Here is a 461,373-nt window from a genome sequence, read left to right as displayed (position 1 = left end):
GCTATGCTTCAAGGCTCTCACTTTCATTAAACGGAAATGATATTTCGGCTTGGAAAAACACGCTCGATAAAGTTGAATCGGCGTATAAAAAAATCTATCCCAACAGAGATTTTGATTATACTTTTTTAGACGACACCATTAAAAATTTATACAAAAGTGATATTCGCCTATCTACTTTATTGAAATGGGCAACAGGCTTGGCAATCTTTATCAGTTGCTTGGGGTTATTGGGTTTGGTAAGTTTTATGGCAAACCAACGGACAAAAGAAATCGGCATACGAAAAGTATTGGGCGCATCGGTAATGCAAATTATTTCTTTGCTGTCAAAGAGCTTGGTAAAATTGGTGGTGTTGGCATCAGTAATTGCGTTTCCCATCGCTTGGTATTTTTCGCACAAATGGTTGCAGGATTTTGCTTTTAAAACATCATTAAGTTGGTGGATATTTCTCATCAGCGGCATCGGAATGTTGATTGTTGCGCTGGTAGTACTTTGTTTGCGTGCAATGAAAGCGGCAAAAGCTAATCCTGTCAATAGTCTGAAGGATGAATAAACCTGTGATTGAAACTTTAAGGGGAAATAAAATACAAACACGATTGTCGTTATGCCTGGTCGCTCGGAATAACGACAATTGTGTTGCATTATTATCAAATAAATTTTCCGACCTTAGCCGAAAGAAAACGAATGTTAATTATGAAAAAATATATTCTGCTCAAAATAACAGTAACCATTGCAATTATTTTTTGTTGCTTCGCAGCCGCAAATGCACGCCATTCAAAGGTTTTGATATTTAGCAAAACGGCAGGTTTTCATCATGCTTCTATTCCCGCCGGCATTGCAGCCATTCAAAAGCTGGGCGCAGAAAATCATTTTTCCGTAGATACAACTACCGATTCAAATCTTTTTACGAACGATAATCTGAAAAAATATGCAGCCGTTATTTTTCTCAATACAACGGGCGATGTATTGAATAATGCGCAGCAAAAAGCATTTGAAAATTATATCCGTAACGGTGGCGGATTTGTGGGCGTTCATGCTGCAACGGATACGGAATATGATTGGTCCTGGTACGGCAATTTGGTAGGCGCTTATTTTAAAAGTCATCCTAAAATTCAACAGGCAACGCTGGAAGTGGTTGACCATAATTTTCCGGGTACAAAAAATCTCCCTGACCGTTGGACGCGTACCGACGAATGGTACAATTACAAATGGATTGCCAATGACCTGCACGTGCTGATAAAAATTGACGAATCGTCCTACAAAGGCGGGGAAAACGACGACAATCATCCGATGTGCTGGTATCACAACTTTGACGGCGGTCGCGCTTTTTATGTAGAAATGGGACACACCGACGAATCGTACAGCGAACCGCCATATCTCCATCTTTTGTTAAGCGGAATAAAATATGCCATGCATAAACATTGAATTTAAAATTTCTGCACGGTTATTGTTCCGGTATCGGCTTTATTGAGCAACTTTGACGCTCTATCAAATCATTAAAAAATAAAAAATGAAAAAGACTTTATTGTGCCTCGCAATCGCAATTTCTTGCGTTGCATTTGAAAGCAAAAGCCAGACAGCAACGCCCTCTTCCGTTGCTTCAAGTTTTTCCAAAGCAATGGTTAACCTTAACATAGCAGAAGCCGAAAAATATGCCGACTCTGTTGGGGTAAACACGCTAAAACAAATAGAACCAATGGTTTCTCAACAGTCGGCAGCCATTCCGGATTCTATAAAAACATTGCTGACGAACGCGACATTTACTGCCGACAGTGAAAAAATTACAGGCGACAGTGCATTTGTAGAAATCACTATGGACCTGGGCAAACCGATAAACGGCATTCAGCAACAGAAACAAAAAGTCGCTTTGAAAAAAGAAAATAACGAATGGAAAGTAATCATTAACAAATTTATTTCCGGCGATAATCCGGACAGCAATGACGAGCAATAATTTTCGACAGTAGTAAAACTTTACCGGACGCATCATTCATAATTGATGCGTTTTTTGTGTTTATGATATGATTAATTCCTTTTACTTTGTAACTCTTTATGAAGAAGATTGACCGGTACATTATCAAGAATTTCTTAACCACGTTTTTCTTCGCCATTTTTCTGTTTACCGTAATTTCTGTGGTAATCGATATTGGCGAAAAAACGGATGATTTTGTAAAAAGCGGTTGGTCGGCGTACAAAATTTTTAAAGATTATTATCTCTCTTTCATTCCACATATTATCGCGCTGCTGTTTCCTTTGTTCGTATTTATTGCTGTGATTTTTTTTACATCGAAAATGGCGGGGCGCAGCGAAATCATTGCTATTCTCGCAAGTGGCACAAGCTTTAAGCGTTTTCTTCGTCCGTATCTTTTTACGGGCATTGCATTGTGTTTGTTACTGGGTGTTGCGGCTTCATTTATTGTTCCGCCCGCAGAAATAAAACGCACGTATTTTGAAGATGTGTACGTACACGGAAACTCAAGCTACGACAAGCTTGTAAAGCACGCACCGATGCTGTATTTTAAAACAGATTCTTTTACCTACAACGGCATTCACAACTTTGATGCAGTGAATAAAAGCGGCGGACCATTTTTTATGATGCGCCTGAAAAATCACGAACTGGTCTATAATTTGAGGTCGGCTTCCATTCGCTGGGACACGGCGCACGGCGCACACTGGAACCTGCAAAGCGTAGTGGAACGAACGTTTAACAAAGGCGTTGAAACCGTAAAATATTATCCTGAAAAAAAAGTATATTTCAAATTTGACCCGACAGATTTAAAAGACGACCAATATGCCGAAGTGAAATTGACAACGCCTAAACTTTGGCAAAAAATAAAACTGGAAGAACTGCGCGGCGGCGAAGATGTAAACTCATATAAAATAGAATTTTATCACAGGTTTGCCACGCCCATTTCTGTACTGATTTTGACGATGATTGGTGCTGTAATTGCCGGTCGAAAAGTTCGCGGCGGCAGCGGCGCGCATTTGGCTATCGGTTTTGTGCTGGCAGCCGTTTTTATTTTAATGGACAGATTTTCCACTATCTTTTCTACCAAAGCAAATTTTCCACCGCTTATTGCTGCGTGGCTTCCCAATATTGTATTCGCAATCGTAGCAATTTATTTATACCGAAAAGCGCCCAAATAGAATATTTAACCACATAGAAACATAGTTTTCTTGTATAGATAATCGAAGCGAAATGTAATAGCAACACATAGATTTTCATCTTTCGATGAAAATACTTATGATTTCTCCCTGCTTAAATTATAAACAGGTTTTGACTTTTTAATTGACTATGTATCTATGTGGTTAAATGAAAAAATTATTCTTCAATCAGTCCGTCTTTCATTTTCAGAATGCGGTCGCTCATCGCGGCAAGTTCTTCGTTGTGCGTAACAATTAAAAATGTCTGGCTAAATTCTTCTCTCAGTTGAAAAAAAAGATTGTGCAGTTCTTTTGCATTTGCGCTGTCGAGGTTGCCCGTAGGTTCGTCTGCAAACACAATTGACGGTTTATTGATAAGCGCACGCGCCACGGCAACGCGTTGCTGTTCGCCGCCGCTTAATTGGTTCGGTTTGTTTTCAATTCTGTCTTTTAATCCCAAAATCGAAAGAAGGCGCGCGGCTTCAGTTTCTACTTCTTTCTTTTTTCTGCCTGCAAGCCAGCCCGGAATACATACATTTTCCAATGCCGTAAATTCCGGCAGCAAATGATGAAACTGAAAAACGAAACCGATATTTTTATTACGGAAATCGGCGAGCTTCTTATCGCGCAAATGATGGAAAGGCTGATTGTTCAGGTAAATTTCTCCTTTATCGGCGCTGTCCAAAGTTCCTAAAATATGCAGCAGCGTGGTTTTTCCTGCGCCGGATGAGCCTACTATCGAAACAATTTCGCGCTGCGCAATTTCAAGACTCACGCCTTTTAAAACTTCTAACTGGTTGTATTTTTTGTGAATATTTACTGCTTTCAGCATAAAGCAACGCTTCTTGTTTTTTACAAACGTACCGGAAAAAAATTTATTTTAACCGAAACTTAATTATTGTGTTGAAAAATGTTATTTGGTAGTTTGCTTTGATGAATTACATTTGCCGAAATTTTTAAATTGAAGGCTTATGTTTTGGACTTTAGAATTAGCCAGTTATTTGGAAGATGCGCCTTGGCCCGCAAGCAAAGATGAGTTGATTGACTTTGCCATCCGTTCCGGTGCACCCATTGAAGTGGTAGAAAATTTGCAAGAGCTGGAAGACGAAGGCGAAGTGTATGAAAGCATTGAAGATATTTGGCCCGACTATCCGAGCCAGGAAGACTTTTTGTTCAACGAAGATGAATATTAACTAATAAATTAGTTTACAAACTAATCATGCAGGCTGATGCGGAAACATTTCCGCATCAGCCTGTTTTACTTTTTATTCCAACTTGTTCGACAGTTCATCAAACTTTGCTTTCATTGTAGGATTGTTTCGCGTTAGTTTTTTAATGCTCAAATCTTCGGCTTTATTATTTGCAAGGCGATAATTATTCTCTGACGACAACAAAGCATCTTTCGTTTTTTGAAGATGAATGATTGTTTTATCTATTTCGTCAATCGCTTCTTTAAATCTGCGGCTTGCCAATTCATAATTTCTTGCAAATCCCTTCTTGAACTCACTAAGTTCTTCCTCAAAATTGGTAATGTCAATATTCTGGTTTCTAACCAATGCAAGTTCGGCTTTATATTTCATAGCGTTCATGGCTGCATTGCGCAGCAAAGTAATTATCGGAATAAAAAACTGTGGACGCACGACGTACATTTTGTTGTATCGGTGCGACACATCAACAATTCCTGTGTTGTATAACTCGTTTTCCGATTCTAACAATGACACTAAAACAGCATATTCGCAGTTCTTTTCGTTCCGGTCTTTGTCAAGTTCTTTAAAAAAATCTTCATTGCGTTTTTTGGTTGCCGTTTGGTCGGCTTCATTTTTCATCTCGAACATAATCGAGATAATTTCATTGCCTGCTTCATCATTTTCCCTATAAATAAAATCGCCTTTGCTACCGGAACTTGAATTGTTGTCTTTCTCAAAATAAGCGTTTTGAAAAGCAACAGGGCGAAGTTTATTAAACTCTGTTTCGCAATGCTGTTCAAGCGTTTCTCCAAGCATTTTAGTTGAGAGTTTCAGCTTCATATCTTTGCGGAGTGCAATTTCTTCGTCTTTCAATTTAATAATGTCGTCTTTCGTTTTAAGCTCGGCTATATACTTTTCGTTCAACGATTTTTCGAGCAGTATTTTTTCTGTTGCCAGGGTATCGCGTTCTTTTTCCACTTTCTGAACAGCTTCTGCAAGCGCCAGTTTTTTCTCCGTTTCCGCACTTTCGATTTTGGCTTTCAACTGATTTATTTCATTGTCTTTTTGGGCTTTTAGCGTAGTGATGCTGTTATCTTTCTGAGCAATCAAATCCTGGTAAGAATTTTTAAGCGTAGCTTCGGCAATTTTTACTGCATTTTCTATTTCCGTGTCTTTATTTTTTAAGGTATTCGCTAAGCTGTCGCGTTCTTTTTCCAGATTTTTATACGCTTCGGTAAACGCATTTCGTTGCTCAGCTTTCGCAAGCCTTACTTCACTTTCAATTCTGTTTTTTAATTCTTCCTCAAACTGATGGTCGCGAACTTGTTTAAGAATATCTGCAAAACCGGCTTCATCTACTTTAAATGCCTTATGACAATTCGGACAAATAATCTCGTTCATAGTTTTTTTGTTTGAAAAAACAATATTACGAAATGTTTTATGACACGAATTATTTAGGATTAGTGTCATGGCAAATTGTACCTTTGCAGCGTGTTATGAACCTACAGACACTTCTCGGGAAGTACAACAATTTTCCCCGCCTGAAACAGTTGGCGGACAGGCTTTTACTGTCCAAATCCGAAAAAATATTTTTACAGAATTTAAAAGGCAGTTCCGCTGAATTCCTTGCTGCATCAGTATTTCAGCACGAAGCATTGAAAAATTTCAACCATGTTTTTGTACTGAACGATTCAGAGGAAGCCGCGTATTTCCACAACACTTTGGAAAATCTTACAGGCGCGTTGAACCTGTTTTATTTTCCGTCTTCTTTCAAAAACAGAAAGAATTTTCAACTGCTCAATTCGTCGCACATCATGCTACGGACAGAGGCATTGACAAGATTTTCTGCGCCAACGGGCGAACGCACCGGCGCGATGATTACTTATCCCGAAGCGTTGTTTGAAAAAGTAGTGCTGCCCAAAACGTTGAGCGGAAATATTATTCATATCAAAGTAAACGACACTTTGAATGTTGATAGTTTAATGGAATTGTTCGTCGATTACGGTTTTGTGCGAACCGATTTTGTGTACGAACCCGGACAGTTTGCTTTGCGCGGCGGCATTTTGGATATTTATTCGTTCGGAAATGACAAGCCTTATCGTGTGGAGCTTTTCGGCAACGATGTGGACAGCATTCGTTTGTTTGATCCGGAAACACAATTGAGCGAGCGTAAGCTGTTGCAGGTTTCGATTATACCAAATGTAGAAACACAATTTGATGATGAAGAAAAAATTTCTTTGTTCAATTTTCTTCCCGAAAACACGATTATCTGGCTGAAAGACTGGGACGTAATTGCGGAGCAAATCACTCGTCAGAACTTGGATTTGCAGGACTTCTTGGATAAAAAGGATAATGAAAATTTTGTCGAAGAAATCAACGATGAATTTGAAGAAACAAAGATTTTAAAGAATATTAATCAAGATGATTTTCTCTCTTCAGAAATTATCAAAGAAGAAATTTTAGAAAGAACGATTATTGAGTTTGGCTACCAACCACACTTCTCTCTTCTAACTTCTGACTTCTTCACAAAAGAGCAGCCTTCGTTTAACCGCAATTTCGATTTGCTGATTAAAGATTTAAAGTCTTACGAAAGTAAGAAATACGATATTTATCTTTTCTCGGAACAAGCAAAACAACTTGAAAGGTTAAGGAGCATTTTTACGGATTTGAATACCGAAATTCAATTCACGCCATTGGCTGTCAGCATTCACGAAGGCTTTATTGACGATGACTTAAAAATCGTTTGCTACACCGACCACCAGATTTTTCAGCGTTATCATAAGTATCATATCCGTCAGGCGTACAACAAGAGCAAAGCCTTGTCGTTAAAGACTTTGCGCGATATGCAGCCCGGCGATTTTGTTACACATATCGACCACGGCGTCGGTCGTTACAGCGGTTTGCAAAAAATCGAAAGTAACGGCAGCATTCAGGAAGCGGTGCGTATTATTTACCGCGACAATGATATTTTGTATGTGAATATTAATTCGCTGCACAAGATTTCAAAGTACACGGGCAAAGAAGGAACCGAACCGAAAATCAACAAGCTCGGCAGCGATGTCTGGAACAAGCTGAAAGAAAAAACCAAGACGCGCGTTAAAGAAATTGCATTCGATTTAATCAAATTATATGCGGAACGAAAAGCGCAAAAAGGCTTTGCCTTTTCGCCCGACAATTATATGCAGACCGAATTGGAAGCGAGCTTTATTTATGAAGATACGCCCGACCAAAGCAAAGCCACTGCCGATGTAAAACGCGATATGGAAAGTCCCGCACCAATGGACAGATTGGTTTGCGGCGATGTGGGTTTCGGAAAGACGGAAGTGGCTATCCGCGCGGCTTTTAAGGCTGTTGTGGATGGAAAACAAGTGGCGGTTTTAGTGCCGACGACTATTCTTGCCTATCAGCATTTTCAAACATTTTCGGAACGGCTAAAAGAGTTTGCCGTTACGGTCGATTTTATCAATCGCTTTAAAACGGCGAAAGAGAAAAAAGAAACTTTACAAAAATTAGCCGAAGGAAAAATTGACATAATTATTGGTACGCACGCTGTTCTCGGAAAGGATGTGAAATTCAAAGATTTAGGCTTGATGGTTATTGATGAAGAACAAAAGTTTGGCGTGGCGCACAAAGAAAAATTAAAGACTTTGCGCACCAATGTAGATAGCCTTACATTGACTGCAACGCCCATTCCGCGTACATTACAGTTCAGTTTGATGGGCGCGAGAGATTTATCAATCATCAATACGCCGCCGCCAAATCGCCAACCGATTCAAACCGAAGTACAGGTCTTTTCGCACGATTTTGTACGCGATGCCATCTATTTTGAAATCGAGCGCGGCGGACAGGTTTTCTTTGTTTACAATCGTGTGCAGGGCGTAAAAGAAATGAGTGCTTTGATACAACAGCTTTGTCCCGATTTAAGTGTTACTTATGCTCACGGACAAATGGATGGAAAAGAATTGGAAGGAAAAATATTGGATTTTATTGAGCGGAAATACGATGTATTGGTTTGTACCAATATTGTTGAAAGCGGCGTGGACATTCCGAATGTGAACACGATTATCATCAACAATGCGCATCATTTCGGGTTGAGCGATTTGCATCAGTTACGCGGTCGTGTTGGGCGAAATAATAAAAAAGCATTTTGTTATTTGTTAGCTCCGCCGATGAGCACTTTACCTGCCGATTCGCGAAAACGCCTGCAAACATTGGAACAGTTTAGCGAGTTGGGAAGCGGCTTCCAGATTGCGATGCGCGATTTGGATATTCGCGGTGCGGGAAATTTGTTGGGCGGAGAACAAACGGGTTTCATGGCTGAAATCGGTTTTGAAATGTACCAAAAAGTTTTGGAAGAAGCCATTCGCGAACTCAAGCGCACAGACTTTAAGGATTTGTTCAAAGAAGAAATTTCCAAGCAAGACGATTTTGTTTCCGATTGCACGATTGATACCGACCAGGAGATTTTAATTCCCGATAGTTATGTTGAAAATATAACGGAACGTTTGGCGCTTTATACAAGACTCGACCATTATCAGAATGAAGAAGAACTGCAACATTTTCGTCAGGAATTAATTGATAGATTTGGCGCAATTCCGCAACAGGTGGAAGATTTATTTTCCGTAATCAAATCGCGGGAACTCGCTATTGGCTTAGGTTTTGAGAAAATGACGCTGAAAGAAAATGTATTGCGCTGTTTCTTCATCAACAAAAACGATTCGCCGTATTTTGAAAGCGATACGTTTAAAAATATCCTTGATTATTTGCAAACAGGAACGAACAAAGCGAGGTTGAAACAAATAGGCACCAACTTTTTGCTGATTGTGAATGATGTAAAAAATGCCGATGAAATGCTTCGTTTTTTACAAAAAATGTGGTCTTCCGTATCACGTAAAGAAACTTCCAAATAAAAAAATCCTCTGTGCAAATACAAAGGATTTCAATTAAACATGAGCAGGTAAATTTAAGCTTTTGCCACTATATCAGAAGCGGTATGAATTGGTCGCGGCGGATCTAAATAAATTTCATCGTGCTGCGAAGCATCCAAGCCGATTTTTTCGTCTTCTTCGCTCACGCGCAACGGCAATATAAAGTTGATAAACTTGAAAATTAAAAACGATACCACAAAACTATAAACCACGGCAAAAAGCAGTGCTTTCAGTTCAGTAAAAAAGAAACTTGCATTGCCATAAAACAGCCCGTCTGCACCTGCACTATTAACGGTTTTTGTAGCAAATACACCGGTCAAAATCATTCCTACAATACCGCCTATCCCATGGCATGGAAAAACGTCCAAAGTATCATCTACTCTGGATTTTGACTTAATATGAACGGCTGTATTTGAAATAATGGCAGCAAGCACGCCTATAAATATACTTTGCGGAATTGCTACATATCCTGCGCCCGGTGTAATCGCCACCAAGCCGACAACAGCGCCAATGCAGAAGCCAAGCACAGAAGGTTTTTTCCCTTTCATCACATCAAAAAACATCCATGATAAACCCGCTGCTGCTGCTGCTGTATTGGTCGTTGCAAAAGCCGAAACAGCCAATCCGTTTGCAGCGCCCGCAGAACCCGCATTAAACCCAAACCAACCAAACCATAACAAACTTGTTCCAATTAAAACATAAGGAATATTTGCCGGCGGCGTTTCTATTTTTTCGATGTGGACTTTTCTTCGTTTCAAGACCAAAGCACCCGCAAGTGCAGCGCATCCTGCGGAAATATGCACCACTGTTCCACCTGCAAAATCGAGCGCACCCATTTTTGCTAAAAATCCATCGGGATGCCAACTCCAGTGTGCCAGCGGCGCATATACCAATAAACTAAACAAAACAATAAACAAAATGTACGAAGTAAATCTTATTCTTTCGGCAACAGCGCCTACCACTAAACCCGGCGTAATAATGGCAAACATTAATTGAAATAAAGAAAACAATGTAAACGGAACCGTTGGCATTCCGCCCCACGGCTGCCCCGAAGCCACATCTTTAAAAAAGAAAAAAGTCGCAGGATTGCCCACAAAACCGCCGATAGATTTTCCGAAACACAAGCTAAACCCAACAACAACCCAAATAACACTCACGACTCCCGCAGCTACCACACTTTTAATCATGGTAGAAAGAATGTTTTTCCTGTTTACCATGCCGCCGTAAAAAAAGGCAAGCCCCGGCGTCATTAAAAATACCAAAGCAGTAGAAATAAGTACCCATGTGGTATCGGCGCCATTATACTTTCCCGAAGCATCAGCGTAATTCGTTATCGAAGGAATAAACAACGCACCCAAAGCTACAAGCGCCAAAATAAGGAACGGAGCAACTCTCTTAAAAGAAGTTTTTTGCATACAGATTAATTAATAATAATATTTGCTAAACAATTGCCAAATTTCCACAAAATAACTTTCAAGTCAAAACAAATTAATAAATAATTATTATCTTAATATATCTGATAAAGAGACATAAAACAAAAAGCATCGGCAAAGTTCCGATGCTTTTAAAAGGTTGCATGAGCATAAGACCTCACACAATCTCTCCTAATTGAATGATTTTCATAGATTAGCCACAATACTAAAACCAATATCTATGCCAATTATGAAAACCGTTTTTGTAAAATCAATTGGATTTATAATAAGAAACAATAATATCAAAGCTGTCGCCGCTTAGACTCAATACGTTCGCTGCGGCATCGCTGATGCGGTATGTCAAGCCTGCATTTTGCTTTACATTACCCAGGTTCCAAAGCACTTTTGCATAAGCTGTTTTACCGTTCGCCTGTATTTTTACAATAGTTCCGGGAGTAACATCATTCATCAGAATATAATATTTTTTATCTTGCCATCCGCTTGCGGTTTTAAAAATGCCGGCTGTTCCTTTTGTAATTAATTCCGTTCCGTTTGCGTGGCTTAGATAAGCAGTCGAAAACACACCTTCTTCAGTATCTGTTGGTATAGGTGTTTGCGGTTGCGACTGCGCTTCCGAATCTCCCGTTCTTTGCTTGTCGTCACTTGCTGCCGGAACTGTAGTTTCTGCTACCTTATCAGCAGATTGTGCAGAAGAATTTTGTGCCGGAAGCGTATTATCTGCCTGTGTTGCTACAGGAGAGGGGCGTTCTACAGTTGCAACCGGACTACCTTCAGCCGGAGGTGTCAAGCGCAAAACCTGCCCTACTTTAATAGTATTGTCGGGAATATTATTCCAGTCGCGCAATTGAGCAACGGTAACTTTATTTGCCCGCGCAATTTGGTACAGTGTTTCGCCTTTTGCTACTGTATGAGACGTTTCTGCCAGTGCATTTGCTGTGGGTATTTTAACCGCTTCGCCTACGAACAATTTACTGTCTGTCGTCATTTTATTGAGCCGCATTATATCGCCCACCGTTGTGCCGTATTGCTTGGCAAGTTGTGAAAGTGTTTCGCCGTCTTTTATAGTATGTACCACAAAATTTGACTGTGCCGAAGCAATACCGATAATAAAAGATGCACTTATAAAAAGAATGATTTTTTTCATTATTTCTGTTTGTTAATTACAATTTTTAAAGATGCGGATTTTATCCATAAGAGCAAAGTTAATCTTTTAAAATACGCCATTCGTTGGGATAATAATTATTGATTCTGTTGGGCAACAATTTCATCCAGCCAAGATTAATTCCTTCAAAACTTGCTAAAACAAAGCCTTTCAGCGAATCGTTCAACTCAAAATCTTTGCGCTTGAGATATTGCAAACTTTGTGCCTTGTCCAATTCTACACGCGGAAGAACTTTTGCGAAAATAGTACTTACCGCCAAATCGTGCGCAGGAACAAGTCCCTTGTTTTTAATTTCGCCGATGGTAACCCCCGCTTTTTTCAAATATAAATTTTGCTGCAACAAAGGAATTTCGTCCAGCCAATTTTCATTCAAAGCAATAAAAGAATTGTTGTGTTTAAAAATCTGAACAGGTTGCTGAATTTCAATCCAATTATATATTTCAGCGATTTCATTTCTATTAGGAACAGCTAATTTTTTTGCATTATTTTCATAAAAAACTTCGCCGTCCTTTTTCCGAAAAACGGAAATAAAAAATCCTTCGCTGCGCGTTTTATCAGGATAAAATTTATAGCCTACGGCTTTGTTTTTTGAAGATTCGACTTGTGTAATTCCCCATTCTTCCCGTGTTTCAAGCGGAATATTTTCTAAGGAAAAATTATCCGTCAGCCAATCCAGTATTTCTTCATCTTCCTGTGGCGAATAAGAGCAAGTCGAATAAATAAGCAACCCGTTTTGTCTTATCGAAGGATATACATCTGCCAAAATCCTTTGCTGGCGCAGGCTGCAAAGTTTTACATTGTCTTCGCTCCATTCTGTAATCGCATCATTGTCTTTTCTGAAAAGTCCGCTTCCGCTGCATGGTGCATCTATCAGCACAATATCGAAATAATTTTTTAAAGAAGAAAAATGCTGCGGGTCATTATTGGTAACTACAACATTATCTGTTCCCCATTTTGTAATATTCTCAACTAAAATATTCGCCCTTGACTTAATCACTTCATTGGCGATAATTAAACCATTGGAAAAATAGGATGACAATAAGGTTGATTTTCCGCCGGGCGCGGCGCATAAATCCAGTACTTTTACCTTCTCGTTTCTATCGCTTGTTTGCGACAATGCTTCCCAAATAAACTGGCTTCCGGCTTCCTGCACATAATAAAACCCTGCATGAAACAAAGGGTCAAAAGTAAATGATGGACGCTCCGAAAGATAGAAACCGTAAGGATTCCAGCCAACCTTATCTTCAGGTAAAGCATTTTTATACAACAATAATTTGTCGGGATTGTATCTTACAGATGTGATGCCGGAAGTTTCTTCGTGAACTTTTATAAAGCCGTTTCTGTCAAAACCTTTGGTGTTTTGCAAAGATGAAAGGAGTGCTTCGGGTAATGGTAATGCCACGTTAAAATTAATGATTGAAAAAGCAAATTTAAGCAAGAATCGCCGTATGAAGTTTTGCAGAAAAAGCTTGTATGCTTAACTTTATCGTTTCAACAAAATTTCTCACTCATAAAATTTCTCTATTATGCGAAAATTATTCATCGTTCCTGCGATATTATTGACGTCGTTAGTTGCTTGTAATTCAGGTTCGGGCAGCGCTTCTAACGCAGACTCTACAACAGCATCAACTGTCGCAACAGATACTGTTCCGGCTTTGCCGCCGGTGCCTGCGGGCGCAAAAGTGTATTTCAAAAACCTGAAAGACGGGCAAACCGTTTCTTCTCCTGTTAAAATTGAGTTTGGCGTGGACAGTATGACGGTGGTTAAAAAAGCACCTGACGGACAAATCGCCGAAGGTCTGGGTCATCATCATCTATTGATTGATGCAGGAGATTCTATTCCCACCGGACAAGTGATTCCGGCAGATAGCACACACATTCATTACGGCGGTGGACAAACAGAAGCAACCGTTCCATTAAGCGCCGGAAAACATACATTGACATTGCAATTTGGCGATGCTATCCATCGTTCTTACGGAAGCGCTTTAGCGGCAACCGTTACTGTTACGGTAAAATAGTTAGCATTTAATTTTCAAAACTCCGACCGACTGTCTCTTTTTCTTTGATAGTCGGTCGGAGTTTTTTATGACACGAACCAATCTAATATAATATAACTACACGATTTCAATATCTTTGTTTGAATTAAATAATCATGCGAAAATTTCTTATTGGCTGTATAGCTCTCTCAATCACAGCTGCAAGCAGTTGCAAACCATCCAAAATGAGCAATAACAAAGAATATGTATTGGCGGGAACTTACACCGCAGGCAACGCAAGCGGCGGCATTTATTTATATGATTTTGACGAAGACAGCGGTACGCTCAATCCTGTTTTTCATACTGAAAATATTTTCAATCCGTCTTATCTCGCATTGACGAAAGATGAAAAATATTTGTACGCAGTTAATGAAAATACCGATGCAAATACTAAAGGCGGCGTGTCTGCTTTTGCTTTCGATAACAGAACAGGGAATATCAATTTTTTAAATTCACAGCTTTCCAACGGCGATGCGCCGTGCTTTGTTTCGGTAGATTCCACGGGAAAAAATGTGTTTGTTGCCAATTACAACGGCGGCAATTTCTCGGTTTATAAAACCAACGATTCGGGCAAGCTGTCGCCAGCCGTGCAAATTATCGCGCATTCAGGTACGAGCGCCAACAAAAAAATTCAAACGCAGTCGCATGTTCATTCAACATTCCTGTCGCCCGACGAAAAATATTTATTTGTATGCGACTTGGGCAACGACACTTTGTATCAATATCCTTTCAACGCAAATGATGTAAAACCCGTGAACGAAGCAAATGCAAAAAAATACAAAGTTTCGGCAGGTTTTGGTCCGCGCCATTTGGTTTTTTCGCCTAATAAAAAATTTGTGTATCTGTTGAACGAGCTGGAAGCAAAAATAATTGCTTACTCTTTTCAGAATGATTCGCTCACTTACTTGCAAACAGTAACATCCACCGACGTAGAAGATACCGCAAATGCCGATAAAGGCAGCGCAGCAATTCGTATTTCGCCCAACGGTAAATTCCTTTATGCCTCCAATCGCGGTAAAGCAAATGATATTACCATTTTTAAAATAAAAGAAGATGGAACTTTGCAAGAAGTCGCCCACGTACCGACAGACAAACATCCACGCGATTTTAATATTTCGCCCAACGGTAAATTTTTATTAGTAGCTGCGCGTGATGACAATTCCATAAAAATTTATAAAATAAATGAACAAACAGGCTTGCTCACTTACACGCAACATTCCGTAACGTTGCCGATGCCGGTAGCATTGATTTTCGCAACAAAAAAATAATTTTCATATATAAATAATTTACCTACCTTAACATCCTTAATTTACAAAAAATAAACCCTACACCTATGTTCGACGAACTTTTAAACTTAGTAAAAGAAGCAACGGGCTCAGCCGTAAATAATACGCCCGATGTCTCAAACGACCAGACAGATGCGATTGCTCAACATGCACACGGATCCATCCTTAGTGAACTTCAGGCGGCAGTTGCAGGCGGTGGGCTTTCCAGCATTATGGGAATGTTCGGCGGCGGTCAAAGCAACAGTAATGTCGCAGGAAATGCAACCACGCAAAACATTGTTGAAAAAGTTGCCGGAAGCCTTGCATCCAAATTCGGCATTAGCCCGGAAACGGCTTCGTCTTTAACTTCGTCCATTATTCCGACCGTGCTTAGCAAACTTTCCGGCAAAGCCAACGACCCAAACGACAATAGCATCAGCCTGGGCGGTATCGAAAGTGCATTGTCCGGCTTAATGGGCGGTAGCAGTAATAACAACTCTACAGGCGGACTTTTAGGTACATTGAAAAATCTGATTTAATTATTCCTCATTTTTGAACCTAACAATAAAATCCGGAGAGGCGTTCTTCGGATTTTTATTCATTTATTTATATTTTCATTTCTTTAATCTATCTTTAAGCTAATTTTTTCATTTAAAAAAATAATGCCATGTCGGAACAAAAAGTTTTTGAAGCAAGCGCCGAGAGCAAAGGACAAGCCAAGCAACTCCGCCTCTTTGCATTTTTGGCTTGGCTCATTGCCATTGCCGGCGAAATATTTGCCATTATAAAATTAAAGCACGGTCAGCTCAATCTTACATGGCTGATTGTGTCCATTGTAGTTATTCTCATTCTGTCGGTCGTGGGTTCTACGCTTTGGAAAAAAGCCAATCGTTTAGACCCGGCATCGGAAAAAGACGGAGCGAAGTTTTTCATTCAAAACCAGCTTGGCGCTATTATGAGCGTGCTGGCTTTTCTACCGTTAATCATCATCATTTTTACCGATAAAAAACTGGACGGCAAAACCAAAGGAATTGCAGGTGCAGTAGGCATTATCGCATTACTGATTGCAGGCATTACTGGCGCAGATTTTAATCCGCCGTCGATTGAAAAATATTCTGCGCAACTGAATGCACAGGATTCTGTTTTAACACAGCTTACAGGCAAAACAAACAGCACAGTTTATTGGGCACCCAATAGTGAAAAATACCATCTCTATCCAGATTGTCAATACATTAAAGGGCACGCAGGTGTAGCGCAAGGCTCGCTTGAAGATGCATTTAAAGCCAGAAAAATAGGTGATAATGAACTTTGTTCTGCTTGCGAAAAAAGAGCGGAGAAAGAACATAATGCTTCTTTAACCAACTTACCTGCAAGCAGCACAGCAGACAGTACGAAATAATTTTTTTCATTTTTTGGGTAAAGCTCCGGGGCGATTTCGTTTCAGGGCTTTTTTTGTGTACAACCCATTTGCAAATCATCAATTTTTCCACAAACAAAAAACTTGGTACAATTTTCATCTTCTTTACCAAAGAAATATATAGCTTTAATTTTATAAAAATTTCAACCTATGTTACTGAATAAAAATATAGCAGTTGCAGCGTGTTCCATCGCGACAATTTTTGCATTTTCCGCTTGCAAAAACGGTAATAAAAATGCAGCAAACTCAGCAAAAGATTCTTCAGCCGTTTCCACAGTTTTGAAACCAGGCTCGACCATCAAATTAGATTCGACAAAAAAATATGTGTTCCTTACTTGGGACGACAGCCCGCAACCACCCGGCACAAGCAACGTTTTGCGCGTGTTTAAAGAGCAAGGCGTAAAAGCAACTTTCTTTTCCGTAGGCGCCAACGCCTTTGACCCGTTGCGTAAACGCATTCTCGATACACTGCACAACAGTTATCCGCAATTCTTAATGGCAAATCATAGCTGGACGCATGCAAGCAATAAATACAGATGGTTTTATGCGCATCCGGACAGCGCCTTGAACGATTTTATGAGAATGCAAAACACATATAATATCGATGTAAAAATTATCCGTCTGCCGGGTATGAACTCCTGGGTTTTGAATAAAGAAATATCCGGGCAAAAAACACCTTTGCAAGTTTGTCAGCGGTTAGATTCTTTAGGTTATTCCGTCATCGGTTGGGATGTGGAATGGCAGCAAGGCAAAGGCTCTACGCCGGTTCAAAGCGCAGAAGCAATGGCAAACATGGTTAAAACAAAGCTGGCAAATGGCGAAACCAAAGCGCAAAATGCAATCGTTATTTTGTCGCACGACAGGTTGTTTGGCAAACCCCAATATGCCGACAGCCTTGCAAAGTTCATTACGCTGCTGAAACAAGATACGAGCATTGCTTTTGAAACCATTGACCATTATCCTTTGGTTCAGGGTAAATAATTTTTCTTCGGAAACAGAAAGAGGCTGCAACGATTTTTTGCAGCCTCTTTTCGTTTCAAGCGTTGAAAAATATTTACACTGAAATCTTATCCACTTTAAATTTTAATAAGCCATTGGGCGCTTTTATTTCCGCCACTTCGCCTACTTTTTTACCCAGCAATCCTTGTCCGATGGGCGATGCAACCGAAATTTTCCCTTCTTTCAGGTTTGCTTCTTTTTCGCCTACCAACTGGTATGTTACGGTCTTTTTTGTCCCCGTATTTGTAATAGTAACTTTGGTCAATACAGAAACTTTGCTTGTATCAATCTCGCTTTCATCAACAATGCGGGCATTGTGCACCAGCGTTTCCAATTTCGCTATTTTTGCTTCCAGAATACCTTGTGCTTCTTTGGCTGCATCATATTCCGCATTTTCACGCAAGTCGCCTTTTTCCCGGGCTTCGGCAATAGCGCGCGAAGCTTCGGGGCGAAGTACGGTTAGCATGTGATGCAATTCCTGTTTCATTTTTTCAAAACTTTCTTTTGAAACATACATTACGTCGCTCATAGGAATTATATTTTTATGTTACACAAAAAAAATACAACGCCACAAATGAATGTGGCGCTGCACAATTGATTTCAATCATTACGAAGATAAAAAATCTTTTCTTAAAAAAATAAAAAAATTACGAAAACAATCTAAGTTTTTGTAAGACCACCTCACTCATTTTATAAAAGGCTTCATGGCTGTAACCCGCAATGTGCGGCGTTAAAATCACATTGGATTTTGCCGCAAGCGCATCCAGCAACCGGAATTCCGTATCGGAATAAGTATCTAATTTTTCATTTTCCAAAACATCCATGCCTGCGCCGGAAATTTTTCCGTTTTCCAAAGCGCGCAACAATGCCGGAACGTCTGTAACTTTTCCTCTGCAAGCCGTGATGAACAAAGGTTTTCTTTCCAATGAATTGAAAAATTCATCATTGGCATAATGAAAAGTTTCATCAGTCAATGGAAGGTTCAAACTCACAACATCTGCATAACGGAATATTTGTTCCAATTGCGCTTCGCGAATGTAATCGTGCGCAAAATCAAATTTGTATTTGTCGTGCGCCAAAACCGTTACGCCAAAAGGTTGCAGCAATTTTGCAAACGCGCCGCCCGTGTTGCCAAAGCCGATAATACCGACCGTTTTTCCGGTAAGCTCTGTGCCGCGGTTGGCATCACGAATCCATTTGTGCGTCTTCACTTCATCGAAGGAAGAAGAAATTTTATTCAATAAATTCAGAATCAAACCAAGTGAATGTTCCGCAACGGCGTTTCTGTTTCCTTCGGGACTACTCACACATTGAATACCTTTGGCTTCGGCATAAGGAACATCAATTAATTCCATACCGCTTCCCAAACGCCCAATCCACTTGAGTTTCGACGCTTTGTCGAGAATATTTTTATCTATTTTCAATCGCGTGGTTACAATCAATCCGTCAATTTCGGGAATGATATTTTCCAATTCTGCATAAGTGATTGTTGGTTGATATAAAACTTCAAATCCTTTTTGTTCCAATGTATTTTTTAAAATATCGTGCGCTTTCGCGGTAATGATTGCCTTCATTTTTTTAATTCATTTTATTTGTTGTCGGCAAGAGCCGACAGAATATAAATGCGAAGCGAGGACGCTTCGCATAGCGTCATTCAATTATTGTGTTAATCCTATAATGCGCCTAATCATGGTTCACATTTTAAAAGTGAGTTTCGCAAAGTCTTCAACACTTAATTGCTCGGCTCGTTTATTGAAAATTTCGTCTTGCAAAACTTCTGCGCTGAACAAAGATTTTACAGCGTTGCGCAAAGTTTTTCTTCGCTGATTAAATGCTGTTTTTACCAACACAAACAATTTTCGTTCGCTTTGCAGCGCAAAAGTATTTTCTTTTCGCGTGAGTTGTATAACGCCGCTCATCACTTTGGGCGGCGGATTAAATGCTGTCGGCGGCACGTCGAACAAATATTTTACTTCGTAAAACTGTTGTATCAATACACTCAAAATCCCGTAATCTTTTTTTCCGTTATTGGCTGCAACACGCTGTGCAACTTCCTTCTGAAACATTCCGATAACAATGGGAACTTGCTGTTTCCATTCGAGAACTCTGAACAAAATTTGCGAAGAAATATTGTAGGGAAAATTGCCGATGACCACAAATTCATTTTCAAAAGGAACAGTAGTTTCAAGAATACTTTCGTTGATGATTTTGCCCTGGATGGCAGGGTAATTTTTTTCGAGAAAATCAACTTTTTCTTTGTCTAATTCTATCGCCTTAAAATCGATGTTCGGAATTTGCAGCAGGTGTTTTGTAATGGCTCCCGCGCCGGGCCCGACTTCTGCCAACTGCGTGAAATGCAGCGGAGACAAGGATTCCACAATTTTTTTACAAATATTTTCGTCCTTTAAAAAGTGTTGCCCCAGCGATTTTTTGAGCGTGTATTCCTGCATAATTGTGCGCAAAGGTAAGATGTTTCGCATAGAGCGCACAGAGAAATTGACGCACAAAGCGTTTATGGTTGTTGGTCAAAAGATGCAACAACGGCGAAATTGAATTTTTTGTTATTCTGCAGGAAAATATTTCAAAAGGAAAAGGCACAAAGAAAAAATCTCTGTGCCTTATTTATTTTGTGTTCTCTGTAAGAAACACAAATTATCTCAACAACAACATCTCGCGGTATTTAGGTAAAGTCCATGATTCGTTGTCAACTAAGTGTTCCAACTTGTCCACATGATAACGGATTTCGTCAAAGAACTTCGCTTTTACCTGGCTTTCGTAAGCAATAGCTCGTGTGCGAACGTCTGTGATAGCGTTTGCTATTTTGCGTGCTTCTGTCATTTCATGCACTTTGGTATAAATTGCCTGAATGTGGTCGGAAAGACGTGCCAGCAATTCGCTTTGCGCTTTGTACGACGTTTCCGCCAAACCTAAAGATTTTAATGACTGAATGTTCCCTGCTACTTTATTTTGATAAGCAATTGCCACAGGCAAAATATGGTTCAGCGCCAAATCGCCCATGATGCGACCTTCGATTTGCACTTTTTTCAGATAATTTTCCAGCTCAATTTCGTGGCGTGCTTCCAACTCGCGATGCGTATAAATACCCAACCCTTCAAACAATGTTTTTGCCTTATTGGTAGCCAAAGCATCAAGCGCTAAAGGTGTTGTTTTTACATTCGGCAAGCCGCGTTTTTCAGCTTCTTTTTCCCATGCTTCGCTGTAACCATCGCCTTCGAACAATACAGCTTTGCTGTCCACAATGTATTTCTGCAAGGTTTGCATTACGGCAATTTCCTTCTTCGTTCCTTTTGAAATAATTTCATCTACTTCTGCTTTGAACTTGATAAGCGTATCTGCAAGAATTGCGTTCAACGTAATCATTGCATTGGCACAGTTTGCAGAAGAACCCACTGCACGGAACTCGAATTTATTTCCTGTGAAAGCAAACGGCGAAGTACGGTTTCTGTCCGTATTATCGAGCAACAATTCCGGAATCGATTTATGCAAATCCAATTTCAGAATAGCTTCATCCTGTTCATCAAATTTTTCATCAACTCTTGTTTCGATATCGTTCAATACTTTGGTCAAATATTCGCCTACGAATACAGAAATAATTGCCGGCGGCGCTTCGTTTGCACCCAAACGATGGTCATTGCTTGCAGATGCGATAGACGCACGCAGCATATCAGCATTATCGTGCACCGCTTTAATAATATTAATGAAGAAAGTAAGGAACAATAAGTTTGTTTTCGGCGTTTTGCCCGGCGCTAACAAATTAATTCCTGTATCTGTCGCTAAGCTCCAGTTGTTGTGCTTACCACTTCCGTTGATGCCGGCAAATGGTTTTTCGTGCAACAACACTTTCAATTTGTGGCGTTTTGCAACGCGCGTCATTACATCCATCAACAAAATGTTGTGGTCAACAGCAATGTTTACTTCTTCAAAGATTGGCGCAACTTCGTATTGTGCAGGTGCAACTTCGTTGTGGCGTGTGCGTAAAGGAATACCGAGCTTGTACGCTTCGGTTTCAAAATCGCGCATGAACGCATATACCCTGTCGGGAATGGAACCGAAATAATGGTCTTCCAATTGCTGACCTTTAGCAGGCGCAGCGCCAAATACCGTACGACCTGCCTGAACTAAGTCCGGACGCGCATTTGCCAGCGCTTCGTCGATAACAAAATATTCCTGTTCCCAGCCTAAAGTAGGCGTTACTTTTGTTACATTTTTATCAAACAGATTTGCCACGTCCACCGCAGCTTTTCCCAATGCTTCCAATGCTTTCAGCAACGGCGCTTTGTTGTCCAAAGATTCGCCCGTGTAGGAAACGAAAATGGTAGGAATACACAATGTTCTTCCGCCTGCAATTTCATAAATAAATGCCGGAGAAGATGGGTCCCAGGCTGTATAACCGCGCGCTTCAAAAGTTGCGCGAATACCGCCGTTGGGGAAAGAAGATGCGTCCGGCTCTTGCTGAATTAAAGTAGCACCGTCAAATTCTTCAATTGGCGTTCCATCGCTTTTGAGCGTAAAAAATGAATCGTGCTTTTCTGCGGTTGTACCTGTCAACGGCTGAAACCAGTGTGTATAATGCGTTACACCTTTGGCTTCTGCCCAGGCGCGCATACCGCTTGCGATTTGATTTGCCAGACTTCTGTCTATTTTTTTGCCGCTTTTAACGCTTGCTACCAAGCTTTTATATGCCTCGTCGCTGAGGAATGCGCGGGCTTTATCCAATGAGAATACATTTTCCCTAAAGATTGCAGTTACTTTTTGCGTAGCTTCTCCTGCCTTTATTTCGGCATCGCTCGTTAAAGAACTGATTGCGCTGAAACGTAATGACATAGTTCTATTAATTGTTTAAATTAAAAATTTTTAAATGTTGTGCAAATGTAATTTCATTTGTCCAAATGTATATGATTTCCGCACATGAATGGCTAAATTTATTTTAAAATAATGTATTTTTCACAAAGAATGATTTACGCAAACGATTTCGTTCAGGTTAAGGGTAATTCGACTGTAAACGTTGTTCCTTTTCCTAAAGTGCTCTCTACTTTTATTTTGCCTTTATGCGCATCTATAATATCTTTCACATACGTCATTCCGAGTCCGAAGCCTTTTACGTTGTGCAGGTTTCCCGTATGGGCGCGGTAAAATTTTTCAAAAATTCTTTTGACCGATTCTTTGGACATACCGATTCCGTTGTCTTTCAGTTGTACTACTATATTTTTAGCTGAATTGGTTGTGGTAATTACGATTCTCGGCGGTACATCGGGCTTGGAATATTTAACTGCATTATCAATTAAATTATTGAATAAATTGGTAATATGCACTTCGTCGCCGGAAATCAAATCGTTTGCAGCGTTGAGATGTGTAATCGCTTGTCCGGCTTTGTCTTGCAATTGCAAAGAAAAATTATCAACCAAGCCGCGGATAATATCGTGTACATGAAGCTCTGTTTTGTTTAGCTGAAGCTCTTCTTTTTCCATCAAGGCAGCTTGCAATATTGTTTCCACATGCTTATTCATTCGCTTGTTTTCTTCTTTGATAATACCGCCAAAGTACTCTGTTTTTTCTGCATTACCTTTCACTTTCGGATTATGCAAAGCATCGATTGCCAAAGAAATAGTCGCGAGCGGCGTTTTAAATTCATGCGTCATGTTGTTGATAAAATCGCTCTTGATTTTACTCAAATTTCTTTGTTGCAGCATATTGCGGACCGTCAGATAAAATGCAGAAATTGTGATGAGCGTAAGCAATGCAGAGCCGATTAAAATCCACGTTAACGAATGCCACGCCTGTTTGCTGATGTAAGGCATGAGAATCGTCAATGTTTCATTGGAAATAATAAATCCGTTGCTTATATCGGTCCTGGGATTTATGGGATAAGAATAGTTAAATGAGTTTGCCGCATACGCGGGGTCTTCATTAATTTTCTGGCTCACGTTTGCAAAGTCTGGGGAAAGATATTCGCTAATGCCGGTAATGATGGGTCCGTAATAAATACAATACTCAACATTGCTTGCTTTCAAATCGTTTTTTGCCAATATTTTCCTGATAATATTATTTACTTCCGTTGCTGTGAGTCTATAGCTGATTTTATTGCTAAACGGGTCCGGTGGAGCATTAAACGAAGGCATTTGAAAAGCGCGGTTGTTCAGTCTTATAGATGCTATGGACTGTGTGCTTCCCAACGAATCTGCAATTTCTCTCCCGGCGAGGTCGAGCTTGTACATAATTTTTTGTTCCTGCGTTTGAACAATGTTGAATACCCAGTTGATTTGTAAAATCACAAAGCCAATCAGCGACAAAGCCACCAACACTAAACTTACCGGAATCGCTTTCTTCATTTAACGAGATTGTTTTTCTAATTGAACAAATATAACATTTCGGTAAATTAAATTTCTTTATCAGTAATTTTTTGGAAGATAATTGTGAGTTATACCGGCTTTTCAACAAAAATAAAACCGGACAAGCCGAAGAAAATTTCGACCTGTCCGGTTGAGTGCGGAAGATAAAAAACGCTTGAATACCTTATAAGATTTTAGACATATACGAAGATATTTTTTCTACTTTAGATTATACAATAATCAAGACATACTACGACCCTTCGTCTTCAGATTCTTTATCGTTTTCATAACGCTTCTTCCAGTCTTTTAATGCGTCTTTACTTCTTTTTACACCGAACTTATGAAGATTATACGTGAATGATATAAGGGCATATCTTTTTAGAATATTGGTCATGGTTTGTTGGCTGTAATTTTCGCTTCTCTGAAAGTTCACGCCTTTATTTTCATTCAATATATCATGCACCGAAATACTGATTTCTCCTGCATTATCTTTAAAAAGATGCTTGATAATGCCCGCATTCCATAGCGGAATACTCACGTTTTGCCCCGGAGCATTTCCATTGTAAAAAGTGTAATCAAAACTGGATGTTATTTCCCAACCCGAAGCTGCATACCACGTTCCGTCGAATGACGTAGATTGAGAATAATAATTCAGATTATCATCATCACTTATATCGCCATAAGTTGCAATGTTGTATGCGGGCGTTATGGCTACATTGATGTCGAACAATTTATCCATAGAAGTTGACCAACGAATGCTTTCGGAAAGCGCCGTGTTGTATGTAAAATTCATGCTGCTGTCAATAAGACTTGCAGAACGATTGTTTCTCACATCCGTTTTAAAATCAAAATTGGATTTAGGCGACATCAACGGAAGACCATAGTCCAGCGAACCGTGTAAATTGTAGCTTCCGTCAAGATTGACTGGCATGGTAGATTGTCCGCCGTTTTCCAGATGTGTTATCGAATTAACAATATTGTTATGAATAAAGTTTGCATCTAAGAAAACGAAAAAAAACTTTTTACCGGAATTATTAACATCATTATATCTGAACTGAAAATGATTATTAAAGTTTTGTTTAAGATTGGGGTTTCCGGACGTGATATTAAGCACATTTGAACTATCCACAATAGGCTGCAACTGGGCAATTGCGGGTTGATTTGTGCGCCCTTCATAACGGAAAATCAGTTTTTTGGTTCTTGAAATATTGTACGTAAGTCTCGCCGTAGGATAGAGATTTGTATAATTATCTACAATCGTGTAATCTTTTGAAAGATTATTGCCTTCTTTCTTTCCGAATTTCACGCCACCCGACAGGTTGAAATTGATTATTCCGTTATTGTATCTGTAACCTATCACGGCGTTGTTGGACGAAAAATTATTTTTGAAATCATTTGTCAGCTCAATATTCGGAATGGAATAATCATTGGTTGAGCTGTCAAAATCAAATGTCTTTCTATTTGAAGTATAGGTCGAAAAAGAATTATTGTACTGCAATTCCAACTGCTGATTTTGAGCAATCGGCTCGGTGTAAGTCAATGTGGAAGAAAGAGAATTATTATTGCCGTCTGTTTCGTTTCGCTGATTGGTTACATCGTCCGGCGCAATTCCGAAAAACTGCATACGTGAATAGTTGTTCCCACCGTTGCTGCTTTCGCCGTTTGAATATTGCATATCCAATGTAATTCGTCTTCCTTTTTTTGCAAAAGAATGAGCATAAGTAGCGCTCACATTTATATTGTGCCCGCTGTTGTGATTCGTTCTATCGGCATAAGTTATGTTCTTAGGAATACTTTCGCCACCGGAAAGACTGTCTATTTCTGTCGAAGATTGTGTGGATTTATTTGAGCTGTTGAAAGATATGCTCGGTCTTATTCTCAATTCATCTGTCGAATCAAATTTTGTATCAAGATTTAAGTTGATAGAATGGTTTTGCGTAAGTGTGTTGGATGTGTCTAAACCGAGATTATTATTGTTCAATGCGGAGTCGCTGTAAAAATTCTGTCTTATGCTGTTTTGTAAAAGCTTCACATTAGTATTGTTATAATGATAATCTACGCTGAAATCCGTCTTTGCTTTTTTGCCGTTCCATGTATTTCCGAAGAAAGCATTTCCTGAACCTGTTTTCGTCAATCCGTTTTGATTGTTTTGGTCGGCACGGGTAAAGCCCTGAACATTCACATTATTCATTTCGCCCACCAATCCCATTTTTACATCGCCGTCAAAATGAAAAACGCGCGCATTTAACGTATATAGCGGGTCTTTTAATGTAGCTTCATCGTTTCCCGCACCAAGAGCGGAACGTCCGAACCAACCAAATTTTCTACTGGGTTTGGTAACAATATTAATTGTTTTGATAGTTATACCATCGTCGAAACCCGAAAGCTCGCTTTGGTCGCTTTTACCGTCAAATATCTCTATTTTTTCAACAATATCTTTAGGCAAATTTTCAATTGCCAGTTTCGGGTCGTTGCCGAAAAAACGTTTGCCATCCACAAACACACGCGTTACCTGTTCGCCCTGCGCCGTAATAACGCCGTTCTTATCAACCTCTACACCTGGCAGCTTGCCCAACAAGTCTTCCACCGTTGCGTTAGGTTTAGTTCCGTAAGATGCTGCGCTATATGATGTGGTATCGCCTTTTAAACTTGCAGGAACTGATGCATTGATGATGACTGTACCATTGTCATTGTATATTTGCTCCATATTGACATTGCCCAAATCAATATTCGGCTTTACTTGTGTAATGCCTATGAATTTATTTATCGGCTGATAACCGAGATACGATACACGCAACATATACACATCGGGCGCAAGACCATGAAACGAAAACTTACCCTGATTGTCAGATAATGTACGCAGCACTTTTGTCGTGTCTTTAGCATCAACAAGCGATACGGTTGCCTGACTTAAACCGGACGAAGTATCTATCCGCGAAGTGTCCACAAGCGTTCCGCTTAAAGAACCTGTTGTTTTCTGTGCATTTACCAAAGAAAAAGACAGGCATAATAATATTACAAATAATACAATTCGATTAGATATCATGATATACAGCTTAAATGTTAAAACAGCTCGGTATAATCTGCAAATTATTGCTTCTTTTGTAAAGGAAATACTTATTAATTAACCAATTACTAATTCAGATATTAATTTCCTTATAAAAGTTTATCTGAATATGAACTCAACAAATTAAGAAATTACATTGATGTGTTTTTATCTTCCGTTATCTTCCCTATCGAAAATCCTTTCATCTTCTTAGAATATTACATTTCAGAAAAGCATTATTGTGAACTTTACTTCTTATCGGAAATAACATCAGAGCCATAAATTTTGCCCGGTTTTGCATTATTTATCCTAAAACCGGAGATATAATAGTTGTTGGTCAGCTCTAATGAATCGCCGGTTGTATGTAGTTTCGCATACACATTATCGCCGGTAGATCCGCCTGTCATTCTATGAGAAAAGTAAGAAGAATATACATGAACATTTCCCCCTCTGTCGTCTATACCCGGAGCGCCGGAAGACTGAAAGTTTGCCTGCTGAAAACGAACTGAACCACTGTTGATAATAGCCGCAATAGTGGGGCTGCCCCAAAACGCCGTATTGTACAAGGCAAGTTGAGCATTCGGGTCAACTTTGTTAGTGTTGGCTTCGCCACCCATCAAAACATACGACCTCACGGGCTCAGCCGTTTTTGTAGTAACCAATTCGGAATTGATAGCGGTTATCTTAGTATTTTTATCGGCATCTTCTACAAATAAAGAATATGAACATCCGTCCGAGCCATGACCAATAACTGTCATTTTTCCGGGAGCATGACCGGTTATCGCATCTTTCAGAAAATGGATGCCGTAGAATGAGCCGTAAACAAAATTATTAAAGATTGTCTCGTTTTTAACATCGGCGAATTTAAGCGCGCTGCAATTTGATTGCACGAAACGTGTCAGGCTTATCCTCGGAAATCCTTCTCCACTTTCCGGAAGTCTTGTTCCATAAGCCGGATTAAGTTGCATATTCCGTATAAAACCGCCTTCAGCGCCGCCGCCAACCCATATACCCGCTCTTGCAAGTACGCCGGCAAAATATTGCACATAGTGTCCGCTTGTGTTGTAGGAAGCAAGGTCAATTCCTTTATCGCCGCCGCCTATCGTTACATTAATAACATACACATTCGGTCCTTGTCCTTGTATCAGGAAAGGCGTTTTCCTGGGATTGCGATTGCTAAAACCATCTGTTGCCAAATTTAACTGCGCAATGGTCAATCCTCTGATGCCTGCGCTTGCTTCGAGTTGTATAAGCGAAGCGCCCTTTTCCCCTGCACTTCCGCCGTCATAAGTTGTAAATATAACAGTGCCGCCGCTTTGTGTATAGTGCTGAACATCCCACATTCCCCGCAATTCAACACCGGAAGGAACTTTAACCGGATTGTTTAATAAATATCTTCCGGCAGGCAGATATACCGTACCGCCTCCGGCGGCTTTAACCGTATTAAGCGCCGCTTGTAATTTAGCCGATATATCTACCGTAGGCTCATCATTGTTAAAACCCGTTGCTTTCGGCAGATTAACTTCCAATACTTTGTTTGACTCAGGTTTCGGCTGGGTTTTAATATCCGTAACTATATTTTTAGGAATCGGGGTAAACAAATATTCTTTACCGTTATAAACGTCCACCTTAGCAGCTTTGCTGTTGTTTTTAACTTCCAGCTTACCATTGTAGCCTGAGTTTACCGATTTAAGCGTATTCACGTTTGAACCCAGCAACACATGACCGGCAGGCTTTTTAAAATTGCACTGCGTCAGCAGTATGTTGCCGCTATTTATTTTAAGCGCGTTTTCATTGTAATTGCTAAACGTACAACTTTCAAAAGATATAACGCCATCGCTGCCATCGCTTACGACAGGTCCCGAGAAATCTACGCCGTTGAATTGCGTGGAAGTTTTGAAATCTTTATAAAAATATACGGCTTTACCACCGTTTTCCGCTCCGAATGTAGAGTTGGAAAATAGCAACCCGTAAGGATTTACGGACTGGACATACAATCCGGTATCGCAATTATCGATATGAATGTTGTAAAATTGCGCATTGGGCGCATCGGCGAAACCGGGTTCTCTCCCAATCCACATACCTGTTTTATAACCCGAAATATATAGTGATGACAAATACTCCCAATCCGAACGGTGCAACTCAAATCCGATGCCCTTCGCTTTTGTATATGCGGTAATTTCCGCTAACGATGGCGAACCCGGAAGCCCTGAATTAGCCCAGTATTTCGGGTCTATTTTTACATTTTCAATACGCCCGATGTCGGTGCATACGTGGATTTCAATTCCTGTATGGAGCGCTGTCAAATAGCTGTTTAAAACATAATGAAGTTCGCCCGGAGCGGCATAAAAACCATTGTAGGCGTTTACAAGCGTTACGTGTTCAATCGTTGCGCAGTCGCCATTTGGTTGAAATAATGTCCACGGATAGGGTTTTATATTGTTGATTTGCTGTTCGGGATACCAGATTGATAAATTGGTTACGCCCGTTCCCGGATTCATATTGATAAACCTGTCGGCTATGCTGGTATAGGTAGTATGTAACGCATTATTAGCCTGCGGGTCGTTCCACCAGCTTTCAACCGTTCCGTTATAATTGGGCGCATTTTTCCCAACGCGCACTTCAAGTATTGTTCCAAGTACTTTCCCGTGGTGTAATTCAGGGTCAGCCCAATCGCCGCGAAGCTGCACACCTGTCGGGATATTCAGCACATATTGGTATTTAAAATCTTTCATTGTTTCATCTGAGCCTTGTCGCACTCTGACGCTCTTAACGGCGGTTTGCGTACTGCGAAACTCATAATGACCTGCCGGCACATATACTATACCGCCGCCATTTTTGTATGCGGCATCAATAGCTGCCTGAAAAGCCGCTCTGTTATCAAATCCCGGCTCGGCTTTCGCGCCAAATCTCGGGTCGGTTACCGTAAAGTCTGCTATTACCCAATCTTTGGTTGGATAAAGAGTTTTTATAGTTTGTTGAATTGTATTAGGTTTAATTACATTTATCTGAGCATTTGCTATACTTCCAATGAATACATATACAAGGGCTAACATACCTATTTTGCAAAATGCCTTGTGTAAATTGCCGCGCTGCTTCATAATATTATTATTTTAAAGACGACCACTATAGGTAGTCTGAGATTATGCTGTCTTGTGTAAAGAAAATATTCATCGATTAATAAATTAATTAATCAATTACTAATCCGCTATTAATTTCTTTATAAAAAGTTAATCTCCTATTTTGACAGATATGCCAATATGTTCGACAAAAGTTTTTCCGCAACCGGGTCGGTTATTCCTTTTTCAAATTCCATTGTTGAAAGTATTGCCATGCCTTCGCCTTCCGTTATTTGCACTATCGGAAAGCCTTTGATTTTGTCAAGCGTTGCCGACCTTCGCTGCAACGAACCGCTCAGATAACCATGTATCTTCACGGAAGAAGCCAATGCTTCAACATTTGCATTTCTGTTGATTTGATATGCGCCAAAGCAAACGGAAGGGGCTTCGTTCTTATCATCATTAAAATAGCGAATATCCAACGGTTGCAAACCTTTAAACACAGGCGATTCGGGAATTTCCATATTCACAATCTGAGGATTGGCGGGAATAATATTTCTTATATCCTTCGGAAAAATTTGCGGAGCGATATCATCTTTTCCCGTTATCAAAACTTTGCCGCCTGCATCTATGTATTTGCGAATCGATGCAATATCGCTTTGTGAAGTATTCGATTGATCGAAGCCCGATAAAAGAAGAACGCCTTTATGTTGAAGTGCATCGGTTAAAGATGTTGCAGTTGTATATTTTAATTTCAAATCATTCAATACAGGCAATAATTTTCCCGATTTATCCAAGACAACAATGTTACTAATATTTGATGCTCGTGCCCATTCATGCCTTGCAAACAACAAATCATAATCGTTTTCCGAAAGCAATTTATTATTGCTCACAAGTTTCAAAATCAATTTTCCGTCAGTTCTTGATGATGGTAAATTTGCAGGAATATTTATTGCCAAAGAAATCCATTGCCTGCCGTAATATTTTACCGCAGGAAAATTTTCAGTTCCTTGCGCAAATGTTTTTCCGTTTTTATCCGTTAATTGCCACTGCAAAGTTGAGGCAGGAATATCTTGCGCATTCTCATCGTCATTCACAACGCAAACCCGCAACGGCAAAGTGTCGCCCGCATAAAAATGTCGTCCCCACAATTCCGCAGAAACCAATACCGGCTGCAATGCTTTTTTCATGCGGTAATATGTAAGCTGCGGCTTTATATCGCTTGCGCTATATACTTTACTGAACCACGTTGCCAAAGAAAAATGCAATACGCCCGATGCTTCAGGATTGTATCTGCGTAAGGCTTCCGCCAATTCTTTTGAAATAAATGACTGACTCGTCATAAAATATTTCGGGTCGTTGTACGAGTAAGCAAACTTGCCTACAAGCGATGACGGATTTTGATGAACCAATGTATAAAACCGCGTTGAATGACCCGTTTCATCGGGATAGCCGGTGGACATTTCCTGGCTGATTAAAGGACGACCGGGATATTTATGAATCTTTTGAAAACGACCATTAAATTCAGAAAAAATATCATCGTCATACCAATTGGTGTATTGATGGACATCGTCAATATCTCCATCATCAATGCTGTCCATAAACGCTTGCCCAAAGCGCTTTGTGGCAGCCCAACGGAAATAATTGGAGTCGAAACATATAACGTGTGTGGAATCTATTTTCCGGATATGCCTTACTACATCGGAAATGATTTTCATTTTTTGCATGGCTCTTTCCTTATCAGGGTCTCCGCCATAAAATTTCATTTCGTTATTCATCGTCCAAATCATCAACGACGGATGATTCCGGTATTTTTTGATAAGGTCATAAAATTCATTCGCCCAAATATCCAACAGTTTTTTGTCCGGAATCGGCGAATTATCCAGCATCAGCCAGGGCCATGTTCCTTCATAACTAATGCCAGCGCCATATTTGTCGGCGGCGTCCATCCACGTTTCCGTATAGGGTACCGTGTGCGTGCGCGTAACTTCCATATTGCCGGCGTGCATCAGTTGTGTAAACTTGTTTGCAAGCGCCGTATCATTGGGTGCGAGCGGCATGGCTGTTTGGTTTGCACCCCGCAGCCAGTAAGGCTTTCCGTTTAAATATAGATAGCCATTTTTTGTCGTGAATATTTTAAACCCGGAGCGAATTAATTTATTATCATAAACAGTTTTATCATTATTTCCTGTCAACGAAAAAAGAAAATTATACAGATTTGGATGAGCGGGCGACCATAATTCCGGATGCAAATTATCAATCGAGTAACTGAAAATTCTTTCTTCATTCGGTTGAAGCGTCAATGATTTTACATTCGTTCCGTTGAATAAAGAGCCATTATTTTCTATAGAATGAATTGCTGTGTTTACAGAAAATTGTTGCTGTGATGAAGAAGAATTTTTTATCGTAATATTAAAATCTGCTCCTTGCAAATTCGGTTTGATAAATACATCTGTTATATGCAAAGGATTGGTTATAATTAGCGAAACCGGCTGCCATATTCCCGCAGGGTCATCGTCCAGAAAACCATGCGGTAAGTCTTTCAGCATTTTTTGCGTTACTTCTTCGGAAACAGCAACGCCTACAATCTTGTCGGCATCCTGAATGTTTTTGATATAATCACGATACACTTTAACGGCTATCAAATTTTTTCCGGGTTTCAACAACTTGGTAACATCCACATTAAACGCGCCGAACATTCCCACATGGTTTCCTGCTTTTTTACCGTTTACCCAAACTTCCGCCACTTTTGAAACCGCGTCAAATGAAAGTTCAATGTGCTTTCCTTTAATGGATTGCGGCAACTCAACCCATTGCCTGTACCAGCCGATGTTTGTTTTTTTGTAATCAAATGTATAAGCATTGCAACGGTCTTCTTCTTTTTGAAAATAACTGTCCGACACGCCTTTACTTACATCGCCGTACATTTCGCCGAAAAGCCATACGTGATCAGGGTTCCAGAAATCGGGCACGTGCATTACGTGCCAATGATTATCACTCTTGGAAGGCTTTGCCGCTTCATCATTTTTTGCTTCGTAACCGGGCATGAACAGCCATTTTCCGTTAAGCGATATTTGCGTTCGGGCTTCATTAATATTTGATACAACAACAGGCGCATAAGATGCACGCTGCGCTTTTCTTAATTTTTCTTTATCAACAGGCACAGGCGCATATTCTTCTCTTGGCACATTATCCAAGGCATTTGCGGCAAGCGGCTTTACAGAGAAATGCTGAAAATCGGTTTCCAGCCAACCACCGCCAAGAATAATTTTTCCCGAAGGATTATTTTCATTGTGTTTATCAACAATATCGATGCGCGGCAATTTTTCATTATTTAAAAATACACGAATGCGTTGCCCGGCAACCTGAATTTTTATGGTGTAAGCAATGCCTGTTTTCAACGGAAAATCTATGTGCCGCAAGGCGAGGTAATCGTCAGCACCCATATAACCAAGCCGTGCGAGATACAAATCGTTTTCAATGCCGCCTTTCAAACCCAGCACATATTTATCGTCTCTGTCGGCAGCGCGGAAGCCCGACCAAATTTGCACTTCTTTTTGTGTTGAAGGCGTAGTTGCCGTAAAAGAGAATTGATAGTTTTTCCATGAAATATCGCCGAACGCGGCATAAGCATTTTTGGTTTTCAGCTCGCCATTTTCAACGACACACAAACCTTTTCCTATTTTGTCAAAGATTTCATTGTTATTAAATTTTGTTTCAATGTTTTGAGCAAATAATCCGGTGGCAGCAAAAAGAAAAAATGCACCTGTTAAAAACTTCTTCATTCGTCAAGTTTACTTTATTGAAAAATTATTTTACAAACTAAGTTTTATATTTTGTAGAGCCCGATTTAAAAGACGACTCCTCAGTGTATGTATTAGTTTATCATTGTTCTTTGAGCAAGCGTACGAAACTAAGAAACAACTATCTTGCTGAATAAATTACCGCAGCCTGATAAGATTTTGTCCTTTTGTAATACCATGCCCGTTTACGGCATCAACAGTGAAATAATATGGCATACCGATGTTCAAAGAACGAATCGTATAAGAAGTTGTTTTATAAACCTGGTAATTACTCCACAATTTACCGGGCGCAATTCCGTACCGGATAATATAAAAATCCGCATCAGACACAGGCTTCCATGAAACGGTTACCTCGCGTTTATCTTTAGGATTCAATTTGGCAACAACATTTTTAACGACTTCAGGATTTTTCCCGGGAGCTTTTCCAAATATCCGAAAACCGTACAACGAAAATTTTCCGCCGGCAGGCGTATAGGTATTGATGATTTTTACATAACGGGCTGTTACAGGTTTGTTCAACTGCGTGTAATTGTGTGGCGCATCTCTAAAATCTTTCCTATGGTCGATAATTTTAGTCCAGGTTTTTCCGTCAGACGATGTGAGAACATAATATCCATAGCCGTCTTTAATAAAACCATTTTGCATCGTATCATCCTCGTCGGCAAAATTTACCTGTATAGCGTTAATACGACATTGCTTTTGCAAATCTACTTCCAGCCATTCGCCGCTCTTACCACTTTTTGCACTCCACCATGTGCGGATATTTTCATCAAAAGCATTAGACACTTCAAAGTTTTGTTTATCGTTTTTTCCTAAAACTGAAGATGCTTTTGCAGGCTTATCGTAAGACAGCAACATCCATCCTGTTAAATTATTTTTCCAACCGTTTTCTCCTTTCATTTCGGCATATTGCGGGTAGTCGCCGAGATAAGTATTGCAAACGAGTTGCCCATCGTCAAGGACGCCTGTCGGAAATAATCCGACCCTTCGTTCAAACATATGCCTTACGGAAATGGAGAGCGTGCTGACGTGCCAGTAATTATTGCTTCTGTCTTTAAAAGTAGAGGAATGACCTGTGCCTGTAACAAAACCTGTGGGCTTGAAAGAAAATGGGCTGTATGGCGCATAAGTAAAAGGTCCTTCCGGCTTGTCGGAAACGTACACACCGTCGCCGTAAGTTTTGTATTGTGTGCCGGGCGCCGCGTACTGCAAATAATATTTACCATTAATTTTATTCATCCACGAGCCTTCAACCCAGGGTGCATTATTTTTCAGTTCACTGCTGTCGCCGGGAACTTCCCATCCGTGCATGGCGGGATTGCCTTTAAATAAATCAACAACCGGGGAAACGGAATGAAAAGTTGTTGTGTCCAATTGCGTAACCCGAATAGGATTTTTGTCGCTGCAATCATCATACAAATACAATTTACCGTCATCGTCTAAAAATGTTGCAGGATCGGCAAGTCCTCTGTCAGGATTTGAAACCCTTGTCCATATTCCCGAAGCGGGATTGTCTGTTGTAAAAGTCCCTGCGCCTTCGCCGCCGCCTGTTGTCAGGTACAACTTATCGTGAATAACCACAACAGCAGGGGCAAATATTTCCGTAGGATAACCTTGTCCTTTTATATATTTCCATTTGACCAAATCGTCTGAAACATAGTAACCATCATTCTTTGAGACGAACAGCCAATATTTGTTTTTATAAAAAACCATCGCCGGGTCGGCGGCGGAACGATACTTGCCGTCGGGCTGAAACATATAACGTATATCAACAGGGTTGCAAAATGTTTTTGCAGATTGCGCGTGAACAGATTCAAACATTCCTGCAAAAAATATCAAGCATATAATAAACCCTGTAATTTTTTTTATCATAACTAAAAATAATTATTTGAGTATACTACTTTTTTCAGCATCTTCAACATATCTCTCGCCATCTTCTTTTAAAAGCAAGCGTTGGGTTTCCAACAACGAAACCGCTTTTTTTACAGCATTGACATAGCCTTCATGCGTGCCGTATCTTTCTTCAAGCGAAAGACGAGGGTCATGCGTTTGCAAACGTTCCGCTTTTGTTTTTGCAAAAGGAATAAACTGTCCCGATGCTTCGCCGCCGTCATTTTCGGCAAAACCTTTTCTGCGCAATGCCCAGCTGGTGTATGTTCCAAGCGGAACGGCAGTTTGCGGCGTATGTATGCCGGCGATTTCATTATCGTCCGTGTCCACTTTGGAAACAAAATTTTTATATGCTTTATTTCCCGGACGCTCGGGATATTTTGAAATAATTCCCTTGCCGAACTGTGCGCCGTAATCTATCACATGGCGCACGGTTATCAATCCTGTATAAGTAACGCCGGGAATATTTTTCCAGCCCAGTTCTTTTGCCGGAACTTTTCCCGTAAAAGAATTTTTATCCGCTTTCGCAAAAGCGGCCGTGCCGTCTGCAACGCGCGGCACCATGCTGTTTGGCGGCGCAATATTTTTTGTAACCCAACTGTCCAAATCCATAAACAACGCCCGCAAAACCGGTTCGGCTCTTGTAGGATTTTGGAATTGCTGACAAACGCCTTTGCTTTTCCCATTGCCTGTGCCATGCTGCATTCCGGAGATTAAAAAGAAACGTACATTCGGCGGGTCGGGTAAATCATTCCCATTCAAATCAGAATGAAGTAAGGAAGCCGCTTTACTCCAATATTCATTTGCGGAATTAACTTCAATATCTTTCGGATAATTTTTGGCAGAAGCATATCCATCCAATCTTCCTGCAATTTTCTTACTGTAAATATCTTTCAGCTTTGGAAAAGCAAAGGGAAAAATTCCTTCGGGAAAAAGATGTTCCTGCCGGTTGCGTTCCGTTCTGCCCGGCTGCGCAAAACGATAATTGATGCCAACGCCATCGCCGCCGCCTAACCAATTTTCGATGCCGTCAAAAACACGTCTTCCTTGTTCATCTTCATTAAAACCCAAAGTCTGAAAGTCGTTGATATACCGCGCAGATTGCGAAACGCCATAACTGAAAGTATATTGAATATCTCCTGCCAAAGGATTCGGATTACCGAAATTATCTGCTTTTGCATACCGAAGAAAAGAAACGAAATCCCTTGTCGCCGCCAAGCTCAAACCCGCTACCAACGGGTCTTTCGCCGTATATCGAAATTCATAAATGAATGATTGCTTAAACGGCGTTCCTTTCGGGAGCAAAGCAATCTTTTTATCATTTATATATTCCCATTGGTCGGAAGGAACATCCGTTGCGGCATCGTTCAAATGTTTCTTTACGGTAAGCGTAGCTTTTGTTTTATCCAACGTTTCCGCAGCATAATGTAAGTCGTAGGTTTGTGCATTCGGATTATCAAAACAGATATATTCATAAGACTGGCCTGTTATAGACGAACCGTCTTTATTCTTTGCAACAGGCACCTGAATCGTTAAATTATTATTGATATGACCGGCAGAAATATCCCAGCCACACCATGCAATCGTATAACCTTGCTTCATCAAAAAAGCATTGCCGGCATCTTTTGAAGTTGTGGGATTATTACCACCGCCGCTTTCATTAAACCCACCAAACGCTTTGCCGCCGCGATTATTTATTTCAAAGAAAAGCTTGTGATTGCCTTTGCATTCATCAACAGGTTTTAAAATATAAAAGTCCATTGAATATTCAACCATGCCATCCTTGTTTTTTGGCGCATATTCAATATCTGTGATACAGGAATTTTTCGGAGATAAAGGATTGACTTCGCAATAAACTTTTCCTATAATTTTTTCATACGCGCCGACTGTACCGAATGTTCTTCCATCGAAAGTCGGGGATTCGATTTTTGTGATTTTGATGCGGATAACACCTGCGCGTGCAACTATAAAGGCAAAGCAACATAATAACGAAATTAATAGTCGCTTCGCGCATCTGGTACTGCATAAATTTATACAAAGAAAAAACATAATTTGAGTTTAATAGTTCTAATACGAAAGTGAAATACCAAATAGACTAAAAGAAATTTCACACAGAGAATACACAGAGTAATTGAGGCACAAAGATTTTTCGTCTATATTAAAATTCATAATCGTATAAAATTAAATGTCGTTCAATGTTTCGTTTTCACTACTGCGAAGACTATCGATTTTTAATTATTTTTCTGCAACACCATAATCAATCGGCAATCCTGTTTTTGCCCAGGAACTTACCTGCGATTCTTTATTCAATTCAACGGCAACGGTTGCATTTTCAAAAGGCTTGACGCCTACATTCCAACCATCAACTTTTATCAAAGGCTTTTCGCCGTGCAAGTCTTTCAAATCCGCTTCTATCGTTACTGTTCGCGATTCATTCGGAATTAATGAAATATAATTACCGGAATAAAACACAGGCAGAATACGCTTATCCGATTTTTGCCCGTGCAACTGCAAGTGAGCCATCAATGCAATGGATTTACTATTGTTATGTACTGTAACTTTCAACAAACATTTTCCGTTTTCATCCGTTCTCTTTACCGTTAAATTCAGCGTTGCAAAAGGCAATTGATTAAGACTTGTAAGGTCATTCGGATGTGTTTTATTTGCCTGCCAGTAAAAATTATCCGAAAGTAATTTACCGTCATTATCTTTCAATTCCAGTTTTACAAAAAAAACATCGGGCAAGGGTTTCAGCCAATTTACCGAATCCAGTGTTATAGCCGCAGACGGCAAAGCATTCACAGCAAATTGCTGCGTGTAAATTTGTTTACTGTCCAAATTATACACCTGCAAATAAGCGTTACCTTTGATTGCATTCGGCAGATTGTTGATGACCTGCACTTCATGTGTTTTTTCATTTAACTGGATATGGACTGGCTCACAAGCTTCTTTAGCAGCAAATAGAGAAGCATTCGGCTCTAAATCGTGGGAATAAATCTGCCATACAAAACTCGGCTGCGCAGGATTGCTCATCCATGTAAGCACACCCGTGCACGGCGCGAATAATTTTGCATTGCGCCCTTCGTACAAAGCACGGAAGGCTTCGTAATTGGCGAGCTGCGCCTTTCTTACAAAGTCCGCAAGATTAATAACTTTACCATATCTTTTACCAAGCATTTTTCTATAGCCCAAACCATCTTGCGCGCCGTTGGCAAAGTCATGTTCCGCCCAATCATCATTAATTACTTCCCAATCTTTTTGCGGCATCATGTCGTGAACAGATTGAAGCGTAGGCACGGAAACGCTGCCTATTTCCGTTTTAAACGCTTCGCCGAAATTGTAATAATTCGCAGGCGGCTGCCAATGGTAAGGTCCGCCCGAATTAACACCTCTGCCCGCCGTTGAGCTTGGCTGATACAAACGCGCGGGGTCAAGTATTTTCATCATTTTGCGCAGCGCACTGTCAATATTTTTGGGCGGATAACCTTCGTTGCGCCCGCACCAAATAGCGATGGAAGGATGATTGCGAAAGCGCAATATTTTTTCTTTTACATTCGCCAGATATAATGCCGTGTCGGTCGGATTGGGTCCATCGCCGGGATTTGGCTGAAAAAATTCGTCCCACAGCATGATGCCGTACTTGTCGCATAAATCGTAAAAATCTTCGCTCGTACTTTGTCCTACCCAGTTGCGAATCATGGTATAATTTGCCAGCGCATGCATTCTTATCTGCGTTTCCAATCTTGCTTTTGGAATACGTTTCATCGCTTCGTCCATGCCCCAGTCGCCGCCTTTGCACATCACTTTTACACCGTTCACTGAAACCGTCAGGTTATCCGCATCAGGAACAGAATAAGTAATTTTTCTGACACCGAAATCGGTTTGATAAACATCAGATGTTTTGCCGTTGATGGTAAAACTCAATGTAAGATGATACAGGTTTTGTGCGCCGAATCCATTGGGCCACCACAATTTCGGATTAATTAAATGCAATTGCGAAAAATCTGCGGAATTGAATACAATTAATTTATTAGCATCGCCTTCAACTGTAATTTTTTTCTCAAAAGAAACATTGCCGAAAGTACCTTTTAAAATTCCCGTTTGAGTTGCATTGCTTGTGTTGCTTAAAGTTGTTTCAATATGCACATCAGCCGTTTTCAAATCGGGAATAGAAACGTCTGTCGTAATGTATGGATTTTGTATTTGTACTGCTCCTGATGCAGAAAGAAAAACCTTTTGCCAAATGCCTGTATTTCTATCACGAATAGCAGGAATCCAGTCCCAACCCATGGAGCATAAAAACGTAGGTCCGTCAATTGCCGAAATGCCGCCGTTGCTGCCTACTCCGTTTTTAATCGTTTGCTCTTCCGGCACGCCGGGATGCGGCTGCGGCGATACCAAAACCGCCAGCACAGCTTTCTTTCCGGGTTTTACAAATTTGGTAACGTCAAAAATACCGCGCGCAAAAGCGCCTTTGATTTCTCCGACCTGATGACCATTAACCCAAACCTGCGCAGCATAATTAATACCGTCGAAATTCAGCCATATCTGCTTGCCGGTATAATTCTCCGGCGTAATAAAAACAGTCCTGTACCAATACGAAGTCCGGCAAAGGCTATCGCTTATTTTATCGGGTCTGTTATTCTCGCCATACAAAGGTTCGGGATAAACTTTATCGTTTACCAAAGAAGTCAAAACCGTTCCCGGAACCGTTGCTTTGTACCAATTATCCGTATGAAAATGTAAGGAAGAAATATCGCTCCCGGTTTGTTGAATTTTTGCGGAATCACTCAACATCCATCCCGAAGAAAGGACATAAGGCTGCTGCGCCTTTGCTACTACAGACAGAAATAATACACAAAATAAAAATCCTATTTTCTTATATAAGCTAAACATTACTATTCTTGAATTTGAGTTCATTAAAATGATATTTTAATATGCACCTGTTTTGCTTTTTTCAATCGTATTTTTCTTGCCATATTATTTTTCAATGGAGAAGGAGAAACATGAGCATTTGAAACGATGTTTTTAATTCCTTTCCTAAAGATTAAACTTATCGTTTGGTTTACATCAGAAACCAAAACACAGTTCACTTCATGCGTTTGCATATTCCAATTTAATTGCTGCACGGTTACGCGATTTCTGCCTTTTATTCCGGCGATGCTTCCGCTACTTAAATACTCCGGCAATGCAGGTAAAAGCTCCAATGTTCCCGAATCCGAACCCACCAGCATTTCCATAAAAATAGCAGGCACCGTGTTGCATACATCTGTACAAAAAGTTCTATGATTAGGATAATGAGCCGTAGCCAAACTATTGAAATAAAAATCTTCTTTGGTTAAACGTAAAAGTTTATGGTAAACGGCTTCGGAATTTTTTAGGTTGGCAGCAATAAGCGCGCTGTGTAAAATTCCATGCCCGGCATTTTCATAGTTATTAATCAGGTACGGCGGAAGCAGTTGTAATATTTTTGTCCACTTTTTTATTTCACTCATTTCGGATTGCTGTAATCCTAGAATATTGCAGGTTTTAAGCAAAGTGGAAAGGCAAAATTTTGCTCCCGAAATATCGAACAAAGAATTGTTCAACAACGACACATGAAGATTAGACGGCTGGTTTTCGGGAGAAACCGAACCGGCAAAAATATAATGCCCAGTGCTGTCTTTTAGCTTCAAAAAATCTTCATAGAAATAACCCATATCTTTCAACAAAGGATACAGTTGCTCCCGCAAAAATTTCTTGTCGCCGGTTATCATGTAATGTTCCCAAAACGGGTATAGCAGCCAGCCTTCTTCGCCCGTTGCATATTGATAAGGATAATAATAGTTGATGTTCGCCATCAGTCCCGAAGTCCTTCCGGGCGTATTCCCCGCAGCCACCATGCCGCGACAGCCCAGCAGTTTTGTTGCATTGATTTCAAAATCTTTCCGCCACGCTTCATTCAGCGAAAAATAACCTTCCATACACTCCGGCATATTACCGATATTGCCGCCCGCAACCTGCAAATTCAGATTGGCATCCAAATGATAATAACCGCCCCAGCCGGCGCTGCAATCGCCCGCCCAAATGCCTAACAAATCGGGCGGATTAATGGAATCGGAAGACGATAAAAAATAATACCTGCCTGCATAAAAAATCCGTTCCCACAATGCTTTGACAGCATCGGGAGAATTTCTTTGTTCCGCAAGCAATGCTTCATTGGTTTTTAATTCATCGGCAGGATTAGCGTTTAAACTGAACTGCACCCTGTCGAATATTTTTTCGTGCGTTTCAATTTGCCCTTGTAATAAGGTGTTGTAATTGGCAGGAATGTTTTGCAATTCTTTTTGAAGCAATTTTTTATTCCACTGTGCTTCGCAATCTGTGTAATATTTTTTTGTGCGCGTAAGCAACAACACCGATTGTGCATTCACAATGTGCAGCACATTTCCTTCCATATATTTTTTTCCGCCATGAACAATCACGCGCGTAGCACCTTCGTAACCTACGTCGCCCGTTCCTTCCGGATATTTTGCGCGAAAGTTTAAGTAATCCGCATCAGAAACATTCATAAAATCCATGCCTTTCGGAAAACCCATGTCAGCGTTTGTATTCAGTAACAAAGTACAATTCAGCTTTGCATTTGTAGGCGCCGTTATTGATTGTACCACTACATTATCTTTTCTGGATACAAAAGATTTTCTCTGCCAATCGCCGCGGTTGTCGTGCCATTTCACAATAATTTCTCCTGTGCGGAAATTGCAGACTCTTTCATAGTTGGAAATTTTCCCCGACGAATCAATATGGATTTTCATTTCGTAACCGGGATGTATGTTGCCATCGCCGCCGCCGCTGTAATGCGCCGATACCGTGGCAAGCGTATCTGCTTCGCCAAACTTGCCTTCAGCGCACAGCTCTTTTATTTTTTGCAAATCTTCTTTGCTCACTTGGGCGAAGCTGCGGTCTTTAGTTTTTGCAAGGTTGAAATAGCGGTCATTATACACCACCGTTTCGTTCAACGGATTGCCGAAAACGATGATGCCCATTTTGCCGTTGCCGGACAAAAAACCATTTGCCCAGTCTTTGTATGTTGTAGGATAAATTTTAGATATGCCTTCTTTTTGCGCAGACAAATCAATAGACAACATTAAAAACAATAATGCTAAAAAGACTGTTTTGCTATGTGTATGCCTGCTCATAAATTTACTATGAGGTTTTTATGCTTTGTCGTAAATACAACGGTCTTTGCATTTGGATAATCAAAATTGAAATCGACCTTTTTGCTTTCGCCCGGCTTTATTTCAAAATGATGTTCATCAACATATTTGCCATCGATATACATACTGATTTTATCGGCATCCGTAATGTTGCCCGCATTTTTTACATTCACATACAATTGCTTTTTTCCGGTAATAGAATCATTTTCAAAACCGCCTTTTGATATCATAAAATCCGCAGCAAATGCTTTCTGATAATCAATCGTATCGTTCACACCTTCGGCGGAAGAACGATAGCCCACGCTGTTTTTTATTTTATCGTCGGCAACAAACAAAGGGCTTCTGCCGCCGACCATAATCTTGAATGTTCCGGGCTCAACCACTCTGTCCATATCCACATTCAGCAACGATAAATCATAAGGCGTGAGCTTAAACGAAACCGTTTTTGTTTCTCCGGGCTGCAAATGGATTCTTGTAAAATTTTTCAACTGCATTACTCTTGTATCCACGCTTGAATACATCTCCGTGATGTATAACTGTGCTACTTCATCGCCCGCAAGCATTCCCGTATTGCGGACTTTAGCGCTCACGTCCACGATGCCGTTTTCTTCGATAGAAGTTTGCAAATCGGAATATTCAAACGTGGTATAACTCAAACCATAGCCAAAAGAATACAACGGATAAAAGCTCATATCCACATAATTATAGCCTCTGCCCGATGGCTTGAAATTGTAGTACAAAGGAAGCTGCGCCGCGCTTTGCGGAAAAGTCATCGGCAGGCGACCCGCAGGATTGTAATCGCCGAACAATACATCTGCCGTTGCGGGACCACCCTCTTCGCCGGGCAGCCAGTTGACCAAAATAGCCTTGCAATGCTTCGATGCATAAGATAAATTATAAGGGCGTCCGGATTGTAAAATCAATACAACGGGTTTGCCTGTTTCGCATATGGCTTCCAGTAATTTTTCCTGCTCGCCGGATAAAATCAAAGAAGCATAATCATTGGCTTCGCCCGAAGTTTTTTTAATGCCATGCACGGCTTCGCTTGTAGAGCAATCGCCCAAAACAAGAACAGCAACATCCGCCTGCTTTGCTATGTTCACCGCGCCATCAATATTCAGGCTGTCCGTTCCCCAAAATTCACAGCCTTTTTGGTACAACACTTTCGTGCCGGCACTTACAGCATTTTTTATTCCCGATAAAACAGAAATCAATTGACCCGGTTGCAATGCTGCAGTATAATCGCCGGGCTGTAAATCATCTGCGCCGGGACCAATTACGGCAATTGAACTGAGTGTTTTCTTAAGCGGCAAAACGTTACTATCATTCTTCAATAATACAATGGCTTCGTCTTCCGCTTTTCTTGCCATTGCTTTGTGTTCGGGGCTTCTCCAACCGGGATAAGTGATGTGCCAGTTCAGCGGCTTTGAAGGATTGTGTTCAAACAGTCCTTTTCTGAACATGGTGGATAATAAAGTAGCGCAAGTAAAATTCAGGTTATCCATATTTATTCTTCCGTCTTTTGCGGCAGCTATTACTTCAGGATTGTTATACGTGTCGCCGCAATTGGTGGCAACGCCTGCGGCTAAAGCTTCATTCGCCGCTTCCACCACATCTTTTGCCACATAATGTTTGCGACTTGTGAGATTGCCGATAGCGCCGCAATCGCTTACCACAAAACCTTTAAAGCCCCATTCATCTCTTAAAACATCTTTCAGCAACCATTTGCTTTTAGCGCTCGGCTCACCGTTAATGGTAGAATAATTAACCATGATAGCATCTGCATGATATTTTTCCACCGCTTCGCGAAAAGGCACTAAATGAATTTCGCGAAGCTCCCTTTCGGATAAACCGATACTATGCGAATCTCGCCCGCCAAGCGGTGCGCCATGCGCTGCAAAATGTTTGGGCGTTACCATAATGCCTTTCGATTCCATACCTTCAATCCACGCGCCGCCAATATCTGAAACCAGCACCGGGTCTTCGCCATACGTTTCTTCGCAACGCCCCCAGCGCGGGTCTTGCGCTACATCCAATACCGGCGACCAAGCCTGCGCTGTATGCGCGCTTGCCGTTTCATCGCCGATTGTTTCGCCAACTTTTTCCACCAGATTTTTATCCCAGGTGGCGGCAAGCGCAATGGATTGCGGAAAAATAGTTGCCCCGCTACCGTAAGAAAAACCATGAATAGCTTCCACTTTATTCACGAAAGGAATGCCTAAACGCGGAATGCCCGGAATGCCCCAGCCTTCGCGCAAAAGCTCCATTTTATCGGCAGGCGTCATTGCTGCGAGCAAATCCTTTACACGCTGCGCAATCGGTAACGAAGCATTCATCCATGTTTGATTTTTTAAATCTCCATTGCCTGCCGTTGTTACTGCGTCTGTTGCATACGCTGTTGTAATTTCATTGATAGTAAATGAAGTGTTTGCGATACCGCCTTTGAAAGTCAGTTTCACATGTGCGCCATATTTCGGCTTGAAAGAAAAAACGATATTATTATTCCGATTGCTGACAGTATAGTTAACTGCTTCGCCCGGATTTGCAGGGTCATAAGTTACATATATGTCTAACAATTTCTGCAATGCCTGCGAAGAGATTCCTTTAACCGAAAATTGCAGCGCATCTATATTTCCCGGCTTGGATAAAGCAAGCTGCAAATACTGATTATCTGACAAATCATTTTTGTTTAACGTCCATCCTGTTTTCACATTATTGTCCGCAGCCAAAAATGCCTGCGTACTATTGACCGAAGCCGTTGCAGAAATAAAATTTCTTTGAGCATTTGCGCGCAAAAACAAAGTTGAAAATATCCATGCGAAGAATAAAATAATACCTTTTTTCCCTGCCATTTACTGAGTTTTTATTTATTGTAATCCGGGTCAAACTTGGCGCTTTTGTCCTGCGTTAAAATTACCGGTTTAATTGTCCCATCGGGATTGTAATACAATTTATCTACACACACAGAACGTAACCAATCGTTGCCCGATAAAACGCTTGTATGGTAAAATGCGTACCATTGACCTTTGTATTCCACAATAGAACCATGGTCGGTATAACTGTCGGTCGGGTCAATGTAAATTCCTTTGTACGTCCAAGGTCCCAAAGGACTTTTGCTTACCGCATAACACATACGGTTGTGATGCCCTGATGAATCATGATTATCCGAATAAGATAGATAATACATGCCTTTGTATTTGTGTACCCAGCTTGCTTCATGAAAATCGTGCAAGCCTTGCATCGGCTGCATTGCCCCATCGATTTCCATCATGTTGTCTTTCAATTTTCCGCCCATACATTTTCCGCCGCCGCCATAATAGAAATATGCCTGGCCATCATCATCCACAAACACGCATGGGTCAATCATTGGGTCAAGCCCTTTTATGTAACCTTGCACTTTGAAATCTTTTGCAGGATACTTGCTTGTAGCTACGCCTATTTTCCAAGTCTTATTCCACTCCGTTCCGCTCGGATGCGGAAAATAGTAATAATATGTTCCGTTTTTATAAGCGCAATCGGGCGCCCACATAAAGCCGCCTTCTTTTCTTCCCCAAGGTACCTGACTTGATTCCAGTATTTGTCCTTCGTCGCGCCAATGAACCATATCATCGGTAGAATAAACATGATATTTATCCATCAAATCACAACCTCTCGGCGGCGCTACATCGTGCGAAGGATAAACATATAAACGACCGTCTTTCCACACGTGCGCCGACGGGTCGGCGGAATAAATGTCGCGGATAATCGGATTGCCTTGCGCATATGTTTTATTACTCAGCAGCCCGATGAACAGTACAATGATTGTAACGATTGACCATTTGATTTCTTTTCTTGTTACGTTTACTTTTCTGGATGAATTTGATAAATACATAATTTTAAATTTTAGAGTAAGTGTTTTTATACATGACAAAATTTTCTATTAATAATTGCTTTCTTTTTATCTGTCATGCCGCCCAAGAAAAGTTATTTGGCCAAATAACTTTTCGCACATTAACAGGCAACATAATTTTTGCTTAACTGCGTAATTAATTTCTCAAAAAAGAAAGGAAATCCGGGTTTAAAGCGCATTAAAACTGCACAACCATTTCTGCGTTGTTGTATTCAACAGCTTTCTTTTTATTCAATTCAACAACATTGATTTTAAAAAAATGATGCTTCGGCATTCCATTGAAACTGCCTTTTCCGGCATCTATTGTAAGTGTTCTGTTTTTATCGTTCCAATTAAATTTGATGATGCTGTATTTTCCTTTTTCATAATTGTAATTGTCGCCTTCATCTTCATACAACTCAAACGTTGCATCTTTGCCCGGATAGACATTTATTTCAAGCGTTTTAAAATTCTGAATGGAAGAATACTGCGCTTCATTTGCCAAGGGAACAATTGAACCGGCTTTTACAAACAAAGGCATTTGCGACAATGTTGATGATTGATTAATCCATTGCCCGCCTGCAATTTTTTCGTTTGTATTAAAGCTATACCAATCGCCTTCGGGCAAATAAATTTTTGTAGTTACAGTTGAAACAGTATCTAAAGCCGAAGCGTTTTTTGCAAAGATTGAATCGGTTACAGGCGCCACTAAAATTGAATTGCCGAATAAATATTCAGTTCCTAAATCATATACATTTTTATCCTGCGGATAATCCATAATCAACGCGCGCATCAAGGAAGCATTTTGAGAAGTAACAGCCCACGCAGCAGAATAAATATACGGTTCGAGCCTGTAACGCAAACCAATATATTTTCTGATGACATCAAACGCAACATCGCCGGGCTTTCCAAACTGATAAATTTCTCTCGGTGTATTTGTTCCATGCGAGCGCATCATGGCTGTGAATACGCCAAATTGCAGCCACCTTAAATATAATTCCTGATATAACAAATCTTTATTGCCTTTCGGATAATTTGTTCCCGAAAAAAATCCGCCGATATCTGCATTCCAATAAGGCATTCCCGAAAGTGAATAATTCAACGCCGCAGGAATCTGGTCTTTCAGCGTTTGCCAGCTCGCCGTAATATCGCCCGACCAGACCATGCTCGATGCTCTTTGTTGTCCCGCAAATGCAGAACGCGTAAGAATAAATACACGCTTGTCAGACGTGGTATTTCTTTGATTGTGATACACGCCGCTTACCGATTCAAAAGGAAAAGCATTATTGTAAGTTTTGTAATTCCCGAAATAAGTAATTGCATTTTTTATCACAGAAGTATTGAATGTATCGGGTTCGTGCGTGTTATCTGTTTTCTGTTGTTCAGGTTCGGTCGCATCGAGCCACCAACCGTCGATGCCTTTGGAAAATAAATTCCTGTTCATGTATTTCCAATAAACATCGCGCGCCTGCGGATTAAACGCATCATACACTTTTACACCGTTGTTCACGGGAAATGTTGGAAAATCAAACAAAAAATGCTTTTGTTCCATCTCTTTGTAAATCGCAGATTTTTCCCCGAATGATGGCCAAACAGAAATCATGATTTTTGCATTCATTGCATGAACGCTGTCAATCATCGCAGCAGGATTTGGATAATTGGGATTGTCAAACTGAACAGAATTCCAGTTATGACTATCACTTCCCCAATATTGCCAATCCTGCACCACAGCATCTATCGGCACTTTCAACGCTCTGTATTTTCTTACAACATCTACAACTTCTTCCTGGCTTTGATAGCGTTCACGGCTTTGAATGTAACCGAAACTCCATAGCGGAAACATAGGAGCTTTGCCCGTGAGTTTTCTGTAATTATCGATTATTTCATCTGCATTTTTGCCTGCGATAAAGTAATAATCAACGCAATTTCCGGCTTCCGATGTGAGGTTCATTACATTTTGTTTATCGGAATAAATGGTTGCGGAATAATTGTTCCAATAAATGCCGTAACCTTTTGTCGATTGTAAAAACGGAACAGCAATATCCATATTCCTTTGCTTCAGCAAAATGGTTTGGTTACGTTGGCTCATCTTTCCGTTTTGATGTTGTCCCAAACCATAAACAGCTTCGCCGGAAGAAAGACTGAACGATTGTGAAATATGCATAACCGAATCGTCAATCTTCTGAAACTGTTGCTCCGTCTTATTTTCGGCAAGCAATCGATTTTTGTTCTTGTCAAAAAAACTTATTATTCCGTTACTTTTATTCAGTTCAATCATTAATACAGATGATTGAATTATCAATGAAGTGTCTGTTTTTTTTACCGACGTTTTCAAACCTGCATCTTGAATGTTTAATACAATCAAATCATTTTTTACCGGCGCGTGCGTTCCCTGATATTTGAGAATATGCGCTGTATTGTTGCTGAGAAATTTTATCTCGGTTGTTTCATTATTTAAAACATATTTTATTTCCTGCGCGCGTAGTAATTGAATTTGAAAAATAATCAAAGAAAGAACCGAGAAATATTTCATTATGTTTTTGATTTTATTGATACAATAATGACAACATTATCACTACGGAACTTGTATTGTTATTATATCTGAATAGTTATATTGCTGATAAGTATCTTCTACCCGAACACCTACACGCACATAATAAGTTCTTCCTTTTCTAAGAGGTAAAGCAGGTAATGCGTAGGTGGTAAATCCTTCGCCCGTAGTCATATCCCCGACACCGTCTCCCCAGTTGCTGTTAACATTTATCTTGTACTTATCCTGTTGATATTCGCTTATGGTAGAATTATTTCCGACAAATTGGGTCAGGCTTATAAAAGGTCTTATGTCCAATACCTGCGGAAGGTTTTGCGTAATAGGCGCTTTTAATCTACAAGTAAGATGCAGTGTGCTGTCGTCTAATTGGGAGTTTACATCTACAACATATAAATACGGTACTACTTTGAAGTCTTTTTGCAACGATTTATTGAGCTTGATTGCCGAATCCCGTTGCGTGGGCCAAAAGGCACCGCCATAAGGCTGCATGTCGTAAGTAGCGCTGAACAGTTTAGTATCGTTAAATGTTCCGTCTTGTTTAATGGGAATATCCTGAGGAGTTGGGTTGTCTTTATAACTCACTTCCCATATTCTGATGTGGGCTTCGCCTTGCGATGTAAGGAAAGGCTTTCCTGTTATACTATCAATCACATTCCCGCTAAAAGTTGCGTCGGGCGCGGCATAATTGTCCGTCTTCATACAAGAGGAGAGTATCCCAAAAGACAGCACGCTGAAAATGAGAAATATATTTTTCATCTGTTTATATTTTTTAAGTTTTTGATTTTTAATTATTTATGAATTAAAATATAATCATTTGCGTTCGGGTGTGCGATTTATTCGCTCATGGATATTTCATCTGTTTATTTTTTTTATTGTTTTTTAATGGTCAGATGGAATTGGCTTCGCCGAACTTCGTTTCGCCAAATAATCATCACTTTGGGTAGGCAAAGTTCTTATGGCTCATTTCATATTAATTTTAATTTATATTTAATAAATAGGATTTTGTATCAAATTAGGGTCTTTGTTGATTTCGCCGCCCGGTATCGGCTCATAGTAATCGCGTACGTTGAAAGTATATGTTTTACCATCTGTATTATATTCCCTGATAAAGATGTACTTTTTTTCATTCAATACGTAATAAGGCATTAAGCCGTGTAGCCGTGTCTGGTTAAGCACTTTATCTGCAACTCTCCAACGGCGAAGGTCCCACCAACGCTGGTTTTCAAACATCAGCTCTCTTCCGCGTTCGTCACGTATGAATTGTAAATTCTCATCAACCGTCTGGCCGTTGATGACATATACAGAAGCCGGTGCCGCTTTCGGTGTCCATACAGTAGCGCCTGCCCTATTGCGTATCCTGGCAATTAAATCATACGCTTCCTGTTTTTTTCCCAGCTCATACGCCGCCTCAGCTTTATTCAGCAATATTTCCGCATAACGGAAAACAATCCAGGATTGGTAAGAGCTGTTGCCCGCAGCCTGCGCCTGGGTCATATTATAGTTCACATATTTCCTGATAAAGAAACCGGTAACGGTATTATTTTCAATGCCGCCCCACATTCCGTGTAAACCGGCAACAGCTCCTCCATTGAGTGCAGGATCCGTTTGATAACGAGCAGTAGCTATCGTTCTATTACTGGGACTATTGATCGGAGCTGTTCCAACACCATCCTGAGCATCCGCCATTGTTCCGTTATATGTACGGTAGAATCCGCGTTTTACATCGAATGTTTTACCCCTCAATGTCATACCCGAGAAATACACGGTTGCCAGCAGACGAGGCTCAAGTCCTTGTTGAAATAGTTGGTTTTTATCATCGTAACGGCGAGGTGTTCCGTCTGCATTCTCAATCGGCAATTTTTGAAACAATTCTACCGATTCTAACGACGGATACGCTTCGGAACCCGGCCAGTTGGAAAAGTCTCCGGCAGGCGATACGCTGCCATCATAACTATGATAAAACAAATTATTCCCGGCAACATATTGTCTTATAAGAATATTCTCTGCCGACTTATCATTTAAAAATAAATCAACATAATTCTGCTCTTTATCTGCTGCATTTTCGCCCACCAATTCGTACGGACTATTTTGCGTATCAAAGAAATCAGCGGCATTGTATGCAGCCGTAAAGAAGTCCTGCGCTTCGCTTGCCGGGATGCCAACATAGCCTGCTTTGGCAGCCGGATCGGGCGATGAAGTTGTATAACTTCCATATTTGGCAATAGTAGCCGCATATAACATAGCTCTCGACATCAACGCTGCTGCTGCGAATTTATTGGCTCGCCCTAATTCCGATGTGGCAGCCATATTATCCATTGCAAATTGCAGATCAGACTGAATGAACTTATAACAATCTGATTCCGTAGCACGCGATACGGCTAAGGATGCAGAGTCTGCGGTTGGGCTTAACACAGTATCAATAATAGGCACGCCTCCGTAACGTTTTACCAATCCGAAATAGTAAAAAGCCCGTAGAAAATGCGCTTCACCCAACAACGAATTATAGACGTCCTCCGTAAAATTTGATTTATAGGCCGGAAACTTTTCTAACATATTATTAATTTCGCGTATTTTGTCATAAGGCCAGTAACCGAAACCGCCACCATTGACGCCGCCTTCCCAGCCTACCGCTTCACCATCGATACCCATCAGCCATGATTTGGAAGCATCCCAATCATTGTTTCCGTACTTAAAACCCTGGTCTACATAATAACTGAAATCTTCTATCGGCAAATGCATATAAGCATCGGCAAGATAAGTTTTAACTCCATCTTCGCTGCCAAGTAATGCCGCATCATCCAAAATACCCTTTGGGGGAAGGTCTAATTTGTGGCAAGATGCTATTGCCAGCATGACAGACCCGAATAACAATAAATATTTTATCTTTTTCATTTGTATTTAATTTACATTTTAGAACATTACATCTGTTTTATAACCATTCGATTTCTCTCAAACAGAATATTGAAAAATTTAACCATTCCGTTTTTAAAATCTGACAGATGCTCCTATATTATAGGTTTTATTAATCGGATATTTATAAGTATCTACACTATTACCAACAGCACCGCCTTCCCCACCGGGATGTTCAGGATCCATATCGTGTAAACCGGTAAAAGTAAGCAGGTTGTACCCGCTGACATAAATCCTTAATTCTTTGATGCCTATATGTTTCAAAAGAGATTGTGGTAAGGTATAACCCAGTTCTATCGTTTTCATTCTTAAATAAGAAGCATTTTGGACTTCAAAAGTGCTACTGGCGCCGCCGGCACCGGGCAGCGTACCGGTATAAGCATAATAACCCGGAACCCATACAGTTGACGGATCGTAAATATCTGCATTAGGGTCTGCAGGATGCCATCTGTCCCAGAATTGTGTCATTGTGCCCGCATCACCAAAGGAAAGAGGCTCTGCTAACGTTTCAGTATATTTGTAGTATACTCCTTTTGCTCCTTGGAATGTCATACTCAAATCAATATCTTTCCAGGATGCGCCTAATGTAATCCCGTAATTGTACAGAGGTAAACCATAAGTGGCTATCGGGTGCACGTCGTTACCGTCTATTACGCCATCTCCGTTCCAGTCTTCGTAATAATAGTCGCCCGGTACCGCACCGCCAGCTCCGATAGCAACCGGATAATTGTAAATCTGGTCATAGCTTTGGAATTGCCCCAGATAGGTTTGTCCCCACCAGATACCGGTATTACGATTTGAGTTACGGTTTCTCCACTGGTCATAAGAATTTCCTGCCGGCGATTCAATTAAAAATCCATTACGATTACGCGTAGCAGACATTTGAACACCTACATTATAAGACAATTGTCCAATTGTGTTGCGGTGTGTTAATACCACTTCATAGCCAAATGTACGGTCGCTGTTCAGGTTCTGCTGCGGCAACGATGCGCCAACCGTTCCCGGAATAACAGCGGAAGCGGTTGCAAGAAGCCCATCACGGTGCCGGTTAAACCAATCGAATGAACCACTAAGCAAACCATGCCACAACTCTGCATCAATTCCTACGTCAAACATTTTCGATGTTATCCATGTTTTATCAGGATTAGGAATAGCTAATGGAGATACTCCGGCTATATAAGAGCCATTAAATACATATCCAACATTATTGGGATCAATAGTATATCCTGTATATATATCAGGGTAGTTATTTGCAGTGCCGTCATTCCCTGTTTTTCCATAGGATGCTCTCAATTTCAAATTGGTTAATTGAGGTAAATTCTTTTTCATAAAAGACTCTTCACTGAGTCTCCAGCCTGCCGAAACAGTCGGAAAAAAGCCAAAACGTTTTCCGGCAGGAAATCTTGATTCTCCGTCGTATCGAAAACCAAAATCAAGCAGGTATTTGCCCTTAAAGTTGTAATCTAACTTGCCCACTAAAGCGTGGCTGGAATGGTCTGCAAGCCCATTTTTATCCTGAAAACCAATCTGATTGGTAGCACTTCCGGCAAATAAATATTCAGAATTTAAAGTCAAGTCGCGGGAAGCATAAAAATTGTCCGAATTATCATAAGCATCTTCGAATAAAACCAAGGCATCTATATTATGCACATTTAAAAAAGTGTGTTTATAGCTCAAAGACAACTGGAACAAATCGCTATAACTCGGGTAATAACCTCTCTGTATATTCGCAAGAGTGCCGGAACCGTCAGTTGGTTGATGACGCACACTTGTGCTATACGTATTTGTGATAGAGTCGTACTGGTATAAGGTAAAGGATTTGTGGTAGTCGGTATTGTCACTCTCATGGAAATGATAATAGTACATAGCTTTTGCTGTTAAACCATCTACTTTTGGAATATCATAAGAAAGTGACGCTCTGCCATTAAATTCCCGGTTGATGTATTTGCTGTAACCCGTCATATCGGCATCAGTCATTGCTATCGGGTTGTCGCTTTTGATTTGATAAAAATTCAGCTTGGTCGGATCACCGTTGGCATATATATCTGCATCGGGTCTTTCTATCCACACATCTTTATAAATAGCCCAAATGTCGGTGTTAGGCTGATACTGCTGATCCATATAACCGTCTATTGATACTGTAGCATGTAACCCTTTCATAATTTCCGCATCCACATTTGAGCGGAAGTCCCATTTATGGTAATTCATATCGCCAGACCTCAAAGAACTTTGCTGGCTTTGATAGCCCAAGTCAAAATAAAACCTGAGTTTGTTGGTACCTCCGTTTATGGTTAAATTGTGCTGAACCTGTGGAGCTGTATTTACAAAAACAGCATCGTACCAATCGGTAGATTGTTTAGAACCGTCCAAATACGGCGTAAACTGAGAAGGCAAAAAGGCAAGGTTATTCGGATTGCTGTAATCAAGAAAGTTTGCGAAATTATGCGACTTCTTTTCATTGGCAAGTGTCATGTACTGTACAGCATCCACATTATGAGGTACATGTAAAAATTGCTGCCACCCTCTGTTGACAGTGTATTGTATATCGTAATGCCCTGTATTCGTTCCTTTTTTGGTAGTTACCAGAATAACACCGTTATCAGAACGCATACCATATACTGCCGCCGAAGCATCTTTCAATACCGAAACACTTTCGATATCCTGTGCATTCATGCGGGAAAAATAGCCGATATCTCTTGGCACGCCATCTACCACTACGAGCGGATTAGCACCAAAACCGCGAATATCGATACTTGATTCGTACGCGCCGGGACGGCTACTCGTTTGGGTAATTCGTAATCCGGGAATCTTACCGGAAAGCATATTCACAACGTTTTCATTCTTGGTTGTTACCAACTCTTTTCCGGATATACTGGAAACAGCGCCGGTAAGGGTTGCTTTTGTCTGCGTACCGTATCCAACCACAACTACATCGTTCAATGAACTTAGCCCCGCAACTAATTTAGCATTGATTACTGAACGATTATTGATTTGTTCCGTAACCGAACTCATTCCAATATAAGAAAATACAATTTCGTTTGCCGAATCATTTGTCTTTATTGTATATTCTCCATTTTCATTTGTGAGTGTCCCGGAAAATTTTTTATCTCCGGTTTGCAACACAACGCTCGCTTGAGCAATAGGCTTATTAGTGGCAGAATCTATCACTCGACCTTTAATTACATTATTCTGAGCCTGGGAATAAAACGGTAAGGCTAAGAGAATAAAGATGAGATAATATATTTTTTTCATATTCTATTTTAAATTTTTATAAATGCATTCAATCCAATTCAGCTTATTCAATAAAAACATAATGCTTATGGCGGCACAAGGTTGCCGAGTTCTGTATTGTTATATATTTTTTTACATACTAATATTAGTTTAAAGTTTTTCAAAAAAACAGTAGAATAATATTCTTTCGAATTTTTACAATTAAATCGAAAAATAATAGTAATGGTGCACCAACCGTTTTGTGATATCATAAAAATTAAGTTACTCTATTTAGGTTCGTCGCTAACTACAAGTACGAACAATAGTTTTACAAAAAAACTTAACGCTTGTTAACGTTTTTACTAAAAAACGATTAAAACGAAATTAATTTTTAAAAAATGCTGCTTTTTTAATTAAATCTCAATTGAATTTCCGGTTAAATAAATTTTGACCGCAACCGAACGGAAGTTTTTACGAACAGAATTAATAATTCAAAAACGCAATAAAAAAATTTGCAAAGTCTCTTTTCACAGTGTTGCATACTTTTCAAAAAATATCTTCTGTAAATCAGGAAAAACTTTCAAGAAATGCCGACCGACTCAATCAAAAATTCAACCTATAAACTCCACCTTTTGTGGTAGGTAAATCATATAAATAAGTACCGGGAATATCAACTCCCGTTAATTTTGCTTTATTAGAAATCCGCGGCTTTTTAATTTCAGGAGTTAAAAGGAAACTGTTATTTAGCGGCGATAAATCGTCTTAGTTTAATTCCGTCAAATTCTTTGACGATTTTAACAGCACAAGCGTTCTTATCCTACAAATACCATCCAAAGAAGAATGCATAATTGCCCGACACCATAAAGAGAAGGTCCAAAGGCAACACGCCTATTTTTTTACTGTTTCCACAAAAATTAATTTCTTGAATAAATAACAACATCCTTTTTTCTTAAAGCGGGAGTAACAATTAATTGCTCAACTTTCCCATTCTTTATCGTCCCTTGGACCGTTGTATTGTATGGTGCATGCAGCTTAAATGCTGCATTCCATTCTTTGGGAAATGCAGGCAGCAAAACTATTCTTTTACCATCGGCATACATCAGCATTTGCTGCAATCCGTTTTCGCCGTTGCCGCCGTTGTCTTCATCGGGCATATAATCATGTCCTTTTGCCCAAAATGAGGGAAACTTTAAAGTAGGTTCTTTTCTTGTCAGATTAAAAGAAACATATTCTTTCGCAACGCCCGTCAAACCAAGCATTGCCGCCTGAACCGGTTCTTGAATCCAACAGCCTTTTTCTTTGTTCTTACGGACATTAAAAGTATTAATTGCTATTTGCAAACCGGGCTTGGTAATGCCGTATAAGCGAAAAGGATAAACGGCGTATAATTCGGGGTTTTCAAAATTGTGGAAAGGAGCAGTTTGTTCGCCAGTATAAGGAAGCAATACCTGAAGGTTTTCTTTTGTTCCGACAGGCAAGTCTGGTAATATGGCTTGAAATTTTCTCCATTTTTCACGAAGCGTATCATCAACTAAATTCTTAGGCAAAGCAATTAAACGCCGCAACACCGCATGAAGCCCTGCAATATCGGGCGCGGGATTATGCACTTTCCAATACATTTCGATAGAATTATCAGGGTCTAATAACAGCTTGCCGCTACTATCGCGCGGGAAATGCCGATTAAAAAATTCAACGCCGTTCGATGCAACCGGCAGTAAAATATCACGAACAAATTTTTCGTTGCCTGTATAATCATAATAATCCAGCATCATCATGCTCAGTTCCAATACCGGCGTAAAATAATGCGCCGTATAATTTGCTTTTACTTCGGGACCGACATAAGACAAACCTCCCCAAAACGGCGACGTTTCCGCAAAATAGGCGCCATCGTGATGATAATAATTTTCTACTTGCTTTTGATTTGCAGGAAGAATATTCCTGTACATCTTAAACAAAGGCATCATCATATCAAAGTCGCCTTCCATGAGCATAGGCCAGTACATGGCTCTTGTATTCTGAAACCAATATTGCCCGCCCCATTCGCGGAAATCGGCATTCTGCGGAACCGTTTTTTTATTCTCTGTAAAATCAGGATTATCTACCGTAAAAATAGAGCCATTGAATTTAATAGGATAAGCGCCGCGACCCGCGCAAGCCGTAACAAAGCGCTGCAATACATAACCCTGTGTAATTTTTTCTGCAGAAGAATCACCGCTTACAAAAATCCAGCTGCGATGCCAGAACTCATCCCACCATTTACAGTGCGCAGACCATGCGCTTTTCATGTTTTGATTGTCCAAACGGCTGACTAATTGATTTAATGCCGACGACCATTCATCAACTTGTTGCACAGTTTTTGTCAAAGGATAAATGGATAATGATTGATATTTTGCAACAGTTTGTGAAACGAGCGTCGAAGAATTCTGGCTAATTAAATTCTTGCCTTTAGCCACAGCGCCAAACACAATATTGCGAATATGAACATCGGCGCTGTCGGAATTTTTGTGATACCATTCAATCGAATTTTTATTGTCGAGAATTTTATCGCCCGCGTTCAATCGCCAATCATTCAATTCTACTTTCATCGAAACATTTTGATTACTATTCGATTCCACATGAATGACAGGATTATTTGCATCCACCCAAATTTTTACATGAACAGCATTTTTTCCCGAACCTTCATTTATCAGCATTTCGCCTTCATGCAGTTTCAAAACCTGACTGAAATTGTCGCCGCTTTTAAAAGTATTCGGCTGAAAAGAAATGTGCACTTGTCCCAACTTCATCAGCACGCCGCCTTGCGCCATCCAAGGTCCGCGGTTTAACGTTTCTTCGCCCCATGCATCGGTTTTGGAAATATAAAAATTAATATCGCCATTCGGCTCTGTCCATACATTCAAACCAATATCTCCGTTGCCTATCGGCATGGATTGCTGCGAAGTTGGTCCGGGTTCGTTCCACACAACATTATACTTGTTCAGCATGGAAGCAATGTCTTGTCCGTTGATTGTTTTCAATACAAATAAAACAACAATTACTGCAAATATTTTCTTCATCATAAGTCCGGCTTTTTAAAATAATTGTACATGATAAAATTCGCGGCGGCAGCCGGGTCGTCTATCGGATAATGATGCCCGTGCAATTCAATTTTTCCTTTTGTATTCGGATAAACAACGATTTGTCCGCCGAGCCTTACATATTTATTTACCAGTATAAAAGTATTTTCTTCATTTGGCGCGAGGCTGTCGTGCAAACCGATATTATGCCAGATAGGAATATGGTATGCAGCAAGTTTTTCCAAACTGTCAATCGGGTTTCCTTTGTATTGCAAAGCCTGCTCCTGCGTGAGATGCAGCGCTTTCAAGAGTTTCTTCCATTCAGTTGTATCGCCGGGCGATTTTTCAACTCCGCCGGGCCAGCTTTTAATATCGCAGACAGGCGCTTCGGCATACAAGGAAGAAATTCTTTCGGGGTATAATTTCGCAAAATTATAAATGTACAACCCGCCGCGACTCACGCCTTCCAGCGCCACTTTTTTATTTAAGTGATAATACTTGGTAACGTAATTATACAGTTCGTTCCAATCATTCATCGCTTCGGGCGAACCGAACATATCGCTTGTATTCACATAAAAAACAGCAAAGCCTTTGCTTAGTAAAATTCTTTCCATGTCGGGATGCCAGTTCCAGAAATAAGCGTTCCAAATCCAGGGATTGCCTTGCGCAAAGGAATGCGGCAACACTAATTTTGCATCCAACAAATCATATTGAAAATCGTAACAGTCATATCCGAACCATTCTGATTTTTTGCCGGGATAAATAGCGCTAACAGGTTGAAAGTCTTTTCCCGTCAGCGTTTTGGCAACTGTCTTCGCCATAATGCCTGCACCTTCCGCATCCGGATGAATGCCGTCGCCGAACATAGCGGAATCGTTTATCATCGGCGTGTATAAATCAATCATCGGCAAATGTTCTTCTTTCGCCAATTTCTTTTTCATCGGGTCAAGCTCTTTGTTTACGGCTTTTGCCGTAATGCCCCAATGATCCTGAAACACGGGAATTTCCCTGCATAAATAAATTTTAGGATGCGACGGAAGATTGCGAAAAATGCCAATCATTTCTTTATAATTGTCAAAGAAATCCGATTTGTATTTCCAGTTCTGCGGCTTTACGTCATTAACGCCTAATATCAATAACACAACGTCGGGATTGAATGCCCGCGCGGCTTTGAACGCATCGGTATTCCAGTAAGGAAATTCTCCTTTTTTCAAAATGCCTGTACTATTCACACCAAAGTTGTGCACGTCCCATTTGTCGCCGAGCATTCGTCCCAACTGCGTCGGAAAAGAATTGAGCGGCCGGTTATCGATATTTGCGCCGTAAACAGTACTTGCACCAACACATGCGATTTTGATAGGATGCGCATATTTTGCAACGTCAATCAAAGTGCTTTGCGAATAACAAGCACAATTAAATACTATGCAGACTAATAAAATTTTTGTTTTTAATAATTGTCCTTTCATTCATATATTTTTTTATTGTCACATCGAACAGCCCGGTTTTTATTATTAAATAAATACCTATTGCTTCTTTCCTGCTACATCAAATGCTCCGTTCAATCTAATGTCTTCCGAAGAACTGCCAACCATCACTTTAAATTCGCCCGGCTCAACCACGTGCTTCATTTCTCTGTTCCACAATGCCAGCGCATCAAAAGCATTCAGTTTAAATGTTACAGTTTTTGTTTCGCCCGGCTGTAAAGTCGCGCGGCTAAACGCTTTTAGTGATTTTACAGGAGTTACCACACTTGAGACTTCATCTCTTATGTATAATTGTACTATTTCATCGCCTGAAACTTTCCCGGTATTTTTCACTTTTAAACTAATCGTAAAATTGCCGTTTGCCGATACAGCTTGCGAAGGCAACTGCAAGTCGGAATATTGGAAAGTCGTATAACTCAATCCGTGACCGAAAGGAAATAACGGCGTATCTTTTTCATCCACATATCTATGATATGAAGTAGGGTTGTGGCTGTAATAAAAAGGAATCTGTCCTACCGAGCGCGGAAACGTAACAGGCAATTTGCCGCTCGGATTTACATTGCCCAACAAAATATCTGCAATTGCTAAACCGCTTTTTTCGCCGTTAAACCATTCTTCCACAACGGCAGGAATATTTTCTGCAATCCAATCGACACACAATGCACGACCGTTCATCAGCACAACAATGACGGGCTTTCCTGTTTGATGAATTGCTTTGATTAAAGTCAATTGTGCCGAATCCAGATTTAATTCTGCTCGGTCCTTTCCCTCGCCCACTTCCTGCGGATTTTCGCCCAACGCGACTACGGCAACATCGGAATTTAGAACAAGGTTAACGGCATTGTTTAATACAGCTTCTTTACCGGTTTTGGAAACTCCTTCGGCATAATTTATCTGAATATTTGCATCTGCCCTTTGTCGCAAACCCGTCAATAAAGAAACCGCCGTATCCTGCGTGTTGGAATATCCGCCCAAATAAGAACTCTTTGCCAACGGACCGATAACGGCTATCTTTTTTACATTTTTCAAAGGCAAAACATGGTTGTCATTTTTCAACAAAACAATGCTTTCCTGCGCGGCTTTTAAAGCGATTTCCTGATGCGCTGCGTTGTTTTTTACTTTTGCAAATAATGTGGTATCTATATAAGGATTATCAAACAAGCCTAACAAAAATTTTACCCTTAACACATCGGCAACCGCACTGTCCAGTCGGGTTTTAGAAAGCATTCCATTATGCAAAGCGGAGTCGAGCGAATTGTCAAAATCTTTATGCGGGAAATCATAGAACTGCATATTCAGTCCTGCATTGAAAGTTTGTGCCAAAGCATCGGTACGACTTGTGGCGGTATGATGATTTTCCAAAGACATTTTTACAGCTCCTAAATCTGAAACCACCATTCCTTTAAAACCCCATTGTTTGCGCAGCACATCTGTGAGCAACCATTTATTATCCACCATCGGAATGCCGTCCAATTCATGATAAGCCGCCATAATGCCCAATGCACCGCCTTGCTTTACGGCTTTTTCAAAGGTTGGCAAATATTCGCTTCTTAATTCGCGTTCGCCGATATTTACGGGCGCCGTATTGCTGCCGGCTTCAGGTATGGAATGCGCTGCAAAATGTTTCGGTTCGCTGATGACAGCATCGGGACGGCTAACGTCGCCGCCTTGCAAACCCTTGACCATTGCCAACCCGATTTCGGAAACCAAATAGGTGTCTTCGCCATAGGTTTCTTCCATTCTTCCCCAGCGCGGGTCACGCGCCAAGCCTAAAAGTGGTCCGAGTATCATATCTGTGCCGTCTGCACGTGCTTCGGAAGCAATGGTTCGTCCAACTTTATATAGTAACGATGTGTCCCAAGTTGCCGCCAATGCCAGCGGAATGGGAAAACTGGTGCTGCCTTTGCCTGAATATCCGTGTAAGCCTTCCTCGATAAACAACACAGGAATACCAAGCCGCGAATGTGTGATTACATAGTGCTGGACTTTATTGGACAGCGAAGCATAAGCCGGATAAAAATCGTGCATGGAACCGACTGAAAAATTACCTAATGCTTTTGCAATAGTATCTTTATTATAAACGGAAGCTTCGTGGGCATCGCCCATCGGGACAAATTCAAAACCTCGATACATATCAAGTTGCTTGATTTTTTCTTCTTCCGTCATTCGCGAAAGCAAATCTTTTACTCTTTTTTCGACAGGAAGTTTTTTGTCTTTATATGGCAAATTATTTTGGCTGTAACCTTTGCCGAGAAAAATAAACACGCTTAAAAAGCCGATAAGAAATTTTGTGATTTTCATGTCGAAGCACTTAAACATAATCATTTAATAAAACTTGAGAATAACAAATAACCATTCGTTCGCAGACAAATAAACAATCGCAGCATTAATAAACTTTATAAATTAAGATTAATGCTGCAATTAATTTTTATAAACTGTAAGAAATCAGGTTATTCTTTCAAAATGTCATTAAAAGAATGAGAAAAATCTTCTCCGTAAGATTTGTGGTATTCTTTGGCAAACCGTTCATAAGTATTCTTGGCAATCGAATGGCGACCAAGTTCATCAAGAATTTTGCATTTGTAGCGAAGCGCATCTTCATTGAGCGCATCAAAATTGAAAATACAATTAGTCGCTTCAACGATATATTCTGCATCTTTCCGCGGGTCGAGATAAGCCATTTCCGCAGTAAGCTCATCGATGATTTTGTTATTAATATCAGTTTTAATATTATCTAACCATTCGTATTCCAACTGTTTTAAAAATGCACCGCGCGAGACAAAATAAAGCATTTTTTCAAGATAGCTGCTGCCATGCTCCTTCGGATAAACTGCGCGCAACTGTAAAAAATCGGCAAGGTCGATGCATACTTTTTCATTATCATATTCGCAATCCCAATACTCTCCATTTTTGACAATATGAATGTCATCTACTTTGTTCAAAATATTTTTTAAACGAACAATATTTACGGACAGATTGTTCTTGGCATTTCTGTCGGGTTTATTTCCCCAAAATATTTCGTTCAGTTTTTCAGACGTTACGCCTTTTCCGTTTTTCAAGGTGTTTAATAAAATAACAAGAAACAATTCTTTCAATAACGGAGAAAATTCATGGCTGATTGCATTGCCCTCTTTATCCAGAATTTCAAAATTGCCGAACAGATAAACCTGCACGGGATTTTCTCTTTCTTTCACAAAAGCAGGCGGCTCGAACGACGTTTTATCTGCCAGTTCTATCAATACACGGGAATTATAATTTGTATCGGACACAACCTGCGTTTGTGAAATATTATTATTCGCAACGAGCGGAACGGAAGCTACTTTCGGTTTTCTTTTTCTTAATACAAGAAATGCAACAATAAATGATGCAAGTATTATTCCGGCAATGATTAAATACTTGTTGATGGGAGTTTGCGGCTGCGGCTTTAAAGAAAAAGGCATCGGCGGAAATGCAATGCCGTAAATGTTGATAGTTGTTTTTTTATCCAAATCCACCAATTGCGTAACGGCTATCAGCTGGCTTGAAGTAGGATTATAAAAAAGGTCTGCATCGGACACAACGTCGTGAAAAGAATACGGAATATCGTTACCGAAAAATTCGTATTGTGGTTTCTCCAAAGAACCTTTAATTAAACGAAGTTTGGTATCATATTTACTCCGATCGAAGCATAAAGCGTAGTAACATTTATTCATTGAATCCACATACATAGAGCCAGCAAAAACAAAGGAAGAATCAGGGTCAGGCAATGTATAGAGCTTTTTGAATGTATGTGTTTGCAGATTAAAATCCATCAAGTCATACAAATAACTCGGATTTAATAACTGGTCGCCGCTATGACTTCCATATCCGCCCAAAATATAAATATCATTTCCGCTTTTACCTGCTGCAGCCATATATCGCGGCGTAAAATAATCGCCTTTCACGGCAACGCTGTCCCATTTCTTTGTAATGAAATCGTATCGCTGAACCTGATTTTTGTAGCGTAACTGACCATATCCACCGAAAACGTACAAAGCATTTTCGCTGCTCACAAAAACCCTGTTGGTATGTCCATATTCTGTTGCCTGAACCGAATCAAATTTTTTACCCCATTCAAAACTTTGAGATGAATATTGCGAAATTCCTTTTACATCAATGTAAAAATTATACAAACTGCTGTCAACAGTGTTATATATAGCCTGATTTCCCTGAAACAAACGGTGAGATTTTGACGGCAAGCTGTACATATTGGACATAATGTCTGCAACGGGAAGCCGAAAAACAGAATCTTCGGAAATAACGTACAAATCTTCCGCATCCGGATTATATGCAATACTTGCATTACCTGCAACATTAAACGATTTCAGCAGTTGCCATCTTTGATGTAAATCCGCCGACCAGACAGGGTTTTTAACAACGGCTATCTCGCCCGAAACAGAATCTTTTATATTGTCCTGCACAGATGACTCGCCATTATTCAACGACCAAAAATATTTCAGTTTCTTATTTTCTTTAATAGAAATATTGCGCACAACCATTGGCGGCAAATCTGTCGTAGAAAACTCATGTATGTCATTGGCGCCGAATAAAATTTTGAAACATCTGTCTTTTAAAGAAATATCTACGGTCTTATATAACTTATGATTCAGATAACAAGACAATGTATTTTTTGTGAAATGATAACAAACATTCGTCCATTTTTTATAAAGATGATTGTTGTCAACATTAAAATTAATATTTGTAAACGTACCGCCAAGCACCGTATTGAAAGTCGAATTTTTTTCGTCGTACAGCAAATCAATATTTTGTCCACTGCCATTAATCATCCGAAAAAGATAACCGAAATAAGTTCCTCTGTTTGGGATAAAATGGAAGTCAAAACTCAAATCCATATCGTCCGAAAAGCAGATCGGCGCACGATTTCCCATTTGCAGCGAAGTACGATTTTCTTGCGGAACATTAAAAGAATTAAATGACAAGCCATAATTTTCCTGAGCATTTACCGGGAAAACAAGCAAACAAGATGCAATAAGAACAATAGTATTTCTGCCCACAATTAATTTCAATAGCTTATGGATAAACTTAACCGCTTTCATTGTGTTTATCTTTGCTAACAAATGTAATGTTTTCTTTCATTACTGCACATGAAACAACCGATTTTTGATGAAAAAAATAAATTTGAATCAACGTATTTCATTGCTATAGGCTCATCAATCAATTGATAAGAACTGCTTTTACCTTACGCATAAATTCATCATTATTGCTTTCAAATTTTACACCCAAATTCCAGTCGCCGCCATGTTGTATTGACTTTATAAGAAAATGATTCCAGCCCTTTTGCAAGGGAATATTTTTTACTTCATAATCATTGGAATGCTGAGACGTTAAAGGCAACAAAACTTTGCCGTTTAAAATAATTTTTGCCGCGCCGTTTGCATTCAAATACATATCGAAAGCAGGCATATCCGGCTCTACCAAAAGATTGACCAACGAACGCGGACTATACACCCAAAAACTTAGGTAAGCAACTGCATTTTTAAAGTTTCCGTCTAAATTCATCTTTCTGAAATTAAAAGAACCGTTTTCGCCTGTTGCTTTTTCTACACGCCAAGTTTGCCCGTTAGAATTTAATCCGGCAAAAGGATTAATATTTAATTCGTCAGATAAAAATTCTTTGTTAGCCGCTTGTTCCGTCGTAAGATTACTCGCATCAAATCCGCCGCAAACCAAAGCGCTTTTCAAATATCCGTCGGAAGAAAGCATTGCCATATCTTCCTGCAACTTGCTGAATGTTGCACCGAGATTGGACAACATTTTGTACAACAATTTATCTGCATTTCCTTTCAACAAATTCATGTCAATCGAACACACATAATAATTTGTATTGCCCGATGTATAGCTTACCAATGCGCTGCCTGCCTGCTTTTTCTCACGTTCGCTTTTCAAAACCCTGCCCGTTTTATTATATTCGGGCTGGTTGTTCCATTCCGACCAATTTGTGTTGCACGCCGTAAGAATGGTATTGCCTTTGTTTACAAAATTTCCCGAAAGCCCGTTGACCATCACAGAATTTTTAAGCAATTCATTAAAATATAAATCCACATTATTCAAACCCGAAACAACCGGTTCATTCTTTAATTTGATAAAAGAACTTGCCGTTCTTTGTGTAAGCTGCAACGATGCTGGCAGTATTTTATTCAATTGCGTCAATTCATTTTCGCTGACGTCTATCACAAATATTTGTGCGCCAGACGAACTATATTTTTTCAACATAGCCAACGTATCTTTTCCTTCTGGCAACATTTGTCCGTCCAGCAAAATCAAAGGATGCGGAACAGTTTCATTCACATCTTTCATTTGCAAACCAAGATTATTCAATCGTTGATACAATGAACTTGTCTTCGGCGAAAGAAAAAGCACATCATTTTTTGCAGGATGAAAATTTTCCACATTTGTTGCAACCGTATCAACACCTGAAATGCTGAAAGGCTCAACAGGCGTGGCATTCGCCGCTTTGATAGCGTAAAACAAAGGCCACGGCTCAAACATGGGAAGCGATGCGTCATAACCGGGATTCAACGTTGTTATGTATGAACCGATTCTTTCCGGCTGCATGCCCGGTTCGCCTTCTTTAAAACGGGTAAAAAATACGCCGTCGTTTATGGTGGTTGGTTTGGTTGTATCTTTTGTGCCTAATGCCAAAGGCTTTAATCCATACCAAGTTGAAAACACTCGAATAAGAAGCACCCAGTTTTCTTTGTTCGGGAATTAATTGATACGCCTCTTTTGCAAGTCCTTCCATCCTGCCTTGTTGCGATTCAAAAGCACGATTGCCATTGTATTTTGAAACCTGCAAAGGCGTTCCATAATAAGCCATTCCCTGCTCGCCGATGCCCCATGGTTTTCCCTGCGAAGACCATTCTTTCATAGAATTTACATCGCCGTAATGCCCAACAATTGTGGGTAAATCGGTTTTAAACATTGTTTCGCCGTCGCCCGAAATCCATGCACGCGAAGGGTCAAGTTCCTTCGCAATTTTTACCCAGGTATTTATTTCATGAATCAAGCTTTGGGCAGTGGAATCAGGTGCATGAAATACATTATGGACAATCGGTTCTGTTTCGTTGCACACGCTCCAGCCGAAAACCGAAGGATGATTTCTGTCGCGCAAAACGAGATGATGAATTTGCGTTTCGCTGTTTTGCCAATATGTGTCTGAAGTCATATCAGGCCCTGCGTCGCTTGCCCAAAGCCCCGATTCGTCCAACACGCAAATGCCCATTTCATCCGCAACATCCAAAAAGAAATGCGGATAAGGTTGCGCGTGCAAACGAACGGCATTGCCGTTTGCCTTTTTCAATGTGCTAAACCACGCCCAAGCATAACGCCGCGTCATTTCAGGTACGCCCATGAAATGCCATGAGTCGCCTTTCAAATGAAACGGTTTTCCGTTCAGCAACAAAGTGTCTTTATCGAAAGAAAACTGCCGCCAACCGAAGCGTTGATACTTTGCATCAATATTTTTTCCGTCGGTTTGCAAATGCAAAACCAATCCGTATAAATTAGGATTATCGGGTGTCCAGTTTTCAAGTTTTTGATTGACTTGTTGTGTTAAGGAAATTGTATAAGATGAATTTGCGGGAATGGAAATATTGTTCTCGTTGGACAATTGTAAAGCAACTTTATTATCCAATTTATTATTTTCGACAGGCGCATCGTTCACTGAATTTCCTGCAAGATTTATCCATTTTCTTATTTCTTCGTTTAAAGAAATTTTTTGTTCTGAAGATGTTTCATTTCTAACCGTAACATCAACTTTTAATTCATTGGAAATTACTTGCGGATTAATGTAAACATCAGATATATAAACATTCGGCTTTGCCAATAAATAAACATCTTGCCAAATTCCGCTGATATAAGTTCCCCAAAAAGAACCCGAAACATAAGGACGGCGACCGTATTTCCCTTGCTTGTCAAAGAGCTTGGATGCCATCACTTTTACCATCAATTCATTTGTTCCTTTTGGATTTACATACTTTGTAACATCCAATTCATAAGGCAGAAAAATGTCGAAATTTTCGCCAATCTTTCTTCCGTTTAAATAATAAATTGCCTTACCTGCAACGGCATCAAAATGCAGAAAAAATCGTTGTCCGTTCCAGTCGGCTGGCAAAGAAAAATCTTTCTTCATAATGGCAACAGGCGCATCGTCCCAACGTTTGGGATAAGACGGAAAAGTAACAAAATCGCTGCCTTTGGTATTGGTAAAACCATTGACATTCCAAGGCGATGGAATGCGTATGCGCGTTGAGTCCCAAGCGAATGTTGCAGGCAAATCGTCCGTTGTATCTTTTGTGTAAACAGGCATTATTTGCCAGGTTCCGTTCAGGCAAATTTCTTTGCGGAAAGGCTGCTCCGTTTCCTTTACCATACCTTGTTCTGGATTGAATCTGTATGAATATTTTACCTGACTATAAGATATTAGCCTAAACAGGCATGAAAAACAAAACAACAAAATAATTCTGTTTTTTCTCACAAAAAACATCTTTAAATTAAAGTTCATTTACTTATTCAACAATTATAATACTTTTGAAAAATTTATACTATGATACATATAGGTGGATACAGAAACGCCGCGATTATCTGTTACAAAACCATAGCAACAAACACCTTCTTTTATTAATTTAGCCGGCAGTTCTACCGTATATATATTCCCGGATTTTAACGTAGTGTTTAAAGGAATCCATTTTCTTTCCTGCCAATTTTTCGCCCGTTCGCTATAATATAAAATAACTGATGCAACTGTTATATTCGCAGGCTCATTAACTTCAATTGTAAGTACCTTATTTCCGTTGGACAATTGCTGTTCGCCTGCAATCTTCGCTGTACCAAACGGCTGTCCCTTACCTTTTAAGTAATAGTCAAAATATAATTGCTGCATTATATGTCCTGAGGGCATTTGCCTATGATTAAAATTGGTATCCCATACATGATTTTTAATTCCGGGAATTACATCTAAGGTATTATCTACAGCTTCGGGCCAGAAATAAGTGTCATTAGAGGTTGCCTCTAAAAAATAAGGCGCTTTAATGTTGCCTGCACGACGACCGGCATCAAAATACCTGAGCCATTTTCTTCTTATATCAGGAGATAAGCTGTCAATTATTTTCTTCCAGAATGAACCTTTATCAAAATATCCGCAACCAAATACAGCATAAGCTGCCTTTACTCTTTTACCCAATATTCCGGATAAAAAAGTCGTTGAATAACCACCCCACGAAAAACCTGTAATACCCACATTTTTTATATCTACATTTTGTTGGGCACATAAATAATTAAATCCTTCAATGCCTGTAACTTCTGCATCTGTCAATGTACTGTTTGTCAAGTTTCTGTCTATATCAAACCGAGGAGCTTCGCCAACAGCCCTTGTTTTCCATTTTCCGAATGAATAAGGTGTTTTTGCAGAATTACATATTCCGGGTAAATCAAAAGCAAGAGTAACATATCCTCGTTCAGCATAAGATTTTACTAAATAACCCAAGTTGCGGGTTATGGTATAAAAAGCGAAGAGCATCGAATAAAATAATAGTTTTGAGTTACCACACTTAAAACGGTATTTATCGATGCTCAACGGGGATAAAGTTATAAGAATATTTTGTTTGGTAGATGATTTATTAAAAGGAATTGGTCATCAGGAAGATGTACGTTGTCGAGTAAGCGATAGCGAAGTGATAACAACGGCAATCGTAGCGGCTCTTTATTTGGGGGGACATCATGATAATGCGAGAGGTTTTATGCAAATGACGGGCATGTGTCCTCAGATGTTGGACAAAAGCAGATACAACAGGCGTTTGCACAGATTAGAGCCATTGTTGTGCAGTATGTTTTTTCAGCTTGGCGGGTATTTGAAAGACATCAGCGGAGCAAGCAGTTATGTGATAGATTCCTTTCCTGTAGCGGTTTGCGACAATATAAGAATATCGCGCAGCAAGATGCTGAAAGGCAAACAATGGCGTGGCAGGCAAAGCAGTATGCGCAGATATTTTTACGGAGTAAAGGTGCAAGTGCTGACAACAGCGAAAGGCATACCGGTTGAATTTGGTTTTGTTCCCGGCAGTGAGAGCGATGTGCAGGCATTGAAAAAGCTGCCGTTAAGCGTAGCGCCTGAAAGTTGTATTTACGGCGATGCCGCTTATACGGATTACACCATCGAAGATGATATGTTGGAAGCAGAGAACATTCATTTAATGATTGGCAGGAAGTCCAACAGCAAAAGAAAGGATGAACCTTGGGTAAGATTTTTGAAAGAACACAGCAGAAAAAGAATTGAAACAACATTCAGCGAAATCAAAAATCTGTTCCTTAGAAAGATTCACGCTGTAACTTTTAAAGGTTTTTTACTGAAAATATTGATGTTTATTTTCGCTTATACCTTGAATAGACTTACTGATTAAATAGCAACTTGAATTAAATAAAACAAATCTTCTGCTTTACTGCCTCCACCGTGGAGAAAAACGAGACCCGGATGTTTTCCCTGCAGATTTTTAGGATAAGCCATGATTGCATAAACAGTATCCAAATCATCACGTGTGCCAATGGTAAATTTTTTGACTGTAATTGCCGAGTCTCCTGTTCCGTAATTCAAACAACTAAGAACTTTTATAACATTAGGTACTGTCTTCAAATATGGCAGGAACGGGTCTGACTGTGCATTGGTTTTTACCCATCCGCCAAAGCATACCAAAACAATTAAAACCAAAAAATGTTTTGTGCTGTTTTTGAAATTTTTTCTTTTAATCAATCTGTGGATTTTCATAATAAATCATACTTGAGAAATCTTTATATCAAAACAGTTTATTGAAATCTATTTATCATTTACAACAACTATTACAGCGATTATAATATAATATCATTGACAAATTCAACCTATTTTTTTCTTACCGGAACAGTAATACTTAGCGGTTTCTTTCCATGCAACATATCTGCCGCTTGCCCCGTAAGCCACAAATAATAACCGCTCGGCTTACCATCCATTCCCGTGAAATGCGTGTTGCCTGCGGACGGCGGATTGTCCACACATTTAAAAATCGCCGTGCCTTCGTTGATTTCGTCAAACATAGCAACATACAACATTTTAGCGCCTGCGTTCAATGAAGTATAAATTTGCTGCCAGTAAAATTTGCCGCCTTCGCGGGGAATAGAACCGAGCGGTTTTATGTCATCCGGGAAAGCGTGTACACTTAAATTGTGCCAGCTAAAGCCGGGATAAATACAAGGCACGTAAGCCAGGTGATTTTGATTGCACCATTGAATATCTTTCTCAATCAAATCCCTGTAACGGTCCATATCGTGATGCAGCAACGGACTGAAACGCTGTACCATCCAGGGCAAAACGATGTCGCAGCTTTTAATAATCTGATGCAGATAAGGGTCGTTCACACAATCGTTGTCCAGTTCGCGCCAATAAGTAGGCACACCAATCATAATCGCGCAACCGCCGTAAACAGGGTCATATTTCAAAAAATTGATGAGCCGCATAATGCCGATGTCGCGGATATTATAAGGTCTGTCGGGAAAGCCCAAGCCCCAAATGGTTACAACCGGTTTTCCGTGATAATGCAGATAAGTTTTAGTGCCGGGCTGATTGGTTACGTGCAAAGAATCTACCAGATATTTCCAGTCCTCAATAATCGAACTGCAATCTTCGCCGGAAGCTTTCAGACCCGAAAGGTCGTACATGATAGCGATGGCTCTTTTATATTTTGAGGCGGCTTCAAACGCATTTTTCAACACAACAAGCGAACTGTTTTTTGCATCATGCGATTTCGTTGTACCGAAAAAACGTTGCATAAAAACACCGTCGATGCCGTATTGCTGCATCCACTTGAAATGTAAGTCCACCGTGCTTTTATCATAAGAACTGAAAAGCTTTGCCGTACTTCCGTCAGAAAATTTAAAAGGTGTTGGATAGGTTTTTTGGTATTCGCTTACATCGGGCCATAAATCCACACCGACAGTATTTGTATCGGAAAAATAAGAAAACCGTTTCGAGCCGCTTCCATCGCCCGGTGTCCTGAACCATCCTTGATAACCCGCCATTACAAGCCCTTCGTAAGTCGGATACAATGTGGTTTTCGCGTGCTTAGATTGTGCGCATAAAATATTTGCAGTGATAAGCGTTAAGGCTAAAAGTTTTATTTTCATTTTATTGTTTTTAATGTTCTGACAAAAACTATTGCACTCCCCAGCTTTTATTTGGTCTGCTGCCCATTTCCAGTTCAAGCGTACCGCCGTTGATTAATTGCTCATGCGTGAAAAAGGGCGTCTTCAATTCAACGCCATTTATTTTTGCAGACTGAACATATTTGTTTACTTCGGAACAATTATGCGCCATCATGGTAAATGTTTTGCCGTTGGTCAAACGAATGAAAACCTTTGAAAAAACAGGGCTTCCGATAGCGTAAACCGGTCTGCCGGGCGTAACCGGATAAAAGCCCATAGAAGAAAATACCACAAACGCCGACATGCCGCCGCCGTCTTCATCGCCGGGAATGCCAAAAATATTGTCATCAAACCAAGTCTTTAATAAAAGCCTTACGCGCTCCTGCGTTTTCCATGGCGCGTTTGTATAATCATATAAATACGGAATAAAAAAGCTCGGCTCGTTGCCCATCGAAAATTCTCCTACCAATCCTGTCGCATCGGGGAATTTTGCCCAAAAAGCATATCGCGAGCGTCCAAGGTCTTCGCGAAATAATTGATCAAGCCTGTTTTCAAACTTGTTTTTTCCGCACATTAAACTGATTAATCCGGGAATATCTTCCTGCACCTGCCAGAGATAAGTCCAGCCGTTGTTTTCATCATAATAATCTCTTCCGCCCATGCCGCCGTCAAACTTCGGGTCGATATTTATCCAATTTCCATTGGCATCTTTCGGCATAAAGAATTGCTTCTCTTTGTCCCAAAGATTTTTATAATTCTGTCCGCGTTTTGCGAAATAGCTATAATCATCTTGCTTGCCAAGTTCTTTTGCCATTTGGCTTACAGCCCAATCATCATAGCTTCCGCCGAGCGTTACGGCAACAGCCTGGCGTTTTTCAAAAGGGTTCACTTCAGCAACAGTTTCTTGCTCGCCTTTGTTCAATGCCGGAAAATATCCATGCTTGTAATAAAAGCTGTCTAATATTGTTGAAGGACCATTTCGCCACGGCAGCATGGTGGCTTCGTTGGCATTTTTTTTCATGCCTGCATAAGCCGTTTTGTAGTCCACATTTTTTAATCCTTTGCGATAAGCGTCAAGAAATAAAACCGACGAATGAAAGGCATTCATGCACGCATGGTCGCCGAAAAGCACGGGAAACGTGGGCATCCAGCCAAGCTGCTGATACATTCTTACATAAGATTGCAACATATCTTCTTCCTGCGCGGGGTTTAAAATCATCCGCAACGGATGCAGCGCGAGATACGTGTCCCAAACCCAATCGTCCACATAAAAAGGTCTGTCGTCCGTATGAATTTTATTATCGTAACCGCTGTAATATTTTCCGTCTTCCGAAATATTAATCATGCGTTCTTTGCAGCGATACAATGCCGTATAAAAACTTCTTTTTTCATCATCTGTTCCACCTTCTACCTGAATTTGCCCGAGCGCATTTGCCCAAGTATTTTTTGCCTTGTCGGCTAATTCATTAAACGAAATATTGTTTCCCAATTCGTCTTCATAATTTTTCTTTGCCTGTTCTTCACTGATATAAGAAACCGCGTAACGAAACTCAATAGTGTCTGCATTTTTATCTTCAAAACTGCAAAATGCTTTGGCAGATTCGCCTTCTATATTTGCAGAAGCAATTACTTTCCCGTCGTTAATTGTTCCGCTTTGCGCAGGTTGATTGAGCTTACCGTACAGATAAACCGGTATCGACTGATGACCGCTTTCCGCAGGATAAATTTGCATGGCTTCAACCGTTTTATCGTCTGTGAAATGCCACCAATTTTTCCCTCTCATATATGTGCCGAACAATAAATTTTTTGCGCTGCCTGCAGGAAATGCAAAACGGAATATGCCGACCTTTTTGCCTTCTGTATATTCTACGGAAACATTATCGTCCACCAAATAAGTGTAATAATGCCACGGCGCTCTTTGTTCCGCACCCTGGTCGTAAGCTACTTTTTTATTCCAACTTGCGCTTGTCAATTTTTCATCGGTATCGGGCAAAAGAGAAAATACTTGTCCTAATCGATGCGATACAATGAGCAATGGAAAACTGCCGATTTGGTCGTCAAGATAATCTTTGCGCATGGGCGTCATGCGCATCATTTGATTCGGCAATTGCATCGTTGGGCGTGTGGGTTCCAGTAATTGTCCTACGCCGCCGATTTCGGGATGAAGATATTGTAAAACATGGTGCTCACTTTGAGCTGAAGTTGGTGTACAAAGAGCGAATATGTATATAACAATCAATATTCTTTTCAAATAAAAACAATTCATCATGAGAATAATTTTAAACATATACTAAATAAAAATAATATCGAATTGAAAAGCGCTTACATCTCAACCAACGAGATTAACTATTGTTCATTTTGCAAATCAACAAGCAGGGGATTAATGGATAGCTTAATTAATGATTAATACAGTAATTAATTTTTCAAAAAAAGAGTTTTGCCGGATTGGGAAATCATTATTTTAAAAATCTTCCTGTTTTCTTTTGTCCAGACTTGACCGGAAACATAAAAATTACTGAGAAATGGGGCGCAATTTGAGGCTCTTGGCAGTTATATATCAGTGATAATAAATTGATGCGCTGTTTGAGTCACAGCTGCCAAAACTAAAAGTCAGCTTCCTGAAAACCAGGTTTTTGACGGTTCACAATATCGAACCGCGAGGCTTAATGAAGCCGTTCGCCTGATATATGCGCTTGGCGCGGGTTTTAGCGAAAATGAAAATGGACAAACCGAAGAAAATTTCGACTTGTCCACTTTGGTGCGGAAGAGGGGAATACGTTTGAACACCTTAGAGGCATTTTGGACATATATAAAGAAATTTTCTCTTAACATAGAATCTCATATAATCAGCAACACGCCAAATAAAAATAAAAAGCAAGGAAAACTTGAACCGTAACAGTTTTCTAAGTCAGCAATGTTTTCTATCAGAATCTCTATTCTGTTGTTATCTGAAAAACAGTTATCTCCGCAATGAGGAATATGATGCGGCTGACGATGAAATGATATAATAAACAGAGCAAAAATTGGTGTTCACAAATTATGAAAAAGTCCGTGTTTTATGAATTTGATTAACTCATTCATTAGACATTTCTGCGATAAAAAACTAAAATAATCGCCGTATATAAATTCTTGAATTGATTTAATAAGGAAACAATCTTGATTCTTTTTTAGACACCGTTATAACTGTCTTATTGTTTTTTTAATCTGACTTGTCAGAATATCTTCGCCAGAAGTTCTTCTTTTTTATTGGGAGAAACATCTATTTCCGAGCCGTCCATTAATTCCAATACGCCGCCATCGCCGCGTTTGTATTTCAATACAAATTCAAGGTTTACAATCACAGAGCGGTTAACCCGCATGAAGTTATCGGAAGACAACATATTTTCATATTCTTTCAATGTACGACTCACAATAATTTTTTTCTTATCTGTCAGTATAAATGTACTGTAATTACTTAAGGCTTCTATGCGTGTGATTTGGGATTTTTCAATAAGATGAATACCTTCTGCAGTAGGCAATGCGATTTTGTTTTTAGATATAGACTTAGTCTTAGCAGGAGTTTTAGGCATATTTGCTTTTGTTGCCATTCTTTTTTTTAATCTACGGATAGCGTCACGCAATTCATCTTCTTCTATCGGCTTTAATAAATAATCCACCGCACTTATGCGCAAAGCGTCCAGTATGTATGAATTGTAAGCAGTAGTAAAAATTATTTCGAAATCAAATTCGCTCAGTCGCTCAAGGAACTGAAAGCCGTTCAGCACAGGCATTTCTACGTCAAGAAATAATACATCAGGCTGTACTTTAGTTATTTCCGCCAGCGCTGTTTGAGGTAAATTATAAACCGCTTCAATAATGATTTCATCACTGAACAATTTTAATTTTTGTTCCATAAGCCGACTGCCTCTCGGCTCGTCATCGAGTATAACTGCTTTTATCATTGTATGGTTTTGCAATTCTAAGGTCGTAAATTTTTCGCTGATAAAGCGGTCGATTGATTTTTCAGCGTTTAATCCTTCATACTAAAAGCCTTTTTTACTGCAGTATAATCATTGAAATCGACATTACCGGTTGCTTTGACACTACCCGACACAATAACATAGCGAAAACTGTTTCCACTTGAAATATTGTCATACAGATTATGATCATTGGTAAAACGAATCTTCACCTTTCCCGATAAAACAATCGACGTCCATTCATCTGTATATAAAGTGGTGCCTTGTTTATATATTATTGATATTGGTAAAAGCCCTACCTGACCTGTTGGCCATATGTGTTGATTGTAGGTATTCAGCTTAGCATATACCATTACCATTCCTTTATCCAGAATATCCTGCGTGATTTTTGGTTCTGTTATAGTGTAGCTAAGACCGTATATTCCGAAAACTGTATCTTTTACATAGGATGACGGCTTGAACCAATCGGAATAAATTACATTGGCAGTTCCCGTGTCGCCTTGCGGCCCTGCCGGCCCAATATCGCCTTTTTTGCAGGCATAAAACGCGATTGACGCCATTATGATCACAAGTGCAGAAATGAGAATCTTTTTCATATTTTTTTATTTGTGCAGATTAATCTTTTGAAGTTCGTTGCCCAAAAATCCCGATCAGTTTTTTGTATATGTGCCAAAATCGACAACCTCGGCATTTGCATTATAACAGGTGAATAAAAGTTTCCCTTGCTGTATATAAAAGCGCCAGACTTCACCGCCCACATTAGCGGTTGCAACACCATATACCTCTTTTGTATAATCGCCTGAAATTGTTGACGGAATTCCTTGCTGAGATATTACCGTAAGGGTAAATTGCCCGCTTTTAAATGCGAGAATATTACTGATTGCCGGAACTTTATTAACATCGCTTGTGCTTAGGTTTGCAGAATATTCCGTGCCGGTATATATGTTGCCGGCAAAAGGATCGGAATCGGGGATCTTTTCAAGCGTATAATCGGTAAATAAATTCGAGGAACAATCAGACAAGGTTTCGTTGTCAAGTTTCCATGAAAGATTGGCATCGCCAAAATTTATTTGCAGTAGCCCGTTTTGTACTTTATATTCGAAATTAGAGCTATTATATTGCTTGAAATAAACACCCTGCGCATTGGAATTGAAGATAAGGGCTGCAGGAAACATTATACCGTTGAACGACTGATTACTTACAATGTAATACTTTGTCATATCCGTTTTGCCTGAGTCGGCATTGCCGGACGGGTTGTCCTTTTTACTGCAAGAGGCAAGCAACAGAAGAAATAAGCACAGGCATATAAATTTTTTCATGACATAATATTTTATTTTGAAATTCTGTACCGAAATTAGAACGATGTAGAACAGCCGTTTTCCGTAAATGAGTGAAGCGGCTGTTTAAGGTCACGAAAAGTACTTCCCACTTAGTAAAGGTTTTTTCAAATGCTGCAACAGCATGCTATCTTTGATAAGGCGCTTCGGAATAAAAATGTAATCTTCTCACAATACAATTATTTTAATTCCGTCGAGAATGTCATTATAAAATGTAAGACGTATGAAATGCTTGTTCTCTAAAAGAATATACCCGGTCTGCGTTTTTTTGCTTACGTTCTCTTTCGCATTGTCTCAAAAACAAGGAAGAGAAGCAATCGATTCAATGCTGAACGATTTGAAGAAACCACAATCCGATACAGACAGAATCAAACTTATCTATAGAATAGGAGATGCTTATACTCATATCGATCCTGCCAAAAGCCTGCAATATGCCAAAGAAGGCTTGACGCAAGCCGAAAAAGCCGGTTGGAATAAAGGAATTGCGGCTTTCAATATTTCTATCGGTAACGTATTGTCGGATGCGGGCAAATACGATTCGTCCATTCTCTATTTCAAAAGAGCATACGACACAGATAGTGTTATTGGCTATAAACGAGGAATTATTTCTTCGTTACAGAACATCGGTACAGCATACAACAACAGCGGTAATTATAGGGTGGCAGCCAAATATTTTTTTAAAGCATTGCCCATCGCAGAGAAAGCCGGAGACTATTATAACCTAAGTGTCATTTGCGGGAACATCGCGGCACTCTATGGACAAATGGACAATACAGACAAAGACCTCAGTTATTCCGAAAAAGCGCTGCGTTACGCCGAAAAAACCAATAATAATGAAATCAAAGCGCAGGCCAACCAAAATTTGGCGAACGCATATTTAGGAAAGAAAGATACCGGCGCCGCCAAAATATATTATAAAACGGCTCTTTCTTTATACCGAAAAGTAAACAACCAATTTGGCGCAGCCAATGTTTACTATGCACTGTCTGTAATTGAAAGAGATATTCAAAAAAGCATCCTGCTTGGAAAGGAATCTCAAAATATATGGAACAAAATAAGCCCCGGCCATGACATTGCCATTGCCAATCTGCTCAACCTCGGAATTGCATATCTTAACCAAGCGTGGCAAGATACATTGGGCATAACCACAAAAAAAGATGCCGGACCGTCACTTGACAGCGCTCGAAATTTTTTGAAAAAAGGAATCGGTTTATCCGATCAAACCAATAATAAAAGCAATCTGGGAGAATTCTTTAAATTCTTGTCGGCGGTTAATGAAACAAGTGGCGATTACAAAACGGCGCTGAAAAATTTAAAGAAAGCCGATCAAATTAACGACTCGGTATATTCAACCGAAAACCGCAACAAAATTGCAGAACTCGAAGCGAATTATGAATTTGAAAAGAAAGAAGCCGTTTATAAAGAGCAGGAAAAATTATCTGCATTAAAGTTGCGGCAATTGTGGGTGTATGCGGCGCTCGCACTGTTCATTGCCATTGTTTTTTTTCTGTATTTTCTGAACAGGTACAGAATAAAACAACTCCGTTTAAAGAATGCCATACAGCAGCGTGAAGCATTGCAGAAAGAGCGTGAGCTGGCATTTCAAAATCAGCTTGCACAAAGCGAACTGAAAGCCATACGTGCGCAAATGAATCCGCACTTTATTTTCAACGTGCTGAATTCTATTGAGTCTTACATTATGGAAAATGATGCAGTTACTGCAAGCCGGCTGCTGCAAAAGTTTGCATCGCTTTGCAGGCTTACACTGGAAAATTCTACCCGGCAATATGTCAATGCCGAACGCGAGTGGCAGGCATTAAAGCTGTATGCAGAATTGGAAGCCATGCGTTTCAATCATCAGTTTTCTTATGAATTTGAACTGAGCGCCGGTACAAACTTATCCGAATTGCTCATTCCACCCATGATGATGCAGCCTATCGTAGAAAATGCTATCCATCATGGTTTGCGCAACTCGGCAGACGATAACCCGCACTTTAAAGTAACCGCCGTGCGCAGGGAAGATGTGCTCATTTTTATTACGAAAGACAACGGAGCCGGATTGGCAGAAGCACAAAAAAGAAATTCCGTGCCGGCTGTTAAGAAAAAATCTTTGGGGCTTTCATTGCTTCGTGAAAGAATCTCCATTATCAATCAATCTTTCGGTAAAGAGATGGCGGCGTTTTCTTTAGAGTCCAACATCGTTGGTCATGGTGCTATAGCTGTTTTAAAGTTGCCGGTTTTACGTAATGGGTAATGGTGTTTTGGTTTGGGGCATTCGGTTTGTGCCATATCATTGTCTTGAATTGAATCCGGATAAGTATTCGTTAGGCACGATGTCTTTGCTAGCTTGCTTAATCAACAAATAAGCAAAGTCTGCAAATATTTGCCAACTCTTTTTTCGTTGGCATAGGTAAGATAGGCGTTATTTAAAAATCATGTCTGGTAAAACTCAGGAAAGGTTTATTGGACTATTTTAGATATTCCATTTTAATCATTCTTTATTGAGCCGCGATTGCATAAATTTTGTTAAGAAATATCCGCCAGTTTTAGGCGATCCTATAAATTTTACCAGTTTTGATATTCTTCAATAGCAACTGTGCTTCAAAAGCTGAGAATGGAGATATGATATATAGATTATGAAATATTAAATAGCAGGTTTCAGCGAAAATGAAAATGGACAAACCGAAGAAAATTTCGACTTGTCCATTTTGGTGCGCCCTATGGTACAATTATCCGATAACTTCCTCTCTGATTTAAGAAAATTAGTCAAACTTGATGATGAATAATTTGATGTTTATTAGCTAGTTATAAGACATATACGGCTTTAGGCATCCGCCGTTATAAAAACTTTATCAATTTAAAACTTTGCGGTATATATAATATTTAACGGGATAATAGTGCAAATGTTCACGAAATTGCTGTAAAGTTTGTGAAAATATTTTTGTCATTGAAAATAATACAAAAAACGATTTTTTCTTCAAAAAATTTGTTCAAAAAAAGTGTTCATGAACAGTTTTGGCATTACTTGACACAGAATATGTTTTTTAAGCACTTGAAATAAACCAAGATATTGTTGGAGGTATTTCTATGTAGAATATTTCTTATAATTAAAAATAAGCCATAACATTGTAAACGATTTTATAAAACTTAAACTACGCTACCTAAAACTTTAACATACATGCAACTGGGTATAAATTGCTGCTTAAAGAATTTGTCAGAGTTTAATTGGGGCTTAACACTGCTCTTTGTGGTGTTATTTTTTGCAGGATGTAAAAAAAATCCTCCAGCTGCAAAAATACTTACATCTATCGCTGTAACTACACCACCCGTTAAAACTGCTTATACAATCGGCGATACCTTTGACCCAACGGGAATGGTGGTAACTGCTACATATAGCGATAAGTCCACATCTGAAATAACTATTACTGCGAATATGTTGAGTTATGATTTTTCTACGGTGGGTAATAAAACAGTAACCATTACCTATGATGGTCAAACGACTACTTTTACGGGGATTACCGTAAACGCTGCACTTGCTATTACTGGCTTTAGCCCTGCTGAAGCACAGCACGATTCAATTATTACAATTACAGGAGTAAGTTTTAATCCCACACCAGCAAACAATATAGTAGCCTTTAATGGTATAGCGGCAACCGTTGTTTCAGCAACTACGACACAGTTGACAGTAAAAGTGCCAAAAGATAAAAATAGCAGTGGTAAAATAAGTGTAACTGTTGCAAACAATACAGCTACCTCTGCTACTAATTTTACCTATGTGTTTACTGCAGTAGTATCTACTCTTACAGTTGGTGGAGGTAACCCTTTGAGTATTGTGTTGGATGCTTCGGATAATATGTATACGAACAATTTTTATTCTATTCTCAAAATAACCTCTGTTGGTATAGTTAGTGATATGAACGTTAATTTCGGCAGTGTGGATGGCTTAGCACTTGATGGGCAGGGGAATTTGTATGTAGCGAGTGGTAGTTATAGCACTATATACAAAATAATATTATCCACAGGCGAGATAAGTACATTAGCAGGGAATGGTGGGCAAGGACTTACCAATGGCTTTGGGACGGCTGCTACATTTAATTATCCTTCTGGTTTAACATTCGATGGACATGGCAATCTTTATGTGGCTGATCTGTTTAATGATGCCATTCGAAAAATAGTAATCGCTACCGGACAAGTAACTACCCTGGCTGGCGGTAACGGTGGGCTTGATGTTAATTATCCCAAAGGTGTAGCGTTAGATACTGCGGGTAATGTGTATGTAGCGAATTACGGTGGCAGCAACATACTAAGAATAAGCCCAACAGGCTCCGTGAACACATTGGCAGGTAGTGGATACGGTGGTATAGTCGACGGAAAAGGAGCAGCGGCTCAATTCTTGGCTCCCGCTGGTATAGTGTATGATGGAATAGGCAATCTATATGTAGCAGATATTACCGCTATTCGAAAAATAGTTATATCCACAGGTGTAGTTACTACTATTGCTGGCAGTGGTGGATTTGGCGGCAGGGCTGATGGCGTGGGAGCAGCGGCCCAATTTTCCCAAGCGAATGCTATAGTAATGGATACTTCGGGCAATCTATATGTAGCAGATGAGAACGATGGCATTCGCAAAATAACGTTTGAATAAAAAAGATAAAGAGCCAGAGGCTCTTGCAACGATGACTTTTCTCATAATAGGAAGGAGTCGTTAATGTGTGTTCGTGAGTAAAATATGCGCTATCAAGGGATACATTAGTGGAAGATTCGGATTCACTGCGACACAATACAAAACCGGAACTTTCTTTCCCACACTGAATTTAATTATTTTAATCATCGTTCATCATTTTAATTAAAACAGATTTTAATCTCGTTAAGATTAAAATGGAAAGATTTCCAACAATGAAATAATAGGAGGAAATTTGCAAATATGGTTCAATTGAAAATGTTTATGAAAAAAATATGCACTACGACATTTTTACCAAAAGATAAATTACCTGAACAAATCCTCCATTTTCACTTCTGATATAATGCGCCCCGTGTAATAAATATTTTGTTTGGTACCGTATGTAGTAATCATTGTAAGGAAAATTGTTTTTTTAGTTTCCGTCTGTTCTTTAAAGACATTCACTTTATTGTCGAGTTCTGAGGCGTACTTTTTATCAATGACGAACTCCTGACCGGAAAACTTCATTTCGCATAGATTGATACAACGATCCTGCCGGTCAAGCAACAAGTCGATTTGTGTGCCGGTTTCTCCTGTCTTCGGAGCATATCTCCAGCCGGATGCTTCGGTATATACACCACTGATACCGAGAACTTCTTTAATTTGTTGTATGTGTTTTTGACAAATGGCTTCAAAAGCATAACCGCCCCAGCTGTTATAAGATTGTCCTTGCGCAAGTTTATGCCAGGTGCCTGTACCTGTGGCACGGGCTCGGTCAATGAATTTCAGATAGAATAAAGAATACTCATCCGACAATTTATAAATAGCATCGCGTGAAGTTTTTTCGTATGGTATGTATTGGGAAATGAATCCGGACTGTTCGAGCTCTTCGAACAACCTTGTTGTTGTCCCACCGGTCGTAAGCCCGCATGCCTCAATAACTTCAGCCCGGCTCATCCCTTTTGCCTTTTTAGCAAGTTGCCGAACGATTGATTCATGGTGACTTGCATTGTTGAACAATGACCTGTACAATACGTCAAATTCTGTTTTCAGCATACCGTCCTTTTCAAAGAAGAGTTTATCTATTACCTGGTTTGCACTTTCTCCTTTGCCAACTTGTTTGAGATATTGGGGAATGCCTCCCATTGCCATATACAACTGTAATATCTGATAATGGTCCAGACTGATACTTCGGCTCACAAGATAGGCTTCCGTTTCTCTTAAACTAAAGGGTAGCAATCGACTGGTACGGCTTACTCTGTTATGAAGTCCACCGCGGTTATGAAGAACATTTTCAATCATCCAGGATGCTGCAGAACCGCAGATGACTACTTTCAACTGCGGCCTGCGAGATGCCCAGGTATTCCACCAATGTCCGAATGCCGCCAGAAATCCGGATCTTGCCGTATGAAGCCAGGGGAATTCATCAAAGAGGATAACCATCGGTTGCTTTTCAGGCTTTGTTTGCAGAAAATTGCTCAGAAAAGTAAAAGCCTGCATCCAGCTATCCGGTATTGCCGGTGGAACTTGCAACTGCATGGCTTGCTGAAGTGCACTACTGAAATTCGACAGTTGTTCAGTCAAGCTTGCCTCGTGCATTCCTGTACACTCAAAAATAAGTTGTTTGCCGTAGTAATTCCGTATAAGAAAAGCCTTACCAACCCGCCGCCGGCCAAGAACGGCAAGTAGTTCGGCTTCCTTTGAATCAAGCACTTCTTTAAGGATTTTTTTCTCGGCATCTCTGCCAACGATTAATTCAGATATGTATTTATGGACATGTTTAATGTTTTATAATTGTCCACAAATATATATTTAAAGGAAGTTATGGACAAATATAAATTTACATTTCAAATCCTCTTCTAAGAAATTTTGTAATCTCATTTTTTTCAAATCACCCTCTTTTCTATCAAACATGTTACTGTCGTAATCTTTTGTATCTGTTGTGTTGAGCGAGGAAATCGAGAATACATCTAGCAGATAAATAAAAAAGTGAACCAATGTATTTAACATTTAATTCACCTTTGTGCCCAAGACTGGATTCGAACCAGCACATCCTTGCGGACGCTGCGACCTGAACACAGTGCGTCTACCAATTTCGCCACTTGGGCATTCAGGGCTGCAAATATAAATTCTTTTTTAGATTTCCACTCGACCGATTGTTTTATTTTCGCTCCATAAAATTTTTATTGAATCTTATGAACATATTATTACTCGGTTCCGGCGGAAGGGAACATGCGCTTGCATGGAAAATGAAACAAAGTAAATTATGCGACAAGTTATTTATCGCGCCCGGAAACGCAGGCACAGCAAGGCTTGGAAAGAACGTAAATATCAACGTCAATGATTTTGAACAACAAAAATCTTTCTGTATCGAAAATAATATTGAACTCCTTGTCGTTGGACCCGAAGACCCTTTGGTAAACGGCGTGTATGATTTTTTCAAAAATCAAATCGATTGGAAAGGTTTTGTGATTGGTCCTTCAAAATATGGCGCACAACTCGAAGGCAGCAAAGCATTTTCCAAAAAGTTCATGCAGCGGCACAACATTCCAACTGCGGATTATGCAGAGTTTGATGCAACTAATTTTGAAGAAGGAAAGAAATATATTCAACAGCACAGTTTGCCAATCGTATTAAAAGCCGACGGATTGGCTGCCGGCAAAGGCGTTGTGATTGCGACTTCACATGATGAAGCGTTGAATGTGTTTGAAGAAATGATTATCAACAAACAATTCGGCGAGGCTTCATCTAAAGTGGTGATTGAAGAATTTTTGAGCGGCATCGAAGTGAGCATTTTCGTTTTGACGGACGGAAAAGATTATAAAATAATCGGTCATGCAAAAGATTACAAGCGAATCGGCGAAGGCGACACCGGCTTAAACACAGGCGGCATGGGTTGTGTAACACCCGTTCCTTTTGTGGACAAAATTTTTATGCAAAAAATAGAAAGCAAAATTATTCGCCCGACCGTTGATGGCTTGTCTAAAGAAGATATTGGATACAAAGGATTTATTTTCTTCGGATTAATTAATGTAAACGGCGAACCTTTCGTGATTGAATACAACTGCCGCATGGGCGACCCGGAAACGGAAGTTGTGTTGCCACGACTAAAAAATGATTTGGTTGAATTATTTATTTCGTTGCACGATGGTAAACTAAGTGAAACAACTATTGAATTTGACGAACGCGCTTGCGCAACGGTTGTTGCCGTAAGCGGCGGCTATCCCGGCGATTATGAGAAAGGAAAAGTGATTTCTTTTCCTGAAGATATTCCGGGCGAATCTATTATTTTTCATGCGGGAACTAAAGTTATAGGCAATGATATTGTTACCAACGGCGGGCGTGTTTTAGCCGTTACTTCTTACGGGAAAAACATTGGCGAAGCCGTACAGCAATCGAAGAATATTTTAAAAGGAATTTCTTTTGAGGGAATGAATTACAGAAAAGATATTGGTTACGAATTTGAATAAAAAAATTTTTAAAATGAACAAGACAAAAATCGGTTGGATTGGTTTTGGCACAATGGGCAATCCAATGGCAAAACACTTGATTGACGCGGGTTTCAGCGTTTCGGTGTTTAATCATAACAAGGCGAAAGATGCTATCGCAAAAGAAGCGGGCGCATCGGTTTCGGACACGCCGGAAGCGCTTGTTGAGCAAAGCGATATTATCTTTCTAATGGTTACGGACGATAATGCCACACGCCAAATATTTGAAAGCGGAAACGGAATTTTTTCTACAAATGTTGAAGGGAAAATCTTTATCAACATGAGTTCCGTTTCGCCGAATATCAGCAAAGAAATGGCGGAAAAATGTTTGCAGAAAAATGCGCATTATCTTGATGCACCGGTATCGGGAAGCGTGAAGCAGGCAACGGAAGCATCGCTCGTTATCATGGTTGGCGGCGATGAAAATATTTTCCAACAAACAAAACCGTTGTTTGAAAAATTAGGAAAATTAATTTTATACATCGGCGAAACAGGCAGCGCTAATGCGTTGAAACTGGTTGTGAATACATTGCTTGCGATTCATGCGCAGGGCTTGGCGGAAGCTGTTGCTTTTGCAGAAAAAAATAATATTGACGTTCAAAATTTACTGACCGTTTTAAACAACGGCGCTATGGCAAATATTTTTATGAAACTGAAAGGCGATATTATTTTGAACAACGATTACAAACCTGCGTTTTCACTGAAAAATATCGTAAAAGATTTGTCACTCGCAAAAGGCATCGGGCTTGACTTTCCGCTTGGCAATGCTTCTTTTGAAACCTATCAAAAAGCAAAAAATGATTATGCCGAAGAAGACATGATTGCAGTGTATAAATATTTGAAGGGTCATTAATCCGGCTGTTTTTTATTAGCCGGATTTTTCAAATAATAAATGCCACATACAACGCAAATCATTACCGCAATTGTGTGCGCATACAAATGTGCTGCGGTAAAATCGGGATGCGAAATCACAATGCAAAAATCTGCCGCAGGAATAATTGCTCCGAGCAACAAAACATAACCAAGCGCTTTATATTCTTTTGTAAAAATCAATACAACAATAATTAATCCGCTGAAAAAATCGCGGATACCTTTGATATATTGAAACGAAAAATCGCCGTTGGTATTTGTATGAATGCCGTATCCTGCTTCGGCTCCAAGCGGATTGAAAATAAAATTTAACCCGATAAACATGAGCATTAAGCCCGATAAAAGGCAAAGCCAAAAATTGATTTTCTTCATAATTATATTTTTAAAACTGATTAAAGATTATTCACATATCGATGTTTTAATTCATCGAGATAACCATTACGAATATTTTTCTTTACCAGATAATTGAATAACGGAATGGCCATTTTTTGAGAGCCGACCATTTGGGAATTGTTTAAAAAAACGAACAATGCAAGGTCTTTCAAGCGCTTCGGCGTTCCGCTTGCTGAAGCCAGTCCGTCTTTGTATAATCCTTTTGAAATGAACAATGCCATTTCAAAATTTATGCTGCCAGGATTTACCGTAACGATGATGTGGCAAGGATTTGAAGAAATGTTGTGAAAGAAATGTTTTTCTTTTGGATGAATGGTTATTGATTCATTTTCCTGAAGAACCATAATTTTATCGTTCTTTCCAACCTGCAATGAACCTTCTATAATCTGAAAAGTTTCGGAAAAAAGTGTATGATAATGCCAAGGCGTTTTTTCGCCGGGAAGAATGTCAAACTCAATAATGCTCTGCGCCGTATTACCTGCCGATTGAATAATTTTCATCTTGCTTCATTTTGTTTACAAAGCAAAATTCATTATTCAAAAACCGGATTTCATGCACCTGAGTTAATAAATCAATTTTCGGATAATCTTTTCCTGATTCGGCTTAATGATTGTGGTTTTACGCCAACGAAAGAGGAAATATAATATTGTGGAATGCGTTGTTGTAAATCAAGATATAAGTCTAAAAATTTCTTGTAGCGTTGTTCCGGCGCATCGGTGTATAACGAGGTAATCTGCCTAATAGCTTCTACAAAAAGATTTTCGCAAACGAGCCGTCCTAATTTTTGTCCTTCCGCAATTTCATCATACAGCACTTGCAAATTATTGTAAGACACAACCAACATCGTAGTATCTTCAATACATTGGATATTTTTGTTTGATAAAGAATGGTCTAAAAAGCTTTCATAGTTGCCCACAAATTCGTTTTCTTTTCCGAAAGAATAAATCAAATCTTCGCCTTCTTTATTAATGTAATACCGCACCAATCCTTTTTCGATAAAACCAATTTCTCTGCTTACTTGTCCTTCTTTTAAAAAATATTCCCCTTTGCGAAAATCCTTTGGTACAAAGAGTTTCAGAATAATTTCCTCATCATTTTCACTTAAACGGATAATATTTTTTATTACTGAAATTAATTGCGATTGCATGATATAAAATCATTAAGCCAAACTAAAGCTCTTATTGTAAAGAAGTAAATCTTAATAATTCAATTCCTTTGTGTATTCTCTAAGAAATGTCATTTCCACTTTCTTTCCGCCCGGCGAAAAATATTTGGCGACATAATAAAATAATATAAAAACATCCAAATATCGAACAGCAAAAATCTTGACCACAAATCACTTTCATTCAATTTATTCATCGTCTTTTTCCAAATAACAGCAAGTACAATCAGTCTTAAAAAATAAACCGACAAAGGCAGCCACCAATTGAAGAAAATAATCGAAACCGCAAGTAACGGATACACCAGAAAATGTGAGAAAGAATACAAGCCCAGCCACCATTTGAACTTCGCGGGATAATATTTTGACGTGCTGTAATGACGGCGTTTTTGCTTCTGCCATTCGCGCCATGTTGCTTTCGGCTCGCTGATGGTGTGCGCGTCTTTATCAATCACAATTGCCGTGTTTGTTTCGTTCGCAATTTTGATAATGAACAAATCATCGTCGCCGCCCGGAATATGATTGATAGAGGCAAATCCTTTGTTTTTTAAAAACATTTCTCTTTTGTAAGAAAGATTTCTTCCTACGCCCATGTACGGCATTTTTACCAACGCAAAGCTCAGATATTGAAGCGCCGTATGAAAAGTTTCAAAGCGAATCAGTTTGTTCAACACACCTTTTTTCTTTGCATAAGCGCCATAACCAAGAACAATGCTGATGCCTTCGTCATAACCGTCCTGCATCAGTTTTATCCAGTTTTCCGAAGCAGGAAAACAGTCTGCATCCGTCAATAAAAGCGTTTCGTATTTGGCAGCCCTTATGCCCATCGACAAAGGAAATTTTTTACCCGGAATGCCCATTGCATCCTGTGTCAAGAGCAATGTGCGTAAGCCTTTGAATTGCCTGCCCAATCCTTCCAATAAATATTTTGTTTCGTCAGTAGAGTTATCATCCACAAAGACTATTTCGTGCGTAGTGGTATAATTTTGTACCAGCGCCGCAGGCAAATGTGTAGCGATGTTTTCAGCTTCATCTTTACCGCAAACAATTACGGAAACGGGATATTCCTGTGAAGATGATTTTTGTTTCGGTTTATAAAAAGCCAGTTTTCCAAAGACGAAGAGATAATAGCACAGTTGGATAAAAATAACCAAACAGAATGCTGCAAAAAAAATGAATCCTAAAGAAAACGGCGGTATCTTCATATCGCAAAAATAAGCGTAGTTTCAATTATGCTCGAATTTTTTCGTGCAATACGAAACGTTGTGTTTTTCAAATAAATCTTTATCTTCGCAGCCTCGAATTTTTAAGCATTGCTCAAAAATTCCCGGTCCTATAGCTCAGTTGGTTAGAGCACCTGACTCATAATCAGGGGGTCGTTGGTTCAAGCCCATCTGGGACCACTGAAAATCAAGCAGTTATGAAGTAAATTCATAGCTGCTTTTTTCATTTGATACATAATTGGATACAACTCGAATGCTGTTGCCACAAATCAACGTTTTTACTATATCGACTCAATCTCGAATTTCATCGAAAGCTTTAGCAATTTCATCGAAAAAATTTTTATCAGGAAAACTTGTACCTCAACTTTGATTCCGGCAACTTGAATGCTCTGAAAACAAGCCGCGAATGCAAGCATTATTAGATGTTACAATACAACCGGCTTGTTACTTCTCCATACAAAATTTTGCTATAACTTTCCCTTTTGCATTATTTGAAACATAATAATTTTTTTAAACAAGCATAATCAAATAACAAGATAAAAATGAAAGAAAAACTATTCAACTTTTACGAAAAAGTAATTACCAGAAGCCCGGCATTTCCATATTCAATCCTATTTTCAGAAGAAAATCAAACGAAAAAACTCGAAGAAGTGGTGGTGTCGCTCGTAAGTAATGGGCTTTTCGTTGAAAGTATATATTGGAGCTCTCCCCAATTATACCAACAAGTGCTGAATTATAAAAACGAGAGTAGCAATCCAATCAAAAATACCAAGCTTATGACAACTTTAAAAAAGTATGTGATAAGAGCTTCCACCCGATGCACTCCTTACGGCACATTCGCCGGGTGTGATATTCATAACACCTTTTCAAAATTGCCATGCAATGAAAAAAGCGCAATGCGGATAGCCAGAATCGATATGGCTTTGCTTCATCTCATAAAAAATCTAATAGAATCGGATGAAAAAATATGGCAGCATTTGCGATATAAAATCAATGAAACTTTATATAACATCCGGGAACAGTATCGTTTCATAGAAACTATTATAGAAAACGGACAATACAATTATCAAATAAGTTCAATAGAAGCTACTGCTATTTTGGAAAAAATCATCTTGCTTGGTAAAACAAAAACCATTTCATTCGCCGACATCAAAAATCTGTTGTACAAGCAATATACGGAAGAAGAAATTGGCGGCTTTATGAAAACTTTAATTGTTAATCAGTTTTTTATCAGTGAATTAAGCATCAACCCGACCGGGAAAAACGAACTTGACAGATTCAAAACTATTTTAAGAGAAATTCAAAAGAAGGAGAATATTCCGAATATAAAAAAATACGCGACATTATTTTCTCATATTGAACAAGTCATTACAAAGCTAAATTCAGCTCCATTAGGAGAAGTTCCATACCAAGAAATTGAACACCTAAAAAAAATAATTCAAGAACATGGAATAAAGGATGTACCTGAACATTTATTTCATGTGGACTTACTTAATCCAACATCAGCAGACATTACTTTATCAACAAGTGAAATAAATAATATTGAAAATGCAGTAAGTATGATGAGCAAGCTGTCAGCTACAATTACTTCTCATGAAACAACACTTAATCTCTTCAAAAAAATTTTCCGGGAAAAATATGATTGCGCTGAAATTCCGTTGCTCGAAGTGTTAGACCCGGAATCCGGAATCGGATTTTTACCCCGGGAAAGCATTGGCGATACGGTATATAATTCTGTATTGGGAAATATAAATGTGCCTTCAAAAAGTGAAGCTGTAATTTCCTTAGATAAAGCGCAATTATGGCTGGAAGATATCCTCGAAACAATAACTCCGCACGAAATGCAGCACGGCATCTGCCTGGAAGAGTATAACCTTGACAGCCTTGAGGATAAAATAAAAGAATTGCCTAACCAGATTTCTATAACCGGTACGAAATTACCATCGGGAAATATTTATATACAAAATATTGGCGGAGCTAATGCCAACAGTCTGCTTGGCAGATTCGCTTATATGAATGATGAATTTAATAGTTTCTCTAAACTGCTTGCCGAAGACGAGATAAACAGTCAAAAGAACACCTTGTTTGCAGAAATAGCCCACACACCGGAAGGACGAACAGGCAATGTTGCCAGAAGAGTAAAGTTATATGATTATGAAATTCCCATACTATCTTCGTCGTCCAACAATGAGCAAACAATTCGTCTGGATGATATACATGTATCTGTAATTCAGGATGAAATAATACTTCGTTCAGCCAGACTTAATAAGCGGATAGTTCCCCGACTGAACAATGCACACAATTATTCAAAAAGCATAATTCCTGTGTACAAATTCTTAGCAGCATTACAACACCAAGGCAGAACCGGTCTTGGTATAAATTGGGGAACAATAGTAAACAAGAAACGGTTTCTTCCACGCATTAGTTATAAAAATATAATCCTGCACAGAGCTACATGGTATATACAACCTCGAGATATTGAAATAATAACATCAAGTAACAATCCGTCTTTAGCGCTTAAAAATTTTTTCAGAGCATGGAACGTTCCACAACTTATATGTATGACCGAAGCAGACAATGAATTATTCATTGATACCCAAAACGACAGTTATATTGAAATCCTTTTGGAGAAAATTAAAAAACGTTCTCCGGTTAAACTGGTTGAATGGCTGCATCATGAATCAAATGCAAACAACTTGCACAACGTGAGCCAATTTATACTGCCTGTATCAAAAAAAGAAATTAAACCAATATCATCGTTCGTTCCATATTTAAAATCTGAAAATAACATAACAAAAACTTTCGCTCCCGGCAGTGAATGGATTTATTACAAAATATATTGTGGCGCTTTTGTATCTGATTCAATTCTAAACGAAGTAGTGAAGCCGACAATTACTTCATTATTGAAAATGAATATTATAAAAAAAGCATTTTTCATTCGATACAAAGACCCTCATTACCACTTGCGGTTTCGTATGCAACTTAAAGCTCCTTGCAATAAATATCATTTCGCAACAGCAACAAGTTATTTTCACGAGCAGCTTCGCCCGTTTTATAAAGACAGGTCGGTGTGGAAAATACAAATGGACACTTATGAACGAGAAATAGAAAGATACGGAAGTAGTTCTATGCTAATAAGTGAAAACGCTTTTTTTCAGGACAGTCTTTTGTTTCTGGATTGCCTGAGTGAAAATGACTTTACAGGAAACGAGCAGATAAGATTCCTCAGCGGAATGAAAAATGTCGATAAATGGCTATCATTATTTGGAATGGATACCGCATCCAAACTTGAATTATGTAATAGAGCGTCCGACAATTTCTTGCTTGAATTTGATAAACAATTAAAACTTCAATTGGACATGAAATACCGGATGTTAAAAGAACCTATTCATCAATTCTTCCAAAGCAACCTCTTTGACGATTATTTTAAAACAAGAGACGAGCAATTAAATAAATTACAACTCCCGCAAGAGAATCTATTAAGCTATATACACATGAGTCAAAATCGCTGGTTCCAGACTCAGCAACGCTTGTTGGAATATATGGCATATTACTTCTGCCGGCGGCATTATACCAGATTATTATATGCGAACTGATATTCTCCTGAAAAATCATTAAATTAGCTGAGTATATAATTCTCGCGGCAATGCCCATATTTCATATTAAAAAGAGCAAAACCTTATCATTTCTCGGACGATTGACACTTATTGATTTTGACAAGTTCTACAATAAAAAGGTTAGATTAATTTGTCATACGCTCATGTGGTCCGTAGGCTCATTGCTCATTTTATTAAACCTATTGTTCGGATATGGGTTAACGATTGTCGGCTCATTGTGTTTTATTATAAGAAGCTTGTTGTGCAACGCAGTATTTTTCTATTTATTCTTTTATATCATCATTCCGAATACACTTTTCAAAAACAAAATAATACTTACAATTATATCATTCCCGGCAATCATAATGCTTTGGTTAATTATCAATCATGTATGTTTCATTCTTATATACAATTTTGTACCTGCTAAAGAAATAAACATCCAGAGCCTGTCATCATCAATCGCTTTCGGAGCCAAACAAAGTTTTCTTGAAATATTATCTCCCCAATATTTTTTTGCAGAATTTATGATTGTATTATATTCTGTATCTCCATTCTTCTTTATAAAAATTCTTTTTGATATCATTCGTTATTATTCGGTTGCCTTCAGTGCAAAACAAAAAGCCGCTCAATTGGAAATCGATAAACTAAATCTGGAAAGTGATTTTCTGAAAGCGCAACTTAATCCGCATTTTTTATTCAACACATTAAACAACCTCTATGGATTATCTTTAAGAAAAGACGAAAATATTCCGAACATCATATTGCACTTGTCCGCCATTATGCGTTATACTTTGTACGAATCAGGCACAGATAAAGTACCGCTTTCACAAGAAATTGAATTTATCGAAAACTATGTATCATTGGAAAAAATCCGTTACAATCAATCCAAAGAAATTTACTTGGATATTGACGAATCCGGAATCTCTAACCAAATGATTGCTCCTTTACTTACATTTATCTTTATTGAAAATGCTTTCAAGTACGGATTAAAGTCTGCAAGCCGCAGCTTTTTGAAAATAAAAATTTACGTTATTGATAATTTTTTTTATTTTTCCATTATTAACGATAAAGAACCGGATATTGCAAACAATACTAATTATAAATTCCATGGATTAGGAATTACAAACGTGAAAAAAAGGTTGGAACTTTACTATCATGATAAATATAATTTGTCTATTCATAACAAGGAAACTTATTTCGAAGTAATGTTACAAATAGAATTAGCATGACAGCAAGAAGAATGAGATGTCTTATTGTAGATGACGAGCCGATTGGCAGAAGCATTGTGGAAGATTTTGTTGGTCAAACCACAAGCCTTGAGCTATGCGCTTCGTGTGAAGATGCTTTTGAAGCGATGAACATCTTACAAAAAGAATCAATTGACATATTGTTCAGCGATATCCAAATGCCTAAAATCAACGGCATAGAATTAGTCAAATCCCTACCATTTCCACCGGCTATTATTTTCATAACAGCGCATAGAGCTTTTGCAGTTGACGGTTATGAGCTTAACATAACGGATTATTTATTAAAGCCCGTATCTTATGAACGTTTTCTTAAAGCCGTAAATAAAGTAGCTGCAAGAATAGAATCCATGAAAAATTCCATCCCGCAGCCTTCCGCAGAAAATTCGCTTTACATCTTCTTAAAAGCCAATAATAAACTCAATAAAATTCTAATCGACGACATTTTTTACATAGAAGTAATAAAAGATTATGTCAAAATTAATACAGGCAAGAATATATTCGTTACGCTTTCAAGTATGAAAGCAATTGAAGAAAGATTGCCCGCCGATAAATTTTTCAAGATTCATAGAGCCTATGTGGTTGCTCTCAAACATATCAAATCTATCATGGGAAATATGGTAGAATTGTCTAATGGAGATGTATTAAATATTGCTAAAATACGCAAAGAAGATCTGTACAAAGCTCTTAACATCAATGATACATTGTGAACTCTTTAGTGGTTATTGCTAAAACCGCTAACCCCTGTCAATAATCTTTTGCCGGGCATTTTACCTCCTTCATTCGTTTTTACTTCATCGGTCAAAACTATCATTTCGTCGGATGCTTTCCGACATTACGTCGAAAAAGTTTTTTCTCTTCTGCAACTGTTATCACTTTTGATTGACAAACAAATTGATTCATTCAAAATTTATAACAATGACAACTTCACAACTTAAAAACACAGAAAACGGGTTACTGAAAATCGAGAAAAAAATAGTTATCAAGCTTGATGCTTTATCAATTAGAGACAAGCAGAAAACCACACCTGTAACGGACAAGGTTTCCGATGACACCCATCCTACCGATATAACAATTACAGGAGGAATGACATCTACTATTTAATTTCCTTGATGCTATGAACATAAATTGCCTGATTATAGAAGACGAACCATTAGCGACTTATGTTATCGAACAATATATTGAACAAACGCCATTTTTAAATACTACGAAATTTGATTATTTAAAAGATGCCTTAGACTTTATTCACGATAATAAACCGGACATTATATTTCTTGACGTTAATACAGGCAGTATCGATAAATATCAAATTCAGCGGTTAATGCAAAAAAAAGATTTAATGATAATATTTATTACGGCATATCCTAAATCTTTTATTGAAAAAAATTTACAGCTGGATATCTCTAATTTAGGTTATCTCCATAAACCGGTTAGCTACAAGGCATTTGTTCGGGAACTTGAGCGTATCATAGTATAATGGAACATACACAATACAATCGGATTTTGGGCGCTTTTTTTCAAATGCAAAAAACCACCAAAGAAAAAACAGTCCATTAGTCAAAGAACTAAAAATTAGTATAACTCAAAGAAACGGAAGAACTATGAGACAAGTTACACTTCTTATCAGATATTGTAACGTAATCAGTGTTGTTTCCATCAGAATACTTAACCACAGGAATAATATGACATTTATTCTTGACTAAATAATATTGAATTCTTTTACGTTCAGTTAATTGTTGGCTGTTGCTAACCTATGACACCAACCAAGTACAACAAAACTACATTGCAGAATAGATACCGTGCCTATAAAACTGTTACTGCTTATCATATTCGTATGTCCAATGCTTCGTGGATGCACTCTTCGGGATTACCGGCATTCGAACGCTTCATTATCAAAAGTCAGTTTTGATAATGAAGCGTATTGAGAAGAATAATCCCATTGCTGTTCTTAATGTAATGAAGATAAAATCCTTTTTCAAGTACAATAATAAATAATACTATTTTTTGCGATTATCTTTTTCCCGTACCTCATTGTAACAACCAATTTTTAAAGTTAAAAGTTATCAATCTTGAATGCTTCATTTGAATTAATTTTACCGCACAGAAACCACAAAATTTTTTATGCCCCAATTTCAATTTCCCAACCAGACAAATTTTTACAAAGGCAAAGTGCGCGACGTTTATACCATCGGCGATGATACGTTGGTGATGGTTGCAAGCGATCGCATTTCCGCATTCGACGTGATACTTCCAAAACCCATTCCTTACAAAGGACAAGTCTTAAACCAGGTTGCGGCAGAAATGCTGAAAGCCACGCAGGACGTGTGTCCTAATTGGCTCACGGCTGTTCCTGCGCCCAATGTTTCCATTGGTAAAAAATGTGTTCCGTTCAAAATTGAAATGGTGGTGCGCGGCAATCTTACGGGTCATGCGTGGCGGACATATTCAAGCGGAAAAAGAATTTTGTGCGGCGTAAATTTGCCCGAAGGATTAAAAGAAAATGATTTTTTTCCTGCGCCGATTATCACGCCATCGACCAAAGCCGATGAAGGGCACGATGAAGATATTTCCAAAGAAGAAATTATTGCAAAAGGTTTGGCAACGCAGGATGAATGGAACACGTTGGAAAAATATGCGCTGGCTTTATTCGCACGCGGCAAAGAATTGGCTGCAAAGCGCGGCTTGATTTTGGTGGACACAAAATATGAATTTGGGAAATTAGGCGACGAAATTATTCTGATGGACGAAATTCATACGCCCGATTCTTCGCGCTACTTTTATGCAGATGGATTTGAAGAACGACAAGCAAAAGGCGAACGGCAGAAACAACTGAGCAAAGAATTTGTGCGCGAATGGCTGATGGAAAATAATTTCATGGGCAAAGAAAATCAAACCGTTCCCGAAATGCCGGACGAATGGATTGATACCATTTCCAAAAGATACATTGAATTGTACGAGCAGGTTACAGGCAAAAAATTTGTTCCCGAAAACCGGAGCGACGAAGCAACGTATAAAGCAATTGTGGAAGCCTTAGCGTAACTTGGAGTCTTTGTGGCTCAACTAAACCACTAAGATACAACGGCTCGCAAAGAAAAATCATAATTCTTACATCATAAATCATACATAAAATGTTACATTCTTTAAGAGGCAAAACGCCGCAGGTTGGAGAAAATGTTTTTATCGCGCCCACAGCAACTATCGTCGGCGACGTTACCATTGGCAATGATTGCAGCGTGTGGTTCAACGCAGTTATCCGCGGCGATGTTAATTCTATTACCATTGGCAACAAAGTAAATATTCAAGATGGCGTAATGGTGCATTGCACTTACGAAAAAACGAAAACCGTTATCGGCAACAATGTTTCCATCGGGCACCGTGCCATTATTCACGGCTGCACTATTCACGACAATGTCTTAATCGGCATGGGCGCGATTGTGATGGATAATTGTTTGATTCATTCCAATTCCATCATTGCCGCAGGTGCGGTGGTTTTGGAAAATACGATTGTGGAAGAAGGCGCAATTTATGCAGGCGTTCCTGCAAAAAAAGTGAAAGAAATTTCCCCCGATTTAATTGAGCAGGAAATAGAACGCATAGCCAACAATTACGTTTTCTATGCAGATTGGTACAAGGATTTTAAATAATGGTATTCCATTAAATGCTTTACAATAATTAAGCGTTCTCATTTTGCAGCAACACTAAAAAAACGTTGTCGTTGTTATTGCTTACCAGGCAATATTCTAAAAAAACGACATAGACCAAAAAATTACCCATGAGCACAAGACACATTTACCAGAGCGGCATTATTGGAAACTGCGCTTACATTGCGCACGTACAAAAAGATACTAATATCTCGTGGCTGTGCCTGCCCGCATTTGACAGTAGTTTTGTATTTGGCAGTAAGTTGGACAAAAAAGCAGGTGGAGAATTTTCTATTCTTCCCGATGGAAAATATACCTCGGAACAACGTTATCTGCCCAATACCAATGTTTTGGAAACAACCATTACCAACGACGAAGGCGCTTATAAAGTTACGGATTTCGCGCCGCGCTTCCGGCAATACGGTCGCTATTTCAAACCACTCATGCTGATTCGAAAAGTGGAAAAACTCAGCGGAATGCCGCGCGTAAGAATGCGCTGTTATCCCGTAACCGATTATGGCAGAAAACGTTTGGCAAGACATCGTGGAAGCAATCATATCGAATTTAGCGGCGGTACAGATATAATGCGCCTCACAACCAATGCACCTGTAAGTCATTTTTTTGAACGCGGTACATTGGTTTTATACGATACCATTTATTTGGTGCTGACTTACGGAGAGCCGTTGGAAGCACCATTGGAAAATACAGTAGAACATTTTTTATTACAGACAATCAATTATTGGCAAAGATGGATTAAGCATACCAATATTTCCAACCTCTACCAGGATGCTGTTATCCGCTCGGCGTTGGCATTAAAAATACACCAGTATGAAGATACCGGCGCCATCATTGCAGCCAGCACCACCAGTCTGCCGGAATATCCCGGCAGCGGACGAAACTGGGATTACAGGTACTGCTGGCTCAGAGATAGTTATTACGTGTTGTCTTCGCTACTTCGGCTCGGGCACTTTGAAGAAATGGAGCTTTATGCAAAATTCCTTGCAAACATATCGGCAAACGAACCGGGAAAATTTCAGCCGCTTTACAGCATTACCGGCAAAAAGAAACTGGAAGAAGAAGAGTTAAGCAACCTCTCAGGTTATATGGATAACCAGCCTGTACGCATCGGCAACCAGGCTTATGAGCATATACAAAATGATGTGTATGGTCAGATGCTTTTAACGCTGCTGCCCTTATATACCGATAGCCGCTTTGTGGCGGCAGAGCGCAGTCATTCCGTGAGCTGGCTCGAATCGCTCGTTACCAAAATCGAACAAACAATAGACGAGAAAGACGCCGGCATCTGGGAATTCAGAAACTTTGCCAACCACCATTGCTATACAAATTTATTCCAATGGGCAGGAAGCAACGCGGCAGCTGTCATTGCCCGGAAACTCGGCGACAGACAACTGGAAAAAAGAGCCCAACGTTTAACTTCAACAGCGGCAAAATACATTGAAGCTTGCTACGACCCTTCCAGAAAAGTATATACTCATGCAGTTGGCAAAACGCCATTGGACGCCAGTACGCTGCAACTTATCGTGATGAATTACCTTGACCCGTCGTCTCAAAAAGCGAAAGACCACTTGGCTGCGCTGGAAAAAGAATTACGCGGCGAAACGGGTCTTTTTTACAGATACCTTCATGCAGATGATTTCGGAAAACCCAAATCCACTTTTTTGATTTGCGCGTTTTGGTATATTGAAGCGTTAGCTTCCGTAGGACGCCTGGACGATGCCATAGAAACATTTGAAAACTTGCTCGGTTATGCCAATCATTTGTTGCTGTTTAGTGAAGATGTGGACGCTGCCAATGGCGACCAGTGGGGCAATTTTCCGCAAGCATACAGTCATGTGGGATTAATCAATGCTGTCTCCTGCATTGCCACAAAACTGGACAAGCCGCGTTTTTTAGTCTAACCCAAAAAAGCGATTCGGGTCTTCTTATTATTGTTTCGGCAAACACAACGGTTTTATAAAATATCGTTGCGAAAGATGCTGTTATTTGTATTTTTCAAACGCACAACTTGTGCTTAATTAATTAACTTCGCCGCACAAAATATTTTACATGACTTCTTCCGAAATACGTCAGGCATTTTTAGATTTTTTCAAATCGAAAGGGCATACAATTGTTCCCAGCGCGCCCATCGTGATTAAAAACGACCCGACGCTTTTGTTTACCAACGCGGGTATGAATCAATTCAAAGATTATTTTTTGGGTAATAAAACGCCCGAACACAAGCGCGTTGCGGATACACAAAAATGCCTGCGTGTAAGCGGTAAGCATAATGATTTGGAAGAAGTGGGCGTGGACACATATCATCACACCATGTTTGAAATGCTCGGCAACTGGAGCTTTGGCGATTATTTCAAAAAAGAAGCCATTGCGTGGAGCTGGGAATTGCTGACGGAAGTTTATAAAATTCCTCAGGACAAACTGTACGTAACCGTTTTTGAAGGTGATGAAAAAGAAGGTTTGCCTTTCGACGAAGAAGCATACAACGAATGGAAAAAACACATTGCCGAAGACCGCATTTTAAAAGGCAATAAGAAAGACAATTTTTGGGAAATGGGCGACACAGGACCTTGCGGACCTTGCTCCGAAATCCACGTGGATTGCCGCTCCGAAGAAGAACGAAAACAAATTGACGGAAAAACTTTAGTCAATGCCGACCATCCGCAAGTGATTGAAATCTGGAACAATGTGTTTATGCAATTCAATCGTTTGAAAGACGGTTCGCTGCAAAACCTGCCGGCAAAACACGTGGATACGGGAATGGGGTTTGAGCGTTTGGTGCGCGTGTTGCAAGGCAAACAAAGCAATTACGACACCGATGTTTTTACGGGAACAATCAGCGAAATTGAAAAAATTGTAAATAAAACATACGCTTTCAGCGACAGCAAACAAGATGTGGCTTTCCGCGTTTTAGCCGACCATATTCGTGCCATTGCATTTACAATTTCTGACGGACAACTTCCGTCAAACACAGGCGCAGGCTATGTGATTCGTAGAATTTTGCGCCGTGCGGTGCGTTATTATTTTTCTTATCTTGATTATAAAACGCCGTTGTTGTTTCAGTTGATTCCGCACATTGCGCAGCAATTTGAGCATGTTTTTCCCGAATTAAAAGCGCAGCAAGATTTTGTAACGAAAGTAATTAAAGAAGAAGAAGATGCTTTTTTGAGAACATTGGACAGAGGTTTGAAAAGAATTGATGAATTAATATCTGCTGAAAAAACCGTCAATCAAATCAATGGAAAAGATGCGTTTGAACTTTACGACACTTACGGCTTCCCGATTGATTTAACAAGACTGATTGCATCAGAAAATAACTTGTCTGTTGATGAAGATGGTTTCAATCAAGAAATGCAACAACAAAAAAATCGCTCGCGCGCAGCAACGGCAATAGATACAGAAGATTGGATTACGATAAATGAAGTTGCCAAAACTTCTTTCATCGGCTATGACAATTTGGAAACTGAAACCAAAGTTGTCAAATACCGCAAAGTAAAATCGAAAAACAAAGAGCAATTCCAAATTGTTTTGGAACAAACGCCGTTCTATGCCGAAAGCGGCGGACAAGTGGGCGATGTTGGGCAATTAATAATTAATAATGAAGAATTAAAAATTATTGATACGAAGAAAGAAAATGGCGAAATCATTCATTTTGCCGATAAAATTGTAAGTGATTTTAATTTCCCCGTTGTTGCAAAAGTGAATGCGGGACGTCGTTTGCAAATAACTTTGAATCATTCCGCAACGCACTTGCTGCACGCGGCTTTGAAAGAAGTGTTGGGCAAGCACGTCAATCAAAAAGGTTCATTGGTCAGTCCTGATTTGCTGCGTTTTGATGTATCGCATTTTGCAAAAATTACAGACGAAGAATTGCGTAAAGCGGAAACAATTGTGAATGCAAAAATCCGCGAAAATATTCCTGTCGTTATCAAAGAAATGCCGAAAGACGAAGCGCTCAAACTCGGCGCTATGGCGTTGTTCGGCGAAAAATACGGCGATGTTGTGCGCGTAGTAATGATTGACCCGAACTTTTCCATAGAGCTTTGCGGCGGCACACACGTTGGCTTTACGGGACAAATCGGTTTGTTTAAAATAACGGCTGAAAGCGCCGTAGCGGCAGGCGTCCGGCGTATCGAAGCATTGACAGGCGAAGCAGCTTTTCAATATGTTTCGGAAAAAACGGAACAGGTAAAAATCATTTCCGAATTATTAAAAACCAAAGAACCCATAAAAGCGATTGAGAAATTGCAGGAAGAAAAATCGGTTTTGGGAAAAAGAATAGAAAACCTTGAGGCGCGCCAATTGGTAGGCATAAGAAATGAACTGTTGCAGAAAGATGAATTGTTGAATGTAAAAACACAGCACGGACAAGAATTTGCCATCAGCTTTATCGGCTCCGTAATAGAAGTAAGCAACGCCGATGCTTTGAAAAAATTAGCATTGGATTTAAAAAATAATCTGCGCGATTATGTTGCCGTTCTCGGCGCAAACATTGGCGGCAAGCCGTTTGTAGCTGTTGGTATCAGCGAAACTGTTGTAACTGCTTTGAACCTCGATGCAGCAAAAATCATCAAAGAAAATATTGCCCCTTTAATAAAAGGCGGCGGCGGCGGGCAAAAAACTTTAGCAACCGCAGGCGGACAAGATGCGAGCAATCTGGCTCAAGTGATTGAAGCGGTTAAAAATTTGATTGTATAATTCCGCAGTTTGAAAATATTGTTGCTATGCGTGGCGTCTTCGCCGCGCATTTTTATTTTATCGGTTCCTGCCGATTGTCGCTATGAAGTGAAAAAATTTTAGTGTGAAGCGACGACGCTTCACACAGCAATAAAGCGCCAACTCATACATTTCTTCAATCAACTACCACATTCTCTTCCTTCAGCAAAGGCAATTGATTTAATCGAAGATAAACATTTGCCACAGCCGCAACGTCTTTCGCGCAATATTTTGCGATGCGCGGCAAATCATTTTCTTCGTAATAAACACGCTGCACATCTTTGCCGGAAATATCATCTTTCGGCGTAGGAACGCCTAAAACATTTGCCAATAAATGCAGCGAAATATAATTTTTATAATCGCCGAATTTCCAGTATTGCAATGTGTCGAACATTTTTACTTCCCAAGGTTTTGCGCCGGCATCCGGCAGAAAATCGGGCAACGGAATTTGGTTAATCAACAATCTTCGGCTGATGTACGGAATATCAAACTCGCGGATGTTGTGCCCGGCAAACTGAAAATCCTTAAACTTGTGCTTGAATTTTTGAACTGTCAAAACAAATTCATTCAGTATATCAGCTTCGTTGTCGCCGAAAATGTTTTTAACTTTGAGCGTAGGTTCTTTATTTTCATTTTCAAAAAAATAACCAAGCGAAATGCAAATGATTTTTCCAAACTCAGCCAAAATACCGGCTTTTTCATTATAAATTGGTTCTATGCTTTGTGATTCTGGCATAGTTTTAGTCATTTTTTCGGCGAATAACCGTTGCCAATTTTCCGGCATTTGTTCAAAAACCGGAAATTGCGGAACGGTTTCAATATCGATAAACAACAATTGAGACAAAATATGCTCCATAAAAAGTTTTTTATTCACTAAAGTTAAATTAAATATTCATGGCATACACAAATTATCCATCGGCAACTCCGCAAGAATCGGATGCGCCACAAAACAAACCTCCGAAAGACAACCGTAAATTGATTTACGGTATCTTAATTGCGCTGCTGTTGCTAACATGGGGTTATATTATTTATGACCATAGCAAATCCAATCAAGAAATTGCAGGACTTCAATTGCAAAAAACAAATTCGGATTCTGCAAAAGAAGCCATTCAGGTAGAGTACAACGACGCATTGCGAAGAATGGATTCGCTTACCGGAAGCAATACGCAATTGCAGGGAACGCTGGCACAACAAAAATCGGAAATTGATAACCTGAAAGCAAAAATTGAACAAATCCGTAAAGAAGATAATGGCGATTTGACACGCGCAAAAAACCTGATTGACCAGCTTAATGGAAAAGTAAACGATTTGTACACACAAATAGCAGCATTGCAAAAACAAAACGATACACTTACGGCGAATAATCATGTACTTGCCTCGCAAAGAGATACATTGATTGTGCAAAACAAAACCGTATCGGACAGCCTGCAAGCTGCAGCGGCAGAAAACCAAAGAATTATAGATGAAGCCTCTACATTGCACGCGTCGAACTTTGGCGTAGAAGCCATCAATGCAAAAGGCGATGAAACCACAAAAGCAAAGAAAGCCGACTTGTTGCGTGTATTTTTCACAATCGATGAAAACAAAATTGCACCCAGCGGACCAAAAGACTTGTATGTGATTATTACCGGTCCGGACGGTCGTGTAATTTCAATTCCGTCGCAGGGAAGCGGCACATTCCAGACCCGGGAAGACGGACAAAAAGTTTACACCAATTTACAATCCATCAATTATACACAGGGACAAAAACAAAAAGTATCTTTTGACTGGAGTATGGGCAGCCGTTTCCAAGCCGGAGACTACAAAATAGAAGTATATAACAACGGCTACAAAATAGGAGAGGGCGTGAAAACCCTGAAAAAATCAGGTTTCTTAGGATTGTAAAAAACTTATATTTTACGGCATTAATTCAGTGAACCCGAACAATGTTCGGGTTTCTTTTTGTCGATATTCCTCTTCAATGATTAATATTGCAAAACTTTTAAGGAAACACGCAGAATGAAGATTACGGAACATATACAACAAGCCAAAGACACTTTGATTTCCTTTGAAATATTGCCGCCGCTCAAAGGCAAAGATATTTCATCCATATACAATCATCTGAATCCGTTGATGGAGTTCAAACCGTCATGGATAAATGTTACTTATCATCGAGCAGATACGATGATAAAAAAACGCAACGACGGAACTTTTGAAAAAGTTGCCGTGCGTAAACGTCCCGGAACGGTAGGCATTTGTGCAGCTATTATGAATCATTACCAGGTGGATGCTGCACCGCACATCATTTGCGGCGGCTTTACCAAAAGCGATACGGAAGATGCTCTCATTGATTTGAATTTTCTTGGCATCAGAAACGTATTGGTATTGCGCGGCGATGCGGCAAAAAACGAAACGCATTTTGAACCTGAAATAGGCGGGCACCGCTACGCGATTGATTTGCTAAAACAAGTAAAAAATCTGAATAGAGGAATTTATCTGGACGATGAAATAATTGAAGGCGGAAAAACAGATTTTTGCGCGGGCGTTGCCGGCTATCCCGAAACGCATTTTGAAGCCAAAAGCTATGAAGAAGATTTGCAGCGATTGAAAGAAAAAGCAGATGCAGGCGCAGATTATATAATGACGCAAATGTTTTTCGACAACAAAAAGTTTTTCAAGTTTGTAGAAGACTGTAAGTCGCTCGGCATCAATATTCCGATTATTCCGGGACTGAAACCCCTGATAAACAAGAAACAGCTTTCTGTGCTCCCGAAAATATTTAATGTAGAAATTCCACACGATTTATCCAATGCCATTTTGCAAACGACCAACGATGCAGATGCAGAAAAAATAGGCATTGAATGGCTTGTGCAACAATGCAAAGAACTTAAAGCATTCGGTGTGCCCGTGCTGCATTTTTATACATTGGGCAAACCGCAAACAATTTATAATGTTGTGAAGGAAATTGTGTAAATATTTTTCCACTGATGCAACCTTTTCTTTAAAAACATCATTTATATAAAAGAATAACTGTGGGTAACGAAGATGATTGTCTTTCAAAAATCAATCATCTTTTTTGTTTACTATAAAATCCAATTGTTATCTTTAATAAAATGATGGTTTATGGAAAATCAATCTGCAACTGCATTACGGCGAGACGGGCAGCTTAAAAAGTTCTTTAATCTGTGGGCTATTGTATATGTTTTTATCTTCATTGCGTTTTCACAGTTTATTCCTTCGATGCCGTTTTATGAAAAATTCATTGTATGGGTCGGTAAAACATTTCTGCATATAAAAGACCTGCACAAAATTGAACGCACAGGAAGCGGTGATACAACTTATGATTATGTTTTGGTTTTTGTAAACATCATTATTTCCTGTTTCATAAGTCTTATTATTCTTATTACAGACCATAAAAGAAAAACCTATCGGCAACTGTATTTGTTCACAATTGTAATTGCCCGATATTATGTTGCTTATACAATGCTGAGCTATGGCTTTGCAAAAATTTTCAACGGGCAATTTCCCGGAAACGGTTATTACAGATTAGAAGAAAAAGTGGGCGATATGTCGCCGATGGGCATGGTGTGGACATTCATGGGAGCATCACGCACATATACTTTTGTTTCGGGTCTGCTGGAATGTATCGGCGGCGCATTGTTGCTTTTCAGAAAGACCAAAACATTCGGTTCATTGTTTTCCATGACTGTGATGCTGAATGTTGCGCTGCTGAATTTCATGTACGATGTTCCTGTAAAAATATTTTCAACGCACATTGTCTTACTGTGCATTTTCATGCTGACTTATGAATGGAAAATATTGTTTAATTTCTTTGTAAAACACAGAACAGAAAAGTTAGACTATAACAAACTTCGCGTACGAAAAAAATGGATGCAGATAAGTTTACGCGCAATAAAAATTTTACTGATAGCTTATCTTCTTTACTCGAATATTACAGGATTGTGGTTTACACTAAAAGAAGATAAAATACCGATGGAAGGTGTGTACACTGTCAACACTTTTATTCTGGACAAAGACACAATTTCTGCAAATACAAATGAACAAGATTCTACAGGATGGAACAAAATATATGTTGCTTATAAAGAAGGAATTTCCATTACGCACAATAATCAAAAAAGTCAATGGCTTCCTGCAAAAATAGATACAACCAAGCAATTGTTTGATGTGAAAAATCAAGACTCAACGCAATTTGCATTGCTGAATTATTCATTGAACAAAGACACTGTAATTTTTACGGGCAATATAAAAAACCTTCCTGCGAAAATTATTACCGTAAGAAAAACAAAGAAAGATTATTCCTTAACCAATCGCGGATTTCACTGGATAAACGAATATCCGCCGAACTGGTAATTCAAGGCAACTCTACAAGGTTTGAAAGTTTTACAGACTTAATTCAAATATACTTTTTCAAATCATCCGCAATCTTTCTGTCGTTGCTCAGGCGAGGCAATTTGTTTTGCCCGCCGAGCTTTCCGATGGATTTCATGTAGTTGATAAAGCCGTCTTTTTCTACTAACGAAATTTTTAGTTTCTGCAAAATATTGCCTGTAATCAAATCGTCGTAATACACATTTTTCTTGCGCAGCAAATTATCTATTTCTTCCGCGAATGCTTGCAAATTGTCCGGTTGTTGTTCAAATTCGATAAACCATTCGTGATAACTTTTTCCTTCGCCTTGTTCCACTTTCGGCGCAACGGTAAACTCCGTAATTTTTGCATTAAACTTTTTCGCTGCTTCCGAAATTGCATAATCCACTTCTTCGCCAATCACGTGTTCGCCAAAGGCAGAAATAAAATGTTTAATTCTTCCTGTTACAACAATTCTGTAAGGATTGAGGCTTACAAATTTTACGGTGTCGCCAATATCATAACCCCACAAACCCGCGTTGTTGTTGATGATGAGCGCATAGTTTTCATTCAACTGAACGTCTTTTAAAGAAATGCGCTTCGCATCTTTTTTATAAAAATCATCGGCTTTTACAAACTCAAAGAAAATGCCCGAATTGGTATTGAGCAACATTCCGTGTTCCGTTTGTGAATCCTGGAAAGCAAAAAATCCTTCCGACGCGGGAAACAATTCTATCGAATCAATTTCCTTTCCAATCGTGTCAAACAACTTTTGTTTATACGGTTCAAAGTTCACGCCGCCGTAAACCAACACAGAAAAATCGGGAAAAATATCTTTGATTTTCTTGCCCGTTTTTTCAACGAGTCTGTCGAAATACATTTGCACCCAAGGCGGAATTCCGCTGATGAGCGTCATATCTTTATTAATGGTTTCTTCCACAATTTTATCGAGCTTGGTTTCCCAGTCTTCGATGCAATTGGTTTCAAAACTCGGCAGTTGATTGGTACGCAAATACGCCGGCACATGATGATTGACGATGCCGCTCAATCGCCCCGCAGGAATGCCGCCGATTCTGTCCAGTTCGGGCGAGCCGCTGAGGAAAATCATTTTGCCGTTGGTAAAATCTGCATTCTTCGATTGCGCGATGTAGCAAAGCAACGCATTGCGCGCCGTGTTGATGTGATTGGAAATCGACTCTTTTGAAATGGGAATATATTTTGCACCGCTTGTAGTGCCGCTCGTTTTTGCGAGATACAAAGGTTTGCCTTTCCACAAAATATTTTGCTCGCCTTTTTTAATTCGTTCGATGTAAGGCTTCAACATTTCGTAATCGCGGACGGGAACTGCATCTACGAAATTTTCGTAGTTTTTAATGTCTTTAAAATGATGGTCTTTGCCAAACGCAGTATTAGCGGCTGTTTTGATTAATTCCAAGAAAATAGTTTGCTGGTCTTCGACCGCAGAAGCCATTTCTTTTTTTATTTTATTATACACAAAATTGGCAAACGGTTTTGCCAAAGTGGATTTGAGTTTCATTCGTAACAATTAAGTTTTCAAAAGTAAAGGAATTGAAGCTATCGGGTAGATTTTCCCGCAGATTTTCACAGATGAAAGAAACGCAGATTTTCGCAGAAGTTTTTTCAACGAAAATCCGCGAAACAAATCTGCATACTCTGCGGGAAACACAAATGACAACAATCATATTCTCTCTTAATCAAAGCACTATCTTTGCAGCCTCAAATATTTTGTGATGCAGAGCGACAGAAGTTTTATCAATTATACACGCGCCGTGATGTACGCGATTTTTACCGTGATACTCGCGGGTTCCATTGTGCGCACCACGCACAGCGGTATGGGTTGTCCTGACTGGCCGCATTGTTTCGGTCGTTTAATTCCGCCGTTGAATGCGGGACAGTTGCCGAAAGACTATGAAAAATATTTGCGCAAGCAGGACATTGACCATACGTTCAACGCATTTCATACGTGGATTGAATACATTAATCGCCTGTGTTCTGTGGTGCTTGGATGTATGCTGATTGTGTTAATCGTTTGGGCTGCCATAAAATATTATAAATCCAAAAAAACGGTTTTCTATTCATCGCTCGCACTTGTTTTCTTGGTTGTATTTGAAGCGTGGGTCGGTAAAGTTGTAGTAAATACAAATCTCGGTGTGATGCAAATTACGGCGCATATGTTTCCGGCTATTTTAATGGCGGCAATTTGTGGAGTAATGATTTTTGTTTTGGAGAAAAAAGAAAAGGTTCAGGACAAACAATTCAGGTTGTTTCTTTGGGCTGCGCTGGTTGTTTTATTGATTCAAATGATTATCGGCACACAAGTGCGTGCCGATGTGGATATTGTTTCAAAATCATTTCAATACACACAAAGAGAATTGTGGCTGAAAAATATCGGTTCTTATTTGCAAACACACGAAATTATTGCTTGGCTCGCGGCTTTGCTTTGCATTGCCGCTGCAGGAAAATCCTTTTCCTACGCGGGTTTGCAGCGACGAGGATTAATCATTTTACTGTTGGTCATGGGCGAAATATTTTTAGGCTTAATCATGACACAACTGAAAATGCCTGCTTTTGCGCAGCCATTGCATTTATTATTTTCATCCGTTTTAATTGTTACCGTTTTCTCACAATTGCTGAGAGTAAAATAATGAGTAATATTCAATACACAATAAAAAATAATCAATATTCAGAAAGCATTATCAGTTGCAGATAACTGATAACAAATAACCGATAACATTTTAACTTTCAAATATGGAAAACCGCACCGAAATATCCTCATTAGGCGAGTTCGGATTAATCGAACACCTGACGAAAAATTTTGAAATATACAACGCTTCAACCATCGAAACCGTTGGCGACGATGCCGCCGTGATTGACCATTTCGGCAAGCAAACTGTTGTTACAACCGACTTGCTGATTGAAGGCGTTCACTTCGATTTGATGTACACGCCGTTGAAACATTTGGGTTACAAAAGCGTGGTTGTAAATCTCAGCGATGTGTATGCGATGTTCGCACAGCCTACGCAAATTACCGTGAGCATCGGCGTGAGCAACCGCTTTAGCGTTGAGGCTTTGACGGAATTTTACGAAGGCGTTTATGCGGCTTGCGAAAAGTATCAGGTGGATTTAATCGGCGGCGATACTTCCGCTTCGCAAAAAGGTTTTGTAATTTCCGTTACGGCTTTGGGCGAAGTGGCGCCGAACAAATATGTGAAACGCAACACCGCGCAAAAAGGCGATTTGATTTGTGTTTCGGGCGAAGTTGGCGGCGCATTTTTGGGCTTGACTTTGCTGGAAAGGGAAAAGAAAATTTATCTGGAAAATCCGAAAGTGCAGCCCGATTTGGAAGGCGAAGATTATATAGTCGGACGAATTTTAAAGCCCGAAGCGCGGAAAGATATTATCGATTTTTTTGAGAAGAATGAGATTGTTCCAACCTCGATGATGGACGTGAGCGATGGCGTGAGCAGCGAAGTGCTGCACATTTGCAAACAAAGCAATGTGGGCTGTAAAATTTATGAAGACAAACTGCCGATTAACGAAGCTGCGCGACAGGCTGCTTTTAAATTCGGGCTTGACCCGACCGTGTGTGCGCTCAACGGCGGCGAAGATTATGAACTGATTTTTACGCTGAAACAGGAAGATTACGACAAGATTACTCTGAATGAAGAAATCGCTGTAATCGGTTATGTTACGGATGTTGAAGAGGGTTGCAAGTTTTTAACCAAAGGTGGAAATACATTTGATATTACGGCGCAAGGGTGGAAGGCGTTTTAGATAATTTTATTTTCAATTTTTGTTGACCTTTAGCAAGGCAAATCTCATAAGATAATATGTTGAACTACAAATAAAATTACATTGACAATTATGCGTAGATTTTTGACTTCTTTATTTAAATGCTCTCAAAATAAAAAAATAGAATTGGTTTTGAAAAAAGAAAACCACAATCCATATTACTTTAAAGGGACAAAGCTAATTGAACCTTATATGCACTTAGAAGGAAAATTTATAACCATAAACGCAAAGGCAAAAGACAGTATTGTGGAGGGAATTAGATATTTAGACGCAGTAACACAAATAAACCCCAACAATTTTGCAGCATATTGGATTAAAGGTAAGGGCTATCAAGCATTGCAACGACACGACAATGCTTATTTTGAGTTTAACAAGTCCTTTGAAATAGAAAAGAACAATCCTGACGTTGCACGAGAACTGACGATTGAATGTTTGGATTTAGGAAAAGGAAAAGAAGCAGTAAGCGTTGCCACCCACGCCTTATCTCTTGACAATTTAAACGTAGGTTTAATTGGAAATCTTGCTCTTGCATATCTTATCAATGGCGACACAGACCTTGCAGACAAGAGAATAAAAGAAGCAATACAAGCAGACCCAAATGACAAAATAAATCTAAGGTTATCGGAAATAATAAACGACGTAATTGTTGGCAAACGGAATAGACCAACAAGATATGACGAGATTAAATTATAATATTTACAACCAAACTCCCAAAAACTTCTTCTTAATTCTCACTTTTTCAATTACCTGATTTTTGAGCGGGCGGTCGTTTTTGTCGCGCTTTTGGTTTACGATTTTATCGGCAACGTCCATGCCTTTTAAAACCTGTCCGTACACGGTGTAATTGCCGTCGAGATGCGGCGCGCCGCCAATGGTTTTATAAATTTCTTTTTGTGCCTCGGGTATTTTTCGGCCTGCGCGTTTTTCTTCTTTTGCCAAAGTTTCATCCGTGAATTTTTTTCCTGTTACAATATAAAATTGACAACCCGAAGATGCTTTTGCAGGATTATCATCTCGCGCCTGCGCAAGTGCGCCGCGCTGATGAAAATATTTGTCATTAAACTCCGCAGGAATAGTGTAACCAACATCGCCGTCGCCGAGCAATTGTCCTTGTTTTGCGGTTCTCGAATCCGGGTCGCCGCCTTGTATCATAAAGCCTGCGATTACACGATGAAACAACAATCCGTCATAAAAATGTTTGTGTGCAAGTTTGACAAAATTGTCTCGATGCTTGGGCGTTCCGTCAAATAACTCCAACAAAATTTTTCCTTGTGTTGTTTTCATTACGACACGATAAGTTTGAGCACCGGCAACAATATTTATTAATGCAATAAAAACTAAAAGGAAAATTATTTTCTTCATTAAAACTAATTTTTTCGTTTAAAACAATTAAAACTGTAATAAATTTTATTACAGTTTTAATTTTAATAATTTTTAGATTAAAGCGCGCTCCTCGCAATGATGCGGAGAGCATTTTATTTTGTCGTATCTACAGTCGGCGGAACAGGAATATTGGTATTCATATCATTAGCTGAAGAATCTGCTATTGAAATGACCGGTTTATATTTGTCTGCCGCAGTCTTCATGGATTGAATAAATGTGAGCAAACTAATCAAACTATTTTGCTTTGTATCCACAAATTTAATGTGTGCTTCGCCGGATTGAGATTTGCCGCTTATCGTATTTCCCCATGCAGAAAAATCTTTAAACGTATTTTTCGAGACAGATAAAAGCGCAGAATCATCACTTTCTTTTACAGGAATATTGCCAAGCAGAGACTGAATATCTACGTAGAAATAAGAGGTTTTTCCTTTTATATTTTTAGTTATATCGTCCGGTAGAGATGAATGATTTTTTCCTGAAACAACATTGTCTATCAAAGTTGGCGAAGATGCAACAAATACAGCATCATTGTTCGCAACATAGGCAATAGAACCATCGCCTTCCTGCGCCAAAACAGCAGGAACTAATTGTCCGTTTTTTGCTACAAATAATCCCAGCTTTGCCAAAGTGTTTACAATTTTATCATAAGCTTTTTTGTCGGCAATCGGAAGCTTTACGAGAAAATCAACCGATGGTGTTGAAGTCGTCATATTATATCCGGGAATTGTTTGCTGCTTCATTTGAAAATTAGAAACGGCAACAACAATTTCTCCCTTAAAAGCCGCTGCAACATCGTCGAACGACAACCCTTGCTTTGTCAAAAAAGGTTCTATCATTTGGTCCACACCAATATAGTTAAGAATACCGATTACTTGTTTTAAGTTCAAAGAAAAATCAAAGATACCTAAAGGTTTATCGGGATAATTTTCAAAAGTTTTTCCATCAAGTTCTGGTGCGGGATTTTTCTTTATTAAGTCTAACAAAGTTGCATTTGGATAACCGGTTGCATTGATGTCAATGGAACCGTCGTTAAAATTAAGTGTTCCTGCATAATACATATCTTTTACCAGGTCGCTCGCTTTGGTCATTGCAAGAAATGGAACAGACGACAGCGATTGTGAATAATTTGCATAAAAACTAATGTCGGATGTCGCATTGAAAGATGATGTAAACGATTTATTATCTGCCAACGATTCACTCTCTTTTAAGTCAAACAAAGATTCGAGCTGTGTTTTTGACTCGAGCGCATTGCTGTTGCCAATGTTGAATAAAAAAATGGCAATTTTATTATTCCAACCTATTACGCCGTCTTTTATATCGGTAAATGAAATTCCATTGTCTTTACTGATAACCGAATTAGCACTTTGCTTTTTTATAAAATCTTCAAATTTATTTCCGTCACTTAGTGCAACAACCGTCCCACTCATTACGGAATTTCCTTCGGCAATGGAATTTTTTGTTTGCACAAAGAAAAACACAGGTTGCGTTTTATTGATAGCTCCCAAAAGTGCTTCCCCGGATTTTTTTGAAGAATCGGAAACATGAACGCGCTCGCTAAAAATCTTAACCACAGAATCAAGCTGGTCTTTGTGGTCTTTCAGCTTTTCATAAATTGAAGACGGACTTATGCTTAACACAAAAGTTGCATCTTTTGGTATGTGCTTTGTTTGTTCAATCTTGTTTTTGTTACAAGAGCTGATAATGAACGCCGAAAGCAGTATCATTATCCCATAAAGCGTGTGTTTTTTCATTTTCTATTTTTTTAATGGTTGGATATAATGTTTCAAATAATGACAAAATTTTATGAGCCTTCCTTCTTTGGAGTTTTGATTAAATAATTTTTTAAAATTAGTCTTTGTCGCAATTCCACACAAATTCTCGTTAAAGTATTTGATAAGCGGTTGGTTTAAATTTCATTTAACAGCGGTTTTTATTTTATTGTAAGGCAATTTTCTTTTTTTGTAGGAAATATTAGTATTTTATCTATTTTTGAACGCTTAATAAGCAAACTTATTTTGAGTTTGCATTTATAAAATTTTTAAATGATCCATCCTCATACGTACATTCATCCCGAAGCGAAACTCGCCGACAACGTAAAAGTTGACCCTTTTACCGTTATTCATGCAAATGTAGAAGTAGGCGAAGGTACCTGGATTGGCAGCAATGTAACCATTATGGATGGTGCACGTATAGGAAAAAACTGTCGCGTTTTTCCGGGTGCAGTTATTTCCGCTATTCCACAGGACTTAAAATTTGCCGGCGAAAATACGACTGCAGAAATAGGAGATAATACAACCATCCGAGAGTTTGTAACAATTAACAGAGGTACAAAAGATCGCTGGAAAACACAGGTTGGCAATAATTGCTTAATTATGGCTTACAGCCATGTGGCGCACGATTGTCTTATCGGAAACAACTGCATTCTCAGTAACAATGCACAATTAGCAGGTCATGTAATTTTGGGAGATTGTGCCATCATTGCCGGAATGTCTGCCGTGCAACAGTTTTCAAAAATAGGCGCACATACTTATATAGGTGGTGGAAGTTTGGTAAATAAAGATATTCCACCGTACATAAAAGTCGTTCGACAGCCCATTACTTACGGCGGCGTGAACAGTCTTGGATTGAAACGTCGCGGATTTTCAAATGAAAAAGTAAACGAAATAATCGATATCTACCGTACTATTTACAACAGCGGCTTTAATACTACGCAGGCTTTGGATTACATTGAAGAAAACTTCCACGCAAGCGACGAGCGCGACGAAATTATTTCATTCATAAGAGCCAGCGAAAGAGGAATCGTAAAACGCATCAACAACAAGGATTCCGAAATTGTTGAAGAATAATTTCCATCATGCAGATAACTTTGACAAATTCAGGCAAACGATTTAATCGCGATTGGATTTTCAGAGGATTAGATTATTCTTTTATTTCCAAAAAATCTTATGCTATTACCGGAAGTAACGGAAGTGGTAAAAGTACGTTACTACAAGCCATTTGCGGCGCACATAATTTTAATGAGGGAAAATGCGAATGGAAAGAGAACGCCATTATTCCCGAAGAAAAAATCTACAAACAATTCTCTATTGTTACGCCTTATCTCGAACTGGTCGAAGAAATGACGGCAAAAGAATTTCTTCATTTCCATAATTCCTTCAAGCCGCTTCTCATCGGTTTTTCTATTGAAGAAATCATCGGTTTGGTCGAGTTACCCACATCGGCTGTGAATAAACAAATACGCTATTATAGTAGCGGCATGAAACAACGATTAAAACTCGCGCAAGCTATTTTTTCCAACACACCTGTACTTTTTCTTGACGAACCTTGTACAAATCTTGATAAAAACGGTTATGCACTTTATCATAAGCTGATAAAAAATTTTTGCCAAGAAAAATTAATTATCGTCAGCAGTAACGACGAAGCCGAATATAATTTCTGTGAAGAAATCATAAGTATTCAGGATTATAAAATTCATTCCTAAAAACCGGTAATTCACATCAAATATTGATAAAGTATTTTTTCTGTGGATAATATTCCCTTAACATTAAATTAATGTGGAAATAAAATTAATAAAATATAGACTTCACAATAGAAGACTACTTTATGGCAAAAATTTGAACTTTTTTTATAGATGGAATGCACAGTGAAAATATGTGAATATAGTTTTGTGAATTGAAGAACAATTAATTTTCAACACTGTGAATAATTATAAAAAAATACAGATTTATCAAGCATTACACGGCGTTAATATTTTTGTTGATTTCTGTGGATAACCAAAATATAATTAACTTTGATGTGTGTGAATAACAAAGTTTTCAAGAATTCCACAGCCTTAATAATAATAGGGTTTTTTATATAAATTATATTATAATAATTATTACAAGTGATATGCACACTTTAATTGAAGCCGAAAAAAATTTGGCAAAGAAAGGTTTTCTCGATGTAGAGGTTGCTCCGTCATTGGATTTGTTTGCAGAGATCGAAAAATTGAAAAAAGAAAAGAATGCCATTATACTTGCACACTATTATCAGGATGCAGATATTCAGGATGTAGCGGATTATATTGGCGACAGTCTTGGATTGGCACAGGAAGCTGCGAAGACTGATGCGGATATGATTGTATTTGCTGGCGTTCATTTCATGGCAGAAACCGCGAAGATTCTGAATCCTACGAAAAGAGTTGTATTGCCCGATTTTAATGCAGGTTGTTCGCTTGCAGACAGTGCGCCTGCTAAAGAGTTTAAAGCGTTTAAGGATGCGCATCTGGACCATATTGTGATTTCATACATCAATTGTACTGCAGAAATAAAAGCTTTGAGCGATATTATTTGTACGAGCAGTAACGCACAAAAGATTGTGGAAAGTATTCCTGAACGCCAACCGATAATTTTTGCGCCGGATAAAAATCTTGGTGCATACATAAACAAGCAAACGGGGCGAAATATGCTCCTTTGGAATGGTTCCTGCATGGTTCACGAGATTTTCAGTTTGGAGAAGATTTTGAAGCTGAAAACGCAGTATCCGAACGCAAAATTACTGGCGCACCCGGAATGTGAAGAGACTGTACTGAAATATGCTGATTTTATCGGAAGTACTACGCAAATTTTGGATTATTCCAAAAGACAAAATTCAGGTAATGAATTTATTGTGGCAACCGAAGCCGGTATTCTGCATCAAATGGAAAAAGATTCTCCAAATAAGCATTTTATTCCTGCGCCGCCGAATAATGCCTGTGCGTGTAATGATTGTCCGTATATGAAGATGAATACGCTGGAAAAATTGTATTTATGCATGAAATATGGTTTGCCGGAAATTACGATGGATGAGGAATTGCGTTTGGCTGCAAAAAAGCCGATTGAGAGAATGCTGGAAATGAGTAAAGCTGCCGGTTTGATAAAATAAATTATTGTGTAGAAGTAGAATCAGGCGAAATGATGATGTTGCTGATAATGTCAGATTTCTGTTTTTCTTTCAAGTATTTTTTGTAGGTCAAATGAATATATTCTGCTAATTGAGTATCATTCATTGCAGATAATTGTGTATAAGTAGGACGGTATTTTTTCATGTACTCATCTCTTTCCTTATCATAGAGTCCTATTAATTTCTCTATCAGTTCTTTATTAAACCGGTGGTCAATATATTTTTCTTGTTCTACATTTAAGGCGAATTTTTGATAAACTTCTTGTCTGTGATTGTATCCGAATCGAAATAGGTTAATAATAGCATCTAAATCTACACCCACGCCGCCATTGGAGCTTACACCTACACTGTTTCCAACCGCTTGCCAGGGTTTTTGTCTGTTGAAAATATTTGCATAGTCTTTTCTTAATTGTAAAGAGTCTTCGTGATAGTTTTTGTTATTGACGGTTACTGTAGGTAATTCGTGGTCAAATTTATAATAATCGGGCAGATAAATTCTTACCTCAAAATCTCTCGGATTTGAAATAGTATCAACTGAAAACTTTTTAGTGTCTTTGTTTAAAAATCTAAACCAGATGGAGTCGTTTTTGCCCTGAATGTTAATCAGATAAGCGCCATTTTTGTCGGTAACTGTTTTGTTACCTGAATTTGAATATACCTGAACAGAATCGATAGGGTCTCTGTAAATATTGCCGTAAACAAAGCCTTGAATTGTTTTGGTTTGGGAAAAAACTTTCCCTTCGGTTGATAACAACAGAAAAATGATAAAAATGAAAAAACTTCTTTTGCCTGGTTTTAAAATCAACATTGTGTTTGGGTAATATTACAAACACTTTTTAAATTGATGAATTAATGATTTGGTAAAAATTATCTTCCCAAATGCACCATCAGAATTTGAATATCCGTAGGATTTACGCCGCTTATTCTGCTTGCCTGTCCAATAGTTCTTGGCTTTACTTTATTAAATTTCTGTTTGGCTTCGGCACCAAGTGCGGATAATTTGTTATAATCAAATGATTCAGGAATTAATAAGTTTTCCATGCTGCTCATTTTTTCTGCAAGTTCTTCTTCCTTTTCAATATATCTTTCATATTTTAATTGAATTTCAGATTGTTGTAAATATAAATTATTATATATATTAAAATTTATATTTATTTTATCTACACTTTCAGTCATTTCTTCTAAAGATACGTCGGGACGAAGCAAGAGTTTAGAAACTCTTTGTTTTTCAGTGATCGGTGAAGAGTTTATACTTTTTAAATAAGGATTTATTTCTTCCGGTTCTAGGGGCATTTCTTTCAGTATATTAATAATGTCCGAAACTTTTTCTTCTTTCTCGCGAACATTTTCTAATCTGTCTTCTTTTGCCAAACCTAAATTGTAACTCAATTCAGTTAAACGTAAATCAGCATTATCTTGTCTTAACAATGTTCTGAATTCGGCGCGGCTTGTGAACATTCTGTAAGGTTCGTCTGTTCCTTTATTAATTAAATCATCAATTAATACGCCGATGTAAGCCTGATTTCTTTTCAGAATAAAAGGTTCTTTTTCGTGAATAGCCTGATGTGCATTTATTCCGGCTATTAATCCCTGACAAGCTGCTTCTTCGTAACCTGTAGTTCCGTTGATTTGTCCTGCAAAGAATAAGTTTTTAATCAGCTTTGTTTCAAGACTAGCTTTTAATTGTGTAGGCGGAAAATAATCGTATTCAATAGCATAACCCGGACGGAACATTTTTACGTTTTCAAATCCGGGAATTTGCTTCAATGCTTTATACTGAACATCTTCGGGTAAGGAAGTTGAAAATCCGTTTACATAGATTTCTACTGTTTTGAAACCTTCCGGTTCTACAAAAAGCTGATGTCTGTCTCTATCTGCAAAGCGATTGATTTTATCTTCAATACTTGGACAATATCTCGGACCAACGCCTTCAATTCTACCTGTGAACATTGGACTCCTGTCGAAACCGGTTTTCAGAATTTCGTGTACGTAATCGTTCGTGTATGTAATATGACAAGGAAGTTGCTGTTCGGGTTTTATCTTTTGGATATTTTTATAAGAAAATCCGACAATTTCATCATCGCCGGGTTGTGTTTCCATTTTTGAATAATCCAAACTTCTTGAATCTACTCTTGGAGGTGTTCCTGTTTTAAGGCGGCTGCTTTCAAATCCGTTTTCGACTAGTTGTTCCGTAATACCTGTTGCTGCTTTTTCTGCTACTCTCCCTCCGCCAAATCTCTTTTCTCCAATATGAATAACACCGTTTAAGAATGTTCCGCTTGTAATAACTACAGCTTTGGATTTTATTTCATGACCTAAATTGGTTTTTACTCCGTAAACTTTTCCATCTTTAATTAAAAGAGACTGAACCATATCCTGATAAAAATCAAGATTTTCGGTGTGTTCAAGCATTTCTCGCCATGTGAGCGAAAATAACATTCTGTCATTTTGCGTTCTTGGACTCCACATTGCAGTACCTTTACTTTTGTTCAGCATACGAAACTGAATCATACTTTTATCTGAGACAATTCCACTATAGCCACCCATTGCATCTATTTCCCGTACAATCTGACCTTTTGCAATGCCACCCATCGCAGGATTGCAGCTCATCTGGGCGATAGTATTCATGTTCATTGTAATCAACAAAACTTTATTACCCATATTTGCTGCTGCTGCTGCTGCTTCGCAACCTGCATGACCTGCGCCCGCAACTATTACATCATATTCCTGAAACATATTATCAAAATTATTCTGCAAAGGTAAGTTGATATAATAAATAAATACGTTCCACGTGGAACGTATTTATCTTTAGTTAGTTTTAATAAGTATAGTCTTTAAAATAGAAAATAAGAAAGTTCCACGTGGAACATAAATTATTTAAGATAAAAAGCGAGGTATCTATTTTCCATCTGGCGCATTAATTCAGCATCTTTCTTTGTTTTATCTTTATAACCACAAAGGTGTAATGCGCCGTGAAATATTACACGTAGTACTTCTTTATTAAAAGGTTCATTTAATTGTTGCGCATTTTCTTTTACTCTGTCAAGGCTTATATAAATTTCTGCTTCTGTTTTGTTGGTTGAGCTTAATTCAAAAGTGATAATGTCGGTGTAATAATCGTGTTGAAGATGATTGATGTTGATATTTAAAAGATAATCATCGGAACAAAAAATATAATCGATATGGTTGAGTTGTTTCTTTTCTTTTTTAAAAATCTGTTCTACAAATTGCTGAATATTTCTTTTATTAGGAATGTTCAGTTTTCTATCGGCATAATGGAAAAATACTTTGCTCATTCTTATATTGTTGTTTATTTGTCAAAATTCGGGAATTAATTTCTAACAGCATATATGCATCTGTAAAACAATTACTTTTGTGCATAATAATGAATTTTTTATGATGAAACTGTCTGAAGTAAGTGTAGGGAAAAGTGTAGTAATTAAAGAATTTGAGAATAACGAAATATTTATAAAATTAATGGAAATGGGTTGTATTCCGGGAGAAATAGTGAAAATAGAACAGATTGCACCACTTGGCGACCCTATTTCAATTACGGTGGTAGGTTACAATTTAAGTCTTAGATTAAATGAAGCACAATATATTATTGTGGAAGAAATTTAAAAGAAAAACTACATATGTGATAATAAAAAATTCTGTTGATGAAAGTAGGTTTATACTTCGGTTCTTTTAATCCCATACACATTGGTCATTTGATTATTGCAGAATTTGTGGCTAATAATACAGAAGTTCAGCAAGTTTGGTTTGTGGTTTCTCCGCAGAATCCATTGAAAAAAAATAGTACACTTCTAAATGAATATGACAGGCTGCATTTGGTAAATTTAGCCGTTGAGGATAATACAAAATTGCGTGCCGTTGATATTGAGTTTAAGCTTCCGAAACCATCTTATACTATTACCACATTAACTTATTTACAGGAGAAATATCCTCAGCACGAATTTTTTGTAATCTTAGGTTCGGATAGTTTTTTGAATTTGAGCAACTGGAAAAATTATGAAGTGTTGGTAAATAATTACCGGTTCATTGTTTATGAACGTTCGGGCTTTTCGATTGATAAAGAAAAAGTTGATTCTAAAATTAATTATGAAGTTCTGCAAGCGCCGTTGCTCGATATTTCTGCTACTTTCATTAGAGAACAGATAAAACAAAGAAAATCAATCCGTTATCTCGTCCCTGAAAAGGTCTTTAATGAGATTGAAATAAATAAATATTATTTTTAATTTATTTTAAAAAATAATACCTAATAAAATACAAATCAATACAATAAACGGTGGTTTTATTTTTGTAAATTTCAGCAAACAAAAAGTTCCGGCTATTGTAGCGAAATTGAGTAAATGTTCCGGCTTTCCATCGGTTACGTCAATTGAAATATCTTTCAATAAATAAAGCGATGACGCAAATATAATACCTACAACAGCAGCGTTGATACCTTCTAATGAACGGTAAATAACTGCGTATTTTTTGAGATTGTTCCACACAGGAAAGAAAAATAAAACGAGTAAAGTTGAAGGTAAAAATATCGCTACAGTCCCAATAACGCAACCCCATAACTGCGACCATAAACCGTATTTTTTTAACACCATTCCTCCTACAAAAGATGTGAGGGAAAAAGTAGGTCCCGGAATTGCTTTTAATACACCATAACCTGTAAAAAAATCATCTTTATTCATGCTCAATACGTTCTTGTTTTTTTCCTGTACTTGTCGTGTTTGTGGACGTGTAACGTATTGTTCATACATGATAGGCGCAAGCACATCGCCGCCGCCGAAAGTAAGCGAGCCGAAACGGTAACAGTTTTCAAACAGGTTGAATTTTCCACGCTGCGACCAGTTTTCTTTTCGTGCGGTTTCAGATAAAAATCCGGCTAAAAGAAACACGACAAGAAAGATGAGCATATTTCCCCAATTGATTTTTTTCGGCGGGTTTTCGGTTTGAACAATACGTTTTTTACTGAAATTAGTAGCAATACCTGCCGCTACAATTACCGCCGGAAATATCCAAGGAGTTTTAAAGAACGCATAAGTAAGTATAACTGCGCAAATTAAAATAACCCTTGTAATGGTATTATTTACTGAAAATTTCAACAACTTAAAACCCGAAAAAGCAATGAATCCAATTGCCATTGGTTTGATATATTTCAACACTTCTTTAGTATGTAAAGTATTGTCGTCGATATAATTTAGCAAGAAAGATAATGCACCCATCATTGTACACGCAGGTAAAATCCACACAATGAGCGTGAGAATAGCGAGTAATATGCCGCCTCTTTTGTAACCTATTAATGTAATCGTCTGCGAAGAAGAAGCGCCCGGAAGCATTTGACAAAATGCGCTGTATTCCATTAGTTCCTGTTCTGTAATGTCTTTCCGTTCTGTAACAAATGTTTTCAGCATCATGGCAAAGTGTCCCTGCGCACCGCCAAAAGCTGTGATGGTGTAAATAAAAACTGCTTTCAGGAACTGTAAATGTCTAAGAAGTTTCAAGTTCTGTTATTTGCAAAGTGAACAGAGATAAAGGTATATGAATATTTTATTAACAATATGTATTTAATAAAATAAATATCTTCGTTTGCCCAATGAAGATGAAATGGAAATATCTACAATGAAAAATAGCCCCGCTGTTCATAAAGGCACAACAAAAACAGCGAGAAAAATTATATATCTTGTCAATCCCATTTCGGGAACTTCAAAAAAAAGTATTTTAGTCAGTCTTATTGAAAAAATAAGTGAGGAACGAGGTCTTTATTGTGAAATTCTATACACTAATAAAGATGCGGATTATGATTTTCTTTCAGAAAAAATCGCCGAAGAAAATATTACCGATGTGGTAATTCTCGGCGGCGACGGAACGGTAAACAATATTGTAGGCGCATTGCATCATCTGAAAATAAATTTCGGCATTATTCCGTTTGGCAGTGGTAACGGTTTAGCAAGAGCAGCCGGTATTCCTTCGAAACCGAAAGAAGCGTTAGAACTGATTTTTGCCGGAAAATCTAAGAATGTAGATGCGTTTTCCGTCAACGGAAAGTTTGCCTGTATGTTGAGTGGTGTGGGATTTGATGCAAAAGTGGCGCACGATTTTTCGACCAAAAGCACAAGAGGATTACTTACTTACACGCAGCAAAGTATCATTAATTATTTCAAAGCGCAGCCATACCAGTTTGAAGTGGAAGTAGATAGTTTTAAATTTTTCACGGATGCTTTTTTCATCAGTATTGCCAACGGAAACCAGTTTGGGAATAATTTTACAATTGCTCCCAAAGCAAATCTTAACGACGGTTTGCTCGATATTGTGATTGTTCAGAAAATGAATAAGGCAAAACTGCCCTTTGCTGTGCTCAAGCAAATTCGTGGTAATAACAAGTTGGAAGAATTAGTAGAAGAAATCACACAAAAAAATGTTCTTTATTTTCAAACGCCTGAAATAAAAATCAAAAACCTCAAAAATGCTCCTATGCATATCGATGGCGAGCCTGTAAATTCAGAAAACGAACTAAACATAAAAGCTGTAAAAAGCTGTTTTAAACTGATAATGCCATAATTTTTCTGTTAATCTTAAGAAACAAAAAATTTAGTTAATAAACTAAATAACTCTTCAAATTTAGTATAGTAAAAAGTGTAAGTATGATTTGCCTGAAAGCCTTTGTTTTAGTGCATTTCAGATTAGGCATATATATTATTTTATTCATAAAATTTACGCAAACGTTTTACTAATTCCTACCAATACACTATACTAACAAATAATAGGTTAAAATTATTTTAAAAAAAAATCATGAAAAAGTTAATTAATTTGAAAATAATACTATTTTTACCCTGAAAATTTTTGAAATTCAAAAACAACTGGTGCTCTTAATCAAATTGCGATAACCAATATTATAGCAAAAACATATTTTTAAAAATTACCGGAATCGAATCAGTTGGGTTTGTTGTTTTTAAAATTTATTATGTAATCTGATTTTTTAAATCTTAAAGAAAGTACATGAGAAAAAAATTATTTAAATGCACTCTTCTATTGTTTTCTGTACTATTGACTAATTTTGTAATAGCACAGACAAAAACAATTTCGGGTATTGTTTTATCATCAAAAGATAGTTTACCTATCTCAGGTTCCTCGGTAGAATTAGTAGGTACAAAAAAAGGTACTTTAACCAATACTGCTGGTAAGTTTGAATTGTCTGTTCCTGAATCTGGATCTCATATTTCTGTAAAAGAAGTTGGCTACGAAACCCAAGTAATTGATTTAGATGGAGCTGGGGATTTTATTACCGTTTATTTGAAAGAATCTAATTCAGCTTTAAATGAAGTTGTAGTTACAGCCGCAGGAACAAAAGTAAGCAAAATCCAACAAGGTTTTGCTACCACAACATTAGATAATGAAAGCCTTACACACTCAAAGCCAACGTCATTGGCAAGTGCTTTGGCTGGAAAAGTTCCGGGACTACAAGTAATGGCTACTGGTGGTGGATTAAATCCAAGTTACAGAATTACTATTCGTGGGCAGCGTTCTTTATTAGGCAATAACCAGCCCTTGCTTATTTTGGATGGTAATATTACCTCTTACGATTTATTAAGTAATATTAATCCTGAAGATATCGATAATCTAACTGTTTTAAACGGACCATCGGCAGTAGCCGTTTACGGAGGACAAGCATCCAATGGTGCGCTCGTGATTACAACTAAGCATCCGGCTGCAGGAACCCAACAAATACACATAGCTAATACGACTACGTGGGAACATGTATCTTTTCTTCCTAAACTACAAACAAAATTTGGTTCTGGAGGTGCTGGTTATGGTATAGATGAGAATGGTAATCCCTATTTCTCCAATATTGAGAATCAGAGTTATGGACCGGCTTTCGATGGTTCTATTATTAATTTAGGAGATCCATTGGAAAACGGAGATCAACTTACAACTCCTTATTCTTACTTTGAAGACAGAAATAAATTCTGGCAAACCGGTCTGACAAATCAAACAGATTTTTCGTTATCTTCTGCAGATGTTAATTCGTCGTTTTATCTTTCTGGTCAGTGGTTGCATGAAACAGGGACACCTTTGGGAGATAAATTTACAAGAGCTTCTATTCGTTTAAATGGTACACGAAAAATTGGTAATAAAGTACATGCCTCTTACGGAGTTTCTTACTTGCAAAATAGATACAATGTTTCAAGTGCAACAAGTAGCGTATATACGGATTTTTTGAATATGCCACCCGATGTTCCGATTACTTTATTTAAAGACTGGCAGACAAATGAATATGCCAATCCCAACGGATACTATAATCCTTGGTATGCTAATCCGTATTTTGTCTTAGCAAACAATCGGAGTATAACAAGAAACGATTATCTTACAGGAAGTTTAGAAGTTCATTATACACCATTTGAATGGTTGGATTTGATATCTTCTACTGGATACACAATGAGAAATGTAACTTCTGAAAGTTGGACTAATCCTTTTTATTACACCGATTATGCAAAATCAACCAGTTCGGGTAGTAAATCAGATATAGTAGGAGGTGTTTCTGAGGGTTCAACTTATACCAATCAACTCTTACAAGATTTTAAGGCGATTTTTAATAAAAAATATGGAAATTTTTCAGTGAATGCCATTGGAGGATTTCATATACAACAAGATTTTGTAAATAATTTGGGTGGAAGCGTTTCTGCTTTGATTGATAGTAACTTGATTAATTTAAGCAACAGTACTAATCCTGCACTTGCTACTAACTCTAAGGCTACAGCTCGTCAATTGGGTGCGTATTATGATGTGCAGTTAGGGTGGAAAAATATGATTTTCCTGCATACTACAGGTCGTAATGACTGGGTGTCTATATTAAATCCTGGAGACAGGTCGTTCTTTTATCCGTCTGTGGATGCTTCTTTGGTATTAACGAGGGCTTTTAGTGGATTAAGCGATATTAATTGGCTGAATACTTGGAAAATAAGAGCTGCAGCGTCTAAGGTTGGAGAAGTCAACTTGGGAAATACGTTTCTTGACGGTGCTTACCGCTTAAATCCGACTTACGGTCAGGTAAACGGGTATCCATATAATGGTGTTGCTGGTGAAGGTATGAGTTTAACAATTATACAACAGGATTTGAAACCGGAAATAACAAAATCATGGGAAGTTGGTACTGACTTTACTTTATTCCATGGTGTTGCGGATGGAAGTGTTACTTGGTTTCATGAAACCACGAATAACCAAACGGTTACAACACCTACCTCTATTACTACGGGTTTCGGAAGCTACTTGTTAAATGCAGGTAAAACGATGAGTGAAGGACTTGAAACGTCTTTAAAATTGACTCCTGTTGATAACGCTACATGGACAGTGGCATTACAGGGCACATATAGTTACTATAATAATAAGGTACTTTCTATTCCCGCTGGATTACAAAATATTGCATTAGCAACTTATGGTGGTTCTGGCAATACTGGGGCATATGCAGTACCCGGTATGCAATTTCCGGAAGTATATGCTTTTGATTATGTGCGTCACGATGGAAAAGTGGTAGTAGATAGAGAAACGGGCATGCCGACAAAAACAGATACAATCGTGCCAATGGGCAATGCCAATGCTAGAAATACTATAGGTCTTATACCGACGATAAGGTACAAAAACTTTACTTTGGAAGCTGATTTTGAATATCGTGGAGGTTTTGTGCGTTATAACAATATTGCTTATGATATTGACTGGGGCGGTGTAGGAGCAAGAACAGCTGAATTTAATCGCCAGCGTTTTGTATTCCCTAACTCAGTATATCAGGATGCAGATGGAAGTTGGGTAGATAATAAAACTGTTGTAATTGCTGAAAATGGAAGTGGTAATAATGGGTTTTGGACAGATGATGCCGCAGAAAGGAGTATCACGTCCAATTATGTTTCTTCGGGAGATTATTGGAAATTGAGAGAAATCTCCTTAACATACCAATTTCCCGCTTCTTGGTTAGCAAAAACAAAAGCCATTAAGTCGGCTTCTGTCAGTTTAGTGGGACGAAATCTGTTTATTTGGGCACCTGGAGATAACTTATATACAGACCCCGATTACAGTGATGCAGGAAGCACCTCCAACGGTATTGGTCTTACAGGTTATTCGTATCCTCCGTCACGCTACTATGGTATTAATATATCTGTTAACTTTTAATTTTATCTAAATATGAAAAAAATAATTTTAATTTTTGTTATAGTTATTGGGCTTTCGGGGGTATCTTGTAATAAATTTTTAGATATTAACCAAAACCCTAACTCTGCCGGCAGTTCTACACCTGCAAAAATATTGGCAGGGCAGATTGTTAATATGGCAAGTTGGATTAACTCGATGAATACTTATGGTGGGCAAACGGTAGGATATATGTCTAATGCAGGTGGTTTTGGTAGTTTTGGTGATGTATGGTCCTATGAATATGCTACGAGCAAAGGTAATGGAGATTGGTCATCAGGATACTCAATAGCAGAAAACCTGCAATTTAATATTATAACACCGGCGGCAAGCGACCCATCGCTTGCCAATTATGATGCAGCAGCCAAGATTATAAAGGCTTTTGTTTTTCAAACTTTGGTAGATGAATTCAATGATGTTCCATATACTGAAGCGTTAAATCCGGCTACGACTTTGCAGCCCGTGTATGACAAAGCGCCTGTTATTTATCAGCAATTGGCGCTGTTGCTGGATTCTGCTATTGCAGAATTTAATAGCTCGGCAGCTGCGATAACTGCTGGGTCTGATCCATTCTTTGGAGGCAATACTACTAAATGGAAACAATTTGCTAATTCATTGAAGCTTCGCATGATTGTGAGAGCCGACGATAAAGTAAAATTCACTGATAAATCATTCAGTTCGGATGGGTTTTTGACAGAAGATGCATTGATTAATCCGGGTTACCAAAATGCAACTATGTCATCTGGAGCACAAACAAATCCCGGGTGGAGTTATTGGGTGGTAAATTACGCAGGCTCAAGAGGGCAGAACGCTTACATTCCGGCACAGTATGTATTTGGATATTATGATGGGCATAAATTGAGTGACCCAGGTAGGGGTTCTGCTGTTTATCTTAATTTTCCTTATACACCTACGAGCCAATTGGGGACGAATAATGTGCCTCAAAGTTTGGCTTCCCCCGGAAAAACTGGTACATGGTATTCGGGGACAGATACAACTACCCCCAGTGGTGTAGGGCATTTTACTACTTCAACCGTGGGAACAGGTGGAACTACTTTGGGAAATAATATTGGTGTATTCAAAGGTCCGAATATGGGAGAACCTGTAATGCTTTTGACGGAATTGGATTTTTTGAAAGCAGAAGCAGAATTAAGGGGGCTCATAAGCGGAGATCCGGCAGTAGATTTCAAGGCTGGTATTCATGCATCTTTCAAATATTTATATGAATTACCGGGTGGTGCTGTTAAATCTGGTTTAGATCCGGATGCTGATGCAGATACTTATATTTCGCAAAATTCGTCAGAAGAAGGTGCTACAAATGCTTATTTGGTTGATTTAAGTAAGGCGACTTCTGATGCGCAAAAATTGGAAGCAATTATTACGCAAAAATATATTGCGTTGAATATGATTAATGGTATTGAAGCATGGAATGAGTATCGTAGAACGGGATATCCTAAATCATCAGGTACTGTATTGAACAATCCTTACGGCTCGTTTGCATCGTTACAATCACAGGCAAATGAACGACCGGACCGCTTGCCCACAAGAATACCTTATCCGTCATCAGAAACAACTACAAATGCTGCAAATATACCGTCGGATATAGATATATTTTCTACGTTGATTTTTTGGGCAAAATAAATTTTATAGTTAAAAAAATATATAAATATGCAAAAGATTAAAATCAAGAAATATATAAAACTTTTTAGTGTACTGTTCGTTTTAAGCGTAGGATTTACATCTTGTTTGAAAGATACAGATGTAGCCCCACTTACGGGAACGGATGGTTCCAATGATGTAATTATGTTTTTAGACAATGGAGGATCTACGGGTGGAGGCGCTACCACCTTTGCTGATCCGTTTCCTTTATACAATTTTTCATTTAATTTAGTAAATGATACTGCCGGATTTGATGTGAATGTATATTATGGACCATTAAATGCCGCGCCACAGGATATTACCGTACAATTGGCTTTAAATAAAGAAGCTGTGGATTCTTTTAATATTGTAAATCAGATAGATTCAAATTCCTTATATACAGTTCCGGAAGATGACGCTATTTATAGTTTTCCGGCTAGTGTTACTATTCCAAAGGGACAACATTTAGTAAAAGCACATGTTGTTATTACAGGAACTCCGTCTTATGATTATGGTGCGAATTATGCGCTTCCAATATCTATTGTTTCAACTAATTACGGAATAATTAGTTCAAATTTTGGAACAGAAATCAATGCGTTTGTTGTAAAAAATCAGTATGATGGGGATTATTCAATCGAAGGAGGAACAATTCAGCGTTATTCTGCTCCGGGTGTTCCAACAATTGATGATGCTTTAAATGGAGATTTGACAGGAAATCCGGATGTGGATTTAGTTACTGTTGGCGCTAATACTTTGGAAATTCAGGGCTTAACGTGGCATGGTGGTTCAAGTGGAGTTGCAGGTATAGATAATTTGAGAATAACTATCGATCCAACAACGAACTTAGTAACTGTTAAAGCGTTGGGTAATGCGACATTGGCAAACATTAATGGTGCAGTAAATAAATATGATCCTGATACGAAAACATTTACTTTGAACTTCGATTGGAACCAGACTACAACACCAAGAACGGTTAAAAATCTTACCTTAAAATACGCTGGAGAAAGATAGATTAGATAATTAAATTTATTGTAATTTATAAAGCGGCCTAACCGATTGTGATAATTCTCAATGGTTAGGCTTCTTTAAATAAAATCGATCGCATCTCATGATTTTGGCACCATTTTAAGTGTCTGCAACAAATTTTTGAATAAATGATGAATTTATATAGATCATTGTTATATTTTACCCTATATAATTTCGGTTGACAGAACTATCATTATTTTATTTACCTGAAATACTAAAATAATAACCATTCTTTAAACCCATTAAAATCAAGAAGACTATTTTAGATAGTTTGGTTTTTATTGCTGTACCATTTTATCTTAGATACGAACACCACCGTGTTAATGAGTCACTCAAAAATGTTTTTGACAGAGATTTTGATTTCTTGAGTTCTTCTCTCTAATAAAATAACTTTAAACATATATTATTTTTAATTGGTTAAAGAGTTTTAAAAAAACCCACGAAAAAGTTAATTAATTTAAAAATAATACTATTTTTACTCCGAAAATTTATGAAATTCAAAAACAACTGATGCTCTTAATCAAATTGCGATAACCAATATTATAGCAAAATCATTTTTTTAAATTATAGAAATCGAGTTAGTTGGATTTGTTTTTTGAATTTTTATTATGTAATCTGATTTTTTAAATCTTAAAGAAAGTACATGAGAAAAAAATTATTACTTGTATTATCATTATGGGTTTCTTTTGTTTGTCTAAATAGCGCTTTTGGACAAGAAGTAATTACTATTAGTGGTACGGTAAAAACAAGTCAAGGAAATCCAATTCCTTCCGCCTCTGTAAGTGTGAAAGGTACAAAGAAAGGCACTGTTGTTAATTATGATGGAAAATTTACACTAAAAAATGTTCAAAGTGGTTCTATACTTGTGATTTCCGCTATTGGCTTTGTATCTAAAGAAGAGGTTGCTTCGTCCGAATCTCTAAATATTGTATTGGATTCCTCCCAGTCGGATTTGAATGACGTAATTGTGACTGGATATGGTTCAAGACGATTGGCTTCAAATGTTGTAGGTTCTATCGTGACGGTAAAGGGGTCTGTATTGCAAAATAAACCTTCGCCCAATCTTATTGATGCATTGCAAGGGCAAGTTGCAGGTTTACAGGTCTATACTTCAACAGGAGAGCCAGATGGTTCGTCTTCATTTTCATTAAATGGGGTTGGTTCTTTGGGTGCAGGTTCTACCCCATTAATATTGCTAGATGGTACTCCTGTGGATGCAGGAACATTGATTTCCTTGAATCCATCAGATGTAGAAAGTTTATCTGTTTTAAAAGATGCTTCGGCTACTTCCATTTACGGTTCGAGAGCAGCCAATGGAGTAATAATAATAACAACAAAACATGGAGTTTCTGGTTTGTCATCTATTACACTTTCTAGCCAATATGCAACATCTAAATTATTAGGTACAAAATTTTTTGATCGTTTTATGAACACCGATGAGTTATTGTCTTTCTGGTCTGAAACGGGTCTCTTATCAGATGCGCAGATTAATGGAATGCTCAACTATCCAAATGCAGGAAGAGATATAAATACACGCTGGAACAATGTGTATTATAAAGACAATGCACCAATAAAAACACTAAATCTATCTGCCTCTGGAGGAGGAGAGAAAACTTCTTATTTCGTTTCAGGCGGTTATATAGGAGATGAAGGTTTGGCATATCGTTCTGCTTATGATAAATATACTTTAAGATCAAACATTACCTCTAAGGTTACAAATTGGTTTAAATTTGGAATAAATTTGTTTTTTGGATATGATAAGCGGCAGGAAAATCCTTATGGATCGAATAATACCAATAGGGGATTAGGTATGCTAGCTCCACCTTTTTATTCTCCGTATGATTCTACAGGAAAAGCATACGATTATATTCCTGGTTGGAATCATTATTCTGCTAATTATTTGGCAGAAACGCATCCTTCTGTTTCAAACAACACGCAGTTTAATCCGACTGCGTATATAGAGATAGATCCGTTAAAGGGTTTGACGCTAAGGACGCAAGCAGGGATGGATGCATATGATTATCAAACATCTTCTCAAACGCTAGCTTCATACATTGGTTCTCCTAATAATGGAAGCGTCTCAGAAAGTTACGCTAGGGGGGTACAGAGAACATGGACAAACACAATAGAATATCAATTTAGCGAGGGTGGAGATAAACATAACTTTGACATATTAGGGGGGCAGGAATGGATAGATTATTCATATAAAGGTATTAGTGCTTCATCTTCTGGACAGCCTAATGATGAATTAATGCTTTTATCAAATGGTCCTAACAATTATAGTGTAGGAGAGTCTAAAACTGAATATGCATATCTGTCTTTCTTTGGAAAGCTCGGCTATAATTATTTGAACAAATATTTTGTAGATTTGTCTATAAGAAATGATAAATCATCTCGTTTTGGTGCAAATAAAAAGAATGCAACATTTTGGTCTATTGGAGGTATGTGGAAAGCAAAAAAAGAAAAATTTTTATCAGATGTTAATTGGTTGTCTGATTTAACAGTTAGGCTGAACTATGGAACGCAAGGGAACTCTGATATAGGAAATTATCTAAGTCTCCCGTTAGCTGGAACAAATACCTATATGGGGGGGACCGGATTGGAAATTACAGCTCCAGGAAATCCGGACTTAACATGGGAGAAGCAAGCTCTTACAACACTTGGTTTAAACTTTGAGTTATTCCACAGGGCGAGATTCGATTTGAGTGCATTTAATAGGACAACAACTAATATGTTGGTGGATGTTCCTTATCCTTATACATCTGGATTTAGTTCTATAACTTCTAATGTAGGCAAATTAAATATAAAAGGATTAAATGTTACTGTTGATTTTGATGTTATTAAAACGAAAGATTTTGTAATTACACCAAGATTTAATTTTGCATACAATAAGGAGAAAGTTCTTTCATTATTTCAAGGGTTAAATTATTATACAATCAATGGAACTGGTATTCTTTGGGTAATTGGTGATCCTGTGGAATATATGCAACCGATTTGGGCTGGTGTTAATTCTGAAACGGGGGAACCACAATGGTATTTGCCAGGAGACGATCCTTCAAAAACTCAAAAGGATCCTTCAAAAGTGACGTCGGACTTTGATGATGCATTATCGCAAAATACAGGAATAAAAAGGAATCCACCATTTTATGGAGGCTTCGGATTGAACGCCACTTACAAAGGATTTTATTTAGATGCAAGTTTCTCTTTCGTAAATGGGAAGTATCTAATAAATAATGATGCATATTTTTATGAAAATGCAAATGTTTTCGTTGGATATAATCAATGGAAAAATGTTGCAGATTATTGGAAGAACCCTGGAGATAAAACAGAATTTCCAAGTTTAGATTACCAATTTGTGCAATTTGATACAAGATTAATCCAGAACGCTTCTTTCTTGAGATTAAAAAATCTGACAATAGGGTACAAAGTGCCATCTTCTGTTTTGAAAAAGACACACATTTTAAAAGGTGCTAATATATATTTAGTAGGTAGAAATATTCTTACTGTTACGAACTATACGGGTGCAGATCCAGAAGTTGATTCTAATTTACAATTAGGGAACTATCCAAATACTAAACAATATGCAGTAGGGTTGGATTTACAATTTTAATATAGAAAGATTTCGTAATTAAATTTAATAAGTAGAAAATGAAAAATATAAATATATACTTGACTTTAGTTTTATTGATTGCTATTGTCAGTTGCTCTAAAAAATTAGAAAAAAATCCTTATGACCAAATTGGATTGTCTCAAGCTTTTAAATCTGTTATCGATGCAAAGCAGTGGGATAATGGTATTTACTCTGATTTGAGAGGAAGAATCTATGGAGAGTTCACATTGATTAGTGATATTCAAGGAGATGAATTAAACGCAACGTTAAGTTTCGGAAATAATTATGGAGGGACTCATAGATGGGATTGGAGCTCTGGTGATTATGGTCTTGCTGATATTTGGGGTGGGTACTACAGAGGAATAACCAACGCGAATATTATGATTGATGGATTTAAAACTATTGTTCCAGAAACGGACGCAGATGCTGCATCGTTGAAAGAGTATACGGGAGATGCATATTTAATTCGGGCATATTATTATTCGCAGTTAATTTTAAAATGGTCTAAAGCATATAATCCGACAACAGCATCAACAGATTTGGGAGTACCTATAGTAGTAACATATGATATAAACAATTTTCCGGAAAGGGCTAGTATGGATGCTGTTTATAAACAAATTTTAAAAGATTTAGATAGTGCATCAAATTTGTTGCAGGGGGTAAGTGGAAAACCTGGGTCACATGTATTTACATCGGATGCCGTACTTGCATTAGAAGCTCGTACAAAATTGTATATGCAAGATTGGTCTGGAGCGAAGACAGCTGCAGATGCATTAATAAATTCGAAAATCTATAAATTATATTCGACAAAAGAAGGAATATTATCGATGTGGGTAGATGATAATACAGACGAAGATATTATGCAGATTTACACGAATAAACCAAATGAATTGGCTCCAACGAATAACGTTTATTTAGGATATGATGTGAATAGCAATGCATATAATCCTTTATATATACCCTCTTTGTGGATAATAAATTCATTCGATACTACTGATATACGTAGAGTTGCGTATTTTGCGAAACAGCCTATTATTATATCAGGCGCTAAGGATGGAGACTCATTAATGCTTACTGCAAAATATAGAGGAAACCCTGCATTATTTACGTCAGATTATACTAATTACGAGCAGGCTCCTAAACTTTTTAGAATAGCAGAAGATTATTTAATATCTGCTGAAGCTGCCTATAACTTAGGAGATGTTACGAGTGCACAAAATATGTTGAATACTCTTCGTACGGCAAGAGGTTTAACGGCAATTTCTGCAACAGGAGAAAAGTTGTATGATTCTATAAAAATAGAAAGAACCAGAGAATTAGCTTTTGAAGGATTTAGAATTGATGATTTAAAAAGGTGGCATGAGTCAATGACAAGAAGGGATCCGCAAAATACGCTGTTTTTAACATCTGGTACTAATAATTATTATACTCTCTCTATTCCTGCAGACGATGATAAGTTTGTATGGGGTATCCCCAATAATGACATTATTGTAAATACTAAGTTGGAACAAAATCCTGGTTGGTAATTTGGTTTTATGAATGTGTATTTTATAAGAAGGGAAGTTTTGAATTTTCAAAACTTCCCTTCTTATAAAAAATCTTTTCCCAACTTTTTAACACCACACATTCACAATTAAATTACATTTGCCAATCAACCATAATCCGCATTGCGGGCAAATGCAAATTATTTCCGAATGAAGAAAAAACTTTTCTTTTTTATTCTCTCTGTATTTACGGCAGGTTTTTTAAATGCACAGGTTATAGATTCTGCGAATGTTATTGCAGATACCACAACGGCAAACATACCAACTGCCGGAAAAACAAGTTCTACTGAAGCTGTTGGTAACAAATGGGCAAATTACGATTTAAGTCATCGCGGAGGCGACCATTTTATTTTCCAATTCGGTTTTTTGGGTTGGGGCGGTGCTACGGGCGACTATAAATTGCATGGCTTTAGCAGACAGTTTAATGCGGCGTTTATGTTAGACCATGTGTTTAAATCCAATCCGCATTTTAGTTTAGGCTATGGTCTTGGTTATGCCAGTGACAATTTTTTCCTGAATGGAAAATATGCCGATATCGTTGGAAAATCGTCATCCTCCTCCACATTTGAAATTACGGAAAACGGCGGCGGTGGAACCTCGTTTAAGAAATTTAAGATTGTAAATACCTATCTGGAAATTCCATTGGAACTACGATTCAGCAAAAATGTGGTAAATCCTGCTCATGGTTTTCGTGTAGCGGTGGGTTTAAAAGGCGGTTGGATGGTAAACGCGCATAGTAAAGGAAAAAACGAAATCAATTCTGCGGGAACATCTATGTACGGAACAGGCTATATAGAAAAAGAGTACAGCAAGCGCTATTTTAATACAACGAGGCTCGATGGAACGTTGCGTATAGGTCTCGGAATGTTTAATATTTACGGAACTTATCAGCTGACATCATTGTTAAAATCAGGTGCAGGACCAACCCTTCATCCGTATTCCATAGGTTTCGGATTGAGCATAATGTAATTTTGATTAAAAGAAATGTTGATAAAGCCGGGTAAATTATTATCCGGCTTTTTTATTTAGCCATGATAGCACAATCAGATATAGAAATTGCTGAAAAGAAAAATTTTTAAACAAAATTTGAAATACCTGGCAACTATGATAATTCGTAGTATCTTTGTATTGCCGTTAAAAATATGAACATGAAACAAATTAAATTAACTGAAAAGGAAAATGAATTGATTGTTGCTATCAGAAATTTTAAAAGTTCAAAACACAATTATTCGTTGGAGCTTGAATGGTTTATCAGGCAGTTATTTGAAACCTTACTTTATGATGATGATAAAAATTAAGAACGAAGATTTTTACTAAAAATTAAAAAATTAAAACAATGGAAACTAAAACAGCTATTACAGCTAAATCACAACTTGAAAGCATTTTGCTTGATGTATCTTGGGCAAGAATTGCTCGTAATTATTTCAGCAAATCAAGTTCATGGATATATAACAAACTTAACGGGATTGACGGAAATGGCGGAACAGGCGAATTTTCGGAAACAGAAAAAGAAAAGTTGAAGGAAGCTCTTTATGACCTCGCTGATAAAATAAGAAATTCCGCAGATAAATTTGAATAAGCAATTTCTTAAAGTTTTTATTGCCGTTTAATTATGTTCCTGTGTCTGAGCCAAACACAGGATTTTTATTAAACTACCTATTGGTCTTTTCATTGTTATCAAATCATCTCATTATCACATTAAAACTATCTTTGTAAAAGATGATAGACAAGAACAATAAAATAATTGAAAACGAAAGAGCTGTATTGGTCGCTGTAATTCAGCAAAACCAAACCGAAAACCTGGTCAATGAATTTTTAGACGAATTGGCTTTTCTTGCAGAAACTGCAGGTGCACAAACGATGAAACGTTTCACGCAAAAGTTGCCTAATCCCGACAGCCGCACATTTGTAGGCAAGGGAAAATTAGAAGAAATAAAAAATTACGTGCAGGGAAAAAATATCGATTTGCTGATTTTTGACGATGAACTTACAGGTGCGCAAATCAAAAATATTCAGGATGTTGTAAAAGTAAAAACCATCGACCGAAGCGATTTAATTCTTGACATTTTCGCACGCCGCGCAAGAACTGCACAGGCAAAAGTGCAGGTAGAGCTGGCGCAATACCAATACATTCTTCCGCGCTTGCGCGGTATGTGGACGCACCTGGAACGACAGGGAGCAGGTATTGGTTCGCGAGGTCCGGGCGAAACGGAAATTGAAACTGACCGTCGTATTGTCAAGGATAAAATTTCGTTGTTGCGCAAGCGTTTGAAAGAGATAGAAAAGCAATCGTTTACGCAGCGAAAAGAGCGTGGCGAATTTATCCGCGTATCGCTGGTTGGTTACACAAATGTGGGCAAAAGCACGTTAATGAATTTGCTGAGCAAGAGTGATGTATTTGCCGAAAACAAACTGTTCGCAACACTTGACACAACTACGCGCAAAGTGGTTTTTGAAAACACGCCATTTCTTTTAAGTGATACCGTTGGCTTTATTCGCAAACTGCCGCATCATCTTGTCGAAAGTTTTAAAAGTACGCTGGATGAAGTGCGCGAAGCAGATATTTTGATTCACGTGGTAGATATTTCACATGAGCAGCACGAAGACCAACTGAATGTTGTAAACAAAACTTTGCAGGAACTAAATGCTTTTGACAAACCGATTATCACGGTGTTCAACAAAATGGATTTGTATGCCGAGCGAAATTTTGACGAGTGGCTGCACGACGATGTGAAGCAACAAATACTGCAGGAACTGAACGACAAATGGCACAATATTACCGAAGGCAACAGCATCTTTATTTCGGCGAAAGAAAGGGAAAATATTGATGAACTGCGGGCGTTTATTCTCACGCGTGTACGAGAAATGTACCAGATTCGTTATCCGTATAAGACGCAATATTTTTAAACAACCATTAATAAATTGAGAAACATTTAGATTACCCAAAATTCTTATTTTCCTTAATTTCTTAATGTTTTCAAATTTAATTATGACATACTTAAACACGGCAGGTTTTGGCTTGGTATCCGAAGCCGCAACAAATGCGGGCAATGAATTGTACAAGAAATTCGGAACAGTCGGTTCGGCTGCAACTGAAGAGTGGCGCGATGTAGAAGCAAATGTTATTAAAAAGAAAGTTGCGGATTTCATTGGTGCGAATGAAAACAACGTGGCTTTTGTTCCCAATTTTTCATTCGCCATGAATAGCATTGTACAATCCTTGAAGGGCGATGAGAAAATATTATTGTATAAAAATGATTATCCGTCGGTAAATATTCCATTTATCATCAACGGATTTGATATTACGTGGATTGACGATGAACATAACTTTTCGATTAATCTTGATAAGATTGAATTATTGATTAAAGAAAAACAAATTGATATCGTCGCGCTCAGTCATGTGCAATGGCAAAGTGGCTATAAGCTTGACTTGGAAAGGCTTTCAGCGTTTTGTAAAGAACAAGACGTTTGGTTGATAGTGGATGGAACACAAAGTCTTGGCGCAATCGAAATCAATTTATCAGCGTTGCCGATTGATGTCTTCATTGCAAGCAATTACAAATGGATGAATGCGGGCTTCGGCACAGGAATTTTGTTTAGCAACGACGAATTTCTACAAACTTATCCGCCGAAAATTAGCGGAAACAACAGCAAAACCGTTCGGGTAGAAAACGGTAAATATTTATATGAGCCAAGTATTTTGAATTTTGAACCCGGACATTTGAATCAATTTGGTTTTACGGTTTTGAATAAAGCAATCGAAGAAAAAAATACAATTGGAATACAAAATATTGAAGCACACAACAAGTCGCTTACACAAAAACTGTTGAATGAAATTATCAATTTACCTGTGCATTTAATTGGCGATGCTAATGAGGAAAACAGAACTTCAATCGTTGTAATTAAAGAAAAAAACGGCTTACACGATTTTCTGCTGAAACGCAATATTATTACTACTGCACGCAATGGAAATATTCGTATCAGTATGCATTTTCACAATACCAGGGAAGATGTAGATGCAATTGTAGATGCAATGAAAGATTGGACAAAAATATAGACCTACAGAATTTTCAAAAAATCATAAATAATTTGCTATACTTTTGTATAGTGGTTGCCCGATATGTTTTTTGATTGCGCTTTTTAACTTTGATAAACCTATTTTCTTCATCATCAAAACTTTTAATTATGAAATTCGTTGTTCTAATCGGCAGAATTTTATTTTCACTGCTGTTTATTTTTGCATCGTTTGCAAATTTACTTTCCGGCAAAGCCAATGGTTACGCAGCAGCCGTGGGGTTGCCCTTACCAAATGTTTTAGTTCCGCTTGCAGGCGTTGTTGCTTTGGTGGGCGCGCTCATGATTCTTACTGGTTTTAAAGCAAAAATCGGCGGTTGGCTGATTGTGATTTTTCTTGTTCCCGTAACGCTTGTTTTTCACAATTTCTGGTCGATTTCCGACCCTCAACAAAAGCAGGAACAAATCTTGCATTTTGTTACCAATGTTTCTTTGATTGGCGCGGCGTTGATGATTGCTTATTTCGGAAGCGGTCCATTGAGTGTATCGAAAAAATAGCGACGATAATTTTCCGAGAAAGCCTTGCAATATGTTTGTGAGGCTTTTTTGTTTTATATGAATTTATCAATAAAGCATTTGCCTTTTTCAAATACCTTCGCAATTAAATTTTCTTAATTGCGGGCAACAATTTACAAATCTACGGGAAGTTGGTACAGCGTGAAAGCCATGGATGGCGGGCTTTTCAACGCACGCCTCAAAGGTGTGCTGAAACTTGATGGAATTACATCTACCAATCCTGTTGCCGTTGGCGACGAAGTGGAAATTCAGGAAGAAGAGCAAAAAGATTTTGTGATTACTGAAATTCTTGATAGAAAAAATTACATCGCCCGCACATCGCCGCATAATAAAAATCAGCATCATATCGTCGCGGCAAATCTTGACCGGGCGGTTTTGTTTTGCACGTTGAAAAATCCGAAAACTTCCACGGGTTTTATTGATAGGTTTTTGGTATGTGCTGAAGCGTTTCATATTCCTACAATTCTTGTTTTTAATAAAACAGATATTTATAAAAAAAAGGAATGGGAATTGCTAAATGAGATAACTTCTGTTTATGGGCAAATCGGCTATAAAGTATTGCCAATAAGTCTGGAAAACAATGAAAATGTTGAGGAACTAAAACTTTGGTTGAAAGATAAAACATCGTTGTTGAGCGGACATTCAGGCGTAGGAAAGTCGACATTCATAAATGCTATTTTTCCTGAAAAAAACTTGCGTACACAGGAAGTGAGCGACTGGAGCGGCAAAGGAATGCACACGACTACTTTTGCAGAAATGTTTGATTTGCTTTTCGGGGGCAGAATTATTGATACACCGGGCATTCGGGAGTTTGGCTTGACAGGAATCGAGCGTGTGGAATTGTCGCATTATTTCCCGGAAATGCGTGATGTTTTAAGCAATTGCCGTTTCAATAATTGTATGCACATCGAGGAACCCGGTTGCGCTGTGCGGCAAGCTGTTGCAGACGGGATTATTTCGCCCGAACGTTATGTGAGTTACAGAAGTATTTTGGATACGATGGATGATAAAAATTATTAAAATATTTCAACAAAAAAACGCGGTTTAAACCGCGCCTGTAAACTGTTGTAAAAACCGAATATCGTTTTGCGAATACAACCGCAAATCATTCACTCTGTACTTTAATTGTGTGATACGCTCCACTCCCATGCCAAAAGCAAAACCTGTGTATTTGTTGCTGTCGATACCAAAGTTTTCCAATACTTTCGGATGTACCATGCCGCTTCCTAAAATTTCCACCCAACCCGTGTGTTTGCAAACGTTACAACCGATTCCGCCGCAAATCAAACAACTGATGTCCATTTCCGCGCTCGGCTCTGTGAATGGAAAATAGCTCGGACGGAAACGCACTTTTACGTCTTTGCCGAACATTTCCTGTACAAAGAAATACAGCGTTTGTTTCAAATCGGCGAAGCTCACATTTTCATCAACGTATAAACCTTCGACCTGATGAAAGAAACAATGCGCTCTTGCACTAATCGTTTCATTACGATAAACTCTTCCGGGACAAATCACACGGATGGGCGGTTTCTGCGTTTCCATGATGCGCGCCTGCACGCTGCTTGTATGTGTGCGCAACAACCACGATGGATTTTGATTAATATAAAATGTATCCTGCATATCGCGCGCAGGATGGTCTTCAGGCAAATTCATCGCGCCGAAGTTGTGCCAGTCGTCTTCAATATCCGGACCTTCGGCAACAGCAAAACCAAGCCGTTTAAAGATAGAAACAATGCGGTTACGCGTTACGCTCAAAGGATGCCGCGTACCGACTGTAATTGCATCGGCAGGCAATGAAAAATCAATTTGTTCGCCTTGGGTTTCGGCACTTGCAAACTGTTCTTTCAGCGATTCATATTTTGCTTCGGCAAATTGCTTGAACTCGTTCAGCAATTGCCCGGCTTGTTTTTTCTGTTCATTCGGCACGTTTTTCATTTCGCCCATCACAGATTTTACAAGCCCTTTTGTGCCGAGATATTTTATACGGAAGTTTTCCACTTCGTCGGCATTTGTCGCAGACGAAGCGGAAATTTCTTCTTTGTATTGATTAAGTTTTTTTAATAAATCTTCCATGTTTAATAGTGTGTAATGTTTAATGTGTAGTGTGTAATTATTAAACGTTACACATTACATATTACTCGTTAAACAGTCATCATTTCTTTTTCTTTTGCCTCAAGATGTTTATCTACTAAGACAATAAATTTATCGGTAATTTCCTGAACCGATTTTTCGCCGCCTTTTGCCACGTCTTCGCTCAGTCCGTCTTTCTGTAATTTCTTTATTTGTTCAATGCCGTCGCGGCGAATGTTACGAATGCTCACTTTTGCGGTTTCGCCTTCTGCCAATGCTTTTTTGAACAATTCCTTGCGGCGTTCTTCGGTAAGCGGCGGTTGAAACAGACGGATTTGCACGCCGTCGTTTTGCGGCGTAATACCGATGTTTGCCATCATAATCGCGCGTTCAATCGCGGCTAACATATTTTTTTCCCAAGGTTGAATAGTAATGGTGCGTGCATCCATCACGCTTACGTTTGCCACTTGCGGAATGGGTGTAGGATTGCCGTAATATTCCACCGTAATGCCGTCCAGCATAGACGGATTTGCCTTGCCGGCACGTATGCGCGTGAGTTCAACTTCGAGATGTGAAATTGCTTTTTTCATTCCCGATTCGGCATCTTTCAATATATCGTCAATTTGTTCAGGCATATCATTCTGTTTTAAAAGATGTGCGAAATTAGCTTAAAAAAATAAGGACGAAAAACGAATTTTATTAAAAGAATGTTTAACGGGAAATTTAGTTGCAACGCTACATCGAGCAGGAAAAAGAAAAATAATATGCTGTTTCTCAAAAATTAAAATAATTTTACTTTGAAGAAGAACAATTGAGATGGCAACGGCAAAACCCATAATTACCGCCGCGTTCGGTTATGAAACGCTCGAAGAAACGCTTGACATAAAACAAAAAAGTGCCCGGCTCGCTATCGGCATTCCCAAAGAAATCGCTTTTCAGGAAGAGCGCATTGCGCTGATACCCGAAGCCGTGAGCGTTTTGGTCAACAACGGTCATCAGGTAATGATTGAATCAAAAGCCGGCGAAGGCAGCAAGTTCAGCGATAAAGATTTTAGTGAAGCGGGCGCCATTATTTCTTATGATGCCGAAGAAATTTATAAGCAACCTATCATTATTAAAAGTGCACCGATAACCGTTGCAGATGTGCCGAAATTGCAACGCAATCAAATCATCGTTTCTCCGCTCAACCATACTTTGCTGAAAAAAGAAATTCTGGAAGAACTGGCGAAGAAAAAAATTACCGCTCTTGGTTTTGAATTGCTGAAAGACGACAGCGGCACATTTCCCATTGTACGCAGCATGAGCGAGATTGCGGGCAGCGCATCAATGTTGTTGGCTGGACAATTTCTGGCATCTTCCAACGGCGGGAAAGGCGTATTGCTCGGCGGCATCAGCGGGATACCACCAACAAAAGTGATCATCATAGGCGCGGGCGTTGTGGGCGAATTTGCCACACGTTCGGCGTTGGCAATGGGCGCATCGGTAAAGGTTTTTGACAATAACGTGTATCGGTTAAAACGCTTGCAAAACAATCTCGGATTTCGCGTGTGGACGAGTGTGATTGAGCCTAAAATTTTAGCCAAGCAACTAAAAACCTGCGAAGTTGCCGTAGGCGCATTGAGCAGCGCAAAAGGTCGCGTGCCTATTGTTGCCACGGAACATATGGTGTCGCACATGCGGCAGGGCAGCGTAATTATTGATGTGAGCATTGACCGCGGCGGTGTTTTTGAAACGAGCGAAATTACTTCACACGAACATCCAACGTTTATTAAGCATGGCGTGATTCATTATTGTGTGCCGAACATTGCGAGCGGCTTTGCGCGCACGGCGAGCCACGCAATAAGCAATGTGCTGATGCCTTTGTTGTTGAAGGTTGCGGACAACGGCGGATTGGATGCGATGCTTTGGCATAACTTTAATTTGCGGGAAGGAATTTATATGTACAAAGGCTGTGTAACCAATATTCATTTGAGCGAACGCTTTGATATAAAATATACCGATTTGAACCTGCTGCTGGCAACAAGCAGAAGATAATTTGTTAAACAATTCTTCCGAAGAAATTAATTCTCTTGGTTCATCGGATTAATTCTTTATTTTGCATTGTTATCGTTCGGGCAAAATCCATGATTAAAAAAATCTTCATTATTGTTTTTGGCGTAGCCACATTTTTCTGCGCGCGCGCGCAGACGGACAGCGCTTTGTGGCAAAAAGATTTTGGCAAAGTGAAAACAACAATGCTTAGCCAGCCCGGACAAAATGCAACTTTGTACAGCCAGTTAAGTGTACAATTAGATTCGCTTGCGATTAAAAATCCCGGCAATGCCGAAGCGTGGTATTTTCTCGGCTCGGCAATAGATAAATTTAATACGTCAAGCGGCGAAGAAATTCCTTCATCGTCTTTATCGTTGGCAGAGAAATCTTCGGCATGTTTCAGCAATGCACTCGATTTAAGCAACGGCAAATACGAAGGTCAGACCTTGCTTTTCGACCCTCATACAAAAATCCTTTCGGTTTGGGGAGCGCAGGCATTTCGCTATATTGATGAGGGCAAAAAAGATTCTGCAATCTGGTGTTTGTTGCAAGCTAATGAAACCGGTGGCATTAATCAGACTGTAAAAAATTATTTCAAGCAGGTGCTGGACGAATGCTCCGACAGTTCTTATCTGTTTACCAATGGCGATTTATATTTTTATTACCTCGCATACTTGCAGTTGGTGGAGCATTATCGTGCTGATGTTCATTGTGTAAGCCTGAACTTTCTCAACACGCAATGGTATCCGCAAATGCTTAATGCATCAGGGTTTCTGCCGCTTGGCATATCAAATGATTCTTTGGCAAAAATCCAAAATATCGAATGGAAAGCGCAGGATGTTGTATTGCAAAACAAAGACACCGCTTTGCATGGCGATAGCTTAATTTCTTGGAATTTAAAATCGACCAACGGTAATTATATTTTGCGTTCCGATTTGATTTTGAAATTATTTGTTCAACAAAATGCTTTCCGTAAAAACATATTTTTCGCAGCCGATGTGCCGGAAAATATGCGCCTGTTTTTAAGCACAAGAAACTATGCGGAATTAAGAGGACTAACGTTAAAAATTGTACCGCGGAAAAATTTGACTTCGCTTTCTTTTTTAGAAAACCGGTTAGCAGAATTGAATGAATTGACCGCCGATGATTCTGCATTTACCTGCAACAAAGACAATATACAAGTGTTGAACAATTACCGCTTTGCCTACACCGCTGCGGCAGACCTTGCCATGCTGCGCAATGAAGCCGATGCTGCGCAAAATATTCTTGCTTTTGAAGAAAAAAAATATCCTGAAACATTACTTCCTTTCTATGCCGATGCTACCAAAAAATGGTTCAACGGCTTCAGACAAAAGATTTTGGATACGGCGTTAAATAAATAATGATTTTGCCACAAAAAATAAGCCCCGAAATTCTTTTAGAAAATTCGGGGCTTTGTGCATCTTTTATCCAAAATCAAAATCTGTACGTAGCATTGAAGGACAGCATTCTTGTAGGTCCGGCTAATAACCAAGAAGTATAAGTGTAATATTTTTTGTTAGCAATATTATCTATTTTGGCAGTAAGCCTGAACTTAGTAGCGTCATAGAAAATGCTTGCGCCGAAAGTTGTGTAGCCGTTTAAAATAATGGTGTTGGTATTGTTGGTAAAGCTGCTGCTTTGTCCGTTACCACCTGCACCTGCGCCGAAGCCTTTTAGCGAGCCGGAAGTGATGCCGTAATTTACCCAAATATTGCCTGCATGGTGCGGAGCGCCTTCCACCCGGTTTCCGTCGAGGCTTACCGGAGCTTTATTGATGATGGTGGTAAATTCGGTATAGCGAATATTGTTGTAGCCATAGCCCATAGCAATGTTCAAGCCCGGAACAGGATTTGCCAATACATCCACATCTATACCGCGGCTTCTTTGTTTGTTGTTTTGCTCATAATACGTGGTGTTGGGCACCTGCATCGGCATATTTTTGACTTTGATATCATAGTAGCTGACCGTGCCTGTAAGGCGATGATGAAATGCATCGAATTTAACGCCGGCTTCCCATTGATTGGCATACGCGGGTTTCAGCAAATTGCCCGACGAATCTAAGTTGCTGTTGTTTCTGTAACCATTGTTGTAGTTGCCGTACACAGAAAGCGCATCTTTGACTATTTCGTAAGAAATACCCAGCTTTGGAGAGTAAGACGTTTGTTTGTAATCGTTGCTTACATCCACATATCTGTTGGCACGCAGACTTGCCATTAACAGCAACCTGTCAGTAATATTGAGAACTTCGGAAACGTATGCGCCGTAGCTGTTGGCGATACTTCTGGTTGCGTTATAATTTATGTTTGCACCAATGCTGTCCACCTTTGCTTTCTTCATTAATTTTTGGGTCTCATTTGCCGTAGCCGGAATTTTATCATACACAACCGTGCCTCTTGCCTGACCTACATTTGTTCTGAAATAATCTACGCCTGCCAATAACCTGTTGCGCATATTTCCTATTTTGAAATCGCCAATAAAGTTTTGCTGAAACTGTTGTGTATATAATTGGCTGTAAGGTATTTCCAAAACATTTCTTGTAATGACTGCCGTGTCTGCGGCAGATGCTTTGTTGGCTACGAGATTGATATAATGTGTCTCGTTGTTGCTTCTTGCTACTGCATAATTGGTTTGCGACTTCCATTGGTCAGATAATTTATAATCTGCCTTTCCTGTAACCGTCCATGTTTGTTGCTTGCTGTTAAAGTCGGGAGTTACATAAGAATTATTCGGGTCTAATCCTAAGTCTTTGAAATTGCCGGTGTATGTACTTGTTTCGGTAGTTCCGCCGGGAGGCGCGCCGAATCCGAAGAGAATAACGGGGCGCACGCTCTTGTAGTAATAAGCATCGAAATGCAACGTCAGTCTGTCATTGGCTTTTATCAATAAAGACGGCGCAAAGCCTACATTGTTTTGCGCAAGCTGTTGGAATGTGTTTCTGCTGTCATACATTCCATTGACGCGCAGCAAAGCTGTTTTATCATCATTCAACGGCGTGTTATAATCCACGGTTGTTCTTGACAATTCGTAGCTGCCCGTAGTGTAGGAAACTTCGCCGCGTTTTACTTCCAAAGGTTGTTTCGTAATCAGGTTGTACACACCGCCGTAAGAAGCGCTTTCGTTGCCGCCGAATAAAGTGGCGGAAGGCCCTTTGATGGCTTCAATTCTTTCCACATCGAACATATCCGTCAGTGATACATATCCTGCGGAAACTCCGTTGCGATACATAACAGAACCGCTGGCGAACCCTCTGGACATAAATGTAAGCGATGAACCGCCGCTGCCGCCGACGATAGATAAATTGCTCACGCCCGGAATATTGAGCAATGCCTGTTCGGTAGTTGTAACCAATTGATTTTGGAGCACTTCTCTCGGAACAACTGCATAATTCTGCGGATTTTCAATATAAGACATCGGCATTCTTGCAACCTGCTCGCTGTTTTTATCAATATGACGGAAAGAGCTCGAAACAATAACGTCTTTCAATTCTGCGTCTTTTTCCGATAATGTAATTGTGCTTGCAGAAATCTGCGGAGCGTCAAGATTGACAGTTACCGATTGCGTTTGTATGCCTAACGATTTTATTGTAATTGTATATTGACCGTAAGGAACATTTCTGAACTGAAAATAGCCTGCGTCGTCGCTTTTGGTTTGCTTGCCAGAAGGCTCTAATATCAGAATAACATTTTCTTCCGGCTGGTTGTCGGCATTCAGCACTTTCCCGTTGATGATGCCGGTGTGTTTACTTTGCGCCTGCAAACTTTGTATAGCAAGCGTGAAGACCACAAACAGGAATAAACAGACTTTCGTTGATACACTTCTTTTCATTGCAAATGGATATTTATTAACAAATTATTTTCGAGCGCAAAGGTGTGGCGAGGTGCTGAACTGATGTTTACGAAATCGGGAAAATCAGTTTCATCAATGCAAAAAATTCCGTATTTCGTAAATGGTTCTATTATTTGTCGCTGACATTTGCAGAGATGCCGTAATTAAAAATGATTACGGTTTTATTGTTTTATATATCGAATGAAACAAAAGAAAAAATCTTTTCTCAACAGGCTGAATGCATGGCTTCATTTGTGGACGGGCATTGTTACGGGTATTATTTTAGTGGCTGTTTGCCTTTCGGGAACGCTTGTTGTGTATGGCGATGAAGTCATTGATTGGTCGGCGGGCAAAGCAAAATACGTTACCGAAGTGAAGAATAGTCGCATTTCTGTCGAGCAAATGATAAAAAACATAAAGCGTGAACTGCCCAACTGCAAAGTATCGGAAGTGCTTGTATATAAAGACCCGAAACGCTCCGTGCGGTTTCGCAGCTTCAGCAAGGAGCAGGGGCTTTCCATGATTTATGTGGACCCCTATTCGGGAAAAATTTTAAAAAACGATGCAACAGGCAATTTCTTTTTTACAATGGCGCATATTCATGCGGCTTTTCTGTGGCAGGGTCCAGGCGAATGGATTGTGGATATAGCTACTATTATTTTTTTAATAGAAATTATTACAGGCATTATACTTTGGTTTCCCGTTAAATGGAACAAGCACAATATTGATGCAAGTTTTAAAATCAAATGGCGCGCAAAATTTAAACGCGTAAATTACGACCTGCACAATGTGCTGGGTTTTTATTCATCCGTATTGGCAATTATATTGACCGTAACAGGCTTGCTGATTGCATTTAATTCCGTATCGCAAAAAACAATTCAGTTATTCGGCGGCGACTGGAATCCGCGTTGGCAGCAAAAGGTTTTGCCCCAATCAGATACTTTAAAACACTCAATTCCGTTGGCTGCTGTTATAGATGAGCAATTAAATAAAACGCCCGATGCGCGCGTGGCGCAGGTATGGATTTATCAATTGCCGACAACCGGCTATTACATGATTACAACCGCCAAAAACATAGGATTAAAAAGCGCCGAAAATGCGCACATCAGCTTCGTGGACAGATATACGGGAAAAGCATTGCCCGTACCGCCGAAAAACTTAAAAGGCGAATATATCGAAAACAACATTTGGCAACTGCACATGGGAACATGGATGGGACAAGCCGGAAAATTGTTTACATTTTTGTGCGGACTTATATGCACCTCCTTGCCGATAACAGGCTTCATTATATGGCTGGGCAAAGGCAGGAAAAAGAAGAAAAGAAAACAGCCCGTTATGATTACTGCCGTGTAAAAAATATATGGGTCTTTTTTGTCGTAGAAACTGTGTGCAAAATAAATCGAAGTTCTAAATAAATTGTTGCAATAATTATTTCAACATCTAAAATAATCTGCTAATTTCGCCTCGAAATCTATGAATTCGGGCATGATTTTTTCTTATCCGGTACAAATAAATTTCATTACCTTTCCCAATAAATAATCTTTAAAAGCAGGAAGTACGATAAATGGGACTTTTTAATTTTTTTACGCAGGAAATAGCGATGGATTTAGGCACCGCTAATACCCTCATCATTCACGACGAAGAAATAGTTGTAAATGAGCCGTCCATTGTGGCGCTCAACAGAAATAATCCTAAAGAAGTTTTAGCAGTGGGTAAACGTGCATTACTGATGCACGAAAAAACACACGAAAGCATCCGCACCGTTCGCCCGTTGAAAGACGGTGTAATTGCCGACTTCAATGCTGCCGAGCTGATGATACGCGAGATGATAAAAATGATTTATCCCAAGAAACCATTATTCGCACCCAGCTGGCGCATGATGATTTGTATTCCGTCCAGCATTACCGAAGTAGAAAAGCGTGCTGTGCGCGATAGTGCAGAACAAGCGGGAGCAAAAGAAGTTTATCTTGTACACGAACCGATGGCTGCTGCAATCGGTATCGGTATTGATGTAGAGGAACCTGTGGGCAACATGATTATTGATATTGGCGGCGGAACTACGGGTATTACCGTGATTGCACTTGCGGGCATTGTGTGCGACCAAAGCATACGTATTGCCGGAGATGAATTTACGGCAGATATCATGGAAGCATTGCGCCGTTATCATTCTTTATTGATAGGCGAGCGCACGGCAGAGCAGATTAAAATTCAGCTTGGTGCAGCTATGAAAGATTTGGATAATCCGCCGGATGATTTACCTGTGAATGGTCGCGACTTGGTTACGGGCATTCCTAAGCAAATTATGGTAAGCTATCAGGAGGTGGCAGAAGCATTGGACAAAAGTATTTTCAAAATAGAAGAAGCAATTTTAAAGGCATTGGAAACCACACCGCCCGAACTGGCTGCCGATATTTATCGTCGTGGATTGTATTTGACAGGCGGTGGCGCATTGCTTAGAGGGCTGGATAAAAGACTGAGCCAAAAAATAAAACTGCCGGTTCACATTGCCGATGACCCGCTGAAAAGCGTAGTACGTGGTACGGGAATTGCCCTGAAGCATTATCAGCGTTTTCCATTTATCATGCGATAAGGATGCAAGCCGAAAGTCAATGTTTATCAGGTTTTCGGCTTGTTGTTTTATATTTATGTCGATTCTGAATTTGTGTAAGATAATTTTCCTGTGAAGAATATTTTTTTGTTCATAAGGCGGTTTTTTAATTTTTTTCTGTTCCTGTTTTTACAGGTTCTGTGCATTTCATTTTTGCGAAAATACAACCGGTCTTATGAGGCGGCATACTCCAATGTAGCACATTCTTTCACAGGGGTTATTGACGAAAAATACAACAACGTTCAGTATTATTTTGATTTAAAGAAAACCAACAATGCGCTTGCTGCGGAAAATGCAAAACTGAAAACGGCGTTAAATCAATTGCTGCACAACGGAGATTCGCTAAATAGCAATAAGCTGTACACAATGATAGATTCGCTGAACAAAGATTCTCTGGGCAGTGTACGCAAGTATGAATATTATGAAGCCAAAGTTGTGAACAATTCCGTAAGCAATGAGAATAATTATATTACAATTGAGAAAGGCGCAAACCAAGGTATAAAAAAAGATTTGACTGTTACAAGCCCTACCGGAATCGTAGGACGCGTGGTTTCGGTAAGTCCTAATTACAGCATTGTGATGAGCCTGTTGAATCACAATAGCCACGTTACGGTAAAGCTAAAGAGAACCGGTTTTAATGAAGGCTTTGTAGAGTGGGACGGCAAAGAAGCAAATGTGCTTGTGTTGAATAATGTTCCTAAAAGCGTTGATGTAAAAAAAGGCGATTCCGTAGTAACCAGTAATATCTCTGATTTTCCCGAAAACCTGATGATTGGCAGAGTGCAGGAAATCAAAGCAAATCCTTCGACAAAATATTACAATATTAAAATAGCAACATCGGCGAACTTTTATTCGCTGCAATATGTGTATGTAATCAAAAATAATTTTGTAAACGAACAAAAAACATTGGAAAGCGCACAGCCTAAATAGTTATGAGTGTATTGTTGAAAAACATATTCCGGTTTATCTTTTTTATACTGATACAAGTATTTGTGTTGGACAAAGTACCGTTGATTCATCAGTACATAAAACCTTCCTTATCTTTTTTATTTATTCTCTGGTTGCCGTTCAGTTTGTCGCGTGCAAGCCTTATGATAATTGCATTTTTGTTTGGTCTTGCATTGGATTATTTTGGCGGTACACCGGGTTTGCATTCTGCTCCCTGCGTACTGATTGCATATTTGCGTCCGCTTATTTTGAATCTTATTTTACCGCAGGAAAAAACAGAAGTAAGCTATATTGACCCTAACGCGAGAAGCATAGGTATTGCTCCGTATGCCGTTTATGTGATTGTGCTTACGGTGGTTTATCATATATATCTTACGTTCATTGAGTGGATGCAATTTGGCAATTTTCTTTTCTTCATCGGCAAAGTGCTGGCATCTTCTTTATTAAGCATACTGCTGATTTTTGTTACCGAAATTTTATTTTTCCGTAAAGCAAAGTTCAAGACCAACGCGGCATAGCACATTATTGTTTTTTTAAAAAATAATCTTTGCGAAATGAACTGCAATGAATTGCCATGTTGCAGCTTTGATTATTTTTGTAATACTATTAAAAGCGCTTCTTTAACTTCATCGCATGGCTATTCAAAACAACAATCAGGTACGCAGCAGAATTATATTGGGCATTTTCGCCGTTATCTTCGCCGTTATTCTTGTGCAGTTGCTTAACCTGCAATTGTTCTCGTCCAAATATCGCATTCAGGCAGAGAATAATGCTATTCTCCGGAAAGTAGTTTACCCCGACAGGGGAATTATTTACGACAGGAAAGGACGTGCTATTTTGGATAATGTGATAAATTATGATTTAATCGTAACGCCTGCAGAAGCGCGCAAAGGTGTAGATACATCGGCTCTTTGCAATATTCTTGGAATTGATACTGCGGAATACCATAAAAGAATAATTACTGCGATTATCAAAAACAGCAGCTTTAAGTCAAGCACTTTTGAGCCGTTGCTTACACCGGAGCTGTATGCGCAACTGAACGAAAATATGTATAAGTTTCCGGGCTTTGCGTTGCAAGAGCGACCTGTGCGTACATATCCTTATCATGCGGGCGCCAATTTTCTCGGGCGGGAAGGCGAAGTCTCTTCCAAATTTTTAAAAGACAATCCCGATGCAGGTTATCAACCCGGCGATAATATCGGCATTACGGGTTTGGAAAAATCGTACGAAAAAGTATTGATGGGACAGCGCGGGGTACAACGGTTTCTGCGCGACAACCGCGCACGCATACAAGGTCCTTATGCCAACGGCGATTTCGATACCACAGCCGTTGCCGGACGAAATTTATATACCAGTATCGACATTAAAGTGCAGGCTTTGGGCGAAAAAATGTTTCAGGGAAAATTGGGTGCTGCGGTTGCTATCAACCCGAAAACCGGAGGCATCATTGCCATGGTGACGGCGCCGAGTTTTGACCCCAATGATTTGTCGCCGAGCGAATACAGGAAGCACATAGGATTTTTGGTAACCGATACCAGCCAGCCAATGTACAACCGCGCCGTGAGTGGGGGCTACCCGCCCGGCTCAACTTATAAACCGATAGGCGCACTCATAGCATTGGATGAGGGATTGATTACGCCGAAAACAGAATATGATTGCAGCAGACCTTATTCCTGCGGCGGAAAATTGGTACATAACGACGAAAACGGCAGCGAACATGAAACGCTGAAACCCGCTATTGCACATTCTTACAACTCCTATTTTTGTCATATCTTCAAACTTACGCTGGACAACCCCGCATATAACTCTCCGAGAAAAGGCTATGCTGTATGGCAAAATTATATGCACAGTTTTGGTTTTGGCAGAGCCTTGGGTGTTGATATTCCCGGGGAAAAACAAGGCAATATTCCGGACACGATGGTATATAATGAAGCCTATGGTTCTCGTTGGGTCGCCTGTAATTTAATCACAATGGGCATTGGTCAGGACAAGATGTTGCTGACGCCTTTACAATCTGCCAACGAAGCGTGCATCATTGCCAATAAAGGTTGGTATTACACGCCGCATTTTGTGGACAGTATAGAAAATCAAACCGAAGATGATACGGTTTACCTGGCGAAGTATCATGTGAAACACCAGCCATTGCATATCAGCGACGAAGATTACCGCTCGGTACAGGAAGGTATGGAAGATGTAACAGAAATAGGGACGGCGCACAACATAACAATTCCGGGTGTAAGATATGCTGCAAAAACAGGGACGGCGCAAGTTCCGAAGCTCAAAAACCTTGCGGTGTTCATTGCTTATGCGCCTGTTGATAATCCTAAAATTGCAATGGCTGTGTATGTGGAAAATGCAGGTTACGGTGCTACTTGGGCAGGTCCTATTGCTGCGCATATGATGGAACTATACCTGAACGATACGCTTACAAGTGAAACCCAAGCTGATGTAGAAAGGCTTTCCAAAGCCGACTTATTTCCATCGCAGATTTATGAATGGCGCAGAAGAAAAGATTCTTTCAAAGCCGTTCGCTTGCGCGAAGAAGCAAGGCGTATAGATTCTATTGCTTTAGCACGTAAGGAAGACAGTCTGAAAATGGCGCTGGCAAATAAAAATAAAAAAGCTCCCGCAAAAGATTCAGAGCATTCGTCGCCCGCAATTTTATCGGACAAGGCAAAAATATCTTCCCAATCAAAATCCGTAAAAACAAATAAATGAAGCAACAGGAACAACTTGCAAAAGGCGTGGATTGGATAGTCGTATTGTTGTATGCGATACTCGTTTGCACGGGTATATTGTGCATTTTCATGGTGGAATATAATCCTGATATAAACTGGGCAGCATCGTTTCTTTCAGGGAAAACCGAGTATAGTAAGCAGTTTATTTTTGCGGGTGTGTGTGTTGTATTGGCGATTTTTATTTTACTTAGTGACAGCAAATTATACACGGCATTCGCCAATCTTTCTTATCTCTTCGGCATATTGCTGATGTTTGCCACATTTGCCGTCGGGAAAAATATCAATGGTTCAAGAAGCTGGATTCCGCTTGGCGGAGGTTTTAATCTACAACCCGCGCAACTTTGTATTATTTTTACTTCATTGGCTTTGGCAAAATATCTGTCCATGCAGGACTTGGATTTTTCCAAAGTGCGCTCACGTATGATTGCCATTGGCATTTCGCTGTTTCCCGCCATGCTTTCCGTTCTCCAAAATGAAACTGGATTGGCAATTGTGTATTTTTGTTTTTTCATTGTAATGTTCCGCGAAGGATTGCCAGGATGGATTTTATTGGTAGGATTTTCTTTCGGCGTTTTAGTGGTTGCAACTTTGATAATGGAGCCGAATACATTGGCAATTATTTTAACTGTAATCGCAATTGTTACAGTTTATGTGCTGCGAAAAAAAATCAAAAGAAACAAAGGCTTACTTGCCTTGGTTATCGGAATATGGTTCGTGTGTGTGGGAGTTCAGCGCTTTGCGGTTCCGTATATTTTTAATAATGTTTTTCAGTGCTATCAATCAACGCGTATTTATGCAATGGTTGGAAAAAATTACGATTGCAGCCAAAACAAGCATAGTATCGAACGGGAAGAAAATAATAAATCATACGCAAAGCCTGATGATTATAATGTACGTCAAAGTAAGATTGCGATTGGTTCCGGCGGATTGCTTGGACGCGGATTTTTAAAAGGAACACAAACGCGCGGCAAATATGTACCGGAACAGCAAACCGATTTTGTGTTTACATCTTTAGGCGAAGCATTTGGCTTTGTGGGATGCGCCGTTTTTTTGCTGTTGTATTTGTTTCTCTTGTTTCGCATTGTAAGAATGGCGGAGCGGCAGCGGAGTGTTTTCTCACGTGTATATGCGTATTGTGTTGCAAGTATTTTGTTGATGCACATTACTATCAATGTGTGTATGACTGTCGGATTATTTCCCGTAGTCGGCATTCCGTTGCCGTTGATAAGTTACGGTGGTTCGTCGATGGTTACATTTACCATTTTGATTTTTATTCTCGTGCGCCTGGATGCCGACAGGCAAATGATTTTACGGTAATTAAACAAACCACATAGACACATAGAATTTAATTGTAGAAGTAAGAATTGAAACTTGTTTGATATTTAAATAAAAGCCAATCATAGTAGTTTCATCGAAGATGAAACGCTGGTGTGCAACTTTATTATTCGCTTCGTTCATCTATGAAACTATGTTTCTATGTGGTTAATTTTCGTTGGTATCTTTTCATAAACTTAATTTATGAGCAGCACAAAATTTTCTTTTTACAATCTTTGGAAAAATAAATCGTCGCATCAATTCCGCTATATGAATCCGACGGATAATGAATTGCGTCAAGACGCGGAAAAGTCCGTCATTACTGTGTTTGAGTATGACAGCCAAACTGTAAATGAATATCATTTGAATGAAATAAATGAATGCAGCCAGTTCATCAATTCTTCAAAAAATATCTGGATAAATATTGACGGCTTGCGCCGCACCGACGTAAAATCGCTTTGCGCCATATTTCAGATTGACCCTTTGATTGAAGAAGATATTTTAAGCATCGGTCAGCGTTCCAAGTCGGATATGTTTGACAATTTTGTTTATTGCCTTATGTTCATGCTCTCATACAGCGAAGAAAAAGATGTGTTGAACAAAGAACAAATTTCCCTGATACTCGGCAAAAATTTTGTGCTTACTTTTCAGGATGAAGCCGAGAAAGATTCTTTCGACAAAGTACGCCAGCGATTGCGCAATAAAGCAAATAAAATGCAGCAATACGGTGCAGATTTTTTATATTACGCTTTGCTCGATGCTATTGTAGATGATTACTTTATTGCGATGGATGTGTTTGCCGAAAAAGTGGAAAAAGCAGAAGACCAAACCATACACGATTTATCCAGAATAAGTATGCCGTTCATTTTGTTTTTACGGAAAGAATTGCTTGTTTTCCGCAGAACGATATATGCCGCACGCGACGTTATCAGCAGCCTGAATAAAAATGAAAACGAACTGTTTGATAAACGAACCTTGCGTTACTTAAAAGACATTTACGACCATATTTTTCAGGCAACGGAAATGGTCGAAAACTATCGCGAAGGTATGGCAAACCTGCAAGACTTACACATGAATCAGGCGAACCTGAAGATGAACGAGTCTATGAAAGTGATGGCAGTTGTTACCTGCCTGCTTGCACCGGCGGCTGTGCTTGGCGGCATATTCGGGATGAACTTTTCGCAAATGCCGTTTCTCCACGACCCTTATGGCTTCTATGTTTGCGCGGCGGCGATGTTGCTCATCCCGATTTGGATGATTTATGTTTTTAAAAAAAGAGGTTGGTTTTAGAAATAATATTTAACCGCATAGCGACATAGACATTTAGCCGAAGCATAAGAAGTAGGGATGTGTTTATTATGTAAACAGGCAGAAAATCTATTGTGTGCAACTTTATCTTTCGCTACGGTCATCTATACAAAAACTATGTTTCTATGTGGTTATAATTATTTCCAATTTTAATAGCCTTTTAATCAATCCTGATGAACCTGGAAAATAATTCGCTGTGTTTGACGAATCGCTACTCTTCTTCCGTTTTGCATGGCGGGAATCCAGTTGGGTCCGCGTTCAATTACACGCACGGCTTCAGCTGCCGCACCATAGTCGGGGTTGGGCGGATTCACTGCTTTCACGTCCGAAATACTTCCGTCCGTACTTACGAGAAAAGAGACCGTAATAGCGTATAAGCCAGCCGGCGCGCCATTATCTACGGGAACATTTTCCCTTAGATGGCTTAATAAATATTTGTGCCACGCTTCATCGCCGCCGGGAAACTTTGCCTCTATTTCTATGGTATGAAACTCGCTTTCTTCGTCGCCGTCGCCGGCAGCGTTAGTAAGCCCTTTGCCGTTGCCGCCAATGCCTTTTACTTCGGGTGGCGCAGAGAGCAACCCTTTAGCATTTTTCCCATTCTGTGTTATGGGTCCGATAGTTAGTTTTTCGTCCTGGCGTGGCGGTGCAACTGTAACATCTTTGTCCGGTGCAACTACAATTTTAGTGAGCTGGGTCATTTTGATTTTGGGCGCTGCTTCGGATTTTGGTGGTTTCGGCACTACGACTTTTTTCTTTTTAAGTGGCTTTACTTGCGGCAAAGGTGCAATGGTTACTACTGTTCCGCGAAGCGGTACGTGTGTTGCTATGTGTTTTGGGCTACGCAGTGCGATGAATAAAAATGCGGCAACTATTGCTATTGTAATTGCCATGGCAAACATGAGTTGTTTGCGGTAATTTTTGCGTAATGCGTAAGCGCCGTAGGATTTGTTTCTGTTTTCAAAAACAATGTCGAGCAGAGATGTCTGCAAAATTTTAGCTGCTTCCATTTTGTTCTTTTTAGTTTATTAATTAAATAATTAGACTATCACACAATTTTTTAGTCTGTGTAATAATGCTTCGAACAAAAACGGTTGCAACCCTGTTCCTTTATAAGATGATAAAAAGAGAATTTTCCATAAATATTTTGGATAAAAATTTTTAAAATAAAAAAGCGCCTTTATTAAAAGCGCTTTACAAATATGCTAAGGGGAAACATTAATTGTCCGAAAAGCCTGTATTGTCAAAATTGTCGTTGATGTTTGTTCCGGCAATTTCTTCGTCGCGGTTGTTGTTCCATTCGATAATGAAATTATTTCTGCCTTCGCCCACCCGTAAAGTCATAAAGCGCATTTGCGATAGCTCAAGCAGAGAAAGAAAGAGAAACAGCGCGTGAATCCTGTCTTCACATACCGAAAATATTTTTTCAAACGAAAGCGATTGCGCATTCTTCACTTCGGTTAAAACATATTCGCGGCTGCCTTCCATTGTGTGGTTGTAGCGGATAACGGTGTGAACGGGTTTATTGTTTCTATCATGCAGGCGCTGCATTACCTTTTCAAACGTTTTCATCAGTTTGTACAGATTGACAGTTTGAATTTCAGTTCCTTCGGCGGCTTCTTCGCCTATTTGGGTTAGTTCTTTTTGCAGGTTGCCGCGCTTCTGCATCATCTGGCGAAGCGATTCTTTCAAAGCGAGTTCCTGCGCCGCTTCTTTGAATTTTTTGTATTCGAGAATTTTATCTACAAGTTCCTGGCGCGGGTCTATTTCATTGCCCTGCGCGTCCACTTCTTTTCTTGGCAAAAGCATCTTTGCTTTGATGCGCATAAGCGTGGAAATAAACAGAATAAATTCGCTGCTTAGTTCAATGTTCAGATGTTCCTGATGATGGATATAATCAAGAAAATCGTTGGTAATTTTTGTAATGGGGATATTGTAAATATCCAGCTCGTCTCTTTCGATAAAGAAAAGCAAGAGGTCGAACGGACCTTCAAACTGCGGCAGTTTTATCTGAAAAGTATCCTGACTCAAATGTTTTTAATTTTTAAACAGAAAAACAAAATCCCGAAAATATTTTGTTCCGGGATTTTGCGAAAGTACGATATAATGATAATAAGTTATTTGCTTTTCAGCGCGTCTCTGATTTCAGTAAGCAGCGCTTCTGTAGGAGTTGGAGCAGGTGGTGCTGCATCAACCGGTGCCGGCGCTTTTTTCATTTTGTTGATAGCTCTAACCAGGAAAAACACAACCAAAGCCAGCAATAAGAAATTAATGGCAACCGTAATGAAATTTCCGTAAGCAAAGATGGATGTGTCGGCAATTTTGCGTGCCTCTTCCAGTTTTGTCCCGGGTGGTACATTGCCCTTCAATACGATGTACAAGCTGCTGAAATCGGGCTTGCCGATGATTGCGCCTACGACGGGCATAATTAAATCGTTAATTACACTGGTAACGATAGTGCCGAATGCACCGCCGATGATAACGCCTACTGCAAGGTCAATGGCGTTGCCTTTTACGGCAAATTCTTTAAATTCTTTTGCGAATCCCATGTTTTAATTTTTTGCGGGTGGATGAAATAGGTTATTCATTTCAAAAATAATAAATATTCAATATTTAAAAATTTTATTTTATCCTTATATTTATCCAAGGCTGTCGGCATAGGCTTTCAAACTGTCGAATTTTTTATCAATCAGAGGATTCGGGTACGGAACGTCAGGGATTGTTGTCGTTACAAAAACGGTTTCGTTAATACCGGCATTGCGTGCAAATTGCATATCGCTGAGGTTGTTTCCCACCATTACGCTTTTGGAAAAATCGATATGCGGAAAATCCTGCTTCGCCTGCAAAGCCATACCGGGTTTGGGTTTGCGGTTAAAAGCATCGTCTTCCAAATCGGGGGCAAAATATATTTTGTCGATTCTTCCGCCGGCGGGCTCAAGCACGCTTAACATTTTTTCGTTCATCCTGTGAAATTCTTCCAGGGACAAAAGTCCTTTGCCGATACTTCGTTGGTTGGTGCAGATGACGATGGTTCCGAAAAGTAAAGATAGTTTTTGCATGGCTTCCGGCACGCCCGGCAATACATTCATATTTTCCACGCCTATTACATAACCTATGCCATTAACTACATCTTTATTTAATACGCCGTCGCGGTCGAGAAACAGCGTCCATTCTTTATTTATCATGGGACAAATATAGAGAAAAGCGGGAAGGTTGTTAATGAAGAATACGAATCTGCCGACTACTTTACACATTAAAAAATTTATCAATGTTATGTGCCTTGTTCCATGTATGTAGGAGATTTTTTGAGAAATCCGGCTACACAATCGTTTGCTCAAATTTTGTTTATGGGTGTTAGTTGGTTGTATTTTATTATAGTTTTGTTTCACTTGTAATTGTTGTTATAATAATAACAAGGTAGAGACCCGATAGCCATTTTCTTAACTTGTAAATTTCGGTAACCAGACAATGAATACCATTATTAAGCTTAAAACAAATGACCTTACTTTTTTTAACCAAATGTATAACGATTACAGTGCCAAACTGTACGATTTTATTTACATGAAAACCAACTCGGAGTTTTATGCAAATGAGGTAGTACAAATGACTTTTATTAAGTTGTGGAAATCTCGGGAAGAGCTGAAAAACGATGTTCCGATGGGAGCCCAGATATTTCAGATGGCAAAATCGACGCTGATAGATGTGTTGAGAAAAACAGAGAAGGAAAGAATCAAAATCAATTCATTTGCCGAAAGCAGAGAAATGGAAAAAACATCCGGAAACGAATTGATTAATGGTTATAATGCCAAAAGAATTTTAGAAGACATTCTGAAACAAATGCCGCCCATGAGGCAAAAAGTGTTCAATTTGAGAATACAACATTTCAGCTATAAAGAAATTGCGTGCACATTATCAATCTCCGTTAAAACGGTAAATAAGCATTTGGAACTTGCAAGAAAACAATTAGAGCCATACCTCAACGTACTTTTTGTTTTGTTGTTCTTTTTTGTCAAATAATGTGTCCTTTTTAATATACATTATTTTTGTTTTATAAAAAACTTTTTCGGATAAAAATTTCTTCCGTTTTCTATAAATGAGCTTTTGAAAACGTTTTACAATTAAATACTTTTGTTTTGTGGTAGAGAAATTAATTAAAAAATATTTCAGCGAAAACGAACATTGCTCCGACGAGGAAAAGACAGAGATTTATCGATATCTGAAAAATCATCCGTCTGAATTTTTGGAATATTTTTCGGAAGACGAATGGAATATATTTCTGTCAACTATAAAACAAACACCCGGTAATGAAAAGATTTCATCAGATAACTTTTCGGATACTTCCCACCCACAAAAAAGCAAGGCAACATTTAAACGTATATACTTTACTGTTGCTGCAACTGCCGCCTGTATTCTGCTATTCTTTTTCATGGGTCAAAATAAAATCGGAAAACAAAGAATTATTGCTTCGAAAAATGTAAACGAGGTATTAAATACGCCACCGCCAATAAATATTAAGCACGAGGTTCCAATAATAACCAGGGAAAATCTTTCGGACAAAACAGAATATATAACCCTGCCCGATAGTTCCCGTGTTCAACTGTTTGCAGGAGGTAAAATAAGCTATAAGGAAAATTTTGATATTGAAAAGCGTGATATATTTCTTGTAGGAACCGCTGTTTTTAAAGTAGCCAAGGATGCCAAAAGACCCTTTACCGTCTTTTGCAATGAAGTTGCTACAACGGCGTTGGGAACAGAGTTTAAAGTAAACTCCAATGGAAATAAAATATCTGTAAAACTGATTGAAGGCAAAATATTGGTACGTTCTACACAAGCAGATTCTTCGACAAGTCACAAAATATATTATATGCTGCCCGGTAAAACAATACTGTTTGACAGAACGAAGAATACATTTGAAGAAGATGTAGCTTTAAATAATAAGCCAAGAGCTGTTTCTGTTGAAAAGTACAAACAATTTGACGATAGAAGCCTGGCGGAGGTTTTAAATTATTTGGCAGAGAAATATCGTGTCAAAATTATTTATCCGGAAAATAGTATTGCTCAGGTAAGATTTGTAGGAACGCTGTATGATAAAGAATCTGTCGAAAGTATTTTGGAAAATATTTCGCTTATGAACGGCATGAAGCTTTCTGTTGACAGCACTTCTGCAGTCAGAGTATTTACTTTGCGGTAATTTTTTGTGTACAAAATGGAACTTTCTTAGAGTGGTTTTCCGCCGTTATTGGTCTTGGCTCAGCAATGACCAATAACTAACCATAAAATTAATGTATAAGAATATTTTGATGAGTTATTGCAACGCCAAAAAGAATCTGCTTTATACCACCCTTTAAACAAAACCTGTATTAACAAATTATCTCACTATCACATAATAATTATTTTATATAATTTGTAGTTTTCAAAAAAAACTTAAATATTTTTTCACACCGATTAGGGTAAAAGGGTTAAATCTTTCGTAATACTATTATTAACGTATTAATAATTTGTTCAAGAAAGATTAAAAAATCCCTTATGAGTGAAAAACTAAAATACGGCTTGCTATTATTATTGTTCAGCTTAGGTGGCGGACTGCTTTATGCGCAGCAGAATGTAGCTGCATCCGGTATTGTACGCAATAAGTCGTCGCTAAGCCCGATTCCCTTTGCCAAGGTAAAAGCTGTCAAAGACGGCGATACCGTTTCTTCCGTTTTATCGGACAAACAGGGAAAGTTTATTTTTTATCAGTTGCCGGAGGGCAATATTGATTTTGCAGTAACGGCTGCCGGCTATGTTGTAAAAACTATACCCGGGCAAACAATCAAGAGTAATGAACCTCTTTCCATTCTTATCGATTTGGATTCCGTTCCGGCTGCCGGAGCTATACCCAAAAAGAGTGCACCTGTAACCGGTGCGCCCCAAGTATCAATTATAGGAACAGTAAGAGACACTACTTCTAAAATACTTAGCGGAGTAAGTATAACTGTGCCGGGTACCAAAATCGGTACTTTCACGGATAACAATGGTAAATATGTTTTGGATGTTCCGGTAAATAGTCCGGTGGTGTTCAGTTTTGTGGGATATGAACCGGACACTGTATTGTTTAACGGCAGTACCTCGAATGTAAATGTGGTATTGCATCCTGCTATAGTTTCTGCCGGTCAGGAAGTGGTTGTTACTGCCTTTGGGCAAAGACAAACAAAAGAATCTGTAACAGGCGCCGTTACGTCGGTAAAAGTTGAAGATTTGAAAATACCTTCCAGTAACCTTACCAATGCCTTAGCCGGCGCAGTGCCCGGTATTATCGCTTACCAGGCAAACGGCCAGCCGGGGTTTAATAACTCACAGTTTTTTGTGCGTGGTGTTGCCACTTTCGGTTACAGTGCAAGCCCGTTGATACTGATAGATAACATAGAATCCAGTTCTACCGACTTAGCAAATCTGCAGGTAGATGATATTTCATCTTTCTCTTTGTTAAAAGATGCGAGCGCTACCGCATTGTATGGCTCCCGTGGTGCAAACGGCGTGTTGTTGGTAACAACAAAAAGAGGAAAAGAAGGTAAGGTGCAGATGTATGTAAAATTAGAAAATTCTTTTTCGATGCCTACAAAGCAACTCTCCGTGGTTGACCCCGTAACTTATGAAAATTTATTTAATGAAGCAATTACCACCCGTAGTCCAACAACGCCGGAGGTATTTGATGCAAATAAAATATACAATACGGAACAAACGATGAAACATGCGCAGGGAAGCAATCCGTATGTGTACCCTGCCGAGAATTGGGAGGAGGATTTGTTTAAAGACCATACATCCAATCAAAGAGCCAATGTAAGTTTTCGCGGCGGCGGACAGGTTGCCACCTACTATGTTTCCGGCTCTTATAATCTGGACAATGGTATCTTAAAAGTAAGTCCCGTAAACAATTTTAATAACAACGTAAAATTGCAAAACGCTCAGTTTCGCTCCAATGTAGATATTAATCTTACTAAATCAACCTTGCTTTCAGTAGCATTATGGGGCAATTTTAATGATTATACCGGACCTATTACTTCCGACCCGTCGGGAGCCTCTGATTTGTGGCAAAGAATCATGTATGCATCGCCGGTATTATTTCCTGCTTATTTTGAGCCGGATTCGGCAAATATCTATGACAAATGGATTCTTTTCGGAAACTCAACATATTCGGCAGGAGGTACCAGTTCATTATATGATAACCCTTATGCAGACTTGCTAAAAGGCTATTCGCAATATTCCCAATCAACGATGAATGCGCAGGTTAATCTTTCTCAAAAATTAGATTTTTTAACTAAAGGGCTTGCATTCAAAGGAACATTTTATACGCAGCGCTATTCGTATTTTAACGCCGTAAGACAATACAGCCCTTATTATTACCAGGTAAGCCAGTATGATATTTATAACAATCAATACAAATTATCATGACTCAACAGTCAGCCGGGTCAAGCTGCCAGTAATTTAAGTTACACGCCTACTACACCCAGTATTACAACTCAGACTAGTTTTCAGGGAATACTCACTTATGATAGGTCTTTTGGGAAGCACAGGTTAAATGCTACTGCAGTAGGACAAAGCCAGCAGATATTATATTCCAATCCTGCTTCTGACGGAGTGAATACAGCATTGGAATTGTCGCTTCCGCATAGAAATCTGAACTCTTCTGTACGTTTAAGTTATACTTACGATAACCGTTATGTGATAGAGCCGAGTTTTGCCTATAACGGTTCCGAGCGTTTTTCAAGTGACCACAGGTTTGGCTTCTTTCCCACCATTGGTGCGGCATGGAATATTTCCAATGAGAAATTCTGGAAAGGCAAGAAAATAAACGATGTAATTACCAGACTGAAATTGAGAGGCTCTTACGGATTAATTGGTTATGATAATATATCGTCTGCACGTTTTTTCTATATGTCAAGTGTTAATCTCAACGGGGGAGCTCCGGCGACAACCGGCGTAAATGGCGTAGGTACATTTTCTGAAAATGGTGTAAGCATTACCAATTATGCCAACCCGGATGTTACGTGGGAAAAGTCCAAACAATTAGACCTTGGTATGGAGGTTTCTTTCTTTAACAGCCTGAACCTTACGGTAGATGTTTATGATAACCACCGTTCGGACATATATCAAAACCGTATTGATATTCCGACGTTAGGGCTTGAAGCAAGTGTTGGCGCCAACTTAGGTACGGCTACACAAAAAGGTATGGAGATTCAAATGGATTATTCAAAATCCATCGGGCAAGACTGGAGCTTTGTTGCAAGAGGCAATTTCACTTTTGCACAGAACAGATATGGGAAATATGAAGAGCCGGATTATCCTTATCCGTGGATGTACAAATCCGGGACACTCATTGGGCAGCAATTCGGCTATGTGGCAGACCGTCTTTTTGTAGATGATGCGGAAGCGGCAAATTCTCCCAGACAGCAGTTTACCTACAAAAATATTCCCGGAAATGCGGCAATGGGCGGCGACATTAAATATAAGGATATTAATAATGACGGTCAGATAAGCAGCTTTGACCAAGTGCCGTTGGGGTATCCGACTGTACCGGAAATCACTTACGGATTTGGCGGAAGCATACGATACAAGCAGTTCGACCTTGACTTCTTTTTCCAGGGCAACGCAATGGTTTCTTTCTTTATAGATGCAAGCTCAGTAAGCCCGTTTATACAACAGTACGATGGCAATGCCCAGTCGTTTATAGCTCAATCCAATGCACAGGTACTTACGGAATTTGCTAATAATCACTGGAGCCTGCAAAATCAGAATCTCTATGCAGAATATCCGAGATTGGGAACTACGGTCGCAGATATGGTAAATAACCTGCAGGCAAGCAGTTGGTGGATGCGCAACGGCGCTTTCCTCAGATTAAAATCTTTGGAAGCCGGTTACACGCTTCCCCGTAAGTGGCTCAAAACATTCCATCTAAGCAATTGCAGGATTTACTTCAGCGGAATGAACCTGCTCACTTTCAGCAAATTTAAAATGTGGGATGTGGAACAAGGAGGCAGTGGATTTGCATACCCTATCCAAAAAGTTTATAACGTAGGCATTAACCTTACTTTATAACGTATTAAATTATCAAGGATTAAAATATAAAATAAAAGATATTTTATGAAAAAAGTAAAGAATATATTTTTAATTATAGTGGTGGTAATGTCCTGTGCTTCATGTAAAAAGTACCTGGATATTGTTCCGGACGATGTTGCTACCATAGATATGGCATTTGATAACAGAAATGATGCCTTAAATTATCTGTATACCTGTTACAGTTATATGCAGTCGCAGGAAACATTATATGCAAATCCCGGATTTACAACTTCAGGAGAAATTATAGACAATACCTTAGGTGCCGGCGATTATATTTTCAGCAACCCTGCAATATGGCGTTATCTGCGTGGCATACAAACGGCGGATGCTCCCGTGTATGACAATTTTGAGAACCTTTATAAAGCCATCCGTAAATGCAATACTTTTCTTGAGAATGTTGACAAGCCGGTAGATCTTACCCAAGGCGAGAAAGACAGATGGATAGGTGAAGTCCTTTTCTTGAAAGCCTATTATTATTTTCTGTTGCTGCGTCAATACGGACCTGTGCCTATTGTAAAAGAAAATATGCCCATCAACACTCCGACGGATGAGGCAAAAATCCCCAGAGCACCATCGGATAGCGTGTTCAGTTATGTAGTTCAATTATTGGATAGTGCAGCAGCCGTGTTGCCGCCGACTATATCTGCCGTAGCAGAATACGGCAGGGCTACCAGTATTATGGCACTTGCCTTGAAAGCAAAAGCATTGGTAACACAGGCAAGCCCCCTATTTAATGGCGATCCGAATGAAGCAAAGCTAAAAGGATCCGACGGCGAACAACTTTTCCCCGCGACAGCCGACCCGAATAAATGGAAGATTGCAGCAGCAGCATGCAAAGCTGCGGTAGATGCTGCCCATCAAAATGGTATTTATCTCTATTACAGCAATCCCACATCGGTTGTTCCCAACGCAATAAGGCAACAGTTCTCGATACAAGACCCTATTACCGGACCTCAGTCTTTGCAGATACCTGAAAATATCTGGCCCGGCAATGTAGCCGTAACAAGTGGCCTGCAGGCAGCCTGGATGCCTGATTTGCCGGGAACTTATGTTTCAGGGGGAGCAGATGAAGGAACTACGCAGTTGGCAGTACCCGAGGCAATAGCAGAATTATTCTACACAAACAACGGTGTTCCTATCAACGAAGACAAAAATTATGATTATAACAACAGGTATTCAATCACGGCAGCACCGAGTGATAACATTACCAAATACCAGGTACACGCCGGCTATAACACTATAAAATTGCATTTAAACCGCGAGCCGAGATTTTATGCCGATCTTGCTTTTGATGGAGGAGTATGGTACGGTTTCGGCGTAACGGATACTACGAAGCTCCAGTATCAAAATGCGCTTACTCCCACTTATGGCAATAATCTTACCGGCTATTGGCCCAAGAAACTGACTCCTTATACCACTTCCGGTCTGTCTTCCAACCTTGTATATTCTACCTATTACCCGCCGGTAATGAGGTTGTCGGATTTATATCTTTTATATGCAGAAGCATCAAATGAAGCGAATGGTCCTACCGCAGATGCCTACGCTTATGTCGATTCCGTACGTGTACGCGCAGGTTTACAAGGCGTGGTTGAATCCTGGTCGCAATATTCCAATAATCCCAATAAGCCACTCTCTCAGTCCGGCTTACGATCAATTATTCATCAGGAAAGAAGAATTGAACTGTGCTTCGAAGGCGAAATCGGTTGGGACTTACGCCGGTGGAAGGAATACGTGCCATTGTTTGCAGGGCAGTCTGTCCGAGGATGGAGCGGTTTTGTACATGTTACTACACCGCAGCAGTATTATCAGTTTTTTGTTGCTTTTGTCCCTTATATGTCTACAAAGGATTATTTCTGGCCCATTAATACCAATACTTTGATTAACGATAACCAATTAGTTCAAAATATCGGTTGGTAAAAATAAATTCTTGTACAGAAAAATAAAAAATTAATGAAGATGAAATGCCCATAAATCTTCGACATACCCAAAGCGGTAATTGTTTTAACGGCATTCCATGTGACAATTTAAAAAATATAAAAAAGAAACACATGAAAAAGATGTTCAATAATATAAATCTGTATCAATGCCTTTGCTTGCTTGCTATACTTTTTGTATCGTGCAATGGCAAGAGCGATTTCAACATTATAACTTCCGGCGATAAAACAAAGCCGGGCGTTGTAACCAATATAAAAGTAACCAATACACCGGGAGGTGCTAATATTTCTTACACACTTCCTAATTCGCCCAATGTTTTATATGTGCAGGCAACTTACATCAGCAATGACAGAAATGTGGTACAGACCAAGAAAGCAAGCTACCTGTTAGACTCTATGAGATTGCGCGGATTCCAGAAAAGCCAAGACTATAAGGTATCTTTGAAGGTAGTAACCAATGCGAATGTATCTTCCGATTCTGTTGTTGTTACCGTACACCCGGAGACTCCGCCATATTTGATTGCCAGCGAGACAGCTTCTTTAACTCCTGATTTCGGAGGTCCTTATGTAACTGCGATAAATACCGATACATCGGAGGCAGTTCAATATGTAATTCTTTATTTCGATTCAACAACACAAACTTATCAGCATTTTTATCAGGCATATTCAAAAGACAGCCTGATGGAATATAATGTGAGAGGATTTCCCAGCGAGCCGTCCAAATTTGCAGTTTATTATACTGACCAATACGGCAATGCTTCCGATACAACTTATTCGACACTTACGCCGCTGCCGGAAATAAAATTAGATAAATCTCTGTTCCGTACTTATGTGTTGGCTTCTGATGCGCCGGCAAACTGGCCTGTAAGCCAACTCTGGGATGAACGTTACAGCGCGGACGGCGGCAGCGATGCATCAAGTGACTGGCGCGGCATCTCAACAACCGGTTTTCCTGTGGTGTGTACTTTCGATATGGGCGTAACAGCCAAACTAAGCCGCTTTATATACTGGCCCCGACTCGGAACGTGGCCCTGGCAAAACGAGAACTGTCAGCATTTTGCCATTTGGGGAAGCAATGTTGCTAATCCGCATGATGCACAATTGCCATTGCAATCCGAAAGAGGAGACGTTGTGGGCGACTGGACGAACCTGGGCAATTTTGAACCGCCTGCAAAACCATCCGGCTTACCTATGGGACAGACTACTGCGGCAGACCAGGCGTTTGCGGCTGCAGGTTTTGAATATGGTCTCAGTTCGCAAAACCCGCCGGTAAGATACATCCGATTTGAAGCGTTGGACAGCTATACCGGTATTACCAATAACATTACTGCAGAGCTTACATTTTATGGTAATACTGCGTGGTAATCTTATCAAATTTATTTAAAGCTTTAATACAGAAGATATGAAGAATATAAAAATATCGGGTTTAATTATTTTCAGTGTCGCGCTTTTATTGCAGGCGTGTACCAAGTCTACTGACTATCGTAAATACTACGCTTACGGGCAGGATGTATATCCCGCTACTGCGCCGGATTTACACGCATACGGCGGACTGAACAGATTGCTGTTGGTTTGGGGTCCACAGGTTGACCCGTCGGTAGTGAAGTATGAAATTTACTGGAACAACGGCGGCGGAGCCGATTCTATGTCGTACACTCCTCCTTCCGGAAAAACCGGGCTTGACAGCGTTTTTATTGATAACCTTTCCGAGACGGATGTATATACAATTAGTATTTATTCTTATGATGCGAAAGGAAACAAGTCAATACCCGTAGAATTGCAGAATGCAGTTGTATACGGTTCGATATACAGCAGTAATCTTACCAACAGAGGATTTACTTACGATTACTTTGGAGGAGGCAATGACACAACTTATCTTAACTGGTTTGCAAACACCGATACCTCAAACCTTACTACTAAGGTCTGGTACACCGATAAATCCGGAAAAGTTCAAACCATTTTCATTCCCGCCGACAGTAGTGGTCTGATGAAAATTCCAAATATGGTACTCAATTCTACAGTGTACTACCAATCCGGGTATAAACCATCAAGCAATTCTCCCGATACTTTTTATACTTCTAAGCCTGATACATTAATTGTAAACTATCGTTTTGCCGGAACATATACTTGGACAGCTTTAAGCGGTAATAATGTAAACTCCGGTACATCAACTGTTATTTTATCAAGCAGTACGGATAACCCTTTCCGTTTAAATGCTGCATATCTGGCTGGTTATTCCGGTTATAGTGCATACCCGCCTTCATATAATATTGATCTTTCAACATATAAAGTTACAGTGGATTGTCCAGTCTTAGACGTATCGGGTTATTCTGATTTCCGGAATAATTTCAATCCGAAAACAGGTGTGATCACTGCCTGGTGGCAAGATCCTTACGGAGATGTTATGAATGAAACTTATACTTTTCTTAATCCGTAAGAATAAATATTAATGCTGTGGTTGTGTTCGCACAAATCCGATATTATGGGAGGTTATAAAAACAATAGCATACCCTTTGCCATAAAACAAGCCTGCTCCCTGTGGGCGGGCTTTTTCAACCGCTGTTGCGTAATAAAACACGCGAATTCCGTTACGCTTCGGCACAGTTTGGTTATACAATACGCGTATTCCACCATAGGAATAATGTATTGCATGCCGTTAATCGCGCGTTCCGTGTCGGAAATAGCGTGTCCGCATATTGGAATACTATCTCTGTCAGCTTTGTGTAATTACAGTGAAACTTATTTATTTCAGGGTTTATCAGATTTTTCATACTGAAAAACGTGACTTATCCGATATGCAGATAATAACCGGTAAGGAAACTGCTACACAATCGTTTGTCCGGATTTCTTTCTGATTCTGCTGTTTTTTGTTGTAACACTTTTATTTTTATAGCCGGCGGAGATTGGTAAGTATCTCTAAATACTTCTTTATGAAATATTTTCTTAGGCATCAAGTACTATTAACGGCAGTGTTATTAATAACGAACCAGTCAAAGGCGCAAACCGGCGACAGCGTTATACAAAGTCTTTCGCAAAAAATAACTATCGGCCAAAATAAAATCGAGTTGCCCGCTGCTCCTGCAGGCTATAAATTAATATACAAGGGCAGCGACCATTCGTCAATTATCGATACCGCAGGCGATGTGCATGTTCCGTTGGTGAATACCGATGTTGAATTGTACCTGAATCTTGTAAATGAAAAAAACGATACAGATATTACGGATATTTCAAAAAAAATAAACGTTTCCGGTAAATATACAGATGAAGGAACCAATCCAAAACCTTTCATAATTCCCTCGTTGCAGGAATGGTACGGCGACAAAGGAGAGTATATTTTCTCATCGGCCATAAGGATTATTGCCGATGCATCTTCCAAAGAAACGATGCAAGCCGCCACAATCTTACAAAAAGATATTAAAGAAGTAACAGGGTTACATCTGCAAATCGCAGACGCCAAAGCGCAGAAGGGCGATATCTGTTTATCCCTGAAAGAAAAAGACCGTTCAATTGGCAGCGAAGGTTATTATTTTTCTGTAAGCGATAAAATTAAAATAAGCGCAACGGCATATCAAGGACTGTTTTGGGGAACAAGAACGCTGTTGCAGTTATTGTCAAGGTCAAAAAATATTCCTCAAGGAACTGCGAGGGATTATCCCCAATTCAAAGTAAGAGGGTTTGTCCTGGACGACGGGAGAAAATTTTTCAGTTTAACGTTTCTGAGGGATTATGTAAAGCTCCTGTCGTATTATAAGATGAACGATTTCCAGATTCATTTGAACGATAACGGCTTTAATTCTTTTTTCGGTTACAACTGGGACAGCACCTATTCGGCGTTCAGATTGGAAAATGAAAGCTTCCCGGGTTTGACCGCCAAAGACGGCTCTTACACGAAGCAAGAGTTCCGTGATTTACAAAAACTGGCCGATGAGTACGGTGTGAATATTGTTCCCGAAATAGATGTTCCTGCGCATTCGCTGGCATTTACCAAAGCGGTTCCTGCTATCGGAAGCAAGGAATACGGGCGCGATCATTTGGACTTGCACAATCCGCTTACCGATTCCGTTATCCAACAAGTGTTCAGGGAATATCTGGAAGGTCCTCATCCTGTGTTTACCGGCCCTGCAGTAAATATAGGGACAGACGAATATAACAAAAAAGATGCGGAGGCTTATCGGGCTTTTACAGATCGTATGATAAAATTTGTCCAGTCTTACGGAAAAGAAGTGAGAATGTGGGGTGGTTTAACCTGGTCGCCGGGAAAGACGCCTGTACGAAGCAAGGGCGTTACAATAGATATTTGGTCTAAGGATTTCTCTGAACCGCGCGAAATGAAAAGACTGGGTTTCAGACAAATCAGTACACCGGATGCCTGGTTGTATATCGTGCCGGCTGCCGGCTATTATTACGATTATCTCGACCTGAAAAAGCTTTATAATGAATGGTCGCCTCTGGTTTCTGTGGGTAACGTTCATTTCAAAGCAGGCGATCCTACCATTGAAGGGGCTGCTTTTGCCGAGTGGAACGATGTCGTGGGCAACGGTGTAAGCGAAAAAGACGTAAACGACCGTGTTTTTCCTGCCGTGCAGGTATTGTCGCAGAAAATGTGGAACGGCAACAAACCCAAAATGGCATTTGATGCATTTAAAGACTCAAGCTTGTTGGTTGGGGAAGGCCCCGGACTCAATATTCGCGGAAGGTTGCCGGATAGCACTTTGTATTTTAGTTTTGACAAAGCCGGCAAACAAATAAAAACGGTAAATGCTTCTTTTGTAAAAGGCTTGAAAGGGCACGCACTTTTATTCGACGGGAAAAATAGTTATGCCGAGCTTCTTGTTACAGAAGCCGGTTATAATTACACCGTTTCTTTTTTCATCAATCCTTCCGGTAATAATAATGACAATGCTTCTATATTTTCATCGCCGGATGCGGTGCTTAAACTTAAACAAGGCAACTCCGGATTAATGGGCTTTTCAAGAGACGGCTATAATTTTAGCTTTAATTATGCCGTACCGGCAAATGTATGGACACACATAGTTATAGCCGGAACAAATAAGGGTACGGATTTGTATGTAAACGGTAAATTGCAAGATCATCTTTACGATCATTTTATTCAATTCCATGATAAGGACAGCACCAAAAGAAGATTGGTCGAAACTTTATTTTTCCCGCTTCAGCAAGTAGGTGGTTTTAATGGCAAAATAGATGAACTGAAGATTTGGAACCGTGTTCTCTCTGAAACTGAAATCAGAAATATGAACTGAGAAAATACATGGTAAATTAGTAAAATATTTTTTCACATAAAATAAATAGGGACAGGCTAATTAATATTGCTTGTTGTAACCTATTTTTATTTTAATTTAAAAACAATTATAATGATGAATAAAAAAATATTGTTTGCATTTCTGCTTACGTTTTGCTTGTTTGTAACAGTTATCAGCGCGCAAAAAATAGCGCCGCCCAAGCCTTACGGCGTATTGCCCAATGAAAACCAGTTGAACTGGCAGGAAAATAATTTGTATGCTTTTATTCATTTCGGACTCAATACTTTTACTGATAAAGAATGGGGTTATGGCGATGAAGACCCTGCGCTTTTCAATCCCAAACATTTCGATGCCGACCAAATTGTACGCAGCATCAAGCAGGGCGGCTTTACGGGCATTGTGCTTACGTGCAAGCATCACGATGGTTTTTGCTTGTGGCCCACCAAAACCACAGAACATAATATTACAAAAAGCCCGTTCCGCAACGGCAAAGGCGATTTGGTAAAAGAAATCGAAGAAGCCTGCCGTAAATACGGATTGCGCTTTGGCGTATATCTCTCGCCCTGGGACAGAAATAATCCAAGCTACGGAACGCAGGATTATGTAAACAAAATATATCGCGAACAATTAAAAGAATTGCTTACCAATTACGGACCTGTTTTTGAAATATGGCACGATGGCGCCAACGGTGGAGACGGCTATTACGGCGGTGCGCGAGAAGAAAGAAAAATAGACCGCACTACTTATTACAACTGGCCGAGCGTGTGGCAACTGGAACGGAAATTACAACCGCACGCATTGATTTTCGGCGACATAGGTGCCGACCTTCGCTGGGTGGGCAATGAACAAGGCTATGCCGGAATCCCCTGCTGGCAAACGTTTACACCAATATCCAACATTCCCGGTAAAGCGCCGTCAAATGGAACTATTAAGTCCGAACTTTCAACAAATGGTACACGTAACGGACGATACTGGATGCCGGCGGAGTCTGACCTTTCTATACGTCCGGGATGGTTTTGGCATCAGAGTCAAAACGATAAAGTGCGTTCTGTAGCAGATCTGTGGAAACATTACCTGGTTACTGTTGGTCGTGGTGCTGCGTTAATATTGAATGTGCCGCCGGACAGAGACGGATTGGTTTATAAAACAGATTCCATTAACTTAAAAGAATTTGGGGATGTTCTCAAAGAAACATTCGCCGTAAACCTTGCGAAAGGCGCACGCATCAAGGCTTCCAACGTTCGCGGCAATGATAATAAACACTACGGAACAAAAAATTTATTGGACAATGATCAATTTAGTTATTGGGCTACAGATGATGATATTCACACACCTCAACTCACTATAACGCTGCCCGAAGCAAGGACATTTGATATTATTCGTTTGAAAGAAAATACAAAACTCGGTCAGCGTATTGATTCTGTTTCCATTGATGCTTTTATCGATAATCAATGGCAAAACATTGCAGGCGCTAACAGCATTGGCAGTGAACGACTGGTACTGCTGAACAAAAAAATTACGACAAACAAATTAAGATTGACCGTTGTAAAATCGCCGGTATGCGTGGCTTTGAGCGATTTCGCCTTATTCAGTCAGCCTGATTTGAGTGAATATGAAACTGTTCGTAAGAAAGAAAAAACCGTTTCAAAATCGGATTGGAAAATTACCAATATCAAAAATGCAAATGCCATTATTGATAATAACTCCGCAACATTCTGGCAAAGCAACAATGCAAATTTCCCACAGAATGTAATTGTTGATTTAGGCAAAACAAAAACCATTTCTTCTTTCAGTTATTTGCCAAGACAAGACAATCAAACCGGCGGCATTATCGACAGATATGAACTTTCTGCAAGCGCTGACGGAAAAACGTGGAGCAAGCTTTCATCAGGCGAGTTTTCCAATATAAAGGCAAGCCTTAATTTACAAACTGTAACATTTTCGGCTACAGTTAATGCAAGGTATTTTAAATTCGGCATTTTGCACACCGTAGATAATCAAAGTCCAACTATTGCAGAACTGGGATTTGAATAAGACGTTTTTGCTTTTAACCAAGATAAAAAATTACGGATGAAAAAGGGCATGCCAGTTATCATTTTTATTGTATGTAGTTTATCTGTACAAGCTCAGTCTTTGCCCGGGTACAACATTACATTTGCTTCATTACCGAAACGCTGGGACGAAGCTTTGCCTTTGGGCAACGGAATGTTGGGCGCGCTCATTTGGCAAAAAGGCGATGCTCTGCGTTTCTCCATAGACAGAGCCGACTTGTGGGACGAAAGGCAAGCGCTCGATATTTCTAAATTCAATTTCAAATGGGTAGAACAGCAAGTAATGAAACATCAATACGACACCGTTCAGCAGCTCGGCGATGTGCCTTACGACGCTATTCCCTACCCTACCAAAATACCCGCCGCCGCGCTGGAGTTTAATATTGCTTCTTTAGGCGAAGTAAATTCTGCTTCGGTGGATATTGCTACGGCAACGGCAAAAGTTATTTGGAAAAACGGTGCAAAATTAGATGCTTTTATTCACGCAACAGAGCCGTTTGGCGCGTTTCGGCTTATACACGTTTCTCCCGGAATATTGCCGCAATTATTAATGCCCGCTTATCAACTTAAAAAAGAAAATAATGGCAACAGTACGGTTAATGGTCAGGCTTTGGTTAATTTGGGTTATGCCAAGGGAATGGTTGAAAAAGATAAACATCATATCACTTACATACAACCCGGCAGCAATGGTTTTCGTTATGAAGTAAGCATTTCGTGGAAATATAAAAACGATACGCTCGAAGGCATTTGGAGCATCGCTTCTTATCAAAAAGACGAAAAAAAAAATTACGTTGCCGAGAAAATATGTACGGATAAATTAGCGCACGGCTATCAAAAAATATTGCCTTCGCATGTACAATGGTGGAAAAATTATTGGGCAAAATCATCGGTAGAAATTCCCGATACCTTATTGCAAAAACAATATTATTCAGAGCTATACAAATTTGGCTGTGTTGCCCGCAGAGGCGCGCCGCCCGTAACTTTGCAAGCTGTGTGGACTGCCGACAACGGTTTGCTTCCGCCCTGGAAAGGCGATATTCACAACGACCTGAATACACAGTTGAGCTATTGGCTTTCATTTGCCGGCAATCATTTGCAGGAAGCGGCTTCTTTCACCGACTGGCTTTGGAATGTGCGTGAAGAAAACAAAAAATTTACGAAGCAATATTTTCAAACCGATGGCTTGAATGTTCCCGGTGTGGCAACGCTTTCCGGCAAACCGATGGGCGGATGGATTCAATATTCTTTATCTCCTACGATTAGCGCGTGGCTCTCTCAATATTTTTACTGGCAATGGAAATACTCGATGGACAAAAATTTTCTAATGCGGCGGGCGTATCCTTATATACATGATGTAGCTGCGTATTTGTCGGAAATTACAGTGTTGAAAAATGGAAAGCGTGTATTGCCATTAAGCTCAAGTCCTGAATATCACGACAATGATATTTCTGCTTGGTACACACAGGGAAATACCAATTACGATGTGGCGCTCATGCGTTTTGCTTTTGGCGCCGCAGCCGAAATAGCCGAAGCTGCAGGTAAAAAAAACGAGACGGAACAATGGAAAAAAGATTTGTCGCAGCTTCCGCCACTGGCTGTTGACAGCACTGGTTTGATGATGGCGCCCGGCGAAGACAGAACGGTTTCGCATCGTCATCATTCCAACCTGATGGCAATTTTTCCTTTAGGTTTATTAAACCCCGAACGTTCTTCGGACAAAGCTGTTATCGACAGCTCGCTGCATTGGCTGCAACATACGGGAACGCGCGAATGGTGCGGCTACTCATTTAGCTGGGCTGCGTGCTTATATGCCCGTGCAAAAGACGGAGAAAATGCTGCAAAAGAGTTGCGCATTTTCGCAAGCAATTTTTGTTCGCCCAACAGCTTTCATTTGAACGGCGACCAGAAAGGCGGACAATTTTCCGGCTTTACTTACCGACCTTTCACATTAGAAGGCAATTTTGCTTTTGCAGAAGGCGTGCAACAAATGCTGTTACAAAGCTATTCCGGTGTTACAGAGGTTTTTCCCGCTGTGCCGGACGGGTGGAAAAATATATCTTTCAATAATCTTCGGGCAGAAGGCGCTTTTCTTGTAAGTGCAAAGAAAAATAATGGTGTTGTTTCCGAAATAAAAATCGTTTCGGAAAAAGGCGGAACAGCTCTATTAAAACTTCCTTTTAAAATCCAAAATATTGAAAAAAAGCAGGGCGTTGTTTCAACAGAAATAACCAATGGGCTGATGAAAATTGTTTTCCAAAAAGGAGGAACAATTGTGCTGAAAAACGATTAATATAAAAATTGTTTTGCAATGTTCTGTTCTTTAGGATTTACAAATATGACAAAGCCGGTTTCAAAGAACCACATTACGCAATCGTTTCCCAAAAACTTATGTTTGTTTTAAGTAGGTTTCCCGAAAAATCTTTGTAATATTATCCCTGAAAAATTTGTGTTATGTCATACCCGTATCAGATTAAATCGTTTGAAGAATACAAGGAAGTTTACGAAAGAAGCGTGCGTCAACCGCAAAATTTTTGGGCGGATATTGCCAGCAATTTTCAATGGCGCAGAAAATGGGACACTGTTCTCGAATGGAATTTCAAAGACCTTGACGTAAAATGGTTCAAAGGCGCAAAACTCAATATCACGGAAAACTGCATCGACCGGCATTTGGAAAAGCTCGGCAACAAGCCCGCGATTATTTGGGAACCGAACAATCCCGATGAACATTACCGCATTCTCACTTACAACGATTTATATAATAAAGTAACGCAGTTTGCCAACGTCTTAAAAAACAACGGCGTGAAAAAAGGCGACCGTATATGTTTGTACATGGGCATGATTCCCGAACTCGCCATTGCTGTGTTGGCTTGCGCGAGAGTGGGCGCCATTCATTCTGTAATCTTCGGTGGATTTTCTGCGCGCAGCATTGCGGACAGATTGCAAAATGCGAATGCAGAGTTTGTAATTACCTGCGATGGCGCATTCCGCGGCGGCAAAGACATTCCGCTGAAATCCTTGATTGACGATGCTTTGGAGAGTTGCCCGTTTGTAAAAAGAGTGATTGTCTGTACAAGAACACGCACACCTATTTCAATGATTAAAGGTCGTGATGTATGGTGGGAAGATGAAATTAAAAAAGTGGAAACACTTGGTATGGCGCCCGCCGTTGCGGAAGAAATGGACGCCGAAGACCCGTTGTTTATTTTATACACTTCGGGTTCAACAGGCAAGCCGAAAGGCGTGGTGCATACGTGCGCAGGCTACATGATTTATACTACATACAGTTTCGTAAATGCTTTTAATTACAAGCAAGGCGATGTGTACTTCTGCACGGCGGATATTGGCTGGATTACCGGACACAGTTATGTTGTTTACGGTCCGCTGAGCGCGGGTGCAACTACGTTGATGTTTGAAGGCGTGCCCACCTATCCCGATGCGGGACGTTTTTGGGACATTGTGGACAAGCATCGTGTGAATATTATTTATACGGCGCCTACGGCAATTCGCAGCCTGATGAGCTTTGGCGATGAACCTTTACAAGGAAAAGATTTATCAACATTGAAAGTGCTTGGCTCTGTGGGCGAACCGATTAATGAAGAAGCATGGCATTGGTTTCACGAAAAAATAGGAAAAGGAAAATGTCCGCTCGTGGACACCTGGTGGCAAACCGAAACCGGCGGTTTTATGATTTCCAATTTGGCAAATGCAACGCCCGAAAGAACGAGCTGGGCTACGCTTCCATTGCCCGGCATTCAACCCGCTTTGGTGGATGAAAACGGAAACGAAATTGAAGGCGCCGGCAGCGGAAATCTTTGTATAAAATTTCCCTGGCCCTCGATGATTCGTACAACTTACGGAGACCACGAACGTTGTAAGCAAACGTATTTCAGCACTTATCCGAATAAATATTTTACCGGAGACGGAGCCTTGCGCGATGAAGACGGCAATTATAAAATCACGGGTCGCGTAGATGATGTGCTGAATGTGAGCGGACACAGAATAGGAACGGCGGAAGTGGAAAACGCCATCAATATGCACGCAGGCGTGGTGGAAAGCGCTGTGGTAGGTTATCCGCACGACATCAAAGGACAAGGTATTTATGCGTATGTAATTTACAATGGCAATCACAATGCCGGCGATGAAGATTTAATCAGAAAAGACATTACGGCAACAGTTACGCGCATCATCGGTCCTATTTCAAAGCCCGATAAAATACAGTTTGTAAGCGGCTTGCCAAAAACACGCAGCGGCAAAATCATGCGGCGCATTCTGCGGAAAATTGCGGAGAATGAAACCGAAAATCTCGGCGATACTTCTACATTGCTCGACCCGAAAGTGGTGGAAGAAATTAAGGAAGGAAAGTTGTAACTACAAGATTTATAAGTGAATTAGTCCAGGAATATTTTCTATGAAAAAATTTCTTGGGCTGATTTTTTTATGCTATGATAAAAACAATAAAATTTGAATAGTTCTTCTGCAAGCCAATATTTTCAATACTTTCAGCGCACAGCCGAATGTTGTTCATAAGAAAATTTTTGCGGAATGGTTTCCATTTTCTTACACTCTTCCAAGCTTCCAACCCTGAAGCAAAGCGGAATTTTTATAGCGTGTTGCATTTTATATTCAGCCTTGCACATAATTCCCATTTGGTTATAATAGTTGTAATTAGCCAAAGGATTTTTGAAAAACATTCTCCTTACGAAAATTGTTGAATCAACCTTTGGTATGGAATCGTTGTTTGGAGTAGTCTTTTGCTGTGCTTTTGTAATAACTAAAGTCATAGTCATTGAGAAAAACAGTATTATTATTTTCTTCATAGTCCGTTTATCATTGTTCATTCAAAGATATGCAATGCAGCTGTTTATTGCACAAATCGTGGAGCTGCTTCTATTGTTTATTTTTCTCAAAAGTGTACCAAAAGCGGACACCAGGTGTATCAAAAGCGGACACTTTTGAAAACATAAAAAATAACAATTAATTGATTATCAATTTGTTATTTGATTGGCATGCTTGCTGTTGCTTTTTGGGAAAATAGTTTTCACATGAAGCAATTATTAATTATCTCTTTTCTTTTTTTCTCTGTTTATGTACAAGCGCAGGACGTGGACGTGGACAGCACATTGAATCTTTCGTTGGAAAAGTGTGTGCAAATGGCTTTGCGCAATAATGCAGACATCAACAATTCCAATTTTCAATCGCAGCAAAGCAAAGCTTATCGCACGCAGGCGCAAGCCGCACTTTTTCCATCCGTGAACGGCTCGATTGACCATTCCCTCAATAGCGGGCGCAACATTAATTCGTCCGACAACAGTTATTCTACGCAAAGCTTTACTTCGGCAAACTATAATTTATCGGCAAACGTTCCGATTTTCAATGCGTTTAAATACAGGAATAATATCAAGAAAACCGATTTGGATTTTAAGGCAAGTCAGTACGATTTGAAAAACATGAAAGACCAGATTACGTTGCAGGTAATTGTTGCTTATTTGAATGTGCTGAATCAGGAAGACCAATTGGAAAATTATCAACAACAGTTATTAAGCACACAGGCGCAGATGAATCGTCTCGATTCAATGAACAAAGCCGGAGCTGCAAAGCCCGATGATATTGCCAATATGCAAGGGCAGTTGAGTGGAAACCAGATAGCCATTGTGCAGCAGGAAAATGCAGTAAAGGATGCAAAAATCACTCTATTTAACTTGATGAACGTGCCTGTAAATACTGATGCTGTGCTGGACAGACCACAATCTCTTACTGATATTCAGTTGGAACAAAACGGGTCTGTGGATGATATTTATGCCCGCTCGCTGCAAAACCTGCCGATGATAAAGGAAGCCGAATTGCAGGAGCAAAGCGCATACAAATATGTGCAAATTAACAAGGCTGATTATTATCCGTATTTGCAGTTTGGCGCGGGCATTGCAACTACTTATACCAATACTGCAACCGATAATTTCGGTAATAAAATCGGTTATTTCAACCAGTTGAAAAACAACTATGGAACATATTTCGGTCTTACGCTGAATATCCCCATTTTCAACGGTTTGCAAACAAGAACAAATGTAAAGGTTGCCAAAATTCTTGCAGCAAAAGCAACGTTCAACACTAAGACTGTAAAGAATAATCTGAAATCAAATATAGTGAAAGCATCATCCGATGCCGATGCAGCGCTGAATGCCTGGCAACAACAGCAAAAGCAGGTAGATGCATATAAAGAACTGATGCGCGTAGATGAGATAAAATTTAACGCAGGCGCCATCAACGCGACGGATTATCTCGTGGACAAAACAAAATTTGAACAGGCGGAAATTACCTTGATTGTAGATAAATATACCTACATCTTTAACACGAAAGTTTTGAGTTATTACCAAGGGGAACTTTCATTTTAATATTCAAATGAACAGGAAAATGAAATATGAATACGAATGCGCTCATCATGCTGTCCTGAACTTGATTCAGGATTATTTCAGCATCTCAAATACACAGAATTAAAATTGGACAGGAGATGCCGAAACGAGTTCGGCATGACGGCAAACATGTTTCAATTTATCGGTAACAATAAAACAATATTTCTAAACCAATAAAATTTCAAGACCATGTTCTTACATTATTTTAAAACAGCGTCGAAGATTTTAAAGAAGAACAAAATCTTTACTGTTCTCAACATTGGCGGGCTTGCCATTGGCATTGCCTGCGTTGCGCTCATTTTGCTTTGGGTGGAAAACCAGTTGGATTACAATAAGCAGTTTAACAATGCCGCGAATATTTACCAGGTAATGGACAACCAAAAATATAACGGTAACTATATCACGTTTGATGCAAGTCCACACCCTTTGGTAGCTGCATTGAAACAATCTGTTCCGGAAATTAAAAACGCAGTAAGCGTCGATTGGACACATAGTTCGGCTTTTTCACTCGGTAATAAAAAAATAGCCGAGCAAGGCACGGAAGCAGATAGCACATTTTTCCAAATCTTCAATTTCCCTGTTGTGGAAGGAAGTCTCAAAAATGCGCTGAATGACAATAACGGTATCGTGATTTCACAAAAAATGGCAATGGCTTTTTTCGGCAACAAACCTGCGGTGGGCAAAACATTAAAGATGAACGGCAACAAGCTTTTCACGGTAAAAGCCGTGATAAAAGATATGCCGAAGAATATGACTTTCAATTATGACTACATTATAAAAATGGATGTCCATGGCGATTATGCCTATCAGGAAAACTGGGGCAGTAATTCGTTGGAAATTTTTGTAGAACTATATCCGAACGCAAATGTGGATGCCATAAATAAAAAAATACAATTTACAGCAAAAGCAAACGGCAGTGACAACTCCGCAGAATTTTGGCTGTTTCCATTATCTAAAACGCATTTGTATCACGATTTTGCGAATGGAAAACCTACGGGTTCCGGACAAATAAAATATGTAAAAATGTTTTCGTTTGTCGGGTTTATTATTTTACTGATTGCCTGCATCAATTTTATGAATCTCTCGACGGCGCGTGCGCAAAATCGTTCCAAAGAAGTAGGCGTACGCAAAGTATTCGGCGCGAGGCGTCAAACATTAATGAAACAATTTTTAACCGAAGCGCTGATGGTTTCATTCATTGCCATGTTCATCGCTGTTGGACTGGTGTATGTAACGTTACCTTTGTTCAATTCCGTATTCAAAACGGAAATAGCTTTTCATATCAATACCACCGCGCACATTGTTGGTTTATTGTTGATAACCATTGTTTGCGGAGTGCTGGCAGGCAGTTATCCCGCGCTGTATTTATCATCGTTCAATCCTATTAAAGCATTGCGCAGGCAATCGTCCAAAACCTCGTCGGGCGGCGGTTTTGTGCGAAAGGCGTTAGTGGTTGTACAGTTTTCCGCATCCATTATTTTAATCATTTCCACTATTATTATTTACCAACAAATACAACATACCAAAATAAGAGATTTGGGTTTTGATAAAGAACATTTGATTTATTTACCACAACCGGGCGACAATATTTCACAGCACTTTGAAGCGTTTCGTAATGAGCTTTTGCAAACAGGTTTAGTGGAAGATGCAAGTATGTCTTGGTCTTCGCCTTTGCAAATAGGAAGCGGCTCGAGCGATTATCATTGGGATGGGCAAGCCGCAAATGAAAAAATATTAATAAGCCTGAACCGTATAACGCCGCATTATATTACCACCGCCGGATTTCATTTGATGGAAGGGAGAGATTTTCAATCGCCGGCTACGGACAGCGCCAATATCATTATTAATGAAAGTTTTGCCAAATTGATTGGAGAAAAGAATGGTCGCGTTGGTGGTGTAATATATGATGGCGGCGGCAACAAAATTAATATCATCGGTGTATTGAAAAATTTTGTGTACAACAATATGAGTAGTGTACAACCAGACCCTATGTTTTTTTATTGTGTTAGTCCGGCTGATAATTACATGGAGTTATTCATACGCCTCAAAGCAAACACAGACGTGGCAAGCGATATAGCCAAAATAAAATCGTTGTACGACAAAGAAGAACCCGAAAATCCGTTCAATTACAAGTTTGTGGACAAAGAGTTTGAAACCTTCTTCCAAAGCGAAGAAATGCTGGGAAATCTTGCTTTTGTTTTCGGCGGTTTGGCAATCATTATTTCCTGTTTGGGTTTGTTTGGTTTGTCGGCATTTATGGCAGAGCAAAGAACAAAAGAAATCGGCATTCGCAAAGTATTGGGCGCATCGGTAAAATCCATTGTGCAGCTGCTTTCAAAAGATTTTTTGAAGCTCGTTGCGCTATCGTGCATTATCGCATTTCCGGCGGCGTATTTATTGATGCGCAGTTGGTTGCAGAACTATCAATACCGCATCGGCGTTGAATGGTATGTATTTATCATTGCTGCCGCGCTGGCGTTGCTGATTGCCTTCATCACCGTGAGTTCGCAAGCATTTAAAGCCGCAAGAGCCAATCCTGTAAAGAGTTTGAAAACGGAATAGTCTGAACGAGGATTTGCAGGATTTTTTGGATTAAAAGGAATATTGAAAATGAAATAGGGAAAACAGTAAACCACAAAACAATTGAGCAATAAAACAAAATCAAAAGCAATGATTATCGCACATTATCTCAAAACCGCGTGGCGCAATTTGTTTAGAAACAAAACATTTTCCGTTATCAACATCGGCGGGCTTGCCGTAGGCATGGCTGTTGCCTTATTGATTGGTCTTTGGATTTACAGTGAAGTCTCATTTAACACTTCATTTAAAAACTATAATACCATTGCGCAGGTACTGCAAAACCAAACGGTAGAAGGAAAGATTTATACACAACAGGCTGACCCGTTTCCTCTGGGCAAAGCATTGCAAACAAAATACGGAAGCGATTTCAAGCATGTAATCATGAGTTCCTGGCAGGGCGACCACGTGCTTAATTTGGGCATGAAAAACATCATAAAATCAGGCGCTTATATGGATAAAGGTGCGGATGATATGCTCTCACTTAAAATGCTGAAAGGCAGATACGGTGCGCTTAGTCAGCCGAACGATGTTTATATTTCTGCATCTACAGCCAAAGCGCTGTTTGGCAACGCCGACCCTATGAACAAGCAGTTAAAAATCGATAATAAACTCGATGTAAAAGTCGCCGGCGTTTACGAAGACATTCCTTATAACACAGACTTTAGCGGATTGGATTTTATTGCGCCGTGGGACTTGTATGTAACATCTGAAAGCTGGATTAAGAACAACCAAACAAGGTGGGACAATAATTCCTTCCGGGTATTTGTACAGATGGCAGACCATACAGATATGCAAGAGGTAAGCAAAAAAATAGCCGATATAAAATTAAACGAAGTAAGCGCAGGTGAAAAGAAATATCATGCACAAATGTTTCTTGCACCGATGAAAGACTGGCATTTACATGACAACTACGAAAACGGCGTACAGACAGGCGGAAAAATTGTGTATGTATGGATGTTTGGAATCATCGGGATGTTCGTACTGTTGTTGGCTTGCATCAATTTTATGAATCTCTCAACGGCGCGTAGCGAAAAACGGGCAAAGGAAGTGGGTATCCGCAAGGTCGTAGGCTCGCTCCGTTCTATGCTTATCAAACAATTTTATTTTGAATCCATATTAATGGTTGTGATTGCATTTGCGATTGCATTGTTATTAACAAGATTGACACTTCCGTGGTTCAATACATTATCCGACAAAAGAATGATTATTCCATGGGGAAATGTTTTCTTTTGGTTGACTTCCGTAATTTTTATTCTTTTCACGGGAATCATTGCAGGCAGTTATCCTGCGTTGTATCTGTCTTCCTTCAATCCCGTAAAAGTGTTGAAGGGCAGCTTCCGCGCAGGACGAAATGCTTCATTGCCGAGAAAAATCCTCATCATTTCGCAATTTACCATTTCCCTTATTCTGATAATCGGAACGCTTGTTGTTTACAAACAAATAAAATTTTCCCAAAACAGACCTGTGGGTTATAATCAAAACGCGCTGATAGATATGTATGTGAATACGCCGGAATATGCAAAATATTTTTCCGCCATAAAAAATGAATTATTGGCAAGCGGCGCCATTACAAATATGGCAAACAGTACAGCGCCTGTTACCAATGTTTGGTCAAGCACGAACGGATTGACATGGGCAGGAAAAGACCCGAACCTTACACAGGATTTTGTACAAACGAGCGTTTCTACCGACTTCGGAAATACAGTTGGCTGGCATATAACAAGGGGAAGGGATTTTTATGCAACGGGTGTTTCGGATTCGTCATCGTTAATTATCAACGAAGCTGCTGTAAAATATATGGGACTAAAAAATCCTGTGGGCACCATTATAGGCGATACATATGACAGTTCGGTACATTATACCGTCATCGGTGTAGTGCAGGATATTGTTTCGGGTTCGGCATATACGCCCGTGCAACAGGCGTTCTATGTTCTTAATAAATATCCGAGTGATATTGGCCTGTTTTATTTGCGGCTCAATCCCAGCAAAAGCGCACACGAAGCCATTGAAACAATAGGAAAAGTATTTAAAAAATATATTACAGAAGCACCCTTTACTTACAATTTTGTAAACGAGGAGTACGCCCAAAAGTTTGCTACGGAAGAGCGCATCGGTAAGCTCGCCACATTCTTTGCGGCATTGGCGGTATTCATCAGTTGTTTGGGCTTGTTTGGTTTAGCGTCTTTCATGGCAGAGCAAAGAACAAAAGAAATCGGTATCAGAAAAGTATTAGGCGCATCGGTATTCGGTTTATGGAAATTATTATCCAAAGACTTTATTGTATTGGTTTTGATTTCTTGTGCCATCGCTGCACCTGTTGCATGGCTTTGTATGCACAAATGGTTGCAGAAATACGAATACAGAACCGCAATCAGTTGGTGGGTATTGGCTGTTCCTGCATTATTTGCTTTGGCTATTGCTTTGGTTACGGTAAGTTATCACGCCATCAAAGCTGCAAGAGCCAATCCCGTAAAGAGTTTGAAAACGGAATAGTCTGAACCATAATTTTCAGGATTTATAGGAAAATGAAATATGAAAGAGAGCAGAAACACAACGGTACAAAGACACGACGAAATCACAACGTTGTGAATCATTGGTGGCGCAACGCCGTTGTGGTAAAACAACAAAACAATTGAGCAATAAAACAATTTTCCAAACAATAAAAAAATTCAATACTATGTTCACACATTATCTCAAAGTCGCATGGATTAATCTGCGTAAAAATACAGCCGCAAGCTTTATCAATATTCTTGGACTGGCAATTGGCATAAGCGCCTCGCTGATTATTTTTATGATTGTACGCTACGACAGCAGCTTTGATAAATGGGAACCGCACAACCAAAACGTCTATCGCGTATATACTTATTCGGGAGCAGACGACATTAATTCCGGTGTAACTACGGCATTGCCGCAAGCCATCAGGGACAAGGTTGCGGGCGTGGATGTGGTATCTCATGTACTTTTATTGAACGGTTCTTCCGCTGCGCTTGTGGAAACGGGGAAAGGCGCTATGAAGCCTTTTCCCAAAAATAACGGCGTTGTCTTTGCCGATGCCGGTTTCTTTTCTGTTTTCCCGCATAAATGGCTTGTAGGTAATCCGAAAAGCGCGCTGGATGTTCCGAACACGATAGTGATTTCCAAATCGTCAGCCGAAATTTTTTTTCCTAAACAAAATTTATCCGACATCATCGGCAAGCGCATTATTTTCAGTGATAGTATCAACGTAACCGTTTCCGGTATTGTGGACGATTTGAAAGAGAACAGCGATTTTAATTATAAAATTTTCATTTCTTACCCAACCATTACAAGCAGCGAACGACTAAAGAAACTTTATGGCTGGGAACATTGGGGGCACGTAAGCTACGCTTCGCTTTGTGTGGTGCGGTTAAAAGACGGAACGAACCCGGCACTTGTTGAGAAGCAATTAAAAGAGATAGACTATGCTAATAATAAGCCTGACCCGGGAATGAGCGGCGATGAACCAAAGTTGTTGCCCATAAGTCAAAATCATTATGCAATGGATGTTGACGGAACTATATCGAAAGCTACTCTGTTTAATTTATCATTAATCGCTTTGTTTATTTTATCGCTGGCTGTTATCAATTATATCAATTTATCTACGGCACAGTCAAGCTTGCGTGCAAAAGAAGTAGGCGTGCGCAAAACATTTGGTGGCAGCGAACGGCAAATAAGGTTTCAATTTCTTATGGAAACATTTGTGATTACTTTGCTTTCGGCATTATTGGCGGTTGTGCTTGTGCCTTTACTGATGAAAGGGTTTGCCGGTTATATTCCTAAAGGATTTACTTTCTTCAACGTATTAAATGCAGAAGGAATCGGTTGCTTAACTGTATTGATGGTCGCGCTCACATTTGTTGCCGGTATTTATCCTGCGTTGGTTTTGGCAAGGTTTGAACCCGTAAAAGTTTTGAAGGGCAATACTTCAGGCAAAGGATATAAAAACAGTCTTACCAGAAAGATTTTAATTATCAGCCAGTTTGCGGTAGCACAAATTTTATTGGTATTGGTAATAACTGTAAGCAGACAAATTCATTATTCGCTGAATAAAGATTTGGGATATAAAAATATAAAAGGCATTATCTCGTTTTATGCGCCGGACGCAAGAAAAGTAAAAAGCAATAAATATGTCCTGGTAAATAAGTTACAGCAATTGCCGGGCGTTTCAGAGGTAAGCCTGGGCAGCGCCGCGCCAACCTCTGCTATACAAAGTATTTCGGTTGCTTCTACTATCGTAAAAGGAAAAGAATTGCATTTTAGTGTATGGCAGTTTTTGGGCGATACAAATTATATTCATCTTTTTGGCATTCCGCTTACAGCAGGTTCCAATATCACGACCAATATGGCGGCGGACCCTTTTGGGGTGCTGGTCAATGAAACATTTGCCAGGCAGATAGGTTATTCCTCTCCTTTAAATGCCGTCAATCAGGTATTTGACTTCGATGGGAATAAAGTAATTATTAGAGGTGTGCTGCACGATTTTAGTATGGGTTCGACCAAGTCCTCCATCAAACCGATGCTTTATTTTTATGATGCGCCGCACGCAGGTTTTGTCCATATCCTTTTATCGGGCGAACCCGATGACTGGCAGGCAACTCTCCGGAAGATACAAGCCGTTTATCATGCTTTATATCCGGGCAATACATTTGACTACACCTTTTTAGACCAGTCGATTGAGAAATTGTACAAAGAGGATATCGCCATTTCGCAGGTGCTAACGTGGGCAACAGGTTTGACAATTTTTATATCCTGTCTTGGCTTGTTCGGCTTGGTTACATTCATGGCAAACCGGCGCAGAAAAGAAATCGGTATCCGCAAAGTGTTAGGTGCATCGGTATATCAAATTGTGGCAATGCTGTCGAAAAGTATGTTGCAATTGGTCGTTATAGCATCGTTGATTGCGTTTCCATTTGCGTGGTATTTTTCACATGAATGGTTAAATGGGTTTGCTTATAAAATAAGTGTCGGCTGGTGGGTATTCATCGCAAGCGCTGCGGGCATGATGTTGATTGCGTTATCGGTGCTTGCAATGCGCGCATGGAAATCGGCAAAAGAAAACCCCGTAAAGAGTTTAAAAACGGAATGAGTCTGAACGGAGATTTTTAGGATTTATATGATTAAAACGACAATTATAAAAACGATAATAAAGATGAAAGTAAGATATAAACACGCCGGCACGTCATTTCGACCGAAGGGAGAAATCTCATTGAGATTGCCACGTCGCTCGTGCCACACTCCTCGCAATGACGGTGCACAAGTGTTCATCATTGACTTAATGGCAATTCAACAATAAAACAAATTAATAAACAATAAAAATCAAAAACAGTGGACAGAGTAATTGAACAAAAAAAATGGAACAGGAAACGCATATTGACCATCGTCGGAATTGTGGCTTTGGTTGCGTTAATAGGCGCAAGTTTTTACTACGCGCGCGGCGGCAGCAAGCTAAATGTAGATAAAGAACGGATTACCATCAGCGAGGTAACCAAAGGGCAGTTTAAAAATTATATTCCCGTAAACGGCGTGGTAATGCCTATTTCAACCATCTACCTCGACGTAACGGAAGGCGGTCGTGTAGAAGAACGCTATGTGGAAGACGGCGCTATGATGAAGAAAGGTCAGCCTATTCTTCGTCTTTCAAATACTGATTTGATGATGAGCCTGGTGGAACAGCAAAATAGTGTGTATAACACTTTGATGCAGGAGCAGATTGCGCAAAACAGCGCACGCCAGACATCGGTAAGCAATATGAACCAGATGGCAGATGTAGAGCAACAGTTACAGGAGGCAAAGCGCCTGTACGATTTGAATAAAAAATTGTATGAGCAAAAAGCGCTCGATTATCAAACATATCAGCAATCGAAAATCAGCTACGATTATCTGGTAAAGAAAAAAGAATTACAGGAAAATTTATTGTCGCAGGATTCTGTAAACAAGGCGCAACAATTGGTGCAGCAAAATAAATTGTATGCCGGTGCAAACGATGCACTTAGTTTAATGCAGAAAAAAGTAGGCGACCTGATTGTTCGCGCTCCGGTGGATGGACAATTGACTTCGCTCGACGCGGAAGTAGGACAAAACAAACCCGCGGGAACGAGGCTTGGGCAAATCGACGTCATCAGCGATTATAAAGTGCAGGTAGATGTGGATGAACATTATATCAACAATGTATTTCCGGGATTAACGGGCAATGCTGTTGTGGGCAACGACACGCTGAATCTGATTGTGAAAAAAGTTTACCCTTCCGTTGCCGATGGAAAGTTTAAAGTGGATATGGCATTTAAAAATAAAGCACCTAATGTTATTCATCGTGGTCAAAGCCTGCAAATATTGCTTACGCTTAGCGACGACAGACCTGCATTATTGTTGCCTCGCGGCGGGTTTTATCAGCAAACAGGCGGTAACTGGATTTTCAAACTAAGTAAAGACGGCACTACGGCGTACAAAGCAGAGATTCAGCTTGGCGGTCAGAATCCCGACTATTATGAAGTTGTAAAAGGGCTAGAACCCGGCGACCAGGTAATTACCAGCAGCTACGAAAACTTCGGAGATAATCAGGAACTGATAATCAAGTAATCTGAACGGAGATTTTTAGGATTTATATGATTAAAACGACAATTATAAAAACGATAATAAAGATGAAAGTAAGATATAAACACGCCGGCACGTCATTTCGACCGAAGGGAGAAATCTCATTGAGATTGCCACGTCGCTCGTGCCTCGCTCCTCGCAATGACGGTGCACAAGTGTTCATTCCTGGCTTAATGACTATTTGACTAATGATAATATACAACAATAAAGCAATTTTCAAAACAATAAAAACAAAAAAACATGTGGTTACACTATCTCAAAACAGCCTGGCGCAACCTGGTGCGCAACAGGATTTTTTCTGTGATTAATATTTTCGGGTTGAGCATTGGACTTTGCTGCGCCATGCTTATTCTTTTGTATGTAAAAGATGAAACGAGCTTTGACAAGTTTCACAAAAATGGGAAGAATATTTATCAGGTTGTAACAGAATTTAAGATTAAGGGAGAAGATAATAAAACAAGCGTTACGGGAATATTGCCCGGACCGCGTTTTACACAAAATGTTCCGGGCATTAAAGCTTTTGTGCGCTTTCAGCAAGCAGGCGAAAACACGAAAATAGGCGCAGATATTCAATTTCAAAGATTGTTTCGCGTGGATTCAAATTTCTTCTCGGTTTTTACTTTTCCATTAGTCAGCGGCAATCCTGCAACTTGTTTGAAAGAGCCTTATTCCATCGTGCTCTCGGAAGATGCCGCTAAGAAACATTTTGGTACAACAAATGCCATTGGCAAAGTTGTAATGTTGAAGGATGACAGCGCATTCGTTCCTTACAAAGTAACCGCTGTGGCAAAAAATTGCCCGCAAAACTCTTCCATTCGTTTTGAAGCATTAGCGCCGCTCAAAATTTCAGATGCGGATGCAAAAGACGACCATCAATGGTTCAGTGATTACTTAAACACGTTTGTTGTTTTGGATAATAAAGCCAATCCGAAAACTGTTGAAAAGCAAATGCAGAATTTTTATAAGCAGGATGTAAAGCAAGCGTTTGCCGATATGAAAAAACAGTTCGGCGATATGCTTACCGATGCAGGCAGCTATTATTTACAGCCTTATACAGACATGCATTTCAGTAAAGATTATGGTCCGACAAATGGCATGACCGGCGCAGGCAATCCTATATATTCCTACATTCTTTCCGGTATCGCTCTGTTTGTATTGCTGATTGGGTGCATCAATTTTGTAAATCTTACCGTTGCACGTTCCGTGAAGCGCGCTAAAGAAATCGGCATACGTAAAGTCGTCGGCGGCGACAGAAAGCAACTCATCAAACAATTTTTAGGTGAATCGTTTTTGCTTTGCTTTATTGCTTTCGCATTGGCATTGTTGCTTACCAAACTTGTGTTACCGTTCTTTAACACGCTTGCCAACAAACAGCTTGCGTTTTCTTATTTGTTTGATGCAAAATTAATTGCGGCTTATGTGTTACTCTTTGTTTTCACGGGCTTGCTTGCGGGTTTTTATCCTGCATTGGTGTTGTCGGGCTTTGACCCTGTAAAAATTTTGTATAACAAATTCAGCCTTTCAGGGAAAAATTATTTGCAGAAAACATTGGTGGTGGTGCAGTTTGTACTGGCAGCATTTTTAATTACTATCACGTTTGTGATGTATATGCAGTTCAATCATCTGACACACGCAAAATTGGGTTATGATGATAGCAATCTTGTGTTGGTTAATCAAGATGCATCGCACAGCAAAGCATCGGTATTGAAAACAATGTTGCTGAAAAATCCGAATATTGAAAACGTTGCTGCAAAAAATGGCGGTATGTACAATACACTTGGTACGCTAAGTAATGACTCAACGATACAGTTCCGGGGCGAAACCGTTAACGAATCATTTCTGCCTACGTTGAAAATCCCGATTATTCAAGGCAGAAATTTTTCGACACAATTTCCTTCCGATTCCAACAATTCAATATTGGTAAATGAAGCGTTTGCAAAGCAAGCGGGTTGGGCAAATCCCATAGGGCAAACAGTTAAATTTTTGGATAATAAAAAAACGTATCAGGTAGTGGGTTTGGTAAAAGATTATCATTATGCATCGATGAACGAAAAGATTGGTCCGCAATTATTTACTATGCGGAACAATTTTTCTTACGGAACATTTTATATCAAAATAAAACCCGGCACAGAAAGCGAAAGCCTGAAGTTTATACAAAAAACATTCAGGCAAATGTTCCCGTTAAGCCCGTATTCCTACGCATTCAAGAACGATGAGAACAAGCAGCAATACAGCGATATTGCCAAGTGGAAACAAATTGTTTTGTTCGGCGCCATACTCACGATTTTTATTTCTTGTATCGGCTTATTTGGTTTGTCCATTTTATCGGCAGAAAAACGAACCAAAGAAATCGGTATACGCAAAGTGTACGGCGCATCGGTCAGCAGTATCATTAAATTATTATCGAAAGATTTTTTAAAACTGGTGTTGCTCGCATTGATTATTTCAACGCCGTTTGCCTGGATTGCCGCATATAAATTTTTGCAAAGCATGACATACAGAATTTCGTTGAGCTGGTGGATATTTTTCATTCCTGATTTGTTGGTGGTGTTGATTGCATTTGCAACCATTTATTTTCAAACCAACAGAACCGCAAAAGCCAATCCTGTGAAGAGTTTGAAAACGGAATAAAAGCCTCCCTAAATCCCTCCAAAGGAGGGACTTATTGAAACGAGGATTAAAGCGAAAAATTTTTAATAATGGACGAGGAAATAAATTATAAAACGCGCTTACCTAAATCCCTCCTTTGGAGGGCTGGGGAGGCACTTAAAAACAAAAAACCATGTGGCTACATTATCTCAAAACGGCTTGGCGGAACCTGCAAAAGAACCGCTTTTACGCATTGGTAAATATTTCAGGCTTAGCCATCAGCTTTGCAAGTTTTATTGTGATGCTGGTGTATTTTAATTATCAAACGGATTATGACAAGTGGAACACTTCTCTGAAAAGAGTATATAAAGTTTCGCTGGAAGAAGGTAATAATATTAAAGAAACAACACAGGCTCCGCTTGCCGCATTTTTACAACAACACGACCCAAATATTGAAGCAGCATCGGCTTTTCAGCCGGCGGAAGATTATGAATTACTCATAAGTGCGGGAGACAAGAAGATTTATCAAAGCGGTTCTGTTGCGGCAGATTCGTTGTTCTTTGAAGTATTTCCGTATCATTTTGCAGAAGGCAATGCTGCAACGGCTTTGAATGCGCCCAACACAATGGTTTTGACGAAAGATGTTGCGCATAAACTTTTCGGCAATGCCGATGCTATGGGCAAAACCGTAAAAGTATATAATCACATTGATTTTACTGTTACGGGCATTATACAACTGCCAGATGCACCGGCAAATTTGAATTTGCAGTTTGTATATCGCGACCCTTTTATGAAGCAAGATAATTTTTGGCAAAATTATTCTTACCAAACTTATATCAAATTAAAACACCCGGAAACGCAGGCTGCGCTTGACAATGAGCTGAACAAAATATTTTATGATTACCATCTTAAAACAGGCAACCAAACTTTTGAACAATATAAAAATCAACCTAACCAATCTTCTTTATTTACCGATGCTTTACAGCAATTGCATAATTTTCCAAAACATGGCGAGAGCAATTTTAAAATCACGCTGGTACTTTTAGTCTTAGCTGTATTTCTTTTGATTGCAGGCGCTATCAATTTTAGTAACTTATCCATTGCGCGTGCATTTACCCGCGCGAAAGAAGTGGGTGTGAGAAAAGTTTTCGGTTCAAAACGCATACACATTGTTTTGCATTCTTTGCTGGAAGTCGGTTTACAATGCTTTGCGGCGCTGATGATTGCATTGCTGTTATCATCTGTTGCATTGGATTATTTCAGTCGTGCGTTTAATATATCGCTTTCGTTTTTAGATGCCCGGCATATCGTTTTTATTTTATTACAAATACTTGCCTGCCTTGTATTTATTGTGTTGTTTGCAGGTTTATATCCTGCATTGTTTCTGTCAAAGTTTGAAGCGACAGAAGTACTGAGAGGCTCAATAAACAAAGGCAGGCGCGGCTTGTTTTTCAGAAATGTTTTATTAATAGTCCAGCTTACTTTATCTACTTTTTTTATTATTGGTTCGATAGTAATTGTAAGGCAGCTGCATTTTATAGAAACAAAAAATCTTGGCTTCAATCCTTCGCAAGTCGTCAGAATATATACGACACAAGCAACAAGAGAACAGAATTTTGAAGCAACAAGATTAAAGCTGCTGGATATTCCGGGAGTGGAATATGTATCAAAATCCACCACAGTTCCCGGCGATAAATATATTGATACATCAACCAATAATTATAAGTTTCGTGGACAGGAATACAGGTTAAATTCTGTGAGAGTAAGCATCGACTATTTCAGAACGCTGGACATACCTGCAACACAAGGGCGCGTGTTTGATTATGCATATTCACAGGATACGGATTATACGGCAATCATTAATGAAACAGCTGCAAAAGAATTGAATATTGACAATCCGGTAGGTCAGCAGATTCGTTTATATAATTTCGATTCGCTGCCGTACACGATTGTTGGCGTGGTAAAAGATTTTAATGTGGAAGGAATGCAGCATCACGTAAAGCCGGCTATTTACACGACTTCCAATAAGCGCACGGATTATCGTTCCGGCGGCGCTATTCTTGTAAAAATAAATGCAGCCAATGCCCAAAAAACAATTGCAGGTATTACAAAAGTGTGGAAGAATGTGGAACCTGATTTTCCTGTTCGCTATTCATTTCTCGACCAGGATTTTCAAAAGTTGTTTACAGGCGATATACAGTTGGCTAAAATTATTTTATTCTTTACCATTATTTCCATCATCATTGCGGCAATCGGTTTGTTTGCACTTACAGCTTTTCTTGCCGAAAGGCGTACAAAAGAAATCGGTATAAGAAAAGTATTTGGCGCAAGTGTAAAAGATATTACCCTTTTATTGTCAATGGATTTCGTAAAGTTAGTTATCATCGCTGTAGTGATTGCTACGCCACTTGCATGGACTGTCGCAAATAGATGGTTGCAGAGCTTTGCATATAAAATAAACCTTGGCTGGAGTTTATTTTTATTGGCAGGAATATCGGCATTTATTATTTCTATTGCAACTGTTGCTTTTCAGGCAATTAAAGCTGCGCGTGCCAATCCCGTCAAGAGTTTGAAAACGGAATAAAACCCTCCTTAAATCCCTCCTTTGGAGTGCCGGGGTGGATGAAAGTGTATCAAAACCGAACACTATGTGTATCAAAAGCGGACACTTTTAAAAGTGAAAAAAATATTACTTTATTGATTTTCAATTAGTTAAAAACTTGGCATTACTGTGGCAGCATTTTTTGCAAACGGACACAAATTTTTTAAACAACAAAAAAATATACAATGAAAAAGTTACTCATTTTTACGCTTGCCTGCGGCGTGGCACTTACCGCAATTTCATGGACAGGCAAAATGTTCAACAACATCATCGGCGTTGTACAATCAAACGCTGAACCTGTATTGATGCAAACAAAAAGTTTCGGTATAAGTGAAGTTAAAAATGTAAATGCTTCCACCACGCTCGGCTCTATCACTGTTACGGGCGATGCAACCGGCGAAGCCTCCGTTGAAATGTATGCGCAGGCAAACAACAATCAACATTTGTCCAAAGACGAAATTCAGCAAATCATCAACAGGGATTATAACATTGAAATCTCTGTCGAAAACGGCAAGCTTACTGCGAAAGCCATTTTTAAAAACAAGCACGTCGGAAACAACCAAAAAACAGTAAGCGTTTCCTTTAAAATCCACACGGCAAAAAATGTAAGTACCGATTTGAATTCCGTTACCGGCAGTATTCATCTTGCTGCGTTGCAGGGTAATGAGCGTTTTGAAGTAAGTACGGGTAGCCTGCATCTGGATAATATTTCCGGCGACATCAATGGACACACCAGCACCGGCAGCATCCATGCAGATAATTGCAACGGCAATATTAAATTAGAAACATCCACAGGCTCGGTTCACGCTTCCTATATCAAAGGAATGCTGGATGCCAGAACATCTACCGGCAGCCTGCATCTTGAAAATATTACGGCGAAAGTGTATGCGACTACTTCTACGGGCAGCATTTCTGCAAAGTTCGATACGTTTAAAAACGATGCTACGCTTTCCACATCTATCGGCAGCGTAAATGTAGAAGTTCCGAAGGATATTGCCGCAAACCTTGATCTTGAGGGTTCGCATATCAATGCCAACAGGTTGTACAATTTTAGCGGCGACACCGGCAAAAGAAATATTAAGGGCAAAATAAATGGCGGCGGCGCCAACCTTGCTGCTTCAACAAATATGGGTAGTGTGAGTTTGAATTTTAAATAGCCTGAACCGGGAGTTTTGGGATTTATATGATTTGTGCAGGAAAATAAATGAACAAGAAAATGAAATATGAACTCGCTCGCACGTCATGCTGAATTTATTTGACTTCGTCGATTTTCAATTCAGCATCTCATAATCAAGATGCCGAAACAATCCTGAATCAGGTTCAGGACGGCATGACGGCAGAAGTGTTCCATTTTTCAAAATCATTATCAAATTAAAAACTATGTTATTCCATTATTTTAAAACGGCATGGCGCAGCCTTGTAGTAAACAGGTTTTACAGCGCACTCAATATTGCCGGGCTGGCTATTGGTTTGGCTACGGGCATTATGCTGCTGCTTTGGGTGCAGAATGAATTTAGCTATAACAAATTCAACAAGCAGTATAAAAATATTTACGAGTTAAGCGCACATTTTCCATCTAACGGAAAAGAAATAATTTGGAGTAGCGTACCTGCGCCGTTGGCGGTATATGCAAAGAATATTCCAAGCATTCAGTCAATGGTGCGTATTGCAGGTGGAGGCGGTATTTTGACAAACCAGACTGAAACAAAAATTATTGATAAGAATAATATTATTTATGCCGATAGTAGTCTCTTGAGCATCTTTGATTTTAAAATATTGAAAGGTAATCCAAATAATTTTTTGTCCGACACGTATTCCGTTGCACTTACGGAAAAAACTGCGAAAAAAATATTCGGTACGGACAATGTGATTGGTAAAGTAATTCGTTATGATAAAAATAATTTTACGGTAACTGCCGTATTAAAAGAAATTCCAAAAAATTCGGATATTCAGGCAGATGCTATTTTTCCGATGGCTTATTATGCGCAACGCTTTACTGCGAACGGCGGTAATGGAAAATGGAAAACTATTGATGTGGATTTGGGCGATTATGGATATACCATTTTTGCACTGCTTAATTCTAATGGAAATCCGCAAAGCGTAGGCAATGCTCTTACCGCAGCATATAAAAATGCAAGAAACGGCGATAGCCAGACTTCTTTTCAACTGCAAAATCTTGGCGATGTTCATCTTATCGGCAACGATGGCGATACTTCGGCTTTGCGAATGGTGGAAATAATGTTGCTTGTAGCCATTTTAATTTTAGTAATTGCAAGCATCAACTATGTCAATCTTTCTACGGCACGCTCGTTGATGCGGCTGAAAGAAGTAAGCGTCAAGAAAATTATCGGCGCGTCCAAGCGGCAATTATTTTTTCAGTTTATTGTAGAAACAGTCGCCTTATTTCTCTGCGCCGGTGTGATTGCTATCGGTTTGATTTTCGTGCTGATGCCTTTGTACAACAATATTTCAGGCAAAGAACTAAGTTTTTCGTTGTCGGACATTCATACGCTTGGTATTTTATTTATTGTGTTCGTTGGGACGCTGCTTGCAGCAAGTATTTATCCTGCCATATTGCTGTCGTCGTTCCAGCCGCTTGCCGTGATGCGCGGAACAAAAATCGCGGGTTTCAAAACCGCTACGTTCCGCAAAATACTGGTGGTGCTGCAATTTACTATTTCGTTTGCGCTACTGGTAAGTACCATAGTTATGAGCAATCAAATGCGTTATATGCGCAACAAAGATTTGGGTTACGACAAAAGTTATGTATTCTCGGTTTCCTTTCCCGACGAGGCTGTACAGCATTTCGACGCTATTAAAACCGAACTGCAAAAAACACACGGCATTTTAAGCGCAGGAACTTCCGATGCTTATGATATTTCAAACGTGGGTAGCTCAACTGGAGATATTGAATGGAGTGGTAAACCGATAAATGAGAATATGGTTATTTCTCAGCTTTTCGCAGATAAAGATTTTATTCCTACCATGAAATATCACTTTATCGAAGGCGGCAATTTTTCCGGTACGCCTGCCGACAGTAATAGATTTATTTTAAACGAAACAGCTGTTAAGGCAATGGGATTAAAGCCGCCGTATGTGGGGCAGCAAATAACTTTTCACGAATGGAAAGGACCAATTATTGGCGTACTGAAAGATTTTAATTTTGAGCCATTGACCGAAGCTATCAGCCCAATTATATTTTACAGTTGGCGATACGGTAATATGTTGTATGTGCGCACCACCGGCACTGAAGCGCAAAATGCCATTGCCGCTGTGGAAAAAGAATATAAAAAATACAACACGAGCAAAACGCCTTTCAGTTATAACTTTTTGGACAAAAGTTTTGAAGCGCATTACCGTTCGCAGCAGCGCACCGGCACACTGTTTACCACCTTTGCAGCAATTGCTATTTTTATTTCCTGCCTCGGTTTGTTTGGCTTGGCAACTTACACGGCGCAGGTAAAAACCAAAGAAATAGGCATTCGCAAAGTGTTGGGCGCAAGTGTCGGCAGCATAGTACAACTCATCAGTAAAGATTTTTTAAAGCTTGTAATTATCGCTGTTGTGATTGCAACGCCGTTGGCTTACTGGGCAATGCACAAATGGCTGCAGGGCTTTGCATACAAAATAGGCATCGGCGTATTCACATTCATCATCGCGGCTGTGATAGTGATGCTGATTGCGTTTGCGACGATTGGCTTCAAAGCGTTTAAAGCGGCAAGAGCCAATCCGGTAAAGAGTTTGAAAACGGAATAGTCTGAACTGGAATTATTTGGATTTATATGATTTATAGGAAAATGAAAAAATAATAATGAACAAGAATATCAACGATGAACACGCCGGCACACGTCATGCTGAACTCGTTTCAGCATCTCAAAGGAAGAAATAATATAGATGCCGAAATAAATTCGGCATGACGGCAAAGGTGTTCCGGTTTTCAATGGCATTATCACATTATTAAATTAAAAAATTGAACAAGAAAATAAAATGCGAACACGATAGCGCCCGTCATTTCGACGATAGGAGAAATCTCAACAAGCAAAATGAGATTCCTCACTCGTTCCTCGTTCGGAATGACGCGAAGAATAAATAACAATTAAACAATAAATCAATTCAACAAATTTTCAAAAACAAATAAAAATAAAACAATGATTAAAATTACCAATCTCGAAAAGGTGTACCGCACCGATTTGATAGAAACGGTTGCACTAAACAAAATGTCATTCGACGTAAAGAAAGGCGAATTTGTTGCCATTATGGGACCGTCCGGCTGCGGCAAGTCCACACTGCTCAATATTCTCGGTTTGCTGGATGATTGTAATGGTGGAAGTTTTCTCTTTGACGGAATTGAAGTTGCGAACTTTAACGAGCAAAAGCGCGCCGACCTTCGTAAGAAGAACATCGGCTTTGTGTTCCAGAGCTTTAATTTGATTGACGAATTGACGACTTACGAAAACGTAGAGCTGCCGTTGATTTACAACAATGTGAAGGCTTCGGACAGAAAAGAAATGGTAGAAGAAGCATTGGACAAAATGCAAATTATGCACCGTAAAAACCATTATCCGCAACAGCTTTCGGGCGGTCAGCAGCAGCGTGTAGCCGTTGCCCGCGCCGTAGTGAATAAGCCGAAACTTATACTTGCGGATGAACCTACCGGAAACCTCGATTCGCACAACGGCAGCGAAGTGATGGATATGCTTACCACGCTCAATGAGCAAGGCACTACTATCATTATGGTTACGCACAGCGAGCATGATGCAAAGTTTGCGCACCGCATCATCCGTATGCTTGACGGCGAAAAGGTTACGGAAAATATTTTGAGAGAACTGGATTATGTACATGATTAAATCAATTAGTAATTAATAATTGAGCGCGAAAGTGAAATATGAACGCGGCTGCGCCGTCATTTCGACGACAGGAGAAATCTCAACAAGCACAATGAGATTCCTCACTCGTTCCTCGTTCGCAATGACGACAAACGTGTTCCGGTTTCAAAAGCATTTTCAAATTGTCTTATTTTCAAATTAAAAAATTATGACAAACAGTTATTTTAAATCGGCGTGGCGCAATCTCAGACGCAACAAGACTTTCAGCGTATTGAACATTGCCGGGCTTGCCGTAGGCATTGCGTGCGCGAGCCTCATTTTTTTGTGGGTGGAATACAATGTAACGTATGACCATTCCATTCCCGATTTGAACAATATTTACCTGATAGAGAATAACCAGACTTACGGTAAGGATATGTACACTTTCCGCGCTACGCCGTTCCGTGTAAAAGATGCGTTGCTTCAACAGTTTCCCGGCGTGGAAAATGCTTCGCGTTACAGCGATGCAGGCGCTACCATCGCTTTGGGCGATAAACATTTGTCGCAATCGGGTGCCTATGTAGATTCTGCTTTCTTTAAAATGTTCGGACTGCCTTTGGTGGAAGGAAATACAAATAATATATTGAACGATATATCGCAAATTGCCATTTCGCAAAAGCTGGCAACGGCATATTTTGGCAATAAAGATGCAATCGGGAAAACATTATTGGTGGACAACAAGCCGTACAAAGTTTCTGCCGTGTACAAAGATTTTCCGCAGAATATTCAGTTCGCCGGCAAGGATTTTTTTCTTCCGTTTCAGGTAAATTATAATGAAAATAAAAACTGGGACAGTTGGGGAAATAACAGTTGCGGCACTTGGGTCCAACTCAATCCGAAAGCAAATTATGCTTCGGTAAATGCGCAACTTGAAAAACTGATTAAGCAAAATGACCCGGGCAATACGAATGTTTTGTGGCTGTATCCTTTAAAAAGATTGAATTTGTATGGTGTGTTTGTCAATGGAAAAGAAGACGCTTCTTTGGGAACAATTCAAAATGTAAAAATGTTTTCATTCATCGCGTTGATTATTTTAATTATCGCCTGTATCAATTTTATGAATCTTTCCACCGCGCGCAGCGAGAAGCGTGCAAAGGAAATAGGGATGCGCAAAGTGCTGGGTTCTACGCGCAGAGATTTGGTTGGCAGACTGTTGTCCGAATCGTTGATTGTGGCTTATGTTGCCGTAATACTTGCGGTTATTGTTGTGGCTTGCGTATTGCCTTTGTTCAGCAGCTTGATTGGCATTCATCTGCAATTAAATGTATTGGCGCCTTCGCATATTTTGTTCCTGATTATTACCGGCGGCATTTGCGGAATTGTTGCAGGCAGCTATCCTGCGTTGTACTTATCATCGTTCAATCCGGTGCGCGCATTGAAAAACCAAATTACGAAAAACGCAGGCAATGCAGGCATTGTGCGGAAAATATTGGTGGTGTTGCAGTTTACCATTTCGGTAATTATCATTATTGCAGTGATCGTTGTGTATAAGCAAATTCAATTTACCAAAAACAGAGACTTAGGATTTAAGAAAGATAATGTGCTGTATGTAAGCGTTACGCCCAATTTGATGAAAGGTTATCCATCGCTAAAGCAAAATATTTTAAGTACGAATGATGTGAGCGATGTTTCGCTCGGCTCTCATTCGCCGATGAAAATGTACAACAACGGCGGTGGCGCCAGTTGGGAAGGCAAAAGTGCAACGGAAGACGTATTAGTTACTTACGTAAGTGCCGATGCTGATTATCTCAAAACTTTCGGTATAAAACTAAAAGACGGAACCGCCTTTTCGGAAAACCCAAGCCTGGATAGCACGAACGTTATTATCAACGAATCTTTTGCAAAACTGATGGGAAAAGCAGGGCACGTAGGCGGAAAAATATGGTGGGGCGATGACCAGCAACAAGCCGTTACCATCAAGGCAATTACGAAAGATTTTGTATATAACGAGATGAATGAAATGCATCCCGCGCCTTTGTTATTTCAAAACAATCCATCGGGCTGTAACTATATTTTCATGAAGCTGAAACCCACGCAGGACTTACAGGGAACGCTTTCCAGGCTGCAAAAAGTTTTCCGTAAGGCAGATGCTTCGCAGCCTTTTGATTATCATTTTGTGGATAAAGACTTTGAACAAAAGTTCAGGCAGCAACAGTTTGTTGGGTCGCTGGCAACCATTTTCGGTGCGTTGGCAGTCTTTATTTCTTGTTTGGGATTATTGGGTTTATCGGCATTTATGGCAGAGCAAAGAACCAAAGAAATAGGCGTGCGCAAAGTGCTGGGCGCATCGGTAAAGTCTATTGTGATGCTGTTGTCGAAAGATTTTTTGAAACTGGTTTTGCTGTCGTGCATTATTGCGTTTCCGCTCGCGTTTTGGTTTATGCACCATTGGCTGCAAAGCTACGCTTACCGCACCGGTATCAGTTGGTACATTTTCGCAGTAGCCGCAGTATTGGCAATGCTGATTGCGTTTGTAACCGTGAGTTCGCAAGCGTTGAGAGCCGCAAGAACCAATCCGGTAAAGAGTTTAAAAACGGAATAATGAACCATGATATAAAGATTATTTAAAGAAATATGAACATACTTGAACGTCATTACGGGAAAAAGAGAGGAATGAACGACGAAGCAATCTCAACAAACATTACGAGATTGCTTCGCTCGCAATGACGCCAAAGGTTTTCGTTTTACTCAGAAATCAATTTCAAATTATTAGACTATGTTCAAGCTCTATTTTAAAACAGCATGGAGAAACCTTACTAAATATAAGAGTTTTTCGGTTATCAATTTAATAGGACTAACATTTGGACTGGCAAGTGTTATTACTTTATCGTTTCTGATGTATCAGGGAATGACGTCCAACGGTCAGTTCAAAAACAAAGACAGAATGGCTTATGTGCGAACCAAAATTTCGGACGGCTCCGTTTATCGGCAAACAACTTATCCGTTCCTGGATGCGGTGCTGAAACAATGTCCGCAAGTAGAAGCAGGCACGCATTTACAACAATGGTATGCGCCGTGGTTGAAAGTCGGCAACAAGGAATTTCAGGACGAGACCTATTTTGTAGATTCTTCTTTCTTCAAAGTATTTTCCTTTCCGCTTAAATACGGAAAAATACAGTCTATATTAAGTAATAAATACAACGTTGTTTTAAGCGAAGAAGAAGCCGTAAAATTTTTCGGTAATGTCAATCCTGTGGGGAAAACCCTTGTTGCGGACGATTCGGTTTCACTAACTGTTACCGGTGTTATGAAAAGTATTCCAACCAATACAACGCTTCGCCCCGATGTATTATTGACCACAAGTTTGCTGAAAGATAATAAAGGTTTTATAAACAATGCTAACTGGTACAACACCTTTGCAGAAAGTTATTTGCTGTTAAAACCCAATGCCGATACGGCTTTGCTGAATAAACAATTGAATGAAATTGCCCGAAAAAATTATTTGTCCGATACTAAAGACTTGTATTTAATGCTTACGCCGTTTAAGGATTTTGTGCGCAACGAATCGGGCAATCTTACCAACGTAATGATAAAAGGACAGGCAGGCATGATTATATTCATACTGCTGATTTTAATGATTAACCTGGTCAATCTTAACACGGCAACGATGTATAACCGCGCCAAAGAAGTCGCCGTAAAAAAGATAATAGGAAGCAAGCGCAGGCAAATAGTAATGCAGTTCTGTATTGAAAACGGCATCATCATTTTCACATCGTTACTGTTGTCATTATTCTTATTTTATTTCCTGCTGCTTCCGCAAATCAATCATATCATACAATCTACATTCGGAAAAATGGTTCCCGATATGCAACACGATTATCCGCTGTTGCTTTGGTTTATCGCAGGCTCATTTGTAATTGCCGTCGTTGTTGCAAGTTATCCTGCGTTTCATTTAAACTCTTTAAAAATTACGGATGTAGTTAAAGGAAAAATCTCAGGAAAGAATAAAAAAAGCTACGGGCGGAATATTTTTATCACGTTACAGTTTGTTTTGGCGATAATATGTATCGGCGTTACATTGATTTTGACCAGCCAGATTCATTACATGAAGCGTGCTGCGCTCGGCTTTGACAAAGAAAATATTATTACAGCCGATATGGATTTGGCTTTTAAAAATGAGAAAACAGCGGCAGCGCAATTTGATGCATTGCTAAACAAACTGAAGAATAATCCTTACATAAAAAGCGTATCCACAAGTAACGATATTCCGTCTTCTTATTCCAATAACAGCGATACTTATCTGGATGCAGTATCAAGTAAAAAAATCCACCTGCAATATTTTTCGGTTGATGCAGGCTTGCTTCCGACTTATAAAATGCAATTGCTGCAAGGAGAAAATTTTACAAACATTCCGCAAAAATCAATGGGCGCAAAGGTTATCATCAACGAAGCCGCGATGAAAGCGTTTGGCTGGCAAAATGCCGTAGGCAAGCAAATCAGCGGCGGCAGCGGCAAGGGTGAAATGGAAACAATTATAGGCGTTGTAAAAGATTTTCATTACGCCAATCTCATGCAGAATGTACGACCGTTGCTTTTGTATTATAATGGCAAACAAGGTTTGAATGCAGAGTATTTGAGTATTAAAACAGATGCGCAGCATGTGAAAGCCGTTGGAGAGTTGTTGCAAAAAGAGTTTGCCAAAATACCATCGCGCAGGACTTTCAGCTATGAACTGCTGGACGATAAAATAAGTCATCAATACTCTTTGCTCGACGGTATTTTGAAAGTAACTAATTATGTTTCGCTCTTGCTGATAGTGATTGCTTCGATGGGGCTTTTCGGATTGGTAAATTTATTCGCAAAGCAACGTGTGAAAGAAATAGGTATCAGAAAAGTATTCGGCGCCAGCAATGCAAGTATTGTAAAGTTGCTGTCGCAAAATTATTTCATGCTTATTTGCATTGCTTCTGCAATTGCGCTGCCATTGGTTTATATATTGATGAATAAATGGCTGCAGGATTTTGCTACGCGCATTCAAATAAGCTGGCTGTTGCTTTTGTCCGCTTCGCTGATAACGCTTTTAATCGCCATGGGCATCGTTTTGTATCAGGCATTAAAAGCCGCACGCGCCAATCCTGTCAAGAGTTTGAAGACAGAATAAGCCTGAAAAATATTGACGAACTATAAACAAAAAACCATGCTGAAGAATTATTTTCTCATTGCCCTGCGCAGCTTTAAAAAAGATAAGACGAATGCGCTCATCAGTCTTTCGGGATTGATTGTAGGTTTGACTTGCGTGATGCTGATTGTGGGTTACATTCGTTACGAAACTTCGTTTGATACGAGCTATAGTAATTCGGACAGGATATACAGAGTTATTTCGGATGATAAAAGAGGTAATGCGCAAGAGCGTTCCGGAGGCATTCCCGATGCTTTCGGAGCAACGGCTGCGCGCGAAATCCCTGAAATAGAAGCGCAAACGCCCATTGTTCTTTATAATAAAAATGTGCTTATTAAGAATGAGTATGTTCAAATAAAAGCCTGCCGTGCCGACAGTTTGTTTTTTCAAATATTCAATTTTCAATTTTTATACGGCGATTCTAAAACAGCTTTATCAAATGTAAATAATGTTGTAATTGCCCAGTCGTTGGCAAAAAAAATATATGGAACAGATAATGCCGTAGGAAAAGATTTTAACGGGCGGGGAAATGATAAACATTACATAGTTGCCGCCGTTGTCAAGGACATTCCGTCAAACAGTTTTATGACTGCGGACGCTTTTTTCTTAGATCAGGAACAATACGGCGCATTGGATGTTTCAAGCGGTTATAGTGAAACAAGCTCTTTTATTCTTTTAAGTAAAAATGCTTCCGTTACAACGCTTTCACAGAAGATAAAACAGCTTTGCCACAAATACAATATGGACAATTTCCATTTTGAATTTCAACCTGTACAGAAAATACATTTACACTCATCAGACATAAAAGACCAGGGAAACAATTATCGTTTAGGCGACATAAAATACATCTACATTTACGGGTGTATTGCATTGCTTATCTTAATCATCGGCTGTATCAATTTTATCAATCTTACTATTGCGCGCAGTTTGGAAAGAACGAAAGAAGTAGGCGTGCGCAAAGTGTTTGGAGCGCAAAAAGTACAATTGATATTACAGTTTATTGGCGAATCGTTATTGTATTTTGCAATTGCCATACCAGTGGCATTTTTATTAGCTTACACTCTGTGGCAAGCCTTTACATCGTTGCTCAATATTCAGGCGGATATTTCTTTTTTAATGAACATTGGCACATTGCTTATCATTATCGGTATTTGTGTTTTTTCAACATTATTGTCGAGCTGGTATCCTGCGTTTTTCCTTTCGCGGTTGGAGCCTGTGAGTTCGCTGAGAGGCGGCAGGAGCAATGGTTTCCGTGTAAGTCTTGGTTTGAGAAAATCGTTGATTGTAATTCAATTTACCATTTCCATTATGCTGATTGTAGCGACCATTGTGGTACACACACAATTAAGTTATCTGGACAATGCGCCGTTGGGTTTTAATAAAAATAATTTGCTGACCTTTTCAGTTCCTTATGGTAATCATGGTAGTGATGCATTTACAAATAAACTGCTGCAAAACTCCGATATTCAATTATTAACTTTTTCAGGATTGCATATTGCGAATTATTATGGAGGAACGTCTTCAATGGATAATCCCAAAGACTCTACCAAGCAATTAAACTTTGCTTTCATTGATGCTGATTTTAATTTTGTTAAAACATTCCAAATACCAATAATTGAAGGGAGAGATTTTTCGACAAAGCATCCTTCGGATATAATTGACTATAATGCTTTAGAAGACATTGAAGAAAAAAAGAATGAAGTCCGAAAGAAAAATCATGAACCAATGGTAAATTTTTTAGAAACCATTGAACCTAATAGACCTGTAATTGTTTCGGAAAATTTAGTCAAGGCAATTGGTTTAGAAAATCCGATTGAGCAACGTGTACATATGGGTGCGTTTCAGGGAACAATTATCGGTATCATCAAAGATTTCAGAGGAATGTCTTTGAAAGAAGAAAATCCGTTTATTGTGATAAGATGTTATTCAAATGAATATGCAGGACAAGCTTATTTAAGAATAAATGCAACAAATACCAATGCAACCATTAATTATATTTCAAAACAATTCAAACAATTTTTTCCTAAAGATAAATTCGACTTCTCTTTTGTAGATGACCGCATTGCGCATTTGTACGACTTGGAAATAAGACTCACGAAGCTGTTCAACATTTTTGCTTTTCTTGCCATCATTATTTCCTGCACGGGATTATTCAGTTTGGTCTCTTTAATGGTTCGTAAAAGAACGAAAGAAATAGGCATTCGTAAAATAATGGGCGCATCGGTGAAAGATATTGTACTACTCATCAGCAAAGATTTTATCCGGCTCATTATTATTTCATTCATCATTGCAACGCCGTTGGCGTATATTGCCATGAATAAATGGCTGCAAGGCTATGCCAACAAAACAAAAATTTATTGGTGGATATTTGCCATCGCGGGTGTTGTTGCTTTTATCATCGCGTTTGCAAGCATCGGCTTTAAATCCGTTGCCGCCGCCAAAGCCAATCCTGTCGATAGTTTGCGCGATGAATGATAGTCTGTCTGAACCATGATTTATGGGATTTATATGATTAATAGGAAAATAAAAAGATAAGAATGAAGATGAATATAAAACATGAACCCGACAGCACGTCATTGCGAGGAGCAAGGTAGCCTGTCCTGAATTTATTTCAGGAACTGACGTGGCAATCTCAACAAGTGTAATGAGATTCCTCACTCGTTCCTCGTTCGGAATGACGGCATAGCGGACAACCGATAACAAATAACAGACAACAATAAAACAAAAATAATGATACAACTACAACACGTTTCAAAATGGGTTACTACAGGTAACGCGCGCACATTTCTTTTGAAAGACATTCATCTCGAAATCAAACAGGGCGAATTTGTTTCCATCATGGGACCTTCCGGTTCGGGCAAATCCACTTTGCTCAATGTTATCGGTATGCTCGATGACGCGGATGAAGGCGCTTATACATTTATGGATGAAGATGTTTTCAAACTCAAAGAAAAACAAAGAGGCGAATTGCACAAACACCACATCGGCTTTGTGTTTCAGGCTTATCATTTGATTGATGAACTCACGGTTTATGAAAACATCGAAACGCCTTTGTTGTATCAAAGCATCAAAACATCGGAACGGCAAGCGATTGTTGCGGACATACTTGATAAGTTTAATATTGTGGGTAAAAAAGATTTGTTTCCGCCGCAGCTTTCCGGCGGGCAACAACAACTTGTGGGCATTGCGCGCGCGTTGGTCGCAAAACCAAAATTGATTTTGGCTGATGAGCCGACAGGAAACCTCAACTCTAAACAAGGCGAAGAAATCATGCAACTCTTCAAGCAACTGAACGAGGAAGAAGGCGTAACCATTGTGCAGGTGACGCACTCCGAAAAAAACGCTGCGTATGGGGCGCGCATCATAGAATTGTTAGACGGAAGGGTTGTTTCGGTGTAAATCGCAAATAAGAAAATTTATATTTGCAGTTTTTGAATCAACTGCAAATAAGAAAATTTATATTTGCACTTATGCAAACAAAAGATATTAGGGAATTTGAAGCAGGAAAATGGGTTCAAAGGCTTGAATATAAAAGCTTTATGCCCAATAAAATCAATCTGCAATGGTTGGTGGGGAATCCTGTTTTGCAAAATCTTTTAAGCGAAGCCAACAGGCATATAGGTCGGTTAGATGCATTTTCGGAATTAATCCCTAACATAGATTATTTTATCAAAATGCATGTAACCAAAGAAGCGACCGTTTCTTCCAAAATTGAAGGTACCCAAACTTCTTTTGAGGAAGCGCTCGTCAAAGAGTCTGATATTAATCCGGAAAAAAGAGATGACTGGAAAGAAGTTCACAGTTACATACAGGCTGTAAACGATGCTATTGCTGCTATGGAAAAATTGCCCATATCAACAAGGCTTATCAGGCAGACACATGAGAAATTGTTACAAGGAGTGAGGGGTAAAGACAAAATGCCGGGCGAATACAGAAGCAGTCAAAACTGGATTGGCGGCAGCCTGAAAAATGCAGTTTTTGTTCCGCCTGCACACGATGAGATTCCGGACCTGATGCATGATTTGGAACAGTTTATCAATGCGGAAATCATGGAGTCGCCCGTTCGCGTTCCGCATCTGGTAAAAATTGCAATTATCCATTATCAGTTTGAAACAATACATCCGTTTCTGGACGGCAATGGCAGAATTGGCAGGTTGCTCATCACATTGTATTTGCACGATAAAAAAATACTTTCGCATCCGACACTTTATTTGTCGGATTTCTTTGAACGGAATCGTGCTGAATATTACGACAGGCTGATGAGGGTAAGAACACACAATGAATTGGAACCATGGGTACAATTCTTTTTGGAAGGCGTTTTAGAAACAGCCTGTAAAAGCATCAATACATTTCAAAATATTATTAAGCTACGCAATGATGTTGAATTGAACAAATTGATAACACTCGGAAGAAAACAGCAGGATGCGCGCAAGCTGGTTAATGAATTATACAAGCAGCCGATAACAGACGGCGCACAAATAGCGGAAACATTGCAGGTTCATGCATCTACCGCTAACAGGTTAATTACAGACCTTGTTCAACTTGGCGTACTTACTGAGCTTACAGGATATAAGCGTAATCGTATCTATTCCTTTGAGCCTTATATAAAATTATTTTAGTTGTAGGTCAGAAATAGGAAATGGCTTCATTTAACTACAAAAACTTTCGTTACTTTAATGCGATAAAAATGAGCGCTTATGTCTTCTTTAAAAAGAGCGACCGTTATGGTTGTGGACGACGACACGGATGTATTGACAGCCGTGCGGTTGCTTCTGCGACCGGAAGTCAAAGAAATTATCACGGAAAAAAATCCTGAATTGCTGTTATCTGTTTTGGAAAAAACACAGGTCGATTTGTTGTTCCTCGACATGAACTATAAATCGGCTGTAAATACCGGCAACGAGGGAATTTACTGGCTGCAAAAAATAAAAAAATTGTATCCCGATTTACCCATCGTGATGATTACGGCTTATGCCGATATTGACCTTGCGGTAAAATCTTTAAAGCTCGGCGCAACCGATTTTATGGTAAAACCCTGGCAGAACGACAGGTTGCTGGAAAGCATAAAATCAATTTACAAAAACAGCTCATTGCTGCGAAATGCTGATGAACAAAGAGCTGCAGACAATAAACTGATTGGCAACAGCGCCGTAATGCAGGATGTTTTTTATAAGCTCGAAAAAATAGCGCCTACCGATGCCAATATTTTAATTCTCGGCGAAAACGGAACGGGAAAGGATTTAATTGCGGAAGCTATTCATCGAAAATCGTTGCGAGGCAAACAGCCTTATATAAAAGTGGATGTAGGCGCATTGACCGAAAGTCTTTTTGAAAGCGAACTGTTCGGGCACAAAAAAGGCGCCTTTACCGATGCGCGAGAAGACAGAACCGGACGGTTTGAAGAAGCCAACAACGGCACTTTGTTTTTGGATGAAATCGGCAATATTTCACTGGCGCAGCAATCAAGGTTGCTCACTGTTTTGCAAAGCCGTTACATCATTCCTTTGGGAAGCAATCAAAAGACAGATTTGAACATTCGCCTGATATGTGCAACCAATGTGCCGCTTAATGTTTTGGGCGATGAACGAAAATTTCGTAAAGATTTAATTTATCGTATCAACACCGTTGAAATTAATGTGCCACCATTGCGCGAACGCTTTGGCGACATTCCTTTGCTGGCAGAGCATTTTGCAAAAATCTACGGCGAAAAATACGGCAAGCTGAACATTGGGTTTTCCAAAGAAGCCATGCTGAAGATGGAACTGTATCACTTTCCCGGCAATGTTCGCGAATTGCAGTACGCAGTTGAACGCGCCGTAATCATGAACGAAACAAATGAAATAGAAGCACGGGAAATTATTTTTTCGCCCATTGAAAATATGTATGATAATGTCGAAAATAAAGTTGAAACCAATCTCGTTTTGGTGGAACGCAATGCAATATTAAAAGCGATTGAAAGGCGCGACGGCAATATCTCCAAAGCGGCAAAAGACCTGGGAATAACGCGGGCTGCGCTTTACAGAAAACTGAACAAGCATGAGATATGAAATTAAAGTAGCATACATTCCATGAAACAATCGAAAAAATACATCTTCTCATTACTTGGAATATTGATGATATCTGCTGTTGCAGCGACGTTGCTGTTCGTTTTCCATTATAAAATTGCGGGATGTATTTTAACTGTAATATTTTTTATTACAGTTTTATTTTTATACAGAATCATCAAAGAAATTTATAGAGAGTTTTTCGATTTTGTGGAAGCGTTGCGTTACCGGGACCTTTCTCAACGTTTTTCGATTGAACACTCGCCTAAGCATTTAAAGCTTTTCAGAAGTGGTTTCAATACTATTGCAGAAGAATATAAAAAGCTGAGCTTTGAAAAAACGACCCAATTCCATTACCTGCAAAACGTGCTGGAAATGGTGGATACAGGCATTATGGCGTATGAAATTGTTTCCGGCGAAGTGATTTGGATAAACCAATTAATGAAAGACTATTTGCGTCCGCCTGTTCTGAAAAATATGCAGTCGCTCAAAAAATATGCGCCGAAAGTTTTTGCCGAAATTGTTGCCATGCCTGCAAAAGAGCAAAAAGTAATTACCGTAACGCGACCCGAAGATGAATTAAAACTCTTGATTGCGGCAAGCACATTTTCTACTCAGGAAAAAACATTTAAACTGATTGCAGTTCAAAAAGTGGATGAAACGCTGGATATTACAGAATCGGAAGCGTGGAAAAAATTGTTGCGCGTGCTCACGCACGAAATCATGAATTCCATTGCGCCCATTTCTTCCGTTGCAGCCACTTTACAAAACAGGTTGAATAGCGTAGAATCTTCTGAAAAGCTTTCTGCAAGCGACTTTCAGGATTTTGAAGATGGCATTGCAACCATAAAATCGCGCAGCAACGGTTTGTTGAAATTTGCAGAATCGTACAGAAACCTGAATAAAATAGGTGCAATAAATCCATCTGTTTTTCATCTGCACGATTTATTTGAATCTTTGCTCACACTGATGAGTCCGATGATGGAACAACGAAATATTTCGTTTGATATTATCTTAAAAAACCCTACGCTTGAAATCCAAGCCGATAGAGAATTACTGGAACAGCTCCTGATTAATCTTCTGCTTAACGCCGCAGATGCCGTTAAAGACAAAGACGAAAAAGAAATTTTATTGATTGGCGAAACGTTTGAACAATATAAACCTATTATTAAAGTTCGTGATAATGGCAATGGAATGGACAAAGAAATGATTGATAAAATTTTCATTCCTTTTTTTACCACCAAAAAAGCCGGAAGTGGTATCGGGCTTAGCCTGTGTAAACAGATTATGTTGCTGCACAAAGGCTCTATCCAAGTAAAATCAATAGTTGGCGAGGGAACCATTTTTAGTTTACATTTTTAATAAATAAGGAGAAAGTCTATTTTTCCAATTCCGTAACACCGCCCGAAATCACAAATTTCATAGCCTCTGCAGAATGAATTTCATTTTCTATAAACCTGATTTTATCTTTTGGTACAAGGTAAGTCATTCCCGAAATTGCATAGGAAAACGGAACATAAACAATCACGTGTTCGGGCAAGTGAAACTTGTTTGCATCTGTTTGCGTAATAAACCCGATGCGCCACACATCTGTGGCATCGACATTTACCATTACGGGCTTGTCAAATTTTTTCTGGCTGCCCGAAAATGCTTTCAGAAAATCTTTTACCGAAGAATAAATCAGTTTAATGCCCGGTGTCTTCTCCAGCAATGAGCCGAGAAAATCCAGCAAATGTCCGAAAATAAACGACGAAGACGCCCGACCAATCAGCATCAGTAACAGTACAATCACAATAAAACCTACTCCCGGCATACGATGTTCATCGGGCACTGTTCCTGGCGCAATCTTGGAAAACAGGTTGGGCAACAGGCTGTCAATAGTTGTGAACAACCAAAACACGCAATATACCGTAATGGCAATGGGTGCGATTACCACAATTCCCTGGAACAGGTACTGGAATGCTCTTTTGAGAACAGATTTTATGGATTCATTCATAACGGTAAATTTTACGGTTCAAAATTAAAAACTACATTCGATGAATATTCTTTTATTTCAAAATAAAGAAAATTATTATCATGAATATAGTTATAACAGGCGCTACAAAAGGAATAGGAAGAGCTGTTGTATTTGCATTTGCAAACGATGTGCAATCACATAATTTTTTTGTTTGCGCAAGAAACGAGAATGATTTACAGCATTTAAAAACAGAACTTGTGCATCAATTTCCACGGCACGCCATTTCTGTTTTTGCGTGTGATATGAGTGATAAATTGCAAGTACTTTCATTTGCAAAATCTATTTCCGGTACGGTTGATATACTTATCAATAATGCCGGTATTTATTTTCCCGGAGGTACTTACAACGAAGAAGACGGTGTGCTGGAAAAAATGCTGAGTGTAAATTTACTAAGCGCCTATCATCTTACACGGGCATTGCTGCCGAAAATGATGGAGAAGAAACGGGGACATATTTTTAATATGTGTTCTATCGCTTCTCTGAAAGCGTATGAAAACGGCGGTAGTTATAGTATTAGTAAGTTTGCATTGGCAGGCTTTACGAAAAATCTGCGGGAAGAACTGAAGCCGCATGGAATCAAGGTTTCGGGCGTTTACCCCGGAGCAACTATGAGCGACAGTTGGAAAGGAAGCGGCGTTGATGAAAAAAGAATTATGGAAGCTAATGATATTGCGAAAATGATTCATGCGGCAGCATATCTTTCGCCGCAGGCTGTTATGGAAGATATTGTTCTAAGACCGCAACTGGGCGATTTGTAATTGTTTACGAATGCACCGCATTGCCGATTTCTTTAATCAGGCTTGCATCTTTTTCAATGGCATTGCCTACAACAATTACATCTGCACCGGCATTACAGTTTGCCAATGCTTTTTCGGGTGTGAGAATGCCGCCGCCGACAATTAAAGGTGCATCAATATTTTGTGCCACGCGCGTAATCATGTTTTCGTTCACAGGATTTTTTGCGCCACTGCCGGCATCCATATAAATCAGTTTCAAACCAAGCATTTCTCCCGCAATTGCCGTACACATGGCAATATCATTTTTATCTGCGGGAATAGGAGAAGTATTTGCTATGTACGAAACGGAAGTAGGTGCACCGCCGTCAATGACCATATAGCCTGTAGGAATTACTTCCAGCCCGCTTTGTTTAATCATAGGTGCGCTAATGACGTGCTGACCTATCAGCAATTCAGGATTACGCCCCGAAATCAGCGAGAGAAACAACAGTGCATCGGCATAGCGCGAAACCTGAGACGGCGCGCCGGGAAACAGTACTACGGGAATATCGCAGCTCGATTTTATTTGCTGAATAATATCATCTGTTTTATTGATGACAACCAAGCTGCCGCCTACAAAAAAATAGTCCACTTTGGCATCGATAGAGAGCGCTACCATTTTGTCGATTTGGGTATTATTGATTTTGTCGGGGTCTATCAACACAGCAAAAGATTTTCGCTTAGATTTTTTGCGCTCCGCTAATTGCTGATAAATGTGTTGCTTCATCGAAAAAAGTTTTGTAATGAATATTTTTCAAGGCGTATGCAAAAATGCGGAAAACAACTTAAACATAAAAATAAAAACTATGTCTTTATTGGACTTCAATCACTAATTTTGAACGATTCATAAAAATTATATATGCAAAAAATAGGGATACTTGGCGGTGGGCAGTTGGGCAGAATGTTGTTGCAGGCTTCGGCAAATTATGTAGTGGAAACTTATGTGTTGGAGAATGATGAAAACTGTCCTGCGGCGCATCTTTGTCATCACTTCGTGAAGGGCGATATTCGCAATTATGATGATGTCGTAAATTTCGGCAAAGGCTTGGATGCCATTACCATCGAAATCGAATCGGTAAATGTAGATGCGCTGGAAACGTTGGAACAGCAAGGCGTGCGCGTATATCCGAAGCCTTCGGCTATCCGCACCATTAAAAATAAAATTGTACAGAAAGAGTTTTATAAAAGCAATGGAATTCCATCGCCCGAGTTTATTGTTACAAACAGCAAAGAAGAATTAGCAAAACAGGAAGGTTTTTTACCTGCCGTTCACAAGCTCGGCGAAGGCGGCTACGATGGCAAAGGCGTAGAAGTAATTCGCTCGAAAGCCGATATTGACAGAGGTTTTGATGCACCTGCCGTTTTGGAAAAAATGATAGAAATACAAAAAGAAATTGCCGTAATTGTTGCCAAAAGCGATAGTGGGGACCTCGCCGTTTTCCCGGCAACGGAAATGCTGTTTGACTCCAAGTTAAACCTATTGGACTTTCAGATTTCGCCGGCACGCATCGGGGAGCAGATTTTGTGGAAAGCCGAAGCTATGGCACAAAAAGTAGTGGAAGGCTTGCAAAGTCCGGGACTGTTTGCCGTGGAGCTTTTTGTAGACAGGAGTAATGATGTGTGGGTAAATGAAACTGCGCCGCGTGTACACAATAGCGGACATCATACTATTGAAGCAAACTATTGCAGCCAGTACGATATGCTTTGGCGAATTATGCTGCAATATCCTTTGGGAAATACCAAACCGATTATTCCGTCATCCATTGTAAACATTCTTGGTGCGGATGGGTTTTCCGGCGAAGCCAAATACGAAGGCTTGGACGAAGTGTTGAAAATGGACAACGTGTTTTTGCATCTTTACGGAAAAACACATACCAAACCGGGACGTAAAATGGGACATGTAACCATTCTCAGCAACGAGCCGCAGGAACTTATTTTCAAAGCGAATAAAATCAAGAATATACTGAAAGTGATTGCGTAAAACAAAAAGCCCCTGCCGTTTCGTTTAAACGGCAGGGGCTTTTTGTTTTATAATGAGTTTAAAAATTTCAGCAGTGCAGCTCTATCGCTTTTTGAAAGCTGCACAAAATTATCTCTTGCTTTTTGTGCTTCGCCGCCGTGCCAAAGAATGGCTTCTGTAATTGTTCTTGCGCGACCGTCGTGCAAATAATATGGTGTTCCGTTTGTTTTCCCAAACAGTCCAATTCCCCACAAAGGCATGGTGCGCCATTCATTTCCTGTTGCCAGATAATCGGGTCTTCCATCGGCTAAACCGTCGCCCATATCATGCAGCAACAAATCGGTATAAGGATGAATTAATTGGTTGCTCAACATTGGTAAACGAACATCTACGCCCGTTCTCACGCTCGGCAAGTGGCAATTTGCACAACCGGTTTGTTTAAATATTCTTTCGCCATGCAAGCATACACTATCGTTCACATTTCTGCGTGCAGGCACAGCAAGTGTGCGTGCGTAGAAAACTGTTGCGTTTAAAAGACTGTCTGTTATTTCCGGGTCATCACTTAGACCATCGTATTGCGGTTGTTCATAAGAACTTTCTTGTGGGAAAATGGAACTTGTAATACCCATATCTTGCTGAAATGCAGATGCTACCTGAATTTGAACGGTTGGCGTATTGGATTTCAAGCCGAATCTGCCCAGTTCTGTTTTATTGGTTACCGGGTTGTACACATAGTTTGCCTTGCCGCTGATACCGTCTCCGTTGGCGTCGTTGGGGTCGGCATTGGCAAGAATGGTTGTTTCGGGAATGAGTTCCAGCAGTCCAAGTCCGAATACAGGTGGCGCCAGCCTTATAGAAATCATATACCCTGCGGGCAATGCCGTGTACGGACTTGTAACGGTGTATGTGGGCTTTCTTAAAGATGCTGTTTCTCCGTCCGGAAATGTGAATGGAATTTCTGTGTAACTGATGTTTACTTTTACTTCCGGTGCACCATTGTTCGATTTGTCCTGCAACTGCAACCCGAAGCCCGGAGCGGCTAATGGTCCGCCGTGTTCGTCAGTCCCGGGAATACTGATTCGTGTGAGCAAAGATGAAGTTACTGTTCCCAATGTAGGTGTTCCTTTGCCATCATTATGATGACAGGACACACAGGACACATTGTTATAAATGGGTCCAAGTCCGCCGAAATGCGGCGCAGGATTGGACACAAAAGTTTGACTAAAAATATCGTCTCCCACACTATGAACGAAAGCATCCCAAGAGGTTAAGCCATCAATCGCTTCGCCAAATGCTTGCGAATTGGACAAAAATGTTGTAGCTGCTCCGCCTGATAGTTGTGTGTTATAATCCGATTCAGGAAAATTCTGTGCCTTACGGCAGAATGTTCCTGCAAGAATTATCATCCCGATAACGCACATCACATAGAATTTCTTCATCTCGTTTGAATAGTTTTAAAACTTCAAAGAGATTGCCCGACTTGACAGGCAACCTCTTAAATATTGAATCTCATAATTTTCTGAAGGAAAAAAATCAGAAAATTAATTTTTTATGTATTGTTGAATGTATGGAATCAAACCATCTTCAACTGTTGTTTTTAAGGCAGTAATCTGGTCTATTACATTTTGCACAATAGGGCGTTGTGTATAAATTGCCTGTTCAAAAGTATAGTTTCCAAAACCGTCAAAAGCTGCTATTGCATTGGTAAATGCGTTTTTAAGCTGATTGTCCAAATTCTTATTATTTATTTGTACCAATGAACTTAAACTTGTTCCCGTTTTTCCGCCGTAGCTGCAAATGTAGGTGTTATAGGCACCTTGTATATTGTTTTTAAAATCGATAATGGAATTGTGAGAATAAGGCGATTCTGCTTGTGTAGAGTCTGCGTCGGCTTGTGTGTTGCCAAATGGTGTAGGCATTTTGGTTTCACCTACTTCGTTACAAATATCAATCAGCGCATTGGCAATTGCTTCTAAAGCATCTTCTTTGCTTGTATAGCGGCTTCCTGTCTGTCCTGCGCCGGTAATTTCGTTGGCAAATCCGCCGGTTGTCCAGCTGCTTTGTAGCGCTTTTGTATTGTTTAAAATATCCTGTGCTAAAGCAGCCATGTAATCTTTTTGTCTTGAAGTATAATCTGCAGGGTCAAATTCCCCCCAAAGCAAGTATTCCAACGGGTGGAATCCGCGCAATGTTAATTCCGCATCAGAGGTTTCCGACTCAAGGTACTCTACATTCAACGTTTGTGTTCCTGCCAAAAGTTGGTTCATCTGGTTTTTATCGGTAGGCCAAGTATCCATATATGGGTCATAGTTATCATCTTCAACAGGTCCAATCAAAAAACCTTCGCTTTGTTCCCAAGTTACACGTACATCGCGCCATGCGTTTTGTGCAGCAGTTTGATTAGCTGCGGTCGGGTTTGCCTTCAAAGTTTGAACAGCGGTGTTTAATGTTGTTGCTTTTGTAACAAAATCGGCGTATAAAGGTTCGCCCAAAACATTCACAAAGTCGCTCAATGCCGCATCTGTGGTTTGCTCAATATTGTTACTTGTATTATTGTTGTTGTTATCGTCTTTTGAGCAAGAGCTAAGTCCTATAAGCACCGTTGCTGATAATAAAATAGCTGATAATAAATTCTTTTTCATTTGTTTCATTTTTTAATTTAAGAATAATAATCCGGGTCGAGTTTTACCAATAAATTCTGATTTTCAATTTTAATTTCCAAATGTTCCAATGGGTCTGTCGCAGGACCTTTAACTACCTCGCCTGTTGTAGAAAAACGGCTGCCGTGCAAGGGACACAAATAACCGTTTCCGGCTTTTGTAAGCGCTTGCCCTGCGTGGGTACACATGAGCAACAAGGCTATATAATTGCCCGACGACTGCTTGATTACCGCTACATCGTAGTTATAATTGCTCACGCGAACGAGCTTAAAATCCGAATTGGCAAAGTCTGCCAAAGGCAATGAAATGCTTCCATTTGCGGGCGTGGCTTTAGACATACTTAGCGCCGGTGTTTTACACGATTCCAGCAAGGAAGACGTGAAGAATGTGCCAAGTGCAATTGCTGCGCAAGAGCCGCAAGCCTTTTTCAAAAAATCTTTTCTGTCCATAATTCATTTTTTTAAAAGGCGTAACCCAAACCGATATTTAAGAATTGATTATTCTGCTGATAAGGCTGTACTACCGACGGCGGATTGATAATCAAGCCCGGGTTTTGCGGACCTGTGTGCGTAAAGCGTACATCGGCTTTAATTACCACATTCGGAATGGGAAAATAATTCAACCCAAAAAGAATATGGTGCTGATTCAATGTTGGGTCAGTAATTCCGTTTTGGGGAATCTTTGAATTCATGTTCAGTCTTTCATATCTTCCGAAAGCGACTAATTGCTTTTTCGTTCCCATGTTGTGTAACAAATCATAACCGACTTCGCCATAAGCGCCATACATCGCTTGAAATATATTGCTCGCATAAGCCGAGTTTACGTTTGCAGCATCGGGATATGAAACATAAGTGCCTAAAGCTTTGAAGGAAAATCCACTGTTATTGTACTGCAAATCCGCTTCGCCCAAATACATCGGCGTACCGAAAGTTCCCGATTTCAATCCCAGGCTGTCTGCCTGATATGCGCCTACGCCCGTAGTTCCGCCTGCATAGCCCGAAACCTGAAACTGAAAATCGCCTAAGTAATATCGTAATGAAGCAGTTAGCGCCAGATTATCGCCTGTTGCCAATTGTCCGTCACTTTGTCCATCGGCGAAACCTGTTCCGTGTGTAAAGTTTCCTGAGTTTAAACCACTTACCAAAGCAATACTATACGACAATGGAAGCGTTGCAGTTTGTCCGTAAAAACCTACGCCTATTTCGCGCCACGTTGTAGGAATAATCAATTGTTCCACCAACGGGCGTTCTGTTCCGTAAAAGTTTACAGGCAAATGATTTTCATTTGTAATGCCGATTCGCGGTACAAACAAACCCGCAACAAGATATTGTCTTGGATTGAGTGTAAATTTTAAAAACGCTTGTTCCATGCCTACTTCGCCTTTGCTTCCGCCGCCTTCAACTTTATCGTTTTCCACTTCAAGTTCAGAGAAGAAAGCGATTTTGCTGTTGAACTGATGACCTACAAAAAGTACGGCACGAGCCAAATTAATCGTAGAATTTTTGTACTTAAAATCATGTTGGTACGTTGCTTCGCCATAACCTGAAATCACTGTCTGCGCGGTTTTCGCATTGCCGCCCGTAAGTAAATCTTCGCCGGAGCTTGCTATCATTTTTTGTGCGGGTGTTAAAATATATCCCTGCGACTTTTTATTCAAAGAGCTTGAATCTGTTCGAGTACTGTCTGTTTGCGCACGAACAGAATAAAATAAACTGCATACAATTCCTATAAGGAATATTTTCTTTATCATAAATCTGCTTTTTTCACAATTTGAAGTGCAAAGCTATTGTGCCAACACTCAAATCATTTACGAAATCGGGAAATTTTTTGACATGAGAGTGTCATTAATGCAAAAAGCCCACGATTCAAATCGTGGGCTTTTTGCATTAATCAATTAAAATTTATTCTGCTTCGGCAATTACTTCTTTTACTTCGGGAATCATACGTTTCATCATGCCTTCGATGCCCGCTTTCAACGTAATCATTGACGATGGGCAACCGCTGCAACTACCTTGCAACATCAGGTTTACAATGCCTTCGTTGTAGCTCTTGTATTGAATGGCGCCGCCATCCATTTCTACTGCGGGACGCACATAATTGTCCAGCAATTCTTTAATTCTTTTTACAATATCATCATCGTCGTGACTGATTTCGTTGGACGATTCAGGAACGATTTTAGAAACCTCATCTTCATTGATAATCGTTGCGCCGCTTTCGAGGTATTCTTTTAAAAATTGTTTTACCTGCGGAATTACATCCTGCCAGTCTTCTACTTCATTCGTTTTTGTAAGGGTTACAAAATTGCTTGCAATGAACACGCTTTTAATGAACGGAAAACTGAACAATTCTTTTGCCAACGGCGAAGGACCCGCTGTGGTCTCATCCTGAAAATCGATGCTTTTGCCGGGATATAATAATTTATTCGCAACAAATTTCATTGTCGCAGGGTTCGGCGTCATTTCCGTATATATGCTTACAATAGGGCTGCCTGTCTTAATCATAACATTCACTTTTAAAGCGCAAAGATACGAGAAACAATTTTTTGAAATGGTAAAAGTTTTGTAATGAAGGCATCGATTTTATCTATTAAAACAGCTTTTCTGTATCTTTATATCAACAAATTCCGGCAGCAATGAAAAAGTTATTGTTGGCAACATTTACGGCATTTATAATTGTATCCTGTTCGTCGGTAAAAAACGCAGCCGACAAAGTAGGGCAACAGGCGAAGCTTGCCCGGCTTGTGCAATCACAGAATTTTATATTTAATGCACGATATGTGATTCCGCAAAGAATGAATATTCTGAATATCATTCCCAATAATGTGGGACAATTACAAAATCTTTCGCCCGGTTATTATCTTTCTGTTTCGCCCGATTCGGTAAAGGCTTATTTGCCATATTTCGGCAGGGCTTACTCAGCGCCGTATTCCACTACCGACAATGGAATAAATATCAATACCAAAGATTTCAAATATTCTTACAAAGCTAACAGAAAAGGTATGTACACGATTTCTATCGATATTCATAATGACAAATACACTCAATCTTTCACGTTGAATGTCGGGAGCAGCAACTATGCTTCGCTGCAAGTGCAAAGCATTAACAGAGATGCGATTTCTTTTTATGGAAGCGTTGAGCAGAAGGAAGATAATATCCAATAAAAAAATCAGCGTTTTTTTAGCAGGATAATGTAAGTAGGAAAGTGGTCGCTGTAACCATTATGAAAAGTATCGCCGTCGTAAGTGCGCAATGGATAGCCTTTGTAGCGTCCCATATTTTCAATCATAAACTCTTTCTTAAATACATGGTTTTGGTAAAAGAAAAAGCCCGTTTGTTTTTTATCGAGCCACGATTGCGACAGCATAATCTGGTCAAATAAACTCCATGCATCCTGATAAGCCAAAGTACCTAAGCCTTTTTTATAAAGCCCAACCCATGGATTATACAATTCGCCTTCGTGCAGGTTCTTCATATCTCCTCCGGCATCCAGGTATTCAGCGATGCTCACATTTACAGGGTCGTCATTCAGGTCGCCCATTAAAATGATTTTATCGTGCGGGTTTTGTTTTAATAATTCGTTTATTTTTTTTCGTGCAACAATTGCAGCGGCAGCTCTTGCGGGTGTAGAACGTTTTTCTCCGCCGTACCTGCTTGGCCAGTGGTTTACCAAAACATCCACACGCTCGCCATTTAAGTAGCCTGTAACCCACAAAATATCGCGTGTATAAAATGCCGTTTTGGAGTCGCGCGGCAGTTGAACAAATAATGGACGGCTGCTTTCAACTTTAAAATATTTAGGATTATAAATTAATGCGACATCTACGCCGCGCGGGTCGCGGGAATCATAATGGATAAACCGGTAATTTCGTTCTGCCAATAAGGGATGATGAATCAAATCGTTCAAAACCGTATCATTTTCAATTTCGGCACAGCCTAAAACAGCAGGTCCGTCAGGATTTATATCGGTTCCTATTTGGGCAATAACGCTTGCAAGATGCTTCACTTTTTCTTTGTAAACGGCAGAGGTGTAAGCCTTTTTTCCATCGGGCAAAAAATCTTCGTCATTGACCATTGTGTTGTTTATTGTATCATAAAAATTTTCCAGATTATAAAATGCAACAATTGCCGTATTGTAGGTTGTTGTTTGAGCATATAACCGGTTGGTAATTATAATGTACGCTACGCATAATAACAGTACGGGTATGGTTCTTTTCATCTGTTTATTTTTTAATTGTTTTTAATGGTCAGGTGGAATTGGCTTCGCCGAACTCCGTTTCGCCAAATAATCATCTCTTTGGGTATGCAAAGTTCTTATGGCTCATTTCATGTGTTTATTTTATTGTCAGAAAGGGTTTGTCAAACAATAAGTATAATGTGCTTGTGACTTACGTCATGGTCAATCTGTTAAATAAAAGTAGTAAAATTTTCTAATATAAAAGAAACTGCATATATTTGTTAATACGAATAACCTAAAAACGCCACTATGAAAAACGTTCTGTTTCTATTGGCATTTCTTTTTTTTGACCGTTCTGTTCAGGCTCAAGATACAACCGACAGCATTCCGCTAAATTCTGATTCGGTTTTGATACAGGATGTGCAAAACAATATGCTGGACAATTTGCCTACGCTTGCTATTGACAATGACGACCTTAACGATAATGGCGGCAGCAGTATTTCGTCTATGCTTACGGCGGGACGTAATCCTTTTCTTTCCGCAGCATCTTTTAACTTTAGCGTGATGCGGTTTAAAATCCGGGGATATGAGAATAGCCGGAATGCGACTTACATCAATGGTTTGGAATTTAACGGATTGGACAACGGCAATACGCCTTTCGGCTTGTGGAGCGGTATGAGCAGTATGATGCGTGCCAGGGAAAATGTGCAGGGTTTGCAGCCGGCAAACTTTGGATTCGGTTCTTTTGGTATGAATACAAATATTGATATGCGCTCCGGAAAGCAATGGCGGGAAACAAATTTAGGATACGCATTTTCTAATAGAAATTATCAGCACCGCCTTAATTTTTCGCACAGTTCCGGTTTTGGTAAAACCGGTTGGGCATACAGCATTGCCGCATTCGCAAGTCTCGCCGGGGAAGGGTATGTTGCGGGAACATACAACAATAGTTTTAGCTTCTACGGTGCATTGGATAAGAAAATCGGGCTGAAAAATACGGTTTCTTTTATCGGTTTTTATGCGCCTTCGGAATACGGGCGGCAAGCCGCTTCGGTACAGGAAGCGATGGATTTGGCAGGAACAAATTTTTATAATCCTTCGTGGGGCTACCAAAACGGCAAAAAGAGAAATGCCAATGTCAATAAATCGCGCCAGCCTGTATTTATTTTATCGCACGAGTTCAAGCCGGATAATCACAGTAACCTGCAAACATCTGTAGGATATTTTTGGGGCAAGCGAAGCTCGTCGGCTTTGGATTGGAATAATGCGCCCGACCCGCGCCCGGATTATTACCGGTATTTGCCAAGCTATTATGCGCAAAGCGACCCGGCGCAGGCTCAAGCGTTGACCGAGGCGATAAAAAACTCCCCGGATTTACTGCAAATCAATTGGCAAAATTTATACAATATCAATCGAAGCAGTTACACCGATTCCGGGCTTCAGTCAAGGTATATTCTTGGCGACAGAGTGGTTGATACGCGGCACTTAATGGCAAGCATCAATTTTACTTCCCGTTTCAGCGATATGATTTCTGTTAATGCAGGAGCAAATTTCGGTTGGCAAAAAAATCATTATTATCAACAGGTGGATGATTTGCTTGGCGGCGATTTTTGGCTGAATGTAAATCAATATGCTTTAAGAGATTTTCCTACCGACAACAGCAAAATTCAATACGACCTTGACCACCCGAACGCACCGAAAAAAGCGGGTGGCCATTATGGTTACGATTACGATTTCACGTACCGGAAAATGGCAGTCTGGTGGCAGACAAAAATCAATCTTAACCGGTTCGACATTTTTTGGGCAAGCGAAATTTCTTATTCGCAATTTTACCGGACTGGTAATGTGCGCACGGGTTTATTTCCCAATGCTTCTCTGGGAAAAAGCGCACCGCAAAAATTTGTAAATAACGCCCAAAAGCTCGGTTTGACTTACAAGCTGAACGGACGCAATTATTTTTTCGCCAATGCAGGGTATTTTACCATTGCCCCCTTTGCGGACAATGCCTATCTATCGCCGCGTACGCGCAACTCTTTGCAGAATGATATAAAAAGCGAAAGTGTAGAAACGGTAGAAGGCGGTTACAGTCTCAACAGTCCATTTATCAGAGCGCACATTGGCGGCTATTTTACTAAGTCGCAAAACGGTATGGATGTTATTTCTTTTTACAGCGACGACGCACAGGCATTCGCCAATTATGCCTTGAATGGAATCAACCGTTTGTACTTCGGCGGCGAATTTGGCTCTGAAATAAAGCTAACACAAACACTTAATTTGAGTGCAGCTGCAGCCGTTGGCAGATACTATTACGATAGCCGTCAAAATGCAACCCTGACTATCGACAACACCGGCGAAGTGAGTGCTACGGAAATTGTTTATTTGAAAAATTACCGCATTCCATCCACGCCGCAAAATGCATATAGCTTGGGACTACGTTACAATTCGCCTAAATACTGGTACGCGGCACTTACAGGAAATTATATGAATAATGATTGGCTGAGCACAGACCCACAAAGACACACGGCTTCTGCGGTTGCAGACGTGAATCCGCAAACCGATGCGGCGGCATTACAGGCAATGCTTGCTCAGGAAAAACTAAAGGGGGTATTTACGTTGGATTTTATGGCAGGATGGAACAAAAGATTAAGACACGTTTTTATTGACCGAAAACCGGTATCCCTCGTGCTGGGCATGGGTGTAAACAATTTGACCGACAATAAAAATATTCGTTCGGGCGGTTACGAACAGCTTCGCAACGACCCGAATGTGGTTCAAAATTTTAATAACGGTATTACCAAGTTCCCGCCAAAATACTATTATGCTTTCGGGCTGAATTATTATTTAAGCATTGCATTTCGGTTTTAAAATAAATAAAATAATCTATATGAAATGAGCCATAAGAATTTTGCATACCCAAAGCGATAGTTATTTTGGCACATTCCATCTGATCATTAAAAAACAATAAAAATAAACAGATGAAAAAGAAATTGTTCCTATTAATTCAAATGTTTGTGATATTGCTTTTTGCAATCATCGGTTTTACAAATTGTAATAAAAAATTTGACGCGCCACCCGAAGAGCCAATCGACTCCCTCCCGGTCAATTTTTCTATTCAGCAATTAAAAGCCCTGCACACAGTTCGAGGTTCGTTCCAAACGATTACGGATGATTATGTAATTTCCGGCATTGTAACGGCAAATGACAGCTCCGGAAATTTTTATAACGAAATTGTGATTCAGGATAATAGCGGAGCTATTCCCGTAAATATTTCCGGTAACAATTTGTACACATCTTATCCTGTCGGGCGAAAAATATTTGTCAGACTGAAAGGGCTTACTTTGGGCGATTACAGCGGTGCAATTCAGTTGGGCGGCGGTATTAATAACAGTAGTACTACGCCGAGAGTGGACGGCATTGCATCCTCATTGGCTGACGAGTATATTGCCAAAGGAAGTTTTAATAATGAGGTAATGCCTGTGCCTGTAACATTGGACCAACTTGCAATAGACGATGCCATGCAAAATCCGTTGCAAAGCCGGTTGGTGGTTTTGGACGGATTTGAATTTCAAAATTCAGACCTCACAAAAACGTATGCAGATTCTTCAAAAACGGCAAGCTACGGTTCTTTTTATTTGAAGACTTGTTCAAGCTCCGATTCGTTGGAATTGTATAATAGCAGTTATGCCTATTTTGCGGATATTAAAGTGCCGCAGGGCAACGGCAGCATTACCGGAATATTTACGCCATACGTAAGTGCGGCTGGCAAAAAATATAAGGAAATTGTTATCCGCGATACATCGGATATACAATTTTACGATACACGATGCGACGGTTATACAGATGCTCCGGGGCAACCAATGACCATTGCACAAATAAGAGCGCTGTACAAAGGAAATAACATTCGGCTCGGCAGCAACTATACGGTTGGCGGCGTGGTAATTTCAGATGCTGCAAGCAAAAATATTTCCTCCGGAAGTTTTGTGCTTCAAAGCGGTAATAGCGGTATTTCAGTATATGCAGGCGGGACAATTAATTATAATATTGGCGATTCTGTGGTATTGGAGCTGACAGCTTCGGATTCATTATTGTCTTATCAGGGGGCGCTGGAATTGAAGCTGCATTACGGTGTAGCTTTGCCGAACGTTGTGGCGAGTGGGAAAGTCATTGCCCCTGTAATTAAAACGATAGAAGAAATAACATCTTCATTAGCAAAACCACTTGGCGATGCAGAAAATATGGAATTTACTTTAGTGCAAATTAATAACGCATCTGTACCAAACAGCACATTCAGCGGCAATAAAACTCTCTCGGATACAAGCGGAAGCATTTCATTATATACTTTGTCTTCGGCAGTCTTCGCCGGCAATACGCTGCCCGAAGGTTATCAAAACTGGATTGGTTATGCACATAATTATAATGCTGCGCCTGAGTTTTCAATCAGAAATACCAATGACATTACGGCGTCTTCCGACAGCAGCGCCACAGTCGGAACAAGCTTTACGGCTACTTATGACTTTAGTGATGTATCTGCAAGCTCCGGTGCCACCGACCCAACGCCGCCGCCTGTTGTAGACGGATTGCATTTTGATAACTTTATTGCAAAAAATGTGAGCGACAACTCTTCTGCATCAGGACGGTTTTCTTTCAAAAGCTGGAGTACGGGCGCTACCAACGGCAGCGACAATTTTACGGGGAGCATAGATACTGCAAAATATTACGAAGTAACCATTACACCTGAAAACGGAAAAACGCTCAGTCTTGCAAATATTACTTTAATTGTTCAGCGCTCCGGAACGGGTGTGCGTCAAATAGCGATACGGGCAAGTATTGATGGTTTTGAAAATAATTTACCGGTTTCCATTAATCCGGAAAACGATAATTTATCCATTGTTGCCGGAAATGTTATTCAGATAAATGATGCCGTAACTACCGCACAAAACGGAACGACTATTAATTTAGGAAACGATTTTTCGAGTATCAATACTGCTGTTACGTTTAGGTTTTACGGCTTTAATGCGGAATCGGGCAGCGGAACTTTTAGTATAGACAATGTAGCGTTTTATGGAAAAACAGAGTAGTACTGCATTTATTTACAAAATTTCGGAAATGCGTTTTGACTTACGATTTTTCATAATTACTTTTGCCACTCAAATCAATTACAAAAACAAATGGTGGACGTTATTCTCGGCTTGCAATGGGGCGACGAAGGAAAAGGAAAAATCGTAGATTATTTCGCACCGGATTATGATATTGTTGCTCGTTTTCAAGGCGGTCCCAATGCCGGACATACACTATATGTAGATGGCAAAAAAGTAGTACTTCATCAGATTCCTTCGGGTATTTTTCATCAGCAGGCGCAAAATATTATTGGCGGCGGCGTAGTACTCGACCCTGTAATTTTAAGAAAAGAATGTGCTACTGTCGAGAGTTTTGGTATTGATGTGAAAAAGAATTTGTTCATTTCCCAAAGAACAAACTTAATTCTTCCTACGCACCGCGCTTTAGACAAGGCTTCCGAATTGCATAAAGGCGAAGGAAAAATAGGCTCTACTTTAAAAGGTATTGGTCCCGCATACATGGATAAAACCGGGCGAAATGCTTTGCGTGTAGGCGATTTATTAAATAAGAATTTTACCTCTCAATACATTAAGCTGCGCCTGAAACATCAGCGCTTGCTGGACAATTTTAATTTCAATGAAGATATTTCCGCGTGGGAAGATGAGTTTTTTGAGGCGATAGAGTTTTTGCGTTCATTCCAGATTATTAACGGAGAATATTTTGTCAACAATAAAATTTCCGAAGGCAAAAAAGTATTGGCAGAGGGCGCACAAGCGGCAATGCTTGATATTGATTTCGGAACTTATCCTTTTGTAACATCGTCCAATACTATTTCCGCGGGTGTTTGCACAGGACTTGGCGTTGCTCCGCAGAAGATTAATAAGGTTTTGGGCGTTACAAAATCTTATTGTACGCGTGTTGGCAGCGGACCTTTTCCTACAGAACTGGAAAATGAAACAGGCGAAGAATTGCGCAAGACCGGCAATGAATTTGGTGCAACTACCGGTCGTCCGCGCCGTTGCGGCTGGATTGATTTGGTTGCGTTGAAATACGCCTGCATGATTAACGGCGTTACCGATGTGGTAATGACCAAAGCTGATGTACTGGATAGTTTTAACGAGCTGAATGTGTGTACTTCTTACAGCATCAACGGAACGGAAACACAGGAAGTTCCTTTGCAAATGGAACGCTTGCCTTTGCAGCCGGTTTATAAATCGTTCAAAGGCTGGAATACAGATACTTCAATTATTTCGGAAGCATCGAAGCTGCCCGATGATATGAAAACTTATATCGGTTTTATCAATGAATATCTGGGCGCTCCGGTAAAATATGTGTCCAATGGTCCTGGAAGAGAGCAAATAATTGAGATGTAGAATCTTGTTTTGCATTTTAAAATAGAATTCTCCTGCGAAACAAACTATATAGATAATTTTTCGGCGGCAAGCCGTGCCGCAGCCTGGCTTGCATCTTTTTTACTGTATCCTTTTGCTTCTGCAACAGATTCGCCGTCAAGAAAAACTGCTATGGTAAAAATACGCCGTTTTCTGTCAACAGTTTCGTCAATGGTCTCAAAACTCAACACTCTGTTGTTTCTGCCCGCCCAACCGATGAGCTTGTTTTTCATATTGATGTCCACCTGCTCCAGGTCATCTACAGATAAGTAAGGGATAATAATATGTTGCAGTACCCAGGTCTTTGTTCTTTCATAGCCTTTGTCAAGATATACTGCACCTATTAAAGCTTCTAATGTGTTGCCGAAAATTTGGCTGTTGCGTAGTCCGGAATCTTCTTTATTAAAAAAAGTAAGCTTTTTTAATCCCATTTTTATGGCAATATCGTTCAACTGTTGCCGATTGACCATTTTGCTTCTCATTTCGGTAAGAAAGCCTTCTTCTTTGTACGGGTATTTTTTAAAAAGATAATCTGCAACCACAGTGCCTAAAACAGCATCGCCCAAATATTCCAGCCGTTCATTATTTTCGGACACATCGTCTTTCACAGAACGATGACTGAACGCCTGCTTATACAAAACCGTGCGACGTGGTTTTACGCCCAGAATTAAATGGAGTTGATTACCGAAAGACGGTTCCTTTAATTTGCCTACAATTTTACTGACTGTTTTTCGCAAAACACTATGGAATATATTTCTTTACGATGATGGCTGCATTGTGTCCGCCAAACCCGAATGTATTACTCAGCGCTGCATTTACCGTACGTTTTTGCGCTTTATTAAAAGTAAAATTCAGTTTAGGGTCAAGCTCTTCATCATCTGTAAAATGATTGATAGTCGGAGGAATAATATTATGAACCACACTTTGGATAACTGCAATTGCTTCAAGCGCACCCGCGGCACCAAGCGCATGTCCTGTCATTGATTTGGTAGAACTAATGTTTAAGTTGTAAGCATGTTCGCCAAAGACATTCATGATTGCCTTTACTTCGGCAATATCGCCGAGTGGGGTAGATGTTCCGTGTGTGTTGATATAGTCGATGTCTTCCAAATTCATGTCCGCATCTTTCAAAGCTGCAGCCATCACATTGCGCGCGCCAAGTCCTTCCGGATGTGGAGCTGTGATATGATAAGCATCTGCGGTAGCGCCGCTTCCGGCAATTTCGCAATAAATTTTTGCACCGCGTGCCAAAGCATGGTCAAGTGTTTCCAAAACAATGACTGCTCCTGCTTCGCCTAAGACAAATCCGTCTCTGTCTTTATCATAAGGGCGGCTGGCGGTTTTAGGGTCATCATTGCGTTCGCTCATTGCTTTCATAGCATTAAAGCCGCCAACGCCGGCTTCGCTTACAACAGCTTCGCTGCCGCCTGCTACCATTACATCGGCTTTGCCCAAACGTAGTAAGTCAAGTGATATGCCAATTGCGTGCGTGCTACTCGCACAGGCACTTACGGTAGAAAAATTGGGACCGCGCAGGTTGTGCCGCATAGACACATGACCCGGCGCAATATCCAGAATCATCTTAGGAATGAAGAACGGGTTGAAACGTGGCGTACCATCGCCTTTGGCAAATTCCATCACTTCATTTTGAAAGCTGATTAATCCGCCAATGCCGCTGCCGAGTATTACGCCTGTGCGGTCGGAGTCGATATTGTCTTTGCGAAGACCTGCATCTTGTAGTGCCTGGTCGCTCGCTACAATGGCAAGCTGGGCAAACCTGTCTATTTTGCGGGCTTCTTTCCTATCCATGTACTCGGTAGGATCGAAGTTTTTTACTTCACAGGCAAACTTTGTTCTGAATTTTGATGCATCGAAAAGTGTAATCATATCTGCACCGGAAACTCCATTTACCAGATTTGTCCAATAATCATGAAGATTATTTCCTATTGGTGTCAAACATCCGATACCGGTAACAACTACTCTTTTTGTTTGCATAAGTCTGAATACTTTCTAAACTGAATCTGTACTGTATAAATTTAATATAAGCCCGTCCACGACAATCCTTTATCGTGAGGCGGACTTACATCTTTTTGAAATATCGCAAAATATTTTCGGTAGGTTTTATTTGGCGTGTTCTTCCAAATAAGAAACTGCCTGACCCACGGTAGTGATGGTTTCTGCTTGTTCGTCGGGAATTGAAATATTGAATTCTTTTTCAAATTCCATGATGAGTTCCACCGTATCCAGAGAATCGGCACCTAAGTCATTGGTAAAAGAAGCTTCATTAGTTACTTCTGATTCTTCTACGCCTAATTTGTCAACAATAATCTTTTTTACTCTTGTTGCGATGTCTGACATTGTAAAAATTTTTTAGTTACGAACGCAAAAATATAATTTTTAATTAATTGACAATGCAATATCTGATTTTTGTTTTCATAATCGGTATTTAAAACCGCGTTATTCGCCGATTAAAACCTCAATTTCATTACAAATAAAAGAACATTTACCTAAACTATTCGTTGTTATCGGGAAAATATTTATTTTTATTTCGCAGTATTCATTAATGACAATTATGCAAAAATGGCAATACAAATTATAGATTACGGGACGGAAGATTATGATAAAATGGTTCGCCTGCGCCATTCGGTGCTGCGCAAGCCGCTCGGGCTGGAATTTGAACCCGGCGAATTGGAAAAAGATAAAGAAGGTATGTTGATCGGCTGCTTTGAAAATGACAAAATGATTGGTTGTTGCATACTCACAAAAGCGGACAAGTACACTATCCGCCTGCGGCAAATGGCTGTAAATACGGGGCTGCAAGGCAAAGGTGTGGGACGCGCCATTTTGGTTTTTGCAGAAAATATTGCACGTGATTTTGGCTACGAAAAAATGATAATGCACGCACGCAAATCAGCAACAGGTTTTTATGAAAAACTTGGTTATACTATTTCGGGAGAAGAATTTCCCGAGGTTACCATTCCACATTTTAAAATGGAAAAAGACCTGAAGAAAAGTAAGTTTTAATACTTTGCATTGCGCAAATTATCGTTCAGTAAAATTCTAAGGTCTGCGATAAACTCGTTACTCATCTGCTCTTTTGGAAAAAGAAAAAATGAACGGGCATTGAAGTACAGATGAAAAAACTGCGATGATTCAAAATAGTTGGAAAACCTGTTCCAGTCCCAGTGAACATAGCCTTGCTCATTTTCCAGCGTTACACCTTGTGCATTGAATGTTGCAGAAAAATTATCTTTAAACGTCTTGAGTGCTTTGCGGTAAACGATGTTCGGCATTACAAACCAAAAAATAATCACAAGTGCCATCCATAACAGCGAGCAAAGCAGAAACGCCTGCGGGCGAATTTTGTGCATTGCATATAATACAGCAGCAATAATTGCAAAAATATTAACCACGTAAGCCAGAATTTTTACTTCGGGGCGCGATACAAAATGCAGCCGCAAGCCTTGCAGCACTTTTGCTTTGTTGTATTGGAAACTGTATTGCATTGTGCGGTCAAAAGTAGTAGAAAATAAAGTAAACGAATTTATAAATGGATAAATAAAATTATATTGCAATTATATTTATCCCGAAATGAAGAATACTGTTTCCAAAACGACATACCTGAGCGGCATATTATCCATACTGATACTGCTTTTAGTTTCACTATTTTACAGAAGGCTTTTCGGTTTACCTGCGATTATCAATGAATCCATATTTATTTGGAGCAGAATTTTTATCTGGCTGGTTGTATTGTTCGCTTATTTCTATGCTGTAAAAATTGAAAAACAATCACTCATTATTTGGGAAGAAAAAAAATATTCTTTTTTAAAAACGGTTGTACATATTCTTGCAATATATGGTGTGGTTATTTTAGCCGGAATAGTCGTAGCCATTCTTCAAAAGTTGTTTAAGTTTCAAACAAAAAGCGCTCGTTTAGAGACGATACTTAATTTGTTCAGACCAAGATATTGGTTAGCACTTTTAACTTGCCTTACTGCGGGCATTACGGAAGAATTAATTTTCAGAGGGTATATACAAACAAGATTGATGAAGCTGGCTAATAATGTTTGGTTCGGTATAATAATTTCTGCATTTTTATTTGCTTTGTTTCATCTCAGTTATGGAACGGTTGGCGAATTTGTCGGCGTGTTTTTCATAGGTATTATCTTCGCCTATTATTATTGGAAATACCGAAGTCTGAAAACATTAATGATTGTTCATTTTATTGTTGATACGGTTTCAATAACGCTTCAATTATATCATCACAAATAAAATTTTATGAAAAAGGTTTTTCTCTGTTTATCGTTCGCAAGCCTTATCGGTACTGCATTTGCGCAAAACGATTCTTCTTCTTACGACAATCGTGCAGCATTTGCACCGGATTTTTATACCGACAACGGTAACAGCTATCGCAGCGCAGTCGGTGCGCCCGGACCGGATTACTGGCAAAACCGTGCAGATTACAATATCGACGTAAAGCTCGATACAACAGCTAAACGCATCGATGGTTCGGTACAAATCAATTATACCAATAACAGTCCTGATAACCTGCCTTATGTGTGGTTGTATGTGGAGCAAAATATTTACCGCGAAGACAGCCGTTCCGTAGCTGCAACGGATGTTGTAGGCAACATGAGACGATATGCTGCGCCCGTTTATACGCAAGGCGATGAACTGAAATCCGTATCTGTAACATTGAATGGAAAAACATTTCATCCAAAATATGTTGTAAGTGATACACGCCTGCAAATTTTATTGCCCGAAGCACTGAAAGCCAAAGGCGGCAAGCTGCAAATCAATATTGATTACGGCTTTAAAATTCCCGAAAAAGGAACGGATAGAATGGGCAGATTATTAACTAAAAACGGATGGATTTATGAGCTGGCGCAATGGTACCCGCGTATGTGCGTTTACGACGATGTGGAAGGCTGGAACACGCTGCCGTACTTGGGCGCAGGCGAATTTTATCTGGAATACGGCAACTTTAATTATTCCATTACCGCGCCGTCGAATTTGATTATTGCGGGTTCCGGAACATTACAAAATCCTACGGAAGTTTTAACTGCTTCGCAACAACAAAAACTGGCACAGGCAAAAAACAGCGATGCGACCGTAACCGTTCATTCTTTGCAGGATGTGCTAAGTGGCAAAGACCGGTTGAATAAAAAAGAATTGACATGGAAGTTTCAATGCCTTAATACGCGCGATGTCGCTTGGGCTGCATCCAAAGCTTTTATTTGGGACGCGGCGCGCATCAAAATGCACAGCGGAAAAATAATCTTGGGACAATCGGTTTATCCCGAAGACTCAAAACCTATTTGGGATAGCTCTACTTATTTTACAAAGCGTTCTATAGAACTTAATTCTTACTGGCACGACTTTCCTTACCCTGTTGCTACGAATGTTGCCGGCATTGTCGGCGGCATGGAATACCCGGGAATTGTATTTTGTGATTGGAAAGAAAGCAGCGCGGCAGAATTTTGGTTTGTAACGGAACATGAATTTGGACATAATTGGTTTCCGATGCTTGTTGGCTCAAACGAAAGAAAATATGCGTGGATGGACGAGGGCTTTAATACGTTTACCAACTTTGTCAATTCGCGTATCTTCAACAACGGCGCATACAACAACGAGCCTGACAAATACAAAGTTGCCAAAAGATTTTTCAGCAAGCGTGAAGAGCCTTTGATGACGATTCCTGATGTGATACAGCCTTACACGCTCGCAGATGTGGGCTATTACAGACCTGCAGTCGGATTATTGATTTTGCGCGATGTAATTCTCGGGCACGACCGGTTCGATTATGCTTTCAAAAAGTATATCAATGATTGGGCGTATAAACATCCAACGCCTTATGACTTTTTTCATGCAATGGACAACGGCGCAGGCGAAGATTTGACTTGGTTTTGGCGCGGATGGTTTTACAATACATGGAACGTTGACCAAGCCGTGAAAGGCGTGAAGTACGAAAGCGATTCATCATCGCTGGTAACCATTGAAAATATTGGTAAAATGCCTTTGCCCGTAAAAATCAAAATTGAAGAAGAAAACGGGAAAGTTACCAACCTGCAATTGCCTGTTGAAATATGGCAACGCGGTGCTGTGTGGACTTTCCGTGTAAATACAACATCAAAAATAAAAGAAGTTACACTCGATCCCGAACATGAATATCCCGATACAAATCCGGAGAATAATTTATGGAAAGAATGAGCCAAAAAGCCGTGTAATTGATTTTACACGGCTTTTTATTTTAAGGTTTCGGCAAAATCATTTACTTCTTTTCCCCTGCCAGGCATATGAAAAAATCATTTACCACGATTACTAAGAAGTCCGATCAATACCATTAATAAAATAAAAAATAATATTGACAGAGGACTGGCAAAATTTATCGTCCAGCCGAAAAATGGATTTCGCTTAGGTATGAATAGTCGCACATCGTCTTTATTAAAATAGAAAACGCCCCATTTCCAAAATTTGGGATTGCGATAATCGTCATTATTGAAATCATTTTTATTCATATTATTTCGATTAAAATTCAGTTGTGTTCAAAGAATAAAATTACACATTGCAAAATGCTCATTGTGTTTGCGACATCCTTAGTGTATCCTATCCAAGGTGGATAACAATCATTTACTTCTTTTTCCTACCAACTCACGAGACTTTTTAATACAGTCCAATACCACATTTCTTTCAACATTTCCATCAAGGATAATCGTGTTCCAATGCTTCTTGTTCATGTGGTAGCCGGGAATAATAGATGAATATCCTTCACGCAGTTCAATAGCTTCGTCTGGATCGCATTTCACGTTGATGCGCAAAGGCGTTTCGTCCGAAGCAATCAACAAAAATATTTTGCCCGAAGTTTTATATACAAATGTTTCTTCGCCGAAAGGGAAATATTCTTCCACATCGGGCAAAGACAAAGCGTAGTCGCGTATTTCGTCTAAAAACATTGAAATAATTTTATCAAAGTTAAACAAAATTATCCTTTACATTTTTCCGACAAAACCCGCCGATTATCTTCCTACATTTGCTTTCAAAATTTTTTATTTCATGTACGAATATATTTCAAGCAAAGCCTTATTCGAGCGTGCGCAGCAAAGCATTCCGGGCGGCGTTAATTCGCCTGTGCGTGCATTCAAAAGCGTAGGCGGAACACCTGTATTTATCGAGAAAGCAAAAGGTGCTTATTTATACGATGTGGACGGCAACAAATACATTGATTATATCGCATCCTGGGGACCGATGATTTTAGGTCATGCTTATGAACCTGTTATCAAAGCCATTCAACAAAAAGCGGAAAATTCCACATCTTTTGGTGCGCCTACAGAATTGGAAATCGAGATTGCCGAATTAATTAAGTCTATGACTAAAAATGTAGATTTGATACGCATGGTTAATTCGGGAACGGAAGCGTGTATGTCCGCAATCCGCCTGGCGCGCGGGTTTACGGGTAAAAACAAATTCATCAAATTTGAAGGTTGTTATCATGGTCATGCCGATATGTTCTTGGTAAAAGCAGGCAGCGGCGTTGCAACTTTCGGCATACAAAATGTTCCGGGCATTACACGCGGCGTAGCGGACGATACATTGACTGCACCGTATAACGATTTGGAAACTGTAACAAAATTGGTTACAGAATATAAAAATCAAGTTGCAGCCATCATTGTAGAACCGGTTGCCGGAAATATGGGTTGTGTTTTACCGAAAGAAGGTTTTCTCGAAGGCTTGAGAAAAATATGCGATGAAGAAAATATCCTGTTGATTTTTGATGAAGTAATGACGGGCTTTCGTCTTGCAAAAGGCGGTGCGCAAGAGAAATTAAATATAGATGCAGACTTGGTTACTTACGGAAAAGTGATTGGCGCGGGAATGCCCGTGGGCGCATTCGGTGGACGAAAAGAAATTATGCAGCACATTGCCCCGTTGGGAAATGTGTATCAGGCGGGAACGTTGAGCGGCAATCCTTTGGCGATGATTGCAGGCTACACTTTATTGAAAGAATTGAACGAAAACTCCAATCATTTTTCGGAGTTGGAAGCGAAAACTATTTACTTAAAAAACGGTTTGGAGAAAGTATTGTCGGATTACGAAATTGATTTTATGATTAATCAATTCGGCAGTATGCTGAGCATTTTCTTTACCAAAATTTCTGTTACGGATTTTGCAACTGCTTCAACAACCAATACTGAATTTTTCAAACAATTTTTTCATGCAATGCTCGGGCGCGGCGTGTATTTGCCGCCGTCGGCTTTTGAAAGCTGGTTTTTGAACAACGCACTTTCTTATGAAGATTTGGATGCAACTATCATTGCTGCAAAAGAAAGCCTTGAAACAATATTGTAAAAATTTTTACATTCGCTTGTGGTAAAAAACATGAGTTTTTGCATCTTTATTATATAACTTAATTATTATGGAATCAAATGACCGTTTCAGAGAGCAGCAGAGAAAGCGATATGCTAACATGCGTGCTATTAAAGATGTTGTGATGGCAATTATTATTTTAGGTGTCGGATTGATGATGTTCTTCGGAAAAAAATTTCTGTACACGCGTGCTTTCTTTCAGGAGAAAGACCCTGTGATTCTTTATATATTCGGCTCGTTATGCTTATTGTACGGCGGCTTCAGAATGTACATGGCAATAAAGCGCAATTATTGATTTTTTAAAAAGAGGTGTTAAATAACCCCATGATGAATTATTGCTCAAAACAAAATTTTATAAAAATTTTTCGCACAATAAAATTTCTACTTATTTTTAGCGGAGTTCTTTGGAGTTTTTCATCGTGCAAGCACCATAAAAGCGGCAAGGATATTATTGATCATCCGCAGCAGGGCACTATTCGTATTTGTGTTGATGAAAGTTTTGAACCTATCATCAGCCAGCAGATAATGGTGTTTGAAGCGTCTTATTCCGATGCGCATATCATTGTAAAATATGAGCCGGAAGCTGATTGTTTCCGCGATTTTCAGAACGATAGTACGCGAATGATGATTGTGGCACGGGGATTGACAGAAGATGAGAGCGAGTATTATAACAGTGTACTTGGACATCGTCCCAATTATTCGGTAATGGCTTTTGACGCAGTTTCGGTAGTGGTAAATGCATCAGCTCGCGACAGCGTATTTTCTTTAAGTCAGTTAAGAAAAATATTAACCGACACCGTACCCGGAAATATACAGGCGATACTGGACGGAGAAAATGCAACAAGTACAGTAAGATATCTAATGGATTCAGTAACCAAAGGAAAACCCTTTGGTACAAATGTACGTGGTGTGAAAGGGAGCAAAGCGGTATTGGATGCGGTAGCCGAAAACGAAAATGCGATAGGGTTTATTGGATCGAGCTGGTTTGGAAATAAGAATGACTCCGAACAGACAACCTACGCACAAAAAGTACACTTGGCTTATGTTGAGAGTAAAAAAGAAAACAACTCAATTATAAGGGACACAGTTGTTTATGCAAAGCCGTCGCAGGCTACTATTTACAGCGAGCAGTACCCTTTGATACGAACTTTATACTGTGTATTAAAAGATAATTACATAGGCGTAGGAACTTCCTTTTATAACTTTATGAGTTATCAAAGAGGGCAGTTGATTTTCAGAGTCGGCAATCTTGTTCCTGCAAAAATGAACTTTACTATTCGTACCGTAAATAATGATACGGGCAGTATTAATAAAAAATAAAATTTGTAGTAAATATATTCTTTACACAATTTCATTAAACAACAAAAAATCAAATCAAAGAAAATGAAGAAGATTGTTTTTAGTGCGCTTGCCGTCGCAGGCAGTATCAGTTTGGTTTCGGCGCAGAAACTGGAAGACGGCATTCAAGCGCTTTATTATGGAAAGTTTACTTCTGCTACGCAAACTTTTCAACAATTGCTGCAAAAAAATCCGAAAGACGACCAGGCTGCGTATTGGTTGGGGCAGGTGTATTTAAACAATAGAGACGGCGAAGCAGATGGAATACAAAAAGCTGCAACGCTATACCAGCAAACAGCATCTGCAGGTGTAAACAGCCCCTGGATTTTGGTAGGATTGGGACAGATTGATTACATCAATCATAAGAATGACGATGCAGAAAAAAAGTTTGACCAGGCAAGCAGTACTTCCAATTTCAAAGGGAGACACAAAGATGAAGACCGTGCCGCTATCTTAACCGCTATTGGTCGTGCAAGCGCTTATGGCAATAAGGATATAGGCGACCCTATTTACGCTATTCCGGCTTTACAGCAAGCTGAGGCTCTGGACAAAACGTCTCCCGAACCTTGTATTTATAAAGGGTTAAACTTTTTGAAAATAGGCGGCGACCAGGGTGGAAATGCATTCAGTGCGTTTAATGACGCAATTACCCGCAATCCTAAATATGCTGAAGGTTATTATCACATGGGGCGCATTTTTCAGGCGCAGGATAATTTTGAAATAATGGACAACTGGTATCAGCAAGGGATTACTGCTGACCCCACTTATGCGCCTATCTATCTGGCATATTTCAACTATTGGGAAACGAGAGATGCAAGTAAAGCCAAAGGTTATTTAGATAAATATGTAGCCAATTCCGATGGTGGTTGTTACATACAGTATTATCAGGCAGAATATCTTTTCCGTTCAGGTAGTTACCAGGAATCTATTGCTAAAGCAAAAGAAATGGAATCCGGTACTTGTGGAACATACCCGCGTCTGCCTTTATTGTTAGCGGTAGATTATCATAGAACCGGCGATACTGCGCAGGCTGTTTCTTATGCTAAAAAATTCTTTTCAAGTGTGGCGCCATCCAATATTCAGCCTTATGATTATGCCTTTGCAGGCTTTATCTACAAAGATGTTCCCGGAATGGCTGATACTGCTGCTGCTTACTTGATTAAAGCTTACGAATTGGATACGCTCGCATCTGACAAAGCAACGATTTCCGATTCAATCTCGTATGCGTTGGATAAAGCCGGTAAGCCAATCGACAAATATAACTGGGACAGAAAAGTATATGATTCCAAAGATTCTACATCTGACAATTACAATTTGGCAATATTCAATGTGGGCAACGATGCGTTGCAAGTTGCATCATCATCCGATTCAACTTATTATGCAATTGCAGACTCTTTCTTTACAAAATACAAAACCAAATATCCCGACCAGATTTTTGGTTACAAATATTTGGCTACAAGCAAACTAATGCAGAAAGATACAACTGCCGCAACGCCTTATGTGGAAGATTATATCAATCAAATGCTGAAAGATACTTCAAAATATAGTGTTGCGGGGGATATAGAACCATTGTATGGTGTATTGGCAGGTTATTATATAAATTCCAAAAGTGATTATCCAACCGGATTAAAATATTTGAAAGCTATTTTAGCTATCGACCCCAATAATGATGTCGCTAAACAAAATGCGGATGCAATCGAAGCTTATTTAGCTAAGAAAAATGCTCCGGCGTCTTCCGGTGGTAAAAAGTAATCGAATTGATTTAGGTTATCTCAAGAAATAAAAAAAGGAGTGTAAATTTTACACTCCTTTTTTTATTATCTTCTGCCTTTATTGTGTCCTTTCTTATGACCGTTATCATGATGATATTTTGGGTCTTTGCTATCTCGGATAATAGGTTGTCCATGCTGTCCCTTGTATTTGCCGTAATCACGAATATCCTGCGCATTTGTTCTGTATGGAGTAGGACGGTTTACCACTACTTTATAGGAATTGTAAATATTATAATTTGCATATCTGCGAGGTAATCTTGTACTATAATGCCATGAATTTCCTACAGGATAATAATAACGTTTGTGGACTACATCGTAATAGCAATTAATATCCGGCAAATAATAATATTGCACATAATCATAACCGGTGGGTCCCCAGCTTGGCTGGCTTCCGATGTTTACATTTATATTTATCTGGGCGTTTGCCTGATGCAGCGATAGGCTTCCTAAAAGCACGGCAGCTGCGATAAGAGTCTTTTTCATAAATTACTTTTTTAATTTTTAATAATGCGGAAATTAATTCCTTACTACAATATTAAGACCAAAATACTGCTTCAAGGTTAAATTTATTTTCCGGATTATAAGGTAGAATTTAATGTTTTTTCGGTAGAAAATTATTGGAGTGCCGAATTGCTGTACACATGATATTCTCCCGGCTGCAACGTAATGCTGTACGATGCGGAAGCAACATTAATATTTCCGCCCAAGAGATTGTCATACCAAGTTCCGACAGCAGGAAAATTGATAGTTGTAGTTTGCGGCACTACATCAAAATTGCCCACAACTTCCACATTTGTACCATCTGCTCCTTTTAATTGAATCCATTTAACAGCGTTATTCAAACTATATGTAAAATCTGTTGTTGTAAAAACAGGGTTATTCGTTTTGTAATGAATCATTTTGGCATAAACGTTATACAACGCTGCACGGTTCGCATCGCTCATATAATTCCAAAGCGGCGGCTGGTCGTCAGTTCTTTTGTCGCCCGTGTTATTCAGGTTTCCGTAATCAGGCCCTGCACTCGCATCGTCATAGCCGCGCTCGCCGAACATCCAAAACATTTTCGGACCGGGCGCAGAAAATAAAAATGTTGCCAGCATTGCATCGCGCTGTAAACCTGTTGCTAAAGTTTTTATGCTATAACTTCCGCTGCTGTTTCCATACGCGCCGTTCTTGAATTGCACACGCACTTCATCATGGCTTTCTACATAACCCATTAATCCATTGGGTTGGTCTATGCCAAAATGATTGTAAAACAAACTCGACAAATCCCAGGAACCGCCTGCATCGTTATAGCTCATTGCAGCCTGTGTACCTGCAGGGTTTTGATTGTTCCAACTTATCATACCCTGTTGTGCCAATGCTTCTACTTCCGAAGGTTCTGCAAATTCTTCCAATATCATATAAGCTGTCGGGTCGATGCCTTTGACATACGTATTCAAAGTTGTGAGTGTTTTTACACGGTCTGCATCGTAAGCCGTCCAAAGATTTCCATTGGTGTTGGAATTGGTTTGTGTATAGCCATTTGCCTGGTCTAAACGGAAGCCGTCAATATGATATTCCTTTAACCAATAATGAAAAACATTTTCGGCAAAAGTTACCGTTGCCGGCTTTTGATAATTCAACTGATAACCTACACCGTAAGGATGTGTTGTAACAGAATCAAACCAAGGGCTGTTTTGTGTAGGCGTATTTGTATTTGCATTCCAATACATTTGCACCAATGGCGAAGAGCCGAATTGGTCTTCCAGCACAATATCCTGGATTACGGCAATGCCGCGCGCGTGGCACGCATCGATAAATGCTTTATAATCGTTCGGCGTACCATAATATTTGTCCAATGCAAGCATGAAATTGCTGTTATAACCCCAGGAATCATTGCCTTCAAATTCATTCACGGGCAACAATTCAATCGCATTTACACCAAGCCGTGCAATGTAATCCAATGTATCGGTAAGCGTTTTATAAGAATGTGTTGCCACAAAATCTCTTACCAATAATTCATACACAACTAAATTTTTAGGGTCAGCTCTTTGGAAATTACTTGTCTTCCAATTATACGTTGGTGCATTGTATTGCATCACACTCACAATGCCTGTTTGTCCGCTCGGATAAACAGGTATATGTGGATAAACGCTCGAAGGAATATATTTATCATTATTCGGGTCTGAAATCTCGTGCGAGTAAGGGTCGGCAACTTTTAAGGCACCATCAATATAATATTGATAAGTATAAGTTTTTGCCGGGTCGAGACCGCCGATTTTTACCCACCAGCGATTGCCATCGGTCGAATTAATCATTTTAGTTGCACTCGTATTCCAGGCATTAAAATCTCCTATGAGATAAACAGATTTTTTATCCGGTGCATACAGATTAAAAATTGCCGAATCGCCATTGCTGAAAAACGTAACGCCATCGGCTGTTCCCGCCGGAACATCTTGTGCTGTTGTAGTCGAATCCGGTTGCGCCGGCTGTGTAGGGGTTACACTTTTTTTACTACAGCTGCACATAAATACAATAATAAATAAAGCACAAAATATTTTTCCGAAATGATTTTTCATATCCATTTTTTAATAGCTTTTATAATATCTTTTCATGGCAGCATCTTTAATCCGAAGTGTAAGCAATGCTGCTACGATCATAGACACACCGCCTAAAACCATTGTCATTGCTGCATTTCCATGAAACAATCTTTTTGTACAAATGCCCAACAATGTTGCGGCAAGTATTTGCGGTATCACAATAAAGAAGTTGAAAATGCCCATATATACGCCCATTTTCTTTTGCGGCAATGCCTGCGTAAGCATGGAATAAGGCATGGATAAAATGCTTGCCCACGCAAAGCCCACGCCGAGCATACTGATGATTAATGTATTTTCTGTTTTGAAAAAATAATAAGAAATCAAACCCAAGCCACCGAAGATTAAAGCAATCATGTGTGTTACAGGACGCGATAATTTTCTTGCGAGAAAAGGAAGCGCAAAAGCGAACAACGCCGCAAAACCGTTATAACAAGCGAACATGACACCGACCCAGTTTGCCATATCATTGTATGCTTTGGACGATGAATCCGTAGTGTTATAAATATGCTGAGTCAATGCAGGCGTGGAATAAATCCACATGGAAAATAATGCAAACCATGTGAAGAACTGTACCACCGCAAGTTTGCGCATCGTGTGCGGCAAATGGTTCAAATCATCAGCAATTTCCACCCATCCGTTTTTATTATTTCGCTTTAAAAATAAAAAGGCAATGAGCTGAAACAAACCGTAAACTGCAATTCCAAAACTTAAAACATACAACTCTTTTTCCAAAGGATTGTCTGTATGATTTTTATTGTAGAAAAATAATAATGCCGAAAGTATTAGTCCTATAATTAACCAAGTAGTTCCTTTTGATAAAAACTTTTTCGCAGGCGTTTTTATGTTCGCTTCGTGCGTTTCTTCAATCAAGCCGAATTTTTTAAAATCTTCCGGTGAATATTCTTTTGTTGTAAAAATGGTATAAAGCACCGCAGCAATAAAAACAATTGCGCCTATGTAAAAAGAATATTTTACCGAGTCGGGAATAACGCCTTTCGGCGCTTCGTTGCTCACATGAAAATGTGTCAAAACATAAGGCAGCACCGACGAAATAACCGCGCCCAAACCAATGAAAAAACTTTGCATGGCAAAGCCCGAAGTGCGCTGTTCATCGGGTAGCATATCGCCCACAAACGCGCGGAAAGGCTCCATCGCAACATTGATGGAAGCATCTAAAATCCAAAGAAAAATTGCGGCAATCCACAACGCGCCTACCTGCGGAAAAAAGAACAATGCCAATGAACCAAGCAACGCTCCGATGAAGAAAAACGGTCGTCGTCTTCCTAATTTTCCCAACCATGTTTTGTCACTCACATGACCAATCAATGGTTGAATAATCAAGCCCGTGAGCGGCGCGGCAATCCACAAAATAGGAATGGAATCAATGTCGGCGCCAAGCGTTTGGAAGATGCGGCTTACATTCGCATTCTGCAATCCGAAAGCGAATTGAATGCCGAAAAAACCAACGCTCATGTTGATGATTTGCGCCGTTGAAAGCCGCGGTTTATTTGGACGTTGCGAAGTATTCATTCACAAAAATTATTTTTCCAACTCAAGTATTGTTGTTGAATGTTTAGGAAGAAGGATTGAATTTATATCCGGAATATTTTCTTTTGTAATTACATTCATTGCTTTTGTAAAACCATCTGTTCTTTCGCTGAAACGTTGTGTTTGCAGGGTTTTCAGCGTATCGTTACCGTTTACGATTATCATGATTGTTTGTTGAGCATCATAACGGAAATACACATAAATATTATTTTCGGGAACAAACTGCATCAACTTTCCTGTTTGCAAAGCTGAACTTGTTTTGCGAAAATTCGCCAATGTTTTTACATAATTAAAGGCAATGTTTTCCGAATCTGTTCTTCCTTGTGCAGTAAATTTATTTACACTATCATTTGCCCAACCGCCTTTAAAATCTTCACGCACAAGTCCGTCGGGCGCATCAAAATTCTTCATCAGAATTTCTGTTCCGTAATACAATTCGGGAATGCCGCGCATCGTCAAAAGTATTCCGATGCCTTCTTTGTATTTGTCAAAATCTTCGCCGACAACGGAATAGAATCGGCTCACATCGTGGTCGTCCAAAAAGATACTGTTGCGTGTTGCATCTTTGTATAAAAAATCTTGCGAAAGCGTTTCGTACAAACGGTTTACGCCATTATCCCAACCATCTTTTCCGTTCAACGCTTCATAGATTGCCGCGTTCAAAGCATAGTCGGTAACGCCTTGCAAATGTGTATCAAACCCGCGATTGACGGTGTTTCCTTCGGTATAAAACGCTTGTTCCGCAACCGTCTGTACAAATGTTTCGCCGAAGAGTGTAAAATTGGGGAATTGTGCATTGATGGCTTTCGCCCAATTTGCCATAAACTGCGGGTCGTTGTACGGATAAGTATCAATTCTAAACCCGTCAATGCCGGCATACTCAATCCACCAGATATAATTTTGTATATAATAATTTTGCACGTAAGGATTATCCTGATTTACATCCGGCATCGAAGGAACAAACCAACCATCGAGTTGCGATTTCCTGTCAGCAGCAGAAGCGTGAATGTCCATCAAAGGCTGGTCGCGATAATTGGTATTGGTATAATTTTTCCATTGATGCAGCCAGTCTTTGAACGGCAAATCCTGCATCATCCAACCTTCCGAACCAATATGGTTTGGCACCACATCTTTTATCACTTTTATACCGAGCGCATGGCATTTTTCCACATATTCTTTGTATAATTTGTTCGTTCCGTAGCGTGGGTCAATCTTGTATAAATCCGTCGCGGCATAACCATGATAGGATGCGTGCGACATATCGTTTTCAATTTCGGGCGTGAGCCAAATTGCCGTTACACCCAAATTTTTTAAGTAACCCAGATGATTGATAATTCCCTGCAAATCGCCACCGTGTCTGTAATACATGGAGTCACGGTTGAGCGTTTGGTCTTTCATTCCGGCAATTCTGTCGTTGGTGGTATCGCCATTGGAAAATCTATCAGGCATGATGAGATAAATCAAATCTTTATCGGTAACGCCTTGCGCTTTGATAGCATTATCCTGTTGCTTTAATTCATACACATAACGCAAAGTCTTTTTTCCTTTTTGTGAAAAAATAATATCGAACTTGCCGGGCTGTGCATTTTTATCAATCAACAAGTCAAGGAAAAGATAATTAGGATTTTCAACCTTGTTTACTTTTTCGAGCGTAACGCCGGCGTATTTTAATTGTACTTGGTAATCCGCAATTTTATTGCCGTGTACCAGCAGTTGCAGTTTCGGATTGACCATTCCCGTCCACCAAAACATGGGTTCCACTCTTTCCAATGCGGGTATTTGCGCGTGGGAAGCGAAAAGAAAAAAACAAAAAGTGAGCAATAAAAAAAGTCGTTTCATTATAAAATCATTTTTATGAAGTCGCCATGAAGCGACAGAATAATCGTGTGAAGCGCCCTCGCTTCACACAGCCATCGCTGAAGATGATTTGAAAAATGTTGAAAACCTATGCGCGTCATGCTGAACTTGTTTCAGCATCTCAAGAGATTCCGAAATAAATTCGGGATGACGATGCAAAGGGTTTCAATTTCTCACAATACATTTCCATTTTTATACATCGCAATTCATTATTAACTAATATTTTAGTTCGATTGCATCCGAATTATTCTTAATCGTACAACTCAACACATCTTCGCCTTCAACAGGATTGGAAACACCTTGCGGGTCGAACCTCGAAATGGGAACGAGCTGAGCAACAAAATCTTTCGCAAAGTCAGCAACAGCGCCATTTACAGAGAATTTATCCGTTGCATCAAAGCCGTGCAAAATCAATTTTATGTATTTGAATTTCGAGGGGAAATTTCCTTCAACTTTTCCCAAACGAATGGTTTTATTTGCTGCATCGTATTGCATCAAACGCTTGTAATAATCGCCGTTTTGATACTTGTAACTTTCTCCGTCATCTTCGTAATAAACAAATTGATTATCCACATCGCCTTTATAAATATGCAGGTACAGCGTGTCTTTCGGCATTTCCGCCGTTGTCTGAATCAGCGATTGCATCGGGATAATGCTGCTTTCTTTAACATAGATAGGGAGCTTGCTGTAATTAAGTTTCAGTATTTTTTCTTCATTACCGTTCTGTATTTTTCCGGAAAAGAAGTCATACCATTTTCCCTTTGGAAAATACGCTTCGCCAAACTGCGCATCGCCCTGATAGGGCAATACCAAAATAGAACTACCGAATAAATATTCATTCTGATAGCGAGTGTCATACACCTTGTCGTCAAATGTATAATCAATCGCCAAGCTGCGCATAATGGGCAATCCGTCTTGCGTGGCTTCATAAAAAGTCGAGTACAAATAAGGCAGCAATTTATACCGCAGGCTGATAAAATTGCGTGCAATTTCTGTAACCTCTTCGCCGAAAGTCCATGGCTCAGACGACTTTGTATTTACCGCCGTGTGGTTTCTGAAGTAAGGAAAAAATGAACCTAACTGAATCCAGCGTGCATACAAAGGAATAGATGGGTTGCCGGTAAAGCCGCCGATGTCCATGCCGGTAAATGGCATACCCGACAAACCTAAACTGTTCAACAATCTTACGCCTAAAATCATGTGGTCGTTTTCTGAACGGTTGTCGCCCGTCCATATTGCGGTGTAACGCTGCAAACCTGCATAACCCGCGCGTGTAAGTACAAACGGGCGGCGCGGAAACAATGCTTTGGCACCTTCATAGCTTGAGCGCGCCATTTGCATACCAAAAACATTGTGCGCCTGCAACATGGTCGTCGGTTGTCCATCATAATTAAAAATTACATTCGACGGAACTTTGTTTCCCCAGCTTGCAGGCTCGTTCATGTCGTTCCAAATGCCGTCCACGCCTGTATTTGCAAAGAATTTCACTTGCTGTTTCCACCACTCGCGGCCTTTCGTGCTTGTAAAATCGGGAAAGTTGCACCAGCCGGGCCAAACCTGTGCCGTCCACGGTGTTCCATCGGGATATTTTACAAAAATATCATTCTTCAATCCATCTTCATACGCAGGATAATCTTTCTCTGCCTTGATTCCCGGATCCACAATTACAGTAGTCTTAAAACCCATGTCTTCGAGCTTTTTGTTCATCGCAACAGGGTTGGGAAAACGCTCTTTATTCCATGTAAACAGTTTGTAATTATCCATATAATGAATGTCCAGCGTGATACCGTCCGCAGGAATTTTTTTCTCACGCAAAGTGTGTGCTATGCGCAAAACTTCCGAATCGGGATAATAACTGTAACGGTTTTGCTGATAACCCAAGCTCCACAACGGCGGCAGAGGCATACGTCCCGTGAGTGAAGTATAATCTGTAATAATGTTGGACACCGTTTGTCCGTAAATAAAATAATAATTCATCTCGCCGCCGCGTGCACCGAAAGAAGAGAAGCGATTGTTGCTTGCGCCAAAATTAAAATCGGACTGATAAGTATTGTCGAAAAATATTCCGTAACTCAAATGATTGTGCAGACCGATGTAAAAAGGAATCGTTGAATAAATCGGGTCTTGCGAAGTACTGTAACCGTAAGAATCGTTGTTCCAATTGGTATAGCCTGTTCCCGCTCGGTCGAGATTCCCTGTTTTTTCGCCCAGCCCTATGAAGCGTTCGTCCGGCTGCATCGTTTTATACGTGGTTACTTCATCGCCAATCCATGAAGTGTTCAAGCCTTTCTCATCTTCATTTATTAATTTTCCATCCGGCGTATAAAACGCAATGGCAAATGGTTTTTTATAAATAATTGTTTTAATCGAATCCGTTGAAAATATGATGGAATCGGCATTTTGAACGATATTGGTTTTACATATTTGAGACTTACCTACGACTGCATAAGAAAAATCCCTGCCCAATTCGTGTTTGTCAATTCTTACCCGAATGATGCTTGGAGAATAGGCTTCGATTTTTGCGAAGGCATTTTCGGTTTGAATAAGAATTTGCTGCCCTTCGGTGTTTACTTTGGTTATATTCCCGGGCGATAAAACCGGAGAGTTATTCCTTGTCGAGCTTTTGTTTTGAACAATGTTTTTTTCCGACTGAACAGTCCCGTTCGCCCTCTCTTCCTGAATTAATACTGAACTTTTTTGCCCCATTACTGATGATGTGATTACGCTTAAAAAAATTAAAGATGTGCTGAGAATTTTCATTTTTATAATTTGACTAAAGACAAAAAGCCCTATAAATTTTCATACAGGGCTTTTGAAAAAGATAAGATTTTATTGTTGAGCTATAGTACATACGGGTTCGCTTGGAACACGCAAGTCCAACGTAATTTTGTATGTGCCTGCTGTAGGAATTGTAATATTTCCACCGCCAAGAGATAAAGCGACATTTCCCGAAGTCGGGTCATAAGTACCACCATAATTTGGATTAGCATCATTTCCTTCCCAGCTTTGATTTGCTCTAAATTTAAAGCCGCCTGCCGGAAGTTGTATAGTTTTTACCAAAACTTGGTTTACCTCATCGAAATCAAAAGGAACATCTGTGCCCCAACTATTGAAGTCGCCAATGATTCCCCAGTTTTGCAAAGTCGCTGTCCATTTTAAATTAGGAATATCGGCGTGAAGTAAATAGTAACCGGCACCAACCACCATAAGATTACCAGCTCCTCCATCAGTACTTAAACCACCTCCATCGGCAATATTGTCGCCGGAACCGTAATTAGTTCCGTCCCAGTCCGGTTCTGCTGTAAATTTAAAATAATTTGTATCGCTTGGCAGATTAATATATCCGTCATATACTTTATTGTCCGCAGGAGAATATAACTTAGCAATGATTGCACTGCCTGGTCCCCAGCCCTGATAATCGCCGGGTACATACAAAGGCGGATAAGTAATTACTCTTTCTGTTTGATATGGCGTTACAGTTATTTGTAAAACATTGGAGTAAACATAATTGCTGTCGCTTATCTGAGCTTTTACCCTTACGGATACTGTATTCTGTTGGCCGGCGGTATATTTTGCTCCTAAAACAATAGTATTAAAATCTGCGACTTTAAAACTTTGAGAAAGTGCATTACCGGCAGCCAAGCTATAAACCTTACTGAAGTCTGAATCCTTATAGCTAAACTGCAAATAATATGTTACGGCTGCACTATATCCGAAATCGGATTCTCCCCAACTGAAAGAAATGGCGTCGTTAGCGGAGTCTGCTGTGGTGTAGTTTAATGCTTGTGTACTCGCCGTTAAATCTGATGGGGTTCCCTGTGTGGCAACTACTTTTACTCCGTCTTTATTACATGCGCCAAAAACAAAGAGTGGAAGCATCCAAAAGAATAATTTTTTACTTAATAGCTTTTTCATTTTCACTATAAAATTTTGTATTGATTAATATCCTGTGTTTTGTGTAAGATTCGGGTTTGCCTGAATATCGCTTACCGGAATCGGGTAGAGATTGTATTTATCGCTTACGCCGGTACCATCGGCTGCCCCGCCTTTCCAGGGCCACACATACGACGATGAGGTAAACTTGCCGAAGCGTATTAAATCTGTACGGCGCATACATTCCCAATAAAATTCACGCGCCCTTTCATCCAATATCAAATTCAAATTGATACTTGACACATTTCCGGACTCATTTCCATAAGCGCGTTTGCGAATTTTATTAAAATAGCTTATTGCAGTAGTCATATCTCCGCCGGTGCCGCCGCGAAGCACGGCTTCTGCATAAATTAAGTATTGTTCTGCTAAGCGGAACAATGGAAAATCGGTAGAAGCGATATCTACGGTACCTGCAGGTATTGTTCCGTCGGATTTCACATTTCTCCATTTTGTAACTGCAATGCCTTGCTTAAAGTTTTTCGGGTCGGCAATGTCATAGGTACTGCCATAGAACAAACGTGCTCTTGAGTCTGAGGATTTGGTATAATCGTCGCCGAACAATTTTGGGAGTGTAGATGTTGCCCGCATTCCGCCCCACGCGAGGTTTCCGCCGTTAAAGCCGTAATTAACATCGGCTTCCATATCGGAATTGTAAGAACATTGCATTAAAAATGTAGTTCCGCCATTTGTAGGACCTTTAATTCCGTCATAGGCAATCGATAATATTTGTTCAGGATTATTTACATTATTGTCTGCTAAAAACAACTCATTGTAATTTGACTTTAAATCGTAAACCCCGCTGTTGATAACCTTAGAGGCATAGGTGATAGCATCGGTATATCTCTGTGTTCCGGTATATACTTCTGCATTCAAATATAAACGCGCCAGTAAAGCCCAGTCTGCGCCCTGGTCGGCACGGGCATATTCATTTTGACCGGCAGGTTTCAACTCATTTTGAATTGCCAATAATTCACTTTCAACATATTTGAATAAATCGGCTCGTTTAATTTGCTGAGGATTTACAGAGCCTACCTCAGAGTTCTCATCGGTAAACGGAGGATTTCCATACAGGTCCATGAGCACCCAATATTGATATGCTCTTATAAAACGTGCTTCGGCTCTGAAAACTTTTACGGAGTCGGCATCGGCTGCACTGAAATTTGCATTCTCTACTGTATCTGCCGCAGTTTGCCTTAAAAAGGCATTTGCCACATCTATTTGATAAATGGAGCGATTGTACATTCCCTCAATAAACTGGTTGTTGGTCGGTACCCAGCTTAAATTGTGAAAATCCGGTACACCCGCATCGTTCCATGCGCAAATTGATTCTTCTGTCGGCAATTCCTGTAAATAATAAAACGACCTTAAAAAATCGGAAAAGTTAGGGTCGTAGCCGGACAAATCCGAGCTTCCGTTTCCACTGTTGCCGGTAAGTCCCCATGCTGCATATACTTTTGCCAAAGCCTGTTTGGTAGTTGCAAGTGAATTAAATACGGTACCTGATGTAAAGCTGTTGGTTGGCTGAAGATCCAGCATTTTGTTACAACTTGTAACCATCCCAACGCAAAGCGCGATAACAACTATTTTTAAAAATTTATTTTTCATCTGTTTATCTTTTTTATATTAGAATCCAAGATTTAAACCTAAAGAATAAGTACGTGGTCGTGGATAAAAACCATTGTCTATGCCCGAAGAAATTTCCGGGTCTAAGCCGGGATATTTTGTGACTACGAATACGTTTTGACAATTGGCACTCAACATCAGGTTTGCTTTATTCTTAAATATTGCACCTATATTATAAGTCAGACTCAAATTGTCCATACGCAGGAACGACGCATTCTGCACATAATAGTCCGACAGATATTGCGGTTGTTGAAAATGCGTATTCAGTATATCTGTTACTGCATTTCCCAAATAACCCGCAGATGGGTTTAGCATTGTAAGACCATTAGCCAAATTTGACTGAACATTGTTGTAATTGTATGCACCTATGTTGCTGCGCAATACTGTAGCAACAGTCCATTTTTTGTATCGGAACGAAGTACTGAAACCCAATTCCAATGTTGGGAAAGAAGAGTGATAAGGATACAAATCATTTTGATTGATTATTCCATCCCCATTGGCATCCTCATACACGCCTTCAAGCGGAAGTCCGCTTTGGTCATATACCTGATGATATACATAATAACTGAATGGCGTAATACCTTTAGTGCTTATTTGTATTTTGTTGTTGACACCGCCCGAAATGCTACCGGTAAATTGTTGTGCAGAATCACTGTTGCCAACACTTAACACTTTAATAGAAAATGTTGTAAGGTTAAAATTCATGTTCCAGTCAATATCTTTTGTTTGCACAGGTATCAAATTCAGGTTAAATTCCAAACCATGGCTACGCATAGAACCGATGTTTTTGGTAACCTGATTGATAAAGTTCGTGCCCGCTGCAATAGGAACAGTAGCAATCAGATTATCGGTATGCTTGCTGTAATAATCAATTGAGCCGGAAATACGGTTATTCAAAAATCCGAAATCCAATCCTATATCTTTAGAGGCTGTTTGTTCCCATCTCAAATCGGACACATAAGCAACCGGCGCAAATAGAAGATAATAATTATTGCCTAACTGGTATTGTGAGCCTTCGGTGCTCAGACTATAGTTTGGAATATATCCATAGTTGCCCAACCCGTCAACGTTGCCGGTTTTACCATAGCTAAGGCGGAGTTTTAAACCGGAAACCGCATCCACATTTTTCAAAAAGCTTTCTTTCTTGATATTCCAGCCCAAAGCAATACCGGGCAGTGTTCCGGCACGAAATCCGGGTGCTAATTTGGAAGATTCATCTCTTCTCAAAGATGCCGTTAAGGTATATTTCCCGTCAAACGTATAAATCAAACGTCCCAAATAAGAGATAAGTGTATTTTCCTGTATGTCATTGGGGAAAAGCGGCGTAGTGCCGGGCAGCAATGTATCTCTCAAATCATAAGTCGGGAAGTTGTCATTCGTCTGTTTGTTGTTGTAATATCCATAAGTTACCATAGCGTTGATATTACTTTTGATGGACGGGAAGTCTTTGATATAATTCAATGTATATTCAGCAACCACATTGGTGGTTTTCTGATGATAACGGGTAATTTTTCCTGCATATACACCTGTGTAAACATCTCTGTCCGTAGAATCGAATTCATCATACCCGTGCCCTTGCGATACATCATATCCCCAGTTGGCTATCAAATGTAATTCTGGAAGAAAATGCAATGAATAATCCAGTTTTAAATTACCAAAACTTCTTCTTGCATTGCCAATATTATGCTCTTGTTCCAGCGATGCCAAAGGGTTGTGTGTAGCCAGACTGTTAGGTGTTCCATTGGAATTCATCCATTGATAATATCCACCAAACAATGTGTTATTTTGATCATAGACAGGCTGCGTCGGGTCAAATATTACTGCCGCACCAATAGCGCCGGTATTGGCAAAGCGCGACTTTGTAAGCGAACCGGTCATATTCAATTCCACCTTCAAGTGATTGGTAAACAGGGAGGGCGTTAAGCTGATGCTACCTGTTTCTCTTTGAAGATTATCTGTCTTCAAAATTCCCTGCTGATTCAGATAGTTCACGGAAACTCTGTAAGGCAACCATTTACCCCAGCTTCCTGTGACGCTTAAATTGTTATTGGTGGTTAGTGCTGTTTGATAGATAGCTTTCTGCCAGTTGGTATTTGCATCGCCCAGCAATGATTGCTCCGTAGAATCGCCGTAAGTATTTACATAATCCCGGAATTGATCCGGAGACAAAACCGAAATGTATCCTTCGGGTTTTGACAAGGAAAAAGTAGTATTAAAATCGAACTTAGGCTTGCCGATTGTACCCTTTTTCGTTGTAATTAAAATAACGCCGTTGGAAGCGCGCGAGCCGTAAATAGCCGTAGCCGATGCATCTTTTAAAATAGTAAAAGATGCAATATCATCCGGATTAATTAGAGCAAGCGGGTCGGAAATTCCTGCTATACCACTCGCATCGTTAGGATTTATTTTTCCGGCAAAAGGAACTCCGTCAATCACAATCAATGGGTCGTTACTTCCGTTTAAGGAAGCCATACCGCGTATTCTGATAGTGTTTGCACTGCCGGGAGCCCCGCCATTTGAAATAATGGATACGCCGGCAGCCTTGCCTTGTATCAACTGCATGGGCGAAGTAATAGCGCCGGTTTGGAAGTCTTTTGAACTAACTGTCGTGATAGCGCCTGTCGCGTCTTCTTTTTTTACCGCACCGTACCCAATCACAACCACGTCGCTCAACTGGTTGGAGCTGTCCGGATATAAAGTAACATTAAGGTCGTTTGATGTAACCGGAATCTCTTGCGACTGATAACCAATGTAAGAAAAAATTAAAATTCCTGCTGTATCGGGCACATTAATTTGATAAGAGCCGGACGCAGTTGTAAATGTACCTTTGCCTGTTCCTTTAAGTTGTACGGAAACTCCGGTTAACGGTACATTCTGCTGGCTGCTCGTTACGATACCGGAAACTGTTCTCATTTGTTGTGCTTCGGCATCGTTCCCGATGAAAAGCAAAAATGCAAATGACAGAAAACAAAGTAATTGCTTGCACTTCATAATAAATAAAATGATTTTAATATTGCTATAAACATTATCAGAAACGCCCTATAACAAACTTTTGTTTATTTTCGGGAACGTTACCGAAAAATTTGAATGCGCTAAAGTAGAAGTATTTTAATTAACAAACAAATGTTTATTCAGTTTTTTTATAAAAATCTTGCTCATTGCTTATTTTTATAGCTCTTAGTAATCGGCAAAACCTGCCGGTTGTCAAATGTTGAGGATTTTTAAACAGCTTATTTCAACGCATTGATTATTATGTTACGAAAAGATGGACACCTATAAACTTTAACGGGTTTATTATATTTTTTAGGAGTTGCGTTTCAGATACAAGCCAATGTTGCTGTATCTTTCAAAGCAATTAGTTTTGACTCTCATAAAATTATTTCAATGAAATACGGTAAATTCATTCTTGTTCCTTTGATGTTTTGTACAGTGTGCAAAAACCATCTGTTCGGGCAGGCTTCTTTCTGGAAGCGTATTGGCACATCTACGGGGAATACAGACAGCACTTTCATTGATGATTACGACAGAATGATAACTGCGCGTATCTATTACAGCCGCACAAATACCGGCATTGAGTTTCGCACGCCGCATACCAATTCTTTTAATTACAAGCCCAACAATTCCAAAGGTATTGGCGTCGGCGTGAGTTACCGGTATGTGACCTTAGACTTCGCTTATGGTGTTTTGGGTCGTGATGAAGACAAAGGAAAAACGCATACTATCAGCCTTATGAGTTCATTATACAAGCATCAGTGGGTGTACGATTTTGGCATACAACATTACAAAGGAATGTATCTCTCGCCGCAAAGCGCGTTTTCTGTAAATAACAATTATTATCTGCGTCCCGATATTGCTACAACCATGATTGGCGGCGACTTCTGGCGGATTTTAAATTCAGATAAATTTTCTTACCGCGCTGTAATGACGCAAAACGATTGGCAATTAAAACCGGCAGGTTCTCTATTACTCGGCGGCGAAATTTATTATGGCGCTATTCACGGCGACAGTGCTTTAACGCCTGTGGCAATCGCCGATAATTTTCCGCAAAATGCGGTTTACAAAAATCATTCGTTGAGAATAGGACCGGGCATCGGTTATGCTTACACCTTTGTTTTTGATAAACACTTTTTTGTCTCCGGCGGCATCACGGAAAACCTTGATTTTACCATCGGCAAAGAATATACAAATACAGCTTCAAAAAATACGGCTTCTTTTTCTCCCAATTTGAATTACAGAATCAGTGCAGGCTATAATTCAAGTTTGTGGAATATTGATGCTTCTATATTTGACAATAGTCAATATTTAAAAAGCTATTATTCGAGCAATTACAAATTATTTTCCCAGATTTTCAGAATTACCATCGCCAGAAGATTTTTGCCCGGGCATAAAACAAAAGCACATTTTTTAAATAAAGTAGATACACAATTAAATGCAGTGCAGGAAAAAGTGAATAATGCAATTGATATGGATAAGAACAAAAAAACTAAAAATAAACATCAACGCCCACGCTGAAATTTCGCTTAGGTGCAGGATTATAAAACCTGCCGCCGTAAGCGTTGATGTCGTTGCCCAAACTATAGGTTTCGTTCAGCAAATTATCAACCATTAAAAAGACATTGTATTGAAAATTTTTCAATGAATGCCGATAGCCGATTTTGCTTTGCAATAAATGATAAGGCTTCGCAAAAGCATCGTTTGCATCGTCCAAAGGAAGCGAAGAAACATTGTTCAGAATAACGTTCAAATACGCGCCCACATTGGTTTTCGCCACAAGCGTTGTTGCATTGATATATTTTGGAACGCCCGTTAATCGATTGCCCGAATAATCATTTCCGCTTTCAATATAACTTGTAAATTTATATGGTTGGTAACTGAAACTATTGCTTAAAGTCAGTTGCGAAATAAAATGATTTTCATCATCCAAAATAATTCCGTTCAGCCACACTTCAATGCCGCGCTGCCTTGTACTGCCTGCATTCACATAGTATGCAACATTATTTGCAGCTCCGCGCGAAACAATCGCATCGTGCAAGCCGAATGAATAAACGGAAGCATCAAACTGCAAACGATGCCGGAGAATGTTTCCTTTAAAACCCAACTCAAAATTCCAACCGTATTCAGGCTGCAGCGAATCGTTGAATGTTCCGTTGGACGGATGCAATTCCGCCAAAGCCGGCGGCGAAAAGCCTTCTGCGGCAATGGCATAAACATTGATTGAATGGTTGATTTTGTACAAAGCGCTGAAACGCGGCGCAGGCATATTGCGGATTTGTCCTTTTACAAAATCATTTTGCGTATTATCCGATGGACGGCGATAACGAACAAATTGTTTATTATTACTCAATCCTGCCTGAAAAATAAATCGATTATTTACTTGCAAAGTCGCTTGGGTAAAAGCAAAATATTGCGTAGCAAATAATTCGTCTTTATACTGAACGGTATCAACTTTTCCTGCTTTGTTGCCGTAATCGTCAATGTGCGAATGATTCTGTAACCACTCGAAACCCGCATTCCAATTGAACTTCAGAGCAGAGGAACTTGTGTGATAATTAAATATTGTTCTTCCGCCATAGTTCCATTCATTGCGGATTTCATAATTGTTGGTAAACGGATTTTTGAACGACGTGTGGTTCAGCATCAGCGAAGTTGTATTGTCAAAATGCTTGCTAAACGAAGAATTTAAGCTCACACCGCCAAAAATAGTTTTGTTATAAATTGCCGCGTGCTGTGCTACGGACAAAGGGTAAGCTGTTGTATCTGTTCCCAATTGCCGCAACGTTAATCCGCCCGGCGTTTGATAATATATGTTGGAATAAAAAGCAAGGTAATTCAGCTTTTCCTTTTTAGAAAAATTTGCATAGCCGTCCCATTTTATCACATCTTTCCGCAAAGCAGATTGTTGCCTGTAACCGTCGTTGTGCAAATGCGATTGTTCCAGATTGCTTTGAAAATTTTTATTGGTAAGAGTCCAACCGGCGTGTTCATCAAACAAATTATACGAGCCGCCGGTGATGCCTGCATTGAAAATATTTTTCTTTGTTGAATAAATATTCCCCGAGTGGAGAATGACCGCGCCACCTGTGTTTGCGCCGTACAAGCTGCTTGCGGGGCCTTTGATAATTTCCGCCGATTGTAATTGATTTCCGTCCACCAATTGCAAGTAAGTATTGCCGCCGGCATCGGTCAAAGGAATATCGTTCCAATAAATTTTTACGTTGCGCACACCATAAGGCGAGCGCACCAAGCTGCCGCGCAAGGATAAACGATAACTGCCCGGCGAACGCTCTTCCATACGCAAGCCGGGAATGGTATTGAAAATCGGGACGAGAGAAGTGTTGTCCAATAATTGCAGTTGTTGCTTGCTGACGACCGCAATTGCCGCAGGCGCATCTTCGCGAAGCGTTTGCAGTTGAAACGCTGTAACCTGCACGGTGTCCAGGTTGTGTGTAGAATCGACAACGTTTTGTGCGTGTGAAAATTGAATACTGAAGATTAAAAGAGATAATGATATAATTTTTTTCGCGGTCATATTCAAAGCTAAAGCTATTACACAATTTAGCTTTCTTCTTTATTGATAAAAATATTTTTCCTTGTTCAGATTTTGTTCAGAATTAATTCAGGATTAATTCTGAGTTCACAATTTGATAATATAGCAAGTGTTCCTTTGTCCAAAATATCTCATTATTCAAATGAAACGAATTACTACACTGCTTTCGGTTTTTTCAATTTTGGCTATTCATTCGGGCTTCACCCAAAACGCTGCGGGAATAACGGATTTCAAAGGAACTGTTATTGACGGGAAAACACACGAGCCTTTGCAGGGCGCTTCGATTACGCTGATTAATCCGGGTAATCCGTCTCAGAAAATGTTTTCTTTTTCCGGCTTAAACGGAAGTTTCATTGTAAGAAATATTCCTGATGGGAATTATCATTTACGAGTTTCTTATGTTGGTTATATTGCAGACTCGGAAGATGTTTCGCTCGATTTAGCGGCAATAGCGGAAAACAAAACCATTGCATTGGCGCAGGAAGAAAAACCAAACACTACAGATGTGGTGGTTTACAGTCATCGTTACAGTTCCGAGCAGGCGTCTTTTTTGGCAGATAAAAATTCAAATATTATCCAGAACTCAATATCGGCGCGGGCTATTGAGCTTTCGCCTGATTTGTCCGTAGCAAATACAGCACAACGTATTTCGGGCGTTTCTCTCGAAAGAAGCACCAACGGCGAAGGGCAGTACGTGATTATCCGTGGTATGGACAAACGTTATATTTATACGTTGGTAAACGGCATCAAAATTCCAAGTCCCGACAATAAAAACCGTTACGTTCCTCTGGATATTTTCCCGAATGATTTGTTGGAAAGACTGGAAATTTTTAAATCGCTCACACCGAATATGGAAGGCGATGCCATCGGCGGCGCGATAAACATGGTAATGAAAGATGCACCTTCAAAATTTTCCGTAACGGCAAATCTCGGCGCAGGCTATGCAAGCGGAAGCAAGGACTTTAATAAGTTCAGCCATTATCCAAGCCTTGATGCTTCGCCGAGAAGTTTGTATGGTTCAGACTATCAGGCAAGCCTGAAAGATTTTCCCTACAATATGTTCAGCCACACTGTCAAATCCACGCCTGTTGCTACGCAAGGCAATTTTACTTTGGGCGGAAGACTGTTCAACAACAAGCTTGGCATTATTGTTGGCGGCAGCTACCTGAACAATTACAAAAACGTTAAGTCTCTTTTCTTTGAGCAAAATACCGAAAGCAACAACGGACCTCAAATTTCGTCGGAGGACAGAAGAAATTATTCTATTCGCCAGCAAAGAACAGGTTTGCAGGGAAAACTGGATTACCAATTTAACCAAAATAACAAAATCGCCCTGTTCGGTATGTGGACTTCGTTGCAGAAATATGAATATAAATTTGCGGCAGACACTAATTTAATATTGGGACGCGCTATACTGCCCGGCACAGGTCGTGTATCATTATCGTGGAAAGATGTTTATGAAAAACAACAAATAGCTAATGCCACGCTAACCGGCAATCATATTATTGCCAATAATTTTACTATCAACTGGATTGGCGCTTATTCAAAAGCAATATTGAATCGTCCCGATGAAGGTACTTTGAGCGCCAATAATCAGGTAGTTGCTTCAAACGGTTCTTTGGTGGCAACTCCGGTAAATCTGGATGATAAAACAAGCCGTGAATTTACCCACAGTTCCGATGAAGACAAAAGCGGTTATCTCAACTTAACATATAAATCAACATTTGGCAATACGCATATTGACTGGAGCGCGGGTGGAATGTACCGCAACAAAACAAGACACAGCGAGTATGACGATTACAGGTTTACACCCGACGGAAACTTTGGATATGAAGGCTATGTTACGGGTCATTCATTTATCATTGGTAATCCGCAAGGCTCTGCTACTAATGCGCTGAATTATGATGCTAAAGAAAATGTAGGCGCAGCTTACGCAATGGCAACGCTCGACTGGAACGATAAACTGCATATTGTAGGCGGTGTTCGTTACGAACATACTTATTTCAACTGGGAAAATAATGTGCCCCCGACTGCCGATACTGGACATACAGGGATAATAAAATATTACGATATATTGCCAAGTGCCAATATCAAATATTCTCTGAATAAAAATCAGGCATTGCGCTTGTCTTATTATGCAGCTATTAGTCGTCCGAATTTTTACGAAGTTGTTCCGCACATATTGCAGGAAGCGGAGGACGATTACGCAGAAGAAGGCAACCCGCATTTGAAACATTCTACCTCCAACAACTTTGATTTAAAATACGAATATTATTTTACGGGTATTGATGAAATATTGGCAGGCGTGTTTTACAAAAGAATCAAAAATCCGATTGAATATGCTTTAGCTAACGAAAAACAAGGCTTATTCTATAAGGCAGAAAACTTTGGTAATGCTTCTAATTATGGCTTTGAACTGGATGCCACCAAATATTTCAGATGGTTCGGCATAAAGGCAAATTATACTTATACCAATTCGCGCATTACAACCTCCAAAGTTGTACGCAGTACCGGCGAAATGAAAGACGAAACACGTCCGATGCAAGGACAGGCAAAGCATATTGCCAATCTTTCTTTGTTGTATAAAGATGATAACAAAGTAGGCTTGAATGCTCAGTTGGCTTTAAATTATACCAGCAAACGCATCAACACAGTCTCTGAGTTTTATAATGAAGATGTATGGCAAAAAGGATTTACGCAGTTGGATTTTTCCGTTGAAAAAAGAGTCGTAAAACACTGGTACATATATGCCAAAGTGAATAATATTCTTAATACACCTTACCAGTTGTATGTACCACAGGCATACACAGGCGGCTTGGAAATTCCGGTTCCGCACCAGACTGTCGGTAAAAATATATTCATCAGGAAAGACACTTACGGGCAGAATTATTTGCTCGGTATAAAATTCAAATTTTAAATTATTAGTTATGAAACGAAATATTATAAATTATAAACTTATTATTTCGGTATTGGCAGTATGCGCAGCCTTTGCTTCCTGCGACAAAGAATTAGAAACATACATTCAGCCGCTTCAAATCAACCAGTCGCAAGGCATCACAAGCGATACGTTGAGCGGCACGGTAAAAGGAACTTTAATCAGTGGCAAAACATATTATTTCAAAAGCGATATTACCATTAACGAAGGCGATACGCTGTATATGGAAGCGGGTTCAAAACTCATTTCGCTCGGCGATGGCGCGAGCGCCGAAACAAGTCCGCAAATTACCTGCAACGGCACTTTTATCAGCATCGGCACGGAAGACCAACCGAATTTTATTACCGTTTCCGACGATTTGCGTAAAGCCGAAAATGCAGGCAAAGGTTATTGGGGCGGCATTCAGTGCGGCGCCAATAGTGGCGACCTTATTTTGAAATGGACGCATCTTGAATTTGCCGGCGGACCCGCAGGCATTAACAACGACCCTGAAATATTTGAAAGCGGCGACCCGCGCAATAGCTTTACTTATACCAACCCGACCGGGAACGTAATTGTTGAAGATTCATGGTTTTACGGTACAAAAGACGATGGTTTCCGCATCATTCACGGCAACGTGAGCATTATGCGCAACACTTTTGAAAACTGTGGCACCACGGGCGGCGATGTTGTGAATATTAAAAATAATTCTTTTGGCGATGTGGCGTATAATTTAATCATTGGCGGCGCTACCAACGGCTTCAAAATTTCCAACAGCGGCGGCGGCACGGAGACAAATATTTTCTTGTACAACAATACGATTCTTAATTCAGGTTTTCGCCAGTCGAAAGGCGGACGCGGCGGTTCTATCGATTATGAAAAAGGCGCATCTGGAAAAATTTATAACAATATCATCATCAACTGCCGTTACGGATTACGCATAACACCGGATGCAGACTATGCGAACATTTCGCATAATAATCAGTTTTATTATGCCGATGCACAATCTTTGATTGACCAATTTGCCGACCAGGACAGTTATGCAGATGACCGCGTTTTGGGCAATAAGGATATTGCAGGCTCCGCACCGAATACTAACCTTCCGAACTTTATTTCTTACGATGTCAACCAATTCGATTATTCAAAATATGATGTTCCGGCAACGCCTCTGACAGCATCACAAATGCCTTTGGGAATTGTAACTGCCGAAGGTTATGATTTTAATTTATTGCCTGGAAGCCCGGCGTTAGGCAAAGGCGATGCAAGCGGACAGCCGATGAAAACCGTGCCGCAAGGCGGTACGTTGGGTGCGTCGGAAACCGCTCCCAGTGTGGATTTGGGCGCGTATCCTTCCAATGGGAATGGTAATAAACATTTAGGTTCAAGTTTGGATGCCGGGTAATTTGTATGGAAAATAAATGCAGCATCAATATAGATGCCGCGTTTTTATATTTGTATATTATGAATATCTTGAAATTTTTTATTGCAGTCAATATTTCGTGCCTCTTGTGTTGTGGAAATATTCATGCGCAATACAATTATGCCGGCACCAAATCGCCGTACAATTTTCAACCACAAAACTATACGTCTGCGCCTTCAGGCTACAAGCCTGTGTTTATAGAATATACCGGTCGCCACGCTTCACGATTTTTCACAAAACCCGGCGCTGACATGGATTTGCTGAAAATAATGGAGCAAAAAAATCTGACGCCGTTAGGCAAAAAAATTTTGATTGCCGTAAAAAAAATATATGCTGTTCAAAAAAATGAGTACGGAAATATTACACTTTCGGGTAAAGATGAATTGCGCGGAATCGGAGAAAGAATGAGAGAAAATTATCCTTCCGTTTGGCAGGGCAGAGGCGTTGATGTTGTGTGGACAAATGAATTGAGAACACACCAAAGTGAAGCAGCTTTTATGCAAGGTTTCGGCAAATACGATTCATCGAAAATTCATATTGCTTCGCCGCCCGATTCTCTGAATGATGCGCTGAGATTTTGGAATATTTCTTCCGCATACAAAAAATATAAAAAAGGAAGTCTTATAAAATCAAAAATGGATTCATTACTCCAAAACCCACGCACCATACAGGTTTCAAAGAATATATGTTCGCGCGTGTTTAAAAGTTTCGATACTGCAAATGCATGGGAACTCACGCAAAATTTATATGACTTGTATTGCATTTACCCTTTGATGAAAAAAGAAATTGCGGCAAAAGGCTGGAGTGGAAGTGATTTTACAATTCTCGCAAAAGCTTTTACCACAAAGGATTTGCAATGGTTAGATTTTGTAAACATGGCAGAAGATTTTTATGAGAAAGGACCGGGCGAAAATATCAACGGCATACAAATAAAGATAGCTGCGCCTTTGCTGGCGGATTTTTTAAATTCCATTGATACGGCAATTCAGCAACCGAGCAGCCTGGATGCGAAACTGAATTTTACACATGCCGAAGCTATTTCTCCTTTTGCAACGATTATGGAAATTCCGCAGGCAAGCCATACTTCAACTTCTGTTTTTGACTATGCCAAAAACTGGCATGCGGAAAAAATTATGCAAATGGCATCCAACATTCAATGGATTTTATACAGTAATGGAAATGCTTATCTGGTAAAGGTTCTGCACAATGAGCAAGAAGTTCATTTGCCGATTTCTACCACGACTTTTCCTTATTACAAATGGAAAGACGTGAAAGATTTTTACACAAAAAAATTACAATCTTTCGGTATTGATGAGCATACAGATTTACACGAATATTTGCTGAAACTAAGAAATTAGTTTTTAATTATTTCACTTGAGTCTTTGATTGCATTCAGCAGTAAAGAGGAGAATGCTTCCAATCCTGTTTTTGTAAAGTGAGGTCCATTCCTGTAAGCTCCTAAAATTAAAGAATCTGTATCAGGTCCGGCAAGAACATTTGGAGTTGAATTAATCACTTCTTTTTGTGCATTTGTAATATTGCTGTCTAAGTCTTTAGTGCTTATAAGTTCATCACTTGGCGTATAGGATGCTATGCTGCAATAAATGGGTGCAGTTTGCCCGTATTGTCTTACTGTATTGAAAATATTTAACAGATGGTTTTTATAATTATTTTCCGTAGTTCTTCTTGAATTAGCTTCTCCCTGATGCCATATTATATGTGTCAGTTTAATTTTTTTCTGCTGTAATTGTTTTAAGGTATTTATCAAAATCTTGTGGCAATACCCGGAATCCCATAATTCTATTTTTGTTCCGCCGATTCCTATCGGTACAAAAATTACATTATTGCATAAGTGAGCGTCTATCAGCTTATCGCCCAGCATCGTCCACACACTTCCACCCAGTCCTGATTGCCGTCCGAGAAGAGGCTCTTTGGCTATATAAAAATTTCCGTTATAGAAATTGTATATTTTATGAATAGGTCGATAATAATATGTACTTGAATTGGCAGAATTGGACTGTCCGAAAACCATTATGACAAATGTAGAATCTGAATTTAATTTTAAATCGTTCTGATTGGCTTTCGTTCTGAATAATCCATAAGTAGTAGTCTCTGCTTTCAATCTGTTGATAAACGATATGCTGTCATACCTGTACACGTACGTTCCTAAAACTATTAATATTAAAAATAAGACGGCAAGAATAATATACGCTGCAACGCTGATAAATTTTCGCTTCATACAGAATTAATTGAGTTATCTTTTAATGTTCCGCCAAAGATATGTAAATATTTCAGATAAGAGCAAATTTGCTCTTATCTGAAAGCGATAATTAATGTCATTTTGAGTAGTGAAAAAACGCTACTTGAGAGACGAGCACAGTTTGCAATTATTCGGTCAAAATCTGAAAAAGATTAGGACTGAAAAGAAGTTGTCTCAAGAGCAATTAGCCAATAGCTGTGATTTGCCCATTTCCCAAATCGGCAGAATCGAGCGAGGCGAAATCAACACTAGTTTAAGCCATGCTTTTTTAATTGCCAAAACAATGGGCATACATCCGAAACAGTTGTTTGATTTTGATTCTTCCAACTAAAATCCTACCTGCGGTTTTCTATAAATATGCCAACGGAAAATATTTTCTGCATCAAACACGTTATATAAAAAGTTTCATCGGCTTTTGAAGAATCTCTATTTTTAACCTGAATTACATTTTACTTTTTTGAAAAAGACGATACTTATTTCTGCTCTTCGACATTTGCAATGTCGAAGCTGTATCGGCGGATTTGCAATCCACGAAATAATGTGTATTACAAATGCACAGATAAGTGTTCGGGATTGCAAATCCCGAACAACAGTCATTTCCCGAACAGCAATTACATTTATTTTTTGTTTTTTGTTTAGCTTTTTCTTTTCTGCCAAGCTCTTTGCGCAGGAAAACAACGCTTTTATTTCGGGAAGAATTTTTGACGAAAACCAACATCCTTTATCCAATATTTTTGTGCATATCAAAGAAAATGCGCAAGGCATTTACAGCAACGACAGCGGATATTTTAAATTGTCCGTTCCGGCGGAAATGCCCGTGAAGATTGAGTTTTCGGCGGCGAATTATAATTCGTTGGAAAAAATATTTTTTATAGAAAAAAATCAAACACAAACTGTAACTATTTTTATTACAGAAAAAAATACCACGCTTGCCGATGTTACGGTTTCATCTGAAAAACAACGGCAACAAACAGGTTTGATTGAGATTTCGCCTGATAAAGCAATTCTCAATCCGTCGCCGGTAAACGGCATCGAAGGCTTAATCAAAACATTGGTCGGCAGTAACAACGAATTGACTTCGCAATATTCCGTGCGCGGCGGAAACTACGATGAGAACCTCGTTTATGTGAATGGTTTTGAAATTTATCGTCCGTTTCTGGTCAGCAGCGGACAGCAGGAAGGGCTGAGTTTTATCAACCCGATGCTTACGCAAAATGTACAATTTTATACCGGCGGATTTCAGGCAAAGTATGGCGACAAAATGAGTTCCGCGTTGGATGTAACCTATATTCATCCTACGGAAAATCACGGACAGGCTTATGTGAGTTTGCTTGAACAAGGCTTGAGTTTCGAAGGTTTGAGCAAGAATAAAAAGTTCACTTATGTTGTCGGTGTACGCAATCGGGACAATAGTAATGTTACAAAAAGCCAGCCTACGCAAGGCAGTTATATTCCGTCTTCGGCAGATGCGCAGGCGTTGCTTACATACAGTTTCAGTAAGAAATTCAGTATGGAATTGTTGGGCAATTATTCCAAAACAAAATTTACTTTTTACCCGCAATCGGAGCAATTGATGGCGAGCGTTTTCTCGCCTTTGTATGTTGCCGATTACGGCGCAAATATTGACTTTACCGGCTCAGAGAAAGATAAGTATACCACCAACTTTGCAGGATTAACTTTCATTCACAAGCCAAATAATAAGTTTACTTTAAAATATTTGTTCGGCTATTTCCGCGATAACGAACGGCAAAATACCGACATCACAGGCTCCTATATTTTCGGCAACCGCGATGCTAACGGCAACATTGATACCGACCCGGATAACTTGCTTGGCGAAGGTTCTACACAAAATTTTGCAAGAAATAATTTGAAAATAGACCTGTGGTCGGCGCAGCATTTGGGAAGTTACAACGGCGGAAAAAACTTCATTCAATGGGGCGCAAAAGCAGAACGACAAACGGTTTCGAGCCTGATGAATCAATGGACGTACAGCGATTCCGCAGGCTATTCTTTGCCGCACACGGGCACGCAGGTTTTGATGAGCAATGTGTTACAGAATAATGAGCATCTCGACATTACACGCTTCAGTGGATTTGCTCAGGACAATATTTTATTCAACGATTCTTCGGCTTATACATTGCAGGTGGGCGCAAGATTTAATTATAATAATCTGAATAAAGAATTTCTCGTTTCGCCGCGCGTAGGATTTTCTTTCAAGCCGAAAAACTGGCAAAAAGATGTGGTGTTCAAAGCCTCTGCAGGCATTTATGACCAGCCGCCGTTTTACCGCGAAATGATTGCGTTTGACGGCAGCGTGAACACACAACTGAAAGCGCAAAAAAGCTGGCAAGCCGTTGTAGGCGTAGATTACAACTTAAAAGTTTTTGACCGTCCGGCGCGCTGGACAACCGAAGCTTATTACAAAAATATGTGGGACGTGGACCCTTACGACATCAACAATGTGAACATTCAATACTATGCAAATAATGATGCAAAGGCTTATGCTTACGGCATCGAAACGCGCTTGTTTGCACAGCTCGTAAAAGATGCGGACAGTTGGCTGAGCCTCGGTATTATGCGCACGAAAGAAAATATTTCGGGATTAAATTATACCGATTATCTGAATGCCGAAGGCGAAACAATTACGGCATCTTCACAAGATAAAGTTGTCGCAGACAGCGCAACGCGTTCCGTAGGTTGGGTGCGTCGACCAACGGACAGGTTGGTAACTTTCGGAATGTTCTTTCAAGATTACCTGCCGCAGAATAAAAATTTTAAAGTGTATCTCAACACGTTGTTCGGCACGAATATGCCGTACAATATTCCCGGAAGTACACGTTACAGAAATGCATTGGAAATTCCTTCGTACCTGCGTGTAGACATTGGTTTCAGCGCATTGCTGTTGGATGCCGCGCGCAAGCAAAGAAGTCATTCGCCGTTTCTCGGCGTTAAGAATATTTGGGCGAGTCTGGAAGTGTTCAACTTAATCAACCACGACAATACGATTAGTTATACTTTACTCAAATCTTTTGATAACGAAACGTATGCCTTGCCCAATCGCTTAACGCCGAGATTATTGAATTTTAAAATAGTGGCGAATTGGTAAATAATGTCTTTTTGCTAAACTCCCCAAGACCAGTCTCTGACTTCCGGCATATCAATTCCGTTTGCTACGATATATTGCTTATGCTCAATCAATTTATCTTTCATTTCCTGTTTCAGGTAAGCGCCTTTATCGCCTAACTGCGGCAGGCGGTCAATCACGTCCTGCACCAAATCGAATCGGTCGAGCTGGTTCATCACGGTCATGTCGAAAGGCGTGGTAATTGTACCTTCTTCTTTGTAACCGCGCACGTGAATATTATCGTGATTGGTGCGGCGATACGTCAAACGATGAATGAGCCAGGGATAAGCATGGAACGCAAAAATGACGGGTTTGTTTTTGGTAAACAAAGCGTCAAAGTCGCTGTCATTCAGTCCGTGCGGGTGTTCCGATGCAGGTTGCAACTTCATTAAATCCACGACATTTACCACACGGATTTTTAATTCAGGTAAATTTTTTCTGAGAATAGACACCGCAGCCAATGTTTCCAGAGTCGGTACGTCGCCGGCGCAAGCCATCACCACGTCCGGTTCTTTGCCATCGTCGTTGCTCGCCCATTCCCAAATGCCGATGCCTTTGGTGCAATGCAATACAGCTTCTTCCATCGACAGCCATTGCGGCGACGGATGTTTGCCGGCAACCACCACATTCACATAATGACGGCTGCGCAAACAATGGTCCATAACCGACAACAAACAATTGGCATCCGGCGGAAGATACACCCGCACAATCTCCGCTTTTTTGTTTACGACATGGTCGATAAATCCGGGGTCCTGGTGCGTAAAACCGTTATGGTCTTGCCGCCACACGTGCGATGCCAAGAGAATATTCAGCGATGCCAATTTTCTACGCCAAGGCAAGCCAGCCGTAACTTTCAGCCATTTTGCGTGCTGGTTAAACATGGAATCGACAATATGAATGAATGCTTCATAACAATTAAACAATCCGTGCCGTCCGGTAAGCAAATAACCTTCGAGCCAGCCTTCGCATTGGTGCTCGCTCAGCATTTCCATCACGCGACCTTCTTTTTTCAAAAATTCATCTATGTCAATCGTTTCGCCTTCCCATTGCCGGTTGGTCGCTTCAAACACAGCATTTAATTTATTGGACAATGTTTCGTCGGGACCAAAGAGCCGGAAATTTCTGGATTCCATGTTCAGTTTTATCACATCGCGGATAAAGCTGCCCAACACCAGCGTATCGCCGGGACCGGTGTCGCTTCTACGTTTCAGCTCTAAACTGTATTCTTTGAAATCGGGCATGTGCAAATCTTTCAACAGCAAACCGCCGTTGCTATGCGGGTTGGCGCCCATTCTTTTTTCGCCTTGCGGCGCCAATGCTTTTAATTCTGGCAAAAGGCTTCCTTTTTCGTCAAACAATTCTTCGGGCTTGTAACTTTGTAGCCACTCTCCCAGTTGCTTCAAATGTTCGGGATTTTCCGCAGGGTCGGTAATCGGAACCTGATGCGCGCGAAAAGTGCCTTCGACAGGCAAGCCGTTTACAAACTTTGGTCCCGTCCAGCCTTTGGGTGTTTTTAAAATAATCATCGGGAAGCGCGGACGGTCTTCTCCGGGATTTTCCGCAGCAGATTGTTTGATGTCTTTTATTTCCTCAATTACCGTGTCCAACAATTCCGCCATTTTTTTGTGCATCGTCATCGGGTCGTCGCCTTCGATGAAATAAGGCTTCCAGCCGTAACCGTAAAACAATTTCTCCAATTCTTCTTTACCAATTCTTGCAAGAACCGTCGGGTTGGCAATTTTATAACCGTTCAAATGAAGTATCGGCAGCACTACGCCGTCGGTCTGTGGATTGAGAAATTTATTGGAATGCCAGGACGTTGCCAACGGTCCCGTTTCCGCTTCGCCGTCGCCGACAACACAGGCGACAATCAAACCGGGATTGTCGAAAACCGCGCCAAATGCGTGGCTCAGCGAATAGCCCAATTCGCCACCTTCGTGCATCGAGCCGGGACATTCAGGAGAAACATGGCTGGGAATGCCGCCGGGAAAAGAGAATTGCGTAAAGAGTTTTTTCAATCCTTCTTCGTCTTCGGAAATTTCTGGATAGACTTCGCTATATGTTCCTTCAAGATAAACATTGCCCACAATCGCCGGACCGCCGTGTCCCGGACCGGAAATATATACCATGTCCAAATCATATTTTTTGATGATGCGATTGAGATGCGCATACACAAAATTTTGTCCGGGCGTTGTTCCCCAATGACCGAGCAACATTCTTTTGATATGTTCCGGCTTCAAGGGTTCGCGCAATAAAGGATTTTCGTGCAGATATATTTGTCCGACTGACAAATAATTTGCGGCGCGCCAGTAAGCGTTCATTTTTTCTAATAATTCCTCTGATAATTCTTCTCTTGTTGCATTTTGTGTTTCCATCTTATTGAATTTTATTGATTAATATTTTTAAAAACATTTATTACTTTTTTATCTTCAATATACTTGCATTAATGGCGACAACGATGGTGCTGATTGCCATCAAAGCCGCGCCGGCTGCGGGACTTAGCAAAATTCCCCAATGATACAAAACGCCTGCCGCCAACGGCATGGCAACAACATTGTAGCCGGTTGCCCATATCAGGTTTTGCAACATTTTTTTATACGTGGCTTTACCGAATAAAATAAGGCTCGCAATATCTTCCGGGTTGCTGTTTACCAGCACGATGCCTGCAGTAGCGGCGGCAATGTCGCTGCCGCTGCCGACTGCTATGCCAACATTTGCTTCTGCCAGCGCCGGCGCGTCGTTGATGCCATCGCCCGTCATGGCTATAAATTCGCCTTTGCTTTGCAGCTCCTTTATCTTTTCCGCTTTCTGGTGCGGCAATACTTCTGCAATAAAGCCATCCATCTTCAATGTATCGCTTACGGTCTTTGCCACTTTGCTGTTATCGCCGGTCAATAATATTGATTTGATATTTTCTTTTTTTAACGTAGCAACAGCATCCGCCGATTCGGGGCGGATAGCGTCCGCTAACGCAATGTAACCGGCGGTTTCGTGATTAATGATGACAAACACGATTGTTTCCGAATCATTGGAAATAAAACCTTCGGGAAACGTGATATTATTTTCTTTCAGATAGCCGGGACTTACCACCAATGTCTGCTTGCCGTCAATAGTTGCTTCGACGCCTTTGCCCGGAATGGCTTTGAAATTTTCCGCCGCAGGAATTTGTGTATTTAATTCTTTCGCTTTTTGCAGAATGCCCGTGGCAATCGGATGTTCTGAGTTTTGTTCCAGCGCCGCTGCTGTTTGTATAATTTCATTTTCGCTTATATCTTTTTTTGCAGGAACAATTCGCGCTACTTCAAACTTTCCTATGGTAAGCGTGCCTGTTTTGTCAAACACAACAGTCGTAATTTTTCTTGCGTTTTCAAAAGCCGTTCTGTCCTTAATTAGCAAACCGTTTTTTGCGGCCAGCGAAGTGGATTTTGCCACCACCAAAGGGACTGCCAATCCCAGCGCGTGTGGGCAACAAATAACAATTACCGTTACCATTCTTGCAATGGAAAACTCTAATGAGTGCCCGCTTGCGTACCAGCACAAAAACGTAATAATACCCGCTGCCAGCGCAATAGCAGTGAGCCAGCGCGCGGCTTTATCTGCCAGCAACTGCGTTTTTGATTTTGCTTTTTGCGCATCATCGACGAGCCTGATGACTTGCGCGAGATAGGAGTCTTTGGATGCATTCGACACGTTAATTTGAATGGCGCCGTTTCCGTTGATGGAACCGGCAATCACTTTGTCGCCTTTGATTTTTTTCACCGGCTTGGATTCGCCCGTGAGCATAGACTCATTTATGTAAGATTCACCTTCGGTTATCACGCCGTCAGCAGCCACTTTTTCGCCTGGTTTTATTAAGATAATATCATCCTTTTTTAATGAATCGGTTGTAACGTCATGCACATTTCCGTCTTTCAGTAAATGCGCGTCGGACGGCATTAAATGTACTAACAGTTCCAACGATTTTGACGCACCGGCAATGGATTGCATTTCCATCCAATGCCCTAAAAGCATGATGAGGATTAAGGTTGCCAGCTCCCAGAAAAAATCCGTTCCTTTCAATCCGAACACAGTTGCTGCGCTATAAATATAAGCAACGCTGATGGCGAATCCTATCAGCGTCATCATGCCGGGATTTTTTTGCCGCAATTCGTTTTTTAATCCTTTCAAAAAAGGAAACCCACCGTATAAAAAAATGATAGTTGAAATAACGAGCAACACATAAGACGAGCCGGGAAACCGCCAAGTGAAACCCACAAGATGTTGTATCATGGGCGATAATAACACTACCGGAATGGCAAGAAATAACACGACATAAAACCGCTTTTTAAAATCTGCAATCATCATGGCATGATGATTATGCCCCTTGTGGTTCATGGAATGTGCATCAAGGTTGGAATGCGTATGGTGCATTGTCTCGTGTGTTTTCATATTCATATCGTCCATATCATTCGGTTTTATGCCCATTTAAAATTTCATTTGTGAGATTCGCCATCATCAATTCTTCATTCGTCGGGATTACAAAGACTTTCACTTTGCTGCCGGATGAAGAAATTTCTCTTTCATTGTGTTGATTTTTTTGTGCAGAAATTTCTATTCCCAAATATTGCAAACCTTTGCAAATCCGTGTGCGGATGACTGCCGCGTTTTCGCCGATGCCGCCGGAAAAAACAAGCGCATCCAAGCCGTTCAAAGCCGCCGTGTAGGCACCGATGAATTTTTTAATTTGGTAACAAAATATTTCTACTGCCAAAGCCGCATCTTCGTTGTCTTTTTCCTGCAAAAGCAATTGTTGCATATCGGCTGAAATGCCTGAAATACCCAACAATCCCGATTGATGGTTGATGATATTGTTGAACTGTTTCGCGTCCATTCCTTTGCGCATCAAAAACCACGCAACGCCCGGGTCGAGGTCGCCGCTGCGCGAACTCATCACAATACCGCCTGCGGGCGTAAAGCCCATGCTTGTATCGATACATTTACCTTCCTTCACAGCGGCAATGCTTGCGCCGTTGCCGAGATGCGCCAAAACCACACGCCCTACGGCTTCAGGCGGATTCTGCTCTCTCAACTCATTCATCAGATAGCTGTAAGAAATACCGTGAAAACCGTAACGATGAATGCCCTGCTCATCATATTTTTTCGGGATGGCAAAACGCTTTGCAACGTTGGGAATAGTTGTGTGAAAAGCAGTATCGAAACACGCCACCTGCACCAATTGCGGAAATTGTTTTTTCAATAAATTGATGATTTCAATTTCCGAAGGAAGATGGTCTGGGTCGTAATCAACAATACTTTGTAATTCTTTCAATAAATCATCTGTAATGATTTCCGCCTGCGTATGTTGCATTCCGTGAACGATGCGATGCCCGATTGCTTTGACTTGCGTAAACCATTCCTGCTTTTCCAACCATTCAATGAACGATGTAGTTGTTGAATGAAAAGATTCGGTATTAACCGTAATTTTTCTTTCCTTGCTATCTTCTTTGATGACTAATGAATTATTTTCCGAACCGATATGCTCTATTTTTCCGGATAATTTCAACACAGGTTTTTCGCCCGCTGCATACACCGCTATTTTTATGCTCGATGAGCCTGCGTTAATCGTTAATATCAGGTTTTCGGAATGTATCATTTGCCTAAAATTTTGAGATTAAAACACTAATGCTGCCAATGGATAAGTTCTAATTCGAGCGGCACATTAATGTTTGTACAATCAGGAATAATGCGCGCCGTATAATCGTCCGAAGGTCTTTGCGTAAAAATTTTTGCTTCATACAAATAAGTTTTTCCATCTTCCGAAACAGAAGCGCGGCGCATCTTTATGTGTTCCGGTGCCGCGCCGTTGATGCCGTTGGCAAACATTTCCACAGCTACATTTTCCAGCCTGCCTTCTTCCAATAAAATTTCCACGTCGAATTGATAACCACCGTCGATTTGCCCAATCGCTACATTGCCGAATTTTATTTTTGCCCACATATTATTCAGTTCATTTTTTGTGTGCAAAATCGCCTTCCCGATTTTCCCGTTATCTGCCGCGCGCAGCTTGTATTGCGCCGCCGCAGGCAAATAATATTTTTCGGCATACTCGCGCACGGTGCGGTTCGCAGAGAACTGCGGCGTAAGCGTAGCCATGCTTTTACGCATTCTTTCCACCCACGCTTCGGGAATATTTTTCTCATTGCGCCGGTAAAATTCGGGCACGACTTGTTGTTCCAAAAGTTGGTATAAGCTTTCCGCCTCAGCGACGTCCCAAGCCGCTTCATCGGAATGTTCCAAGCCATCGCCGATTGCCCAGCCAATTTCGGGCGTGTAGGCTTCCGCCCACCAACCGTCGAGTTCGGAAAGATTGATGCCGCCGTTTACCAAAACCTTCATGCCGCTGGTGCCGCAGGCTTCCCACGGACGGCGCGGCGTGTTGAGCCACACGTCCACGCCTTGCACTAAATGTTCCGAGAGCGACATATCGTAATCGCTGAGAAAAATGACGTGATGATACAAGTTATATTGCTCAATAAATTCCACCCATTGGCGAATCAACGCTTTGCCTGATTCGTCGTAAGGCGGCGCCTTGCCTGCAATTACGAGCTGCACGGGACAATCTTTATTGGTAAGCAAACGAACTAATCTTTCTTTATCGTGCAACAAAAGATTGGGTCTTTTATACGGAACAAAACGTCTTGCAAAGCCAAGCGTCAATGTTTCGTGCTGAAAAATATCTTTATCAAAATTCGCCGGTTCGCCCGAAACGGAAACCTGTCGAGCAAATTTTTCCCTTACAAAATCAACCAACAATTTTCTTGATTCATTTCTGAAATTCCAGAGTGTTTCTTTGGATAATTTTTGAATATCATTTTCCAAAGTTTCCGTCTCGTCGCGCCAGCGGTTTTTGCCACAGGTCGTTGTCCATAATTTATCCGCAAGTTCGGAATCCCAGGTGGGCGTATGCACACCGTTGGTAACAGAACCGACAGGCACTTCGGCAATTGCCCAGCGCGGAAAAAGCGGACTAAACAAATGACGGCTCACCCTGCCGTGCAATTGGCTCACACCGTTCACCGCACCGCAGCCGCGAACAGCGAGATAAGCCATGTTGAAACTTTCGGAAAAATCGCCTGCATTTTGCCTGCCAAGCGCCATTAAATCCTGAAAATCGATGTGCAATTCTTTATTGGCATAATCCGCAAAAAATTGTTCCATCAGCGAAGGATAAAAATGGTCGAAACCCGCAGGCACAGCGGTGTGCGTGGTAAATAGATTTCCTGCTCGCGTAACGGTCAATGCTTCTTCAAAAGATACATTCGCCGCTTTCATATATTCATTTGCTCTTTCCAGAATAAGAAACGCAGCATGACCTTCGTTGAGATGACAAACTTCGGGATGAATGTTTAACGCCTGCAACAATTTCCATCCGCCGATGCCTAACAAAATTTCCTGCTTGATGCGCAACTCTGCACCACCGCCGTAAATCTCCGAAGTGATGCCGCGATGAATGGGCAAATTCGCCGGATGATTGCTATCCAGCAAATACAATTTTACGCGCCCCGCCTGCACTTGCCACGCGCGCAACAACAGTTGAAAACCCGACATATTGATTTCGATATTGAGCCACTGACCATCGGGCAGACGCACCGGCATAACAGGCAATTGTCCCGGGTCGTTGAATGGAAAGATTGCTTGCTGATTGCCGTATTTATCAATCTCCTGGCGAAAATATCCCTGCTGGTAAAGCAACCCGACAGCAACCACCGGCACACCCAAATCGCTCGCAGATTTTAACTGGTCGCCCGCCACATTGCCCAAGCCGCCGACATAAATCGGCAGAGCTTCGCTCAGCATATATTCCATGCTGAAATAAGCAATGCAGCTTAATACGCTGCTCGAATAATTTTTGGAAAACCATGTATCGTTTGCCGCATCTTCTTTTCTTGCGCAAACTACTTCATTCAACAAATTTTTAAATGATTCATCTGCCAAAACTTCTTCCATTTTTTTGCGCGAAGCGGATTGCAACACCACGCGCGGATTGTGCGTTTGCGCCCAAAGTTTGGGAGCAATGGCTTGCCATATTTTATCCGCCGCGTGGTTCCACGACCAGCGAATATCGAGCGCCAGTTCCACCAACGCTTCCATGCCTTCGATTTCGGGCAAGGCATAAGGCAGGTTAGAGATATATTTTTTTGCAGGCATAATTTTTTGTTTTTAATTGTTTTAAAAATTTATAAACGCAACTTCGACGAAATCAGTAAAGTTCAAAAGCTTTCTGTTGTATTAATTTTAAAATGAAAATGAAAACGACCGCACGTCCTTCCTGCGAAAGCAGGAATCTCATTATAATGTTTTAAACAAATCTTTCCATTGCGGATTCATTTTATTGATTGCTTCCAACTTCCATGTCCTCTTCCATTTCTTCATTTGCTTTTCTCTGATAATTGCTTCCTCAATTCTGCTGAATGTTTCATAATAAACCAACTTACTGCAATTGTATCTCGCGGTAAAAGAGGTTGGATATTTCTTCTCCTTATGTTCGCTCACTCTTGCATACAAATCTGAGGTAACACCAATGTATAAAACAGTGTGTATCGCATTGGTCATTATGTAAACAGTTCCTCCGTATTGCATCATTTTTCTAAGATAAAACTGAAGAGAGATTCCTGCTTTCGCAGGAATGACGTTCAGGCGTGTTCTTATTTATTTCAACAGCATCAACTTAAAAAAAACAAAAGGCAGCCGTATTATCAACTTCATCAAATGCATGTTATTTACGATTCCTCTTTAACCTTATTACTCCTTAACCACTTAAATGTCCAAACTTTGAGATAATCATTTACCACAAACCACAACAAAGCATACACCCAAATCAAACCCGCATATTTCCAGCCGATGCCTGTCATAAACAAGCCGCACGCAGCTACAATAGTGGCGATGATTTGCGTGGAAAAAGTTGGTATGAATAATTTGGGCGAAGGATATGGTTTTTGCCAAAAATGTTTTTCTCCGGTTCTTGTAACATATAATGTGGAATGCCCGGCTACACTAAGTTTCAGGAAAATCATCGACTGAATAACGGCTTCCGAAAAGTGATTTTTTTCCAATAAATAAAATAATAAAAAAGAAGCAATCACGCCGGCAAAACCCAGCACGGACGACACAATTGTTACCTCGCGCATATCCCAACGCACGGGCACATTACTGATTTTTGCATTGTCGTAAGCAATCATCATAATGGGAATGTCGTTCAACAAAGCGAGTAAAATAATCATTACTGCCGTAACAGGATAAAAATTGAAAACCAAGATAGAAATGGTCATAAACAAAATCACGCGGATGGTTTCCGCGATGCGAAAAGTGGCGTAGCTTTTCATCCGTTCAAACACCAGCCTTGCTTCGTGAATGGCATTAATAATAACGGACAGTCCGGGCGAAACCAACACTACGTCGGCAGCGGCACGCGCGGCATCTGTTGCGCCCTGCACGGCAATGCCCGCATCGGCTTTTTTTAATGCAGGCGCATCGTTCACGCCGTCGCCGGTCATACCAACAATGTGTCCGGCTTTTTGCAAACTGTCGATGATGAAATATTTATCTTCCGGCAATACTTGTGAAAAACCGTCCGCCTGCTCAATCACTTCAATGATTTCCGATTCGTATTTGCGCACATGACCGTAAGGTAAATTGGCATCGCTGAATTGCTTTTTTACCTGCGCCGTCAAATCTTCTTTCAAAGCATGGATTTCCGTTGCATCTGCCGAAGGCGAAAGTTTTTTCATCAACGCTTCGCCGATGATTTCCGCAAGCATGGAAAATTCTTTTACCGTTCCGTCGCTGCGCATTTCGGCAGTATCCATAATGTTGGTACCAATGTCCAGTACGCCCGCGATTTCGCGTGCAATTGCTTCGTTGTCGCCGGTAATCATTTTCACATGAATGCCGAGTTTTTTGGCTTCGGCAATGGTGGCTTTGGAATCTTCGCGCGGCGGGTCCTGCAAAGGAATTAGTCCTACGAAAGAAAAATCCTGTTCATCCTTTTTCTTCACGGCAACGGCGAGCGTGCGAAAACCTCTTTCGGCAAAAGACTGCACGGCTTCCGTGATTTTATTTTTGGGCGTTTGATTATTACTCAATTGAATAATCACTTGCGGCGCGCCTTTGATGACGCACAATTCTTCATCGTTTTGCTTTACTGTAACTTTCGTTTTTTTACTGACCGGGTCGAAAGGAATAAAATTTTCCGTTTGGTAAGCAGCTAATTTTTCTTCCAGATTTTTTTGTTTGATTTCTTCAAACAAAGGCGTTTCAATCGGGTCGTTGTTTTCTTTTCGGCTGGCAAGCGCGGCGTATAAAAACAATAATTCTTCGCTGAATTGATTGTACAACAATGGCGTAGTTACACTCATTTTATTTTGCGTAAGCGTGCCGGTTTTATCGCTGCAAAGCACGTCCACACCGGCAAGTTCTTCGATAGATGCGAGCCGGCTCACGATGGCTTGCTTCTTCGCCAGGTTCATTGCGCCCACCGCCATGGTTACAGATAAAACCGCCGGCAACGCCACCGGAATGGATGCCACTACCAACACCAAAATAAATCGCAACACTTCGAGCGTTGGGTCGTGGCGAAACAGGGAAACGATAATTAAAATAACCGCGAGAAAAATCGTTAATACAATCAATCCGTTACCGATTTTTAAAACCGCTTTTTGGAAATGGCTCTTCTGGACTTTAGTTGCTTTAATAACCAATGCCGCACTTTTCCCGAAAAAAGTATTCATCGCCGTTGCCGTAATCACGGCTTCCATTTCGCCCATTTTCGCGATGGAGTTGCCGTAAATTTCGTCGCCTGTTTTTTTATTAGCGGGCAACGATTCGCCCGTAAGCGCGGCTTGATCCACCTGCAAATAACTTCCGTTTACAGCAACGCAATCGGCGGGTACAATATCGCCGATTTTTATTTTGATAATATCGCCCGGCACTACGAGGCGCGATTCTATTTCGCTGTATGCGCCGTCTCTTTTAACCAAAGCCTTTTTCGCAAGCCTTCCCTTCAGGGCTTTTAAAGCATTGAGCGCTTTGGCTTCCTGAAAAAAATCGACTGCGACATTGACCAATAATAAAATTAAAATGATAATAAAATCGTCCCACTTGCCGGCGATGGCGGAAAGTAACGCTGCAGCTTCTATCATCCAGGGAATGGGCGACCAAAACCTTTTGAAAATTCTTTTTGCCGTGCTTTCTTCGTTTTCGGGAATTTCGTTGAAGCCTGATTTTTGCAGTCGTGCCGCGGCTTCCGCCGAACTCAATCCTGTGGAAAGGTTTGAGTTTTGTGCATTTATAATATTGTTTATATCATTTTTGTCCATGAACTGTATTTTGATATACAATGAATCTTTTTAAAGCATGCGGAAAGCGTTTTGGTGGTTTCGTACTTTAAAGATAAAACAAAATTAATTCGCACCCAAGATGTTGCAAATGACTATGCTTTCGAGATTGGATGATTAGTGTCAGCAATTGAAAAAATAAATGACTGACGAAACGCACGCGCTCCAGTGATGCGCATCATTGCAGGCGAATTTCAATATTCACAACTTTGCATTGTGTTTGAAAATAAAACGAGATTATAAAATTATTAAAAATTTCGCCGTTCAAATTTCTAAACCGGAAAACGGTAACAAAATTGCAGCGATTATTATTCGGCACAACTCCACCAAAACTATTTTTAAAAACTAAAAAAATCCGTTCCGATGAAAACGATTATTGTTCCCGTAGATTTTTCCGATGAATCAAAAGAAGCCGCTTTTTATGCAGCAGAAATGGCAAAGCAATCGAGTCAAAGCGTAATGCTGGTTCACATAATGCCACGCTACATACAATCTGAAAGCGGGCGTAGAGAAGAGTTCTTAAGTGAAACAAAAAGAAAACTTAATCAGTTAAGACTGCGCACCGAAATGCGCGGCAAAGACAAAATTCATGTATGCACGCGCATTTATTCGGGAAGTTTTTTCCATGAGATAAACAAACTTATAAAGTCGCTCGATTTTTTTGCCATTGTCGTGAGCGGCAAGTACAAAAATAAAACAGGCACGGCGCTTAGAACCAAAATCATTGATACGGCGCGCAATTGCAATATTCCGTTAATTATCATTCCACAGTCCACCACTTCCGGCATTTATTAATTGATGCCTGCGCCGAATAAATTTTATATAAAACAATGATTTTCGTCATCATGGCTATTGACCAAAAACATCTTTCCCAAGAATACACTCCGCTATTTTTGAGCGTTCAACAAAAGAATGTAGAAATGTGGTTCAGCAACGAGGCTAAACAGTGGTTGGTGGTTCTTGAAAAAATAAAGCAGGAAAATATTATTCTTAAAAATCGTCTTGCGGACGCCATAAAACAAGATGTGAGCAAGGATTTTATTGAGTACGCCGAATACTTCCAGCAACGCTTTATTGAAAAAGACCAGATTGTAGATTTGCTGCGCCACGATATTAATATGATGCTTTCAGCAGGCAGTCATTTGCATAAGTCATCGGATAAAAGCCAACTAAAAAAATTTGCTTCACAAATGACTGACGATATTGAAAAAAGCCGCTTAGAATTTGAACAATTAAAAATATCGTTTAATACATATTTGTCAAAACCATAAAAGCACATCTCAAAAATAAGTGTACATTTGAAGCGAACTGCTTTACGTTAGTTGCATCAAATGAATAAGACAAAAAACATTAGTTTCGACGCACTTTTTCGCAATGCTTCTATGGGCATTGTAATTGTGGATGAGCATGGAAAAATTGTTCAGGCAAATCCTTTTCTGCTTCAGCAATTTAATTATCAAAAAGAAGAAGACATTACAGGCAAATCTATCGAAACGCTGATTCCTACACGTTTTCATCACAAGCACACAAAATACGTTCATAATTATAACGAGCATCCGAAAAGCCGCCCGATGGGACTTGGCATGAGCTTGTTTGCCATGCGCAGCGACGGCGGCGAGTTTCCTGTAGAAGTAAGTTTGGGAAATTATGAAGAGGATAATATCAATTATACAATTGCCTTTGTAAGCGATATTTCAAAACGAAAGCAAGCCGAAGATGCGCTCAAACATTTGAACGAAGCGCTTGAAGCAAAAATTGAACAACGAACTGTTTCATTAACCAATACAGTCAATCAGCTTGCGAAAACGGAGAATGATTTGCGCGAAGCGCTGGAAAAAGAAAAAGAATTAAGCGAGCTGAAATCGCGCTTTGTATCGATGGCATCGCACGAGTTTCGCACGCCGTTAAGTACCATACTTTCTTCTATTTATCTCGTATCGAAATACACCGAAACAGAAGACCAACCAAAACGCGAAAGGCACGTGCAGCGCATTGTTTCGTCGGTTAATATGCTCACGGATATTTTGAATGATTTCCTTTCCGTAGGAAAAATCGAGGAAGGGAAAATACAGGTTCGCTATACTAATTTCGACGCCAAGCATCTTGTTGAAAATACAATTGGCGAAATGAAAGGCTTGCTCAAAAACGGACAAAAAATTGAGTATGTACATAAAGGAGATTTGGGCGTGTTACTCGATGCGAGCTTGCTGAAGCACATCGTAATGAACCTTTTGTCCAACGCTATTAAGTTTTCGGGCGAAGGCGCAGCAATTGAATTATCAAGCGAAAAAACAGAGAATCAATTTATTTTTATCATCAAAGACAAAGGCATCGGTATTTCGGAAGAAGACCAGCAACATTTGTTCTCAAGATTTTTCAGAGGCGCCAATGTAACCAACATTCAGGGCACGGGACTTGGCTTGCATATTGTGAGCAAATACGCCGAATTGATGAACGGCACGATAACCTGCAACAGCCAACAAGAAAAAGGAACAACCTTTACGGTAACTTTTAATTTGTCAAAAGAATAAGTTTTATGCAAACCATTTTATTGATAGAAGACAATGCAGATATAAGAGAAAATATGTCCGAAATACTGGAGCTTGCAGGCTACAAAGTATTTACTGCCGAAAACGGAAAAGTGGGCGTAAGCCTCGCCTTAGAGCATAAACCCGATTTAATAGTTTGTGATATTATGATGCCTGTACTCGATGGTTACGGTGTGCTGCACATGCTGCACAAAAACAATGCGCTGGCAAATACGCCTTTCATTTTTCTCACTGCAAAATCGGAAAGAGCTGAGATAAGAAAGGGCATGGAAATGGGCGCCGACGATTATATTACAAAACCGTTTGACGGAACGGAATTATTGAATGCCATTGAAAGCAGATTGAAAAAAGTAGCGCTGTTGAAAGAAGAATTTGCAAGTAACTTAAAAGGCATGAATGAACTTATTTCCGCATCGGCGGGCAAAGATTATTTGCAGGAATTAAAAGAAAACAGAAGCGAAAACTCGTATAAAAAAAAGCAACTGATTTACTCCGAAGGCAATCATCCGTCGAGATTGTTTTATGTGGTAAAAGGTAAAGTGAAAACCTACAAACGCAACGACGACGGCAAAGAATTAATCATCGGTTTGTACAATGAAGGCGATTTTCTCGGTTATATGGCGTTGCTCGAAGGAACAACTTATAAAGAAACTGCCGAAGCATTGGAAGAAACCGAGCTTGCAATTATTCCTAAGTCGGAATTTGATGCGTTGCTCGGCAGCAATCCTGCCGTGATGAAAAAATTTATCGGCATACTTGCCGGAAATATTTATGACAACGAAGAACGATTATTGTCCACCGCTTATAATTCTTTAAGAAAAAAGGTCGCCGACACGTTGGTTACATTGTATAAAAAATATAACACGACGAACAGTGCAGATTTCTGTATCGATTTATCAAGAGAAAATCTTGCCGCCATTGCAGGCGTTGCCAAAGAATCGCTTATTCGCACATTGAGCGATTTCAAAGATGAAAAACTGATAAGCCTGCAAGGGAGCCGCATACAAATTCTCAGCTTGTCGAAGTTGGAAAATATGTTTAACTGATGATAAAAACGAACGTATAATATTCGGGTTAGGATTTCATAATTTCTCAAACCGAAATCCTTTTTCGGAAAAATATTCCAGCGTTTTCGGCAAAGCAATTTTCATTCTGTCAAATGCTTTGGCGCTGTCGTGAAACACAATCACAGAGCCGCTTTCAGCATTTTTTAAAATATTATTCCAACATTTTTCTCCCGAAATTTTTGTATCAAAATCACCGCTCAAAACGTCCCACATAATAATTTGATGCTGCCGATATTGTTGCAAAAAAATCTTTTCTTCCTGCTTTGTCATTCTTCCATACGGCGGACGAAAAAGTTGGGTGGAAATAATTTTTTCTGTTTGTCCAATATTTTCCAGATAAGTTTTTGCATCGGTTTTCCAACCATTCAAATGGTTGAAAGTATGATTGCCTACGGAATGTCCTTCGTCTAAAATTTGTTGAAAAATAGTTGGATGCTGCTCAACATTTTTTCCGATGCAGAAGAAAGTTGCTTTCGCCTGAAACCCGCGTAGTGTGTGCAACGCAAAAGGAGTTGCTGTTTCGTGTGGACCGTCGTCGAAAGTTAAATACAGTACTTTTTCGCCTTCCGTATTTTTCTTCCAAACACGATTGGGATATAAGTTGCGTAAGAGAAAATTTGATTTAACGAAGTACAAAAGAATTTTTTTAGAATTTATACGATTGAATAAAGTTTTTCTTCTGTCTTCAAAAATAACACATCCATTTGTTCTTTACTTTTACAACATAAATAATTTGCATGAATTTTTCCATTATAGGTTTCGGGCACATTGGTAAAATACACAAAGCGGCAATTGAACAGACCGCGAATGCTCGTTTGATTTCGGTTGTAGAACATTTAGCATTACAAGAAAATGACGTGTTGCATTATGCGTCATTGGACGATTTTTTACAGAAAGACAGTGAAACAGAAATCGTGTGCATTGCTACGCCCAACGGGCTTCACGCGCAACAAGCAATACAATGTTTAAATGCGGGCAAACACGTGATTGTAGAAAAACCACTTGCACTGAATACAAAAGATGCAGAAGAGATGTTGCGTGTTGCGCAGGTAAATAATAGACGTGTTTTCTCTTTTCTGCAGTTGCGGTTTTCGCCTGCGGTAAATTTTGTAAAACGATTAATTGACAATCATCATCTCGGGAAAATTTATTTGCTCAACATTCAATGCTATTGGAATCGCAACGAGGCATATTACAAAAGCCGCGAGTGGCACGGCTCGCGTGCGATGGACGGCGGTGTATTGTTTACGCAATTTTCGCATTTTATAGATGCAATCAATTATTGGTTTGGCGAAGCAAAATGTATTTCATCCCGCACATTCAATTTTAATCATTCGTTTACTGAGTTTTCCGATTCCGGCATTGTTGATTTTAGCGCGAATAATGTTGCGGGAAGTTTTACGTTTACGACATCGACCTTCAATAAAAATTTTGAAAGCGGCATTATTATTATTGCCGAAAAAGGAACAATCAAAATCGGCGACCAATATTTGAATCAAATTAAATATGCGGACTTAGCAGAAAACATTTCTTTGGAAAATATTTCGACAGAACAAAAAAATTTTCATTCCGAAGCGATTGCAGATGTTATTGATTCGCTCCAAAACCACGCAGCATCTGTGCTTGACGGAAGCAATGCTTTGCCTTTAATTCGTTTCATTGAAAGCGTGGAGCAAAGCTGATAATACATTTGCTCTCAACACGCACATTCTTTACTTTTACACCCAAATTATTTTTAATAAAAACAGAATGAAGAATACTCCGTTTACAGAGAAACACATTGCACTTGGCGCGAAAATGGCTGAGTTTGCCGGCTACAATATGCCCATTAGTTATTCGGGAATTAATGATGAACACTTTGCCGTGCGCAACAATGCAGGCGTGTTTGATGTAAGCCACATGGGCGAATTTATTTTAAAAGGCGATAAAGCTTTGGATTTGATTCAGCGCGTAACATCGAACGACGCTACAAAACTCTTAAACGGACAAGCGCAATACAGTTGCTTCCCGAACGACGAAGGCGGCATCGTGGATGATTTGCTCGTGTATTGCATTGAGCAAAATCAGCAATATATGTTGGTGGTAAATGCTTCTAACATCGATAAAGACTGGAATTGGGTTGCAGCGCACAATACGGAAAATGTGGAGATGCACAACATTAGCGACAAAACTTGTTTGCTCGCCATTCAAGGACCGAATGCTTGTAAAATTCTGGAACCATTAACTTCAACAGACTTGCAGAGCCTAAAATATTATACGTTTGAAAAAGGAACTTTTGCCGGAGTTGAAAACGTGATTATCAGCGCAACCGGTTACACGGGCGCAGGCGGCGTTGAAATTTATTTTGAAGATAAAGATGATAATGCCGATAAAATTTGGAACGCCATTTTTGAAGCGGGAAAAACAAACGGCATTAAACCGGCAGGGCTTGGCGCACGCGATACGCTTCGCCTGGAAATGGGTTATTGCTTGTATGGAAATGACATTGACGATACCACTTCGCCGCTCGAAGCGGGACTTGGATGGATTACAAAACTGAAAAAAGCCACGCCGTTTACTTCGCAGGAAAAATTTGTTGCACAAAAAGAAAATGGTATTACTAAAAAATTAGTCGGATTTGAAATGCAGGAGCGCGGCATTCCCCGCCATGATTATAAAATCGTTGATGCAAATGGAAATGAAATAGGAAAAGTTACCAGCGGAACGCAAGCGCCGTCGCTGAATAAGGCGATTGGCTTAGGTTATGTAACCGTTGACAATGCTTCGCTTGATTCGGAAATTTTCATCAGCATACGCGATAAAAATGTAAAAGCAACTGTGGTAAAGATTCCGTTTGAATAAAAAAATCTAACCACATAGAAACATAAATACTTTAAAAAGAATTGAACTTATTTAGTATTTTCATCTTTGATGAAAATCTAATGCGCAACTTTAATTTTCGCTGCATTCATCTATGCAAAAAGCTATGTTTCTATGTGGTTAAATAAAGTTTCCATCATGCAAAAATTTCTTTTCTATATCGTATTCATCGGCATTTCGATTATGTGCTTTTCCTGTGCGCATTATATTACGGAGACAGGCAAAGCATCTTACTACACGGAAGGTAAAAGAACCGCCAATGGCGAACGTTACCGAAAACACAGGCTGACGGCGGCAAGTAAAACGTTGCCTTTTGGCACGCATGTTACGGTTACAAATCTCAGCAATGGGAAATCGGTAAAAGTGCGTATCAACGACAGAGGACCTTTTGTGAAAGGACGAATTATTGATTTAAGCCTCAAAGCGGCACGGCGCATCAATATGACTGATGCGGGCGTTGTTCCCGTAAAACTGAAATACAAGAAACCCAAATAATAACAGGCTTTGAAGCATATAATTTTTACCGTTACCAATGACCTGACCTACGACCAGCGTATGAACAAAATTTGTTCATCGCTTGCAAAAGCCGGTTTTGATGTTGAACTTGTAGGTTTTAAAAAGAAAAAATCTGTTCCGCTTACACAAAAAATTTTCGGGCAGAAACGACTCGCTTCTTTCTTTGAAAAAGGACCTTTATTTTTTGCCGAAACCAACATCCGATTATTCTTCTACCTGCTTTTCAAAAAATGCGATATTCTTTGCGCCGACGATTTGGATACGGCGCTGCCTGTTTTATTTTCTTCCAAAATAAAAGACAAAACGCGTGTGTTTGACGCGCACGAACTGTTCTGCGAAATGCACGACATCATCAGTCGCCCAAGCATTTATAAAATATGGAAATCAATTGAAAAATTTGCACAGCCGAAGTTTAGACTGGGTTATACGGAAAATGGCGGATACGCGAGCGAGTACAAAAAAATGTACGGCGTTGATTATTTCATTGTGATGAACAGCCCGCTATTGCAACCTAAAGAAATTAATGAAAACAAAAACAAAAAATTATTAATTTATCAAGGTGCAATTGAGCGCGGACGTGGGTTTGAAGGATTAATTCCTGCGATGAGAAATATTGATGCACAGCTTGTTGTCTGTGGAAACGGAAGATATTTTGATGAAGTAAAAATGAATGCGGCAAAAGAAAATGTTGCCGGCAAAATCGATTTCAAAGGATTTGTAAAACCCGAAAATTTACGCACATATACCGATGAAGCATATATTGGTTTGAACATGAACGACAATCTTGGCGCGAGCTTTTATTATTCTCTGACCAATCGTTTTTTCGATTATATGCACGCAGGTATTCCGCAAGTTTCGATGAATTATCCTGAAAACAAAAAGATTAATGACCAATACGAAATCGCCGTGCTGATTGATGATTTGCAGCCTGAAACAATTGCCAATGCGATTAACCGTTTACTGAATGATAAGGAATTGTACAATCGTTTACAACAAAATTGTTTAAAGGCGCGTGAAGTATATAATTGGGAGAATGAAGAGAAGAAATTGATAGCATTTTACAGCTCTATTCAGTAAGCAGTTTGCTGAACAATTCTTCCCAGTTTTGAATCACAGGTTGTGAATATTGAAACGGATTCTTATCAAAACTAAGTTTGTCGTTAATTGCAGCGAACATATAGTTTTCGAGTTCCTGTGCGTCGTAGGGATTAAAAAATTTTACCTTTTCATAGTTCGCCAAAGTTTCTTTTGCATAAGGCAAGTTCGCACAAATAATGGGTTTGTTTTGCATGGCAAATTCGCTCAACGGCAAGCCCCAGGTTTCGAGCAGCGAAGGAAAAATCATGCAGTTGCTTTGGTTATAATATTGAAATAAATCGCTTCTTCCCGAGAATTTTTTAAATTGTAACTGTGGCAGTTTGTATTGTTTTTTTAATTTGTTTATGTATTTATTTTCGGTGCCGGAAATCACAAGCAACACTTTATATAAATCTGTTTTTTTATTCAGAAGCATACAGGCCTCGCATACGATTTTAAAATTTTTGTGCGCCAGCGCCGTTGCCGAAAAAATAAAAGTATAAATGCTTGTCTCAGTTTTTTCTACCGGGTACGGACTGATTTTGGGTGGAAAAATCAGCAGTTTGGATGCGCTTAAATGATATGTTTTTTGAAGAACATCTTGCCATTGCTTTTGTTGAACAACAACATATTTATTCTTTGTAATGCCGCTTTTGTAAATGGTTTTATACAAGAACCAAATTCCTATAAGACGAGGCTGTATTGTTACAGTCTTCCGTAGTTTTTTTAAAATCAGCAGCGGGTTATGAAAATATACTGCCTGAATTTCGGCTGTTACGTTGGGTGTAGTGTCTTGCAGGGACAGCCAGAGTTTTGGCTTCCATTTTGCGGATAATTTTTTGAAAAGGAAATATTCATAATACAGCCTGAAAAACAAGCTGTGTCTGGCTTTTGGAAATTCGACGAACTCGATTTCGTCGTGATGAATAAACTTTTCTTTTTGATAAACCAGCACTTTTATCCGGTAAATTTGAGACAGGTGTTTTGAAACATATTCAAGGCAATCGTCCACAATGACAATTGTTCCGCCCCGGAAATATCTTACGGCAGAAATAACTATCAATGGCTTTTCATTCATTCCGTTTCTTTGTTTGCAAATACTTCTTTGCTATCCAGTACTTTTCCGTTTTCGGTTTTGAGTATGCGCGACGGATAACGGCGGATTACTTCGTAATCGTGCGTTGCCATTAAAACAGTTGTACTTAAATCTTTGCTGATGGTAAGCAGCAGTTGCATAATGCCGTTGCTCGTTTCCGGGTCAAGGTTTCCGGTAGGTTCATCGGCGAGAATTAATTTTGGGGAGTTCAGTAAAGCGCGCGCAATGTCCACACGCTGTTGTTCGCCGCCGCTCATTTCATGCGGCATTTTAAAGCTCTTGTTTTTCAAGCCCACTTTTTCAAGCGTTTCTTCAATTTTATTGTCGATTTGCTTTTTATCTTTCCAGCCTGTGGCGCGCAATACGAAATTTAGGTTTTGATAAACATTCCTATCCGTCAGCAAATGAAAATCCTGAAACACAATGCCTATGTTTCTTCTCAAAAAAGGCACTTCCTTCCACGTCATTCCTTTGATTTGAAAATCTGCCACCGTTGCATCGCCTTCTCTTAAAGGAAGCTCGCCGTACAAAGTTTTAAGCAAACTACTTTTACCGGAACCTGTTTTTCCTACGAGATATACGAATTCGCCTTCGGTTATCGTAAAATTTACGTCCTGTAAAATGAGGTTGTTGCCCTGATAAATATTTGCATTGGAAACTGAAATGACCATTTTTATAAAACTGAATTTTTAAGAAAGCAAGGTAATAAAGTTTATGCGTTTCGCAATCTTTTTTCCCTGTGTGAAACAATTCTGTCAACTACTTTATTCAAGCTCAATCCCTGTACAAGAATGGAGAACATAACGATGAAATAGCATCCCGATAAAATAACCTGGCTGTACGGCGAATCGGGCAGGGACAAAGCCATTGCTACCGAAATACCGCCGCGAAGTCCTGCCCATGTGAGAATAAAAAGATTGCCCACATTGGTTGTTTTTCTTAAAACAAGAACAGCAGGTGCAAAAATGCTTATGAAGCGTGCAATGAGGATGATGAGAATTGAAAATGCGCCTATCAGCCAATAATCTTTCAGAAACGGCATCAGTACTAATTGTAAGCCCATCATTACAAATAAAATTGTATTAAGTACTTCATCCATCAGTTGCCACACGCCTTTCAGAAATTTACTATCGGACTGTTTTTCATCAGAAATTCTATTACCCACAATCAAGCCTGCAACAACTGTTGATAAAGGAATGGAAGCATTAATTTTTTCATCAATCAACGAAATACTTAGTACTGTGGCAATTGATATTAAAAATATTGTAGGATGTGTATAAACAGATTTTATCAGTTTGGAACAAATCAGTCCACCGATGGCACCAATAATTAATCCGCCGCCTACTTCGTGCAGAAATATGAAAGAAATTTCTTTAAAAGAAATGCCGGTTGCCGCTTGCTCCGTCATTCCCAGAACAGTAATAAACAGAATCAACCCCAATGCGTCGTTGAACATAGATTCTCCCGCAATTATCGTTCGTAGCGCAGCAGGAACTCTCGATTTTTTTAATAATGCATTTACTGCAACGGGGTCGGTAGGCGAAATAAGCGCACCGAAAAGCAAACAATAAATAAACGGTACCTGATGGTGGAAAAACATCGTGAGTCCGTAAAGCAGCAAACCAAAAACAAACGCAGAAATAAGTACGCTTACCGTACTCATTACCAGCACCGGAGCCCGAAGTATTTTCAACTGATGATAGTCGAAGTGCAGGGCGCTTGCAAACAGCAAAAAGCCCAGCATAATATTGAGCAACACGTTTGAGAAATCAATTTGATGAGCAATATCTGTAATTGCACTCATTACATTATACGATGTTTTGTCCGCAATTAAAATAATAATGGAAACGAGAATGGACAATAACACAACGCCGATAGTTCCGGGTAACTTTATGAATCGCTCATTAATATAAGAGAAAACGGCGCATAAAATAATCAGAACAGCTATAATTGCAAATAGAGTCATACACGAAAAGAAATTTTATTTCAAATATAACCATTATTCATGCGCGTTCTAAATTCAGAATATAACTTTTGGTTGTAAAAATTAAGTAATTTGTGTCGCGATTTATTGCAATGGGCAAATCATTTATCAATATCAAAGAATTGGCGCAAGCGCTGAACCTTTCCACATCTACCGTGTCGCGGGCGTTTCGCGATAAGGAAGATATTAATCCCGAAACAAAAAAGTTTATTTTAGACAAGGCAAAAGAGCTTGGTTATTATCCCAATATTTATGCAAGCAATTTGCGCGGCTCGAAGAGCAAAACCATTGCAGTGATTATGCCGGAGTTGGCAAACAACTTTTTTTCACTCGCCGTAAAAGGTATTGAGCGTGTGGCGCAGCGCAATGGTTACCATACTTTGGTGTATGTTACAGACAGCATTTATGAGAAAGAGGTTTCTATCGTGGAAGATTTGTACAATGGTCGCGTGGAAGGAATCATTATGTCGGTTTCGGGCGAAGGCAACGACCATCGATACATAAAACAATTAAAGACAAATAATATTCCGCTCGTGTTTTTCGACCGTGTGTACGACGATATTGATTTGCCCAAAATCACGACAGATGACTATAACAGTTGTTTTAATGCAACAGAATATTTGATTGAAAACGGCTGTAAGAAAATTGCTTTTCTGGTAATCGATAAAAATGTTTCCATTGGTAATGCGCGTATGAATGGTTTTATAGATGCGCATAAAAAACACAATATTTCGCCTGATGATTATTTAATTGTGGATTGTAAAAACGACTTGGACGAATCTTACCGAATCATTAAAGAAGTATTGCGCTCGCAAAAGCCTGATGCGCTGGTATCTTCGGTGGAACGCCTGGCAATTACATCGTACAGAGTTTGTGCGGATGAAAAAATTTCTATTCCCGGCGAAGTAAAAATTATAGGCTATTCCAACCTAAGCATTGCCGATATATTGAATCCGTCTTTCTCCACCATTACGCAACCCGCAGAAGCGCAAGGCACAAAAGCGGCGGAAATATTGTTCGACATTCTCAAGCACAAGCCATTGGCGCAAAAAGATTTTGTGCTGGTTTCGCATATTATTCACAGAAAATCTACTGAGTTTTCGTAGCTGTTATTTTGTTACATTGAAAATGATGCCTTGCTTTTGCCGGTAAGTAACTGCTTTGTTGTACATAATTGCCGGATTCCATTGCGGCGAATTGGAAATTACTCTTACAGCTTCTTCTGCCATGCCAAATCCGGGGTCGTTTAATGCTTTTACTTCTGTTGCATTGCCATCTTTATTTATCAAAAAAGAAACAACTACTTTATAAGTTCCAATGGGCGCATGATTATTTGCAGGAACGTTTTGATTGAGATTTACGATTAAATATGTTTGCCAAAATTTGAGACCGCCGGGAAAGCTTGCTTCCTGCATAAAGACGTAATTCGGTATTTCATTTCCGTTTTCATCATAGCCCTTTTGTTCAATAATTTTTCCATCATTGTCAAAAATTTCATAGCCTAAAATATTCGCGTCTTTGGTAATAAGTTGTGCTTTCAACTCTTTTCCTTTTTTAAAAATTTCTTCAAGCACTTCGCCGTTTCCCTGCTGATAGTTTTTTGACGTGTCTTCTTTTGTCTTTAATCTTTTGTCTGAGTAAACATTATCATATTGCAGCGCTGCATTTTCAATTTTGAATATCTGCTGATGCCAAAGGTTTCCGGTCTTAAAAACTTCCACTTTATAAAAAGCGTTTTGTTCTTGAGCTTTTTTCCAATGCTCATCCATATAGCTGTATGTTGTATCATTGTTTGGAAATGCTTTCGCACAAGTGGCAAGCAAAAATATGGAGACAGTCAGTAAATAATTTTTCATTGTTTATGGTTTAAAAATTTAAAACAAACCGACATGAAATTTTTCATATCAAAATTACACAAAGGATATGAAAAATTTCATCAAAGGTTCCTCTTGACCAAAAAACAATAAAAAATACAAGAGAAATCTAATCAAAACCAAATTACTTGTAAAAAAATAATAACTACTTTGCAGCCAACAATTCATCATTATGCAACAAATCAAAAATATTATTTTCGACCTCGGCGGCGTATTCTTGGATATCAGCTTTGCAAAATCAAATGAAGCATTTAAAGCATTGGGCTTGGAAGATTTTGACAAACATATTTCGCAACATCATGCCAACGATTTGTTTGAAAAATTAGAAACCGGAAAAATAACGCCTGAAGCGTTTTATGATGAATTTCGTGCGAAAACAAATTTGCCTTTGACCAATGAGCAAATCGAAAACGCCTGGAACGCAATGTTGCTGCACTTTTCAGAAGACAAAATGAAATGGTTGGAAGAGGTGAGCAAGCGATACAACACGTATTTATTTTCCAACACCAATAAAATTCATGTTGATTTTTTTACAAAAAAAGATTAGTAAAAAGCAAAAATAAGCAAAACGGATAAACCCTTTGCTATACAACGCTTTATAAAACAGTAGTCTTAGGTTGGAACTCACAGGAAGATACGTTTTGGGCTTGAAAGCACAACGTTAGGTTACTAATTCGTTACCGATTGACACAGGCAACGATATAGCTTAACTGCTTATATTTCAGTGTTTTGCACCGCTTTCTCTATTCCCTTGTAACTCAATGTAATTTAATTTTAAGCATTAAACATTTGAGTTATGGAGCAGACAAAAAAATCAACGTACAAACTGCTTTTCTACCTGAAAAAGAACGAACCGAAAAAGAACGGTAATGTACCAATTATGGCACGTATTACCATTGACGGAACACCCAAAACGATGGGTACAAAGTTAGAAATTGACCCCAATATTTGGGATTTGAAGTTCGGAAGAGTTGAGGGCAAGAGTGCCAAAGCATTAAGCGTTAATCAAAAATTAGACAACATACGTGGGCGTATCGACAAGATATATGAAGATATGCTGAAACACGAGGGCTTTGCAACTGCACAGAAAGTAAAGATTAAATTTCTCGGCGTAGGCGTAATGGACGATGCCATTTTAAAGGTTTTCAGCGACCAAAACAAAGAATTTAAAAGATTGGTCGATAAGGGGAAACGCTCTGAAAGCACTTATAGCAAGTATAACACTGTTTACAACCACCTAAGCGAATTTATAAAGGAACGTTATCATCGGGAGGATATGGCTTTCAGGGAACTCAATTCTGATTTTATCCGGGAGTTTGATTTCTTTCTCCGCATTGATAAGGAATGCACCCATAATACGGTTTGGGTTTACACGATGCCCGTTATTGCCCTGGCTGAATTGGCAATCAAAAAGGGCTTGATACGGGATAATCCATTTGAGGATTATGAAATCAGCATGGAGGAAACCGACCGCAGTTACCTTTTAAAAGAGGATGTGGAAACCTTGATTCTACTGAAACCATCCAACCCAAGATACGAGCTTGTAAAAGATCTCTTTATTTTCAGTTGCTTCACAGGTCTTTCCTACATTGATATTAAGAAGCTGAAATGGAGTAATATCCAATCGTTCTTTGACGGACACCAATGGATTATCAGCCGGAGGAAAAAATCTGATGTTGCTTCCAACGTCCGTCTTTTGGAAATTCCTAAACGAATTATTGAGAAGTATCGTGGAGTTACGAGAAATGATTTTGTTTTTACGATGCCGTCCAATGCGACCTGCAATAAGCACATCAGTAAACTTATCGAGGAAGCGGGGGTTGTTACCGAACAGAAAGTTACATTCCACACGGCCCGTCATACATTCGCCACAATGTTTTTGACCGAGGGCGTACCGCTTGAAAGCCTTAGCAAAATGATGGGGCATAAGAATATTTCCACTACACAGATTTATGCCAAGATTACCAGCCAGAAAATCAGTAAGGATATGGATTTGGTAGCCCCTAAATTCAAGGCAATGGAAGATGCTTTTCTAATCCAATTGGAAAGCGAAGAAACAGAATTGTTGAATGAAACCACAATTGAATTTTACGATACCGAAGAAGTGATGGTTTAAAACGTAGCCTTTATCAATCGAATAGAAGCAGGATATAAATATAAAAGTCCTGCTTTTTTTATTTTACCCCACTTACATCAATGCCGGAACCCCGGCATTCTTTATTAAAACACAATCGTGTTTCTGGTTGCGGAAGTGCTTATTCTAATCACTTGCCGGACAATTACAGATTGCTGTTTTCCTTTCTTCCCATTCGGTTTTTATCAAAGTAGCCAGTATGCGGTTTGTTCCCATTTCAGAGAGCAAAGGTATTTCCGTGTTCTTAACGCATCCACAAGGTCAAGTCCCCGGATTTGGTAAAAAATCTCCACCCCTTGGGTAGTATTTGTTTCCCAAAACCTTGTGGCTGCTAAACACGAACCTTTTATCGCTCTCGAAACGAAAACAAGCATACTCCGGCTCTTTAGACGAATAAAAAAAATGTCAGAAATGAAAAATAACAGCATTGGAAATGGTATCAGAGTGAAACGAAACAGCACCTCCTCTCATTACCGAATAAATCAAAAAAATCAAATCAAAAATCAAGCGATATGAATATCACAGGAAGACTGACAAGAGATGCGGAAATCCGCAACGTGTCAAACAACAGACAGGTAGTAAACTTTTCCGTAGCGGTAAATGACGGCTACCGAAACAAACAGGGCGAACGGGTGGAGCAAACAACCTACTTCGATTGTGCCTATTGGATAACCCCGAATGTGGCAAGGCTACTGACAAAAGGAACGTTGGTAGAACTCACAGGACGAGTAAGCACAAGAGCGTGGACAGGCAAAGACGGCGAAGCAAAGGCAGGGCTGAATTTCCATACCTCGCAAATCAAATTGCACGGAGGCGGCAGGAGAGCCGAAACCGTACAGGCTACTGAACAAGCCGTGAGTAACAGTACAGTAGGACAAGGCACGGAGGACGACCTACCATTCTAACAACAAGTATTCAATCATTTTTTAACATCAAAATTTTATCAAAATGGCACATAACATCAATTTCAACGAGCGGACAGGAAAGTACAGTTTCTTTTCAGTACAGCAAAAAGCGTGGCACGGTCTGGGGCAAATCGTGGAGCAATACCCGACAAGCGAGGAAGCAATCAAATATGCAGAGTTAGATTACGAAGTCGTAAAATCCCCACTGTTTACCAAAGGTTCGGGCATTATCGAAACTTCGGGCGGCATAGAGATAGGCAGTAACGAATTGGAAGTACCCAACTATTTCGCCAACATACGCACCGATAACAATGCGGTATTGGGCGTAGTCGGTAAGGATTACCACATTATACAAAACCGTGAAGCCTTTAATTTCTTTGACAGCATTGTAGGCGGTGGCGAGGGTATTCTGTACGAAACCGCAGGAGCATTGGGCAATGGGGAACGCATATTTATCACAGCCAAACTGCCCGACTATATCCGTGTAGGCAATGGCGATGACGTAACGGAAAAGTACATTTTCCTAACCACTTCGCACGATGGTAGCGGAAGTATTACCGCAGCGTTTACGCCTATCCGTATCGTCTGCCAAAATACCCTTAACGCTTCACTCCGCAATATGACCAATGTGGTGCGTATCAAACACACTTCGGGAGCAAAACAGCGTATCGAGAACGCCCACAAGATTATGGGGCTTGCCAATACTTTGAGCAACCAATTGGAGGGTATTTTCAACGAATGGGCAAAAGTAAAGGTAACAGACCGAGAGGTAAGAAAGCTAATCCAATTGGCACTTTGCCCGAACAAGGAAACGCTTGACCTTATCAAGAAAGGTGCGGAAGATGAAATTTCCACCGTGTTCAAAAATACCGTAGAGGACGCATTTGCATACGCTATGATAAGCGACACGCAACAAATGCAGACCACAAAAGGCACTTTGTTCGGAGCATACAATGCGGTTACAGGCTACTATCAAAATGTAAGAAGTTACAAGAACGATGAAGCCAAGTTACAGAGCATTGTATTGGGCGGTACTGCCCAACTCAAATCACAGAAAGCATTTGAATTGTGTTCCGCCTTTGCATTGGACGGTGCGGAAATCCTAAACCTTAATTAAATAACCACAGGCTACCGCCTTAATCGGTGGTAGCGTACTAAAAACAAAAAATATGGCGAATTGGTGCAACAATACGGTTGTTTTCGAGGGGAAGCCCGAAGCAATCAGGCAGATACAACAGCTATTCAAAGAAATGGCAGAACAGGAACAGAAAGAGGGTTGCGGACAACTGCCCGACTTTGTAGCGGACAGCAACGGAGGTTATTTCTTCGGCATTTATCAAGACTATGACAATACGGACACCTTCCAATATGAAACAAAATGGTCGCCCAATATGGAAGTCCTGCAAAAGATAGCAGAACACTACAAAGTAGATTTTACACAGGACTATGAAGAATTGGGTTGCTTGGTATTTGGCAGGGCAACATTTTCTGACAGGCTACTCACGGATATTTATTTGGACGATGAGGATTTTGATAAATACGAGTATGACGAAGAAAATTCCGTGTGGTATTTCGAGGGCGAAACCTACGAAAGTGATTACGAGATTTTGGAAATCTTATTAGAACGGAAAATTGAAAATCATCACCCTTAAAAGCGAAGACAATGGAAACGAAAGGAATAGCAATAGCCACAAAGTTTGTCCGCTACGAAGTTCCTGAATTGGAAACGCTGAAATTTTCAAAGGTCTATCAGTTAAGGGAAAAACTGAACAATGGCGACAAGCTGAACCGAGCCGAAAAGAATTGGCTTGCAGAAGCCGTAAACCGAAATGCTTTCTTCAAAAGAGCCGTTCCCTTGCAGGGCTATCGGTTTGGGTTTGAAGATGTTTTAAAAACCTATATCGTAAAGCAATACGGAAGTTGGCAGGAATACAATGCCCCCGATAAAACAAGCCTTAGAAGCATTGTTTACGGCAGGATTGACCAAATAGCAGAAATCAGTAAATAAAAGTAAAGACAATTGAAGATGAAACTATCAGATAAACCGACAGCACACCTATTGGTAAAAGCCAATACCAACAGCGAATGGGATAATTGCGAGTTTGCAATAATTCACATAACCGACAATTGGAAGAAGGAACAGGCAAAACGATTGGAAGCCGTTAAGCCTTTTGCAGAGGATTACAATTTCCAATCCCTTAACTACTATGATACGGCAGTAGATTTTTACAGAACGAGCGGAGATGACCAACCCGACATTGAAACAATGCTCGCAGGCAAGGAATGGGCATTTGTGGAACTTGAAAATGGAGAACAGGAAACATTTAGCATTCCCGAAAATCGGTTAGACGGTTACAGGCTTGTGATATATCGCAATGGTAATGCTTTATACAAAGCATACGGAAAACATACAAGCGAGGAATTTTGGACAGAAGAATTTTCATTAAGCCAAGTAACTGACGGCACTCAAAAAACAATCATTAACAATTAAAATTTCAGAACGATGAGCACAAATTTTTTCAATCAGATACAGCAGTTGGATTTTACAGGAGTATTACAACTGAACATTTCTAAAGGAGCAGAAAATAACCTAATCGTATCGGTACTGCTCAATAACGAGCAATGCGGAGATAACGCCAAAAATCTCATTCCACCATTAACGTTTAACGCCACACCACAGGAATTTGACGAGGGATTTTTTGAGCAGATTAAAGCACCTATAAAAACCGTTTCGGGCGTAATGGTGGATATGGAAAAATTTCTAAAACAAATGGAAGAAGTCAAAAAGCAATCCGCAATGGAAAAAGACAAAGCCGAGAAAGCCAAAAAGGAAAAAGATGCCAAAGACAAGAAGTTCAAAGATAGCATGGCAAAAGTGGACGAATTGGAAAAAGAGGGCAAATACCGTGAAGCGTGGATGAAAGTTCCCGACATAGCCGAGTTCCCCGAAAAAGCGGACGAGATACGCAAACGAAAAACTTCATTGTCCGACAAGTTTGCTACACCGAGCCTTTTCGGGGCAATTGAAGAAACCATATCCACACCCGAACCGCCACAGGTAGCAGAAGTTACAGCAGATTATTCCACCAATAAACAGGACGAAGAAGAAACAGAATATTAACGATTGAAACGAGCATTATGTTATTAGCAACACAATTAGAACGGGTTTTTATACTCAAAGACAAAGGACAGGACATCAGGCTGACCGACCCCGAACCACGTTGGAGCGTGGAAGCCGTAATGAATTTTTACGCCAATATGTACCCAATACTCACAACGGCAAAAGTATCTGCACCGCAAATCAAAGACGATGCAGTCGAGTACAGATTTGAAAGCGTAATGGGTACAAAAGGTTAAACCATAAATCAAAAGCAATGAATTATGCAACGCAACATCATATCGGGAACAATCATCGTACCCGAACAGAAACGGCAACGGCAATTGCACCGACAATTGGGCGAGTTCGCCAATTGGCTACAAAGCCCAAAGGACGCAAACGAAGTGCGGAAAGACAAGCAGAAATCCGTACCCGTAGCGATGCTACCAATGGTATTCTGAAATGTACATTCCTGCCTAAGCTGAAAACGGCACAATCCGTACAGGCTTGTAAGGAAACAGCAAAAACGAAGAGGGATTTTTATAAGTCCCATTCCAAACTTGCCGAGCATTATGGCATTGAGCCAATGCAGACCAAAGATTTTGGGTTTCCCTACAATATCGTATTGGGTATGTGGGATATGGAAATCAAAGTAAACCGCAACAACATCAATTGGAATAGTTTTAAATTGGTACAGGACAGTAAGAAAACGTTTTTGGTAAGTGAGGAACGGTATAATACAGGTACAACCCTGTATTATATTCCGATTAAACCACTTTTCAGAATGTTGCACGATAAAGGGCGAAAACACAATGCACATTTACTCTTATCGGTTTGCAGTTATCTGTACCATATCGCCGATATTCCGTATTACAGACAACAGGACAGCTATCTGTATTGGCTATATGAAACGCATAAAGATTGGGTGGAAAACGATGATTATATGGACGATGCAGAGCAATATAAAGCCGAATTAAGACAGGCGGAATGGATTGGCGACCGTATGGAACAAAAACTATTTAACCGTAGTAATCTAAAGGTATTTGAACAGCGTTTGAGCCGATTTAATAGCCGTGATACATTCGACAGGGAATGTTGGCAGGTAGCGTGTAATGCTTTTGCCCTTTACAGGGAATATCCGAATGCCACCATTTTCAGAAATGTACCATTGCCCGAAGAAGACCTCTATAGCGATGATTACTACAATGAAGCAATCACAATGGAAAAGTACATTTCATTTATTGCAGACACCAAAGGTTGGTTGTATGAATGCCTTTCTGACAGCATCAACAACGAGTTTAATGAGTATGGAACAATGGAAGAACCGACCATTTGCAAATCCTTTGACGGCACTAAGATAGAAGCGAACAGTCTTGATTTTGAGAAACGATTATTTGAATTGTTGGACGACCTATCATACATATTGTATAACTATAAAACCGCAGAAAAATGAACAACAAAAATAGCATAACAAAGAGTTTCGGCACATTATACCACCCGAAATCCGCTTTGGTTTTCTATGAAGCCAAAGGCGAAAATTCAGATGTGTATGTGGAGCATTTTGATATGGATAAAAATGGTAACCCAATCAACGCCCACCCATTGACCGTAAACGAAGCCAAAGTATTGGCAAAGTCCTTACAGACTGATGAAGAAAAGAACCAAGCCTTTTTAAAGCCAAAGGGAATTTTGCTGACCAATATTCTGCACATCAGTCCGAATGCTGAAAAAGGCACGGTACTATGGTACACCAAAGCACAGCAGCGGCAAATGTATTTTGTGGATAGTTTGAATATACCGAGCGGAAAGGCACAAGTACCGCCAATGCTATGGTACGCCAATAAAAACAGCCTTGCCGTCTTTGCACTTGCAACAGACAGAAGACCGACAGAAAAAACGCCCTTGCATTACGCTCCGTTCTTTAACATCTATGAAGACGGCAAAGTGTGTATGGGTACAGTAAATATTAACATTAAAAATTCCGCTTCGGTAGAGGAATTTATACAGGCGTGGGAAGATTATTTTTTCAACAGCTATTTCAGTCATTCATTGAGTACAAACCTCACAAGAACAAACATTGTAAACCTTTGGAAAGACCTTGTCGGTACAGATAACCCCTTTCCGACAGAAGTATTAAAGAAGAACAACAAAACCCTTAAAAATCTATTGTGATGAATACACAGGAAACAACAAAAACCGCCGTACATTTTACGGACATCTATTTACTTAATCCGACCAACCCAATTTCGGTTAATGTAATTGGAGCAGGTGGTACAGGCTCAAAGGTATTGACTGCCTTGTTAGAGATTAATGAGAGCCTTTTAGCATTGGGACATGCAGGATTACAGGTGCGTTTATGGGACGATGATATTATCACAACCGCAAATTTAGGCAGACAGCGCTTTTTTGAAAGCGAAACAGGATTGTACAAATCCGTTGCGTTAATCAACCGTGTCAATCGTTGTATCGGAACGAATTGGAAAGCCGAAACGGTCAAGTTTGAAAAGGACAAGTTTGGCAGGTTGCCCGAAAATGCAAGGGCAACCCTAACCATTACCTGTGTGGACAATGTACAGGCAAGGTTTGGCGTTGCTGAAATTCTGAAAGAAGAAAGCCTCCGCAGACACTACCCGGATGACCCAAAGTATTGGGTTGATTTTGGGAACAGCCAACGCACAGGGCAAGTCCTACTATCTACAATAGGAACTATCAAACAACCCAATTCAGAAAAGTACGAAACGGTGGCAAGCCTGCCAATGGTTACAGATGAATTTGGCGAGTTGCTGAAGCAATCCGAAAAAGAGGACAACACGCCAAGTTGCTCATTGGCGGAAGCATTGCAAAAGCAGGATTTGTTTATCAATGGTTCATTGGCTCAAATGGGCTGTGATTTGCTTTGGGGGTTGTTCCGCTACGGAATGACCGAATACAGGGGATTTTTTCACAATCTGAAAGACTTCCGCACCCACCCGATAAAAGTCGCCTGAAGCGAAAATCGGGCGGCAAAAAGACACTCCCTCCCGATGGTCGGGGCAGTCTTTTTGCATCAAAGCGGTGCAACCCTTTGCCAAAATGCACCGCCACACAATTCCCTCACTTCGCATTTCACCAAACAGGTTGCGACATTATTTGCGTGGGATATTCGAAATCCCAAAGATTAGTTTTAGAAGAATTGACTTCTTTTTTTTCACACAGCGACCAAAGAAAAGAAGCAAAAGAACGTCGCTTTATTGATGATTGATTTTCAAATGTATGTTTGTCAAAATAATTTCCAATTGTTTATTTTGCTATTAAAATAAATGAACAAATTGCTTACTATACAGAATACGCATGGCGTGTATTTTTGAGTTATCCAACATTTTATATAGACTGCCGTAACAAAAAGAAGTTCAGTTATACTTATTTTTCAAAATATAATAAAAATGAAGAATTTTTTTAAAATTTTAGGAATAATCGGTTTGGTTATTTTGGTATTCTATTTAATCTCAATTCCGATTATAAGAGATAAAAATCCAATAAAAGAAATCGTATTTTTTACACCAACGAAATATGACAAAACAAGAATATTCAATCAGTTAGATTCATCATTTTTAGCAAATATTTCTAAAGATTCGATTTTATTTGCGGCAAACAAATTTATTGACTCCAGGAACTCTGATTCATTATTTTTGAATCATACCAAAATTAAGAGAGATTTCAAGAAATTAACAAATAAATCAAATTCAGAATTTTATACAATTGCTCCAAATTCTTACGAAAAAGTTGGGATTTTTATGTTGGGAAATACATTTAATGTTTTCAATGTTTTTGACCAATTGACCGAATTGTCCCAAAATGCTAAAATGAAAATTTATGTAATTACATACAATGGAAATGGCTATTCTGAGGGACAATCAAGTTTTAAAGACCAATTTAATGTTAATAAAAAATTTTATGACTACATAAATTCAAACGAAAAAGTTGATTATGTTTTCGGACATTCTTTAGGAACTGTCTTTGCTACGAAATTAGCTGTTGATTATAAAACCCCTAATTTAATCTTACTTTCTCCAGCTTCAAATCTTGACGATATGATTTCATATTTTAAGGGATTGACAAATATTTTTGCTAGACCTTATTTCAATACTTCTGAATTAGAAACCTTGGGAATTGACAAACTCGCAGACAATTCAGAAAAAGTCAAAAATTATCACGGAAATTTATTATTAATTCACGGAACAAATGATACAAATCTTCCTTATTCTATGTCAGAAAAAATATTAAATAATTGTCCTTCAAATTCTAAAAGATTGATAACTGTTAAAGACGGAGATCATTATACTGCATTCAAAAAAGAGAATTGGAATAGACTTATGGCAGATTTAAAATAAAAAATAGTGGAATTGGCAAAAGAGCGGAGTAACGACCTAGGTGAAAGTTGCTTTAAGGTTATTAAATGGGATTATATAGTTTATCCCATTCGTTGTTTTTGGAAATGACTTCTTTTCTTTTCACATAGCGACTAAAGAAAAGAAGCAAAAGAACGTCGCTTTATTAGAACAGAGATTTTTACGCTGTTGGGATTGGACGGTTACTTATTGCCAAAATATTCCTGTACAATCTTCGATACCCCTACACTAAAATATCTTCCGCCACTAGAAACTCCCTCAATGGCTTTTTTAAAATCGTCGGTATCGCTACCAATGAGCAGATAAGCAGCAACACCAATATCCAAAAGAGCTCTACCCACTTTTTCATCATCAATATCACTATGGGCAATCAGTTTGATGGTTGGGTATTGCGTTATTAATTTTTGAAGCTGTGTCAGCACATTCTTGTCATAAAAATCAAGATCAATCACGCAAATTTCAGGATACTCTTTCAATGCGGATAATTGAGACAGTCCGTTTTCGATATTTTCCGAGCGGAATAAAACCTTCATTCCTGAATGAGTAAGATTATCACAAATGGCATCTAAGATTGGACTTTTATCATTGATAAAGGCGAGAGTGATTTTTTGTTGTACTGTACCGGTTTCCATATTTATATCAGTATTTAAGTTAAATGGAAGCCTTACCCAAAAAGAAAGCGTAGGCCACCACACTTACCGATACTGAGGCACTGGTATACCCGACAACGAATAAGCGAGCGCCCACGCCTATAGCGTGAGCGTTCTTACTTATCAGTCTTGTTGTCTTAAAAATTACCAGTTTTCAGTACCAAGACTTAAAGCAAAAACACCTTAAGTATTTTCTATATTTTTCAAAGGCAAATATACTAAAGTCGTTCCGATAGAAACATAACAAGAGTAAAATTAATTGCGGTTAATCCGTTTTATTGGTTTATATAATTCTGTTCCAAGACGGTCAGAATATCGCTTTCCTTGTATATTATCTTGCCTCCTATCTGAACAAATGGCAGGATATTATCATCACGATATTGCTGGAGGGTGCGTTTGCTGATGTGTAACAGCCTACACACATCTTCGCCCGATAAATAGATTTCTCCGTCCATTACAGGGCGGTAATTTTTCAAGATTATTTCGATACGCTTTTTCAATTGCGTTATCATCTCGTGATGGGCGATAATTTCTTCGGTGTCATTCGTTAGTAAATCCATTGTCGTTGGTATTGTACGGATGCCCGGCTTTGAGCAAAGCCTGTACGTCCGAGAGTTTGTAATAATTCTTGCGGTTCAATTTGGAGTAAGGCAGCATACCTTTGTCCTTATAGGTCTGCAATGTGCGTTTGGTAATGTTCATCATCAGGCACACTTCCTGGTTATCCAGCCATTTCTCTTCCCTGAAAATCGGGGTATATTTCCGTGTGGCACTTTCGGTCATTTCCAAAAGCTCTTTTATATCATTCTTCATTCCGTCCAGTGTGGATTTTTGTATTGCGATAACTTCCATAGTCTGCTCAATTTTCTGTGGAAGTCAAATTTAGAAAGGCTTATTGCAGGTCTGTAAAAGCTTGCATCCGTTGGCGCTGGAAGGCAGTGTTTGGCGGTTTACTATCCTTATAAAAACAAAAATAATCGGATAACTTTTTGGCTAGCCGATTTTTTGGGTGGTTATTTTTTGTAAATGCCAGTCAGCGGTTAGAGCCGTTGTCAGTAATAAATGGTATCAACATTTTGTTTTTTTACATAGTCATCATAACCTTTTCCGTATTTGTCTTTGAGATACTTGTCAAGCTTGGGTGCATTGTAAAAGGCAAATGGAACACTAAAACTTTCTTCCCAGGGAATTGACCTTTTCAATAAAACCGTCATCATAAACGCAAACCGAAAAAATGTGATTACGCTAAAAGCAAAAATGATTATCCGCCTGTCGGTAAATTCGGCTGAATTATGAATGTGTAAAGTGTCTTCAAGTTACAAAGTCAAGCCCCACTTTTACAAAACCCTATACTAACAGCAGTTACTATTTTTTAAGATATTCATTCACATTTATAACTTGATAATCAGGGTCTTCATTAAATATATTTTTTAAGGAGCCAATATGGGCAACTCCGATAATGACTAATATTCTATTTGCTTTAGTCTCGAGTTGTTTAGTAACGATGTTAGAATATATTTTATAATCTCTGTTCTTAAAAATTGAAATTAATTCTGCACCAATATGCTGTTTGTCAATTTTAGTTGTGTCAATATTTTTATCAGGATTTTTAAAGTACCCGTTTGTAACTCGTGCAGGAACGACATACCGAAGTCTATAAACTAAATTGTATGCTTCGGGTTGGTTAAGAAAAGTAAGATAGTCTTTGAACGACAATTCCCCTTTGCCCAAAGATTGGTACTTTTCCATAACAATTTTTCGAAGATTAATACCATAGTCTTTATAAAGTTGAATATTGTCACCATTATCTAAAATGCTTTGAGAAGTTCCTCCCGGTGCATTTACGCAATAAACTTTTTGAACATTAGATTTTTTACCAATATTAAATGCAATATTAAAAATTTCACTTCGCTTATTCCTTATTTTAGCTAAGTCTAAGTGGTTTGATTTGTACTTTTCATATAGACTGTCAATTTCATTTTGCATATCCGGCAATTCTTCTATCATTATTGCATCCGGCTCAAATTTTGAAATCATCGCATTAAATTCATCAATAGATTTTTGATTGTTAGGCGACAAAATATCTGTATTGGGATTTTCTTCTTTATAAATTTGTGCCAAGTGGTCAGAGCCTAAAATTAAAATCTCTACTTTATTCTCTTGAGCCAACAGAATAGCGGGTACAAAAAGAAAAATTATAAAAAAATATTTCATTGAATTTGTATGTTTAATTATTATTTCAGGTTTTGAATTTCCACTTTTTGAATTTTCATATCTTTCTTCTCACGGGAATACACCCACAAAGATAATAGCCCGAAAATAATCAGTGCGTAAGCTATCCATTTGCCAACCCTTTCAATAAATTTAATGAAGACCAAACTTTCATAAGAGGAAAAACCCTCTGCTCTGGTGTCTTCTGTAAAACTTACGGCGGTTAATCCAGTAATGAAGTCCCAAGCCCGCAACCAAAAATATTATCCCAATAACCAATGACGAAACCATATCCTCACATTTTTATTTTCACGAGTATAAATTTAAGAAATATTGATAACCCGGTAAAATGACACGCTGTAAATAAAAAACGGCTTACCATTGGGATAAGCCGTTTTTGCAAATTGAAATCCCGCTCAATCACTACTGTTGAAATCAAAGCTCAATTGCTTTTCATTCCCGAAGTTGTCCGAAATCCACACGTCAAAGGATTGTGATACCGTTGATGTGGACGTGTAATACAACCTGAACTGCGTGGAAGCCAACGGATACAAATCATTGGGTAGGTACGGCGGTTCGCTGTAATACTGCAATGTTCCCGTGCCATCGAACTGAAAGTAGCGGATAGAATACGCTGTATTGGCGTAATTTCCTGTCGGCTGTATGGTAATACGTATTTCCACCGTCTGCCCGTTTGCCACTTCGCCGGGTATAGGCATTACGCTTACCTCAAACGGAAAGTTCTGTTGTATTTCCAAATCGTCCTTGTCGCAGGACGTAAACAAAAATGCGCTTAGCAAGACCGCCAGCAATGCCCATACGGATTTCAGGCGGGGTTTGTTGTTATCAAAGATTCGTTTCATTATCATTTGCTTAAAGGTTAAATCTTAATCCCACTCCGGCGGCAGGACGGAACTTTTCCAAAGGTGTTCCCCACATCATTTTTGCACGCCCCTGTACAAAAAACACAAACCTGTTGGATAGGTAAGCTTCAATGGAAATCCTGCCGCCTGCACCGTAAATGACCTCATCGTCGTATGGTAGTTTTGCACCGTCGTATAATATCTGCTCGCCACGATTGACGGTTTCATAACCCACCACACCGGTAATCCCCAGGTTTACCGAAACGCTTTTTACAGGCGTTCCGAAAAGGTAAAAGCTGTAACCGCCCTCTGCCGTGTAGGTTTCCTGCGGAATATTTATGCCTTTGTACCGATGATACTGGTGCATATATTCCAATGCCCATAGCTGGTAGTTGCCATGCTTCCCGTTTACGGTCAAGCCGATATTCACGAAATAATTGCGAGCCGGCTTTTCATCGGACAGTGTTCCGGTGCTGATTTCAATTCCTTTTTGTCCGGGCAGCATCCTTTGTGCCTGTGCCGCTGTGATGCCCATTACAAGGAGCATCACGGTATAGATATACTTTTTCATTTCTTATTGTCTTTTAGTGATGATTAAAATTTAAGGTGCATATCGTTGATGACCTTTGCCCCTATCAGGTCGGGGTTTTCTACCTGAATCGTTTGCTGACGACCGCCGTTTTTCTCGTAAATCTCAATCAGGAGCACCTTGTCATCGGCAATGGTAAACTGATCCAGCAGGAACACATTCTGGTCGGTGGTCTGACCCGGAATCTCCGTGAGTGGCTTGTAGGTGCGAAGCGGTATCATCGGGCGTTCCTGTACCACGGTGCGTTTGGCTACCTTTTTATCCACCACCTTGAAATTGATAAAATCAATCTGGAAAGGCACATTGGTACGGTTTCTCAATTCCGTATGGAAATAGTATTTGCCGTTGTGGATGTAAATGCCTTTCAGCGTGAACTGTATGCCGAAGCTCTTAGCCCCTATATGTTTTACAATGCGTTTGTCCTTTTTGTAAATGGTTTCTAAAAGCAAGCCTGCAAGCGAGGGAGAATTGTTGCCCAATTCTTCAAAAAGCACATCGTTTCCGTTGGTTCTGTCAACCGCTTTTTGCATTGTTAGCAGGTCGTAGCTCATTGCCTCCGGGTAGGAACTATAATACACGTTGAAGCTGTAAAAACGACCGTCATTTGTGATAACGGAAAAGTTGGTTTCCGGCTCAAAGTTTCTTACCGATGCTTTTACACGTAGCACGTTTTCCGCATCTTCCGCTTTTCCTGCAATCAGGTATTCACTGCCCAAGTCCACGTAACGAATAGCGGTGGGGAAAATCAGGTGCGAAGTTTTATCGTATGTAACTTCCATACGGTACGGTTCTATCTTCCCCAGGGCAAGAGGCGTTTTGATACTGTCCTGTGCATAGGATGTTACGGCAAAGCCGAGTATCAGGGCGATAGCCCAAAAGGTTTTTAAATGATTTTTCATTGTTTTATTTATTTGAGTTCAACATTATTTTTTAGATACCAAGAAGACCTGATACCCCGCTTTCAGTGTAACCTTTGGGGTTCTTACTTTTTTAGCGAAGTAGCCCGAAATGCCCTGTACAATGCCACGGCTCAGGTCTGCCGCTACTTGTTGTCCTGCATTCTGTGTAAGCATTATGCTGGTTCCTGATGTCTGGCTCATATTGCCCGCCATTTCGGTAAGGGCGTTCATTTCGGATGAATACGGGACGTACAACCCCGGCTGTCCGTCCATGTCATAAATGTTTATATCCACCGGAATGATGTTTCCTGCCAACTCTATAGAAGTGATCTTCATCTGTAAACGGCCGCCCTGATATTTGGCACTGGCGGTTAAAACCGTTCCTTTCGGAATGATATGCCCGGGTGTTTGTGCAGATTCCAGTAAACGCAAATGCACACCGGTTTCTCCTACAACAGTTTGGGTTTCCTGCACGATAGCTCTGATACTGTTTTTCGGTTGTACGACCTGCTCTGATGAACCTGCTGTATAAAATCCTCTGTTTTTGATTTGACTCCAGTCTGCCAAAAATGCGCTGTCGGAAGGCTCACGATACAAAGCCGATACAATATTTCTTCTTGTGGGTGTGAATGCCACAAACTGTGCTTTTGGTGTGGCAGTTTTCTCTGCTTCACCGGATTTCTTTACATTCGGAGCTTCTGTCTGACTTGTGGCAGTAGTGCTGCCCGGAAGATATTTGGCTGCCATTTGATAGGATTTTTCCATCAATGCGAGTTGGTCATCAACCGTTACTGATTTAGGCATTTCCTTTTCAGCCAGTTTTTCTTTCAGTTCCTCCAGCTGTTTGCGGAGTTCCTTTGTTTCCGAATTATCATCCTGATAAAAAGAACCCAATGTACTTTGGGCGTTACGGTAGCTGTTCAGTGCAGGATTGCCGGACGGTCTGCCACCACCATAACCGTAGCTTTCTTCTTCATCGGGAATATCCTCCTCACTGTCCTGTGTGCTATCCGTATTCCAATAGTCGGCAAGCGTAGCTAAAGCCTTGCGTTTTTCCTGTTCTTTGCGTTCCAGCATTTCCTGCTCATATGCCTTGCCTTTATCTTCAGGTAACCCGGCTTCGGTAGCCTGTGGCACAGCATCGTTCAGTCCAAGATTCTCTATTTCTTTTTTGTCTTCGGAAGGTTTAAATATGAGGTACATACAACCCAGGAAAACAATTCCCATTAAGCCGAAAATGAGGGGTTTTCTGAATTTGTCCATTTTATTTTCTGTGTTGTCTTGCAACACCTCGGTTGTTGCCATCGGATTACCCTCCGTTACCCGGACTACCGTTTTTTTAGGCGCATTATCTTTCATAATCCTTGTTTTTTAAAGTTGATGATGTCGTATCTGGGTTTTGATTCTTTTTAAGAACCTGGTTTTCAATGTGCTCGATAACCATATCGTTACCGTTCTTTTGGGTATCGTACCAAATTTTGCAAATGACGGCTGCAGTAAGAATCAGATAACCTAAAAAGAAATACAGCGTGTATTGATGCTGTTTCCGTAAGGGTAATGCCTGCCAACGCCCGTCCAGCTTTTCAATGTATCGATCCACTTTTTCTCTTACTTTTTTCATAGGAAGACATTTTAGCGTTCTATGACTTCTATATCCCTATTCTCCAATACTGCAAACTTCTCTATGTTAAAACCCTGCGGGTTGTTATCAGAGCGAACGGAATTCACCAGATAGCAGGAAGTAATCAGGTTACGTTTGGTTACGTTGCTGGAGCGAATGATAAACTGTTTTGCATAGGTACGTACCGCATACGGATAGGTATCAAAATTGCAGATTACACTATCCACCTCGATGCGTTGCTGTACATTTCCAGAAATAATCCTACTGTAATATCCTTTTTCCGACAGGTCCTTGTAGTAATCGAATGCTGATTTATCGGCAAGATTAAAGGCTCTTTTCATATTGCTTTCAATCGCATTCTTGTCGGGAGCGAGCGTGAAGAACAGTTCGTGAAAACGTCTGACGTGTTCTCTTGCCTCTACAGGACGGTTGATACTGGCATCCTGCGATAAGGCAAGCATCAATGATTTACCATTATCCAGCACATAGATTTTCTGTCGTTGTTCTTCGGCAAAGCGGTAGGACTGCCATACGGCATATCCTACAACGCCAATACAGAGTACGGCAAAAACAATGGCATAAAGCCTTATCTGCCTGAAACTGTTTTCTATATTTCTCAGTGTTTTAAATTCCATTTTTAGAATGATTTTCGTTGTACATTATTTTTTGAGTAACTGACCGCCAATGTTCCCCACCGTTGAACCGGCTCCTGCGCCAACGAGGTTTCCTGCTTTCATTGCCGTTTGGTTTACATTGCGGGTAAAGTTTCCTGCACCGCCTGCCTGGATGATCCATCCTGTTACGGTTGGAATCGTGAAGTATCCTACAATACCGATAATCATAAAAATGATGTACACCGTATTGGAAGTGTCAGGGATGAAAGTCGGATCGGAAAGCATTTCTATATCCCGCTCCATAATCAAGGACTGTATTCTTGCCAGCATCGAACTGAACAAATCCGAAACGGGCAGCCACAAATAAACACTGATATATCTCGTAAGCCACTGCGAGAGCGTACTTTGGAATCCATCCCAGACAGAAATGGCAAAAGCAATCGGGCCGAGTATGGACAGGACTATGAGAAAAAACGTTCGTATGGTGTCTATGACGAGTGCCGCCGCCTGAAAGAGTATTTCCAGCAGATTTCGGAACCAATCTTTTATTGCCTTTTCTATCTGATAGGCCTGTCTGTCCATATACATTCCCGCCATTGTTCCAATGTCGGAGGGCGACCACCCCAATTCATCCAGTTTTTTGTCAAATTCCTCATCCGATACCATAAATGCAGTTTCCGGATTCCGTACCATTGCTTCGTATTCCAACTGGTCTTTCTGTTGCTGAAGCTTATTCAGGTCAAGTACCTGGTCTTCTAGTATCGCATGAGTTCCGGTGACAACCGGACTTAATACGGCATTAATGGTGCCCAATACGATGGTCGGGAAGAACATAATGCAAAGTCCCAAAGCAAATGGTCGTAACAGAGGGAACACATCAATGGGTTCGGCACGGCTTAAAGCCTGCCAAACCTTTAATGCCACATAAAACAACGCTCCCAATCCTGCCAGACCTTTCGCAACTGCCGCCATATCGCCTGCAAGCGGCATCATGTCGTCATAAAGTGAACGCAGGAGTTCGTGAAGATTATCCCATTCCATAGTTTACCAGTATTTTTGGTTAGAGGTTCCATAGAGCTGAAGCACTCTCTGGGCATCATTCTTCTTTTTCGCTCTCAGGTAGCTTACTGAAATATTTTTGTTGGTGTAGTAGCGTACAAGACTGTGGTAGTCTTTAACTTCTTTGTACACACGGTCGATAATATCCATGCGCTCCTTATCATTGAGTGAAAGGCTTGATTCGGTCACGATCTGCTTCAACTCTTTCAGCAGTTCGGTACTTTCATTGAGCAGTGCTGAATAGCCATTTCCGATGGCGATCAATTCCTGTGGAGAAAAATTGGGATCGTTCATCATCTTGCCAAAATTGTTGACATACATTTCGGACACATCGCCTACCAAGAGTACCGTCTGCTGTACCTTCCGGGCATCTTTCACCAAATTGTTGATGGCTTTTAACTTATCGTAATATTCCTTGCCCTGTTCGTACACTTTCTTCACTTCATTGAAGTTTTTAATCACATTGCTTACTGTGGAAGACGTCTGTACGATTTCGTTAGCACTATTGATAATACCCGAAGCAAGGTTTGACGGGTCAACGACCACCCATTGGGCTTTTGCGGACGGTGCTACGGCAAGGAACAGAGCCGTACACACCATTAAAAGAAATTTTTTCATTGTTATGAATTTTTAAATGAATTAATAATTATTGATTTGCTTTATCCCGCCTTTGCATGGCAATATGCTTGATGGCGAGTTCGACGTTGCCGTCCAGTTCGGAGGCAAGCTGCATTACTTCCAGTTTTTCGGTCTCCTCGGTCGTATAAGCGAGATATTCTTCCAAACTTACTTCGGTGGCATAGACTGCCGAGTGCGTACCACCTAAGCCAATCCAGACTTCTTTGTACAGACGATTTGGATCGTTGTTCATATTGATGGAGAGTACTTGTCCTTTCTCTTTGTCGGTTAGTCCCAACATTGCCTGTATATCATCGAACTTGTTCATATACTTGCGTTGGTCCAAGAGGATTTTGCAATCGCTGTTGTTGATGATACTTTCCTTGACGATAGGCGACTGGATGATATCATCGACCTCCTGCGTGACGACTATGGCTTCTCCAAAAAACTTACGCACGGTTTTGAACAAATACTTGATATACTCCGCCATTCCCTCTTTTGCAATCGCTTTCCAAGCCTCTTCAATGAGGATGAGTTTGCGAATACCTTTCAGTCGGCGCATTTTGTTAATAAACACCTCCATAATGATAATCGTGACTATTGGAAAGAGGATTTTGTGGTCTTTTATCGCATCAATTTCAAACACGATAAAGCGTTTGGAAAGCAGGTCTAACTGCTTATCGGAGTTGAGCAAATAATCGTATTCGCCGCCTTTGTAATAAGGTTCAAGAACATTTAGGAAATTGGCAATGTCAAAGTCTTTTTCCCTTACCTGTTTTTCTTCAAGTACCTTGCGGTAGTCGCCTTTTACATACTCATAGAAACCGTTGAATGACGGATACACAGCGTCTGTTGTGATACGTTCGATATATCCGCTTACCGCATTGGAAAGGGCAACTTCTTCAGAACGGGTGGGCGGCTCATCATCACGTTTCCACAGGGTAAGTATCAAGGTCTTGATACTTTCACGCTTCTCAATATCGAACACGCCATCATCGGTATAGAAAGGGTTAAAGGCAATTGGATTGTCTTCTGTGTACGTGAAGTAAACACCGTCTTCGCCTTTGGTCTTCCCATTAATCAACTCGCACAATCCCTGATACGAGTTACCCGTATCTACCAACAATACGTGGGCATTTTGTTCGTAATACTGCCTTACCATATGGTTAGTGAAAAAAGATTTTCCCGAACCGGACGGCCCAAGTATGAACTTGTTGCGGTTCGTGATAATCCCCCTTTTCATCGGCAAATCCGATATATCCAAATGGATTGGTTTTCCTGTCAATCTATCCGCCATTTTAATTCCAAATGGCGAGGGCGAATTGTGGTAGTTGGTTTCTTCCGTGAAGAAACAAAGTGCAGGCTCAATGAACGTGTAGAAACTTTCCTCACTCGGAAAATCGCCTGCATTCCCCGGCATTCCTGCCCAGTACAATGTGGCTACGTCCGTTGTGTTATGCCGTGGCTTACATTCCATCAGTGCCAACGCACTACCGCAATCGTTCTTTAGCTGTTTGAGTTCCGCAGGGTCTTCCGACCACGCCATAATGTTGAAATGTGCCCGAATAGAAGAAAGGCCGAAAGAATGGGCTTCGTTCAGATACCTTTCTATCCACTCTTTATTGATTTGGTTGGCACGGCTGTAACGAGCCAGTGAGTGCATATTCCTTACAGACTTTTCAAACTTTTGCAGATTGGCTTCGCTGTTGTCCAGAAACAAGTATTGGTTGTAGATATGGTTACAGCTTAACAGCAATCCAACAGGTGCAGCAAACGATAAACGGCAGTCGCTACGGTCAGTGGACAGCTTTTCAAAACGTGTATCTGCCGATACCGTTCCTGGCAAATCGTCCGTATCTGACAAAGTATGCAACGATAATCTTTTGTTTCCGATACGTACTTCTTCAGACCCCAAACCGATATCCTGCATAGGAGTTCCGGCTTCCCTCGAAAGGGTAAGGTATTGTTCCAGCAATCCTTGCTTTTCATCCGTACCGATGATGTCATCTTCGCTCAAACGTTGCAGAGTGATGAACCCGCTATCATTCACGATACGCTCAAACTGTGCCACGGCTTCCATAAAACGGTGTATAGCTTCTTTATCCCTGATTTCTTTCGGGATAAGCGACCCTTTGCAAAGCGAACTGAAATTGCTTTGCATTCGCATCCGCTCTTTGGTAGTCTTTGTAAGGAACAGGTAACAATAATGGTTCAGGAACGGTCGCTCGTTAAAATGGCGTTGATAGGACTTTGCCAAAAAACTTTGGTTGTCGGATGCCAAATCGGGAGCGTAGCTTTCCTTGATGTACCAATCCTGTTTATGAATGACCGTAAAATCAGGCAAGGTCTTGATAGCCTTATGCCAGGCGGAGTGTATGGCTTCATATTCTGCCGATGCTACTGTAAACAGTTCGGGCAAATGCACTTCAAAGCAGGCGGTAATGTCCGCATCTTTGGAAAGGATGCAGTTGTTCTCTACTGCCAACAAAGGAAATTTGCTTTCCAATGTGGTGGTCTTAGCTACATTTCTCATACGGCATTCTGTTTAGAGGTGAATTTTAAATAGCGGTGTACAGGCTTGCGGCAGATGATGTAGCGGGGATGCCTTTGTTTGGCAGCGATTTTCATCAGTCCGTGTTCGCCGTATTTCCTATTTAGCGAAAAGGTCTGCCACACAATGAGCGAAGCACCGCCCGCACCGAGCAGCAAGCAGATATAAGAGTTCACGCCAGCCATATACAGTATCATCACGAGGATGAGCATACCGAGCAGTCCACCTGAGAAAATGAACAGGTATTGTGCCTTCAGTCCCTTGAACTCCACCGTTCTTCCAATGCCTTTATTGATATTGTAAGTATTCATAGGACAAGGGATTATAGGAAGAAGGAACGCAGGATAGTTGCCGCTACAATCAAGAAGATACACGCACCGAACCACGAAGCCGCAGTTTTCGATGTATCGGGGTCGCCGGAACTGAATTTGTTGTACACCTTAACGCCTCCGATTAACCCAACCACCGCACCGATGGCGTAGATTAACTGGGTTGCTGGGTCGAAATAAGAGGTTACCATTTGGGTAGCCTCGTTGATACCTGCCGAACCGTCGCCCTGTGCGAACACACCCATTCCTGACAACATCGCCACAGCTGTCAGCAGAACTTTTTTTCTCTGTTTTTTCATAATTGAAACACATTAATTTGTTAAATCAACCCGCACTTTGCGGGCTTTCGGGACAAAGGTGTTATGGAAAATGAGGCGGTATAACAAAGTGGCAGTCAGAGGAAGTGTTTGGCTGTGAGTGGCTTTATAATGAGGGTGTGAGCATAAAAAAAACGTCAAGCAGGGAGTGCATTGACGTTTAATTTTATTATTTTATGTGTTATTAAATCTAAATCATTTAATATATAGTAACTTTATGACTCTAACATGTTTACCAACAGTTGTTAACCATTCTGGAAAGTAAATCTTACTTAATATCTATTATAGAATAAAATAAAGTTTATTTTTTTTGATATTCTTTACTATCCAATAGAAAATCAACTAATGTCATGGCTGCATTCACAGCCAGTCTAGCATGATGTTTCATCGTCCTAAATTTATTCGCGTGCCTATCACCAGAATTGTTGCTTAATCCAGCTAAGCCTGTGGTAACTGAATCTAGTCCTGATAAGATTTGAATAATTGTTGAAGGCAAAATATCAGGGTCAATTGTAAGGTTAAGAATCTTTTTTACTTGCCTATATAAATTCTCAAGCTTTCCATCATTCTTAATTTCTTTTCCTTCATACTGCTCGATTATTTCTATCATGACAGCTTCTGCCAAGCTTCGAGCGTTCGTGATTGCTCCATTGAAGTCACCTCGATCTATTTTGCTATGGCATTTGGTTATTTGCTCTTGAATAAAGCTTTGATTGAGCCCTTTTACTGTTTCTGGTTCAACAATTATCCCTTTAGAATCGTGAACTTTGTAGAACACACCCACTTTTTTAAGTTCATAACCATCATAGCGTAAGTAGTCATTAATAGCTTCAATTACTTTATCAAGTTTCTCATTGGTAGCACCTGCATCCATTAAGTCTCTTGGATCTACGGAACTTTCAATTATTAGTTTCAGTTGCTTACTTCCATTAAATTGCCTTACTTTATCTTCTGTATATTTCCACCTACTTGGAAATCCTTCTCCATAAGTATCATCTGCACCAAATTCAACGAAAAAATTCACCAATTGAGGGCCAGATTTATAAGGGAGTATCTCATTGTCTCCACATAATGTTTTCCCTAAAAATTTAATGGTTCTTTCAGTGATTTTCATTATATCTCTTCTTTAAAAATCAGCCTATATACCTGTCTATTTATTTAGCTGATTGTAAATACGCTTCATGATAAACTCTTTAACTAATCCGCCAAAGGCTTTGTCTTCTAATATCTTTTCAAAAATTTCCTGATTCTGATCCATTCGTCCAATAAGTTTCTCAATAAACTTGTCATCGAAGGCGTATTTGAAAGTGTCCAATTTATTAACTCGTGCTTGAATCTTCAAGGTTTCATCTTCTAAGAGTTCGGCTTCTATTTGGTCAAAAAACAATTTATCTGCCTCTTCAAACTCCGTCCCGAAACGTTCATTTAGTACGTTGATAATTTCTGAAAGCAGTATGTCTTCTTCTGATTTCCTTTTTAATCCGGCTTCTGTAATTCCATTTAATTCTCCGTTTTCATTCTTCTTTAATTCTATAGCACCTTCTTTGATTTTCTGAAGCCGATAATATTCCAATGCGATCTCATCATCCAAATGTATGACCTCAGAAAGATCACGCTTGGGCAACCTCGTTTGTAATAGTTTTGCATAGGCGAAAAACTTCTCAGAATCCACATCTGTAAACGGCATGATCTGAGCAAGGAAAGAATACAAGTTAGTCCATGTTCTTAATCCCTTTTTAAATTCGTCCTGATGTTCATCATCCAGTCCTTTAAATCGATCCACAGCGTTATCGGTAGAGGCATAAAGAAGTCGTTGGTCTCTAACTAAATTCATTTTAGTGATAGGATTGAAATACACCTGTGCAAAAGCATCAATTTCATTTTCCCAATACACCTGAAACTGATCTAATCTTTGCTTGAGATCGAACAAGTGGTTTATATCTGGTTCTTCTGTAACAGAAGTAACTTCGTAATAAGGTTGGAATGATTCTAAAATCGTATCCCGGTCATTAGCAAAATCCAGAACAAAAGTATCATCCTTCCCAGGATAGGTTCTATTAAGTCGGGATAGAGTTTGTACAGCTTTTACGCCGGACAATTTTTTATCCACATACATAGTATGCAGTAGAGGCTGATCAAATCCCGTCTGATATTTATCCGCGACAATCAAGATTTTGTATTCATCCTTTTCAAAAATGTCTGGCAGCTCTTTTTCGCCATAATTGGTCAATTCTGGTTCGGAAACTCCGTCTGGATAATCATCGTCTATTACCTTACCAGAGAACGCTACCAGTATTTTTATCTCATTGCCATAACCTTTTTCATGAATATATTTCTGAAACTCCTGAAAGTATCGTTTAGCATGCAAACGTGAACCACATACCACCATAGCTTTAGCTTTTCCACCTATCTTTTTAGAGACTATTTCTCTAAAATGCTCAATAATAATTTCCGTCTTTTGGGCCAGATTGTGTGGATGCAAGGATACATATTTACCTATGGCCTTTGCCGCCTTGCTTTTATTGATCTTTGGGTCATCTTCTATAGATTTGGTTAACTTGAAATACAGTTCGTATGTGGTGTAGTTCTGTAATACATCCAAAATAAAGCCTTCCTCAATCGCTTGACGCATAGAATAAAGATGAAAAGGTTTAGGTTTACCTTCTTCATCTTTATAACCAAATACCTGCAAGGTTTTGTATTTAGGTGTAGCCGTAAAAGCAAAAAATGAAATATTAGGTTGTTGACCTCGGCTTTGAGCAGAGGCCTCTATTTGTTCGCGAATAAAATCATCTCCGCTGTAGTCATCGTAGTCTTCCTCTGCCGTTTCGTCTAATGATTTTCCTGCCAAAACCTCTTTTAGCTTTTTACTAGCCTCACCACCTTGAGAGCTGTGTGCTTCGTCAATAATCACGGCATACTTACGATCTGGAAGCTCACCTACTTTATCAACCACATAGGGAAATTTTTGCAGCGTGGTTATGATAATATTAGTACCATATTCTAAAGCAGAAGCCAATTGGTTACTATCCTTGTCAATTTTTTGTACGACCCCGGTTTTATGTTCAAATTGATAAATGGTATTTTGTAACTGACTATCCAGAACCCGACGATCCGTTACAACTATCACCGAATCGAACATGCGTTTGTTCTGTTGATTATGTAAGCTGGACAGTCGATAAGCCAGCCAAGCAATAGAATTGCTTTTTCCTGAGCCTGCGGAATGCTGTATTAAGTAATTTTTACCTACGCCAACTTCCAATACTTGACTACTAATAGCTCTCACTGCATCTAACTGATGAAATCTAGGGAATATTAGACGTTCTTTTCGATATACTTTTCCGTCTGTTACAAATTCTTCTGTTTGCAAATGCACAAAACGCTGGATGATTTCGAGCCAACTGTCTTTAGATAGAATGTTCTCCCATAAATAAGAAGTTCGATAACCATTAGCATTGGGGGGATTGCCTTTTCCTTTATTAAATCCTTTATTGAAAGGTAACCAATAGGTCTTACTACCATCTAAACGGGTGGTCATGAACACTTCATCTTGGTCAACTGCAAAATGAACCAACGCCCGTTTTTTAAATGCAAACAATATTTCTCTGTTATCCCTCGTGCTGCTATACTGCTTTAATGCGTTGTTGACATTTTGGCCAGTAAATTGATTTTTAAGTTCTAAGGTAGCTACTGGGATACCATTTAACGAAAGTAAGACATCGACTGAATTTTTATTGTCCTTGCTATAATAAACTTGACGGTAAACTTTTAAGCTATTTTTATTATAAAGCGCTATTGCATCAGGGTTCAAATGGGAGACAGGTTGAAAATAAGCCATTTGGAAACGCACACCATAATCAATAAAGCCGTTACGCAATACATCCAGACTTCCTCGTAAATCCATTTCCTTATATAAGCGTTGCAGTACACGGTTTTCTACTTCCGTTCCATGCACGCTTTCAATTTTTTGCCATCGTTCGGGTTGAGAATCTTTCAAAAATTGAATGATATCACTACGGAAAAAACCTAGTTCTTTGCTGTAGGTAGATGTGTCGCCTAAGGAGTAACCGCCGTTCTCTATAAGCGATTGTACCAATGAAGATTCAAATGTATGTTCAGTCGTAAGATCCATTATTTCCGATATTAATAGGTTTCTTCTTGTTTTTGCAGACTGATAAACATACGATATGCAATATCCTTGAATATCAATCTCAAAGTATGTTTTGACTTTTCTGGCAATCCTGCTTTTAGATGGCCGGTTTCTTCATAGCAATCCCTAACGAACTCAAAATCGTTACCGTATATTTCTTCCGTGATCTGGTTTAGTTTATCTGGTAAATCAGATTCAAATATTTCAAAATTATCAGGGTCAAAATAACGAACCAAGGGTTTGTTAAGTTCATTATACTCACGTCCCTGAAAACAAGGCTTACCTTTGCTGGAAGGCCAGTAAATCCCAAAGAATTCTGAAGTGTTGGATTTATAAACTTTACCAATCTGTAAACTTCCATCTATTTCTCTGTAATCATCATTCAGAGAAATATCCCGTAAAATTTTTAAAGGCTCCATATCAATAGGATCATCTTGAATATCCTCGTCATAAAGCATTTTCTTATACATCTCCTTTGCAGTACCCTCTATTTCTTCCGGATCTCCGAGAAAAGTATAAAATCTTTTTTTGCCATTATTGGTAAGTTCATCAAAGATGAACCCCTCAATATCTTTTGAGTAATAAAGTTTCCATACTCTAAATGTTCCGGAGCGGCCATTACCCCAATCCCAACCACCAAATAGGAACTGTACCCCGCTCCTTAATTCATGAATGTCTTCTTCTGGAATTTCTGAAATAATTTTTGTAATAAGATCGGTAAACAAACTCGAAAGATATTCCAAAACATCCTGCAAACTGGATTCGGGAGATTGCAGGTATTTATCCAAATGGATAGATGATACCAAATTTAGCACTAAGGGGTAGGCTCTTGCTGTGCTACCTGCAAAGCATAACAGACAATTCTTTTTTGGAACTCTAAATAATTTGATCCCATGTTTCCATTTCTCACCACCCGTAAGGCAACTATCAGTAGCAAATACGAGTTCCTCGGTTTCGTGGGCTTGACGGATGTAGGCTACACAGAGTGTCATAACTAATCTATTACTTTTATTCTCCCCGTAACTACCTCACTGATTAATGCGGTACGGTATTCGGTTAATAGTTCTATCAATTTTTTTGTTTTGGCTATTTTAGCATCAATACGGGTACATTCTGTTTCGATATGGCGAACGATGAATTGTTGTTCTTTTATTGGTGGAGCAACAAAAATTAAATTCTTTGTTTTACTTTGATTTAAAATTGGTAAAGTTGTATAATCAGCTTCTAAGGATATCATTTCTTTGTTTCCTATTAAGTAATAATATCCAAAAATTGGATGATATTTATCTTTACAGAAAGAGATGATATTTATTTGTTGATTTGCAGAACCCTCTTTTTTGAAATAGCTGACTTTACCTAAAGTAGCTCCAATACTTACCAAATAGATTGAAAATTCTGGGAATAGTTCAACTTCATTTTTTTCAATTGCTTCAGATGTAACAAGTCTTTTAGATGTTAGTAACTCATTATTCCCATCAAAATCTGCAGGTGTAAACCAATTAATATTACCGTTTTCAAAAAAATCAATTTGTGAATATTGAATTCTTGGAGTTCGTCCCGTCTGAACTTTTGCAACATATTTTAATCTCTTCACTTCCCAATGCTCCGGTATTTCGCCCAGCCATTCAATACCGCTGTCTTTCATTTTGACTTTCGGGTCAATTCCTTTTGTAACAGCTTGATTGATAACCGCCGTTTTTTCTTCTTCATAAAGTTCAAGTAATCGTTTTTTATCAGCAATAAGAGCATCTATTTCAGCTGTTTTACGGTCGAGGTAAGAGGCAATGGAGGTCTGTTCTTCGATAGTTGGAAATGTAAAACCAAATTCAACAAAAACATTCTGATAAAGATGTTGAATGGTTGAACCATAGGACGTGTATTCATTAAACTGAGTAAACATTTTAGACTTTAAAATCCAAAAAAGAAACTCGGTTGAAAAGTCATCCTTTGTAGAGCGTACAACAAAAATTCCACTATTTAAACAGGCTGGCTTATCAAGATTGTTCACAATAGCTAATTTGCCTATTGTACCATCTTTAGTAACCAATAAATCTTTATCTTTTAACTGTATATAAGGATCCTCATCATATCTTTCTTTGTCAATATGATAACATTCTTTCCAATTTACATTATCGTTTTTAAAATCAGATCCTGTAACTAAATATGCATATCCTTCTTGTAAAAACTCATCTGACTTTAAACCTTTCCATCCAACACGTGCTTTAACATAACATCTATGTTTTATTTTCTTCACATCCCAATGATCTGGAATTTCCCCAATCCATTCAATACCGGAATCTTTATAGGAGTCGTATTGTTTCATTTATTCGTTTAAAAATTTACTTTTAATCAAGTTCAAGAAAGTATAGTTTCGTGCATTAGCGTCTTTAACAACAGCATCAATATCCCAAATAAACACACCTATAGGAAGTATAATTTTAGGGTTTAAAGAGATTGCTATATTTGTTTCTCTATAATACATTTTTCCACATGAATAAAGCTCTGTGTATTCACCAGCTAAATGTGTTTCAACATCTTCATTAAATTCAATGACTCCATAAAACCATATACGCTGTATCTGGTTATTATAATATTTCATTAATTTCCTTGCTCGTTTTTCAAGCTGAGTAACAACTTTAAGATTTTCCTCCAAGGATATGCCTCTTTTCTTAAGTTCTACAATTACAACATCAAAAGGCTTTTTATTTTCGGGATTATTAGAAAATATTAATGCAATATCTGGACGGTTATCATCATGGTCTTCTTCATCAGTTATAACTTTTATTAATTCTCCCATTTCACGGTCACTGAGAACAGTTTCATATGTCATATATTTATCATCCAACAACCATGCATTATTTCTATATAAATCATTTATAGCATCCTTTTTGTCGAATTTACCGTCTTTCCGCATAGAGGCAAACAACTTATGCAATTCAGTCTCACTATCTTTATCGGTAGATTTTCTGAGATTTTCAATAGTAAGCTGCCTGAACAATACATATTCAGTGAGAGCTCTAGAAGATAGTTCTATAGATTTTTCGTATTGCTCTTCTGTCAAATTGCTGGCATCCAATAATTCCTTTTGTTCTTTGAAAAACTTTTCTTGTGCCTTCTTTAGAACATCGTTTCTTGAAATATACCCAATGTTTTGTGCATCAAAATACCCACTTAAATGAGGATATTTGTTAATCAGCCCTTTCCTAACTTGAGAGTTCCTTGATTTTAGTTTAGGAATTTTACTCTCAATAATCGATGCAACTTCTTTTCTAAACAAATCCTGAATATCCCTTAGCTCTTGAGTAGAAATCGTAAGGTTTTGTCTTGCCGCATCAATTTTTCCTTTAAAAAAATCTGAGTATAGCAGAAATACCATTTCATAACCAGTGGGAAGATTTTCATTGGAAATCAAATCAACTTTTACGGTTCTCTGGTCAACAGTAATTGCTGCAATTAATGAAGAGTCTGCAGCTTGAACTTCTCTAATAGAATAATATAAATCAAATTTATCTATTAAGTTTATAGAACTACCTAATTGTAGCATAGTAAATTCTGGAATATCCGAATTATCAATAAACTCATTACTTTGTTTCCCTTCAATTGTAGCGTTGAGTGTTATCTTAACTTGAACTCCATCTTTTTTAAGTTGAAATAATCTTGCATAAAATTCTTCTAATATTCTACTTTTAAGCTTTTTAGGATAAATGAAGTCTCCCTTGGCTATTTTTTGCAGAGTATAACCGGACATTTTAAAGGTTGTTCCTGAAGCACATTTTTCAACCTCAGATATTTCAAACTTTCCCTCATCAAATCCTTCTGAGAATTCAAATTCTCTCTTTTTTGTACCCTCGAAATTACTAGTTACTTTTACATTATCGAAATAACACAGATAAACAAGCCTTCCTAACCCCTTATGAGAGCTCTCATCAACATCAAAAAGTTTCGAAAACTTATTATAACGTTCATCTGTAAATCCTTCACCATTATCTGAAATCTCAACTTGTAAGGTCTCTGGTTGATTTAAAGCTTTTATGGATATTTTTATTCCAATATCAGTTGCATTAGCATCGAGAGCATTGGCAATTGCTTCAAAATAAACCATTTCAAGAGAAGAATTACCAAAAAACATCTTTACGGCCTGGCTTAATTTTACTTTCATTCCAAAACAGTTTTTTCAGTTTCCAATGTTTTTTCTTCCAAAGCTAAAATTTCAGCTCTTATTTCAGATAATGATCTTAAAGGCTTAAACTCATAGAAATATTTTGTAAAATTGATCTCATAACCAATCTTGGTTTTGCTGTGGTCTATCCAAGCTTCGGGCAAATGAGGTTTTACCTCCGTTTCAAAATATTCTTCAATGGTTTGAGGAACCAGACTTCCATCGACACCTTTCTTTAGGAACGGAATGTTTTCATAATCACGTAAAGAAGTATCCGGCTTAGGCGTTCCTTTACTTTTTACAACCTTCCCTTTCTCCTTTAAAGGTTGCTCTACCGTTACCCTCCAATAACCAAAAAATTCATTGGGATAAATTTTTACAAACTCGTTTTCTTCGAAATCTCCATATAACTTCGTAATAAAGCCAATACCTTTACTATTTCCGTTTTCCGCAATCTTTTTCCGCTTATTACCTAAGCTGCGATCCATCTTCTGCCAGAAACGATTAAAACTCAGCTTACTTTCTTTCAATAATTCTTCATCCTTTATTCCAGTAGCATTGATGAGTTGTATTTTGCCTTTTCGTTCATGGTTTTTATGATTTGTTACTATCCACACATAAGTACTAATACCTGTATTGTAAAACAACTGATCTGGCAGTGCAATAATAGCTTCCAACCAGTCGTTCTCAATAATCCACTTGCGAATGTTGCTCTCACCACTTTCTGCTGCTCCAGTAAAGAGAGGTGAACCGTTGAATACAATTCCGATACGACTTCCGGTGCTTTTCATTTTGGAAATCATGTGTTGCAAGAACAGCAAAGAACCGTCGTTAATACGAGGTAAACCTGCCCCAAAACGCCCACTCATTCCCTTTTTCTCTGCTTCAGTTTTTATGAACTTTTCGGCTTTCTTCCAATCTACCCCAAAAGGAGGATTAGACAGCATATAGTCAAAGACTTCTCCTTCCAAGCCGTCAACTGTAAATGTATTACCAAATTTGATGTTGCTCGGGTTTTGCCCCTTGATCAACATATCTGATTTGCAGATGGCATAAGATTCTGGATTTATTTCTTGTCCGAAGACTTTCAGATCCGCTTTTGGATTCAATTCTTTTACATATTCTTCACCGATAGACAGCATTCCACCTGTTCCACAAGCAGGATCATATAGCGTTTTTACAATTCCTTCTTTAGTAAGAATCTCCCTATCCTCATTAAAAAGTATATTCACCATCAACCTGATGACTTCTCTAGGTGTAAAATGTTCTCCAGCAGTTTCATTGGACTGCTCTGAAAATTTACGAATGAGTTCTTCGAATACATATCCCATTTCCATGGAAGTCATATCGGATAGATCGATTTTTTTAAACTCGGTAACTACTCTGAATAGAATATCTGCTTTGTCCATACGATCGATTTGATCGTCAAAATTGAAATATTCGATGATTTCTCTAGCTCCCGCTGAAAATCCATTGATATAATTTCTCAGGTTAAGAGCAATACTATTAGGATCTGCCACCAATTTTTCAAAATCGAATTGGCTTTTGTTATGAAAATTAAAACCTGCAATTTTATTTAAGGCTATATCTTTGGCATTCTCTTTTAGAGATGCAATCTTTGGCAGATAATTTAAGACATTCTGCTTAGTAGGAGCCAAAACGCAATCCAAACGACGTAATACGGTCAAAGGCAAAATAACCTTTCCGTAATCTGATTGCTTGTAATCACCCCGAAGTAAATCTGCAATTTTCCAAATTAAATCTGCTTTCTCTCTAAAGTTGCTCATTTATATTTTATCTTCTATCTAATATATATTTACTTTGTGGAATTTAATAATTCCTAGAATCACAGTATAGCTATTTGCAATAATACTAAACCAATGTTTCAGCCTACGTACTTAATTTGGTGCACCACGAGAAACAAAGCTTTCGCTTTTATCTAATTCCTTTACCAACCATTTGATGGGGGCAAAGTATTCCTCCAATACTATTTTAAATCTCTTGATTTTCACAATGTACAGTTTAATGTACGTAACATGCGAATTTACTTTTATTAATAACATAAACAAAGTAAACGAAAGTGTTTTTTATATAGATTCGAATAGGAAATTATTCAATAAAAAAGGAGCTTGCTCACACAAACTCCCCAATATCAAAGTCCTCCAAATTATTTTTCCGCAATGTGGAAGAACCGGTTTCCGTTTCAGAAGAGAGGGTGCTGTCCAAAAGCTCGGCAATTTTTCGGGTAGCACCCTCTATGGAATTTTCCAGTAAGCTGAATAATTCAGTTCCCTGCAATTTTTGAACTATGGCTACTGCTGTTTCCTTCTGGGCTGTTTCCAATTTTTCTTTTTGAAGCAATACCCCCACGGAGCTAAGTTCTTCAAAGGTAACCCCTTGGGCAAAACCGTCATCGCCACCGGATGTTCCGTGCCTGTTCCATTCTTCTTCCTCTTCCTCAAAATCAGGCATATTACTGAAAACTTCGTCCTGCTCTTCCTGCGGAATTTGAATACCGACGTTTTCGTTTTCGTCGTATTCGATGTCTAAATTAGCGGAGTCGAACACCTGTTCCTCCATTTGGCGTTCATTGGCAGTGTTTGGCGGCGAAAGTCGTATTACAGGCTTGGGCTTCCCCATAATATCGGGCAGTTTCGGATTTGCTTTTTCCTGTTGGGGCTTATCCTCCGAGCGTCTTTTAATGACAATCTTTTCCTGTAACAGAAGGACTATGACTATCAGCAGGCATATCACGATTAGTATTTCCATAGCTACAAAATAGGTTTAAAACGTTCGTTGAAATAATTTGTAATATCATCGCCAAACTCCCTGAAGTGGTGTTCAAGGATGTTATCAATGTAGGAATAGAGGGTTATTTTTTCCTCTCTTGTCAATTGCACGATGCGGAGCAATCTTTCGTGGGATTCCGGACGAATGTAAACGACCTTGCCGCTACGACCGGAGGGAAACCGATTGACCAGAAATGTTTCCTCATAGTCCGCTTTTTTTGATGAACCGCTTCGGGGTTTTTCTTTGGGTTTTGCCTTGATTTCTTTTGGTTCATCCCTCTGCTGATTATTTTGAGGTGGGACAACAGGCTCGTCGCCACTGATGATATTCATTAAATAATCCTCATCGACATCAGGCTTTTTAAAATCGTTGTTTTTGTTATCTGTACTCATGTTTTATCGCTTTTATAGATGAGTGATTTTTAAAAATTCCTCGATAAACAAATCCATTTTCGTTGCTTTCAGTAATTGTGTTTCGGCGGGCAGCAAGCTTGACCTGAATACATAATTTATGGTATCGTCCGTTTCCTTTCGGAAACGCTTACTGTCCATTATCCTAGTTTCCATTATGGGCAGGTTGAGTTGCTTGATGACGCTTTGATAAGCATCGTACAATCCCGTTTTTTCCCTGCCGTCCACTTGGTTCCAGAACAGCCATAACTCTTGCTCATCGTTACCCTCAATGGTTTTCGGGAGTTCAAGAAAGGCTTTGGTAAAACCCAATGTACTTTCCACGACCAAACGGTCGGCGGTTATGGGCGAAAAGATAAAATCCATCATTTTTAAAGTGGTCAGTACCCCTTTGGTATTGGCGGTTCCGGGCAGATCAAAGAAAATAACATCGGGAGCAATAGCTGATTGGGCTATATATTCCGACGCTTTTTCCAAAGCATATTCGGCTTTGCTTTTGATAATCGGGTATGCTTTTTTGTTAATGCTCTGGAACTGCTTCATTACAGCCCTTTTATGGTACTCATTCTGCATCAAGGTCTTCCTATCCCGCTCCCGCATATTGGTCAGGCTGTGCTGCGGAAAGTCACAATCCAATACGAGGACATTAAAGCCTAACCGGTAGTGAAGCACACTTGCCAGCAAGGTGGTCATCGTTGATTTTCCCACACCGCCCTTTTGGGTGGAGAAGCTGATTTTTAAAGTTTTTTTCTTTGTTTCCATTATTTAAAAATTTATTGTTACACACTTTACTTGTTTTGCAGGTTTGAATATTCCTTCTTTTGTTACCCAATTCCTGCCTTGTTTTTCGGGAATACACCTGTATATTTTTTTGCTTTTCTTACAGCCTTGTCGGATATGTTTTTTGGCGGATGGTAAACTTCACAAAAGGCAAAATGCTTTACCGCTTTTATGCTTTTACACTTTTATAGTTTTACGTTTTTAAAACTTTATGCTTTTATTCCAAACTACCTGCACACTAATCCTGATTTCTTCCCTGTTTTAATACATTTTTTACTCCCTGCCTTAAAACTATAAGGCAAATAAAGCGAATGAAAGACCTGCCTATTGATGTGTGGCAGTGTTTGGCGTTCATAGGCAGTGTTTGTCCGGGTATCGCCTTGCAATACTCTTTGAAAGAGGTCTTTACTTTGTGTAATGAATTTTATTAACAGATTTATGCGACACCGAATGGACAAAATGGAGGATAACAAGGACGGCATCGAGCCGTTTTTCCCTGTTACATTTAATCCGTCCCGCAGGGCGGATTTTTGTGTTCACCGGAACACGGCAAGTTGTGTTTTGAGCATCTCGAAAAGATTTCCGATGCTCAAAACAACTTGCCCTTGCAGGGAGCAGAAAACGCTCTCCGAAGTCGGCGTTTTTGTATGAATTAAAAATGGATTAGTGATGAACGAGAACAGCAAAAAGCAGTTAAAAAAGACAGGTCGTCCGCTAAAAAACGACCCTGCGAAAATTCGGTACACGATTTCTTTTAACGAGGAAGAACACGCCCGTTTTCTTGCCCTGTTTGACCAATCGGGTATGCAGGTAAAGGCACATTTTATTACGTCCTGCATCTTCGACAAGACGATAAAATCTGTGCACATTGACAAAGGAACGGTTGATTTTTATATGCGATTGACTTCGTTTCACAGCCAATTTCGCTCTATTGGGGTAAATTATAATCAGATTGTAAAGCTGTTGTACAAGAATTTTTCGGAGAAAAAGGCAGCGGCTTACTTGTATAAATTGGAAAAGCAGACGGCAGAAATGGTCGGATTGTTCAAAGAAGTGGTACAGATAACGGAGGAATTTGATAAAAAATACCTCAAAAAACAGCCTTAATAATGATTGCAAAAATCGGGAGAAGTGAAAATTTATACGGAGCATTGGCGTATAATAATCTGAAAGTGGAAAAGGAAAACGGGCAAATCCTGTTTGCCAACAAGATAATTGAAACGTCAGACGGGCAATATTCCGTTGCACAATTAGCACAATCTTTTGCACCTTATCTGTTGGCAAATCTCAATACCCAAAAACATACGTTGCATATTTCGCTCAATCCCGACCCGAAAGATAATGTCAGCGATGATAAATATCGGGAAATGGCACAGCAGTATATGCGAGAAATGGGCTACGGCGAACAGCCTTTTGTGGTATTCAAACATACGGACATTGACCGTTCCCATATTCATATCGTATCGGTCTGTGTGGACGAGAACGGTAAAAAAATCTCTGACAAGTTTGAAAAAATGCGGTCGATGAATATTTGTCGTGAACTCGAAAGACAATACAATCTCATACCAGCTACGGACAAGGAACGCCAACAGAACGACAAGGTTTTTAAACCTGTGGATTATAAAGCAGACGACGTAAAAAGCCAAATTGCTTCGGTAGTCCACCACCTGCCGAACTATTATCAATTCCAATCTTTAGGAGAATATAATGATTTGCTATCCCTGTTCAATATTACCACCGAAAAAGTGGAGGGCGAATTACACGGAAAGGCACAGCAGGGCTTATTGTACATTCCTTTAAATGCTCAAGGTGGAAAAGCCGGAAATCCGTTTAAAGCTTCTTTATTCGGAAAGAGTGCCGGGCTTCCGGCGTTGGAATTTCATTTTGAAAAATCAAAAGAGGCTTTAAAAAATCATCCCACCAAACCGACTTTAAAAGCAGCCGTTACCATTGCCCTGCAATCTACGGCTGATGAATTGAGCTTTAAAAAACAGTTGGGAGAGCAAGGTATTAATGTAGTCGTACGGAGGAACGACACCGGACGTATTTACGGTATGACGTTCATCGACCACAATTCCAAAACCGTTTGGAACGGTTCACGTTTAGGCAAAGAGTTTTCTGCCAATACCTTTAATGATTATTGGAACAACAATATCAAACCGGAGATTAAAGAACCCATCACAAAAGAATCAAAAATTTCCACATCGAATGATGTCGTTCTTCCGAAGGAAGATCCGCATCATTTGTTCGACTTCTTATCTACAAACAAACACGAAGACGGTTTGATAGAAGCGTTTGGCGGTTTGCTCATACCTGAAGCACAAGGCGAAGATTATGAGGAGCAGGAATTTGCCAATAGAATGAAGAAGAAACGGAAACGTAAAAGAGGTCAGAAATAGAGATACATCCACCAATTATTCATGTCTCAAATGATGTTTAAAATACAAAAAATGATGTTCAATGGATTTATGCCAATATTCCGTATTGTGATCGCCAGGCTGGCTGATGAACGTTATCGGGATTTTTAATTTATCGGTTATTGATTTTAGATTTTCAGAATTTGGATATAAAATATCTTCCGTTCCGCAATCAAAGATAAAGGGTTTACGGAAATTGGGATGTTCTTTTAAAAGTGTTGAAATACTGTATTGATGCCAGTCTTCAGTATTCGGATTGCCAAGCAGTTTTGTCAAATCATCTGTCATTCGATTGGTCTGCCAAAAATGTTGGCTTACTTTCTGAAAATTCGGACAATCAATTTCCAAAGCTCCGCTTGTAGAACCCGCTGTATTGAAATAATCCGAGTGTAAAATGAAATACCTCAATGCACCGTAACCGCCCATACTCAAACCGCTGATGAAAATATTTTTGTCATCTATATTAAAAGATTGATGCACTTTCGGAATCAATTCCCTGAAAAAGAAGTCTTCATATCGTGAAGCTTTATTTATCGGACTATTGATGTAATAAGATGTGAAACCATCGGGTGTAACGATGATAAAACTATACTGGTCTGCAAGCTTTTGCAAGTCGGTTGTCTGTGACCATTGCTTGTAATTTTCGCTGTATCCATGTAGCAAATAAACCAAAGGGAAATGTGCTATTTTATTATAGGTTTTGGGTTTAAATATTAGAACGGTATCCGGTTTTGCTAAATTTTCTGATTGTAAAATCCATTTTTCTTGTGCCTGAGAAACAGCTGCGATCAATAGTCCCATGATCATTAAAATTGCCTTGTTCATATTTTGTACTTTTATTACAAAATTCTGCAAGCATTTTGTTCTGTGCAATAACGAACAAAATTGTGAGTAGCAAAATGAAAGGATTATGCGTAAAGAAAATTCAAGCAATGCTATAAATGAGCAATTTTTGTTTCAGATCTGCGAGTTAAATTCAGCACTAGCAATGATTAGCGGTCGTTGGAAATCTCAAATAGTTTATTCCATTTCTCAGGGAAATGATCGTTTTCACTTATTGAAAAAGGAGCTTCCGAATATTTCCGAACAGGTGCTGAGCCGACAACTTAAAGAATTGGAAAAACACGCCATCATTGTCAAGAAGGAAATTCCGGGAACGATTCCTGCCGCAATCCAATATGTTTTGACCAATAAAGGATCGGAATTAGTCCCAATTTTGGGAATGCTTTGCGATTGGGGAAAAACCTATGCAGACGGTAAAGAGATTTCTGTTTGCCCAACCTAATAAATACTCAGCCAAATACTGCCATAAACTGCCACTGGATACCACATTCATAGAGCTATTCCATAGAGCCTTTAAATTCACGCCCGAACATTAAAATTTAAATAATGCAAGGAGAAGACGATTTAAGAGGGCTTGCCAAGATAATGGCCTTTATGCGGGCAGTCAGTATTCTTTTGGTGCTGATGCATCTTTATTGGTTCTGCTACGGTTTCTTTTTAGAACATGGCTGGACGTTGGAAATCATCAATAAGATTTTAGGGAATTTCAACCGAACGGCAGGACTGTTTGAACACACTTTATATACCAAAGTATTCGCTTTGGTTTTACTGGCTTTAAGCTGCTTAGGCACAAAAGGAGTAAAGAATGAGAAGATAACCTGGACTAAAATTTATGTAGCTTTGGGCGTTGGCTTTATACTGTTCTTCCTGAATACCCCATTGCTGAAGCTATCCCCGGCAACAGGCACATTCCTGTACATTTTTACTATCTCATTAGGTTATATCGCCTTGCTGATGGCGGGTGTATGGATAAGCCGATTGCTCCGTACTAACCTGATGGACGACGTTTTCAATACCGAGAACGAGAGCTTCCAGCAGGAAACCAAGCTGATGGAAAATGAATACTCTGTAAACCTACCCACCAAATTTTACTACAAAGGTAAATGGAACAACGGTTGGATAAATATTGTCAATCCATTTAGGGCAACCATCGTTTTGGGTACGCCTGGTTCGGGAAAATCGTATGCCATTGTAAACAACTATATCAAGCAGCAGATTGAAAAAGGCTTTAGTATGTATATCTACGATTTTAAGTTTGATGATCTTTCTAGCATTGCCTACAATCATCTACTGAAGAATAGGGATAAGTACAAAGTACAACCGAAATTCTACGTCATAAATTTCGATGATCCACGCCGGAGCCACCGTTGCAATCCACTCAATCCCGACTTTATGACGGACATCAGCGATGCCTACGAAGCGGCTTATACGATAATGCTAAACCTTAACAGGTCGTGGATACAGAAGCAGGGGGATTTTTTCGTGGAAAGCCCAATTATCTTATTAGCCGCCATTATTTGGTATCTGAAAATATATGAAAACGGCAAATATTGTACATTCCCACACGCCATTGAACTCCTGAACAAAAAGTATTCGGATGTATTTACTATTCTTACCTCATATCCCGATTTGGAAAATTACTTGTCGCCTTTTATGGATGCCTGGCAAGGTGGAGCACAAGACCAATTACAGGGGCAAATCGCATCAGCAAAAATTCCACTATCAAGAATGATTAGCCCGCAGTTGTATTGGGTAATGACCGGGGACGATTTTACCCTTGACATCAATAACCCGAAAGAACCAAAAATTTTGTGCGTAGGCAACAATCCCGACCGACAGAATATTTACTCCGCAGCTTTGGGATTATACAATTCAAGAATTGTAAAACTCATCAACAAAAAAGGACAATTAAAAAGTTCGGTAATCATTGACGAATTGCCTACGATTTACTTTCGAGGACTGGACAATCTTATCGCAACGGCGAGAAGTAATAAGGTAGCAGTTTGCTTGGGCTTTCAGGATTTCTCACAGCTCATACGTGATTATGGAGATAAAGAAGCCAAGGTTATTCAAAATACGGTAGGTAATATTTTCAGTGGGCAGGTTGTGGGCGAAACGGCAAAAAGCCTTTCGGAACGCTTTGGGAAAGTGTTGCAAAAACGGCAAAGTATGACGATAAACCGTAATGATAAATCAACTTCTATTTCTACTCAATTAGACAGCCTTATTCCGGCTTCCAAAATTTCAACTTTGACACAAGGTATGTTTGTCGGTGCTATCTCCGATAACTTTGAGGAACGTATCGAACAAAAGATTTTCCACGCTGAAATTATTGTGGATAACGAAAAGGTTGCCGCCGAAACAAAAAACTATCTGAAGATACCGCAAATACTTTCGTTTGTAAATGAGCAGGGCGAGGATAAGATGAAGCAGGAAATTGAAAGTAATTACAAACAGATAAAGTCAGATATTCTGTATATTGTGGAGAGTGAAATGGAGCGTATCAAGAATGACCCTGACTTGCAGCATTTGGTACAGCAGGAATAATATTCAATTCATTAATATTGATTAGGATGGCTAAATGATGTGCTAAAATTCTTTCTGTATTGAGATGGATTGGTATTAAACGTCTTCAAAAAAATACGGTTCATGTTTAAAGAAGATTTAAAGCCCGTTAAATGCGCAATTTCATCAATGGTTAAATGCGAATCCGTCAGGTAACGGCAAGCGGTTTCTATTCTTATTTTTTCTACATATTTAATAGGAGTCGTGTTCAATTCCCGGGCAAAAACACGCGCGAAATTCCTTGGACTCATCGAAGCCGTTTCCGCTAATTTTTCTACGGTAATGTCTTCTTCAAGGTGGTTGTGAATCCAGTCAATAACTTTGGTTATAGGCAGATAGTCGGTTTTTTGAGCATCCAGCATCACGCTGAACTGTGTTTGATTGCCGGGACGTTTTAAAAAGAGTACCATCATTCTGGCAATATGCAGGGCAAAGGCTTTTCCCAAATCTTCTTCTATCAAAGCCAGGGACAAATCCAGTCCGGCCGTAACTCCGGCAGATGTGTACACATTTCCCTGCCTGATGAAAATAGGGTCTTTCTCTACTTCAATCTGCGGATATTTTCTGGCCATTTCATCACAAAGCTGCCAATGGGTAACAGCTTTTTTGTTATTCAGTATTCCTGCTTCTGCCAAGATAAACGCACCGGCACACATGGAACAGATGCGCCTAACTTTTTTTGACTGCCTCTTCAGCCAATCCAGCACTTTGGGGTCAAATCCATTTCTTCTCGGAGCACCGACTACAATCAAAGTATCAATGCGATAATCAACTTCAAGGTAGTTGCTTTCACAGATGAGCGAAATACAGGGTTTCATGTTGAGCTTGGGATCTGGATTTGCCGATACGATGTGTAATTCGTAGGAGAAATCTATTGACATATCGGGTTGCTCCATTTCTTCTATAGCTCTTTGGAAAACTTCAACAGGTGCAGCCATATTCAGCAATGCAGAATAGGGATGAACCAATATAACGATGTGTTTTATTTCAGGTGTTGCGGCCATCTATTTTTTTGCAAAGTTAATCCTATTTTTCTTTTTGGCAGAATATGAATATTTATTGTCATTGCTGCCATAATTTGTCTTAACTAACTTTGCTTCAGAAAAAAAGAAATAATTTTTAAACAAAAGATATGAGAACAATTAAAGTTGGAATCAATGGATTTGGTCGCATTGGACGCCTTGTTTTTCGGGCTGCACAGCAATATGAAAATATTAAGATTGTTGGGATAAACGATTTAGTAGCTGTTGAGTATATGGCTTATATGCTAAAATATGATTCCGTTCACGGACATTTTGATGGAGGCATTGAAGTCAAGGATGGCAATCTGATAGCCAATGGAGAAACCATTAGAATCACTTCCGAAAAAAATCCTGAAAATTTAAAATGGGATGAGATCGAAGCAGAATACATTATTGAATCCACCGGACTGTTTCTGACCCGTGAAAAAGCAGAAGCACACCTTAAAGCCGGTGCCAAAAAAGTGGTTATGTCAGGACCTCCAAAAGATGATACACCAATGTTTGTCATGGGAGTAAATGAAAAAAATTATAATGGGGAAATTTTTGTTTCCAATGCATCCTGTACGACAAATTGTGTAGCACCGATCGTTAAAATACTGAATGATAACTTTGGTGTAGAAGAAGCACTGATGACCGCTATCCATGCCACAACCGCTACCCAAAAGACCGTGGACGGCCCTTCGATGAAAGATTGGCGCGGCGGTCGTTCAGCATCCAATAATATTATTCCTTCCGCTACCGGAGCCGCAAAAGCCGTAGGCAAAGTAATTCCCGAACTTGCAGGAAAAATCACGGGATTGTCTTTCAGAGTTCCCGTGGTGGATGTATCTGCGGCGGATATTACGTTCCGCCTGAAAAATCGGGCCACTTACGAAGAAATATGCGACGCGGTAAAACATGCAGCAGAAAATGAGATGAAAGGAATTGTTGGTTATACCGAAGATGATGTAGTTTCTACGGATATGATTGGCGAAACAAGAACTTCCGTATTGGACATCAAAGCCGGAATTTCACTTTCGCCGACTTTCGTAAAATTGGTAAGCTGGTACGATAACGAATACGGATTTTCCAATAAAATCCTTGATTTGGTTGTACATATAGACAAGGTTTCATCTAAATAAAAGATTAAGGAAAATCTGGGAAAATGCGAAATGACATTACTGCTATATCGCCAACCTTGGAAAACAAACATATTTCAGATAGATACTATCGATCTTTGTAATTAATCCTTAGGTACTTAGGGATAATGTAGCCGGGCTATCAAAACATACATACAAATGGAGACAAAATATTCTGATGAAGAACTAATAAAATCTTTACCAAATTTTACCAATAGCTATGCCGAAGTAAATGGCACAAAACTGCATTATGTAATAGGCGGACATGGTGCGCCATTGGTTTTAATTCCGGGTTATCCGGAAACATGGTGGGCTTACCATAAAGTTATGCCGATATTTGCAGAAAAATATTGCGTTATTGTTGTAGATATTCGTGGTATGGGCAGCTCTAATAAACCGGTTGATGGTTATGATAAACGAAATATGGCTAAAGATATATTTGAGCTCGTTCAGCATTTGGGATTAAAAGAAATATCGATTGCAGGACATGACATTGGGGCGCATGTGGCATTTAGTTTTGCAGCAAACTATTCTAAAATAGTAAACAAACTTATTATTTTGGACACGCCGCATCCTGACGCTAGTATGTATCAATTGCCAATGCTGCCTGTATGGGGTTCCAAACATCTTTATCCCTGGTGGCTTGCATTCAATCAAGTGAGGGAACTTCCCGATCAGCTTCTTGAAGGACGAATGAATATTGTTATAGAATGGTTGTTTAATCATTTATTGACAGATGTAAACAGTGTAAGCGATTTTGACAAATCAGTGTATGCTACAGCATATAATAGTAGAGATGCTATAAGAGCTTCAAATGGTTGGTATCAGGCATTTCCTCAAGATATTGAAGACATTAAAACCTATAACAGACTTACTATGCCTGTTCTGGGAATTGGCGGCAGTGGATACGATATGCTACAGATGTCATTACCAAATACTACAACCGATTTGCAGCTCAAAAAAATAGAGAATAGTGGACATTTTATTTTAACAGAAAAACCTATGGAAACAATTAAATTATTGATAGACTTTTTGGAAGTTTAATAATGCTATTTTACTCATACTTTTTCTTTTTTTAGATTACAGTGCAAAGACCTTTCTGAATGAATTGGTCATTGTATTTCATAACCGGATGGTTGTAGCCATAACCTGATATTTGCGGCATTCAGGAATAAATCCGTTGTTTTAATTACAAGAATCTTTGTTTTGGTTACATCCGTCTTTTTACTGAAACACAATTTTGCACTGTTAAAACAGTAAAACAAAATTTAAAAAAATGGACACAAAAAAAGTATGGTTTATCACCGGAGCTTCTAAAGGTTTGGGATTGATATTAGCCAAACAATTACTCAGCAAAGGCCAGCAGGTGGCGGCCACTTCCAGAAGTCTGGAAAGTCTGGAAAAAGAAATTCCGCAGACGGAAAATTTCCTGCCGCTGGAAGTCAATATTGTGGATGAAAAAAGTACGCAAAAGGCCGTTAACAAAGCAGTGGAAACATTTGGAAGAATTGATGTCGTGGTCAACAATGCCGGCTATGCACAGTTGGGAACACTGGAAGAACTGAACGACGAAGAATCCAGAAAGAATTTTGACGTCAATGTATTCGGAGCTTTGAATGTCATCCGAAGTGTAATGCCGCAACTTCGTCAGCAAAAAAAAGGTCATATTATCAACATCTCATCCATTGCCGGATTCAACGGAATGTATGCCGGCGTAGGCATTTACTGTGCCACCAAATTCGCCTTGGCTGGACTCTCCGAAGCTTTGGCTGCCGAAGTGAAAGAATTCGGCATCAACACTACAATTGTTTATCCCGGCACCTTACGTACCAATTTTCTGGAATCCAGTTCGGTAGGCGTGCCTAAAGCACCGATTGCCGAATATACGGAAGGACGACGCATCGTTGATTTGCATATAGACGTTCTTAACGGCACACAGCAGGGCGATCCTGAAAAAGTGGCCCATGCCTTGATTGAATTGTCTGATATGGAAAATCCGCCTTTGCATCTGTTCCTGGGCAGCGATTCATTTGAGTTGGCGCAAAACAAAATCAAAATTGTGGAACAGGATTTGCAACAATATGAAAAGCTGAGCCTTTCCACCGATTTTTAATAAGCAACGGAAAAGAGATAAGGCGTTTAGGGTTTTATCTCTTTTCTTTCATTTATTCTGAACATGAAAAATAAGAAAATATTTACCTGTAATACCATCAGCGATTTTCACAAAATGTGTTATCTGCCTAAGCCGGAACATCCGCTTGTGAGCTTGGTGGATTATGCTTTGGTTGATTATCAGACGGACGGTAATGAGATCTGCTGGATTCAGAATTTCTATTCCATTGGCCTGAAACGAGATATTCAGGGAAAATTCCGCTACGGACAGCAGGAATACGATTTTGATGAAGGCCTGATTGCTTTTGTCGCACCGGGGCAATTGGTGGATATTATCGTAGAGAAATCCGATGAAGTAAAACCCTCCGGTTGGGTACTCTTGATTCATCCGGATTTTATCTGGAATACTCCACTGGCAACCAAAATAAAGCAGTACGATTTCTTCGGCTATTCAGTAAACGAAGCACTTTTTGTTTCAGAAAAGGAAGAAAATATTCTGAACGGCATTCTTGAAAATATCCACCGGGAATACCACGGCAACATCGATGCATTCAGTCAGAACATCATTATCGCTCAGATTGAATTGCTGTTGAATTACTGTGAACGTTTTTACCAAAGGCAGTTCCTTACCCGAAAGAAAACCAGTCATCAGGTTTTGGTTAAACTGGAACAGATTTTAGACGATTATTTCGGGAAAGACAATGACCTGATCGATACCGGCTTGCCAACTGCGCAGCAACTGGCGGATGCCTTGAATATGTCGCCCAATTATTTAAGCAGTTTATTGAAAAGCCTGACAGGACAGACCACCTTGCAGCATATCCACAACAAACTGATTGAAAAAGCAAAAGAGAAACTGTCCACCACAAATCTGACCGTCGGTGAAATTGCTTACGAACTCGGCTTTGAGCATCCACAATCTTTCAGTAAGCTCTTCAAACAGAAAACGCAGCAAAGTCCGGTGGAATTTCGGGCGAAGTTTAATTAGCAAATAAGGGATTAAATGCAAGTATTGTTTGAAAGATGAAATTATAGACTGTGGTAACAATAATTTACAATTGGATTCATAAATTATTTTTCTTTTATCTTTTTCCGATGTTTCAAACCAAAATCAAGCAGTGCTTCAATTACAGGCTTAACTTCTTCTGCATACTTTGTTACAGCGTAAGACACAGTAACCGGTTTTGTATTATTAACTGTCCTGGTAATTAATAAATTATCTTCCAACTCTTGTAATTCTTTTGACAATACTTTGGGCGTAATGCCAATGGATTTTTCTTGCAGATCTTTAAACCGCAAAGTCTGATGTTGATATAAATTATGCAAAATACAAAACTTCCATTTACCACTCAAGAGTTCAACGGCATCTTTGATAGCCAATATTTTTTCTCTGTTCAAATCATTAATTTTTTCCATTGTATAGTAACTTTCCAAAAGGTAATCAATAGCAAATATATATTCAATTTCCAATAGCTTTGCCAATAAATTTAAAAAACGTCACAATGAAAGTAACCGTAATCGCAAACATCTCAGTCAATGGAAGATTTTTAGTATCCGATAACCCGCATCATCAGTTACCGCCGGAGGCTATGGCATTTTATACTGACATAGTTAAACAGATAGGCAATCTGGTCATTGGAGTAAAAACTTTTGAAAATTTTCAAAAGTTCCCGCCGGAAGTCAAAAATATTTTTAAGGGTATAGAAATTATTATATTATCAGATAATCCGTATGTGTCAGAAGGTTACAAATCTGTCGGTTCGCCCAAAGAGGCGATTGAATATATGGCAGGCAAGGGAATAGAACAAATTGCCATTGGTGGGGGTGCCGGGACTTTTAATGCTTTTATCGATCAAGATTTGGTCACAGATGCGTATCTTAACATCAATCCTTTAATCACCGGTTCAGGAGCTATATTCGGAAATAATACTGCATTAAACACAAAATTCAACCTCATATATCACAAAATGAAAAACGGATTTATACAGTTGCATTTATCCAAGTAATGATAATATTTATCACTACATAAATGAATCATTAAATAGGTTACAGATCGCTTGATTTCATTCGGAAATCCTATTGAAGTTCACCCTCGTGTAGAATATCGCCTGACTGAAACCGACATCAAACTTTCCCTCATTCTTTTAAAAATCAGAAAATGGGCAGAGGAATGTTTGATGTCTAATCATTCAAACAAATAATACAGCTACTTATTGGCACCCCTTGCATCATGGATATTTCCGACTGCACCTTCATCTTGAAAATGGAATAACGGTTTGTATAAAAAAGCAATTTGGCTTATACCAAAGATCGACTCCATTCTTCTACCGAATACACATTCGCTCTTTCTGCAAAAACATTATTCATCAACACCCGATGTGTTTCCTCGTTCCGGTCGGCACAGGCATCCGACAAAACGGTAATTTGATAGTCTTTATCAAAAGCAGCACAAAAAGTCGAAAGTACGATACCACTTGTTGCAACACCACTTAAAACAAGATGTTTGGTGTTTTTCGCTTGCAAAATCATTTCCAATTCATTGCCGCTAAATGCATTCACTCTTTTTTTATTGATGATAATATCATCCTCCTGAACTCCCAATTCTGGATGTAGTTCCATAAACCGGGGCAAAATGCTGTCATCTACCGAATTCTTCAACTGCCAAAACATTTTATTATCGGGACCGATTTCGGGGAATCCCTTCTGAAAACCTAAGCGGACAAACAATACAGGTATGTTTTTCTCACGAGCGATTGCTATAGCTTCCGCTGCTTTATGAACCACTTCCATTTTCTCATCCGGAAAGTTTCCCAATATACCCATTTGCATATCCATAACCAATAGTGCGGTGTTTGTTTGTTGATTTTCCATTTTTTAAAATTTATAGTTTATTGAAATTATTTATTATCGAATTAAGCTTGATGCTTCTTTTGTGCCGATACATAAAACCAGATGGCAATTAGCAAACCGGCAGCGGCTTCACTCAGAATAGTATAAGCCTCGCCGATGGATTGAGAAATATAACCGACAAGTAAACTACCCAAGGGCAACATACCGAAAACAGCCATCGCCATGATGCTGATAATTCTGCCTCTGTAAGTACTTTCTGTCTGCATTTGTATCACGGTAAAACAAATCGATGATTGGCTTATGGACGCATATCCTAAAACAATAAGCAGCAAAAAAGCCAAGTTTTCATTGTTTACAAAAGCAAATAACAAAAGTCCCAATCCCAATAGTAAAGTATTCCATTGCAACAATTTTTGAAAGTGATCAGCATTTTTAAAACTTGCCAGATGAATGGCACCGATGATGGCTCCCACTCCAATCATGGCATTCAGCCAGCCATATAATGCAGCGTCTCCGTGAAAGATTTCTTTGGCATAAACGGGTAGTAAAGTCACAAACGGTAATACCATAAGATTAGATAAGGCAGCGAGCATAAGCACCTGACTGATGGCATGGTGTTTTCTTAGATAATGTAGTGCCTCTTTAAATCCTTTTTTCTCCACCAAATGCCCAACGGCAAAAGTGTGTTTTGGAAAATGCATTGCCAGGATAGCACCAATAACCCCGATAAAACTAACCGCATTCAAAAGAAAACAATAGTCCGTTCCCCATTTCGCCAAAACGAGACCAGAAAGTGCAGGTCCTATGAGTCTCGCAAAGGTATTCAGGGAAGAGTTTAAAGCCACAGCATTGGGCAAATCGTTTTTATTGGTCACAATATCATTAATCATAGATTGCCGAACCGGTACATCATAGGCGTTTACAATTCCTAAAAAAACGCTTAACGCAAGAATGAGGTAAACCTGTTCATTTCCGGAAAACGATAATATCGTCAATAATACCGCTTGCAAGGCAGAAAGGCTTTGTGTCAGCAAAATAACTTTGTACCGATTGTACTTATCTGCAATAATGCCACCTCTTACCGAAAATAGAAAAGAAGGAAACTGTTCTGCAAAAGTGGTAACACCAATCATCAGTGCGCTGTGCGTCATACTGTACACCAGCCAAATAACGGCTGTGCGTTGCATCCACATACCGATGCGGGAAATAAACTGACCATAGAAGAACAAAGAAAAATTCCGATTACGGAGCGACCTGAAAATGTCCGATACCTGCATTCCAACTATTTTGATAGCGCAAAATTAGTTTTGCCAATACCGTTTCACTGTGATATTTATCAAAAAAGAAAATCAGTATTTGTTATTGCGGATACGACTGAGCGTTTCCCTTGTAATACCGAGATAGGAAGCAAGATTGCCCAACGACACTTTTTGCAGCAAAAAAGGTTTATGCGTTAAAATATACTGATAGCGTTCTACCGGATTATTCATCATCAGCATGTTGTAATGTTCCTCTGTAGCTGTCAGCAATCTGATGGCAAGTCTTCGTATAAAGGTGGAAAATGGATGATTGGAACCTTTTGGACGAGGGTAATTGCGAGGATTAAGTTGCCAGATAATGCTATCTTCCATCGCCTGAATAGTAACTTGCGATGGCTCCCGGTTCAGGTACGCCATAAAGTTTGTCGTATATTCTCCTTCAAACGTAAAATGTAAATTCACTTCTGAACCATCTTCTTTCATATAGAAACTTCTGAGGCTTCCGGATTCTACAAAATAAATTGCATTACAAAGCGATCCTTCCCGTAACAAATCCACTCCTTTGCCCAATTCTATTTTGGAAAAGAAAGGGCTAATCGTTAAAAGCTCATCCTCCGAAAAGGGATATACTTTTAAAATATGGTCTTTTATTGCCGAATCTATCATGTAGCTGTCAAAAATGTTTAAAAAGCTAAATTTATGGAAAATGACAGCAACCTGTTATAATATTTAGTATAATATGGAATAGATTGTCAAAAAACCGGACTTTCATTAAGTTTGTGCTTATTATAATATTTGGAAATTGTCAAATGAAAGCACGATATACCGTCTTGTAAAACCGGAAGAAAGTCTTTCGGATTATGTGTATTGTTTTTCTGCATTAAAAAGAATAACATCTCTTGACAACGGTATTATCATTCCGAATGGAAGAGTGGATTTGATATTTACGATAACAACAGACCAACAATTGCGCATCGGATTATTAGGATTGGAAAACCAACCTAAAAAGGTCAACATAAATGTATCTGCTTTTTTTGCCGTGAATTTCAATCCGCTTGCCGTAGAATATATCTTGAAAGATTCCATTGCCAACATCCGAAACAGCGGTAAAGAAATGCCACATGATTTTTGGGATTTCACGTTTGAAGATTTAAAAGATTTTGATGCCTTTTGTGAAAAAGCCACGCATAAAATCCAAACCCTTCTGCCGGAAAAAATTGACGAAAGAAAACAAAAACTTTTTCAATTAATCTTTCGCAGCAACGGAGAAATTCTCATAAAAGAACTTGCTGAAAGAGTGCATTGGAGTGAACGGCAAATCAACCGTTATTTCAACCGACAATTTGGTCTTTCTTTAAAAACCTATTGTAGTATTCTTCGTTTTCAAGCTTCACTTCCTTCCATTAAAGAAGGTGAACTCTATCCGCAGCTTAATTTTACCGACCAATCACATTTCATAAAAGAAATCAAAAAGTATTCAGGAGTATCACCCAAAGAACTCTACAAAAACGAAAACGACCGTTTTTTACAATTTTTGTCCTATGCCAAGCGATAATTTTGCAGTACAAATTTAAAAATTGATGTTACTACAAAATAAAAAAGTTGCCATTGTAGGCGGCGGTATGGCAGGCTTAACTTTAGCCCGATTATTACAACTAAAAAATATCGATGTAAACGTATATGAACGCGATTTTAACCGTGATGTTCGCGTGCAAGGTTCTACCTTGGATTTGCACGAAGGTACGGGTTTGGAAGCCATGAGACGCACTGGATTGATTGATGAATTTTATAAGCATCATCGCCCCGAAGCCAGTAAAATGATGTTGGCCGACAGACACCTAAACATCAAATTTGATGAAAAAAAATTCGCAAAAATAACTGCGGAAGCACGCCCTGAAATTGACCGCGCACCTTTGCGAAATATTCTACTCGATTCGCTACAACCCGCAACTGTTGTTTGGAACAGTAATTTTATTGCTATGGAAAAAGAAAATTCAGGTTGGCAAATTCATTTCAAAAATGGCACAACGGCTTATGCAGATTTGGTAATTGCAGCAGATGGCGCGAAATCAAAAATACGCCCGTATTTAAGTGATATTCAACCGATTTATTCGGGCATTACCTTGATACAGATAGATTTAGATAACGCTGCCAAAAATTTACCCCAACTTTTGGAAGCTACCAAAGGCGTCAAAATTATGTGTTTTGATAACGAGCAAATGCTTGGGTTTGGTATAAAAGGCGATGGCTCGGTGATGGGTATTGCCGCTTTTAAAACCCACGAAAATTGGCTGAAAGAAAGTGGTATTGATTTCAAAAATAAACAACAGGTTTTTGAATGGTTTAAAAAAGAGTTTGCCGGTTGGAGCGAAAAATGGTATGAGCTTTTTACAAATGAGGAAACAAGTCTTACACCAAGACCACAATATTATTTTCCTTTTGATCAAAGTTGGGAAACACAGGAAAACCTTACTATGATTGGCGATGCCGCACACCGAATGCCGCCCTTTGCCGGAGAAGGGGCTAACGTGGCGATGCAGGATGCTTTTGAATTAACCGAAGTTTTAACCAATGGACAATTTACCAACATTAAATCTGCAATAGCACATTTTGAAAAAGATATGGTGGCAAGAAGTGCGGAAGCAACCAAAGGCACTTTGGAAAATATGGAAAAAATGTTTGCGGCAAACGGGTTAGAACAAATGATTGATTTTTTCAGTCGAGGTATATCGTGAGTGATAAAGTAATAGGTCATAAACAAGTCTCTTCTTCATGAAGCAAACAAATTAGTTGAGCTAACTTTAAGTATATACTCATTTTTAAATCATTCAATCTGTTACAAATTACAAGCTAAAATAGAAAATGTTATTTATTTCTTATAACCAATCTTATAATCCAATTCTTTACTAATCACTTTGGCATAAAACAGTTTTAGAATGTTATTGATGAGCACCTGAAAGTAAGCATTATTATCCACCACATCTTCCTGCAAAATATCAAACAAAGAATTTTCGGAATGCTTTTTTGGGAAAGTCGTGAGATCAGGGAACTGCTTACTTATAGTTAATTATTCCAGTAGAGCCTGATTCATTCTTTTATGGATAGCTAAAAGCATCACTTCTCTTTTCTGTCTTCTTCCATCAGTCTTGGCAAATTCATGGTGCAATAATTATTGCCTACCATTTTCCAATTGAGTCCCCAATGGTGGAGATCAAGAATAATTTTCAACAATTGTGTGCCTTTCTCAGTTGGGATATACCTAATCTGCGGTGGTGTGGTGTTTTCAACGGGTTCTGCTATAACCAAAAACTCTTCTTTTAACTCTTTCAGCCGGGTGCTCAATATTTGATCCGACATCGTAGGAAAAGCTTTTTTCAAGGTACTGAACTGCGAAATACCTTCAGCTATGCAATACAAAACTTGCATCTTCCAACGTAAGGAAATCTGAGCCAAAACTTCATTAACATCACAAGCTTCGGCTAGTGTTTGAAGGTTTTCGGTATTGGTGGAAAATTCTTTTCTGGGGGTTGCCATATTGAAATAAATCATTTGTTATCGACTCACTTAAGGATGAGTTATTGTCTTCACAAAAGCATGTTTTTACTTTTGCCTTGTTTAATTTAATCATACAAAATTATAAAAAATGAAACAGTTTAAAGTATTATTTATGCTGCTTTTGACGATAGGCAGCTTTACATTTACGCAGGCACAACCGCATAAAAACGGGCCTACATTTGTCTTGGTACATGGTGCGTGGCATGGCGGTTGGTGTTGGCAAGAAGTAGAAAAGGAGCTAACCCAAAAGCACTACAATGTGTATACTCCTTCGCTTACGGGATTGGGTGACAGAAAACATTTGATCAATGATGATATAGATATCAGTACGCATATTAGGGACATCGTGAATTTGATTGAAATGGAGGACCTACACGATGTGTATTTGGTGGGGCATAGTTATGCAGGTGCTGTAATTGCAGGTGTGGCAGACCAAATTCCCGAGCGTCTACATAAGTTGATTTTCCTGGATGCGATGATTGTTGAAAATGGTATGAGCCCTATTTCGATGCAGCCCGAACCTGTTCGTGAAATTCAGATGGAAAACATTCGTAATAAAGAACATTTTGAACCTTTTGACGTAGCATTATTTGGCGTTACAGAACCTAATCTGGTTAAATGGGTAGAAGAGCGCATTACACCACAACCTTTTGGGACGTTTGCACAAGTATTGCATTTAGATCATGTTTATGGAAACGGATTGCCTTTGGTTTTTATCGCTTGTACAGATCCGCAATTGCCAATTATGAAAGAGATGAGCGAAAAAGTTCTGGCCGATAAAAATCTAAAATGGCAATATCTGGAAATTGCTACAGGACATGATGCCATGCTAACCACCCCGAAAAAACTATCTAAAATGTTCATTGGTTTAGTTGATTAATTATAACAACTAAAAAACTATAAATAGAGCCAAAGGGAAAGCCTTTGGCTTCCTTTGTTCATTAAAATTGATATAATAGAATGAAAAATGATCAATAATGTAAATGTGCCGTCATTATTGCGTAAATATGTGAAAATTGAGAAAACCAAAGGGGATGAAGTTCCTTGGCATACACAAGAAAAAGATCGTGGTTTATTTTATATCATTTTCGCTAAACGCATATATTCTCTTTTATATTGATGTTACAATGAAATCCTTTCTGTAAACTTGGATGATAAAGAGATTGCTATATATACAAAGGCATTCGTGCCTAAAACCAAAGTCATCAAATCAAGGTGATTACAACAGTACTGTGCTTTAGCGACTAATGCCGCTAATGGACTATATATAAAGGTCTGAAATGTTGGTTTTATTTAATCTTTTTGAATGTGATTAAGTAAAGATTTCTTTCTGAAGTTGATGGGACTGTCGTTTCTCATAGTCTTGTAATATTGGTAAAAATGACTGACATCATGAAATCCGAATTCTTCGGCGATTTTTTTCATGTTGATATTGGAAATCATTAATCGACTTTCAATCAGATTCAGTTTATAGCGCTGGATATAGTCCCTATACGAGTGACCATAGGTTTTCCGAAAATAATTACTAAAGTACCTTTCTGAAATGTGAAAACGACTTGCTATATTTCTTATATGTAGCATTTTAGGTTGATAAATATGCTCGTGGATATAATCTAAGAGATTATCAATATTACCAGAGAGAGGCTGTCGACCTAATGAATGGTAAATATTAGTACGAAGGATATCCATTATGGATAGAAACTGATGGTATAGCCAAACTGAATTGATTTGTTGTGTTACATTGCTGGCATCTACCATATTCGTAAACGTGCGTTCAATAATCTGATCATAAGGTGGGGTTATTTGAATTTTATTTTCTTTTATCCAAAGATTGTGCATGAGGTGTTTTATTTGGTCAACTACTTTCAAATCACCATTAAAAGCTGGATGCAGCGTGATGTAATTAAGGCTGAATTTCAAAATTGTAAAATGCGTGATCGTTGCCGGTTCAAAGACGTGATGATCGGTCGGCGAAATTAAATAGACATCCCCCGGTTCGTAATACAATCGCTTTTCGTTCAGAATATGGACACCTGTGCCGTTAAAAATATAGACAATTTCATAATAATTATGGCTGTGCTTGGGAAAATGTTGAATGTCATCCTCGTAATCTTCAATAACCAGCGGTAAAAACTGAACAAGTTTCATCTTTAGATAGACTTGAAAAAACAAACCTACAAAAAAAAGAAATAAATCTACAATGATTTATGTTGTTTAACAGCCGACTTTTACATAAAAAAAGAAGAAGCAATGAATATAAAAATGAAGTATTTAGAACTTGAAGGGAAAAGGTTCGCTTATTATTCAGCAGGTCAAAAACATAACCCTGCAATCGTGTTATTACATGGATGGCCTGAAACATCAAAAATATGGGGAAAAATCATTTCAGCATTAGAGGTTAATTATTATGTGCTGGCGATTGATTTGCCCGGACTTGGCGAAAGTGACGGATTAGATAACTATGATACAGATACTGTTGCCAGTTGGATTCGTAAAATCTTAACGTCTTTGGATATTTCGCACTTTAATCTTATTTCCCATGATATCGGAAGTTGGGTAGCGTCTACCTATGCCCTAAAATATCCGGAAGACCTGATATCTCTGGTTTTAATCGATGCCGGAATTCCCGGTATCCTGCCAGATTCTTTTTTCTCATTCGACAACTATAAAAAATCATGGCATTTTTATTTCCATGCGGTACCCGATTTGCCGGAATTCCTTATCCAAGGACATGTGAAGGAATATATCACATGGTTTTTCAATAATAAAAGCTATGTAAAAGCCGCTATAACGGAAGATGATATTACATATTATGCGCAACTATATCAAGACAGGATATCGGAGGGATTAGGCTATTATCGGAGTTATACGGAAAGTGTTAAAACAAATAAAAGTTTGCTGCGAAAACTGTCTTTGCCCGTGCTAGCGATTGGCGGAGAATTTGCGGTGGGGGATAAAATGAAGGATGTTGCTGTTGCCTTATCTGACAGCCCACGGTTTGAGAATGTTAAGGATTGTGGTCATTTCGTTCCGGAAGAACAGCCCGAAGCTTTATTAAATATTCTCCTATCCTTTTTTAGGGATTGAATAATATTCCGACTGAGGCATCCTGCAATCCTATGAAGAATATAAAATGCCGTAAAGCAAATTGCTGAAAATGATGTGAAAAGAATTGTCGGCTATATTGAAGATGATGTTGTTCCCCCAAAAAAGGTTTTCGAGGTACCTGAGAATTGCATATTTGATTTTATTCTCCATCGTCCGCCTTACCGAATAGAAAGATGCTGTCTCGGATTTTTGAGAAAGTATCTTTTTATTCCAGTATGTGTCCTCATGGGCAACATATTTTACAACTCCAATTTAAAAGGATCAATTTACTTTATCAAAATTCCTATTTTTGGCTTTTCGTTGTACAGTCATGCTTTCTCAAAAAATAAGGAGTCTTCAATTCGATGATAAAATATCTATCGGTATGGAAATTATACCGATAGATAGGAACTATGTAGCCAAAAGTGCCAACCTGACAACAGCTCACAGAGCTTCTTTTTACTGCGTCTTGTGGTTTCAGGAAGGAAATCCAACACATCAGGTTGATTTTACGCCAATAAAAGTGCAACCAGAAAGTTTGCTTTTTGTAGGAAAAGACAGCGTACAGTTTTTTGATCAGGAAAAAAACTTCAAGGCTAAAGTGTTACTTTTTACTGATGCATTTTTCTGTAGAAATGATGATGATGTAAAGTATTTGAACAGGACTCCTTTGTTTCAGTCGTTCGGCTGTTCCCAACACTGCACGTTGAGTGTTTCTGAAGAATTGAAAACACTTTGGACATTCATGGAGCGAGAGGATAAAACTCCACATGACAGATTTAAGCCAATCCTTTTACGAAATTACCTTGAGAGTTTTTTGTTGCAAGCAGAAAGGGCAATTGGAGATGGTATAAGCTCCCCATCAACCAATGAAATTTACAAGGAAATATTCTTTGATTTTAATAAGTTGGTAGAAGAGCACTTTAAAGAGCAAAAGCCAGTTTCTTATTATTCAGAGCAATTATACGTATCTCCAAAGGTTCTCTCCAGAGCTACCCGACAACTCACGGGTAAAACGCCTAAACGTATTTTGGATGAAAGGATGCTACTGGAAGCAAAGCGGTTGCTAATGTACGATATAAGTACAGGAAAAGAAATTGGTTATTCTCTTGGTTTCACGGAACCTACAAATTTCATTAAATTCTTCAGAAAACATACAGGTAAGACACCTCTTGCCTTCCGTGCATATTATCGTCAGACAATGGGGATGTAAATTATCATCATACGGCACATTTTCACCTTTCCTAACTTCTGTATAGGGCAGACCTTTGTCGTCTTATAAAATCAAAAACAAAAAATCATGTTTTATCAAGTAAACGACATTCAATTATTCGTAGCCGATGAGGGAGACAAAAACCCCACATTATTATTTATCCATTTTTGGGGCGGTTCATCAAGAACATGGAAACCGGTAACAGATATACTGTACACAAAATACCGTTGTGTCAGGTTCGACCAACGGGGATGGGGCAGATCTGATAAACCAAAGTCCGGCTATGATATTCGGTCTTTAGCCGAAGATGTATTAGCATTGGTAGCAATCTTGGGCCTTGAGGATTATATTTTGGTTGGACATTCTATGGGCGGAAAAATTGCACAAGTAATAGCTGGTAGTAACCCTAAAGGACTTAGAAAGTTAATTCTTGTCGCTCCATCGCCTGCTACACCAACAATACTGCCCAAAGAAATGAAACAAAAAATGACAACCGCCTATACTTCTTTGGAAAACATCACCGAAACAATTGAACAAGTCTTTAAAGCTACTGATTTATCATCAGAGAGCAAACAGCAAGTAACTGAAGATATGCAGCATCATAGTACAGCGTCAAGGTGTAGCTGGCCTGAGTCAGCTTTAGGCGAAGATGTTTCCGAATGTTTACCAAATATTCAAATTCCTACATTGGTGATTGCCGGAGAAAATGACATTGTTGATTCTCCGGATCGTTTAAGACAAGAGGTTTTGCAAAAAATACCAAATGCTGAAATGGTCATTATTCCTAATGTCGGACATCTTATGATGCTTCAGACTCCTGAAAAAGTGGCGGAGCTGATAAGTACTTTCTGTCAGTAACCTCCTCAAAATGGAATCGCTATTATAGCAATAGCGGTTTTAATTCTTTGTGATGTAAATTCTACGGAATGAAAAATATTTAATTACCATTGTTGCTGAATAAAGAGGGACTATCTAAAAACCCCAAGATAGTCTCTCTTTATATAGTAAATAGGCGCTCGCACAATCAAATATGCAATTCTTCATGCCTTAGGAAAGACATGAAATACAGGCACTTTTATTAAAACAACACTATGAAAAATGTTTTCATATTTACAAACTAATTTTAGGTTTTACAGTCTGTAATTGAGAGCAAGATATAGGTATAAGTTGATTTCTATAAAAATTCTTCTTCGGTCAATTCGTTGTTTATAGCCGCACCTGCAATATTTCCAGTTGAAACCGCATTAGCCACCGAACGCAAAGGATTGGTGTTATCGCCACAAGCATAGATACCCGGAACCGTTGTTTGTTGAAACATATCTACTTTTATATGTCCCGTTTCTGTGACTTCGCAGCCTAGATCCAACGGAATCTGGCAATGCTGTTCAAACGGAATGGCCGCATAGGCTGCACCAAAGTTCTCTTCCGTTCCATCTTCAAAAATCAATGCTGTCATATTTCCGTTTTGGTGTTGGATTGCTTTCACAGCTTTTTCAACGATATGGATTTGATGATTTTTCAGTTTGGCAGATTGCGCATCTTTGAAATCGGCTTTACCTCCGGTGACAATCGTTATTTTATCGGTCAGGTTATGGACTAACGACGCAAGGTGAAAAGCCCTGTCTCCATTAGCGATAATAGCAGTTTGGGTTCCTTTAAATTCATAGCCGTGGCAGTACGGACAATGAATGACGGTCTTGCCCCAACATTCTTCAAAACCTTTTATATTGGGAAAGACATCTTTCACTCCGGTTGCAAAAACCAGCTTTTTCGCAGAAAATCTTTCACCCGACTGTACAGCAATTTCAAAACCGTTTTCCGTTTTCTTGCCTTTAGCGGCATAGCCTTCAAAGAATTTCACGGTATCGTATTGCAATACTTGTTCTTTGGCTTTCGCCGCAATCTCTCCGGGAACAGCTCCGTCCTGTGTGATGAAATTGTGCGAATGTGGCGTATAGCGATTGCAAGGTTTTCCGCTGTCAATGATTAACACGTTCCGTAGCGAACGACCCAATGCCATTGCTGAGGATAGTCCCGCATAGCTTCCACCGATGATGATTACATCGAATTGATTTTTGTCTGTCATACTATTGAATTTTTTAAATATTGTCAATGGAAAAGGCAATGCTATTGCGGTTAATGCAAGCCCGCCTTGTTTGATGATTTCACGTCTTGTGAATGTATTGCTCATATTTTCAGCTCATATTTTTCCCTTTACAAAATTAGATAAATTTCTTTTATTGCGACAATGTCGCATTAATTTTTGTAATTTTATAGCGATAATTTTTTAAAATATTTTTGTACAATGTTTAAACGAAGGAATACAGAGGCAAAAGGTGCTGTTCTATCGGTATTGACAAGAAAAAGAAGGGCAATGAGCCAAGATACTATAATACAACAAATGGGGGTTAAAGCAGATAGAGCAACTGTTTACCGTATATTAAATCGTCTTTGTGAAGACGAAATAGTTCATAAAATAATAGCTGATGATGGCAAACAGTATTTTGCTATGTGCGTGAGCTGTGATAATGATAAGATTCCTGCGAATCATTTTCATTTTCGTTGTGTAAAATGCGAGACTATCGAGTGTCTGCCAACATTAATAGAATTTTCAGTCCCAAATGGTTATACGGTACAACGAATGAACTGTATCATAGTGGGTATTTGTAAAAATTGTTCTATGCATTAAGCAAATGTAGCTTATGTAACGGGAAAGCGATAATCTGAAATAGAGTAAAAGGAAGCTTAAACTAAAGTTACCAGCAAGACTAAACGACCGTACAGTCCGACACTTGAAAAAAACAACGAAAGACTGTTCACTGCGCCGACAGACAATCATTCAGACTTTCCGACAACAGTTTTGGGCAACTTGTGATATGTTACATACGACACAACAAGTATTGCCAAAACCACAATAGGTGCAATCGTATGGAAAGCATCATCGCCAACAACGATGTGAGCAATAATTGCCGAAACAAAACTGATTGCCAAGCCGATGTAAGACGCTTCTCGCACCAAACGGAAAGGCAACCAAATGGCAATTGCAGCAAGAAATTTGGCGATAGCCAATTCTATTCTGAAATAATCGGGAAAACCTAAATGCTCAAATGCCCATTTTAGTTGAGGATTTGTCAGGTAGGCGTAGGATGAAAAAAGCATATTGATTGAGATAAGCCCTGTCGTAATGTAATACGTGATTTTTGTTGCTTTCATTTTTTTATTGTTTTGATGTTGCTAATTTACTTACATTTGCTAATAAATTATTAGTAGTAAACTAAAGGTTAGTGGTAATATATAGGTTACTGCAAAGAAAAATATGGGGCAAAAAATAGTGTATTCGCACACGGCTTGTGCAAAAAATATAGATGCCGTTGAGGACGCTCTATATGTATTGGGCGGAAAATGGAAACTACGGATAGTCATCGCATTGGAAAGCGGACATTGCCGTTTTAATGAACTACAACGGGTAATCAAAGGCATTTCGGCAAGGGTGCTTTCAAACGAATTGAAACAGTTGGAAATGAATGGCTTAGTAAAGAGGGTGGTTCACGCAGATAAAACGCCTGTTGTTGTAGAGTATCGTCCAACAGAATACGCCTCAACACTCAAAGACGTTGTTTCTGCATTAGCCGACTGGGGACAAAAACATAGAAAGAAAATTACGACAAACCGATAATACAAAAGCCCGCGCTGGTAACATCGGTTTTGTAAGAGCCGGGAAGAACATCCTCATATGAAAGTTTTCGCTATATCTGTAGCTCCTCCGTGCTTCGCAAGAAAGTACGTGCTAAAAATCCCCGTCTTCGCCCCCCCCAAAAAAAAGTCGTTAAGTGCACCTTGAAATGTAATAAGCTCTCTTCCTATGTCTAATACTGATAAATTTGAATATTATACTTTATGATGATTTAGTCCCTTAATATCAAATGAATGTTTGTTAGTAGTACATTATATTTGAATTGTGTAAATATGGAAAAGATGGAATCATTAAAAGAATATTACCAAATAACGAAGAAAAAAGTACCTGAAGACTTACTAATTCAAAGTAGGTGTCCTATACATTTTAATATTCTGAGGAAGAAAGAAAAATGTTGTGTAGGTGGTTTGCCTTTTGCCCGACGTGATTACTGGAAAATTACCTTATTTGATAACCGTGCAGAGTTAATAACAAAACAAGGAAATGTTATCATCAATAAACCTTGCATTTTCTTTTCCCGACCTAATATGGAATATGGCTGGAAATTATTAGATGAAGAGCAAACAGGATTTATTTGCTTATTTAATGACGAATACCTAACATATGATTTAAAGCCAATCTTCGAACTATTGACTCGTACTTTAAATGCAAGTCAGACCTCTTTCTTGCTTTTAGAACAAGACACTTATCGTTTACTATTCTTTTATTTTGAACAACTCTACAATGCCTACCACAGTGATTTTGAGTACAGAAAAGAAGTTGTACAAAAGTGGCTTCAGCTCATTGCTTATCAGGTTATTTGGACACAGTCTATAAATAATCCGGTAGAGTTAAAACAAGACGCAAAAAGCAGGATTGTCAATGAGTTTGTCAATGCGTTGCAAAGCCAATTTCCGGTTGACTCTCCTCTGAATCCTATTCGGCTAAAAACGCCCTCCGATTTTGCTAATTTACTTCACGTCCATGTCAATCACTTAAATCACTGTTTGAAGTCGCAAACAGGTAAATCTACTACACAGCTGATAAACGAGAGAATTACTGCTGAGGCTATAGGTTTACTAAAATATTCTGACTGGAACATTTCTGAAATAGCTGAAGCTTTAGGATTTGAATATGTACAGCATTTTACCCTGTTCTTTAAGAAAAAGATTGGCATTTCTCCCACAGAATTCAGATTGAAAGAAATGAATAATATTTGATTTTCGTAAAACCTTGTTTGAATCTTTTAATAAATACCCTTCAATCGCTTTCTAATTTTGCTTGTTCAAAAATGAGATAAAGTAAGATGAGAAGACTTAAAAAGAAAAATGAAGGTATCAGTACTGTTTTGGCATTTGCACTTGTCCCACTGTCTGGTTTTGCTATGGACGTTTACATTCCGTCATTCCCTCACATGGCATATGACCTACAGACTAGCGAATCTAATATTAAATTGACATTAACTTTATTTATAGTTAGTTATGGTATATCGCAATTGTTTGTTGGAAGTATTTCTGACAGCTTTGGCAGATACAAGATTAACATCATATCTCTGATTGTTTTGATTTTGTCCTCACTAGGGATAGCACTTAGCAGCGACTTAACCTTTATCCTTGGGATGCGTTTTATACAGGGTATAGCCATTTCTTTTATTGCGGTATGTAAACGTTCTTTTTTTGTGGACGTATATACTGGAGATAAACGAAAGCACTATACTAGTCTGGTAACCGTTGTATGGTCAGCTGCACCAATACTCGCACCATTTCTGGGAGGCTTTTTACAAGAAAGTTTTGGATGGCGTGCCAATTTTTATTTTCTGGCCTTATATGCAAGTATCATGCTTGTTTTGGAATGGATATACAGTGGTGAAACCATCCGTGAAAAACATCCCTTTAAACTGAGGTATATTTTTTCCATGTACGATCGTTTGATGAACGCGACTGATTTCAGTCTTGGAATTATTGTATTGGGATTAAGTTATAGCATGGTAATGGTTTTTGGGATGAGTATTCCATTTATTGTGGAGCATGAATATCATCTTTCTGCATTGTACTCCGGTTATTGTGCATTAATATCGGGATTGGCTATTTTTGGGGGAGGATTTTTGAGTAAAAAGTTGGTCAACAAACCCCTCTATAACAAGCTACAATTAGCGAACATTTCTCAATTACTCATTGTAGCAGTGATGCTATTTACAGCAAGCATTTTTCACCAATTGTACATTATGATGCTTTTTGTGTTTCTGATTCATTTTTGGCAAGGATTTACTTATAATACTTATTTCACGTATGCTATCACAAGTCAGCCTGAATTTTCCGCTACCGCAGGAGGGTTAGCCGGAGGAGGGTCTTTTATCGTGTTTTCCATGGCTAGTTATCTTGTGGTACATCTCGTTACGATTAGTGATCAATGGACATTGGGTTTAGCATATTTAATATTTTTGTTAAGCATTCAATTTTTATTATATTTTGTACGTCAGGCGATTCAGAAAACACATGAGTAATGCCAAGCCAGTAGAGCATCCCTATATGAACTCTTAGATTGGCTATAATTCCACTTCGCTTTTTCCAATCGTCAATTTATATGGGTTGGATAACAAAAAAAATGAATCAACAAGCAAACGAAATGAGAAATTAAAGAGACACGTATGACTTATTTGATAGAAGAAAAATAAACCCGATTATTCAAAAGTAATTCACCTCAAAATAATAAGAGTTAGAATTCCGATAATCATCCGATATTTTTTTCGTTCCTTTGCAAAAATACTAAACAGTATCTTTTATGAAAAAAGCAGAGGTAACACGTTTGACAATTCTACAAAAAGCATTTGAACTGATTTACGTTAAAGGTTATCAGACAACAAGCATTGACGACATTATCGCCACGACAAAAGTTACCAAAGGGGCTTTTTACTACCATTTCAAAACCAAAGACGAAATGGGACTTGCCATCATCAACGAAATCCTAAAGCCAACACTTACAAATAGTTTTATTGAGCCGCTTCAAACCGAAGAGAATCCATTAGATGCTATTTATAACCTAATGGACAATCTTTTAATGAAAAATGATTTTCTGAAAGTGGAATATGGTTGTCCGGCATCCAATTTCACACAAGAAATGACCCCGTGGAATTCGGAATTTAATAAGGCTTTGAATGAATTAACTCAAGAATGGACAAAAGCAATAACCGCTACCATCGAAAGAGGCAAGAAAAGCGGTACGATCCGTAAGGACATAAATGCGAAACAGGTAACTATCTTTGTTATGTCGGGCTATTGGGGCATCCGGAATTTGGGAAAATTAGAGAACAGCAAAAAAGTGTATGTATCTTATTTAAAACAACTTAAAATCTATTTGGATAGTTTGAAATAATTTTTCATAGAAAAACATACCGAACGGTATTTTTTAAATTTAATTTTGCAAGTCAGATAAAATATGCAAACATCATTCTTAAAATACAGTGACCAATACATTGGGTACAGCGTTGATAGGGTTCATATTTCACATCATATTGTATATAAATAAACGAACATGAGAATTGTCCGAAATGGACAATGCTCTTCGCTACCTAACCGCAGCTATTCCCCATATTCAAGTTATAATAACAACAAATAACTCCTGTCAATAAAATGGAAACTCCCATAAGTAACATTCCCACACATTCTTTTAATATGGAGGAGAATTCCGGAATATTTGTAACCAAAATAACTTCGGAAACCTTTGATGAAAATGTTGAATCGGGTCAAGCACATCGGCATAACAGCCATGTTTTGGGATTGCATTTAAAAGGAATATCTCTTGTGGAACTGGATTTTAAACAGTACCAAATAAAACATTCGTCCGTTTTGTATCAGTCTCCCAATCAGGTGCATAGAATACTGAATGTCGATGAAATAGAAATGTTCTTATTGGTAATGGAGCAAGAACTTATTGATAAAAACCTCTATAAATATCTCCAGGGAATCATTACGCCACATCCCCTGCACCTAAGATCTGATGAAATGAATATTTTAGAACAGGCTTTCTTATTATGTGCTAATCTTCATGATAAAAAGGAGGATAAATTCTATTTCCATTCATTAAAGAATGCTTCTAATACCCTCATCGGCCTATATCTTTCTTTTTACCTAAAATCGTTGCAGTCACAAGAACAGCTTTCCAGATTTGAACGAATACACTATGACTTTCTAAAACTGTTGGAAGTACAATTCAAAGTTTGGAAACGCCCTTCCGATTATGCTCAAAAATTAAACATCTCAGTAGCCTACCTTAATGAATGTGTAAAAACAGTAACTGGTTTTACCGTTTCTTATCACATTCAACAGAGGGTTGTCTTAGAAGCCAAGCGCCTGCTGTACTATGCCGACAAATCCGTAAAAGAAATTGCAAACGAATTGGGCTATGATGATTACCCGTATTTTTCGAGATTGTTCTCTAAAGTTGCCGGAATGACTGCTTCGACATTCAAGAACAAAAACCACGTTTAGTCCAATACTTACCTCTATTGTATACTTTCTCGGTTTATCAATTCTTCAGTTATTTGCATAACTAAAATAAATAACATTATGCCAAGAGCTCCCAAATGGTTATTTGATACCGTTGATTTACTTACGACAAAACTTCCCGACGTAACAGTAGATGAAACCGTTTTCTTATCACCATCAGTAAAGAAAATTCGGATGTCCGGAGTCTTTGACAAAGTAAAATTGACTGTTGGTGCATATATTGATTTCAGAGTAACAGAAACCGAAGTTAGACGCTACACTGTTTCAAATTTTGATAAGGAAACACAAAGTATGGAGTTTATCGTTCACCTTCATGGCAAAGGTTGTGGCGCTGATTACATGAACGCCTTGCAACCGGGCGACGTACTATCTTTAAATAAACCCAGTACGATGATAAAATATTATGATTCATCCTTTCAGCAATACATTATTTTTGGAGATGAGTCTTCTTTGGGATTGGCACAATCATTTGCTCCTGTATTAAAGCAAAACAAGCATATATTTCAGTTTATTTTTGAATTAGACGAGGAAAATCTAAAAATTCCTGAAATCTTGGGACTGGAGTCGGTTATTGTTTATCCCAAAACAGGATTATTTAAAAACGAGGAATGGATAAAGCAATTGCCCGTATTTCCTCTTCAAAATGAAGATCATATCAAGTTTATCCTCACAGGAAATGTAAAATCAGCTCAAACCTTTAGAAAAGTTATTAAAGATACAACGAAGAGCAAAGTATATCTGCATGGCTATTGGTTAGAAGGCAAAAAAGGATTATAAAGGTTAATATTTATTAAATTTGCAATGTAAACGCAACAATCTAAATAAAAATGTCCATAACAAAACACGAAGAATTAATAGGAATGCAGAAAGTAAGCGAGGCAGTTGCTTACACTTTGAAAGAAATGCGGAACTATGCAAGACCCGGCATCACTACAAAACAACTAGACGACTTTGGTGCGAAAATACTTTCGGATTTCGGTGCAAAATCCGCACCTTATTTGACTTATGGCTTTCCGGGATGGACTTGCATAAGTGTGAACAATGAGTTTTGTCACGGCATTCCATCGGATAATAGAATACTGGAAGAGGGTGATTTGGTTAATATTGATGTCTCTGCCGAACTTGACGGCTTTTGGTCGGACAATGGTGGTTCATTTGTACTTGGAGAAGACATCAACCAACATCAAAAATTGGTGGATGCATCCAAAGAAATCCTACAAAAAGCCATCGGTAATATTAAGGGTGGCGTAAAAATTTCAGAAGTCGGGCACATTATGGAAACCGAAGCCAAGAAAAGAGGTTTCAAGGTCGTTAAAAATTTGGGTGGACACGGCATCGGAAGGGGTTTGCACGAACAACCCGATGAAATAATGAACTACAAAAACCGATTTGACCAAAGACGGTTTAGAAAAAATTCAGTGGTTGCCATTGAAACGTTTATTACCACAACTTCAACCTATGCAACAGAATTAAATGATGGTTGGACAATGGTGGGAAACAAAGGCGGTTTTATGGCGCAACACGAACATACCATCGTCGTTACAGACGGTAAACCGATGATTCTAACTGAAATGAATGGAATTTGGAATTGAAAAATTAAATTCGCCAAAAAGAAAATCAACTTGAAATTGTATCTATATAAACACCGAGGGGTTGGGATGGTTGTACTTAATTTTGCTAAATTTGTTAGAAAACATCAGGATGGATATCAAAATAATACAGCCTGTACCACCCCTACGAAAACATATTCGTTTTTTCTTTATAATGGAAAATACGAGCACTGCTTTTATTGGAAAATTCAAAATAATTCCCGAGGGCGTACCGGGTATGATTTTTCAGGAAAATCCCACGGTCTTTTACGATAAAGACAAGCAAACATTACCCCAATCTTTCTTATTTGGGCAAGCTACTCAGTACTCACAGCTTACGGCAATGGGTAGTTTTCGAAATATTGGCGTCAGTTTCCAACCCGCAGCTTTAAGATCTGTTTTCAGAATAGAAGCAATTGAATTAACGCAACGACACATTAACATCAATGATTTAGTTAAAACCACTATAAATGACCAACTTCTAAATACACAAACATTAGAACAAAAAATAGCGGTTTTAGAACATTTTTTCTTACAACAAACGACAGACTGTAAAGGTGAAAATGATAGAGTAAAATTTGCGTTAAACCAGTTTCAAAAAGGTCAGGAATTAAAACAGGTGCAAGCCGATTTGAGAATATCAGAACGCTCGTTAGAACGTCTGTTTAAATCATATATAGGCATTTCCCCAAAGTTGTATTCAAGAATCTGTCGCTTTCAGTCAGCTTTAAAAACGCTAAGAACGGCTAACTTTAATGCTCTTACGGAAATAGCCTATTTAGAGAATTATTTTGACCAATCTCATTTTATCAGAGATTTTAAATATTTTACAGGCACGACTCCAAAGTCATTTCTTCTTAATGCAAACGAACAATTGCCCAATTTTCCGGAATTGAAGTTTTAGTACTGTCGGTTTTATCCAATTAAAAAAAAACGGGGGACTTTAACTTTGTTGAATTAATCAAAAACAGTTTAAAATGAAAAGAGTAATTGATTGGTTTGAAATTTATACATCCGATTTTGACAGGGCAAAGAAATTTTACACAACAGTATTTGACTGCGGATTTAATGAAACGACAGTGAATAACGAAAGACACAGCCAAATGAGATATGCCATTTTTGAAAGCAGTGAAAACAAGCAAGAGATTGGCGGTGCGCTTGTTAGAATGGATGAAGCAAAACCCGGTATTGGCGGTGTTTTAATTTATTTTGCAACCGAAGAAATCAATACAGTATTAAACCGTGTTGAAGCTGCAGGTGGAAAAATTATTCGTCGAAAGTTGAACGTGGGGGATTTTGGTTCTATTGCTTTAATAGAAGATACAGAGGGGAATATGATTGGATTACATGCTAAAAAATAGCTTCATTATAATTGCACTTGATATTAATAATAAAATAAGGAAATGGGAAGAGATAAAGTCATAAAGCCGGATAATACCGCAGTAAGAACCGCATTATGGAGAGCGTTACACGTTCAGACAGATGCAAAACCTCATATACTTGAAGATGAAATAGGATTCAAGTTAATTGCACCTGATGATGATTGGCAGGAACGGCCTGACATGAAATATACCAAACGGCTGCGGGCTTCTATCGTAGCCCGTTCACGTTTTATTGAAGATATAGCTAAAGGGCAAATTGAAAAAGGAGTAAAACAATACGTTTTGCTTGGTGCAGGATTGGATAGTTTTGCCCAACGGAACACGGCCATAAGTTCCTATGTTGATATTTATGAAATTGACCAGCACGATACTTTGACTTGGAAAGAAGAAAAGCTGATTGAAAACGGCTATAAAATCCTCGGCAATCTTCACTTTGTACCTGTCGATTTTGAAATCTCATCTTGGTGGGACGAGCTATTAAATAAAGGTTTTAATGTTGAACAAAGGGCTTTTGTATCTTGTATCGGTGTTACGCTTTATCTTACCAAAGAAGCGATTACCGACACACTGAAAAAAATGACTTTGCTTGCACCTGGTTCTACTATTGCAATGGCCTTTTATCTGCCATTGGAATTACTTGATGAAGAAGACAAGCCATTAATGGAAATGTCGATAAAAGGAGCGGCAGCTTCAGGTACTCCTTTTGTAAGTTTTTTTTCGGTTGAAGAAATTATAAAACTCGCTGAAAAAGTAGGTTTAAAAGAAATACAGACAATCTCCACAAAAGATATGACGGAAAAATACTTTAAGAACAGAACCGACAACCTTCTACCAGCAAGCGGAGAATTTTTTTTAGTGGCAAAGACCTTATAAAACATGAAAAAGAATAGTTCCTTGCAACCAATATGTAGTGATATAAAATGGCTGAAAGCAATGTTTGGGCCGGTGTTTTACCATAGATAAACCAATCTATGCGTTCTCCGCACAAAAACGGCTATTTATAAATAAGGCTAAATTTGGATTGAAAGACAAATTAAAAGAGAATATTTTTATGGGGCATATCAGAGAATACTATGAACGCATAATAAAATTACAGGAAACAGAATGGAAATTTATCTCTTGCCATTTTAACCGAAAAGTGTTTGCCAAAAACCAAATCATCACACGACAAGGTGAAACAGAAAATTTCCTTTCATTCATCGAAACAGGCATTGTTCGGTTTTACATTCCTGATGATGAAAACGAGCTGACTTTCAACTTCAGTTTTGACAAAGAGTTTACTTGTGCCTACGACTCATTCTTGACACAAACGCCATCCGAATACGAATTACAGGCATTGACCGAAACTGTGGTTTGGCAAATCTCCTTTGAGGATTTGCAAAAAGTCTATGCTCAAACCAAAGTCGGGAATTATTTGGGACGTTTTGCTTCCGAGAAGTTGTTTTTAGCCAAAAGCAAACGTGAATTATCTTTATTGAAATACAATGCAAAAGAGCGTTATTTAAGACTCTTTAAAGAACAACCCGATATTCTGAAATTCATTCCGTTAAAATACATCGCTTCCTACATCGGAATTACACCACAAGGCCTGAGCCGAATCCGCAGACAAATTACGTAACAATCACGAACACCGCTGAAAAATCTATGAACAACGTAATTACTTAACATCGGTTCATTGTCTTCCTTGTTTGTTCTTTTGAACTTTGCAATAAAATCAAAAGAATGAAACGACCCATTTTAGCATACGGACACAGCATTTTGAAACAGAAATGCGACGACATCGAAAAGGATTACCCTGAATTGGATAAACTGATTGCAGATATGTGGGAAACGATGGAAAATGCCAATGAATGCGGTTTGGCTTCACCTCAAATCGGACTTCCCATAAGACTATTTATCGTGGACAGTAAAACGACTTTTGAAAATCTCGATGAACAAGACCAAGAAATCTATTTTGAGAAAAATGATAGCGGAATAAAGGAAACATTCATCAATGCAAAAATCATTGAACGTTCGGCAGAGCTTTGGGAAGACTAAGAAGGCTGTTTGAGTATTCCGGAATTATCACAAAAAGTAAAAAGGCCTTGGACTATTACGATAGCATATTACAATAAAGATTTTGAACCGCAGAGAAAGACATTCAGCGGAACTACCGCAAGAATGATACAACACGAATACGACCACACAGAAGGGATATTATATCTTGACTACCTGAAACCGCTGACCAAAAAACTGTTGGAAGGGAAACTCAAAAAAATAGCCCGAGGACAAATAAAAACAAGATATCCTATGAAGTTCGTGTAACAATACTGCCGACCTCAACCTATAAAACTCAAACATCACGAAGCTTCATCGTAACTTAGTGCAGCGTTATCACTTACCCAAAGGAAGTCACAAAGGCTTCAACCCCTGTTGACAAATGCGCAGCGGTTGGTTTGCACATATCTATGTACTTTTGATTACTTCTGATAAAAAAAAACATCTATCTCATTAAATGTATTAGCCAAAACTTAATCTGACATAATATGTTAAATTATTAATCTCCAAAAAAGTCAGATTATGAATCAGACACAAAAGTTGATCCAGCCCAAAATGGGACTATTGAAGTTAGCGGAGAAATTGGGTAATGTGAGTGAAGCCTGCAAAGTGATGGGCTACAGCCGTGACAGTTTTTATCGATTTCAGAAGCTTTATGAAGAAGGCGGTGAGTTGGCCTTAAAAGAAATCAGCAGAAGCAAACCTATCCTGAAAAACCGGATAGATCCCTCCTTAGAGAGCGTGGTAGTGGCATATGCGGTTGAGCAACCGGCCAACGGCCAGTTAAGGGCTGCCAATGAGCTTAGCAAAAGAGGAAACAGTATAGCTCCCTCTACCGTACGGCAAGTATGGCTGAGGCATGATCTTGAAACGTTCCAGAAAAGGCTGAAAGCATTGGACGCCAAAGTTGCCCAGGACGGTCTGATCCTGACAGCCAGCCAGGTTGCTGCGATGGAAAGGAAAAAACAGGAAGAGGAAAACCGCGGGGAAATAGAAACATACCATCCCGGTTATCTGGGTTGCCAGGACACCTATTATGTAGGATACATCAAAGGAGTAGGCAAAATCTATCAGCAAACCTTTATAGACACTTACAGCAGAGTGGCATTTGCCAAGCTGTACGACCGGAAAAATGCCCTGGTGGCGGCAGACATGCTCAATGACAAAGTCCTTCCTTTTTATCAGGAACAGAACATAGACCTGCTGCGGATCATGACGGACAGGGGTACGGAATACTGCGGGGCCAGGGAACACCATGAATACCAACTATACCTCAATATCGAAGACATAGACCATACTAGGACGAAGGCCAAAAGTCCCCAGACAAACGGCATATGCGAGCGTTTCCACAGAACCATGCAGGAAGAGTTCTATGCCATTGCTTTCCGTAAGAAAATATACAGGAGCATCGCGGAAATGCAGACAGACGTAGACCTGTGGACCACTTTTTACAATCAGGAAAGAACCCACAGCGGGAGGTACTGCTATGGCAAAACACCCATGCAGACCTGGATGGACAGCAAATCTTTGGCAAAAGAGAAAAACATAGACTTACAGTTCGGACAAAATCCTAACTTTAACGTGTCAGAACAAACGGAAACGGGCTCTGCTGGGGAGCAACCCGTCAGGGATAGTCTGACCGGTGGAAATGAAAAATCGGATGCTAAACCCGCATCCGATTTTATAAATTCATTTTCATTGTAAATGCCTAGGAAAACCCTACCTGTCAGATTAAGTGTTAGTTATTACACATTAAAGGAAAATTACAAATCAACTAAGCGCCCTAAAATATTTTTTAATCAAAAAACATACTAATTAGTATGTTTTTTTTATCTTTGTATTCAAACATAAAAACAAGAAATATGCATACACATCATCACATCATTCCGGAATTTACAATCACCAATGCATTCGTTGCAGCGTTGATTGGTTTGGTATTTATCATCATCATGTCGTTTGTGAAAGAACCCTCCCGACAAAAGATCAACGCCATCATCATTGCCGGTGCAGGCGGAGTTTACTGGAGCGGCGGATTAGGCGTCTGTGAATATGTATTTGGTGCCGCCATGCTATTTGTTGCTTTCAAAGCCCTCAAGCATTACTATTTCATTGGTATTGGTTGGCTAATGCATACAGGCTGGGACATTATGCATCATCTATACGGTGATCCCATCATTCACTTTGCACCACTTTCGTCTGCCGGTTGTGCCGTGTGCGACGCTGTTTTAGCCATTTGGTTTTTCTTTGGTGCACCTACAATTTGGAACGTATTCAGAAAACAAAAAACAATTACGGCATAAAATGTATTCAACTTTATTAGTCTTTCACTCTTTAATTCGCTGGCTTGTTCTTGCCTTTTTGTTGTATTCTATTTACAGAGCATTTGTTGGTTATTTGAACGACAAGCCATTTTCAAAAACGGACAATGCTTTTAGACATTGGACGGCAACCATTGCTCACATTCAACTAATGGTTGGCATCATCCTTTATACGCAAAGCCCGATTGTAAAATACTTTTGGAGAAAAACCGAAACCGATTTACAGAATTTGGACTTAACTTTCTATGGCATAATACACATTTTCTTAATGCTGACCGCCATTGTATTATTGACAATCGGTTCTGCATTGGCAAAACGACAACCAACAGACAAAGAAAAATTTAAGACAATGCTGGTTTGGTTTTCTATTGCGCTAATCATCATTTTCATTGCTGTTCCGTGGACATTTTCACCATTGTCAAGCAGACCTAATTTCAGAACATTTTAAATATGAAATGAGCCATAAGAGTATTTCATCCCCAAAGAGATAATTATTTTGGCGAATTCCATCTGACAATAAAAAAATAAGAAATAAACAGATGAAAAAATATTTCACCACACCGATTGGACGATTACGGCTTCTTGCCTTTTTAGAGGGCATTTCGTTACTTGTTTTAGTTTTTATAGCCGTTCCATTAAAACATTATTTCGGCTACCAAACACTGTCAAAAAATCTTGGCCCCATCCACGGCGCCTTATTTTTGTTATTCGTGTTTAACGCTTTGCGTGTAGGCATTGAACAACAATGGAAATTTAGAGAAACAACTTGGAAAGTTCTTGTTGCTTGTTTCGTTCCATTCGGGACATTCTATATTGACTACAAAATCCTGCGCAAAATTGATAAACGATAAAATTTAAGTGTATAATAATATTGTCCGCTGAATGAAAAAATATTGCAATGAGATTTTTTTTCAATTGGAGGAAAAATTGAATGAATTATCATTTGAGGTTGACGATCCAATTTATTTGTCTGAAATAGCTATCAAGATGATTCTTGGTTGCCTAGCAGAATTGAAGAAATTTATTTTGGAAAGAGAATTTAAAAGTGATGAAGAAGAAATATATTTTTTTAAACATTTAAAACCCCAAATGGTTTCTAAACTTATTTATTATAATACCATTTTTAAAATTGAAACAAAAAGACCATTTGGAGGTGAGAAAACTCTCAGGAAATACCTGAATAAAGAATTGGAGAAGCTAAAACGTTTTTTTGACAATAATCTAGAATTTTATAAATATTACAGGACAAATAGCACTTATTTAGACCATAAATATTTTGTTCGGGGTAAACACGATATCAAATTGAGCTTAGACACTTTTTATTTTGAAGCTGACCATAGCTTTTCCACTTCTCATGATTACAAAGTAGCAAAGATTCTTGCCAATGATATGATACAAGTCTATCTCGAAGATCAATTAAGTATTAGCAATCAAAAAAAATATGACAATGATTCTTTAAAATGGACTGGGAGTAAAACGGCATTAACCGAACTGATTTATGCATTATATGCAAATGGTGTTTTCAATAATGGAAATGCCGACATAAAAGTTATCGCTAAAGTATTCGAATCCATGTTCAATATTGATTTAGGGGATTTCTACCACATCTTTATGGAACTGAAATTTCGAAAGATAAACCGCACCAAATTCATTGACAGCTTGCGTGATGCACTAATCAGGAAAATGGACGAACAGGATGGGCAATAACTATTGTGATTACAATATACCGCGTGGAAGATGAACACCTTTCGTATGTACAATACTCTCTGAAATCTGTGGAGCTTCTTCCGGTTTTTCCATTTGTTCCGTAGATTCTTCCTTGGTTTCGAGCGTGATAGATAGTTGTATCTTCCGCTCAACGGAAGCCAATTCCGTTTTCAATTCGCTCAATCTACTTTCTTTAGACCACGTACCGTTAAGCACCTCCTGTAGAACAGGTACATCCTTTTGTATTTCGGCTATTTTCTTTTGCTCTTGTTCAATATAGGCGGGCAGTTTTTCCAATGCGTTGAGAAAATTCATTGATGCCAATTTCTCATCTTTGGCAATGATGCCGTTATTATAGGTGTATTTGATATTTCCCTCGCCCTGCACCAGAAAGCGGTTTACCCGAATATCCACGCCCTCTTTTTCCGACATTTCCGTTTTTACCAACAGCTGAAAACCGTAGAGGCTACCGATTTCTTCATAATCCCCACCAGTGCGGGCTTTGTCCGCAAGCTGATTGAGCTTTGCACCGATTTTTTTGATGTCCGCATTGGGCGATAAACCGTCCAACTGAACAGGATTGGCAATCGTACCGTCAGAACGTTTTTGAATACGCCCTTGCAGGTTGTTCCAGTCAAGGCTCATACGGTCAAAGCGGGATTGGGCTTTCTCAAGTTCTGCCGTATAGTCTTCCAATTTGTATTTAGCACTGAACTTAGAACGATTAAAAGCCTGTTTTTCGCTTTCCAATCCGGCAATCTGTTTTTCCAATTTCGCTTTGTCCAACAAATCCGTATTTCCCGAAAGGATAGCCACATACTCTGAAAAATTCATCCCCGACTTTTCGTCCATACTGCCCTCATCAATGGTACGTTTGCCGAGATTATTGGTTTTTAACTGGTCTATAAACAGTTGTTTATTATACAACAGGTTGAACTTGTAACTATCCAATGATTTTTCTACGGCATAGATAATCACATCTACTTTGTTATCGGCAAAGAATTTGGCAATTTCATTGCCCTTACGGATTGCCCGACCGTCCCGTTGAGCAAGGTCGGACGGTCGCCACGGCGTATCGAGATGATGAACGGCAACGGCTCTTTTTTGTGCATTGACACCTGTACCCAACATACTTGTAGAACCGAACAGCACACGGATTTTACCCTCATTCATTCCCTTGATAAGTTCTTTACGCTTTTTGTCGGTATTCGCTTCCTGAATAAAGCGGATTTCATGAGCCGGAATACCGTGATCTTCCACCAGCTTGCGTTTGATTTCGGAGTAGATATTCCATTCGTTCGGCTTGTACGTTCCCAAATCCGAGAACACGAATTGCGTACCTTTTTGTGCGTTGAACTTATTGTAATATTTTGCGATATTCTTGGCACAATGCGAAGCCTTGTTGTCGGGATGGTCTTGGTAATGGGGGCTTACCATTCGCATATCCAATGACATCTTACGGGCGTAATCCGTAGCGATGAGCATTTTTGCTTTTTCTTCGCTTTGCGATAAAGGCTGTCTGCCGAGCAAGGTAGCGTTGCCCGTTCTGGCAAACTCCATTAGTTTTTGGATAAACACTTCTTGGTCGGGCGTAGGCGGTATGTTATAAAGAATTTCGTTTTTATCGGGGCGGTCTATGCCTATGTCTTTCGCAGTGCGGTAATCCGTAATTTCGGAATAGAATTGAGCCAATTCCGGCACTTTGATAAAGTAGCGGAAACGCTCTTTTGCCACGATATTGTTAGCCACCGAAAATTCATAATCGGTTGTTTTCTTCGCATAAATCGCCGCCCACGCATCAAAGGAGTTAATGCCCTGTTTTGCCAATGCTCCTGGTCGCAGGTATTTGAACAGCAGGTATAATTCGGTTAGCGAATTACTAATGGTAGTTCCCGAAAGAAAGGTCGCACCCATATCCGCATCAATCCGCTCCTGTATGGTACGGATAGCAAACAAAAGGTTCATTGCCTTTTGGCTGCCATCCACATTTCCCAATCCGGCAACCCGTGTATGCCTTGTGTTGAACATCAGGTTCTTGAACTGGTGGCTTTCGTCCACAAATAAGTGGTCTATGCCCATCATTTTGAAGTCCACAATATCATCTTTTCGGTTTTCAATGTCGTGTTGCAGCGTCTTGAGCTTTACTTCAAGGTTTTCTTTCCGCTTGATTACCCCGGCAAGCATTCCCCTGGTCACTTCCTTGCCTTGCGATTGCAGAGCATCGAGATTACGCTCTACGCTGTCCAGTTCTATTTCGAGAATTTTCTTTTGAATTTCGGGACTTTGGGGTATCATTCCGAATTGGTCGTGTGTCAATATCACGCAATCCCAATCGTTGTTTTTAATATCCCCGAAAATCCGCAGGCGTTTTTGTGGCGTAAAATCCTCTTTGCCCGGAAACAGGATTTTTGCGTGTGGGTAGGCGGTGCGATAGGCTTCCGCTATTTCGTGGACATTGCTTTTGAGCCCGATAATCATTGGTTTGTGTGCCAGACCCAAACGCTTCATTTCCTGTGCTGCCGTACACATTACGAGTGTCTTCCCTGCACCTACTTCGTGGTCGCAGATAGCACCGTTGTTCAGCTTTATCATCCAAACGGTGTCCTTTTGGCATGAATACAAATCTTCAATGCCCAATGCCTTACGGTCTAAGCCCGGAAATTCCTGGTGCGTTCCGTCATAATTCGGGCGGACGAAGCAGTTAAAGGTATCGTTGTATTGGTCGGTCAGCCTGGTTTTGAACTCGTCGTTTTGGGCATGAAGCCATTCGGTAAAGGCGGTACGGATTTCGTCAATCTTGGTATTCGCCATTTGTATGGCTTCCATATCCCGCACCTTAACTTCCTTATCGTCAATCGTGATTTTCTTGGTAATATCCGGTACGGTATTGACAAGGGCGTGTTTGAGCAGGGCAATCCCGTCAAACGTCCGGCTTTCGGCTTTGACGGCGTATTTGTCCCATATATGCACATTCTTCTGGTCGCATTTAACGGAAAAATCATCGGAGCTTTCTGAATAATGAATGTTTACTTCAGTATCGAAAAGGTACGAAGCAAAACGGGCATAAATACCGGTGGGTATCCACCGTTCGCCCAAATTAAAATCGAGTTCCTCAAATTCGATACGTCTTGGTCGGGCTTCTTCCAATACGGTAAGACTCGCTTTGGCTTCGGCATCATCAGGGTTGTTCTCAATATAGGTTCTTACGTCTTGGGCTTTTTCTACAACGTTCCCCGAAATCCAACGTTCGGATATTTCGTATTCCTTTTGAAGTGGGTTATAAAAAATACGACCGTGTAACGCTTGTTTCAACGCATCATCGGTCATACCGCTGATTTCGGACATATAGCCCAAATCAACGCTTCCGTATTTGTTCAGCGATGCCGCCAATGCCTCTTCGGGATTGTCCGTTGCTATGGTTATGGTAGAGAAACTTACAGGGCGGCTGAATATATCTGCCTTGTGTACCACGCCACCAACCACACGCTCCAGATAAGGCATTTCCTTACCCGCACTATCCGTCTTGATGAGCTTGATATTGTCGGCACTGTTGAGGTTGCCGTACCTTTTGACAAACGCATCGTACAGGCGGTTAAGGTTTTCCCGTTCTTCTTTATGTTCAACTTGTTGCTCGACTTCTTTGGTGTAAAGCTGTTGGTAAATATCACGCACACCAATATAGGCTTCGGCTCTTGCTTTCTGTAAGGGGGGTAATTGCAAAGGGTGGAAAACCGCCGTACCGTCTGCGGTATCTACATCTTGCAGATTACCGACCCAACCGTTATCCACTACAAGGCAGTCGTTACGGTGGAACGGTTGCAGTTCACCACTGTACGGAGCAGGCTCGGGAATGGTATTGTTGGCAATGATGGGAATGACTGGCGTATCCACCCGGCCATTTCCGTATGTTTGTGAAAACAGGTCGCCAATGACTTCCTGTTGTTTGTCATTTATTTGTGATATACCATTATTATTAGCAGTACCGCTGGATTTTTGAGGTGTATAAGGCTGTTGCATAGCACCACCGAACAGGTCAGTTTGACGACTTATTGTTCCTCGCCTTTTCTTTGCTGTTTGTCTTTGGGCTTGCGTGTTTTTTTGGGGTGGAACAACCACCATTACAGGTTCGCCCGCATTTTCAAACAGGTCAAAAATGCTCAACTGTTTTAGCTCCTGCGGACTTTCCCGATGAATTGCAAGGTTTGGTGTAGGTTGTGGCTTTTGCTGAATGATTACAGGCTCAACAACCGGAGGTGTTACCTTTGGCTCACTTGAAATTTGGAGGACAGTCTCATCGTCCATACCACTGTTGTACAAAGCCAAATTCAGGTATTTTCCAAAATCTTCGGAAAGCATTTGCTTCAAATCTTTGCCAATGCCGTCTACTCCGCTTTTGTGCGTATAGATGAGTGCCGGTTGCCCGTAAGGGTCAGTATCTAATTTACTATCGGTATGTACAATTCGGGCTGGATTTTCGAGAAGCACATTAACCGAAATGTTGTTGGGGTTGATATAGGTTTCACAAAAGCGGTTTTCTCTCCACGAGAGCATTTCCTTTCCTGTATTTTTTTGCAGAATAATCAGGTCGCTGCCGACCTCTGTGCCTGCATATTCCGCAAACAGGTTATTGGGTAAGCGTATAGCGGCAACCAAATCATTATCCTGCATCAACGCCCTGCGTATCGGTTCGTTCTTCGGACTGTTGAGAACGCCCTGTGAAGTAATGAAAGCCAATATACCGCCTTCACGGAGCATATCCGTTCCTTTCAGAAAGAAGTAATTGTGTATGCTTCGGGCAGCCTGCACACGGGCTGGGTCTTGTCCTCTTGAATAGGAAAGGTCAAATACAGACGTATCGCCAAACGGGATATTGCTGGCAATAATATCATAGCTGTTTTGTTCCTTTTCGGGAATTTCCTCAAAACCGCTTATGCGAATAGTGCTTTCGGGATAAAGGTGTTTTAAGATTTTGCCTGTCAATAGATCCTTTTCATAAGCGGTAACTTTGGGTTGTTGATTTTCCGAAAAGGATTGGATGTATGAGCCGATACCTGCGGAGGGCTCAAGGAACTTGCCAATCTTTATACCGTTATCTTGCAAGGTGGTTGAAATGGCATCAATGACCTGTGGCGGAGTATAAAAAGCCGTCAGTACGGAGCTTTTCATACTATCCACATACCTGCGGTATTGCTTATCGTCTTCGGCGTTTTCTTTGAGCAGTTGGTGGAGTTCCTGCGTAATGTTGAAAAGGTCGTGTTCTGATCTTCTCCAGGGATTGATGTCTTTTTCGTTTTCAATAGGGTTCAGCACGAATTTAAGCCCGCCGAATCCGCTGTATTGCATCATTAGCAGTCTTTCGCCTACGGTAGCTTGCCGGTTCTCCTTTTCCAATGTAAAAGCAATCCGCAAGGCATCAATATTTTGTTGGAGGTGTTGCTTTTTACTGAAGCCCATTTTCCTCAATCCATATTGCGATTATTCCAATCAGTTCGGTATAAAGCAGGTCAAACTCATAACCGTATGCGAAATCATCGGTCAGTTCATATCGGGCAAAAACAGGCTCGCAGACAGGGAGCATTTTAAGAGCAAACGGTCGCAGTTCCTCGTCTGCCATTACGGTATCAAACTCATTGCATACCACTTGGAAAACTGTGTCAAACTTAGAAAAATGTAAACCCTGAAAAAGTATGTAATTGGCAATCTCATTGCACTGTTCAATCGGGTTTCCCGAACGGAAAGCACCCTCATAAGCATTGGCTGCCCACGATGAACGCTGGTCAATAAATTTTTGGTCATGAGCCTTTTCTGGAAAGCTGCTGTTTAGTAATTCTTGCAGTCGTAATCTGAAATACGACAAGTCTTTTTGCTGTGTACCCATACAATAATTTTGTTTAGATTTTTACTGAAAGCCTAAAATTATAGCGATAGATAAGTGACTTTGAAGATGTGGCAGGGTTTGGCGTTGAGAGGTAGGATTTGGCGTAAGTATATTAAGAGAGAGGGATTTATTTTGTATTTTTGTAAATATTAATGTTGAGTATATACAGCGTAATTTACATTATGAACAATTATGGAAAAAAGGACTAAAGGAGCTTGGGTTATAAATCATACTAACAAACTAGTAGAAATTAAAGATACTTATGAGTTTGAGGATATTGAACTTGCTGGAAAATGTGGTGTTTTTCTGTCAAATTTAGCAGCATCAGATGAACAAAGTAATTTGAGTTTGGATAAAGTTAATGCTATAGCCAAAGTATCTAACATAAAAAAAACAGAGATTGAAACTATAAAATCAAAGCTTAAAGAAGCAAGATTGATCGATACAGCTAATAATGGGGCTATTTCCGTTTTAGGAGTAACAACTTCGGCTGTTCTTGGTCATACATCTGATATTTTTGATAATAATTCACCATCAAACTTTCAAAAGGCTGCCATAGAACTTTCTGATAACATTTCAGATTTACCAAAAGGTGAGAAAACATTAAATGAATATATATCTGATACTTACACATTAACTAATGCAGAAACTAAAGACCTTTTTTTGCAAGCGGAAGAAATTGGATTTGTTGATTATGAAGTACTAGACGATAAAAGTAAATTATATTTTAATGGTAATTTGTTTCGTAGAGAAGGTGCTCAAAAAACAAATGCTGTTTTGTCATCCCTAAAATCTGATGAAACAAAAAAAATATTAGAATTGGATCAACTGCTAACTTCTAATGGCTGTTTAACGCTGGAAAAGGGTAAAGAAGTTTTAGGAGAGCAGTTGTTATCTAAGCTTCAATCCATAGGAATGTATGATTTTAATGAAGTAAGCAACTCCTCGGAGGCGAAAACTTTCATAACAAAACCATCCGCTTTTTCTAAATATGGTAATCCTTTTGAAGAGGATGCACTTGATTTAGCTAAAGCTTTTGTATCATCATTATATTATGGAATTAATTTTAGTTCTCAAGGGCGAGGTAAAATTTCGATGTTAGAAATATTATTGAGAAAGTTAGTGAACGGCTATGAAGTTGGACCTGCTACAGCTATTGGGGAAGATTATAAATTATTAGAACTTAAAAGAGTAATTCAATTAAGGAGAGATACAACTTATCCTAATCGCTACCATATGAGACTTTTAAAAAAGGATATTGGGTTATTGGCTATGCAAGTGCTAGAGTTTGGAGATACAACAGAGCAAACAGTTTTAGGTTCTGGTATTTATACGGGTAGTGTAACTAACTATATTGGTCCCGAAAACAAACGTCAGATTAATAGAAAAAAACAAAGTACGCAATCTAAAAAATCTGTTGGAGAACTTTTAAGAACATTTAGAAACTAATTAATGGAAAATCAACAAAATAATATAACAAAGGGAGAATTAATGGAAGAATTTATTAGAAATTATTTCATTAATTCTGGGTATTTTGTAGTTAGAGGTATTAAATATAGATATGAAAATAATGACATCACCGATGTGGATTTATATTTATATGGACGTTCTTCTAGTATAACTAGACAACGAATTAATGTTGATATTAAAAACAAAAAATCTCCTCAAGCTTTCGAACGTATACTCTGGGCAAATGGATTAAGAGAGTTGTTGAATTTTGATAGTTGTATTGTTGCAACGACTGACCAACGACCTGTTGTTCATAAATTTGGACAAATTCATAATACGATAATTTTAGATGGTGCTTTTCTGTCAAAATTACGCTCAAACTCCTATCCTGAAAGATTGTCCGAAGAAGAATTGTTACAAAGATTTGCGAGAAATAAAAGCTATAAAACTTTTGGGAACAAAGATTGGAGATATATTTATGAAGAATCCAAATCAAGACTATTATCAGAATTGGACTTTTCTGGATTTAATGCTGCATTATCTTATATAGCATATTTTGTGGAAAAAGTGGTAACTGATTTCCAAAAGCGGGAGGAGGCTACTAGACTCTTGTATTTAATTATATCTCATTTATTAATCACTATTGATTTCATTCTTAAAGACGTTGCATTTCTAGACGTTTCTGAAAGAGAGAAAAAATTATTGAATGGTTTTAAATTTGGAAATTTAGGTAAAGAAGGCGTAGATAAGATAATTTCTATAGCCGTTCAGATTTCTGGTAATAAATCTGCCAACTCCTTCTTAAAATCACTAGAAGGTATCCCTATTGAGATATTAAAGGATTTTTTCAGCAAGAATGAAAACACAAAAAACTTATTCACTTGGGCTCGTGACTTTGAAAAGATTGGATTTAATAACCACTTTATTATTCCTGAAGATCTTGACTCACATTTGAAGGGTGTTATTTCATTATTGCTGGATTTCTTAGGTGTTGATCGAAATAAGTTTTTCAATTCCTTCCAAGCTCAAAATCAAATGAAAATTCCTTTAAAAGAAAAGCCAGAGAACAAAAACAAATCAGAAAGTTGAAAATAATGACAAAGCCCTCCAAAATAGGAGGGCTTGTTATTTGGTAAGTAATCTAAGCATCCTACTGACTTCAATATCCATTCGTGAAAAGGCAAACCATTTTTTACCCAGGTCTTTGAGCGATGCTCCGATATGGTATAATTCCGTTTGGTCTATGATTAAAAAGCGGTCGTGTGCATCAGAGAAAATCTTAATCTCAATAGGCGGGTATTGGCTGTTGTAGCGTTGCAGGTCTAACCGTAACTGATTGCTGATACTTTTGGTATAGATTGTTGCGGTTACATTTGTTTTGCGTTTACCCAATAGGGTCAGTACGGTATCGTCCACGTAATTATCCAGCAGGATAATGGAACTTTCGGCATTTCTGATTATATCCGATACAAATGTATAAGCATCAAAGACCTGACCATTATAGAAAATGCCTTTGTCACTTTGGAGCTTGTCGCTTTCCAAAGCCTTAAAAATTTCCTCAATCTTTTGGTCGGTTTCTAATTGCCTTATCTCCATCTTATCTAGTCTATGAAACAGAGAAGCATTGCTGATTAGCATACGTCGCATTTCTACAAATGCGTCCATAATATCAATACTCACTCTTACAGCCACATCGGAGCGAAGCACTGCGGATAGCATCGCTATCCCTTGTTCGCCGAAAACGTAGGGCAGATAACGTCTTCCGCCTCGCCCTACGTTTGAGGTTCCAATTTGGAACCTCAAAAAATCGGCTTCGTCATTGGTCAGTTGAAAACAGAACTTTTCGGGAAACCGCTCTATATTCCGTTTTACGGCTTTGTTCAGGTTCTTTGTTTCTACTTGGTACAAAGTAGCAAGGTCGCTGTCCAACATCACCTGCTTATCACGAATGGTGTAAATCAGTTTCTTGATTTCCATTGGATTAATGGTAGGTTTATTTTCCATTACTTTTTATAACTTTTATTTTTAGCAAATTCAAAGGAGGTCTTGTAATCTTCATTCAATACGATATAGGCATCGAATTTCTTTCCGGCTTTAGTGGTCATTCCTTTGATAAGAGCCGTTTTGCCTTTATTGACAAGGTTTTCAATATCGGCTATACCGATTTGCACGCCACATATATTGCGGAACTGTACCCAATTACAAACCTCATCAGGGCATTTGGCAAGTTTATAACGGATTATTAACTGTTGGCTTTTGCATTTCGGGCAGGTAAGTTTTGGCAGGTTCGTATTGGCAATGGAAGTCTGCAATAATTCATGGGTAATAGTAGAAGCGTAGGTTTCCATTTCCTTTTGGAACGCTCCGGCATCCGCTTCGCCCGTTTCAATTTTCTGTAACGCCAATTCCCATTCGGCGGTCATTGCCACATCTGCAATTTTCCGTTCTTTGACCAATTCATACACCTGCAAACCCTTTTCGGTTGGGATTAAGGATTTTTTTTCCCTTTGGATATAGTTGCGGGTAAACAGCGTTTCAATGATTGATGCCCTTGTGGCAGGCGTACCGATACCGATGTTTTGCAGAGCTTTCCGTTCTTCCTCGTTTTCAATTTCCTTACCTGCGGTTTCCATAGCCAACAAAAGTCCGGCTTCGGTATAAAGCACAGGCGGTTTGGTTTTCTTTTCCAAAACGGCAGCTTCCTTGATTCTGAGTTCATCGCCCTTTTTCAGTTCGGGCAAATCCTGTATAGGTTCGGTATAATCGTCCGTAAAACTGCCTTTAATGGTGCGCCAGCCCGGTTCCATAACCTTACAGCCTTTTGCCGTAAAATCGTAATACAATGCCTGTAACTCCACATCGGTAATCTCTTTGATGCAGGCCCCAGAAAGGGCTTCGAGCAACCGAAAGGCAATCATATCATAAACCGCATTTTCCTTTGCGTTCAGAGCTGAAGGTATTTTATCCGTAATCAACAAACCGTGATGGTCGGTAACTCGTAAATCGTTTATAATACGTTTGTTGAAACGACCCCATTTTATTTTGGATACGGCTTGCTTACAGGTTTCCCTGCCCTGCAAAGCCCTTACAAGGTTCGGAATTTCCGCCCACATATCTTCGGGAATGTATTTGCTCCCGGTGCGTGGATAAGTAATAAATTTCTTTTCATACAGGTTTTGAGCAATGTTGAGCGTTTCTTCAGCGGAAAGGTTGAGCTTTTTGTTGGCTTCTTTTTGTAGTCCTGTCAGGTCAAATAATAAAGGTGGTTGCTCTGTAACGCTTTTTGTTTCTACCGAGGTAACGATAATCGTATTCCCGTTCCTTTCAATACACCTGAGCGCATCTTCTGCCTGCCTTTGGTCGTCCCATTTGGTTTTGGAAAGGCTTTTAAAATCAATGAACTCTTTGTTGTGCAACAACTGTATCTGACAATATTGTTTTATCGAGAAGTTTTTGTTTTCCAGATAGCGTTTGCAAATAAGAGCGAGTGTAGGTGTTTGCACCCTGCCGAGTGAATACACGCCGTTTCCTGCGGCAATGGATAAAGCCTGTGTAGCATTGATGCCTACGAGCCAATCGGCACGGCTTCTGCCTTGTGCAGCCTGGTACAATCCGTCAAATTCCTTTCCGTCTTTCAGATTGTCAAATCCCTGCTTGATGGCTTTTTCGGTAAGTGAGCTTATCCAAAGACGTTCAAACGGTTTGCTGCATTTCAGGTGTTCGTAAATGTATCTGAAAATGAGTTCACCCTCACGTCCGGCATCGGTCGCTACAATAATGCTATCGCTTTTATGGAATAGTTCTTTGATGACCTTTAGTTGTTTTAATGCACCTGCATCAGCAGTATAGCCTTTGTCTTTTTTAACCTTGCGGACGGTCAGCAAAAACGGGTTGGGCAATATTGGCAGGGCTGATTTATCAAATCCCGATATGCCGTAATCTTCTGGCATTCCTAATCCGATTAAATGACCGAATGCCCAGGTAACAAAATAGCCATTGCCCGTCAGGTAGCCGTCCTTTTTATCGGATGCTCCCAACAGGCGGGCTATTTCCCTTGCTACGCTTGGTTTTTCTGCAATGATTGTTTTCATACTTTATCTTTTTACGCCTCTTGATTTTGCAGAGGTTCGGGGCTTTTCCTGTTGTTCCTGCTGCTTTTTGTCTTTCGGGGTTTGCTGACCAGTCTTCAAAGGCTCTTTGATGTTCTTGGTCGCTTCGTTGGTTTTACCCTCCGAATTGACGGCGGTCTGCGTTTTGTTGGCTTCGGTAGGTTTCGCCTGCTCTTTGAGTTTGTTCGGATTTTGAAAGGAGAACTCCGTTCTATTGGTATCCTTGTTGAGCGTGATGTAGCCCTGGTATTTCTGCCCTTTCTTATCTACCAAACCATCAACATAGACGGTTTGCCCGGCTTTGAACTTATCGTATTGTTCATCGTTGAGTTCCTTGCCCCTGAAAGTTCTCGGAATTTCATTGGATTGGCTTTGCTGGTTATTTTTTTGGTTGCTTTGCGACTGCCGATTATTGTTGCTCCTGTCAAACAGGAACTCTACATAGCGTTTATCCGCATTGAATTGTACAGTTGCGGAAAATTCATTTCCTTTCGTGGAAGTCATACCCTCCAAATAGAGCGGTTTACCCTCCATCAAGATCTGCTTTTGCTGGTCATTCAGCTTTATGCCCTTAATCTCATTGGGAATCTTGATGAAATCTGTCTTTAATGCAATCAGCTCATTGGTAAGCCTGTCTACGCTGACAATGGACGGCATCATTTCCCCCGTTTTGGTATTTTTCAAATCGACAACACGTCCCATATTGCCTGTTTGGAGCAGGTTTTTCTTATCCTCATCGGTAAACTTGTGTCCGAAAAATTCCATATTCAGGTTAGGCTCCCTGCGTACACCGTGTATTGCCGCCACGACCTTACCGTCTTCTGCAAGTTGTAATGACAATCGTGCATCGGTACGGACAATGGCAGTGTCAAGGTTTACACCGATAGGCACAAGCTCATTGGTTTTGTACCCCCTCAATAAAGGGTCGAGCAGGTTTCTTTTTTCCAGGTACTCCTTGTTTAACCCAAGATTGTTCATTGTTTCCCAATCAATCTGTTCCGGCCTGAAGCGGTATTCGCTATTTTCCGATGTGGTCTGTGTTGTTTCCATATCTTTTTTGTTTTCTTGTTTTTGTTCTTGCGGGGTTTCCGGTTTTACCTCGTGTTCTTTCATCACTTTTTCACCTTCGGAAGTAGGATTAGCTACATGCTTCTGAAATTCCTTTGCTTTATTTACGGCCTCGTCAGCCGAAACCTTGAAAAATGAGAACTGCGTGGGATCTTTCAGCTGTCTCCAAAAATTGGATAGAAAATTGGAAATGAAATCACCGTGTTTGTCCAGACGCATGAACAGGTTTTCGTTTCTCTTGGTGGGGTCAACGGTTTCCATTTTGCCGTTTTCATCAATGCTTTTTACTGCCTGGATTTTCTTTTTTTCTTTATCCAGCACTAGCAATATGTCCGAAAGCTGTTCGGGCATTTCCTGTTTGTTTGTTGTTTCTTCGCTCATGATCTTAAAAATTTAAAGTTTACCGCCGAAAGTAAAAGAAGCGTTCACCACCCTGTATGATGTGGCACTCAAAGGCAGTGTTTGGCGTTCATTGGCATTCATTTCTTTGGTGGTGGGTTAAAGCTCTCCCTTATGAATTGATGCACGTCGGACAGTTTATAATATAGCTTTCCACTTATTGTATAATAGGGAAGCTTGCCAATAGAGCGATACCGTTGCAGGGAACGGTTGCTGATTTTCAGCATCTGTAACACATCCTGATTGTCCAACAATTCTTCGCCGTCTATACTGTTTCTCTTTTTTCTCATATCGTCTATATTGTCGCTGAGAATATCGAAGCGAGTCATGATACGATCCATCCACGCCAAAAATTCCATTCTGTCTATATTCATAGCGTCCTGTTTTGTGAGTTACGGGAATTAAGCCTTCTGCCTTTCTCGATATAGCTTTTGCCTTTTGCCATTAATTCTTGCACAAATTCATCATTGCTTTGCACGGCATTGGCATTTAGCATTTCTTTGATGGCCCCGATGGTGTAGAAATATTGTCCGTAAATCTTGGAGTAGGTGATTTCTCCTTTGGTACGCATACGCCACAATGTCTTTTCGCTGATGTGCAGGTACTGGCATACCTCGTGGTTGTTAAGCCACAGGTCATCGTAGCTTGTGTCTTCCAACTTTTTTAGATGGTTGGAAATGGTATTGATACGGCTGTTGAGCTGTTTCCACGCTTCTTCTTCAATTGTGATTATTTTCATCGCATTGCTCCTTTATGTTTACAATGCAAAATTCCCAATGGTAATAGAATTTGTCCGCCAATGCTTACCCATTGGTTCAGCAGTTTTTTGAAAATTTTTACAATTTATATAACCACTTATGAATTAATAGATTTGTTGAACCCACATTGGAATTTGCATTGTAATGAGCAGTTTTTGCCAATTGGCAGATATGGGCAGAGTATAAAATTTGGGATATGAAAAAGCAGTCCTTACAATTTTAAGGTCTTCAGTAGGATAGGTCTTTGTCCATATATTCTTCCAGTGCGGCTTTAAGCTGGTCCAAAAATGCGGTTCTTGAACCTGCCCTCGTCTTCATACGGTGGAATGCATGGTGAATATCGTTTAGCGGGATTTTGAACAATACCTGGAAAATCAATGCTAATTTTCGTATGCTTATTTCGCCATGGGATACGGATGCGGATGCATAAATTGCATAGATCAATTCTATGAGTGCATTTTGGCTATTTGTCCACGAAATGTCTTTAGTAGCATTTTTGTCTACGATTATTGAATCCGGGCTGTTTTCAGGGTCAATTTTGGTAACGAGATAGGTGTAAAGTAGTTCATTGGCAATAATACGTGCAATTTTGTTATCATAATAAGTCGAAAAACCAAGGTCTATTTCAAACACCCCGCTCTTTAATCCGTCATGGTAATTGATTTGACCAAGCCTGAAATAAACCTCGTCGCGGTCAGACCTTCCTGCACGGTAATACCTGTAAAAATCTTCGTGGCATATCGTTTCGATGTATTCTGATTTGAGTTTTCTCAATTGGCTTTCATAGTAGCTATTATACAATTTACCATTACTTACCGGACAGGCAATTTCAATACGAAATACCTTGTTGTAATAGATGAGCTTGCCCATGATCTGCGGCTTGATATTCTTGAAAAAATCAATCTCCTGAGCACCGTTCACAAATCCGGTCTGCAAGACCTTTGTTTTCACGGTATATAATAATTCCTGCAAATACAGGAGCATCTGATAAGCTTCATCAACTGTTTTTAGCATCTTAGAAGATAACTTATCTTCCATTCGCTTGATATCGGATATTATTTTACTCAATACGATTTCCATAGCTTCATCTTTTTGGGGTTTCTCATAATTTGCCTCTGGATAAGAGTACGGTATATAAAACAAAGCTTTGAAATTATTTCAAAACCTTTCCCACAGATGTACCACAGTGTGGAAAGATTTTTTGAAATTTCTGACAGAATAAAAGGATAATAACCATTAACATATTACCCTTTATTTATTAAATTTGTGGTTGTGATTTACAAGGTAATTAAATGAAAGCAAGTGCAGTAAGCACCATTACTAAGTCGTTACCGATAGTATTTCCAAATCTTGTAAACTACTCTTTATGAACCTATTGGGTTTAAAATAATCTTTTTTACAAAAAAATTTGAAGAAGAATTTGGCAAACCATTGGAAAATTATTTTATCAAAACATGGTATTCAAACGATGTAGGCTTGCGAAAGCCTTATGCAGCTTCGTTTTCAGCATTGTTGGAAAAAGAAAATTTAACCCCGGACGAAACATTATTTATCGATGATACCATTGGAAACATCGAAGGCGCAACGCAAGCCGGATTGCAAACGATACATTTAGTTCCACCGAAAACGGTATTGGATTTGGAGTTGTAATTTTTGCTATACCACAGAGAATACACGGAGCTTCACACAGAGTTGCACAAAGGAAACTGAACACGCTTGCACGTCATGCCGAACTTGTTTCAGCATCTCAAAATGCGGCAAAACTACTTATCTTTGATTTCTTCAAAATCGATATACTCGCCTGCCGTAGAAGAGGTGTTTGCGGTTTTGTGATTATCAGTCGTAGTGCGGGTTTCGGTTTGCTGTTGATTGTCTTGCATATTGCGAATATTTTCTCTTACCGTTTTTGTAGATTTCCATATCGGCAATATAAACCCTACTATAAAACGGAACACGAAATACAATATCAATCCAAGAATAAAATATCCTAACATAGTTGAACAAAGATATTCTTATGTTGAGTTATCGGTTGAATTTTTCGCCTATTTTTTCAAACGCTTAACAAAACTTATATGCCGCGAATACACGAATAATTTTATTCATTCGTGCATTTGTGGCATTAGCGTTCAAAACAAAGCAAGCTGTTTCGAGGCAATATTAAAGCTTTTCCTGTGATGAATGCACAAGCCGTGAATGTCAATAGCGGCACGATGTTCAGCCGTTCCGTATCCTTTGTTTTTTTGCCAATTATACATTGGGAAATCATTGTGCAGTTTTTTCATGTACTCATCGCGATGTGTTTTTGCGAGAATACTTGCTGCGGCAATGTTTGCATATTTTCCGTCTCCTTTGACAATACATTGATGCGGAATAGTTTTATACTTCGTAAAGCGATTGCCGTCAATCAATAAAAAATCAGGTTGTAATTTTAAAGCATCAATCGCTTTGTGCATCGCTTTGAAAGATGCTTTGAGAATATTAATTTCATCAATCTCTTCCACGCTGCAATTGGCAACAGCAAATGCAATCGCTTCCTTTTCTATAATCCGTCTCAGTTCATCTCTGTCTGCTTCCTTTACTTGTTTGCTGTCGTTCAATTTCGGATGATGAAAATCTTTTGGTAAAATTACCGCCGCCGCAAACACAGGACCTGCGTAGCATCCGCGACCTGCTTCGTCGCATCCGGCTTCTGATAATTCGGTTTGATAAACAGTTTCTAACATAGAACTCCAAAAATAAATAACCGCAGACGAAGCGAAAAATATTTGCTGCGCTGCGGTTATTTTTATTAAAGACTAATTAATTAGTTCCAAGTTTTTTCGCCTTTTTTCATTTTGTCAAGCGTTTGCAAATAAGTTGATTTATCACTTGATGCATCTGCGGCTTTTTGCTCCCATGCAATGGCTTCATCTTTCTTACCCATTTTGTACAAAATGTTTGCATAAGTATCTATATACTCCGGATTGCTGTTGTTTTGGAACGATTTTTTACTCCAGTCCAATGCTTCTGTAACACAAGTCATATCGGGACAATTCTGGAATACTGTCCACGCAAATTGGTTCAATTGTTCGTCGCTCGCTTTATCGCCATAAGATTTCATATAAGCAACAACTGCGGGTTCAAAATTGTTCCAATCGCCTTTTTCCATATAAAAAACAGTTTTGGAATATGCTAAGATTTCAGTTGCCTGCGCAGGATATTTTGTTTGCAATTTCGTTTGCAAAGCAGTCCAATCGGGCTCCGGCAAGTCAGATGCTTTCTTTATGTTTGGATTGTGTGGGAAAATGGCGGGATAAACTTCTTCTCTCATGATAATGCCTTGTACAACTTTATCTGAAGTTCCTTTTCCCATTACGGCGTCTACTTTTTCAGGCTGATGCAACATAATGCTGAAACCTGTGTCTTTGCTGCTTTGCGTAAAATTGCTCAGGAAAGTAAGATTGTCTTTTGTATATAAATCCTTTTGTGTAGCCAAATATTCATTCGCTGCTTTTTTCGCAGTCTGCATATCATAAGCGCTTTGTGCGGCGCTGGCAAATGATTTCAGAAATGAAGGGTCTTTATCTCCGCTTTCATATTTTCTTACCAACACATAATATTGTTTATCGGGATTTTGCGCATCGTTCAATGCTGTTACAAATTCAGGCACTTTCAAAGATGCGCCTACATGACGGTCAACAATTTCGCCGTCGGGACTGAAAAACAAAAATGTCGGATATGCATTAATGTGATATTGCGCATTCAAATCGTGCGCCGTTGCGTACCAGCTTTTTACCTCGTCATTGTCTTTTGCAGAAGAGTCAAACTGAACACTTACGGCAATGAACTTGTCGTTTGTAATAGCTGCAACAGTATCATTTGGAAATATGTTTTTTTCCATATATCTGCACCAGCTGCACCATGTAGTTTGACAATCCATGAGAATGTATTTGTGCTCGGCTTTTGCTTTTGCCTTTACTTGATCCCAACTAAGGTTGTGGACAAACTGAACGCCTTTTTCCTGTGCAAAAGCAAACACAGGAAGTGCAGCTAAAATGAAAAACAGCTTTTTCATAATTTTTTTATTTAAGAAATTAAAGAACCGGACTTGTTGAAATAATGTAATATAAAGGTAACTATATTTTTCGGTATTGAAAAAATTATTATAGTCTTCTGTCTTCTTCGTTTATCGCCAAATCATTAATGCTTGCATAACGTTTTTTCATCAATCCGTTTTCGTCAAATTCCCAATTTTCATTGCCGTAAGCGCGAAACCATTGTCCGTTCGCGTTTCTGTATTCGTACTCAAAGCGAACTGCAATTCTGTTTTCGGTAAAAGCCCATAGTTGTTTTTTTAATTTATAATCCAGTTCTTTTTCCCACTTATTTTTCAAAAAGTTTTTTGCAGCTTCCCGCCCGTTTAGGAAAATATCACGGTTTCTCCATTCCGTATCCACACTGTATGCGAGCGAAACTTTTTCGGGGTCTTTTGAATTCCAGGCATCTTCTGCCATTTGAACTTTTTGTGTTGCCGTTTCAAAATTGAACGGCGGCAACGGATGTTTTTGTTCCATAGTTTTATTTTTTTAATAATGATTGAACTATTTTCTTAGCGGTTTCCACAGGCGTTTGATTTCGGAATAATTGGCTTTCGATTAATGCACTTTCAAACAATAAATAAATGTGAGCTGATAATAATTTTTCGGAAATCAGATTATTGAAAAATTCCTGCAAGTCTTTTTTGTGATTTTGGATAATCGGCAAAATTTTATTGTTGCCCGACGAGATTTCCGACAGGATATTCAAAAAACTGCAACCTCTGAAATCTTCTTTTTGATTCATAAAAGCGATGAAATCGAATGCCGCCAAAACCTTTGTATGTGGCGTTCTGCTTTTTGCCGTAAAACTTTCCAACTGCGCGAACCAATAATCGTGACGCTTGTTTAAAAACGCCGCGCACAAATCTTCTTTCGATTTAAAATGGTCGTAAAAACTTGCTTTGGCAACTTTTGCTTCATCAATAATTTGATTAATTCCCGTTGAATTATATCCCTGACGATGGAAAAGCAAGGAAGCTGTTTCAAGAATCCTGTCTTTCGGCATTAAAATTTCCTGTTTCATGAAGCAAAGGTAATTTTATTTTTAATATACAGACAAGTCTGTCTGTTAAATTTTAAAAAGAAAAGCGTGTAATAATATTTTAAATCACACGCTTTATATAAATATCAATTTATGCTATAATTAAAACTCGCAATTCTTCGGTGTTCTTGCAAACGGAATTACATCGCGGATGTTCGTCATGCCCGTTACAAACTGAACAATCCTTTCAAAGCCCAAGCCGAAACCCGCGTGCGGCACGCTTCCGAAGCGGCGCGTATCGAGATACCAGTTCATTTCTTCCGCCGGAATGTGCATTTCTTTCATGCGCGTTTCCAGTTTTTCCAAGCGCTCTTCCCTTTGCGAACCGCCAACGATTTCGCCGATGCCCGGCGCCAAAATATCCATTGCGGCAACCGTTTTTCCATCATCATTCTGGCGCATATAAAAGGCTTTAATATCTTTTGGATAATCGGTAACAATCACAGGTTTCTTGAAATGTTTTTCTACTAAATATCTTTCATGTTCGCTTTGCATATCGATGCCCCAGGAAACTTCGTACTTGAATTTTTTCTTTTTATATGCAGGAGAATTTAATAAAATATCTATCGCTTCCGTGTAAGTAACTCTTTCAAAAGCATTGTTCAAAACGAACTCTAATTTTTCTAGCAAACCCAACTCGCTGCGCTTGTCCTGCGGCAATTGTTTTTCTTCGTCTTTCAAACGTGTATCGAGAAATTCAATGTCGTCGCGGTTGTGTTCCAGCGCGTATTTGATAATGTATTTGATAAATTCTTCCGCAAGGTTTGCATCGTCTTCCAAGTCGCAGAAAGCCATTTCCGGTTCAATCATCCAGAACTCTGCAAGATGCCTTGTAGTGTTGGAATTTTCCGCACGAAAAGTTGGACCAAATGTATAAATTTCGCTGAACGCTGTTGCGCCAAGCTCGCCTTCCAATTGCCCCGAAACCGTTAAGTTTGTTGACTTTCCGAAAAAATCTTCTGAAAAATCTATGTTGCCGTTCGCATCTTTCGGCGCGTTGTTCAAGGGTAAAGTGGTAACGCGGAACATTTCGCCTGCGCCTTCCGCATCGCTCGACGTGATGATGGGTGTATGCAAATACACAAATCCTTTTTCATTAAAAAACCGATGAATGGCAAACGCCAGCGCATGACGCACGCGGAACACCGCGCCGAAAGTATTCGTGCGAAAACGCAAATGCGCTATCTCGCGCAAAAATTCAAGGCTGTGTTTTTTGGGTTGCAAAGGATATTTTTCCGCATCGCAATCGCCGAGAATTTCAACGGTTGCGGCTTTGACTTCTACCTTTTGTCCTTTGCCCAAAGATTCCACCAATGTTCCCGATACTTTCAGCGAAGCGCCCGTAGTAATGCGCTTTGCAGTTGCATCGTCTATCAAACCGAGTTCTATAACTATCTGTAAATTATTATTTGTACTGCCGTCGTTCAAAGCCACAAACTGGTTATTGCGAAATGTACGCACCCAACCCATTACCGTAATTTCCTGCCCGGTTTTTTCGCCCGAAAGCAGGTCTTTAATCTTTGTTCTTTTGTTAAACATTATTGCAAAATTAGAGCGCAAATATAGGAAAAAGGCTGTGCAGTATTAGTGTATTTGTAACGCACGCGTTATTTGTTATATAACCTTTTTCCATCTCAACTTAATCGAATTAAACCCAAGCACCACGTCGCTGAAACCCATTGCCAGCGCAGCAAATGCAGGAATCAACAATCCGAAACACGCAACAGGAATTGCCACAACATTATAGGCAAATGCCCAGAATAAATTTTGCTTAATCGTGAGATGGGTATGCTTACCCAAGCCTAATGCCAATGGCAGGTTTTGTAATCCGTGATTCATCAAGACCACTTGTGCGGTTTGAATAGCAATTTGTGAAGAATCGCTCAAACTCACGCCAATCGTGGCTTTAGCAAGCGCGGGTGCGTCGTTGATACCGTCGCCAACCATCGCTGTCGGAACTTTTGAATTTAATTCGGAAATTTTATTAAGCTTTTGTTCGGGAGTTTGTTCTGCAAAAAATTCGTCGATATTTAATTGCTTCGCAATGCTTGCAACCTTCTCTTTGCTGTCGCCGCTGAGTAAAATTGTTTTCAATCCTTTTGATTGTAACTGTGCAATCACGTCTTTTGCTTCGGGGCGTAAAGTGTCCTCAATGTCAAGCCAGCCAAGTACTTCGGCATTTTTGATTAAGTATAAATTGTGGCTTAAATCATCTGTCAAACCTTGTGCTTTTTTATAAGATGCCGCCCAATAAATATTTCCGTCTTTGTCTTCGGCTTTCATACCGATGCCTTTTATTTCTTCCGTTTTTTTCCAGATAATTGCGCCCGGCGTTTTCCAGTTTTTGGTAATCGCTTTCGCAATCGGATGATTGGAAAATTTCTCCATTGAGAAAAGGATTTTTTTAAAATCTTCTTCCGAAATAGTTGGACTAACGAAATAATTAGTTATAGAAAATTCGCCTGTCGTAAGCGTTCCCGTTTTGTCAAAAACTATTTGCCGAATATCTTTAAACACTTCCAGACTGCGTGCATTTCTGAACAAGATTCCATGTTTTGCGGCACGTCCCAAACCTACCGCAATCGCTGCCGGAGTGGCAAGTCCCATAGCGCACGGACAAGCAATTACCAACACCGCAACGCTGCGCAATAAGCTCGTTGAAAAACTTTGCGAAGCCAAAAAATAATTACCCAAAAAACAAATCAATGCAATCGCCAAAACTGCCGGAATAAATATGGCGCTTATTTTATCGGCGAGCTGCTGCATTGGCGGTTTGTCTTTTTGTGCATCTTTTGCGAGTTGTAAAATTTTGTTCAGCACCGAGTCTTTGCCAACGGCTGTAACATAAGCTTTTACATTGCCATCCGTAACCATACTTCCGCCGATTAAAAATTCGCTTGCCGCTTTTTCAACCGGTACGCTCTCGCCCGTGATAATCGATTCATCAACGCTTGCATTGCCCGATAAAATTTTACAATCCATCGGCACAAATTCCCCGCTTTTAATTAATATCAAGTCGCCTGTTTTTAGGTGTTCACTCTCAACGGGCATAATGTGTTCGTTGTGTTGGTCGTCGTACACAATCATATTTGCCTGAATTTGTTGAGAAACAACTAAACTGTTCAGTGCTGTCTGAGTTTGTTGTACCGTACGGTCTTCGAGCCAATTGCCCATGAATACAAGTGTAATGATGGTTGCCGTAGTTTCGTAAAACATATAATTATGCGCATCGCCGATGATTGTTCCGTATAAACTGTAAGCGAATGCGGCAATTGCGCCTACGGCAACAAGTACATTCATATTAGGAACGCCTTTACGCAAACTGCGCCAGCCGCTTGCGCCGAAAAACATCATACCCACTACAAAAACAGGAATGGTTAATACAAGCTGAAACCAACTGTTCATCAGTATTTCGGCGTGTACAACCATGTGCAGCCAAAGCGGAATAGTAAAAATCAAACAAAAAATAAATCGTTGAAAATGGTTTTTAAACACCTTTTTCTTTGCCTGTGTATTTTGCTTCGCCGTTCCGTTTACAACATGATAGCCGAGCTTGTCTATTTCTTTTTCAATTGTTTGTAAGTCAGTCGTGCCGGGATTTTCAAAAGAAACATTCCCGCCGATAAAGTTTACGGAAACGTTTTGCATACCTTTCGATTTCAATACTTTTTCTATCGATAAGGCACAATTGGTGCACGACATTCCCGCTACTTTCCATTCTACATTTTCTACCATAAAAATCCTCCTTTATAAGTAGCAAAGGTACGACGGATAATTTTTGCGCCTTGTGACAGAAATCATCAAACTTTATAACGCTGTTGCAAAGGCGAAAAATTTACATTCGTATTACAAAAAAGCCATGAAATTGTGTTCACGGCTTTAGATATGAGTACGAAAATTTTTTACCGGAGAAGAGGAACGAGGTTTTGACGAATATAATCGCAATCGGTTTTGGTAGCGCCAAGAACATCCGGCTGATAATTACTTTCCTGTTCTACAAAAAAATGTTTCATGCCCGAAGTTTTTGCGTTGGCAAAAATCTTTTTGAAATCGATACTTCCTTTGCCGACTTCTGTGTTTTCTTCACGGTTGTTTTTATCCATATCTTTCACGTGCCACATAGGAAAGCGACCGGGAAACTGATTGAACAAAGTAACCGGGTCTTTACCGGCATTTACCAACCAATAAATGTCCATTTCAAAATTGATAAGAGCAGGGTCGGTTTCTTTCAAAAATACTTCGTAACCGTAAGTATCGCCAAATTGTTTGAACTCTATGTTATGATTGTGATAGGCGAGTTTCAGCCCTTCTTTTTTACAAAATTCGCCCAGTTTGTTGAATTTTTCTGCGGTGGCTTTGCAGGCATCCAATGTATTTTTGAATTTGTCTTCAATGCTTGGAATAGTAATGTATTCGTTATTCAACGCGTGCGCAACATTTATAGACAAATGAACATCATCGAGATTGCCATTTTCAAAGTAGCTTCCGAAAATATAATGCCCGCTCGACGATTTTAAGCCGTTTGCATCCAGCAGTTTTTTAAATTCATTTCCGGTCAATCCCCAAAGTTTGTGGTCGGATGAGTAGAAGAAAATCTCTACGTCTTTATAACCGTCTTCCGCAATTTTACGAATAGTGCCTGTTACATCTTTTCCGATAACATCTCTAACTGTCCATAGTTGAATACCTATATTTTTAGTCTTATGTTTTTTTGCGAATGAAGGCAACAGCCACGCACCTGCGGCAACGGTTCCTGTTTGTTTGATGAAGGTTCTCCTTGTTGTCATAATTTTAATTTTTATACATCACAAATTTGAATTGCTTTTTTTAGCGAAGCGAGTTTATCAGGGTTCTTCGGAACAAATTCCTGCGCTACATAACCTTTAAATCCTGTGGCTGCAATCGCTTTCATAATTGCGGGATAATACAACTCCTGCGTATCGTCAATTTCATTGCGTCCGGGAACGCCGCCTGTGTGATAATGCGCAATGTATTCATGATTATCGGTAATAGTGCGGATGACGTCGCCTTCATCAATTTGCATATGGTAAATGTCATACAGCAATTTAAAATTTTCTGAACCCAGTCGTTTGCACAATTCAACGCCCCAAGCCGTGTGGTCGCATTGATAATCTTTGTGATCAATCTTACTGTTCAATAATTCCATTACCAAAACCACTTTGTGCTTCTCCGCCAAAGGCAATAATTGTTTTAATCCTTCTACACAATTATTCCAGCCATCTTCATCGCTGATACCGCGCCGTGCGCCGCTGAAACATATCAGATTCGTATAACCATTCTTTGCTACCAAAGGAATCATGTCGGAATATTGCCGGATAAGTTTTGCATGAAATTTCTTGTCGTTAAAACCGTCATATAATCCTAATTCTGCACCGTTGCACATAGGCGAATCCAAACCGTATTTTTTCAAAGTATCCCAGTCTTTCGGTCCGCATAAATCAATGCCTTTAATGCCGATACTTTTGGAAAACCGGCAAAGCTCTTCCAAAGAAATTCCTTGATAACACCAGCTGCAAACAGAATGATTGATATTTCCTTTCAATGTTGAAAACGTTTTCTTTTCTTCGGATAATTTTTGTGATAATGCAGGCATCAATGATGATGCTCCAATGGCAGCTGCACTCGCAACTGTATTCTTTATCATGGTTCTTCTATTCTGCATAAGTTGGGATTTCATTTGATGAAATATTGGTATTGCCCGATTTTTTCTCTTTGAAAAATGCCAGGAATAAAACTAAAACTGCTGCTGCAATTACGGCAGGAATTGTCCAGATTTGTTTCCAGTCGGCAATATTATTGACAGTATAAGCATCTTTGATTAAGCCTGCAATATAAAAACCTACCAACATTCCGACGCCGTAAGTTGCTAATGTTATTAAGCCTTGCGCGGCACTTTTGTATTTTTCGCCGGCTTTATTGTCGGTATAAATTTGTCCCGTAACAAAGAAAAAATCATAGCACAAACCATGCAATGCAATGCCGATTATCAGCATAAAAGAAAGTTCATTTGCATTGCCGTGTGCGAATAATAAATAGCGTAATACCCAAGACAGCATTGCTAATGCCAATGTTTTTTTTAGTCCGAATTTGGAAAAAAATAGGGGCAATAACAACATGAAAAGTAACTCGGACATTTGCCCGAAAGTCATTTTTCCGGTAGCGTTGTGCAAACCGGTTTCCACCAAGTACGGATTGGCATACTGGTAATAAAATGCCAGCGGCACGCATATCAATACCGAAGCTAAAAAGAAGATGATATAATTTTTGTCTTTCAATAATTTCAAGGCATCCAAGCCAAGTACAGAACTTAGTTTTACTTTTTCTTCCTTGTTTATTTTAGGCGGTGTTTTAGGTAAAGCAAAGCTGAACAATCCTAAAATCAACGAAGCAATTGCAGTCATTAAAAAAGTATTTTTTAATAATCCTGTTTTCAGGCTTTCTTCCGAATCCCAATGAAACGCATAGCTGATGAGTAAGCCTGCTACAATCCAGCCCAAAGTTCCGAAAGCGCGTATAAAACCAAATTCTTTTTCCGGATTTTTCATTTGGTTAAACGAAACAGAATTGACCAATGCAAGTGTGGGCATATACACAATCATGTAAATAAATATGTAAGGATAAAACGCTGTGAAGTCCGATGAACGGTACATTTGAAACATCAGCACTGCGCCAAGCAAATGCAAAATGCCTAATATTTTTTCGGCATTAAAATATCTGTCGGCAATCAGCCCGATGATAAATGGTGCGATGATTGCGCCAAAGGATTGCGTAGAGAACGCAGCCGCGCTTTGCGCACCTGTCGCCTGAAGATTGGCACTGAGATATGTTCCCAATGTTACAAACCATGCGCCCCAAACAAAAAATTCGAGGAACATCATAGCAGATAACTTAAAGCGGATTGTGGCTTTCATTGAATTGGAATAATGATTAAAAATAATAAAATTCTATAACAAACATTCATTTATGCGTAAAGCGCGCAAAATTTTGCGCGCGCTTTATCAACTCTTTACTCGTTATAATTCTTTGATTTCAATGTTTCTGTACCACACTTCGTGTCCGTGGTCTTGCAACGCAATATGTCCGGTTTTGAAAGAGGCAAATCCTTGCCAGTTGGCGAATTTACTTCCTGCGATTAATTTATTCCAATCGTTTGTCCACATAGTGGTAGAGGCAACGGTAGTTCCATTTAAAATTAATTTCAGACTGCCATTGTTCACGATTATTTCGGCTTTGTTCCATTCGCCCACAGGTTTTGGTTTGGAATCTGCGGCTGTTCCAATTAAGTCATACAATGTTCCTGCAAGATGATTTTCTTTTTTGTTGTCATCGGCTTTGATATTATCTAACACTTGCATTTCCAATCCTGTACTGTATGTTTGGGTATATTTTTCAGGTTCTTCGTGAACTAAAAAAATAACGCCGCTATTGCCCGCCGGAGAAATTTTCCATTCAAGTTTTAAATCGAAATTGGTATATTCTTTATCGGTAATTAAATCGCCGCGACCATCTTTGGTTTGCGGATTCAGGTGCAAAGCATTTTCCTGTACATCCCAGGCTGCACCTGCATTTTGCTTTCCGTAAGTATGCCAGCCGGTTTTTGTTTTTCCGTCGAATAATTTAATCCATTTTCCCTGTTTGTTATTTGTTTCCAAATTTTTCCAACTTAAAAAAGTAAGCGAAAAAGCTGCTATTGCAAAAATGAATAATTTCATAAAGATATTTTTAGTTTAAAGATATACGCTGTTCGCGGCGTCCTCGCCACGCATTCTTATTCTATCGGCTCCTGCCGATTATCGCCATGAGGCGATAGAACAGAAGTGTGAAGCGATGACGCTTCACACAGCAGATGCAAAATTTTACAATGTCAAACTTCCCCAGCCTTCACGGTAGGTACGTTTTACAAACTGGTTTACATCGTCCACATTGGTTACTTTCATGGCATTATTGTCCCACAATAGTTTTACATAACGAGCAGGGAAACTTGTTTTTCCGCCAACTGTTTTTTGTACATCAAATCCGCGAATAGCAAGATTTGCCATCAGTAACGCTTCTACCAGCGGACCTGCCTTTTCAAACGGGGAACTTACCTCCATATTTCCGTAGCCGGCTATACATGCTTCAATCCATTGCGCATAATGACCGTTTGCACCGCCCGGAACTCGTTTGTATTTTACAGGTACATGAGCTTCGGCAGTGCGGCTTAATGGTAATAGTTGTGGATTGTCGTTATACGTGCCGCACATCATTTTACCTTTTGTGCCGATAAAATACGCTCCGTTGCCGCCATCGCCAAACACATCGTTTGCACCAAGCTCTTCGGGTCTTGTAGGCTGAATGCCGCCGTCCATCCAATGCAGTTCTATGTCGTTTTTCATTCTTCCCGTTTTAGGAAATTTCAACGTTACATGACTCGAAGGAGGACAACTTTCGGGAAAATATCCGCGCTTAAATTCGTCCACATATACAGAACCGACACTACATTGTACTTCTGAAGCATATTCCAAACCGAGTACTGTGAAAGGCGCTTCCACCAAATGACAACCCATATCTCCAAGCGCACCTGTGCCGTAATCCCACCAGCCGCGCCAGTTGAACGGAACCAATTTATCGATATAATCTTTGTAGGGAGCGGTGCCGAGCCATAAATCCCAGTCTAATTCTTTCGGTACAGGCGGCTTTTCTGTTGACCAGGGAATGCCCTGAGGCCAAACAGGACGATTTGTCCAGGTATAAACTGTATGCACATCGCCTATCAAGCCCGCTTCGTACCATTCGCGCATTTGACGGGCTCCGTCGTTTGATGAACCTTGATTGCCCATTTGTGTAATTACTTTATACTTTTTCGCAGCCTGCGTCAATGTTCGTGCTTCAAACAAATCGTGTGTCAAAGGTTTCTGCACATACACGTGCTTACCTAATTGCATTGCATTTAATGTGATGATTGCATGATTGTGGTCGGGCGTGGATACAGACACGGCATCGAAATTTTTGGATTCTTTATCAAACAGTTCGCGCCAATCTTTGTAATATTTTGCCTGCGGAAATGCTTTGACGGAATTGGCTGCGCGGCGGTCGTCCACATCGCAGAGAAAAACAATATCGGCTTTACCGCTTCGTGCGAACATGGCTACGTCCGATTCGCCTTTGCCACCTACGCCCACGCTTGCGATACGCAGTTTGTCGCTTGGAGCAATGAAACCCTTACCGCCCAATACATGGCGCGGTACAATCCATAAACCCGCAGTAGTTATTCCTGTATTACGGATAAAATTGCGGCGTGATACATTGTTTTTTTCTGCCATAGAAAAATGTTTTATAGTTGAAAAATGAATTAGAACCTAAAAATAACTGTAACCACATAGTAACATAGATGAACAGGTCGAAAAAAAGTTCATATAATATTTTCATCGAAGATGAAAATATTATGTTTTACTATCGGTTCAATACTAAATCAGCCTCAACTCTTACTTCTACAATCAATCCTATGTTTCTATGCGGTTTCATTAAATAAATTAATCCAATCCCAAAAATTCCCTGTTGAATTGTTCGCTTACACCCGAAGCCGCAAAGTCGTCAAAGGCTTTTTCGGTGGTTTTGATAATGTGCCGCGCAATAAACTCTGCACCTTCTTTTGCGCCCTGTTGCGCATCTTTCAGAGAATCTTCCCATTCCAAAACAGCCCAACCTTTATAACCGTATTGCGTGAGCTTGCTGAAAATAGTTTTGAAATCGACCTGCCCGTCGCCTAACGAACGGAAACGCCCTGTGCGGTTTATCCAACTTTGAAAGCCGCCGTAAACACCTTGTTTTCCCGTAGGATTAAACTCGGCATCTTTCACATGAAACATTTTTATCCGCTCATGATAAAAATCTATGTATTGCAAATAGTCCAGACATTGAATTACAAAGTGCGAAGGGTCGTATAACAAACACGCTCTTGCATGATTGTTTACTTTCTCCAAAAACATTTCATAAGAAACGCCGTCGTGCAAATCTTCGCCCGCATGAATTTCGTAACAAAGGTCAACGCCTTGTTTATCAAAAGCATTCAAAATCGGCAGCCAACGTTTTGCCAGTTCTTTAAATCCTTCTTCAACAATTCCCGCAGGACGTTGAGGCCAAGGATACATTAATGGCCATAAAAAGCTTCCGCTGAAAGTAACATGTGCATCCAAACCGAGATTACGTGAAGCTTTAGCTGCATAATGCAATTGCTGCATTGCCCATTCCGTGCGGGCTTTAGGATTGTTATGTAATTCTGTCGGCGCAAATCCGTCAAACAAATCGTTATACGCAGGATGCACGGCAATTAATTGTCCTTGTAAATGCGTGGACAATTCAGATATTTCCAAACCATATGCAGCAATTTTCCCTTTCAGTTCGTCAGCGTAATCTTTACTTTCAGCAGCTAATTGCAAATCAATAAAACGTTTATCATTCGTAGGTAACTGAATGGCTTTGAAACCTAATGAAGCTGCCCATTGGCAAATGCCGTCCAAACTGTTGAAAGGCGCTTCACTGCCGATAAATTGTGATATAAAAATTGCCGGACCTTTAATTGTTTGCATTTGTTATGTTTTTTGTTTCACACAGAGTGCACAATGAAATTGAGTATCAGAGTAATAAATCTTTGTGCACTCTGTATGAAAATCTCTATTCAATAAAATCAAACCATTTCTTTTCCAACAAGCCCGAAACGATTACATTATCGATAAAAGCCATACCGCGAACACCGTCATCAACGGTAGGAAAATCAAGCATTTCGGGCGTTGGCGTTTCTCCGTCAATTTTTGCATTTAATGTCAAAGCAAAATTCCGGTAAATGTTTGCAAATGCCTCAATATAACCTTCGGGATGACCGCCGGGTGTACGCGTGTTGTGCTTTGCAACACTGGATAAATAACCGTTGCCCGTACGATAAATTTGCGCAGGCGCGTCTTTCCATTTTATCAATAAAGTATTCGGCTCCTGCTGATGCCATTCGAGACCACCTTTTTCGCCGTAAATATTTATTCGTAAATTATTTTCTTCACCTGCGGCTACTTGTGTTGCGATTAAAACTCCGCTTGCACCGTTATCAAATTTTAATAATACAGAGCCGTCGTCGTCCAAGACGCGACCTTCGACAATCGTATTAATATCCGCACAGATTTTTGTAATTTTTAATCCAGAAATATATTCTGCCAAATGCGCGGCATGCGTGCCTATATCGCCCATGGCGCCGGCTTTTCCACTTTTAGTTGGGTCGGTGCGCCAGGCGGCTTGCTTGTTGTTTTCTTTTTCCGACAATTCGCTTAACCAGCCTTGCGGATATTCTACATAGAGTTTTCTTATCTTGCCGAGAACATTTTCTTTAATCATTTGTTTTGCTTGTTTTACCATCGGATAACCTGAATAAGTATGTGCCAGGCCAAGCAATAACCCTGTTTCTTCGACTTTCTTTTTTAGTTGCTTTGCTTCATCCAGAGAAAAGGTCATCGGCTTTTCGAGCATCACATTAAATCCATTTTCCAATGCTAACATTGCAGGAGCAAAATGCGCGTGATTTGGTGTAACAATGGATACAAACTGCATTCTTTTGTCGGAAGGTAATTGACTTTCTTTTTGAATCATTTCTTCATAAGAAGCGTAAATCCTATTTTCGGGCAAACCAAGCGCAATGCCCGATTCGATTGATGTTTGCGCGTTAGAACTAAATGCTCCGCAGACCAATTCAATCAATCCGTCCATATTTGCCGCTGCACGATGAATGGCTCCGATAAAAGCATTTTTACCGCCGCCAATCATGCCCATTCTAATTTTCTTTGTTGCCATTAAATATTTTGTTTCTTTAATTCGCTTACTGCATAATCACACGCTCTTGCGGTCAATGCCATATATGTCAGTGAGGGATTTTGACAAGCTGTTGATGCCATGCACGCGCCGTCGGTTACGAATACATTTTTTACTTCGTGCATTTGGTTCCATTTGTTTAGCACGGAAGTTTTGGGGTCGTTGCCCATGCGAGCGGTTCCCATTTCATGGATTGCCATGCCGGGATAGCAGCCATTGTCGTACGTTTTAATATTTTTAATGCCTGCCGTTTCCAGCATTTCGGCGGCATCGTTCATCATGTCTTTGCGCATTTTTTCTTCATTTTCCCCGTATGCGCAATCGACAGCCAGCACGGGTTGTCCCCATTTGTCTTTTTTCGTTTTATCGATATAAACATAGTTTTTATAATCCGGCAGCATCTCGCCAAAGCCGCCAAGACCAATACTCCACACGCCGGGCGTGCTTACCGTGTCTTTGAAATCTGCGCCAAATGCCAGCTCCGCAACATTGTGATGCCAGCTTGAAGAGCGGCTTGCGCCACCCTGGTATCCGAAACCGCGCAGGTAATCGCGCTTGTCGTTGCCAATATTTTGATAGCGGGGAACGTAAATGCCGTTTGCACGACGACCGTAATAATATTTATCGTCAAAACCTTCGGCTTCGCCGGATGCGCCGCAACGAAAATGGTGGTCCATTAAATTATGTCCGAGATGTCCGCTTCCATTGCCCAATCCGTTGGGAAATTCGGGCGAAGTAGAATTTAATAAAATAAATGCCGTGCCTAAAGTAGAAGCGTTTACAAAAATGATTTTTGCATAGAATTCCATTGTCTGTTGTGTTTGTGTATCAATAACGAATACACCTTTAGCTTTCTGCGTTTCTTTGTCGTAAATAATGTGATTAACAATGGAGAATGGTCTTAGCGTAAGGTTGCCCGTTTTTACTGCCGCAGGAAGTGTGGATGACTGCGTGCTGAAATATGCGCCGAACGGACAGCCGCGGCTACAAAGGTTTCTGTATTGACAATTGGTTCGACCTTCGTGCGGAACGGTAATGTTTGCCACGCGACCAATAGTCATTATTCTTTTTCGGTTATAGTGTTCTTCGATTCGTTTTTTTACCGATTTTTCTACTACGTTCAATTCCATCGGCGGCAAATATTTCCCGTCGGGCAGGGTGGGGAAGTTTTCCGCCTGTCCGCTGATGCCTGCAAAGGTTTCGGCATAGTCGTACCAAGGTGCAATGTCTTTGTAACGAATGGGCCAGTCTGTACCATGACCGTCTTTTAAATTATCTTCAAAATTGATGTCGCTGAAGCGGTAGCTTTGCCGTCCCCACATGAGTGAACGACCGCCTACGTGATAGCCGCGATACCAATCGAATCGCTTGACTTCGGTATAAGGACATTCCAAATCGTTTACCCAAAATTTCGCATTAAATTCGGAATAAGGATAATCTCTTTTCTGCACAGGATGTGAGGCTTTTTCTTCTTCGGTAAGCCAGCCGCGGTGCTGAAATTCCCACGGCGCTTTAGTAGCCGTATCGTAATCTTTAATATGTTCAATATTTTCGCCGCGTTCCAGCATTAATACTTTCAACCCTTTTTCAGTAAGCTCTTTTGCCGCCCAGCCGCCACTGATTCCGGAGCCTATCACGATGGCATCATAAGTATTTTGCTTTGTTGCTTCTGTATTAAGATTCATACCACTTTTATTTTTTAATTTGAATGAGTCTGGATTTTAAGAGAATCAGGTAGCCCATGCTTTCTGACCGGGTTTTAAGGTAACATCTCCATCGTACCGTCCAGGAACGGCGATGTATTGCCTTGCCTGCGTGGCACCGATTTCGGATGTGAAATAACCGAGAATAGTTAAATCCCGTGTAAGAACGAAAAAATTAGTTTTCTTTTCGGGAGACTTTTGTTCTGCCAAAGCCTGGTCGCGCAATTGTGATACAGCCTGAATTTTTTCTTGTGAAGAGAGGGAAATAAAGTCTTTGCTGAATCGTTTTTTCACAGATGCGGAAAAATCATCAACACCTTTTATAAAATCTTTTTGAACATCTTCCGGATAACAGTCATGTATCATCATTGTGATAAACGGTCCGATGCCGGCAGCTTTTGCGCCCGGGCAAGAAGTGGTGGGAATAATAACATCGGCAAGCTCAGTAATGATATTCTGTTGTGTGTCTGAAAATAATTGCCCATCAGTTTTTTTGCCTGGCGAATTACAACTGTTTAAAATACTTATTGTAGTTCCTGATAGTAATCCTCCGCCGGCTAACAGAGCAAAGTTTCTTAATACTTCACGCCTTTGCATAGCACAGTTTGTTTTTTGTAGAGAAAAATTGTTAGAGAACTAAAGTAAATAAAAAATTTGATTAAGCAAATGTTTGTTAATGAATATTACAAAATGTTAATCAAATTTAAACAGCGGATGACGGATAGAAAATAATATTCGGATATTTGCCATATGCAAATCAAGTTTACGGCTGATACTATAAAAGAAGTCGCAAGGGAAATATGGAATAAACATTCCGATAAAAAAATATGGACATTTGATGCGCCAATGGGTGCAGGAAAAACAACATTTATCAAAGCCCTGTGCAACGATGTTTTGCAATCGAAAGATGTGGTTTCAAGCCCGACCTTTGCAATTATTAATGAATATAGAAGCGATATTTCAGGGAAAATTTATCACATGGACTGGTATCGTCTGGAAGATGAAGAAGAGGCAGTTAATGCCGGTGTCGAAGACGCTCTGCAAAGCGGTGCTTTGTGCTTGGTGGAATGGTCTGAGCGAGCGCCGTTACTGCTTCCGGACGATGCGTTGCATTTACGTATCGATATTCTGTCGGAAACAGAAAGAGAAATTTTTTTGTAATAAAATAATACTGCTTTTGTGATGGTAAAAGTTATTTCAAAATAACCGTCCCCAACTGCTGTGTAAGGCTTACCTCTTCGGCTTTCAAATATTTATGTACTTCCAGTAAGCGCATTTGTTCGTCGAAAGCTGTGGCTTGCTCCAGCTCGCTTTGGGTTTGTTCAAACATCCTCTTTATTTTTCTCAGCTTAAAATAAATTACGCTCATGGTCGCATCCTGAACGGAATAGTCTCTGCCTAAAATAAACTGTTCTTTTCTTGTGTGTCCAAGCCGCTCATCCCACAACTGGCTTAGTTCATATTTGGACATGGTAATGCCGATAATCAGCGATTGATTTTTCTCATTCGCTTCATACAACAAAGACTTTCCCGTCGGCTGCAAGCCTTGTCTGTACTGTGTTTCGTAAAGCTGAAAGAGTTGCTCGTAATCATTGTTATCAAAAGGAAAAGACGCTGTTTCTTCTAAAATATAATCGGCAATCGTTCGTTCTTCATCGTAATTTTTCAACCCGTATTCGAGCAATACGCGCAGAATATTTTTCTCTTGCGCATCATCCGAAGTTGTAAAAATATCGGATGTATCAACTGTTTCCTGTTCTTGTTTTTGCTCTTCAAATGCCTGATTTTTTTCCAGCTTGGCAATGCTGTCGCGCTTGTATTTATTGACTAAAGTAGTTAAGCCTTGCTCATCAATTTTTAAAATCGCGGCGCATTGTTTTATGTATTCCTGTTGCTTCGTAAAATCTTCAGCTTTGCTGATTTTACTCAACGAATCCGCAACGCGATTAACCACTTCACTCTTCTTGTTAATATCATTGCCCGCATCGCGCAGCATGATTTCCAACTGAAAAAGAATAAAGTCTTTTTTGTTGTCGGCAACAAATTTTTTGAACTCCGCCGCGCCCACTTTTTTTACATAACTGTCGGGGTCTTCGTTGTCGGGAATTAACACGAGGCGCACATTCAAACCTTCTTCCAACGCCATATCCAGCCCGCGCAATGCAGCTTTCACTCCTGCGCTATCGCCGTCATAAATAATGGTTAAGTTGTTGGTATATTTTTTTATCAATCGAAGTTGGTCGGTAGTCAAAGAAGTGCCACCGCTTGCAACCACATTTTCAATGCCGGCCTGCACCAAACTGACAACATCCGTATAACCTTCAACGAGCAAACATTCATCGTTTTTGTCAATCGAATGCCGCGCAAAATAAGAACCGTAAAGGATTCTACTTTTTACATAAATTTCGTTTTCGGGCGTATTAATATATTTAGGCGCATTGTCTTTTTTGCCAATCACGCGCGCACCGAAACCAATGACTTTTCCTGAATTATTATGAATGGGAAAAATGATTCTTCCGCGATAATTATCCTGCAATTCATCGTGGTAACTTCGTACCAAACCCGTGCGCAGCAAGAGTTCCGGGTTGTATTGGTTTTGTAAAGCCGCTTTGGAAAACGCATCGCGCACATCGGGCGAATAACCCACGCCAAACTTTTCCAAAGTCGCATCATTAAAGCCGCGCTCGTACAAATAAGTGAGCGCAATGTTGCGTCCTTCTTCGGTTTCAAAAAGTTGCTGCGCAAAAAATTTCTGTGCAAATCCGTTGATGATGTAAAGGCTGTCGGCAGTTTGCGCGTGTTGTTTCGCCTCGTCGCTCATCTCGGTTTCTTCCACCTCAATGCCATAGCGATTTGCAAGCCAACGCAACGCTTCCACATAGCTGTATTTCTCATGCTCCATGAGAAACGTAATGGCGCTGCCGCTTTTGCCGCAACCGAAACATTTAAAAATTTCTTTGGTCGGCGACACCGTGAACGACGGCGTTTTTTCGCCATGAAAAGGGCAAAGCCCGAGATAATTGGCTCCGCGCCTTTTTAATTTCACAAACTCGCCCACCACATCAACAACGTCGATGCGGGAAGTAATTTGTTCTATGGTTTGCGGAGTAATCAAGTGATTTATGTTTTTTGTTTTCCCGCAGATTTCGCAGATTTTCGCTGAAATAATATCTGTGATATTCTGCGTTATCTGCGGGCAAAATTTATTTCTTCGCCAATGAAAAAGCCAATAACAACCAGCCTGCAATAAAGCAAACACCGCCGAAAGGCGTAACAATACCAATCTTCTCAAGCCCAATGTTGCCGCTGTTTACAGCGAATGTGAGCGCGTACAAAGAACCGCTGAATAAAATAATGCCAACGATAAATAAGATGCCTGCGAGTTTGATTAATTTTTGATTTGCACTATAAAAAACAATTCCCGTAACAGCCAACGCAAACACATGGTAAAACTGGTAACGCACGCCTGTTTCAAAAATCTGCAACGCATCGGCAGAAACTTTTTCTTTCAATCCGTGTGCGGCAAATGCGCCAAGCGCAACGCTGAGTGCGCCGAGTATTGCTGCAATTTGTATAAACGGTTTATGAATGTTCATGGATAATTTTTTTATCTGTTTATTTTTTTTCGTTTGCTGCTACGCAGCGATTTATTTTTGCCAGATGGAATGCCCTAATTCATCGGCTATGCCCAGCGTTTATAAGCATTTCAAAGCTTTTATTGGATATTTCGTCGCCGAACAAACGGTATTGCGATTGACTGTAAAACGGTTTTCGTTCTTCCAGTTTATTTTCCAAAAATGAACGCAGTTCTTCGTTCGACAAATTTTTAATTAAAGGGCGGTGTTCTTTTTGCAACTTTAATCGTCCGACCAAAATATCGAGTGGCTCATCTAACCAAATCGTAATTCCGTTGGTGTTCATCCACTGCATATTTTTACCGAAACATGCTGTGCCGCCGCCTGTTGCCAGTACAAAAGACTTTTTTTCGCCGAACCATTTCAGCACTTCGGTTTCTTTCTTCCGAAAATAGGCTTCCCCTTTTTCAGCAAAGATTTCGGGAATGGTCGCTTCTTCATATATTTCAATCAGACTGTCCAAGTCGTAATGTCCCGTCTTTAATTTATTTGCCCATTTTTTGCACCAATGGCTTTTGCCCACGCCCATCATGCCGATTAAAAAAACCTTTGCCATAGATAAATTGATAATTCAAAGGCTTCAAAAATACGAATGAAATAAATTATGAACGAGGAATTATACATTAAAATCAATAATCTGCCGAGTAATGATATTTCCTTAATTTATTGAATGGAGTAAAAATAATTTTGCCAACTTAACACCGTTAATTATCTTTGTTCCCGAATTTAAAAATCTTATGGGCATTCAGGAACGCAAAACAAAGCATAAGGAATCGTTGCGGCAAACTATTTTGGACGCGGCTAAAAAGCTGTTTCTGAAAAATGGTTATGCGGGCACGTCTATCCGTAAAATTGCGTCCGAAATAGAATTTAGCCCCACAACAATTTATCTTTATTTTAAAGACAAGGCAGAGATTGCTTACGCGCTTCATCAAGAAGGCTTCCGCATATTGTCGTCCCAATTCCGGGTGTTAGACAATATCGATAATCCTTTTGAAAGAATCAAAGCCATGGGACGTGCCTATATTAAATTTTCCTTAGAATACGGCGATTGTTATGAGTTAATGTTTGTGGAAAGAGAGCCGATGCAATACATTGAAGATTGTGGCGATAAAGATTGGGATGAAGGCAAAGAATCTTTTGAAACATTGGTTAATAATGTCAAAGCTTGTCAGGAAATCGGCTATTTCAAAGGCTTGGATGCTGTGTCTGTTGCGATGCTGGCGTGGAGTTCTTTACACGGCTTGTGTATGCTGAAAATACACGGGCACCTCGATTTTATCAAAGAACATAAAGAGCAACTACATCATATCGATAATATTTTGGAAGATACATTCAATACATTTGTAAGAATGCTGGAAAAAATGAAGTAATTATTTTTTTGCTTATATAATTAACACTGTAAATAATGATAACACAGTACATTAAAAAGAAAATTATGGCGGTGTTGCTGCTGCTTTTTGTAACACAAGGTGTGTTTGCACAAAGGACAGTGCTGGATGATTATATCGATTCGGCAATCGCCAATAACATTGTCATTCAACAGAAAAGCATCGCGCTGGATAAAGCTAAGCTGGCTTTCGATATTGCGAAAAGTTATTATCTGCCCACGACTTCTTTTCTCGTGGATTATCAGTCGGCGGACGGCGGTCGTGATATTCAACTGCCGTTGGGCGATTTGCTGAACGGCGTTTACAGCTCGCTCAATCAATTGACCGCGAGTAATCGTTTTCCGCAGTTGTCCAACGAGAGTATCAATTTCCTGCCGAAGAATTTTTATGATGCAAGAGTGCATACCACTTTGCCGCTCTATAATCCTGATATAAAGTATAACAAGCAACTTGCTTCACAACAGGTTCATTTGAATGAGTTGGATGTGGCGGTTTATAAAAAAGACCTGATAAAAAATACTAAGGAAGCGTATTTCAATTATCTGCTGGCATTGCAGGCAATTAATATTTATAAAGAAAGTTTGGCATTGGCGGAAGAAGGACGGCGAACAAATCAGAAACTGTTGGACAACGGAAAAGGCTTGCCGGCGTATGTTATCCGTTCCGAAAGTGAAGTGGAAAATATCAAAGCCGAAATCAGTACGGCGGAACAAAAAGCAAAGAATGCCGCATTGTATTTTAATTTTTTACTGAACAGGGATTTGGCTGCGCCGATTGATACGAGCTACAACGCACAAGCCGCAGTAGACAAGGCTTTTAGCTTATTGGCGCAAGATGAAAATGTTGCGGACAGGGAGGAAGTAAAATCGCTGGAACAGGTTACACAAATAAACAAAACGATGCTGGATATGAATAAGAGCGCGTATTATCCGCGGCTCAACACTTACCTCGATTTAGGTTCGCAGGCGCAGGATTGGAAAGTGAACAACCAGTCGAAATATTACTTTTTCGGCGTGCAGTTGAGCGTTCCGATTTATTCAGGTTCGAGAACAAAGAATAAAATCAAGCAGGCAGAACTGGATATTAAAAATTCCAAATTAGATATTACGCAGGCAAAGCAACAATTGTCTATGGCGGACGAGGCTGTTAAGAATGATTTAAGCGCAGCGATTCAGACTTTATATGCCAAGCAAAAACAGCTGGAATCCGCCGCCACTTATCAGCGATTGATTGAACGCGGTTACCGCGAAGGCACCAACACGTTTATCGAAACCATTGACGCACGCAATCAATATACGCAGGCGCATATCGCGCAGCAAATACAAATGTTCCAGGTGTTGATTTCAGCCGCCGAAGTAGAAAGAAATTTATCCAATCCACAAATCCAAAAATAGTTTCCCATGCGACATACAGCACAACTTATAATCGCGGCAACGCTCGCCGTTTTCGTGTCTTCCTGCAAACAAAAAACGGAAGAAAAAACCATTCCCGATGAAGTGATTCCCGTAAGCGTGGTAGCGCTGCAACAGCAGTCATTACAGCAAACCGTTTATACTTCGGGGCAATTTACCACGGACGATGAATCGAATCTTGCTTTTAAAAACGGTGGCATTATTCATAAGATTTATGTGAAAGAAGGCGATGCTGTAACCAAAGGTCAGTTGCTCGCAACGCTTGATTTGACAGAGATAAACACCGTTGCACGGCAGGCAGCCATTGCTTTGCAAAAAGCGCAGAGAGATTACGACAGAGCCGTGAATTTGTACCGCGACAGCGTGGCGACTTTGGAACAAATGCAGAATGCAAAAACGGCTTTGGATATTGCAAAGCAGCAATCCGTGAGTGCAAATTATAATCAATCTACATCGGAATTAAGAGCAACGCAATCGGGTTACGTGTTGCAGAAATTCGTCAACGAAGGACAAGTCGTAGGCGCAGGAACGCCCGTGCTGCAAATCAACGGAGCGGCAAACAGTGACTGGATTTTGAAAGTCGGTGTGAGCGATAATCAATGGGCAAATATTGCCATTGGCGATAAGGCAACCGTTACCACAGACGCTTTGCCGAATAAAACATTTTCCGCCATTGTGTATAAAAAATCGGAAGGCATCGACCCCGCAAGCGGCACGTTTGTATTGCAACTGAAACTGATGGGCGATGATAAAAAAGGTATTGCTTCGGGGCTTTTCGGCAAAGCGGAAATAACGCCAGCGAAAGCTGTTCATGCGTGGTCAATCCCGATGGAAGCATTGCTCGACGGCGATAAAAATGAAGGCTATGTGTTTGTTACCAATGATGAACAACACGCCGAAAAAATCAAAGTAGATATTCAGCGGATTGATAATGATCGGGTAATCGTGAGCGCAGGTTTGGAAAATGTACAATACCTCATCGTTGGCGGAAACGCTTACCTGACGGACGGTTCAAAGATTAAAGTCTTGAAATAAATCGCAGTGAAAAATTATTACACAGAGAAACACAAAGAATCACGGAGCTACACAGAGGAAATTTTTAAGTAATAAAAAACTCCGTGAGCCTCTGTGAAAAATCTCAGTGTAACTCTGTGGTAAAGCTAAAATAATAAAAATGAAAATATCTGAATCCGCTATAAAGAACAATGCTTTCACGCTCATCATGGTGCTGATGGCAGCCGCATTAGGCATTTCCACTTTGCTGACGATGCCGCGCTCCGAAGACCCCGAAACGCACGCGCCGTTTTTTCCTGTGGTAGTCGTTTATCCCGGCGAAAGTCCGAAAGATATGGAAGAATACGTGGTCAAGCCGATGGAGAAAAAAATCTATGCGCTGGAAGATATTAAACGCATCAGAACCACTATTCAGGACGGGCTTGCGGTGCTTACGGTAGAATATGAATACAACTCTAACGTTGATAATAAATATCAGGAACTGGTGCGCGAAGTGAACGCGCTTAAAAGCCAATTGCCGAGCGACATTTATAGTCTTGAAGTCAAAAAATTTATCCCGAGCGATGTAAATATTTTGCAGATAGCTTTAATATCGGAGAATGCTTCGCGAAACGCGATTAATACGGCAGCGCAACATTTGCAGGATGAGCTGGAAAAAATTCCCGAACTGAAAAATGTGGAGATACAAGGTTTGAGCGACCGAACGATTCGCGTAGATGTACAATTGGAAAAGCTGGCGCAAATGAAGATTCCCGTAACATTTGTAGCCGATGCTTTACAAAGTGAAGTTGCCAATATTCCCGGCGGCAATGTGAGCGAAGGAACCAAAACGTTCAACATCAAAACCAACAATACTTTTCAGAATATTGATGAAATTAAAAACGTGGTTGTTGTAAGTCGCGATAACGGAACGGTTTTATTAAAAGATATTGCCAACGTATATTTCGATTATGCGCCTGAAACGCATATCACGCGACTCAACGGGCATCGTGCGGTATTTGTGATTGCCGCCTTGAAAGAAAAAAAGAACATCAGTGCCACGCAGGAAAAATATTTAAGCACTATCAATCAATTCAAGAAAACATTGCCGTCGAACATTGATTTGCAGGTAGCATTTGACCAGGCGCAAAATGTAAACGGCAGGCTCAGCAGGCTCGGCGAAGATTTTATGATTGCTATTGCACTCGTGTTGCTCACGCTGTTGCCGCTGGGTACAAGAGCTTCTTTGGTCGTGATGATTGCGATTCCTTTGTCGCTTGGCATCGGTATTATTTTGCTCAACGCATTCGGTTATAGCTTAAACCAATTAAGCATTGTAGGACTTGTTGTTGCTTTAGGATTGCTGGTTGATGACAGCATTGTTGTGGTCGAAAATATTGAACGGTGGATGCGCGAAGGGCATTCGCGCATGGAAGCTACGTTGAAAGCAACCAATCAAATCAGCAAAGCCGTTATCGGTTGTACCGTTACGTTGATTATCGCGTTTATGCCCATTGCGATGATGCCCGCCGGTGCAGGCGATTTCATCAGGGGCTTGCCGCTTGCCGTAATGTTTACCATTATCGGTTCGATGGCTGTGGCGCTTACGGTTGTTCCGTTTTTATCAAGCAAAATATTGAAACCGAGTAAAGACGAACACGGTAATTTCTTCCTGCGGATGTTGCAAAAAGCCATACACGGCAGCTATTCCAGGCTGTTGGACAAAGCATTGAAACATCCTGTTATCAGTTTGATTATTGCTGCGGTAGTGTTTATCGGTTCCTTGTTTTTGTTTCCCGTTGTCGGCAGCAGTTTGTTTCCCGCATCGGAGAAACCGCAGTTTCTGGTAGAGATAACAACGCCGCTTCAATCCAATATTTTGTACACCGATTCCGTTGCGCGAAACATAGAAAAAGAACTGAAGAAAATTCCCGAAGTAAAATATTTTGCCACCAATGTGGGCAAAGGAAACCCGCGTATTTATTACAACGTGGACCAAAAGAATGAACAGAGCAACATCTCTGAAATATTCGTGCAGTTATATCCCGATGTAAAACCGAAAGAAAAAGAAGCTATTATTGAAAAGCTGAGAAAATTGTGGACGCCTTATCTGAACGCGAAAGTGAATGTGGTAAATTTTGAGCAAGGCGAGCCTGTAACCGCGCCTGTTGAAGTAAGACTGGAAGGCGATAACTTAGACACACTGCGGCATCTGGCGGCGGTTACGGAAAATCTGTTGTTGAAGACAAAAGGCACGATGTATGTGGATAATCCCGTGAAAAATCTGAAGTCGGATATCCGTATTTATATCAATAAAGAGAAAGCGCAGAACCTCGGCGTGCTGACGATCAACATCAGCAGAACGGTAAGAATGGCGTTGGCAGGTTTGCCCGTAGGCACATACAGCAATCCGAACAGCAAGGACGAAGATTATACTATTGTGGTTTCTACGCCGCATTCCGAATATCCGGATTTAACCACGCTGAACAATCTTTATGTAAACGCTAACGACGGCAGGGCAATTCCTCTGTCACAGCTTGCCACGATTGGATTTGAAACTTCGCCGCAAACGATAAATCATTTTAATAAGATAAGAGCCGTTTCGGTATTTGCACACGTGCAGGAAGGATTTCTCACATCCAACGTGATTAATGATGTTACACAGCAAATGAAGAAAATAAAACTGCCGCAAGGCTATCGTTTTGTAATGGCGGGCGAGCAGCAAAACAAAGACGATTCTTTTGAAGGTTTCGGAACGGTTATCCTGGTTACGTTGTTTATGTTCGTTGCGGTTTTAGTGCTGCAATTCAAGACATTCAAAAGTACGTTGATTGTATTGTCCGTAATTCCTTTGGGCATTGTGGGCGCAGTGCTGGCGTTGTTGGTAACGGGAAATTCTTTATCGTTCGTGGCAACAATCGGCATTATCACACTCGCGGGCATTGAAGTGAAGAATACGATTTTATTGGTTGATTTTACCAACCAATTACGCGAGCAGGGTATGGAACTTAACCAGGCAATTGAAGAAGCTGGCGAGAAAAGGTTTTTGCCGATTATTCTTACAACGCTTACGGCAATCGGTGGGCTGTTGCCCATCGCATTCTCGGACAACCCATTAATTTCTCCGCTGGCAATTGTGATGATTGGCGGCTTGATTACTTCAACAGTTTTATCCAGAATTGTAACGCCTGTGGTGTATAAGTTGATACCGCCGAAGGTAGAAGTAAAGAACTAAATCCGATACATACATACAAAACCGGCGAGACCAGATGGGCTTCGCCGGTTTTCTTTTTTTGAATACGAAAAAGTACTTCAAACAACAGACACTTTATTTATGACTGCGCGGTTTTTATTTCTTCTTTTTCTGTAACCGTTTCATGAGGAAGTCCGAATAAGTGCCGCTCTTTAATGATGCTTGCAACCTCGGCGGGCACTAAGTTTTCCCAGCCTTCTTTGCCGGTTTTTATCATCCCTAAAACATCGTCGGTTTGTATTTGTAAATTAAGCTCATTGTAATGCGTAATGTCTTCGATTTTGTTATTGGCAATCAAATAGCGATATAAATCTATCAAATGCGGCGGAGGGAAAAAACGCAGACAGTTTTGTATAATGCCGTTGCGCAATGTGGGATAAATAAACAATTTTACTTTGCGGCTGAACAATGTTGCGAAAGATTCCAATATTCCTCCCGGAAGCTCTTTGTAATGTTCTTCGGAGAAAATGTATTCCAGGTTCGGATAGCCAAGCACCATGCCTATTTTTAGCCTTGTAATTTTCGACAGATAAGCAACCAGCTTGTAATATTCGTGATAATTGGAAATCATTACCGTTTGACCGAGCGAACAAAGAATATCTACACGGTCTAAAAAATCTTTTTCGTCAATATCGTCTTCCGGGTTAGCATTTCGTTCCTTTAGTGCCTGTAGGGTCAATTCAAGAAGTACTACTACGTTTTTCTTGTCCACGTCCGGTTCTTCTAAAAATTGTTTTACGCCGTTTGTGAGCATATCGCTGTGTACATTTACCATCGGGCGGAAACGTCCGCGCATTACCACGATATGTTTTTTGTACAAAGCATCTGTTGGCGGAAGGTTTTTCCCGTCAGGACCAAATACTGCAACATCAGAGAAGCCGGACTTTACGAGACGCAAGCTCATCAGCCGGTTATCAACATGGGCAAAATCAGGACCTACAAATCGTATCATATCAATCTGGATGCGGTCTCTTGTAAGGTCGTCCATGAGAGAGTTCATAAATACTGATGCATCTTCCTGGTAATGGAAGCAGGCATACATAAGATTTACGCCCAAAATGCCGATAGCTTGCTGTTGCAGGTTATTATCATTATCCAGCAGTTTTACGTGTAGAATTACATCGTTATATTCTCCGTTGGGGGTTAGCTGAAAACGTACGCCAATCCAGCCGTGTGCATCATTTGTCTTTTTATAATTGAGTGCCGAAACCGTGTCGGCAAATGCAAAAAAAGTAGTGCGGTTGCCGCGTTGGTTGGCAAGGCGTTCAATCAGCAAACCATATTCATGGTTGAGCATCGACATTAACCGGGCTTCGCTCACATAGCGCTTGTCGGGCGACACGCCGTAAATAGCATCGGAATAAATCATATCGTAAGCCGACATGGTTTTTGCAATTGTACCCGATGCGCCACCTGCTTTGAAGAAATTGCCTGCTACATCCTGCCCTGCGCCAATTTCGGCAAATGAGCCATAAATGCATTCATTGAGATTTATAGTAAGTGCTTTTTGTTTCGTTGCCAATGTCCTTCTGTCCTGTGTAATGCTCATAAATGCTATAATTGAAGATGATAAGAGATATGCAAAGTTAGTTTTTTAGAAAGAAAGATGTTTTTGAAAATGAAAATAAAATTCTAAAATAATATGTTCTTCATATTACTTTTGCAATAGGATGAAACAAGGCAAATCATTTCTGTTAGACATCAGCGATTCTTATGAAGCGTTTTTTGAAGATGCAATACTCATCGGCATTGTAACTTCGCATAAGAGTTATAAGTTTTGTCTGCGCCTGAATAAAATGCTGAGCTTTAATTTCAGATTGAACACCGAAATAGAAATCATTCTACGCAAAAAAAACAGGAGCTATCATTTTCCTGTTTATCAATCCGATGTCCGGCACAGCTTCATCAAACATTATCTTTACGACAATCGTAACGACGGCGAAGTGCTGCTGCCCGAATTTAAAAACATAGATTTCGTTTGGCTTATCAAAGGCGCTCCGTCTTACGACATTCAACTGAATGAAATGCTGCAAATCATCAATTCGATGGATGGCATTCAACTCGCCACAGAAATCGAACACGCCAACTTGCCGAATAAGCAGAACTTGATTTTTTAATTTTTATGCCGCGTAAAGACACAGAGAAGCAAAGGCGCGACGTTGTTTCATAATAAACTTTAGTAAAAGAATATAGTCGAGCAAGTAACCTTATTATCTTATCAACCTGCAAATAATGTAATAAGGTTGAAAAGACAAATGATTGCAGTATTACTAAGGTTTCCATGTTTTTTATTGTGATTTCTTGTACATCTATAAATACAAATTATAAATATCAAAGAACTGTCGTTGCACCTTTGTTTCTCTGTATCATTGCGTGAAAACTTCTTCTCATTTTCTTAAAATTCTGTTCATCCAAAAATCCTTATCTTGCCAAAGGACAATAAAAAATTTTATGCTGAAAAATGAGAACATTCACGTTGAAACGGAAATAGGTGCATTAAGAAAATTGATTATTCACAGTCCCGACGGCGGCATTGGAAAAGTAGTTCCCGCAAAGTTTAAAGAATGGTTGTACGACGATACGGTGCATCTTTCGCAGATGCGAAAAGAGTACAATCAATACATAAAATTGCTCCTGCATTTTTTGGACGAAGACTGCGCAAAATATGTAGCAGATATAGAGAAGTTGCAATCGAACAAACAACAGCAAGATTGCTTCAAACCCGACAATGACGCGTATTTCAAGAGCGACAAAGTGTTGGATACACAATATTTGCTTTCGCAGATTTTGGAAGAAGACACTATTCGTCAGCGAATTATTTCCGCCGTGTGTGCGTGGGAAGGCAGCAGCTCCAAAACAGAAAGAAAGTTGCTCGCAATGGATAAATCCACCGAGCTTGCAAAGACGTTAATTACGGGCATCATCAACTATCGCAAGAACGAAAGCAGCGAATTTATTTTTGCGCCGTTGCCCAATTTTATCTTCACGCGCGATATTGCAATTACAATCAATAATCATTTATTGTTAAGCAATGCGGCTACAGCTGCACGTGAACGTGAATCATTGCTGATGAGATTCATTGCGCAATATGCGTTGTTCAAAAACAATGAAGACAAGCTGATTGAAATAACCGAGCCGGGCAATTTCTTTTTGCTGAGCGAAGAAGAACAGACGCTGAACAAAGTAAGCCTCGAAGGCGGCGATGTGATGATGATTGCGCCCAATCATATTTTAATTGGTTGTAGCGAGCGCACTACACCTGCAGGTATCAATGAAGTAATCCATAATATTTTTTCGGATGACACAACGGGTATAGAAAAAATTTCCGTTATCAAAATTCCACGTCATCGCGCTATGATGCACATCGATACCGTATTCACACAAGTGCGCAAAGATACCTGGGTTTTGTTCGGGCAATTTTCGGAAAGAGTGCAAAAACGCGACAATACAGGGCGTTACAGTTATAATAATCATTTTTTAAGGGCAGACAACAGTGCAGGAAAAATTGAAATATTACGATATCAAAAACCGTTGGACGAAACGTATTTGCCCAATAAAAATTACAAGAAAAATATTTCCGACAGCATTACAGGCATTGAATCGCTACTGCGCGAAGTAAGCCGAGAAGACTTTGGCGTGGCGGAAGAAGACATTAAAATTATTTACAGCGGCAACAATACTTTCCCTTACGACGAGCGCGAGCAATGGACAGATGCGTGTAATCTCTTAGCGCTGAAAGAAGGAGTGGTTGTGGGTTACGACAGAAACGAACTCACGATTAACACTTTTAAAAACAATGGTTTTTCTGTAAAGAAAGCAGAAGATTTAATCGGCGAATTTGTATCAAAAACTTTAGCGCCTGCCGATGTAGAGAATACATTAATATTGTTGCCGTCGGCAGAGCTTTCACGCGCGCGCGGCGGCGCACATTGCATGAGTTTGCCTTTGCTGCGCGAAAAATTATAAATGAACAAAACGATAAAAACCACATAGGCACATAGTTTTTAATTATAGAATTAAAAAAATAGTTTTCTATATTTAAACAAGTAAGAAATCATAGTGTTTACATCGAAGATGAAAATCTATTTGTGGAACTATCTTTTTCTTCTATATAAAACCTATCTTCTTATGTGGTTGATTTTATAAAAATACTTTATGTTACAAACAGCCTCTTTCATATTAATGGTTCGTCCTGCGGGTTTTGGTTACAACGCTGAAACCGCCGACAACAATACGTTTCAGCATAATGAAACAAGTATTTCAGCAACAAATATTTCAAAAAAAGCAGTTGAAGAATTTGATGCTTTTGTAAAATTGCTGCGCGAAAAAAATATTGATGTAACAGTTGTCGAAGATTCTGCAACGCCTGTAAAACCCGATGCCGTTTTTCCTAATAATTGGTTTTGCACGCTGCCCGACGGAAAGCTCATTGTGTTTCCGATGTTTGCCGCAAATCGCAGAGAAGAAAAGCGCGATGATATTCTGCAACAAATCACGCACGATTTTTCGGTAAGCGATGTAGAAGATTGGAGCGAATATGAAGCCGACAATTTTTTTCTCGAAGGAACGGGCAGTATGATATTCGACCATGCGAATAAAACTGTTTATGCCTGCATTTCGCCGCGCACGCACAAAGCGTTGTTTGAACGGTTCGCAAAAACGCATCATTATAAACCGATTATTTTTTCTGCGAAAGACGAAAACGATGTTCCCATTTACCACACGAATGTGATGATGCACATTGGCGAAAGCTACGCCGTGGTTTGTTTGGACGCGATTAAGAACGAAACGGAAAAAATTTATATCGCGCAAACCTTGCGCGAAGCGGGACACGAAATTATTCCCATTTCCTTTGAGCAAATGAATGCTTTTGCGGGCAATATGATTCAGGTAAGAAACAAATTTGGCGAACCGTTTACGATACTTAGCAAAACAGGTTTTGATTCATTGACATTGGAACAAAAATATATTCTATCTGTTCATACAAATTTGTTGCCCGTAAATATTTCTACGATTGAAACTATCGGCGGCGGCAGCGCGCGCTGTATGATTGCAGAGATTTTTTTGGAAAGAAAAATGTTTTGAATTTGAAATAAATTTATGTCAGGAATGAAGTTGTTTAACGTCTAATATTCTGAACACGTTTATTGTCATGCTGAATTTATTTCAGCATCTCTTTTCCGGCAGTTGATTGAGATTCCGAAACTGGTTCGGAATACGGCGACTTCCGAACCTATTGTCAAATGCAGACACAGCAAGCATTTCAGCGTTTTTAATTTATCGTTTACCGAATTGTTACCTCATAAAAATAAGGTTTTCAAAAGGACTTAGACGAAAATAAGAAAAATTGCGAAAAAGAGATGGTTTTATGTGTGATATCCAAAAGTTATTCATCAACTTGGGCAAAAGTTCTTGATATTAAAAAGAAAGAGAGCCACAAGATTACCTGCATATAAATAAGTAATGAAAAACGATTCTTTAGATGATATAAAACAACTTATCCGGCAGTTTCATGAAACAATGGAAAAGCAATTGCCTTTACTTGAAAACGAGGTTCAGAATATCATTACAAATGGTATTACTGACCAAAATACTATTGGGTATTATTTAGATACATTACTTTCTTTTATTGACTATGGTTTAGGAAAAGATATATTTATACGTTTATTGGAATATTACGAAACTATTGATACCAAAGGTGCTTTGTTTTATTGGAATGAATACAACCAAAATGAAGAGTAGTTAATGAAAACAACCAATATAAACTGGCAAAAGATACAAATCAACACCGAATTGTTTGAGTAAATTGCTTATTTGATTGCTCAAAGGAGAAAACCTTCCCCGCGCGCAATTTAGTTTCTTGACTAATTTTCCACGTTCCTCATCGCTTCTTGATTTCCACGTTGAATATTTCGACAGAATTATTTGTTCATGTCGAAAAAAATAGTCAATTTCATCATAAATATTTATTCATATCCGATTGTTCATCATCAAACAAAAGTAGAGATGAAATTATTGGCTAAATTCAACAACAATGGCTTATAATAAAAATATACCGTTTAATGACCTTCCGGAGTTGCCACCTGAAAATTTTGTCGAGTCTCCCGAAATATTGAGGCACCTGGCAAGAGCCGCCCGCTATTTAGGCGAATTAAATGGTTTGTGCGCCTCGCTTCCCGACCCAAATTTATTAATCAATACCATAGTTTTACAGGAAAGTAAAGATAGTTCCGCTATCGAAAACATTGTAACTACACAAGATGAACTATATAAAGCCGCTACTGAGGCAGATTCGGCAAATCATGCCGCAAAAGAAGTATTGAGTTATAAAGAAGCATTATATACAGGCTTGGAAAAAATGCAAGCCCGGAACAATTTGCTGCTTGCCAATACAATGATTGAGATTGTACAAACAATCAAGCAAAACAAATCCGGTATTCGAAATGCCCCCGGCACGGCACTTAAAAATGCGATTAACGGAGAAGTGATATATACACCGCCTTGTTGTGAAGATGTGCTAAGAGATAAATTGTCCGCATTGGAACAATTTATCAATGACCCGGATTTATCGCCGCTTGACCCCTTAATAAAAATGGCATTTATTCATTATCAGTTTGAATCTATACACCCGTTTGCCGATGGCAATGGTCGTACCGGAAGAATTATAAATGCTTTATATCTGGTACAGCAGGGGTTGCTGTCGCAGCCTGTGCTGTATTTAAGTTCTTATATTGTCAAATACAAAACAGAATATTATCAGTTATTAAGAGGAGTAACAGAAAAAAATAACTGGCACGATTGGGTAATGTATATACTCTCGGCAGTAATTGAAACAACGCAATTAAGTACTCGTAAAATCAGGAATATGCTGCTGCTGAAAGATGGGTATGAACAACAAATGAAAGAAGTATTAGGTGCTTCTTTCAGCCATGAGTTGTTGCAATTAATGTTTACATTGCCATACCTTAAAATTGAATTGTTGGACAGGAAAGGATTAGCTCACAGGCAAACAGCATCTGCGTGGCTTAAAAAATTAACGGATGCCGGAATGGTAAAGCCTCAAAAAATAGGCAGGACCACTTATTACGTAAATTACAAACTAATAGAACTGTTGGAAGCCAACTGACGTGAAAGATTGAGCGCGAAATCAGCTTGATGCTTTTATATGCTGTGTATTTATTTGTTTAATTAAGGATTCTTCTTTCGGATTTAAATTGCATATTTGTTGGTACGCTATTGTGACACCAAAAACGCGCAAAAAAATATCAAACTCCTTCATCTTGTGAATATTTAACATAGTATTTATCTATTACATTTGCTTCATGATCAAAGTCATTATCTTTAAGAAATTCCACCAGTTGTTTACCTGAGTAAAACATTGATAGTCCGGTATTATTTGGATTTAATTTACTGTCACCCATTTGTGAAATGAACTCCTTACATTCGGAATGAAATTCTCCCGTTGTAATAAATAATGCCTTTACGACATGATTATTACAAGAGTTATCATTTTTATAATATTCTATTGCCAGAGGTACAGAACCTCTGAAAAAATATTTAAGTGTATTCTTCGTTTTATCATCAGTCCCAAGGCGTATAAATGAATTTCCTGCATATCCTTTTAATTCAACCAAAACAATTTCTTTCGGGTGGGAAGAAATTAAAATATAATCGAATTCTCTTTGTTTTTTATCCGGTAGCTTTAGTGTCTTATCAGGAAAAATTTGAGCATTACCATAAAAGTGCTTTAATATCGGATTCATCAATGCTTCAAACAAAAGCCCTCTCAAGGCTTTAAGTTGATCTGCCTGACCGCTATCTGATATTTTTTTTAAGGCATCTTCTATTTTGGCTCCGATATCTACATCCTCGTCAAAATCATCCTTTGAATAAATACTTGAAATATTTTTGATTACACCATTTATGTTTGCACCGTATATTTTTTGCAGACTGATACAAACAAATCCCAGTTTCCGTGCTTTGTTTAACACATGATCATCAATTTCTTTATAAACGACTACGGGTAAAACTTTTCTCTTTTGTTTTTTTGTCGAATTAATATGTATCTGAATCCTTGCTAAAAAGCCGTCCAAATCAATTGAGCTATATGGTCTGCTAATCAATATATCAAAGCATGTAAATGTTTGTTTATCGACGGTATCTGCTATTGACGCTGTATTTTCATTTATGCCTGTTGTTTTCGTGTAGCCATAAGCATCCCAAAATATGTCATTATGTTTTGCACCAAGCCAAGGGCTTTGAAAATTACGAAAACTGCCTCTGATATTAATAAGGTTCAATTGTTGGATCCAACGCAGTATATCGGGAACAAACAAACAATCCAATTTCATTTTATCATAATGCCTTGAAATTTTTAGTTCGTATAGAAGTTCGTTATCTTCTTCAGGATTATCTCCGAAATATTTTATGATATAAGTACCGATTTCATTATTTCTTTCTATTACTAATTTTAATGCTTTTAAGTCTTCCACCATATCCCGCAATAGACTAACTTTCGTAGCTGTTTTTTCCTCAGGGGATGCAGTTATTTTTAATCCTTCGTAAAAAGAAATGATATCGTCATTTATATCTAATAATTCTATAAGTCTAAATAAAGGCTTACGATGTGTCTTACTGATTTTTTTAATTGAAACAAGATCCGGCCTATCGCTGGGGTGATAATATAAGTATTGCCCCTTGCCAAAAGACAGTGGGCTGCTTGAGCGAAGTGCTCCTTTCTCTGACATTCGTTGTATAATCTTTCGGGCATTTTCGGAAGTGACAGGAAATTGCTGCATTAGCGATTCCGCTAAATCTTTTGCCAGCATGTATTTCTGCTTAGTCAGAGTTTCATTTATATATTGATCATATTTGCCCATAGTCGGAAAAGGAGTTATGTCACGCTGCCCTTATACATTAATCTTTTGCTTTTGTTAGTGCAACGCAAAAAAGAAGCTCGATTGTAATTTGAAAATAAAAACTTGAAAATAAGCATATAATACATTATAAATATAAATAAATCATACCTCTTCCAACTGAAAACTGTCCGAATACTAATTTCTAATATAAATTACATCTCCTCTTCATAATAAATCTTATAGAACTTTCTTCCCTTCTCATCAACGCCTTGCTCAATCAATTCGCGGTTGCCGTGAATATAGATATGGAAATTCTTATCCAGTTTTAAAACGCTTTTGTAAGAACGGTTCTGCCGTTTTACAGCAGCATCCGAAATAGTAAAGTTTTCGGATATTTCTATGTCTCGCTCTTTTTCATATTGCTCTTTGTATTTGTTGAAGCCTTCAATGTATTCCGGGTATTCAAGCACTTCGTTTTTGAATTCTTCCGAATCAAAAGTTTCTTTCTCCTTGAAGAATTTCATAGAGCGATTTAGAAAATCCGCTTGGTCAGCTTTGGTTACATTATATTTTTCAGGCAGTTGTTTTACAATATATTCTTTGTAAAGCGACATCGTATTTTCCGTATTAAAGTATTTATCCTGCCGCTGACAAATATGTAAAAAATCATCCGTCCAGTACTGTGCTTCAGCACCTTTATTGGTGTTATCTACAACGGATACGATATAGCCGTTCTCTTTTTCGGTATTGAAGATAATACAACCTTTATCGAGTTTATTGATATTGATACCCTGCTCACTTTCTATTTCAAAGCCTTCGTCTATGGGATATACTTTTAAGAAAGTGTCTTTGTTTTCCGATTTGAACAGTCCAACGGCATTCATTCTTTCTCCGTTAAACGCTGTGTCTTTAAAATAAACGACGTAAAACTCACCACCTTTTATTTTGGGATGTGTGCTTTGGTTATATAAGTGTTTGGCGAGATTAATCGATTGTTCGTGTAATGCTTCGGGATCATGAAATATTTCTGAGACATAAGTATATACTTCATTCAGTGCTAAATCTGTGTCATGATGAAAGCAATAATATTCTTCAGATTTGAATGCTGAAAAGAAATAGGTATTTAATATTTCAGATAAATCTTCATTGATTTTTATTTCCGATTTTGATAAAGAAAGCGCATCGGTTTCTTTGTTTCCTACTCTATGAATAGATAAATGTAAATTCAAATTAAATTATTTTTGAAGAGATAATATTTTTCCAAATGCAAAAAAGTAATATTACCAAAAAGATCGAAATGCTCCAATTTACAATTCTTATGAACGAGAGATAACATTTCTGTCTGCTTAATTCACTATTAATTTTTGTAAATGAATCTGTAATAATTTTATCGACGGTTTTATTTTCGTTATTAATTATACTTGCATTTCTAATTTTAAAAGTTTCTTTATAGCTATTTATGTCATCATTTAATATATCAAGAGCACTTTCTTGATTTCGTATAAATATTTCAATTAACAGCGAGAAAATAATAGAAGCTATAATAACAAATAAATTTTTTAAAGAAAGTGCTTTAATTAAATCTAATTGTGTATATGATACAATAAAGGCTGCCGGTATGGCGATTAATCTAGATTGCGAATCATTGATGATCGAACGAATATTCTTTGAGAAATTTAATAAAGAGTTTTCAATTTCTAACTTTAATTTATTATATGAAAAATCACTTAAAAAGAATTCAAAAGCCGCTTTACATTGCAAATAAAAGACATCGAAGTATTTAATTAAATATTCAAATCTGTGAGATAAATTAGTTTCATTTAAGAAATCTATTAACTCCTTTATATACATTATTTTTCTTTCTTGATAACCTCTGTTTAAATCATCAATAAATTTCTCTATATAATTTCGATTTTCTTGACTTATAGAGATTACTGCTTCGTGATTATAAATAAGCGGTAATTCAACTGCGGATTTTTCTTGCATTATGAACAAAATCATGTTATCATCTTCCAATTTAAATTTAGCTAATGATTCAAGATTGTTTATAAGTGATATAAGTAAAAAGTAATTTTTTAAAAAGTCATTCCTGTCTTTCTCGTTAGAAAATACATTTATTTCTTTGATATAAAATTCATCTGGATGCGAATATTTATTATTTAATATAAATGATTCAATTCTATCATAATATCCAAACTTCTGAATTTGATATTTTATTAATTCAACCGATAGAGTAGCCCCAATCTTTACATCATCTATCGCAAGTATATTTTTTTCTACATCCTGTATTTCTTCTATGCAACCCTTAATATTTTTAAGTATCTCAATATTTTCATTATTGGATACAACGGTCAGAAAAAAGGAATCATTGCTTTCATTTTGATAGAAAGAATTTATAATGTCGACTATATCTGATAATATGTTAACCATTGGTTTGAAGTTGACTAATGAGGTCTTCAGGTAAATGCTTAATCAACAATTGTTGTTTGTCTTTATTATAGATTATATCTTTCCCTATCAAAGAATTATTGAACTCTATACTAAAATTTTCACCTTTATGTCTTATGAATTTTAAACTTCTCAACACATTCTTATCTCCTTTTATTATTTCTCCTACCCCATATTTTTCATCGGATGCAAACATAGAGAAGTTATCGGGGTTCTCACTATCAATTAGTACTGATATATGTGATAGCAATATTTCTTTCTTATTTTTAATCGAATCGTGACAATAATCGAATACAATCTTTTTCTTTGTCTCAGTTTCACCTTTATCATATTTTTTCTCCGTGCAATATTTATTTATGGCATTTAATAGTCGCATTGAAGATTCATGATTATTAGACTTATCCGCACATCCAATGAAATTCAAAAAGTAGGCAGATATGTTTTTCTTTCCTCGTATAAAAGATAGATATGTTTTAATATCTTCTGCATTGTCGATAGATTTCTGCCACTTAGTTATATTAATCATAGAAGCAACATCCAACTTATTCAATTCAAGATTTTTAATTTGTTCAACTGTAAGTTGATCTTCATTTAAATTATACCCTTGCTTATTATTTATAGAAAAAATTAAGATGTATCTGTCATTATTGTCACTAAAAATGAAATCAGCAAATACAACAAATGCTCCTGTCGCCTGAGTTGTATCCTTTAAGATGCGTTCATAATATTTCATCGATTCCTTAGTAAAATTTAGAAAGTTTGTCTCTTTATCTTTATACTTTGAAATTTGTTGTTGAAAAATATTATACACTTCTTGATTTTCAAAAATTCCATAAGTAGGCAATGATTTCTTCTGGAATGCTTCTCGAATATCAGCTACAAAATACTTTTCTTGCTTATTTATTTTTAGTTCTTCATCTGCAAGTTTGATTGTTACTTTTTTTTCACCCGCAACTTTGTTGGCTTTATGAATGACGAGATGCGATAAGTCGATATTGTGCCCTTTTTCTTTTAATAATGGCATAGTTATTTATTATTAAGTTTACAAAAATACTAAAATATTTAGCTGAAAAGTGCTACTCACGAACCTTAACTTCCAAAACTTTTCTCTATACTTGCTTTAGTTCATTAAAACGAACAACCATTTTTTACATAAACAAAAAAATCAATCTTCCAATCGCTCTTTTCCGCTGCTCGCTCTGTGTGACCCTTTCCTCAAATGCTACTTCCCCAGAGTAACCATTATTTTATATGCTCTGTATTTTATTTGATTAGTTGAGTATTCGGGACTGCAAATCTCGAACAGCGAGTAGCGAAGCGACCGCTGTTTATTTTATATGCGGCCCGTGTGGGCACAGGCCATGGCAGTAGAAAGTTGAACTGGATTAGAAAATCCTTACAGTCATAAAACGTCAGTTACTAATAAACACCGAGCTTACTTTTTATTTTATTTATGTCATTCTGTAGTGCTTCTATTTTACTATTGGTATCGAAATAAGGTAATGCTTGTAAGAAGGTGTTGCAAGAAGCACACCTAATGTAATACATTTTGAAATTAGCTTTTGATGGGAAGTCTTCAGCTAATTCAAAACTTGAATTTCCGCACTTTGGGCATTTAGTCCCCGAATGATTTGCGTAAGCCATAGTTATCTATTTATAGTATTAAAAATGATTTTAAAATAAGTGTCTGTCAAAACGAAATTGTCCTATGAAACGGACTGGGCATTACAGGCAATGCCCAAATACACGCACAATCTTTCATGTTCATTCCGTATATCCCACCCGAAATAGCATGATATACCCAACTTCAAAAAAAATGCGCATCTCCAAAAATTGTTTTATTATTAGTTATTTTTCGCAGCTTGCCCGCAATCTTTTCTCACAAACCTTTGCTTTGATTATTCAAATCTAAACATATTCTTTCATATAAAATAAAAATGCCCTCATAATTGAGAGCATAATATATTCATTTTAAAAACTAAGCGATATTGTATTAATGCTTCATCAGTATAGCATTTTCGAGCATTTCATTTACCTTTTTTAATTTATCGGCAAACAAAGACTTACCGACAGGGATTTCACTTTTGGTAATATAAATTACCTCTTCTTTCTGTACCACTTTTTGTACTTTGGAATTTTTACGAATAGTATGTTTTTTTTCTGCTTGCATTTATACAAAATTAAAATGTTAATTTGCAGAATAGCATAAAAAGGTATGGTTTATAAAAACGAAACCCGATAGTTTGAATTACTTCAGGGACTAACGGGAATAAGATGTAACAAAGGTACTTTAAATATTTTAATTGGCAAAAGAAAAATGAAATATTCTGATTTTGAAAAAATAATGACACCGGCGCGGATGTCGCGCTATTTGACAAACATATACTTTACAGCCCAATGCAGATTATTATGCGTTACCATTATCTGCTTCTTTGCTTGATAGGACAGGGATGCAGCAGAATTAAAAATAAGAGGGCGTCTAAAAAGCTGTGAGCATTGCACCAACCACACTATGATGCCATCAGGTCTATGTGTGCAAATAAAAAAGAGGCTGTCTTGTTTTTTTAGACAGCCTCTATCAATGAAAAAAGCAGGTCCGTTAACTAATCAGGCTGATTGGCAATTATTGCATCATTATCAGCCGTTCCTGCAACAAATGCATGTCCGTTGCTGTTAAGCTGAGCTTGGATGTTGATACTGCCTTTCAGCGTAGGTGTACCTGACGGAGTAGCCGGAACGTTTACATAATCTTCCGATACCTGAATTGTACAAGCTTTATCCGAACCAAGACAAGTTACAGGGCTGGAAGTATATTGCCAGCTGGATGTGTCTTGTACTGAACTTTCAGTATAAGTACCTTCCGGGTCATACTGAAACGTGTACATATCATCTCCGCTCTTGGAATGCGGAACCTGCTTAAAAGCGCTGGCGGCAAATGCCAGCACTACGCCCATTGCCATCGCAGCAAAAGGGGCGATTTTTCTAATATTTGTCATAAAAAACAATTTAATAATTAAACAATAAAAAACTAAATGCCATGCACTCGATTTTAAGTGTCGCAATGGCGGTTAAACATTAGGACCTGCTTCTTGTCAGGCGTTAGGTCATTTGCCTGTTTATTCGCGAATAATATTTTTAAGCGTTTTACTCGTCATGCTGAACTCGTTTCAGCATCTCGCCGCGAAAGCGGTAATCTCTTCGATGTTCCTCGCTGCTGTCGCCATAGTTCGTTTTCTCACGCACCAAAAATGCAAAGCCTCTTTTCGCCTCCGTGTTTCTTATCCTCCGTGTATTCTAAGAAACCTTACGCTTCCGGGTACAAAGCTATAAGCGTATTTTCGGCAGGTAGTGGCAAATTTGATTTTTTTTCGACTGGCAAAAATTTCACGAAAAATCGTCTGAAACATCCATTTGCCAATATCTCATATTGAGAATCAATAACTTAAAATTTTAGGAGGATTGGAAAATTAAACATGGCAATGCTTGTTTTTCATAATCGGCATAGTAAAATAATTTCACAGGAGGCTTTTGCAACAGAAATATCCGGTACTGAAATAGTCTTACACAGGGTAATCAAAGTGCAGGCAAAGGGCAATCAAAGCGCAATCAAAGGGCAGGTTAATGGCTGGAAAGGAACTTCTTTGTTCATGGATGGTCAAAACAGGCAGGGATGTTCAAAAGCGGTCATTTCGTCCATTTCGTACTTGTATGGAAATAATATAAAGTGGAAAATGATGAAAAATGTCGCTTATGTATGTCATTTTATAAAACTACTTTAATTTCATCGGTCTTTTCTCCTGCTACATTTGTTCTTCACTAAAAAATTTATAACAATGATAGCATCAATTGAAGAAATGATTGAGCAGTATGTAGCTGCCTGGAACAAGCAAAATTTTGAAGATTATAAAGCCGCTTTCGCAAAGTGTTGGGCAGAAGATGCGACTTACACCGACCCGAATAACGCTTTGGTAAAAGGTGTGGAAGGCATTACGGAACTCGCCGCAACGTCTTTGGAAAAATCGCCGCATCGCGTTTTTCATGTGCTCACGCAGCCAGACTATCATCACAATGTCGGGCGTTATACTTGGAAAGTTGATTTGCCCGAAGGTTCAAAAGAAGGGTTTGATTATTTCGAGTTCAACGAAGAACATAAGCTGACCCGCATTGTCAGTTTCTTTTAATGAAAAATGTAAACCGTGCGTTTTATCTTTATCAAAAAATAAAATGCACGGGCTTATCCTTGACAATTTTGCGATGCACATTTCGTTGAACGACGAAGAAAAAGAACGTGTGCTGTCCAAGTTGCAATACAAGGAAATCGGGAAGAATACAACGTTACTGAAGGCAGGTAAAGTGTGTGCAAATATCTATTTTGTCAACAAAGGCTGCCTGCGCATTTTTCATAAAGATGCTGAAAATGCAGAACACAATATTTTGTTCTGTCCCGAAAATTGGTGGCTTGCCGACATTGTAAGTTTCTCGGAACAAACGCCTGCGTTTTACACCATTGCCGCGTTGGAAAACACAGAAGTTTTTTATTTCAGCTATGCAGATTTGGAACAATTGTATGTAGAAGTTCCCAAGCTCGAACGTTTCTTTCGTATATTAATCCAAAACGGATTCAATTTGTATCAACACCGGATTACGTCCAATTTATCAAAGCCAGCCGAAGAACGTTACGAACTTTTTCGCAGGCAATATCCCGGTTTGGAACAACGGATTTCCCAAAAACATATCGCTTCTTATCTCGGTATTACGCCTGTTTTCCTTAGTCTGATTCGCAAGAAAAAATATCAAAAGCATTAAATAAAATCTTTCATAAACTGCATTTAAAAGCATAATTCTTTACGCAAATTTTCTTTCCCGATGAATCGGGAAAGAAAATTTTGAACCTCTTTTTGTCTGAAGACGATTGCTATTTCTGAACACTTACTGCGTTTTTTTCTTTTTCAACCGCCTCCTTTTCAACAAAAGTTTTGGGCAATTTTATTGAGTAAGTATGTCAAATAGCGGCGAGAATATTATTGTTTTTGCCGTAAAGGATTTGACTTTTTACAATTATTTTCGTTGTCTCGTAAAAGAATATCATACACAAAATGCCGATTTCAGAGGCATTTTACAATCCTCTTCCGACTTTGGAGAGAAGAGTAAGATTCGTTTGTAGACAAACGTTCATCTTGCTGCTTCCACGCGGAAAGACTTCTGTTATTTTCAAGGTGTTTTCTAGTCAGAAAATCTGCTTAAATAAGTCTGCTGTTGCGGACGATTATTTTGTTCGGTGTAGCGGTTGAAAAAAAGAAATTTTACTTCCTTTTATTGTTTATAATCCCAAATTCATTCGTTGGCGACAGTCCTCCAATTGGCAATCGGTCTGCCTCTTTTTGTTTTCCAATTGGCTTTTTTGTGAAAGAGAAAAAAGTTTTCCGCATCTTCTTCGCGCATATCTTTTTGGATAAAATATATTTTCACGTGCAGCAATTTTGGCAGCGCAGATTTGTCTGAAATGTTTCTAAACTGTGTTTTTGTTTTCATGATTACAACTTATTTATTGTATGCTTTTCCATCATCTTCGCGATTTCATCCGTGTTGTAATAAATAATGCTTCCTATTCGTGTGAAAGGCAATACGCCTGTGTTCCGAAGATGCTGTAATGTGCCTTTGGAAAGCCCCAGCCACATTACCAATTCCTTGCTGTTAATCCACTGCTTTACCGGATAACCGGACGCTTCTTTTGTAACGATTTTATTTCCCGGAACAGTTCTCTTTTGAATTCCATGAGGTCGGCAATTGTTACAACGCGATACCTGCTTTGGTCAAAATCCGGTAAAGAATGTTGTGTTTTCATCGTCATTTTTTAAGGTTGCAAAGATGAAAAGTAGTATCTGCGGATTGAAGGGACAAGTAACTATATACTACTCCCATAATTTTTTGCAAAACCGACAAAAAATTATTCAAAGTATCGACGATTTTCTTGTTGTTATCAGGGAAATATATCGTCGGAAAAATGTTTTTCTTTTCTGCAAAATGCAAGTGGATTGGATATTTTTACTGCTTTGGTGCCGTTGGCGTTGCTCCAGATGCTGATACCGTTCTGCCCTAATACACGCTGCATGGTATCCACATCCATTTCCTTTTAAGTCCGGATTTTACTGATGCCCATGTCCCGCAATTGCGTGTAGGTCTTGGCGCCGATCAGTACAGGCTTGCCCACGAGGTCTTTATTTATCAGAAGCTCTACCGATACGAAAAAGGTGTCCAAATCACAGTGTACGATTTGTAGTTCCTCCATTGTATGCCAGGGCAAATGACTTTCAGTTATATTATGGAAATAAGCCGTTTGTTTGCGACTTTATATAATGGCGGTTTGGATTGTCTCATTTTTGTTTTTCAATTCGCAGATGTATCTATCTTTGCAGCCTGGCAAGTGCTACTTCCTGCATAATCTCACGCAGTGCAGCAATAATATCTTCTTTGCTTTGCGGATTATATTCCTATATCCATTCTTGTATCATAAAATAGCGAGTGTTTTTATGAGTATTTCCAAACTACTTTTTTTAGGTGCATCATCAAGCCATGTAATGATTTCGTTCTGATTGAGCTCTTGCAATTTGGCTTCGTCCAACCGTAAATCATCTATTAAAAATTCCTTTGCCTGTCTTATGCTTCTTAGAAAAATGCCCGAAGTCATGATTATCTTATCACATAACGCTTTTTCCGGCGATGCAATCAGCGCTACCTGTCTTGGCGTAAGCTGTATGCTTTGAATGCCAAAAGAATAATAAGGAAAAGTCGTATGTATATAGCTAAATCTTCCTATGAGGCTCTTCTGCATAATCTTAAATCATATCCCTGAAATTCATTTGCAATATTTTTGAACAATAATCGGAATAATTCCGATTATTAGTTAATTATTTTACATAATTAATGGGTGCGATTAAATAATCTGGCCATTCACTTATCATTGTCCGGATTACACGTGAATTTTGGATTTTAATTTTAGAGTTGAATTTTTTATCTCCAACAGATTGTCCAGGATTAGGTGTGGTTGTCTTACGAAAATGTATGCAATTCTTTAGACATTGAATGCAGGTTGCATTAATTCCTGTTCTCTTTTTGATATGCCTATTTTATCTGCCAATATTCTCCAGTTTTTTACGGAGCTGGTTACTTCTTTGATAATTGTATCCATCTGAATATCTGATAGTCTGAAAAATGCGCCAACACTTTTTGCCAAATCAAAATCCAGTGCATTGTTGTCCGTATCAATATTCAAAGCCAAACCATGTTTATCCGTTGATGGGTTTAAGTCATAAGCAGGTGATAATATCCATCCTGTTTCAGTCAGTATAAAACCATGATTGCGCAAATGGTCGTCCGTATTGGAAATGGCAATATTAAAAACAATTCTTCTCCAAAGTTGGTGCAGATTTTCATTCACGTTTACTCCATGTGTTTGTATAAAATCTGCAATATCTAAATAGCTTGTGGGATTGTCACGAATGGTATCTTCATTATTTCCTGTCATGGTCATTGCAGAAGCAAAATGTATTCTTGTTTCTTTATCTCTGTCAAATCGTTTTGTAAAAAAAGTATGATGTCTTCCTTTTATTTTTTCTATCCTGCACAAAGACATATTTATGCCGGCTTTGCGCGCTAATTCATAAGCCAGAAACTCCCATGCAGCTTTATCCACCGTATCATTTTTTGAAGGGAACTTGGCAATCCATAATTGCTTCTTTTCGTCTTTTACATTGGCTTTCGGGCGAGCGCCGCCAAGCGATGAACCGGGTGCAATCAGAATATTAAGCCATTGCCTTATCTCCTCATTGCTCTTATCTGCTTCAAATTGTTCTGCAGCATATTGCAGCTCTCTGACGGAAGAAATCGGTGGAACAGCGTTATTGGCGTTATCGTCTAAAAATACGCCTTCCATAGCTGTTTTGAAACGTAAAGCACCCATGCGCGTTTCGTCATACACACCTAATAAAAAATCGATGTCATATAAAACAGGCGGCTTTTCATTGTTTTCCTTTGCTGCCTGAGCCGCTTTGCGTTTCATTAAAGTCCGTCCCCATGTATCCGGCATACTGTCCAGAAATATTCCGAAATTCTCTTTATTATTAGGGTATTGCATTCCTGAAAAAAACTGAATATCGGGGTCTAACAATCTTTGCTGTTCTGATTTAATCCAGCTTTTATCATACTCAAAGCTGAACGCCTTTTTTCCTTTAGCTGCTTGTGCGCTTAAAGTGCCTATTAGTTTAGGCTCGGGCATTCCTTTCCAGTGTGCAAATACATATATGCTGGTTTTACCTGTTGCCATGTGATTATTTTAATAATTCGAGGTCTTGCAGCTTTCTTCCGAAATCATCATCTCCGGCGAGTTTAACGATATCGTTCTGCAAGCCCAATACGCGCAAAACATTGAAGTAAGCGCCCATAGCCACACTTGGCTCTCCCTTTTCTACGAGATTTAACGTAGAACGGGCAATGCCTGCTCGTTCTGCTATTTGTACAGCGGTAAGCTTACGCCGCCTGCGTGCCAGCTTTATGTTTTCGCCCATTTGCTTAAGTAAAATACTATATTTAGGAAGAACAACTTGTTTCTTGTTTGACATAAAATGTCCGTTATTTTGGACAAAAGTAGCAAAAATGCATGAAATATCATACATTTTATGAAGTTTAAAGGAATGATTATTTATCATTCCACACCTGTTAATCAAATTTAAAATCTACTAATTCGTAGTTGGCATTTCGTCCGCCTTCGGCTGTTTGTTGTAAGATTCCTTTTTCGATTAAGTCTTTAATATCCCGGAGAGCGGTGTCGGTTGAGGTCTTTGTGATTTTTGCCCATTTCGAAGTTTGTAGCTTACCTTCAAATCCGTCTAAGAGTTTATTAATCATTAAACGCTGGCGCTCATTGACAGGCGTATGTTCATTCAATTTCCAGAACTCTGCTTTACCTAATATTCTTTGTGTGGTATTTTCTGTCGCAACCATTGCGTTTTTGAGGCAATGTAAAAACCAGTCGAGCCATTCGGTAATATCGCCGGGACTGTGTTGCTCTTTTTGCAGAATTTCGTAATAGCGTTTACGCTCAGCCAGTATTTGGCTTGACATACTATAAAATCTTTCTCCGCTGCCTTCGGCACGGGCAAGCAACATATCGGTTATCGCTCTTCCAATTCTGCCGTTCCCGTCATCAAAGGGATGAATGATAATAAACCAAAAATGTGCTATGGCGGCTTTCAATACAGGGTCAAGACTATTGTCATTATTAAACCAATCCAAAAACTTGTCCATTTCCTTTTTTACTAATTCAGGTTTAACAGCTTCGTAATGTACTTTTTCTTTTCCCATTGCACCGGAAACCACTTGCATTTTACCTGTACGGTATTTGCCTACTTCTATTGGATAAGGTCCACTATATCCTGTGGGGAAAAGTGCCGCATGCCAGCCAAATAACCTTTTTTCGGTAAGTGGTAGTATATAACGTTGTGTGGCATCAAGCATCATTTCTACCACGCCTTCTATGTGGCGGCTACTCGGAACAAGACCTGCGGTATTGATGCCCAAACGTCTTGCAATAGAGGAACGTACCTGGTCATAATTGAGTAATTCACCCTCTATTTCCGATGATTTTACCACGTCTAAAGTTAAAGCTGTAAGTGTGGCTTCTTCTTTAGCAGAAAAGCCCAGCATATTCATTTGCCCTATTATTTTACCTTGCATTAACCGAACCTCGCCGAAGATGGTATTAATAGCTTTGTCTTTCCACGAAAAATTTGTCCAGTTTTTATACTCGTAAATATATTTTGCCATTGCCCAAGATTACTTTGCGGTAAATATATGAACTATTTACCGCAAATATGCGGCGATTATTTTGCTTTTTTGCCGCAAATACAGAATTAATTTACTTTCATTAGAAAAATCGGGTAGATTTCATCGGCGGAATCATTCAGCAGATTCTTTTGTTGACACCGGTCAGCCATTATTTCTTTTTGCTGTCATAATATATGAACAAGATATTCGTTGCGCTACATTAAATTTAGTGCTAAATTTGTGCTGACGATTTTTCATCACCACCATAAACACAGAGCCTTGAACGAGGGTGAATCTTGCAGAAACTTACCGAGAAAGAATAATCTAAAAAATCATCACAATGCAAATCAATAAATCCCTTCCTTTCAAAGATGTTATTATTGTCGATAATGCTGCCACGATACGCGCTTTGGACGATGATGAAAACATAGACCGCCGGTTCGAACTGCACAACTTTCTCAACCGCTTTAAAATAAAACGCTCCTTAAAAAATTTGTCTTATAACGGCACACGTTTTCCGCACATGCTTCCGAAGCAAGATGCGGCACGCATTCAACGGCATACGAAGTTGTGGGACTTATTCAATGCAAAAGCGGCTGCCATGGCAGAAGGCACAGATGAATTGGAACCTGTTGCACAGTGGATTCGCAATGAAAACCAGGACTTGGAACCGGGCATCTTTGCCCAACAGATTATCGGGCAGTTTTTTAACCCTGCATTTCAGGCAACGCTAAAAACATGGGAAGCCGCGCTTATTTTTCACGAAGACGCAGTTACAGCTAATCTTCTTAAATGGCTATGGTGGCAGCTTGCAGCTAAAGCAAACCGCGCAAAAAAATGCCTCGCCGAGGCTACCGGCAATGATATTATCGCCATGCACGGAATTGGCATTGCCGTACACAATCTTACAGCAAGTCTGCACAAGCTGAAAGAATTGTATAGTACCGAAAACGGAAAAAATATTTTACCCGAAGAAGCCGTTGATTTGAGCTTAAGCGCGCCGCCGGTTGTACTGCGACAATCTTTAGTTGAAGGAGCAATTGCCGGTTGTCCATACTCAAAGTTTACATTGTTCTTGTTTAAATTAAAAGATGCCAATCAGCATAACGATGCAAAAGATTTAATCTTTATGTCAAATGCATGGAGCCGTTGCCCGGCGGAAAAATGGATTCCTGCGGTCATATCGGGAATATGGAAAAGAGTAATATTACCGAAAGTAAACTGAATGTATGCACAAAACAATCTCCTTCCGAAAAATTATCCGAAAGGAGATAAATGAATTCCTGCTGCAAGTTCTTTCTCAATAAAGGTAGCTGCTGCTGACGATTTTTCCGTCCTGAACTTTAAAAGCCGCAATTTCCTGAAACAATACGCGGCTGCCACTGTTGTAAGTAGCATCCAACGCAAACGTAATGGCAAATACGGGTCCGCTTACGATGGGTTCGGATACTTCCAAACTATGCACTTCCTGTAAGGTAGAACGGAATTTTCTTCCGCCTTCGATGACTTCCTGTTTGGAGTTAGCATTTGTGAATGCGCCGCCCGGAGATTCTAAAGCAGTGGCATTGTCGGCATACAGTTCAACCTGTGCTTCTTCAAATTTGCCTTCGCGCAAAAGGCTTACTAAACGGGTGGCTACTTCTTGTGTTGTCATAATTTTTTAAGTTTTATAAAATGAATGATACTCGTTAGTATAAAAAAGAAGCAATTCCTTACAAGAATTTCAGAAAAAGTTTGCAAGGCTTATATTTGAATCATCTACTAATATAAATTGATATGGCTTCACCGGAAGAAGTAAAAGCAAAGGATTGGGTAAAGGAGTATGCGGACTATCTGTATCGCTATGCCGTTTCGCATATAAGCGATGAAGAAACAGCCCGCGAACTGGTACAGGAAACTTTTCTCGCGGCGCTGGAATCGCTACCTGCTTTCAAACAAAAAAGTTCGGTACGAACCTGGCTTACCTCCATTCTCCGTAATAAGCTTACTGACGAATACCGCAGAAAGTCGAGGATAAAGCCATTGCAAACCGGAAACGAAAGTGAAGATTTTTTTGAAGAGAACGGCTTCTGGAAAGAAGCCTACCAACCAAAAGCTTTCGGTCTGGAAGCAGACGCCGCGCTTCACAACAAGGAATTGGATAATATTTTAAAAAGATGCTTCAAAAAGATGCCTTCGCTTTGGAGCGTTGTTTTTGCTCTAAAATATCTGGATGATGAAAAGACATCCGCAATATGTAAGAGGCTGCAAATAACGGCATCAAATTATTGGGTCATTCTTCACAGGGCAAAACTGAACCTACGGGATTGCTTACAAAAAACGTGGTTTAATTTATGAGCTGGTATAAAAAAGTAAAATACGATTGCAGGCATACGACCCTGCGTATAGAAAAGCAACAAAACGGTCGCCTTGGTATGATGGATATGATAGCCTTATACACGCATCTTCTTACTTGTCCTTTTTGCAGGTTGTATAAAAAGCAGACGAGGATTTTACAGCAAATATTCCAAGAAGTATTTACTGCCGGCAACGCCGTTATCATGGATGAAACATTTAAAGAACAGTTACAAAGAATGATTGATGAAAGGCTGTGACCAAGTTCCTGAAGATTTTCGTCAAAGGTACTATGTTCCTTGCAAGAACGACTATTACCTTAACAAAGCTAATCGGATTTTTTGCCCCCGAGCAAATTAATAAGCAGGACTATAACGGCTACAATTAGAAGCACATGGATTAAAAATCCGGATACATGATATACGACAAAGCCGAAGATCCAGCCGATAACCAATAAGACTGCAATGATGTAGAGGATACCTTTCATAAATTTCGGATTGAAGGTTAAATAATTTATTTTATTTCAACTGGCAAAAGGAATACCAAAGTTGATGAAAATTATCAGAAAAAGTCAATTAAGAAGTTTTTTAATTTGCGGACGCTAAAATGTTGAGGGAAATATGGATAACCAATTCAAATTACTCCGTAACAAATTAACCGAAATTGCCAAATAAAGAAAAATCATTAAGAAGACCCTTGATGAAAAATGCCATATTATAAATTCAAAGGAAATCGTATTGTGATTGCGTTCAGCACGTTCCGTTGTGCATATTGCAATATACGGGAAGTGAAAAGCATTTTTACGGAGCATTTTCCCCGACAGGGAAATCCTGTTTGAATACTGAAAAAATTAATGTTTTTTATTCTGCAGATTATAGTATTTCGTTGTCAGCCGTGTACCTGAATTTATCTTTGAATAACCGCTCTTTCAGTTCCGCCATATTCTCGCTAATCTTCTTGCGCGTTACACGCGCATAACGTTGTGTTGATTTTAAAGCGTGATGCCCCAGCATTTTGCTGACCGTTTCAATCGGCACACCGTTTTCCAAAGTAACGGTTGTAGCGAATGTATGTCTTGCCGTATGTGTTGTCAGCTCTTTATTGATGCTGCAAATAGAAGAAAGCTCTTTAAGATACGCGTTGAATTTCTGATTGCTGTTGATAGGCAAAAGCTTTCCGCTATCCTTGCATTTAGGATGATTTTTGTATCGTTCAATAATCTGCAATGGAATCGGAAACAACGGAACACATTCTGCATTATCCGTTTTCTGCCTATGCTTTGTTACCCATTTATTGCCGTCAGGTCCGATAAAAATATTGGAATGTGTAAGTCCGCTCACGTCAATATAAGCGTAGCCCGTAAAGCACATGAACACATAACAATCCCTTGTTTCGGATAGTCTTCGGTTTGCAATTTCTTTCTTACAAAGAACTTGTAATTCTTCCATTTCCAACCTCGTCGGCTCTTTGTCTTCATATCTGCATTTGTATTCCGATGCGAGATTGGCTTTCATCCAGCCGCGCCTGTGTGCCATGATAAAAATGGACTTTGCCAGCGCTATTCTTTTCATCGAAGAGTTATTGGATAACTTACAATCGATACGCAAAAAGTGTTCAAACTCGTCCATGAAGAAAGGCGTTATTTCATTCAGGAAAAGACCGTTAGCTTTGTATTTCTTGAGAATAAAATCCCTCATTTTAGAACAGGTATTTTTATATATTTTCAGGGTAACATTTGAAACCATACCGTTCTCGACCTTCTCTTCATAGAGTTTTTCAAAAGCATCGATAGCGTTTTCCAAAGTTTTTCGTTCCTCGCTCAATCCGTAAAATTCATTCTTCAGCATTTGTGCCGTTACAATTTTACCCATTGTTACCAATCGGCTGTGATGCCTGTGCAACGAGGATTTCAGCGAATCTAAATGCTTATTGATATCCATTGCTTCAACGCTGTTACCTTTTACTTTCTGTGCATTCTTGTCCCAAAGCGCGACGGGCGCATTTCTTCCAACAGCAATTTGCGCTCTTTTTCCATTAACTGTAATTCTTACAAATAACGGAGCTTTACCATTTTGGCTTCTCATTTTGTACTGCCAAACGAGGATGGAAAATGTTTGATTTAGGTTCATACTTTTTTACTTTAAAATGTTAATCGATTTGATACGTTCTAAAGCCCTTTGGAAAAGGTTGCCCATTTTTCTGTAACGCTTATCCGGTAAGGGTTTCAGCTATGTCTTAAACCATAAGTCGTATAATCATAGAAAGAGGGTCCATAAAGGTTTGTCCCTTTTTTGTGGTAATACTCTACCGAACCCGAGACTATATTTTTTAGCGAACTAAAATCTAATCCGATATTCAGCATATTTATCTTTTCCCAACTCAGAGAAGGATTGTTTAATGTAAGTATTCTTCCACTGGTATAATAAGACGAATAATAATCAGGCGTAGAAATCAGTTCGATTGGTACTGCTGAACGACTCAGATCAACATTGCCACTATACCCGTAAGTAAGCCTTACTTTTAAATAGGGCAACAATTTTGAGCGATAGAAAGATTCTTTAGAAATGTTCCATGCTGCACCTGCCGACCATAGCGGTTTCCATTTATCGTTGGCGGACACACCGAAAATATTAGATGCGTCCTTTCTCAGGCTTCCAGATATAACATATTTTCCTTTCCATGTGTATGCTGCATTTGCATATATTGATACAAAGCGGTTTAAGGTGTGCGTTAAGACAGAACCGGAACCAATATTTCCTGTTCCACCGGTATATAGCGGATAAAAGTTAACCGGGTCAATGGAGGTATATGAAAGAGGGTTTTCGGTATAACCATATAATGTGTTACCATCGCTGTGTGCATCTACCTGCCTGGTTTCCCAGCCTGCAATTGCGGTAACATTATTTTCTCCCCAATTATGATTGTAACTTACCTGTGTTCTGAAATTATACGATTCAACATAACCGTTCGTCGTTGATAATATACCTCCGACCGGGACAATATAATTTACGACGCCGGTTTCAGGGTCTATTTGGCTGTATGTGTTAATGAGGTTGCGCGTGTAATAACTTGCAGTATCAGCCATATTAGCTTGTGTGGTTTGTTGCTTTTGGTATTGGTATTTAACATCTATGCTCAGGTCTTTTATTATCTTGTAACTTATTCCTGCATTTGCAATAAATTCCTGTATGTGTGTAGTACTGTATTGATGCTTATAATCTTCTAACGGATAATATTTCCAATTCAACAGCTTCCCGTTACCGGCGGTGTCGGTATAGCTTCCGAGCAATCCGGTATTTACCGGCAAAGGCTTCCCGTTTGCATCGGCAAAAGCAAGATAAGGTACGCGCCTTCCATTGATGGTTATGGGATTGCTGTAAGATGGTTGCCCGCTTTTAGCCCGGCTGTCCGTAAAATAAACGCTCACGTTTAATTGTAAATTCTTTACCGGTCGGTATGTGTTTCCGAAGTGTATATTTATTTTGTGCGATGGTGCGGCTGAAGCATCTCTCGTTTTATCATAATCAGCCCCGAAATTATAAGCAATATCTTGCCTTCCTCCGCGCAGGTTTACCGAATATTGTTGGGTTATTGCTGCATGGTTGAAATACTTATCGTACTGTTGACGGCTGTCTATAGCTTTAAGTGCATTAATTTGTTTAGCCGAATCTTCGGCAGAAATAAGCCCGTTTGTCCGATTAAGAAATATTTCTACGGCAGGCGTCAAAGCCTCATGATAATAATTGGAGTAAAAAATATCGTTGCTATAAAATCCTTTTTGATAAAGAAATTGTTCTACGTCAATATAATCGGATGATGAAATTGCAGGAACGGAATACAAATCCGGTTTTCCCGCTATAATGGTATTTGCAGTTGCATCTATTTTTAACGCCTGCCCGAAATGCCCTTTTTTCGTAGTAATTACAATAACTCCGTTACCGGCGCGTGCACCCCAAATGCTGGTGGCTGCTGCATCTTTAAGCACGGTAATACTTTCAATGTCATTAGGGTTGATATTGGCAATATTCCCTTCATAGATGAAATTGTCCACAACAATAAGAACAGACTGGGATGCATTAATAGTACTTAATCCCCTGATATTTAAACCATCCGTATTGCCGATGTTAGGATTGAACATGACGCCATTGGCAACACCTTTTAATCTTTGTAAAATATTGGTGCCTGATTGCTCATTCAGTGTTTTATTGTCTATGAAGTCAAATGAACCGGTTGCCCGTTCTTTCGGAACTTGCTGGTAACCGGTATTGACGACCACATCTTTTAATGCGTTATCAACCGGGTGCATTATGATATTCAGGAAAGCGGTATCGCTTTGCAATCTGATGCTAATTGTTTTATAACCGACATGGGATATAAATAGTGAATCCGGGTAGTGATTAACAGTAATGGAAAAACCGCCGGCAGTACTTAATACCGCAGTCTGGCTGTATTTAGCCCTGATGGTCGTTGCCGGTAATGGACGTCCGTTTTCATTCGTAACAGTTCCTTTGATGATAACCGCCCGCTGTGCCCATGCGTGCATTAAGCATGAACCAAGCATATAAATTATTAATGATAATTTTTTCATTCGTTAATAGTGGAAGTTTTTGAATTTTTATAATTATTAAATAACTGCATCAATTCAGCAGAAGGCTGTTGAAATGTCAATTGGTTTGGTGGATAATGATAAGACCGGAGCGTTGCCATGTCCGCCCTTATCCATTGTATAGCGGCGGCAATACTGTTTTTATTAATTATGGATAAAGAGGTTTGTGCCAGTATTTTGCCTGTTGGCGCAATCCACACGTAGTGTGGTATATACCAATGCCGAAAAAGTTGCGAGAGCAGCTTGTCCCCGGTTACAATTGGAATGGATAAAACGTGGGAATGTGCACTATCCCAGCGTTTCAGGAATGCTTCTACTTTAGTTTTGTCGTCCGGTGCAATGAGTATAAACTGTACGTCATTCTTAAACTGCCGTTGTATGGAATCTTCAAGAGGAAACATATGAATACAGGAGCCGCAGTGCAAATCCCAAAAATCCAATATGATTAATTTACCGCTGAACGATGATAATGTTGCAGCCGTATCCTTGTAATTAATGATGTTACTTAATGGTAAATCGGGTACTTTTTCGCTAATGAAAAATGATTTAATCGCTGTTTTTTGCCTTTGCCCATATCCGTTGAATGCGAAGCACAGCATTGCCATTAAGCCTAAAAGCTTTTTCATTTTTATTCATAATAAAAAGATGATTGATTTTGTTGAAATTCAGAGTCGGCGGGCTTTGCAGGCAATGCGTTGAAAGTACATGAGGAGAAGCCGCCTGCCTGCGCCACCCGCCATACGCTAAATAGGAGATTTTGGCTTACAGGCGAAAAGAATTGAGATGGAGATATACATTGACAAGCATTCGCAGGCATGAAACAGCGAACGCTGTACGTGCATTTGTGCAATTAGAATATGTTGTTTATATATCGAAGAAGAATACATCCAATGTTTTGGATGAGTCTCTCAAAAAGCAGTGCAACTTCATTATAACAAAAGAGTGAGCTTCACTGCTTTGACCAAGGAACCGCTAAGAACCTTCTTTCAATCGGTAGATTGAAAGTACCCCCCAAAGACTTAAGTGAAGCCCACTCCTTTGCGTTTATAATATCAACAAAGATAAATAAAGCCATAATAGAATGGGCAATTCACCAGCCTTCTCGTGGGTAAAAATTAGCGGTTTTTGGACGAGAAAGACTCCTTATTTATAATACCCAAGTGGGTATTACTTATTTCAATTCAAAACAAAGATAATAATTATTTTTTACAAATAGTAATCAAATATTACAATATGTAACTTTTTTAATGATTATTTATTTCTATTAATGAATTTTATTAGAAATAGTTACGAAATGGGGGAATGGAAAACAAAATTTAAACATCAGTCTTCTGCCTTTAGAACATTAAAGAAATTGTTTGAAGCACACGCTATAGAAAAGATGTTTGATATAAATGAAATACATTCAAGTAAAGTTTCCGATGCCTTAGGAATTAATAAAGGTAGATATGCAACCAAACTTGCTAATCCTGAAACATTTTCAACTTTTGAAATTTTACGTTTTGCGTGGATTATTGATATTGACCCTTCTCTGGTAATTGAAGTGATTCAGAATGAAAAAAATGTGATGTCAAAAATAGTTGAAAGAGTGAACAGAAATACAAAAAAGAAAAAGGCAAATGAATAAAGGACTAAGGTCAATCAAAAGAATGGCTTTTTCGTATATGAAAAAATATTTATAGTTTTGAAAAAGTAAAGCAAGGGTTTGTGAGAGAAATGATTGCGGAATGTCGGTAAAGTGGCTATAATTATATTTTAGACATAAAATGTATTTTCGGTTTGACTACTAGTTTGCTGGCGATTTAAGATGAGATAAGCCTAATGAAGAAGTTCTCCGATTCAAAAATTAATAATTGTAAAGAATAACGAATAATAAAATGAATGCAATAACTGCACTCCTTCATACAGATTTTGGTAATCCTGATGGGCTATATGATCATAATTTGGAAAATTATTTTCTAGATCAAAAGTATTGGGAAGATATAATTGAGAAAGCTACTTATTATGTTATTGGTCGAAAAGGAACAGGAAAATCAGCCATTTACAATTGGATTAGTAATAGACAAAGAGAAAAGGGTATCATAGTAAGCAATCTGTCTTTCAAATCATTTCCCTTCGAAAAATTGTTAAGACTCTCAGATGATGATTTTTCAAGACCAAACCAGTATCAAAGTATCTGGAAGAATATAATTTTGAGTGAATTTGCAAAACAAATTGTTATAGACCAAAATAGCAAAATAACGAACGGATTTAAAGAATTGAAGGATTTTGTTGACCATAAGTACGGACGAAACTTAAGAGATCTTCACACTCAAATCACTCAACATACAAGAAAAACTGAATTTGGATTGCAATTTCAAGGAATTGGTCCAAAATCTGAACTGCAAATAGCGAAAACATATGATGATGGTTTGAATAATATATCAGAAATTAATGAGCGATTAGAACAATTAATTTTCGAAATCGTTGGAGTAAATCAAAGAACTTATATAATTCAGTTTGATCAGCTAGATGATAATTACACGCAATATGTTGATAATCACAAATATTTTGAATCATTAATTAGTTTATTTAAAGTTGTTTATTCATTAAATTCCCAGTTATTAGGAATAAATAAAAAAACAAAAGTTGTTGCATATCTTAGGTCAGATATATTTAACCAATTCAGTAGCCATGACCCAGATAGTGCAAAGTTTGATTTTCATACTCATAATTTAAATTGGGCAATTATCAATAAACAGGATTGGTATAATCCCCCTTTATTACAACTTATCAATATTCGTATAGAAAGTAGTATTAAAGAACTTCAGGGTAAAGGTTCATTCAATTATATTTTTAATCGAAATTTCATAAAATTGTACGAGAATCACAATCAAATAGACCCTTTCAGATACGTAGTTCACAGGACATTCCATAGACCTAGAGATATTGTACAATTTTGTATAAAAATTAAGAAAGAAGCACAAGACTCAAATAAGTTGGATTATACAACTATAAAATCTGCTGAAAAGGAATACTCCATGTGGTTGATTGACGAATTAAAAAATGAAATATCACCTGTAATTTCAGCAACTGACACACTTTTTGCTTTTTTAAGGTCTTTGGGCACTAGGACTTTTTCAAATCAAGAATTTCAAAGCAAGTTTTTAGATGCTCGGAATAAGAACATAAATAAAAGTCCGCAAGCTTTATTAAGATACTTATATTCTTTAGGCATTATTCAGAATATTAATTTTTCAGACCAAAGAACAGAATTTTTTTCTATAATTAGGAACGAGCGCTCCAACTATGAACCTCGATTAAAATCTGTTTTACATTCTGGACTTTTTAAAGGATTACATACATTTTATAAATAGATGATTGGAAAAACTCTGGTCTCTACAGCTTTAATATTTTAGAACTAATTATATAGTATGTGTCTATAGCTGAATGCAAAACGGTAATCTTTGATGCGTATGATATAATAGTGCTTTTTGCAAAATAGTACAACAAAATTGTTTTAAGAATTTGGACAGACCCAAAAGACATAATAATCACGTTTTAGAAACTGAATCAAATAAATTCTTTAATAATCAAATTCCACATGAGTGGTTTATTGATAAACCGGACCATGACTACGGAATTGATTATATAGTAAATATTGTTTCAAATGAGCATGTTACAGGACTCAGCTTCTGTGTACAGATAAAAAGCAAAATCGAAGAACGTAATTCTGAGGCAGCAACTATAAAATTAAAACATTCAACTTTAGAATTATTCAACACTAAACTGGAGCCGGTTATGTTGGTTGCTTATATCCAAAAGGAAAAGGCGGCTTATTGGTGCTGGTACAATGATTTAAATATTGATTTAACATCAACGCAAAAAACCTATGCGGTAAAAATACCAAAGACAAACAGACTAAGTGAAATAAATTGGAATTCCATATTTGAGTACGTTAAAGATATTTTTAGTATGAAAATGTTAGTGGATGGAATTAAAACTCTTGAATTCAATGAAATATCAAATTCGCAAGTCTTCGCTTGGAAATTTTATTTTTCGGGAGATTTTGAAAAAGCTATATTCTATTTTAAAAATCTACTAAAAGAAACGCCAAATAATGTCACACTATTGGAAGCATTGGCTCAAAGTGAATACAGTACATTTAATTATAAAGAAGCTATTAATAACATCAACAAAGCGATTGCGCTTTCCGGAAATGATAATCAAAAGCTCACAAAAGCCTGTATCTTAGCGGAAGATGGAATACAAAATGGTTCAAAAGGAAAAATTATTGAAGCCAAGAATTTATTTAAAGATTTTCTGAAACAAGATAATAAACAATTTGTCTATCATTATAATTATGCAAATACACTCAGTCGACTGGCTCATCATCAAGAAGCAATTACACATTTTGAAATATGCTTAAAACTTAATCCGAATTTTGCAGAGGCATGGAAAAATCTTGGACAAGTATATTATGACATTAGAGAACACGAAAAGGAATTAAGTTGTTATGATAATGCTCTTAAAATAAATCCCAAATTACCACAAGCTCTTTTTAGTAAAGGGGTTACTCTATCTCGTATTTATAATAAAAACGAAGAAGGATTAAATTTGATGTTACAAGCAGTCAATGAAGATGAAAATATGTTACTTGAATACCGTTATGGATATTTCAGTATTGCTTACGCTTATGAGAAATTAGGGAATATAAAAGAATCATTAGCGTGGACTGATAAAGCATTGGAGTATTATCCTGATGATTTAGCTTATTTGAACTTCAAGTCAAATTTACTGATTGAAAATTGGTCAGATAATCAATGGCTAACAAAGGATGCAATACGATTTTTTGAATATAGACTTGAATTAGAAAATGACTTTAAGAGCCTCTATGCCATTTTGTTAATGAAAAAAATAGATGATGAAAAAGAAATATTTTATTTAATTAAAAAATATACGCCGATTTTCAGAGATATTAATTTTGATTCTTTTGAACTATGTAACATAAAACTTAAAAGCAGCATAAATTTTTTGCTCCATTATGACAGATATTTAGAGTTTCGGAAAAACTATCCAATTCATAGATATTTAGATCATATTATTTCTGAGTTATATACTATTTCTACAGAATTCTGGGAGATATTAGATTTGATTTTTGCAAAAAGTTTTAGCGATGCTATTTCAGCGTATTCAAAAAGTAAAAATTCTAACATTATTGCGCAATCAATACTTGACATGTTGATTCTTGCTCCACAATGCCTCAACGTTTTGTTTCCAGAATCTAATCATACTCAGAAAGATTCAATCGCCATAATGTCTCATATTTATCTTGATTTTCCGACAATAATTATTAGAGAATTTGGATTACAATTAGGAATGATAGCGGGGGAATTCGGATTGGAAAAGCCGAACTCCGCAAAGAATTTACCCGAAATTTGGTACGATAAACTTCGAGAAAATACTTTAATGGAAATCAACAGAAAATTGAAACTGTTGAGGGAAGAATAAGTTGTATGTGCGTCAAAAGCTAAATACAAAATATATTTCACAAATAATTTTGACAAGCAGGTTATATGGCGTAAAAGAATTTAATTCCATTTTTTAGCTAAAATTTTTGGCAAAAGGAAATCATTCCCTATTTTTGACACTAATTGTCAATAGAAAGTATGTCAATAGAAACAATAGGCGAAAAATTAAGAGGGCTGCGGGAAGCAAAAACACTTCCCTTGCGCAAAGTGGCTGCATTGCTTGACATCGACGTAGCTATTTTGAGCAAAATGGAGCGCGGAGAACGTAAACTATCCAAAGACATCGTTCTCAAACTTGCCGACATATATGAATACAATCCGGATGAATTATTAGTGCTTTTTCTTAGCGACAAAATAATGTATGAAATCCAAGACGAGGATTTAGGAGAAAAGGCGTTGAAAGTAGCCGAGAAAAAAGTAAAATACCTAAAAGCGAAGAAAAGCAAATGACGATAAAACAGCTTATAGAAAAATATCGTTCTGACAGAGATTATTATCTGACCAATAAGTATAACGAAACATTGCTTCGCAGTGATTTCTTAGATCCGTTTTTTGAGTTGTTGGGTTGGGATATTAAAAACAATGCGGGAAAGCCGACCAACGAGCGCGAAGTGATTCTGGAAGAACCATTAAAAGCCAACGCTTCCGAAAACTCCAAGAAACCTGATTATACTTTCCGGCTTTTTTCGGAAAGGAAATTCTTTTTGGAAGCTAAGAAACCATTTGTAAAGATTGAAGCGGACAACGAAACAGCAAAGCAAGTGAGGCGTTATGGATTTACCGCTAAACTAAAAATTTCTGTTCTTTCTAATTTTGAATACCTAATTATTTACGATACTTCGGTAAAGGTTGAAAAAGATGATACGTTCCAAAAAGCAATCGTAAAAAAATATCACTATACTGAATACGAAAATAAGTTTGACGAAATCAGGCAACTGTTAGGCAAAGAAGCCGTGTATTCAGGTGCTTTTGATAGCGAGTGGAAAGAGATTGAAAATAAAATCAATCTATATTCCATTGACGATTTGTTCTTAAAACAAATCAATGAATGGCGGACTGCGTTGGGTTCCGAGATTCACAGACACGAACCGAATATGAGTGAACAACAACTGAACGATGTTGTTCAAAGTTACCTGAACCGTGTATTGTTTTTGCGCGTATGTGAGGATAGGAATTTAGAGGATTACCAAACGCTTTTGAAGTTTGCTAATGAAAATGATTTTAAAGCATTAATCAAAAAATTCAGGGAAGCTGATAGGCATTACAATTCGGGATTATTTGACCAGTTATTGAAAGACAAAATTGTTGGAGATATCAGTTCGGTATTTTGGACGATTATCAAACAATTATATTATCCTGAGAGTCCTTATTCTTTCAGCGTTTTTTCTTCGGATATTTTGGGAAGTATTTACGAAATTTTCCTTTCGGAAAAGTTAACTGTTCAAAACGGAACAGTTGAGTTGGTAAAGAAACCGGAAAATATAGAAAGGGATATTGTTACCACGCCGACATTTATCATCAAAGACATTTTAAGAAACACGGTTTTGCCAAAATGCCGGGATAAAACGGACAAGGAAATTTTTCAATTAAAATTTGCTGACATTGCTTGCGGTTCGGGAGCATTTTTACTGGAGCTTTTTCAATTGCTGAATGATATTTTGATTGATTATTATTTGAAGAATGATACTTCAAAGCTCATTCCTACGAATATTAATACTTATAAACTTCCATTTGAAATCAAGCGGAAAGTTTTACTGAATTGCATTTACGGAGTTGATAAAGATTACAATGCAGTGGAAGCAACAAAATTCGGCTTGTTGCTGAAGTTGCTGGAAAGTGAAGACATCAATTCAACCAATAAAACAAAACCTGTTTTACCCGACCTTTCAGGAAACATATTTTTCGGCAACAGTTTATTAAATCCGAAACAAGTTGAAAAGAAAAATCAAACAGAAGTGAATCCGTTTGATTTTTCAAAACTTCGTTTTGATGTGATTGTGGGTAATCCGCCTTATATGAAATCGGAGGATATGAAAAATATTACGCCGCTTGAATTACCGCTTTACAAAACCAATTACACATCTGCTTACAAACAGTTTGATAAGTACTTTTTGTTCCTGGAACAAGGAGTAAATTTATTGACGGATAACGGAGTTTTAGGCTTTATTGTTCCAAGCAAGTTTACCAAAGTTGGCGCGGGTAAAAAACTGCGTGAATTGATTGCAGAAAATGAATATCTGCATTCCATTGTTTCGTTTGGGGCGAATCAGGTTTTTGCGGATAAAACAACTTATACCTGTTTACTGATTCTGAACAAGCAGCCACAAAAGACTTTTAAATATGCGGAAGTAAAGAGTTTGAACAGTTGGAAAGTCCGGGAAACGGGAGCTGTAAAGTTTGCTTCTAAAAAAACAGAAGAATTAGATAACGAAGTTTGGGTATTGGTTCCACCTGAATTAACCAATGCTTACAATAAAATTGTATCACAAAGTGTGAAATTGGTTGATTTAATTGGCGATGGTAATATTTTCAACGGTATTCAAACAAGTGCAAACGATGTTTACATTTTCACGCCAATCAAAGAAGATAAAAAATATTATTTTTTCTCCAAAAAAGCGATTGAATACAAAATTGAGAAAGAAATTACTAAGCCATATTTTCAAACGTCCTCAGGCGAGGATAATTTATATACATACCGAACTTTCAAGCCAAACGCAAGAGTTATCTATCCTTACACAACAACAAAAACAGGAGTTGATTTAATTCCCCTTGCAGCTATTCAGAAGAAATTCCCTTTAGCTTATGATTATTTCCAAAAGCATAAAGCAATTTTGAATAATCCAAAGCGAGATATTAAACCTGTTCCGCTGACACAAGATGAATGGCACAGATACGGCAGGCACCAAAGTTTGGACAGTTGCGGCTTACCGCAAAAAATTATTGTCGGCGTTCTTTCTGTCGGAGATAAATATGCGATTGATATTCACGGTACATTAATTTCATCAGGTGGAACAGCAGGATATTGTGTAGTTGCCATTCCGGAAACCTCGGAATATTCCATTTATTACATTCAAGCCATTCTTAATTCAAAATATCTGGAATGGTTCAGTGCTCTGTATGGCGAAGTTTTCAGAGGCGGTTACATTGCAAGAGGTACAAAAGTTTTGAAAAACTTACCTATTCGAAAAATTGATTTTGCCAATGCAAAAGAAAAAACACTTCACGAAAAAATTGTTTCGATTCAAAAAGAGTTAATCAGCATTCACGACCTGATAGATGCGAATGCCGGAAACAAAAGAGCTTTAGCGCCGCTTCAAGCACAGTTTGCAAGAGAGAAAGCAAACTTAGAAAAACTGTTAGCCAAATTATACAATTTAGGCGATGACGATTTATTAATCCCTTTAATAAAAGAATTGTATGAAGCTAATTGAAAATGCAACAGCCGAAAAACTTCGGGGTGGTTTTTATACGCCTGAGCCGATTGCTTCATTTATTTTGAAATGGGGCATAAACGGAAGTTCCGATTATGATATTTTAGAACCGAGTTGCGGGGACGGTGTATTTTTGGAACAACTCAAAGAGAATAATTACAAGTTCAAATCGGTTACAGCGATTGAATTTGACGAAGTTGAAGCAGAAAAGTCAGACAAAATAAAACTTAAAAACAAAAATGTAGTAAATACCGATTTTCATTTGTATTGCAATGAAACAACTGAACGATTTAATTTAGTTGTTGGTAATCCGCCTTATATCCGTTATCAGTATTTTGATAAAGAGCAACAGCAGGAAGCAGATAAAATCTTTAATCGTGCAGGATTAAAATATTCCAAACTAACCAATGCGTGGGTTTCGTTTGTGGTGGGCTCAAGTTTATTGTTAAAAGAAAAAGGGAAAATCGGCTTTGTTATTCCTGCGGAATTATTGCAGGTCTCGTATGCTCAACAACTGCGTGAATTTTTAGCTCATTTCTACAATAAAATCAACATCATTTCATTTGAGAAATTGGTTTTTCCCGACATTCAGCAAGAAGTTGTTTTATTGCTTTGTGAAAGAAACGGAAGCGGTTCGCATTTAATTGAACATTTAGAGTTGAGAGATGCTTCCGACCTTGAAACATTAGACGTAAACAGGCTGAAAAGCCCAAGCAAAAAAATAGATTTTAAATCCAATAAATGGACTTACTATTTTCTGGAACAGGAAGAAATTGACTTTTTGGAGAACATTGCAGAGAAAAGAAAAATCCCCACAATTGGAGATTACGCCAATGTGGAAGTTGGAATTACCACAGGAGCAAACAATTATTTTACTGTTCCCTATTCAACAGTGGCGTTTTATCAGTTAGAAGATTTTGCAAAACCAATGGTTGGAAGAAGTGTTCAGGTAAACAGTGTTGTTTTCACTAAAAAAGATTGGCAACAAAACCAACGGACAGAAGCCAAAGCAAATTTATTAGTGTTTCCATCAAAAGAAAAATTAAACGGACACGCAGGCGTAAAAGATTATTTGCAATACGGAGAATCTATCGGCATAAACAAAGGTTATAAAACAGGTATTCGTGATGATTGGTTTGTTATTCCGTCAATTAAACTTTCCGATGCGCTGTTTATCCGTAGAAATAATTTGTTCCCCCGTTTGATTTTAAACAATGCCAACGCTTATACAACAGACACAATGCACCGAGTATTCGTAATGAAAACAACGAATAAAAATGCGTTCATTGCAAGCTTTTACAATTCGCTTTCGCTGGCGTTTTCTGAAATTGTCGGACGCAGTTATGGCGGTGGGGTTCTGGAGTTAATGCCAAGTGAAGCAGAACAAATATTGTTGCCATATCAGGTAGAAAATGCCGAATTACTTTCTTCCATTGATAAAATGATGCGGGAGAAAAAAAATATTGACGAAATCTTGAAAATCACAAATCAGCAAATTTTAAAAAAGGGTTACAGCTTTACTGATAAGCAAATAAAGTTGGCTGATAGCATTTGGAAAAAATTGTCTGCAAGAAGATTAAATAGGAAATAAATGAGAATAAATTCTATATACCTACAAAACTTTAGGAAGTTACAAGCGTGTAAAATAGATTTTTCCGAAAAAGAGACAATTTTTGTCGGAGCAAATAATAGTGGCAAAACGACGGCTATGGATGCGTTGATGATTTTCCTTAAAACAAAAAGTTTCAAACCCCAAGATTTTACACTTTGCCATTGGAAAAACTTAAACGAAGTTGGTGCAAATTGGATTAAAGCAGATGAGCTAAAGGAAGAGGATAGGTCCGTAAAACTATTAGAACAATATCTACCAGTATTGGATTTATGGATTGAAGTTGAGAATTCGGAGCTTCATTATGTAAGTCATATAATTCCTACTTTGGATTGGAAAGGGGGCTTGCTTGGCATAAGGCTACAATTTGAACCAAAAGATATGGATGAGTTAATAAAAGAATTCATCACTCTTTACAATAAATCGAACAAGTTATCGCAAGAAAAGAGAAAAGACTTTAAACTATGGCCAAAAACATTTTGGGATTTTTGTGAGCGTAAGCTTAATGCTCATTTTACAATCAAAACTTATCTGCTTGATCCTGATAAGTATGATGAAAAACAAGAATTGTTAGATAATAATATAGCGTTAGATGGAGATGTTTTAAAGGGGTTAATAAAAATAGATATTATTAATGCTCAACGAGGGTTCAGTGATGCAAATTCTGAAACTGTAGAGAGTAATAATAGCAGGAATTTATCTTCACAATTAAGAGCTTATTATGATAAGCATCTTAATCCAACATTGGAACCAACCGAAAAAGATATAGATGCATTAGAGTCAATCAATAATGCTCAAGATGATTTCGATAAGAATCTAAAAGAAAGCTTTAAGACATCTCTTTCGGAACTTGAAGGATTGAATTATCCAGGATTTGGAAATCCTCAAATTCAATTATCTACTAAAGTTTCAACTTCTGACGGTCTCCAACACGATTCAGCAGTAAAATACTATCTCGACAAAGACTTAACGTTGCCTGAAAAGTATAATGGATTAGGATACCAAAATCTTATATCAATCATCTTCAAATTAATACGGTTTAGAGATGAATGGATGAGGGTTGGCAAAAATGCAATAACTGATGATGAAGTTATAGAACCATTACATTTAGTCTTAATTGAAGAACCAGAAGCCCATTTACACGCACAAGTCCAACAGGTTTTCATTAAAAAGGCTTATGAGGTACTGCGAAATAATTTGAATTTAAAAGACAATAAAAATTTTACAACACAATTAGTCATTAGTACGCATTCAAGCTACATTGCTCACCAAAAATTTGAAAGTTTAAGATATTTTAAAAGAAATAATTCTTTAGCTCTTCCTACATCGGAAGTGATTAGTCTAAAATCAGTTTTTGGCGAAAAAGATAAAGAGACGGAAAAATTTGTGATTCGATACCTGAATACAACGCATAACGATTTGTTTTTTGCCGATGCTGTGATTTTAGTAGAAGGTCCTGCCGAAAGGATTCTAGTACCACATTTTATAAAAAATGAAAATTGCTTGTTAGATAGTTGCTACGTAACAATTTTAGAAATTGGTGGAAGTCATGCACACAGATTAAAATCCTTGATTGAAAAATTAGGTTTAATCTGCTTGGTTATTACTGATATTGATTCAAGCGATAATGGCAATAAATGTCAACCTGAATTAGGAAAGAGCTATAAAACAAATAATGATACTTTAAAGAAATGGCATCCTCAAAAAGAATCTTTAGATGAATTGTTGAACTTAAACTCGGATGATAAAATAAAGAAAGATTTACCGATTAGAGTAGCCTATCAAAAAGCAATCGAATTTGACAATAATGGCAACAAAATTAATGTTTACCCCTACACATTTGAAGATGCATTGGTTATTGAGAATAAGGAGAGCTTTAAAGTTATCACTGATGCTACAGGTCTTTTGAAAAAGATGGTAGAGGCTTCCAAGAAAGATGATTTGAAAGAATTCGTAAAAGAGACATATACAATCATTAACGATAAACAAGTCAAAAAAGCAGAATTTGCTTTGGATGTCTTATATTTTGAAGATCCCAAAAAGATAAAAACTCCTTCTTATATAAAAGAAGGATTAGACTGGATTGAAGAACAGTTAAAAATTAATAAACAAGGATTAATCAACTAAACATAAATCTTATGACTGAATATACTAATGAAATAGATAATCCAGTTGATGATGTGATTTATGAAAGTATTAAACCGTCATCGCCCCAAAGCTTTTTTCTTTTTGCAGGAGCAGGTTCAGGAAAAACGAGAACACTTGTAAATGTGTTGGTTCGTTTTAAAGAGGAGTTTGGAGAGGAATATAAATTAAGAAATAAAAGAATTGCAATTATTACATATACTAATGCCGCAGCCGATGAAATCACTCATAGGTTGGAATATAGTTCAATATTTAATGTTAGTACAATTCATAGTTTCTGTTGGGAATTAATAAAGAGTTTTACGCCCGATATAAAATACTGGATAAAGAGTAATTTGATTGTTGAAATAGCTGAATTAGAAGAGCAACAATCTAAAAGTAAAGATTTAAACAATAAGACATCTATTGGCAGAGCAAAAAAAATAGAATCCAAAAATAAAAGACTTTTATCACTTGAAACTATTCAAAAGTTCATTTATAATCCAAATGGGGATAATCTAACGAAAGATTCTTTAAATCACACAGAGGTAATTTCCATTACTGCTGATTTTATTAAATCAAAAGACTTGTTCAAACAAATCCTAATAAACAAGTACCCCGTTATCCTTATAGACGAAAGTCAGGATACTAAAAAGGAGTTAATAGATGCATTATTTGAACTTCAAAATCAATATGAAGAAAGATTTTCGTTAGGATTGTTTGGAGATACAATGCAAAGAATTTATTCAGATGGAAAGGAAAATTTGGGAATAGGATTACCAGAGAAATGGGTTAAACCTGCAAAAAAAATGAATCACCGTTCAAAATCAAGAATAATTGACCTTATAAATAAAATTAGAGAGGATATAGATGGTCAGGAACAATTACCGCGTATTGAAAATAAAGGCGGAGTTGTTAGATTCTTTGCTGTTTCTCGCACAAAGGATAAGTTTGAAACAGAAGAACAGATTCGCCAGAAAATGAAGGAGGCAACAAAAGATGATAAATGGAATGGGAATGATTCTGAGGTTATGACTTTAACATTGGAGCATCACATGGCTGCAAGAAGAATGGGATTCTCCAACTTCTTCGCACCTCTTTATGCTGTTGATAGGCTAAAAACAGGTTTGTTAGACGGGTCTTCATCTTCTGTTAATTTATTTACGAAAATTGTCTTGCCTTTATATAAAGCTCACATTAAGAAGAATAAATTCGAGATTGCTAATGTCATAAAACAGCATTCGCATTTAATAGATAAGCAGACATTACAAAATGATGGTAATAAATTAGAATTATTACATACTGCAAATAATAAAGTCAACGAATTATTGTCTTTATGGAATGAAGATGGTCATCCTACCTTAATAGAGATACTGAAAAAAATACAAGAAACCAATTTGTTTAAAATTCCACCCGTACTAAAAGTGGTTTTGAAAAGAATTGATGTTAATTCAGATGTTGAGATTGAAGATGATGTAACAACGGAAGATGATGAGGTTTTGATAGCTTGGGAAGAAGCATTGAAAGCCAATTTTGCTGAGATTGTAAAGTATAATGAATATATCAACGAAGAGTCGAAATTTGGAACGCATCAAGGTGTTAAGGGATTAGAGTTTGAGCGTGTTATGGTTATTATCGATGATGAAGAATCAAAAGGGTTCATGTTTAGCTACGATAAATTATTTGGACTAAAACCACTCACAAATACCGATAAGAAAAATATAGATGAAGGTAAAGAAACTGGAATAGATAGGACAATGCGATTGTTTTATGTTGCATGTAGTAGAGCTAAAGAAAGTTTGGCAATAGTTGCCTACGCAGACTTGCCAGAAGAATTAAAGAAAAATGTTATTAGTAATGGGTGGTTTAACAATGATGAAATAGAAGTTATCTTATAGTTTTATGAATGATATTTCTAACGAATATATAAACACATTCCGCTCCTTATTCAAAGGTAGAGAAGATGTATTTGCCGTTCGTTGGGAAAAAGAAAATAAAAGCGGTTATATGCCCGCTTATTTTTATGACCCGTATCGTTACCGGGCGCATAAAATAAAAGGCGGCACTTTTCAAAACTTCAACGAAAAATCATACCTAAAGCTGACCGATACAGAAATTGAAAAACATTTAAACGGCATACAACAAATCGGCGTTTATCCTTTATTACAGGATAATACTTCATGGTTCTTGGTGGCAGATTTTGATAAAGAAAATTGGAAAACGGAAGCAGTGCTTTTTCTGAATGCCTGCAAGGAGAAAAATATTCCTACTTATTTAGAACGGTCGCGTTCCGGCAATGGCGGACATGTTTGGATTTTCTTTGAACAACCTTATCCCGCTATTAACAGCAGAAGAATTTTTATTTCCATTCTTGAACAGTCCAAAGCATTTTCTCTATTCGATAAAAGCTCAAGTTTTGACCGCCTGTTTCCCAATCAAGGCTTCCTTTCGGGAAAAGGTTTGGGCAATTTGATTGCGCTGCCTTTCTTCAAACCGGCGTTAGAAAATGGGAATAGTTGTTTTATCAATCCTGAATCCTTTGAACCCTTTACAAACCAATGGGAATTCTTAAAAGAAATCAAACGCATTTCCAATTCAGAATTAGATAGACTGTTACAGCAATCTTTAAATTCTGACAACACAGCCTTTCATCAAGCAAGTTCCGGTAAATTGGATATTTGTTTAAGTAATGATGTTAAAATCAGCAGAGCAGGCTTAACGATAGCATTAATAAATTTCTTAAAAGAAGAATTGAATTTTGCAAATTCAGAATTTATCATCAAAAAGAGAACCGGCAAAAATACATTCGGAACGGAGCGCTATTTCAAGTTTGTTGAAGAAACGGAAAAAGAAATTATCGTACCAAGAGGTTTTATAGGCAAACTCATTCGCTTTTGTAAAGAAGCACAAATCGAATTTCAGTTTTCCGATGAGCGAAAACTTAAACAAGCTGTTCCTTTCTCTTTCCATGCACAACTACGAAAGCATCAGCAGGAAGTAATCGATGTAACTGCTAAAAAAGATTTTGGTGTTATCGTTGCACCCACAGGCTCCGGAAAAACAATTATCGGATTGAAAATAATTGCAGATAAAAATCAACCTGCATTAATTGTTGTTCATCGTAAACAATTATTGGAACAATGGATTGAACGCATTGAAGCGTTTATTGGTATTCCGAAAAAAGATATCGGCATTATCGGACAGGGAAAAACGAAAATCAGCAAACAGATTACGGTCGCCACCATTCAGAGTTTACCAAAGCAATTAGAAGAAATACATAACCAATTCGGAACAATCATTGTAGATGAATGCCATCATATACCTGCCGAAACATTCCGAAATACAATCGAAAAGCTACATACATTTTATCTTTATGGTTTAACTGCGACACCATTCCGAAAATACAATGACGGAAAACTGATTTTTACTCATTTGGGAGAAATTATTGCCAATATTCAGCCGACTGAAATTGAAAATTATAAACAGGCAAAAATCATTATCCGAAATACAGAATTAGACGTTCCATATAATTCGAAGACTGATAATTTTGAAACACTGTCAAAAATCTTGGTTCACGATTCAGCAAGAAACAAATTGATTTTAAATGACGTTCAAACAGAATTAAATCAATGGAAGAAAGTTGTTATCATCACAGAAAGAAAAGAACATATTGAAACGCTCTATTTGTTTTTGAAACAATCTTATGAAGTGGTAACGCTTAGCGGCGATGATTCTGAAAGCAGCAAAAAATCAAAATGGAAGATTTTGCATGATGGTAATTTTCAGGTTCTGCTAACCACCGGACAATATTTTGGTGAAGGAACTGATTTAAACAATATCAATACTTTGTTTTTGGTTTATCCGTTTTCGTTTCAAGGGAAGCTCATCCAATACATCGGAAGAGTGCAACGTTCAGAAATCAATCCTACAATTTATGATTACCGGGATTATAAAATTGATTATCTCAACAAATTGTTTTTAAAACGAAATACTTATTATCGAAAAATTGATAAACAAGTTACTTTGTTTGACGAACCGTCAGAAGAACCCCAAACATCAAAAAGCAATGTTGTTACAATAGAAAGAGAAATAAAAATTCTGATTGAGAATTTAGAATTTCGCTATGGAAATGTAGTATTCAATTATACCGACAGTAAAACAAGCACAACGTTTGAATTTGAAATTGAGAATATGGAGCTGAGGCCGGAATTTGAGGTGCTGAAACCGTATTTTGTAAAAGTGTTGAAATCCAAAAACATTTCTGTAAAAATATTTGCAGAATTTGAAAATGGGAAGATCGCTTCACAATTAGCCACTTCACAAGACATCGAAAGGATAAATAAAGAAGTAGTTGAAAACGTTAAGTTTCAGTTTTTACACAAAGGATTAATCGGACAATTACCAATCGCTAAACAAAATATTGTTACCTCTGATGAACTTCAAAACAATCAGAGAATTTATACTGACGCGGAAAATATATTAAGTGAAATATTAAAAAACAAGAACTACAAACACTCTCAACATATTCAATTTTTAGCCGACAGGCATGAAACCAACATAATGAAAATCCGTTTTGTATTGCAACCGTTTTCTTTCGTTTTTCTGTTGTCCGGTGAACAGCAATATCATATTGTATTAGAAACTTTGGACACTGAAGAAGCTACCTACATTTGGCACACGGCAAAAAACAAACCTGGATTGATTGAGGCAGTAAAACGGATCGACCAACAACTGAACATCATTCGAGATAAAGGACGACAAGCATTTTTAGAGAGCAATCCCGAAAACTTTAGTCGAATTGTACATGATTACACAGAAAATAATAAAGGGTTTATTTTATGGAAAAGTTTGTTGGAAGAAAGATTATTATAACAAAACAGGGTGTAAAATTGGGTGTAATTTATACAAATCATTGATAATCAACACTGTTTGCGGAGACGGCGAGATTCGAACTCGCGATACAGTTTCCCGTATACACACTTTCCAGGCGTGCTCCTTCAACCACTCGGACACGTCTCCTTTTCTTTTGGGGCTGCAAAGATAAGTTCTTAATTAAATTTTGCAGCAAATATTTTCTCTGCATTTGCGCTTGTGATTTCTGCGACTTCCTCGACAGAAATATTTTTTGCATCTGCTAAAGCCTGCGCCACAATTTTTACATAACTGCTTTCATTTCTTTTACCGCGAAACGGAACGGGCGCGAGATAAGGTGCATCGGTTTCGAGAACAATGTGTTTCAACGAAATATCTTTCAGTACTTCCGGTAAGTTGGCTTTTTTAAATGTAAACACACCGCCGATGCCGAGATGAAAATCCAAATCAACAATAGCTTTTGCCTGCGCTTCCGTGCCACCAAAGCAATGGAAAATTCCGCGCAAACCTTTATCTGAAAATGGTTTCACGGTTTCAATACATTCATCCAACGACTCGCGCGCATGGATTACGATTGGAATATTTCGTTCCAGTGCCCACTGCATCTGTGTTTCAAAGGCTTTGTATTGTTGCGGAATGAATGTTTTGTCCCAATAAAAATCCAAACCAATTTCGCCAATGGCAACAAAAATTCTTTTATCCAGATATTTTTTTACAACACTTAATTCTTCTTCAAAATTTTCTTTTACCGAGCATGGATGCAAGCCCATCATGGCAATGGTTTCAGGATATTTTTTTTCAACATCCAACATCGCTTCATGCGTGGTGCTGTCAATCGCAGGCATATAAAATTTTGCAACGTTTGCGTCTTTCGCGCGTTGTATTGCAGCGCCTAAATCGTCTTTAAATTCTTCGGAGTATAAGTGCGTGTGGGTATCGGTCAATTGCATTCTGCAAAATTAATTATTTGCCACAGATGCACGAATTTTCCCTGATAAAACATCTTATACTTCGTGTTCATTTGTGCATTCGTGGCATTAAATTATCTTTGTGTTATGGGACAAAAAAAGTTGGAACGTTTCGCCGAAATCAAGACTTTTGAAAACGTGCTGGAATATCCTAAAGATATGCAAGGCAAATGGCACGAGTTCTTTAAAAATGAGCATTCAATTACGCTGGAACTCGCGTGCGGCAAGGGCGAATACGCTGTAGGCTTGGGAAGATTGTATCCCGAAAGAAACTTTATAGGTGTTGATATAAAAGGCAATAGAATATGGCGCGGTGCAAAAAATGCTTTGACAGAAAATTTGTCCAACGTGGCTTTTCTCCGTTCTCAAATTGAGATTGTGAATGATTATTTTTCCAAAAATGAAGTAAGCGAAATATGGCTCACGTTTCCCGACCCGCATTTGCCGAATGTGAAATGGAAAAAGCGCTTGACCTCGCCAAGATTCCTGCGTTTGTATCAGCAATTTTTGAAAAAAGACGGCATCATTCATTTGAAAACCGATAGCCCGGTTTTGTATAAATTTACCAAAGCCGTTACGGAAATTTTTGGTTTGGAAATTGTGAAGGACGATGATAATGTGTATAAAAATTTGCAGGTTTCGCCAGAGCTTTCCATTAAAACTTTTTATGAAAGCCTTGATATTGCCGGGTTTCGCAAGGTTCATTATTTAGCATTTAAACTGAATAACGATTTGCCTTCGGAAAAAGATGAGCTGGTAAAAAAGTTTGTTTTTGAATTTGCGAAAGATGAAAAAAATTCCAAAAGATAAACAGGAAAAAATTCCTGCGCTTGATAAGCACCATTCTTTTTTCCGGAATGTGTGGGATGTGGCGCGGCAAATTCCCAAAGGACGCGTTACTTCTTACGGTGCAATTGCCGAGTATCTCGGTGCAAAATCATCGGCGCGCATGGTTGGCTGGGCTATGAATGCCGTTCACAATATGAAAGACATTCCTGCGCACCGTGTTGTAAACCGTAACGGAATGCTGAGCGGCAAAGCGCATTTTTCTCCGCCCGAAAAAATGGAACAGCTTTTAAAGAAGGAAAAAATAAAAGTCCTGAACGATACTGTTCAGGACTTTGAAAAAATATTTTGGAATCCCTCGGAAGAATTAAGGTTATAAAGCATTAAGGCAATCTCCATCGTTTCCATTGGTCGATATAAGAAATGGTAACACCCATTTGGAAATAATTCTCTTTTATTAAATTATTTACGGTAGTGCCCCGGCTTCCAATCTGAAAGTTAAACATATACCCCAAGCCTGTTTTAAAAGAATTAACTCCTACCCCCAAAGTAATGCCGGTATTTTTTAATTGTTGCCCTCGCATCACTAAATATTCATTCCCGTAATAACCACCAAACTGGAAAAAATATTTATCAAAAGCAACAAAATTATTGCTGCCTTGTACCGGTATGTTTTTTCTCTTGGTATATTCAATACCGCCGGATACTTGGTGGCTGTTCTGGAAAGAATAATCAAAGCCGGAGTTAGAATTTTTTACAGAACTCCAGCTTTGCTGCTTATAATCCGCAGCGAAAGTGAGTTTATTATCATATGTCAATGAAAGTCCGCCGCCATACATTACGGGAAGATTAAAATAAGATTTACCAACAACAGAATCGCTGATAATATTGGTAGGCAATGAAACACTTGGGTCGCCTTGCGTTAACGTATAGTATGTATCTCCGCCAAGCTCTGTTTTATTGGAAGCAATAGCGCCCACCCCTATTTGCCATTTAGGAGAAATTTTTCCATGATATTGTACCCCGCCTTCAAAGTAAAAATGAGAATAATATTGCAAGATGGTCGAATTATATTGCTCTCCCAACGAATACTGGGACAACAATGCTTTTTCGTCCTGCATATGCCCGAATAACATGGATGAGTTTAAGCCGACAGAAAAATTCCCTATTTTAAACCCGTTTGACAATGAAACCTGGTTAAGACCGCCGGACCCCTTGTGTGTTACAGGAATGGAACCTATACCTCCAATGATATTCTGCTGTTGTGTAAAATAATAATTGCTGCTGCTGAATTGTTTCAAACCAAGAGACAGCCCCCAAAACGGCATTACTTTAACGCCCATTACAAAGCGTTCTATCTGAAACTGGCTGGATGTAACACTTTTATTGAGCAACGGATTGCCTTTGTATTGAATTATATTCAAATTGCCCGATACTTCCATCGACAAATTATGGTCGCTCAGGTACGGCAATGAGGCAGGATTCTCGTCATAAATATATCTGTACGATTCAAGACTGATGCCTGCGCCGCCCATACCGGCAGAACGGTCGAAGGTTCTGTTGACAATATCTCCAATACCCAGTATTGAATACGGCGAAGTATTCGTTTGACCAAACATTATACCCGGTCGCACGATTAATAAACCAAAGAAAAATACAATATATATTTTGTTATACTTCATTTAATGCGTTTTGTATTTTTATTTTACCGAAATGTATTGAATGCGTAAATCCAGTTTTGCGTTGGAGTTTTTTCCATCGCCCATAATCATCCTGTTGAATGAAGTAAACATACTTGAGGTTGCCGGAGAAAGCAATAACCCTTCGCTCAATACGCTTGCAGACGGGGTGGCAATCAACGTCTGAAGATAAGATGTTAAATCGTAGGTATAGTAAGTACCAAGCTGGTCTGTACTATTAACGACATCGTATTGTAATGAACCGGTTTGTGTTGCGCCGCTGAGTGTCAGCGAAGAGCCGAAGCCGTTATATAAATCGGTTTGTGAAAGTATTAGACTTGCCGGCAGCCCGAATATGCCTTCATAAGTCCCCGTAACAGGGTGCACATAAAGCGTAGCTTTTACAATTTTTATGTATCCTTGATGTAACAATAAATTGTTTAGTGTAGGGAAGGTAAGCTTTACCACCGCATTTGCCATTGGCTGTAAAAATGCGCTGCTGTCTGTAGCGGTAGATGAAATATCTCTGTTATCCGCATCAAAATTTGCCGAAGCCAAAGCGCCCGCTCGCTGTACCGATATTTGATTAAACTGCAAAGAACTGTTATACAAGCCGAAAGCGGCATATTTTTCAACATCTTCAACCGCCCCCGGTGTTTTATAGTACAACCGCATTGCTACGCTATCGCTGATGCCGAGGGAAAGATTTGAACCGGATGCTGCCGAAATTTTTAGCCCGTTAAAAAAAGTAATGAACTGGTCGCTGGATTGAATGGCATAGTCTCCCGTCTGAAGCCTGTTAAACAAATCCCGTCCCATTGCATCGGGAAGGCGAACGGATAAAGTATCGTCAGTACTATCTAAATTATTAGGCTGTATAGTAAAAGAATAAGATGCAAGCGGAGACGACTCGGTGGTAAAGCTATTTGTATTATACAAAGCAGTACCCCCGTTGGGTGCAATAATATTTTCATTCAGGCGATAAATATTCAGTGTAAGCGGCTGCGTAGTATCGCCATACCAAATATTATGTTTGAGCTTTATATAAACTGTGAGCGAATCATACGTTGCATTTTGATATTCGGTAGATGTAGCGCTGTATGTAGGTGCACCCAACTGAAAATACGCCGATGAAGTAAGAACTCCAAAAGCCGGGTCATTTGTTCTGCCCACAATTGCCGTTCCGGAACCGGATGTTACAAAAGAATCAATATATACCGTAGAAACCAGCGGAGTAATGGTATCCGTTTGAATCACTTGTGTATATTGGTCGTCGGCAAATTCGGTTCCGAATTGAATGTCTTTTTGATAACAGGAAGAAAAGGTAATAATCATCAATCCGATTACGAAAATAGGGTAGATGATTTTGAGATTTTTATACTTCATATTCAGGTTTGCGAAATAGGAAAACTTAGTGGGCAATGATAGTCGTAATTCTTGTTAGAAGGTTGTTACTGTGTATGAACTGTTGATATAAATAGACAATTGCGTACATTTTATCGACAAAAGTAGTATTATTTCCGAATAAAACGACTTATTATATGTTTTTTGTTTAGCTTCGGCTTTTGGGAAAATTTTTGAAGAGTCAACCGTTATGATTAAATGCATTATCGCCGATTCCGATTTGGCAGTCATTGAATTTATCAGGAAACATC

The 461,373-nt window shown here is 39.2% G+C and carries 368 protein-coding genes, 3 tRNA genes and 3 pseudogenes (2 of these 374 running past the window's edge); 193 read left to right on the top strand and 181 right to left on the bottom strand.

Annotation, left to right across the window (positions count from 1 at the left end; all coding sequences use genetic code 11):
* From A9P82_RS12330 to A9P82_RS12315, 4 genes are all read left to right on the top strand, one after another.
* Positions 1–551 carry the end of an ABC transporter permease gene (locus A9P82_RS12330; protein WP_066208264.1) on the top strand. It extends 1,891 nt beyond the left edge of the window, so 551 of the gene's 2,442 nt are visible here — the last part of the coding sequence; its start codon lies off the left edge, out of view; its stop codon occupies positions 549–551.
* 140 nt (positions 552–691) lie between these two features.
* Entirely contained in the window at positions 692–1,423 is a 732-nt protein-coding gene (locus A9P82_RS12325) for a ThuA domain-containing protein (RefSeq protein WP_066209918.1), read from the top strand.
* Between the two features lie 85 nt (positions 1,424–1,508).
* Positions 1,509–1,949 (top strand): nuclear transport factor 2 family protein, encoded by a 441-nt coding sequence (locus A9P82_RS12320; protein ID WP_156522683.1) that lies wholly within the window; start codon positions 1,509–1,511, stop codon positions 1,947–1,949.
* 98 nt (positions 1,950–2,047) lie between these two features.
* The gene (locus A9P82_RS12315) at positions 2,048–3,142 is read left to right on the top strand and encodes an LptF/LptG family permease (protein WP_066208262.1); all 1,095 of its coding nucleotides are present in this window, start codon (positions 2,048–2,050) and stop codon (positions 3,140–3,142) included.
* 175 nt (positions 3,143–3,317) lie between these two features.
* On the opposite strand, the gene A9P82_RS12310 is transcribed toward A9P82_RS12315, so the two are convergent.
* Positions 3,318–3,971, bottom strand: coding sequence for an ABC transporter ATP-binding protein (locus A9P82_RS12310; protein WP_066208260.1), 654 nt, complete (start codon positions 3,969–3,971; stop codon positions 3,318–3,320).
* Between the two features lie 139 nt (positions 3,972–4,110).
* Here A9P82_RS12310 and A9P82_RS12305 point away from each other — a divergent pair, with 139 nt between their 5' ends.
* Positions 4,111–4,332 (top strand): DUF2795 domain-containing protein, encoded by a 222-nt coding sequence (locus A9P82_RS12305; protein ID WP_066208257.1) that lies wholly within the window; start codon positions 4,111–4,113, stop codon positions 4,330–4,332.
* Positions 4,333–4,404: 72 nt separating this feature from the next.
* Here A9P82_RS12305 and A9P82_RS12300 read toward each other — a convergent pair whose 3' ends face one another.
* Positions 4,405–5,727, bottom strand: coding sequence for a DUF2130 domain-containing protein (locus tag A9P82_RS12300; RefSeq protein WP_066208255.1), 1,323 nt, complete (start codon positions 5,725–5,727; stop codon positions 4,405–4,407).
* 95 nt (positions 5,728–5,822) lie between these two features.
* Here A9P82_RS12300 and mfd point away from each other — a divergent pair, with 95 nt between their 5' ends.
* Positions 5,823–9,236, top strand: coding sequence for a transcription-repair coupling factor (gene mfd / locus A9P82_RS12295; protein WP_066209916.1), 3,414 nt, complete (start codon positions 5,823–5,825; stop codon positions 9,234–9,236).
* Between the two features lie 53 nt (positions 9,237–9,289).
* Here the strand turns inward: mfd and A9P82_RS12290 are convergent, their stop codons facing one another.
* From A9P82_RS12290 to A9P82_RS12280, 3 genes are all read right to left on the bottom strand, one after another.
* Positions 9,290–10,669, bottom strand: coding sequence for an ammonium transporter (locus A9P82_RS12290; RefSeq protein WP_066208254.1), 1,380 nt, complete (start codon positions 10,667–10,669; stop codon positions 9,290–9,292).
* A gap of 268 nt (positions 10,670–10,937) precedes the next feature.
* Positions 10,938–11,831: a LysM peptidoglycan-binding domain-containing protein gene (locus A9P82_RS12285; protein WP_066208253.1), complete on the bottom strand. Its 894-nt coding sequence runs from the start codon at positions 11,829–11,831 to the stop codon at positions 10,938–10,940.
* Between the two features lie 58 nt (positions 11,832–11,889).
* Positions 11,890–13,251, bottom strand: coding sequence for a methyltransferase RsmF C-terminal domain-like protein (locus A9P82_RS12280; protein WP_066209914.1), 1,362 nt, complete (start codon positions 13,249–13,251; stop codon positions 11,890–11,892).
* A gap of 124 nt (positions 13,252–13,375) precedes the next feature.
* Here A9P82_RS12280 and A9P82_RS12275 point away from each other — a divergent pair, with 124 nt between their 5' ends.
* The 5 genes from A9P82_RS12275 (at position 13,376) to A9P82_RS12255 (ending at position 17,548) form a co-directional block, all read left to right on the top strand.
* Positions 13,376–13,867, top strand: coding sequence for a DUF4399 domain-containing protein (locus A9P82_RS12275; RefSeq protein WP_082915338.1), 492 nt, complete (start codon positions 13,376–13,378; stop codon positions 13,865–13,867).
* Between the two features lie 203 nt (positions 13,868–14,070).
* Positions 14,071–15,153, top strand: coding sequence for a lactonase family protein (locus A9P82_RS12270; RefSeq protein ID WP_197492169.1), 1,083 nt, complete (start codon positions 14,071–14,073; stop codon positions 15,151–15,153).
* Between the two features lie 65 nt (positions 15,154–15,218).
* Complete coding sequence (locus A9P82_RS12265) at positions 15,219–15,689, top strand: hypothetical protein (protein ID WP_066208248.1); 471 nt, start codon at positions 15,219–15,221, stop codon at positions 15,687–15,689.
* A 128-nt stretch (positions 15,690–15,817) separates the two neighbouring features.
* Complete coding sequence (locus tag A9P82_RS12260) at positions 15,818–16,549, top strand: hypothetical protein (RefSeq protein WP_066208246.1); 732 nt, start codon at positions 15,818–15,820, stop codon at positions 16,547–16,549.
* 168 nt (positions 16,550–16,717) lie between these two features.
* A complete protein-coding gene (locus A9P82_RS12255) occupies positions 16,718–17,548 on the top strand; it encodes a polysaccharide deacetylase family protein (protein ID WP_066208244.1) in 831 nt (276 codons plus the stop codon).
* Between the two features lie 73 nt (positions 17,549–17,621).
* Here the strand turns inward: A9P82_RS12255 and greA are convergent, their stop codons facing one another.
* From greA to A9P82_RS12130, 25 genes are all read right to left on the bottom strand, one after another.
* Positions 17,622–18,095, bottom strand: a complete 474-nt coding sequence (gene greA, locus A9P82_RS12250; protein WP_066208242.1) for a transcription elongation factor GreA — start codon at positions 18,093–18,095, stop codon at positions 17,622–17,624.
* Positions 18,096–18,213: 118 nt separating this feature from the next.
* The gene (locus A9P82_RS12245) at positions 18,214–19,140 is read right to left on the bottom strand and encodes an NAD(P)-dependent oxidoreductase (RefSeq protein WP_066208239.1); all 927 of its coding nucleotides are present in this window, start codon (positions 19,138–19,140) and stop codon (positions 18,214–18,216) included.
* A 120-nt stretch (positions 19,141–19,260) separates the two neighbouring features.
* Positions 19,261–20,046 (bottom strand): 16S rRNA (adenine(1518)-N(6)/adenine(1519)-N(6))-dimethyltransferase RsmA, encoded by a 786-nt coding sequence (rsmA, locus tag A9P82_RS12240; protein ID WP_231891156.1) that lies wholly within the window; start codon positions 20,044–20,046, stop codon positions 19,261–19,263.
* Positions 20,047–20,218: 172 nt separating this feature from the next.
* Positions 20,219–22,411, bottom strand: a complete 2,193-nt coding sequence (locus tag A9P82_RS12235; RefSeq protein WP_066208237.1) for a glutamine synthetase III family protein — start codon at positions 22,409–22,411, stop codon at positions 20,219–20,221.
* A gap of 152 nt (positions 22,412–22,563) precedes the next feature.
* Complete coding sequence (locus A9P82_RS12230; protein ID WP_066208235.1) at positions 22,564–23,916, bottom strand: sensor histidine kinase; 1,353 nt, start codon at positions 23,914–23,916, stop codon at positions 22,564–22,566.
* A 250-nt stretch (positions 23,917–24,166) separates the two neighbouring features.
* A complete protein-coding gene (locus tag A9P82_RS12225; RefSeq protein ID WP_082915337.1) occupies positions 24,167–26,962 on the bottom strand; it encodes an outer membrane beta-barrel protein in 2,796 nt (931 codons plus the stop codon).
* A gap of 248 nt (positions 26,963–27,210) precedes the next feature.
* A complete protein-coding gene (locus tag A9P82_RS12220; protein ID WP_066208232.1) occupies positions 27,211–30,063 on the bottom strand; it encodes a glycosyl hydrolase family 28-related protein in 2,853 nt (950 codons plus the stop codon).
* A gap of 137 nt (positions 30,064–30,200) precedes the next feature.
* Positions 30,201–33,806: a glycoside hydrolase family 2 protein gene (locus tag A9P82_RS12215; protein ID WP_066208230.1), complete on the bottom strand. Its 3,606-nt coding sequence runs from the start codon at positions 33,804–33,806 to the stop codon at positions 30,201–30,203.
* 156 nt (positions 33,807–33,962) lie between these two features.
* Positions 33,963–35,696 carry a family 43 glycosylhydrolase gene (locus tag A9P82_RS12210; RefSeq protein ID WP_082915336.1) on the bottom strand — a complete coding sequence of 578 codons (1,734 nt, stop codon included), beginning with the start codon at positions 35,694–35,696 and terminating at the stop codon, positions 33,963–33,965.
* A gap of 12 nt (positions 35,697–35,708) precedes the next feature.
* Positions 35,709–37,763, bottom strand: a complete 2,055-nt coding sequence (locus tag A9P82_RS12205) for an alpha/beta hydrolase domain-containing protein (RefSeq protein ID WP_066208229.1) — start codon at positions 37,761–37,763, stop codon at positions 35,709–35,711.
* A gap of 186 nt (positions 37,764–37,949) precedes the next feature.
* A complete protein-coding gene (locus tag A9P82_RS12200) occupies positions 37,950–40,634 on the bottom strand; it encodes a glycosyl hydrolase 2 galactose-binding domain-containing protein (protein ID WP_197492168.1) in 2,685 nt (894 codons plus the stop codon).
* Entirely contained in the window at positions 40,634–42,892 is a 2,259-nt protein-coding gene (locus A9P82_RS12195; RefSeq protein WP_066208225.1) for a glycosyl hydrolase family 95 catalytic domain-containing protein, read from the bottom strand. Before A9P82_RS12195 ends, A9P82_RS12200 begins: the two co-directional genes overlap by 1 nt.
* Complete coding sequence (locus tag A9P82_RS12190; protein WP_066208223.1) at positions 42,889–45,762, bottom strand: glycoside hydrolase family 3 N-terminal domain-containing protein; 2,874 nt, start codon at positions 45,760–45,762, stop codon at positions 42,889–42,891. Before A9P82_RS12190 ends, A9P82_RS12195 begins: the two co-directional genes overlap by 4 nt.
* A gap of 11 nt (positions 45,763–45,773) precedes the next feature.
* Positions 45,774–46,781 carry a family 43 glycosylhydrolase gene (locus A9P82_RS12185; protein WP_066208221.1) on the bottom strand — a complete coding sequence of 336 codons (1,008 nt, stop codon included), beginning with the start codon at positions 46,779–46,781 and terminating at the stop codon, positions 45,774–45,776.
* A gap of 196 nt (positions 46,782–46,977) precedes the next feature.
* Positions 46,978–49,311: a glycoside hydrolase family 31 protein gene (locus A9P82_RS12180; RefSeq protein WP_066208218.1), complete on the bottom strand. Its 2,334-nt coding sequence runs from the start codon at positions 49,309–49,311 to the stop codon at positions 46,978–46,980.
* Between the two features lie 42 nt (positions 49,312–49,353).
* Positions 49,354–50,085: a DUF3823 domain-containing protein gene (locus A9P82_RS12175; RefSeq protein ID WP_066208214.1), complete on the bottom strand. Its 732-nt coding sequence runs from the start codon at positions 50,083–50,085 to the stop codon at positions 49,354–49,356.
* A 231-nt stretch (positions 50,086–50,316) separates the two neighbouring features.
* Entirely contained in the window at positions 50,317–52,221 is a 1,905-nt protein-coding gene (locus tag A9P82_RS12170) for a RagB/SusD family nutrient uptake outer membrane protein (RefSeq protein WP_066208212.1), read from the bottom strand.
* Positions 52,222–52,314: 93 nt separating this feature from the next.
* Positions 52,315–55,491, bottom strand: coding sequence for a SusC/RagA family TonB-linked outer membrane protein (locus A9P82_RS12165; RefSeq protein ID WP_066208210.1), 3,177 nt, complete (start codon positions 55,489–55,491; stop codon positions 52,315–52,317).
* Between the two features lie 872 nt (positions 55,492–56,363).
* Positions 56,364–58,508: a DUF5703 domain-containing protein gene (locus A9P82_RS12160; RefSeq protein ID WP_156522681.1), complete on the bottom strand. Its 2,145-nt coding sequence runs from the start codon at positions 58,506–58,508 to the stop codon at positions 56,364–56,366.
* Entirely contained in the window at positions 58,505–59,971 is a 1,467-nt protein-coding gene (locus A9P82_RS12155) for a GDSL-type esterase/lipase family protein (protein WP_066208206.1), read from the bottom strand. The genes A9P82_RS12160 and A9P82_RS12155 overlap by 4 nt, the downstream gene beginning before the upstream one ends.
* Positions 59,972–60,028: 57 nt before the next feature.
* Positions 60,029–62,290, bottom strand: coding sequence for a glycoside hydrolase family 3 N-terminal domain-containing protein (locus A9P82_RS12150; protein ID WP_197492167.1), 2,262 nt, complete (start codon positions 62,288–62,290; stop codon positions 60,029–60,031).
* Positions 62,291–62,439: 149 nt separating this feature from the next.
* Entirely contained in the window at positions 62,440–65,064 is a 2,625-nt protein-coding gene (locus A9P82_RS12145; protein WP_066208203.1) for a Kelch repeat-containing protein, read from the bottom strand.
* Between the two features lie 118 nt (positions 65,065–65,182).
* Entirely contained in the window at positions 65,183–66,670 is a 1,488-nt protein-coding gene (locus A9P82_RS12140; RefSeq protein ID WP_066208200.1) for a hypothetical protein, read from the bottom strand.
* Positions 66,600–68,399, bottom strand: coding sequence for a glycoside hydrolase family 2 protein (locus A9P82_RS12135; RefSeq protein ID WP_197492166.1), 1,800 nt, complete (start codon positions 68,397–68,399; stop codon positions 66,600–66,602). The genes A9P82_RS12140 and A9P82_RS12135 overlap by 71 nt, the downstream gene beginning before the upstream one ends.
* Before the next feature lie 147 nt (positions 68,400–68,546).
* Positions 68,547–69,545: an alpha/beta hydrolase family protein gene (locus A9P82_RS12130; protein WP_066208193.1), complete on the bottom strand. Its 999-nt coding sequence runs from the start codon at positions 69,543–69,545 to the stop codon at positions 68,547–68,549.
* 49 nt (positions 69,546–69,594) lie between these two features.
* On the opposite strand from A9P82_RS12130, the gene A9P82_RS12125 reads away from it, so the two are divergent.
* Positions 69,595–70,425 (top strand): IS982 family transposase, encoded by an 831-nt coding sequence (locus A9P82_RS12125; RefSeq protein ID WP_066202942.1) that lies wholly within the window; start codon positions 69,595–69,597, stop codon positions 70,423–70,425.
* Here A9P82_RS12125 and A9P82_RS12120 read toward each other — a convergent pair.
* From A9P82_RS12120 to A9P82_RS12095, 6 genes are all read right to left on the bottom strand, one after another.
* Positions 70,422–70,787, bottom strand: a complete 366-nt coding sequence (locus A9P82_RS12120) for a hypothetical protein (RefSeq protein WP_066208191.1) — start codon at positions 70,785–70,787, stop codon at positions 70,422–70,424. The genes A9P82_RS12125 and A9P82_RS12120 overlap by 4 nt on opposite strands.
* 110 nt (positions 70,788–70,897) lie before the next feature.
* A complete protein-coding gene (locus A9P82_RS12115; RefSeq protein WP_197492165.1) occupies positions 70,898–72,175 on the bottom strand; it encodes a glycoside hydrolase family 71/99-like protein in 1,278 nt (425 codons plus the stop codon).
* Positions 72,176–72,203: 28 nt separating this feature from the next.
* Positions 72,204–74,462 carry a GH92 family glycosyl hydrolase gene (locus A9P82_RS12110; protein ID WP_082915418.1) on the bottom strand — a complete coding sequence of 753 codons (2,259 nt, stop codon included), beginning with the start codon at positions 74,460–74,462 and terminating at the stop codon, positions 72,204–72,206.
* Positions 74,463–75,405: 943 nt separating this feature from the next.
* A complete protein-coding gene (locus A9P82_RS12105; RefSeq protein WP_066208189.1) occupies positions 75,406–76,134 on the bottom strand; it encodes a LytR/AlgR family response regulator transcription factor in 729 nt (242 codons plus the stop codon).
* A 68-nt stretch (positions 76,135–76,202) separates the two neighbouring features.
* Positions 76,203–76,709: a hypothetical protein gene (locus A9P82_RS12100; RefSeq protein WP_156522680.1), complete on the bottom strand. Its 507-nt coding sequence runs from the start codon at positions 76,707–76,709 to the stop codon at positions 76,203–76,205.
* Between the two features lie 90 nt (positions 76,710–76,799).
* Positions 76,800–77,468, bottom strand: a complete 669-nt coding sequence (locus tag A9P82_RS12095) for a hypothetical protein (RefSeq protein WP_066208183.1) — start codon at positions 77,466–77,468, stop codon at positions 76,800–76,802.
* 241 nt (positions 77,469–77,709) lie between these two features.
* On the opposite strand from A9P82_RS12095, the gene A9P82_RS12090 reads away from it, so the two are divergent.
* Both A9P82_RS12090 and A9P82_RS12085 read left to right on the top strand, forming a co-directional pair.
* Positions 77,710–79,740, top strand: coding sequence for a tetratricopeptide repeat-containing sensor histidine kinase (locus A9P82_RS12090; RefSeq protein WP_082915334.1), 2,031 nt, complete (start codon positions 77,710–77,712; stop codon positions 79,738–79,740).
* A 924-nt stretch (positions 79,741–80,664) separates the two neighbouring features.
* Complete coding sequence (locus A9P82_RS12085; RefSeq protein ID WP_082915333.1) at positions 80,665–82,131, top strand: bacterial Ig-like domain-containing protein; 1,467 nt, start codon at positions 80,665–80,667, stop codon at positions 82,129–82,131.
* Between the two features lie 342 nt (positions 82,132–82,473).
* Here the strand turns inward: A9P82_RS12085 and A9P82_RS12080 are convergent, their stop codons facing one another.
* Together A9P82_RS12080 and A9P82_RS12075 are read right to left on the bottom strand one after the other, a co-directional pair.
* On the bottom strand, positions 82,474–83,898 hold the full coding sequence (locus tag A9P82_RS12080; RefSeq protein WP_369815752.1) for an AAA family ATPase: 1,425 nt from the start codon (positions 83,896–83,898) through the stop codon (positions 82,474–82,476).
* Positions 83,899–84,170: 272 nt separating this feature from the next.
* Positions 84,171–84,254, bottom strand: a tRNA-Leu gene (locus A9P82_RS12075).
* 87 nt (positions 84,255–84,341) lie between these two features.
* On the opposite strand from A9P82_RS12075, the gene purD reads away from it, so the two are divergent.
* The gene (purD, locus tag A9P82_RS12070; protein WP_066208175.1) at positions 84,342–85,616 is read left to right on the top strand and encodes a phosphoribosylamine--glycine ligase; all 1,275 of its coding nucleotides are present in this window, start codon (positions 84,342–84,344) and stop codon (positions 85,614–85,616) included.
* 13 nt (positions 85,617–85,629) lie between these two features.
* Complete coding sequence (locus A9P82_RS12065) at positions 85,630–86,487, top strand: NAD(P)-dependent oxidoreductase (RefSeq protein WP_066209899.1); 858 nt, start codon at positions 85,630–85,632, stop codon at positions 86,485–86,487.
* On the opposite strand, the gene A9P82_RS12060 is transcribed toward A9P82_RS12065, so the two are convergent.
* The 4 genes from A9P82_RS12060 to A9P82_RS12045 form a co-directional block, all read right to left on the bottom strand.
* Positions 86,484–86,876, bottom strand: a complete 393-nt coding sequence (locus A9P82_RS12060) for a DUF4267 domain-containing protein (RefSeq protein WP_066208172.1) — start codon at positions 86,874–86,876, stop codon at positions 86,484–86,486. The two genes, A9P82_RS12065 and A9P82_RS12060, sit on opposite strands and share 4 nt — an antisense overlap.
* Before the next feature lie 20 nt (positions 86,877–86,896).
* Positions 86,897–87,397: a cupin domain-containing protein gene (locus A9P82_RS12055; RefSeq protein ID WP_066208170.1), complete on the bottom strand. Its 501-nt coding sequence runs from the start codon at positions 87,395–87,397 to the stop codon at positions 86,897–86,899.
* Positions 87,398–87,468: 71 nt separating this feature from the next.
* Positions 87,469–88,044, bottom strand: a complete 576-nt coding sequence (locus A9P82_RS12050; RefSeq protein ID WP_066208168.1) for a Crp/Fnr family transcriptional regulator — start codon at positions 88,042–88,044, stop codon at positions 87,469–87,471.
* 89 nt (positions 88,045–88,133) lie between these two features.
* Positions 88,134–89,261, bottom strand: coding sequence for a glycosyltransferase (locus A9P82_RS12045; protein ID WP_066208166.1), 1,128 nt, complete (start codon positions 89,259–89,261; stop codon positions 88,134–88,136).
* Positions 89,262–89,385: 124 nt separating this feature from the next.
* On the opposite strand from A9P82_RS12045, the gene A9P82_RS12040 reads away from it, so the two are divergent.
* From A9P82_RS12040 to alaS, 10 genes are all read left to right on the top strand, one after another.
* Positions 89,386–89,459 (top strand) — tRNA-Ile (locus A9P82_RS12040).
* 362 nt (positions 89,460–89,821) lie between these two features.
* Positions 89,822–92,875 carry a lantibiotic dehydratase gene (locus A9P82_RS12035; protein ID WP_066208163.1) on the top strand — a complete coding sequence of 1,018 codons (3,054 nt, stop codon included), beginning with the start codon at positions 89,822–89,824 and terminating at the stop codon, positions 92,873–92,875.
* A gap of 524 nt (positions 92,876–93,399) precedes the next feature.
* Positions 93,400–94,104, top strand: a complete 705-nt coding sequence (locus tag A9P82_RS15665; protein ID WP_197492164.1) for a sensor histidine kinase — start codon at positions 93,400–93,402, stop codon at positions 94,102–94,104.
* A complete protein-coding gene (locus tag A9P82_RS12025; RefSeq protein ID WP_082915332.1) occupies positions 94,101–94,829 on the top strand; it encodes a LytR/AlgR family response regulator transcription factor in 729 nt (242 codons plus the stop codon). The genes A9P82_RS15665 and A9P82_RS12025 overlap by 4 nt, the downstream gene beginning before the upstream one ends.
* Before the next feature lie 208 nt (positions 94,830–95,037).
* Positions 95,038–95,223, top strand: coding sequence for a hypothetical protein (locus A9P82_RS12020; RefSeq protein ID WP_156522679.1), 186 nt, complete (start codon positions 95,038–95,040; stop codon positions 95,221–95,223).
* Positions 95,224–95,236: 13 nt separating this feature from the next.
* A complete protein-coding gene (locus tag A9P82_RS12015) occupies positions 95,237–95,596 on the top strand; it encodes a LytR/AlgR family response regulator transcription factor (protein ID WP_066208154.1) in 360 nt (119 codons plus the stop codon).
* Positions 95,597–96,240: 644 nt separating this feature from the next.
* Positions 96,241–97,158 carry a phosphoribosylaminoimidazolesuccinocarboxamide synthase gene (locus A9P82_RS12010; protein ID WP_066208151.1) on the top strand — a complete coding sequence of 306 codons (918 nt, stop codon included), beginning with the start codon at positions 96,241–96,243 and terminating at the stop codon, positions 97,156–97,158.
* Positions 97,159–97,247: 89 nt separating this feature from the next.
* Positions 97,248–97,763: a gamma carbonic anhydrase family protein gene (locus A9P82_RS12005; RefSeq protein WP_066208148.1), complete on the top strand. Its 516-nt coding sequence runs from the start codon at positions 97,248–97,250 to the stop codon at positions 97,761–97,763.
* A 128-nt stretch (positions 97,764–97,891) separates the two neighbouring features.
* Positions 97,892–99,679 (top strand): glycoside hydrolase family 15 protein, encoded by a 1,788-nt coding sequence (locus A9P82_RS12000; protein ID WP_066208145.1) that lies wholly within the window; start codon positions 97,892–97,894, stop codon positions 99,677–99,679.
* Positions 99,680–99,827: 148 nt separating this feature from the next.
* Positions 99,828–102,473, top strand: coding sequence for an alanine--tRNA ligase (gene alaS, locus A9P82_RS11995; protein ID WP_066208143.1), 2,646 nt, complete (start codon positions 99,828–99,830; stop codon positions 102,471–102,473).
* 154 nt (positions 102,474–102,627) lie between these two features.
* Here the strand turns inward: alaS and A9P82_RS11990 are convergent, their stop codons facing one another.
* Positions 102,628–103,347, bottom strand: a complete 720-nt coding sequence (locus tag A9P82_RS11990) for a ribonuclease H-like domain-containing protein (RefSeq protein ID WP_066209895.1) — start codon at positions 103,345–103,347, stop codon at positions 102,628–102,630.
* 38 nt (positions 103,348–103,385) lie between these two features.
* On the opposite strand from A9P82_RS11990, the gene A9P82_RS11985 reads away from it, so the two are divergent.
* The 3 genes from A9P82_RS11985 to A9P82_RS11975 all read left to right on the top strand — a co-directional run bounded on the left by A9P82_RS11985 (position 103,386) and on the right by A9P82_RS11975 (position 106,841).
* Complete coding sequence (locus tag A9P82_RS11985) at positions 103,386–104,375, top strand: hypothetical protein (protein ID WP_066208139.1); 990 nt, start codon at positions 103,386–103,388, stop codon at positions 104,373–104,375.
* 114 nt (positions 104,376–104,489) lie between these two features.
* Complete coding sequence (locus tag A9P82_RS11980; RefSeq protein ID WP_066208136.1) at positions 104,490–105,443, top strand: methylenetetrahydrofolate reductase; 954 nt, start codon at positions 104,490–104,492, stop codon at positions 105,441–105,443.
* Positions 105,444–105,593: 150 nt separating this feature from the next.
* Positions 105,594–106,841 (top strand): hypothetical protein, encoded by a 1,248-nt coding sequence (locus tag A9P82_RS11975; RefSeq protein WP_066208133.1) that lies wholly within the window; start codon positions 105,594–105,596, stop codon positions 106,839–106,841.
* 43 nt (positions 106,842–106,884) lie between these two features.
* Here A9P82_RS11975 and A9P82_RS11970 read toward each other — a convergent pair whose 3' ends face one another.
* Complete coding sequence (locus A9P82_RS11970; protein ID WP_066208130.1) at positions 106,885–108,375, bottom strand: GH3 auxin-responsive promoter family protein; 1,491 nt, start codon at positions 108,373–108,375, stop codon at positions 106,885–106,887.
* 214 nt (positions 108,376–108,589) lie between these two features.
* On the opposite strand from A9P82_RS11970, the gene A9P82_RS11965 reads away from it, so the two are divergent.
* From A9P82_RS11965 to A9P82_RS11955, 3 genes are all read left to right on the top strand, one after another.
* The gene (locus A9P82_RS11965) at positions 108,590–109,504 is read left to right on the top strand and encodes a COX15/CtaA family protein (RefSeq protein WP_066208129.1); all 915 of its coding nucleotides are present in this window, start codon (positions 108,590–108,592) and stop codon (positions 109,502–109,504) included.
* A gap of 103 nt (positions 109,505–109,607) precedes the next feature.
* The gene (gene thiL, locus A9P82_RS11960; RefSeq protein ID WP_066208126.1) at positions 109,608–110,633 is read left to right on the top strand and encodes a thiamine-phosphate kinase; all 1,026 of its coding nucleotides are present in this window, start codon (positions 109,608–109,610) and stop codon (positions 110,631–110,633) included.
* Positions 110,634–110,783: 150 nt separating this feature from the next.
* On the top strand, positions 110,784–111,344 hold the full coding sequence (locus A9P82_RS11955; protein ID WP_197492162.1) for a tetratricopeptide repeat protein: 561 nt from the start codon (positions 110,784–110,786) through the stop codon (positions 111,342–111,344).
* Positions 111,345–111,347: 3 nt separating this feature from the next.
* Here the strand turns inward: A9P82_RS11955 and A9P82_RS11950 are convergent, their stop codons facing one another.
* Both A9P82_RS11950 and A9P82_RS11945 read right to left on the bottom strand, forming a co-directional pair.
* Complete coding sequence (locus tag A9P82_RS11950; RefSeq protein ID WP_066208120.1) at positions 111,348–112,013, bottom strand: peptidylprolyl isomerase; 666 nt, start codon at positions 112,011–112,013, stop codon at positions 111,348–111,350.
* 113 nt (positions 112,014–112,126) lie between these two features.
* On the bottom strand, positions 112,127–113,785 hold the full coding sequence (locus A9P82_RS11945; RefSeq protein WP_066208117.1) for a DUF4836 family protein: 1,659 nt from the start codon (positions 113,783–113,785) through the stop codon (positions 112,127–112,129).
* 291 nt (positions 113,786–114,076) lie between these two features.
* Between A9P82_RS11945 and lpxA the strand changes: the two genes are divergently transcribed.
* The 3 genes from lpxA to nadA all read left to right on the top strand — a co-directional run bounded on the left by lpxA (position 114,077) and on the right by nadA (position 116,936).
* Positions 114,077–114,880, top strand: coding sequence for an acyl-ACP--UDP-N-acetylglucosamine O-acyltransferase (gene lpxA / locus A9P82_RS11940; protein WP_066208114.1), 804 nt, complete (start codon positions 114,077–114,079; stop codon positions 114,878–114,880).
* Positions 114,881–114,888: 8 nt separating this feature from the next.
* On the top strand, positions 114,889–115,515 hold the full coding sequence (locus tag A9P82_RS11935) for an ABC transporter ATP-binding protein (RefSeq protein ID WP_066208111.1): 627 nt from the start codon (positions 114,889–114,891) through the stop codon (positions 115,513–115,515).
* 407 nt (positions 115,516–115,922) lie between these two features.
* Positions 115,923–116,936 carry a quinolinate synthase NadA gene (gene nadA / locus A9P82_RS11930; RefSeq protein WP_066208108.1) on the top strand — a complete coding sequence of 338 codons (1,014 nt, stop codon included), beginning with the start codon at positions 115,923–115,925 and terminating at the stop codon, positions 116,934–116,936.
* A 1-nt stretch (position 116,937) separates the two neighbouring features.
* On the opposite strand, the gene A9P82_RS11925 is transcribed toward nadA, so the two are convergent.
* The 3 genes from A9P82_RS11925 to ybeY form a co-directional block, all read right to left on the bottom strand.
* Positions 116,938–117,762, bottom strand: coding sequence for a hypothetical protein (locus tag A9P82_RS11925; protein ID WP_066208105.1), 825 nt, complete (start codon positions 117,760–117,762; stop codon positions 116,938–116,940).
* Between the two features lie 59 nt (positions 117,763–117,821).
* Entirely contained in the window at positions 117,822–119,690 is a 1,869-nt protein-coding gene (mnmG, locus tag A9P82_RS11920) for a tRNA uridine-5-carboxymethylaminomethyl(34) synthesis enzyme MnmG (protein WP_066208103.1), read from the bottom strand.
* A gap of 137 nt (positions 119,691–119,827) precedes the next feature.
* Positions 119,828–120,250, bottom strand: coding sequence for an rRNA maturation RNase YbeY (gene ybeY, locus A9P82_RS11915; protein WP_066208101.1), 423 nt, complete (start codon positions 120,248–120,250; stop codon positions 119,828–119,830).
* Positions 120,251–120,350: 100 nt separating this feature from the next.
* Between ybeY and A9P82_RS11910 the strand changes: the two genes are divergently transcribed.
* Together A9P82_RS11910 and nadD are read left to right on the top strand one after the other, a co-directional pair.
* Entirely contained in the window at positions 120,351–120,575 is a 225-nt protein-coding gene (locus A9P82_RS11910) for a FeoA family protein (protein ID WP_082915331.1), read from the top strand.
* A 38-nt stretch (positions 120,576–120,613) separates the two neighbouring features.
* Entirely contained in the window at positions 120,614–121,192 is a 579-nt protein-coding gene (nadD, locus tag A9P82_RS11905) for a nicotinate (nicotinamide) nucleotide adenylyltransferase (RefSeq protein ID WP_066208098.1), read from the top strand.
* 6 nt (positions 121,193–121,198) lie between these two features.
* On the opposite strand, the gene chrA is transcribed toward nadD, so the two are convergent.
* Positions 121,199–122,455: a chromate efflux transporter gene (gene chrA / locus A9P82_RS11900; protein ID WP_066208097.1), complete on the bottom strand. Its 1,257-nt coding sequence runs from the start codon at positions 122,453–122,455 to the stop codon at positions 121,199–121,201.
* 118 nt (positions 122,456–122,573) lie between these two features.
* On the opposite strand from chrA, the gene A9P82_RS11895 reads away from it, so the two are divergent.
* From A9P82_RS11895 to rsgA, 13 genes are all read left to right on the top strand, one after another.
* Positions 122,574–123,512 (top strand): diacylglycerol/lipid kinase family protein, encoded by a 939-nt coding sequence (locus A9P82_RS11895; protein WP_066208095.1) that lies wholly within the window; start codon positions 122,574–122,576, stop codon positions 123,510–123,512.
* Positions 123,513–123,950: 438 nt separating this feature from the next.
* On the top strand, positions 123,951–127,112 hold the full coding sequence (locus tag A9P82_RS11890; protein ID WP_066208093.1) for a SusC/RagA family TonB-linked outer membrane protein: 3,162 nt from the start codon (positions 123,951–123,953) through the stop codon (positions 127,110–127,112).
* Between the two features lie 12 nt (positions 127,113–127,124).
* Complete coding sequence (locus A9P82_RS11885) at positions 127,125–128,768, top strand: SusD/RagB family nutrient-binding outer membrane lipoprotein (protein ID WP_066208091.1); 1,644 nt, start codon at positions 127,125–127,127, stop codon at positions 128,766–128,768.
* A 27-nt stretch (positions 128,769–128,795) separates the two neighbouring features.
* Positions 128,796–129,776 carry a DUF1735 domain-containing protein gene (locus A9P82_RS11880; RefSeq protein WP_066208090.1) on the top strand — a complete coding sequence of 327 codons (981 nt, stop codon included), beginning with the start codon at positions 128,796–128,798 and terminating at the stop codon, positions 129,774–129,776.
* A 658-nt stretch (positions 129,777–130,434) separates the two neighbouring features.
* Positions 130,435–133,401 carry a SusC/RagA family TonB-linked outer membrane protein gene (locus A9P82_RS11875; RefSeq protein WP_066208087.1) on the top strand — a complete coding sequence of 989 codons (2,967 nt, stop codon included), beginning with the start codon at positions 130,435–130,437 and terminating at the stop codon, positions 133,399–133,401.
* Positions 133,402–133,439: 38 nt separating this feature from the next.
* Entirely contained in the window at positions 133,440–134,927 is a 1,488-nt protein-coding gene (locus tag A9P82_RS11870; RefSeq protein WP_066208085.1) for a RagB/SusD family nutrient uptake outer membrane protein, read from the top strand.
* Positions 134,928–135,095: 168 nt separating this feature from the next.
* Positions 135,096–135,914 carry a hypothetical protein gene (locus tag A9P82_RS11865; RefSeq protein ID WP_156522678.1) on the top strand — a complete coding sequence of 273 codons (819 nt, stop codon included), beginning with the start codon at positions 135,096–135,098 and terminating at the stop codon, positions 135,912–135,914.
* Positions 135,915–136,087: 173 nt separating this feature from the next.
* Complete coding sequence (locus A9P82_RS15500) at positions 136,088–136,243, top strand: hypothetical protein (protein ID WP_197492161.1); 156 nt, start codon at positions 136,088–136,090, stop codon at positions 136,241–136,243.
* A 38-nt stretch (positions 136,244–136,281) separates the two neighbouring features.
* Positions 136,282–136,524 (top strand): DUF5053 domain-containing protein, encoded by a 243-nt coding sequence (locus tag A9P82_RS11860; RefSeq protein WP_066208082.1) that lies wholly within the window; start codon positions 136,282–136,284, stop codon positions 136,522–136,524.
* Positions 136,525–136,664: 140 nt separating this feature from the next.
* Complete coding sequence (hflX, locus tag A9P82_RS11855) at positions 136,665–137,852, top strand: GTPase HflX (RefSeq protein ID WP_066208079.1); 1,188 nt, start codon at positions 136,665–136,667, stop codon at positions 137,850–137,852.
* An 82-nt stretch (positions 137,853–137,934) separates the two neighbouring features.
* Positions 137,935–139,002, top strand: coding sequence for an aminotransferase class V-fold PLP-dependent enzyme (locus tag A9P82_RS11850; RefSeq protein ID WP_231891153.1), 1,068 nt, complete (start codon positions 137,935–137,937; stop codon positions 139,000–139,002).
* 128 nt (positions 139,003–139,130) lie between these two features.
* Entirely contained in the window at positions 139,131–139,517 is a 387-nt protein-coding gene (locus A9P82_RS11845; protein WP_066208075.1) for a DoxX family protein, read from the top strand.
* A gap of 117 nt (positions 139,518–139,634) precedes the next feature.
* The gene (rsgA, locus tag A9P82_RS11840; RefSeq protein WP_066208073.1) at positions 139,635–140,555 is read left to right on the top strand and encodes a ribosome small subunit-dependent GTPase A; all 921 of its coding nucleotides are present in this window, start codon (positions 139,635–139,637) and stop codon (positions 140,553–140,555) included.
* Between the two features lie 24 nt (positions 140,556–140,579).
* Here rsgA and pheS read toward each other — a convergent pair whose 3' ends face one another.
* Both pheS and frr read right to left on the bottom strand, forming a co-directional pair.
* Positions 140,580–141,608 (bottom strand): phenylalanine--tRNA ligase subunit alpha, encoded by a 1,029-nt coding sequence (gene pheS, locus A9P82_RS11835; protein WP_066208071.1) that lies wholly within the window; start codon positions 141,606–141,608, stop codon positions 140,580–140,582.
* A gap of 68 nt (positions 141,609–141,676) precedes the next feature.
* The gene (gene frr, locus A9P82_RS11830) at positions 141,677–142,240 is read right to left on the bottom strand and encodes a ribosome recycling factor (RefSeq protein WP_066208068.1); all 564 of its coding nucleotides are present in this window, start codon (positions 142,238–142,240) and stop codon (positions 141,677–141,679) included.
* Positions 142,241–142,421: 181 nt separating this feature from the next.
* Between frr and A9P82_RS11825 the strand changes: the two genes are divergently transcribed.
* Both A9P82_RS11825 and A9P82_RS11820 read left to right on the top strand, forming a co-directional pair.
* The gene (locus tag A9P82_RS11825) at positions 142,422–143,639 is read left to right on the top strand and encodes an alanine dehydrogenase (protein WP_066208066.1); all 1,218 of its coding nucleotides are present in this window, start codon (positions 142,422–142,424) and stop codon (positions 143,637–143,639) included.
* Positions 143,640–143,728: 89 nt separating this feature from the next.
* Complete coding sequence (locus A9P82_RS11820; protein ID WP_066208063.1) at positions 143,729–145,018, top strand: hypothetical protein; 1,290 nt, start codon at positions 143,729–143,731, stop codon at positions 145,016–145,018.
* A gap of 73 nt (positions 145,019–145,091) precedes the next feature.
* Here A9P82_RS11820 and A9P82_RS11815 read toward each other — a convergent pair whose 3' ends face one another.
* Complete coding sequence (locus tag A9P82_RS11815; RefSeq protein WP_066208061.1) at positions 145,092–147,482, bottom strand: TonB-dependent receptor; 2,391 nt, start codon at positions 147,480–147,482, stop codon at positions 145,092–145,094.
* A 201-nt stretch (positions 147,483–147,683) separates the two neighbouring features.
* Between A9P82_RS11815 and A9P82_RS11810 the strand changes: the two genes are divergently transcribed.
* From A9P82_RS11810 to corA, 7 genes are all read left to right on the top strand, one after another.
* Positions 147,684–148,835, top strand: coding sequence for a PepSY-associated TM helix domain-containing protein (locus A9P82_RS11810; protein ID WP_066208059.1), 1,152 nt, complete (start codon positions 147,684–147,686; stop codon positions 148,833–148,835).
* A gap of 211 nt (positions 148,836–149,046) precedes the next feature.
* The gene (locus A9P82_RS11805) at positions 149,047–150,072 is read left to right on the top strand and encodes a rod shape-determining protein (protein WP_066208058.1); all 1,026 of its coding nucleotides are present in this window, start codon (positions 149,047–149,049) and stop codon (positions 150,070–150,072) included.
* A gap of 90 nt (positions 150,073–150,162) precedes the next feature.
* A complete protein-coding gene (gene mreC, locus A9P82_RS11800) occupies positions 150,163–151,020 on the top strand; it encodes a rod shape-determining protein MreC (protein WP_066208054.1) in 858 nt (285 codons plus the stop codon).
* Positions 151,021–151,022: 2 nt separating this feature from the next.
* The gene (locus A9P82_RS11795; protein ID WP_066208052.1) at positions 151,023–151,556 is read left to right on the top strand and encodes a rod shape-determining protein MreD; all 534 of its coding nucleotides are present in this window, start codon (positions 151,023–151,025) and stop codon (positions 151,554–151,556) included.
* Positions 151,557–151,671: 115 nt separating this feature from the next.
* Positions 151,672–153,756 carry a peptidoglycan D,D-transpeptidase FtsI family protein gene (locus A9P82_RS11790; protein WP_066208051.1) on the top strand — a complete coding sequence of 695 codons (2,085 nt, stop codon included), beginning with the start codon at positions 151,672–151,674 and terminating at the stop codon, positions 153,754–153,756.
* Positions 153,753–155,093, top strand: a complete 1,341-nt coding sequence (gene rodA / locus A9P82_RS11785) for a rod shape-determining protein RodA (protein ID WP_066208049.1) — start codon at positions 153,753–153,755, stop codon at positions 155,091–155,093. Before A9P82_RS11790 ends, rodA begins: the two co-directional genes overlap by 4 nt.
* A gap of 201 nt (positions 155,094–155,294) precedes the next feature.
* Complete coding sequence (gene corA / locus A9P82_RS11780; protein WP_066208046.1) at positions 155,295–156,380, top strand: magnesium/cobalt transporter CorA; 1,086 nt, start codon at positions 155,295–155,297, stop codon at positions 156,378–156,380.
* A 182-nt stretch (positions 156,381–156,562) separates the two neighbouring features.
* Here the strand turns inward: corA and A9P82_RS11775 are convergent, their stop codons facing one another.
* From A9P82_RS11775 to A9P82_RS11760, 4 genes are all read right to left on the bottom strand, one after another.
* On the bottom strand, positions 156,563–157,408 hold the full coding sequence (locus A9P82_RS11775) for an energy transducer TonB (RefSeq protein WP_066208044.1): 846 nt from the start codon (positions 157,406–157,408) through the stop codon (positions 156,563–156,565).
* A 208-nt stretch (positions 157,409–157,616) separates the two neighbouring features.
* A complete protein-coding gene (locus A9P82_RS11770) occupies positions 157,617–158,429 on the bottom strand; it encodes a segregation and condensation protein A (protein ID WP_066208042.1) in 813 nt (270 codons plus the stop codon).
* A gap of 86 nt (positions 158,430–158,515) precedes the next feature.
* Entirely contained in the window at positions 158,516–158,947 is a 432-nt protein-coding gene (gene mscL, locus A9P82_RS11765) for a large conductance mechanosensitive channel protein MscL (protein ID WP_066208040.1), read from the bottom strand.
* Between the two features lie 90 nt (positions 158,948–159,037).
* On the bottom strand, positions 159,038–159,583 hold the full coding sequence (locus tag A9P82_RS11760; protein ID WP_066208037.1) for a D-glycero-alpha-D-manno-heptose-1,7-bisphosphate 7-phosphatase: 546 nt from the start codon (positions 159,581–159,583) through the stop codon (positions 159,038–159,040).
* Positions 159,584–159,866: 283 nt separating this feature from the next.
* On the opposite strand from A9P82_RS11760, the gene A9P82_RS11755 reads away from it, so the two are divergent.
* The 10 genes and pseudogenes from A9P82_RS11755 to acs all read left to right on the top strand — a co-directional run bounded on the left by A9P82_RS11755 (position 159,867) and on the right by acs (position 179,108).
* Entirely contained in the window at positions 159,867–160,415 is a 549-nt protein-coding gene (locus A9P82_RS11755) for an RNA polymerase sigma factor (RefSeq protein WP_066208035.1), read from the top strand.
* Between the two features lie 118 nt (positions 160,416–160,533).
* Complete coding sequence (locus A9P82_RS11750) at positions 160,534–161,589, top strand: FecR family protein (RefSeq protein ID WP_066208032.1); 1,056 nt, start codon at positions 160,534–160,536, stop codon at positions 161,587–161,589.
* Positions 161,590–161,924: 335 nt separating this feature from the next.
* A pseudogene (locus tag A9P82_RS15885) lies at positions 161,925–165,473 on the top strand (SusC/RagA family TonB-linked outer membrane protein).
* A gap of 45 nt (positions 165,474–165,518) precedes the next feature.
* Complete coding sequence (locus A9P82_RS11735) at positions 165,519–167,411, top strand: RagB/SusD family nutrient uptake outer membrane protein (RefSeq protein WP_066208023.1); 1,893 nt, start codon at positions 165,519–165,521, stop codon at positions 167,409–167,411.
* Between the two features lie 131 nt (positions 167,412–167,542).
* Entirely contained in the window at positions 167,543–168,793 is a 1,251-nt protein-coding gene (locus A9P82_RS11730; RefSeq protein WP_197492160.1) for a DUF5000 domain-containing lipoprotein, read from the top strand.
* A gap of 37 nt (positions 168,794–168,830) precedes the next feature.
* A complete protein-coding gene (locus A9P82_RS11725; RefSeq protein WP_066208022.1) occupies positions 168,831–169,865 on the top strand; it encodes a DUF4998 domain-containing protein in 1,035 nt (344 codons plus the stop codon).
* A gap of 493 nt (positions 169,866–170,358) precedes the next feature.
* A complete protein-coding gene (locus A9P82_RS11715; RefSeq protein ID WP_082915328.1) occupies positions 170,359–172,689 on the top strand; it encodes a family 20 glycosylhydrolase in 2,331 nt (776 codons plus the stop codon).
* Between the two features lie 111 nt (positions 172,690–172,800).
* Complete coding sequence (locus tag A9P82_RS11710; RefSeq protein WP_066209888.1) at positions 172,801–174,723, top strand: alpha-L-fucosidase; 1,923 nt, start codon at positions 172,801–172,803, stop codon at positions 174,721–174,723.
* 36 nt (positions 174,724–174,759) lie between these two features.
* A complete protein-coding gene (locus A9P82_RS11705; protein ID WP_066208018.1) occupies positions 174,760–177,030 on the top strand; it encodes a glycosyl hydrolase family 95 catalytic domain-containing protein in 2,271 nt (756 codons plus the stop codon).
* A 161-nt stretch (positions 177,031–177,191) separates the two neighbouring features.
* Complete coding sequence (gene acs / locus A9P82_RS11700; protein ID WP_066208016.1) at positions 177,192–179,108, top strand: acetate--CoA ligase; 1,917 nt, start codon at positions 177,192–177,194, stop codon at positions 179,106–179,108.
* Between the two features lie 131 nt (positions 179,109–179,239).
* Here acs and A9P82_RS11695 read toward each other — a convergent pair whose 3' ends face one another.
* Positions 179,240–179,527 carry a hypothetical protein gene (locus tag A9P82_RS11695; protein WP_197492159.1) on the bottom strand — a complete coding sequence of 96 codons (288 nt, stop codon included), beginning with the start codon at positions 179,525–179,527 and terminating at the stop codon, positions 179,240–179,242.
* 255 nt (positions 179,528–179,782) lie between these two features.
* Between A9P82_RS11695 and A9P82_RS11690 the strand changes: the two genes are divergently transcribed.
* From A9P82_RS11690 to A9P82_RS11610, 17 genes are all read left to right on the top strand, one after another.
* Positions 179,783–181,129, top strand: a complete 1,347-nt coding sequence (locus tag A9P82_RS11690; RefSeq protein WP_197492158.1) for a TolC family protein — start codon at positions 179,783–179,785, stop codon at positions 181,127–181,129.
* Between the two features lie 207 nt (positions 181,130–181,336).
* Positions 181,337–183,709 (top strand): ABC transporter permease, encoded by a 2,373-nt coding sequence (locus A9P82_RS11685; RefSeq protein WP_066208009.1) that lies wholly within the window; start codon positions 181,337–181,339, stop codon positions 183,707–183,709.
* A gap of 108 nt (positions 183,710–183,817) precedes the next feature.
* Complete coding sequence (locus A9P82_RS11680) at positions 183,818–186,220, top strand: ABC transporter permease (protein WP_231891152.1); 2,403 nt, start codon at positions 183,818–183,820, stop codon at positions 186,218–186,220.
* A gap of 184 nt (positions 186,221–186,404) precedes the next feature.
* A complete protein-coding gene (locus A9P82_RS11675; RefSeq protein WP_066208006.1) occupies positions 186,405–188,831 on the top strand; it encodes an ABC transporter permease in 2,427 nt (808 codons plus the stop codon).
* 239 nt (positions 188,832–189,070) lie between these two features.
* Positions 189,071–190,321, top strand: a complete 1,251-nt coding sequence (locus A9P82_RS11670; RefSeq protein ID WP_066208004.1) for an efflux RND transporter periplasmic adaptor subunit — start codon at positions 189,071–189,073, stop codon at positions 190,319–190,321.
* Between the two features lie 255 nt (positions 190,322–190,576).
* A complete protein-coding gene (locus A9P82_RS11665; protein ID WP_066208002.1) occupies positions 190,577–192,967 on the top strand; it encodes an ABC transporter permease in 2,391 nt (796 codons plus the stop codon).
* A gap of 151 nt (positions 192,968–193,118) precedes the next feature.
* Positions 193,119–195,509: an ABC transporter permease gene (locus A9P82_RS11660; RefSeq protein ID WP_066207998.1), complete on the top strand. Its 2,391-nt coding sequence runs from the start codon at positions 193,119–193,121 to the stop codon at positions 195,507–195,509.
* A gap of 203 nt (positions 195,510–195,712) precedes the next feature.
* On the top strand, positions 195,713–196,684 hold the full coding sequence (locus A9P82_RS11655; protein ID WP_066207994.1) for a DUF4097 family beta strand repeat-containing protein: 972 nt from the start codon (positions 195,713–195,715) through the stop codon (positions 196,682–196,684).
* A gap of 223 nt (positions 196,685–196,907) precedes the next feature.
* Complete coding sequence (locus tag A9P82_RS11650; protein ID WP_066207992.1) at positions 196,908–199,283, top strand: ABC transporter permease; 2,376 nt, start codon at positions 196,908–196,910, stop codon at positions 199,281–199,283.
* Positions 199,284–199,675: 392 nt separating this feature from the next.
* Positions 199,676–200,374, top strand: coding sequence for an ABC transporter ATP-binding protein (locus A9P82_RS11645; RefSeq protein ID WP_066207991.1), 699 nt, complete (start codon positions 199,676–199,678; stop codon positions 200,372–200,374).
* Positions 200,375–200,561: 187 nt separating this feature from the next.
* Positions 200,562–202,934: an ABC transporter permease gene (locus A9P82_RS11640; protein WP_066207990.1), complete on the top strand. Its 2,373-nt coding sequence runs from the start codon at positions 200,562–200,564 to the stop codon at positions 202,932–202,934.
* A 174-nt stretch (positions 202,935–203,108) separates the two neighbouring features.
* Positions 203,109–205,493, top strand: coding sequence for an ABC transporter permease (locus A9P82_RS11635; protein WP_066207989.1), 2,385 nt, complete (start codon positions 203,109–203,111; stop codon positions 205,491–205,493).
* Positions 205,494–205,529: 36 nt separating this feature from the next.
* Entirely contained in the window at positions 205,530–207,986 is a 2,457-nt protein-coding gene (locus A9P82_RS11630; protein ID WP_156522676.1) for an ABC transporter permease, read from the top strand.
* Between the two features lie 255 nt (positions 207,987–208,241).
* Complete coding sequence (locus A9P82_RS11625; RefSeq protein ID WP_066207984.1) at positions 208,242–208,910, top strand: ABC transporter ATP-binding protein; 669 nt, start codon at positions 208,242–208,244, stop codon at positions 208,908–208,910.
* 71 nt (positions 208,911–208,981) lie between these two features.
* Complete coding sequence (locus A9P82_RS11620; protein WP_066209883.1) at positions 208,982–210,130, top strand: Fic family protein; 1,149 nt, start codon at positions 208,982–208,984, stop codon at positions 210,128–210,130.
* A 78-nt stretch (positions 210,131–210,208) separates the two neighbouring features.
* Positions 210,209–211,558 carry a sigma-54-dependent transcriptional regulator gene (locus tag A9P82_RS11615; RefSeq protein WP_066207982.1) on the top strand — a complete coding sequence of 450 codons (1,350 nt, stop codon included), beginning with the start codon at positions 210,209–210,211 and terminating at the stop codon, positions 211,556–211,558.
* A 21-nt stretch (positions 211,559–211,579) separates the two neighbouring features.
* Entirely contained in the window at positions 211,580–212,917 is a 1,338-nt protein-coding gene (locus tag A9P82_RS11610; RefSeq protein WP_066207979.1) for a sensor histidine kinase, read from the top strand.
* A 16-nt stretch (positions 212,918–212,933) separates the two neighbouring features.
* On the opposite strand, the gene A9P82_RS11605 is transcribed toward A9P82_RS11610, so the two are convergent.
* On the bottom strand, positions 212,934–213,551 hold the full coding sequence (locus A9P82_RS11605; protein ID WP_066207977.1) for a DUF502 domain-containing protein: 618 nt from the start codon (positions 213,549–213,551) through the stop codon (positions 212,934–212,936).
* 80 nt (positions 213,552–213,631) lie between these two features.
* On the opposite strand from A9P82_RS11605, the gene A9P82_RS11600 reads away from it, so the two are divergent.
* Complete coding sequence (locus A9P82_RS11600) at positions 213,632–214,330, top strand: SDR family oxidoreductase (protein ID WP_066207976.1); 699 nt, start codon at positions 213,632–213,634, stop codon at positions 214,328–214,330.
* A 4-nt stretch (positions 214,331–214,334) separates the two neighbouring features.
* Here A9P82_RS11600 and A9P82_RS11595 read toward each other — a convergent pair whose 3' ends face one another.
* Positions 214,335–215,075, bottom strand: coding sequence for a phosphoglycerol geranylgeranyltransferase (locus tag A9P82_RS11595; RefSeq protein WP_066207975.1), 741 nt, complete (start codon positions 215,073–215,075; stop codon positions 214,335–214,337).
* 132 nt (positions 215,076–215,207) lie between these two features.
* Between A9P82_RS11595 and A9P82_RS11590 the strand changes: the two genes are divergently transcribed.
* On the top strand, positions 215,208–216,329 hold the full coding sequence (locus A9P82_RS11590) for a 5-(carboxyamino)imidazole ribonucleotide synthase (RefSeq protein WP_066207974.1): 1,122 nt from the start codon (positions 215,208–215,210) through the stop codon (positions 216,327–216,329).
* 47 nt (positions 216,330–216,376) lie between these two features.
* Here A9P82_RS11590 and A9P82_RS11585 read toward each other — a convergent pair whose 3' ends face one another.
* The 5 genes from A9P82_RS11585 to A9P82_RS11565 form a co-directional block, all read right to left on the bottom strand.
* Positions 216,377–217,747: a di-heme oxidoreductase family protein gene (locus tag A9P82_RS11585; protein WP_197492157.1), complete on the bottom strand. Its 1,371-nt coding sequence runs from the start codon at positions 217,745–217,747 to the stop codon at positions 216,377–216,379.
* 102 nt (positions 217,748–217,849) lie between these two features.
* Positions 217,850–218,950: an imelysin family protein gene (locus tag A9P82_RS11580; protein WP_197492156.1), complete on the bottom strand. Its 1,101-nt coding sequence runs from the start codon at positions 218,948–218,950 to the stop codon at positions 217,850–217,852.
* Positions 218,951–218,967: 17 nt separating this feature from the next.
* On the bottom strand, positions 218,968–219,417 hold the full coding sequence (locus A9P82_RS11575; protein ID WP_066207971.1) for a QcrA and Rieske domain-containing protein: 450 nt from the start codon (positions 219,415–219,417) through the stop codon (positions 218,968–218,970).
* An 11-nt stretch (positions 219,418–219,428) separates the two neighbouring features.
* Entirely contained in the window at positions 219,429–220,718 is a 1,290-nt protein-coding gene (locus A9P82_RS11570) for a hypothetical protein (RefSeq protein WP_066207970.1), read from the bottom strand.
* 151 nt (positions 220,719–220,869) lie between these two features.
* Positions 220,870–221,469 carry a NifU family protein gene (locus A9P82_RS11565; RefSeq protein WP_066207969.1) on the bottom strand — a complete coding sequence of 200 codons (600 nt, stop codon included), beginning with the start codon at positions 221,467–221,469 and terminating at the stop codon, positions 220,870–220,872.
* Between the two features lie 131 nt (positions 221,470–221,600).
* Between A9P82_RS11565 and A9P82_RS11560 the strand changes: the two genes are divergently transcribed.
* Positions 221,601–222,128 carry a DUF4251 domain-containing protein gene (locus A9P82_RS11560; protein WP_066207968.1) on the top strand — a complete coding sequence of 176 codons (528 nt, stop codon included), beginning with the start codon at positions 221,601–221,603 and terminating at the stop codon, positions 222,126–222,128.
* Between the two features lie 5 nt (positions 222,129–222,133).
* On the opposite strand, the gene A9P82_RS11555 is transcribed toward A9P82_RS11560, so the two are convergent.
* Complete coding sequence (locus A9P82_RS11555; RefSeq protein WP_066207966.1) at positions 222,134–223,183, bottom strand: endonuclease/exonuclease/phosphatase family protein; 1,050 nt, start codon at positions 223,181–223,183, stop codon at positions 222,134–222,136.
* A gap of 267 nt (positions 223,184–223,450) precedes the next feature.
* Here A9P82_RS11555 and A9P82_RS11550 point away from each other — a divergent pair, with 267 nt between their 5' ends.
* From A9P82_RS11550 to A9P82_RS11540, 3 genes are all read left to right on the top strand, one after another.
* Positions 223,451–226,006, top strand: a complete 2,556-nt coding sequence (locus A9P82_RS11550; RefSeq protein WP_066207964.1) for a TonB-dependent receptor — start codon at positions 223,451–223,453, stop codon at positions 226,004–226,006.
* Positions 226,007–226,116: 110 nt separating this feature from the next.
* Positions 226,117–228,219, top strand: a complete 2,103-nt coding sequence (locus tag A9P82_RS11545) for a DUF5689 domain-containing protein (protein ID WP_156522675.1) — start codon at positions 226,117–226,119, stop codon at positions 228,217–228,219.
* 90 nt (positions 228,220–228,309) lie between these two features.
* Positions 228,310–229,572, top strand: a complete 1,263-nt coding sequence (locus A9P82_RS11540) for an adenylosuccinate synthase (RefSeq protein WP_066207960.1) — start codon at positions 228,310–228,312, stop codon at positions 229,570–229,572.
* A 44-nt stretch (positions 229,573–229,616) separates the two neighbouring features.
* Here the strand turns inward: A9P82_RS11540 and rnc are convergent, their stop codons facing one another.
* The 3 genes from rnc to A9P82_RS11525 form a co-directional block, all read right to left on the bottom strand.
* Entirely contained in the window at positions 229,617–230,327 is a 711-nt protein-coding gene (gene rnc, locus A9P82_RS11535; RefSeq protein ID WP_066207958.1) for a ribonuclease III, read from the bottom strand.
* A 4-nt stretch (positions 230,328–230,331) separates the two neighbouring features.
* Complete coding sequence (gene fabF / locus A9P82_RS11530) at positions 230,332–231,585, bottom strand: beta-ketoacyl-ACP synthase II (protein WP_066207956.1); 1,254 nt, start codon at positions 231,583–231,585, stop codon at positions 230,332–230,334.
* A gap of 126 nt (positions 231,586–231,711) precedes the next feature.
* A complete protein-coding gene (locus A9P82_RS11525; protein ID WP_066207954.1) occupies positions 231,712–231,948 on the bottom strand; it encodes an acyl carrier protein in 237 nt (78 codons plus the stop codon).
* Positions 231,949–232,170: 222 nt separating this feature from the next.
* Between A9P82_RS11525 and A9P82_RS11520 the strand changes: the two genes are divergently transcribed.
* Positions 232,171–232,614 carry a GNAT family N-acetyltransferase gene (locus tag A9P82_RS11520; protein ID WP_066207952.1) on the top strand — a complete coding sequence of 148 codons (444 nt, stop codon included), beginning with the start codon at positions 232,171–232,173 and terminating at the stop codon, positions 232,612–232,614.
* Here A9P82_RS11520 and A9P82_RS11515 read toward each other — a convergent pair.
* A complete protein-coding gene (locus tag A9P82_RS11515; RefSeq protein WP_066209879.1) occupies positions 232,611–233,096 on the bottom strand; it encodes a YcxB family protein in 486 nt (161 codons plus the stop codon). The genes A9P82_RS11520 and A9P82_RS11515 overlap by 4 nt on opposite strands.
* An 85-nt stretch (positions 233,097–233,181) precedes the next feature.
* Between A9P82_RS11515 and A9P82_RS11510 the strand changes: the two genes are divergently transcribed.
* Together A9P82_RS11510 and A9P82_RS11505 are read left to right on the top strand one after the other, a co-directional pair.
* Complete coding sequence (locus tag A9P82_RS11510; RefSeq protein ID WP_066207951.1) at positions 233,182–233,862, top strand: CPBP family intramembrane glutamic endopeptidase; 681 nt, start codon at positions 233,182–233,184, stop codon at positions 233,860–233,862.
* A gap of 6 nt (positions 233,863–233,868) precedes the next feature.
* Positions 233,869–235,800, top strand: a complete 1,932-nt coding sequence (locus A9P82_RS11505; protein ID WP_066207950.1) for a M1 family metallopeptidase — start codon at positions 233,869–233,871, stop codon at positions 235,798–235,800.
* Positions 235,801–235,895: 95 nt separating this feature from the next.
* Here A9P82_RS11505 and A9P82_RS15880 read toward each other — a convergent pair whose 3' ends face one another.
* Both A9P82_RS15880 and A9P82_RS11495 read right to left on the bottom strand, forming a co-directional pair.
* Positions 235,896–236,108, bottom strand: coding sequence for a DUF5808 domain-containing protein (locus A9P82_RS15880; RefSeq protein WP_066207948.1), 213 nt, complete (start codon positions 236,106–236,108; stop codon positions 235,896–235,898).
* Between the two features lie 108 nt (positions 236,109–236,216).
* Entirely contained in the window at positions 236,217–236,543 is a 327-nt protein-coding gene (locus A9P82_RS11495) for an MmcQ/YjbR family DNA-binding protein (RefSeq protein WP_066207946.1), read from the bottom strand.
* A 100-nt stretch (positions 236,544–236,643) separates the two neighbouring features.
* On the opposite strand from A9P82_RS11495, the gene hemL reads away from it, so the two are divergent.
* From hemL to A9P82_RS11475, 4 genes are all read left to right on the top strand, one after another.
* Complete coding sequence (hemL, locus tag A9P82_RS11490) at positions 236,644–237,936, top strand: glutamate-1-semialdehyde 2,1-aminomutase (RefSeq protein ID WP_066207944.1); 1,293 nt, start codon at positions 236,644–236,646, stop codon at positions 237,934–237,936.
* Positions 237,937–238,003: 67 nt separating this feature from the next.
* Entirely contained in the window at positions 238,004–238,249 is a 246-nt protein-coding gene (locus tag A9P82_RS11485) for a hypothetical protein (RefSeq protein ID WP_066207943.1), read from the top strand.
* Positions 238,250–238,278: 29 nt separating this feature from the next.
* Positions 238,279–239,274 (top strand): PstS family phosphate ABC transporter substrate-binding protein, encoded by a 996-nt coding sequence (locus A9P82_RS11480; RefSeq protein ID WP_066207941.1) that lies wholly within the window; start codon positions 238,279–238,281, stop codon positions 239,272–239,274.
* A 63-nt stretch (positions 239,275–239,337) separates the two neighbouring features.
* Positions 239,338–241,044, top strand: coding sequence for a tetratricopeptide repeat protein (locus tag A9P82_RS11475; protein WP_066207939.1), 1,707 nt, complete (start codon positions 239,338–239,340; stop codon positions 241,042–241,044).
* A 65-nt stretch (positions 241,045–241,109) separates the two neighbouring features.
* On the opposite strand, the gene A9P82_RS11470 is transcribed toward A9P82_RS11475, so the two are convergent.
* From A9P82_RS11470 to A9P82_RS11435, 8 genes are all read right to left on the bottom strand, one after another.
* A complete protein-coding gene (locus A9P82_RS11470; RefSeq protein ID WP_066207937.1) occupies positions 241,110–241,547 on the bottom strand; it encodes a hypothetical protein in 438 nt (145 codons plus the stop codon).
* 131 nt (positions 241,548–241,678) lie between these two features.
* Positions 241,679–243,625, bottom strand: coding sequence for an alpha-amylase family glycosyl hydrolase (locus A9P82_RS11465; protein WP_066209877.1), 1,947 nt, complete (start codon positions 243,623–243,625; stop codon positions 241,679–241,681).
* Between the two features lie 9 nt (positions 243,626–243,634).
* Positions 243,635–245,176 (bottom strand): MFS transporter, encoded by a 1,542-nt coding sequence (locus A9P82_RS11460; RefSeq protein WP_066207935.1) that lies wholly within the window; start codon positions 245,174–245,176, stop codon positions 243,635–243,637.
* Positions 245,177–245,185: 9 nt separating this feature from the next.
* Positions 245,186–247,033, bottom strand: a complete 1,848-nt coding sequence (locus A9P82_RS11455) for a glycoside hydrolase family 13 protein (protein WP_066207933.1) — start codon at positions 247,031–247,033, stop codon at positions 245,186–245,188.
* A 234-nt stretch (positions 247,034–247,267) separates the two neighbouring features.
* Positions 247,268–249,811, bottom strand: coding sequence for a glycoside hydrolase family 31 protein (locus tag A9P82_RS11450; RefSeq protein ID WP_231891151.1), 2,544 nt, complete (start codon positions 249,809–249,811; stop codon positions 247,268–247,270).
* A gap of 69 nt (positions 249,812–249,880) precedes the next feature.
* Positions 249,881–250,966: a SusE domain-containing protein gene (locus tag A9P82_RS11445; RefSeq protein ID WP_066207932.1), complete on the bottom strand. Its 1,086-nt coding sequence runs from the start codon at positions 250,964–250,966 to the stop codon at positions 249,881–249,883.
* Between the two features lie 24 nt (positions 250,967–250,990).
* Positions 250,991–252,589 carry a RagB/SusD family nutrient uptake outer membrane protein gene (locus A9P82_RS11440; RefSeq protein ID WP_066207930.1) on the bottom strand — a complete coding sequence of 533 codons (1,599 nt, stop codon included), beginning with the start codon at positions 252,587–252,589 and terminating at the stop codon, positions 250,991–250,993.
* A gap of 18 nt (positions 252,590–252,607) precedes the next feature.
* Positions 252,608–255,598, bottom strand: a complete 2,991-nt coding sequence (locus tag A9P82_RS11435) for a SusC/RagA family TonB-linked outer membrane protein (protein WP_066207928.1) — start codon at positions 255,596–255,598, stop codon at positions 252,608–252,610.
* 393 nt (positions 255,599–255,991) lie between these two features.
* Between A9P82_RS11435 and A9P82_RS11430 the strand changes: the two genes are divergently transcribed.
* Complete coding sequence (locus tag A9P82_RS11430; protein WP_066207926.1) at positions 255,992–257,119, top strand: DUF4421 family protein; 1,128 nt, start codon at positions 255,992–255,994, stop codon at positions 257,117–257,119.
* On the opposite strand, the gene A9P82_RS11425 is transcribed toward A9P82_RS11430, so the two are convergent.
* Entirely contained in the window at positions 257,091–259,136 is a 2,046-nt protein-coding gene (locus A9P82_RS11425) for a TonB-dependent receptor (protein ID WP_066207924.1), read from the bottom strand. The two genes, A9P82_RS11430 and A9P82_RS11425, sit on opposite strands and share 29 nt — an antisense overlap.
* A gap of 160 nt (positions 259,137–259,296) precedes the next feature.
* Between A9P82_RS11425 and A9P82_RS11420 the strand changes: the two genes are divergently transcribed.
* From A9P82_RS11420 to A9P82_RS11410, 3 genes are read left to right on the top strand one after another with little or no spacing between them, the layout of a single operon-like run.
* Positions 259,297–262,071, top strand: a complete 2,775-nt coding sequence (locus tag A9P82_RS11420; protein ID WP_066207923.1) for a TonB-dependent receptor domain-containing protein — start codon at positions 259,297–259,299, stop codon at positions 262,069–262,071.
* A 10-nt stretch (positions 262,072–262,081) separates the two neighbouring features.
* On the top strand, positions 262,082–263,470 hold the full coding sequence (locus tag A9P82_RS11415; RefSeq protein ID WP_066207922.1) for a right-handed parallel beta-helix repeat-containing protein: 1,389 nt from the start codon (positions 262,082–262,084) through the stop codon (positions 263,468–263,470).
* A 59-nt stretch (positions 263,471–263,529) separates the two neighbouring features.
* Positions 263,530–264,846, top strand: a complete 1,317-nt coding sequence (locus A9P82_RS11410; RefSeq protein WP_197492155.1) for a histidine-type phosphatase — start codon at positions 263,530–263,532, stop codon at positions 264,844–264,846.
* Here the strand turns inward: A9P82_RS11410 and A9P82_RS11405 are convergent.
* Positions 264,843–265,727 (bottom strand): sialate O-acetylesterase, encoded by an 885-nt coding sequence (locus A9P82_RS11405; protein WP_066207918.1) that lies wholly within the window; start codon positions 265,725–265,727, stop codon positions 264,843–264,845. The genes A9P82_RS11410 and A9P82_RS11405 overlap by 4 nt on opposite strands.
* 124 nt (positions 265,728–265,851) lie before the next feature.
* Here A9P82_RS11405 and A9P82_RS11400 point away from each other — a divergent pair, with 124 nt between their 5' ends.
* Positions 265,852–266,079: a helix-turn-helix domain-containing protein gene (locus A9P82_RS11400; RefSeq protein WP_066209873.1), complete on the top strand. Its 228-nt coding sequence runs from the start codon at positions 265,852–265,854 to the stop codon at positions 266,077–266,079.
* A 300-nt stretch (positions 266,080–266,379) separates the two neighbouring features.
* Complete coding sequence (locus A9P82_RS11395; protein WP_231891150.1) at positions 266,380–268,854, top strand: TonB-dependent receptor; 2,475 nt, start codon at positions 266,380–266,382, stop codon at positions 268,852–268,854.
* Positions 268,855–268,868: 14 nt separating this feature from the next.
* Here A9P82_RS11395 and A9P82_RS11390 read toward each other — a convergent pair whose 3' ends face one another.
* The 6 genes from A9P82_RS11390 to A9P82_RS11365 form a co-directional block, all read right to left on the bottom strand.
* On the bottom strand, positions 268,869–271,247 hold the full coding sequence (locus A9P82_RS11390) for a phosphoketolase family protein (protein WP_066207916.1): 2,379 nt from the start codon (positions 271,245–271,247) through the stop codon (positions 268,869–268,871).
* A gap of 40 nt (positions 271,248–271,287) precedes the next feature.
* A complete protein-coding gene (locus tag A9P82_RS11385; protein ID WP_231891149.1) occupies positions 271,288–273,336 on the bottom strand; it encodes a copper-translocating P-type ATPase in 2,049 nt (682 codons plus the stop codon).
* Positions 273,317–274,504 (bottom strand): acetate/propionate family kinase, encoded by a 1,188-nt coding sequence (locus A9P82_RS11380; RefSeq protein WP_066207915.1) that lies wholly within the window; start codon positions 274,502–274,504, stop codon positions 273,317–273,319. The genes A9P82_RS11385 and A9P82_RS11380 overlap by 20 nt, the downstream gene beginning before the upstream one ends.
* 26 nt (positions 274,505–274,530) lie before the next feature.
* A complete protein-coding gene (gene glgP / locus A9P82_RS11375; RefSeq protein ID WP_066207914.1) occupies positions 274,531–277,059 on the bottom strand; it encodes an alpha-glucan family phosphorylase in 2,529 nt (842 codons plus the stop codon).
* Between the two features lie 141 nt (positions 277,060–277,200).
* Positions 277,201–277,494, bottom strand: coding sequence for a GIY-YIG nuclease family protein (locus A9P82_RS11370; protein ID WP_231891148.1), 294 nt, complete (start codon positions 277,492–277,494; stop codon positions 277,201–277,203).
* 137 nt (positions 277,495–277,631) lie between these two features.
* Positions 277,632–280,226 (bottom strand): plasma-membrane proton-efflux P-type ATPase, encoded by a 2,595-nt coding sequence (locus A9P82_RS11365; RefSeq protein WP_066207913.1) that lies wholly within the window; start codon positions 280,224–280,226, stop codon positions 277,632–277,634.
* Between the two features lie 381 nt (positions 280,227–280,607).
* Between A9P82_RS11365 and A9P82_RS11360 the strand changes: the two genes are divergently transcribed.
* The 4 genes from A9P82_RS11360 to A9P82_RS11345 are packed head-to-tail and all read left to right on the top strand — an operon-like array spanning position 280,608 to position 283,839.
* On the top strand, positions 280,608–281,039 hold the full coding sequence (locus tag A9P82_RS11360) for a universal stress protein (RefSeq protein WP_066207912.1): 432 nt from the start codon (positions 280,608–280,610) through the stop codon (positions 281,037–281,039).
* A 35-nt stretch (positions 281,040–281,074) separates the two neighbouring features.
* Entirely contained in the window at positions 281,075–281,515 is a 441-nt protein-coding gene (locus A9P82_RS11355) for a hypothetical protein (protein WP_156522674.1), read from the top strand.
* 60 nt (positions 281,516–281,575) lie between these two features.
* The gene (locus A9P82_RS11350; protein ID WP_066207909.1) at positions 281,576–282,775 is read left to right on the top strand and encodes a PAS domain-containing sensor histidine kinase; all 1,200 of its coding nucleotides are present in this window, start codon (positions 281,576–281,578) and stop codon (positions 282,773–282,775) included.
* Positions 282,776–282,780: 5 nt separating this feature from the next.
* Positions 282,781–283,839, top strand: coding sequence for a response regulator (locus A9P82_RS11345; protein WP_066207908.1), 1,059 nt, complete (start codon positions 282,781–282,783; stop codon positions 283,837–283,839).
* Between the two features lie 36 nt (positions 283,840–283,875).
* Here A9P82_RS11345 and A9P82_RS11340 read toward each other — a convergent pair whose 3' ends face one another.
* Positions 283,876–284,496, bottom strand: coding sequence for a polysaccharide deacetylase family protein (locus tag A9P82_RS11340; protein WP_066207907.1), 621 nt, complete (start codon positions 284,494–284,496; stop codon positions 283,876–283,878).
* A gap of 101 nt (positions 284,497–284,597) precedes the next feature.
* Here A9P82_RS11340 and A9P82_RS11335 point away from each other — a divergent pair, with 101 nt between their 5' ends.
* The 4 genes from A9P82_RS11335 (at position 284,598) to A9P82_RS11320 (ending at position 288,312) form a co-directional block, all read left to right on the top strand.
* On the top strand, positions 284,598–285,542 hold the full coding sequence (locus tag A9P82_RS11335; protein WP_066207906.1) for a Gfo/Idh/MocA family protein: 945 nt from the start codon (positions 284,598–284,600) through the stop codon (positions 285,540–285,542).
* Between the two features lie 67 nt (positions 285,543–285,609).
* Positions 285,610–286,701 (top strand): glycine cleavage system aminomethyltransferase GcvT, encoded by a 1,092-nt coding sequence (gene gcvT, locus A9P82_RS11330; protein ID WP_066209864.1) that lies wholly within the window; start codon positions 285,610–285,612, stop codon positions 286,699–286,701.
* 132 nt (positions 286,702–286,833) lie between these two features.
* Entirely contained in the window at positions 286,834–287,214 is a 381-nt protein-coding gene (locus A9P82_RS15790; RefSeq protein ID WP_304439403.1) for a septal ring lytic transglycosylase RlpA family protein, read from the top strand.
* Between the two features lie 9 nt (positions 287,215–287,223).
* Positions 287,224–288,312, top strand: a complete 1,089-nt coding sequence (locus A9P82_RS11320; protein ID WP_231891147.1) for a glycosyltransferase — start codon at positions 287,224–287,226, stop codon at positions 288,310–288,312.
* Here A9P82_RS11320 and A9P82_RS11315 read toward each other — a convergent pair.
* The 3 genes from A9P82_RS11315 to A9P82_RS11305 are packed head-to-tail and all read right to left on the bottom strand — an operon-like array spanning position 288,302 to position 291,374.
* The gene (locus A9P82_RS11315; protein WP_066207902.1) at positions 288,302–289,390 is read right to left on the bottom strand and encodes a glycosyltransferase; all 1,089 of its coding nucleotides are present in this window, start codon (positions 289,388–289,390) and stop codon (positions 288,302–288,304) included. The two genes, A9P82_RS11320 and A9P82_RS11315, sit on opposite strands and share 11 nt — an antisense overlap.
* Positions 289,387–290,079, bottom strand: a complete 693-nt coding sequence (locus A9P82_RS11310) for a cell division ATP-binding protein FtsE (RefSeq protein WP_066207900.1) — start codon at positions 290,077–290,079, stop codon at positions 289,387–289,389. Before A9P82_RS11310 ends, A9P82_RS11315 begins: the two co-directional genes overlap by 4 nt.
* 41 nt (positions 290,080–290,120) lie before the next feature.
* Positions 290,121–291,374, bottom strand: a complete 1,254-nt coding sequence (locus A9P82_RS11305) for a cation:proton antiporter (protein WP_066207898.1) — start codon at positions 291,372–291,374, stop codon at positions 290,121–290,123.
* A 92-nt stretch (positions 291,375–291,466) separates the two neighbouring features.
* On the opposite strand from A9P82_RS11305, the gene A9P82_RS11300 reads away from it, so the two are divergent.
* Positions 291,467–292,498 carry a LacI family DNA-binding transcriptional regulator gene (locus tag A9P82_RS11300; RefSeq protein ID WP_231891146.1) on the top strand — a complete coding sequence of 344 codons (1,032 nt, stop codon included), beginning with the start codon at positions 291,467–291,469 and terminating at the stop codon, positions 292,496–292,498.
* Between the two features lie 3 nt (positions 292,499–292,501).
* On the opposite strand, the gene A9P82_RS11295 is transcribed toward A9P82_RS11300, so the two are convergent.
* On the bottom strand, positions 292,502–293,248 hold the full coding sequence (locus A9P82_RS11295; protein WP_066207894.1) for an energy transducer TonB: 747 nt from the start codon (positions 293,246–293,248) through the stop codon (positions 292,502–292,504).
* Positions 293,249–293,438: 190 nt separating this feature from the next.
* Here A9P82_RS11295 and A9P82_RS11290 point away from each other — a divergent pair, with 190 nt between their 5' ends.
* From A9P82_RS11290 to A9P82_RS11225, 13 genes are all read left to right on the top strand, one after another.
* The gene (locus A9P82_RS11290; RefSeq protein WP_066207892.1) at positions 293,439–293,813 is read left to right on the top strand and encodes an HAD family hydrolase; all 375 of its coding nucleotides are present in this window, start codon (positions 293,439–293,441) and stop codon (positions 293,811–293,813) included.
* A 249-nt stretch (positions 293,814–294,062) separates the two neighbouring features.
* The gene (locus tag A9P82_RS11285) at positions 294,063–295,382 is read left to right on the top strand and encodes a site-specific integrase (protein WP_066207888.1); all 1,320 of its coding nucleotides are present in this window, start codon (positions 294,063–294,065) and stop codon (positions 295,380–295,382) included.
* 530 nt (positions 295,383–295,912) lie between these two features.
* Positions 295,913–296,305 carry a single-stranded DNA-binding protein gene (locus tag A9P82_RS11275; protein WP_066207885.1) on the top strand — a complete coding sequence of 131 codons (393 nt, stop codon included), beginning with the start codon at positions 295,913–295,915 and terminating at the stop codon, positions 296,303–296,305.
* Positions 296,306–296,348: 43 nt separating this feature from the next.
* Complete coding sequence (locus A9P82_RS11270; RefSeq protein WP_066207883.1) at positions 296,349–297,422, top strand: DUF932 domain-containing protein; 1,074 nt, start codon at positions 296,349–296,351, stop codon at positions 297,420–297,422.
* A gap of 52 nt (positions 297,423–297,474) precedes the next feature.
* On the top strand, positions 297,475–297,957 hold the full coding sequence (locus tag A9P82_RS11265) for a DUF1281 family ferredoxin-like fold protein (protein ID WP_066207879.1): 483 nt from the start codon (positions 297,475–297,477) through the stop codon (positions 297,955–297,957).
* An 11-nt stretch (positions 297,958–297,968) separates the two neighbouring features.
* A complete protein-coding gene (locus tag A9P82_RS11260) occupies positions 297,969–298,313 on the top strand; it encodes a molybdenum ABC transporter ATP-binding protein (RefSeq protein WP_066207877.1) in 345 nt (114 codons plus the stop codon).
* Between the two features lie 18 nt (positions 298,314–298,331).
* Positions 298,332–298,796 carry a hypothetical protein gene (locus A9P82_RS11255; RefSeq protein WP_066207876.1) on the top strand — a complete coding sequence of 155 codons (465 nt, stop codon included), beginning with the start codon at positions 298,332–298,334 and terminating at the stop codon, positions 298,794–298,796.
* Positions 298,797–298,808: 12 nt separating this feature from the next.
* Complete coding sequence (locus A9P82_RS11250; protein WP_066207874.1) at positions 298,809–299,426, top strand: PRTRC system protein E; 618 nt, start codon at positions 298,809–298,811, stop codon at positions 299,424–299,426.
* 17 nt (positions 299,427–299,443) lie between these two features.
* A complete protein-coding gene (locus A9P82_RS11245) occupies positions 299,444–299,662 on the top strand; it encodes a PRTRC system protein C (RefSeq protein ID WP_066207872.1) in 219 nt (72 codons plus the stop codon).
* 17 nt (positions 299,663–299,679) lie between these two features.
* The gene (locus A9P82_RS11240) at positions 299,680–300,855 is read left to right on the top strand and encodes a hypothetical protein (RefSeq protein ID WP_066207870.1); all 1,176 of its coding nucleotides are present in this window, start codon (positions 299,680–299,682) and stop codon (positions 300,853–300,855) included.
* The gene (locus A9P82_RS11235; RefSeq protein WP_066207866.1) at positions 300,852–301,574 is read left to right on the top strand and encodes a PRTRC system protein B; all 723 of its coding nucleotides are present in this window, start codon (positions 300,852–300,854) and stop codon (positions 301,572–301,574) included. The genes A9P82_RS11240 and A9P82_RS11235 overlap by 4 nt, the downstream gene beginning before the upstream one ends.
* Complete coding sequence (locus tag A9P82_RS11230; protein ID WP_066207865.1) at positions 301,574–302,389, top strand: PRTRC system ThiF family protein; 816 nt, start codon at positions 301,574–301,576, stop codon at positions 302,387–302,389. Before A9P82_RS11235 ends, A9P82_RS11230 begins: the two co-directional genes overlap by 1 nt.
* 435 nt (positions 302,390–302,824) lie before the next feature.
* Positions 302,825–303,772: an alpha/beta hydrolase gene (locus A9P82_RS11225; protein WP_066207862.1), complete on the top strand. Its 948-nt coding sequence runs from the start codon at positions 302,825–302,827 to the stop codon at positions 303,770–303,772.
* A 200-nt stretch (positions 303,773–303,972) separates the two neighbouring features.
* On the opposite strand, the gene A9P82_RS11220 is transcribed toward A9P82_RS11225, so the two are convergent.
* From A9P82_RS11220 to A9P82_RS11100, 26 genes are all read right to left on the bottom strand, one after another.
* On the bottom strand, positions 303,973–304,422 hold the full coding sequence (locus A9P82_RS11220; RefSeq protein WP_066209860.1) for an ANTAR domain-containing protein: 450 nt from the start codon (positions 304,420–304,422) through the stop codon (positions 303,973–303,975).
* A gap of 293 nt (positions 304,423–304,715) precedes the next feature.
* A complete protein-coding gene (locus A9P82_RS11215; RefSeq protein ID WP_066207860.1) occupies positions 304,716–305,000 on the bottom strand; it encodes a helix-turn-helix domain-containing protein in 285 nt (94 codons plus the stop codon).
* On the bottom strand, positions 304,981–305,292 hold the full coding sequence (locus A9P82_RS11210; protein WP_066207859.1) for a helix-turn-helix domain-containing protein: 312 nt from the start codon (positions 305,290–305,292) through the stop codon (positions 304,981–304,983). Before A9P82_RS11210 ends, A9P82_RS11215 begins: the two co-directional genes overlap by 20 nt.
* A 200-nt stretch (positions 305,293–305,492) precedes the next feature.
* On the bottom strand, positions 305,493–305,657 hold the full coding sequence (locus A9P82_RS15490; RefSeq protein WP_156522673.1) for a hypothetical protein: 165 nt from the start codon (positions 305,655–305,657) through the stop codon (positions 305,493–305,495).
* Positions 305,658–305,805: 148 nt separating this feature from the next.
* Positions 305,806–306,654, bottom strand: a complete 849-nt coding sequence (locus tag A9P82_RS11205) for a DUF5694 domain-containing protein (RefSeq protein WP_066207857.1) — start codon at positions 306,652–306,654, stop codon at positions 305,806–305,808.
* Positions 306,655–306,674: 20 nt separating this feature from the next.
* The gene (locus A9P82_RS11200) at positions 306,675–306,905 is read right to left on the bottom strand and encodes a hypothetical protein (RefSeq protein WP_231891145.1); all 231 of its coding nucleotides are present in this window, start codon (positions 306,903–306,905) and stop codon (positions 306,675–306,677) included.
* A 162-nt stretch (positions 306,906–307,067) separates the two neighbouring features.
* Positions 307,068–307,514, bottom strand: coding sequence for a DUF3872 domain-containing protein (locus A9P82_RS11195; RefSeq protein WP_066207856.1), 447 nt, complete (start codon positions 307,512–307,514; stop codon positions 307,068–307,070).
* Positions 307,515–307,524: 10 nt separating this feature from the next.
* Complete coding sequence (locus tag A9P82_RS11190) at positions 307,525–308,085, bottom strand: conjugal transfer protein TraO (protein ID WP_066207853.1); 561 nt, start codon at positions 308,083–308,085, stop codon at positions 307,525–307,527.
* 23 nt (positions 308,086–308,108) lie between these two features.
* Complete coding sequence (traN, locus tag A9P82_RS11185) at positions 308,109–309,002, bottom strand: conjugative transposon protein TraN (protein WP_066207851.1); 894 nt, start codon at positions 309,000–309,002, stop codon at positions 308,109–308,111.
* A 24-nt stretch (positions 309,003–309,026) separates the two neighbouring features.
* Entirely contained in the window at positions 309,027–310,361 is a 1,335-nt protein-coding gene (gene traM, locus A9P82_RS11180) for a conjugative transposon protein TraM (RefSeq protein ID WP_066207850.1), read from the bottom strand.
* Positions 310,351–310,623: a nitrogen regulatory IIA protein gene (locus A9P82_RS11175; protein WP_066207849.1), complete on the bottom strand. Its 273-nt coding sequence runs from the start codon at positions 310,621–310,623 to the stop codon at positions 310,351–310,353. Before A9P82_RS11175 ends, traM begins: the two co-directional genes overlap by 11 nt.
* 11 nt (positions 310,624–310,634) lie before the next feature.
* On the bottom strand, positions 310,635–311,258 hold the full coding sequence (traK, locus tag A9P82_RS11170; protein WP_066207847.1) for a conjugative transposon protein TraK: 624 nt from the start codon (positions 311,256–311,258) through the stop codon (positions 310,635–310,637).
* Between the two features lie 24 nt (positions 311,259–311,282).
* Positions 311,283–312,278 (bottom strand): conjugative transposon protein TraJ, encoded by a 996-nt coding sequence (gene traJ / locus A9P82_RS11165; RefSeq protein WP_066207845.1) that lies wholly within the window; start codon positions 312,276–312,278, stop codon positions 311,283–311,285.
* Positions 312,279–312,281: 3 nt separating this feature from the next.
* Positions 312,282–312,914 (bottom strand): DUF4141 domain-containing protein, encoded by a 633-nt coding sequence (locus A9P82_RS11160; protein ID WP_066207843.1) that lies wholly within the window; start codon positions 312,912–312,914, stop codon positions 312,282–312,284.
* Positions 312,915–312,942: 28 nt separating this feature from the next.
* The gene (locus A9P82_RS11155) at positions 312,943–315,447 is read right to left on the bottom strand and encodes a TraG family conjugative transposon ATPase (RefSeq protein WP_066207841.1); all 2,505 of its coding nucleotides are present in this window, start codon (positions 315,445–315,447) and stop codon (positions 312,943–312,945) included.
* On the bottom strand, positions 315,444–315,776 hold the full coding sequence (locus A9P82_RS11150; protein ID WP_066207839.1) for a DUF4133 domain-containing protein: 333 nt from the start codon (positions 315,774–315,776) through the stop codon (positions 315,444–315,446). Before A9P82_RS11150 ends, A9P82_RS11155 begins: the two co-directional genes overlap by 4 nt.
* Positions 315,777–315,787: 11 nt before the next feature.
* Positions 315,788–316,057, bottom strand: coding sequence for a DUF4134 domain-containing protein (locus A9P82_RS11145; RefSeq protein ID WP_456263917.1), 270 nt, complete (start codon positions 316,055–316,057; stop codon positions 315,788–315,790).
* 355 nt (positions 316,058–316,412) lie between these two features.
* Positions 316,413–317,225, bottom strand: coding sequence for an abortive infection family protein (locus A9P82_RS11140; protein WP_066207835.1), 813 nt, complete (start codon positions 317,223–317,225; stop codon positions 316,413–316,415).
* Between the two features lie 36 nt (positions 317,226–317,261).
* Complete coding sequence (locus A9P82_RS11135) at positions 317,262–320,243, bottom strand: type I restriction endonuclease subunit R (protein WP_066207833.1); 2,982 nt, start codon at positions 320,241–320,243, stop codon at positions 317,262–317,264.
* Between the two features lie 11 nt (positions 320,244–320,254).
* Positions 320,255–321,253 (bottom strand): hypothetical protein, encoded by a 999-nt coding sequence (locus A9P82_RS11130; RefSeq protein WP_066207829.1) that lies wholly within the window; start codon positions 321,251–321,253, stop codon positions 320,255–320,257.
* Positions 321,254–321,255: 2 nt separating this feature from the next.
* Positions 321,256–322,584: a restriction endonuclease subunit S gene (locus tag A9P82_RS11125; RefSeq protein ID WP_066207828.1), complete on the bottom strand. Its 1,329-nt coding sequence runs from the start codon at positions 322,582–322,584 to the stop codon at positions 321,256–321,258.
* Positions 322,585–324,420 (bottom strand): ATP-binding protein, encoded by a 1,836-nt coding sequence (locus A9P82_RS11120; protein ID WP_066207826.1) that lies wholly within the window; start codon positions 324,418–324,420, stop codon positions 322,585–322,587.
* On the bottom strand, positions 324,417–326,207 hold the full coding sequence (locus A9P82_RS11115) for a type I restriction-modification system subunit M (RefSeq protein ID WP_066207823.1): 1,791 nt from the start codon (positions 326,205–326,207) through the stop codon (positions 324,417–324,419). The genes A9P82_RS11120 and A9P82_RS11115 overlap by 4 nt, the downstream gene beginning before the upstream one ends.
* A 346-nt stretch (positions 326,208–326,553) precedes the next feature.
* Positions 326,554–327,189, bottom strand: a complete 636-nt coding sequence (locus A9P82_RS11110; protein ID WP_066207821.1) for a conjugal transfer protein TraD — start codon at positions 327,187–327,189, stop codon at positions 326,554–326,556.
* A gap of 2 nt (positions 327,190–327,191) precedes the next feature.
* Positions 327,192–327,602 (bottom strand): DUF3408 domain-containing protein, encoded by a 411-nt coding sequence (locus A9P82_RS11105; protein ID WP_066207818.1) that lies wholly within the window; start codon positions 327,600–327,602, stop codon positions 327,192–327,194.
* A gap of 12 nt (positions 327,603–327,614) precedes the next feature.
* Positions 327,615–328,382: a ParA family protein gene (locus A9P82_RS11100; protein WP_066207816.1), complete on the bottom strand. Its 768-nt coding sequence runs from the start codon at positions 328,380–328,382 to the stop codon at positions 327,615–327,617.
* Positions 328,383–329,069: 687 nt separating this feature from the next.
* On the opposite strand from A9P82_RS11100, the gene mobA reads away from it, so the two are divergent.
* Positions 329,070–329,507 carry a conjugal transfer protein MobA gene (mobA, locus tag A9P82_RS11090; protein WP_066207812.1) on the top strand — a complete coding sequence of 146 codons (438 nt, stop codon included), beginning with the start codon at positions 329,070–329,072 and terminating at the stop codon, positions 329,505–329,507.
* Positions 329,508–329,509: 2 nt separating this feature from the next.
* On the top strand, positions 329,510–330,799 hold the full coding sequence (gene mobB / locus A9P82_RS11085; protein ID WP_066207811.1) for a conjugal transfer protein MobB: 1,290 nt from the start codon (positions 329,510–329,512) through the stop codon (positions 330,797–330,799).
* 15 nt (positions 330,800–330,814) lie between these two features.
* Here mobB and A9P82_RS11080 read toward each other — a convergent pair whose 3' ends face one another.
* Positions 330,815–331,618 (bottom strand): alpha/beta hydrolase, encoded by an 804-nt coding sequence (locus A9P82_RS11080; protein WP_197492154.1) that lies wholly within the window; start codon positions 331,616–331,618, stop codon positions 330,815–330,817.
* A 109-nt stretch (positions 331,619–331,727) separates the two neighbouring features.
* Between A9P82_RS11080 and A9P82_RS11075 the strand changes: the two genes are divergently transcribed.
* Positions 331,728–332,102, top strand: coding sequence for a winged helix-turn-helix transcriptional regulator (locus A9P82_RS11075; RefSeq protein ID WP_066207809.1), 375 nt, complete (start codon positions 331,728–331,730; stop codon positions 332,100–332,102).
* 104 nt (positions 332,103–332,206) lie between these two features.
* Positions 332,207–334,207, top strand: coding sequence for a conjugal transfer protein MobC (mobC, locus tag A9P82_RS11070; protein WP_066207807.1), 2,001 nt, complete (start codon positions 332,207–332,209; stop codon positions 334,205–334,207).
* Positions 334,208–334,218: 11 nt separating this feature from the next.
* On the opposite strand, the gene A9P82_RS11065 is transcribed toward mobC, so the two are convergent.
* The gene (locus A9P82_RS11065) at positions 334,219–335,229 is read right to left on the bottom strand and encodes a GlxA family transcriptional regulator (protein WP_066207805.1); all 1,011 of its coding nucleotides are present in this window, start codon (positions 335,227–335,229) and stop codon (positions 334,219–334,221) included.
* Between the two features lie 128 nt (positions 335,230–335,357).
* On the opposite strand from A9P82_RS11065, the gene gap reads away from it, so the two are divergent.
* The 4 genes from gap to A9P82_RS11045 all read left to right on the top strand — a co-directional run bounded on the left by gap (position 335,358) and on the right by A9P82_RS11045 (position 339,465).
* The gene (gene gap, locus A9P82_RS11060; RefSeq protein WP_066207802.1) at positions 335,358–336,368 is read left to right on the top strand and encodes a type I glyceraldehyde-3-phosphate dehydrogenase; all 1,011 of its coding nucleotides are present in this window, start codon (positions 335,358–335,360) and stop codon (positions 336,366–336,368) included.
* A gap of 156 nt (positions 336,369–336,524) precedes the next feature.
* Complete coding sequence (locus A9P82_RS11055; protein ID WP_066207800.1) at positions 336,525–337,409, top strand: alpha/beta fold hydrolase; 885 nt, start codon at positions 336,525–336,527, stop codon at positions 337,407–337,409.
* A 232-nt stretch (positions 337,410–337,641) separates the two neighbouring features.
* Positions 337,642–338,478: an SDR family NAD(P)-dependent oxidoreductase gene (locus A9P82_RS11050; RefSeq protein WP_066207798.1), complete on the top strand. Its 837-nt coding sequence runs from the start codon at positions 337,642–337,644 to the stop codon at positions 338,476–338,478.
* 63 nt (positions 338,479–338,541) lie between these two features.
* Positions 338,542–339,465: an AraC family transcriptional regulator gene (locus A9P82_RS11045; protein ID WP_066207796.1), complete on the top strand. Its 924-nt coding sequence runs from the start codon at positions 338,542–338,544 to the stop codon at positions 339,463–339,465.
* A gap of 83 nt (positions 339,466–339,548) precedes the next feature.
* Here the strand turns inward: A9P82_RS11045 and A9P82_RS11040 are convergent, their stop codons facing one another.
* The gene (locus tag A9P82_RS11040) at positions 339,549–339,893 is read right to left on the bottom strand and encodes a winged helix-turn-helix transcriptional regulator (RefSeq protein WP_066209856.1); all 345 of its coding nucleotides are present in this window, start codon (positions 339,891–339,893) and stop codon (positions 339,549–339,551) included.
* An 86-nt stretch (positions 339,894–339,979) separates the two neighbouring features.
* Here A9P82_RS11040 and A9P82_RS11035 point away from each other — a divergent pair, with 86 nt between their 5' ends.
* Together A9P82_RS11035 and A9P82_RS15875 are read left to right on the top strand one after the other, a co-directional pair.
* The gene (locus tag A9P82_RS11035) at positions 339,980–340,483 is read left to right on the top strand and encodes a dihydrofolate reductase family protein (protein WP_066207795.1); all 504 of its coding nucleotides are present in this window, start codon (positions 339,980–339,982) and stop codon (positions 340,481–340,483) included.
* Between the two features lie 51 nt (positions 340,484–340,534).
* Positions 340,535–340,678 carry a winged helix-turn-helix transcriptional regulator gene (locus A9P82_RS15875; protein ID WP_156522672.1) on the top strand — a complete coding sequence of 48 codons (144 nt, stop codon included), beginning with the start codon at positions 340,535–340,537 and terminating at the stop codon, positions 340,676–340,678.
* Positions 340,679–340,775: 97 nt separating this feature from the next.
* Here A9P82_RS15875 and A9P82_RS11030 read toward each other — a convergent pair whose 3' ends face one another.
* The 3 genes from A9P82_RS11030 to A9P82_RS11020 form a co-directional block, all read right to left on the bottom strand.
* Positions 340,776–341,348 (bottom strand): isochorismatase family cysteine hydrolase, encoded by a 573-nt coding sequence (locus tag A9P82_RS11030; protein ID WP_066207793.1) that lies wholly within the window; start codon positions 341,346–341,348, stop codon positions 340,776–340,778.
* A gap of 41 nt (positions 341,349–341,389) precedes the next feature.
* On the bottom strand, positions 341,390–342,604 hold the full coding sequence (locus A9P82_RS11025) for an MFS transporter (RefSeq protein WP_066207788.1): 1,215 nt from the start codon (positions 342,602–342,604) through the stop codon (positions 341,390–341,392).
* Between the two features lie 72 nt (positions 342,605–342,676).
* Positions 342,677–343,252, bottom strand: a complete 576-nt coding sequence (locus A9P82_RS11020; RefSeq protein WP_066207786.1) for a Crp/Fnr family transcriptional regulator — start codon at positions 343,250–343,252, stop codon at positions 342,677–342,679.
* Positions 343,253–343,388: 136 nt separating this feature from the next.
* Here A9P82_RS11020 and A9P82_RS11015 point away from each other — a divergent pair, with 136 nt between their 5' ends.
* Positions 343,389–344,141 carry a helix-turn-helix domain-containing protein gene (locus tag A9P82_RS11015; RefSeq protein ID WP_066207782.1) on the top strand — a complete coding sequence of 251 codons (753 nt, stop codon included), beginning with the start codon at positions 343,389–343,391 and terminating at the stop codon, positions 344,139–344,141.
* A 25-nt stretch (positions 344,142–344,166) separates the two neighbouring features.
* A complete protein-coding gene (locus A9P82_RS11010) occupies positions 344,167–345,321 on the top strand; it encodes an FAD-dependent oxidoreductase (RefSeq protein ID WP_066207781.1) in 1,155 nt (384 codons plus the stop codon).
* Positions 345,322–345,455: 134 nt separating this feature from the next.
* On the opposite strand, the gene A9P82_RS15785 is transcribed toward A9P82_RS11010, so the two are convergent.
* Both A9P82_RS15785 and A9P82_RS11005 read right to left on the bottom strand, forming a co-directional pair.
* Positions 345,456–345,590, bottom strand: coding sequence for a hypothetical protein (locus tag A9P82_RS15785; protein WP_255363964.1), 135 nt, complete (start codon positions 345,588–345,590; stop codon positions 345,456–345,458).
* A 110-nt stretch (positions 345,591–345,700) separates the two neighbouring features.
* Positions 345,701–346,120: a winged helix-turn-helix transcriptional regulator gene (locus tag A9P82_RS11005; RefSeq protein ID WP_066207780.1), complete on the bottom strand. Its 420-nt coding sequence runs from the start codon at positions 346,118–346,120 to the stop codon at positions 345,701–345,703.
* A gap of 109 nt (positions 346,121–346,229) precedes the next feature.
* Here A9P82_RS11005 and A9P82_RS11000 point away from each other — a divergent pair, with 109 nt between their 5' ends.
* Positions 346,230–347,021 carry an alpha/beta hydrolase gene (locus tag A9P82_RS11000; protein WP_082915325.1) on the top strand — a complete coding sequence of 264 codons (792 nt, stop codon included), beginning with the start codon at positions 346,230–346,232 and terminating at the stop codon, positions 347,019–347,021.
* 413 nt (positions 347,022–347,434) lie between these two features.
* On the opposite strand, the gene A9P82_RS10995 is transcribed toward A9P82_RS11000, so the two are convergent.
* Positions 347,435–348,289, bottom strand: a complete 855-nt coding sequence (locus A9P82_RS10995) for an AraC family transcriptional regulator (RefSeq protein WP_066207777.1) — start codon at positions 348,287–348,289, stop codon at positions 347,435–347,437.
* 114 nt (positions 348,290–348,403) lie between these two features.
* Between A9P82_RS10995 and A9P82_RS10990 the strand changes: the two genes are divergently transcribed.
* The 3 genes from A9P82_RS10990 (at position 348,404) to A9P82_RS10980 (ending at position 351,299) form a co-directional block, all read left to right on the top strand.
* On the top strand, positions 348,404–349,228 hold the full coding sequence (locus A9P82_RS10990; RefSeq protein ID WP_231891143.1) for an alpha/beta fold hydrolase: 825 nt from the start codon (positions 348,404–348,406) through the stop codon (positions 349,226–349,228).
* A 385-nt stretch (positions 349,229–349,613) separates the two neighbouring features.
* Positions 349,614–350,441 (top strand): helix-turn-helix domain-containing protein, encoded by an 828-nt coding sequence (locus A9P82_RS10985; RefSeq protein WP_197492152.1) that lies wholly within the window; start codon positions 349,614–349,616, stop codon positions 350,439–350,441.
* A gap of 87 nt (positions 350,442–350,528) precedes the next feature.
* Positions 350,529–351,299: an alpha/beta fold hydrolase gene (locus tag A9P82_RS10980; RefSeq protein ID WP_066207772.1), complete on the top strand. Its 771-nt coding sequence runs from the start codon at positions 350,529–350,531 to the stop codon at positions 351,297–351,299.
* Between the two features lie 316 nt (positions 351,300–351,615).
* On the opposite strand, the gene A9P82_RS10975 is transcribed toward A9P82_RS10980, so the two are convergent.
* Positions 351,616–352,632: an NAD(P)/FAD-dependent oxidoreductase gene (locus A9P82_RS10975; protein ID WP_156522670.1), complete on the bottom strand. Its 1,017-nt coding sequence runs from the start codon at positions 352,630–352,632 to the stop codon at positions 351,616–351,618.
* Between the two features lie 114 nt (positions 352,633–352,746).
* Between A9P82_RS10975 and A9P82_RS15805 the strand changes: the two genes are divergently transcribed.
* On the top strand, positions 352,747–353,130 hold the full coding sequence (locus A9P82_RS15805; protein WP_066207770.1) for a Fur family transcriptional regulator: 384 nt from the start codon (positions 352,747–352,749) through the stop codon (positions 353,128–353,130).
* Positions 353,131–353,276: 146 nt separating this feature from the next.
* Here the strand turns inward: A9P82_RS15805 and A9P82_RS10965 are convergent, their stop codons facing one another.
* Complete coding sequence (locus tag A9P82_RS10965; protein WP_049038289.1) at positions 353,277–353,654, bottom strand: DoxX family protein; 378 nt, start codon at positions 353,652–353,654, stop codon at positions 353,277–353,279.
* A gap of 103 nt (positions 353,655–353,757) precedes the next feature.
* Here A9P82_RS10965 and A9P82_RS10960 point away from each other — a divergent pair, with 103 nt between their 5' ends.
* The 17 genes and pseudogenes from A9P82_RS10960 (at position 353,758) to A9P82_RS10880 (ending at position 367,652) form a co-directional block, all read left to right on the top strand.
* Positions 353,758–354,117: a winged helix-turn-helix transcriptional regulator gene (locus tag A9P82_RS10960; RefSeq protein WP_049038288.1), complete on the top strand. Its 360-nt coding sequence runs from the start codon at positions 353,758–353,760 to the stop codon at positions 354,115–354,117.
* Between the two features lie 290 nt (positions 354,118–354,407).
* Positions 354,408–355,334, top strand: coding sequence for a helix-turn-helix domain-containing protein (locus A9P82_RS10955; RefSeq protein ID WP_066207768.1), 927 nt, complete (start codon positions 354,408–354,410; stop codon positions 355,332–355,334).
* A gap of 86 nt (positions 355,335–355,420) precedes the next feature.
* Positions 355,421–356,617 (top strand): MFS transporter, encoded by a 1,197-nt coding sequence (locus tag A9P82_RS10950; RefSeq protein WP_049038285.1) that lies wholly within the window; start codon positions 355,421–355,423, stop codon positions 356,615–356,617.
* A gap of 278 nt (positions 356,618–356,895) precedes the next feature.
* Positions 356,896–357,486 carry a TetR/AcrR family transcriptional regulator gene (locus A9P82_RS10945; RefSeq protein WP_049038284.1) on the top strand — a complete coding sequence of 197 codons (591 nt, stop codon included), beginning with the start codon at positions 356,896–356,898 and terminating at the stop codon, positions 357,484–357,486.
* 257 nt (positions 357,487–357,743) lie between these two features.
* Positions 357,744–358,601: a helix-turn-helix domain-containing protein gene (locus A9P82_RS10940; RefSeq protein ID WP_066207766.1), complete on the top strand. Its 858-nt coding sequence runs from the start codon at positions 357,744–357,746 to the stop codon at positions 358,599–358,601.
* 78 nt (positions 358,602–358,679) lie between these two features.
* The gene (locus tag A9P82_RS10935; RefSeq protein WP_049038281.1) at positions 358,680–359,396 is read left to right on the top strand and encodes an FAD-binding oxidoreductase; all 717 of its coding nucleotides are present in this window, start codon (positions 358,680–358,682) and stop codon (positions 359,394–359,396) included.
* Positions 359,397–359,446: 50 nt separating this feature from the next.
* Positions 359,447–360,211: a type I methionyl aminopeptidase gene (gene map / locus A9P82_RS10930; RefSeq protein WP_049038280.1), complete on the top strand. Its 765-nt coding sequence runs from the start codon at positions 359,447–359,449 to the stop codon at positions 360,209–360,211.
* A 109-nt stretch (positions 360,212–360,320) separates the two neighbouring features.
* Complete coding sequence (locus A9P82_RS10925) at positions 360,321–361,112, top strand: helix-turn-helix transcriptional regulator (RefSeq protein WP_066207764.1); 792 nt, start codon at positions 360,321–360,323, stop codon at positions 361,110–361,112.
* 73 nt (positions 361,113–361,185) lie between these two features.
* Entirely contained in the window at positions 361,186–361,569 is a 384-nt protein-coding gene (locus A9P82_RS10920; protein WP_066207762.1) for a VOC family protein, read from the top strand.
* A gap of 42 nt (positions 361,570–361,611) precedes the next feature.
* Positions 361,612–362,463 carry a class I SAM-dependent methyltransferase gene (locus tag A9P82_RS10915; protein ID WP_066207760.1) on the top strand — a complete coding sequence of 284 codons (852 nt, stop codon included), beginning with the start codon at positions 361,612–361,614 and terminating at the stop codon, positions 362,461–362,463.
* A gap of 148 nt (positions 362,464–362,611) precedes the next feature.
* Complete coding sequence (locus A9P82_RS10910) at positions 362,612–363,208, top strand: Crp/Fnr family transcriptional regulator (RefSeq protein ID WP_231891142.1); 597 nt, start codon at positions 362,612–362,614, stop codon at positions 363,206–363,208.
* Between the two features lie 104 nt (positions 363,209–363,312).
* Positions 363,313–363,894 (top strand): annotated as a pseudogene (def, locus tag A9P82_RS10905) (peptide deformylase).
* A 255-nt stretch (positions 363,895–364,149) separates the two neighbouring features.
* A pseudogene (locus A9P82_RS10900) lies at positions 364,150–365,175 on the top strand (IS481 family transposase); the annotation flags it as partial.
* Positions 365,176–365,489: 314 nt separating this feature from the next.
* Entirely contained in the window at positions 365,490–365,927 is a 438-nt protein-coding gene (locus A9P82_RS10895) for a DUF6010 family protein (RefSeq protein WP_066209848.1), read from the top strand.
* Between the two features lies 1 nt (position 365,928).
* Positions 365,929–366,393, top strand: a complete 465-nt coding sequence (locus A9P82_RS10890; protein ID WP_066207756.1) for a hypothetical protein — start codon at positions 365,929–365,931, stop codon at positions 366,391–366,393.
* Positions 366,394–366,484: 91 nt separating this feature from the next.
* Positions 366,485–366,796, top strand: a complete 312-nt coding sequence (locus tag A9P82_RS10885; protein ID WP_066207755.1) for a DUF3817 domain-containing protein — start codon at positions 366,485–366,487, stop codon at positions 366,794–366,796.
* A gap of 31 nt (positions 366,797–366,827) precedes the next feature.
* Positions 366,828–367,652 carry an RteC domain-containing protein gene (locus tag A9P82_RS10880; protein ID WP_066207753.1) on the top strand — a complete coding sequence of 275 codons (825 nt, stop codon included), beginning with the start codon at positions 366,828–366,830 and terminating at the stop codon, positions 367,650–367,652.
* A gap of 9 nt (positions 367,653–367,661) precedes the next feature.
* On the opposite strand, the gene A9P82_RS10875 is transcribed toward A9P82_RS10880, so the two are convergent.
* Together A9P82_RS10875 and A9P82_RS10870 are read right to left on the bottom strand one after the other, a co-directional pair.
* Positions 367,662–373,106 (bottom strand): N-6 DNA methylase, encoded by a 5,445-nt coding sequence (locus A9P82_RS10875; RefSeq protein WP_066207752.1) that lies wholly within the window; start codon positions 373,104–373,106, stop codon positions 367,662–367,664.
* Entirely contained in the window at positions 373,093–373,530 is a 438-nt protein-coding gene (locus tag A9P82_RS10870; RefSeq protein ID WP_066207750.1) for a DUF1896 domain-containing protein, read from the bottom strand. Before A9P82_RS10870 ends, A9P82_RS10875 begins: the two co-directional genes overlap by 14 nt.
* A 192-nt stretch (positions 373,531–373,722) precedes the next feature.
* Here A9P82_RS10870 and A9P82_RS10865 point away from each other — a divergent pair, with 192 nt between their 5' ends.
* The gene (locus A9P82_RS10865; protein ID WP_066207748.1) at positions 373,723–374,979 is read left to right on the top strand and encodes a hypothetical protein; all 1,257 of its coding nucleotides are present in this window, start codon (positions 373,723–373,725) and stop codon (positions 374,977–374,979) included.
* A 3-nt stretch (positions 374,980–374,982) separates the two neighbouring features.
* On the top strand, positions 374,983–376,068 hold the full coding sequence (locus A9P82_RS10860; RefSeq protein ID WP_066207747.1) for a hypothetical protein: 1,086 nt from the start codon (positions 374,983–374,985) through the stop codon (positions 376,066–376,068).
* Between the two features lie 36 nt (positions 376,069–376,104).
* Here the strand turns inward: A9P82_RS10860 and A9P82_RS10855 are convergent, their stop codons facing one another.
* From A9P82_RS10855 to A9P82_RS10830, 6 genes are all read right to left on the bottom strand, one after another.
* Positions 376,105–376,983, bottom strand: a complete 879-nt coding sequence (locus A9P82_RS10855) for an ORF6N domain-containing protein (protein ID WP_066207746.1) — start codon at positions 376,981–376,983, stop codon at positions 376,105–376,107.
* Positions 376,983–379,070 carry a type IA DNA topoisomerase gene (locus A9P82_RS10850; RefSeq protein WP_066207744.1) on the bottom strand — a complete coding sequence of 696 codons (2,088 nt, stop codon included), beginning with the start codon at positions 379,068–379,070 and terminating at the stop codon, positions 376,983–376,985. Before A9P82_RS10850 ends, A9P82_RS10855 begins: the two co-directional genes overlap by 1 nt.
* 3 nt (positions 379,071–379,073) lie before the next feature.
* On the bottom strand, positions 379,074–380,537 hold the full coding sequence (locus A9P82_RS10845) for a DUF3945 domain-containing protein (RefSeq protein ID WP_066207742.1): 1,464 nt from the start codon (positions 380,535–380,537) through the stop codon (positions 379,074–379,076).
* Between the two features lie 98 nt (positions 380,538–380,635).
* Positions 380,636–380,929: a helix-turn-helix domain-containing protein gene (locus A9P82_RS10840; protein ID WP_066207741.1), complete on the bottom strand. Its 294-nt coding sequence runs from the start codon at positions 380,927–380,929 to the stop codon at positions 380,636–380,638.
* A complete protein-coding gene (locus A9P82_RS10835; protein ID WP_066207739.1) occupies positions 380,926–381,294 on the bottom strand; it encodes a helix-turn-helix domain-containing protein in 369 nt (122 codons plus the stop codon). Before A9P82_RS10835 ends, A9P82_RS10840 begins: the two co-directional genes overlap by 4 nt.
* A gap of 247 nt (positions 381,295–381,541) precedes the next feature.
* Complete coding sequence (locus A9P82_RS10830) at positions 381,542–382,393, bottom strand: RteC domain-containing protein (protein ID WP_066209845.1); 852 nt, start codon at positions 382,391–382,393, stop codon at positions 381,542–381,544.
* A gap of 294 nt (positions 382,394–382,687) precedes the next feature.
* Here A9P82_RS10830 and A9P82_RS10825 point away from each other — a divergent pair, with 294 nt between their 5' ends.
* Positions 382,688–382,963 carry an HAD-IA family hydrolase gene (locus A9P82_RS10825; RefSeq protein WP_082915323.1) on the top strand — a complete coding sequence of 92 codons (276 nt, stop codon included), beginning with the start codon at positions 382,688–382,690 and terminating at the stop codon, positions 382,961–382,963.
* 113 nt (positions 382,964–383,076) lie between these two features.
* Here A9P82_RS10825 and A9P82_RS10820 read toward each other — a convergent pair whose 3' ends face one another.
* From A9P82_RS10820 to A9P82_RS10745, 16 genes are all read right to left on the bottom strand, one after another.
* A complete protein-coding gene (locus tag A9P82_RS10820; RefSeq protein WP_066207735.1) occupies positions 383,077–383,307 on the bottom strand; it encodes a hypothetical protein in 231 nt (76 codons plus the stop codon).
* 132 nt (positions 383,308–383,439) lie between these two features.
* On the bottom strand, positions 383,440–384,036 hold the full coding sequence (locus A9P82_RS10815) for a ribonuclease HII (RefSeq protein ID WP_066207733.1): 597 nt from the start codon (positions 384,034–384,036) through the stop codon (positions 383,440–383,442).
* An 80-nt stretch (positions 384,037–384,116) separates the two neighbouring features.
* Positions 384,117–385,367, bottom strand: coding sequence for a thioredoxin family protein (locus A9P82_RS10810; protein WP_066207731.1), 1,251 nt, complete (start codon positions 385,365–385,367; stop codon positions 384,117–384,119).
* Between the two features lie 88 nt (positions 385,368–385,455).
* Complete coding sequence (locus A9P82_RS10805; protein WP_066207727.1) at positions 385,456–385,866, bottom strand: nuclear transport factor 2 family protein; 411 nt, start codon at positions 385,864–385,866, stop codon at positions 385,456–385,458.
* Between the two features lie 4 nt (positions 385,867–385,870).
* A complete protein-coding gene (locus A9P82_RS10800; RefSeq protein WP_066207724.1) occupies positions 385,871–386,413 on the bottom strand; it encodes a TetR/AcrR family transcriptional regulator in 543 nt (180 codons plus the stop codon).
* A gap of 120 nt (positions 386,414–386,533) precedes the next feature.
* Positions 386,534–387,970: an asparagine--tRNA ligase gene (gene asnS, locus A9P82_RS10795; RefSeq protein WP_066207723.1), complete on the bottom strand. Its 1,437-nt coding sequence runs from the start codon at positions 387,968–387,970 to the stop codon at positions 386,534–386,536.
* A gap of 75 nt (positions 387,971–388,045) precedes the next feature.
* Complete coding sequence (locus A9P82_RS10790) at positions 388,046–390,166, bottom strand: heavy metal translocating P-type ATPase (RefSeq protein WP_066207721.1); 2,121 nt, start codon at positions 390,164–390,166, stop codon at positions 388,046–388,048.
* Positions 390,167–390,333: 167 nt separating this feature from the next.
* Complete coding sequence (locus A9P82_RS10785; RefSeq protein ID WP_066207719.1) at positions 390,334–391,218, bottom strand: sugar phosphate isomerase/epimerase family protein; 885 nt, start codon at positions 391,216–391,218, stop codon at positions 390,334–390,336.
* Positions 391,219–391,229: 11 nt separating this feature from the next.
* A complete protein-coding gene (locus tag A9P82_RS10780; protein ID WP_231891141.1) occupies positions 391,230–392,114 on the bottom strand; it encodes a hydroxypyruvate isomerase family protein in 885 nt (294 codons plus the stop codon).
* Positions 392,104–393,363 (bottom strand): nucleoside permease, encoded by a 1,260-nt coding sequence (locus tag A9P82_RS10775; RefSeq protein ID WP_066207715.1) that lies wholly within the window; start codon positions 393,361–393,363, stop codon positions 392,104–392,106. Before A9P82_RS10775 ends, A9P82_RS10780 begins: the two co-directional genes overlap by 11 nt.
* A 102-nt stretch (positions 393,364–393,465) precedes the next feature.
* Positions 393,466–394,164, bottom strand: coding sequence for a 3-keto-disaccharide hydrolase (locus A9P82_RS10770; RefSeq protein ID WP_066207713.1), 699 nt, complete (start codon positions 394,162–394,164; stop codon positions 393,466–393,468).
* 144 nt (positions 394,165–394,308) lie between these two features.
* Complete coding sequence (locus A9P82_RS10765; RefSeq protein WP_066207712.1) at positions 394,309–395,754, bottom strand: Gfo/Idh/MocA family protein; 1,446 nt, start codon at positions 395,752–395,754, stop codon at positions 394,309–394,311.
* Between the two features lie 210 nt (positions 395,755–395,964).
* Positions 395,965–397,020 carry a sugar phosphate isomerase/epimerase family protein gene (locus A9P82_RS10760; RefSeq protein ID WP_066207709.1) on the bottom strand — a complete coding sequence of 352 codons (1,056 nt, stop codon included), beginning with the start codon at positions 397,018–397,020 and terminating at the stop codon, positions 395,965–395,967.
* 85 nt (positions 397,021–397,105) lie between these two features.
* Positions 397,106–398,266 (bottom strand): Gfo/Idh/MocA family protein, encoded by a 1,161-nt coding sequence (locus A9P82_RS10755; RefSeq protein WP_066207707.1) that lies wholly within the window; start codon positions 398,264–398,266, stop codon positions 397,106–397,108.
* Entirely contained in the window at positions 398,266–399,969 is a 1,704-nt protein-coding gene (locus tag A9P82_RS10750) for a GMC oxidoreductase (RefSeq protein WP_066207705.1), read from the bottom strand. The genes A9P82_RS10755 and A9P82_RS10750 overlap by 1 nt, the downstream gene beginning before the upstream one ends.
* Before the next feature lie 45 nt (positions 399,970–400,014).
* The gene (locus tag A9P82_RS10745; RefSeq protein WP_066207703.1) at positions 400,015–400,584 is read right to left on the bottom strand and encodes a gluconate 2-dehydrogenase subunit 3 family protein; all 570 of its coding nucleotides are present in this window, start codon (positions 400,582–400,584) and stop codon (positions 400,015–400,017) included.
* Between the two features lie 153 nt (positions 400,585–400,737).
* Here A9P82_RS10745 and tsaE point away from each other — a divergent pair, with 153 nt between their 5' ends.
* Positions 400,738–401,148: a tRNA (adenosine(37)-N6)-threonylcarbamoyltransferase complex ATPase subunit type 1 TsaE gene (tsaE, locus tag A9P82_RS10740; protein ID WP_066207701.1), complete on the top strand. Its 411-nt coding sequence runs from the start codon at positions 400,738–400,740 to the stop codon at positions 401,146–401,148.
* 31 nt (positions 401,149–401,179) lie between these two features.
* Here the strand turns inward: tsaE and dnaG are convergent, their stop codons facing one another.
* From dnaG to A9P82_RS10725, 3 genes are all read right to left on the bottom strand, one after another.
* Positions 401,180–403,102, bottom strand: a complete 1,923-nt coding sequence (gene dnaG, locus A9P82_RS10735) for a DNA primase (protein WP_066209843.1) — start codon at positions 403,100–403,102, stop codon at positions 401,180–401,182.
* 88 nt (positions 403,103–403,190) lie between these two features.
* Entirely contained in the window at positions 403,191–403,583 is a 393-nt protein-coding gene (locus A9P82_RS10730) for a DUF423 domain-containing protein (RefSeq protein ID WP_231891140.1), read from the bottom strand.
* 79 nt (positions 403,584–403,662) lie between these two features.
* Positions 403,663–404,178 (bottom strand): shikimate kinase, encoded by a 516-nt coding sequence (locus tag A9P82_RS10725; protein ID WP_066207699.1) that lies wholly within the window; start codon positions 404,176–404,178, stop codon positions 403,663–403,665.
* 181 nt (positions 404,179–404,359) lie between these two features.
* Between A9P82_RS10725 and A9P82_RS10720 the strand changes: the two genes are divergently transcribed.
* The 4 genes from A9P82_RS10720 to A9P82_RS10705 all read left to right on the top strand — a co-directional run bounded on the left by A9P82_RS10720 (position 404,360) and on the right by A9P82_RS10705 (position 410,653).
* Positions 404,360–404,995 carry a TetR/AcrR family transcriptional regulator gene (locus A9P82_RS10720; RefSeq protein ID WP_066207697.1) on the top strand — a complete coding sequence of 212 codons (636 nt, stop codon included), beginning with the start codon at positions 404,360–404,362 and terminating at the stop codon, positions 404,993–404,995.
* Positions 404,996–405,030: 35 nt separating this feature from the next.
* On the top strand, positions 405,031–406,407 hold the full coding sequence (locus tag A9P82_RS10715; protein ID WP_066207695.1) for a TolC family protein: 1,377 nt from the start codon (positions 405,031–405,033) through the stop codon (positions 406,405–406,407).
* Positions 406,408–406,413: 6 nt separating this feature from the next.
* On the top strand, positions 406,414–407,460 hold the full coding sequence (locus A9P82_RS10710) for an efflux RND transporter periplasmic adaptor subunit (protein ID WP_066207693.1): 1,047 nt from the start codon (positions 406,414–406,416) through the stop codon (positions 407,458–407,460).
* Between the two features lie 139 nt (positions 407,461–407,599).
* Positions 407,600–410,653, top strand: a complete 3,054-nt coding sequence (locus A9P82_RS10705) for an efflux RND transporter permease subunit (RefSeq protein ID WP_066207690.1) — start codon at positions 407,600–407,602, stop codon at positions 410,651–410,653.
* 97 nt (positions 410,654–410,750) lie between these two features.
* Here the strand turns inward: A9P82_RS10705 and A9P82_RS10700 are convergent, their stop codons facing one another.
* On the bottom strand, positions 410,751–412,220 hold the full coding sequence (locus tag A9P82_RS10700; RefSeq protein ID WP_066207688.1) for a nicotinate-nucleotide adenylyltransferase: 1,470 nt from the start codon (positions 412,218–412,220) through the stop codon (positions 410,751–410,753).
* Positions 412,221–412,341: 121 nt separating this feature from the next.
* On the opposite strand from A9P82_RS10700, the gene A9P82_RS10695 reads away from it, so the two are divergent.
* The 5 genes from A9P82_RS10695 to A9P82_RS10675 all read left to right on the top strand — a co-directional run bounded on the left by A9P82_RS10695 (position 412,342) and on the right by A9P82_RS10675 (position 417,797).
* Positions 412,342–412,788: an IPExxxVDY family protein gene (locus tag A9P82_RS10695; protein ID WP_066207686.1), complete on the top strand. Its 447-nt coding sequence runs from the start codon at positions 412,342–412,344 to the stop codon at positions 412,786–412,788.
* 334 nt (positions 412,789–413,122) lie between these two features.
* A complete protein-coding gene (locus A9P82_RS10690; RefSeq protein ID WP_066207684.1) occupies positions 413,123–414,637 on the top strand; it encodes an arginine deiminase family protein in 1,515 nt (504 codons plus the stop codon).
* 189 nt (positions 414,638–414,826) lie between these two features.
* Positions 414,827–415,756 carry a citrulline utilization hydrolase CtlX gene (gene ctlX, locus A9P82_RS10685; RefSeq protein ID WP_066207681.1) on the top strand — a complete coding sequence of 310 codons (930 nt, stop codon included), beginning with the start codon at positions 414,827–414,829 and terminating at the stop codon, positions 415,754–415,756.
* A 378-nt stretch (positions 415,757–416,134) separates the two neighbouring features.
* Positions 416,135–416,413 carry a hypothetical protein gene (locus A9P82_RS10680; protein ID WP_066207679.1) on the top strand — a complete coding sequence of 93 codons (279 nt, stop codon included), beginning with the start codon at positions 416,135–416,137 and terminating at the stop codon, positions 416,411–416,413.
* Between the two features lie 292 nt (positions 416,414–416,705).
* Positions 416,706–417,797: a Fic family protein gene (locus tag A9P82_RS10675; RefSeq protein ID WP_066207678.1), complete on the top strand. Its 1,092-nt coding sequence runs from the start codon at positions 416,706–416,708 to the stop codon at positions 417,795–417,797.
* A 139-nt stretch (positions 417,798–417,936) separates the two neighbouring features.
* Here A9P82_RS10675 and A9P82_RS10670 read toward each other — a convergent pair whose 3' ends face one another.
* The 6 genes from A9P82_RS10670 to A9P82_RS10645 form a co-directional block, all read right to left on the bottom strand.
* Entirely contained in the window at positions 417,937–419,550 is a 1,614-nt protein-coding gene (locus A9P82_RS10670) for an NERD domain-containing protein (RefSeq protein ID WP_066207676.1), read from the bottom strand.
* Positions 419,551–419,741: 191 nt separating this feature from the next.
* Positions 419,742–420,758, bottom strand: a complete 1,017-nt coding sequence (locus tag A9P82_RS10665) for a nucleoid-associated protein (RefSeq protein ID WP_066207673.1) — start codon at positions 420,756–420,758, stop codon at positions 419,742–419,744.
* Position 420,759: 1 nt separating this feature from the next.
* Positions 420,760–421,959 (bottom strand): hypothetical protein, encoded by a 1,200-nt coding sequence (locus A9P82_RS10660; protein WP_066207671.1) that lies wholly within the window; start codon positions 421,957–421,959, stop codon positions 420,760–420,762.
* Positions 421,952–423,001, bottom strand: coding sequence for a nucleoid-associated protein (locus A9P82_RS10655; protein ID WP_066207669.1), 1,050 nt, complete (start codon positions 422,999–423,001; stop codon positions 421,952–421,954). Before A9P82_RS10655 ends, A9P82_RS10660 begins: the two co-directional genes overlap by 8 nt.
* 969 nt (positions 423,002–423,970) lie before the next feature.
* Entirely contained in the window at positions 423,971–424,147 is a 177-nt protein-coding gene (locus A9P82_RS15480) for a hypothetical protein (RefSeq protein WP_156522669.1), read from the bottom strand.
* A 433-nt stretch (positions 424,148–424,580) separates the two neighbouring features.
* A complete protein-coding gene (locus A9P82_RS10645) occupies positions 424,581–424,973 on the bottom strand; it encodes a hypothetical protein (RefSeq protein ID WP_066207667.1) in 393 nt (130 codons plus the stop codon).
* Between the two features lie 477 nt (positions 424,974–425,450).
* On the opposite strand from A9P82_RS10645, the gene A9P82_RS10640 reads away from it, so the two are divergent.
* The 4 genes from A9P82_RS10640 to A9P82_RS15475 all read left to right on the top strand — a co-directional run bounded on the left by A9P82_RS10640 (position 425,451) and on the right by A9P82_RS15475 (position 427,141).
* A complete protein-coding gene (locus A9P82_RS10640; protein ID WP_066207665.1) occupies positions 425,451–425,756 on the top strand; it encodes a hypothetical protein in 306 nt (101 codons plus the stop codon).
* 54 nt (positions 425,757–425,810) lie between these two features.
* Positions 425,811–426,158, top strand: a complete 348-nt coding sequence (locus tag A9P82_RS10635) for a YybH family protein (protein ID WP_066207664.1) — start codon at positions 425,811–425,813, stop codon at positions 426,156–426,158.
* A gap of 43 nt (positions 426,159–426,201) precedes the next feature.
* Complete coding sequence (locus A9P82_RS10630; protein WP_066209840.1) at positions 426,202–426,783, top strand: Crp/Fnr family transcriptional regulator; 582 nt, start codon at positions 426,202–426,204, stop codon at positions 426,781–426,783.
* Between the two features lie 193 nt (positions 426,784–426,976).
* Entirely contained in the window at positions 426,977–427,141 is a 165-nt protein-coding gene (locus A9P82_RS15475) for a hypothetical protein (RefSeq protein ID WP_156522668.1), read from the top strand.
* Positions 427,142–427,311: 170 nt separating this feature from the next.
* Here A9P82_RS15475 and A9P82_RS10625 read toward each other — a convergent pair whose 3' ends face one another.
* The 8 genes from A9P82_RS10625 to A9P82_RS10600 all read right to left on the bottom strand — a co-directional run bounded on the left by A9P82_RS10625 (position 427,312) and on the right by A9P82_RS10600 (position 431,799).
* Positions 427,312–427,509, bottom strand: a complete 198-nt coding sequence (locus A9P82_RS10625) for a hypothetical protein (RefSeq protein WP_066207662.1) — start codon at positions 427,507–427,509, stop codon at positions 427,312–427,314.
* Between the two features lie 2 nt (positions 427,510–427,511).
* Positions 427,512–427,655: a helix-turn-helix domain-containing protein gene (locus A9P82_RS15470; protein ID WP_156522667.1), complete on the bottom strand. Its 144-nt coding sequence runs from the start codon at positions 427,653–427,655 to the stop codon at positions 427,512–427,514.
* A gap of 29 nt (positions 427,656–427,684) precedes the next feature.
* Positions 427,685–427,822 (bottom strand): hypothetical protein, encoded by a 138-nt coding sequence (locus A9P82_RS15465; protein ID WP_156522666.1) that lies wholly within the window; start codon positions 427,820–427,822, stop codon positions 427,685–427,687.
* 135 nt (positions 427,823–427,957) lie between these two features.
* Positions 427,958–428,089 (bottom strand): hypothetical protein, encoded by a 132-nt coding sequence (locus A9P82_RS15780; protein ID WP_255363960.1) that lies wholly within the window; start codon positions 428,087–428,089, stop codon positions 427,958–427,960.
* 396 nt (positions 428,090–428,485) lie between these two features.
* A complete protein-coding gene (locus A9P82_RS10615; RefSeq protein WP_066207660.1) occupies positions 428,486–428,809 on the bottom strand; it encodes a hypothetical protein in 324 nt (107 codons plus the stop codon).
* 240 nt (positions 428,810–429,049) lie between these two features.
* Complete coding sequence (locus A9P82_RS10610; protein WP_066207657.1) at positions 429,050–430,300, bottom strand: type II toxin-antitoxin system HipA family toxin; 1,251 nt, start codon at positions 430,298–430,300, stop codon at positions 429,050–429,052.
* 4 nt (positions 430,301–430,304) lie between these two features.
* Complete coding sequence (locus A9P82_RS10605) at positions 430,305–430,595, bottom strand: helix-turn-helix domain-containing protein (protein WP_066207654.1); 291 nt, start codon at positions 430,593–430,595, stop codon at positions 430,305–430,307.
* Between the two features lie 97 nt (positions 430,596–430,692).
* Complete coding sequence (locus A9P82_RS10600) at positions 430,693–431,799, bottom strand: Fic family protein (protein WP_066207653.1); 1,107 nt, start codon at positions 431,797–431,799, stop codon at positions 430,693–430,695.
* Positions 431,800–432,139: 340 nt separating this feature from the next.
* On the opposite strand from A9P82_RS10600, the gene A9P82_RS10595 reads away from it, so the two are divergent.
* Positions 432,140–433,024, top strand: coding sequence for a hypothetical protein (locus A9P82_RS10595; RefSeq protein WP_066207651.1), 885 nt, complete (start codon positions 432,140–432,142; stop codon positions 433,022–433,024).
* Between the two features lie 75 nt (positions 433,025–433,099).
* Here A9P82_RS10595 and A9P82_RS10590 read toward each other — a convergent pair whose 3' ends face one another.
* The gene (locus A9P82_RS10590; RefSeq protein ID WP_066207650.1) at positions 433,100–433,453 is read right to left on the bottom strand and encodes a nuclear transport factor 2 family protein; all 354 of its coding nucleotides are present in this window, start codon (positions 433,451–433,453) and stop codon (positions 433,100–433,102) included.
* A 122-nt stretch (positions 433,454–433,575) separates the two neighbouring features.
* Here A9P82_RS10590 and A9P82_RS10585 point away from each other — a divergent pair, with 122 nt between their 5' ends.
* Together A9P82_RS10585 and A9P82_RS10580 are read left to right on the top strand one after the other, a co-directional pair.
* Positions 433,576–434,136 (top strand): sigma-70 family RNA polymerase sigma factor, encoded by a 561-nt coding sequence (locus A9P82_RS10585; RefSeq protein WP_066207647.1) that lies wholly within the window; start codon positions 433,576–433,578, stop codon positions 434,134–434,136.
* The gene (locus A9P82_RS10580) at positions 434,133–434,393 is read left to right on the top strand and encodes a hypothetical protein (protein WP_066207646.1); all 261 of its coding nucleotides are present in this window, start codon (positions 434,133–434,135) and stop codon (positions 434,391–434,393) included. The genes A9P82_RS10585 and A9P82_RS10580 overlap by 4 nt, the downstream gene beginning before the upstream one ends.
* A 68-nt stretch (positions 434,394–434,461) precedes the next feature.
* Here A9P82_RS10580 and A9P82_RS15455 read toward each other — a convergent pair whose 3' ends face one another.
* From A9P82_RS15455 to A9P82_RS10565, 4 genes are all read right to left on the bottom strand, one after another.
* A complete protein-coding gene (locus A9P82_RS15455) occupies positions 434,462–434,620 on the bottom strand; it encodes a lmo0937 family membrane protein (RefSeq protein ID WP_156522664.1) in 159 nt (52 codons plus the stop codon).
* A 385-nt stretch (positions 434,621–435,005) separates the two neighbouring features.
* Positions 435,006–436,262: a site-specific integrase gene (locus A9P82_RS10575; RefSeq protein WP_066207645.1), complete on the bottom strand. Its 1,257-nt coding sequence runs from the start codon at positions 436,260–436,262 to the stop codon at positions 435,006–435,008.
* 95 nt (positions 436,263–436,357) lie between these two features.
* Positions 436,358–438,721 (bottom strand): SusC/RagA family TonB-linked outer membrane protein, encoded by a 2,364-nt coding sequence (locus tag A9P82_RS10570; RefSeq protein ID WP_082915321.1) that lies wholly within the window; start codon positions 438,719–438,721, stop codon positions 436,358–436,360.
* Positions 438,718–439,365 carry a TlpA family protein disulfide reductase gene (locus A9P82_RS10565; protein WP_066207640.1) on the bottom strand — a complete coding sequence of 216 codons (648 nt, stop codon included), beginning with the start codon at positions 439,363–439,365 and terminating at the stop codon, positions 438,718–438,720. The genes A9P82_RS10570 and A9P82_RS10565 overlap by 4 nt, the downstream gene beginning before the upstream one ends.
* A gap of 668 nt (positions 439,366–440,033) precedes the next feature.
* On the opposite strand from A9P82_RS10565, the gene A9P82_RS10560 reads away from it, so the two are divergent.
* The 9 genes from A9P82_RS10560 (at position 440,034) to A9P82_RS10520 (ending at position 456,285) form a co-directional block, all read left to right on the top strand.
* Positions 440,034–440,366 (top strand): hypothetical protein, encoded by a 333-nt coding sequence (locus tag A9P82_RS10560; protein ID WP_156522663.1) that lies wholly within the window; start codon positions 440,034–440,036, stop codon positions 440,364–440,366.
* A 250-nt stretch (positions 440,367–440,616) separates the two neighbouring features.
* Positions 440,617–442,095 (top strand): P-loop ATPase, Sll1717 family, encoded by a 1,479-nt coding sequence (locus A9P82_RS10555; protein WP_066207638.1) that lies wholly within the window; start codon positions 440,617–440,619, stop codon positions 442,093–442,095.
* A gap of 151 nt (positions 442,096–442,246) precedes the next feature.
* Positions 442,247–444,229: a DUF4365 domain-containing protein gene (locus A9P82_RS10550; protein WP_066207637.1), complete on the top strand. Its 1,983-nt coding sequence runs from the start codon at positions 442,247–442,249 to the stop codon at positions 444,227–444,229.
* 158 nt (positions 444,230–444,387) lie between these two features.
* Positions 444,388–444,699, top strand: coding sequence for a helix-turn-helix domain-containing protein (locus A9P82_RS10545; RefSeq protein WP_066207635.1), 312 nt, complete (start codon positions 444,388–444,390; stop codon positions 444,697–444,699).
* The gene (locus tag A9P82_RS10540) at positions 444,696–447,680 is read left to right on the top strand and encodes an Eco57I restriction-modification methylase domain-containing protein (RefSeq protein WP_066207634.1); all 2,985 of its coding nucleotides are present in this window, start codon (positions 444,696–444,698) and stop codon (positions 447,678–447,680) included. The genes A9P82_RS10545 and A9P82_RS10540 overlap by 4 nt, the downstream gene beginning before the upstream one ends.
* Positions 447,667–449,271 (top strand): Eco57I restriction-modification methylase domain-containing protein, encoded by a 1,605-nt coding sequence (locus tag A9P82_RS10535; protein WP_066207632.1) that lies wholly within the window; start codon positions 447,667–447,669, stop codon positions 449,269–449,271. The genes A9P82_RS10540 and A9P82_RS10535 overlap by 14 nt, the downstream gene beginning before the upstream one ends.
* Positions 449,272–451,416, top strand: coding sequence for an ATP-dependent endonuclease (locus A9P82_RS10530; protein ID WP_066207630.1), 2,145 nt, complete (start codon positions 449,272–449,274; stop codon positions 451,414–451,416).
* Between the two features lie 11 nt (positions 451,417–451,427).
* Positions 451,428–453,311, top strand: coding sequence for a UvrD-helicase domain-containing protein (locus tag A9P82_RS10525; protein ID WP_066207629.1), 1,884 nt, complete (start codon positions 451,428–451,430; stop codon positions 453,309–453,311).
* A 4-nt stretch (positions 453,312–453,315) separates the two neighbouring features.
* Entirely contained in the window at positions 453,316–456,285 is a 2,970-nt protein-coding gene (locus A9P82_RS10520) for a DEAD/DEAH box helicase (protein ID WP_066207628.1), read from the top strand.
* A gap of 60 nt (positions 456,286–456,345) precedes the next feature.
* On the opposite strand, the gene A9P82_RS10515 is transcribed toward A9P82_RS10520, so the two are convergent.
* A tRNA-Ser gene (locus A9P82_RS10515) sits at positions 456,346–456,432 on the bottom strand.
* Positions 456,433–456,461: 29 nt separating this feature from the next.
* The gene (locus tag A9P82_RS10510; protein ID WP_066207625.1) at positions 456,462–457,235 is read right to left on the bottom strand and encodes a TatD family hydrolase; all 774 of its coding nucleotides are present in this window, start codon (positions 457,233–457,235) and stop codon (positions 456,462–456,464) included.
* A gap of 105 nt (positions 457,236–457,340) precedes the next feature.
* Between A9P82_RS10510 and trmB the strand changes: the two genes are divergently transcribed.
* Entirely contained in the window at positions 457,341–458,063 is a 723-nt protein-coding gene (gene trmB, locus A9P82_RS10505; RefSeq protein WP_066207623.1) for a tRNA (guanosine(46)-N7)-methyltransferase TrmB, read from the top strand.
* Positions 458,041–458,418: an MGMT family protein gene (locus A9P82_RS10500; RefSeq protein WP_066207620.1), complete on the top strand. Its 378-nt coding sequence runs from the start codon at positions 458,041–458,043 to the stop codon at positions 458,416–458,418. Before trmB ends, A9P82_RS10500 begins: the two co-directional genes overlap by 23 nt.
* Positions 458,419–458,422: 4 nt before the next feature.
* On the opposite strand, the gene A9P82_RS10495 is transcribed toward A9P82_RS10500, so the two are convergent.
* Together A9P82_RS10495 and A9P82_RS10490 are read right to left on the bottom strand one after the other, a co-directional pair.
* Positions 458,423–459,721, bottom strand: a complete 1,299-nt coding sequence (locus tag A9P82_RS10495) for a hypothetical protein (protein ID WP_156522662.1) — start codon at positions 459,719–459,721, stop codon at positions 458,423–458,425.
* A gap of 18 nt (positions 459,722–459,739) precedes the next feature.
* On the bottom strand, positions 459,740–461,104 hold the full coding sequence (locus tag A9P82_RS10490) for a DUF4270 family protein (RefSeq protein WP_066207616.1): 1,365 nt from the start codon (positions 461,102–461,104) through the stop codon (positions 459,740–459,742).
* 208 nt (positions 461,105–461,312) lie between these two features.
* Here A9P82_RS10490 and A9P82_RS10485 point away from each other — a divergent pair, with 208 nt between their 5' ends.
* On the top strand, positions 461,313–461,373 hold the beginning of the coding sequence (locus tag A9P82_RS10485) for a LytR/AlgR family response regulator transcription factor (RefSeq protein ID WP_066207614.1). Its footprint extends 650 nt past the window's final position; only the first 61 of its 711 coding nucleotides appear in the window; it begins with the start codon at positions 461,313–461,315; its stop codon lies beyond the right edge, outside the window.

The organism is Arachidicoccus sp. BS20 (assembly GCF_001659705.1).
Classification (GTDB): domain Bacteria; phylum Bacteroidota; class Bacteroidia; order Chitinophagales; family Chitinophagaceae; genus Arachidicoccus.
This window is presented reverse-complemented; position numbering and strand designations above follow the sequence as displayed.

Coding starts and splice junctions, on each gene's coding strand:
- A9P82_RS12095 (WP_066208183.1), bottom strand. CDS start 77,468: ATGAAAAAATTTATATGCCTGTGCTTATTTCTTCTGTTGCTTGCCTCT.
- A9P82_RS11550 (WP_066207964.1), top strand. CDS start 223,451: ATGAAAAACGTTCTGTTTCTATTGGCATTTCTTTTTTTTGACCGTTCT.
- A9P82_RS11775 (WP_066208044.1), bottom strand. CDS start 157,408: ATGGAAGCAGCTAAAATTTTGCAGACATCTCTGCTCGACATTGTTTTT.
- A9P82_RS10925 (WP_066207764.1), top strand. CDS start 360,321: ATGGATATCAAAATAATACAGCCTGTACCACCCCTACGAAAACATATT.
- A9P82_RS10960 (WP_049038288.1), top strand. CDS start 353,758: ATGGGGCAAAAAATAGTGTATTCGCACACGGCTTGTGCAAAAAATATA.
- A9P82_RS15500 (WP_197492161.1), top strand. CDS start 136,088: ATGAACATGAAACAAATTAAATTAACTGAAAAGGAAAATGAATTGATT.
- A9P82_RS12125 (WP_066202942.1), top strand. CDS start 69,595: ATGCTCAACGGGGATAAAGTTATAAGAATATTTTGTTTGGTAGATGAT.
- A9P82_RS11100 (WP_066207816.1), bottom strand. CDS start 328,382: ATGGAAACAAAGAAAAAAACTTTAAAAATCAGCTTCTCCACCCAAAAG.
- A9P82_RS11275 (WP_066207885.1), top strand. CDS start 295,913: ATGAATATCACAGGAAGACTGACAAGAGATGCGGAAATCCGCAACGTG.
- A9P82_RS12285 (WP_066208253.1), bottom strand. CDS start 11,831: ATGAAAAAAATCATTCTTTTTATAAGTGCATCTTTTATTATCGGTATT.
- A9P82_RS12190 (WP_066208223.1), bottom strand. CDS start 45,762: ATGGCAGGGAAAAAAGGTATTATTTTATTCTTCGCATGGATATTTTCA.
- A9P82_RS11890 (WP_066208093.1), top strand. CDS start 123,951: ATGAGAAAAAAATTATTTAAATGCACTCTTCTATTGTTTTCTGTACTA.
- A9P82_RS11465 (WP_066209877.1), bottom strand. CDS start 243,625: ATGAAAAATCATTTCGGAAAAATATTTTGTGCTTTATTTATTATTGTA.
- A9P82_RS10680 (WP_066207679.1), top strand. CDS start 416,135: ATGAAAAACGATTCTTTAGATGATATAAAACAACTTATCCGGCAGTTT.
- A9P82_RS15480 (WP_156522669.1), bottom strand. CDS start 424,147: ATGCAAGCAGAAAAAAAACATACTATTCGTAAAAATTCCAAAGTACAA.
- A9P82_RS12265 (WP_066208248.1), top strand. CDS start 15,219: ATGTTCGACGAACTTTTAAACTTAGTAAAAGAAGCAACGGGCTCAGCC.
- A9P82_RS10875 (WP_066207752.1), bottom strand. CDS start 373,106: ATGGGCTTCAGTAAAAAGCAACACCTCCAACAAAATATTGATGCCTTG.
- A9P82_RS11935 (WP_066208111.1), top strand. CDS start 114,889: ATGCAGATAACTTTGACAAATTCAGGCAAACGATTTAATCGCGATTGG.
- traM (WP_066207850.1), bottom strand. CDS start 310,361: ATGAAAGATAATGCGCCTAAAAAAACGGTAGTCCGGGTAACGGAGGGT.
- A9P82_RS12230 (WP_066208235.1), bottom strand. CDS start 23,916: ATGAAGAAAGCGATTCCGGTAAGTTTAGTGTTGGTGGCTTTGTCGCTG.
- A9P82_RS11875 (WP_066208087.1), top strand. CDS start 130,435: ATGAGAAAAAAATTATTACTTGTATTATCATTATGGGTTTCTTTTGTT.
- A9P82_RS11115 (WP_066207823.1), bottom strand. CDS start 326,207: ATGAGCAACTTTAGAGAGAAAGCAGATTTAATTTGGAAAATTGCAGAT.
- A9P82_RS10610 (WP_066207657.1), bottom strand. CDS start 430,300: ATGGCAACAGGTAAAACCAGCATATATGTATTTGCACACTGGAAAGGA.
- A9P82_RS15475 (WP_156522668.1), top strand. CDS start 426,977: ATGTCAAATAGCGGCGAGAATATTATTGTTTTTGCCGTAAAGGATTTG.
- A9P82_RS10555 (WP_066207638.1), top strand. CDS start 440,617: ATGAATGCAATAACTGCACTCCTTCATACAGATTTTGGTAATCCTGAT.
- A9P82_RS10950 (WP_049038285.1), top strand. CDS start 355,421: ATGAGAAGACTTAAAAAGAAAAATGAAGGTATCAGTACTGTTTTGGCA.
- A9P82_RS11520 (WP_066207952.1), top strand. CDS start 232,171: ATGGCAATACAAATTATAGATTACGGGACGGAAGATTATGATAAAATG.
- A9P82_RS11565 (WP_066207969.1), bottom strand. CDS start 221,469: ATGATTAAGACAGGCAGCCCTATTGTAAGCATATATACGGAAATGACG.
- A9P82_RS12105 (WP_066208189.1), bottom strand. CDS start 76,134: ATGATAAAAGCAGTTATACTCGATGACGAGCCGAGAGGCAGTCGGCTT.
- A9P82_RS10545 (WP_066207635.1), top strand. CDS start 444,388: ATGTCAATAGAAACAATAGGCGAAAAATTAAGAGGGCTGCGGGAAGCA.
- A9P82_RS12225 (WP_082915337.1), bottom strand. CDS start 26,962: ATGATATCTAATCGAATTGTATTATTTGTAATATTATTATGCCTGTCT.
- hemL (WP_066207944.1), top strand. CDS start 236,644: ATGTACGAATATATTTCAAGCAAAGCCTTATTCGAGCGTGCGCAGCAA.
- A9P82_RS12085 (WP_082915333.1), top strand. CDS start 80,665: ATGCAACTGGGTATAAATTGCTGCTTAAAGAATTTGTCAGAGTTTAAT.
- A9P82_RS10540 (WP_066207634.1), top strand. CDS start 444,696: ATGACGATAAAACAGCTTATAGAAAAATATCGTTCTGACAGAGATTAT.
- A9P82_RS11065 (WP_066207805.1), bottom strand. CDS start 335,229: ATGGCCGCAACACCTGAAATAAAACACATCGTTATATTGGTTCATCCC.
- traN (WP_066207851.1), bottom strand. CDS start 309,002: ATGAAAAATCATTTAAAAACCTTTTGGGCTATCGCCCTGATACTCGGC.
- A9P82_RS10625 (WP_066207662.1), bottom strand. CDS start 427,509: ATGAAAACAAAAACACAGTTTAGAAACATTTCAGACAAATCTGCGCTG.
- A9P82_RS10615 (WP_066207660.1), bottom strand. CDS start 428,809: ATGCAGAAGAGCCTCATAGGAAGATTTAGCTATATACATACGACTTTT.
- A9P82_RS12270 (WP_197492169.1), top strand. CDS start 14,071: ATGAGCAATAACAAAGAATATGTATTGGCGGGAACTTACACCGCAGGC.
- A9P82_RS12180 (WP_066208218.1), bottom strand. CDS start 49,311: ATGAAATATTTCTCGGTTCTTTCTTTGATTATTTTTCAAATTCAATTA.
- A9P82_RS10580 (WP_066207646.1), top strand. CDS start 434,133: ATGAGCTGGTATAAAAAAGTAAAATACGATTGCAGGCATACGACCCTG.
- tsaE (WP_066207701.1), top strand. CDS start 400,738: ATGCAAATCAAGTTTACGGCTGATACTATAAAAGAAGTCGCAAGGGAA.
- mobB (WP_066207811.1), top strand. CDS start 329,510: ATGATTGCAAAAATCGGGAGAAGTGAAAATTTATACGGAGCATTGGCG.
- A9P82_RS10965 (WP_049038289.1), bottom strand. CDS start 353,654: ATGAAAGCAACAAAAATCACGTATTACATTACGACAGGGCTTATCTCA.
- mscL (WP_066208040.1), bottom strand. CDS start 158,947: ATGGGATTCGCAAAAGAATTTAAAGAATTTGCCGTAAAAGGCAACGCC.
- A9P82_RS11250 (WP_066207874.1), top strand. CDS start 298,809: ATGAGCACAAATTTTTTCAATCAGATACAGCAGTTGGATTTTACAGGA.
- A9P82_RS10645 (WP_066207667.1), bottom strand. CDS start 424,973: ATGACAAATATTAGAAAAATCGCCCCTTTTGCTGCGATGGCAATGGGC.
- A9P82_RS12300 (WP_066208255.1), bottom strand. CDS start 5,727: ATGAACGAGATTATTTGTCCGAATTGTCATAAGGCATTTAAAGTAGAT.
- A9P82_RS10535 (WP_066207632.1), top strand. CDS start 447,667: ATGAAGCTAATTGAAAATGCAACAGCCGAAAAACTTCGGGGTGGTTTT.
- A9P82_RS10955 (WP_066207768.1), top strand. CDS start 354,408: ATGGAAAAGATGGAATCATTAAAAGAATATTACCAAATAACGAAGAAA.
- A9P82_RS11255 (WP_066207876.1), top strand. CDS start 298,332: ATGAAACTATCAGATAAACCGACAGCACACCTATTGGTAAAAGCCAAT.
- A9P82_RS15665 (WP_197492164.1), top strand. CDS start 93,400: ATGATTGTATTATATTCTGTATCTCCATTCTTCTTTATAAAAATTCTT.
- nadD (WP_066208098.1), top strand. CDS start 120,614: ATGAAAGTAGGTTTATACTTCGGTTCTTTTAATCCCATACACATTGGT.
- A9P82_RS11545 (WP_156522675.1), top strand. CDS start 226,117: ATGAAAAAGAAATTGTTCCTATTAATTCAAATGTTTGTGATATTGCTT.
- A9P82_RS11645 (WP_066207991.1), top strand. CDS start 199,676: ATGATTAAAATTACCAATCTCGAAAAGGTGTACCGCACCGATTTGATA.
- A9P82_RS11270 (WP_066207883.1), top strand. CDS start 296,349: ATGGCACATAACATCAATTTCAACGAGCGGACAGGAAAGTACAGTTTC.
- A9P82_RS11285 (WP_066207888.1), top strand. CDS start 294,063: ATGGAGCAGACAAAAAAATCAACGTACAAACTGCTTTTCTACCTGAAA.
- A9P82_RS10630 (WP_066209840.1), top strand. CDS start 426,202: ATGCACGGGCTTATCCTTGACAATTTTGCGATGCACATTTCGTTGAAC.
- mfd (WP_066209916.1), top strand. CDS start 5,823: ATGAACCTACAGACACTTCTCGGGAAGTACAACAATTTTCCCCGCCTG.
- A9P82_RS10565 (WP_066207640.1), bottom strand. CDS start 439,365: ATGAAAAAGCTTTTAGGCTTAATGGCAATGCTGTGCTTCGCATTCAAC.
- A9P82_RS15470 (WP_156522667.1), bottom strand. CDS start 427,655: ATGTGGCTGGGGCTTTCCAAAGGCACATTACAGCATCTTCGGAACACA.
- A9P82_RS11965 (WP_066208129.1), top strand. CDS start 108,590: ATGCAGAGCGACAGAAGTTTTATCAATTATACACGCGCCGTGATGTAC.
- A9P82_RS10860 (WP_066207747.1), top strand. CDS start 374,983: ATGGAAAATCAACAAAATAATATAACAAAGGGAGAATTAATGGAAGAA.
- A9P82_RS11240 (WP_066207870.1), top strand. CDS start 299,680: ATGAATTATGCAACGCAACATCATATCGGGAACAATCATCGTACCCGA.
- A9P82_RS11130 (WP_066207829.1), bottom strand. CDS start 321,253: ATGACACTCTGTGTAGCCTACATCCGTCAAGCCCACGAAACCGAGGAA.
- A9P82_RS12260 (WP_066208246.1), top strand. CDS start 15,818: ATGTCGGAACAAAAAGTTTTTGAAGCAAGCGCCGAGAGCAAAGGACAA.
- A9P82_RS11575 (WP_066207971.1), bottom strand. CDS start 219,417: ATGGACAGAAAAGATTTTTTGAAAAAGGCTTGCGGCTCTTGCGCAGCA.
- A9P82_RS10775 (WP_066207715.1), bottom strand. CDS start 393,363: ATGAAAGCCACAATCCGCTTTAAGTTATCTGCTATGATGTTCCTCGAA.
- A9P82_RS10990 (WP_231891143.1), top strand. CDS start 348,404: ATGAAGTATTTAGAACTTGAAGGGAAAAGGTTCGCTTATTATTCAGCA.
- A9P82_RS11040 (WP_066209856.1), bottom strand. CDS start 339,893: ATGGAAAAAATTAATGATTTGAACAGAGAAAAAATATTGGCTATCAAA.
- A9P82_RS11475 (WP_066207939.1), top strand. CDS start 239,338: ATGAAGAAGATTGTTTTTAGTGCGCTTGCCGTCGCAGGCAGTATCAGT.
- A9P82_RS11895 (WP_066208095.1), top strand. CDS start 122,574: ATGAAAAATAGCCCCGCTGTTCATAAAGGCACAACAAAAACAGCGAGA.
- pheS (WP_066208071.1), bottom strand. CDS start 141,608: ATGGAAGATTTATTAAAAAAACTTAATCAATACAAAGAAGAAATTTCC.
- A9P82_RS12235 (WP_066208237.1), bottom strand. CDS start 22,411: ATGTCATTACGTTTCAGCGCAATCAGTTCTTTAACGAGCGATGCCGAA.
- A9P82_RS11555 (WP_066207966.1), bottom strand. CDS start 223,183: ATGAAAAGAACCATACCCGTACTGTTATTATGCGTAGCGTACATTATA.
- A9P82_RS11790 (WP_066208051.1), top strand. CDS start 151,672: ATGGCTATTCAAAACAACAATCAGGTACGCAGCAGAATTATATTGGGC.
- A9P82_RS10570 (WP_082915321.1), bottom strand. CDS start 438,721: ATGAAAAAATTATCATTAATAATTTATATGCTTGGTTCATGCTTAATG.
- A9P82_RS10805 (WP_066207727.1), bottom strand. CDS start 385,866: ATGGAACAAAAACATCCGTTGCCGCCGTTCAATTTTGAAACGGCAACA.
- A9P82_RS10790 (WP_066207721.1), bottom strand. CDS start 390,166: ATGGTAGAAAATGTAGAATGGAAAGTAGCGGGAATGTCGTGCACCAAT.
- A9P82_RS11390 (WP_066207916.1), bottom strand. CDS start 271,247: ATGGAAACACAAAATGCAACAAGAGAAGAATTATCAGAGGAATTATTA.
- A9P82_RS11485 (WP_066207943.1), top strand. CDS start 238,004: ATGGAATCAAATGACCGTTTCAGAGAGCAGCAGAGAAAGCGATATGCT.
- A9P82_RS10810 (WP_066207731.1), bottom strand. CDS start 385,367: ATGAAAAAGCTGTTTTTCATTTTAGCTGCACTTCCTGTGTTTGCTTTT.
- A9P82_RS11690 (WP_197492158.1), top strand. CDS start 179,783: ATGAAGCAATTATTAATTATCTCTTTTCTTTTTTTCTCTGTTTATGTA.
- A9P82_RS11110 (WP_066207821.1), bottom strand. CDS start 327,189: ATGGAAATACTAATCGTGATATGCCTGCTGATAGTCATAGTCCTTCTG.
- A9P82_RS11755 (WP_066208035.1), top strand. CDS start 159,867: ATGAATACCATTATTAAGCTTAAAACAAATGACCTTACTTTTTTTAAC.
- A9P82_RS12175 (WP_066208214.1), bottom strand. CDS start 50,085: ATGAAAAATATATTTCTCATTTTCAGCGTGCTGTCTTTTGGGATACTC.
- A9P82_RS11610 (WP_066207979.1), top strand. CDS start 211,580: ATGAAACAATCGAAAAAATACATCTTCTCATTACTTGGAATATTGATG.
- A9P82_RS11590 (WP_066207974.1), top strand. CDS start 215,208: ATGCAAAAAATAGGGATACTTGGCGGTGGGCAGTTGGGCAGAATGTTG.
- hflX (WP_066208079.1), top strand. CDS start 136,665: ATGATAGACAAGAACAATAAAATAATTGAAAACGAAAGAGCTGTATTG.
- A9P82_RS10845 (WP_066207742.1), bottom strand. CDS start 380,537: ATGAGCGAAGAAACAACAAACAAACAGGAAATGCCCGAACAGCTTTCG.
- A9P82_RS12325 (WP_066209918.1), top strand. CDS start 692: ATGAAAAAATATATTCTGCTCAAAATAACAGTAACCATTGCAATTATT.
- A9P82_RS11715 (WP_082915328.1), top strand. CDS start 170,359: ATGAAATATTTTCTTAGGCATCAAGTACTATTAACGGCAGTGTTATTA.
- A9P82_RS10995 (WP_066207777.1), bottom strand. CDS start 348,289: ATGAAACTTGTTCAGTTTTTACCGCTGGTTATTGAAGATTACGAGGAT.
- A9P82_RS10495 (WP_156522662.1), bottom strand. CDS start 459,721: ATGAAGTATAACAAAATATATATTGTATTTTTCTTTGGTTTATTAATC.
- A9P82_RS10520 (WP_066207628.1), top strand. CDS start 453,316: ATGAATGATATTTCTAACGAATATATAAACACATTCCGCTCCTTATTC.
- A9P82_RS11150 (WP_066207839.1), bottom strand. CDS start 315,776: ATGAATACTTACAATATCAATAAAGGCATTGGAAGAACGGTGGAGTTC.
- A9P82_RS12005 (WP_066208148.1), top strand. CDS start 97,248: ATGTTACATTCTTTAAGAGGCAAAACGCCGCAGGTTGGAGAAAATGTT.
- A9P82_RS10675 (WP_066207678.1), top strand. CDS start 416,706: ATGGCTTATAATAAAAATATACCGTTTAATGACCTTCCGGAGTTGCCA.
- purD (WP_066208175.1), top strand. CDS start 84,342: ATGAACATATTATTACTCGGTTCCGGCGGAAGGGAACATGCGCTTGCA.
- A9P82_RS11345 (WP_066207908.1), top strand. CDS start 282,781: ATGCAAACCATTTTATTGATAGAAGACAATGCAGATATAAGAGAAAAT.
- lpxA (WP_066208114.1), top strand. CDS start 114,077: ATGATCCATCCTCATACGTACATTCATCCCGAAGCGAAACTCGCCGAC.
- A9P82_RS10780 (WP_231891141.1), bottom strand. CDS start 392,114: ATGCAGAATAGAAGAACCATGATAAAGAATACAGTTGCGAGTGCAGCT.
- A9P82_RS11105 (WP_066207818.1), bottom strand. CDS start 327,602: ATGAGTACAGATAACAAAAACAACGATTTTAAAAAGCCTGATGTCGAT.
- A9P82_RS11025 (WP_066207788.1), bottom strand. CDS start 342,604: ATGCAGGTATCGGACATTTTCAGGTCGCTCCGTAATCGGAATTTTTCT.
- traK (WP_066207847.1), bottom strand. CDS start 311,258: ATGGAATTTAAAACACTGAGAAATATAGAAAACAGTTTCAGGCAGATA.
- A9P82_RS10585 (WP_066207647.1), top strand. CDS start 433,576: ATGGCTTCACCGGAAGAAGTAAAAGCAAAGGATTGGGTAAAGGAGTAT.
- A9P82_RS11795 (WP_066208052.1), top strand. CDS start 151,023: ATGAGTGTATTGTTGAAAAACATATTCCGGTTTATCTTTTTTATACTG.
- A9P82_RS12090 (WP_082915334.1), top strand. CDS start 77,710: ATGAAATGCTTGTTCTCTAAAAGAATATACCCGGTCTGCGTTTTTTTG.
- A9P82_RS12065 (WP_066209899.1), top strand. CDS start 85,630: ATGAACAAGACAAAAATCGGTTGGATTGGTTTTGGCACAATGGGCAAT.
- A9P82_RS12025 (WP_082915332.1), top strand. CDS start 94,101: ATGACAGCAAGAAGAATGAGATGTCTTATTGTAGATGACGAGCCGATT.
- A9P82_RS10865 (WP_066207748.1), top strand. CDS start 373,723: ATGGAAAAAAGGACTAAAGGAGCTTGGGTTATAAATCATACTAACAAA.
- A9P82_RS11630 (WP_156522676.1), top strand. CDS start 205,530: ATGCTGAAGAATTATTTTCTCATTGCCCTGCGCAGCTTTAAAAAAGAT.
- ybeY (WP_066208101.1), bottom strand. CDS start 120,250: ATGAGCAAAGTATTTTTCCATTATGCCGATAGAAAACTGAACATTCCT.
- A9P82_RS12210 (WP_082915336.1), bottom strand. CDS start 35,696: ATGATAAAAAAAATTACAGGGTTTATTATATGCTTGATATTTTTTGCA.
- A9P82_RS11120 (WP_066207826.1), bottom strand. CDS start 324,420: ATGAAAGTAAAATTAAGCCAGGCCGTAAAGATGTTTTTTGGTAATTCT.
- A9P82_RS12135 (WP_197492166.1), bottom strand. CDS start 68,399: ATGGTAAAGGAAACGGAGCAGCCTTTCCGCAAAGAAATTTGCCTGAAC.
- A9P82_RS11865 (WP_156522678.1), top strand. CDS start 135,096: ATGAAGAAAAAACTTTTCTTTTTTATTCTCTCTGTATTTACGGCAGGT.
- A9P82_RS10755 (WP_066207707.1), bottom strand. CDS start 398,266: ATGGCAACAAAGAAAATTAGAATGGGCATGATTGGCGGCGGTAAAAAT.
- A9P82_RS11990 (WP_066209895.1), bottom strand. CDS start 103,347: ATGGAGCATATTTTGTCTCAATTGTTGTTTATCGATATTGAAACCGTT.
- A9P82_RS10890 (WP_066207756.1), top strand. CDS start 365,929: ATGTATTCAACTTTATTAGTCTTTCACTCTTTAATTCGCTGGCTTGTT.
- A9P82_RS10920 (WP_066207762.1), top strand. CDS start 361,186: ATGAAAAGAGTAATTGATTGGTTTGAAATTTATACATCCGATTTTGAC.
- map (WP_049038280.1), top strand. CDS start 359,447: ATGTCCATAACAAAACACGAAGAATTAATAGGAATGCAGAAAGTAAGC.
- A9P82_RS11035 (WP_066207795.1), top strand. CDS start 339,980: ATGAAAGTAACCGTAATCGCAAACATCTCAGTCAATGGAAGATTTTTA.
- A9P82_RS12170 (WP_066208212.1), bottom strand. CDS start 52,221: ATGAAAAAGATAAAATATTTATTGTTATTCGGGTCTGTCATGCTGGCA.
- A9P82_RS10660 (WP_066207671.1), bottom strand. CDS start 421,959: ATGGTTAACATATTATCAGATATAGTCGACATTATAAATTCTTTCTAT.
- A9P82_RS11265 (WP_066207879.1), top strand. CDS start 297,475: ATGGCGAATTGGTGCAACAATACGGTTGTTTTCGAGGGGAAGCCCGAA.
- A9P82_RS11370 (WP_231891148.1), bottom strand. CDS start 277,494: ATGATGCAATACGGAGGAACTGTTTACATAATGACCAATGCGATACAC.
- A9P82_RS10915 (WP_066207760.1), top strand. CDS start 361,612: ATGGGAAGAGATAAAGTCATAAAGCCGGATAATACCGCAGTAAGAACC.
- A9P82_RS10600 (WP_066207653.1), bottom strand. CDS start 431,799: ATGGCAAAATATATTTACGAGTATAAAAACTGGACAAATTTTTCGTGG.
- A9P82_RS12010 (WP_066208151.1), top strand. CDS start 96,241: ATGCCCCAATTTCAATTTCCCAACCAGACAAATTTTTACAAAGGCAAA.
- A9P82_RS11225 (WP_066207862.1), top strand. CDS start 302,825: ATGAAGAATTTTTTTAAAATTTTAGGAATAATCGGTTTGGTTATTTTG.
- A9P82_RS10530 (WP_066207630.1), top strand. CDS start 449,272: ATGAGAATAAATTCTATATACCTACAAAACTTTAGGAAGTTACAAGCG.
- A9P82_RS11850 (WP_231891153.1), top strand. CDS start 137,935: ATGACATACTTAAACACGGCAGGTTTTGGCTTGGTATCCGAAGCCGCA.
- A9P82_RS12035 (WP_066208163.1), top strand. CDS start 89,822: ATGAAAGAAAAACTATTCAACTTTTACGAAAAAGTAATTACCAGAAGC.
- A9P82_RS11155 (WP_066207841.1), bottom strand. CDS start 315,447: ATGAGAAATGTAGCTAAGACCACCACATTGGAAAGCAAATTTCCTTTG.
- A9P82_RS10975 (WP_156522670.1), bottom strand. CDS start 352,632: ATGAGCAATACATTCACAAGACGTGAAATCATCAAACAAGGCGGGCTT.
- A9P82_RS11660 (WP_066207998.1), top strand. CDS start 193,119: ATGTGGCTACATTATCTCAAAACGGCTTGGCGGAACCTGCAAAAGAAC.
- A9P82_RS11665 (WP_066208002.1), top strand. CDS start 190,577: ATGTGGTTACACTATCTCAAAACAGCCTGGCGCAACCTGGTGCGCAAC.
- A9P82_RS11580 (WP_197492156.1), bottom strand. CDS start 218,950: ATGAAAAAGAATTTATTATCAGCTATTTTATTATCAGCAACGGTGCTT.
- A9P82_RS10830 (WP_066209845.1), bottom strand. CDS start 382,393: ATGGAAATCGTATTGAGTAAAATAATATCCGATATCAAGCGAATGGAA.
- A9P82_RS11685 (WP_066208009.1), top strand. CDS start 181,337: ATGTTCTTACATTATTTTAAAACAGCGTCGAAGATTTTAAAGAAGAAC.
- A9P82_RS11695 (WP_197492159.1), bottom strand. CDS start 179,527: ATGACTATGACTTTAGTTATTACAAAAGCACAGCAAAAGACTACTCCA.
- A9P82_RS11050 (WP_066207798.1), top strand. CDS start 337,642: ATGGACACAAAAAAAGTATGGTTTATCACCGGAGCTTCTAAAGGTTTG.
- A9P82_RS11010 (WP_066207781.1), top strand. CDS start 344,167: ATGTTACTACAAAATAAAAAAGTTGCCATTGTAGGCGGCGGTATGGCA.
- rodA (WP_066208049.1), top strand. CDS start 153,753: ATGAAGCAACAGGAACAACTTGCAAAAGGCGTGGATTGGATAGTCGTA.
- A9P82_RS11735 (WP_066208023.1), top strand. CDS start 165,519: ATGAAAAAAGTAAAGAATATATTTTTAATTATAGTGGTGGTAATGTCC.
- A9P82_RS12020 (WP_156522679.1), top strand. CDS start 95,038: ATGACAACTTCACAACTTAAAAACACAGAAAACGGGTTACTGAAAATC.
- A9P82_RS12205 (WP_066208229.1), bottom strand. CDS start 37,763: ATGTTTTTTCTTTGTATAAATTTATGCAGTACCAGATGCGCGAAGCGA.
- A9P82_RS11045 (WP_066207796.1), top strand. CDS start 338,542: ATGAAAAATAAGAAAATATTTACCTGTAATACCATCAGCGATTTTCAC.
- A9P82_RS15805 (WP_066207770.1), top strand. CDS start 352,747: ATGTTTAAACGAAGGAATACAGAGGCAAAAGGTGCTGTTCTATCGGTA.
- A9P82_RS11730 (WP_197492160.1), top strand. CDS start 167,543: ATGAAAAAGATGTTCAATAATATAAATCTGTATCAATGCCTTTGCTTG.
- A9P82_RS11385 (WP_231891149.1), bottom strand. CDS start 273,336: ATGGGCATAAAACCGAATGATATGGACGATATGAATATGAAAACACAC.
- A9P82_RS12110 (WP_082915418.1), bottom strand. CDS start 74,462: ATGATGAATTGTTTTTATTTGAAAAGAATATTGATTGTTATATACATA.
- A9P82_RS10690 (WP_066207684.1), top strand. CDS start 413,123: ATGCTGAAAAATGAGAACATTCACGTTGAAACGGAAATAGGTGCATTA.
- A9P82_RS11970 (WP_066208130.1), bottom strand. CDS start 108,375: ATGAAACTCAAATCCACTTTGGCAAAACCGTTTGCCAATTTTGTGTAT.
- A9P82_RS11260 (WP_066207877.1), top strand. CDS start 297,969: ATGGAAACGAAAGGAATAGCAATAGCCACAAAGTTTGTCCGCTACGAA.
- A9P82_RS11215 (WP_066207860.1), bottom strand. CDS start 305,000: ATGGATTTACTAACGAATGACACCGAAGAAATTATCGCCCATCACGAG.
- A9P82_RS12165 (WP_066208210.1), bottom strand. CDS start 55,491: ATGAAAAAAATATATTATCTCATCTTTATTCTCTTAGCCTTACCGTTT.
- A9P82_RS11880 (WP_066208090.1), top strand. CDS start 128,796: ATGCAAAAGATTAAAATCAAGAAATATATAAAACTTTTTAGTGTACTG.
- A9P82_RS12310 (WP_066208260.1), bottom strand. CDS start 3,971: ATGCTGAAAGCAGTAAATATTCACAAAAAATACAACCAGTTAGAAGTT.
- A9P82_RS10695 (WP_066207686.1), top strand. CDS start 412,342: ATGAAACAAGGCAAATCATTTCTGTTAGACATCAGCGATTCTTATGAA.
- A9P82_RS10500 (WP_066207620.1), top strand. CDS start 458,041: ATGAAAAAAATTCCAAAAGATAAACAGGAAAAAATTCCTGCGCTTGAT.
- trmB (WP_066207623.1), top strand. CDS start 457,341: ATGGGACAAAAAAAGTTGGAACGTTTCGCCGAAATCAAGACTTTTGAA.
- A9P82_RS10870 (WP_066207750.1), bottom strand. CDS start 373,530: ATGGGTACACAGCAAAAAGACTTGTCGTATTTCAGATTACGACTGCAA.
- A9P82_RS10605 (WP_066207654.1), bottom strand. CDS start 430,595: ATGTCAAACAAGAAACAAGTTGTTCTTCCTAAATATAGTATTTTACTT.
- A9P82_RS10885 (WP_066207755.1), top strand. CDS start 366,485: ATGAAAAAATATTTCACCACACCGATTGGACGATTACGGCTTCTTGCC.
- A9P82_RS12220 (WP_066208232.1), bottom strand. CDS start 30,063: ATGAAGCAGCGCGGCAATTTACACAAGGCATTTTGCAAAATAGGTATG.
- A9P82_RS11820 (WP_066208063.1), top strand. CDS start 143,729: ATGATTAAAAAAATCTTCATTATTGTTTTTGGCGTAGCCACATTTTTC.
- A9P82_RS12100 (WP_156522680.1), bottom strand. CDS start 76,709: ATGGCGTCAATCGCGTTTTATGCCTGCAAAAAAGGCGATATTGGGCCG.
- A9P82_RS12055 (WP_066208170.1), bottom strand. CDS start 87,397: ATGAAAATTATTCAATCGGCAGGTAATACGGCGCAGAGCATTATTGAG.
- A9P82_RS10765 (WP_066207712.1), bottom strand. CDS start 395,754: ATGGCAGAAAAAAACAATGTATCACGCCGCAATTTTATCCGTAATACA.
- fabF (WP_066207956.1), bottom strand. CDS start 231,585: ATGCAAACAAAAAGAGTAGTTGTTACCGGTATCGGATGTTTGACACCA.
- glgP (WP_066207914.1), bottom strand. CDS start 277,059: ATGCCTGCAAAAAAATATATCTCTAACCTGCCTTATGCCTTGCCCGAA.
- A9P82_RS11600 (WP_066207976.1), top strand. CDS start 213,632: ATGAATATAGTTATAACAGGCGCTACAAAAGGAATAGGAAGAGCTGTT.
- A9P82_RS12185 (WP_066208221.1), bottom strand. CDS start 46,781: ATGTATTTATCAAATTCATCCAGAAAAGTAAACGTAACAAGAAAAGAA.
- A9P82_RS11805 (WP_066208058.1), top strand. CDS start 149,047: ATGGGACTTTTTAATTTTTTTACGCAGGAAATAGCGATGGATTTAGGC.
- A9P82_RS11355 (WP_156522674.1), top strand. CDS start 281,075: ATGATTTTCGTCATCATGGCTATTGACCAAAAACATCTTTCCCAAGAA.
- A9P82_RS11620 (WP_066209883.1), top strand. CDS start 208,982: ATGCAAACAAAAGATATTAGGGAATTTGAAGCAGGAAAATGGGTTCAA.
- A9P82_RS10750 (WP_066207705.1), bottom strand. CDS start 399,969: ATGAATCTTAATACAGAAGCAACAAAGCAAAATACTTATGATGCCATC.
- A9P82_RS11655 (WP_066207994.1), top strand. CDS start 195,713: ATGAAAAAGTTACTCATTTTTACGCTTGCCTGCGGCGTGGCACTTACC.
- A9P82_RS10490 (WP_066207616.1), bottom strand. CDS start 461,104: ATGAAGTATAAAAATCTCAAAATCATCTACCCTATTTTCGTAATCGGA.
- frr (WP_066208068.1), bottom strand. CDS start 142,240: ATGCCTGAACAAATTGACGATATATTGAAAGATGCCGAATCGGGAATG.
- A9P82_RS12015 (WP_066208154.1), top strand. CDS start 95,237: ATGAACATAAATTGCCTGATTATAGAAGACGAACCATTAGCGACTTAT.
- A9P82_RS10700 (WP_066207688.1), bottom strand. CDS start 412,220: ATGAGCATTACACAGGACAGAAGGACATTGGCAACGAAACAAAAAGCA.
- A9P82_RS10635 (WP_066207664.1), top strand. CDS start 425,811: ATGATAGCATCAATTGAAGAAATGATTGAGCAGTATGTAGCTGCCTGG.
- mobC (WP_066207807.1), top strand. CDS start 332,207: ATGCAAGGAGAAGACGATTTAAGAGGGCTTGCCAAGATAATGGCCTTT.
- corA (WP_066208046.1), top strand. CDS start 155,295: ATGAGCAGCACAAAATTTTCTTTTTACAATCTTTGGAAAAATAAATCG.
- A9P82_RS11435 (WP_066207928.1), bottom strand. CDS start 255,598: ATGAAGTGCAAGCAATTACTTTGTTTTCTGTCATTTGCATTTTTGCTT.
- A9P82_RS11210 (WP_066207859.1), bottom strand. CDS start 305,292: ATGGAAGTTATCGCAATACAAAAATCCACACTGGACGGAATGAAGAAT.
- A9P82_RS11380 (WP_066207915.1), bottom strand. CDS start 274,504: ATGATACATTCCGAAAACCTGATATTAACGATTAACGCAGGCTCATCG.
- A9P82_RS10800 (WP_066207724.1), bottom strand. CDS start 386,413: ATGAAACAGGAAATTTTAATGCCGAAAGACAGGATTCTTGAAACAGCT.
- A9P82_RS11635 (WP_066207989.1), top strand. CDS start 203,109: ATGTTCAAGCTCTATTTTAAAACAGCATGGAGAAACCTTACTAAATAT.
- A9P82_RS12160 (WP_156522681.1), bottom strand. CDS start 58,508: ATGATGAAGAAAATATTTGCAGTAATTGTTGTTTTATTTGTATTGAAA.
- A9P82_RS11220 (WP_066209860.1), bottom strand. CDS start 304,422: ATGGAAACCGGTACAGTACAACAAAAAATCACTCTCGCCTTTATCAAT.
- A9P82_RS11525 (WP_066207954.1), bottom strand. CDS start 231,948: ATGTCAGACATCGCAACAAGAGTAAAAAAGATTATTGTTGACAAATTA.
- greA (WP_066208242.1), bottom strand. CDS start 18,095: ATGAGCGACGTAATGTATGTTTCAAAAGAAAGTTTTGAAAAAATGAAA.
- A9P82_RS10760 (WP_066207709.1), bottom strand. CDS start 397,020: ATGCAAACAATTAAAGGTCCGGCAATTTTTATATCACAATTTATCGGC.
- A9P82_RS11415 (WP_066207922.1), top strand. CDS start 262,082: ATGAAACGAAATATTATAAATTATAAACTTATTATTTCGGTATTGGCA.
- A9P82_RS11950 (WP_066208120.1), bottom strand. CDS start 112,013: ATGAAGAAAATAATTTTCCTTTTAGTTTTTATTGCATTAATAAATATT.
- A9P82_RS10770 (WP_066207713.1), bottom strand. CDS start 394,164: ATGAAATTATTCATTTTTGCAATAGCAGCTTTTTCGCTTACTTTTTTA.
- A9P82_RS10745 (WP_066207703.1), bottom strand. CDS start 400,584: ATGCAAAGGCGTGAAGTATTAAGAAACTTTGCTCTGTTAGCCGGCGGA.
- A9P82_RS11350 (WP_066207909.1), top strand. CDS start 281,576: ATGAATAAGACAAAAAACATTAGTTTCGACGCACTTTTTCGCAATGCT.
- A9P82_RS11925 (WP_066208105.1), bottom strand. CDS start 117,762: ATGTTGATTTTAAAACCAGGCAAAAGAAGTTTTTTCATTTTTATCATT.
- A9P82_RS11885 (WP_066208091.1), top strand. CDS start 127,125: ATGAAAAAAATAATTTTAATTTTTGTTATAGTTATTGGGCTTTCGGGG.
- A9P82_RS10655 (WP_066207669.1), bottom strand. CDS start 423,001: ATGCCATTATTAAAAGAAAAAGGGCACAATATCGACTTATCGCATCTC.
- A9P82_RS11460 (WP_066207935.1), bottom strand. CDS start 245,176: ATGAATACTTCGCAACGTCCAAATAAACCGCGGCTTTCAACGGCGCAA.
- A9P82_RS11845 (WP_066208075.1), top strand. CDS start 139,131: ATGAAATTCGTTGTTCTAATCGGCAGAATTTTATTTTCACTGCTGTTT.
- A9P82_RS12245 (WP_066208239.1), bottom strand. CDS start 19,140: ATGAAGGCAATCATTACCGCGAAAGCGCACGATATTTTAAAAAATACA.
- rsmA (WP_231891156.1), bottom strand. CDS start 20,046: ATGCGAAACATCTTACCTTTGCGCACAATTATGCAGGAATACACGCTC.
- gap (WP_066207802.1), top strand. CDS start 335,358: ATGAGAACAATTAAAGTTGGAATCAATGGATTTGGTCGCATTGGACGC.
- A9P82_RS11650 (WP_066207992.1), top strand. CDS start 196,908: ATGTTATTCCATTATTTTAAAACGGCATGGCGCAGCCTTGTAGTAAAC.
- A9P82_RS12305 (WP_066208257.1), top strand. CDS start 4,111: ATGTTTTGGACTTTAGAATTAGCCAGTTATTTGGAAGATGCGCCTTGG.
- A9P82_RS11075 (WP_066207809.1), top strand. CDS start 331,728: ATGCGTAAAGAAAATTCAAGCAATGCTATAAATGAGCAATTTTTGTTT.
- A9P82_RS11625 (WP_066207984.1), top strand. CDS start 208,242: ATGATACAACTACAACACGTTTCAAAATGGGTTACTACAGGTAACGCG.
- A9P82_RS10840 (WP_066207741.1), bottom strand. CDS start 380,929: ATGAATATAGACAGAATGGAATTTTTGGCGTGGATGGATCGTATCATG.
- A9P82_RS11675 (WP_066208006.1), top strand. CDS start 186,405: ATGTTCACACATTATCTCAAAGTCGCATGGATTAATCTGCGTAAAAAT.
- A9P82_RS10730 (WP_231891140.1), bottom strand. CDS start 403,583: ATGAACATTCATAAACCGTTTATACAAATTGCAGCAATACTCGGCGCA.
- gcvT (WP_066209864.1), top strand. CDS start 285,610: ATGAAGAATACTCCGTTTACAGAGAAACACATTGCACTTGGCGCGAAA.
- A9P82_RS11125 (WP_066207828.1), bottom strand. CDS start 322,584: ATGAAACAATACGACTCCTATAAAGATTCCGGTATTGAATGGATTGGG.
- A9P82_RS11680 (WP_231891152.1), top strand. CDS start 183,818: ATGATTATCGCACATTATCTCAAAACCGCGTGGCGCAATTTGTTTAGA.
- A9P82_RS11440 (WP_066207930.1), bottom strand. CDS start 252,589: ATGAAAAATAAATTTTTAAAAATAGTTGTTATCGCGCTTTGCGTTGGG.
- A9P82_RS10705 (WP_066207690.1), top strand. CDS start 407,600: ATGAAAATATCTGAATCCGCTATAAAGAACAATGCTTTCACGCTCATC.
- A9P82_RS15465 (WP_156522666.1), bottom strand. CDS start 427,822: ATGAAAACACAACATTCTTTACCGGATTTTGACCAAAGCAGGTATCGC.
- A9P82_RS10560 (WP_156522663.1), top strand. CDS start 440,034: ATGGGGGAATGGAAAACAAAATTTAAACATCAGTCTTCTGCCTTTAGA.
- A9P82_RS10945 (WP_049038284.1), top strand. CDS start 356,896: ATGAAAAAAGCAGAGGTAACACGTTTGACAATTCTACAAAAAGCATTT.
- A9P82_RS12150 (WP_197492167.1), bottom strand. CDS start 62,290: ATGAAAATCACAAAATTTCTTATCGGCTTTTTAAGCGTGTTTATTTTT.
- A9P82_RS11335 (WP_066207906.1), top strand. CDS start 284,598: ATGAATTTTTCCATTATAGGTTTCGGGCACATTGGTAAAATACACAAA.
- A9P82_RS11425 (WP_066207924.1), bottom strand. CDS start 259,136: ATGACCGCGAAAAAAATTATATCATTATCTCTTTTAATCTTCAGTATT.
- acs (WP_066208016.1), top strand. CDS start 177,192: ATGTCATACCCGTATCAGATTAAATCGTTTGAAGAATACAAGGAAGTT.
- A9P82_RS11510 (WP_066207951.1), top strand. CDS start 233,182: ATGAAGAATACTGTTTCCAAAACGACATACCTGAGCGGCATATTATCC.
- A9P82_RS10590 (WP_066207650.1), bottom strand. CDS start 433,453: ATGACAACACAAGAAGTAGCCACCCGTTTAGTAAGCCTTTTGCGCGAA.
- A9P82_RS11945 (WP_066208117.1), bottom strand. CDS start 113,785: ATGAAAAAACACACGCTTTATGGGATAATGATACTGCTTTCGGCGTTC.
- A9P82_RS11230 (WP_066207865.1), top strand. CDS start 301,574: ATGAATACACAGGAAACAACAAAAACCGCCGTACATTTTACGGACATC.
- A9P82_RS12215 (WP_066208230.1), bottom strand. CDS start 33,806: ATGAAGAAGTTTTTAACAGGTGCATTTTTTCTTTTTGCTGCCACCGGA.
- A9P82_RS10820 (WP_066207735.1), bottom strand. CDS start 383,307: ATGTTAGGATATTTTATTCTTGGATTGATATTGTATTTCGTGTTCCGT.
- A9P82_RS11870 (WP_066208085.1), top strand. CDS start 133,440: ATGAAAAATATAAATATATACTTGACTTTAGTTTTATTGATTGCTATT.
- A9P82_RS11055 (WP_066207800.1), top strand. CDS start 336,525: ATGGAGACAAAATATTCTGATGAAGAACTAATAAAATCTTTACCAAAT.
- A9P82_RS11030 (WP_066207793.1), bottom strand. CDS start 341,348: ATGGAAAATCAACAAACAAACACCGCACTATTGGTTATGGATATGCAA.
- A9P82_RS11410 (WP_197492155.1), top strand. CDS start 263,530: ATGAATATCTTGAAATTTTTTATTGCAGTCAATATTTCGTGCCTCTTG.
- A9P82_RS11315 (WP_066207902.1), bottom strand. CDS start 289,390: ATGAATGAAAAGCCATTGATAGTTATTTCTGCCGTAAGATATTTCCGG.
- A9P82_RS11505 (WP_066207950.1), top strand. CDS start 233,869: ATGAAAAAGGTTTTTCTCTGTTTATCGTTCGCAAGCCTTATCGGTACT.
- A9P82_RS12315 (WP_066208262.1), top strand. CDS start 2,048: ATGAAGAAGATTGACCGGTACATTATCAAGAATTTCTTAACCACGTTT.
- A9P82_RS11470 (WP_066207937.1), bottom strand. CDS start 241,547: ATGAAAAAGACTCTTATCGCAGCTGCCGTGCTTTTAGGAAGCCTATCG.
- A9P82_RS10935 (WP_049038281.1), top strand. CDS start 358,680: ATGCCAAGAGCTCCCAAATGGTTATTTGATACCGTTGATTTACTTACG.
- A9P82_RS11975 (WP_066208133.1), top strand. CDS start 105,594: ATGGAAAATCAATCTGCAACTGCATTACGGCGAGACGGGCAGCTTAAA.
- A9P82_RS11235 (WP_066207866.1), top strand. CDS start 300,852: ATGAACAACAAAAATAGCATAACAAAGAGTTTCGGCACATTATACCAC.
- A9P82_RS11985 (WP_066208139.1), top strand. CDS start 103,386: ATGGCATACACAAATTATCCATCGGCAACTCCGCAAGAATCGGATGCG.
- A9P82_RS12130 (WP_066208193.1), bottom strand. CDS start 69,545: ATGCTCTTCGCTTTTTATACCATAACCCGCAACTTGGGTTATTTAGTA.
- A9P82_RS11585 (WP_197492157.1), bottom strand. CDS start 217,747: ATGAAGAAATTCTATGTGATGTGCGTTATCGGGATGATAATTCTTGCA.
- A9P82_RS11445 (WP_066207932.1), bottom strand. CDS start 250,966: ATGAAAAAGCTATTAAGTAAAAAATTATTCTTTTGGATGCTTCCACTC.
- A9P82_RS10525 (WP_066207629.1), top strand. CDS start 451,428: ATGACTGAATATACTAATGAAATAGATAATCCAGTTGATGATGTGATT.
- A9P82_RS11305 (WP_066207898.1), bottom strand. CDS start 291,374: ATGACTCTATTTGCAATTATAGCTGTTCTGATTATTTTATGCGCCGTT.
- A9P82_RS12115 (WP_197492165.1), bottom strand. CDS start 72,175: ATGAAAATAAAACTTTTAGCCTTAACGCTTATCACTGCAAATATTTTA.
- A9P82_RS11860 (WP_066208082.1), top strand. CDS start 136,282: ATGGAAACTAAAACAGCTATTACAGCTAAATCACAACTTGAAAGCATT.
- A9P82_RS15490 (WP_156522673.1), bottom strand. CDS start 305,657: ATGATGACGGTTTTATTGAAAAGGTCAATTCCCTGGGAAGAAAGTTTT.
- A9P82_RS11570 (WP_066207970.1), bottom strand. CDS start 220,718: ATGATAAAGAAAATATTCCTTATAGGAATTGTATGCAGTTTATTTTAT.
- A9P82_RS11595 (WP_066207975.1), bottom strand. CDS start 215,075: ATGAAGCAACACATTTATCAGCAATTAGCGGAGCGCAAAAAATCTAAG.
- A9P82_RS10640 (WP_066207665.1), top strand. CDS start 425,451: ATGGCAATGCTTGTTTTTCATAATCGGCATAGTAAAATAATTTCACAG.
- A9P82_RS11005 (WP_066207780.1), bottom strand. CDS start 346,120: ATGGCAACCCCCAGAAAAGAATTTTCCACCAATACCGAAAACCTTCAA.
- A9P82_RS11615 (WP_066207982.1), top strand. CDS start 210,209: ATGTCTTCTTTAAAAAGAGCGACCGTTATGGTTGTGGACGACGACACG.
- A9P82_RS11175 (WP_066207849.1), bottom strand. CDS start 310,623: ATGAAAAAAGTAAGAGAAAAAGTGGATCGATACATTGAAAAGCTGGAC.
- A9P82_RS11980 (WP_066208136.1), top strand. CDS start 104,490: ATGAAGATTACGGAACATATACAACAAGCCAAAGACACTTTGATTTCC.
- alaS (WP_066208143.1), top strand. CDS start 99,828: ATGACTTCTTCCGAAATACGTCAGGCATTTTTAGATTTTTTCAAATCG.
- A9P82_RS11495 (WP_066207946.1), bottom strand. CDS start 236,543: ATGTTTTTAGACGAAATACGCGACTACGCTTTGTCTTTGCCCGATGTG.
- A9P82_RS11140 (WP_066207835.1), bottom strand. CDS start 317,225: ATGAAAATCACTGAAAGAACCATTAAATTTTTAGGGAAAACATTATGT.
- A9P82_RS12200 (WP_197492168.1), bottom strand. CDS start 40,634: ATGAACTCAAATTCAAGAATAGTAATGTTTAGCTTATATAAGAAAATA.
- A9P82_RS12195 (WP_066208225.1), bottom strand. CDS start 42,892: ATGAGCAGGCATACACATAGCAAAACAGTCTTTTTAGCATTATTGTTT.
- A9P82_RS10710 (WP_066207693.1), top strand. CDS start 406,414: ATGCGACATACAGCACAACTTATAATCGCGGCAACGCTCGCCGTTTTC.
- A9P82_RS11310 (WP_066207900.1), bottom strand. CDS start 290,079: ATGGTCATTTCAGTTTCCAATGCAAATATTTATCAGGGCAACAACCTC.
- A9P82_RS10895 (WP_066209848.1), top strand. CDS start 365,490: ATGCATACACATCATCACATCATTCCGGAATTTACAATCACCAATGCA.
- A9P82_RS11705 (WP_066208018.1), top strand. CDS start 174,760: ATGAAAAAGGGCATGCCAGTTATCATTTTTATTGTATGTAGTTTATCT.
- A9P82_RS10720 (WP_066207697.1), top strand. CDS start 404,360: ATGGGCATTCAGGAACGCAAAACAAAGCATAAGGAATCGTTGCGGCAA.
- A9P82_RS15455 (WP_156522664.1), bottom strand. CDS start 434,620: ATGAAAGGTATCCTCTACATCATTGCAGTCTTATTGGTTATCGGCTGG.
- A9P82_RS11455 (WP_066207933.1), bottom strand. CDS start 247,033: ATGAAACGACTTTTTTTATTGCTCACTTTTTGTTTTTTTCTTTTCGCT.
- A9P82_RS11190 (WP_066207853.1), bottom strand. CDS start 308,085: ATGAAAAAGTATATCTATACCGTGATGCTCCTTGTAATGGGCATCACA.
- A9P82_RS11020 (WP_066207786.1), bottom strand. CDS start 343,252: ATGATAGATTCGGCAATAAAAGACCATATTTTAAAAGTATATCCCTTT.
- A9P82_RS11195 (WP_066207856.1), bottom strand. CDS start 307,514: ATGAAACGAATCTTTGATAACAACAAACCCCGCCTGAAATCCGTATGG.
- A9P82_RS10725 (WP_066207699.1), bottom strand. CDS start 404,178: ATGGCAAAGGTTTTTTTAATCGGCATGATGGGCGTGGGCAAAAGCCAT.
- A9P82_RS15880 (WP_066207948.1), bottom strand. CDS start 236,108: ATGAATAAAAATGATTTCAATAATGACGATTATCGCAATCCCAAATTT.
- thiL (WP_066208126.1), top strand. CDS start 109,608: ATGGAAAACCGCACCGAAATATCCTCATTAGGCGAGTTCGGATTAATC.
- A9P82_RS11245 (WP_066207872.1), top strand. CDS start 299,444: ATGTTATTAGCAACACAATTAGAACGGGTTTTTATACTCAAAGACAAA.
- A9P82_RS11515 (WP_066209879.1), bottom strand. CDS start 233,096: ATGCAATACAGTTTCCAATACAACAAAGCAAAAGTGCTGCAAGGCTTG.
- A9P82_RS11360 (WP_066207912.1), top strand. CDS start 280,608: ATGAAAACGATTATTGTTCCCGTAGATTTTTCCGATGAATCAAAAGAA.
- A9P82_RS11430 (WP_066207926.1), top strand. CDS start 255,992: ATGAAATACGGTAAATTCATTCTTGTTCCTTTGATGTTTTGTACAGTG.
- A9P82_RS11290 (WP_066207892.1), top strand. CDS start 293,439: ATGCAACAAATCAAAAATATTATTTTCGACCTCGGCGGCGTATTCTTG.
- A9P82_RS11205 (WP_066207857.1), bottom strand. CDS start 306,654: ATGAAATATTTTTTTATAATTTTTCTTTTTGTACCCGCTATTCTGTTG.
- ctlX (WP_066207681.1), top strand. CDS start 414,827: ATGTTACAAACAGCCTCTTTCATATTAATGGTTCGTCCTGCGGGTTTT.
- mnmG (WP_066208103.1), bottom strand. CDS start 119,690: ATGTTTCAGGAATATGATGTAATAGTTGCGGGCGCAGGTCATGCAGGT.
- A9P82_RS11760 (WP_066208037.1), bottom strand. CDS start 159,583: ATGATAAATAAAGAATGGACGCTGTTTCTCGACCGCGACGGCGTATTA.
- asnS (WP_066207723.1), bottom strand. CDS start 387,970: ATGTTTAACAAAAGAACAAAGATTAAAGACCTGCTTTCGGGCGAAAAA.
- A9P82_RS11405 (WP_066207918.1), bottom strand. CDS start 265,727: ATGAAGCGAAAATTTATCAGCGTTGCAGCGTATATTATTCTTGCCGTC.
- A9P82_RS10980 (WP_066207772.1), top strand. CDS start 350,529: ATGTTTTATCAAGTAAACGACATTCAATTATTCGTAGCCGATGAGGGA.
- nadA (WP_066208108.1), top strand. CDS start 115,923: ATGCACACTTTAATTGAAGCCGAAAAAAATTTGGCAAAGAAAGGTTTT.
- A9P82_RS12275 (WP_082915338.1), top strand. CDS start 13,376: ATGCGAAAATTATTCATCGTTCCTGCGATATTATTGACGTCGTTAGTT.
- A9P82_RS11365 (WP_066207913.1), bottom strand. CDS start 280,226: ATGGACAAAAATGATATAAACAATATTATAAATGCACAAAACTCAAAC.
- A9P82_RS11710 (WP_066209888.1), top strand. CDS start 172,801: ATGATGAATAAAAAAATATTGTTTGCATTTCTGCTTACGTTTTGCTTG.
- A9P82_RS10670 (WP_066207676.1), bottom strand. CDS start 419,550: ATGGGCAAATATGATCAATATATAAATGAAACTCTGACTAAGCAGAAA.
- A9P82_RS11135 (WP_066207833.1), bottom strand. CDS start 320,243: ATGGATCTTACGACTGAACATACATTTGAATCTTCATTGGTACAATCG.
- A9P82_RS11000 (WP_082915325.1), top strand. CDS start 346,230: ATGAAACAGTTTAAAGTATTATTTATGCTGCTTTTGACGATAGGCAGC.
- A9P82_RS11815 (WP_066208061.1), bottom strand. CDS start 147,482: ATGAAAAGAAGTGTATCAACGAAAGTCTGTTTATTCCTGTTTGTGGTC.
- A9P82_RS10850 (WP_066207744.1), bottom strand. CDS start 379,070: ATGAAAACAATCATTGCAGAAAAACCAAGCGTAGCAAGGGAAATAGCC.
- A9P82_RS11725 (WP_066208022.1), top strand. CDS start 168,831: ATGAAGAATATAAAAATATCGGGTTTAATTATTTTCAGTGTCGCGCTT.
- A9P82_RS11910 (WP_082915331.1), top strand. CDS start 120,351: ATGATGAAACTGTCTGAAGTAAGTGTAGGGAAAAGTGTAGTAATTAAA.
- A9P82_RS12255 (WP_066208244.1), top strand. CDS start 16,718: ATGTTACTGAATAAAAATATAGCAGTTGCAGCGTGTTCCATCGCGACA.
- A9P82_RS10880 (WP_066207753.1), top strand. CDS start 366,828: ATGAAAAAATATTGCAATGAGATTTTTTTTCAATTGGAGGAAAAATTG.
- A9P82_RS10575 (WP_066207645.1), bottom strand. CDS start 436,262: ATGAACCTAAATCAAACATTTTCCATCCTCGTTTGGCAGTACAAAATG.
- A9P82_RS11480 (WP_066207941.1), top strand. CDS start 238,279: ATGATGAATTATTGCTCAAAACAAAATTTTATAAAAATTTTTCGCACA.
- A9P82_RS10815 (WP_066207733.1), bottom strand. CDS start 384,036: ATGTTAGAAACTGTTTATCAAACCGAATTATCAGAAGCCGGATGCGAC.
- A9P82_RS15790 (WP_304439403.1), top strand. CDS start 286,834: ATGTGGTTAAATAAAGTTTCCATCATGCAAAAATTTCTTTTCTATATC.
- A9P82_RS12045 (WP_066208166.1), bottom strand. CDS start 89,261: ATGAAGATACCGCCGTTTTCTTTAGGATTCATTTTTTTTGCAGCATTC.
- A9P82_RS10940 (WP_066207766.1), top strand. CDS start 357,744: ATGGAAACTCCCATAAGTAACATTCCCACACATTCTTTTAATATGGAG.
- traJ (WP_066207845.1), bottom strand. CDS start 312,278: ATGGAATGGGATAATCTTCACGAACTCCTGCGTTCACTTTATGACGAC.
- A9P82_RS10855 (WP_066207746.1), bottom strand. CDS start 376,983: ATGGAAAATAAACCTACCATTAATCCAATGGAAATCAAGAAACTGATT.
- A9P82_RS10985 (WP_197492152.1), top strand. CDS start 349,614: ATGGAAATTATACCGATAGATAGGAACTATGTAGCCAAAAGTGCCAAC.
- A9P82_RS10510 (WP_066207625.1), bottom strand. CDS start 457,235: ATGCAATTGACCGATACCCACACGCACTTATACTCCGAAGAATTTAAA.
- A9P82_RS10785 (WP_066207719.1), bottom strand. CDS start 391,218: ATGACAACAAGGAGAACCTTCATCAAACAAACAGGAACCGTTGCCGCA.
- A9P82_RS10715 (WP_066207695.1), top strand. CDS start 405,031: ATGATAACACAGTACATTAAAAAGAAAATTATGGCGGTGTTGCTGCTG.
- A9P82_RS12120 (WP_066208191.1), bottom strand. CDS start 70,787: ATGAAAATCCACAGATTGATTAAAAGAAAAAATTTCAAAAACAGCACA.
- A9P82_RS11450 (WP_231891151.1), bottom strand. CDS start 249,811: ATGAAAATTCTCAGCACATCTTTAATTTTTTTAAGCGTAATCACATCA.
- A9P82_RS11080 (WP_197492154.1), bottom strand. CDS start 331,618: ATGGGACTATTGATCGCAGCTGTTTCTCAGGCACAAGAAAAATGGATT.
- A9P82_RS12290 (WP_066208254.1), bottom strand. CDS start 10,669: ATGCAAAAAACTTCTTTTAAGAGAGTTGCTCCGTTCCTTATTTTGGCG.
- A9P82_RS10835 (WP_066207739.1), bottom strand. CDS start 381,294: ATGAAAATAATCACAATTGAAGAAGAAGCGTGGAAACAGCTCAACAGC.
- A9P82_RS11160 (WP_066207843.1), bottom strand. CDS start 312,914: ATGAAAAAATTTCTTTTAATGGTGTGTACGGCTCTGTTCCTTGCCGTA.
- A9P82_RS11295 (WP_066207894.1), bottom strand. CDS start 293,248: ATGAAAAATTATTTACTGACTGTCTCCATATTTTTGCTTGCCACTTGT.
- A9P82_RS12060 (WP_066208172.1), bottom strand. CDS start 86,876: ATGAAGAAAATCAATTTTTGGCTTTGCCTTTTATCGGGCTTAATGCTC.
- A9P82_RS12155 (WP_066208206.1), bottom strand. CDS start 59,971: ATGAAAGGACAATTATTAAAAACAAAAATTTTATTAGTCTGCATAGTA.
- A9P82_RS12145 (WP_066208203.1), bottom strand. CDS start 65,064: ATGAAAGCGGTTAAGTTTATCCATAAGCTATTGAAATTAATTGTGGGC.
- A9P82_RS12000 (WP_066208145.1), top strand. CDS start 97,892: ATGAGCACAAGACACATTTACCAGAGCGGCATTATTGGAAACTGCGCT.
- A9P82_RS15780 (WP_255363960.1), bottom strand. CDS start 428,089: ATGCAGCGTGTATTAGGGCAGAACGGTATCAGCATCTGGAGCAACGCC.
- mobA (WP_066207812.1), top strand. CDS start 329,070: ATGAACGAGAACAGCAAAAAGCAGTTAAAAAAGACAGGTCGTCCGCTA.
- A9P82_RS11810 (WP_066208059.1), top strand. CDS start 147,684: ATGAAACAAAAGAAAAAATCTTTTCTCAACAGGCTGAATGCATGGCTT.
- A9P82_RS12050 (WP_066208168.1), bottom strand. CDS start 88,044: ATGCAATCGCAATTAATTTCAGTAATAAAAAATATTATCCGTTTAAGT.
- A9P82_RS11605 (WP_066207977.1), bottom strand. CDS start 213,551: ATGAATGAATCCATAAAATCTGTTCTCAAAAGAGCATTCCAGTACCTG.
- A9P82_RS11825 (WP_066208066.1), top strand. CDS start 142,422: ATGGCAACGGCAAAACCCATAATTACCGCCGCGTTCGGTTATGAAACG.
- A9P82_RS11420 (WP_066207923.1), top strand. CDS start 259,297: ATGAAACGAATTACTACACTGCTTTCGGTTTTTTCAATTTTGGCTATT.
- A9P82_RS11540 (WP_066207960.1), top strand. CDS start 228,310: ATGGTGGACGTTATTCTCGGCTTGCAATGGGGCGACGAAGGAAAAGGA.
- A9P82_RS10595 (WP_066207651.1), top strand. CDS start 432,140: ATGCAAATCAATAAATCCCTTCCTTTCAAAGATGTTATTATTGTCGAT.
- A9P82_RS11640 (WP_066207990.1), top strand. CDS start 200,562: ATGACAAACAGTTATTTTAAATCGGCGTGGCGCAATCTCAGACGCAAC.
- A9P82_RS11560 (WP_066207968.1), top strand. CDS start 221,601: ATGAAAAAGTTATTGTTGGCAACATTTACGGCATTTATAATTGTATCC.
- A9P82_RS12320 (WP_156522683.1), top strand. CDS start 1,509: ATGAAAAAGACTTTATTGTGCCTCGCAATCGCAATTTCTTGCGTTGCA.